Genomic DNA, 456,645 nt, shown 5'->3' with positions numbered 1-456,645 from the left:
CAGCGCCGCGGACCGAGTCCGGCAACTCACTCACGGCGACGAAACGGGCGTGCTCCACGCGCTGAATCACCATCTGTGCGATTCTATCGCCGCGGCGCAGATCGATCGCCTGCTCGCGGTCCGTGTTGATCAGGGTGACGGCGATCTCCCCGCGGTAGCCCGCGTCCACCGTCCCGGGAGCATTGACGATGCTCAGGCCCTGCTTGGTGGCCAGACCGGAACGGGGATGGATCAGGGCGACGTAGCCGAACGGCAGGGCGATGGAGACACCCGTCGGAACCAGGCGCCGCTCCCCCGGTTCCAGGTGCACGTCGACCCGGGCCCGCAGATCGGCGCCCGCATCGCCCGGCTGGGCGTACGACGGCGGCTCCAGCCCGTCGTCGAGCATGCGGAGTTCAACATCAAGGGTGTGCGGTTGCGGTTCAGTCACGCGCTCAAGCCTAGTACGGCCGCCCGGCCTCCCGCTGAACCCGCCGGCCCCGCCCCCGGACGCGGAGAGAGGCATGAAGCGGGCACGGCCGGCCCCTCGTGAGCGGTCGGACCGAGATGAAATGCCCAGGGAAAGGTGCCAAGCTAGTGTCATGCCCTCCACGAACACCGGTCCGGCCATGCCCTCGGACGCCTCCACCACCCCTGCGCTCTTCAGCGAGCGGCTCTGGCCCGGGCCTGGCGCCTGGATCATCGTGGCGGTCCTGTCCCTCGCCGGGATCCTGGTGCTCGCGCCGATCGGGATCGGGTACGGCATCGCGGCAGCCATCGTGATCTTCCTTCTCGTGGGCGGTGCGCTGTACGCGAACACCCCCCGCATCGAGGTCACCGCCACGGAGTTCCGCGCCGGCAAGGCCGTCATCGACCGCGCCTTCCTCGGCGAGGTGCAGGCGTTCAGTCACGACGAGGCCTTCCAGGAGCGCGGTCCGCGGCTCAACGGCCTGGCCTTCCTCTGCATCCGCGGCTGGGTGGACCCGGTGGTCCGAGTCGAGATCACCGATCCCGAGGACGAGACCCCGTACTGGCTCGTCTCCACGCGGCGCCCCCAGCAGCTCGTGGCCGCACTGTCTTCCTGAGTCCGGCAGGACTCCTGTGCGGTCCGCCGCACAGCCCCTTGACGGCGAAGGGCCGGGGCAGATGCACCGGCCCTTCGCCGTTGGTGAGCATTCCGGCGCCCGCTGGCCGGGCGCCGTCGTGCCGGACGCGCCGCGTCTCAGCCTTCGCAGTCGACGCAGTACGCCAGTCCGCCCTTTTCCCGGGCGATCTGGGAGCGATGCCGCACCAGGAAACAGGAGGCGCAGGTGAACTCGTCCGACTGCTCCGGAAGGACGGTCACCTGGAGCTCTTCGTGGGACAGATCCGCCCCGGGCAATTCGAAGGAATCGGCGAGGTCCGCCTCATCCTCGTCCACCACGGCAGAGGTGCCGTCCGCACGGTGCGTGGTCTTCAAGGCTTCCAGGGACTCGTTCGCCCGGTCTTCCTCGGTCTTGCGGGGCGCATCGTAATCGGTGGCCATGTGGTGTTGTTTCCCCCTTATGAGAAATCGGGAAGCCACCCTCGAGTGGCCAGGAACTACAGCGTCAACGTCGAGAGAGCCGATTTTGTGCCCGAGCCGGAGCACGCGCCCGATTCTGGCGGAGATCCGGCCTTAAAGCCAGTCAATACGGGGGAAATTTCGCGGCACGCCCTCGAAGCTGACCCCGATGCCGCCCCGGAGATGGCAGAGTTTCGATTGACGGCAACGCACACATGGAGGTATCAGCATGCAGGAGCTGCGGCTTCTCGGAGTTCACGACGACGGTGATCGCCTCTTGCTCAGCGACTCCAGCGGAGAACGCTACGAGCTTCCTCTCGATGAGGCGCTGCGCCGCGCCATCTCCCGCGCGGCCGCCCGGCCCAGCGCACGGAGCGGTTCCACCCCCAGCCTCAGTCCCCGCGACATCCAGGCCCGCATCCGGGCCGGCGCCACCGCGGCCGAGGTCGCCGAGGAATCCGGTCTGCCCCTGGCCAGCGTGGAACGCTACGAGGGCCCCGTGCTGGCCGAACGCGCGCACGTGGCAGATCAGGCTCGCGGCGTCGAGGTTCCGGGACACCTGGACGACGGCGAGGGCTACCGCAGCGCTTTCGGTCAGGACCGCGCGTTCCTGGGCGAGATGGTCGAACACCGCCTCAAGCAGCTCGGCGTCCCGGTCGACGGCCTGAGCTGGGATTCCAAGAAGGTGGCCCACGGCCTCTGGGAGGTCACGGCGGACTTCGACATCCCTGAGTCGCTCGGCAGTCAGCTCGGCGAGGAGCCTCCGGCCCGCTGGACCTACTCGCCGCTGACGAAGACGCTGCAGAACGCCAATCGCTGGGCGCAGCACCTCAGCGAACTCGAACCCCTTCCGCTCCACGTGGACAGCCCGTGGGGCAGCCGCCGTCTCTCCGCCGTCCGGGATCACCCGTTCGACGTGGAGGCCGACGCCGTCGAGCAGCCCGCGTCCGACGACCTCCTGAGCGACTCCGAAAGCCTGGTCGACCTCCTGAACTCCCGGCGCGGTCAGCGCCTCGGCGTCGACGAGGACAGCGACGACACCCTCGCGCTCCTGCTCTCCCAAGGAATTCCCGCCGCACATCCCCGCCCTTCCGAGGTGGATGAGGAGGAGGACGACACCCCGGCCGCGGAGGCCCCTCGTCTCCGCCTGGCCCTTCCCGAGGAGGAGGAGCACGAGGACGACGGCATCTCCCTGTCGGACGGCGTGAGCACGCACACCCGCGAGATCCGTGTCGTGCCCCCGGCGGAACGCGGCGGCCGTAAGGGCGGCCCGAGCCTCGCCGACGAGATCTTCGCCAACGCCACGGAGGAGGAGGCAGAGGCCGGCGAACGCGCCCCTCTGCGGCAGCGTTCCGTCCTGCGGGGCGCAAGCTTCCACAAGGATCCCGAGGACTTCGCACGTGCCGAGGCCGAACGGCGTCAGCGTGAGGAGGACGCCCGCCGGGACGACGAGTCCCCCAAGGGCGCGCGTTCCGCGAAGGACGATGCCGACTCGGACAGCAAGACCCCGGAGAAGCCTGCCAAGAGGCGCAGCGTGCCCAGCTGGGACGAGATCGTCTTCGGGACCAAGGGCGACAACTGACGACAGACCGTGACGCGGCCGGCCACCACCGGCCGCGACGGCTCGTCCGAACCGGGCCTGTCAGGACCGGCGGCGGCCCGTCCCGCTGCGGCTCCCGGCCTTGGGCCCGTTCGCCAGGAAACTGAGCAGGGGCACCTCCCGTTCGGCCCTGGTCAGCGAGCCGTGCTGACCGATCATCTCCATGGCCTCGGGCCTGACCCTGCGGAGATCGAAGAACGCGACTTCTTCTCGAGCCAGGATCAGCACATCACCGATCCTCGGCCGCACTTCCTCACGGACCGGCCCGAAATATCCGTCACGGACCGCCTGGTCCTTCTCCAGCACCCAGATCCGGTCACCGAAGCGTGATTCCCACGCCCGCCGCAGAGAGGCGGGATCCCCGCCCTCCTCCAGGTGCAGATGCAGCATCCGTGGTTCTCCGGCGGTGTGCCGGACCCCGTCGATGAGCTCCGGGACGGCCGAGAAGTCGATGCGGCCACTCTTCGGGACATCCACCATGCCATGGTCCGCAGACACCAGCACGCGGGTGTCCTGCGGAAGCCGCGTCGACAGCTGCCGGAGGGTGAAGTCCACCTCCTCGAGCGCGGCCAGGAACTCCGCGGAGTCCACGCCGTACTTGTGGCCGGCTTTGTCCACATCATTGAGATAGAAGTACACCAGGCCCGGCTTCTGCAGGATGTCCACGGCCGCGCCGATCCGGCCCGCCAGCGTCCCGGAACCGTGGAACTCGGTCCCGCGCAGCGCGGCATGGGTCATGGACGAGGACGCGAAGCGCGGAATGCTGACGGTGTGCACGGGGACGTGGGCGGAGGCCCGCTCGAACACGGTCGGCAACGGCTGCCAGCGGGCGGGATCCACCCCGGCGTCCCAGTTGCCGAGCTGGTTGACGACCTTGCCCTGGTCCGGGTCCAGCACGTCGTAGCCGACCATGCCGTGCTGCCCGGGAGGTGCTCCCGTGCCGAGGCTGGCGAGGGAGCTGGCCGTCGTGGTGGGGAAGGCCGCGTCGAGGCGCACGGGGAGACCGGAGTCGCCTCCGGCCTGGATCAGGGACCTCATGAAGGGCACATGGGCCGCGTACCGCTTGAGCACCTGGGCGCCCATCCCGTCGACCAGGACGAGGCAGACGCGGTTCGACGCCGGGATCTTCAGCGTGTTGGGCAGCGTGGTGGCGCCCGCCGCGGAAGCCGCGCTGCTGAGAAGGTCGGCGATGCTGCGGCGGCCGTACGCCGGGACCTGGGGCGGCGCCGTCGTCGTCGCGTCCGTCACTGGCGGTGGCTGCTGCGCGAGCCGAGGCGGCCGGAGAGCGCCGCGAGGCCGCGGGCCGGCTTCCGGACGGGCGCGTGCGGGGCCGCCTCGCCGCGCAGAGCGGGGGCGGTCGGGGTCTCCGGAAGGTCGCCCACCCGCTGGCCGGTGCTCGCGGAACGCAGCGAATGCGCGAACTGGCGGGCCTGCTTGAGGGACTTGGGTCCGTCCGCCTCGGCGCTCACGCGCAGCACGATGTCCTCAGCGCTGCTCGTGCCGTTGAGGCCATGGTCGGCCTCGCACTGCGGATCGCCGCACGTGGCGGGCATCAGATCGAGGCGCCGTCCACCGGACCAGGCGATGGACAGGGTCAGCTCGCGCGGCTGTTCCTTGCCGCTGTACTCCTGCGGCTGGGCGTACACGAAGCCGAGCACCACACTGCGGATCTGGTGGAGCGGCACGGTCTCGGTGGAGACCTGCGCCATGACCTGCTCCCCCTTGTCATCGAGCTGGTGATCGTCCACATGGACCACCACGAGGACGTCGTGGGTGAGGACGAGCGCGGTGACGTGACGGCGCACTTCGGCGCGGTCGAAATGGGTCTCGAGGTGGACGAGCTGCTGGAGCGGGACCTGGCCGTCCAATGCGTCCTGGATGACGTCCATGACCAGTCGCGGATAGAAACCCGCCCGGTCCACGGCGGCCCGGAGATCACTCATGGGATGTGCTTTCGAGGCGCTGCTGGGCTGGCTCATGGGATCCATTTTCCCATGAGCCGACGGGTCCACGCGAATGCATCTCCCGCACGACGGCGGCGGACCGCCACCCGGCGTCGCTCACTGATTGCGCAGAGCCCTCCGCGCGCTGTCGGTGCGCTGCGCCGCATTGGCGATGTGCACGGTGACCGAGAGCACCGTCAGACCGTGCTGGCCGACGAGCACCGGGGTGAACTCCAGCAGGGCGATCTCCGGATGGTTGTCCTTCAGCTCGGCGACCGTGAAGAGGAGGTCGGCCAGTGCCGACGTGTCCATCGGCGGCAGACCCTCGTAGCCGGTCAGTTTCACCGCCGCCTTGGGGGCGTGCACGAATTCGCGCGCCTCCTCCTCGCTGAGCGGCGGGACCCGGTAGGCCCAGTCGTCCAGCAGCTTGACCGCGTCGCCGGCCAGCCCGTACGCCACCACGGGTCCGAGCAACGGGTCCTCGATCGCGCGGAGCGTGCAGGCCTGGCCCACCCCGGCCATGGACTGGACTTCGAGATCCGTGGCTCCGTAGACGGCCAGCACGTCCTTCATCTGCTCGACATTGCGCGCGAGCGACTCACGGTCCTGGATGTTGAGGCGCACCCCTCCGAGGTCGAGGCGATGCCGCAAGGCAGGGCTGAGGGTCTTCAGCGCCACCGGCCACCCGAGCTCGTCCGCCGCCTCCTGCGCCTCCGCCACCGTGCTGAACGGCCGTGACGGGAGGACCTGGATCCCGTAGCAGCCCAGCAGCGACTCCAGACGGTCCTGGTCGAGGGCCACGAGCTGCGGGCCCCGCACCGGCCGCAGCCACTCCGCGAGCAGAGCGGCGGCCTGTTCCCGCGGTTCCCGGGACGCGAGGTCGCCCGTCATGTCCGGGGCGGACTCGGCGGAGAGCTCCCGGTCCCGCCAGCTCACATAGCCCGCGACGGCGGCCACGGCGGCCAGCGCAGCCCCGGGGCTTTCGAACGCGGGCAGGCCACGCTGCCCGTCGGGCGCGCCTCCAAGCACCCCGCTCTCCCGCTGGGCCGGATCGAAATTCCCGGGGAAGACCGCCACGAGCGGCTTGTCACTCTCGCGGGCCAGGGCCGCGAGCCCGTCCACGAGCGCGTCATGCTCCAGGCCGAGCGAAGGCAGAAGCGTCACCACGATGCTGTCCACCCCCACGTCCTCCTGGAGGGCGCCGATCTCGCGCCGCAGCCGGGCCAGCGCCACGGACTGCCCGCCGTCGAGCGAGAGGGCGCCCTGCACGGCCCCGACCACCAGACCATGGCCTTCCGCGGTGTCGGCCACGATCCTGGCCAGGTTCAGCGAGTTGGAGAGGATCCCCACGCGGCCGCCGCGGGGCAAGGGCTGAGCCTCGACCAGCTGCGCGACATCCAGCAGCTCCTCCATCGTGCCCACCCGGATGACCCCGGCCTGCCGCAGCATGGCGTCCAGCGCCCGGGCAGGCGCCTGCGTGGTGCGGACCGCATGGCCGGGCGGCAGCCGGAGGCCGATGGTCTCCGGTTTCGCCACGATCACCGGTTTGCTCCGGGCCAGGCGGCGCGCGATCCGCGAGAACTTGCGGGGATTGCCGAACGACTCCAGGAAAAGCCCCACGGCGCGGGTGCGAGGGTCGTCCTCCCAGTACTGCATGACGTCGTTCCCTGACACGTCGGCGCGGTTCCCCGCGGAGACGAAGCTGGAGATGCCGACCGCGCGCCGCTGAGCCGTGGCATAAAGCGAGATCCCGACGGCGGCGGACTGGCTGAACAGCCCGAGCCCACCCGGCGCCGGCATGCCCGGCGCCATCGAGACGTTCAGGGCCACGGCGGGATCGCTGTTGATGAGCCCCAGGGACGCCGGACCGATCACGCGCATGCCCGCGGCCCGGGCCTGGCGCACGATCTCGTTCTGGCGCGCGAGGCCCCGCTCGCCGTCGTCCGCGAAGCCGGCGGTGATGATCAGCACGCCCCGCACCCCGGCGGCGCCGCATTCGGCCACGACGCCGGGCAGCTCGTCGTAGGGCACCGCGATGACGGCCAGATCCACGGGACCCGGGACCTCGGTGATGGTGCCGTAGCTCAGCCCGCCGCCCACCTCCAGCGCGGAGGGATTGACCGCGTAGACCGTCCCGGTGAACCCGCCCTCGAGCAGATGGTGCATGATCTCGTGGCCGATCTTGCCCCAGTGGCGGCTCGCGCCGATGACCGCGACCGAAGCCGGCGCCAGGAGTTCCTGCACGCTGCGGGCCTCCGCACGGTGCTCGCGGGACTCCATGACGGCGCGGGATTTCACGGTGGGGTCGATGTCGAAACCGACCAGGATCACCCCGTCCTCGAGCTGCCGCTGCACCTCGTACCCGGCATCGGCGAACACGCTGAGCATCTTCCGGTTCTCCGGCAGGACCTCCGCCGTGAACCGCCGGATGCCGTTCTCCAGGGCGGCCGCAGCCAGGTGTTCCAGGAGGATCGAACCGAGCCCCCGGCCCTGGTGCCGGTCCGAGATGTTGAAGGCCACCTCTGCTTCGCGGGTCCCGTCCAGCCGGTCGTACCGGGCGATGCCGACGATCTCCCCGGCGATCGTGATCACGAGGGCGACGCGGTCCCGGTGGTCCACCTCGGTGAAGCGTTTGAGCTCCGTGCGGCTGAGTTTGGCCTTGTAGCTGAAGAAGCGCAGATAGATGGAGGACTGTGACTGGGCCTGGTGGAAGGCCTGCACCGCCTCGGCGTCGGACGGGGCGATGGGCCGGATGTGACCGGTGCCTCCGTCCCGCAGCACGACATCGGCCTCCCAGTAGTCCGGATATCCAGCAAGTTCAGCCGCGCGCGCCATAAGCTTTAGAGTAGTCGTCGCGCCACCGGGGCGCGCCGCAGCACACCACGAGGTCTTTCGTAAATCCATGGCGCGACGCACCACTAGCCGGGGAGCCCAGCCCCTAGAACCGTTCACTGAGAACATCGTCGAGATCGACGTCACCACGGAGATGGAGACGTCCTTCCTCGAGTACGCCTATTCGGTGATCTACTCCCGCGCCCTCCCGGACGCCCGGGACGGCATGAAGCCCGTGCAGCGGCGCATCCTCTACATGATGAGCGACATGGGCCTCCGGCCGGACAAGGGACATGTCAAGAGCGCCCGCGTGGTCGGCGAGGTCATGGGCAAGCTCCATCCGCACGGCGACACCGCCATCTACGACGCCATGGTCCGCATGGCCCAGGACTTCTCTCTGCGCCTTCCGCTCATCGACGGCCACGGCAACTTCGGCTCGCTCGACGACGGCCCCGCCGCCCCGCGCTACACGGAAGCACGTCTGGCGCCGTCCGCCATGGCCCTGACCGGGAATCTGGACGAGGACGTCGTCGATTTCGTCCCGAACTACGACAACCAGCTCACCCAGCCCGAAGTGCTGCCGGCGGCCTTCCCGAACCTGCTGGTCAACGGCGCCTCCGGCATCGCCGTGGGCATGGCCACCAACATGGCCCCTCACAATCTGGGTGAGGTCATCGCCGGCGCCCGGTACCTCCTCGAACACCCGGACGCCACCCTGGAGACCATCATGGGCTTCATCCCGGGTCCGGATCTGCCCGGCGGCGGGCGGATCGTGGGCCTGGACGGCATCCGGGACGCCTACGCCACCGGCCGCGGCAGTTTCAAGACCCGCGCCAAGGTCACCGTGGAACAGCTCTCCGCGCGGCGGACCGGCCTCGTGGTCACCGAACTCCCGTACATGGTGGGCCCGGAAAAGGTCATCGAGAAGATCAAGGACGCGGTCAACGCCAAGAAGCTGGCCGGCATCAGCGACCTGGTGGACCTCACGGACCGCCAGAACGGGCTGCGGCTCGTGATCGAACTCAAGAACGGCTTCAATCCTCAGGCCGTCCTGCAGCAGCTCTACCGTCTCACGCCGCTGGAGGACTCCTTCGGCATCAACAACGTCACGCTCGTGGACGGTCAGCCGCGCACGCTCGGCCTGATGGAGCTCCTGCACGTCTACCTGGGGCACCGCCTCGACGTGGTGCGCCGTCGCACCGCCTTCCGGCTCGGCAAGAAGAAGGACCGCCTCCACCTCGTCGAGGGCCTGCTGATCGCCATCGTCGACATCGACGAGGTCATCCAGATCATCCGCTCGAGCGACGAGGCCGCCGTGGCCCGTGAGCGTCTCATGTCGATCTACGACCTCTCCGAGGCCCAGGCCAACTACATCCTGGAACTGCGGCTGCGTCAGCTGACGAAGTACTCGCTCATCGAGCTCGAGAAGGAGCGGGACGAACTCCGCCGGCAGATCGCCGAACTCGAGGAGATCCTCGCCTCGGACACCCGTCTGCGCGAGGTGGTCTCCGCCGAGCTGGCCGAGGTCGCGGAGCAGTACGGCACTCCCCGGCGTACGGTCCTCCTGGACAAGGAGGACGTCCCGGTCAAGGCTCTCGCCGCGCCTGCGGGCAAGAAGGCCGCGGCCCAGCAGCTGCCGCTGGAGATCGCGGACGAGCCCTGCTGGGTGGTCCTCAGCGCCTCCGGCGTCGTGGCCCGCACCGATTCAGCCGAACCGCTCGCGGATCCGGGCAACCGCGCCAAGCACGATGTGCTCGTGTCCACCGTTCGCACCACCGCCCGCGGCGAGCTGGGGGCGGTCACGGACCTGGGGCGGATGCTGCGGATCCAGGCCATGGACCTGCCCGTCGTGCCCATGCCGGGCGGCGCGCCGAACCTCGCGACGAGCGTGCCGGTCAAGGAGTTCCTGCCCCTGCCCAAGGGCGAGAGCGTCATCGGCATCGTCCCGCTCAACGAGGTCGTCGCGCTCGGCACCGCGCAGGGCGTGGTCAAGCGCCTGCAGCCGGACTACCCGCTCAACCGTGAGGACTGGGAGGCGATCACCCTCAAGGACAAGGACCGGGTGCTCGCGATCGCCCCGGCCCCGGATGACTCCGAGCTGGTCTTCGTCTCCCGGTCCAGCCAGCTGCTCCGGATGAACGCCACCGCCGTCCGGCCCCAGGGCCGCCTCGCGGGCGGCATGGCCGGCATCAAACTGGCCGACGACGACGAGGCGATCTTCTTCGGCGTCGTCGCCGCGGGCGATCCCTCCGCCGTCGTGGTCACCATCGCTGGATCGTCCGACGCGCTGCCGGGCACCAACCCCGGCGCCGCGAAGGTGACCGAGTTCTCGGAATTCCCGGTCAAGGGCCGAGCCACCGGTGGTGTGCGGGCCCACCGGTTCCTGAAGGGCGAGGACCGGCTGCTCCTGGCATGGGCCGGGCACGGGCCCGCCCGTGCGTCCAGCGCCGCGGGCGTGGCGCGGTCGCTGCCGCAGGAGCACGGCCGTCGCGACGGTTCCGGGGTGCCCCTGAGCCAGTCCGTGGACCTGATCGGCCCGAGCCTGGGCTGAGACCGCGGGTCTCCGCCCCGGCCGGCGGGTCGGCCCTTTCACGACCCGCTGACTATGCTGGACCCATGGCGATTGAACCGGATGTGAAGGACTGGACCTGGGTGATCGAGAAGGTCTGCCCCGAATGCGGCTTCGACCCCGCGGACATCACGCCCGCGGACGTGGCACGGGAGATCCGGACCCATCCGGCCCGCTGGGAGGCCGTGCTGGCCCGGCCCGACGTCACGGTCCGTCCGGACGAGTCCACCTGGTCACCTCTCGAGTACGCCGCCCATGTGCGGGACGTGCTGGAGCTGTTCCGGGAGCGCCTGCACCTCATGCTCGGCCGTGACGGCGTGGAGTTCGCGAATTGGGATCAGGACGCCACTGCGGTGGCGAAGGAATACCGCCAGGAGAGCCCCCGGCGTGTCGCGCACCAGGTCGCCGAGGAGACCGAACTCACCGCCCGGGCGTTCGACGAGGTGCCCGGCGAGCTGCTCGGTCACCGCGGGCTGCGCAGCAACGGCTCAGAGTTCACGGTGGCTTCGCTTTCCAGCTACTTCCTCCACGACGTGGTGCACCACCTGCACGACGTCACGGCGTAGCGGGGATCGTCTTCTCCCAGACGGGGGCCCGATTCACCACGCGGTAGCCGAGGCCCTCATACAGTGCCAGGGCTCCGGTGCCGTTGCCGGAGTCCATGTCGAGCGCCGCGGTGGACATGCCGTCCGCCGCATAGCGCCGCAGTGCCTCCTCGAGCAGATGCCGGGCGAGCCCCCGGCCCCGATGGCCGGGGTGCACGCCGATCAGCTCGGTGTAACCCTCCGCCCGGCCGTGCAGCCGCTCGATCTCCGGGTCGTGGCTGCCCAGGTGGTACGCCACGGGCGACCCGGTGGACGTCTCGCGCACCACGAAGCTCCAGTCCCTCCGGACCTCGGGGTTGCCTACGCGGCGGGCCCAGGACTCCTCGGTCCGGGGTGCGCTCCCCCAGTGGCCGGCGAAGGCGAGGTTGTGCAGGAGGCGGGTCTGCTCGTCCAGGTCCGTCGTCCATTCCAGGAGCTCGTAGCCCGGCGTGATCGGGCGGGCCGGAGGCAGTCCGTCCAGGCCCCGGTGCATCTCGTTGAACCAGCGCACGATCTCGAAGCCTTCGGAGTCGAACAGCCTCGCGGGTCCCTGGACATGGTCCTCATGCTGCGCCCGGAGAGCCACGCCGGGCAGCCCGCGCTCCGCGGCGAGGCGCCCGGCCCGCTCCTGCTGCCAGCGGAGAACATGCCTCCCGATGCCACGTCGCAGCCAGGCGGGATCCACGCCGCCTTCGGTGCGCACGACGGCGCCGTCCCCTACAGCGGTGAGCCGGCCGTGGGCGCGGGGCACGCCGTCGTGGTCGAAGGCCAGGACGGCGTCCGAGGCCGCGTCGTGCAGCTCGTAGAACGTCTCCAGGTCCTCCACCTTCTCGAACCACGTGTGCCGCTCCGCCTCGGCGATCCGCGCCACGAGCTCCGCCCAGGCCGGTATGTCGTTCCGCAGCGGTGCCCGGACCAGGAGTCCCCCGAATTCCTCAGTCATCGTGCCAGCGTATCCCGGGAGCGCCTGGTGGCGCCCTCACCGTCAGGGGTGGCGCGTCGAGCCGCCCACGGGTTCCCTGGCCCCGAGGTCCAGCCGCCCCGGAAGGCGCGACAGGTCCTCGTCCCGGTGTGAGACGACCACCAAGGTCTCCCCCTCCAGCGACGTGACGAGGTCTCCCAGGAGCGCATCCGCCGCTTCCGCGTCCAGATGCGCCGTCGGTTCGTCGAGCAGCAGCACGTTTGCCCCGGCCAGGAGCGTCCTCGCGACGGCAAGACGCTGCCGCTGGCCGCCGGACAGGAAGCTGCCGCCCGGCCCGATGCGCGTGTCGAGACCGTCCGGCATGCTCCGGACCGCCTCGGCGAGACCCACCCGTTCGAGGCTCGCCCACAGCGCATCCTCACCGGCAGAGTCGGCCCGGGAACGCGCCAGAGCCAGATTGCCGCGGACGGTCGAGTCGAACACGTGCGATTCCTGGGGGCACCACGCGATGCGGCCGTGCACGGTGATCGTTCCCTCGAGCGGAGGCATGAAGCCCAGCAGCGCAGCAAGCAGCGTGGATTTGCCACTGCCGGAAGGTCCGGAGATCCCCAGGGACCGGCCCGGCGCGGCAGCACCGCTGAGCCCGGTGAAGACGGCGTCCGAATCCGGCCACGCGACGGACAGGTCCTCGAAGGACAGCCCGCTGGGCTTCGCGGCAGGTTCCACGACCCGGGTTCCCCGCGACTCCCTGACAGGTTCCGGCGCCGTGGCCGCGGTGAGGCGTTCCTCCAGGCGGCGGAGCGCCGGCTTGAGACGGCTCGCGGAGAGGTGCGCCTGGAACGGCTCCTGCAGCGCGAGCAGCATGAACGCGACGACCGCGGTGCGTTCCGCCAGCTCCTGCCCGGTCCCGAGCGCCACCGACTGCACGACGACGGCGGCCGCCCCCGCGGCGCACGCCGCCACGCTGAGCGCCAGCCCGGACCCTTCGGCCCACGCCGCGCGACGTGCGGCCCTGACCATGGCGCCGGAGAGACGTCCCGCCTGCTCGACCACCCGCGCGCCGAGGCCGTTCCCTCGCACGTCCTTCCAGGACTGCAGTGCGGACGCGACCCAGTGCAGCAGGGCGGACTTGCTCTCCAGCACGGCACGGCTGGACCGACGATCGGCCCGGACGGCCACGGCCGGAGCCACGAACAGCCCGATTACGCTGACGAGGAGCGTCACGGGAAGAGCGGCCGGCAGGACGACAGCAGTGGCGACCACCGCCAGCACGGCGGTGCCCACGGCGATCCAGCGGGGTGCCAGCACTCGAGGCAGGATGTCACGGTACTCGTCGACATCGGCCACGACGGTGTCCAGGACGTTGCCGCCCTGCATGACGCGACGGATGCCCAGGGCCCTCCCGGAGAGCCCTTCCCACACCCGGGACCGCAGGCTCGTGGTCACGCGGAACACGGCGTCGTGCATCACGAGCCGGTCGCAGTACCGCAGAACCGCACGCCCGATGCCGAAGAACCGCACGCCGACGATAGCGGCCATCAGGTAGAGGATGGGCGGCTGGGAACTCGCCCGGACGATCAGCCAGCCGGACAGCGCCGCGAGGGCCACCGAGAACAGCTGAGCCAGGACACCCAGCGCCGCAGCTCGCACCAGCCGCCAGCCGGAGCCGGAGAGGAGCGAGGCGGAGGCACGGGACGGCAACGGGACCACGGGAGACGGACGGCCGTCCGCATCGTCGGCGTGGGAACCAGCGGATGCCGGAGCTCCGCCGTCGATGTCCGCAATGGACGCTGCGGCGCGCATGACCACCTGCCCATCCGAGGGCTGGGCGAGTCCGCCACGGACGGGCACCGATTCGTCCGCCAGCGCGAGCGTCACGGGTTCGTGGCTGACCAGGAGCACGGGAAGCACCCCGGAGAGCTCGCGAAGTGAGTCACGGACCGTCGCGGCCCGGACAGGATCCAAGTGGGCCGTGGGCTCGTCCACGAGGAGCACCTCGGCGCCGAGTTCCGCGAGCAGGAAGGCCCGGGCGAGGGCCACCCGGCGCTGCTCCCCCGGGCTGAGGTCGGCTATCCGCAGGTCGAGCAGATCGTCGGCGGCCGCCAGCCGGGCGCTCCGTTCCAGCAGATCCGGCGTCGCCCGCTCACCGGCCCAGAAGTCCAGTTCCTCCCGCACCCGTTCCTCGAGGAATTCGGGGTGCTGAGGGGCGTAGGCCACGGCGAGGCCGTCGGCTTCCTCCGGGCGGGATGCCTCCGGAGACGCTTCCCTGAGGCGCAGCACCGTGCCGACGGACTCGGCGCCCGGTTCGAGCGTTCCGGCCAGGGCCGAGAGGAGCGTGCTCTTCCCGCAGCCGCTCGGGCCCGTGAGGGCGGTGATCGTCCCCGGCCGGAGTGTGACGGTCACGGGTCCCAGGGTGATGCCGCGGGTGGGGAACGTCACGGCCAGGCCCTCCAGCCCGAGTCCGGGACCCGTCAGGGAAGCGACGCTCTCCACCTGAAGACGGCGCGGTTCCGGAGCCTCCAGGACCTCATCCACCGCTTCCAGCGCCAGCTTGCCGTCCTCACTCGCGTGGTACGCGGCTCCCATCGACCGCAGTGCCTGATAGCACTCCGGGGCGAGGATCAGTGCGATCAGCCCCGCCTCGAGCGGCATCTGCCCGTGGACCAGCCGCACGCCGATCGTCACGGCCACGAGGGCGACGGAGATGGTCGCGATGAGTTCCAGTGCCAGCGCGGACAGGAAGGCGGTCCGCAACGTCGCCATCGACTCCCGGCGGTGCTGTTCGCCGACCGCCTCCAGCGCCGAACGCTGCTCCTTCGAACGGCCGAGGCCCAGGAGCACGGGAAGCCCGCGCGCGAGTTCCACCAGGTGGGAGGACAGGACATCGAGCGAGCGGTACGCCTTCAGGAGGCTCTCCTGGCTGTGCCGCCCGATCAGGATCATGAACAGCGGCACCAGCGGGATCGTCAGCACGATGATCAGAGCGCTGAGCCAGTCGGACAGCAGGATCCTCGTTCCCACGAGCAACGGCACGGTCGCGCAGTTGACCAGGCTGGGCAGGAACTCGGTGTAGTAGCGGTCCAGCTCATCGAGCCGCCGGGTCGCCAGGAGAGCGTCGGCGCCCCGTCCCGTGGAGCCGGCAGGACGTCGTCCCCCGAGGAGCGCGGCGAGCAGCCGGGTCCGCAGACCCTCCTTCACCTCGACGACGGCGGCCCGCGCGGCGACCGACTGCCCCCAGGCGGAGGCGGCCCGGAGCAGGGCCCCCAGCGCTCCTCCGCCGACCAGCGGGACGAGCGCCCCGGCGTCGGCGGCCCGGCCCGCGGCGAGGAGAGCGATCCCTCCGGCCAGGGCCTGAGCCAGCAGCACCAGCCCCAGGGCGTTGACGGCCCCGAGCAGCCCCATCACGTAGACGGGGCCCTTCGGCCCGGGCGGGAACGGTGACTTCCTGGTCCGCGCCATGCGTCAGGACTGCCTGGTAAGGGCGCGCTGCAGGACGGCCGGCAGCACGGTGTGGGACTGCGGGATCAGCTCGGCGCTGATCCGCCGGCGGAACACCCAGTACGTCCACGCCTGGTAGGCGATGACGAGCGGCAGGCCGATGCACGCGACCACCGTCATGAGACCCAGCGTGTAGTCGCTGGAGGAGGCGTTCGAGATGGTCAGGTTGAAGGCCGGATCCAGCGTGGACGGCAGGACCACGGGGTACACGGCGGAGAAGATCGCGGCCGTTCCGCTCGCCAGGAAGCCGCCGAGCAGGATGAACGCCTTGCCTTCCTGAGCCTTGCGGGCCAGGACCCAGGCGCAGACCGCGGCGATCACGGCCAGGCCGGTGAGCGCCCAGCTCCACCACTTGCCGTGCTGGAACTGCACCAGCAGGACCCAGCCGGCGATCGGGAGGAGGCCCAGGGGCAGCCAGCGGATCAGCCAGCGGCGCGCGCGGTGCCGGATCTCGCCGTCGGTCTTGAGCATGAGGAACGCGAGGGCGTGGACCAGCGCGAACAGCACGACGGCGAAGCCGCCGAGGATCGCGGGAGGAGTCAGCCAGGCGAACGGGCCGCCGACGCGGTCACCGTTGGCGTTCAGCGGCAGTCCCGTCGTGCTCAGGGCCAGTGCCGCACCGACGCCGAACGCCGCCACGAAGGAGCCCAGGGCGATGGCCCAGTCCCACGTGGTGCGCCAGCGGTCCGTGTTGATCTTGCCGCGGTATTCGAAGGCCACGGCGCGGAAGATCAGGCCGAGGAGCACCAGGAGCAGCGGAAGGTAGAGCGCGGAGAAGAGGGAGGCGTACCAGTTCGGGAAGGCAGCGAACGTGGCGCCGCCGGCCGTCAGGAGCCAGACCTCATTGCCGTCCCACACCGGGCCGACCGTGTTGAGGAGGACGCGGCGCTCCTTGTCGTTCCGGGCGAAGAGCTTCATGAGCATCCCGACGCCGAGGTCGAAGCCCTCCAGGAAGAGGTAGCCGGTCCAGAGGACGGCGATGGCGATGAACCAGATGGTGGGCAGGGTTTCCATGCTGTCTCCCCTCTCAGTAGGCGAAGGCCAGGACGTCGGTCTCCCGCTGGGAGCCTCCGCGTCCGTCCTCGTCCGGGGTGTCGTCGTCGTGGTGGGCGAGCTCCGGCATGGCCGAGGCCACCCCGCCGCGGATGTACGTGGTGAGCAGTTTGATCTCGACCACCATCAGCACCGCGTAGACCGTGGTCAGGGCGATGAGGGAGGTCAGGATCTCACCCGCCGAGACTCCCGGCGAGACCGCCGCGGCCGTGTACATGAACACGGGATCGATGCCGTTCATATCGGGGTTCGGCGCGACCACGAAGGGCTGCCGTCCCATCTCGGTGAAGATCCAGCCGGCGGCGTTGGCGCCGAACGGCGCAAGGATCCCGAACACGGCCAGGCGCATGAGCCAGCGGCTCGCGGGCACGGTTCCCCGCCGGGTCAGCCAGAGCGCGACGACGGCGGCCAGCGCGGCCAAGCCGCCGAACCCGATCATCATCCGGAAGCCCCAGTAGGTGACCTCCATGACCGGCACGTACTGGATCTCCTTGCCGGCACGGTCGCCGAGCTTCGGATCGTTCGGCAGGTGGGTGCCGTACTTCTCCTGGTACTCCGGCACCAGGGTGTTCACGCCCTTGACCTCGGTGGTGAAGTCGCCCTTGGCCAGGAAGGAGAGGAGCCCGGGGACCTCGATCACCGCGACGATGTTGGAGCAGTCCTTCGACCCGAGGTCACCGACGCTGAGCACCGAGAACTGGGTGCCGTCGTGGCAGGCGGCTTCCGCCGCGGCCATCTTCATGGGCTGCTGTTCGAACATGAGCTTGCCCTGCAGGTCGCCGGTGATCGACGTGCCGGCGAAGGAGATGGCGGCCACGATGGCGCCGATGCGGAGCGAGCGGAGCCATACGGTGTGGTCGGTCTTGTCGCGGCCGGGGACGGAGCGTGCCTCGCCCACCACCACGCGGCCCGAGGCGTCGACCGTGTCGATGCCGTCGGTCCGGCGCCGCCACAGGTGGTACCAGGCGATGCCCAGGAGGAATCCGCCGGCGACGGCGAGGGCGCCCATGATGGTGTGGCTGAACGCCACGACCGCGGTGTTGTTCGTGAACACGGCCCAGGCGTCGACCATGCGTCCGCGCCCGTCCTCCAGGGTCACGCCCACCGGGTGCTGCATCCAGCTGTTCGCCACGATGATGAAGTAGGCGGAGATGACGGAGCCGATCACCGCGATCCAGAGGCACGCGAGGTGGACGCCCTTCTTCAGCTGCTTCCAGCCGAAGATCCAGAGCCCCAGGAACGTCGACTCCACGAAGAACGCCAGCAGCGCTTCCATGGCGAGCGGGGCGCCGAACACGTCGCCGACGAAGCGGCTGTACTCACTCCAGGCCATGCCGAACTGGAACTCCTGCACGATGCCGGTGGCCACGCCCATGATGAAGTTGATGAGGAAGAGCTTCCCCCAGAACTTGGTCATGCGCAGGTACTCGGCCTTTCCCGTGCGATACCAGAGCGTCTGCATGAAGGCCACCACGAGGCCGAGGCCGATCGTGAGCGGCACCATCATGAAGTGATAGACGGTGGTGATGCCGAATTGCCACCGTGCGACTTCCAAGGCGTCCATGGATTCCCCATTCCCTCGTCGAGGCACAACTTCTACGTTTCGTAGAAAACCTTCTTCTACAGAGTGTAGAACAAAAAGGACCGTGACGCCGCCGCACGTGACACGCGAGACAGAGGCTTCTACTGAACGTAGAAAAACGGGCCGAAACACGATAGATTGAGAACTGCGCACCCACCGGGGACACCCGTCCCCCGAGGGTCATCATCAGCATTACAGAGGAGATGGACGCTTTCAATGGCAAGCCTCGGGGATCTTGAGCGATCCGTCATGGACCTGCTGTGGGCCGGGACGGAGGCCACCACGGCCAACGACCTGCGTGATCAGCTCGCCAGCACCGACGCGGCCAGCGGAGGCAAGGAGCTCGCCGTGACCACGGTGCTCACCGTGCTTTCCCGGCTGGAGAAGAAGGGCCTGGTGGCCCGCGAACGTGGCACCCGCCCGCATCGCTACCGCGCCGTCTCCACGCGCGCCGAACACACCGCCGAGCTGATGCGCGAAGTGCTGGGTTCAGCCCCGGACCGCGAAGCCGTCCTGGCGACGTTCGTCGGTTCCGTCAGCCCCGCCGAAGCCGATGCGCTCCGTCGTCTGCTGGGTGTGGACCCCTCTTCGGACCTCCCCTCCAGCAGCTGAGGCATGCGGTGCTGATCACCGCCTGGTTCCTGGCGGTCCTCGCGATCATCCTCGCCTGGCCGGCACCGGTCCTCCTGGCCCGGAGCTCCTGGCCGTCCCGCTCCCCCTTCGCCGCACTGGTGCTCTGGCAGGCCATCGGCCTCGCGGGCGGGCTCTCCATGATCGGCGCCATGCTCTGCTACGGGCTCTCACCGCTCGGGGACAATCTGGTCGCGGGGCTGCACGCCCTGATCCTGGTGATGCTGGGCAGCCAGTCCACCGAGGGGCTCGGCTTCTGGCACGCCTTCGCGCTGTCGACCGCCGGCGTGCTGACCGTGCACCTGCTTTTCACTTTACTGCTCACCTACGTGCGGATCAGCACCGAGCGACGTCGGCACCGCGAGCTCCTCGGCATCCTCAGCCAGCCGCACGGGGACTCCGGCACGGTGGTCATCGCCCATGCGGCGCCGGTGGCCTACTGCCTGCCCGGCGGCGCCCGGTCCATCACCGTGCTCTCCGACTCCCTCATGGAGGCCCTGGACGAGCGCGAACTCGCCGCGGTCCTCGCCCATGAGGACAGCCACCTGACGCAGCGGCACCACCTGCTGCTCTGGGCGTTCGCCGCCTGGAGGGCCGCCCTTCCCTGGCTTCCCACCACGCGCGTCGCACAGCGCGCGGTGAACGAGCTGCTGGAAATGCTCGCCGACGACGCCGCGCTGAAAGTCAGCGACGCCGGAACCCTGGTGCGCGCGGTCGCCGTCGTCGCGGATGGGCAGCAGCCGCGCCGCACCGCCCTGGACGCCGACACGGCCTTGGCCGGCGACGACGCTGCGGTGTCCGCCACGACGGTGGCGCGGGTGAAGCGGCTGCTCGCCGGCGTTCCCACGCTCCCGGCAGCGCAGCGCGCCGTGGTGCTGGCGTCTTCGGTCCTGCTGCTCCTGGCTCCGACCGCCCTGCTGATCGTGCCGGGCGTCGTCCACCTCTAGGACTCTTGGACCTCAAGAGAAACCTCAAGGGAAGCGGCGCCGGCAGCAACGCATCGGCTCAGGCGTCGATGCGCTCCCGGTCCAGGTGCTGCGCGCCGGCCACGATGAAGTCCTTGCGCGGCGCCACGTCCGAGCCCATGAGCAGCTCGAAGACGCGCTCGGCGCTCTCCGCGCTCTCGATGCTGACCCGGCGCAGCGTGCGATGCCGCGGATCCATGGTGGTCTCCGCCAGCTGATCGGCGTCCATCTCACCCAGACCCTTGTACCGCTGGATGGGTTCCTTGTACCGCTTGCCCTCGGCCTGGAGACGATCCAGGACGGTGTGCAGTTCCTGCTCGGAGTAGGTGTAGATGATCTCGTTGGCCTTGGACCCGGAGTTCACCACCTCCACCCGGTGCAGCGGTGGCACGGCGGCGTACACACGGCCCGCTTCCACGAGAGGCCTCATGTAGCGGTAGAAGAGCGTGAGCAGGAGGGTCCGGATGTGGGCGCCGTCGACGTCGGCGTCGGTCATGAGGACGACCTTGCCGTAGCGCGCGGCGTCCAGGTCGAAGCTCCGGCCCGAGCCGGCCCCCACCACCTGGATCAGGGCGGCGCACTCGGCGTTGGAGAGCATGTCGCCCACCGACGCCTTCTGGACGTTCAGGATCTTGCCGCGGATGGGCAGCAGTGCTTGGAAGTCCGAGGAGCGGGCCAGTTTCGCCGTGCCGAGTGCGGAGTCACCCTCCACGATGAACAGTTCGGAACGGTCCACATCGCTGCTGCGGCAGTCCGCGAGCTTGCTCGGCATCGTGGAGGACTCCAGCGCGTTCTTCCGGCGCTGGGTCTCCTTGTGCACCCGCGCCGAGACGCGGGACTTCATCTCGTTGACGACCTTCTCCAGCAGGAGGGCCGCCTGGGCCTTGTCATTGCGGTTGGTGGAGGTCAGCCGCGAGGTGATCTCCTTCTCCACCACGCGGGAGACGATGGCGCGCACCGCGGGCGTGCCGAGGATCTCCTTGGTCTGACCCTCGAATTGCGGTTCGGCAAGGCGGACGGTCAGCACGGCGGTGAGGCCGGCCATCACATCGTCCTTCTCGACCTTGTCGTTGCCGGCTTTCAGCTTGCGGGCGTTGGCTTCGACCTGCTTGCGGAAGGTCTTCAGCAGGGCCTGCTCGAAGCCGGCCAGGTGCGTGCCGCCCTTGGGGGTGGCGATGATGTTGACGAAGCTGCGCACCGTGGTGTCGTAGCCGATCCCCCAGCGCAGGGCGATGTCCACTTCGCAGTGGCGCTCCACCTCGGCCAGCTGGCTGTGGCCGTGATCGTCCAGGACCGGCACGGTCTCCTTGAAGGTGCCGGAGCCGTTCAGGCGCCAGATGTCGGTGACCGCGGAGTCGGCGGCGAGGAACTCGGCGAACTCCGAGATGCCGCCGTCGTGGTGGAAGACCTCTTCATAGGGGCCGTCCGCGCCGGGCGTCCCGGCGAGACGGCGCTCATCCCGGACCGTGATCTTGAGGCCAGGCACCAGGAAGGAGGTCTGCCGCGCACGTCCCGTGAGTTCGTCGTACAGGAACTTCGCGTCCGGGGTGAAGATCTGCCGGTCCGCCCAGTAGCGGATCCGGGTGCCGGTGACGCCGCGCTTCGCCTTGCCGACCACGTCGAGCGTGGAGTTCTCCAGGAACGGGACGAACTTCGCGTCCGGCTTGGGCTTGCCGCTGCCGTCCTCGAAGCGGCCGGGCTCGCCTCGCCGGAACGACATCTGGTAGGTCTTGCTGCCGCGGTCCACCTGGACGTCCAGCCGGGCCGACAGCGCGTTCACCACGGACGCGCCCACACCGTGCAGACCGCCCGAGGCGTTGTAGGAGCCGCCACCGAACTTGCCGCCGGCGTGGAGCTTCGTGAACACGACCTCGACGCCGGTGAGCCCGGTCTTCGGCTCGATGTCCACGGGGATGCCGCGGCCGTCGTCGTGCACCTCGACGGAGTTGTCCGCATGGAGGATGACCTTGATGTCGTGGCCGTACCCGGCCAGGGCCTCATCGACCGCGTTGTCGATGATCTCCCACAGACAGTGCATGAGGCCACGGGAATCGTTGGATCCGATGTACATGCCCGGGCGTTTGCGGACGGCTTCCAGCCCTTCCAGAACGGAGAGGTGCCGGGCGTTGTATTCCGAACTCGGTGACACGGGTGGTGGACTCCTTTGGGGCCTGAAGACGCTCTTTTCAGGGTAGCGTCAACGGCCCCCGTCCCCGCGCAGGCGCACCGTGAGAGACGCCACCACGGGCCGCCCGACTACGCGCAGAGCGAAAGAGACCGAATTGTGGCATGGTTCGGGCCTGTCCGCTGGTTATATAGACGTACAGAACTTTCGAAGGAGGCCCCGATGTCAACAGCAATTGCGGAACGTACGCTCAACGCGGCTGACCGTTGCGACCGTTGCGGCGCCCAGGCGTTTGTCCGGGTGGTGCTTGAGGCCTCTGGCGGAGAGCTTCTCTTCTGCGGGCACCACGCCCGTGCGGTCGAAGCGACTCTGAAGCCCCTGAGCCGTGAATGGCACGACGAGACCTCCCGTCTCCTGGAGAAGGAAGTGGTCGTCGACTAGGACTCATCGAGTCCGTCACAGCGGAAGTGCCCGGTCCCCCGAGGGGCCGGGCACTTCTGTCGTCCGGGCACGAGGCCCGGCAGACGCACGAAGCTGACACACGGAGGGCCGGCGGCTGGGCGATCTCCCGGCCGTCGGCCCACCGTCTCGTCAGCGGGTCAGGACTCCGAGCCGCTCAGCGGCGCCACGGTTCCGTGGAAGTGCCGCCGGGCGCTGCGCTGATTCCACGCCTGGAACTCCGTGCCGGCCCACTCTCCGTCGGCTTCCTCATCGCGGATGCCGACCGCGACCGTGGCCGGCAGGTACACCGGCGCCTCGAAGGTGACGTGCCAGCGGATCCCGGCGTCGCTGTCGTGGCCGGACTCGGCCAGCGCCCGGGCCACGGAGTACATCCCGTGCGCGATCGACGTCTTCATGCCGAGGGCTTTGGCGCTCAGCGAGCTGAGGTGGATGGGGTTGTAGTCACCGGACACTGCGGCATAGTCCCGGCCTGTGTCCACGCCCAGCCGCCAGAGTCCCGTGGGCACCGGCGGGCGGAAGTCCTCCCGCTCGGCGGTGGGCACGGCGGTGTCGACGCCGGGAAGGAAGACCCCCTTGGCCAGGTACCGCGAGGTGCCGCGCCAGAGAAGCCTCCCGCTTCCGGCGTCGAGCACCTCGGCGACCATGTCCACCAGGGTCCCGGCGCGATGAGCCCGCAAACCGTCCGCGTGGGCGCGCACCGTGAGGCGGGCGCCGAACGGGATGGCGTCGTAGTGCTCCACCGTGTTCTCCAGATGCACGAGCCCGAGCAGCGGCAGCGGGAAATCGTCACGGGTCATGACGCTCATCGCCACCGGGAACGCCAGCGTGTGGACGTACGCGGACGGCAGCTCGGTGCGCACCGTCCCGTGGACGAGGCGCTGGAACGCCGTGACGTGGTCGATGTCCACCGTCACCGACTGCACCTCGTGCACGGCACGCGGCACGGTGAGCGGCTGGTCCTTTTTCAGGAGCCTCTGCTTCGCCGCGGCCCCGGCCGCGTTGAGGTAGAGCTTGGCCAGCGACGGCATCTCCTGCAGGATGACCGTCTGCTCGGCGCTCATGCCCCCACCAGATTCTGTCCGCAGACCCGCAGCACCTCGCCGTTGACGCCACCGGCGGCGTCGCTCGCGAGGAAGGCGATCGCCTCCGCGACGTCGCCGGGCTGTCCGCCCTGCTGGAGCGAATTCAGGCGGCGCGCCACCTCCCGGGTGGCGAAGGGGATGCGCGCCGTCATCTCCGTCTCGATGAAACCGGGAGCCACGGCGTTGATGGTGCCACCGAGACGGGCCATGCTCGCGGCGGTCGCCTGCACCATGCCGATCACGGCCGCCTTGGACGCGCCGTAGTTGGTCTGGCCGCGGTTGCCGGCGATGCCGGAGGTGGAGGCCAGGCTCACGATGCGTGGGCGGTCGCTGAACAGCTCCGACGCGAGGAACTCCTCATTCATGCGCAGCTGCGAGGCGATGTTGACGGCGATGACGCTCTCCCAGCGCCCGGGGTCCATGTTGGCCAGGAGCTTGTCCCGGGTGATGCCCGCGTTGTGCACCACGACGTCCAGTCGGCCGAACCGTTCCTCCGCCAGCGCCAGGATCTTCGCCGCGGCGTCCGGGGCGGTGATGTCCGCCTGCAGGGCGATGCCGCCCACACGGTTCGCCACCTGCGCCAGCTGCTCCCCCGCCGCCGGAACGTCCACCAGGATGGTGCGCGCGCCGTCGCGGCTGAGAGTCGTGGCGATCGCGGCGCCGATGCCCCGCGCGGCGCCCGTGACGACGGCGACCCGCCCTTCCAGGGGCCGTTCTCCTCGGTCCGGAACGGCCGGCGAGTTGGTGATCTCGAGGAACTGCCCGTCCACGAAGGCCGAGCGTGCCGAGAGGAAGAAGCGGAGCGCTCCGAGCGCTGCCGGGCTGTCCGCGGGGACGTCCTCTTCGAGCACCAGCCCGTTGGCCGTCGCCCCGGCCCGGAGCTCCTTGGCCAGGGACCGGACGAAACCGTCCACGGCGCGGCGGGCCGCCGACGTCGCCGGGTCACTCGCCGTGCGAGGTGCACGCGAGAGGGTGACCACGCGCGCCGACGGGCGAAGCTGACGCAGCAGCTGTCCGGCTTCCAGCACCGGCGCCGAAAGATCCGACGGGTGGGTCAGACCGTCGAGCACCAGGACGAGCGCGGCGAGCTTCTCCGAGCCGCCCACGGACCGCCGGACGTCCAGGCCCCAGCCCAGCAGTGCGGAGGCGACCCCGTCGGCGCCGGATCCACGGCCGAGCACCACCACGGGGCCCTCCAGGAGAGGCTGTCCCGGGGTGTAGCGGCGCAGGACCGCCGGCTGGGGCAGCCCCAGCTTCTTGGCGAGGTCGCGGCCGAAGCCGCGGCTGACGAATTCGGTGTACTTGTCTGCCATGTTCCGTTCCTGCCGCTCAGTATGCTTCGAGGATCGCGACGACGCCCTGACCGCCGGCCGCGCAGACCGAGACCAGGCCGCGCGCCGGACGTCCGTCCACTTGGCCCTTCTCGTGCAGGGCCTTGGCGAGGGTGGCGACGATGCGGCCGCCCGTGGCCGCGAAGGGGTGGCCCGCCGCCAGCGAGGAGCCGTTGACGTTGAGCTTGGCACGGTCGATCGCGCCGAGCGGTGCGTCCACGCCGAGACGGTCACGGCAGAACTCCGGATCCTCCCAGGCCGCGAGGGTGCTCAGGACCGTTCCGGCGAAGGCCTCGTGGATCTCGAAGAAGTCGATGTCGTCGAAGGTCAGGCCCTGACGCGCGAGCATCCGCGGCACGGCGTACGCCGGGGCCATGAGGAGGCCCTCCTTGCCGTGCACGAAGTCGACCGCGGCGGCCTCCCCGTCCAGCACGGTGGCGAGCTTCGGCAGCTCGTGCTCATCGGCCCACTCCTCCGACGCCAGGAGCACGGCGGAGGCGCCGTCCGTGAGGGGCGTCGAGTTGCCGGCGGTCATCGTGGCCGGGGTCGGCAGGCTCTTGCCGAACACGGGAGACAGCCTGGCGAGCTTCTCCAGCGAGGTGTCCGCGCGAAGGTTCGAGTCACGGCTCAGACCGCGGTAGGCGGTGACGAGGTCCTCGAAGAAGCCGCGGTCGTAGGCGGCCGCCAGATTCTTGTGGCTGGCGAGGGCGAGCTCATCCTGCGCTTCACGCGTGATGCCCCACTCCGCCGTCGTGATGGCCTGGTGCTCGCCCATGGACAGTCCCGTGCGCGGCTCGCCGGTGCCAGGAGCGTTGGGCGCGAGGTCCTTGGGGCGCAGCTTGGAGAGCGCCTTGAGCTTCTGCTGAGCGGTCTTGGCGCGGTTCAGTTCCAGCAGGACCCGGCGGAGTCCCTCGCTCACGGCGATCGGGGCGTCCGACGCGGAGTCGACGCCACCGGCGATGGCCGAGTCGATCTGGCCGAGCTTGATCTTGTTGGCGAGTCCCAGCACGGTCTCCAGTCCGGTGGCGCAGGCCTGCTGAAGATCATAGGCGGGGGTGCCGGGAGCCAGGGCTGAGCCCAGCACCGCTTCGCGGGTCAGATTGAAATCACGCGAGTGCTTCAGCACGGCCCCGGCGGCCACCTCGCCGATGCGCTCACCCTGCAGTCCGAACCGCGCCACGAGCCCGTCCAGAGCAGCGGTGAGCATGTCCTGATTGGAGGCGGTGGCGTACGCGCCGTTGGCGCGGGCGAAGGGGATGCGATTGCCGCCGACGACGACGGCCTTCCGTACGGTGGTCATGTTCCGCTCCGTTCTGCACGGGCGGCTTTCCGGCGCCCGTGCGGCAGGGTTTTCAATCGAAGAGTTACTGATACCCAGCGTACCTGATACGCTGGGTATCGTGAACCCCGTCACACAGCAGCGCGCCGCGTCCCGGCAGCCTTTCCCGGCAGAACCCGAGGCGCCCGGCGACGACGAATCCCCCGCCAGCACGGACGGCCGAGCCGCCCGCTGGCAGCACCACCGCCTCCAGCGCCGTGCGGAACTGATCCGCGCCGCCCGGCGAGCGGTGCACCGCCTCGGGCCGGAAGCCTCCATGGAGGACATCGCCTCCTCCGCCGGCACCTCCAAATCAGTGTTCTACCGCTACTTCGGCGACAAGTCCGGTCTGCAGCAGGCCGTCGGAGAAGTGGTCCTGGACCGGATGCAGGCGAGGATCCGCGAAGCCGTCCAGGAGGCGACTTCCCCCGCGGAAGGCCTGTTCGCCATGGTCAACGCCTATCTGCAGATGGCCGAGACCTCTCCCAACGTCTACGCGTTCGTGACGCAACGGAGCAGCGGGGAGAACGACGGCCCCGGTCCCGCGCAGGACGCCACCTTCGGCCACTTCCTCAACGCGGTGACGGACATGATCGCTCAGCCCATGGAAGAGCTTCTGGCCGAACCCGGCGCCCTGCTGGACTACTGGCCCCGCGCGGCCATCGGGCTCGTGCGGGCCGCCGGTGAACAGTGGCTCCTGAGTCCGACCGGTCCCCAGCGGCCCAGCCAGGCGGAGATGGCGACCACGCTCACCTCCTGGCTCGTCGACGGCGTGCGGCCCATGGTCGCGGCGCCCGGCCCCACAGACCAACCCCTCGAATCCAGGCACGCGGGCTCCGCACCCGGGCCTGCCCCGACCACCGGAAAGGAAGAGCACCATGACTGAAGCACTCCAGAACGTGCGCCGCAGTGAGAAGCAGGACGCCGGTAAGGAACCCCGGGTGGACGTCGCGCTCCTGGGCGAGCGCCTCCTCGGCACCTGGGCGGAGGTCCGCCGCGAAGCGCGGGCCCTGGCCGGCAAGGAGGAGTTCCACAAGATCGAAGGCATCACCCACGTGGAGCACCGCGCCCGGGTGTTCGAGCAGCTGAAGGGACTCGTGGATCACGGCGCCGTGCACCGCGCCTTCCCGGCACGCTTCGGCGGCTCCGATGACCACGGCGGGAACATCGCCGGCTTCGAAGAACTGGTGACCGCCGATCCCTCCCTGCAGATCAAGGCCGGGGTCCAGTGGGGCCTGTTCGGGGCTGCGGTGCTGCACCTCGGCACCGAGAAGCACCACGAGAAGTGGCTGCCCTCCATCATGTCCCTCGAGACGCCCGGCGCGTTCGCCATGACGGAGATGGGCCACGGCTCGGACGTCGCGAGCATCGGCACCACGGCCACCTACGACCCGGCCACGGAAGAGTTCGTGATCAACACGCCGTTCAAGGCGGCCTGGAAGGACTACCTCGGCAACGCCGCCAAGGACGGCATCGCCGCCGTGGTCTTCGCCCAGTTGATCACCCAGGGCGTCAACCACGGGGTGCACGCCTTCTACGTCCCGATCCGTGACGCCGAGACCAAGGAGTTCCTGCCCGGCATCGGCGGCGAGGACGACGGCGTCAAGGGCGGCCTCAACGGCATCGACAACGGCCGGCTGCACTTCAGCCAGGTCCGGATCCCCCGTGAGAACCTGCTCAACCGCTACGGCGACGTCGCCGCCGACGGCACGTACACCTCCCCCATCGCGAGCCCGGGTCGCCGCTTCTTCACCATGCTCGGAACCCTGGTGCAGGGCCGCGTCTCCCTGGACGGCGCGAGCGTCGCCGCCAGCAAGATCGCGCTGGCGTCGGCCATCCGCTACGCGAGCCAGCGCCGCCAGTTCAACGCAGGCTCCCCCGTGGACGAAGAGGTGCTGCTGGACTACCAGCGCCACCAGCGCCGTCTCTTCACCCGCCTCGCCACCACGTATGCGGCGAGCTTCGCCCACGAGCAGCTGCTCGAGAAGTTCGACGCCGTGTTCTCCGGCAAGCAGGACACGGACGAGGACCGTCAGGACCTGGAGACGCTGGCCGCGGCCCTCAAGCCGCTCAGCACCTGGCATGCCCTGGACACCCTCCAGGAATGCCGGGAAGCCTGCGGCGGCGCCGGGTTCCTGATCGAGAACCGTTTCGCCTCGCTCCGCGCGGACCTCGACGTCTACGCGACGTTCGAGGGTGACAACACCGTGCTGCTCCAGCTCGTCGCCAAGCGCCTGCTGGCCGATTACGCCAAGGAGTTCCGGAACGTCGACTTCGGCGTCATGGCGCGCTTCGTCGCGGCGCAGGCGTCCGACGTCGCGCTCAACCGCACGGGCCTGCGCCAGGTGGCGCAGTTCGTGGCCGACACCGGCCTGCCGCAGAAGTCCGCCCTGGCGCTCAAGGACGAGGAGAGCCAGCGGAGTCTGCTGACCAGCCGCGTCCAGAGCATGGTCGCCGAGGTCGGCGCCGCGCTCAAGGGTGCGAACAAGCTGCCGCAGGCCAAGGCCGCCGCCCTGTTCAACGAGCACCAGGACCAACTGATCGAGGCGGCTCGCGCGCACGCCGAACTCCTGCAGTGGGAGGCCTTCACCGAGGGCCTGCGCACCATCGAGGACGCCGGCACCCGCGAGGTCCTGACCTGGGTCCGCGATCTGTTCGGCCTCTCGCTGATCGAGAAGCACCTCTCGTGGTACCTGATGAACGGCCGCCTGTCGATGCAGCGCGCCCGCACCGTCGGCGACTACATCAACCGTCTGCTGGTGCGCCTCCGGCCCCACGCCCTGGATCTGGTGGACGCGTTCGGCTACGGCCAAGAGCACATCCGCTCCACCGTGGGCAGCGGCGCCGAGCTGATCCGTCAGGACGAAGCACGGGCGTACTACCGCACCCTCCGGGCCTCCGGAGACGCCCCGGTGGACGAGAAGGTCCTCCTGGAGCGTGCCAAGAGGAAGTAGCCGGTCACATGAAAGCCCCCTGCACCGTGCGGTGCAGGGGGCTTTCTCGTCACTGTCAGCTCTGGTCGCCGTCCTGGGGCAACACCGAACGATAGACGTCGAGGGTCGTCTGGGCGATCGAATCCCAGGAGAAGTTCTCCTCGGCACGACGACGGCCCGCCTGACCCATCGCGTGGGCCCGCTGGGGATCCGAGACCACCTCATTGAGGGCGGCCGCGAAATCATCGACGAACTTCTGCGGATCCAGAGGCGTCCCCGTGCCGTCCGTGACCTGTTCCAGCGGCACCAGCAGACCGGTTTCGCCATGCGCCACCACCTCGGGGATGCCACCCGTCGCACTCGCGACGACGGCAGCGCCACACGCCATGGCCTCCAGGTTGACGATGCCCAGGGGCTCGTAGATGGACGGGCAGGCGAACGCCGTCGCGTGACTGAGCACCTGGATGAGCTCACGGCGCGGGAGCATGCGTTCGATGACCACGACGCCATCCCGCTCAGCCTGGAGACCGGCGATCAGCTCTGCGGTCTCGGCGGCGAGTTCCGGGGTGTCCGCCGCACCGAGGCACAGCACGAGCTGGACGTCCGCGGGAAGCTGCTGCGCCGCCCGCAGCAGATACGGGACGCCTTTCTGGCGGGTGTTGCGGCCGACGAAGACCACGCTGGGACGGGAAGGGTCGATGCCCAGGGCGCGCACGGCGTCGTCGTCCTCATCGCGTTCCCAGAGGGAGACGTCGATGCCGTTGTGCACGACGTGGACCTTGGCCGGGTCGACGTTCGGATAGCAGCGCAGGATGTCCTGGCGCATGCCTTCGGAGACGGCGATGATGGCGGCCGCGGCCTCGTAGGACGTCTGTTCGACCCAGGAGCTGAGACGGTAACCGCCGCCCAGCTGCTCGGCCTTCCAGGGCCGGAGCGGCTCCAGACTGTGGGCGCTCAGGACGTGCGGGATGCCGTGCAGCAGCGAGGCCAGGTGGCCGGCCATGTTGGCATACCAGGTGTGGGAGTGGACGAGGTCGGCTCCGGCGACGTCCGGCACGATGCTCAGATCGACGCCGAGCGTCTGGACCGCGGGATTGGCATCCTTCAGCTCCACGGGGGTCTCGTAGGTGCTGACCGTGGCACCGTGGAAGTCGGTGTCGCGGGGCGCGCCGAAGGCGTGAACCCGCAGATCGACGTGCGAAGCGAGGACACGACTCAGCTCGGCAACGTGCACTCCGGCACCGCCATAAATATCAGGCGGAAATTCTTTGGAAACAATATCGATTCGCACGTTTACAACGTAGTCCCAAGTGCCCAACTGATCTAGTGTGAAAGCTGTTCGGTGGTCTACATGACGGCCGTCACACTCGGAACGTACGCAGGAGTACCCATATGGCACTGAAAAAAGTCCTTGCAATAGTCCTGGCCGGCGGAGAGGGCAATCGGCTCATGCCGCTGACGGCTGACCGGGCTAAACCGGCGGTGCCGTTCGCGGGCAGCTACCGGCTGATTGACTTTGCTTTGTCAAACCTGGTGAACTCCGGTTATTTCAAGATCGTGGTGCTGACGCAGTACAAGTCGCACAGCCTTGACCGGCATATTTCCGAGACGTGGCGTCTGTCCACCCAGTTGCAGAATTATGTGGCCTCGGTTCCGGCGCAGCAGCGCATCGGCAAGAGCTGGTTCCTCGGCAGCGCCAACGCGATCTACCAGTCCCTGAACCTGATCCACGACGCGCAGCCGGACATCGTGGTCGTCGTCGGCGCGGACCACGTGTACCGCATGGACTTCCAGCAGATGGTGGCGCAGCACGTGGCCAGCGGCGCGAAGGCGACCGTCGCCGCCGTCCGCCAGCCGCTCGAGATGGCCAACCAGTTCGGCGTGATCGAGGTCGATCAGGAGGACGCCTCCAAGATCTCCGCCTTCGTGGAGAAGCCCGCGAGCACCCCCGGCCTGGCCGCCGCTCCGGATCAGTTCCTCGCGTCCATGGGGAACTACGTCTTCGACGCGGACGCCCTGGTGGAGGCCCTGACGCTCGACGCCGAGCGCACCGACACGAAGCACGACATGGGCGGGGACATCATCCCGTACTTCGTCTCCCGCGGTGAGGCCGGCGTCTACGACTTCACCACCAATTCGATCCCCGGCGCCACCGAACGCGACCGTACCTACTGGCGCGACGTGGGCACCATCGACTCGTTCTACGACGCCCACATGGACCTCATCTCCCCCGTGCCGGTGTTCAACCTCTACAACCGCGACTGGCCGATCTTCACCCGGCAGACCATCTCCCCGCCGGCCAAGTTCGTGAAGGGCCGCAACAACACGGTCGGCACCGCACTGGACTCCATCGTCGCGAACGGCGTGGTGGTCTCCGGCGGCATCGTCGAGGGATCCGTCCTGTCCAACGACGCCTACATCGAGGCCGGCGCCCGCGTCCTGGACTCCGTGCTGATGGACAACGTGTACGTGGGTGAAGGGGCGATCGTGCGCCGCGCCATCCTGGACAAGAACGTCCGGATCCCGAAGGGCGCCACGATCGGCGTCGACCGGGAACTGGACGAGGCCCGCGGCTTCAAGGTCACCGAGTCCGGGATCACGGTGCTGTCGAAGGGACAGCCGGTCCCGGAACCGGACGAGGACGAGCTCGCCCTGTCCCGCAGCCTGCGGGGCACGGTCCCGGAGAGCGTGAAGGCCGCCGTCGAGGAGTACGACGAGCTCAAAGCGGCCATCGACAAGGTCTCCCTGGTCCAGACTGAGACAACAGAGACGACGTCTGATGAGGACGCGGACTCCACCGAGGACGCCGCCGCAGAGGTGACATTGAACGCGAAGGGTTCGTAGCGCCCGGCGCACAGATTCACCGCGCGCGACGGCGGTCCGGCCCGGGCCGCCGTCGCTCGCGTTCCGAGCAGTGGGCCCGGCCCACTAAAATAGGGGAAATGACCACCCCCGAACTCACGCCGGATGAGATCGAAGCCTGCCTCAAAGTCCTCAACACGATCCACGTCTATGACGAAGAGGATCCGGACTACATCGCCGTCCGCCGGGCCACCGGCAAGATGTTCAAGGCCGTGAAGAGGCACCGGCGCAATGAGAAGCGCGACGCGATCGCCGAGGCGGACCGTTCCGTCATGGCGCTCACCGCCACCGCCGCCCCGGACCGGATCGACGACGAGACGCGCGGCAACAAGCTCAAGAGCTCGGCGACGGGTGAGATCGCGGGCCACCTCATCCGGTCCCGCCCCTGCTACATCTGCAAGCAGCATTACACCCAGGTGGATGCGTTCTACCACCAGCTGTGCCCGGACTGCGCCGCCATGAGCCACGCCAAGCGGGACGCACGCACCGATCTCACGGGACGCCGGGCACTGCTGACGGGCGGCCGCGCCAAGATCGGCATGTACATCGCACTGCGGCTGCTGCGCGACGGCGCCCACACGACGATCACCACCCGTTTCCCAAAGGACGCGGCGCGCCGCTTCGCCGCCATGGAGGACAGCGCCGAGTGGCTGCACCGCCTGCGGATCGTGGGCATCGACCTGCGTGATCCCTCCCAGGTCATGGCCCTCACCGACTCCGTAGCCGCCGCCGGACCGCTCGACATCATCATCAACAACGCGGCCCAGACCGTCCGCCGCTCCGGCAACGCCTATCAGCCGCTCGTCGAGGCCGAGGACGAGCCCCTGCCCGCCGCCCTGCAGGAGGGCAACGGCGGTCCGGAACTGGTGACCTTCGGGCACGCTCATGACAAGCACCCCCTGGCCCTGGCCTCGAGCGTCCTGGAGCACCCCGTGCTGGCGGGCGATGCGATCACGTCACTCGCGCTGTCGACGGGTTCGGCGTCGCTTGACCGCATCGCGGCCGGCACCGCCATCGACGCCGGCGGACTGGTCCCCGACCTCGCCACCATCAACTCGTGGACGCAGGTGGTGGACCAGGTGGACCCGCTGGAGATGCTGGAAGTCCAGCTCTGCAACGTGACCGCTCCGTTCCTGCTGGTCAGCCGCCTGCGGGACGCCATGCGCCGCTCCACCGCCCGGCGCAAGTACGTGGTGAACGTGAGCGCCATGGAGGGCCAGTTCTCCCGCGCGTACAAGGGCCCGGGCCATCCGCACACCAATATGGCGAAGGCGTCCCTGAACATGATGACCCGGACGAGCGCGGGCGAGATGTTCGAGAGCGATCAGATCCTCATGACCGCGGTGGACACCGGCTGGATCACGGACGAGCGCCCGCACTACACCAAGGTCCGACTCATGGACGAGGGGTTCCACGCACCTCTGGATCTGGTGGATGGCGCGGCCCGGGTCTACGATCCGATCGTGATGGGCGAGGCCGGCGAAGACCAGTACGGCGTCTTCCTGAAGGACTACAAGCCGTCCCCGTGGTGACCTGCTCACCGCGATGAAGCGACGGCGGCCGGCCGGTGAAGGCGCCACTTAACCGGCCGTGACCGCCGTGCATGGTTAAATGTTCGGGTGCAAAACCAGAATCTGAAACGCCTCGAGGCGCAGGACCGCTCCGCCGCGGTGAAGACCCTCAGCTATGACGTGACCCTGGACGTCCGCGACGCCGAGGACCCGGCTGTCGCCTGGTTCCCCAGCGAGAGCGTCATCACCTTCGAGGCGAGCCCCGGCGGCTCCACCTTCCTGGACTTCATCGGGGACAGCGTGCAGGCGGTGTTCCTGAACGGCAAGAAGCTGCCCGTGGACGAGGTGGTCGAAGGCAGCCGGATCCGTCTGGACGGCCTCCGGGAGCTCAATCAGGTGACCGTCCTGGCCCGAGCCCTGTACAGCCGCTCCGGCGAGGGCCTGCACCGTTACGTGGATCCCGCGGACGGCAAGACCTACCTCTACACGCAGTACGAGCCGGCGGATGCCCGGCGCGTGTTCGCGAACTTCGAACAGCCCGATCTGAAGGCCCGTTACACCTTCCACGTCACGGCACCGGCGCACTGGCACGTCGCATCGAACGGCGCCGAGACGGCCCGCACTCCTCTGGCCAGTGATGCACGGGCCGCACGCTGGGACTTCGCCGAGACGCTCCCCCTGAGCACCTACATCACCGCCGTGCTCGCGGGGCCGTACTTCAAGGCCGAGGACAGCTGGACCGGCACAGATGCCGATGGCGAACCGCTCGTGGTGCCGCTGGCGCTCTTCTGCCGCGCTTCGCTGGCGGAGTCCTTCGACACGGACACTCTCTTCGCCCAGACCAAGCGCGGTCTGGACTTCTTCTCTGAACTCTTCGACTATCCCTACCCGTGGGGCAAGTACGATCAGGCCTTCGTGCCCGAATACAACCTCGGCGCCATGGAGAACCCTGGTCTTGTTACCTTCACCGAGGAATACGTCTTCGCGTCGAAGGCCACGCAGGCCCAGTACGAGCAGCGCGCGAACACCCTCCTGCACGAGATGGCGCACATGTGGTTCGGCGACCTAGTCACCATGCAGTGGTGGGATGATCTGTGGCTCAAAGAGTCCTTCGCGGACTTCATGGGCACCCTCGGCGTCGACCGCGCCAGTGACTTCACGACCTCGTGGGTGAACTTCGCCAACCAGCGCAAGGCCTGGGCCTATGTCCAGGACCAGCTGCCCACGACCCACCCCGTGGTCGCGGACATCCCCGATCTGGAAGCCGCCAAGCAGAACTTCGACGGCATCACCTACGCCAAGGGCGCCGCGGTGCTCAAGCAACTGGTGGCGTATGTGGGCTTCGACGCCTTCGTCGAGGGCGCCCGCAGCTACTTCAAGCGTCACGAGTTCGGCAACACCACTCTGGCCGATCTGCTCCACGAACTGGACGCCGCCTCCGGCAAGGAACTCGCGTCCTGGTCTGAGGCCTGGCTGGAGACCTCCGGCATCTCGACACTGCGTCTGGAGATCCAGGACGACGACGGCGTCATCACCGCCGCGGGCATCGTCCAGGACGCGGTGGACCCGGTCACCGGAGCCACCGCCCTGCGCCCGCACCGTCTGCGTCTCGGCCTGTACGAGCCGGATGCACAGGGACGCCTGGTCCGCACCGAGGTGCTGGACCTGGACGTCGACGGCGCCGAAACCGAGGTCGAGGCCCTGACCGGCCGCCCCCGTCCCGCGCTGGCCCTGCTGAACGACGACGACCTGAGCTACGCCAAGATCCGCCTGGACGACGTCTCCTACGAGACCGTCACCGGGCAGCTGGACCTCCTGGACGATCCCATGGCGCGGGCCCTGGCCTGGAACGCCGTGTGGAGCGCCACCCGGGACGGCCAGCGCCCGGCCGAGGAGTACCTCCGCATGGCGATGCGCTTCGCTCACACGGAGGGCACCATCGGCGTCCTCCAGTCGGTGCTGAGCAACGCCGTCTTCGCGGTCAACCACTACGTGCCGGCCGACGGCCGCGACTCGCTGCGGGACGAACTGACGCGGACCGCCGTCGCGCGCCTCCAGGACGCCGAACCCGGCTCGGATGCCCAACTCGCGTGGGCGCGGTGCGTCATGGCTCTCAGCCTGCACAGCGGCGAGGCCCTTCACTTGATCACCGGCCTGCTGGGCGGTGGCCGCCAGGTGGACGGGTTGGTCCTGGACACCAAGCTCCGCTGGGCCGCGCTGCAGGCCCTGGCCGCTCATGGGCGACTGGACCGGCCCGCCCTCGACGCGGAACTGGCCCGCGAGGACAACGCGGACGCCCGCGCCGGCCACGCCCTGGCCGTCGCAGCCCGGCCCACCGCCGAGGCCAAGGCCGAAGCCTGGGCCGCGTGCGGCCCGGACACCGAGCTCTCCAACCGCAACTTCAGTGCGACGATCGCCGGTTTCATGACGGGTTCCAGCAGGCTGCTGGCGCCCTATGTGGAGCCGTATTTCGAACGTCTGACGAGCGTGTGGAGTTCGATGAGCATCGGGATGGCGAGCCGCCTGGTCCTCGGGTTCTTCCCGGATGCCCAGGATCTCGCCCCCGGTCAGGCACCGGCCGAGCACCCCGTGGTCGTGCAGTGCGACCAGTGGCTCGCCGCTCACGAGGACGCACCGCGCGCACTCCGCCGCCTCATCCTCGAGGAGCGGGACAAGCTGGTCCGCGCCCTGAAGGCGCAGGCGGCGGGATCGCAGGTCTGACCGGCTCCGGTTGAGAACGCAAGGAGGGGCCCGGCGGATCATCCGCCGGGCCCCTCCTTGCGCTTCACCGCTCAGCTGAGCAGCTGCAGCGGGATCTCGCGTTCGACGGCGGACCCGGCATCGAGCTCGACGCGGAAGGCCTGACTGCCCGGGCGCTCTGCGAAGCCACCACTCAGTTCCCCGTCCCGGAAGAGCAGCGCGGCGTAGTCGTCCACCGCGTAACCCGCCGGCAGGGATCCGTCGGCGACCCAGCCCAGGTACCGCTCACGACGTCCCGGCTCGCCACGATAGTGCGGGCAGGCGCTCCCCCGCAGCAGGCCGAGCCCATCGTTCAGGGGCGCCAGGGGGCCGAAGGAATCCGTCGAGGACGCCTCGTACCAGCAGTTCATCCCGGCACTGATGCCGGCCAGCACCGTGCCCTGCGCCGCGGCCTGTGCCATGAGCTCCGCGACACCGTGCCGTCTCCACAGTTCCAGCAGGTTCACGGTGGAACCACCGCCCACATAGACCACGTCCTGGTCGAGGATCATGGCCGGGTCGGTGTAACCCCACGGGTCCCGGCAGAAGAGCGACAGCACGGACGTCGTCGCGCGCCCGCAGAAGGCGTGCTCGAAGCGCCGGATGTAGCCGCCGTCGTCGCCGCTCGCGGTCGGCACGAAGCAGACTTTCGGCCGGGACGAGCCGCTCAGGGTGAGGATCTGATCATCGATCAGCGAGGCGCCGTCCTCGGACATGGAGAACCCGCCACCGCCGAGCGTCACGATGGTGCCTCTCATGGCACGCGGTGCAGCCACTCGGGCGTGGAGAACTTGCTCGCGGCGAGCTCGCGCGCGGCGGTCAGCTCGGCGTCGCTGAGCTCGGCCCGGACGGCGCCATACCGTTCGGCGAAGACCTCCATCATCACGTCGATGATGGCCAGCCGGTCCAGGCCGGCCTGGCGCTTGAGCGGATCCACACGCTTCTTCGCGCTCCGCGTGCCCTTGTCCGAGAGCTTCTCCTGCCCGATCCGCAGGACCTCCACCATCTTGTCCGCGTCGATGTCGTAGCTCATGGTCACGTGATGCAGCATGCCGCCGTTGGCGAGCCGCTTCTGGGCGGCGCCGCCGATCTTGCCCTGGTCCGTGGCGATGTCATTGAGGGGGACGTACCGGGCCTTCACGCCCACCCGCTCGAGGGCCTCGATGACCCATGCGTCCAGGAAGGCGTACGACGCTTCGAAGCTCTGGCCATCCACAAGGCTCTGCGGCAGGTACAGGGAGTACGTGATGCAGTTGCCACCCTCCATGAACATGGCCCCGCCGCCGCTGATGCGGCGCACCACGTTGACGTGGTGACGGGCGACGCCCTCGGGGTTCAGCTCATTGCGGTACGACTGGAAGCTGCCGATGACGACGGCGGTCTCCTCCCAGTCCCAGAAGCGCAGCGCGGGGCGGCGTTCTCCCGCCCCGACGGCCCGGGTGAGCACCTCATCGAGGGCGACGTTCACCTCGGTGGGCAGGACGCCGGGGCCGATCACCTCCCACTCGTGATCCCGCCACGTGCTGGCCAGACCCAAGGCCCGCCGGACGGCCGTGGCGACAGATTCCGGGCTGAACCCGAAGAGCTGCGCGTTGACCGGCAGCGCGTCTTTGATGCGGCTCGCCAGGACGCTGGAGGGAGAGTCGGCGGGCGAGCCCTCCAGGGCGGCGTTGATGGCGTCCAGGGCCTCATCCGGCTCCAGGAAGAAGTCACCGCTGATGGAGACGTCCGCCAGTTTTCCGTCGCTCACCTCCAGGTCCGCGACGACCAGTTTTCCTCCGGGAACCTTGAACTCACCATGACGCTTCGGCATGTTCTCCAGCCTATCGCCCAGGGCAGACGCTTGCCGGAGCGTGACCATCAGCGCCGCCTGCCCGTTAACGCCGGAAGGGGCCACAGCCGAGCTGTGACCCCTTCCGGGAAGGCAAGGAGATTACTTCTTGCCGAAGCCCTTGAAGCGAGCGTTGAAGCGCTCCACGCGGCCGGCGGAGTCCATGATGCGCTGCTTGCCCGTGTAGAACGGGTGCGACTCAGAGGAGACTTCCACGTCGATGACGGGGTAGGTGTTGCCGTCTTCCCACTCGATGGTCTTCGAGGAGGTCGCGGTGGAGCGGGTCAGGAACTTGACGCCGGAAGCCAGATCGTTGAAAACGATGGCCTGGTACTTCGGGTGGATATCAGACTTCATCTTGGGGCCTTTGTTCGCGCCACTGGATTTTGCCAGCAGCAGGGATGATTCGGTGGCCATGACGGCCAGCTGTCAACTCTACAGCATCGGCCACCACCCGGGCCAACCGGAGTGGTCAGTTGATGATCTCCGCACGCTCGTCCGCTCGGATGGCCGCGAGCCGGTCCCGCCAGCCCTGAAGCGCCTCCGGGGTCAGGCGTGTCCAGTCGGTCACTTCGCCGAGGATCCGAAGGGGTTCCGTGCTGCGGTAGGAGCGGGTGGGGTTGCCGGGGAACTTCTTGTCCGTGACGTTCGGATCGTTTTCGAACTCGCCGGTCGGCTCCACGAGATACACCCGCGGTTCGCCCTCCCCCGCGGCGAGCTCGGCGGCCAGCCCGGCCCCGTCCCGCAGCGCGGTGAAGTAGATGTGGTTCATCACGATCTCCGGCTTGTAATTGGACCGGAACCCCGCCGTGAGAAGATCGCCGGCCTTCAGATCGGCCTTGGTGCCGTGATAGAACGGCCCCTCATCCAGTGCTTCGCTCATGACACCACGGTAGCAACGCGGGCCAGGTCACGCACCGGCCCGCACCGGCTGTCAGCGCGCCCGCAGCTCCCAGAACGCGACGGCGGACGCCGCGGCCACATTGAGCGAGTCCACGCCGGGCCGCATCGGGATCTCCACCGCGACGTCGGCGGCCTCCAGCGCCTCGGGCGTGACGCCGGCGCCCTCGGTCCCGAGGATCAGGGCGAGCCGCTCCGGGCTGCGCGCCGCGAGGGCGTCGATGGTCAGGGATTCCGGGGTGAGCTCCATCGCGGCCACGGTGAAGCCCGCGGCCTGCAGCTCTTCGATCCCCTCGGGCCACGAGTCCAGGCGGGCCCACGGCACCTGGAAGACCGTGCCCATGCTCACGCGGATCGATCGGCGGTAGAGCGGGTCGGCGCAGCGCGGCGTCACCAGCACCGCGTCAATGCCCAGGCCGGCGGCGCTGCGGAACATGGCCCCGAGGTTCGTGTGGTCCGTGATGTCCTCCAGCACGGCGACCCGCCGCGCGCCGTCGAGCACTTCCTGCAGCGCACGGGGCGCGGGACGCTCCATGGCGGCCAGAGCTCCCCGGTGGAGGTGGAAGCCGGTGATCTCCTCCAAGACCGCGGATTCCCCCACGTACGCCGGGACGTCGGGGAACTGTTCCAGGACGTCGGCGAGATCCTTGATCCACTTCTCCGTGAGGAAGAAGGACCGGGGCCGGTGACCTGCGGCGATGGCCCGCCGCACCACGCGGGACGACTCCGCGATGTAGAGGCCGCGCTCGGGTTCGGTCTTCAGGCGCAGCTGGACGTCGGTGAGGTTGCGGTAGTCGGCGATCCGGGGATCGGAGGCATTCTCAAGGGCGATGAAGGGCACCCAAGGATTATGCCAGCAGCTTGCCCAGCATCACGGCCAGTGCCAGGAGGCCCAGCACCACGATCACGGTGCGGAGCACCACCGGCTTGAGCTTCTGCCCGATCTTCGCGCCCAGCAGACCACCGATCAGGGAGGAGACCGCGATGAGAGCCACCACGGGCCAGCTGATCCGGTCGAAGGCGAACAGCAGATAGGACACCGCCGCGACGACGTTCACCGCCAGGACCAGGAAGTTCTTCATCGCGTTGGCCTGCTGCATGGTGCCGGCCATGAAGACCCCGAGGATGCCCACCAGCAGCACGCCCTGCGCGGCTACGAAGTAGCCTCCGTAGACGCCGGCCAGGAACACCAGGACCAGGAGCAGGACTCCGTGGTTCTTGTCCTTGAGGGCGTTGCCGGGCACCTGCTCGCGGTTCCGGACCCAGCGCTGCAGCCGGGGCTGGAAGACCACCAGGAGGAGTGCGCACACGATCAGCACCGGGGCGACGTACTGGAACACCTCCTCCGGGAGGTGCAGCAGGAGGTAGGCGCCGGTGACCCCGCCGAGCAGCGAGGCCGGCATGAGGGTGGCCAGCGACCGCCAGCGGCCCTGGAGCTGCTTCCGGTACCCGAGGGCTCCGGAGACGTTGCCGGCGATCAGGCCCATGGCGTTGCTGATGGACGCCGTCACGGGGGCTGTTCCCAGCGCGACCAGCACGGGGAACGTCACGAGCGTGCCCGAGCCCACCACCGTGTTGATGGTCCCGGCCCAGATGCCCGCGAGGAAGATCAGCGCGCCGTGCAGCCACTCCATGACGGGCGGCTCCTAGGCGCGGGCGCGGGCGGTGTACCGTCCGGCGTCGTGCGTGACGGTCAGCGGCAGGCCGAAGGTGGCGCTGAGGTGGTCCTCGGTCAGCACGTCGGCGATCGGACCGGCGGTCACCACCTCGCCGTCGCGCAGCAGCAGAGCATGCGTGAACGACGGCGGGACCTCCTCCAGGTGATGCGTCACCAGGATGGTCACCGGGGACATCGGGTCGGCGGCGAGCTTGGACAGCTCGGCGACGAGCTCCTCGCGTCCGCCGAGATCCAGGCCGGCGCCGGGCTCGTCGAGGAGGAGCAGCTCGGGGTCGGTCATGAGGGCACGCGCGATCTGGGTGCGCTTGCGTTCGCCTTCACTCAGCGTGGCGAACTGCCGGTTGAGGAGGGGGCCCATCCCCCAGGCGTTCAGGAGGCGGAAGGCGCGGCGCTCATCGGCGCGTTCGTAGCCCTCACGCCAGCGGCCGGTCACGCCGTAGGCCGCGGTGACGACCACGTTGAGGACGGTCTCGTCCTCCGGGATGTGATTGGCCAGGGCGGCCGAGGACAGTCCGATCCGGGGACGCAGTTCGAAGACGTCCACGCGGCCGAGGCGCTCGTCGAGGATGTCCACGGTGCCGTCGCTCGGGTGCATCCGCGCACCCGCCAGCTGGAGCAGCGTGGTCTTGCCCGCGCCGTTCGGACCGAGCACCACCCACCGCTCGCCGTCGTTGACCTGCCAGGAAACATCGTTCAGAAGTGTTTTCCGGCCCCGGCGCACCGAGACATGGCTCAACTGGAGGACTTCACTCATGACATAAAACCTTAGGGTAAAAGTGGGTTCCATGGATAACCGCAACGCTGGCTACCATGGCTGAATGCAGTCACACTTCTCCGCCCTCGCCTATGCCCCGGAACTCTCCGCCACAGCCCTGGAGGAGGCGTCCGCCGTCCTCGCACGGCACGGAGCGGTGGACGGCGAGTGGCGGCCCGTCAGCGCGGAAGGATTTCAGGCGGCCGAGCTGACCGTGGTGGCCCCGGCCGACGCGGACGCCGCCTCGGTGGTCCCGGAACAGTGGCTCGTCTCGGCCCGTGAAGCGCTGGCCGAGGCCGGCCTGAGCATCGACGTGGCGGTCGTGCCGTACGCGCTCCGCCAGGCCGAGCGGAAATTTCTCATCATGGACGTCGACTCGACCCTCATCCAGCAGGAGGTCATCGAGCTGATCGCGGCCCATGCCGGCAAGGAGGCCGAAGTGGCCGCGGTGACCGAGGCCGCCATGCGGGGCGAGCTCGACTTCGCAGCGAGTCTCCACCAGCGTGTGGCCCAGCTGGCCGGCCTGCCCGAGACCGTCTTCGACGAAGTCCGTCAGGCCGTCCGCCTCAGCGTGGGGGCGCAGCGGCTCGTGGACGCCTTCCACGGCGCCGGGCACCGGGTGGCCGTGGTCTCGGGCGGCTTCAACCAGATCCTGGGGCCGCTCGCCGAAGAACTGGGTCTCGACTTCTGGCTGGCCAACGACCTGGAGGTCCAGGACGGCCTGCTGACCGGCCGTGTCGCCGGCGACGTGGTGGACCGCGCCACGAAGGCCAGCCGCCTCCGCGAGTGGGCCCAGGCCTCCGGCGTGCCGCTCGAAGCCGCGATCGCGGTCGGCGACGGCGCGAACGACCTGGACATGCTCGCGACGGCGGGCCTCGGCGTCGCGTTCAACGCGAAGCCCGCGGTGCAGGCCGCCGCGGACGCCGCCATCAACGTCCCGAACCTGGACGCCGTGGCGGTCCTGGCGGGTGTCCCCCTGGCCTGACACGGCACCCCCGTCAGACGCACGACGGCGGCCGTTCCCCCTGAGGGATGCGGCCGCCGTCGTCGTATCCGGGGTGGGTGCTACTTCTGGAAGTGCCCCGCGCCGCCGGCGTACTCGGTGTGGCCCGTGGGGACGTCGGCCGTCACCATGCGGGCGACCTCCACGCCGAACTCCTCCACCGTGAACAGCTTGCCGGCCTCGGCACGGCGCTCGGCGATCGCACCGGGACGGGCGCGGTCGAGCAGGGTGGCCGTGACGGTGCCCTCGATCATGTCGCCGGAAATGACCACGAAGCTGATGCCCTTGGCCTCGAGCGCCGGGATGAACTCGCGCAGTGCGGTCTCGCCCGCACGCTTGCTGCGCGCGACCGGCTCGTACTCCGGCATCGTGGGCACGGTGTCGATGAAGTGGGCCTGGTGGCTCGTGACGAACACCACGCGCGAACCGGCTGGCATGACGGCCGTGGCGGTCTCGAGCATCTTGACCTGCGCGTCACGGTTCAGGCGCAGCGCGTAGTCCTCGCCAAGGCCCGTCTCCATGCCGCCGGAGGCGTTCAGGACGAGGATGTCCAGGCCGCCGAAGTTCTCCTGGGCGGCGTCGACCAGGGCCTGGGCCCCGTCCTCGGTGGTCAGGTCGGCGGCGACGGCCACGGCCCGGCCTCCGGCCTCGGTGATCTGCTGCACCACCTTGTTGGCGCGGGGCGCCTTCTGACGGTAGTTGACCACCACGGCCGCGCCTTCACCGGCGAGGATCTTGGCGACCTCTGCCCCGATGCCACGGGAAGAGCCCGTGACGATGGCGGTCTTGTTGTCCAGAGTTCCCATAAGTGCTCCTTGGAATCAGGGAAGAAAATTCAGGGGGAACCGCGTCAAGCGGAAGAAATCAGGGGTCAGTGACCCATGCCCAGGCCGCCGTCCACCGGAATGACGGCGCCGGAGATGTAGGCGGCTTCATCGCTGGAGATCCAGCGGACCACGCGGGCCACTTCCTCCGCCTCGGCGAAGCGACCCGCCGGGATGGTGGAGAGGTAGTTCTTCTGGGTCTCCTCGGGCAGCTCCGCCGTCATGTCCGTGTTGATGAAGCCGGGGGCCACCACGTTCGCGGTGATGCCGCGGGAGCCGAGTTCACGCGTGAGCGAGCGGGCCATGCCGACCAGGCCGGACTTGGAGGCCGAGTAGTTGATCTGGCCCGGCGAGCCGTAGAGGCCGACCACGGAGGAGATGAACACCACACGGCCCTTGCGCAGGCGGATCATGCCCTTGATGGCGCGCTTGAGCACGCGGAAGGAGCCGGTGAGGTTGGTGTCGAGCACGGAGGTGAAGTCATCCTCGCTCATGCGGAGCAGCAGGGTGTCCTTGGTGATGCCGGCGTTGGCCACCAGCACCTCCACGGGACCGTGCGCATCCTCGACCTGCTTGAACGCGGCGTCGAGGGAGGCCTCGTCAGTGACGTCCGCCTGGACGCCGAGGATCCCCTCGGGCAGTTCCGTCGCGGTCCGGTACGTCACCGCGACCTTGTCACCATTGGCCAGGAACTCCTGGGCGATGGCCAGTCCGATGCCCCGGTTCCCGCCGGTGACCAGGACGCTGCGGCCCGTGGTGCTCTGCTCGCTCATGCACGCTCTCGCTTCCATACTCATCATTCGATGATTCGACACTCATCCATCGAAACGTCATTCGATACGGATTGCATCCTATCGGTCCGCTCGTTTTTGGGCTCATGGCACACGGTGAGAGAATGGATGTGAAGCATATTGGAGCGTGAGTGAGAACCGTGACGAACCAGCAAGGCGGAGGCCGGCACCCCCGGTCGGCCCAGAACGCCGAGGTCGTGAGCATCACCGACGCCGGTACTGCGCATTCCGATGAGATCCGCTCCCGGATGATCAAGTACGCCGTCGCGATGGGCATCCGCATGGCCTGCCTCGGCCTTCTGTTCGTGCTGGACGGCTGGTTCAAGCTCATTGCCGTGGCCGGCGCCGTCTTCCTGCCGTGGTTCGCGGTGATCATCGCCAATGGCGGGGACAAGGCCGAGACCCCCAGCGACCACCTGATCGGCACACCGCTCCAGGCCGCCCTCCCGGCTGAAGCCACGAAACCCGGCGACGGCACACCGGAAGACTCCACCTCGTCCTCGGACGGGAATGCAGGCCAGATCATCCAGGGCGAGATCGTCGAGTCGGCCCGACCCGCCGACCCCACCACGCGCCCGAACCCGCGGCAGGGGGACGCCGCATGAGCTTCTTCGACGCCTTGAGTCAGGCCGGCTCGGACCGGAGCGCTCAGGCCACCCCCGAGGCCATCTGCTCCCGCAAGGGCTGCCGCGCTCCCGCCGCCTGGCAGGTGCTCTGGAACAATCCGAAGATCCACACGCCGGAACGCCGGAAGATCTGGCTCGCCTGCCCGGAGCACCGCGACTGGCTGGAGGACTACCTCCGCCAGCGGTCCTTCTGGAAGGAGACCGTGCCGTTCGATCCGGCTCCCGAACCGACCGCGGACCCCGACACGCCAGGAGCGCCGGCCTAGATGTACCGTTTCCTCTTCTCCCGCCGCTGGATGGGGTACTTCGTCCTGGCCATCGTCTTCGCGATCGCGTGCGTGCTCCTGGGCCGCTGGCAGATGGACCGCCGGGCCGAAACCCAGGCGAACATCAACCGGATCGTCACCAATTACAACTCCGCACCAGTGGCGTTCGCCCAGGCGGAACCGCTGTTCGAGCACATGGACACCGCCCGCGAGTGGTCGCAGGTGAAGCTCCACGGAACGTACCTGCCGCAGGACCAGCTGATCGTGCGGAACCGGACCCTCAACGGACAGCCCGGATATCAAGTGCTGGTGCCGTTCCGGGTCGATTCCGGCGACACCGTGATCGTGGACCGCGGCTTCCTCCCCATCGGCAACAAGGAGAACGGACGGCCGGACTCGATCCCGGACGCGCCCCGCGGCGACGTGACCGTGGTCGTGCGGCTGCGGCCGTCGGAGCCCGCCCTGGACCGCGGCGCACCGTCCGGGCAGATCGCGTCGATCGACCTGAACCAGTTCGCGAGCCAGGTAAAGTACCCCCTGCTCACGGGCGCCTACGGCCGCATGGCGTCCGAGTCCCCCGCACCCGCCGTGGCCCCGATGCAGCTTCCGATGCCCGCCACGGACGAAGGCACGCACCTCTCGTACTCACTCCAGTGGTTCGCCTTCGGAGTGCTCATGATCCTCGGTTTCGGCTATGCCGCCCGCCAGCAGGCCAAGAATGACGCCCTGGATGCCGAGGACGCCGAGCTTGCGCGAGCCGCCGCAGCCGCCGGTGAGACGCTCGACGACGGCGGCCAGGGCACCGGCGAGCCCGGCGCGGAGTCCGCGGCAGGCGCCGGCGCCGTGCCGCCGTCGTCGCATACCGCGGCGAAGTACTGGCGCCAGAATCGCAAAAAGGCCGAGCGCAAGACCGCCGAGCGGCGTGCCGCGGGACGCCGCAGTGCCGAGGACGAGGAAGACGCGATCCTCGACGCGCAGGGCTTCAAGTAAGCGGCGCCTCAAGCGGCCGCGTCGCCTGACCCCGCGAACCGCAAGGGGCCCCACGGAATCATCCGTGGGGCCCCTTGCCGTCCACCTCGCGCTGTCCCTCGCGGCTCAGGCGAGCGTGATCAGGTCCAGGTAGTCGGCGTTCCAGAGGTCCTCGACGCCGTCCGGGAGCAGCACGACGCGCTCCGGGTTGAGGGCCTCGACCGCGCCCTCGTCGTGCGAGACCAGCACCACGGCGCCCTGGTAGTTCGCGAGGGCGCCCAGGATCTCGGCGCGGCTGGCCGGGTCCAGGTTGTTGGTGGGTTCGTCGAGCAGCAGCACATTGGCGCTGGAGGCCACGATGGTCGCCAGGGCCAGGCGAGTCTTCTCGCCACCGGAGAGCACACCTGCCGGCTTGTCGACGTCGTCGCCCACGAACAGGAACGAGCCGAGGATGCTCCGCACTTCGGTGTCCGTCATGTGCTGGGGAGCGGCGGAGCGCATGTTCTCCAGGACCGTCCGGTCGTGGTCGAGCGTCTCGTGCTCCTGAGCGTAGTAGCCGATCTTGAGCCCGTGGCCGGCGATGACCTCGCCCGTGTCCGGCGCGTCGACGCCCGCGAGCATGCGCAGGAGCGTGGTCTTGCCGGCGCCGTTGAGGCCGAGCACCACGACGCGGGAGCCGCGGTCGATCGCGAGATCCACGTCCGTGAAGATCTCGAGCGATCCGTAAGACTTGCTCAGGCCCTCCGCGGTCAGCGGGGTCTTGCCGCAGGGCGCGGGCTCCGGGAAGCGCAGCGCGGCCACGCGGTCCGCGGCGCGCACGTCCTCCAGGCCGCCCAGCATCCGCTCGGCACGCTTGATCATGTTCTGCGCGGCCGTGGCCTTGGAGGCCTTCGCGCGCATCTTGTTGGCCTGGTCGAGCAGGACGGACGCCTTCTTCTCGGCGTTCGCACGCTCACGACGGCGGGCGCGCTCGTCCGTCTCGCGCTGCTGGAGATAGCGCTTCCAGCCCATGTTGTAGTAGTCGATCGTCGAGCGGTTCGCATCGAGGTGGTAGACCTTGTTGACGGTGGCCTCGAGAAGATCCACATCGTGGCTGATCACGATCAGGCCGCCCTGGTGGCTCTTGAGGAAGTCCCGCAGCCAGGCGATCGAGTCGGCGTCGAGGTGGTTGGTGGGCTCATCCAGCAGCATGGTGTCCGCACCCGAGAACAGGATGCGGGCGAGCTCCACGCGACGGCGCTGACCACCGGAGAGAGTCTTGAGCGGCTGGTTGAGGATGCGCTCGGGCAGCGCCAGGTTCGCGGAGATCGTGGCGGCTTCGGACTCGGCGGCGTATCCGCCGCCGGCCAGGAACTCGGCTTCCAGACGGTCGTACCGGTTCATGGCCTTGCGGTGCACGGCCTCGTCCTCGCTGGCCATCTCCTCCTGGGCCTTCTTGAGCTTGCGCGTGATGACGTCCAGGCCACGGGCGGAGAGGATCCGGTCCCGGGCGAGCTGCTCCATGTCCGGCGTGCGGGGGTCCTGCGGCAGGTAGCCGATCTCGCCGGCCCTCGTCACGGTGCCGCCGGCCGGAACACCCTCGCCTGCGAGGACGCGGGTCAGGGTGGTCTTGCCGGCGCCATTGCGGCCGACCAGCCCGATCTTGTCACCCTTGTCGATGCGGAACGTCACCTGGTCCATGAGCAGGCGCGCGCCAGCGCGCAATTCGAGGTCTTGGACGCTGATCACGAGAGTGCCTTCCGAAGGGTGCGTGGGAGTGGCCGATTCGGTGTCCGCGGCGGACACGACACACCAGGAGTGCGAGAGGGGCCTCATCGATTCTACCGGCTCCCGTCTGACGCCCTTCACGCCACTGCCCCGCACCCGGTCAGCGGGCCTTGTGGAATTCCACCACGCACCCACACTTCCCTTGGAGGAAGCCCACAAAAACGGCCCGTTTCCGCGGTCCTAAGGTGGACCGCATGGCACAGCTGAAAGAGGAAACCGTGACCGAGCAGACGCCCCTCCCCGCAGGAGGCACCCGATCCACCGAGCGCTGGGGAGCGCGCGATCTGGCCCTCGTGGCCGTCTTCGCCGCCCTGGTCGCCGCGTCCGCGCTGGTTCCCGGCATCAGCATCGGCGGAGTCGGCGTGCCGATCACCATCCAGACCTTGGCGGTCGTGCTCACCGGGCTGGTGCTCGGCGGACCCCGGGCGATCGCCGCCGTGGGCCTCTATGTGGTGCTGGGCCTGGCCGGCCTCCCGATCTTCTCCCAGGGACGTGCGGGGCTCGGTGTCCTGGCCGGCCCTTCCGCCGGGTACATCATCGCGTTCCCGCTGGTCGCGGGACTGGCCGGTTTCCTGGCCACCCGCGTGCTGCGCAGGCGCCTCAAGCCCCGGACCCTGTGGTTCTTCCTGGCCGCCTTCGGCAGCAGCCTGCTCCTGACCCACACCCTCGGCCCCCTGGGCATCATGATCAACGGGCGCACATCCCTGTCCGCCGCGTTCCTGGCGGACCTGGCCTTCTACCCGGGCGACATCCTCAAGAACCTGGTGGCGGCTCCCCTGGCGGTCGCCCTGCACCGGGCGTTCCCCGACATCCTGCTGCGCCGCGCCGCCGCCCAGGGCGCCCCGGCCCCGGCGTCCGACGAGCAGCGCTGAGCGGAGACCGCGGTTCCATGAGCGCGATCGAACTGCGCGACGTCGTCGTCCGCGTCTCCGCCGACGACGAGCGCCCCGCCCGCACCATCCTGGACGTGCCACGCCTCGACCTCGAGGAACGCCGCGTCGGCGTGCTCGGAGCCAACGGCTCGGGCAAGTCCACGCTGCTCCGCCTCCTGAACGGCCTGCAGGAGCCGACGTCCGGGACGGTCTCGGTCCACGGCCGGGACACCCGCCGGGAGGGGCGCGGCGTTCGGACGGAGGTGGGCTTCGTGTTCACCGACCCCCTGAGCCAATTGGTGATGCCCACCGGCCGGGAGGACCTGGAACTCTCCCTGCGCCGCACCGTGCCCCGGAAGGACCGCCGGGCACGGGCCGAGGAGATCCTGACGCGTTTCGGTCTCCTGCATCTCGCGGACCAGAGCGTGTACGAACTGTCCGGCGGCGAACGTCAGCTCATGGCGCTGGCAAGCGTCCTGGCCGTGGAGCCCCGCGTGCTGGTGCTCGATGAGCCGTCCACTCTCCTGGACCTGCGGAACCGCGAACTCCTCCGCCGGACGCTGGCCGGCCTCCCCCAGCAGATCGTCCTGGCCACCCATGATCTGGAGCTGGTCCTGGACATGGAACGGGTGCTGGTGGTCGAGAACGCCCGCGTGGTGTTCGACGGCGGCGCCGCGGACGCCGTCGCGCATTACCGCCGCCTGTGCCTGGCCGAGCGCTCATGAGCGCCGGACGCTATCCCCTGGGGGATTACGTGCCCGGCGACTCGTGGCTGCACCGTTCGCCCCTCGGGCTGAAGTTCCTCGGTGTGGTGCTCCTGGGGCTGGGCACCTTCTGGCTCAAGTCCTGGATCGCGTCGCTCGCCGCCCTGGCGGTCATGGTCCTGCTGTTCGCGTCGGCCCGGCTCGGCGCCCGGCGGCTGGTCCGTCTGCTGGCCGGGCCGGCTCCGCTGCTGCTCGCCGTGCTGGCGTTCCAGTGGTGGCAGCTGGGGCCCGCCCAGGCCGTGAGCATCGTGGCGAATGTGTACGCCTGCATCGTAGCCGCCTCGCTACTCACGCTGACCACACCCGTTCCCGTGCTGCTGGACGGCGTGGTGTCCGCTGCCCGGCCCCTGAGGCGCTGGGGTGTGGATCCGGAACGGCTTGCGCTGGTCATCGCGATCACCCTGCGCAGCATCCCTTATCTCATCGGCACCTTCTCCACGGTGCGGGACGCGGCACGCGCCCGGGGTCTGGAACGGAATCCGCGGGCCCGCGCGATGCCCGTGCTCATCGCTTCCGTCGCCTACGCCCAGCGGACGGGCGACGCCCTGGCGGCCCGCGGCCTGGCCGACGCGGCCCCGAACTCCCCACTCCCTGAGCGTCAGCCATGAATTCCATCGTCTGATGAACATTTCTCAACTGATTCCGTTGCTTAATCGGGAGATTTGCCACAGAATCGGAGTATGAGCCGTGGAAAGAACGCCCTCCAGCTCGATGACACGTCGAAGCGACTGGTGGAACTCCTGCAGGAAGACGGACGCCGGTCCTATGCGGAACTCGGCAAGGCCGTCGGCCTGAGCGAGGCCGCCGCGCGGCAGCGGGTGCAGAAACTCATGGACGCCGGGGTCATGCAGATCGTGGCCGTCACCGACCCCATGAGTCTGGGATTCCACCGGGTGACCATGATCGGGGTGAAGACCACGGGCGACACCCGCCGCGTGGCCGACACCCTGGCGCAGCTCCCGGCGGTCTCCTATCTGGTGCTCAGCGCAGGGTCTTTCGACATCCTCGCCGAACTGGTGTGCGAGGACGACTCAGACCTGATCGACCTGCTCAACAGCGAGATCAGGACCATCGACGGCGTGGCATCCACGGAGACGTTCGTCTATCTCGAACTCCGGAAACAGAAATACGGTTGGGGAACACGATGAGAACACCTTTCAGCCCTGAGGGACCGCACGACACCGCAGCACTGCAGGAGAAGGCGGCCAAGCACCTCTGGCCCCACTTCACCTCCCGCAAGGTGCTCAATGACGGCATCCCGATCGTCACGCGCGGCGAAGGGCACCACATCTACGACGCCGACGGCCGGAAGTACATCGACGGCCTCTCGGGCCTGTTCGTGGTCAACGCCGGTCACGGCCGCCAGCGGATCGTCGACGCCGCCGCGCGGCAGATGAAGCAGCTGGACTTCATGCCGATCTGGTCCTACGGCCACCCGGCGGCCATCGAGCTGTCCGAACGGCTCTCCTCGTACGCACCCGGTGAGATGAACAAGGTCTTCTTCACCACCGGCGGCGGCGAAGCCGTGGAGTCCGCGTTCAAGCTCGCCAAGCACTACTGGAAGCTGCGCGGCAAGCCGATGAAGCACAAGGTGATCTCGCGTGCGGTCGCCTACCACGGCACGCCCCAGGGCGCCCTCGCGATCACCGGCATCCCGGACATGAAGAAGTTCTACGAACCGCTCACGCCCGGCGGCCACCGTGTGCCGAACACCAACTTCTACCGCGCCGGCGAGATGGGCGCCCCGACCGACGACCTCGAAGCGTTCGGACAGTGGGCCGCCAACCGGATCGAGGAGGCCATCCTCTTCGAGGGCCCGGACACCGTGGCCGCGGTCTTCCTGGAGCCGGTGCAGAACTCCGGTGGCTGCTTCCCGCCGCCGCCCGGCTACTTCCAGCGCGTCCGGGAGATCTGCGATCAGTATGACGTGCTCCTGGTCAGCGACGAAGTCATCTGCGCCTACGGCCGGGTGGGCGACTTCTTCGCCTCCAAGGCCCTCGGCTACGAGCCGGACATCATCACCTCGGCCAAGGGCATCACCTCGGGGTACGTCCCCCTGGGCGCGATGATCGTGGCGGACAAGGTGTCCGAGCCGTTCAACTCCGTGGAGAACACCTTCTATCACGGCTTCACCTTCGCCGGTCACCCGGCCGCCGCTGCGGCTGCGCTGGAGAACCTCGACATCTTCGAGGAGGAGGATCTCAACGGCCGGGTCCGGGAGAACTCCCCGCTGTTCCGTGCCGAACTCGAGAAGCTGCTGGACCTCGACATCGTGGGCGACGTCCGCGGCGAGGGCTACTTCTTCGGCATCGAGCTGGTCAAGGACAAGGCCACCCGGGAGACGTTCAACGCGGAGGAGTCGGACCGGCTGCTGCGGGACTACCTCTCCCCCGCCCTCTGGGACGCCGGACTGTACTGCCGCGCCGACGACCGCGGCGACCCCGTCATCCAGCTGGCGCCGCCACTGACGATCGGCCCCGCCGAGTTCCGTGAGATCGAGGGCATCCTGCGCTCCGTGCTCAAAGACGCCTCCGCCAAGATCTGACGCGTCACGGAACCGATTCCGGGAACACCATCGGGCCGTGGGCGCCGGCTGAAGAGCCGGCGCCCACGGCCCGTGGTGTGCCGGACACTGCGGATCAGACGGGAAGCGTGGGCACCCGGGGGTCGCCGTCGAGAATCCACTCGCGGAGCACGGCACGGCTGACCTTGCCCCTGGCGGTCAGCGGCACCTCGCGCAGCTCATGGAACGCCTCGGGCAGCATCCGGGGATCCAGGAGGTCGGCCAGGCCCATCCGGAGCTGACCCTCACCGATGCCACGGTGCTCGGTCCGCACGGCCGCCACCAGGCGCTCTCCGCGGAGCGGATCGTCGACGCCTGCGACCAGGGCGAACTCGACGCCGGGCAGCGTGCTGAGGGCCCGCTCGATCTCCTGCGGGTGAAGGACGAGTCCGCCGCTCTCGATCATGTCGGAGGCCCGGCCCAGGAAGTGCAGCTCGCCCTCGTGGAGGAACCCCTGATCGTGGACCGTCGCCCACTCTCCGAACCGCTCGAAATCCTTCGCGTCGCCCCAGAGGTAACCTTCACCGACCATCGCGCTGCGCACGGCGATCGACCCGGTATGGCCGTCGGGAAGCGGTACGCCTGACGGGTCGAGGATCGCGAGGGAGACCCCCGGGAACGGGCGGCCCACACTCGTCGAGGCCAGGAGACGGTCCGTCAGAGGATCGTCGGGCGCCAGACAGGAACCGCTCACGAAGCTCATTTCCTGGGCGCCGTAATACTCGTGGATCCGCGCCGCCGGCGCCCAGCGCCGGGCCGCTTCGAGAGTCCGGGGGTCCAGCTTCGCGCCGGCGACGACGATGCTGCGCAGCGAGGAGGCGTCGGAGCCCGCCAGCATGCCGCCCTCGGCCAGCACCCGCAGCATCGACGGCACGAGCACCAGGCGCGTCACGCCGTCGTGCTCCACGGCGTCATGCACCGCGTCCACCTCGAACGCTTCGAGTGTCCGGAACTCCCCGCCGGCATGGAGACATTCAGACAGCGCGTACAGCCCGAGTCCCGAGGAGAGCGGTCCCGGGGCCAACGTGACCTCGTCTCGCGTGAGTCCGAAGAACTCCGTGGACGACGCGAAGGACGCCTGCCAGGATTCCCGGGTCCGCACGATCGCCTTCGGCAGCGTCGCCGTCCCGGACGTCAGGGCGAGCAGGAAGGGAGTGCCGGACGGGCCGTCCACCAGATCGCCGCCCTGGGGAGCGGCATGATGCTCGACGACGGTTTCCCGGCTCGGTCCGTCCGGCGCCGCGGTGAGGCCCCTGACGGTGCGCGCGGAGAGGGCATCCGCCGCACCCCAGTGCGCGGCGACCTCGGCGCGGATCCGGGCTGCAAGGTCGTCCGGGAGGCCGGCATCGAGCACGACGCACCGCCGCGAACCGCTCACTCCGGCGACCCAGCGGAGGATGAAGTCGAGGGAGTTCGGCTCCTGGAGCAGGCTGTAGCCGCCATCGGGAACGCGGTCCAACAAGGCGGCCGCCCCCGCGCGCAGCTCTTCCCAGCTCAGGGATTCACGGCCGACACGCACGGCCTGCCGCTGCGGCGATTCCTCGGCCCAGGCGGCGAGGCGGTTGAGGAAGGGCACGGATGAATTTTACCGGGCTGCGGCTCCGCCCGCGCGCTACTCTGGGGGCATGAGTTTCAACGAAGGCAGTCAGCTCGATTCGTCCCAGGTGGAGGACCGCCGCGGCATGAGCACCGGGGTGAAGGTGGGCGGCGGCATCGGTGGCGGTCTGCTGATCCTGGTGCTGAGTCTGCTGGGGTTCAATCCCTCCCTCCTCGATGGACTGACCGGCGCCGGCGAGCAGCCTCCCGCGCAGACCCAGCCGGCCGGGCAGGGCGGCGCCTCACAGTGCCGTACCGGCGCCCAGGCGAACCAGCAGCTCGATTGCCGGATCACCGGCACGGTGAACAGCCTGAATTCCTTCTGGCCGGATTATCTCCGGCAGTACGGCAAGCAGTACCCGCGCCCTAAGACGGTGCTGTTCACCCAGCGCACCCAGAGCGGCTGCGGTCCCGCGACCACCGAGGTGGGGCCCTTTTACTGCCCCGCCGACCGGACCGCGTACTTCGACCCCGGGTTCTTCCAGGAACTCGTGACCCGGTTCGGCTCCTCCGGTGGCCCCCTGGCGCAGGAGTACGTGGTGGCCCATGAGTTCGGGCACCACGTCCAGAACATCCTCGGCACCATCGACTACGCCCAGCGCGATCCCCAGGGCCCGCAGTCCGGAGGGGTCCGAGTGGAACTCCAGGCCGATTGCTTCGCGGGCATCTGGGCCCACTATGCGAGCACCCAGCCCACCTCGTCCGGCGGGCAGCCTTTCCTCAAGCCGCTGAGCCAGAGCGACATCCGCGATGCCCTGTCCGCTGCGTCCTCCGTGGGTGACGACCGGATCCAGAAGGCCGCCACGGGTCGGGTGAGCCCCGAGTCCTGGACCCACGGCTCGAGCGCTCAGCGTCAGAAGTGGTTCCTCACCGGCTACCAGTCGGGCGATCTCAACAAGTGCGACACGTTCTCCGGGCGGGTCTGACGGACAAGACCGATGACGACGGGCAGTCCGCTGTCGATCTGCTGCACCGCGACGGCACCCACCTGATCGTCGGGTTCTCCTCGCGCCCCGACCGGCTGCGTGTCGACGCCTTCAGCACCTGCTTCGACTTCCCGGACTACAAATACGGCGAGGAACACTGAGCGTCGAATCACCGCGCAACGACGACGGCGGCCGTCCCGGAGGATTCCGGGACGGCCGCCGTCATCGTTGTGCCAGTGGACCGTGTCAGTGGGCTGTGTCAGCGATCCGCATCAGTGCCCGGCGTCGTGCCAGCTGTGGCCCTCGCCCACCTGGACGTCGAGCGGCACGGACAGTTCGGCTGCGTTGCCCATCTCCCGGATGACCAGCTGCTCGACCTGTTCGCGCTCCCCCTGCGCCACCTCGAGGACGAGTTCGTCATGGACCTGGAGCAGGAGGCGGGACTTGAGGCCTTCCTCCTGCAGCGCCCGGGCGACGCCCAGCATGGCCCGCTTGATGATGTCCGCGGCGGAGCCCTGGATCGGCGAGTTGAGGGCCACGCGCTCCGCGATCTCCCGCAGGTGCCGGTCCGTGCTCGTCAGGTCCGGCAGGTACCGGCGCCGGCCCTCGATGGTGGCCGTGTAGCCGTCCTGGCGGGCCTGCTCGACGACGCCCCGCAGGTAGTCGCGCACGGCGCCGAAGCGATCGAAGTAGTCCTTCATAAGGGTCCGCGCCTCGTCCACCGAGATCTCCAGCTGCTTGGAGAGCCCGAAGCTCGTGAGGCCGTACGCGAGGCCGTAGGACATGGCCTTCACCTTGGACCGCATGGCGCTCGTGACGTCCTCCGGAGCCACACCGAAGATGTGCGAGCCGACGTAGCGGTGCAGGTCTTCGCCGTCGCGGTACGCCTGGATCAGCCCGGCGTCCTCGGAGAGGTGCGCCATGATGCGCATCTCGATCTGCGAGTAGTCGGCGGCGAGGAGGCACTCGTAGCCCTCGGAGACCTCGAAGAGATCGCGGACCCGCCGGCCCTCTTCGCTGCGGACCGGGATGTTCTGCAGGTTCGGGTTGTTGCTGGAGATACGCCCCGTGGCCGCGACGTTCTGGGCGTACGTGGTGTGGATACGGCCGTCCTCCGCCACCGACTTGTACAGGGTCTCCACCATCTGGCGCAGCTTGGAGGCCTCTCGGTGGGCCATGAGCTGGACCAGGAACTCGTGTCCGGTCTTCTCCAGCAGATTCTTGAGGCTGGCGGCGTCGGTGGTGTAACCGGACTTGATCTTCTTGGTCTTCGGCAGGGCCAGTTCCTCGAAGAGCACGGTCTGAAGCTGCTTGGGCGATCCGAGGTTCACCTCGTGCCCGATCGCTGCATAGGCGCCCTGCTGTGCGATCTCCACCTGGCGGGCCAGATCGTCGAGCTGTTCCTGCATCTTCTCCCGCGACACGGAGATGCCGGTGATCTCCATGTCGGCCAGGACGCGGGCCACGGGAAGCTCGAGCGTGAGCAGCAGCTGATCCGCCTGGCGCTCCACGAGCAGCGGAGCGAGGTGGTCGCTCAGAGCACGCACGGCCGCCGCTTCCCGCACCAGGGCCTCGGCGCGTGCCTGCGCGGCAGTGCCATCGACGTCGAGACCGAGATCGAGCTGCCCGGCGGGGACGGCTGGCGCCGACTCCAGGGTGATCTTGAGGTGGTGCTGCACCAGCTCCGCCAGCTCGTAGTTCCGGCGATCGGGCTGGATCAGGTAGCCGGAGATCGACGTGTCATCGACCACTCCTTCCAGCGTCAGGCCACGGGCTTGCAGCGCCTTGAACGCCTCCTTGTACTCGTGGATCGCCTTCTCCTGGCCGCTGTCCGCGAGCCACGCGGCGAGCACGCCCTCCGTGGCGGCGTCGAGCTCCGTCAGGTCCAGGTACCGCGCCGATTCGCCGCGCAGGATCGCGACGGCGCTGGCCTCCTGACCGATACCGCCGGCCACCGAGGCGACGGCCAGGGCGGCCGGAACGCCACCCGTGTCACCGGCCAGGAAGGTGGTCAGAGACTCCGCATCCGCGCCGATCTCGAACGGGGGCAGCTCGACGCCCTCGTGCTGCACGCCCTCGGTGTCCTCGCCGTAGAGGGCGAACAGACGCGTGCGCAGTGTCCTGAACTCGAGCGCGTCGAAGAGCTCCTCCACCGCGTCCTGGTCGGGGCGCGGCGCGGCCAGCTCGTCCAGGGCGACGCCCAGATCCAGGTCCGTCAACAGACGGTTCAGGCGACGGTTGCGCTTGACGTCCTCGATGTGCGCGCGGAGCGCATCCCCCACCTTGCCGCCGATGCTGTCCAGGTTCTCCAGGATGCCCGGGAGGCCTCCGTAGAGGTTGATCCACTTGGCGGCCGTCTTGGGGCCGACACCGGGCACGCCGGGGAGGTTGTCCGCCGTCTCCCCCACGAGCGCGGCCAGATCCGAATACTGCTCCGGACCCACGAAGTACTTCTCCCGGACGGCGTCCGCATCCATGCGCGGGATGTCCGAGACGCCCTTCTTCGGGTAGAGGACAAAGACGTTGTCCGTGATCAGCTGGAAGGCGTCGCGGTCGCCGGAGACCAGGAGGACCTCCCAGCCCGCCTCCTCACCCTGCGCGGCGAGCGTGGCGAGGATGTCGTCCGCCTCGTACCCGGGCATGCGCAGGGTCTTGATGCCCCAGGCGCCCATGACCTGGTCGATGAGATCGATCTGCCCGCGGAACTCCTCGGGGGTGGCGTTGCGTCCGCCCTTGTACCCGTCGTATTCCTTCTTGCGGAACGTGGTGTCATCCGAGACGTCGAAGGCGACCGCCACGTGGGTGGGCTGCTGGTCCTTGATCAGGTTGATGAGCATGGACGTGAAGCCGTGCACGGCATTGGTGTGCTGTCCGGTGGACGTGGCGAAGTTGTCCGCGGGAAGGGCGAAGAACGCCCGGAAGGCCATGGAATGCCCGTCCAGCACGAGGAGCCGGTTCCGGGTCCCCGGGGAGGCCTGGTCCGACGGCGCCACTGCCGAGGGCTCGGGGGTCTCCGACGGACTGGTGGACGTGGTTGCAGCTACCGCGCTCTGGGATGTTTCACTCACCCTGCCAGCGTAGTGGCACGCCCGGACATTTTCACCCGGGCCGAGGAGAGGCCGGGGTTCAGGCCCGTGGTGAGACGGACGGAACGTGGCGGCTCAGGAGGACGGCTTGAGCACGTAGCGGAGCTCCAGCACGTTTCCCACGGCGGCGCTCTCCCGCAGCTCCAGCTGACGCGGCCCACCGGCGAGGGGCAGGATGCGCTTTCCGGAGCCCAGGATGACCGGCATGACCGTGAGGATGAGTTCGTCGAGATGCCCGGCCGCGGCGAACTGCGCCGCCAGCTCACCGCCGCCCATGACCCAGACGTCTTTGTCTCCGGCGTCGCGCAGGAAATCCGGGACGAACTCTTCCACGTCCCCGCGGATGAGCGTGACGTCGCCGCCCGGGTACACGGGCATCTCGTGATGGGTGAACACCCACACGGGCGTGCCGCTGTAGGGCCATTCGCCCTCGAAATGGTCAAGGATCCACTGGTACGTGGTGCCGCCCATGACGAGGCATCCGACGCCGGCGTAGAACTCCTCGATCCGCCCCTCGGTCCCCGTCTCCTCGGCGTTCAGAAGCCAGTCGAGCGAGTCGGTCTCCGTGGCGATGAAGCCGTCCAGGGACACTGCGGTGAAGTACTGGAATTTCCCCATACCTCACCCTAGCCCGACGACGCCGGGCCGGTCGCCCTCAGGGGGCGACCTATCGCTGGAATGTCCACCTGCTGAAGCGTCTACTTACTGAAGTACGGGACGATCAGGTAGATCCCGAACAGGACCGCGACGCCGCAGGCTCCGAAGCACAGGTAGGCGAGAGACCGCGCGAGGCGCGGCGACTTCTGCTCGGCGTCCGCCGCGATGGCGGTCAGGCGCACGCCCAGCGAGTACAGCACCACCAGGATGACGGCGGAGACGAGCGTGGCGCCCGCGACCTGCAGCAGTTCCAACCACTTCATTCCTGGACCTCGTTGTTCGTCGCCTTGGGGGCCTTGGAGGCCTTCTTCTTCTTCTGGAAGCGGACGGCCGTGCCGGCCTCTTCCACCTCGACCGCGTTCGCATGGCTCACATGCGACTTGCGGGAGTAGACGAACATGGCCACGATCGTGCCGATGCCGAAAGCGATCGCGATGGCCGTGCCGACCGGGCCGGTGCCCACCAGGAGCGCCGTGAGAGCGCCGACGACGGCGGCCGCCGGAAGCGTGAAGAGCCAGCCGGTCGCGATCTTGCCCACCATGCCCCAGCGCACCGTGGTGCCCTTTCGGCCCAGACCGGAGCCGATCACCGAGCCGGACGCCACCTGCGTGGTGGACAGCGCGAAGCCGAGGTGCGAGGACGCCAGGATGGCGGCGGCCGTGCTGGTCTCCGCGGAGAAGCCCTGGGCGGGCTTCACTTCGGTCAGGCCGGAACCCATGGTCCGGATGATGCGCCAGCCGCCGGAGTAGGTGCCGATGGCGATGGCGAGGGCACAGGCTGCGATGACCCAGAACTCCGGACCGGACCCGGCCGGCTGCGTGCCGCTGGCGATGAGGACGAGGGTGATGATGCCCATGGTCTTCTGCGCGTCGTTGGTGCCATGTGCGAGGGCGACCAGGCTGGACGTGAAGATCTGGCCCGTGCGGAAGCCGCCGCGCTTCTGGGTGAGCTTGTCTCCGGTCTCCGGATCATGCCGCGAGGTCAGCGCATAGGCCAGACGGGTGCAGATGTACGCGACGCCGCCGGCGATGACCGGGGCGAAGACCGCCGGAAGGATCACCTTGAGCATCACCGTGTCGAAATTGACCGAGTACACGCCGATGCCGACCACGGCCGCGCCGATGAGGCCGCCGAACAGGGCGTGTGAGGAACTGGACGGCAGGCCCTTGAGCCAGGTGAACATGTTCCAGAGGATCGCCCCCATCAGGCCGGCGAAGATGATCTCCGGGGTGATGTGCACCCCGTCCGAGCCTTCCCGGATGATCCCGCCCGACACGGTCTTGGCGACCTCGGTGGAGAGGAAGGCTCCCACCAGGTTCAGCGCCGCGGCGAGAGCGACGGCCGTCTTGGGTTTGATGGCGCCGGTGGCGATGGGTGTCGCCATGGCGTTCGCGGTGTCGTGGAAACCATTTGTGAAATCGAAGAACAGAGCCAGCACAATAACCAGCGCTGCCATGAAGGTGACGTCCACCCGGGCCCAATCTGTATGTCGTGAGTCAGCCGCAGCGCGCAGGGACGCCACATCGCTATGTTAAGGGCAGTTGACGGAAGCATGAAAATCCGGTGAACCGCCGGCGCGCTCAGCCCGGGTGTTCCTCCGGAGCCGGGCGGCGGGACGGGTCCAGCGCTGCCGCGATCTGACGCTCCAGCGCCGAGAACGCGGTCTGCGGGACGGCGAGAAGGCCGTCGAGTTCCTTGCGGACCCGGCGGTAGGCGGCCTGGCGCTCCGGCGCCGTCGACCCGGGGTCGACGGCGATGTTGAGCAACTGCCGGGCGCGGGACAGGCGTTCGCGCTCCTCCGCCGAGAACGCCGCGTCCTTCACCCTCTGCGCGTTGCGCTCGGCGACGTCGAACGCGTGGCCGTAGGCGAGCACGGCTTCGCGGTAGACGTCGAGGTCCTCGCGGCTCAGCTCCTCCTGCCCCACCGGCCGCAGGGAGTCCGCACGGCGCTTGGCCTTGAGGTACTCCACGGTCAGGGGCTCCCGGACGTCGCTCATGCCGGGGAAGTCGATCATCTTGGCGACGTCCAGCTCGTAGTCGAGCCAGCGGGCGTTGAGGGAGTCGTGATCAGCCAGGAGCCGCGCGAGGTCCTGCGCCGGCGAAGGAGCCGGCTTCTGCTGGCCGTCGCTCGCATCGCCGGAGGACTCCACGCCGGGCGGCGTGCCGGCATTGCCGGCACGGATCCGCTCGATCTCGAGCCGCCGCTGATGCCGCTTCTCTCCGATCTGTGACATCCGACGGGCCCAGCCCGCGCCGACGCCCCCGAAGACGAAAACCAGCCACCAGTAGTGACCGATGAAATCCAGGATGGGTTGCACCCCTCACACGCTACCGGAGCCGACGTATGCTCAGAAGCATGGCCCGCTATTTCGACATTCACCCTCTGGACCCACAGCCCCGCCTCGTGCAGCAGGTGGTGCAGATCATCCGCGACGGCGGTCTGGTGGCCTACCCGACCGACTCCTGTTACGCGCTCGGCGCCGCTCTCGGCAATCAGGACGCGCTCAACCGCATCCGCCAGATCCGGCACCTGGATGACAAGCACCACTTCACCCTGGTCTGCAGCAGCTTCGCCCAGATGGGCCAGCTCGTGAACATCGGCAACGACGCGTTCCGCGACATCAAGGCGGTCACCCCGGGCAGCTACACCTTCATCCTCCCGGCCACCAAGGAGGTGCCGCGACGCCTCCTCCAGCCGAAGAAGAAGACCGTGGGAGTGCGCATCCCGGACCATCGCGTGACCCAGGCGATTCTCGAGGAGCTCGGCGAACCGCTCCTGTCCTCCACGCTCCTGCTGCCCGGCCAGGAGACCCCCATGGTCGAGGGCTGGGAGATCAAGGAAGAGCTGGACCACCAGGTGGACGCCGTGATCGACGCCGGTGAATGCGGCGCCGAGCCCACCACGGTGATCGACTACTCGAGCGGCTACCCGGAGATCGCCCGCTACGGCATGGGCGATCCGTCCCGCTTCGAATAGTCTCGGCGCGCGCCGGCCACACCGGCGCCGCCTTCACGTACCCCGCCGCAGGGCCGCAGGGCTTCTCATCCCCGTCCGGGATCATATACAATCCTGGGCAACCGAACTGAGATCTCCATCACACGATGGATGCCTCTGATCAACGGATGGGAATCATGATGCACGCTCCCGTACACGGCGCCGCAGGGCAGCCCGTCAGCTTCCAGCGCAGCCACGACTTCGAAGCCTTCCGGGAGAGTGTCTCCTCCTCCTTCGTCCCCTTGAAGGTGTCAGGCCCGGAACACGGGGTGTTCTTCAGCAGCATCCGCTCCGCCTCGGCCCTGGACTTCCACCTGACCGAGCTCACGGCGGGCGGGCATCAGGTCGAGCGGACGCCCGAACTGATCCGGCAGGGCGGCGAGGACTACTACAAGGTCAGCCTCGTCCTGGCGGGGTCGAGCCTCCTGATTCAGGACTCACGCGAGGTGTTCCTCCAGCCCGGCGACCTGGCGGTCTACGACACCTCCCGGCCGTACTCCGTGATCTCCGAGGAGCAGACCCGCGTGCTCGTGGCCATGTTCCCGAAGTCCACCTTCGAGCTGCCCGAATCCCAGATCCACCAGATCTCCGCCGTCAACCTCGCCGCTCCGGGGCAGCTCGGCAGCCTCGCCGCCGCGCTGCTGGCCAAGGTGTCCACGAGTCTCGATCAGCTCTCGGGCCCCTTCGGCGTGCGGATCGCCAACTCCTGTCTGGACGTCCTGGCCACCGCCTTCGCCGGATCGCTCGGCGCCCAGCGTCCCGTCGTCGACCCGCGGGAGAAGCTCCTGGCCGACATCCACGCGTACATCGAGCGCAATCTCGCCTCGCCGGACCTGACCCCGGGCTCCATCGCGGCGGCCCACTACATCTCCACCCGGCATCTGCACGGGCTCTTCCACTCTCAGGGCGTGACGGTGTCCGCCTGGATACGCCAGCAGCGCCTCGCCCGGTGCCAGCGCGAACTCTCCGACCCGTTCCTCGTGAACCGCTCAGTGGCCTCCATCGCGGCCTCGTGGGGCTTCCCGGACCCGGCCCACTTCAGCCGCACCTTCAAGTCGACGTTCGGCGAGAGCCCCCGCGACTTCCGGATGCGCTTCGCCGCCTGACGCCGGACGACGGCGGGTGCGCCGCCGTCGTGCGCCACAGGTCGGGCACCACAGCGCGGGAGAGCACCGTGTTGGCCGGGAGAGCACAGCCCTTGACCATGCCTGAAGCCTTCTCTCCCCCGCCGGACCGGAACGCCTAGCGTGGGAGGGACAGTGGGCGCCGGCCGGACCGGCGCCCGGCATCGCGGAAGGACCAATTGATGGCGCACGGGCACACGGACACGACTCTTCACACCCACGGGGAACGGACCACAGAGCCACGCGAGGTGGCGCATCCCCTGGACCCGCTCACGGCGGAGGAGATCGCGCGGACCCGGGCCGTTCTGGAGGGCGCCGGACTGATGGGAGCCACGGTCCGCGTGCCCCAGCTACTGCCGCTGGCGCCCGAGGCCGCCTGGCTGGACCGCTGGCAGGAGGGCGCGCCCCTGGAACGCCGCGTCGAGATCGTGCTCCTGGACGTCGCCACGGGTGAGGCCACGCGGGCCGTCGTCCTGCTCGGCGAGCCGGGCTCGGACGACACCGGGACCGTGGAGTCGGTCCGCACGATCGACACGGACACCGAAGGCCAGCCGCAGTACCTCTTCGAGGAGTACGACCGCGTGGAACGGATCGTCAAGGACGACCCGTCCTGGCAGGCCGCCATGGAACGCCGCGGACTCGGAGACCGCCGTGAGCTCGCGTTCTGCGCGCCCCTGGCCCCGGGCCACTTCGGCCGCGAGGATGAGAGCGGCACGCGGGTCATCCGGTCCCTCACCTTCCTCCGCGACCACGAGGGCGACAGCCCCTGGGCCCATCCCGTCGAGGGGCTGGTGGTCCACATCGATCTCACCCGCGAGCGCGTCATCCGTGTGGACGACGAAGGGGATGTGCCCGTCCCTGAGGCCTCGGGCGACTACTCGCTCTCCGCCTGGGGTCCGGCCCGTGAGAGCCTCAAGCCCATCGAGATCACTCAGCCTGAGGGTCCGAGCTTCCAGGTGGACGGGTCGAAGGTCACGTGGGAGAACTGGTCCTTCCGGGTGGGGTTCAACGCCCGGGAGGGTCTGGTGCTCAACGCCCTGAACTTCCGGGACGGTCAGCGGGAGCGCAGTGTTCTGCGCCGGGCCAGTGTCCCCGAGATGGTGGTGCCGTACGGCGACACGGCGATCGGGCGTTACTGGATCAGCTACTTCGACGCCGGCGAGTACCTCCTGGGGAAGAACGCCAATGCCCTAACCCTCGGCTGCGACTGTCTCGGCGTGATCCACTACTTCGATCAGTTCGTGGCGGACGATCACGGGCACCCCGTGAAGATCCCGCACGCCGTCTGCATGCACGAGGAGGACTACGGGATCCTCTGGAAGCACACGGACACCGAGGGCAACACGGAGGTCCGCCGCTCCCGCCGCCTGGTCATCTCCTACTTCTCCACCATCGGCAACTACGACTACGGCTTCTTCTGGTACCTGTACCTGGACGGCACGATCCAGCTGGAGGCGAAGGCCACCGGGATCGTGTTCGCGGGGGCGGGCCATCCCGGCGCCGCGAACCCGCACGCCCCCGAAGTGGCCCCGGGCGTCTTCGCCCCGGTGCATCAGCACCTGTTCTGCGCCCGTCTGGAGACCGCGGTGGACACCCCGGAGAACTCGCTCTACGAGGTCGAGGTGCGGGGCGTCCCCACCGGTCCGTCCAACCCCTACGGCAACGCCTTCACCTGGGAGGAACGGCTTCTGCCCACGGAGTCGGCCGCCCGCAGGAAAGCGGATTCCTCGGTCGGACGTGTCTGGGAGGTCCGGAGCGGCTCCGCCACGAACGCCGTGGGGCGTCCCACCGCGTACCGGCTCCACCCGCACACGGGTCCGGTCCTCATGGCCCAGCCGGAGGCGACCGTGTTCCAGCGTGCGACCTTCGCCACCGAGCACCTGTGGGCGACACCGCTCCGCAGCGACGAGCGGTTCCCGGCGGGTGACTTCCCGAACGCGAACCCCGGCGGCGCGGGCCTCCCGGCCTGGACGGCGGCCGATCGGCCCCTGGAGGACGAACGCCTGGTCCTCTGGCACGTCTTCGGTCCGACCCACGTGCCGCGCACCGAGGACTGGCCGATCATGCCCGTGGACTACTCGGGCTTCAGTCTCAAGCCGCACGGTTTCCTGGACCGGAACCCCGCCCTCGATCTCGCGGACGGCGCCAAGAGCGCCGCTGCGGGATGCTGCGGCGGCGCGCAGGTCTGCACCTGCCACTGAGCGTGGCGCGCGACGACGACGGCGGCCCGGGCGCCGTCGTCATCCGTCCGGTGATCATGCGCTGCCGGACAAGGCGCGCACGCTGGGAGCCGATGACCGGCAGGCCGCCCGGTCCTAACGTGAGGGAAGCACCGTCCATCAGGAGGAGGAACCATGGAACAGTACGAGGAACTGCTGAACGCCGTCCAGGCCGGTGACGGCGGGCGGGAGATCCGCGACGTCGCCACCGGAGAGGTCATCGGCCGTGCGCCGGTGGAGGACGTGGAGGACCTCGAAGCGGCGATCTCCCGGGCGACGGCGGCGCAGCCGGCCTGGGACGCGCTCGGCCACGAGGAACGGAGCCGGTTGCTCCACGCGGCCGCCGACGCGGTCGAAGCCCACGCCGAGGCCCTCGCCCGTCTCCTGTCCCGGGAACAGGGCAAGCCGCTGGACGGCCCGAACGCCCGCTTCGAAGTGGGCGCCTGCTCCGCCTGGCTGCGGGCTGCCGCGGACACGGTGCTCGAACCGCAGGTGCTGGTGGACGACGAGAGCGGCCGGGCGGAACTGCACTATCGCGCGCTCGGGCTCGTCGCGGCGATCGGTCCATGGAACTGGCCACTCATGATCGCGGTCTGGCAGTTCGCCCCGGCGCTGCGCATGGGCAACGCGGTGATCGTCAAGCCGTCCGAGTACACGCCGCTGAGCGTCCTGGCGCTCGTGCACGTGGTGAACTCCGTGCTCCCCGCCGGTGTGCTGGAAGTGATCAGCGGCGACCGTGAGGTCAGTGCCGCCCTCGCGGAGCACCCCGCCATCAGCAAGGTCATGTTCACGGGTTCCACCAAGACGGGCAGCTCGATCATCCGCAGCTCCGCGGACACCATCAAACGCCTCACCTTGGAGCTCGGCGGGAACGACGCCGGGATCGTCCTCGACGACGTCGATCCGGCCGCCATCGCGGAGGACCTCTTCTGGGGCGCGTTCATCAACACCGGCCAGACCTGCGCGGCCCTCAAGCGGCTCTATGTCCATTCCTCCGTCCACGACGCGGTGGTCCGCGAACTGGCCGCCGTCGCCGCCCGCACGCCCATGGGCCCGGGGCTGGAAGAAGGCAATCTGCTCGGCCCGGTGCAGAACGAGGCGCAGTTCCGGATCGTCGAACGGCTGGTCGACTCCGCGAAGGCCTCCGGGGCGACGCTCGCCACCGGTGGGACTCCCCTGGGCGGGACGTTCTTCCCCATCACGATCGTCACCGACATCGCCGACGACGCCGACCTGGTCCAGGAGGAGCAGTTCGGTCCGGCACTGCCCGTGATCCGCTTCGACGATGTGGAGGACGCCATCGCCATGGCGAACGCCGCGTCCGTGGGTCTCGGCGCGTCCGTGTGGTCCTCCGACCGGGACCGCGCCCTCGCCCTGGCCTCACGGCTCCAGGCCGGGACGGTCTGGGTCAACAGCCATGGCGGCCTCCACCCGATGGTGCCGTTCGGCGGCGTGAAGCAGTCCGGCTACGGCCTGGAGTTCGGCGTCGAGGGTCTCAAGGCCGTCGCCGCGAGCCAGGTCATCAGGAGCTGACGCCTGACGCCGGACGTTCTTGGGCCCGCGAAAGCCCCCGGAAGGATTCCTTCCGGGGGCTTTCGCGTGCGGCTCGTGCCGCGGTGTCGCGCTGGGTCGGCTCAGACGAAGTTCAGGTTCTCCGGGTGGACCGTCATGGACACCAGGCGGCCGTGGGCGCCGAAGGTGAAGTGGGTGGGGACCTCACCGGTCTCGTCGAGGCCGAAGAGCACGCCGTGTGAGCGGATGGCCGAGGCGTCCCGGTGGTCGGCGATCGTCACCGAGGCACAGGGGATGACCTTCTCGCGCCACGCGAAGACGTAGATGCCGGGCCGCACCTGCCACACCGAGTTCTCGTCCGTGTCCGCCAGGCCCTTCTCCGGACCGGCGAGGCACTGCCAGGTGTACCACTGCTCCGACAGGTAGATGTGCTCGTACGCGTGTTCGGGGCTGTAGTCCCACACGACACGGCGGCCGATCAGGGACGATGTCGGGGCGGGCGCCGCTCCGCTCACCTCGGCGCCCGCGATCACCGCGGGGCCGAAGTCGTGCCGCACGCGCGTGGCGCCGGCCGGGCGGTCCTCGTCCAGGATGGTGCTGAGCACGCTCAGGGCGCGCCCGTCCCGCAGATCCAGCACCAGCGACACGGCCTGATCCGGACGGAAGCGGTGATGGAACTGGACGAAGTAGAGCCCGTCGTCCACCAGGAAGGCTTCGTAGGCGTCCGTGCCCTGATGAGCCTCCAGGGAGTCCCCCGGTCCCGGCTGGTAGTCCCAGGACACCTCACTGTCGGTGAACTCATGGGTGACGCTCGTGCCGCGCTCATCGGTCACCACGACCACCTGGCCGGCCAGGCCGGTGTCATGCGGGGCCTTGTTGGCGTCGAACCCCGGGGCGAGCCCGTCCAGGGGAAGCCACGTCGAGGTGTCGGAGAGCGAGGGGCCCGGAATCGTGCCGTGTTCCGTCATGATGCTCCTTGAAACTGCCGTGCTGAAAACAGCGTGTCCATGCCCGGCGGGCTGCCGGGCCTGACTTCAGTCTGCTCCCGCCGTCCGCGCATTCCCATGGGTGTCCGTGCCCTGCACTTGCCCAGGCGCGAAGAGCCGTGCGGCCACTTGCCCGGGCGGGCATGGCAATAGCCGTTCCGCGCAGGCCCTGGCGCTCTCGTCGCGCGGAGCATTCAGGATGAGATCCATGAAATCGATCACTTCACCCTCCGCGGCCCGCTCCCCCGAGGCGCACCCGTGAACGCCGGGCTGAGCGGCCGGTTCGCAGTCGTGACCGGCGCTGCGAGCGGCATCGGCCGCGCGGTGTGTGCCGCGCTCCTGGACGAGGGCTGCTCGGTAGCCGGTCTGGACCGCGACCAGGCCGCCCTGGACCGTGCCGCCCGGGAGTTCGCAGCGTCGCCGCTGCCGGTCGAAGACTCGCTTCTCCCAGCTTCCGACGACGGCGCTCCCGCACCTGCGGCCGCCGGCTTCGTTCCGCTGTGCCTGGATCTGTGCGATGAGGCCGCGGTCCAGGCGGCGTTCGCTTCCCTGGCCGAGCGCTTCGGCTCACTGGATCTCCTGGTCTCGTGCGCCGGGGTCTCCGGGCCGGTCGGCACACCCTTGGAGGACACGGACCTGCGGGAGTGGCGGATGGTGCTCGACGTCAACCTCCTGGCCCCGTTCCTGGTGCTCAAGCACGCCCTGCCGCTGCTGCTCGAAGGGCGGCAGCCTGCCGTCGTGCTCCTGGCGAGTGATTCGGCCGTCGTGGCGGCACCCGGCATGGCCCCCTACTGCGCGTCCAAGGCCGGACTCGTCCAGCTGGGGCGCGCGGTGGCGGTCGAGTGGGCCGGGCACGGCATCCGGGTCAACGCCCTCTGCCCCTCCGTGGTGGACACCCCCATGAGCCGGACCGATCTGGAGAAACCCGGCGGCTTCGCGGACGCCGCATTCCCCGTGCAGAGCCCCGAGCAGGTGGCACAGCAGGTGCTGTTCCTCCTGTCACCGCGGTCGGGTCCGGTCAACGGGACCACCCTGCTCAGCGATTTCGCCTACAGCGCCCGCAGCGCCTTCCCGGCCTGACGCGGCCTTCCCCATCCGATTCTGGAGGACACCATGCTTTGGAGGACATCATGACCACCGCTCCCGCGACGAACACCGCATCCGAGACCCCGTCACAGGTCGTCCTGATCACGGGCGGAGGCACCGGCATCGGCGCCGCGATCGCCCGCGCCTTCGCCGCGGCGGGCGCGACCGTGATCGTGGCGGGCCGCCGAGTGGAGCCCTTGCAAGCGATCGCCGCTGAGGTCGATGGCACGGCGCTCGTTCTCGACGCCTCCGACGCGGCCTCGGCCCAGGAGGGCGTCGCCGAGATCGTCCGCCGGCACGGACGGCTGGACGTCCTGGTCGCGAACGCGGGAGGCCACGGTTTCTCCTCCGCCCTCGACACCGACGACACCGCCTGGGATGCCGCCCTGCGCGCCAATCTGAACACCGCCTTCATCACGGCCCGCGCGTGCCTTCCGGAACTGATCCGGAACTCGGGCCGGATCGTCGTGATGTCCTCCCTCGCCGGGCTCTTCGCCGGCCCCTCGGTCGTCGGCTACACCACGGGAAAGCACGCCTTGATCGGCCTGACCCGCAGCCTCGCCCGCGATTACGGCCCCCACGGCGTCCGCGTCAACGCGATCTGCCCCGGCTGGGTGCGGACCCCCATGGCCGACGCCGAGATGGACGAATTCGCGGCCCAGGCGGGCATCGCCTCCCGGGAGGACGCCTACCGGACCGTGACCCGCAACGTCCCGCTCGGCCGTCCCGCGGAACCCGAGGAGATCGCCTCGATCGCGCTGTTCCTCGGGTCCTCCGCCTCCTCGTACATCACCGGCGCCGTGCTGGTGGCCGACGGCGGCTCGCATGTGGTGGACGTGCCCACGATCGCTTTCGCCGACGCCGGTCTCTGACCGGCCGCCCTCCCCCATCCCCTCGCACCCGCTTCATCGTCAAGGAGACACAGCGTGGAAAAACTCTCAGCCTCAACGAGCCCGGCCTCGCCCGGCTCGGCCTCCGGCCTCAAACGCGGCACGCTCGGCACGCCCGGTGTGGTGTTCCTGGTGCTCGCCGCCGTCGCCCCGCTCACCGGCACGGTGGTGGTGGCCTCGCTCGCGATCGCCCTCGGCAACGGCGGAGGCACGCCCTTCGCGTTCCTCGTCATCGCCGCCCTCTTCCTGATCTTCGCCGTCGGCTACGCCCAGATGTCCCGCGTGCTGGTCAACGCCGGAGGCTTCTACGCCTTCGTGCTCAAGGGCCTCGGCCGGACCGGCGGTCTCGTGGCGGGACTCATCGCGACCCTGGGCTACAACTTCTTCGTGGTCGGCACCATCGGGACCAGCGGCTTCTTCATGCAGACGATCATCGCCCAGCTGACCGGCCTCGACGTGCACTGGTACGTGTGGGGCCTGCTGTCCATCGTGGCCTCCTTCCTGCTGGCCCGGCGCGGCATCGACATCAGCTCCGCGGTGCTCGGCATAGCCCTGGTGCTGGAGACCCTGGTGCTCGTGGTGTTCGACATCTCCGTCCTGGTCCGCACCGGCTTCAGCGTGGAGGCCTTCTCGCCGGACGCGATCTTCTCCGGATCGCTGCCCATCGGGCTCCTGCTCGCGGCGACGGCGTTCCTCGGATTCGAGGCCACCAGTCTCTTCGGTGAGGAGGCCAAGAACCCCTCCCGCACGGTGCCCCGTGCCACGTACATCTCGGTGAGCATCATCGGCGTGGTCTTCGCCCTGACCAGCTGGGCCGTGGTGAGCGCCACGGGCGTCGCGCAGGCTCAGATCGCTTCGCAGGAACACCTCGAATCCGGCGATCTGCTCTTCAGCCTGGCCGGGCAGTACCTCGGGGATCCACTCGTGAAGGTCATGATGGTCCTGCTGCTCGTGAGCCTGTTCGCCGCGATGCTGGCCTTCCACAATTCGGCGGCCCGCTATCTCTACGCCCTGGGCCGCGCCCGGGTGTTCCCGTACGCCCTGGCCCGCACCAACGCGGGAGGGTCCCCGGTGGTGGCGTGCGTCGTGCAGGCGGTGTTCGCCGTCGTCGTGGCGGGGGCGTTCGCCCTGGCCGGCCTCGACCCGATCACCTCACTCGTGCCGAGCATGATCGGCTTCGGCACGCTGTGCATCATGGTGCTCCAGGTGCTCGCGGCCCTCGCGATCATCGTGCACTTCCGGCGGCAGCGGGACCCCAGGATCGGCCGCACCTTCGTGGCGCCGCTCATCGCCATGCTGGGTCTGGGGACGATCGTGGTGCTGGCGATCATCAACTTCGACATCGTGGCCGGCTCGGACGCCCTGGCCGTGCGGCTCTTGCCGCTCCTCCTGGTGGTGGCCGTCGTCGGCGGGCTGATCCTCGGGCCCTATCTGAAGCGCAAGCGGCCCCAGGTGTACGCGGCGCTGGCCGAGGACATGGACAAGGCAGGCCTCGACGACGCGGCGGAATCCGAGCCGCTCCCTTCCCCGGCCGCCTGACCCCACCACGTGACCACGCGAGGGAACAGCTGATGCCCGGATACACGCCGTATCCGGGCATCAGCTGTTCCCTCGCGGAGGACGGGAGGTACGCGCCGTCAGCTCTGGTTGCTGAAGGCGGCGTCGAAGGACTGGGAGCTGGGTTCGAAGTCGAAGCGCTTCAGGGCCGCCAGTGCCTCGGGCGCACCCTGCAGCCGGTCCATCCCGGCGTCCTCCCACTCGACCGAGATGGGGCCGTCGTAGCCGATGGCCGTGAGCGCGCGGAACGAGTCCTCCCACGGCACGTCCCCGCGTCCCGCCGAGACGAAGTCCCAGCCGCGGTGCGGGTCGCCCCAGGCCAGGTGCGAGGAGAGGATCCCCGCGCGGCCGTTGCCCATCCGCATCCGGGTGTCCTTGCAGTCCACGTGGTAGATCCGGTCCGCGAAGTCCGTGATGAAGGAGACCGGGTCGATGCCCTGCCACATCATGTGGGACGGGTCCCAGTTCAGCCCGAACGCCTCGCGGTGCCCGATCGCCTCCAGCGCCCGCTGCGTGGACCAGTAGTCGTAGGCGATCTCGCTCGGGTGGACCTCATGGGCGAAGCGGACCCCGCACTCGTCGAACACGTCGAGGATGGGGTTCCAGCGGTCCGCGAAGTCCTGGTAGCCGGCGTCGATGACCTCGGCCGGGACGGGCGGGAACATCGCCACGTACTGCCAGATCTTGGACCCCGTGAACCCGACCACGGTCTTCACGCCGAGCTTCTTCGCGAGCCGCGCGGTGTTCTTCAGCTCCTCCGCGGCGCGCTGCCGCACGCCCTCCGGGTCGCCGTCGCCCCACACCGCGGTGCCGACGATCGCCTGATGACGGAAATCGATCGGGTCATCGCACACGGCCTGGCCCTTGAGGTGGTTCGAGATGGCCCACAGCTTGAGGCCGTGCTTCTCGAGGATCCCGAGCCGCTCGGCGATGTACTCGTCATCGTCCCAGCGGGCCGCGTCGAGATGCTCACCGGAGACCGCGATCTCCAGTCCGTCGTAGCCCCAGCCGGCGGCCAGCCCGGCCACCTCGTCCAGGGTCAGGTCGGCCCACTGGCCGGTGAAGAGAGTGAAAGGTCGTGCCATGGCTCAGGCCTCCTGGGTGGCTCGGGATGCGGATGGAAGGTCGACGACGGCGCCACGCGCCTCCGCGGACCGGGCGGCGGCGTCCAGCACGGACTGCACCTGGAGCCCGTCCGCGAACGACGGCGACGGGGTGCCGCCGTCCCGGATCGCGACGAGGAAATCGCGCACCTGGTGCGTGAAGGTGTGCTCCCAGCCGATCACGTGCCCCTGGGGCCACCACGCCGAAACGTAGGGGTGCTCCGGCTCCGTGACGAGGATCGTCCGGAAGCCCTGTTCCTCGACGGGGTCGGCGCCGTCGAGGAACTGCAGCTCGTTCGGGCGTTCCAGATCGAACGCCAGGGCGCCCCCGCTGCCGTAGACCTCGATCCGCAGCGCGTTCTTCCGGCCGAATGCCATGCGGGAGGCCTCCACCGAAGCGACCGCGCCGCCGTCGAGCGCCAGGGTCAGCCAGGCGGCGTCGTCCACCGTGACGTCCTCCACGCCGTCCGGCCCGGGGCGCCGCGGCACGAACGTCTCCAGGCGGGCCGAGACGCCGGTGACGGCGTGGCCGGTGAGGAACTGGACCTGGTCGATCGCGTGGCTGGCGATGTCGCCGAGGGCTCCGCTGCCGGCCGTTTCGCGACGCAGCCGCCAGGACATGGGCGTCTGCTCGTCGGCGAGCCAGTCCTGAAGGTAGGAGGCCCGCACCTGGCGGATCTCCCCCAGCCGACCGTCGCCGATCAGGTTCCGGGCGTAGGCGAGTGCCGGCACGCGACGGTAGTTGAAGCCGATCATCGACTTCACCCCGCGCCCGGCGGCCCGCGCCGCCGCCTCGACCATGGCCTGCGACTCCTCGAGGGTGTTGGACAGCGGCTTCTCGACCAGGACGTGCTTGCCGGCCTCCAGCGCTGCGATGGCGATCTCCGCATGGGTCCATCCGGGTGTACAGATGTCCACGACGTCGATGTCCGGCCGCGCGATCACCTCGCGCCAGTCGGTGGCGGACTCCTGCCAGCCGAACCTCTCGGCGGCCGCCGCCACCTGGGCGCCGTCCCGGCCCACCAGAACCTTGCGCTCGAACGCGGGCACGTCGAAGAACGAGCCCACATTCCGCCACGCCTGCGAATGCGCCTTCCCCATGAAGGCGTAGCCGATGGCCGCGACGCCCAGGGGCCGGGTCTCCCCGCTCATGCCGTCCCCTCCAGGGTGGCCGCGAGCGGCTCCCAGTCCTCGGGCAGCGGCACGGACGGCTCCGCGGAGCTCTCCACCGTGAGGAATTCCCCGCGTTCCACGGAATCGGAGATGGCGATCATGGTGTCCAGCACGTGGAAGGCCAGCTCGCCCGTGGCCCGGTGCGGCACTCCGGCGCGGATCGAGCGGGCGAGGTCCAGCACGCCCATGCCGCGTCCCTGCGCCGCCCCGCTCGCCGGAATGACGGTCCAGTCGTCCTCGCCGGGACGGATCAGCTGAAGCTCCCCGTCGAAGTTGTTGGGGTCCGGGATCAGCAGCGTTGCCTCGGTTCCCGTGACTTCGACGTAGCCGGTCCGGACGTGAGGCGACTGGAAGCTGAAGACGCTGTGCGAGGACGCCCCGCCCTCGAACTGGATCTGGGCGCTGACGTGGGTGGGGACCTCGACGTCGAAGGTCTCGCCGGCCAGAGGCCCGGTCGCCACCGTGCGCCGCGTCAGCGCCGCCGAACCCATCGCGGCGACCCTGCGGGCGCTGCCGAAGGTCTGAACGAGGGCGGTCACGTAATAGGGACCCATGTCGAAAAGGGGCCCCGCGCCCCGCTGGAAGAGGAACGCCGGGTTCGGGTGCCAGCGATCCGGCCCGGGGTACTGCATGACGGTCTGTGCGGTGAGCGGCGTGCCGATGTCGCCGCGTTCGATCACACGGCGCGCCGTCTGGAGCCCGGCGCCGAGGAAGGTGTCCGGCGCGCAGCCGACCCGCACCCCCGCGGCGGCTGCCGCTTCCAGCACCTCCCGGCCGCTCTCCCGGTCCAGGGCGAGCGGCTTCTCGCTCCACACGTGCTTCCCTGCGCGGATCGCCTGCAGCGCGACGTCGGCGTGCACGGCCGGGATGGTGAGGTTGACGATGATCTCGACGTCCGGGTGCTCCAGCGCGAGTTCGGGCGTGCCGTGCTCCGTGATCCCGTACTCCTCGGCGCGGGCCTTGGCCGCCTCCGGATACAGGTCCGTGATGGCGACGACCCGGACATCCGGGAAGACGGTGAGATTGTCCAGGTACTGCTTGCTGATGTTCCCGGCGCCGATGAGCGCGACGCCGACCGGGCCGCGGCTCACGCGCCCGCCTCGGCGTGGGCGCCGCTGTCCGGGCGGCCGGCGTCGAGGTAGGCCAGGGAGGCGGCGAGGCCCTCGAAGATGTCTCCGCCGTAGTCGTCGAACTCCACGACGCCCACCTCCAGTGCCGGCGCGGCGTCGATGACGTCCCAGATGTTCACGTCGCCCTGACCGGCCGGGAGCTGCGAGGCGGTGATGGCGGCCATCTGCTCGGGATCGAACCCGTCGCCCGGCAGCACGGTGATGGGGCCGTCCTTGAGGTGCACGGCGACCACGCGGTCTCCGAGGCGTCGCAGGAACGCGGCGGGATCCTGGCCGCCCGCGGCCACCCAGTAAGCGTCCACCTCCAGCACGACCTCGGGGTCGAGGAGGCCCGCGAAGAACTCCAGGGCCGTGGCGCCCTCCAGGGTGGACCCGATCTCCCAGTAGTGGTTGTGATAGCCCACACGGATGCCGTAGTCGGCGCCCTTCTTCGCGGCGGCGTTCAGTCGCTCCGCAATGTCCCGCACGCTCCCGGCGTCCTGCCACTGCGCCGGTTCGACGAAGGGGTCGATGACGGTGCCGATGCCGAGGTCGCGGGCCGCCGTGAAGATCTCGTCCTGATCCGAGGACAGCAGCGAGGCATGCCCGGTGGGCGCCGTGAGTCCGTTCTCGCGCAGGGCCGGTCCGAGCTGATCGGCCAGCGCGGCGAAGCCGTACGGCTCCACCTGGGTGAACCCCAGCTCGGCCAGGCGCCGGAGCGTCCCCGGAAGATCCTGGCTGAGCGCGTCGCGGACGCTGTAGAGCTGCACGGAGTAGGACATGAGTGGGGCACCCCTTCTGACTGCTGATGGACAGGCTGTGACATGGGTCATCCTCGGCCCAGGCTACGCCCCACGCTATGGGCCACTTATGCCGGAAGTCAAGCAAAAGTATCCGGAATATTCTGAAAAGTCGCCCCCTGCATGCCCTCCTTGTGCTAAGTCTTATGCATGACCAGTAGCTCTCCTGCCGCGCCCGGCGTCATCGACCTCACCGCGCCGAGCGGCCCCGGCCAGCTCTTCCAGCTGCTCCGGGACGGCGAGGCCCGCACGCGCGCCGAGATCATGGCGCTCACGGGCCTGGCCCGGACCACCGTGGTCGCCCGCCTGGACGCGCTGCTCGGAGCGGGCCTGATCGAGGCCGCCGGTGAGGCGGCCTCCTCGGGTGGCAGGCCGCCGTCGCGCTTCGCGTTCCGCGCCTCCCGCCGGATCGTCCTGGCCGCTGACATCGGCGGCGCCCACGCGACGGTCGCCGTCGCCGACTTGGGAGGGACCATCCTGGCCCGCCATTCGGAGCCGCGGGACATCGCCGACGGCCCGGAATCCACCCTCGCCTGGATCGCCGGCACCGGGCGGGACCTCCTGGCAGAGCTCGGCCGGGACGAACGGGAACTCGCCGGGATCGGCGTCGGCCTGCCCGGACCTGTCGAGCACGAGACCGGGCGTCCCGTGAACCCGCCGATCATGCCCGGCTGGGACGGCTTCGACGTCCCCGCCCGACTGGCACAGGAGTGGCAGGTGCCGGTGCTCGTCGACAACGACGTCAACATCATGGCGCTCGGTGAACAGCACACGCACTGGAGCGAACACCGCGAATTCCTCTTCGTGAAGCTGGCCACGGGCGTCGGGTCGGGCATCATCGCCGGCGGGAGGCTCCAGCGCGGCGCGGACGGCACGAGCGGCGACATCGGCCATGTCCGGGTGCCCGACGGCGAGGACGTCCCGTGCCGCTGCGGCAACACGGGCTGCCTCGAAGCGGTGGCGTCCGGGCCCGCGCTGGCCGCGAAACTGCGCCTCCAGGGCCTGGACGCCGACCGCGGCTCCGAGGTGGTCGCCTTGGCCGCGCGTGGCGAGGTGGCCGCCATTCACGCGCTTCGCCAGGCCGGGCGGGATCTCGGCGAGGTTCTCGCGTTCTGCGTCAACGTGCTGAACCCGTCCGTGATCGTGGTCGGCGGCACGCTCGCTCAGGCCGGGGACCCCCTCATGGCCGGCGCGCGCGAGGCCGTCTACCGCCGCTCCCAGCCCCTCGCCACGCGTCATCTGAGGATCGAACCGTCCCGCGCGGGTGCCGACGCCGGCATCCTCGGCGCGAGCCGCCTCGTGATCGAGCACCTCCTCTCCCCCGAATCCATCGAGGCGGCGATCGCCCGCACGTGAGCGCCGCCCGGAGATGCAGGCGCCGACGTGTAGGCGCTGACGTGTAAGCGCTGACGCAAAACCCTTGACGCGCCGGGCGACCCGTGAAAATCTGCTCTTGGCTTCGTGCGCGCAACTTATGACTTCTACTGTACAAAAGTCCTCTCGCAAGCCTCGAGAACCACCCCTCTCCACCACCCCCGAAAGGAACCACCTGTGACTCAGGAACCCACCCGGCCGGACGCTGAGCAGCTGAGGGTCGGCGTCGTCGGCATCGGCTGGGCCGGCCAGCAGCACCTGGAGGCGTACTCCCGGATCCCCGGCGTCCGCGTGGTGGCCCTCGCCGCCATGGAGGCCGAACCCCTCGCCAGGCTCCAGGCGGAGTACGACGTCCCCGCGACCTACGCCCGCTGGGAGGACATGCTCGACGCCGGCGGTCTCGACGCCATCAGCGTCGCCGTGCCCACCTTCCTGCACGCCCCCATCACCGTGGCGGCCCTCGAACGCGGCCTCCACGTGCTGAGCGAGAAGCCCCTGGCCAAGGACGCCGTCGAGGGCCAGGCCATGGTCGACGCCGCACGGCGCGCCGGTCGCGTGCTGGACGTGGCGTTCAACCACCGCCGCCGCGGCGACATCGGCGCGCTGAAGACGGTCATCGACTCCGGCGAGATCGGCCGCCCCTACTACGCCAAGGCGGCGTGGCTCCGCCGCAAGGGCATCCCGACCCTCGGCAGCTGGTTCACCAACCCGGCGCTGGCCGGCGGAGGTCCCCTGGTGGACATCGGGGTGCACGTCCTCGACTACTCGCTGCACCTGCTCGGCGAGCCCACGGTCGTCTCGGTCAGCGCCACGACGCACTCCGAACTCGGCCCGCGCGGGCTGGGTGGCAACGGCAGCTATAAGGCGACCTCCACCGAGCACCGTTTCGAAGTCGAGGACTTCTCCTCCGCCTTCCTCCGGCTGGAGGGCGGCGGCGCGCTGCTGATCGAGGCGGGCTGGGCCAGCTATCGCAACCCCGACGACGAGATCAACTTCCTCGTCTACGGCACCGACGGCGGCGCCGAGCTGCGGGTGGCCGGCGAACCGATGCCGGAAGCCGGGCACCTGACCGTCTACAAGGACACCGGCGAAGCGAGCGCCGACTACGCCCCGGTGATCGGCCCCAACGGGATGCACCAGCAAGTGGTGGAGGACTTCGTCTCCGCGGTCCGCTCCGGCCCCGAGGAATGGGCACGGCACGACGGCTCGGTCGCCCTGGGGCGCGCCCGCATCATCGACGCCGCCTACCGTTCCGCCCGCGAGAACCGGGAGGTTCAGCTCTGATGTCCCGTCCCCTGCGCATCCTCGTGTGGAACGAAGGCGTCCACGAATCACTCAACGAACCCGCCCACATCGGCGAGATCTACCCCGACGGCATGCACGGCGCGATCGCCGACGGACTCCGGGAACTGCTGCCCGGCGCCGAGGTCTCCACGGCCACCCTGGCATCCGCGCCGGACCACGGTCTGACCGAGGAGGTCCTCGCGGCCACCGACGTCCTCCTGTGGTGGGGCCACATGGCGCACGCCGAGGTGGATGACGCCGTGGTGGAGCGCGTGCAGCGGCACGTCCTGGGCGGCATGGGTCTGCTCGTGCTGCATTCGGGGCACTTCTCCAAGATCTTCATCAAGCTCCTGGGCACCAGCTGCTCCCTCGCGTGGCGCAACGACGGCGAGCGGGAACTGGTGTGGAATGTGAAACCGTCCCACCCGATCTCCGAGGGCGTGGCGAATCCGATCATCATCCCGGAGCAGGAGATGTACGGCGAACTGTTCGACATCCCGGATCCGGACGATCTGATCTTCATCAGCTCCTTCGCCGGGGGCGAGGTGTTCCGCTCCGGCGTCACCTTCACCCGGGGCAAGGGCCGGATCTTCTACTTCAGCCCCGGCGATCAGGAGTACCCGGTCTACCACCACCCCGAGGTCCGCAAGGTGCTGGCCAACGGCGTGCGGTGGGCGGCGCAGCCCGGTCTGGACCGGCGCGAGCCCGGCGTCCAGAACCTCCAGAACGGCTGGTACGAGGCGATCCCCGCGGTCTGACCGCGTTTGGGCCGCACACGGCACGAAGGGCCGGTCACCGAGAGGTGACCGGCCCTTCGCCGTCGTCGTCGCCGGGAGTTCCGGGACGATTCCGCGGGGAGGCGCTGTGCCCTTGAACGCGCAGCGTCTTTGAAGACGCTGTGCCCTGAGGAGAGCTCCGTCAGGAGACGAACACCCACAGGAGGCTCGCCATGCCGAAGCCGACCACCGAGAGCACGGTCTCCAGCACGGTCCAGGTCTTCAGCGTGTCCTTGACGGACATGTTGAAGTACTTGGAGATGATCCAGAACCCGCCGTCGTTGACGTGGCTGGCGATGATGGAACCGGACGAGATGGCCATGACCAGCAGGGCCAGCTGCGGCTGCGAGTACTGGCCGGAGGTCAGCGCCGGGGCGAGGATGCCGCCCGTGGTCACGATCGCCACGGTCGCGGAGCCCTGGGCGATGCGCATGCCACAGGCGATCACGTAGGCGGACACGATGAGGGGCAGACCCGCCTCGGACAGCGAGGTGGCGACGGCCTTGCCCACGCCGGTCGCCGCGAGCACCGCGCCGAAGAACGCGCCCGAACCGACGACCAGCAGGATCATGCCCACCGGGCGCAGCGAGGAGGAGCTGAGCTCGGACAGGTCCTTGGACGTCATGCCGTTGCGGATGCCCAGGAGCCACATGGCCAGCAGCACGGCGACCGTGAGCGCGATGGCCGGGTTGCCGAAGAAGATCAGCACGTCCCGGAAGCCTCCCGCCGGGAGGAACACGTTGCCGAAGGTCGCGCCCAGGATCAGGATCATGGGCAGGCCGATGGTCAGGGCGACGACGCCGATGTGCGGCTCGCGTCCCTTGGCCTCCTCGGATTCGGGGACGATCCGGTCCTCAGGGACGTTCACCATGACCCGCTTGCCGATCCAGGTGCCCCAGAGCATGCCGGAGACGAACCAGGCGGGGATGCCGCAGGCGAGGCCCATGATGATGATCCAGCCGAGCTCCACGTGGAAGAGGCCGGCCGCGGCCACGGGTCCCGGGTGGGGCGGCAGGAACGCGTGCGTCACGGAGAGGCCGGCCAGGAGCGGCAGCGCGTAGAGCGCCAGCGACTTGCCGCCGCGGACCGCCGCCACGTAGACGAGCGGCGCCAGGACGAAGATGCCGATGTCGAAGAACACCGGGATGCCGAGCACGAAGCCCGTGATGCCCATGGCGAGCGGGGTGCCCTTCTCGCCGAACACCTTCACGAGCCGGCCGAGCAGCACTTCCGCACCGCCGGAGCGTTCCAGGATGGCGCCCAGGACCGTGCCCAGGCCGATGATCAGGGTGATGTGACCGAGGATCCCGGCGAAGCCCTTTTCAATGAGGGCGTCGCTGCTCTTGATGGGTGAGCCCACCAATTGCTCGACCGTCACTCCGCCCACGAGGGCCACGAGCACGCCGGTGCCGACGAGGGCGATGAAGGGTTCGACCTTCACCTTGATGATGAGGAAAAGCAGGAGGGCGATGCCCACGCCTGCCAGCAGGAGCAAGCCTGCTGTGTCGTGGCGCAGCCACGACAGGAATCCATCCATGTTCTCTCCTTTGAGCTGTTCGCCTCCGGGGGCCGGGGCGCGGATGATCTATTGGGGGGGCAGGGGTGATGTCGGGGTGGCGGAGTTTCAGAGCCCGGTGCTTCAAAGGGCCTGCACGAAGGCCTTGGCACGCGCGGTGATGTCGTCCCAGTCCCCGGCGTCGACGGCGGCGGGCGGCACCACGGAGGTGCCGCAGCAGACGGCCAGCGCGCCGGCGTCGAGGTACCCGCGGGCGTTCCCGGCGTCCACGCCGCCGGACGGCAGGAGCTTGATCCCCGGGAACGGTCCTTGCAGATCCTTCAGGTACTGCGGTCCGAGCTGGCGGGCCGGGAAGATCTTCACGATCTCCGAGCCGAGGTCCAGGGCCGCGGCCACTTCGGTGGGGGTCATGGCGCCCAGGCTGATGGGCACCCCGGCCTCCCGCGCGACGGCGGCCACGTCCGGACGCAGGCCCGGTGTGACGAGGAACTGAGCGCCGGCGTCGATGGCCTCGCGCGCCTGCGCTGCGGTCATCACGGTGCCCACACCCACGACGGCGCCGTGGTCACCCGCGGTCTCGGCGGCCCGGCGGAGGTGCCGGGTGACGTCCGGGGTGGTGAAGGTCAGTTCCAGGGTGCGGATCCCGCCCTTGGCCAGGGCCTCCGCGAGGCGCGCGGCGTCCGGGATGGCCTTGGCACGGACCACGGCCAGGGTGCGGTCCTCCGCGAGAATCCGTTCGAGCTCCGAGTTGTTCATCGCTGTGCTGCTGTTCCTTCCGGGGTTCGGCGGAGCGCGCGGCCCGCGCGGGCTCCGGTGGGCCGGCCGCCGGCGATGGCCGCCGTGCCGTTGACGAGGACGTAGTGGATGCCGTCGGCGGCCTGACGCGGCTGCTCGAAGGTGGCGGTGTCCCGGACGGTCTCCGGGTCGAAGAGCACCAGATCCGCGGCGTAGCCCTCGCGCACCAGGCCCCGGCGGTCCAGCCGGAGCCGCGCGGCGGGACGCCCGCTCAGATGGTGCACGGTCTCCTCAAGGCTGAGCAGCCCGAGCTCCCGGCAGTAGCGCCCGAGGTAGCGGGGGAACGTGCCCCACGCCCGAGGATGGGGCTTGCCGCCCACCAGGAGACCATCGCTGCCGCCCGTGTGAGTGCGGTGCACCATGATGGCGCGGACGTTCTCCTCGTGACCGACGTGCTGGAGGATGCCCGTGCCACAGCGGTCCTCGAGCAGGATCCCGGCGAAGACATCAAACGGCTCGCGCTCTTCCTCCTGCGCGATCTGTTCGATGGTGCGGCCCACGTACCCGGCCAGCGCCTGGTTCTGCACGCCGCTGATCTCCAGCGTGTCCCATTCGGCGACGACACCGTGGCAGCCGTCGGATCCGTAGATCTCCACGTTCTCGCGGATCCTCGCCCGGGTCTCCGGATCGCGCAGCCGGTCCAGCGTCGCGTCCGTGCCGCCCGCGGAGGCCCAGCTCGGCAGGATCGCGGACAGCGTCGTGGCGCCGGGGAGGTACGGGTACGTGTCGAGGGTGATATCGACGCCGTCGTCGAGCGCCTCATCGATCAGGGCGAGGAGTTCACCCGCCCTGCCCTTGTTCTCCGCGAAGTTCATGGTGGCGTGGGAGAGGTGCAGCGCACAGCCGGTATCCCGGCTGAGGCCGATCATCTCGGCGTACGCGGCGAGCGCGCCCTTGCCGTACGAGCGGTGGTGCGGGGCGTAGAAACCACCCAGCTCCCCCACCGTGCGGCACAGAGCGCCGAGTTCCTCGGTGGTCGCGTACATGCCGGGCGTGTACGTCAGACCGGAGGACATCCCGAGGGCGCCCTCCTCCATCGCGATCCTGACCACCTCGCGCATGCGCTCGACGTCGTCCGGGGTCGCCTCGCCCTCGTCGAAGCCCATGACGAGCGCCCGGACGGTGCCCTGGGGCACGAGGTATGCGGCGTTCGTGGCGATCCGGCCGCCGTCGGCGTCCGGACGGTCCAGCCGGTCCAGGTACTCGCGCACGGACCGCCAGTCCCAGTCGAAGTCCTCGGGATTGTCGTTCCATCCGGCGATCTTCTGGCGGACCCCGGCGAGGGTCGGGTCATCCACCGGGGCGTAGGACAGACCGTCCTGACCCAGCAGTTCCGTGGTGACACCCTGGCTGAGCTTGGCGTAATGGTCCGGCGTGACCAGCAGTTGCAGATCCGAATGGGCGTGCATGTCGATGAACCCGGGACTCAGGACCAGCCCGTCGCCCTCGATGATCTCGCAGCCGGGATCCGCGTGCTCCCGCAGCTCGCCGGGACCGGCGATGCGGGCGATCACCTCGCCTTCGATCAGGACGTCCGCGGCCCGCCGAGGATCGCCGGTGCCGTCCACGAGGGTGACGTTCGTGAAGAGGATCTGGGTGCCGGTGTTCCGGGGAGCGCTGTTCTGTGCAGGCATCGTCGCTCCTAGAAGAAGGTCCGCACGGCGCCGACCACGGTGGGCGCGTCGGTGTCCCGGGTGGAATCGAGCACGGGGATCACGGTCCACTTGTCCAGGGCCGTGCACGGGTGGGAGAGGCCCAGCCGGATCACGTCGCCGGGCTTGACGTCCACGGGTTCGGGGAACCGCAGGAAGGCGTGCTGGTCGTTGACGGCGGCGATCTCGGCGCCGACCAGGGGAATGCCGGGCTCGCCGAGGCCGGGGCTCAGGAACTGCGGGACGGGCAGGCCCTCGTCGAAGGGCAGATCGCGCTTGCCGCCTTCGAGGATCGCCAGGCCCGGCTCGGGCTGGGACACCACGCGCACCCAGGCGTGCATGGCCGAGCGGAACGATGCCGGGCCGTCCGGATCCTGGCGGGAGAACGGCGAGATGCCGCGGTAGAAGCCGTCGTCGTGGACAATGTAGGCGCCGCTGCGGATCACCACGTCGACGCGGGGCGTGCCCGCTCCGCGACTTGTCCGGACCGGGCCGAGGACATCCACGACATCGTCGAAGTAGGCGCTGCCTCCCGCGGTGACCAGCAGCTCGTCCGCGTCGTAGAGCCCTTCGGCGAGCAGCGCTCCGTGGAGCGCGACGACGTCGGCGAGGTAGCCGCGCACGGCGGCCAGGCCGGCGTCGTCCGCCGTATGGGCGAGGGCGCCTTCGTAGCCGCCCACGCCGACCAGCCGGAGCCGCGGGGACGCGTGCACCGCGCGGGCGATGGCCAGTGCCTCCTCATGGCTGCGGACCCCCGTCCGCCCGCCGTGGCCACCGCGCTCGACGATGACATCCAGGATTCCGTCCCGGGCCGGGCTGTCCCCGGTCAGTTCGCGGTCGAGCAGGGCGACGGTGTCCGGCGAATCCACCCAGGAGACGATCCGCGCGCCGTCGGAGGCCTGCTCCGCGGCCCACCGGATCGCCTGCGGGTCCGTGAGGCTGTTGGCGAGCATGAGACGGGTGAATCCGAAGTGGCGGGCCACCCGGAGCTGGGCGGCGTTGGCGAGGGTGATGCCCCAGGCGCCCAGGTCCATCTGCCGCGCCCACAGTTCGGGCGACATGGTGGTCTTCCCGTGCGGGGCAAGCAGGATGCCGCGTTCCTCGCACCAGTCCGCGAGCAGTCGGGCGTTGACGTCGAGGGCGTCGCGGTCAAGGGTGAGCAGCGGGGTCTGAAGGCGGCCGAGCCCAAGACCTCCGAAGTCCGCGAGCCGGAGACCCTGCAGGGCCGCCGGCACGGCCTTGTGCCGGAAGTCGAGGATCTCCTCCCCCACGCTCCGGACCCGGTCCGGGTCGTACATGGTCTGGCTCACTGGTGCACCTCGTCATCGTGGTCGCTCTCCCGGCCCTCACGGTGTGAGGAACCCGAAGGAACTTGCGTTGCGTAATTTGCAATCGATATTGCAAAATGTCTGCCTTCATGTTTAGCATTGAGCCGGGGCCGCGTCAACGGATGCGGCCGGAATCGTGTGAGCAGACCGTCGCAAAGGAGCCGAGATGCCACGAGCCATCTGCCTGGGAGAGACCATGGCGATGCTGACCCCGGGCGGCAACGGGAATCTGGAGACCGCGGACACGCTGCATCTCGGGGTGGGCGGTGCGGAGTCGAACGTGGCCCTGGGCCTCGCGGCGATGGGGCTGGACACGGCCTGGATCAGCCGAGTCGGCGACGACGGCTTCGGGCGGCGCATCCTGCGCGAACTCGAGCGGCATCGCGTGCGGACCGACGGTGTACAGCTCGACCCCGAACGTCGCACGGGCCTCTACGTCAAGGTTCCCGGCGACGCCGGCACCGGCTCCGCGATGCTCTACTACCGCAGCGGTTCCGCGGCCTCGGCGATGGATCCGGCCCTGCTGGAGGACCCCGCCGTCGCGGACCTGCTCGACGGCGCCGATCTCATTCACCTGAGCGGCATCACCGCCGCCCTCGGCGACTCGTGCCGCGACCTGCTCCTGGCCCTCCTCTCCCGGCCCCGCGACCGGCAGCTGATCAGCTTCGACGTCAACTGGCGGCCCGCACTCTGGGAGGGCAGGGATTCGTCGGTCGTCCGCCGGCTCGCCAATCTGGCCGACATCGTCCTCATGGGCAAGGACGAGGCGCTTCTCGCTTTCGGCACCCAGGACGAACGGGAACTCCGTGCCCTGCTGCCCGATCCGGGCGTGCTGGTCCTCAAGAACGAGGCGATCAGCGCCATCGCCCTGGGGCACGACGGCGAACGCTGGGAAGTCCCTGCGCTCCACGTCGAAGTGGTGGAGCCGGTGGGGGCCGGAGACTCCTTCGCCGCCGGCTACCTGAGCGGCGTGGTGTCCGGACTGGAGCAGCCGCTCAGCCTGCGCCGCGGCCACGTCGCCGCCGCGTGCACCCTCACGGTCCACGGCGACAGGGGGCCTCTCCCGGACGACGAGGATCTCGACCGCATCCTGCGCTGCCCCGAGCGCGAGTGGGAGGCCATCACCGTGGCTCACGGCCGGTTCCTGGTGGGACAGTCATGAGCCAGAGTCTGGTGCGCGCCCTGGATCTGCTGTCGGCGCTGGCCGCCGGCCCCGCCACCCTCGACGAGCTCGCGTCCACCGCCGACGTCCACAAGACCACCGTGATGCGACTGCTGCACAGTCTGGAGGACCGGAGGTTCGTGGTCCGGGACGCCCAGCAGCGCTACCGTCTCGGCTCGAAGCTGTTCGAACTCTCCAGCCTGGCGCTGGAGCAGCGGGACATCCGCAGCTCCGCCCACCCCTATCTGGCGCGGCTCAACGAGGCCACGGGGCACACGGTGCACCTCGCCGCCCCGGAGGGCCGGGACATCGTCTACATCGACAAGCTGGAGTCCCGGCATCCGGTGCGCATGTACTCGCGGATCGGCCTGACCGCCGCCCTGCACGCCGCCGCGGTGTCCAAGGTGATCTTCGCGGACCTGCCCCTCGAGCAGCGGAAGGCCCTGGCCGACAGCCTCGAGTACCGCCGGTACACGGACAACACCATCGCCGGCCCGGAGGCCTTCCTGCGCGAGCTGGAGCAGGTCGCCGACCAGGGCTGGGCGCTCGACGGCGAAGAGTTCGAGGAGTTCGTGCACTGCGTCGCCGCGCCCATCCGGGATGCCGGCGGCCGGGTGGTCGCGGCCGTCTCCTGCTCTGTTCCCACCGTCATGCTCGACCGCGAAGGCCTCCTGGGCCTGCTGCCTGCGCTCCGGGAATGCACCGACGCCGTGTCGGCCGAGCTCGGCTACACGAAGCGGTGACGCCTCCGCGGCCGGCCTGACCGGCCTTCACCAGCACGTTCTTCCATCAGCACCGAATTCAGATCAGCAACGAATTTAGATCAGCACCTTACATAGATCAGCACCGAAAGGAATCACCATGAGCTCCAAGGAAATCGTCTTCACCGAGAACGCTCCGGCACCGGCCCACACCTTCTCCCAGGGGGTGAAGAAGGGCGGCCTGTTCCAGGTGTCCGGCCAGGGTCCGATGGATCCCGAGACCAACCAGTACATCGGCGACGGCGACGTCCGCGTCCAGACCCGCCGCACCCTGGAGAACGTCAAGGCCATCCTCGAAGCCGGCGGCTCCTCCGTGGAAGACGTCGTGATGTTCCGCGTGTACCTGACCACCCGCGACGACTTCTCCGCCATGAACGAGGTCTACGGCGAGTTCATCCAGGAGAACGTCCCGAGCGGCCAGCTCCCCAGCCGCACCACGGTGTTCGTGGACCTGCCCCACGAGGTCATGCTCGTCGAGATCGACGCTCTCGCCGTCACCGCCTGAACACGGCGGACGCCGCCCGGAGCCTGATCACTCAGGCTAACCACCGGGCAGCACGAAGGCCCGGAGCGGACAGCCGCTCCGGGCCTTCAGTGTTTTTTGAGGCGCCCGCCTCAGCCCTGTGCCGCCCCGTCCTGGGCCGCCCGACGCTCCAGCAACGCGCGTGTGCGGAACGGCATCGTCTCCTCAAGAGACACCGCCGTGCTCGACCGGACCACTCCCGGCACCGCGACCATCGCCTGCGTGACCCGGTTCAGATCCGAGGTGTCCCGTGCCACCACCTTGACCAGGAAGTCCGCGTCGCCGGTCGTCTTGTGGATCTCCACCACCTCGGGGATCTCCTGGACGCTCCGCACCGCCGTCGCGCTGTCCGCCTGAGCGATCGCCAGAGAGACGAAGGCGACCAGACCGTAGCCGAGGGCGGACGGCGGCACCCGCTGGGTGAAGCCGAGCAGGAGCCCCTGACGGTTCATCCGCTGCAGCCTGGCGTGCACGGTGTTCCGCGAGACGCCCACGAGGTGGGCGAGGCGCAGCACGGAAGCACCCGGCTCCTCGTCCAGGGCGAGCAGGATACGGGCGTCGAGCGCGTCCAGGCCATGGGGGTCATTCATCGGTGATTCCCTCCTCGTCTAGGCAATAATGCAGGTGTTTTGGATCTTGGCTAGGCAATCATCCCAGTGAAAATGGCCGAGCTTGCGCGGATGTACCAGCGTTCCGAAAATTCTCTCATGAGCATCTTGCAGGTCCGTCGTCCGCAGGACGTCCCCCCGACTCGTCCGGACTCCCCCGTCGCTCCCACCGACGCGACCCCCTCCGCCACCCCGGAGAGCACCCGGCACGGGCTGGCGGAAGACCTGCTCGGGCTCATCACGGGAACCTTCATCGCCTCCCTCGGCCTGTACCTTCTGCACAGCAGCGGGACGGTGACCGGAGGGACGGCGGGGCTGTCGCTCCTGCTCAGCTACGCGGTCGGCGCCCCGTTCGGCGTGGTCTTCCTCATCGTGAACGCCCCCTTCTTCGCCCTGGCGGCCTGGAAGAAGGGCTGGAACTTCACCCTGCGCACCATCGTGTGCGCCCTCGCTGTCTCCGCGCTGACCTCTCTGCACCCCCTGGCCCTCGGCGAGATCCACCTGAATCCCGTCTACGGCGCACTGGCCGGCAATCTGCTCTCCGGCGTCGGGCTGCTGATCCTGTTCCGGCACAAGGCCAGCCTCGGCGGATTCAACATCCTGGCGCTGCTCATCCAGGAGCGCATCGGCTGGCGGGCCGGCTACGTGCTCATGGTGGCCGACATTCTCGTGATCCTCGGCGCCCTCACCGTGGTCCCCTGGAACCTGGTGCTGCTCTCGGCGGCCGGGGCGATCGTCCTGAACATCATCCTGGCGTTCAACCACCGCCCGGGACGTTACACCGGCATGTAGAGTCGTCGTCCGGGCTGCCGGCTCGAACCGGCTTCAGCCCACGGACGGGCGTCGCACCCGGCGTGCCAGGGCCGCGACGGCCCAGACCACGAGGAAGGACGCGACCAGGAGCAGGCCGGCGTCGCCCAGATCGATCGAGGCCAGGAACCCGGTGACCGGATCCTCCAGCCCGAGCAGCTCCCGGAACAGCGCCCCGAGCGTGATGGTGGCGACGAACAGGGCCGACACGGCGGACATCCCGGTCACCACCAGGTTGAAGCGGAGCCGCTGCAGGGGCTGGGCGAGCGCGTTCCGGTAGAGCGTCATCATCGCCGCGCCATTGGCCGTGTCGAAGAGGGTCATCGCAGCAGAGAACGCGAACGGCATGGCCAGCAGCGCGACGGCGGGCACCCCGGCCAGGACCGCCGACGCGGAGGTCACGAGCAGGCCGACCGTGGTCGCGGTGTCGAAGCCGAGACCGAACAGGAACCCGACCGCGTACAGATGGCGTGGGGCCTGCACGGCCTTCAGCGGCGCGGCCACCAGACGCGCCGCCAGGCCGCGCGGTTCAAGATCCTGCGTGCTGACCGGATGCCCCTCCCGCAGCAGCCGTGCCGTCCGGGCTGTGCCGAAGAACGCGCCCGAATTGAAGAGGCCGAGCGTGAGGAGGAAGAAGCCGGACACGGCCGCCCCCGTGCAGGACAGCACCACGTTCGCCGTGCTGCCTTCGGCGAAGAGCTGCTGCATGGACCCCACCCCCAGCACCACGAGCGCGCAGGCCAGGACCACCACGGTGCAATGCCCCAGGCTGAACGCCAGGCCGACACCGGTGTGATACCTGCCCTGCGCAGCGAACCGGCGGCTGGAATTGTCGATGGCCGCGATGTGGTCCCAATCGTAGGAGTGCTTCACACCGGCCAGGTACGCCACCGCGCACAGGCCCAGCGCGGTGCCGGACTGAGGCCCGGCGGCGGCGAGCAGGAACGCCCCGGCCAGGAGGTGCAGGACGAGGACCACGGCTGCGGCCCGGAGGGTCTTGTGTCGCATCTCGGTACTTCCTCAGGTCTGTGGTTGCAAAAGTCGGTGTCTTCCGCCGCCAGTCAGGTGCGCCGTCAGTATTTGCGCAGGTCGACGGGCGGCTGCCCGTGCCATTCGCGGCGCATCCAGTCCAGCGCCCGGTGAAGGACGGCCTCCGCGGACTGGGTGCTGCCGGTCAGGGCTCGCAGGACGAAACCCGGCACGGCCAAGCGGGTGATCCCCAGCAGCGCACCCGACGACGCCGGCTGGAGCAGGACGCCGAGCTCCTCACGGAGCCGCTGCACGGCGTCGTCCTCCGCACGGGGGTCGACCACGAGCAGCGTGGCGAGGTGCGAGTGCCCGCCGAGCATGAGACGGGCCGTGCCGCCCTGGTCCGGGCGCAGCAGGAGGTTGTCGGAGACCGCGAGCCGGCCGCCCACGTGCACGCGGGTGCGCAGGGACACCTCGTCGAAGCGGAACGAGGTGCCGTCGGGCGCCCAGCCGTGCGTGACGGTCTCCGCGAGGGCGAGCGACGCCGTCGGATGCATCCACACCTCGGTGTCCTGGTGGTAGCTGGCGGCCTGATAGGCGATCAGCGCGTCCGGGACGGATTCGAGGCGCGCACCGGCCTCCAGGCGGAACTGCTGGCTCGACCGGGCGGGACCCTGGGGCGTGCGGTAGACCTTGGTGGCCGACTGCGTGGTCAGAAGGAGCGACGTGTCCGCGCCCAGCTCCGCGCCGAGCACGTACCGGTCCCCGCCCAGATAGCCCCCGCCCGGATTGATGGCGGTGACCAGGACCTGCCCGTCCTCCTCAGTGGTCCTTTGAGCGGCGGGCCGGGCCCCAGCCCCCGGATAGAGCGGCCGGAGCATCCGGAGCGCGCCGGAGTGGAACTGCCCGGTCACCACGGAGCGGCCGTTTCGGGCCTCGAGCCGGAGACGCAGCTCGCCTGTGGGCTCCGCCGGGCCGGCACCGGAAGCCACGTGAGCCCCGGCCGCCCCCTGAGACACGGCGGTCACGGTCACGCGAGGTCCGTCATGAGCACGTCCCGGCGGATCCAGTTCAGCACGTAGTCCAGGCCGTCGTCGGTCTTGAGGTTGGTGAAACAGAACGGGCGGTCTCCGCGGAACGACCGCGAATCGCTCTCCATCACCGCCAGATCCGCGCCCACATGCGGCGCGAGGTCGGTCTTGTTGATGACCAGCAAATCCGACTTGATCATGCCCTGCCCGGCCTTGCGCGGGATCTTCTCCCCCTGCGCCACGTCGATGACGTACACGGAGAAGTCCACGAGTTCCGGGCTGAAGGTGGCCGAGAGGTTGTCGCCGCCCGATTCGACGAAGATCAGCTCCAGGCCGGGGTGGCGTTCCTTCAGGTCCTCGATCGCCGCCGTGTTCATGGAGGTGTCCTCACGGATGGCGGTGTGCGGGCAACCGCCGGTCTCCACGCCGACGATCCGGTCCTCCGGGAGCACGCCGTTGCGCGCCAGGATCTTGGCGTCCTCGATCGTGTAGATGTCGTTCGTGATGGCGGCCATGGAGAAGTCGTCGATGAGCGCACGGGTCACGCGCTCCACCAACTGGGTCTTCCCGGCGCCCACGGGGCCGCCGATGCCGATGATGACGGGATCGTTCATGGTCTGCTCCTCAACTGGCGAACATGCGCGCACGCTGGTGCTCGTGCCGCATCTGATGGATTTCAAGGGCGGGCGCCGCGGCGCCGAAGTGCCGCTCGTCGGCGGTCCTGGACCGTTCGACGGCGGCGGGCACCCGGGCGCGCACGCCCGCCAGGACGCGTTGCCCGGAGAGCTGGCCCAGCGGGATGGCCCGCACGGCGTTGTAGGCGAGGGAGGTCAGCGCCGCCGAAAGGTGCGCCTCCACGACGGTGCCCTCGTCGAACCCGAGCCCGTGAGCAGCGAGGGCGAACGCCAGGACGAAATGACCCTGACAGTCGCCCGCAGCCACCGCGTCGGCGTAGGCCTCCACGGCCGGCGAGGGGAACGACTCGCGGGCGATCTCCAGCAGGCGGCGGCCCATCCGCAGGCTCGCCTCCCGGAGCTGACGCGGGATGAGCAGCGCGCCGAGTTCTGCGTCGAGGTCCTGAAGACCGTCAAGAGCCGCTCCGCCGGGGTGATCACCCAGCCCTGCCGCCAACCGGCAGGCCCGGCGCACCGCGATGGCGTCCGTGAACGTCAGCTGGGTGCTGAGGTATCCCTCCAGCCAGGCCAGCAGGGTGTGCTCGTCCGTCACCTCGCCACTGTCCAAGTACGGTTCCAGGCCGAAGGAATGGCTGAACGCACCGGTCGGCAGGGCCGAGTCGGTGAGCTGAAGGAGCGCCGCGAGGCTGGGGGCCGGACGGCTCATCAGTGGGTGTGCTCCGCGTGCCGGAACGGCACGGCCATGACCAGTTCCTGACGGCTGTACGGCACGTGATGGTGGTTCAGGAAGTCCTCCACGGTGTGGTCGTACTGGCACACCATGACGTCGGCGGCATAGTCCGAGTCCGGCCCGAAGAACTGCGCCTGCAGGTGGCGGTTGCCGAGCGAGTGGGCCGTGAACAGCGCCTCCCCGATGCTCCGCGGCGCGATCACCAGCACGTCGCTGGCCTCCACGGCCACCACGACGGCGTTGCCCTCCTCCGCGAACAGCACGTCGCCGTCGCGCAGATCGGGTGAGCCGGCCGGCAGCCGGATGCCGAGCTCGCGGCCGTGGTCACTGGTCACGCGCTGAATCCGCTTGGCCAGGTCCGCCACGGGAAGGGTGACCTTCTCGCGGTGGCCGGCCGGGAAGGGGTGGTCCTCGTCATGGATGTTGCCGAGGATGCTGGTCACGATCATGGTCGTCTCTTTCTCCGGGGCCGGTCCGGAACAGGTGTCAGAACAGGAAGTACCGCTGGCCCAGAGGCACGGAGTCCACGGGATCGCAGGTCACGACCTCGCCGTCCACCCGCACCTCATAGGTCTGCGGATCCACGTCGAGACGCGGAGTCTCCCCGTTGAACGGCAGGTCCTGTTTCCGCAGGTTCCGGATGCCACGCACCGGCCGGATGACCTTCTTCAGCCCCAGCGAGGCGGCCACGCCGGCGTCCACGGCCGCCTGCGAGAGGAAGGTGATCGAGGAGGCCTGGACACTGCCGCCGTACGCGCCGAAGGCCATGCGGAGGGTCTGCGGCTGCGGCGTCGGGATCGAGGCGTTCGGGTCGCCCATCACGGAGTTGGCGATCGTGCCGCCCTTGAGGACCAGGTCCGGCTTCACGCCGAAGAACGCCGGATCCCAGAGGACGAGGTCCGCGAACTTGCCCACTTCGAGGCTGCCCACCGAATCCGCGATGCCCTGCGCGATGGCGGGATTGATCGTGTACTTGGCGACGTACCGCTTGATGCGGAAGTTGTCCGAGTCCGTGCCGGCGTCCGGCGCCGTCGTGCTGCCGTCGGGATTCAGGTGGCCGCGCTGGGCCTTCATCTTGTCCGCCAGCTGCCAGGTGCGGGTCACCACTTCCCCCACGCGGCCCATGGCCTGGGAATCGCTCGACATGATCGAGAACACGCCGAGATCATGCAGCACGTCCTCCGCCGCGATGGTCTCGGGCCGGATGCGGGAATCGGCGAACGCGACATCCTCGGGGATCGCCGGGCTCAGGTGGTGGCACACCATGAGCATGTCCAGGTGCTCCTCCGCCGTGTTGCGGGTGAAGGGGATCGTCGGGTTGGTCGAGGCGGGCAGGACATTGGGCTGGGCCGCGATCGCGATGATGTCCGGCGCGTGACCACCGCCCGCGCCCTCCGTGTGGAAGGTGTGGATCACCCGGTCTCCGATGGCCGCGACCGTGTCCTCCAGGAAGCCGCATTCGTTCAGGGTGTCCGTGTGGATGGCGACCTGCACGTCGTACTCGTCCGCGACCTGCAGCGCCCTGTCGATCGAGGCGTGGGTGGCGCCCCAGTCCTCGTGGATCTTCAGGCCGATGGCGCCGGCGCGGATCTGCTCCGCGAGAGGTTCGGTGCTGCTGGCATGCCCCTTGCCGAGCAGGCCGATGTTCATCGGGAACGCCTCCGCGGCCTGGAGCATCCGGGCGATGTGCCAGGCGCCGGGCGTGACCGTGGTGGCTTTGGTGCCCTCGGCCGGTCCCGTGCCACCGCCGATCATCGTGGTCACGCCGGAGGCCAGGGCGGTGGGGATCTGGTCCGGGGAGATGAAGTGGATGTGGGTGTCGATGCCGCCCGCGGTGAGGATCTTGCGCTCCCCCGCGATGATCTCGGTGGAGGACCCGACCACGATGTCCACACCGTCCTGGATGAGCGGGTTCCCGGCCTTGCCGATCGCCTGGATGTGGCCGTCGCGGAGTGCGACGTCTGCTTTGTAGATCCCGCTGTGGTCCACGATGAGCGCGTTGGTGATGACCGTGTCCGGCACGTCGCCGCCGTCGCGCGTCACCTGGCCGTTCTGGCCCATGCCGTCGCGCAGCACCTTGCCGCCCCCGAACACCACTTCCTCGCCGTAGACGGTCAGGTCCCGCTCCACCTCGGCGAACAGGCCGGTGTCACCGAGCCGGACGCGGTCACCGGTGGTGGGCCCGTAGAGCTGGGCGTACTGCGTGCGCGGGATCGCGAGATTCGGCAGGCCGCCGTCCTCACTCGCAGCCGACGACGACGGCGCCGCATCCGCGCCGTCGTTCGGTGCCGCCGCGTCATCCAGCGGGCCCTCGGTCAGTCCGCGCAGGCCGTACACCTCGCGCGCGCCGGCGAGCGGGACGAGCCGCACGGTCTTGGTGTCGCCCGGCTCGAAGCGCACGGCCGTGCCGGCCGGGATGTCGAGCCGGAGCCCGTGTGCTGCCTGCCGGTCGAAGTCGAGGCCGCGGTTGGTCTCGGCGAAGTGGAAATGCGATCCGACCTGGACCGGCCGGTCGCCCGTGTTGGTGACGGCGAGCTCGGTGACGGGACGGCCCGCGTTGAGCGTGATGTCGCCGTCCGCCACCAGGGTCTCGCCGGGCGTGAAGGACGGGGAGGACGGGGTGCTGTTCTCGATGCTCATGACTCGGCCTAACGGATCGGTTCGTGGACGGTGACGAGCTTGGTGCCGTCGGGGAAGGTGGCCTCGATCTGGACGTCGTGGATCATCTCCGGCACCCCTTCCATGACGTCCTCGCGCCGGAGGATCGTGGCGCCCCAGGACATGAGTTCTGCCACCGACCGGCCGTCCCGCGCCCCTTCGATCAGTTCGTAGCTGAGGATGGCGATCGCCTCGGGATAGTTGAGTTTCAGCCCGCGGGCCTGTCTGCGCCGCGCCAGATCGGCGGCGACCACGATCATCAGTTTTTCCTGCTCACGTGGGGAAAGGCGCATGGGGAGGCTCCTGCTGACAGGAGTGACGGCTCAGGGGTTCCGGCACTCACGAGGTGGGGGAATTTGATCGTACGACCACAAGCAGCGGATCTGTTTCATGGGGCAACAGAACCGTGGCGTGTCGCTGTTTGTTACCGACGGGCTCGCGGCCGTCGCCGCCTCACCGCGGGTCGGCAGGCAGGACGTGCGCGCCGCTGCGGTCCGTCGCGAGAGCGAGGGAGGACACGTAGCGGATCTCGCCCTCCGGCCCGTCCACGGCGGAGCGGATCATGTCAGGACGTTCGAATTCCAGCCCCGTCACGTGACACAGCAGCGTCTCCCCGGAGGGGTTGCCGTGCTCGTCGAACATCGGCAGGTCGACGCCGTCGTCGGCGCGGCGCAGGTAGAACTTGCCTCCGGTGAGGATGGCCATGAGCGGGGTGGCGATGAACGCGACCAGGACGGCGACCACGGGCGAGAACGGCTGGATCGCCGGACCGAAGGCCCCGAAGAACACCGCGATCGAGAGGCCCGCCGAGAGGATCATCGAGACGAAGCCCACCGGATTGATCGCGTAGAGCATGCCGCGGCGGAACTCCGGGATCTTCGGGGAGATCTTCAGGACGTACTTGTTGATGCCGATGTCCGTGGCGACCGTGACCACCCAGGCCATGGCGCAGTTCGCGTAGAAGCCGAGGATCGCGTTGAGGAAGGAGAACATGTCCGCCTCCATCAGGACGAGGGCGATGCCCACGTTGACCACCACGAACACGAGCCGCCCCGGGTAGCGACGGGTGAGCCGCGTGAAGGAGTTGGTCCAGGCCAGCGAACCGGAGTAGGCGTTGGTCACGTTGATCTTGATCTGCGAGATGACCACCAGGACCACCGCGAGCGTCATGGCGAGCCACGGCGGCATCATCTCCCGGTAGACGCCGAGGAACTGGTGCACCGGCTCATTCGCCGTCGCCGACGCCGCCGGGTCGAGCCGTGCGACGAGGTACACCGCGATGAAGAGACCGACCGCCTGCTTGATCGCGCCGAACACCACCCAGCCCGGGCCGGCCAGGATCACGGCGCGCCACCAGGAGCGGCTGTTCTCCGGCGTCTTGGGCGGCATGAAGCGCAGGTAGTCGATCTGCTCGGCGATCTGCGCCATGAGCGAGAGGCAGACACCGGCGGCGAGCATGGCCGAGGCAAGATCCACCCCGCCCTGTCCCGAGGTGCCCTGGTAACTGAGGAAGGCGCCGAGCGAATCCGGGTGCGCCGCCACGAGATACACGAGCGGCACCACCATGAGCAGGAGCCACAGCGGGGTGGTCCAGACCTGGAGCTTCGCCAGGGCGTTCATGCCGAAGATGACGAGCGGGATGATCAGCACGGAGGAGATCAGATAGCCCAGCCAGCGCGGGATGCCGAGGCCCAGTTCAAGGCCCTGCGCCATGATCGAGCCTTCGAGGGCGAAGAAGATGAAGGTGAAGACGGCGAAGATGACGTTGGTCAGGATGGAGCCGTAGTAGCCGAAGCCGGAGCCGCGGGTGATGAGATCCAGATCGATGTTGTAGCGCGCCGCGTAGTAGGCCAGCGGGAAGCCGGTCACGAAGATGATCACGGCCGCGATCGCGATGCCGAGCAGCGCGTTGACCGTGCCGTACGCCATGCCGATGTTGGCGCCGATCGCGAAGTCGGCGAGGTAGGCGATGCCGCCCAGCGCACTGGTTGCGACGACGCCGACGCCCCACTTCCGGTAGGAGCGCGGTGCGAAGCGGAGGGTGTAGTCCTCCAGGCTCTCCCGGGTCGCCGCCTGGGCGGCGGCGTCCTGAGGTGACGCCTGCTGAGACGGTGGGGTCTGGGGTGTGGTGAGGGTGTCCTGCGTCAAGAGCTGCCTCCTGGTGGTCGGATGAGGTTCCTGCTCAGCACGCTACGGAGCCGCGATGCCCCCGTGATGACGCTGGTGTTTCGGTGAGGTATCGACGTGTGTCGGCGGGGTAAATCCGCGTTTCGGCCACATTTCGCGGAAGCGGTGGCGAAGCCGGCCCGCGCCACTTGCCTGTGAATCAGATCACGTGTATCTTCAAGTTTTGTGGTCCTCTGAGGCCACGAAGGATTGTGACCCGGGATGGACCGGGGCAAGACCTAGGAAACACCCCTGTGGGTGGGTCCTAGGTCTTTTGTCGTTTCCGGGCCAATGTGGGCCCGGAACAGCGGAAGAAAGGACCCACCATGGCATCGGTCGATTACCGGTCGCTGGCCGCCGACATCCTGCGGGAGGTCGGCGGAGAGGACAACGTGTCCAGCGCCGTGCACTGCGCCACCCGCCTGCGCTTGCGCCTCAAGGACGAGGGGAAGGCCGACACGGGCGCCATCGAGAAGCTCCCCGGCGTCATCACCGTGATGAAGGCCGGAGGCCAGTACCAGGTGGTCATCGGCAACGACGTCCCCACCGTCTACGCGGAGCTGAGCCGGATCACGCGCTTCGGGTCCGAAGACGCGGGCGCCGGGGGCGACGCCCCCACCCAGGGCAATCTGTTCAACCGCTTCATCGACATGGTCTCCGGGATCTTCACCCCGATGCTGTGGCCGCTCGCCGGATCGGGTCTCTTCAAGGCCTTCCTCACCATGGCCACCACCTTCGGCTGGATCAAAGCCACCGATCAGAGCTACATCATCCTGGCCGCGGCCGCCGATGCGCTCTTCTATTTCCTGCCCATCTTCCTCGCCGTGACGGCGGCCCGCCGCTTCAAGGCGAACCAGTTCACGGCCATGGCGATCGCCGGCGCCCTCGTCTACCCGACCATCGTCGCCCTCGCGGCCGACGGCAAGCCCGTCGCGTTCGCCGGGATCCCGGTCGTGATGATGAACTACACCAGCTCGGTCATCCCGATCCTCGTGGCGGTCTGGCTGCTCGGTCACCTCGAGCGCTTCCTGCTGAAGATCCTTCCCTCGGCCGTCCGCAACTTCCTGGTGCCGCTCCTCTGCATCGCGATCATGGTCCCGCTCACCCTCATGACCGTCGGCCCGGTCACCACCTTCATCTCGGCCGGCATCTCGAACGGCGTCTCGGCGATCTTCGGTTTCGCCCCCTGGCTGGCGGGCGCCATCATGGGCGGCCTGTGGCAGGTCTTCGTCCTCTTCGGCCTGCACTGGGGCTTCGTCCCGCTCATGGCGACCGACCTCGCCACCCTGCACTACTCGATCATGTTCGGCCCGGTCGTCCCGGCCGTGCTCGCCCAGGCCGCTTCGATGCTCGCCGTCGCCCTCCGCAGCCGGAGCGCCAAGCGCCGGGCCGTGGCCGCGCCCGCCGCCCTGTCCGGTTTCCTCGCCGGCGTCACCGAGCCAGGCATCTACGGCGTCAACCTCCCCCTGAAGAAGCCCTTCTACTTCGGCATCGCGGGCGGCGCCGTCGGCGGTGCGATCGCGGGCATGGGCGGCAGCGCGGCCACGGCGTTCGTGTTCCCGTCCCTGCTCTCCCTTCCCGCCTTCTCCCAGGTCGGCAGCTTCGCCGTCCTCATGCTGGGCGTCCTGGCCGCGGTGCTCATCGCCTTCCTCCTCACCTTCTTCTTCGGACCCCGCGAGCAGGCGGACGACGACGCCGCAGCCGCCGCGCAGGAACCGGCCGGCCCCGCCGTGGCCGCCGCCGGGAACATCACCGTCCTGGCTCCCGTCACCGGGGCGGTCGTCGCCCTGGCCGACGTCCCGGACAAGGTCTTCGCCTCGGGCGCCATGGGTGCGGGCCTCGGGATCGTCCCCGAGGAGGACCGGGTCTACTCCCCCGTCTCCGGCACCGTCCAGGCCGTCATGAAGACCGGCCACGCCTACGGCATCAAGTCGGACGACGGCGTCGAGGTGCTGGTGCACATCGGCATCGACACCGTGCAGATGAAGGGCGAGGGATTCGTGTCCGCCGTGTCGCGCGGTGACCGCGTCGAGGCCGGCGCCCTGCTCGCCACCGTCGACCGCGCCAAGGTTCTGGAGGCCGGCTACGACACCACCACCCTCATGGTGGTCACCAACACCAAAGACCTCACGGCCGTCGTGCCGCTCGCCCAGGGCCGCCTGACGCACGGGGTGCCGGCGCTCGACGTCGAACTCTGATCCGGTCCCGAAAAGAAGACGGCATTGAGAAGAACACAAGGAGCACCAGCATGAGCAACACCGTGACCCGGCCCGCGACCGGCCCCTTCCCGGAAGGCTTCCTCTGGGGCGGCGCGACCGCCGCGAACCAGGTGGAGGGCGCCTATGCCGAAGGCGGCAAGGGCCTGTCCATCCAGGACGTCATGCCGCACGGCATCACCACGCCCCCGACCGAGGGTCCCACGCCGGACAACCTGAAGCAGATCGCCGTGGATTCCTATCACCGGTATGTGGAGGACATCGCACTCTTCGCCGAGATGGGGTTCAAGGTCTACCGCTTCTCCATCGCGTGGAGCCGCATCTTCCCGCGCGGCGACGAGACCGAGCCGAATGAGGAAGGTCTCGCCTACTACGACCGGGTTCTGGACGAGCTGGAGAAGCACGGCATCGAGCCCCTCGTGACCATCAGCCACTACGAGACGCCGCTGCATCTCGCACGGCAGTACGGCGGCTGGACCAACCGGGAGCTGATCGGGTTCTACGAGCGGTACGCCCGGGTGCTGTTCGAGCGCTTCGGCTCCCGCGTGAAGCACTGGCTCACCTTCAACGAGATCAACTCGGTCATCCACGAGCCGTTCATGTCCGGCGGCATCCCGACGCCCCGCGAGGACCTGACGGACTCCGACCTCTACCAGGCCATCCACCACGAGCTCGTGGCGTCCGCCCGGGTGACGCGCCTGGCCCGCGAGATCATGCCGGAAGCCAAGGTCGGCTGCATGATCCTCGCACTCCCGGTGTATCCGCTGACGCCTGCTCCGGCCGACGTCGTGAAGGCGATGGACACCGCTCACGCCAGCTACGCGTTCGGTGACATCCACTGCCGTGGTGAGTATCCGGGCTATCTCCTCCGCTTCTTCCGGGACAACGGCATCGAATTGGAGATCACCGACCAGGACCGGGAGGACCTGCGGAACACGGTCGACTTCGTCTCCTTCAGCTACTACATGAGCATCTGTGAGACCGCCGATCCGGACCACCAGGTCCAGGGGCCCGGCAACATCATGGGCGGGGTGCCCAACCCAACCCTCGAGGCCTCCGAATGGGGTTGGCAGATCGACCCTCAGGGCCTGCGCGTGGTGCTCAACGACTACTGGGAGCGCTGGCAGAAGCCGCTCTTCATCGTGGAGAACGGCCTGGGCGCCAAGGACCGGCTGGTCGAGGTGGACGGTGTGAAGACCGTGGAGGACGACTACCGGATCCGCTACCTGAACGATCACCTCGTCCAGGTGCGCGAGGCCATCGCCGACGGCGCGCAGGTCCTCGGCTACACGACGTGGGGCTGCATCGACATCGTCAGCGCCTCCACGGCGCAGCTGAGCAAGCGCTACGGGTTCATCTACGTGGACCGGAACGACGACGGCTCGGGCACCCTGGAGCGCTACCGGAAGAAGTCCTTCGGCTGGTACCGGGACGTGATCGCCGCCAACGGCGCCAACCTCGCCTGACCTCGTCCGCATCCCTGCCGTGTGGCGGGACCGCCCGGTCCCGCCACACGGCCGTATCCTCTCCCCAGGAGCTCTTCCGGGACGTTCCGACCGATTCCGACAGACAGGCAGCACCCATCGTGGAGATCCTCCGCGTTTTCAACAACAACGTCGTCCTGGCCCGCAACGACGCGGGGCAGGAGACCATCCTGACCGGCCGGGGCCTCGGCTTCCAGGCCAAGCCGGGCCAGCAGGTGGACCCGGCCAAGGTGATCCGGGTCTTCGTGCCGGAGAACGGCCGCGACCCGGACAACTTCGGGGCCGTGGTGGCCGCGATCCCGCCCGAGCATCTGCTGCTGGCCGACCAGGCGCTCAAGGCCGTGTCCGCCGAGTTCAGCGACGCCGTGGGATCGACGCTCCTGGTGGCCCTGGCCGATCACCTGAGCTTCGCCATCAAGCGCGTCCGGCAGGGCATCCGGCTCGAGTACCCGCTGCGCTCCGAAGTCCTGCACCTCTACCCTCACGAGTTCCGCATGGCCCGCCGGATCGTGGAGCACGTCAACGCAGCCCTCGAAGTGAGCCTCCCGGAGGAGGAGTCTGTGGCGGTCGCGCTGCACCTGGTCAACGCGGGATTCTCCACGGGCAACCTGGCGTACACCTACCGCATGACGGGCGTGCTGACCCAGCTGTTCGAGGTCATGGAGACCGCCTACGGGCGCCCGTTCGACCGCGACTCGGTGAACGCGGCCCGCTTCATCACCCACCTGCGGTACTTCTTCGTGCGGGCCCATGCCGGGCGACAGCTCAACGAAGGCAATGACAAGCTGTTCACGGCGATCCGGGAGGCTTACCCGTCGGACTACGCCACCGCGGTGAAACTCCAGTCCGTGCTGGAGCTCCGGCTGGATCAGGAGCTCACGGACGACGAGGTCGCCTATCTCACCCTGCACCTGGCCCGCATGGCGGACGACTCCCGGGGCTGAACTCCCGCTGCCGAACGGGAGCGGCTGAGCGGGCGGGCTGGGCTGACGCCCGGCCGGGCGTCAGCCCAGCAGGCCGAGTTCCGCCAGAGCCCTGGCCACCCCGTGCTCCGCAGGGCCGGCCGTCATGCGGTCCGACACCGCCACAAGGTCCGGCGCCGCACCCTCCACGGCGATCCCGATCCCCGCGTACTCGAGCATCTCCAGGTCGTTGGCGCTGTCACCGATCGCGATGATGTCCTCGCGGGCCAGTCCCAGGTGATCCTGGACCACCTGGATGCCCACCGCCTTGTGGGTTCCCGCGACGAAGATCTCCCCGGCCGTGTCACCGAGCGCGGACAGCGAGCTGGGCACGAGCCCCACCTCGGGGCCGAGTTCGGCGATCACCTCGGTCAGCGGAGTGTCCGAAGCGAAGCAGGAGACCTTCGCGAAGGACGTGCCGCGCAAGTCATCGGCATATTGCATGGGACCGAGGATGTCCGCCGCGGGATCCACCGTGGCACTGTGCCGCCCCGGGCTCGTCTCCCGCCCCGCGAAGATGGGGGCCAGCACCTCGCGGAGCCGCTGATCCACCCCATGGCGGCCGTGCAGAGCATGCGGAGCTTCCAGGATGTAGGCGGCGTGGTGGGCGTCGAGCGCCTCGATCACGCGATCCGCCAGGCCCTGCTCGAACCGCGTGTCCCGCAGGGTCTCGCCGCCTACGTCGACACGGGCGCCGGCACCGGAGACGACGCCGTCGAAACCAGGATCCAGGATGCGGTCCGCGATCATCGCGAGAGGCCGCCCGGTGCACAGGAACACCTTGTGCCCGACGCTCCGCGCCAGCTGAACCGCCTCGACATGTGCGTCCGGGACCAGGCCGTGGTCCGCGTAGGTGCCGTCGATGTCCAGGAAGACGGCGCGGGGACGGAAGGGCTGCTGGCTGGTCACGCGGGAACTCCTCGGGTTGATGTCGGCCCTTCCGATCCTATCGGCCGGGCACTCCCTCCGCGGGCCTGAGACCACCCTGTGGACACGACGACGGCGACCCCCGCCGTGCCCTGCGCCGGCACCCGGGCTCGCGGCGCCGTCGTCGTCCGTCACGGGGCGACGGCGCCTCCGCGGGGCTCAGCCGAGGGGGCTCCCCACGAGTCCCCAGGACGGTTCGGGTTCGATCCCGAGGAGGGACAGGATGTGCGGGTGGACGTCCGCATGGTCCACGTCGGCGCGCTGGCCGGGTCCGCCGAGACCGGGGCCCGCGGCGCACATCCAGGCCGTGCGTTCCTCGTCGCTGTCGCCGCCGTGGTGCCCGGCGTCGCGATGACCGTGGTCGGTCAGGACGATCACGGTCCAGTCCTCCTCGCTCCGGCTGGGACGCTGTTCGATCGCGGCGAGCATGACCCCGATCTGCTCGTCACAGCGTTCGATCGCCTCCTGGTAGCGGGGCGTGACCCCCTCGTGGTGCCCGACCATGTCGACCAGGAGCAGGTAGGCGAAAGTGACCGTCGGCGCGTCGTGGAGCAGCGTGCGCGCCACCCGGGATGTCACCGCCTCGTCCATGACCTCGATGACATCCAGTTCCCCTTCCTCGGAATCGACCGGCAGGCCGGGCCGGTAGCCGCCCGGCGCGAAGACCGGACCCCCGGCGGACTCCGTCACGAGGGGTCCCCAGGCCGCCGCGGCGAACGTCGTGGCCCCGGGCACCTGCTCCCGCACGCGGCTCAGGAAGTCCGGGTACTCCCCCAGCCGATGGCCCGCGAGCTGGTTGTCCCGGATGCCGTGCAGGTCCGAGTACACGCCGCTCGCGACCGTGGACCAGACCGGCCCGGAGATGGTGGGGTTACGATCGTCGACGCGCACGGGCGCCAGGAATCCCTGCCCTGCCAGCGCGTCGAGATGCGGCGTATTGGCTTTCAGGAGGCTGTCGTGACGGCAGCCGTCCACGCCGATCACCAGGATGTGCTGCTTCTTCGCTGCGGGCATGTCGTCTGCCGCCTTTCGGTGTGCTGGTGGTGCCGCCGGATCTGGACCCGGCGCGGGGCGTGACGGAGCCACGCCCACTCTCGCAGGCCGGGCGCCGGACCTCAAGGAGGCCCGGCGTCCGGCCGGCTCGGTGGTTGAGACCGGTGGCTCTGCTCGGTGATCGAGCCCGGGTCAGCGCGTCGAGATCTCGCTGACCGCCAGATTGCCCCAGGTCAGGTTGGCCGCCTTGACGACCAGCCGGATCTTGCCCGTGGTCACGGCGGACGGCAGCTGGACCGTCTTGCGTTCGACGGCCGCAGAGTTGCCGGTCCAGGTGATCTGAGCGTTGGAGAGCTGCGTGACCCAGGCGGAGCCATCCCAGCTCTGCACATCGACGGTCTTGATGCCCTGGCCTGCGCCGAAGATGCTCGCCAGCTCCACGGCCTTCACAGGTCGAGGGCTCGCGAACTCCAGGGTGATGTTCCCCGGGAACTGGACCCCGCTGGACGGGCTCGCCCAGGGGGTCAGGTCGCTGCCGTCGGCGATGGCGGCGGGCACGGTGGACTGACCGTTGCCGAAGCTCGTCGTCACCGTCGGCGCCGCCTCGTTCAGGCCCGCGCCCGCGGTCGACTGCACCGCGCCGAGGTCCGCCATGCCCGAGGGCAGCAGCGTGCCCCGGACGTCCCGGCCGCCGTCGAACGGGATGTCCAGTCCCTGCGCGGTGACGGGCGAACCCGCGGTCGGGGCGTACCCGGCCAGATCATTGATCGAGGTGGCCGCACCGGGCGCGCTCAAGCCCGCCGTTCCGCTGAGGGCCGCACGTTCACGGGACGGGACGGGTCCACTCTGGTAGAAATTGCGGTCGTAGGTGACGGCGGCGGAGTCGCGGTAGGCGAGGCCCGCGCCGTTGTAGATGATGTTGTTGCGGAAGCTGACGTTGGAGACCGAGGTGTTCCAGACCTTGACCATGCTGAATTCGGCGCGATCAGGGTTGTTGGCGATGAACGGCGTCAGCGGGGTCCAGATGGTGTTGTTGTAGATGTCGATGTTCTTCGCGTTGGTGGACAGCGCGAAGATCTGATTGCCGTCGCCCTGGCTCACGTTGTAGCGGATGGTCGCCTCCGCGGGACCTGTGCCGGTGGAGACGGCGATGAAGAAGCCGCCCTCGTTGTCGTGGCTGTAGTTGTACTGCACCAGGCTGCGGTGCACGGAGGCGTCGGCGTCGAAGCCGTTGCCATCGCTCGCCAGGCCCCAGTACTTGGTGCCGGAGACCTCGTTGTACTCGACCACCGTGTCATCGGCGCCAGCCCACCAGATGCCGACGTTGCCGTGGTTCTGGGCGGTCTTGTCCACCCGGTTGTGATCGATCCGGGCGCCCTGGGCCTGCATCACCGTGATGCCGCCGGCGGAGATGTCATGGACGGTGTTGCCCGTGACGACCGTGCCCGTGCTCGGCGTCCAGGCGCGGTAGCCGCCCGCGGGGACCGGCATGAAGTCCCAGAGGTCGTTCCAGCCTTCGCGCTGCATCCAGGAGGACCACGTCACGATGCCGTAGGACCGGGAGTCGGCCACCTCATTGCCTTCGATGCGCAGGTTCCGGTAGAAGGTGGGAGTCGTGGAGCCCAGAGCCGAGACGATGATCCCGCCCACCGAAGGATTCGAGGAGTCGTTGCCGCTCGTGGCGCCCTGAATGCCGTGGACGTAACTGTTCCGGACGGTCACCCCGTCCACCGCACCGTAGTCGCGCGCGGTGACCTGGATGCCGATCCGCGGAGTGGCGCCTCCATTGGTGTTGGTCACCTCGAGCCCGTCGATCGTGATGTCGTGTTCGTTCTCCACCTTCACGGCGGCGTCCACGGCGCCCGCACCGTCGATCCGCGGCTTGGCCCCGGTCCCATAGCCGCCGACGACGATCGGCTGGCCCGGCGCGCCGGAGCCGTGCGTGGCGAGCTGCCCGGTCCACTGCCCGCCGGCCTTGAACAGGACCCGGTCCCCCGGTCCGAACGTCTGGGCCGAGACCTTGGACAGGCTCTTCCAGGCGGTGCCCGGAGAAAGGCCGTCCGCCGTGTCGCTGCCCGCCGGGTCGACGTAGTAGCTGGTGGCGGTCTGCACTGCCGTCTGGATCCCGGCCGGCGCCGTGACCTCTCCCGGCAAGGCCACGGCGGGAGCCAGGCCTGTCGCCAGGAGGACACCGCTGCTGGCAAGGATGGCACCGATGGTGCTGGTCCGTCGCTTCATGGCACTCCTCATCGAGTTCAATAATGAAAGGAGTTTTAATTAAGTACAGGCGGTCCGGACCCGCGTCAAGGGTTTTCCCAGCCCCGCCGAACCGGCGGGCGGCGGTCAGGATGCCGCGGCGAGGGGCGCGGGCAGCACGCTCTCGACGTCGTACAGCTGATCGTCCACCAGGTTCAGCGCATGGCGCAGGGCCCCCGACACGACGGCGCGTTCCCCCAGCGAGGACAGGCTGAGCTGCGGCGCTTCGATGCAGAGCGGCGCCAGGTAGCGGGCGAGCGGCTCCAGGAGGATCTCCCCGGAGCGCGAGACGCCGCCGCCCAGGACCACGAGTTCCGGATCGAGCGTCAGGACCAGCGCGGCGATGCCTTCCGCCAGATCGCTGGCATAGCGCTCGACCGCCCAGCGGGCCTCGGCGTCGCCGGTCTTGGCGGCGTCGAACACCGTGGCCGCTACGGATTCACCGGGCGTCCCCTCACTCAGACCGGAGAAGGCCGAGAGTCGCGACGGCGCGCGATGCCAGCCGACCAGCGGGAGGGCCCCGATCTCGCCGGAGAGCCCGCGCGCGCCGCGGTACAGCTTCCCGTTGATGAAGAGTCCCGCACCCGTCCTCATGCCGCAGTGGATGTACGCGACCTCGCTGTAGCCCGCGGCCACGCCCTTCCAGGCCTCCGCCATCGCCGCGAGGTTGCAGTCGTTCTCGACCACCACGGGGCAGGAGTAGTCCTCGGCGAAAGCGCCGGCCAGATCGACGCCCTCCCACCCGGGCAGCGCGACGGAGTGGGTGACCACGCCCGCGGTGCTGACCGTGCCGGTGGTCCCGACGCAGACGGCGGACAGCGCGGACGGCGTCAGGCCGGCGTCGGCCACGGCCTGAGACGCGGCGGCACGTGCCGCCCGGAGGCGCGCCTCCCGTCCGTCCCCGGGCAGGACCGACGCTGAGGACGTGCCGACCGGCTCTCCCGCGAGATCCGCCACGACGGCACGCACGGTCACCGATCCGATGTCCACACCCATGACGTGGCCGGCGTCCGCCCGGAATTCCACCAGGCGTCGCGGACGGCCCACCTGGCCGGTCTCCGGCTCGTGGGAGAACAGCCACCCGGCGTCGAGGAGCGAATCCACGATGCCTTCCACAGTGGGGCGGGACAGCCCGCTCTGCGTGGCCAGCTCGGTCAGGCCCATCGCACCCTGCTCACGGAGCAGTCGCATGGTCAGGACGGCGTTCTGCCGTCGCAGGCGGGAGGTGTCCCCTCGGCGCAATTCCACATTCACTCCTTCTCGAGGTCTTGACAGTTCCGTTCCCGGGACCTCAGATTAAAGAAACCTCTTTTAATTTCTATGGTCAGGGGAACCACGTGCAGTCTGCAAGTCCCATCGCGTCCGCTCCTCCAGCGGACGCACCCACCCTCGCGGTGATCGGCGCCGGCCTCCGCAGCACGGTCTACGCCCAGCGGGCCCGGGCGACCGGCGCCGTGCGGATCGTCGCCGTCGCGGAGCCGGACCCGGTGCGCCGCGAGCGGTTCGCCCGAGAGCACGGCATTCCGGCGGAGAACGTCTTCAGCGGATGGGAGGATCTCCTGGCCGGCGAACGGCTGGCCGACGGCGTCATCATCGGCACGCAGGACCGGATGCACACCGGACCTGCCGTGGCGGCGGCCAGGAAGGGCTATCACATCCTCCTGGAGAAGCCGATCGCCCCCACCGAGGAGGAGGCCACCCGCATCCTCGCGGCGGCGGAGGAGAACGACGTCATCCTCGCCGTCTGCCACGTCATGCGGTACTCCCCCTACACGCGGGCGCTGCGGACGATCCTCGAAGACGGCACTATTGGTCAAGTGATCAATGTGCAGCATCTGGAGCAGGTGGGCTGGTGGCATCACGCTCACTCCTTCGTCCGCGGCAATTGGCGCAAGGAGGCGGAGTCCGCCTCGCTCCTTCTGGCCAAAGCTTGCCACGACGTCGATTGGCTTGCCTACATGATGGGAGCAATCCCACAGCGTGTCTCCTCCTTCGGCGCGCTCACCCACTTCACGGCGGCGGCCCGCCCCGCAGGCGCGGCAGACCGGTGCTGGGACTGCCCGCTGGAAGCCATCTGCCCGTACTCGGCCAAACGGCTCTACCTCGGGTGCCTCGGCGATCCGGAGAAGGAGTTCTGGCCGCTGTCCGCCGTCACGGAGGACGCCACCCCCGAAGGTGTGGAGCGGGCGCTGCGCACCGGCCCGTACGGACGCTGCGTCTACGCCTGCGACAACGACGTGGTGGACACCCAGACCGTCTCCCTCGAATTCGGCACCGGCGCGACGGCGACCATCACCGTCACGGCCTTCGCCGCCCTGGAGCACCGCAAGACCCGGATCTTCGGGACGCACGGCTCGATCGACGGCGACGGACGCCATCTCCGGATTCATGATTTCGTCTCGGACAGCTGGACCGAGATCGACACCGGCGGGGGCGATGACGCCTCCATGGCCGGCGGGCACGGGGGCGCCGACGAATCCCTGGCGGACGCCTTCTTCTCCGCCCTCCGCCACGACGATCCCTCCCGGATCCTCAGCAGCGGACGCGAGAGCCTCGACACCCATCGGGTGGTCTGGGCCGCGGAGACCGCCCGGAAGCAGGGCACCGTGGTCACGATCCCGCCCACAGCACTTTCAGCGACACACCTTTCAATGACGAAACAGGAAGAATCGGAGTACACAGCATGAAGAACCAGAAACTGCGGGTCCTCACCGCCGTCGTCCTGGCCGGCGCGGTGGCCACCGGCGCCTCTGCGTGCGGCCAGAAGAACAGCGCCTCGGCGGCCGCCGAGCGCACGCTCAGCTATCGCTCCATCTGGAGCGCCGACGAGCCGCAGGCCAAGATCCTCAAGAGCGCCCTGGACGACTTCGCCCAGCAGGAAGGCGTCAAGGTCGACGTCAAGTTCGTCGGGCGCACGGGCGGTGACGCACTGACCACCGAGATGGCCGCGGGGAAGGGGCCGGATCTGTTCGACGCCGGCTCGGACAACCTGCCCGCCTGGCGAGCCCAGAATCTGGCCGCCCCGGTGGATGACGTGCTGAAGATGCCCGTCCCGGGCGAGAACGGCAAGACGGTCGGCGATCTGGTGCCGGCGGCCCTGCAGAAGGCCGCCTCGGACGACAAGGGCCTCGGATTCCTCCCCCACACCGCCATCTCGACCGCCGTGTGGTTCGACGCCGCCAAGCACCCGGAACTCGCGTCCGCTCCCCCGAAGACCTGGGATGAGTTCGTCGCGTACCTCAACAAGGCCAAGGCCGCCGGCCGGACCCCTATCTGTCAGGACGGGACCGTCCCGTTCTACAACGTCTACTGGCTGTACTCCGCCCTGGTGAACGCCGGCGGCTCCGGCAGCCTGCTCGGTCTCCAGAAGACCTCGGACGCATGGGACAAGCCGGAGGTCCTCGCGGCCGCGGGCAAGGTGGAGCAGCTGGCCAAGGGCGGCTACTTCCAGCCGAACTTCATCGCCACCAAGTACCCGGCCGCCCAGAACGACTGGGTTCAGGGCAAGTGCGATCTGAACATCAACGGCACCTGGCTGGCCAGCGAAGTCGCCTCCGCCACCCCGTCCGGCGCCCAGATCCGTTCCTTCCAGCTTCCCGTGGGCGGCAAGGACTCCGTGGAGGCCGGCGCACTCGGCCTCGGGGTGAACGCCAAGGGCAAGAACGCCGAGGACGCCAAGAAGTTCCTGGCCTTCTTCGAACAGTCCAAGTACCAGAAGCGCATCGCGGACGAGGCCAAGAACATCCCGGCCCGCAGCGACGTCCCCGCCCCCAAGGCCCTCTCGGACGCTCAGAAGGCCCTGGCCGACGCCAAGGACGTGCACCTGACCTACGACACGGCCGCCGGCAACAAGGCCTGGTGGAACGACATGTTCCTGCCCCTGGACGACCAGCTCCTGCAGGGCAAGATCAGCGCGGCCCAGTTCGTCCAGCAGGGCAAGCAGAAGTCCGCTCAGATCATGGCCGGGCAGAAATGACCAGTCGCCTCGCGGATGCCGGGGCGGTCCCACAGAACCGGACCGCCCCGGCGGAGGTGATCCGCAAGCCGCTGCTGCCGTCGCGGGAGAAGGTCTTCTGGGCCTTCCTCGGCCCGGCGCTGGCGCTCTACACGCTCCTGTTCGTGGCGCCGTCCTTCTTCGGGGTCTGGGTCAGCCTGACCAAGTGGGCCGGTCCGGGCTCGGAGATGTCGTGGCGCGGCCTGCAGAACTACGTGTCACTCCTCGGCAATGAGGCCTTCCTCCGGTCCTTCGGCAACACGCTGGTGCTCGCGGTGGTCAGCGGGACTCTCGTCTTCGGCGTCACCTTTCTGAGCATGGTGGTGCTGCGCCAGCTGAAGGGCCGGGCGTTCATCCGCTCCGTGGTCTTCCTGCCGGTGATCATCTCCCCCATCGCGGTCGGCGCGGCGATCGGCTTCCTGCTGAACCCCGACGGCGTGGCGAACCGGATCCTCGGCTTCTTCGGCATCGCGCCCATCGGCTTCCTCGGGCCCGACACCGTCTTCGCCTGCATCATCGGCGGAGTGGTCTGGTCTTCGACCGGCCTGTACATCGCGCTCATGCTCTCGGCCATGGACGCGATCCCGGAGGACCTGTACGAGGCGGCTCTCCTGACCGGCGCGTCGAAGTGGCAGCAATTCCGCTTCATCACATTGCCACTCTCCTGGGACGTGTTCGCCGTGGCCTCGGTGCTGTGGGTGGTGAACAGTCTCAAGACCTTCGAGATCGTCATCGCCTTCACCACAGGCGGCGCGGTCGGCGTGCCGCCGATCCAGGCCCGCACCGTGGCGGTCCAGCAGTACAACTCGGTGGTGGTGAGCGGCGGCGTGCCGGACCTCGGGGCCGGCGCCGCCATGGGCGTCATCGTGACCGTCCTGACCATCATCCTCATCGTCCTGGTCCGCCGGATCACGGCCCGCGAACAGGTGGAGCTCTCATGAGGAAACTCGGCCGCTTCTGCGGCAACGTCTTCGTCCCGTCCGTGACCGTCGCGGCCCTCTGGCTGTGGGTGGCCTTCAACCTGGTGCTGGTCGCCTGGATCGGCATCCAGTCGCTCAAGACCTCGGGCGACATCATCCAGAACCCGTTCGCCCTGCCTACCGACCCGCAGTGGAAGAACTTCGGGACGGTCTGGGAGCTCGGGCAGTTCGCCCAGGCGGCGCTCAACAGCGTGGTCGTCACGGGGCTCGGGGCGCTGCTCATCGTGGCGATCGCCGCGCCGGCCGCTTATGTGCTGGCCCGGTCGAGCAAGAAGGTGGCCGGCCCGCTCACGGCGTATTTCGCCGTCGGGCTCTCGATTCCGCTGCAGACGCTCGCGGTGCCGATCGTGGTCGCGAAGCTGGGCCTGAGCAGCTTCATGGTGGACTGGGTCACCGGCTGGTGGGACGACCGGATCACGCTGCTGATCTTCGAAGTCGTGTTCTCGCTGCCGTTCGCGGTCTTCGTCCTCACCGGGTTCTTCCGGTCCCTTCCGCACGAAGTGGAGGAGGCGGCGGAGGTCGACGGCGCGGGTCCGCTCACTCTGTTCCGGCAGATCGTGCTCCCCCTGGCAAAGCCCGGGCTGACAACGGTGCTGGTGCTCAACATCATCGGCCTGTGGAATTCGGCGCTGCTCGTGATGCTGATCGTGTCCGATCCGGAGCAGCGCACCCTTCCGGTCGCTCTCCTGAACCTGTATTCCGCCATGCAGTACAGCTCCGATTGGGGCGGCCTGTTCGCCGGGATCGTGATCCTCGTGTTTCCCATGGTCGTGCTGTATCTGTGGGTCGGGCGGCGGATCATCGACGGCATGACCGCCGGCATGGGCAAGTAACGCCACCAGCGAGGCCCGGGACCGCCACACCTCCGCGGTCCCGGGCCTCCCGCGTGTCCGCACACCGTTCGCCTGGCGGACACGATGCATCCATGGTCCGGACGATCGTGATGATTTAGCATGAACCATCACACTCGCCCTCGGCGGACGGACCTGGGACCCGTCCGCCGGCACCTCTGACCGGAGGCCTCCATGCCCTCATCCTTGTCCGCGTACCTCGACGCCCTGCCCGGCGACCGCCGCAGCATCCACTCGACCCTGTCCGCAGCGCTCCGGCAGCGTCTCGCTCCCGGGCCGGCACTCGACGGGCTCGTCTTCATCCCGGGCGAGCCGCGCCCCGTGCACAGTGACCATGAGGAGGTGTTCTGGCAGGCCACGGAGCAGCTGATGCTCTCGACCCCCTCGGGAGAGGACGAACTGCCGCTCGCCTGGCTCGGCTATCACGTGAAGAGCCGCTTCTCCGGCCGTCGCGAGGCGCAGGGCTTCCTGATCACCGACCGGCGACTGGTGGTCAAGGACGATGTGGACGGGATCTTCGGCAAGGCGCTCCCCCGCCAGTATCCGCTGTTCACGGGTCCCGGCGGGGCTGCGGCGTCCGCGGCAGAGACCACAGCGGCCGCGACGGAGTCGTACAACTGGGAGTACTCGTCCGGCCTGCTGGACGACGATCGCACCGCCGGCCTGAGCCGTCTGCTCGCCGACGCCCTCCACACCGTGCTGGAACTGTCACCGTCCCTCGGCGCCACGGTTCCGCAGGCGCCCGTCACCGCCACGGACCTCCGGGGCCGCGTGCAGGAACTGGGTCTCGGCGACGTCGTGAAGTACGACGACGACCCCCAGCAAGCGAAACACTTCGCCAAGGCGGCGAAGAAGCTGCCTCTCGAGCCGGGCGAGCGCCTGCTGGCGGCTTTCACCTCGGCCACCTTGATGGGCGTCTACGGTCTCCTCATCACGGACCGGCGACTGCTCTCCCGTGATCTCGGAGAGGAACCGGTGAGCACGGACCGGGCCGCCATCGACCCCGAAAGCCTGCGGCTGAGCCCCGACAACGACCGTCAGATCATCGCCGCTCCGGGCGCCGTCCATCAGCTGCCGGAAGGCCTCAGCCCCGAGCAGCGCCAGGCGCTCGTCACCCTGCTCCGGGAGTACGCCGAGGGGCGCGTGGCCTGAATCAGGCCACGCGCCGCCGTCGCCGGATCACTCCGGCGACGGCGGCGCCCACGGCGCCGATCACCAGCGCCACCAGCACGTATCGCCACGACATGCCCGCCGGTCCGAGCGCTGCGCCGAAGATCTCTCCGGCCGCGTCCACCGCATCCCGGGGATTGCGGAGGAGCACCCGGGAGCCCGCCGCGGTCATGATGCCGGTGAAGAGCGCCGGCACGATCCACAACAGGAACAGCGACACGATCCAGGCCAGCACCCGGCCCACACTGCGCACGCCGCACCAGGCCAGTACCGCGCCCACCAAGACGGCGGGGAGCCACTCCAGCAACGGCACCGGGGAGGCAATCCGGAACGGGCCGTCCTGCGCGTACAGCAGCGTGCTGAGCCACGAGTTGACGACGAGGGCGCCCGTCGTCAGGCCCAGCGCGGCGCCCGGCGCCGGAGCGCGTGACACGAGCACCGCGACCAGCAGGCCCACCACGATGGACGCGATGATCACCCCCAGGATCGCCCCGAAGTAGAGATCGCTCCGCGAGTCCGCCGACAGTCCTGGGCGCACCTCGCTCGCGGTCTGAGCGGTGGCCGCACCCTGCACGAGCAGGAGCCCCGCCCAGGCCAGGACGAATCCCCGGGCCCGCCGGGGACGGCCCACGCTCCGCAGCAACAGGCCGGCCAGGGCCGAGCCCGTCACCATGAGGGACACGAGCAGGATCAACGAGTACTGACTGAATGGCAGGGCCACCAGCGGCATCGCGTCCGGCCACACCGGATCCGACCAGAGGTTCTGGAGCGGCAGCCGCATGCCCTGCGCGAGCCAGGGCAGCAGGCCCACCAGGGCGCAGACGACGCCGAGGAGGAAGCAGGCCCAGTCGGGCAGTCCGGCGCGGGAGCGGGAGCGGAGGGCGGGGGCCGTGTCCGTGGAGTCCATGTCCCGATCATGGCATGTCCGACTGCTCGGACGGGCCGTGGTCAGACCGTGGCGAGCTGTGGGGATCGCCGGGACAGTTCGCCGAAGACGTCACGGTTCAGTCGGAAACCGAGCGCCGCTTCATGTACCACCGCGTCACCGTCATGCTGCGCGGCGAAGGCATCCAGGAGGCCCCGATACCGCTCCTTGTACGGCTTGGGCTTGGGGATGGACGGGAATTCCCACATGCGCAGCAGGTCAGCAGGAACACCGTAATGGCGCGCCACCAGGGCGCCGATGGCCTGCCCACCCGAGAGATCGCCCAGGTATCGCAGGTAGTGGTGCGCCACCAGGCGACCCGGGTCGTTCATCGCGCCTGTCGCCGTGATGCGCCGGGCATAAGCCTCGGCGGCCGGGACGACAGCGGGCACTTCCCGAAGGCTGGCCCACTCGGCCAGACGCGGAAGGTCTGCATCGAGCGCCGCCAGGCGGTCGAGCGCGGGGTCGAAGAGATCCGCCACGGCCGGCTCGTGCCGCCACCGCGCCGTCGCGCTCTCCAGCGCCGCATAGAGCGGCCGGTACTGGGCCAGGAGCAGCACGTAGTCCGCGCCGCTGCGCGCCCCCTCCATGAGGGACGTGATGAATTCCGAGCTCTCGGCTTCAGTATGGTCCACGCGGGTCGCCTGGCGCAGGCGGGAGGAGAAAGCGGGGCTTTCAGCAGACATGGGACGGCCTTTCGACAGTGGATCGCCAGAGCCGCACCCTGTCGGGTTTATTAGCTCACGTTCGTCTTGGTTAATTCTCTGAGGTAAGCATAAGCTAACTTCGGCGAGGCCGCTCGTGCCAGCCGATCTCTCAACGCTTGGAGTTTTCCTATGTCCATCACTCACTTGCCTCGATGGCGACGCGCCCTGGGGGCGGCGGCCGCAACGGCCGTGGTCGCGGCGGGCACCTTCGCCGCGGTCCCGGCCGCTCAGGCCGCGGACCCCGTCACCGGCACCGTCTCCGACGCCAGACTCACCTGGGGCGTCAAAGAATCGTTCCGCAAGTACCTCCTCAGCCCGATCGCCCAGGGCGCCATCACCCCCAGCGGAGGTGTGACCCAGCAGGCCGGCAATGGACTCTTCGACTGGGCCGGCGGCACCGGCCAGCTGGAGAACGGAACGGGCAGCCTGTCCTTCCCGGGCACCGTGCACTTCACGGGTCACAGCGGCCAGCTGGATGTCACCTTCGCCCATCCGACACTGCACATCACCTCGTCCACCACCGGCCTGCTCCGCCTGGACGCCAAGACCAAGGCTTTCGGCGGCAGCCCCGCCCTGGACGTCGCACAGACGGACTTCGCCAACGTCACCTTCTCCCCGCTCACCGTGAGCAGCGGCAAGCTTGAGCTGCAGGGCGTCTCGGCCCTCCTGACCGCCAACGGCGCCAAGGCCTTCGCAGGCTTCTACTCTGAAGGCACCGCCCTCGACCCCGCGTCCGCCACGGGAACCTTCACCGCGCCGTCGCGCTTCAACCCGCAGACGACCGTGAACGTGACCTCCGCCGACGCCACCGACGGACTGAAGCTCGCCGTGGGCGGCACCGGGTACCTCGACCTCCCGAAGGCCTCCACCGGTAAGGACGCCGTGGGCGTCTACGCTGCAGTGATCGACCGCTCGGCCGCGTCCACCGACGTCAACGCCGGGAACACGCTCGGCAATAACTTCGCCTACATGCCGGCCGGCGCCCAGGGTGTCTTCAACACCACGGTCTCCGTCCCCACCGCGAAGCTCAGCAAGGACGCCCCGCTGGACGTCATCATCTGGTCGGCCCACGGCAACCCCACGGCGGACAACGTCATCTACCGCCAGCCGCTCACCCTGAGCAAGGCCCAGCGTGACGCCCTGTTCCCCGCTCCGGCGGCCACCCCCAGCACCGAACACGCCGTCAAGTCCGCCACCGCCCAGGACGGCCTCGTGGTGAACGTGAATGGCAAGGACTACAGCAGCGACCTCGTCAACGGCGTGTACGTCGGCATCGTGGACCGCAGCAAGGCCACCGGCTCCTTCGGCGCGGCCGATGTGCTCGGCGCCAACTGGGCCCGCAGCCTGGTGGACAACGGTTTCAGCCAGGACACCAAGGCCATCGCCGCGGACACGCTGAACCAGGACGCCTCCTACGACGTCGTGGTCTGGAAGGGCCACACCAACCCCGACGCCTCCACCGTCCTCTACCGTGAGGCCCTCACCCTGACCCCGGCCCAGCGCCAGGCACTCTTCCCCACGGTCGTCGAACCGGAGAAGCCCGTCACCGGCGCGGTGACTGTGACCGGCAAGGGCTTCACCAAGCTGCCGCTCACCTCCACCGGCAAGGAAGCCAACGGCGTCTACGTCGCCGCCGTGAAGAAGGGCACCGACCTCTCCACCATCACGATGGAGAACATGCACGACGCCACCGTGGGCGAGGCGCAGTGGGTCCCCGGCGCCCTGATCAGCCAGGGCGCCTTCAGCACCACGCTGAACATCCCCGCAGGCACCACCGATCCGCTCGAGGTCATCACCTGGGTGGCCCACGGCCTCATCACCCCGGACACACTGCTGGGACGTCAGGACCTCACCGGGACCAGCGTCGCCTTCACCTACAAGCCCGGCACCGGCGGTAACGGTGGCGGCAAGACCCCGGGCAAGCCGCAGGTCACTCCCCTGGTCACGAACGGCAACATCGTGGCCCCGAGGCCCAAGCCCACGGTCAAGCCCGCCCCGCAGGTCAAGTGCACCGTGGAAGACGTGTCCGCCGTGTCCGGCACCCCGTCCCTGAGCTGGGGCGTGAAGTCGTCCTTCCGCAGCTACGTGGTGGGCGGCATCGCCAAGGGCAGCATCTCCACGGCCAACGGCGCCACCTCCACCGGTGACGGATTCCTCTGGGGCTCCGGCACCGGCAGCCTGGACGCGAACGGCCTCGGCACCCTGTCCTTCCCCGGCCAGGTGAACTTCTCCGGGCATGACGGTCTCCTGAACACCACCATCAGCGGTGTGCGCGTCCAGATCACCGGCGCCGGCACGGGCGTGCTCGTGGCCAACGTCAGCAGCCAGGACATGGAGCGCAAGGATCTCTCGGCCTCCAACATCACCTTCGCGACGCTGAGCTTCGGCTCGCTCTCCCAGACCGGCGGCTCCGCCAGCGCCACCCTGACCGCCGAAGGCGCGCGGGCGTTCGCCGGCTTCTACTCCGCGGGCCAGGCCCTGGACGGCCTCACGGTCTCCATGTCCGGCGCCACCGGAGCCACCACCAAGCAGGTCTGCCGCGATGCCGCCGGCAACCTGGTCAACTCCGACGGCACGGCCCTGGCCTCCACGGGCGCCGCCTCCGCCGGCGTCATCGGCGTGGCAGGGATGCTGCTCCTGCTCGGCACAGCAGCCGTGACCCTGGCGGCCCGCCGCCAGGAGACCACCGCCCGCCACTGAGCGGACGCCCGCCGGGAGGGGTGTTCCCTCCCGGCGGACCCCCGCATCTGAGCGCCTGACGGCGCCGCTCCACCGGGCGGCGCCGTCGTCCCCGCTTTCCACCAGACACGCGATGGAGATTCCGTGAAGACCCGCAAGACCTTCCCCGCCGTGGCGCTGGCCGCCGTCGTCGCGCTCCTGCTGAGCGCCTGCTCTCCCGGTGTCGCGGCGCCCGCAGACCAGAGCGCGGCCCCCACCCCGGCCAAGCCCTCCAGCGCAAGCGCCGCCCCCGGCGCCGTCAACGCCCTGACGCTCAAGGGCCCGGCGGAAGCCGCCACCGTCCCGGACGTGACGCCGGCTGTGCAGAACCCGCGTCCCGCCCTGCCGGTCACCGTCCAGGACGCTTCGGGACGCTCCGTCACCGTCACGTCCACGGACCGGCTGCTCGCCCTGGACCTGTACGGCACCCTCACGGACACCGTGGTCGGGCTCGGACTGGAGAAGCATCTGGTGGGGCGGTCGAACGCGGACACCCAGAAGGTCCTGAAGAACCTCCCCGTCGTCACCCAGGGAGGGCACGACCTCAACACGGAAGCCGTGCTGCAGCTGCGTCCGAGCCTCGTGCTCACCAACACCACCATCGGCAGCGAGGACAAATACCGGCAGCTGGAGTCCGCCGGTGTCACCGTGGTCCGGTTCAAGCAGCCTCAGGGCCTGGACGGGATCGGGAAGACCATCGACGCCGTGGGACGCGCCCTCGGCCTGAGCCAGGCGGCCCACACCCTCGCGCAGCGCACGGACGCGGACCTGGCCAAGGCCCGCACCCGGATCTCCGAGCTCAAGGCGGCCACTCCCACCGCCCCGCGCGGGGCGGTGCTCTACATCCGCGGCACGGCGGGCGTGTTCTTCATCCTGGGCCGTGACTACGGCGCGGCCGACGTCATCGACGCCCTGGGGCTGAAGGACGTGGCCGCGGAGAACGGCATCACCCAGCTCAAACCGGCCAATGCGGAAGCACTGGTCAGCCTGGACCCGGAGATCGTCCTGGCCATGAAGGACGGTGTCCAGTCGACGGGCGGCGTGGACGGGCTGGTCAAGCGGCCCGGAATGGCCGCCACCACCGCCGGTGCCAACAAGCGCATCATCACCGCCGCGGACGGCCAGCTGCTCTCCTACGGTCCCCGGACCCCGGCCAACCTGATCGCCCTGGCCGAAGCGATCTACACCGACGGGTCGGGCGCCAAGTGAGTTCCCCGGCGGTACCCGGCCTGAGGTCCTTCCCCGAGGACCACGGCGGTCGCACGCACTACGACTCCCCCACCCTCACCGCACCCGCGGACGGCGGCACCACGGGCACGTCCCCGCAGCGGGCCGCGCCGGGAGGGGACCAGGGACCCGGAACCGCCCCGGCATCCACCGGGCGAACCGGTGGCCGGCGCGCCCGGGCCCTGCTCACGGCGGCGGTCCTCTGTGCCGCCCTGGTTCTCGTCATCCTGATCTCCTCCTCGCTCGGCCAGTTCTCCACCTCGCCGGGCCAGGTCCTGGATTCACTGCGCCGGGTGGCCCTGGGCGGCGCCGATCCGCTCGCGGACCGCCTGGACGCCACCCTCTGGACCATCCGCTTCCCGCGCACGGTGCTCGCCCTGCTGGTGGGCGCCTGCCTGGCCGTGGCCGGGACCGTCATGCAGGGCCTCTTCGCCAACCCCCTCGCCGAGCCCAGCATCATCGGAGTGTCCGCAGGGGCGTCGGTGGGCGCGAGCCTGGTGATCGTGGCCGGTGCCGCCGTCACACTGCCCTGGACCCTGCCCGCGGCGGCCTTCGCCGGCGCCCTGCTGGTCACGGCCCTGGTGTGGTCCCTGTCCCGCACCGGTGGCCGGGCCGTGGTCCTCGCGCTGGTTCTGACGGGGATCGCCATCAACGCGGTGGCCGGGGCGGCCACCAGCTTCCTCGTCTTCCTCGGCGACACCAGTTCCCGGGAACAGATCATCTTCTGGCAGATGGGGACCCTCTCCAACGCCACCTGGCAGTCCGCCGGGATCACCGCGGCCGTCTTCCTGGCAGGGCTTCTCGGCTGTCTGGCGATCCGCGGAAAGATCGACGTCCTCGCCCTGGGCGACCGCTCGGCGTCCGCCATGGGCATCCCGGTGGAACGGCTGAGACTGCTCGCCATCCTCCTGGTGTGCGTGCTGACCGGTGTGGCCGTGGCCTTCGCGGGGGTGATCTCCTTCGTGGGCCTGATCGTGCCGCACACCCTCCGGCTGGTGGTGGGCCCCTCCCAGCGCTATCTGGTGCCGCTCTCCGCACTGGGCGGGGCCGTTCTGCTCGGCCTGGCGGACATCGCCGCCCGCACGGTCATCCCGTTCGCCGACCTGCCCGTGGGCGTCTTCACCGCCCTAGTCGGCGGTCCCCTGTTCCTGGTTCTGCTCCGCAGGACCCTGCGCGGTTCGGGGGTGCAGGCATGAGCAGCGCACTGAGCCTGCGGGCGGTGAGCGTCCGGATGGGCGTCCGGCACCTGGTGGATGCCGTGGATCTCACGCTCGAGCCCGGTCAGGTCACGGCGATCATCGGTCCGAACGGCGCCGGGAAGTCAACCCTCCTTTCGGTGGCCGCGGGGCAGCTGCGGCCCAGCTCGGGAACCGTGCATCTGGGAGAGCGCGAGTCCCACCGGGTTCCCTCCGCCGAGGCCGCGCGCAAGCGCGCCGTCATGCCGCAGGACTCCGCCGTCGCGTTCGCGTTCACCGTCCGGGAGGTGGTGGCCATGGGCCGCACCCCCTGGCGGAAGGCACGGGCCGACGACGGCGCCGCCGTCACTGCGGCGCTCGAGCTGACCGGGCTGAGCGGGCTGGCCGACCGCGAGATCACCACTCTGTCGGGCGGCGAGCGGCAGCGCGCGGCGCTGGCCCGGGTCATCGCCCAGGCCACCCCCGTGGCGGACGGCTCGGTGATCCTGCTGGACGAGCCGACCAGCGCCATGGACGTCGCCCATGCGGAGGCCACCCTGGCACTCACCCGGGAACTCGCGTCCCAGGGAGCCGCGGTGGGTGTGGTGCTGCACGATCTGGACGCCGCCGCGTCCTACGCGGACCGGATGCTGCTCCTGAAGAAGGGGCGCGTGCGCGCGCTGGGGCCGGTGCATGAAGTCTGCCGGGCCGAGGTGCTCTCCGAGGTGTACGGGACTCCCGTGGAAGTGCTCGACGCCGGCGGCAGGCTTCGCGTCGGGCCGGTGCGTCCGGCGCGGATCGCCTGAGGCATCGGCCCGCGGTCCACGCGCCGTGCGGGACGGGCGTCTAGGCGGGGCCGGTGAGGCTGTTCAGCAGCGGCCCACGCGCCGTGCGGGACGGGCGTCTAGGCGGGGCCGGTGAGGCTGTTCAGCAGCGGTCCGGCGGGGCCGCCGGTCTCCCGGCTGAGGGCTTTGAGGAGACCGGACCGGGTTCCGAAGCCGGCAGCCGTGGCGGCCCGGGTCACCGACTCCCCGGCGCGGAGCCTGGCGAGCGCCGCGTTGAGCCTGGCCCGGACCCTCCACCGGTGGAAGGGAAACCCGGTTTCGTCGGCGAAGATCCGCTGGACCTGACGGGCGCTGATCCCGTGCCGCGCGGCGATCGCCCCAAGCGTCTCGTGTGAGATGGCCGCCTCCCGGGCGATCGCCGCTCCCACCGGATGCCGCGGTCGGTTCAGGGCGAAGTGCTCGGTGACCAGATCCGTCAGGATCTCATCCAGAGCGGACCTCAGATGCGCCACCTGCTCGCTGGTCTGCGGGGCCACCCCCAGGATGGTGGTCATCACCGTGGTAAGGGCCGGGAGATGTCCCAGGCGGTAGACCGGGGTGGGCGGCACCGTTCCGGGTGACAGGAACGGACCCAGGACGAGGCTGCCCGGTTCATACCGGGCCGCGTGCGGAACCCGTGGCGCGAGCCAGAGTGATTCCCGGGCGTGCAAGGTGACGGCCTCACCAGCCACATCGAGGTGCGCGGCGCCCACGGCCACGTGAATGAGATGCGGCTCCTCGTGGCTGTGCGTGGCGTGGCCGATGAAACGGACGGAATTCTCCGGGACCAGGTGTTTCAGGTTCGTCATCGCTCGGGTCATGTGCCGCCTCCTCCGGGTGTGTCGTGTTCGTCCCGGGACCGTGTCGCATCCGGAACGAAAAGCCCACATGACCAAATTACCTTAGTCTTACCTAAGTTCATCGGCGGTCTCCCGCCGCACTCCCAAGAGGTTCCCATGCGTTCGCGTTCCACATTCCTCCCCGCCGTCGCCGCTTCGGCCCTGACCCTCGGCCTTGTCTTGTCGGGATGCGCGGCCCCCTCGGGGTCCGCCGGCGGCTCCAGCAGCAGTTCCACGGCGGACGCCACCCGTGTGGTCACCACGGACCAGGGCGAGGTCCGGATCCCCGCGAACCCTCGCAAGGTCGTGGTCCTGAACTACGCGCTGGCCGGCTATCTCTACGACCTGGACGTCCCGGTCGCCGCGATGATCCCGGAGGACGCGGACCAGAAGGGGAAGCTCTCGGATTTCTGGGCCGAGGATGCCAAGGCCGACGGCACCACGTTCCTTCCCTGGAGCACCGACGGCTTCGACATGGAGGCGATTCTGGCGCTGAAGCCGGACCTCATCGTGGCCGGCGGCATCGGTTTCCCGCTGATGCAGGCCACCAAGGCCTATGACCAGCTCTCCAAGATCGCGCCGACCGTGATCGTGTCCGGCAAGAAGACCGAATGGAAGGACCAGTACTCCTTCCTCGCCAAAGACGTGTTCGGCAAGGACAAGGTCTACGAGGACGCCCTCGCCGCCTACGAGAAGAAGGCGGCCGAGGTGAAGAAGTCCATCACCGTCCCCCAGGGTGAGTCGGTCTTCGTGAGCTTCACCGCGGACCAGACCCCGTACGTCGGCATCGAGACCCGCGGACTTCCCCGGGTCTTCACGGACCTGGGATTCACCCCGGCGCCCCTCTTCGCAACCGGCCGTTACCAGCCGTACACCGCGGGCGGCGACTCGTTCAAGCTCTCCACCGAGCAGGTGGGACAGGTCCTCACCCAGCCCACCCTGTTCGCCACGGGCTTCAACGGCGCCCCCGTCGACGTCGCCACACTGTCCAAGAACGCGGTCTACGCCAAGCTGCCGGCCTTCAAGAACGGACAGGCCTTCGACCTGCCGTACTGGACCAACCGCGCGGACTACGACGAGACCATGGCCCTCCTGGACCTCGTCAAGGACAAGTTCACCAAGTAGCGTGTCCCCTGCCGCGGCGCCGCCGTGGCAGGGGCCCCGCCATCCGCCTCCGACCCGATGAAACGCGAGCCCTTCGCCCTATGAGCCCTTCCCGGATCACCGTCCACCCTCTCGTTCTCCGTCGCGTGGAGGTCCTGCGCGTCCTCGACGTGACCCCGCGGATGCGGAGGATCACCTTGGGCGGCGAGGAACTCGGGGCGTTCAGCCGGGACGGTCTCAGCTTCCCCGGCTTCGCCAGCCCCGGATTCGATGATCATGTGAAGATCCTGCTGGCCTCGGAGGGCTCGGTGGAAGACATCCTCCCCCGGCAGCTCGAGCACGGCATCGAGTGGGGGGCCGCCCCGCACCGCCAGGCCCGCGATTACACGCCGCGCCGGGTGGGCCACCACGATCTCGATCTCGACTTCGTCCTGCACTCAGCCGGGCCCGCCGACGGTCCTGCGGAGGCCTGGGCTCGCGCGGCGAAGCCCGGCGACCCCCTGTGGTTCGTCGGACCGAAGTCCAGCACCCGGGTCCCGGAGGATGCAGACCGCGCCCTCCTGATCGCCGATGAAACGGGTCTGCCCGCGATCAGCCGCTTCCTGGAGGAGCGCCCTCTGACCGTCCCGGTCCGCGCACTGATCACGATCGGGCACGACTCCGCCCGGCAGGAACTCGCGACACGCCCCGGCGACCGCATCGACTGGATCGTGGCCGAGCCCGGGGACCCGGCCGCCTTGGAAGAGGCCGTCGCGGCACTTGAACCCGAGGTCTGGGAGGGCACCCCCTACGTCTGGGCCGCCGCGGAGGCCCGGTCCCTCCTGCCGGTCCGCAAGCTCACTCTCCGCAGGCACGGCGTGCCCCGGTCGCGCACCGACATCACCGGTTACTGGCATGTGCGCCGGGAGGAACCGGCAGCCGCCACGGGCACGGAGCAGCGGGGCCCCGCTGCCGCCCCGTCCGGCGCGGAGCCCATCCCCTCGCCCCTCGCCTGGCTGGCCGTGCGCGCCGCCCTGGAGGCCGGCATCCTGGACGCGGTCGACGACGGCGCGCACACCGCCGGGGAGCTCGAGGCCCGCCTCGGCCTGGCCTCAGGCAGCACGTCCGCCTTGCTCTCCTTCCTGACCTTCCGCGGTGTGCTGGCCACCGGGCCCCAGGGCCTGACGCTCGGCCCGCTCGGCACGGAAGTCCTCGGCGATGAGCACGCCCGGGAGGAGTTCCAGGGAAGCGAAGCCGATGCCGTCCTGGCTCTGACCGCACTTCCCGGCGCGCTGCGCACCGGCCGGAGCGCGTGGCAGGTGATGAACGGAGTGACGCTCGCGGAATCCGTGGCCGGCGATCCGGAGCTCGCCGAAGAACTCGCCGAAGAAGCCGGCGGCCTGGCCTACCTCATGCCGGGCCTGGTGGCGCTCCCGCTCTGGAAGTCCGTTTCCGCCGTCGTCTGCGACGGGCCCGGTGCGGCACCGGTCGGGGAGGCCCTGAAGGCCGCTCATGATCTCAAACCCGGGGTCCAGTACGGCCACGGCCCGCGCCCGGAAGTCACCATCCAGGCCATGGCGCTGGGGCACCGGACCGACGAGGAGGCCGCGGAGCACCTCCGCCGGCTGAACGGCACGGCCCCGCACCTGGTGCTCGTGGAGCGCACCCGGCAGGACGCGCTGAGCCCACGTGCGCAGGAGGAGCAGCTGCTGCAGTTCGCCCTCACCGGGGCACCGGCGCGCAGCACGGCGCGCCTCGCGGAGCTCGCCGGCCAGGCCGGCTGGAGACTCGACGCGTCTCACGAGCTGGGCTGGGGTGTCGAGGCTCTCGTCTTCGCCTCGTCCGGGACCGCGGAGCGGTGAGCGCCCTCGTCGTCCCGGCTCCGTCATCCAGGCCGGCCCCCACCGTCCGCGCCCTCGGCCTGGGGGCCGCCGTCGTCGTCCTGCTGCTGATGTGCGCACTGAGCATCATGGTCGGCTCCGCGCTCCTTCCCCCTGACACCGCGCTGAAGGCCTTCACCCAGCCCGACGGTTCGCTCTCCCAGGTCACCGTGACCGAGGTCCGCGTCCCCCGGACACTCCTGGGCGTTCTCGTGGGTTCCGCACTGGGGGTGGCCGGGGCGCTCATGCAAGGACTGAGCCGCAACCCCCTGGCCGATCCTGGAATCCTCGGTGTGAACGCCGGAGCCGGCTTCGCGGTCTGCCTGGGTGTGGCTCTGTTCGGGCTGGTGGACATCGGTGACTATCTCTGGTGGGGCTTCGCCGGGGCCGTGCTCGCCTCAGTGCTCGTCTATGCTCTGGCCTCCCGGGGTCCCGGGGGTGCCACCCCCGTGCGACTGACCCTGGTCGGCGCCGCCCTGACCGCCGTGTTCGGCGGCCTGTCGATGACGCTCTCGCTCATCGACCCGCAGACTTTCGACCGCATGAGGTTCTGGGGCGTCGGCTCCATCACCGACCGGCCGGCAGGGACAGTGAGCGCCGTGCTGCCCTTCATCGTGACGGGCCTGCTGCTGGCCCTGCTCTCAACCCGGGCCCTGAACGCCCTCGCGCTGGGCGATGACCTGGCCAGGTCTGTCGGCGTCCATGTCCCCACCACCCGCGCGGTGGCCATGCTCTCCATCGTCCTGCTGTGCGGTTCCGCCACGGCTGCGGCCGGGCCCATCGCCTTCGTAGGGCTCATGGTGCCGCACGCCGTGCGATGGCTCACGGGCCCGGATCAGCGCTGGATCCTGCCCTATGCCCTGGTCCTGGCGCCGGCTCTGCTGCTGGCCGCGGATGTGCTGGGCCGTTTCATGGTCTGGCCGGCCGAAGTGCAGGCCGGCGTGGTCACTGCCCTGATCGGCGCACCGATCCTGATCGCCCTGGTGCGTGGTTCCCGGAAGGTGAGCTGGTGACGGCGGCCGGCCACGGTTCGCGGGTCATGGTGCTACGGGCCGGGCCGTACAGCCGTCGGATCACACTGCGGACGGTCCTGGTGATGGGCGTCCTGGCCGCACTCATTCCGGTCAGCTTGGTGCTCGCCCTGACACTCGGGCCGGGCGGAGTGCCCCTCGGCTCCGTCTTCTACGCCCTGACCCCGGATGCGGCCACCGCGGACCGTCTGGTGTTCGAGTGGCGGGCCGCCCGGGCCCTGGGGGCGGTGCTCTTCGGGGTGAGCCTCGGGATCAGCGGCGCGATCTTCCAGACCCTGACCCGCAATCCTCTGGGCAGCCCGGACATCATCGGCCTCAACGCCGGCGCCTATACCGGAGTGGTCGGCGTGATCCTTCTCGGGGGAAGCGGGTTCGCCGCCACCGCGGCGGGTGCCCTCGGGGGCGGGCTGCTGGCCGCGGCCTGTGTCTACCTGCTGGCCTTCCGCCAGGGAATCCACGGTTTCCGGCTCATCATCGTGGGCATCGCGGTGGGGGCGATCCTCTCCGCGCTCACCTCGTGGTTCAGCGTGAAGGCCGATCTGGATGTGGCGCTGCGCGCGGCGATCTGGGGAGCAGGGTCCCTGTTCGGCCTTACGTGGGAGCCGCTGGGCGCCGCGGCGGCCGCCGCACTGCTGCTTTTGGCCGCGCTGGTTCCGGCGGCGCGGATGCTGCCCCAGTTCGCACTCGGTGACGAGGCCGCGGCCTCGCTGGGACTGCGGGTCGAGCGGGCCAAGGCGCTCCTGGTCCTGCTGGGCGTGGGATTCACCGCCCTGGTCACCGCGGTCGCCGGTCCCATCTCCTTCATCGCGCTGGCCGCTCCGCAGATCGCCCGCCGTTTGGTGGGCGGTGGGGACGGAGCCGGGCTCGCGGCATCGGGCCTGGTGGGCGGCGTCCTCCTGGCCGGTGCGGACTTGGCCGCGCAGTACCTGCTGCCTGGCATCAAACTCCCCGTCGGGGCCATCACCGTGGTGATCGGCGGAGGATATCTGCTGTGGCTGCTCTTCAGAGAAAGTGGACGTTCATGAGTGTGCAAGCGGACACCGTCCTGGCGGCGGAATCGCTGAGTTGCGGCTACTCCCGCAAGCCGGTCCTGAACGGCCTGGACGTCGGCATTCCGAAGGCGGCCTTCACGGCCATCATCGGCCCGAACGCCTGCGGCAAGTCCACGCTCCTCCGGACCCTGGCGAGGTTGCTGACGCCCCAGGCCGGCAGGGTCCTGCTGGAACAGGCCGATCTCAGAGAGTTCAGCGCCCGGGAGCTCGCCCGCCGGACCGCGCTCCTCCCCCAGTCGCCCGTCACGCCGGACGCCATCACGGTGCTGGACCTCGTGGCCCGGGGACGGTTCGCCCATCAGAGCATCCTGAGCCAGTGGTCACGAGAGGACCAGCGGGCGGTGGACGACGCGCTCAGGGCGGCCGGCGTCTCCGAGCTGCGCGCCCGGCGCCTCGATGAGCTCTCCGGCGGACAGCGGCAGCGCGTGTGGATCGCTCTGACCCTGGCGCAGGAGACGAACGTCCTCCTGCTGGATGAACCCACCACCTACCTGGACATCGCCCACCAGGTGGAGGTGCTGGATCTGACCTCCCGGCTGAGGGACGGCGGCCGGACCGTGGTGGCGGTGCTGCACGAGCTCGGCATGGCCGCACGCTACGCGGACCACCTCATCGCCATGCGGGACGGGCGGATCGTCGCGGAAGGGCCGCCCCGGGACGTGGTGACGGAGGAGCTGCTGCGCGACGTGTTCGACCTTGACGCGAGGGTCATCCCGGATCCCGACACGGGTGTCCCGGTGGTCCTGCCCCGCGAAGTGGTCCGTCACCGGAACCACGGCTGAGTTCACACCGTCTCTGACTCGGCGTGAGCCGTAAGTGCTGCCGTCACCGATCCCGATCTCTCGAAGAGAGCCGAGCACCTCGTTGCGCGCCTTGGCATCCGGGCAGCCGTGACGGACCACGACCGTGTGCTCTGGGCCCTCGAAGTGGTCCGCCAGCCGGATCTCCGCGGTCATCACCACAGCCGCTCAGGGCCGATCCCCGCTTACCAAGACCCTTCCCGGGGCGCACGGATGATCCTGCTCGAGGTAAGTTCCAGTTCAGCATTCAGCAGGGCAGCGTGATCGAGGCCGCCCCTGGTCAATCGGGGTCCGGTCCGCATACTCTTCCAGAGTCGCCGGGACGAACCGGCGACTGGACGACAGGGGGAACACATGGGATCCACCGCGCGGCGGGCGGGCATACCGCCGATGACGCCTCTTCGCCGGGAGGGGCGCGCATGAGCGAGCTGGAGGCCAGGTTCGACGCTCTCGTGGCCGGCGTCGTCGTGCCCGCCCTCAAGCCCCTCGGCTACCGGAAGCGCAAGCTCAGCTGGTCGCGGGAGACGCCCGAGGCGGTGCACGGGATCACTCTTCAGCGCAGCCAGGGCAATGCACCGGACCACCTGCGCTTCTACGTCGAGGTCAGCGCGTATGTGCCGGATTTCGCGCGGACCGTGGGCGCCACCGTCCCGGATCGGCTGGAGAAGGCGACGCCGCAGTACAGCCGACGCTTCGAATCCGTGATCGACTGGCCCGGGCAGTGGATCGACCTGGAATCCTGGACGGACGAGGACCTCCACCCGGCGTTCGGTGAGGCCCTGCTCCAGCTCGACGGGCACCTCGCGGCGATCGACACCGCACCGGCCCTCGCCGAGGCGCTCCGGAGCGGCGGTCCCCTCAACCTCGACCTGTTCGCCTGGTGGTGTGCCACCGGGAACACCGAGGAGCAGGCCGCGCAGCTCGCCGCGGCTCAGGTGGAATTCGGCCAGGAGGACCGCTGGCCGCGCCTCCTGGCCCAGTTCGAGCGCACCGCCGGCCGCTTCGGCGTCGTGCTGCCCTCGGGCTGATCGGGCCGGGTCAGCGCACCGAAGACGCCGGCGGCGGAGCGCCTCCGGCACCGGCCCCGCCCAGCGGCAGCGTGACCTCCAGCTGGAAGCCGTCGGGGACCTGGCCTGCCCGGACCTTGCCGCCATGCGCCTCGACGATGCCCCGCACGATCGCCAGCCCGAGGCCCGCCCCCGAGGAGAGCTCCGACGGCTCCTCGGCGGTCCGGGCCGCATCCGCGCGCCACCCGACGTCGAAGATCCGGCCGAGATCCTCCGCCGCGACGCCGGGGCCCTGGTCGAGCACGGTCAGCACCAGGCGATCCTCCCCCACGGTGTCCGCCGCGATCAGGATCTCCGACTGCTCCGGGGCGTGCCGGATCCCATTGCTGAGGAGATTCCCCAGGACCCGGCTCAGCTCGCGCGGATCCGCCCAGAGCAACCGCCCCTCGACGCCGCGCTGGGAGATGCGGATCCCCTTCCGCTCCGCCAGCGGCTGGACGTCGGTCACGGCGTCCGAGACCAGATCCAGGAGCTCCACCAGTTCCGGCTGAAGCCGCAGCGTACCCTCCTGGAGCTTGGACAGCTCGAACAGGTCGTCCACCATCCGTGTCATCGCCTCGGCCCGGGACCCGATCCGGCGCGCGGTGGCCCCGGCGTCCTCCACCACGCCGTCCTCCAGCGCTTCCGCGAGCGCCCGGATCCCCGTGAGAGGGGTCCGCAGATCGTGAGAGATGCCGGCGTAGAACTGCCGCCGCGCGGCGTCGAGCTTCTCCAGCTCCGCGCGCGCCGCCGCGAGCCGCCGTGACGTCTCGGCGAGTTCCGCGGACAGTTCGTTGAACTCCTGCCAGCCGGGCGTCCCCGCCGCGACGACGGCGCCGTCCCCCACCCGCTGCGCCGACGCCACGAGCGCGTCCAGGGACCGCCGCGCGGTCCTGCCGGTGATGAGGACGGCTGCCGTGACACTCAGGACGGCCGACACCCCGAGGACCCATACGAGGACCGTGAGGTCGTGGGGTGAGAAGAACATCTCCACGAGCACGGCGAGCGTGGAACAGGCGATCGAGAGGACGACCGCGACGATCACGATCGCGAACTGGGAGGCGATCGAGCCGCGGCGGTTCCAGCGCAGGGCCAGCCAGGCGAGCAGACTGACAGCCCCCGTGCAGACGGCCGTCGTCACGACGATCAGCAGCAGATCCGCAGGACTCAGCATGACGGCTCGATCGTGAAGCGGTACCCGGCGCCCCACTCGGTGCGGAGATAGCAGGGGTACCGGGGGTCGGTCTCGATCTTCTCCCGCAGCCGCCGGACGTGCACGGTCACGGTGGACGGGTCGCCGAAGCCCCACCCCCACACCTCCCGCAGGATCTCGTCGCGGCTCACCACCTGGTCGGGATGCTGGACGAGGTAGAGGAACAGCTCATACTCCCGCGTGGTGAGCGCCACCTCCCGCTGGTCGGCCCACACCCGGCGATGAGCGGGGTCGATCCGGAAGCGCCCTGCCGTGAAGGCGGCCGGAGCGCTCGAGGAGACCCGGCGGCGGACCAGGGCCGCCACCCGCAACTGCAGCTCGCGCAGGGCGAAGGGTTTGCTGAGGTAGTCATCGGCTCCGTGTTCCAGACCCTCGATCCGGTCCTCCACGGCGCCCATGGCGGTGAGCATCATGATCGGCACGTCGGAGAACGTCCGCACCTCGCGGCAGAGCTCGTCCCCGCTGAGTCCCGGCATCATGCGGTCCACGATCAGCACATCGGGCACCTGGTCCCGCAGGGCTTCGAGGGCGCTCGCGCCGTCGGCGTGCTGGGCCACCACGTATCCGGCGGCGCGCAGGTGATCGCTGACGATCATGCGGACGGTGGGGTCGTCCTCCACGACCATCACGCGGGCTGTTCCAGGGTCCATAGTCGAAGCTTAGCCGCGCCGCTCCGGCTCCGGACCGCGGCGGATCTTACCGTTCTGAAAGGTCTCTTACGGCCGTGAAAGGACCGGCCCGCGAGCGCTTCCCGGCTGCTTGACTCGAGCACAGCGAGCGGCCCTCCTCCGGGTGGCGTCCCGCTCCTGACCGGAACACCTCACCCCATAGAAGGAAGAACATCATGCGTACCAAGGCCCTCGTCGGTGCAGGACTTCTCGCTCTCGCCCTCTCCCTGTCCGCGTGCGGCGGCGCCGGGTCCACGGGCTCGTCCGGCACCGGCTCCACCTCCATGCCCGAGTCGAGCATGTCCGCGGCGGGCGGCTCGCCGTCGTCGATGGCGTCGGAGTCCTCCATGGCCATGGCCAAGCACCAAGGCGATTTCGCCGGGCTCAACGGGAAGTCCGTCAAGGGCACCGTGACCGTCGCCGACGGCAAGGTGACCCTGTCCGGTTTCTCCTCGGATGAAGGCCCGGACCTGCACCTGTACCTGGCGTCCGGGACGGACGAGGCGGCCATCGGCACGGGCACCCAGCTCGGCAAGGTCTCCTTCAACACCGCGTCCCAGGCGTTCACCCTCCCGGCCGGCGCCGCCTCCTCCGGCTACGTGGTGGTGCACTGCGACAAGGCGAAGGCCGTGTTCGGCGCCGCCAAGCTGTCCTGATGGACCGCACCGGACCACGGATCCCCGCCCTCACCGCCCCGCTCATCGTCGGCGCGGTGAGGGTGATCCTCGGGATCCTGTGGCTGAATGAGGGCATCACCAAGTATCGTGCGGGCTTCGGCCGGGCGGACATCCTCCTGGTGGCGGGCAGCGCCTCGGGCAACAGCCGGGTGCCGGAGTTCTTCCAGTGGTTCGCCACCGGTGTCCTGGGCCAGGCGCCCGAGCTGTTCGGCGTGGTCATGCCGCTGCTGGAGACCGGGCTGGGCGTGGCTCTCCTCCTCGGGGTCCTGACACTGCCCGCCGCCGTGGGGTCCATCTTCACCCTCATGACGTACTGGATGGCCGACCAGCTGATCGCCCAGTACCCGGTGATGGTGCTGCTGTCCTTGTGTGTGGTGCTGTGGCCGCACAGCGCGACGCGTTTCTCGCTCGACGCGTTCCTGCTCCGGATCGTCCGACGGCGGACGGGCACAGCAGGCGCATAGGGTCGGCACAGTCAGCGCATGCCCTGCCGGGGTGTGCTGGTGTGCATGACCTCCAGCCCAGCCTCCCTGTCCCCCGTTCTCTCACCCTCGCTCCAGCGCCCGGCGCCCCGCACCGGGCGCTGGGGCCCCTGGCCGCTCGGCCTCCTCGTCCTGGGCGTCGGCGCCGCAGCGCTCACGGTCTGGGGCCTGTGGTCCGGGGAACGCTCCGAGTACTACGCCTCGATCGCGCTCTCGATGAGCCAGAACTGGCACAACTTCTTCTTCGGAGCGTTCGACCCGTCCGGGACCGTGACCCTCGACAAGATCCCGGGTTCGTTCTGGATCCCGGCACTCTTCGTCCGGTTCTTCGGGTTCTCCACGCTCTCGGTCGTCCTGCCGAACGCCCTGGCCGCCGTGGCCGCGACGCTCCTCGTGGCGGTCACGGCGAAACGGGTGGCCGGCACGACGGCGGGGCTCGTGGGCGGCGCGGTCGTCGCCACCACACCCATCCTCGTGGCCGTGTCCCGCTCGAATCAGCCGGAGACGTTCTTCGTCCTGGGGCTGGCTCTCACCGCCTGGGCCGCGGTCCGCGCGCTGGAACAGCGGAGCCTCGGCTGGCTGCTGCTGGCCGGAGCATTCGTCGCGGTCTCGTTCCAGACATACATGCTCGAGGCCTGGGCGGTGTGGCCGGCCCTCGCCGCCGCCTACCTGTGCACGGCACAGCCCTGGTGGCGGAAACTCTGGCACACCGCGCTCGCAGGGGTGACCAGCCTGGCTCTCTCGCTCGTCTGGATCGTGGCGGTCGCCCTCATCCCCGCCACGGACCGCCCGTATGTGGGCAGCACGCTCCACAACGATCCGTGGGAGATGGTGTTCGGCTACAACGGCCTGGGACGCTTCGGGGACAGCACCGCGGACTCCTCCGCCTACAACTCGTTCACTCCGCCGTTCTCCGGCTCGGCCGGCGTCTTCCGCCTCTTCAACGAGCAGCTCGCGGGGCAGATCGGGTGGCTGGTCCCGGTGGCGGTGCTCGCCGTCGTCGTGCTGACGGTTCTGAAGTTCCGTCCCGCCGTGACGGTGTTCCTCGGTGTGTGGATCCTGACCTTCGCGGCCATGTTCTCCGCGGTGGCCGGGATGCACCAGTTCTACACGGCGGCGCTCGCCGTGCCGATGGGGCTGGCGGTGGGCCTGGCGATCGGGGTGGGCCGACGGCGCCGGGTCGTCTGGGCGCAGCTCGCCCTGCTGGGCGCGGCGATGGTGACCGCGGTGGCGATCGCGCTCGTCTACGGCGGGTACTCCGTGGCGGTCGCCGCCGTCCAGGTCGTGCTCGGACTCGGCGCGATGGTCCTCATCCTCCGGGAGGCCCGGCGGGGCGCCGCCTTCACGGTCTGGACGACGGTGCTGCTGCTCGGCGGGCTGATCCTCACCCCGGCGGCGTGGTCCGTGGTGACGATCGCCCACCCCAACTCGACCAATCCCGTCGCCGGCGGCGTCAGCGGCATGAGCATGGGCGGCATGGGCGGTCCCGGTGGGACGGGGGCACGCTTCGGCGGCAATCGTCAGGGCTTCGGTCAGGGACAGCCGGGCGCCATGCCGGGCACCCCGCCGAACGGGTTCCAGGGCCGCGGCCTGAACGGCGCCCCGGGCGGGACCGGCTTCCCGCAGGGTGTGGCGGGAGGCCGCGAAGGCACGGCGTCGACGGCACTGCTCAGCTACCTGCGGGCCAACCGCGGAGACGCGGACTACCTGGTGGCGACCTTCGGAGCCCAGGAGGCGGCAAGCCTCATCACAGGCTCCGGCGGTGAACCCGTGCTGCCCATCGGCGGCTTCAGCGGCAACGACCCCGCACCCACCCTGCAGAAGTTCACGGCCCTCGTCAGCTCGGGCGCGCTGAAGTATGTGCTCGTGGACGAGGGTGGCAGAGGCGGTGGCTTCGGAGGCGGGTTCGGCGGCGCGCCGGGCGGCTCCACGGCGACGACCACGGCCTCCGAGATCAGGACCTGGGTGGAGGCGAACTGCACGGCGGTCACCGCCGACGGCGTCACGGGCCTCTACCAGTGCACCGCGACGGCGGCGCAAGGGGCGTGAGGCTCCAGCGGGGCCTGAGGGGTTTCCCCGGGTGACATGATGGGACCACCGACGAAGGAGATGACGTGTCCGGATTGATCGATGCCGCCCTGGACGAGGACGGTTCTCTGACGGCTTCCACCACCCTGCCCGGCGAACGGGACGTGGAGGTGCTGGCCGAACCCGGAGAGCAGAAGCTCAGCCTGGAGCAGCTCACGGAGATCGTCGAGGACGCGCTGCGGCCCCTGGACCGCGGGACGTTCTCCGAGGCGGAGCGCGAAATCCTTGCCGCGCTCGACGGCGGCGCCACGACGGAGGCGCCCACGCTCCGCCTGGACGGCGTGATCGTCGAGCCGGGCGGCGTCGTCGTGCTGCTGTACACCGCGCAGTCCCCCGACGGCGAGTCCACCGTCTACTGCACGCTCGGGCCGGACCAGAGCGTGGAGAGCATCGAGGTGGCCGACGAGGACGTTCCGACGGTCGAGTTCGACTCGCTGGATCACCTCCTGGACCACCTCAGCGCGGCACCCGTCACCGAGCCGGACGCGCCCGCCGAAGGAGGCACGCCCGCCAAGGGCTGAACAGCGCTGACTCGGGGCTGAATCAGCCTCGGCGCTGAATCAGTTCCGCACGCGCTCCACCGGCTGGCGGAGGATGGTGCGCTGCTTCTCCGGGGCGGTCCGGCGGAAGTCGCTCAGGTAGATCTCGTGGTGCTTCCCGCGCAGGGCCAGTCCCTCCGCCGGGACGAACTCGTGGTGGAGGCGGTCCAGGACGGGGGCCTCGTCATCGAACGAGCCGAGGTGGAGAGTCTGCACGCACAGCCCTTCCGCGAGCGCCTCGAACCGGACGTCATCCAGGCGGGCCGGGCGGTTCTTCGCCGCAGCCTGCTCCTTGGCCGCCAGCACCTGGTCCTCGTCGATCCACTCGGGCACCAGCAGCATCATGGTCCAGTCCCACTGAGACTTGTCCCGTGCCGTGGTGAAGGCGTCCAGATCCTCGGCCCACCACAGTCCCTCGAGCGGAGGGACCACGTAGTCACGGCCTGTCGTGGCGCGGCTGCCGAACTTCAGTTTGTAGGCCACCGGGTACAGCGATTCGACGGCCTGCGTGAAATCGGGCGAGGAGTTGGGGTCCCCGTGCCCGTCGATCATGAGGTACCGCCGCTCCGGGACCGTGAGGATCCGGAACGCGCCCTTCGGTGCCTGGTACGAGTCCAGGGTCTTCTTGAGATCGATCTTGTCCATGGTGTCCCCTCACTCCACGCGTCGGTCTGTCAGTCGTCCAGCAGGGCCGCCGCGAACATCGGACGCGCGGCGTCGGCCGACGGCGGGTGGAAGAGCCCCGCCGTCGCGTCCCGCCAGAGACGGCTCAGCTCGGAGCCGTTGTCGAAACCACTGCCCCCAGCGCACATCAGCGCGGTCTCGGCCGCCCGGCGTGCTGCGGTGGCCGCGTTGAGCCGGGCGCTCACGAGGCGCAACGGCCAGCCGGCTCCGTGGTCGACCAGCTCGTCGACGTCGCGGGAGTACGTGTCCAGCTGGGCGGGGACCGCCAGGTACTCGAGGTGGGTGTCGGCCAGTCGCGCGCGGTACTCCGGCACTTCGGAGAAGGCGGTGCCGCTCTTGGCCGAGCTGCGGCGCTTCAGGCCCACGGCGCCCAGCTCCAGGGCGCGCCACGCCACCCCGGCATAGACGGAGCCGATCATGAGCTGGAAGTGGCTCGTGATCGCGAACGTCAGCAGGTCCGGCGTGCGGCCGGGCGGGATCCTCCGCACCACGTTCCCGGCCTTCAGCGGCACGCCCTTCAGAATCGTGGCGCGGCTCTGGGAGGCCCGCATCCCAAGCACGTCCCATTGGTCCGAGACCGTGATGCCGGGGGCTTCGCGTTCGAGGAAACCGTAGACGAGCCGGGGGTTCTCCGGATCGGACGCGTCCAGGCCGTGCGCCAGCAGTCGGGTCCAGACCGGGGAGAGTGACGTGAAGATCTTGATGCCGGTGAGCAGGTATCCGCCGTCCTCCTGGACCTCGGCCACCGTGGTGGACCCCTGCAGCACCCAGTCGTTGGAGGGTTCGCTGATCCCGAAGGCGAAGACCTCCCCGGCCATCGCCTCCTCGAACACGCGGGTCAGGGAATCGTCGCCGCGCGCCCACAGAGCCCGTGCGACGCCGGTGCACATGAGATGCATATTGATCGCCAGGGCCGTGGCCGGGGCCGCCGTCGCCAGGCGATGCTGCAGCCGCGTGACCTCGAGCAGATTCAGGCCGGGGCCGCCGAACTCCTCCGGGACGAAAAGCTGCAAATAGCCCAGCTCCCGCAGCTCGGCGAAGTCCTCGTCGAAGAAACGGTTCTCCCGGTCATAGACGGCCGCCCGCTCGCGGAACCGTTCGAGCAGTTCCTGCGGCAGGTACCGCTCCGCCAGCTCCACCTGCCGCGTCTCCCGATCGGTCACGGTGTTCCTCCTTCATCCGCGCGGGCCAGCAGCACCGCGGCATTGTGCCCGCCGAATCCGAACGACGTGGACAGCACGCTGTTCACGCGGAGCGGCCGGGCGGTTCCGGTGACGATGTCCCAGTCGGGGAACTCGGGATCGTCGAGGTTCAGGGTGGGCGGCAGGAGCCCGTCGCGCAGGGCGAGGATGGAGAGCACGGCCTCCACTGCTCCCGACGCCCCCAGCAGGTGTCCCGTGAGGGATTTGGTGGCGCTGATCGGGATGCTGCGGGCCGCAGCGCCCAGGGCCGCCTCGAAGGCGAGCAGCTCCGCCGCGTCCCCCGCCGGGGTGCCGGTGCCGTGAGCGTTGATGTGCCCGACGTCGGCCGGACCGGCCCCCGCGTCGGCGAGGCAGTCGCGGATCGCCTGAGCCGCCCCGCGTCCCTGTGGATGCGGCGCGGTCGGATGGTGCGCATCGCTGGACGCACCGAAGCCGGTGACCCGTGCCAACGGTGCCGCACCCCGGGCCGTCGCGTGCTCCGCCGATTCCAGGACGAGCGCGGCCGCCCCGGCGGACATGACGAATCCGGAGCGTGCGCGGTCGAAGGGCCGGCTCGCCGCGGCGGGGTCGTCGTCGTGGCCGGTGGCCAGGGCCCGCAGGTTCGCGTTGGACGAGAGGTTCACGCCATTGAGGCAGTCCTCCATGCCCACGACCAGGACCGCGTCGGCGTAGCCGTGCCGGATGCGTCGCAGCCCCTCGCCGAGGGCGATGGTCCCGCTCGCGCACGTCGCGGACACGCCCTGAGCCGGGCCGCGCAGGCCGTGACGCTGGCTGAGGAGTGCTGCGGCGGCGTCGGGCGCGCCATGCATCGAGAGTGTCAGCGGCACCGCCCGCGGGCCGCGGGTGTCGAGGAGACGTGTGGCCTGCTGCATCGCGTCGACGGGGCCGGACCCCGTGCCCGCGATGACGGAGACCCGGGAGGGATCCCAGGGCAGTTCCGTGCCGAGGGCTCCGGCCTGACCGAGCGCTTCCTCGGCGGCGGCGAGCGCCCAGTGCTGCACCGGGCTGAGGCGCCGCACGAGGGTCCGTTCCAGGACCGCTTCGGGATCGAAGCCCCTCACCTGGCCGCCGATCCGCATCGGCAGGCCGTCGAATTCGTCCCCCTCCAGGCGGCCGAGCGCGCTTCGCCCCTCGGACACGGACTGCCAGAGGAGCTCCGCGCTGAGGCCGCTGGGCGTGATGGCCCCGAGTCCTGTGACGACGACGTCGCGCGGCGCGCTCACAGCCGGACCGCCGTGTCGCCGTCGAGCAGCTCAGCCGTGGCCGGGCGTCGGATCTTGCCGCCCACCGTGCGTGGCAGCCGGGGAGCCAGATACCAGCGGCGCGGCACGAACTGGGGCGCCAGCCGTTCCCGGGCCCAGGCCTGGAGCGCTTCCTTGCCGGGGGCGTGCTCGCCCTCGAGCACGAGGGCCACCACGCTGCCGAGGCGCGCGTCCGGCACGGCCACGGCGCACACCGCGCCCAGGCCCGGCATGTCCTCGAAGGCCCGCTCCACTGCGGGCAGCGAGATCTTGTGCCCGCCGCTGACCACGATGTCGCCGGACCGTCCCAGGAGTTCGATCCGGTCCCCCACGTGCCGGGCCTGATCGTGCACGGTGGCCCAGCCGTCGGGCTGCCGGAGCACAGCGTCCGTGGTGCCTGCCAGATACCCGTCCGAACAGGCCGCCGCGCGGACCCAGAGGGTGCCGGGCTCGCCGTCCGGCAGTTCCTCGCCCGAACCATCGCGGACGCTGACCTCGATATCCGGGTAGACGGAGATGGCCGTGCCGTCCCCGTCCCGGCTGTCCCCGATGAAGCCGATCTCGGCGGCGCCGTAGTAGCTGATCAAGCGCACCTGAGGCAGCGCGTGGGCGAGTCCCGCGCGAATGGTCGAGGACAGATTGGCTCCGCCCGTGACGATGAGCTCCAGCGACGCGAACCGCTCCGGGTCCCGGCGTGCGGCATCCGTGATCGCCTGGACCACCGCCGGGACGGCCACGACCCGGCTGACACCGTCGGTCGCGATGCGCCGCCCCAGCCCGACCGGATCGAACGCGTCGGCCACGTGGACGCTGCCACCCGTCGCGAGACACTCGATGACGGCGTAGAGGGTGAGACTGTACGAGACCGGCCCCGGCGCCAGCGTGCTCACGCCTGGCAAGGGCTCCAGATGAGCGCTCGAGACCGAGACGTTTTCGCGGTACTGCTGCCGGGTCTTCAGGAACGCCTTGGGATTGCTCGTGGTGCCGGAGGAGAAGAGCAGGAGGAACGCCTCGTCGCCGTCGCGGACGGTCGGCCGCGGAGCGAGCGGCAGACTCCGCTCGAGTTCCTGGAAGCCCGTCAGGCCGAGAAGGGTCCCCGTCCAGCCGCGTGCCGTGAGGGCCTCCGCGAGGTCCTCCGAGTCACTGATGACGACGCCGATTCCGGTCGTGAGGATCACGCCCACCCGGTGGTCCAGGGGCCAGCGGGGGTCGATCGTGGCGGACACCGCACGGTATCCGGCCAGCCCGGCCATGATCCTCGCGGTGTGGAAGGCGGAGTCGATGCTCACGGCGGTGATCGGAATGGCCAAGGTCTCCGGGGCGGGAACCGGTGGAGTGGTCTGGCCCCGGTGCAGGGCATCGACGGCGGCGAACACCCGGCGCGAATCCTCCACCAGGTCCCGGTAGCTCAGCCGGCCATCGGCCCCGGCGATCGCCGTTCGCTCGGGATGGTGTTGCGCGACGTCCAGCACGGTCCGGGTGATCGGCACCTGCGTCCTTCCCTGGTGGTCATCCCGGCACGGCCCGGCTCAGTGAGGCCTCGGGTTCGGCCCCAGTTTAGCAAGGGGCTCCGTGCCGGCTTGGGGCCCTCGTCCGACCGACCACGGCGTCATCGTGACGGCGTCCGCCCTTCGCGCATTGGCACCTTTAGGCATAGCTAACCTAAGCTTGCTCAGGACCCTCCCCAGGACTCCGAACCCTTTTGCACGTAGAAAGCAGTTCCCATGACGTTGCGTAAGAACGCTCTGGCGGGCATCGCCCTCGCCGCGACCGCCGCTCTCGGCCTGGCCGCCTGCGGTTCCGGCAGCTCCGCGCCCGCCGCGGGCGGATCCGGAGACTCCAAGATCTCCGGCGAGATCACGGTCTACAACGCCCAGCATGAGTCCCTGACGAAGGAATGGGTGGACGCGTTCACCCAGGAGACCGGCGTCAAGGTCACCGTCCGCCAGGGCGACGACTCGGAGATGTCCAACCAGATCGTCCAGGAAGGCGCCGCCTCCCCCGCCGATGTCTTCCTGACCGAGAACTCCCCCGCGATGGCCCAGGTGGAGAACGCCGGCCTGTTCGCGGACGTTGACAAGGCCACCGTGGATCAGGTCCCCGCCGCCTACCGGCCGTCCACGAACAAGTGGACGGGCATCGCCGCTCGCTCCACCGTGCTCGTGTACGACAAGAAGAAGATCTCCGAGGACAAGCTGCCGAAGTCCATGCTGGATCTCGCCAAGCCGGAGTGGAAGGGCAAGTGGGCCGCGTCGCCGTCGGGCGCCGACTTCCAGGCGATCGTCGCCGCGCTGCTGGAGCTCAAGGGCGAGGCCGCGACCACCGAGTGGCTCAAGGGCATGAAGGAGAACTTCAAGGCCTACAAGGGCAACAGCACCGCGATGAAGGCTGTCAACGCCGGTGAAGTGGATGCCGCGCTGATCTACCACTATTACTACTACGGTGACCAGGCCAAGACCGGCGAGAACTCCAAGAACGTCACCCCGTACTTCTTCAAGCACCAGGATCCGGGCGCGTTCCTGTCCGTCTCGGGCGGCGGCGTCCTGAAGTCCGCCAAGAACCCGGCCGCCGCACAGGCGTTCCTGAAGTTCATCACCGGCAAGAAGGGCCAGGAGGTCCTCAAGAACGGCACCTCCTTCGAGTACGCGATCGCGTCCAACGTCGAGGCGAACCCCAAGCTCGTGCCGATCAAGGATCTGCAGGCCCCCACGGTGGACCCGGCCAAGCTGAACTCCGCCAAGGTCACCGAGCTGATGACGCAGGCCGGACTGCTCTGATTCCGTGACCGCTGATTCAACGGCCTCCGTCCCGGCGGAGGCCACCGTCAGGCCGCCGCAGGCGGGCAAGGGCGCACGCCCTCGCCCGCCTTTCGGCGTCTCCGTGATCTCTTTGATCGCGATGCTCATCGCGCTGCTGTCGCTCATCCCGCTCGGGTACGTCGTCTACATGACGGTCACCACGGGCTGGGACACGGCGGTCTCGCTCATCGTCCGGCCGCGCGTCGGCGAGCTCTTGCTCAACACCGTGCTTCTGGTGGTCCTCACCGTGCCGCTGTGCCTGGTGCTCGGCGTCGGCGGGGCCTGGCTGGTCGAGCGGACCACGCTCGCCGGGCGCCGGTTCTGGGCCGTCGCCCTCGCCGCGCCGCTCGCGATCCCCGCCTTCGTCAACAGCTACGCCTGGGTCTCCGCCGTCCCATCCCTCGAGGGGATCGGATCCGGGGTGCTGATCTCCACGCTCTCCTACTTCCCGCTGGTCTACATTCCCGCGGCCGCGGCCCTCAGCCGGCTGGATCCGGCGCTCGAGCACTCCGCCGCCTCGCTGGGCCTGGGTCCGTGGGCATCCTTCTTCCGGGTGGTGCTCCCCCAGCTCCGCGTGGCGCTGACCGGTGGAGCGCTCCTGGTCTCGCTGCACCTGCTCGCAGAATACGGCGCCTTCGCCATGATCCGCTTCGACACGTTCACGACGGCGATCATGATCCAGTTCCAGTCCACCTTCAACGGCACCGCAGGCAACATGCTCGCCAGCGTCCTGGTGTTCCTGTGCCTGCTGCTCCTGCTCGCCGAGGTCCGGGGGCGCGGCTCCGCCCGGTACTCCCGCGTCGGCTCGGGGAGCCAGGGCATTGCGTTGCGCCTGCCGCTGGGCCGCTACCAGGTGCCGGCACAGCTGTCCCTGCTGGCCCTCGTCCTGCTCGCCTTCGGCCTGCCTCTGGCCCTGGTCCTCCGCTGGGCCGTGCAGGGCGGCGCCGCCGTCTGGACTGCGGACGAGTTCGTCCCCGCCCTCCTGCAGACCCTCTTCTACGGGGTGATCGGGGCCGCCGTGACCACCGTGGTGGCGTTCCCGCTGGCGTACCTCGCCGTGCGGAACCCGACGTGGTTCAGCAAGGCCCTGGAACTGTGCAACTACGTCACGAGTTCCCTGCCCGGGATCGTGGTGGGCCTGGCGTTCGTCACGGTCACCATCCGGCTGGCACCGGCCGTCTATCAGACCACCGGCGTGCTGATCGCCGCATACGTGCTGCTGTTCCTTCCCCGGGCCCTGGTCAGCCTGCGCTCCGGCCTGGTGCAGGCGCCGAAGGAACTGGAGGAGGCGGCCCAGGCCCTGGGCACGTCCCCGTTCCTGGCCTTCCTCCGGGTCACGCTGCGCCTCACCGCCCCCGCGGCGGCCGGCGGCGCCGCCCTGGTGTTCCTGGCCATCGTCAACGAGCTCACGGCGACCCTCCTGCTCTCCCCCAACGGCACGCACACCCTGGCCACCGAGTTCTGGAGCAAGAGCAGCGAGATCGACTACGCCGGAGCCGCCCCCTACGCCCTCCTGATGATCGTGCTCTCCGCCCCCATGACCTATCTCCTGTTCCACCAGTCCAAGAAAGCAGCCGGACAGTGACCTCCCCCTCCTCCGCCCACTCCGTCGCCCCCGGCGTCGCGCCCTCCGTGGCCGGCACCACCGACACCCATCTCGCGATCGACGGTGTGGTCAAGAACTTCGGCAGCCAGGAGGTGCTGCGCGGGATCGACCTCGCGGTCGCCCGCGGCGGGACCACCGCGATCGTGGGGCCGTCCGGTTCCGGCAAGACCACGCTGCTGCGGCTCATCGCCGGATTCGAACGGCCCGACGCCGGCTCCATCCGCCTGAGCGGCACGGCTGTGGCGCAGGGTTCCGCGTGGGTTCCGGCGCACCGGAGGAACGTCGGCTATGTGGCGCAGGACGGCGCGCTGTTCCCGCATCTGTCGGTCGCCCAGAACGTCGCGTTCGGTTTCGCGGGCGATCTGGGCAGCCACCGGTCCTCCGCTGCGAAGGCCCGGATCCGGGAACTGCTCGAGATGGTGTCCCTGGACCCGGCTCTCGCCACACGCCGTCCCCACGAGCTCTCCGGCGGCCAGCAGCAGCGCGTAGCCCTCGCCCGCGCTCTCGCCCGTGAACCCGAAGTGATGCTCCTGGACGAGCCCTTCTCCGCGCTCGACGCCGGCCTGCGCGTCGCCACGCGCCGCGCCGTGGGCGAGGTGCTCCGGACCGCCGGCGTCACCACCGTGCTCGTGACCCACGATCAGGCCGAGGCCCTGTCGTTCGCGGATCAGGTCGCCGTCATGCGGGACGGCGCCCTGGCCCAGGTGGGCAACCCCTTCGTGGTCTACACCCGGCCCTCCGACCGGGCCACCGCGGAATTCCTGGGCGAGGCCGTCGTGCTGGACGCCTGGCTCGAGGGCTCCCTGGCCATGTGCTCCCTAGGCGGGATCCCGGTCCGTCGCCCTCCGGCACAGGGCAAGGTGCACCTGATGCTGCGGCCCGAGCAGATCCGGATCGCCCCGGACGGCCCGATCCGCGGCACGGTCGTGGACACCGACTACTTCGGCCCCGAGACCACCGTGCGGATCCGCCTCAACCCGCGGCCCAGCGTGGCGGGCGGCCCCGAGATCCCGGGCGGCGGAGAGACGATCACGATCCGGCACTGGAACGCGTCCATCACGCGGCCCGGCACGGAATTGTGCCTGCGCGTCATCGGCGAGGGCGTGGCCTTCCCGTGGGAGTCCGTTCAGGGCTGAGCGCGCCCGTGCTTCGCCGCGGGCAAGACGAGGCGCATGACCGTGCCGTCGGAGCCCGTTCGGACGAGTTCGGCCCGGCCTCCGGCCTGGGTGGCGATCTCCTGGACCAGGGCCAGACCGATGCCGTAGCCGCGTCGCCCGGTCCCGACGGAGTCGCTGGAGCTGCGCACGAAGCGCTCGAAGATCCGCTGCCGGTCGACGTCGGAGATCCCGCTGCCCGTGTCCGCGACACTGACCGTGACCATGTCCCGTTCCCGTCCCACGGTCACGGTGACGCGGCCGCCGTCGGGGGTGTGGGCCAGAGCGTTGTCCAGCAGCGCGAGAAGCGCGCGCCGGAGACTCTGCTCCCTGATCACCACCGTCGCACCGGGCAGTCCCCCATGTTCCACGGTGACCTGACGGTCCGCGGCGAGCCCTGCCGCGCTCTCGACGACCTCCGCCGCCAGCGCGTCCACGTCGACCGGCCCGGCGTCCTGCGCGGCCTCACGTCCGGTGGCGGCCTCGAGGAGCCCGTCGACCAGTTCGGTCAGCGCCGCGGTGTCCTGCCGGATCTGCGCGAGGGCCTGGCCTGCCGGCGAATCCGCGGGGCTGGTCCGCTGCGCCAGCTGCACGCGCGCGTCCAGAATGGCCAGGGGCGTTCTCATCTCATGGCTCGCGTCCTGCACGAACCGCCGCTGGCGGGCGAGGGCATCGCTGAGGGGCCGGATCGAGCTGCGGGCGCTGAACCAGCCGATCACCCCGGCCAGCACCACACCCACGAGCCCCACCAGGATCATGTCGCGGATCAGGTCCCGCGTGTCCAGGGAGACGAAGACGGCGCCCGGTTCCGCGGCATCGGGCCCCGGGCCGCCGGCCTTGCTGACGAGGTACACGGTCGCCACGGCGAGCAGACAGAGCACCAGAGCGCCGCAGGCGGCACTGATCCGGAGGGCGATCCTCAGCGCGGCGCTGCGGAGCTCCACCTGATCGGGGCCGGGACGACGGGGTTCAGTCATGGGGATCACCGATCTGGTAGCCGACGCCGTGGACCGTGCGGACCACGGCGCGGGCGATCTTGCGGCGGAGGTGGTGCACGTGGGTGTCCACGAGACCTGGGGTGTCCGTCGGCTGGAAGACACGGGACAGGATCTCTTCGCGGCTGAAAACCCGCTCAGGATCGGCCGCCAGGAGCGCGAGCAGCTCCCCCTCCTTGGCCGTGAGCGAAGCACTGAGCCCGTGGACGGAACGCGCCTGCCGCCCCGCGGCGTCGAGTTCCCAGTCACCGAAACTGAGCGACGACGGCGGCGCGTCGTACGTGCGGGTCAGCGCGCGGAGGCGGGCGGCCAGCTCCGCCGCGTCGAAGGGTTTGGTCATGTAGTCGTTGGCGCCGGCGTCGAGTCCTCTGATCTTCTCCTCGGTCGCGCCGAGCGCCGTGAGGAGGAGGATCGGCGTCGCCACGCCGCGCTCGCGCAGGGCCGTGACGACGGCGATGCCGTCCAGCCCAGGCAGTCCACGGTCGACCACGAGCACGTCCCAGGTCTGGGTGAGCGCAAGGTGCAGGCCCTCACGTCCGTGGACGGCGAGCTGCACCCGGTACTCGGGAGCGAGGAGCTCGGCCGTCAGAGGCCCCAGGACAGGATCGTCCTCCACCAGGAGCACGGAGGGCCGGGGTGCGGGATTCACAGGACCATTCTCGCTCCCGCGCGCCCAGGACCGTGGTCCTCAGCCGTGTCCTTCCACCTTGCGGACCACGCGGGACACCAGCGGAAGGGCCAGGACCCGCGGGACCAGAGCGTTCCACAGCCAGGTGAAGGCGAGCATCGCCGCCCCGGTCACGAGGAAGGAGGCGAGCACGTCGGTCGGGTAATGGACCCCGATGTACAGGCGGGACCAGGCCACCACGAGTGCCATCGCCGCCCCGGCCCAGACCGCGATCCGGGCCCAGCGGGTCCCCCGGAGGAGGAAGTACGCGGCGAAGACCAGCGCCACCGCCAGGCACGTGTGGCCGCTGGGGAAGCTGTTGGACCCGGTCTCCGGCGCCAGAGGGTCCAGGAGCAGTGCGGGGTTCGGCCGCGGGCGCGCCACGATCAGCTTGAACACCTGTGACATCCCCCAGCCCCAGCTCACCGCCGCAGCGAACAGCACCGCCCGCAGGACCTGCCGCCGAACCAGGAGGATGACGGCCCCCACCGCGATGATCAACACCCCGGCCACCGGGCTGAAGAGCGTGTTCAGACCCATCGCGACGGCGGTCAGGACGGCCTCGTGGTGCCTGCTGAGCTCCTGGTCGACCCCGAGCTCCGCCCCGCTCAGACCGGGCATCAGGCGGATGCAGAGCCCCAGCGTCAGGGCGGCCAGGGCGAGCACCGACGACGCCGGCAGCCAGTGCCGCGGCACGCTCAGACGGGGGAATCCCCGGGGAGGCCGCGGCCGGGCGGGACGGGCGGGACGGGCGGGCGTGGACTGCGAAGCCATCGATGTTCCTTTCGAACCGTGCGTGGCTCCGATCGTGTCAGGACGGTCCTCAGAAACTCTTAAGAAGTGCTCCGCGCCCCGCCGTGGCAGGGAAACACACCCCTTGCGCCCACCCGCTGGCGGGTCCAGGATCGGCCTATGACCAAATACCTGATTTCCTTCCCCAGCGACGCGATGGTGGTCTCGGAGGAGGACTTCCCCACCGTCGTCGCGGAGTCCCACGCCGTCATCGCGGAGGCCCAGGCCGCGGGCGTCTACGTCTTCGGCGGTGGCATCAACGAGGAGGTGGAGCCGGTGCGCGTCGGGGCCGACGGGTCCATCAGCCCAGGACCGTATCCGGGCCTCGACATCCGTGGCGGCTTCACGATCCTCGAGCTGCCGGACCGCGCATCGGCGGAGACGTGGGCGGCGAAGATCGCCGCGTCCTGCCGCTGCCCGCAGGAATTGCGGGAGTTCATGTACGACCCGATGAGCTGAGCGGGCTGCCGCTCAGCTCGGGGTGCCGGCCCGTCCTGACTCGGTCCGGACTGTCTGTCCTCAGGCGATCCAGGGGCGGGTGAAGCCGAGGACGCGTTCGCCGTCGAAGTCTGCCAGCGAGACACCCACGAAGTTCCGCGCGGCATCCGACGTCTGGTTCCGGAGGGCGAAGCCTGCCGCGGTCGCGATCTCCGCGATCGCCGCTCCGGCGCTCTCGGCGGACTGGGCCTGGGAGAACGCCCCGGCGGTCCGTCCGATATAGGCGTCGAGTAGGGGCCCGTAGGCGCCCGTCTCCGTGGGCCGCGCGACGTTCGCCACGAATTCACTGGCCACCGCGGCGGGTTCGATCACGCCCACCTGCACGCCGAACCGTTCGGCGACCACCGCGAGCGACTGCATGAAGCCCTCCACCGCGAACTTCGCCCCGCAATAGGCGTCGGCGAACGGCTGGCCCACGGCTCCGCCCACGCTCGTGACGGTGAGGATCCGGCCCCTGCCCTGCTCCCGCATGCCGGGCAGAACCAGCTTGGTGAGGTTCACAGGGGCCAGGTAGTTGACGTCCAGCTGGGCCTGAATCTGCTCCATCGACAGCTGTTCAGCCGTCGCCACGCTCCCGCGGCCCGCGTTGTTGATCAGCACGTCGATGCGGCCATGGTCGGCGAGCACGCCGCGCACCACGCGTTCGGCGGCGCCGTGATCCACGACGTCGAGCTCCCGCACGTCCAGCTCCACCCCGGCGTCGCGGGCGGCGGCGTGGAGGGCGGCGGCTCGGGAGGTGTCGCGCAGCGTGGCGACCACGGTGAGACCCCGGCGCGCCAGGTCGACGGCGGCATGCAGGCCCATGCCGGAGGAGGTTCCAGTGATCAGTGCGACATCAGACATGCGGTCATCGTACGCCCCCGCACCGCCCGGACGGATCAGCGCGTGCGCCACCTGAGACGCGCCAGATGCACGCCGAGCGCGACCCCCGTCCCGATACCCAGGCTGATCGCTGCGGCCGTGCCGAAATGCTCCGCCGCATCGCCCCCGCCCATCGCCTGAAGGATGCCGAAGAACACCGGGATCCCGGGCAGGAGGGCGCCCGTGATGCCCATGAGTGCGAGCACTTGGTACGGGTAGCCGGTGCGCTTCACCAGGGCTGCACTCAGGAGGCCGAGGACCACGGCCGAGAGCGAATTCGCCCAGACCGCGGACAGGCCGGTCGCGTGAAGGAAGAACTGGTTGACGGCGCCCGTGACCACGCCCAGGAAGGCGGCCGGCGCCACCAGCGCCAGCCTCCCGCCGTTGGCGAACGCATTCGCCACGGCGCCCAGGGCGGAGAACACCAGCACCAGATACCAGGGCAGGGTGGGCAGGGCGTCGAGCCGTGGATGGGCCATGCCGAGGACCTCCCCCAGCGCGAAGGTGAATCCTCCGCCGATCGCGATCCCTCCGGCGGCGATGGCGACGCTCGCCACGCGCGTCATGGCGGACAGATGGTCGGCTTCGATGGCGTCCGTCACCGCTCCGATGACCTGGGGTAAGGGGATCAACAGGAGCCAGTTCACCGCGATCGCCGCTGCCGCGCCCACCGGGTCCACGAAGCCGAGCTGGACGAGCGCGGTGGCGAAGGCGCCCGCCGCGCAGCTCTGCACGGCGATGGCGAACAGCCGGGGCAGTCGCAGCCCGCCGATCATCACTCCGACCAGGGAGGTCACGGCCTGCACCAGCGCCGCGGCGACCCAGGCCTGCCAGCTGACGCCCAACTGCATGCTGATGAAGAACGCCAGGAGCGTCAGCCCGAGCGTGACCACCCACCATGGAGTGGCCGTGTCCCGGAGCCGTTCGACCTCCTGCCGCGCCGCGGTGAGACCGCCGTGGGCCGCGGCGGAATCGGCCCAGGTCCGGGCGTCCTCGACGGTGCGCTCAGCGAGTCTCTCGAGTGCGCGGGCCCTGGTGCAGTCGATGGCGTCGAGCGACCGGGCCGCGCCGGAGAGGGAGACTGTTGCGCCGTCGCGCGTGACGGCTTCCAGCAACAGCATCCGGCCGAAAGAGTTGAGCACGAGGCCGTCCAGGCCGAGTTCGCGCCCATACCTCCCGAGGGCCTCCTCGGTCTGGCGCGTGGTCTGGCCGGATTCCAGGAAGCCGTGGCCCAGTGCGGACAGGAAGGCGAGGCGGAGGCGCACCTTCTTGGCGGACAGGCCCGCGGCCGCGGGTTCGGGCGCGCTCAGACCGGAGGGCGAGGCTGCTGCTTCCATGCCTCGATCCTAGGGCGCGCCGGCTCGTCACGCGTGGTCAGCCGCCGAGTTCGGGGGGAACCCGCCGAGATCGCGGGCTGCAGCCCGCGCATCCAAACCGGACCCCCGACGTCGGCGCCGTCACCCGGCCGGGCACCTCGCTCAGCATCTCGTCAGGCCTGCGAGCGCAGACCCGTGAAGAACGCCCGGATGTCCTCGGCTAGGATCTCCGGCCGCTCCAGTGCGGCGAAATGCCCGCCTTCCTCGAACCGGCTCCAATGCACGATGTTCGCGTTGTCCCGATCGGCGAACACGCGGATCGTCTGGAAATCGTCCTTGAAGACGGCCACGCCCGTGGGAGCGTGATTGACCTGCGGCTCGGCCTGTTCCTGGGCGTTGTCGAAGTAGCTGCGGCTCATCCCGGCGGCCGCGTTGGCGAACCAATTCACGCTGACCTCCAGCAGGACCTTCTCGAGAGGGACCAGCGAGGTGCCGTTGCCGAAGGACTCGAACAGTTCGCTGTACGCGAGCAGGCCGACGGGTGAGTCGCTGAGACCGACCGCCACCGTCTGAGGCCGAGAGGCGTTCATGGTGTTGTAGCCGCCCACGGACTGGAACCACTGCATGTGTTCCAGACCCGCGTAGTCCGCGGGTTCCAGCTTCTCGAACTCCGCCGGATCGCCGGAGGGGAAGGAGAACAGCTGCAGGACGTGCAGGCCGAGGAACCCGTCGGGATTGAGCAGACCGAGTTCCCTTGCGACCATCGCCCCGTTGTCCGAGCCGTGAACGCCGTAGCCGTCGTAGCCGAGGCCCCGCATGAGCGCGTCGTAGGCCCGTGCCACGCGGCCGACGGTCCATCCGGACTCGGTCACGGGCTGCGAGAAACCGTACCCGGGAGCGTCGGGAATGACGACATCGAACGCGTCCTCGGGCCGCCCGCCGTGCGCCACGGGGTCCACCAGGCGGTCGATGAGATCGAGGTAGTCCACCGATGACCCGGGGTAGGTGTGGGCGAGCAGCAGCGGGGTGGCTCCGGGATGGGCGGAGCGCACGTGGATGAAGTGCACGAGCTGCCCATCGATCCGAGTGGTGAAGTGTGGGACAGCGTTGAGACGGGCCTCGGCGGCACGCCAGTCGAGGGACTGCCAGGCCGCGACGGCCTCCCGCAGATAGCTGTTGGGGGTTCCGGTGCGCCAGTCGTCGGAGGGAGCCGGCTGGGGCAGGCGTGTCCGGGCGAGGCGGTCCTGGAGATCGGCGAGGTCGGCGTCGCTGACGGACACGGTGAAGGGCTGGATTTCGAGGGGTGCTGTGGTGTTCATGGTTCCCACGCTACGGACCTATTAGGCTGAAAACGTTCCTCTTAACCTCACGAATTTCGGAGGATCCCATGACCGGTCCCGCGGGCAGGCTTCTCGCTCTCCTCCCCCTCTTGCAGGTTCCCGCAGGGCGCACCGGACGCGAACTGGCGGAGCGCCTCGGGGTGAGCCCGCGAACCGTGCGCGCCGACGTCGAGCGGCTGAGGGAACTCGGCTACCCCGTGACGGCGGTCCGAGGACCCGTGGGCGGTTACCGTCTGGGAGCGGGCGGACGCCTGCCACCGCTCCTGCTCGACGATGAGGAGGCTGTCGCCGTCACGGTCGGCCTTCAGGCGGCCGCCGGGATCAGCGGCATTGAAGAGGTACGCACGCGCGCGCTGGCGAAGATCGAACAGGTGCTGCCGGCACGGCTGCGGCCCATTGTCGACGCCCTGGGCACGGCCATCGACCGTGGTCAGGAGAACATCGACACGGACGCCCCGGATCCGGAGGTCGACCCCCGGGTGCTCCGCTCCGTGGCAGCGGCGATCCGGGATACTGAACGTCTGCGGTTCGACTATGACGGCGCCGAGAGACTGGTCGAGCCCTATCGCTTGCTGAGCTGGCAGCGACGCTGGCACCTCGTGGCGCGCGATCCCCGGGAGGGCACCTGGGGAACTTACCGCGTCGACTGGATGGCACTGGGCAACCCGACCCATCGGCTGTTCACGCCCCGTCCCCTGCCGGGCGGCGATTACGCGGCGTTCGCTCTGCGCACCATCGCGGCGAGCGGATGGAAGGTCCACGCCAGGCTGCGGATCGATGCCTCGGCTCAGAGTGTGCTGGACCGCATCAACCCCACGGTTGGGGTCGTCGAACCGATCGATGCGGAGCACTGCGTGCTGGTGACGGGGGCGGACAGCCTGGACACCGTGGCAGCCTATATCGGCATGCTGATGATGGATTTCACCGTGGAAAGCCCGCCCGAGCTCATCCCCCGCCTCCGACTGCTCTCCGAGCGCTACCGGAGAGCAGTCGAGGGTTCCTGACGGTTCAGTCGGTGGTGTCCGCGATGTAGACGTTGCACTTGGCTTCGTGGGCCACGGAGTTGGCGACGCTGCCCAGGACGCGGGCCAGGCCCTTCATGCGGCGATTGCCCACCACGATCACGCTGGCGTCGTGCTCCTCGGCGTGGGCGATGAGCGCCTCGGCGGGGGTGCCCACCACGGAGAAGGCTTCGACCTGGACGCCGTCCGCGGACAGGCTCCCGGCGACCGTTCTGGCGGTCTCCGCGGCCTTCTCCTGGCGGTCTCCGAAGATCACGGCACGCTCGTAATTGGCGCCGTGCAGGGACGCCTTGTTGCCCTCGTAGGCGGTGACCACATGCAGCGTGGCGCCGAACCCTTGGGCGAGGCGCAGGGCCTGCTCCGCGGCTCGCGCTGCGGTCTCGGTTCCGTCCACTCCGACGACGATGATCTCCGGCATGCTGGTGCTCCTTCTCCACGATGATGGCCTGGTCAAAACGGTACCGTGCGGACCATCGTCCGAGGCGGGATCATCCGTAACAAACCCCGGAACTCGGGCCGAAAGTGATGGAGAAAACACCGTCCAGGGCGGCGCCGACCATCACGCCGGCCGCTCACTCAGGCGCGGGTCAGCACCGTCTGCAGCCCGGCCGTGGCAGGCGACTGCGGGAAGACGCTCGGCGCCGGGGACGGCACCGCCGCGAGGGCCACCCGCACCGGATCAGACCCGACGTGGACGAGCCGGTCCCGGACCTGGACGTCCAAGGGGCCGCCGGATTCGACGCTGAGCGTGATCTCACCCGGCGCCAGGCGCACGGCGAGCACCGAACCCCGCATCCGCAGACGGAAGGCGAGGCCCTCCCAGCCCTCCGGCAGCCGGGGGTCGAAAAGCGGGTGCTCCCCCTGGTCGCGGAAGCCGGCGAAACCGTTGACGAGCGCGGCCCAGACACCGCCCGCCGAGGCCGTATGGACGCCGTCCACCGTGTTGTGATGCAAATCGTCCAGGTCGATGAACGCCGCCGTCGTGAAGTGCCGCAGCGCCACATCCCCGTAGCCGACCTCGGCCGCCATGATGCCCTGCACGCACGCCGAGAGCGTCGAGTCGCCGGTGGTCAGCGGATCGTAGAAGTCGAAGGCACGCTGCTTCTCCACGGCGCTGAAGTCCTGCCACTGCAGGAACATCGCCAGCACCGTGTCCGCCTGCTTGAGCACCTGGTGCCGATAGATCACCAGCGGGTGGAAGTGCAGCAGCAGCGGGTATTTGTCCCGCGGCACGTCCCAGTCCCACGGTTCCAGGGTCATGAAGTCGGCGTCCTGAGCGTGGACGCGCAGATCGGTGTCGTAGGGCAGGGTCATGCGCTCCGCGGCTTCGGACCAGAGCTGCCGTTCGGTCACTCCGGCGAAGCGCCCCTCGACGGCGGCCGCGGCCCGGAGATTGAACCGCGCCATGACGTTCGTGTACAGGTTGTTGTTGACCACGGCCGTGTACTCGTCCGGACCCGTGACCCCGTGCAGGTGGAAGCGCCCGTCCTTGCCGAAGAAGCCGAGGGAGACCCACATGCGGGCGGTCTCGGACAGGATCTCCGCGCCCTCCCCCGTGCGGAACTCGTCGTCGCCCGTCGCCCAGACGTAGCGGGCCGCGGCGAAGGCGACGGCGGCGTTGATGTGGAACTGTGCGGTGCCGGCGGCGTAGTACGCGCTGGCCTCCTGGCCGTTGATGGTGCGCCACGGGAAGAGAGCGCCGTCCACGCTGAGCTCGGCCGCACGGGCCCGCGCGGCGGGCAGCATCGAGTGGCGGAACGCGAGCACCTTCCGGGCGGCGTCCGGGGAGGTGTAGCTGAGGTAGGGCATCAGGTACACCTCCTGATCCCAGAAGTAGTGGCCCTCGTAACCCGATCCGCTGACGCCCTTGGCGGGGATCCCGGACACGCCGGCCTGCGCGGTCGCCTGGCCCAGCTGGAAGAGGTTCCAGCGGACCGCCTGCTGCAGCTCCGGCTGGCCCGGCAGCTCGATGTCCGCGGTGGACCAGTACTGCGCCCAGTGCTCGGCCGATTCCGCGGCGAGCTCCTCGATACTGAGAACCGCCTCCTCGGCACGGGCCAGGAGCGTCTCCGGAGTCTCCGGACCCACGGCGTAGGAGACGCGCTTCTCAAGGACGAACTCTTCCCCCGGGTCGACCGGCAAGACGTAGCGGACCGCGCTCCGGTCGGCGTCCGTCTCCGTCGAGAAGGGCGGGAGGGCGCCCGGCGCCACGTGATCGACCGCGACGGCGACGCTCTGGCGGGAGGCCGCCGTCGTCCAGGCGAGGCGCAGGGAGCCCTTGGCGCCGTCGCTGAACGCCGGCATGAGCACTCGGCCGGCGTGGCGTCCGGAGCGACGGGGGTCGTGGTCCGAATGGTCCTCGGCCGGCTGATCCTGACGGTTCACCACCTGGGAGACGGCATCCAGCACGATCCGTCGGTCCGCGCTCAGGCGCAGTTCGACGGCGAGGGAGCCACGGTGGCTCTGCCCGAGCACCCGCCGTTCGACCGTGGTGACGACCGCACCGGAGGCACACTGCCAGACGACGGTGCACTCGTAGATCCCGCTCGCGAAGTCCAGGGTGCGGCGGTAGTCGAGGACGGGCACCGTGCCGAGCGACAGTTCTTCGCCGTCCACGCGCAGCAGCGTCTCCTGCACATCGGGGACGTACAGCATCCGCTGGCCCTGCTTGGCGAAGCCGTAGGCGTTTTCGGCGTGACGGATGTCGAAGGTCTCGTGGAAACCGTTGATGAAACTGCCCGGCAGGAAGGCGTCGGCAGCGGACGCATGAGCACCACGCACTCCGAGGTGACCGTTGCCGAGGGCGAAGACGGTCTCCAGGGCGCCTTCCGAACCGGGGGCGTACGACGTTTCGAGCAGGGCCCAGGGGTGGGCGGGGAATCGGGTGCGGTCAGCGGAGATCAGAGACATGGGAAGGCTTTCAGACGCTGGATCGATCGGGGGGCGCCGGGACGTGGGGGAAGCGTCCCGGCGGAGTGTGGGGTGGGGTGCCTGAGGATCAGGCCGGGAGCAGTTCGTCGAGGTCGGACACCACGAGCGTGGCCCCGGCGGAGCGCAGGACGTCTTCTCCCGCTCCACGGTCCACGCCGATGACGGCGCGGAACCCGCCGGCCGCGCCGGCCTCGACTCCGGAGACGGCGTCCTCCACCACCGTGGCGGCGGCGGGGTCCACTCCGAGCAGCTCGGCGGCCCGCAGGAACGTGGCCGGATGCGGTTTGCCGGGCAGCCCTTCGCGGGCCGCGACGTTGCCGTCGACCACGATGGGGAACAGATCCGCCATCCCTGCCGCCTCCAGCACGGCCGGGGCATTGCGGGATGACGACACGACGGCGAGCTTCACACCGCGCTCGCGGGCAGCCGCGACGAAGCGTGACGAACCGGGGTACGGCTCGATGCCGTCCTCGATGATCTGGGCGAACAGGCGGTTCTTCAGGTTTCCAAGGCCGCGGACGGTGCGTTCGGTCGGCGCGTCGTCGTCCTGGCCCTCAGGCAGGGTGAGGCCCCGGGAGGCCAGGAATTCGCGGACACCGTCGTAGCGCGGCCGTCCGTCGATGTGGGCGTAGTAGTCGGCATCCGTGTACTCCGGTCCGACCCCTTCGACGGCGAGGACGTCCTCGAACAGGGTGCGCCACGCCTGCTCATGAGCGAGAGCGGTGGGGGTCAGCACGCCGTCGAGGTCGAAAAGGAGCGCCTCGGTGCCGTCCCAGATCGACGTGTTCAGTGATGTGGTCATGGGGGGTCCTCAGGGTTGACGCCGGGGGCGGCGGGTGGTCTTGCGTTCGATGAGGGCGACGGGCAGGCGATGGTCCTGCGGGGCCCCGGACCGTCCTTGAAGACGCTCGGTGAGCAGATCGGCGGCGAACGCCGCCTGGTCCGCCACGGGCTGCGCGACGGTCGTGAGCCCCAGGACGGTGCTCATCGGGTGGTCGTCGATGGCGATGAGCGAGACGTCCTTCGGCGCGGACAGCCCGTGCTCGCGGAGTGCCTTGAGCGCTCCGAACGCGGCCTCGTCACAGGCCGCGAACACGGCCTCCGGGAGGCCCCGGTTGTCGATCAGTTCGGTCATGGCCCGGTACCCGCCTTCGATACTGGACGGTTCCTTGATGATGCGGTCAGGGTGCACCTCGAGATGGTGCTCCGCCAGGGCCTGCGTGAACCCTGCGAGCCGATCGCCCGAGGTGCCGACGGTCCCGCGATCGTCCTCGTCGGCCGCCAGGATGGCGAATTCCCCGTGGCCGAGGCCGAGGAGATGACTGGTCGCCGCGTGGGCCGCCTGAACGTCATCGATCCCTACGGTGTCCCACGGTACGCCGCTCAGTCCCATGCTCGCCACCTCCAGAGGCGAGGCGGCCAGCGCCTGCACCTCATCGTCGCCGAGGTCGACGCCGAGCAGCAGCACACCGTCCACACGCTGAGCCAGGGCGTCGAGATCACCGAAGATCCTCTCGCGGACGTCAGCGCGACCGCGGAGGCTGATGAGCACGGAGTCGAGGCCGCTGTCGGCGAACACCTCTTCGGCCGCTTCCACCGCCTGGGCGAAGAACCAAGTGGTGGCCCGGGGGACGATGATGGCCACGGATCCGGTCCTGCCACCGGCCAGTCGCGCTGCGGCAGACGAGGCGCGGTATCCGAGTTTGGAGGCCGCGTCCTCGACACGGCGCTGGGCGTCCTCGGACACGTTGGGAAGTCCCCTCAGGGCCCGCGACACGGTGCAGATGGACAGGCTGGACAGCAGGGCGACGTCCCGGATGGTCGCGCGGCTACGGTCAGTCAAGGAACACGGCCTCAACCCTTTCATGGTGCACATTCCGGCGCGATGGAGTCAGCGCCGAAAGAGATTGTAAGCGTTTACACTCTCCGCTGACAACGCCGCGTTCGGGGATGTCGTTCAAGGGTTTCCTGCGCGCAGGAACGCGCCTGGTCAGCCGGCGCCGGGTGTCACGACGTCAGCCGTCCGTCCTCTCCGAGGCGCTGCGCTCGACGCAGAACTCGTTGCCCTCGGGATCATGCAGTGTTACCCACCCGGTCCCGTCGGGTCGCCGGTGGTCGCCTTGCACCGTGGCCCCGAGCGAGAGGAGGCGTTCGACCTCTTCGTCGCGGGTGCGGTCCTGGGGCTGGATGTCGAGATGCATGCGGTTCTTCACGGTCTTGCGGTCATCGACCCTGACGAACAGCATCGAGCCGCCGGCAGTCGTGACGAGGGCCTCGGGATCGCCCGGCGCGTCGTCGTCGCCCAGTGAACCGTCGAGGGCTTCGGCCCAGAAACGTGCCAGCTGGAAGGGGTCTGCCGCATCGAGGGTGATATGCCGGATCAGTGAGCTCATGGTTCCAGCCGACCATGAAGTGGGCGATCCGTCCAGAGTCATCCCCTGTTGAGCCTGTGGTCAAACCCGCGCCGATGCGGCGAGGGCTCCCCGGATGCGGTCTTCTTCTCCGCTCTCAGTGGTGCGGAGCCGAAGGAGAGGCAGCCCTACGCGTTGCAGGACCGAGTCCTTCACTCTGTCCCGCCTCAACTGGGCTGGATTGTTCTCGTGCCAGGCGAACCCGTCCACCTCAATGGCGAGTTGCGGTAGCTGAGTCACGGCGTTGTAAACCACGAAGTCGACCGAGGACGTCCGCCGGACAAACGCACGCTGCTCATCGTTCAATGAAGTTCCTCGAGCTACGAGATTCTTGAGGAAGACTTGCTCCTGCAATCGAAGATGGCCATGGGCCGGCTCGGCAAGGATGTCTCCGATCAACACTCTGATGATCTCCTCCGAGCGGTACTTCGCCGTGCTGCTGAGCCGACCCGCCAGGGGAGCCAATTGCGCGTCAAAGTCTCGGTACAGCAGGTCGAAAACCGACACCACCGCGCTCGGCTCGACGGCCTGATCGGGATAGTGGTACTCGATGTAACCGATCAGATCCCGTATGTGCCGGCTCTTCGGAAGCTGGTCGAAGTTTGTAACGAGCACAAAGGTGTCGATGGCTCGGGACACAGCGACATTGATGAGCCTGGGGTCGTCGACGAACTGCAGGCCGCGGAGGCCCTGCCAGGTCTCGGACAGCACCGTTGTCAGCACCACCATGCGTTTCTGTCGGCCCTGCAATCGGTGCACGGTGTCGACTGTGTCCATCTGATCGCTCAGTTGCGCTGCGGCCTTGTCAGCCTGCTGACGATACGGCGCCGCGAACGCAATGTCCTCCAGCCGGGTGCCCGGCGGAGCTGCGGGGAGAACTTCCTGAAGCACGACGTCGATTTCCCGCTGATTCGATTTCCCGCCTCCTCGGTGCTGGCGCATGTGATTGCCGCGAGCTGTGGGATGGACCCTCATGGCCGGCGCGGCCCGGCCGTCGCTGCTCGTATAGGAAATCAGTTGGCCATCGTAGAACGCACGATTGCAGAAGCCGATAATCGCAGGATGACAGCGATAGTGCTCACGGAGCAGAGTCACCGGCACCGTTTCACCGTAGAGCAACTGCAACGAGGAGAGGATACTCTGCTCGACATAGTCATAAGGTGGAGATGGTGCCGGCAGTGCGCCCTCCGGCATCGAGCTGATCTGCGGAAGTTGCTTGCGGTCACCGACAATGACGAGGTTTCGGCACACCGACATCGCCAGGCTCGCACTCAGGAGGTCGACCTGCGACGCCTCGTCAATGATGAGGTAGTCGAACAGATTGCCTGCCGGAATATTTCTTCGCAAAGAGTGACAGGTACTGAGAACCAATGGGTACTCGTGAACTAGCGAGCGAAACGATGTGGCGTGCCGTAGCGAGTCCGGGGTGAAGTCGGCCCGGCCGCCTTGACCGACTCTTGATGCAAGCGATGCAGCAAATGTCTCAAGCGACCGCAGCTGCCGCTGGCGGGCTACTTCTTCGAAGTCGGAACCATCGAGCTCGCCGTCGAGCCTGGCGATGTCTGAGACGAGTTCGGCAATGCGCTTTTGGTAGTACGCGGACTGAAGCGCGAGAACAGTTTCAACGTCGGCCGAATCGATGTCTCGTATACGCCCATACTTGAAGAATTTCCTCACCCGACCGATGAGACCCGGGCGGTAACCAAACTCCATTTCGAGGGAGGACTCAGCAAGGAACTCCAGGATGCGCGAGGTGGGGCGGCGCAAAAGCGGAAGCGAGTCGACACTCACCGACTTTTCGTCGTCGCAGCGTCGTCGGAAGTGATCGTACTCCAGCCGGTACTCGGCGAGGAGCGCCCGAGCCTGTGCCCGTTCGCGCTCCATGGCTTGTAGCGCTCTCAGCCGCTCGTCGAGCTCGGCAAGCTGCGTGGGATCCGGTGCGGGCGGCGAGCAATGGGCAAAGGCGACAGCAGCTTCATTGCGCTGCCTTTGGGCCGCGAAAAAGGCTTCCTGTTTCGTTCGGTTTCCGAGCTCAGCCACTATGTGACCGAACCCGTACTCTTGGAGCTTCTCACCCACATTCTCGACAGCGGAGTTGCTCAACGACACCACGGCAACGCTCCCCAGTTCGTTGACGACGATGTTTGCGATCAGGTTCAAGATGGTCTCAGTTTTTCCGGTCCCGGGCGGTCCCTCAATCACCGAGATCTGATGCGTCAGCGCTTTCTCGGTAGCCTCCTGCTGGCTGAGGTTGCTACGAAATGGATACACCCGCTTAGCTGGCGCAGACCGTGGTGACGGCAGCCCTCCCGAAAGATACCTTGCGAGCACGCTCTCCGGATGGACGAAATCGAACGATCGATAGGCCCGGACTATCGGGTCGGATTCAGGATCCTTCGCCTCGATGATCTCTCGGAAATAGCCCAAGACTGCACTGGACTGGGCAGAGCGGTACGTCGCGTCAGCCATGATGACCACGTCTTCCGCCTCGTACCAACACGTTTTCTCGATGCCATCCCGGCTGGTCCAGAACAACTTCCTCAGTGGCCCATCCGGGCCATCGAACTCGAAGATCTCGAGAGCTGATGACCACAGAACTCCGCGCACCAAGACCACATGCTGGTCCGGCACAAGAATCGGGGTCCCTGGGGCACAGACGGCCGCCCGCACCCGGCTGTATGAGTACGCGATGCGTGGGCTTCCTGCGTGCTTCGGCACAAAGGTCAAGGTGATCTTGGACGCGCCGATGGCGAAGGAGTCCACCTCGTGCGTGCTGTCCGACCATCTAGACTTCGGGTCTTTTCGCGTGAGTACGAGTGCGCTCCGTGGATCAACCAAAATAGCCTCCTCAAAACCGTTAAACGACCAGGCATCCTGCCGTCGACCGAATACACGGGCCTGCATGGGCTGACGCCCGCCTGAGAGTGGAATCGGGCGTCAGCTCATGGCGGCCACCTCACACGTCACCGTGTACACGCCTCAGCCGAATTTCCCAAAGGCCTGCACCGGTTTGAATGCGGCGGCCCTTGAGAAATGAACCTAGCGAGCAGCTGCGGCAAGCGCTCCGTCGACCGCTGTCCTGGTCAGCAAGTCCGCAATGTCCTCCCCAGTGGCCTTTCTGTGGTAATTGATCCCGCCGGGATTCACGAGGTTGAGCTCGACGAGGTATGGATACGCCATATCAATCCCCACGAAACGAATTCCGAAGTCCTTCAGCCGCTCACCGATCTTCTCGCTCAGGGCAAGCTCATCCGCATTCAGCTCGAGCGCACCGACATCGCCGCCTGTCGAAGCGTTGCCGCGGAACTCGGCACCTTTGCCCGTCTTCTTGAACCCCCCGACAACCTTTCCGTCGGCGATCATCACCCGCTTCTCGGTTCCCTTGAGCTCCGGCAGGAACTCCTGAAGCACTGCATACTTCTCCGCCTGGCCGAAGGCCTCCCGCGTGAACATCTCGTACTTCTGGTAAGCGTTGCCCGTCGCTGACTGAAGAAGGGCGGAGAAATTGGCGTCGCCTGCAGTCAGCTTGAACACGTCGGCACCGCAGCCGGCATTCGGCGGCTTGATCACCCAGGAGATGTCACCATTGGACTCGCAGACCTGACGGAGGGTCTCCTCGTCGCAGGAAACAAACGACTCGGGAAGATTGCCCTGCAGATCAAGAGCCGCGATTCCGATCTTGTTGTTCATGAAGAAGAGACCGCTGGGGTCGTTGACGAAGGGGACTCTGCGCTCCAGGAGCCACAGGAGCTGGAAGAACTCCTTTTCACGGTCGGGGTGACTGTAGTCCAGCACCCAGACGAGATCGAAGTCTTCACACGAGCGCATCTCATCCATGATCACGTGCGGTTCGCCGACAGCCCCGCCTTCGAAGGTGGCCTGCTTGCACTGAATGACCCCTTGGAGGTAGCTGAGCGTATCGACATCACCGAGGGCGACCTCGTGGCCCTGGCGGTGCAGGGACTCCGGGATGAGGAAGTTATTGACGAACTTGTAATCGTTGGTCTGGATCGTCAGAACAAGAATCTTCATGTTTCCCTACTTAAGTTCAAGGTTTGCAGCATTGATTGCTCGCCGAATACGGGCGCGTTCGTCTGTCGAACCACAAAAAACGACCAGGCTGTGCCGGGTACTCGACGAAACGATTTCGCCGCGCTCCGCTTCCGGCAGCAAGATGGAAGCCTCTACGACCCCGGGGAGACTGAGCATGCGGTCCGTCCATTGCTCATCGGTGGACTTCATTCCCGTGAGATCCAGAAACTCGACACCCGCCGTTACCCCTGATTCTTGGACCACCGGGAGCCTACCGGTGAGCATCGCATCGAACCAGAGTTCGAACGACGACCGGCCACGAACCAGGCCGACCATGTCCGAGATGCGATCGCCCCCTGGTCTGCCGTGCGACTCCACCAGCTTGGGTCCTGCGTCATCCAGGATCAGCTCAGTGTGAGACAAGCCGCTGAGGTGGCCTGCGGCGCTGAGAATCTCTTTGGTGGCGTGCTCGAGAGCGTCTCGGACCTCGAGCGAAACGTCCGCCGGAAACTCGTGCCCGGTCTCGATGAAGCCCGGAGGACCGGAAGTGAACTTCCGGGTGACACCGAGAATCGAATGCTCCCCGTTCCAGCTGAGCGCCTCGACCGAAAATTCCGGACCGACAACCCGCTGTTCCACAACCGCGCCCTGCGACATCCACGACGTGTCGATCGCCGACAGGGTCGCGCTTACCGTTCCGGGGTCCAAAGTAACGATGTTGCGGCTTCCGCTTCCGTCTGCGGGCTTCAGGATCGCCTGCGTGCCGATCTTCTCGACAAACCGAACGACCTCGTCGCACCGTGACACCGCGGCGAAAGGAACGTTGAGCGGGTTGCCCACTCCGAGGACACGGCGAAGCTTGGATTTGCTGCGGAATGTCTCGAGGGTGACAAAGTCCAGGTATCCCGGAAGGTCCCACCCAAGCGCAGCATTCACAAGACTTGCCACCTCGGTCGACTTATCCCCGAACGCAAGGCAGATCGATCGAGAGTCACCATCCGCGTCTCGTGCGAGAACAGCCCGGGCAACCTCAACCGGGTCGAGTGGATCTTGAACGAACAGGGGCTCGAGCCCCCCGTATTCGCTCAAGTCCTGACCGGGCTGAATCACTGGAACAACTGACAGGCGGCCGAACCGTCTCGCTGCCTCCAGGACTATCCCCCGGGGAGTCGGAATGTAGATGGTGAACCTCAACTCAGCTCCTTCTTTCGTAAACCCCAGAGTGCGAGGACCATACCGAGAAGGCCCGCGAAGAGACCGGCTGCGCTGGCGGCCGGACCAGTGCCAACGGCACTCAGAATCCCGCCGGTCATGGCGCCACCGGCGAATGAGGCTGCTCCGGACACTGATCCGATGAGGCCGAACAGCCGACCCAGTCCCCCGTGTCCGAGGGAGAGCCCGGATGCGGTCTCATCAAGAGTCGGACTGATGAGAGCCTCGCCAAGAGTGAAAAGCACAACGAATGCCACAACTGCGGGGGCGGCCCATCCGAACATGAGCACGACGAATCCGGCGACCAGACTGCCGTATCCCAGGAGCAGAATGCGACGTGAACTCAGACGACCGAGCAGGTGCACGAGGAGGAGATATTGAAGCCCAAGGATCAGAGCAGCATTAGCAATGTAAAACCAAGACGAGGCTTGATCCGTGTGGAATGCCTGCTTGGCGGCAAGCGGCATCAGCAGGTTCCACTGCGAATATGCGAACCAGTACGACGCGACCAGCAACAGCAGCACTGCGATCTGCCGACGCTTTCCAGATGCAAACAGGCGGTCTTCAAGCACCGGTGGATCAGCACTGGGCCGAACTCCGGCGCCACGGGATTCAAAGCGCACAAAGACGATGACAGCACCCATGACCAGGTAGCTGATCAATGAGGCGGCGATGATCATGTTGAATCCTGTGACCTGGAAGAGGATCGCCCCGATGGCAGGACCGATCAGGGCACCCGCATTGACCGCCGCCGACCGGAGTGAAATCAGCTTTCGCGAACCGGCCGCAGCAAGAAGCTCAGTCTTGATCCCTAGAGACACACTGGTGGACCCGATGCCCGCAACAATGCTTCCCACAAGGTAGCTGGCAAAATCATCACGGAACAGGAAGGTGGAGAGTCCGGCAGCCCTCACCACGAGCCCGCAGAGCGCCACGCTTTTCGAGCCGAACCTCGCCACCAAGGATCCGAGAAATACCGACGCAATCTGTCCGGACCCGGTCATCGCCCCTACGACGATTCCAATGCTGGCGACGCCCAGTCCTCTGCGCACGAGCTCAAGCGTGAGCAGCGGCAGGAACATGAAGGTCGTGATGCCGGACGCGACGATCAGAACCAGCAGCGTCCAGGAAGATGTTGGGATCTTCGCTGGCGCAGGCGTCAACGTCTCAGTCACCGGAAACCGTCACCCTCAAGTGCCGGCTGGCTGCAACCGCGTAGTCCTGGGCCAGCCCTGGCTCCGCCGCCGTCGCATAGATGTTTCCGATCCGAGATTTGTAGTCCCCCACGTGTGAGATCTCAGCTCCGACCGCCTTGGCCGGGATCCAGCCGATGTTCCCAGGAAGGCCATCGAGCAGATCGAGTCCGTCGATCGACGTCAAGGTTCCAGCTGTCTCCGCATAGACACTGACGTGAGAGTGCCCACCTCGGATGTTCCTCACGAGAGAACGCGGTTCTTCTCCAAGGGCATCTCCGATCAGGATGTCGTAGATATCGATCCCTGTCGTCTGATGAATCGCAGGGCCGATGAGCGCACCGGCCATTCGGGCGTTGATCTCAATCAGCTCAAAACCGTTCGCCGTCTCACAGAACTCGATGTGGGCGAACCCGGCTTCGAATTCGACACTCTCCAGGATCGTCTTGGCCCACGCCTCCACACTGCCCTCCCATGAAGTGCCGTGAAGATGGGGAAACGTCTTCACCAGCTCCACAAAGAGAGGTTCGGGTGACATGATCCGGTTGGTCACGCCCAGCAATGCCGTCGACCCGCCCCGGGTATAGGTCTCGGCGCTGTAGACCGGACCTCTGAAGTAGGGTTCCACTACCCATTCATCCGACACCAGATTCCGCTTTTCTGCAGACTCTTCTAGCTCCAGACGCGTCGGGAACAGTTCAATGTTCTGTGACCCGGTGCCCTTCCGCGGCTTCAGAATATGTGGCGACTGATCGATGCCCGTGCGCACCTTTCCGAATGCGGCATCGGTGGTGTGTCGAACCCATGCCTTGTCCCGGAGCTTCTCCAGCTTCTCCGACGACGTGAGATGCGGGAGCCCCAGTTCCTCGCAAAGCGCCACCGCTTGAATCCCCCACGTATCGGTGGGGCTGACCAGGCCAACAAGAGAGTCGCCATGCTCCTCAAGGCGGGCCCGAACCGCATCGAGATCGAAGGTGTCGCATTGCTGGATGTCCACGTCCCGGCCACCTGGTAAATACATGCCCGGGACCCCCGCCAGGACGATGAGATGGAGGTCTCGGCGCCGCGCAGCGGCGTCGAGAAGCTCGAGATTGACGGTCATCGCCTCGAGAGCGACGATGGTTTTAGAACTCATTCCAATCCTTCAGGGGAAGTTCGGCTCGATCAAGACGGCTCCACGGGAGTGCCAGGTCGTCTCGACTCCGCACGAATATGGGTGCCAATTCGTCGTAGTGCATGACAGGTTGAGAGATGTAAGGCAGCAAAGCCTGTGCGTAACGATGACCGGTGTCGGGAGCGATCATGACCACTGATTCGCCTTCGGCGAGATTTCTATGGATCATCTTGTCGGCGACCAGATAGGCACATCCGGACGACAGGCCTGCGAACAAGCCGATCTCCTGATACATCGTTGCCGTTGCCGTGGCCGCTACACCGAAGCTCAGCCAGTCGATCGATCGGTAGAGATCTCTCTCGACGTTGTCGAAATGAATGGCGCTACCGATTCCAGCGATGATCATGTCGGGGTCTTCGACGTGCTCCGAAGAAAACGTCACGGACCCGAACGGCTGGATTCCGTGGACTACGACGTCGTGATTCGACTTCAAACCATTGGATATCCCTTTCGTCGAGGCGCCGGAACCGACACTCCCCACGAGATGAACAATCTCTGGACGCTCAGGGAAGGTTAGCTCGGAGGCGATTTCCGCATACCCGTCATAGTGCAGCGGATCGTGATATTGACGCATCCAGTACGCATCAGGCGTGGCCTCAATATATGCCTGAACCCTCCGAACCCGCTCACCCTGATCGAGCTTCAGCGAAGCGGATGGTGGGACGCTCTCCACCTCAGCGCCGAGAGATTTCAGTTGCGCCTGGGTGACGGCGTCAACGGTCGTCGAAGCGAAGATCTTGCAGCGCAAGCCGAATTTATGGGCCGCCATCGCCAGCGCAACCGCGTAAATACCACTCGAACTGTCGACAAGGATTGATCCTCGATCAATGCGCCCCTCGTTAAGAAGCGTTCGCACCGTCGTTACAGCGGAGGCGACTTTCATAGACTCAAAGCGCAAGACATGGAACCCCGGTCTCACTGTGAGAAGGACCGGCTTGGAGAGAAAGTCCGCTGGATGAGTCAGCATAATCCCACACTTCCTTCATAGCATTCCATCAAACTACGGGAGAACATCCGCTTGACCTCGTCAGCCTCCGCGGCCGCTGGGCGCTCCTCGAAGAGCAGGCCGGCTACGCTTCCGGTGTGGCCGCGCACGACGCCGGCAGCACCCAGCTCTCGGTAGCTGCCGAGGAGACTTTCAACGGACGGTGACCATAGGTAGTCCTGCGCCAGCCGGGCACTCTCCGTCGCCTCCGCAGCCACTGCCGCAGCAGATCCGGCGTCCATACCGGCCACGAGTCGAGACAAGGACGCCGCGTATGCGTCGCGATGTCGGCTGTACGAGTCGAGCAGCAAGCCACGGTCGAAGTGCTTTGTCGCAGTCGTCTCGCCTCCGAAGGCCCAATAGGCATAAAAGCCGACCCGCGATTCGAATCGTCGGTAGACCCTCTGCAGTCCACTGAAATAGATCGACTGATAATCATGAAAGATCGGATCAGACCGCTCGATATGACGAAGGATCTCCCGCATCGCTTCATCGGTCACGGGCGAACCATGAAGCTTGAAGAGGCACCTGATGACGGAAACGATGTCAGCGGTCGAGCTTGCCATGCCCTTGCCACGTGGAATGTCACTCAGATACCGGAGCACCACATCTTGGCGAGGGAACCCTGTCATTCCGTAAAAGACATCTTCGGCCTTCCTCCTCAACCTGTCGTAACTGTCGCGATGTTCAAGACCGCCAGGCTTCGCGGGGCTGGCATAGGTGATGCTCTGATTCGGGCCGTGCAGGGTCAGAAGCGCAACCTCGTCCGCGCTACCCGACCATGCTGGGCCCTGCCAGAGCTCACCTACGGACCCGGAGCAGGTGCCAATCGCGAGAACATCCAACTCCTGTCGCGCCGGATGCGCAGATTCACGCATCAGGGCGTGACCGTCGTCGTGCGTCACGGATATCTCCTTTTATCGGCGAACCACAGTCGCCATGTCGTGAAACTCTTGTTGTTGAATAGCATTTGGACGACCCGGAACCTCCTGTCACGCAAACGGTGACTCCGGCCGGATTCTGATCGGTGAATCTGAACAAGCAGCCCCGCGGGGCTGCTACCAAGCACATTTTCGAGCAGGCTGACGCCGAAGATCCGGATCACCTCCGATGTGGGCTACGCAGGCAACAGAATGGCGGGCTGGCTGGCCGCAGGAGGCTCGCGCTCGATGCTCTTCGCTGGCTCAGGCCTCACCTCAATGAACCCGGTAGCACGTCGAGTCAGCCGCGGCTTCATCACACAGAAGACAAAGAGTGATTCTCAAAGGGACCCTTTCCTGACGTCGCTGAACCAGCTCCAGGCTGGATCGCTCTTGACCAAGTCACTGCCACTCGCCGTTCCGGCTCTGAATGGAGGCGAACGACCGAAACTGCGAGATATACGTTACATACCCTATCTTAATGAGGATCGTCCTCGTACTACGACCTGTCGTCCATATCAGGTCCGCTGACGAGCGCGATTTTCTTCCGTCGCTCCATGGACAATGTGGGTAACGCCCGGCTTGAGGCTTGTCGCCATCAAGGTTGACATCGCAGGACACGTCATCAGCTTTCGGCCGATAGCGGCACCGCAGGGAACCCGAAGAGGAGTGTGGGCCCGACGCGGCGAGGCACCGTAAACCTGGGCCGCAATCGAGATGCCATCGCCGCCATCGCAAGGAGCGGCGCGGTAGACTGCTCGCGCCCATCCCCAGGTGGGGCCTCCCGGCAGTTCGCGGCCTGATATGGATATGGGCTGCTGACCGCCTCAGCATGATGCCCCAGCCTGGTCAGCAGCCCTCCGAGCATCAATAGCCCGATTCCCAGCGGTGGAACGACGGCGAAATGCTCGTCACGAAGCCAGGCGGCTTCCTGCACCCTTTCCGCGCGATGGCCCGTTGGCCTCGCCCCCCAGAACAGGAGGCCACCAGAATCACCTTCAAGCCCCCAATGACCATGAAGGTGAACCCATCACGCGTCCGCGTTCCCCGACGAGTCTCCCCATCAGATGCCCACAAGACGTCAACGTCTCGACGCCTTTACGTTACACCACCTGTCATAATATTGATCTGATGCGCTCAATATGACCGCGGACGGCAGCGTGTTCCAGCGGTGCTCACGCGTGGTCAGGCCGGGTCCTCGGCACGATCCCTGCCGGTCTCAAGCAGCAAGACGATCTGCCCAACCGTCTTGCCCATGATCTCGGGCAACTCACTCCACCGCCCACTGAACGCGACCAGCTCTTTCGCCCCTAGACCCGACGACACGATCAACCACGCCGCAGACTCGCAGTCGACGCCTGAGCGAAGACGCCCTTCAGACTTGGCCAGTTCCAGCTGCCCGACGACGAACGCCTTCCACGTGCGGAATGGGTCGATCCGCCGCTCGGGGTAGAACCGTCGGGACTCCTGTGCGATCCGGATGCCAGCCCTGACGATCGGCTGAGAACTGATGTTCACGGCCACCGCATGAAACGTGGACTGGAGCACCGCGAGCGGGTCACTCCCGGCTGACGCACCGGCGCGCTGCGCTTCCCGCATGCTGTCTCCCTCGGCATTCAGAAGGGCGGCGCCGATGTCGACGACGGAACCGAAATAGCGATTCACCTCCTGAAGCGGCGCAGGGAGGACGCGAGCGACGTCCGACAGGGCCACGTCCGCAAGTGGCATGTCGACAAGCAACGATGCTGCGGCCGAGAGAATCTCCTGCCTGCGCTCTGAGTCAGGAATCATGCCCGCACCTCACCTCTCACTGAAGTACGCCAGATCCGCCACACCTTCGACGCCCACCGATGCCAAGGATCGGACACGCACGGTCCGTAGCCGCCGGCCGTGGATCGCCACGGCGCCCTCCCGGTCCAACGTCGTCACCGCTTCAAAAGGTCCGGGGACGATCGGCCGTCCACCATGAACCGCAATGGTCATCGTCCGCATCCACAGATTGTCCACGCCAGTCCGGTCTGTCGCGTGAGCCCGGTACACCAAAGCCTGAGCCAGCTGGCCCATGGTGACAAGGAAGTCGATGGCTGACGCATACGCCGGGGCCTGGTCGGCAGTCGTCCCGATCGCGAGGACATGCCTCGATCTGAGTTCATGGACCATGCCATCAGGCTCGTCCACCGCAGACGTGATCGAGTGGTCCCGATAGTCGAGATCACTGATCGTCTCAGCCATCGTCGAAGGCTTGATCGCCGCCACGGCAAGCCCCAATTCGACCTTCATGTTCCCCACCCGGGCCGAGCACCATTCGAGCGACCGCCCGCCATGTGCGCGCCTGCTCATCTCAAGCGCGACCGGGACGTCGGTCAACCGATCCCACGGTTCGCTCCCCGCCCGGATCTTCACGTACCTGACCCAGTATTGCGTATCGCTTTGAGACGTGAAGGCCTCCCGCGAGTGGGTCTTGGCGAGTGCTGTCATCGGGAGTGCCAGCGCGTCCACCGAGCTCAGATGCGGGCGGCGGGAACGCCCGTCTGACCCGAGCGACCACAGCACCGGATAGGTGACTCGCCCCTGCCATAGCTTGCCGTCGCCGTCGCCGTCTTCCAGCAACTCGTGCTTGACCTGACGGTATCCGCCGCCGAAGTACCGATGTTCCGCGGGACCGAGCTCATCTTCAAGACTCATCCCGCCGGGCCTCTTCCCCACGATTTCTCCTTCGTCACGCAGAGATCCATTACAGCGCCTTCACTATATTAATTCACCGACGGCGAGACAAGGACCGCGAAGGAGGCGGCTTGATAGACTGGCCGCATGGCAACCAAACGAGGCCGGCCGCTCTCTTCTGATGTCAGCGAAGCCCTGCGACAGGCCGCCGAACGCATCATGCGGAGCTCGGGTTACTCAAGCCTCACCGTCGACGGCCTCGTAGCAGAGGTCGGCACCACGAGGCCGACGTTTTATCGCAGGTACCGTAACGTCGGACACCTGGCGTTCGACGTCATCCAGCATCGATTCGGCGTGAACGAGATCGAGGACACGGGAGCCCTTAGCTCCGACCTCCTCCGGCTTCAGCGCCAGGAGGTCGCGATGTTCGCCGATCCGTTGCTGCGGAACAACCTCCCAGGGCTGCTGGAGACGATCCGTATCGACGAGTCGATCCGGCACCTTTACCTCACTCAGTTCATCGGGCCCCGCCGGGCCAATGTGCAGGCCGTCTTGGATCGGGCCGTCACCCGCGGAGAGATGGAAGCCTCGCAGATGGACCTCGACTGGATCTGCGATCTACTCCTGAGCCCACTGCTCACCAAGGCACTCCTGCCAGTGGGCGCGGGTCTCACGGACGAACTCGCCCGCCGAACCGCCGAACTGGCCTTCGATCAGGCGACACGGAGCAGTGCGGTCGTAGCCCGAGGCTGAACCGCCTCGCCCTGCGTGGAACCCTCAGCCCCCAGCGGCCCTCGTCCGCCAACCTCGTCTTGTTGGTGCCACCGGGTTCACGTTCCCGAGCGGAGCTCCCTAGGCAGGCACAGCGACCGTGGCCCCCGAAAACGCCGAAGGGCCGGTCTCTCGACCGGCCCTCCATCTGTGGAGGTAAGGGGATTCGAACCCCTGACCTTCTGCATGCCATGCAGACGCGCTACCAACTGCGCCATACCCCCATATTCACTTGTCCGCCCCGCCAGGAAATCATTCCCCGCCGCTGCGACTCATATAGCTTAGACCACCGGTGGCGGATCGCCCAAATCGGGCCCTGACCTGCGCTTCCACGTCCCAGAAGCCAGGCCGGCCAACCCCTCAGCGGAGCCCGTCGAGTGAGCTCATCACGGTCATCAGGAGGCTCTTCAGCTTCTCGGCGTCCTCGCGGCCGAGCCCCACGATCTCGCCCAGCCGACCGGGCACTTCCGCCACCACCTCGCGGAGCGCCAGGCCCTCAGGGGTCAGGGAAACCAGCACGCGCCGCTCATCCTCGGGCGAGCGGTGACGGGTCAGCCGGCCCGCGGCCTCGAGGCGCTTGAGCAGAGGAGTCAGAGTGCCGCTGTCGAGCCGCAGCCGCTCCCCCAGCTCACCGACACTCAGTGAACCCTCCGCCTTCCACAGCGCGAGCATCACCAGATACTGCGGGTAGGTGAGGCCCGACTCGGCCAGCAGCTCCCCATAGGCGCGCGTCACGGCGCGCGATGCCGCGTGCAGAGGGAAGCACAGCTGCGCGTCGAGATCGAGTTGTTCGTAGGACATGCCTCCATTCTAGATTGCGCATTTGTATTTTGCACAATATAGTTGCGTACATGACTACAAAAGCTCTCTACACCGCCACCGCCGTCGCCCATGGAGATGGCCGCAACGGCCACATCCAGTCCTCCGACGGCCTCCTCGACGCCCCGGTCCGCACCCCGAAGGAACTCGGCGGAGCCGGCGGAGCCACCAACCCAGAGCAGCTCTTCGCCGCCGGGTACGCCGCCTGCTTCCACTCGGCACTCAAGCTCGTCGCCGCACAGGCCAAGCTCGACGCCGGTGAATCCGAGGTCGTTGCCGACGTCTCCCTGCACTCCCTCGACAACGGCGGCTACGGCCTTTCCGTCCGCCTCGAGGTCGATCTGCCCGCCCTCCCCCGCGAACAGGCTCAGGAACTGATCGAGAAGGCCCACCAGGTCTGCCCGTACTCCAACGCGACGCGCGGCAACATCGACGTCGAACTCGCGGTGGCCTGACATGACCGTCCTCGCCGTCGTCGGCCTCATCCTCAGCGGCATCGCCGCGCTCGTGCACGTCTTCATCTTCTGGATGGAATCCCTCGCCTGGACCTCGCCGCGGGCGCGTGCCGTGTTCGGCACCAGTGAGACCGAGGCGGCCGCCACCCGCGAGCTGGCCTTCAACCAGGGCTTCTACAACCTCTTCCTGGCGATCGCCGTCCTGCTCGGCATCATCCTCGTGGCAGCCGGCCAGCCCGCGATCGGCAACACCCTCGTCTTCACCGGCGCCGGTTCGATGGTGGCAGCCAGCCTGGTCCTGCTGCTCTCCAGCCCGGAGAAGGCTTCCGCGGCGCTCAAGCAGGGCGTGATCCCCGCGCTTGGCGTCATCTCCCTCATTCTCGGCATCACCCTCTGACCCGGAAGGAACCCCATGACTGACTTCACCACCACCGAGATCCAGCTCGCACGTCGCCCCGAAGGCTGGCCCGTGCCGGAGGACTTCAACACCGCGACCGTCACCCACCCCGCGCTCGAGCCCGGTCAGGTCCGCGTCCGCAATGAGTTCATCTCCGTGGATCCGTACATGCGCGGCCGGATGAACGACACCCGCAGCTACGTCGCCCCCTATCCCCTGGGCGAGGCGATCGCGGGTGGCGCCATCGGTCGCGTGGTGGAGTCCGCCTCCGAGGATCTGCCCGTCGGCACGGTGGTGCTGCACCAGCATGGCTGGATGGACGGCGTCCAGGATGCCGCCGAGACCTTCCGCGCCGTTCCCGAGATCCCGGGCGTGCCCCTCTCCCTGCGTCTGCACATCCTCGGCATGACCGGTCTCACCGCCTACGTGGGCCTCACCGAGATCGCGAGCCTCAAGGAAGGCGAGACCGTCTTCATCTCCGGCGCTGCCGGCGCCGTCGGCACCGCGGCAGGCCAGATCGCCAAGCTCCTGGGCGCCAAGCGCGTCATCGGCTCCGCCGGATCGCCCGAGAAGGTCGCCCTGCTGACCGAGAAGTACGGCTACGACGCCGCGTTCAACTACAAGGACGGCGACGTGCGCGAACTCCTCGCGGCCGCCGCACCGGAGGGCATCGACGTCTACTTCGACAACGTCGGCGGGGACCACCTCGAAGCCGCGCTGGACGCGTTCAACGACGGCGGCCGGGCAGCCCTCTGCGGCGCGATCTCCGCGTACAACACCACGGAGCGCACACCGGGTCCGGACAACATGGCCAATCTGATCACCCGCGGCCTGCGGCTCCAGGGCTTCACCCTCGGCTCCTACCTGCACCTCGGCCAGGAGTTCTCCGAGCGGATGAACGGCTGGTTCAGCGAGGGCCTCATCAGTTATGACGAGACGATCGTGGACGGCGTCGAGAACACCGTCGAGGCGTTCCTCTCCATGATGCGCGGTGCCAACACCGGCAAGATGCTCGTCCGCATCTGACACTCCAGCGGTTCGACCCCCGGCTTGATGGGTGACCCACGGAAATTTCCGTGGGTGGTCCACGAAGCCGGGGGTTTTCCGTTGCGGGACAGCGTGACAACGCCGAAGGGCCCCGGAACCTCCATGGTTCCGGGGCCCTTTCAGCGCGGCGCGCCCTCCCCAGTGCGGCCGGGCCTGAGGGGTGGGACTACTTGGTCCCGCCCAGATGTGCCGCCCACGGGTAGTAGACGTAGTCGAACGACGCCGGAGCGCCGGTGATGCGGTTGTTCATCCACACATCGTTGCGGAGCTCCACGCCGGGGAACATCGGGGTCATCTCGTCGAGCAGCTTCTTCTCCGCCTGTGCCACGACGGCGGCACGCTGCGCCGGATCCTTCGTGGCGCGGGCTTGGGCGAAGAGGGTGTCGATGCCGTCGTAGCCGGACTGGTTGAACGTTCCCCCGGTCACCGCGGTGGTGGCGAGCCAGTCGAGCGGGTTGGGGATGCCCGGCCAGAACTGCGTGTAGAGCAGGTCGGTGGAGCCGCGGGTGGCCGGGTCGTACAGGTAGTTCGAGTACCCGGTGGCCGGGACCACGTTGAGCTTGAACTTCAGGCCGATCTTGTCCGCGGAGTCTTTGATCGACACCCCGAGCTGTTGGGTCTCGGCCTGCGCCGGGACCACGAGCGTGATCTCCTTCGCCTTCACCTCCGCCGGGACGTCGGCGAGCAGTGCCTTGGCCTTCTCGATCTGAGCCGTGCCGTCCGAAGTGACCGTGCCGGCGAGCTTGTTCAGCTCATCCTTCGCGAAGCCGTACACCGACGGCGGCGTCTGCAGCTTGCTCGGGGTGCCCAGGCCGCCGTAGACGGTCTGCCCGATGCCCTTCCAGTCGATCGCCAGCTGCAGCGCCTTGCGGACGTTGGTGTTCGCCAAGGCGCCCTTCGGGTTGGCGACCACGAGCGTCGTCTCCAGGGGCGCTGCGCCCACGTAGTACTTGCCGGCCGAGGAGGCCTTCAGCTGGGCGGCGCCGGAGGTGGGCACGTTATAGGTGCCGTCGATCTGCCCGGCGAGCAGCCCCGAGGTGATCGCGTTGTCATCGGTCAGGAACGTGAAGTCGATCTGCTGGACCTTGGGCTTGAGGTCCTTGTTCCAGTACTCGTCGTAGCGGGTCGCGGAGATCGACTGGCCCTGCTTCCACTGGGTGAAGCGGTACGGCCCCGTGCACATGAGCCCCGTGTCCGGCGAGCCGAACTTCTTCCCGGCCTTCTGATGGAACGCCTTCTCCACCACGACACCTGCGGAGCTGGCCATCTCCTCGTTGAACAGATAGTCGGGCTTGCTGAGCTTGACGGTCACCTGGTGCTCGCCGCTCTTCGCCACGGAGGCGACGTTCGCGTAAAGGTAGTTGTAGAAGGAGGTCTTGTCCTTCAGATTCACGTCGAGGCTGTAGGCCACGTCGTCCGCGGTCATCGGGGTGCCGTCCCAGAAGGTGACGTCGTCCCGCAGCTCATAGACCCAGGTGAGCGGGTCCGGGTTTGTGAAGGTCTTCGCCAGGCCCGGCTTGATCTGGAAGTCGGGGGTCTGCTGGAGCAGGCTCTCGCACATGTTCGAGTTGATCATGTTCGGGGTGTAGTCGGCGGCGTGGAAGGGATCGACGGTCTGCGGTTCGCCCTGGAAGACGTTCCAGGTGACCTTGTCGACGTCGGCCGCGCCCGCGGGGGTGAGCGTGGTCAGGCCGCCGTCCGTGCCCGACGTCGTCGTCTGCACGGCTTTGCTGCTGCAACCGGCGAGAGCCGCGACGGCGATCAGGCCGATGGCTACCGCCGATGCGCCGCGGCGGCGCGGGCTGAGGGTGGAGGGATGGTGCATGGTGGCTCCTTGAGAAGGGTGGTGCAGAAATCAGGACCGCGCTGAGACGGTGACGGGATCCCAGCCCTCGCGCGGAACACTGTCACGCAGGAGGCGGGTGTAGGGATGCTGTGGACGGTCGAGCACGTCGGCGGTGGGGCCGTGCTCGACCACCGCGCCATGCCGCATGACGATCGTGTCGTCGCACACTTGGCGGATGACCGCGAGGTCGTGGCTGATGAACAGGTAGCTCACGCCCCGTTCCTCGCGGATGTCGGAGAGCAGATTGAGGATCTGCGCCTGGATGGAGACGTCGAGGGCGGAGACGGCCTCATCGAGGATGAGGATCTCCGGTTCGGCGGCGAGTGCCCGGGCGATGGCCACGCGCTGCCGCTGCCCGCCGGACAGAGCCTTCGGCAGGGCGTTCAGCTGGCGTTCGTCCAGGCCCACGAGCTCGCCGAGCTCCCGCACCCGTTTCGTGGTCTCCGCCCGGTCGAGCCGGAAGTGGATGCCGAGCACCTCGGCGAGGCAGTCCCCGATCCTCTGGCGGCGGTCGAGCGACGTGTACGGGTCTTGGAAGACGATCTGGATGTTCCGTCCGCGGGCGCGCAGCTCACGGACCGTCCGGGCCGGCCGGGTGCGATCCTCTCCGCGGAACAGGATCCGCCCTTCCGTGGGCTCCTCCAGGCCGATGATCATCCGAGCCGTGGTGGTCTTGCCGGACCCCGACTCCCCCACGATGCCCAGCGAACCGCCCTCCCGCAGTTCGAAACCGACTCCCGCGACCGCGGTGGCCTCGTGGCGTCCTTTGCCGAACTTCTTGGTCAGCTGCTCGACGACGAGCAGTGGTGTGGTGCTCACAGGGTCTCCTCCCCCGGTTCGACGGTCGACGGCGCGTCGCCGCCGGGCACGGCTCCGGCTACGACCGGGACAGCGTCCGCAGCTCCCGACGGACGGGCCAGCAGCTTCCCGTGCAGCTCGGGCATCCTCAGGCAGCGGCTGTCCCCGAGCCCGCCGATCTGCAGGAGCGGCGGCACCCCGGCCCGGCACGCTTCCTCGGCGAATGGGCAGCGCGGGGCGAAGGCGCAGCCGTCCGGCGCCTCGTAGGCCGTGGTGGGGTGACCCGGCAGCGCCGGGAGGCGATCCGCCCGATGGGTGATCTCCGGCCGGGCGCGGACGAGCGCTGCGGTGTAGGGATGCAACGGGTCGTGGTGCAGCCGCGACGCGGCCTGACGTTCCACGACCTGTCCCGCGTAGAACACCACAGTGTCGTCGCAGACGGCGCTGGCCAGTTCCAGGTCGTGCGTGATGAAGAGCATCGACATCCCGTACTCCACCTGCATCCGCTGGAGGATCACCATGACCTCCGCCTGCGTGGTGACGTCGAGCGCCGTCGTCGGTTCATCGGCCAGGATCAGGCGGGGCCGGACGGCCACCGCGGCGGCGATCATGACCCTCTGCAGCAGCCCGCCACTCAGTTCGTGCGGGAACTGCCGTAGGCGCCGTTCGGGATCGTGGATGCCCACTTCGTCCAGAAGCGCGACGGCGCGTGCCTCCGCGGCTTTCCGCGGCATCCTCTGATTCGTGCGCAGAGCCTCGGTGAGGAAGTCGCCGATCCTGCGGACGGGATTGGTGTGGGCACGGGCGTCCTGGAAGATCATGGACACGTCCCCGGCCCGGTATCTGCGCAGCGCTTCGCCGCGCAGGTCGAAGACCTCCTGGCCGTCGAAGCGCACCTGTCCCGTGACCTCCGCCCCGGGAGGCAGGAGCCGGGCGATCGTGCGGACGGTCATGGACTTCCCGGACCCGGATTCACCCACGAGTCCGAGCGCTTTGCCCTCCTCCAGTTCGAACGAGACGTCGCGGAGCACGGTCCGCAGTTCGTGGGCGACGGGCAGCTTCACGGTGAGTCCGTCGACGGTCAGGAGCGGTCCCGCGGAAGCCCGCCGGGAAGCCTCTCGCGGAGTGGCGGCCGTGGTGAAGGACATCATGAGCGGGCCTCCGAGCGTTCGGTGAGGCGGTCGCCGAGCACGTTGACGGCGGCGACCGTGATGACGATGAGAGCACTCGCGAAGAGCGCCTCATCCGGGTGGCCCTGGAGGATGCCCGACATCCCGGTGCCGACGGTGGCGCCCCAGTCCGCGGTGGGCGGCTGCACCCCGAGGCCGATGAAGGAGAGACCGGCGAGGTCCATGAGGGCGAATCCGAACGCCAGGGTGGCGTTGGCGACGATGAGGCCTGCGATGTTCGGCAGGATATGCCGCAGGGAGATCAGGAGCCCCCGGACGCCTTGCACCCGCAGGGCCGCGACATAGGGCAGATTCCGTTCCCGAAGCGCCGCGCTGCGGACGATCCGCCCGATGTACGGGATGTAGGCGATGGCGAGTGCCGCGATGGCCGCCGTCAGACCCGCCCCGAAGAGCGCCGTCGCCAGGATGGCCAGCAACAGTCCCGGGAAGGCGAACACGGCATCCATCACCCGCACCGACACCTGGTCGAACCAGCCGCCGAACCATACGGCCGCCAGAGCGAGCGCGGTGCCGAGCACGGTGGAGACGAGCACCACCAGGAACGGGCCGAGCAGCGCGGTCTGGGCGCCGACCAGGAGGCGCGCCAGCAGGTCACGTCCGTTGCCATCGGTTCCGAGCAAGTGCTCCGCGCTGGGATCCTGATAGGCCTCGGAAAGGCTGACGGCGTTGGGATCGACCGGCGCCAGCAGGGGCCCGAGCACGGCCAGCAGGACGATGGCGGCCAGGACCCCGGCCGCGATCCGGCCGGACGGCCCGAGGGATCCGGACCGGCGGAGACGGCGAGCACTCCGGGCGATCATGCGACGGTCGGCGGTGGCGGTGGTCATGAGGAGCTCCTTCCGAGCGAGACGCGGGGGTCGAGCAGCGAGTAAAGGATGTCGATGACCGTGTTCAGCAGGATGAAGGACCCCACATAGAACAGGCAGATCGCCTGGACCACGGGGAAGTCCTTCTGCTGCACGCTCGACACCAGGAACTGTCCGAAGCCGCCGAGCTGGAACACCTGTTCCACCACGACGCTGCCCGCGATGAGGCCGGCGATGGTCAGGCCGGCCACCGTCAGCACGGGCATGGCCGCGTTGCGGATGACGTGCCGCTGAATGATGAACCGGCGCGGCAGACCCCGGCTGATGGCGGTCTGCACATGGTCGGCCTGCAGCTCCTGCCGGATGGCGGCCTGAGCGAGCCGTGCCACGAAGGCCACCGACGCCAGGGCCAGGGCCAGTGCCGGAAGGACCATGTGGTAGACCGCGTCCGGGCCCGGAGCCCCCGCCCCGAAGACCGGGAACCAGCCCAGATTCACGGCGAAGACCAGGATGAGCAGCACTGCCGCCACGAACGTCGGGACGGCCATGATGGCCGTCGCGAGGCCCATGGTGGACCGGGAGACGAGGCCGGGCTTGAGGCCCGCGAACACCCCGATCACCAGTCCGAAGACGAGCACGATCACGGCGGCCATCGCCACCAGGAGCACCGTGTTCGAGGCCCGGGCCGCCAGCAGATCGGAGACCGGCTGGTTGTAGATGATCGAGGTGCCGAAGTCGCCGTGCAGCACGCCGCCCAGCCACCGGAGGTACTGGAGCCACAGCGGATCGTCGAGGTGGTACTGGGCTTTCAGCTGGGCGATCCCTTCGGGCGGGAGCGACCTGCCGTGGGTGAGGAACGTGAGCGGGTTGCCCGGCGCGGCGTACAGCGCCCCGAAGACCACCAGACTCGCGACGAACAGGGTGGCGAGCAGGCCACCGATCCGCTGCGCGATGAAGCGAACCAGCCCCCAGTCGGCACCGCGGCGCCGGACCTGGGACGGCGCCGGTGACGTGACCGGGGTGGCCTGTCCGGTGTCGATCCGTCCGCTCATGCCGGGATCCTGTCCTCTGCGGCACGCTGCCGGTCGCCCTGCGCGTCCTGCGCCAGGTGCACGGTCCTGCCCCCGACGACGGTCCGCACCACGCGCGCTTCCAGGAGCTTCTCGAGCGGCGCGCTGAAGATGTCGCGGTCCAGCACGATGAAATCGGCATGGAGCCCTGCGGCGAGCCGCCCGTAACGGTCCTCGGAGCCGCAGGCCCAGGCGGCGTCCCGCGTCGCGTGTTCCACGGAATCGGTCAGCGGCACGGCATACCGCGGGAGATTGGCCTCGCGGCTCGGGTCGAGCGCGGAGCGCCGGGTGGCGGCGACGTACATGTTCGGCAGCGGGGCCTCGGGCGAGGTGGGCGAGTCGGTGCCGAAGACCAGAGGTGCGCCGGCGTCGCTCATCTCCGGCCACGGGTAGCCCCGCTCGACGCGGGCGTCCCCGAGCTGAGCCCGCCAATTCTCCTGGATGGCCGGGTCGGCGTGGACGGGCTGCATGCTGGCGGTGATGCCGAGTGCCGCGAGACGATCGATGTCGGCAGGATCCGCCACTTCCAGGTGCTCGATCCGGTGGCGTCGCTGCGCCGGCCCGTTCTCCGTCACCGCGCGCTCGACGGCGGCGATCGCGATCCGGATCGCCTCGTCGCCGATCGCGTGCATCGCCACCTGGAGTCCGGCGGCATCCGCGGCGACCACGACGGGGGCGAGCTCCTCGAGGCTCCAGACCGGGTCGGCGCTGCTCCCGTCGGCGTAGGGTGCGCCCAGCGCGGCGGTGCAGCCGTCGACGGTGCCGTCCACCATGACCTTGATCCCGGCGATCCGGAGCCATTCGGAACGGTGTTCGGCGGCCAGGTCAGCGACCTTGTCGACCTGGGCGAGGTTCTGGGTGAGGTCACCCGTCGGCTGGACCCGCCAGTGCGCCACGATGCGGGCGGTGAGCGTGCCGTCGCGTTCGGCGCGCCGCATGGCGGCGAGGTCGCCGTCGTCGAGCGCCATGTCCGTGGTGGCGGTGACGCCCGTCCGCCGGTAGCTCTCCAGTGCGGCGGCGAGAGCCGCGTCCCGGTCCGCGTCCGTCACGTGCTCGTCCAGCACCGGCCAGACCAGGCGATGCATGGCGGTCTCGTCGACGTACCCGGTCGCGCGGCCCTCGGCGTCGCGGTGCACTGTGCCGCCGGGCGGGTTCCGGGTTTCAGCGTCGATGCCCACCAGGTCCAGGGCTGCGGTGTTGAGCCAGATCGAGTGGAAGTCGTACGCCTGGGCGAACACCGGACGGTCGGCGACCACCGCGTCCAGCTGGCGCCGGTCCGGCACGCCGGTCGGGAGGGCGCCATGGTTCCAGCCGTGGGCCCGGATGACCGGGGACTCCGGATGGGCGGCAGCCCACTCCCCGATCCGCCGCTGGATCTCTTCCAGGTCCGAGGCGCCCCAGAGATCGACCTGGGCCGCGGCTTCCCCGGTGCCGACCACGTGGGCGTGCCCGTCCACGAAGCCGGGCAGCACGGTGGCGCCGTCCAGATCGATCTCCCGGACGTCATCGTCGGCGAGACGCCGTGCGGTCTCCGGATCTCCGACGTAGGCGATCCGCCCGTCGACCACAAGGAGGGCCTCCGCCCACCGTCGTTTGTCCGCGGTGAAGAACCTGGCGTTCCCATACAGTTCGGATGCCAACGCTGCCTGCTTTCTCTGAATCCGGTCATGTGAGGCGTGCTGTCCGCCCCGGCCGTCGGAGCCGTTGCGGAGCCTGCGCCCAACGTAGGGAAGTAAAATGTTTTACTCAAGGAGTTTCCGGGCTTTCCGGACGTGCGGATCCGACCGTGGACGCTCAAAACCCTGTAAATGACTGTGATTCAACTCACTGAAAAAATTCTCCGCCGGGCCGTTTTCCACCCGTCTCACGTCCACTCAGGGCGTCACAATCGGCTTCGCAGAGCCTCCGCCGACCGTCCGTGGCAGACTTCCGAGTCAACGGCCGGGGAACCGTGGACTCCTCCGGCACACCGACCGAACCGCCGACGAGGAACATGGGGACACCAATGGCCGCGCTGCACACCGCTCTGCAGGAGATCTATGACGAAGTGCTCCAGAGAAACCCCGGCGAGGCCGAATTCCACCAGGCAGTGCGTGAGGTCCTCGACAGCCTCGGCCCCGTCGTCACCAAGCATCCGGAGTACACGAACGCCGCCGTCATCCGCCGGATGTGCGAACCCGAACGGCAGATCATCTTCCGCGTGCCGTGGGTGGACGACCGCGGCGTCACTCAGATCAACCGTGGGTTCCGGGTCGAGTTCAACTCGGCGCTCGGGCCGTACAAGGGCGGTCTCCGTTTCCATCCCTCGGTCTACCTGGGCATCGTGAAGTTCCTGGGCTTCGAACAGATCTTCAAGAACTCCCTCACCGGTCTGCCGATCGGCGGCGGCAAGGGCGGCAGCGACTTCGACCCCAAGGGGCGGTCCGACGGCGAGATCATGCGTTTCTGCCAGTCGTTCATGACCGAGCTGTACCGGCACATCGGGGAGCACACGGATGTGCCCGCCGGCGACATCGGCGTCGGGGGCCGCGAGATCGGCTACCTCTTCGGCCAGTACAAGCGCATCACCAACCGCTACGAGTCCGGCGTCCTCACGGGCAAGGGGCTCAGCTGGGGCGGTTCACTGGTGCGGACCGAAGCCACCGGGTACGGCGCCGTGTTCTTCACCGACGAGATCCTCCGGGTCCGGGGCGATTCCTTCGACGGCAAGAAGGTGGTGGTGTCCGGTTCGGGCAATGTGGCCACCTACGCCGTCCAGAAGGTCCATCAGCTCGGCGGGACGGTGGTGGCCGCCTCGGACTCCAGCGGCTTCATCGTGGACGAGACCGGGATCGATCTGGACGCCCTCAAGGAGATCAAGGAGGTGCGCCGGGGCCGGATCGCCGACTACCTCGAGTTCCGTCCAGCGGCGCGCTTCGTCACCGGCGCGTCGATCTGGGAAGTTCCCTGCGACATCGCGCTCCCCTGCGCCACGCAGAATGAGCTCGACGGCGGCGACGCACTCGAGCTGGCCCGCAACGGCTGCACGATCGTCGCGGAGGGCGCCAACATGCCGTGCAGTCCCGACGCGGTGAAGGTCTTCGCGGAGGCCGGAGTGACTTTCGCACCGGGCAAGGCCGCCAACGCCGGCGGGGTCGCCACGAGCGGACTGGAGATGCAGCAGAACGCCTCCCGCGACTCGTGGACGTTCGAGCATACGGAGCAGCGACTCGAGGAGATCATGCGGGGCATCCACGACCGCTGCCTCGAAACAGCCGAAGAGTACGGCGTTCCGGGGAGCTACTCGGCGGGGGCGAACATCGCAGGCTTCACTAAGGTGGCCGACGCGATGCTCGCTCTCGGGGTGATCTGAGCCGGCCCACGACGTCGGCCGGTTCAGCCTTCCTTGCGGCGCACCATCTCGGTGATCCACACCGGAGCGAAGGGCGAGGTGCAGCCCGGCGGCGTGGGGTAGTCCTTGAGGACTTCGAGCCGCTCCCCGATCTCCAGGGCACGGGCCCGCAGGGCCGGATGTTCGATGCCGATCTGCGCGAGGCAGTGATTCATCGCCCACTGCAGGCGCTCCGGCGCGTCCTTCATCGTCCCCTCGATCGTGTCCAGGAGGCCGTCGAGGTCCAGGCCCTCGGGCTTCTTGGCGACCCGGTCCACCGTGAGCATCCATCCCGCACTCGCCACCACGGGGTCCTCGTCCGCGAACCACGTGAGCCGCAGGTCCTCGGTGTGCGGGGACTTCTTGACGACGTAGTTCACCAGCCAGTCCTGCACCTTCGGGGAGCGGGCCTCGCGCAGCATGGTGTCGAGTTCGTCGCGGCTGAAGTCCTTGGGACGGCAGATCAGCAAGGACAGCAGCCTGGCCGCGGTGTCGCCGGTGGCCCAGAGCCCGCGGGCGAGGTCCTGCTGGGTCTTCAGGCGCTTCGCGATGGCCCGCAGCTTGCTGAGATTGACGCCGTGATCGTCGCCGTGCCGGAGGTTGACCTCACGGGCCCGCGGATCATCCAGTGCAGCAAGCTCTTCCATCAGCCCGGCCACGGTGGTCGCCTCGGTGGTTGCGGACATCGCGTCTCCTGTCGCTCGTGGTCCTCCAGTGCCCTGAGTCACGGTGCTCTGTGTCAGCCTACGCCGCGGGAGCGCAAGCCGAACCGGTCAGACCTTCTTGACCACGCTGGACTTGAGCTGCATGGGCCCGAAGCCATCCACCTTGCAGTCGATGTCGTGGTCCCCCACGCCCTCGATCAGCCGGATGTTCCGGACTTTGGTGCCCACCTTGATGGCGGTGGGACTGCCCTTGACCTTCAGGTCCTTGACGATCGTGACGGTGTCGCCGTCGGCGAGCACATTGCCGACGGCGTCTTTGATGACCTTCTCCGCGCTCTCCTCGTCGGACGCGGGCTCCCATTCGTGGGCGCATTCCGGGCACACGAGGAGCGCGCCCATCTCGTAGGTGTACTCGCTGGAGCACTCGGGGCAGGGAGGCAGGGTTTCACTCACCGTCAGATTTTATCCGGGCCGGACCGCCCGCCGCACCGCGCTCCGGTTCGCGGCGCTGTGCGAGGGCCGGCCGCAGCCAAGACGCGGCCGGCCCTTATCCCCGCGCCTCGCATCACCTGCGCGCGCCCCCTCTGCTCCCGCTCACCGACCGGCGATGGCGCCGCCCAGGCGCTTCACGCCTTCCCGCAGAGTGTCCTCGTCCTCCAGCGAGAACGCGAGCCGCAGCTGCGAGAGGCCCGGCGCGCCGACGCCGAAGTCCGGACCGTCGTAGAACGCGGTCCCCGGAACGAAGACCACCTTGGCGTCGATCGCCGCATCCAGCACCGTGTGGCAGGAGACGCCCTCGGGCAGGTCGAGCCAGGTGAAGAACCCGCCGCGCGGCGTGCTCCAGCGCGTCCCCGCCGGCATGTGCTCCTCCAGCGCCTCCCGCACGGCCGTGGCCCGGCCGCGGTACAGGCCGCGCGCCGTCGTGAGCGCCGCCTGCCAGTCATGACCCAGCACGTACTCTTCGATGAGCGCCTGGCTCAGCACCGAAGCGCAGATGGTCGTGGCTTCGGAGGCGAGCTGCAGCGGACGGCGCAGCGGTTCGGGCGCCACGGCCCAGCCCACCCGGAGACCGGGCGCCACGATCTTGGAGAACGATCCGAGGTAGATGACGTTCTCCGGGTCGAGCTGCTGCATACTCTGCTGGACCTCGCCGTCGAAGGACAGCAGGCCGTAGGGGTTGTCCTCGATGATGGGCACTCCTGCGCGGCGGCACACGTCGACCACCTGCGGGCGCCGCTCCGCCGAGAGGGTGATCCCTGTGGGGTTGTGGAAGTTCGGGATCGTGTAGAGCGCCTTGACCGTCCGTCCCTGCGAGCGCAGCCGGGCGATCGCCTCCTCGAGCGCATCGGGCCGCAGGCCGTCCTGATCCATGGCGACATGCTCCACGTCCACCTGCAGGCCCGCGAACACGCCGAGTGCGCCCACATACGTGGGCCCCTCGGCCAGGATCACATCTCCCGGATCGCACAGCAGCTTGATGACCAGTTCCAGGGCCATCTGCGAGCCCGCGGTGATCTGGACGCTGTCCGCGTCCACCGGGATGCCTTCCGCCGCCATGACCCGCACGACGGCGTCGCGCGCGCCCTGCGTCCCGGTTCCGGAGCCGTACTGAAGCGCTTCCATGCCGCGTTCCGTGACGATCCGCGAGGCGGCGGATCCCAGCTCCGCGAGGGGAAGGACGGTGAGATCCGGGTTGCCGCCGGCGAGCGAGATCACGCCGGGCTGCATCGAGACCTCCCAGAAGTCGCGCACCGGGGACGGACGGTAGCCGGCCGCGCGGGCGGCGGGCTGGAGGAAGGTGGGGGTTGTGCTCATGGTCGCCTCATTCAGGGTCGGTGCGGCACCGGCGTCGTCGCCGGTCTGGCGTGATTTCAGTGATAGTCGACGGCGGTGACGCCCGCCGTCGCGCGAGGGAGTTGCAGTTCGGATTCGACGAAACTGTGGAGGATCGTGTGCATGCGCGGCGCGGTCATGCCGAAGGTGCCGTTGATCGCCTGGAAGGCGAGTCCATCGGTGAGCCCCAGGACCGAGTTCACCACGTCCTCCACGGTGCGGTCGGTGACGGCCTGGCCGGAGTCCAGCGCGTCCTGGATCGCCTCGGTGAAGAGCCGCTGCCAGTAGCGGAGCCGGTCATTGACCTTCTCCGCCAGGGAGGGGTCCAGGCGTGCGGCGGCGTAGAGCTCGAACCAGAAGCCCCAGGCGTCGGTGAAGTCCTTCTCCCCCATGACCGCATAATCGATCAGACCGCGGAGCTTGCGGGCGGCGTCCGCTTCACCGTCCCGGGAGGCGATCTGCCGCCACTCGGCCTCGGATTCCTCCATGCGGTGCTCCACGCAGGCCTCGATCAGCTTGTCCCGCGTGCGGAAATAGTGCTGGATCATGCCCACGCTGAACCCCGTGGCGTCCGACACCGCCCCGAAGGAACAGCCGGACAGGCCGGAATGCACGATCACCGACGCGGTGGAGCGAAGGATCTCGACCCGCCGTTCGGCGATGGCTTCCTCGGTGACGGCATTGCTCCTGCGACGCACCACGGTGCCCATGGACTTCCTCCTGACGGATTGCAGTGACATTCAGAACGCTAGCGGATCGCCCTTGACAGTGACTCGCATCACTCAAATAATAAGTTGAACTTATTGAAGTTTTCAACAGCACCCCAGCTGCCTCCCCGCCCAGCCGCCAAGGAAGACCCCCATGAAAAAGCTCGCCCCGAAGAAGACCGCCGAGAAGATCACCGCCGGCAGCCTGGTCCGCCGCACCGCTCTCACCCTGACCGCCCTCGCGCTCGTCGCCGGCACCGCAGCCTGCACCAACACCGAGACCCCGACGGCGGCGGGCAACCCGGGGGCCTCCGGCACCGCCGCGCCCGGCGGTGTGGGCGCGGGAGGCCGTGCCGCCGCGGAGGCCGTGCAGGCCGACCCTGCCGTCGAAGCCCTCGTGCCGGCGGCCCTCAAGCAGAAGGGCGCCCTCAGCCTCGTCACCGACCCCACCTACGCCCCCATCACCTTCACCGACAGCAGCGGCGCCTTCGTGGGCCTCGAGCCGGACCTCGCCGTCGCCGTCGGCAAGAAGATGGGCCTGAAAGCAGACTTCAGCAAGGGCGACTTCAACGGCATCATCGCCGGCATCCAGGCCAAGCGCTATGACGCTTCCTGGGCCGCCTTCTCCATCACGGCCGACCGCGCCGCGCAGGTGGACATGGTCAGCTACATGAAGGGCGGCACGTCCGTCATGGTGAAGAAGGGCAACCCGTCCGGCGTGCAGAAGGTGGAGGACCTCTGTGGCAAGACCGTGGCGGCTCAGACCGGCACCACGCAGGCGCTCTCCGTCCTCCCCGCCTTCCAAAAGCAGTGCGCGGACGCCGGCAAGGGCCAGATCACAGCGCTGATCCTCCCGCAGCAGGACAACGTGAACCAGGCCGTCTCCACGGGCCGCGCTCAGGCCATGGCCGCTGACAACGCCCTGGTGGCGTACTACTCGCAGTTGCAGCCGGACGTGTTCTCCGCCGTGGACAGCATCCTCGTGGAACCGGCGCTCACGGGTGTGATCACGAACAAGGCGGACGCCTCGCTCGCCAGGGCGTTCCAGAAGGCGCTCGGCTCGCTCATGGCGGACGGCACCTACCAGAAGATCCTCTCCGCCTGGGGCATGTCGGCCTCCGCGATCCCGGCCTCCGAGATCAACCCCGTCAAGTAGCCCGCGCGCCGAAACCAGGAGCACCCCGTGACCCCTTCCAGCCCCGGAACCGTGACCGAAGACCACGGCGGGATCGACTACCTGGCCATGTCCGGCCTTCCCGTCCTGAAACGACGGCGCCCCGGGCAGGTGGTCTCCGTCATCGTCATCGCCCTCCTCCTCGTCCTGATCGTGGGCACCCTGCTGACCAACCCCGGCTTCGGCTGGCCCACCGTCGGCAAGTATCTCTTCGACACGCGCATCCTCGCCGGGCTGCTCCTCACCCTGGAGCTGACGGTCATCGCCGAGGTCATCGGCTTCGCGGTCGGGATGATCCTGGCCGTCATGCGGATGAGCCCCAACCGGCTCATCTCCGGCGTCGCAGGGGCCTACATCTGGTTCTTCCGCGGCACACCGCTGCTCGTCCAGCTCCTCTTCTGGGGTTTCGCCGCGGCCCTGTTCCCCACCATCGGCATCGGCATCCCGTTCATCGGACCGAACTTCATCGAGTGGAACACCAATGACGTCATCTCCCTGATGGGAGCGGCCATCCTGGGTCTCGGACTGAACGAGGCGGCGTACACGGCGGAGATCATCCGGGCCGGTCTGCTCAGCGTTCCCGCCGGGCAGACCGAGGCCAGCCGGTCCATGGGCTTCAGCCACCTGAAGACCCTCTGGTACGTGGTGATCCCCCAGTCCATGAAGGTGATCATCCCGCCCATCGGCAACAACGTGATCTCGATGCTCAAGACCACGTCCCTGGTGATCGTGATCGGAGTCGGCGACCTGCTCTACAACGCCCAGCAGATCTACGCCCAGAACCTCAAGCAGATCCCCCTGCTGATCGTGGCCAGCATCTGGTACATCGCCCTGACGAGCATCCTCAGCTGGTTCCAGTCGCGGCTCGAGAAGAAGTACTCCAGGGGCACCGCCCGCCCGGCCAAGCCCGCCAAGAAGGAGGCCCGCTGATGGCTACCGTCGAGTTCCTCAACGTCCACAAGAGCTTCGGCCCGGTCGAGGTCCTCAAGGGGATCGATTTCCGGGTGGAACCGCAGCAGGTGGTGTGCCTGATCGGCCCGTCCGGCTCCGGCAAGTCCACGTTGCTGCGCTGCGTGAACCACCTCGAGGTCACCACCGCCGGCGCCATCCTGGTCAATGACCAGATGATCGGCTACAACGTGCACGGTGACCGCCTGGTCGAGGCGTCCGACGCCGAGATCGACCGACGACGCTCCCGCATCGGCATGGTGTTCCAGAGCTTCAATCTCTTCGGGCACATGACCGCCCTGGAGAACGTGATGTTCGGCCCCACCAAGCTGCTCAAGACCCCCAAGGCGCAGGCCGAGAACGAAGCCAGGGAACTCCTGGCCAAGGTCGGCCTGGCCGAGCGTGCCAACAACTACCCGTCCCAGCTCTCCGGCGGTCAGCAGCAGCGGGTGGCGATCGCCCGGGCCCTCGCCATGAAGCCGGACCTCATGCTGTTCGACGAACCCACCTCGGCCCTGGACCCGGAGCTGGTGGGCGAAGTGCTCGACGTGATGAAGCAGCTGGCCGCGAGCGGCATGACGATGATCGTCGTGACCCATGAGATGGGGTTCGCCCGTGAAGTGGCCGACGTCGTCGTCTTCATGGACGGCGGTGTGATCGTGGAGCAGGGCCTCCCGGACGACGTCCTCCTGAACCCGCAGCACGAACGCACCCGGTCCTTCCTCTCGAAGGTCCTCTGACGGAAGTCCGCTGACGCGGATTCTCTGGCGCGGGACTCCCGCGCCCGGCGCCAGCCGCCACGGATCGTCCGCCCACCCCTCGCCTCATCGACCGAGAAAGCCTCCCATGCGCACCCTCACCACCTTCCACCGGTCCGCCGCCCAGGCCCACCCGGTGGTGCTCCACCACGCCACCTTCCACACCCTGGAGGACGGGTCCTCGCCGGAGGCCCTCCTCGTCTTCGGCCAGGACATCGCCGCGACCGGGACGCTCGAGCACTGCCTCGCGGCAGCGGCGGCGATCAGCCCGGCGGCGCCGGAGGTCGTCGACCTGGGCGGCGCCGTCGTCGTGCCCGGCTTCATCGACGCGCACGCTCACCCGCTCATGTACGGCCAGCTCATGACCTGGGTGGATTGCGGCCCGGAGAAAGCCGGCTCCATTCCCGAGATGGTGACGCTCCTCCAGGAGGCCGCGCGCGATCTGCCGGACGGCCGGCCCGTGCGCGGCTACGGTTACGAGCACCGGAACCTCGTGGAGGGCCGGCATCCCACGCGCCACGAGCTGGACCAGGTCGCCACCGACCGCGAGGTGTATCTGATGAACGCCTCGGGGCACGGCGGCGTCGTGAACAGCTACACCCTGGAGCTCCACGGCGTCACACGGGACACCCCGAATCCCGCGGGCGGCGAGTTCTTCCGCGACGCCGACGGCGAGCTCACGGGCGAGCTGTCCGACGCCGCCTGCAACGTCCTGACCGGGGTGCACGGCGTGAAGGTGGGCCATCACGGTCCGAACTTCCACCTCGCCGACGCCCCGGAGGAGCACCTCCGCCAGCTGGCGGCCGCCCAGGAGAAGTTCCTGGCCGGCGGTGTGACCGCCATCGGCGACGCACAGGTGTCCCGCCGCGAGTTCGACATGTACCTGCGTCTCGCCGAAGCCGACGGCCTGAAGACCCGCGTCAGCATGTACCTGCTGTCCCATCTGCTCGACGACGCACTCGAGATGGGCCTGCACGGCGCCTTCGGCAACGACATGCTGAGCTTCGCCGGGATCAAGCTCTATGCGGACGGGACGCTGGGCGGCTGGACCGCGTACTTCCCCGACGGCTACGTCGGCGACCCCTGCCGGACCGGCCAGCTCTATCACGAGCCCGCCGAGTACCGGGAGCTGATTCGCAAGGCTCACGCCGCGGGCATCCAGACGGCCACGCATGCGCAGTCCCCCACCGCACTCGAGATGGTCATCGGGGCGATCGAGGCCGCCCTGGAGGACCGTCCGGACGAGGACGCCCGGCACCGGATCGAGCACTGCGGCCTGCCGACGCCCGAGCAGATCGAGCGGATGGCCGCCGCCGGCATCCACCCGGTCAATCAGCCGCAGCACTACTACAACTGGGGCGAAGGAGTCACGGCCGCCATCGGCACACCGGGCGAGCGCTTCAATCCGCTCGGCGAATTCGTCCGGGCGGGCGTGCCGGTCACCATCAGCTCCGACGCCCCGGTGGCGGATCCGCTGCCCCTCGAAGCCATCCAGGCCGCGGTCACCCGGGTCACGCGGCGCGGCCACCGGCTGGGTTCCCTCGACCTGCGCATCAGCCGTGAAGAGGCCCTGAAGGCGCACACCCTGACGGCCGCCCGGGCGATCGGACGGGAGACCGATCTCGGGTCCCTCGCGGTCGGCAAGCGGGCCGACTTCGCGGTGCTGTCCGCCGACCCGCTCACGGTCCCCGAGGAGGACATCGCCCGGATCCAGGTCCTGCAGACCTGGGTGGACGGGCGGCGCCGCTTCCTCGCCGGAACCTCCATCGCCTTCCCCGCACAGCACGCGACCCAGGACTGAGACATGAACACCATCACCTCCCCCGAACAGCAGCCGATCGAGTCCGGCCCCTACGCCAACGCCGGCCTCGCGATCATGACGACACTCAGCAACTACGGCATCGACACCGTCTTCGGCATCCCCGGCACCCACAATCTCGAGTTCTACCGGCACCTGGCGCCCCTGGGCATCCACCCCGTGACGAGCCGCCACGAGCAGGGCGCCGGGTATGCCGCCGACGGCTGGGCCCAGCAGACCGGGCTGCCCGGCGTCGTCATCACGACCTCAGGCCCGGGTCTGCTCAACGCCCTCTCAGCGGCCGGCACCGCCTATTGCGAGTCCCGCCCCCTCCTCCTGCTCTCCCCCGGTCCGGCGCTGGGCGACGAGTTCGCGGACCGTGGAGCGCTGCACGAGACGAAGGATTCGACGGCGGCCGCCGGGGCGATCGTCGAGTGGAGCCTGCGCGCCACGTCCGCCAAGGAGGCCGTGGAGGCGATCCACCGGGCCTTCGCGCTGTTCCGCGGCACCCGTCCGCGCCCGGTCCACCTCGAGGTGCCGCTCGACGTGCTGGAAAGTCCCGCCGCGCTGAGCAGCCGGCTGCTCGCCGCACGCCCTGCACCGGCCCCCTCCCCCGCGGACGACGACGCCGTCGCCACCGCCGCGCGGCTGCTCGCCGGCGCGGCCCGCCCGGTCGTTCTGGCCGGCGGCGGCTCGCTGCCCGGCCGCGGCGCTCTGCGCGCCGTGGCGGAAGCCCTGCCGGCTCCCGTGGTCACGACGCTGAACGGGAAGGGCGCTCTCCCCGAATCCCATCCGCTCTCCCTCGGCTCCGACATCCGTCTTCCCGCGGCACAGGCCCTCTGCAACGACGCGGACGTCCTGCTGGTCGTGGGCTCCAAAGTCGGCGAGGCCGAACTCTGGGGTGGCGACGTGGCGCCCCGCGGCACCGTGATCCGAGTGGACATCCTGGAACGCCAGATGGACACGAACCTGAGCGCGGACGTCCGGCTGGTGGGGCACAGCGCGGCGGTGCTCCCGCAGCTGTTCGAGGCGGTGCGGAGCGCGCTCTCGGAAGCGGCGACCGCCGCCCTCACGGACCCGGACCCGCGAGGCTCCGGCCTGACGACACGTCTGAGCGCACTGCGAGCAGAGCTGAAGGACACCGGCCGCGCGATGGCCCCGGACCTCGCCGCCCTGGCGTGCGAGATCCAGGCCGCGGTCCCGGCGGACACGATCATCGCCGGCGACTCCTCGCAGATCACCTACTTCGGCACGTCCACCTTCATCCCCCAGGACGAACCGCACTCGTTCCTGTACACCCCGGCGTACGCCACGCTCGGCTACGGGCTGCCGGCGGCCATCGGCGCCAAGGTCGCGGCCCCGGAGCGCCCCGTGGTGGCCGTGGTGGGCGACGGCGCCCTCATGTTCGCGGTGCAGGAGTTCGCCACGGCGGTCGAGCAGGGCCTGGACCTCGTGGTGGTGTGCGTCGACAACGGCGGCTACGCCGAGATCAAACAGAACGAGGCGGACCGTGGGATCGCTCCGGTGGGTGTCGACCTGCGCCAGCCGGACTGGGCGGCGCTCGCCACGGCCTTCGGGGGCCACGGAGTCTCGGTGAGCGACCCCGCGGAGGTACGGCCCGCTGTCGAGCAAGCTCTCGCCGCGGGAGGCGTCCAGCTCGTCCACGTGCCGCTCGGCATTTTCAGCGACGCCCTCCAGGACGGGGAATCTCCGGCGAACGCTGAGGGCTGAGCCACGGTTCCCGGGGCGGCGCCGCCCCGGAACCCGCGCCGACTACTGCGGAGCCATCCTGAGGGCGCCATCCATCCGGAGGGTCTCGCCGTTGAGGTAGTCGTGCTCGACGATCATGGTCACCAGGCGGGCGTACTCCTCGGGGCGGCAGAGCCGCTGCGGGAAGGGCACGCTCGCGGCGAGGCCCGCCCGGTACTCCTCGCTCACCGTGGCGAGCATGGGGGTGTCCACGATCCCGGGGGCGATGGTGCAGACCCGGATCCCGTGCCGTGCCAGGTCGCGGGCCGCGGGCAGGGTCATGCCCACGACGCCGGCCTTGGACGCGGAATACGCCACCTGGCCGATCTGGCCTTCGTACGCGGCGACGGAGGCTGTGTTGATGATGACGCCGCGCTGGCCGTCGTCGTCCGGGGCCGTGGCGGCGATCGCTTCAGCCGCATAGGCGAGGACGGTGAAGGTCCCGAGGAGGTTGACGTTGAGCACCGTGGCGAACAGCTGGGGGTCGTGAACGCCGTTCCGGCCGAGGATCCGGCGGCTCGGGGCGATCCCCGCACAGTTCACCACGGTGCGGAGCGGCAGCTCAGCGCTGGCCTGCTCGACGGCGGCCTGGACCTGAGCCGCGTCAGTCACGTCGGCGGGGATGAAGGTCACGCCGTCGGGCGCCGGAACGCGCTCCAGTTGCTGCGGGAGGTCCAGGGCGAAGACTCGGGCCCCACGCTCCACGAGAGCGGCCGCCGTGGCCGCTCCGAGGCCGGAGGCCCCTCCGGTGACGAGGGCTGCTGTGGCGGTGAGTTCCATGGACCCGGCTCCTTGAGGGGAAGGCGGGGCCCCGGACGGTTCGTGCCGATCCGCAGGCCCCGAGCTGACGTGGGACGGCTTCGTGAGCGTCCTCACAGGACACTTGGCAGGCTAGCAACAGTCCCGCCCCGGGACCAGAGCAGCCCGCGCACCGACTTCCGGGCACAGGCCTTGGGAATAAATCATCTGGAACTATAGTATTTACTCATCAGACCTTGTGGCCGGAGTCACAGACCCTTCGCGGGCGATGTCTTCCGGCCCCACGCAATCCTTCGCATTCAGGGGGCGCGCGGGGATAGGCTCGTGAGGCACGGCGTCCGCAAGACCGGCAGGGGCTGGCCGAACCGCGCCTGCCAGTGGAAAATGAATGCGTGTAGAAAATTAGGTCCGGTTCCCACCGGACCTCGTAGCTGAAGCGAAAAGGACACGTTCAATGGCGACGACCACAAAACAGGGCTACCGGGTCACCAACCCTGCCACCGGCGAGGTCGTGGAGGAGTTCCCCTTCTCCACCGATGCCGAGGTGCAGGATGCGCTGACCAAGGCCCAGACCGCCTACGAGGACTGGGGATCGCGGACGATCGAGGAGCGCGCCGCCGTCGTGCAGCGCGCCGCCGAACTGTTCGAGGAGCGCAAGGAGGAGCTCGCCCGCATCGCCGCCACGGAGATGGGCAAGCCGTTCCACGAGGGTGTGGAGGAGGCCGAGTTCTCCAGCGCGATCGTCGGCTACTACGCCGAGCACGGCCCGGCCTTCGTCGCGGACCAGGAGGTCCCGACCCTCGCCGATGGCAAGGCCGTCATCCAGCGCCTGCCGATCGGTCCGCTGCTGGGCATCATGCCGTGGAACTTCCCGTACTACCAGGTGGCACGTTTCGCCGGCCCGAACCTCGTGCTCGGCAACACGGTGCTCCTGAAGCACGCCGAGTCCTGCCCACGGTCCGCACTGGCCATCGAGCAGATCTTCCGTGACGCCGGTGTCCCCGAGGGCGCCTACGTCAACGTGTTCGCCACGCACGATCAGATCTCCACGATCATCGAGGACCCGCGCATCCAGGGCGTCTCGCTGACCGGTTCCGAGCGGGCCGGCGCCATCATCGGCGCCCAGGCCGGCAAGGCCCTCAAGAAGGCCGTGCTGGAACTCGGCGGCTCCGATCCGTACGTGATCCTGGATTCCGATGACATCAAGGAAGCCGCCGCCACCGCGTGGGGCACCCGCATCTACAACACGGGTCAGGCCTGCAACTCCAACAAGCGCATGATCGTCATGGAGGACATCTTCGACGACTTCGTCTCCGAGCTGACCGAGCTGGCCAAGGCCGTCAAGCCGGCCGACCCGCTGGAGCCGGGCGAGAACTCCTACGGCCCCATGTCCTCGCGCCGGGCGGCAGAGGACCTCGACGCCCAGGTGCAGGACGCCGTCGCCAAGGGTGCGACCCTGCACGCCGGCGGCGTCCTGGCCGAGGGCGACAGCGCGTACTACTCCCCCGCCGTCCTCACGGGCGTCACCCCGGACATGCGCGCCTTCCAGGAGGAGCTGTTCGGCCCCGTGGCCGTGGTCTACAAGGTCACGAGCGATGACGAAGCCCTCGAACTGGCCAACAACACCCCGTTCGGCCTCGGCGGCGCCGTGTTCGCGAAGGACGAGGACCGCGCCCGCCAGATCGCGGACAAGCTCCAGGTCGGCATGGCCAACGTCAACACCCCCGCGGGTGAGGGCGCAGAGCTGCCGTTCGGCGGCGTCAAGCGCTCCGGTTTCGGCCGCGAGCTGGGCCCGCTGGGCATGGACGAGTTCGTGAACAAGCGCCTGTACTTCGTGGCCAACTGATCACGTCGATCCCGGTTCAGGGGCGGTGCACCGGTTCGCCGGTGCACCGCCCCTGTCATTTCACGGCGGCCCCTCCCCGGGAGCGCCGCGGAGTTGTACCATCAAGCCACGAGGGGGCGCATCATGGCGGCTTATTCCACGGCTGGGAGACCGATGGGAACGGCCGGCCTCCAGCAGGACGCCGGGGGCCGACATCTTGACTTCTCTGCCACCGTGCCGCGGGAGCTCGTCCACAAGACCTCATTGTCGGAGGTCCTGCTGACGGAGATCCAGCGGCTGGACGAGAATCACTTCGTCGTGGGCGCTCAATGGCCCCGCTGGCATGTCTTCTACCGTGGACCCGGCGGCCCCACCGATTCCATGCTCCTCGCCGAGACCCTTCGGCAGTCCGTGATCCTGCTCGCTCACAGCAGCGGTGTCCCCCTGGACCGCAAGTTTCTCATGCCGCACCTCGCTCTGGAGGTCTCGCCCTTCGACCGTGACCCCCGACGACCTACCGAGGTGATCGTCGGCCTGGAGGTGATCCGGTCCCAGGAACGAGCCGGCGTCTTCACCTCGCTGGAGGTCTCGGCGCGCTTCATGTCCGGAAACCTCAGGATCGGAACCGGCTCGGCCGCCGCACGGATCCTGGATGCGCGGACCTACCAGCGCTTCCGGTCCCAAGTCTCGCCCGAGCCGCCGGGACCACGCCCGGCGCGCGCCCTCAAGGGCGCACACGTGGGCCACCGGGATGGGCGGCACGTGGTGCTGGGAGCCTCCCGGGAGCCGTCCACCTGGCCTTTGGTGGTGGACATCGCCCACCCCGTGTTCTTCGACCATCCTCTCGACCACGTCCCAGGCATGCTCCTGGTGGAGGCCGCACGCCAGGCGATCCGCGTGGCAGCGGGCAGGCCCGACGTCGATCTGCACGGTTTCACCGCAGAGTTCCACCACATCGTGGAGCTCTGGTATCAAGCGGCCGTCACCGTGGTGAGCCTCGGCGACGGAACCGCCCACGTCGACATCACGGCGGGCGACACCACCTTGATGTCGTTCCGAGGCCTCTACAGCTGAGGGGCGAACAGCTCGTGAGTGTCCCAGCGCCGGGGATCCGTGGCGATGGCAGGCAGCATGAAGGCCCACATCTGACGGATCCTCTCCATGACATCCGCGCGTCCCGTCAAGACATTGGAGACCATCTGTACTCCGGTGAAGCACGCCACCAGGTACCGTGCGAAATCGGCCGCGTCGACGTCGTCACGGATATCGCCCTCGGACTGAGCCTGGGCCGCCAGAAAGGCCATGGTGTCGATCCAGTCCTGGTACGGCCCGGTGACGTCGGCGTCGAAGGCGGAGGCTTCGAAGGTGAGGCGGATCCCCGCCCTGACCACGACGTCGTCGAGCAGCTGCTGACCGAACACCCGGCAGAGTTCGATGATGGTGGGCAGCGCCTTCCGCCCGAGGGCTGTGACCTTGTCCCCGGCGTCGCGCGACCGGGTGTGCTGGGCTTCGATCACCGCGAGGGCGATCTCCTCCTTCGACTTGAAATGGAAATACAACGCGCCTTTGGTGACCTCCGACTGCGTGGAGATCTCACTGAGGCTGGCGTTGCCGTATCCAGCGCTTTCAAAAACCTTCGAAGCACCTTCGATGACGGAACTCCGGGTTTCGATGGCCCGCTGCTGCATTGCGGAGGAGAACCTTTCGTCGTGGGGTCAGGAGGAATACTTGTCTCTATGAAAGACCCAACCGCCGGGACGGGCAAGACGGCGCACCGGGATGTGGATCGTCCGACGGCGATCCTCCTGGTGGGTTCCACGGGCTTCGTCGGAAGCCGGATCGCGGCTTCACTCTTCGGCTCCGAGGGCGTCGGGCTCACCGTGCTGTCACGGAAACCGGCGGAGCATCCCCTCGCCCCACACGGTATCACCGTCCCCGGCGACCTCGGGGACCCTCACAGCCTCGCAGAGGCGCTGCGCGGCGTCGACGTGGTGATCCACGCCGCCTCCTACGTCGGCAAGGATCCACGGCTGGCGGACGAGGTCAATCGTCAGGGCACGGCGAACCTCCTGGCGGAATGCCGCCGACTCGGTGTCGACCGCTTCGTGTACCTCAGCACCACGAGCGTGTACGGAAGCGGTCCGCACCGGGGGATCACGGAAGTGGACGGCACCTATTCTCCGCGGTCTCCCGTCAGTGCCGCACGAGCTGAAGCCGACCGCATGGTCCTCGACAGCGGAGGCACCGTCATCAGGCCGAATCTGGTTTTCGGCGCCGGCGACCAATGGTTCATTCCAGGCCTGGTGAAAATGCTGCGAACCGGGATCTGGCCAGGCGATGGGTCGGCATTGTTATCCGTCATCGGCGTGAAAGAACTGGGGCAAATGGCTGCCCGCCTGGCCCTTTCACCAGAAAACCACGGGCGGGCCTTTCATGCCGTCGGATCCCGACCGGTCACTGCAGCGGAGCTGATCACCGAAGTCTCCGCGGCATTGCGCCTCCCCGCACCCGCGTTCGGGCCCGAGGCCGTGGGGCGCGACGCCCTGACGGAGGCCGGATTCACCGCTCATCAAGTGGACCTGGTCACGCGGGACCACTGGTATGCGGGAGCAGCGCTTCGCGACGCCACGGGGTGGAATTCTACCGCCGTCCCCTCACCGGATGCCGACGAATGGGACTGGTATCGGACGAAGATCACCGAGGGATAACAATACGATCATGGGGCGAAAAACCGGCTGAACGGTTTGTTTACTTCTTGGTCCAGGAATAGACTGGACGTGTTGATACCACCAACCGAGCTCGGTTGATCTGTCAGCGAAGCTGGATTGGGGGGAGGTGCGGTCACTGGCCGCACCTCTTGCTTTAAGGGCCGTCTCCGGGGTTTGCTGTACCCGCCGACCGCTCCCCCGGCCCGCACCACGAGGAGGACCCGATGACCGTCGTCTTCAGCAGGGACCCGTGGATGCCGACGGCCATCCGCGAAGGCGGCGATCTCAGGCTCCGGATCGTGGGTGGAGCCGATGCCAACCATGACCCACGGGAGTTCACCATTCCCCTCACCGAGGCTCAGCTCGAGGTCATCGAGCACGATCTGGAGCGTCACCTCCTGCTCTGGAGCGCTTTCCTGCCGCTCTGCTACGACGCCGGGATCAAGGGCGCGCTCAACACCCGGGCAGCAACGGCGCTGCTGGATCCCATCCTCTTCGGAAAACCCCACGAGATCGACGCGCTGTTCCGCCGCATCCCATGGGACAAACGACAGCTGGTCGCGCAAGGCGCCGACGTCCCCCTGCTCGAACACGGCAGGGTCACCGACGCCGTCCAGACGGCCACGCAGTACTCCGATTGGAACCGCATGTGGGAGTACGACGCCGATCAGCGCCGCGCGGAGCGGGGCGTCACGCTCGGTCCCCTCGACGCAGCGCTGCTCAGGTACACGGGACGCTACGCGCAGGGAGGGAAGACGCCCGCGCGCCACTCCTCCGCCGTCGCACCCGAGCTCCTGCCGCAAGTCCTCGAAGTCATCGCCGTCGCCGAACGCGCGACCGCGGGCCTGCCGATGTCACCGGGCTGGGAGGCCGGTGAACAGGGTGAACGGAGACGGCGCGAGTGGAACCGCATCAAAGAGTCGGCCCGGGCGGCGGTCAGGGCCGCCTACCCGGAACTGGTCGACGATGCCGTGGAGACGGTCAGTTTCCTGGTCTGCAGCGAGGCTCATGACTTCACCAATGCTCTGGCCCAGGCTGACGGAGACGTCTGACCGCAGTTCCTCAGCCGTCGCTTCGCGGCCGGACCAGGCAGAAGGGATGTCCCACGGGATCGGCGTAGACGCGGAACCCCGGGTGGTCCTCCGACCCCTCCAGCAGGGTGGCCCCGGCCGCCAGAACGGCCGCTTCGCCCTCCTCGAAATCCGCCACCCGGACATCCAGGTGCAGCTGCTGAGCAGGATCCCCCGAGGTCCAGTCCGGAGCGTGGAACTTGTCGGTCCGCTGCAGGTCCAGGGACGGCAGACCCGGTCCCAGATCCAGCGAGATCCACTCCTCGTCCTCATAGGTCCTCGAGGCACCCAGCAGCGCCTCGTAGAAGGGTGCGAGGGCGCGGGGGTCAGGGCAGTCGATGACGATTCCACTCAGGCTTCCGATCATGTCTTCAGTCTTCGCGGCCGGGGCGCACTGCGCAAGACCCCTGTATTCCGGGACCCGACCCCGGGAACGCCGAAGGGCCGGTCTCTCGACCGGCCCTTCATCTGTGGAGGTAAGGGGATTCGAACCCCTGACCTTCTGCATGCCATGCAGACGCGCTACCAACTGCGCCATACCCCCATATTCACTTGTCCACCCCGCCGTTTCAGCGTGCTTTCCCGGCCGGGGCAACTCATTCAGTGTAGACCATCAGCCGGATGAGCAGCAAATCAGCAGGCCGTTCAGGCGCTGGCTTCGTCCTCATCGCTCGCGGCGGCGGAATGCTCCGGAAGACCCAGGTCGACCACGGGGCAGTCCTGCCAGAGGCGTTCCAGCGCGTAGAAGACACGCTCTTCGCCGTGCTGGACGTGCACGATCACATCGGAGAAGTCCAGGAGGATCCACCGGCCGGCAGCGCGGCCTTCCTGACGGAGGATCTTGCGGCCGCTGGCGATCAGCTGCTCCTCGATCTCGTCGGCGATGGACTTGACCTGCCGTTCGGACGCGGCGGAGGCGATGACGAAGATGTCCGAGAACGGCATGCGCTCACTGACGTCCAGAGCCAGGATCTCCTCGGCCTGCTTGTCATCAGCTGCCTTGCCGATCAGTCGGGCCGTTTCAATCGCGGAAGAGCTAGCGCTCACAGGTCTCCTTTGTCACACACAGTTGCCGCTGGACGGATGCCAGCATCATTCAATTCTAGTCCCTGCGCTCAGCGGCCACCGGCGGAGATGGCCAGGATCACACCGACCACCAGCGCCACGCCGCCCAGCGCCAGCACACCCCAGTACAACAGCCGCAGCCGTGCGGCGACATGCACGCCCGCCGTGCCCACGTCCAGCGGGTCCAGACCATGCGCGTCCCGTGCGGCCACAGGACGCGATTCCACGGCCACGGCGCTCTGAGGAGCCTGCGGAGCGGCCGCGGGCTTGACGGGCTTCTGCCGGTCCGCATCGCGCGGCGCGGGCGCCGGCTCCGCCACCGTCACGGGCGCGGCCACCGGAACCGTCGGGGTGAAGACCTTGCCGAGATTCTGCGTCTCCGGGGCCGGAGCATCAGCCGCCGGGACGACGACGCCGGCCGCCTCCCCCTCTGCCTCGCCGGCGCTGGCGAGGGCCTCCGCCTGGGCCAGCAGCTGAGCGCGCCGTCCAGGCTTGCGCCCCTTGCCGCCCTTCTTCCCGTGGTTCGCCGAAACCGGCGCGGACGCCTCCGGCTGAGCTGCCGACGTCGTCGTCCCGGCCTCCGGGTCGACGGGCTCCGCCGCCGGCGCGGGCACCCTCTGCACGTGGACCGTCTCGGGAGCCGGTTCCTCGCCCGGACCAGGAACCGCCGGCGCGACGGCCGGCTTCTGCGGCTTGCGGGACGGCACCGGGATCTGGACCTGAGTGGTCGGAGCCTTGATGACGGGGTGGGCCACGCCGGGCACCTCGACCGTCTCCTCCCGGGACACGGTCCCGAGATTGTGGGCGGTGGCCGGGGCGAAGGAAGGCTTGTGGCCGGCCTTGGCGTTCTCCGCCTCCCGAGCGAGCTCTTCCCTGCGCTGCGCGCGCTGGTTGAGGATCGCGGCGCGTTCCGCCATGGCGATCTGCTCGGCCAGGACGTCCTGATCCACTTCCCCGGGAGCCGCGCCGGGGTTCTCGGCGAGTTTCGCGAAGTATTCCTGCGCCTGGGCGGTGAACCGCTCACGCTCCGCCAGAGCCTCCTCGAGGCTCATGTCCTCGGGAAGGGGCTCCCCCGCGCTCTTCGGGACGACCCGCACCGCTCCGGTGCCAGGGACCGGGCCGAGGCTGACGCCCATGGCGGGACGCCCTGTACCCTCGGACCCCTCGCGTCCCTGGCCGGCCTGGCCTGAAACCTGACCGCCCGTGCCGCCTTGTCCGGGCCCGGCGCCGTCGGACGGTGGCATCGGCACCACGGACCGCTGCCTCGTCTCGAGAGCCAGTTCCTGGAGCCGGCGCTGCCGGCGGGTGGGCGTGCCACCGCTGAGCTGTTCTTCCTTCTCCGCGAGGTCCTTGATGGCCCGGAGGGCGGCGCGGTCCCGCGCCCGCAGCTGCGAGCTGCGTTCGGTGCGCACGGGTTCGGCGTCGATCGGCCCTTCGGCCACGCGGCGCGTGCGACCTGTGGGAGGGGCGGTGTGCCCGCTCACCTCCGGAGTCCGGACAGACTTGTCAGCCGCGGGCGCGCCTGCGCCGCTTCCCGTGGTCCTGTCCTGCTGAGCGTCAGGAGTCGGCGAAACCGCAGCGGTGGTCTGCACCGTTGCCCGCTCGCGCGCCTCACGCAGTTCTCGTCGTGTGCGGAAAGGCTGCTCTTCCTGACTCATCAGTTAATCATCCAGTTCCGTTCAATGGTGCGGGGTGCCCGCGAAAGGCCCGCCCCGCCGTTCAAGTGTTCAGCGTCCCCGTGAAGGAACGGACGGCAGCACGCCAGGGTTCCCCGGGACGGAAGATGCCGCATCGCGTTCGTACAGGCCGTACTTGGCAATGTACTGCACAACACCGTCCGGCACGAGGTACCACACCGGATTTCCCTCGGCCACGCGGGCTCGGCAATCCGTGGAGGAGATCGCCATGGCAGGCACCTCCAGGAGGCTGACATCCTCACGGCCCAGGGCGTCGAGTTCGTGCCCGGGCCGGGTGACGCCCACGAAGTGAGCCAGCTTCCAGAGTTCGTCGGAGTCCTTCCAGGAGACGATCTGGGCCATGGCGTCGGCACCCGTGATGAAGAACAGGTCGGAGCCCGGACGCAGACGGTGGAGATCCCGGAGCGTGTCGATCGTGTAGGTGGGACCTGCACGGTCGATGTCGACTCGGCTGACGGTGAAGCGCGGATTCGAGGCCGTGGCGATCACCGTCATGAGATAACGGTGCTCCGCCGGGCTGACCTTCTTTTTGGCTTTCTGCCAGGGCTCGCCGGTGGGGACGAAGACCACTTCGTCCAAATGGAACTTGGCGGCCACCTCACTGGCGGCCACCAAGTGCCCATGGTGGATCGGATCAAAGGTGCCGCCCATCACCCCGAGACGGTGACGGCGCGGCTCCTGGGTGCCGCTGGGAATGTCAGTGTCCCTGGTGGCTGTGATCGTGCTTGTTGGTGTGCTGACGGTGCGGATCAGCGTGCTCCTCGACAGCATCGTGGCGGTTGCCCAGATTGCTGTAGGACACCGTGACGAAGAGAAGCACCAGCAGGATCGCCATCATCACGCCGCCCACCACGAACGGCGGGGCGATCAGCGGAGCGAGCTCCTCGTGGCCGCCCTCGGCGGCTGCTTGGATTGCAGTGGTGGCCAGCTGAGCCAACATGGTGTTCCCTTCACAGTGCTTCTTCCCGGATCAATCCGGGGGCGACCAGCGACGCTGCCGCCGTGACGTTGTTCAATCCTACCCGCACTCAGGCGCGGGTCTGCCCTTCACCCTGGACGATCCACTTGGTGGTGGTCAGCTCCCCCAGACCCATCGGCCCACGGGCGTGGAGCTTCTGCGTGGAGATGCCCACCTCGGCGCCCAGCCCGAACTCGCCGCCGTCCGTGAAACGGGTGGAGGCGTTCACGATCACCGCGGCGGAATCGATCTCCGCGATGAACCTCTCCGCGTTGCGCAGATCGTTCGTCAGGATCGCTTCAGTGTGGCCCGTGCTCCAGGTGCGGATGTGCTCCAGCGCCTCGTCGAGGGTGTCCACCATCGCCACGGCGAGGTCCAGGTCCATGTACTCCGTGCCCCAGTCCTCGTCCGTGGCGGCCGAGACGTCCTCGCCCGGGGGCAGCAGCGCTGCGACCCGGCCGTCGACGTGGAGCCGCACGCCGGCGTCGCGCAGGGCACGTGCCACCGCGGGCAGCACGGTCGAGTGCGAGTGCGCCAGAAGGGTCTCCACGGTGTTGCAGACACTCGGACGCTGGGTCTTGGCGTTGAGCAGGATCTCGACGGCCATGTCCTCGGAGGCCGACTCGTCGATGTAGATGTGCACATTGCCCTCGCCCGTCTCGATGACGGGGACGGCGGAGTTCTGCACCACGGTCTGGATGAGCTCCCGGCCGCCGCGCGGGATGAGGACGTCCACACGCCCACGCGCCCGCATGAGCACATTGGCGCCCTCGCGGCCGTAGGCGTCGATGGTCTGGATGGCGTCCGCGGGCAGGCCGACGGAGTCCAGGGCATCCCGCAGGACCTCCACGAGCGCCTCGTTGGTACTGGCGGCAGCGGAACCGCCTCGGAGGATCACGGCGTTCCCGGCCTTGAGCGCGAGTCCGGCGATGTCCACGGTCACGTTGGGGCGGGCCTCATAGATGGCGGCCACCACGCCCATGGGCACGTTGACCTGGCGCAGGCGCAGGCCGTTCGGGAGGGTCTGGCCACGGACCACGGTCCCCACGGGATCGGGCTGGGAGGCGAGGTTCTCCAGGGCGTCGGCGAGGCCCTGGATGCGCGCGGGAGTCAGGCTCAGGCGGTCCAGCATCGCCTTGGACGTGCCGTTGCCCCGGCCGCGCTCGACATCCTGGGCGTTCGCGGCCAGGATGCGTGGCTCGTGCTCCAGAAGGGCCGCGGCGATCGCTCGCAGCGCTTCGTCCTTCCGTGCCCGGGTGGCACGGGCGATCCGGCGGGACGCGGTGCGTGCCCGGTCGGCGATCGCGTGGACCGCGGCCTCGACGTCGTGCAGCTGCGCGTCGTCGAGGCCGGTGGTAAGAGCGGTGTCAGTCATGCGACAAGTTTAGGCCAGTGTCCGCCTCAGAGGACGACCAGGTCGTCAACATGAACCACTTCGCGTTCATATTCGTGGCCCAGCTCGCGCGCCAGCTCCTTGGTGGACCGCCCGAGCATCCGGGGCAGCTCCTCCACGGAGTAGTTCACGAGCCCACGGGCCACCACGGTACCGGCGGGATCGAGCAGATCCACCGGGTCGCCGGCCTCGAACTCGCCACGCACGGCGGTGATCCCCGCGGGCAGGAGCGAGCGGTGGTTCCGCGTCACGGCCCGCACCGCGCCGTCGTCGAGCACGATCTCACCACGCGCCGTCGCCAGATGCGCCAGCCACAGCAGACGAATGGGCTTGCGGTCGCCTTGGACGGAGAACCACGTCCCCACGTCCTCACCCCGCAGGGCGGCCTGGGCGTTGGCCGTGGACGTCACGAGCGCGGGGATGCCGGACCCGGCCGCGATGCTCGCAGCCTGCACCTTCGTGGCCATGCCCCCGGTGCCGACACCCGCTTTGCCGGCGCTCCCGACCACGACGCCGGCCAGGTCCTCCGGGACGCGGACCTCGGCGATGCGGCGCGCGCCGTCCTTCGGCGGACCGTCGTACACGGAGTCGACGTCGGAGAGCAACAGCAGCGCATCGGCCCGCACGAGGTGCGCCACGAGCGCGGCGAGCCGGTCGTTGTCACCGAAGCGGATCTCATGGGTCGCCACGGTGTCGTTCTCGTTGACGATCGGCACCACGCCGAGATTCAGCAGCCGGTCCAGTGCCCGGAAGGCGTTGGCGTGCTGCGTGCGGCGCACCAGGTCTTCCGCGGTGAGCAGCACCTGGCTGACGGTGATCCCGTGCACCGAGAACGCCTGGGTGTAGCGCGACATGAGCCGCCCCTGCCCCACGCTTGCCGCGGCCTGCTGAGTGGCCAGATCCCGGGGGCGGCGCGCCAGTCCCAGCGGGGCCAGACCCGCGGCGATCGCGCCTGAGGACACGAGGATCACCTCGGTGCCGCCGTTGCGGCGCTCCGCCAGAGCCTCCACGAGGGCGAGCACCGATTCCTCGGAGATCCCGCCCTGGATGCTGGTCAGCGAGGAGGAACCCACCTTGACCACCACGCGCTTGGCGTCACGCAGGACGGCGCGGCCCTCCTGTGTGAGCGGTGCGAGGCTCATGCCTCGTCCTCGTCACCCAGGCCTTCGGCGGAGAGGATGTCACGTTCGACGGCGGCTGCCTTGTCCTGCCGGCGGCGCTGCGAGGACTCGGTCCAGATACCGGCCTTGCGTTCCGCTTCCAGCTCGGCGCGGGCGGCGGCCTTGGCATCGCGGCGCTCCTGCTGCTCCTCGCGCTTCTGGGCACGGGTCGGACGCGAGCTGGTCTCGGCATCGGCGATGCGGATGTCCGTGCCACGCGGGGACGCGAGCAGTTCGGCGCCGGCGGCCATGGTCGGCTCCCAGTCGAACACCACTCCGTTGTCGTCACCGATCACCACGGTGTCGCCGGGCTTGGCGCCCATCTTGAAGAGTTCCGTCTCCACGCCGAGCTTCGCCAGGCGGTCCGCGAGGTAGCCGATGGCCTCCTCGTTCTCGAAGTCGGTCTGCTTGACCCAGCGCTCGGGCTTCTCACCGCGGACACGAAACAGCGGTTCCAGATTGCGTTCCTCGCGGCGGATGACGAACCCGGTCTCGTTGACGGCGCGCGGACGCAGGACGGTCGGGGCCACCACGGGCGGGGCGACGGCGATCCGGTCACGGGCCTCCTGGACCAGCTCGGCCATCGCGAAGCCGAGGGCGCGGAGACCCTCGTGGCTGGTGGCGGACACCTCGAAGACGCGGTAGCCGCGGGCCTCCAGATCGGGGCGCACGAACTCGGCCATGTCCTTGCCGTCGGGCAGGTCGACCTTGTTCAGTGCGACGATGCGGGGACGCTCGTTGAGGGGGATGACCTCGCCGTCACCGTACGCCATGTCCACCGCGTAGCGCTCGAGTTCCCGTTCGATGATGTCCAGATCGCTCAGGGGATCACGATCGGACTCCAGGGATCCGCAGTCCAGCACGTGCACGATCGCCGCGCAGCGCTCGACGTGACGGAGGAAGTTGTGGCCCAGGCCCTTGCCTTCGCTCGCGCCTTCGATCAGTCCGGGCACATCGGCGATGGTGAATCGGACGTCGCCGGCCTGCACGACGCCGAGGTTCGGGACCAGGGTGGTGAAGGGGTAGTCCGCGATCTTCGGGCGCGCGGCGGACATGGCCGCGATGAGGCTCGACTTGCCGGCGGACGGGAACCCGACCAGCGCGACGTCGGCGATCGATTTCAGCTCCAGGACGATGTCCCGCTGCTCCCCCTCGATGCCGAGAAGGGCGAAGCCGGGTGCCTTGCGGCGCTGTGAAGCGAGCGAGGAGTTGCCCAGGCCGCCGATGCCGCCGGCCGCGGCGATGAACTCGGTGCCGGGCTCCACCAGGTCGGCCAGCACGGCGCCGTCGCGGTCCTTGACGACCGTGCCCTCGGGGACGGAGAGCACGAGGGTTTCGCCGGCCTTGCCGCCGCGCCAGTCACCCATGCCGGGACCGCCGTTGCCGGCGTGGCGGTGCGGCGAGTGGTGGTACTCGAGGAGAGTGGTGACCTGTGGATCGACCCGGAGCACCACGTCTCCGCCGTTGCCGCCGTTGCCGCCGTCGGGACCACCCAGTGGCTTGAACTTCTCCCGATGGACGGAGACACAACCGTGTCCCCCATTGCCGCCGGAGACGTGCAGGACCACACGGTCCACAAAGCTCGCCACTGGTTCTCCTTTGTTCTGCTGTCGAAGATCCGCGTCGACGCGCGGCTTCCAGAATGATTCTATGATCCCGGCCAGGGCCTGGCCCGGATGTTAAACGCCGATGGGGCGGGCCTCAGGCCCGCCCCATCCAAAGTGTGCGACTGATCACTCAGCGGCTGCGGCCACCACGTTGACCACGCGGCGTCCACGGCGGGTGCCGAACTCGACAGCACCGGGCGTGAGGGCGAACAGGGTGTCGTCCTTGCCACGGCCCACGCCGTTGCCGGGGTGGAAGTGGGTGCCACGCTGACGGACCAGGATCTCACCAGCGGAGACGACCTGACCACCGAAGCGCTTCACACCGAGGTACTGAGCGTTCGAATCGCGACCGTTGCGAGTGGAACTCGCGCCCTTCTTATGTGCCATGCCTTATGCCTGCCTTCTAGGTAGAAGTAATCCCGTGAAGGGTCTTACTTGATGCCGGTGATCTTGACGCGGGTCAGTTCCTGACGGTGACCCTGACGCTTCTTGTAACCGGTCTTGTTCTTGTACTTCTGGATGACGATCTTCTTGCCGCGCAGGTCTTCCAGGATCTCGGCAGTGACCTTGACCTTGGCCAGATCGGCAGCCTTCGTGGTGAGCTTGTCACCATCCACCAGCAGGAGGGCAGGCAGCTCGATGGTGCCACCCACTTCACCGGCGACGCGGTTCAGGGTTACGAAGTCTCCAACCGAGACCTTTTCTTGACGGCCGCCGGCGCGGACAATCGCGTACACCACTTGGGAACTCACTTCTCTCGACGATTCTTACTAAGTTTGCGTGCCGGACCAGAGGGAAATCCCCCATCAGGTCCTGGCTGTGCCTCTGCGCCGTCGGACCCCACGATAAGGGCCCGATAAAGGAGTCCGGGCGATTCCTCTTCAGGATCTTCCCGCAATACCCATGGGTTGGCGTTAGCACCGAAGGTCTAGCTTACGCTAGTCCTCACCCTCGCTGCAAATGAGGCTGGTCCACAGGGCACCGGACGTGGTATGACCCACGTGGCGCCTTTCCCGACATTCAAGTCTAGCGGATGCCGGACGCACTCCGCGGACCACGTCGGCGCGGCGCGTCAAAGAAGTCCACCTCGAAGCCGGAGGACACCGCGAAGGCCTCCTGCATCCGTGCCCAGCGGGCCGGGTCGGCCTGCCGGGCCGCCTGAGCGGTCCAGGCGATGGCCTGGCGGGTGGACTCGGCGAAGGCAGGGTCCGAGTAGCTGCGGAGCCAGACCGCGTAGGGGTGGCTGTCCGGCGCCCCCGCCTCCTCGAAGGCGCGGAACAAGGTGGCCCCCACCTCGGCGTAGAGCCAGTAGCAGGGCAGGACGGCGGCGACCAGGACGGCGTAGTCGCCCTCGGCGGCGCGCGCGAGCAGGTGGTCCACGTACTGGCGCGTCTCTGGCCCCTGCGTCAGGCTGACCTCCCGGCCGACGAGCCAGGTGCGGTGCAGTTCGGCCTCCACCTCGAGGCATTCCCGGGCGCCCTTGGCCCAGAATGCCTGCTCCGCCTCCGTGGGGGCCAGCATGCTCGCAGCGGCCAGCACGCGCGAGTAGGCATTGAGGTACAGGGCGTCCTGTGCCAGATAGTAGGCGAAGTCCGCCTCCGCCAGGCTTCCCGCCCCCAGCTGCTCGATGAAAGGCAGGGCATGGATGCGTTCCAGATCCGCAGCGGCCGTGGACCAGAGTTCGCCGGCGTACGCCGCCTGGCTCCGGGCGCCCGCGAGAACGCCGTGGTGGAAGTGGTTCACCGGTCCGTGGCCGTGGCCCACCTGGAGCTCCGACGAGGTCCGGATGGCTTCGAGGAGCCACGACTTCGCCTGCCGCACGGCGTGCTCCGGGTCGAGCCCGGCTCCGAGGAGTGTGGCCACCGCCGAGGACAGCGAGCAGCCTGTGCCGTGCGTGTTCTCCGTCGCCACGCGGGGTCCCTCGAACACCGTCACATCGGACACCGAGCGGCCGCTCAGATCCACGAGGGCATCCCAGGCCGTCTCGCCCTCCAGGTGACCGCCCTTGACCAGCACGGCCACCCCGTGGGCGGCGGCGAGGCGCTTCCCCTGTTCCAGGGCCGACTCCCAATCGGAGGCCGGGCTCTCCCCCAGCAGCACGGCCAGTTCAGGGATGTTGGGGGTCACGACGTCGGCCAGGCCGAGGAGGCGCTCCAAGGCGGCCTCCGCTGCGGCGTCCAAGAGCCGGTCCCCACTGCTCGCCACCATGACCGGATCCAGGACCACGACCGGCGGCCGATGCCGTTCCAGCCACGAGCTGACGGTGTCGATGACCGCGGTATTGCCGAGCATGCCGATCTTCACCGCGTCGACGGTGATGTCATCGCTGACCGCCTCGAGCTGCTGCGTCAGAAACTCCACGGGCGGGACGTGCACCCCACGGACGCCGCGGGTGTTCTGGGCCGTCAGCGCCGTGATCGCCGCCATGCCGTAGCCGCCGTTGGCCGCGATGCTCTTGAGATCCGCCTGGATGCCCGCTCCCCCGCTCGGATCGGATCCGGCGATGCTGAGCACCCGGGGCCGGGGCGGGGCCTCCGCCGGCAGGAGCGACGATGCGACGGGGACACGGGTCATGGCGGAACTCCAATCGGGGATGTGCCACCAATGTAATACAGGAGGGGGCGCGGCTTTCGCCACGCCCCCTCCTGTCAGGTGCTTCACCAGTCACATGCCGTCCGAGGACGGCTGGACTCACAGCTCAGATGCGGGCACTCCCACGCCGAGCACCAACGGCTCCTCGCCGCTGGGACCCTTGTCCCGGGACTGCTCGGCCTGCACCGACGCCCTGCGGACGGACCCGCTCTCCTGAGCCGCGGTCACCTCCACCTGCTGGACGTCTGAGGCGCCGACGGCGCTCTGTGCCCGGCGGGAGGCACGAGGACGACGCGCGGGACGCTTGGCCTCGGGGGCCTTCTCCTCCGGGGCCTTCTCTTCGCGGGCCCCGGCAGGAGCGACCTGCTCGGCGACCGGTTCCTGAACCGGTGCGGCTTCTTGCACCGGCGTGGTCTCCTGGACCGGCGCGGCGGCAGCGGGAGCCGACGGGCCACCGATGCTGTCGAAGGCCGCGGCCAGGGCGTCCAGGCTCAGCACGGGCGCCGGCTCCTGAACGGGCTCCTCGGCCTGGCCAAGGGGCAGCTCGACCACTTCACCACCGATGGTCAGGACGGCCGCGGGGCGATCCGTCTGATCGTCCTCGGCTCCTTCATGACCGTGTTCGCCGTCGTGGGAATGCGCGGCGTGAGCCGCGGCAGCGATGTTCGCCAGGACCGCACGGGTGGCGGCGGCCTTCGCGGCCTTGTCCTCGTCGTCGTGCTCCGGAGCCGGCTGCTGCGCGGAAGTCTCCTCGGTGGCCGCGGCGTTGGAGCGTCCGCGGCGGCGCTTGCGCTCCGAACGGCCGCTCGGCTGCTGCGGGGTCTCCGGCCGCACCCCGTGCTGGTGTTCGAAGTGGCCGGTCGGACGGCGGGTGTCCAGCGGCTCATCGTGCGTGATGACGCCGCGTCCGGCGCAGTGCTCGCACTGCTCACCGAAGACCTCGAGGAGGCCGGTGCCCATCCGCTTGCGGGTCATCTGGACGAGGCCCAGCGAGGTCACCTCGGCCACCTGGTGCTTGGTCCGGTCCCGGCCCAGGCACTCGACCAGGCGACGGAGCACGAGGTCACGGTTGGATTCGAGCACCATGTCGATGAAGTCGATCACGATGATGCCGCCGATGTCCCGCAGACGGAGCTGGCGCACGACCTCCTCGGCCGCCTCCAGGTTGTTCTTGGTGACGGTCTCCTCGAGGTTGCCACCGCTGCCCGTGAACTTGCCGGTGTTGACGTCGACCACGGTCATGGCTTCGGTCCGGTCGATCACGAGCGAGCCACCGGACGGCAGGAAGACCTTGCGGTCCAGCGCCTTGTGGATCTGCTCGTCGATACGCCACGCGGAGAAGATGTCCTTCGCGTCGGTCCACTTCTCCAGGCGGCCCACGAGATCCGGGGCCACGTAGGTCACGTAGGCCTCGATGGTGTCCCACGCCTCTTCACCGGAGACGATCAGCTTCGAGAAGTCCTCGTTGAAGACGTCGCGGACCACCTTGATGGTCAGGTCCGGCTCGCCGTAGAGCAGCTCGGGCGCCAGCACCTTGGTGGAGCCGGTCTGGGATTCGATGGACTCCCAGAGAGCGCGGAGGCGGTTGATGTCGTTGGTCAGCTCCTCCTCCGAGGCGCCTTCCGCCGCGGTGCGGACGATCACGCCGGCGTTCTCCGGCAGACGGTCCTTGAGGATCCGCTTGAGGCGGTTGCGCTCGACGTCGGGCAGCTTGCGCGAGATGCCCGTCATGGAGCCGCCCGGCACGTAGACCAGGTAGCGGCCCGGCAGCGAGATCTGGCTGGTCAGGCGGGCGCCCTTGTGGCCGATCGGGTCCTTGCTGACCTGGACCAGCACGGAGTCACCCGACTTCAGCGCGTTCTCGATGCGGCGCGGCTTGCCCTCCAGGGAGACGCTGTCCCAGTTGACCTCACCGGCGTACAGCACGGCGTTGCGGCCGCGCCCGATGTCGACGAAGGCGGCTTCCATGCTCGGCAGCACGTTCTGGACCTTGCCCAGGTACACGTTGCCGATCAGGGAGTCCTGCTGGGTCTTGGAGACGAAGTGCTCGGCGAGCACGCCGTCCTCCAGGACGGCGATCTGGATACGGTCGTCCTTCTGACGGACCACCATCTGGCGGTCCACGGACTCGCGGCGTGCGAGGAACTCGGCCTCGGTGATGACCTGACGACGACGGCCCGACTCACGGGACTCGCGGCGACGCTGCTTCTTGGCCTCCAGACGGGTGGAGCCCTTCACGCTGGCGACCTTGTTGTTGACGGTCTCCGACGGCGTGCGCGGCGCACGGACCCGGGTGACGGTGTTGGGCGGATCGTCGTCCAGCCCGCCGGTCAGTTCAAGGTCCTGATCGCCGCGGCGGCGACGACGACGGCGGCGCGACGTCACGCCGTCGTTCTCCTCCGTGGCTTCCTCGGTCTGCGACCCCTCCTCAGCGACTTCGCCGCTGCGGCCACGCGAACGGCCGCGACGGCGGCGGCGCGAGCGGCTGCCCGTGCCCTCGGTGGAATCGTCCTCGTCCTCGGCGTCCCCGGTCTCCTCGCCTTCCGGGAAGGCCAGCGACAGATCAGGAGCGTGGAAGAGCACGGACGTCACATCGGCGGGGGCCAGGAAGAGGCTCGAGACCGAGGAGGTCTCTTCAGTGGTCTCCTCCGCCGCGGACTCCTCGGCCGCGGGCTCCACGGCCTTCTCGGCAGCAGCCTCCTCCTCGGCGGGTGCAGGCTCGGTGGCGACGATCAGCACGGCCTCGGCCGGCTCGGCGGCGTGGACGGGCGCATCGGATTCCTGAGCGGCCACGGCCGGCTCGGTGACCTCGGCCTCGACCGCCTGCGGCGCGGCCTTGTACTTGCTCACCCGGCGGCGGCGCACCGGCGCGGAGGTCTCTTCGGGAGCAGGCGCGGCAGTCTGCCGCTCGGCGGCGCGGTCCGTGGCGGCCGCGGAGGCGTTCTGCGATCGGGAGTTACGGCTCCGGGAATTCTGAGACCGGCCACCCTCGGCGCGCGCGCCCTTGGACCGGTCGGCCTGATTGCGGCCACGCGAGGAACGCGTGCCCTGGGTTTTGGAATCCTGGCTCTTGGAATCCTGGTCCTTGGTCTCCTGCGCCGGAACGTCGGCGGCCGCGGTCTCCGCGACTTCAGCCGGAGCGGCGTCCTCGGTCGGCGCCGTCTGCTGAGCCGCGGCATCGGTCGCCTTGCGGCGCCGGGCCGGCGCCTTCCGGGTGGAGGTCTTGGCGGCGGGGGCTTCGGCCGCGGGCGCCTCGGTGGCCGGGACCTCCACGGCCGCCGGAGCCGGCTCAGTCTCGGCACGGGGCTCGGGCGATGCCGTCGGAGCGGTGGCCTTGCGGGGCGCGCGCTTGCGGGCCGGCGCCTTCGCAGGTGCAGCCGTCGTGGGCGCCTCCGATACGGGGGCTTCAGTGTTCGCGGCGGCGGTCTCGGCGACCGGTGCGGCCGTGGCGGGCTCTTCCGCAACGGCGGCCTTCGCCCGGGACGGACGACGTCGCGTGGTGGTCTTCGCGGGGGCTTCCCCGGCCTCGGCCGCGGGAGCCTCAGGTGCGGCCGGAGCCTCGGCCACGGGAGCCGGCGCGCCGGCCGGGGCGGACGCGATACGGCGTCGCGACCTGGCGGGCTTCTTCGCCGCCTCCGTGGAATTCGTTTCTGCGTTCGTTGCTTCCCCTGCGGGGAGATTTTCGGAATCCATGGTCAACATTCCCGCCCGACGGGAGCCCCCACACCCGGTCCCGCGCGAGGCGTTTCACGAAGTCAGCACCCTCAGGCACCGACGAAAGTCAGTAGGTACCCGGCGGCTGCGTGCCTCTGCTCTACGCGAGGACCACGGCCGGCTCGGGCCAGTGGAGCCTGGAACCCGCCGTAAGGACTACGGCCAGGTGCCACAGTGGCTTCAGGGTGCCTGGTTCCGGGCCGGGAAGCGACGAAGCATCCCTCCGGTGATCGGGCACCCGACGCATCACGTGGATCTTGCGGGCATCACACTGGGCCAGGGCTCCGGGTGTGGACCGGGCCCAGCCGTACCCATCATCCCACAAAAGCCCGAGAACCGGCTTTCCCGCACCGTGGCGCTGTGCTCGGAGTTTTTCCGGAGGTCCCATGGTTACAATCGGCGGCATACCGGTCTTATCGAAAGGACACGCCAGCGCATGAGTACCGCCGCGGGAGGCACTCCCACCCAGCACCAGGAGGAGAAGGCGCTTCCCCTCATGACCCGGCACCGCCCTTTCGCCTGGCTCCTGCTCGTGACCGGCGTCGTCGGCTTCATCGCGTCGTGGTGGCTCGTCATCGAGAAACTGGAAGTGCTGCAGGACAAGAACCACGCCACCATCTGCGACATCAACCCGTGGATCTCCTGTGGCCAGGTCATGCAGACCGCGCAGAGTTCGGTGTTCGGGTTCCCGAACATGTTCATCGGCATCGTGGCGTTCCCGGTCATCATCACGACCGCCATGGCTCTGCTGTCCGGCGCCCGCTTCGCGCGCTGGTACTGGCTCGGCCTCCAGACGGGTGTGACCCTCGGCTTCGCGTTCGTCTGCTGGCTGTGGTCCCAGGCCCTCTACGCCATCGGCATCCTGTGCCCGTTCTGCATGATCGTCTGGGCCATGATGATCCCCATGTTCGTCTGGGTGACGGTGCGGAACATCGTCCACGGGGTCATCCCCGTCCCGGAGAAGTTCCGGAAGTCCGTCGGCGATTTCGCCTGGCCGCTCGTGGCGCTGCTCTACATCGGCGTCATCGCCTCGATCCTGATCCGCTTCAGCGGGGTGTTCTTCGGCTCCACCATGTGAGTCCACAGGAAACGGCGAAGCCGGTCCAGGAGAATTCCTGGACCGGCTTCGTGGTTTAAGCCGCCGTTCTCAGAACCAGATGGCGATCTCACGCTCGGCAGACTCGACCGAGTCGGAGCCGTGCACGAGGTTCTGCTGAACCGCCACGCCCCAATCGCGACCGAAGTCACCGCGGATGGTGCCCGGAGCGGCCGTGGTGGGATCGGTGGTCCCGGCCAGTGAACGGAAGCCCTCGATCACGCGATCGCCCTCGACGACGGCCGCAACGACCGGGCCGGACTGCATGAATTCGAGCAGCGGCTCGTAGAAGGGCTTGCCTTCGTGCTCGGCGTAGTGCTGCTCGAGCAGCTCGCGGCCGGCGTCGAGCTTCTTCAAGGCGGCCAGGGTGTAACCCTTGGCTTCGATGCGGGCCAGGATGGCGCCAGTCAGCTGCCGCTGAACGCCGTCAGGCTTGACGAGGACGAGGGTGCGCTCAATGCTCACTACTGCTCCCAAAAAGAGATGGTTGGTTCGGTAACGATTCTAGGTTGTCGCCAGGCCGGCCGACGACGGCGGGTCAGGCCTCGTCCGGGTGCTCGGCTTCCCAGCGGGCCTGCTCAGCGGCACGCTCACGCTGCTCCCGGTCGATCCGCCCGCCGGCCCGGAGACCGTACCACCAGGTGATGGCGAACAGGACGCCGATCACGAACATGGTGGACTCGAGGAAGCCGGTGAGGATCAGCAGGAGCTGGATGCCCCAGCCCAGGCCATAGCCCCACTTCTTCTGCAGGAAGGCGCAGGAGAGCACCATCAGCACGGCCAGGCCGATGCCGACACCCAGCAGCACCGGGGCGATCGGCTCGCTCTTGCGGAGGCCGAAGACCACCAGCGCCGCGAAGAACATCACGAACGCTTCGAGCACCAGCACCGTCGAGGCGAAGGTGACCTTGGTCGAGCGGGCCTTCTTCGGGGTGCCGGGCCGCCATTCCCGCTGCGCGCGGGTCAGTTTCGCCATGTTCACGCCCCCTTCGCCTGGAGCAGGATGCGGGCCTCCGCGACGACGGTGATCGAACCCGTGATGAGGACGCCTCCGCTCAGATCATCGTTAGCCTCGGAACGGGCCACGGCCCATTCGATGGCGTCGTCGAGCTTCTCGGAGATGTGGACGTTCTCCTCACCCCAGCCCAGATCGACGGCCAGCTCGGCCAGCTCCCCTGCGGGGATCGCGCGCGGCGAGGTGGACTGGGTCAGACAGATCTCCTCGGCCAGGTCGCCCAGGGATTCCTTGAGCTGGTTGAGGATCTCGGCGGCGTCCTTCTCCTGAAGGACGCCCAGGACAACGACGAGCTTGCTGAAGTTGAAGGCCTCCTGGATGGACTCGGCCGAGGCGCGGATGCCGTCCGGGTTGTGCGCCGCGTCGACGATGATGGTCGGAGCGGTGCGGACCACCTCGAGACGGCCGGGCGAAGTGACGTTCAGGAACGCCTCGCGCAGCACCTCGGGATCGAGCTCGCGCTCTCCCCCACCGAAGAACGCCTCGAGCGAGGCGACGGCCACGGCGGCGTTCTCCGCCTGGTGGGCGCCGTGCAGCGGGAGAAAGACCTCGTCGTAGCGGCCGGCCAGGCCCTGGATGTCGAGCATCTGCCCACCGACGGCCACGGCACGGGATTCCACACCGAACTCCACGCCCTCGAAGCGGAACGGGACGCCCACTTCCTGGGCCTTCTCCAGGAGGACCTGGGCCGCATCGCGCGGCTGGACGGCGCTGACGAGGAAGCCGCCGGGCTTGATGATCCCGGCCTTCTCGACCGCGATCTCGCCCGTGGTGTCGCCCAGCAGATCCGTGTGGTCCAGCGAGATCGGGGTGACCACGGAGACGGCGCCGTCGCCCACATTCGTGGCGTCGGTGATGCCGCCCAGGCCCACCTCGATGACCGCGACGTCCACGGGCTGATCCGCGAAGACGGCGTAGCCGAGGATGGTCAGGCACTCGAAGTACGTCAGGCGCGGTTGATCGTCAGCCTCCAGCTCGGCGTCGACGATCGCGAGGTACGGGCGGATCTCGTCCCAGATCCGCACGAAGGTCTCGTCGCTGACCGGCTCGCCGTTGATGCTGATGCGCTCGGTCACCTTGGACAGGTGCGGGCTGGTGTACCGCCCGGTGCTGAGCCCGTGGGCGATCAGCCCCTGCTCGATCATGCGGGCCGTGCTGGTCTTCCCATTGGTGCCGGTGATGTGGATGATGGGGCACGCCTTGTTCGGCTCACCCAGCACCTCCATCGCCCGGAACAGGGGGGCCAGGCGCGGCTCCATCTTGTTCTCCGGCGCGCGGCCCAGCAGTTCGGCGTAGACGCTCTCCACCGAGAATTCGTCGCTCATGCTTCCACCTTCTCCACGGTCACGGTCAGCTCATCGGCGGTCGCCAGATCCAGCTCCAGGCTCAGGGTCTCACCCTTGACCAGTTCGCGGTGCGCCTCAAGGGCGTCCACCGTCGCCTGATCGGCGCCGACGCGGGTGCGGATCCGGTCGGAGACCTCCAGGCCGGCGTCCTTACGGGCCTGCTGGATGGCGCGGACGATGTCACGGGCCACACCTTCGGCCTCCAGTTCCGGGGTCACCTCGGTGTTGAGCACCACGAACCCACCGCCGGGCAGGACCGCGGCGGCGCGGGAGCCGGCATCCTCCGACTCGGCCACGACCGTCTCCAGGGCGTACTCGTGCGGCTCGAGGGCGAGCCCGCCCGCAGTCACCACGCCGTCGTCGCCCACGGACCAATCGCCCGACTTGCTGGCCTTGATGGCCAGCTGGACGTTCTTGCCGAGGCGCGGGCCGGCGGCACGGGCGTTGACCACGAGCTTCTGCTCGATGCCGAACTCCTCCGGGGAGGCCGACTCGGCATCCAGGACACGGACCTTGCGCACGTTCAGCTCATCGGCGACGACGCCGGCGAATGCCTCCAGCGACGCTCCGCCGGGCGCCACCACGGTCAGCTCCTGCAGCGGCAGGCGCACGCGCAGCTTGGCGGCCTTCCGCAGCGAGGATCCCGTGGAGCAGATCTGCTGCACGCGGTCCATAGCCGCCACCAGCTCGTCGTCCTGCGGGAACAGCCCGGCGTCCGGGTAATCCGTGAGGTGCACGGACCGGCCGCCGGTGAGGCCCCGCCAGATCTCCTCCGCCACGAGAGGCAGGAGCGGCGCGGCGGCGCGCGTCACGGTCTCCAGGGCCGTGTAGAGGGCGTCGAAGGCGTCCGTGTTCTCGTCGAAGAAGCGCTGGCGGCTGCGGCGCACGTACCAGTTGGTGAGCATGTCCAGGTACTCGCGCAGGGCGTCACACGCATCGGAGATGTCGTACGAGTCCAGCGACTCCCGGACCGTCGTCACCAGGGCGCCGGTGTTGGCGAGCAGGTAACGGTCCAGCTCGTCGCTGTAGCCGTCGTAACGGAGCTTCGCCTCGTAGCCCTGACCGCCGTTCGCGGTGTTCGTGTAGAGCGAGAAGAAGCTGTACACGTTCCACAGCGGGAGCAGCACCTGGCGCACACCGTCACGGATGCCCTGCTCGGTGACCACCAGGTTGCCGCCGCGGAGGATCGGGCTGGACATGAGGAACCAGCGCATCGCGTCGGATCCGTCGCGATCGAGCACCTCGGACACGTCCGGGTAGTTGCGCAGGCTCTTGGACATCTTCTGCCCGTCGGAGCCCAGCACGATGCCATGGCTGATGACGTTGCGGAAGGCCGGGCGGTCGAAGAGCGCGGTGGACAGGATGTGCAGCATGTAGAACCAGCCGCGGGTCTGTCCGATGTACTCGACGATGAAGTCCGCCGGGTTGTGGGTGTTGAACCACTCCTCGTTCTCGAACGGGTAGTGGACCTGGCCGTACGGCATGGAGCCGGAGTCGAACCAGACGTCCAGCACATCCTCCACACGGCGCAGCGTGCCGCCGCAGCCTTCGTGCACCCGGGTCAGCTCGTCGATGAAGGGACGGTGCAGATCGGTCTCGCCCTGGTGGTTGACGGGCAGGCGGCCGAAAGCGGCCTGCATCTCCGCCAGCGAGCCGTAGACCTCGCGGTGCTCGCACTCCTCGCCGTCACATTCCCAGACCGGGATGGGGCTGCCCCAGAAGCGGTTGCGGGAGATCGACCAGTCGCGGGCGTTCTCGAGCCACTTGCCGAACTGGCCGTCCTTGACGTTGCCGGGGATCCAGTTGATCTCCTGGTTGAGCTCGACCATGCGCTCCTTGAAGGTCGTCACGGAGACGTACCAGGAGGACACGGCGCGGTAGATCAGGGGGTTGCGGCAGCGCCAGCAGTGCGGGTAGCTGTGCTCGTAGCTCGCCTGGCGGACCAGGCGGCCCTGGGCCTTGAGGTGCTGCGTGATCGGCTTGTTGGCCTCGAAGACCTGCAGGCCCGCGATGTCGGCCAGCTCGCCGTGCTTGAAGAGCGGCAGGAACTTGGCGCCCTCGTCCACGGAGAGCACCACGGGGATCCCGGCGGCCTCGCACACCTTCTGGTCGTCCTCACCGTAGGCGGGAGCCTGGTGGACCAGACCGGTGCCGTCGGTGGTGGTGACGTAGTCGGCCACGAGGATGCGCCATGCGTTCTCGGTGCCGTACTTCTCGGCGTCCGCGAAGTCGTCCCAGAGGCGCTGGTAGCCGATGCCCTCGAGCTGGGCGCCCGCGTAGGTGGCGGTGACCGCTGCGACGGCGGCAGCGGCGTCGTCGTATCCCAGATCCTTGGCGTAGCCGCCCAGGAGGTCCTGGGCGATCAGGAAGCGGGAACCGTCGGGGACGTCGGAGGCCTTGACGCCGTTCGGACCCATCGGCACAACGGCGTACTGGATCTCCGGCCCGACGGCGAGCGCGGCGTTCGTGGGCAGCGTCCAGGGGGTGGTCGTCCAGGCGAGAGCGAGGACACCGTCGAGGTCACGGGACAGCGGGTTCTCCCCCGCGACCAGCGGGAACGTGACGGTGACGGTCTGGTCCTGGCGGTTCTTGTAGACGTCGTCATCCATGCGGAGTTCATGGTTGGACAGCGGCGTCTCGTCCTTCCAGCAGTACGGGAGGACGCGGTAGCCGTTGTACGTCAGGCCCTTCTCGTGGAGCTGCTTGAAGGCCCAGATCACGGACTCCATGTACTCGACGTTGAGCGTCTTGTAGTCGTGCTCGAAGTCGACCCAGCGAGCCTGGGCCCGGACGTAGTCCTTCCACTCGTCCGCGTACTTCATCACGGAGGCGCGGCAGGCATCATTGAACTTGTCGATGCCCATGGCGGCGATCTGGGTCTTGTCGGTCATGCCCAGCTGCTTCATAGCCTCCAGCTCGGCGGGCAGGCCATGCGTGTCCCAGCCGAAGCGGCGCTCCACGCGCTTGCCGCGCTGCGTCTGGTAGCGACCGACGAGGTCCTTGGCGTAACCGGTGAGGAGGTGGCCGTAGTGCGGCAGGCCGTTGGCGAAGGGAGGTCCGTCGTAGAAGACGAACTCGTTGCTGCCATCGACGCCGGCGTCCCGCTGGTCGATGCTGGCCTGGAAGGTGCCGTCCTCATCCCAGTACTTGAGGATCCGCTTCTCGATCTCGGGGAAGCGGACGGAGGCGGAGACGGTGCGGTCCTCGCTGGAGGAGACCTTGGGGTAGATGGTCACTGTGGCATCCTGGCGTTTCGCTGCGTGTCGGCGCACTGTGCCCACAGGGGCGCGGTGCGACTCCGCGAGGACGCTTCCCTGCCGCTGGGGACAGGTGGCGCGGTACCACCCCGCTTGCCGTCCTCCCGCTGCTGCGGACGGACGACCGCTCATTGGTGCGCTGTGACGGGCACGACCGTCCGGTTCTACTCTCCCGCTGCTCCTGGCGCACGACGGCGCCGGGACGGGATTTCTTCCGGAAGCTCACCGGTGATGGCCGGGTCGAAGCTTTGTGTCCAGTTTAGCGGATTCGGCAAGGGGGTGCGGGCCCGGCGAACCGGACCCGCATCCAGTCCTTAGTTGGCGCCGAGCGGGCCGCGCAGAAGCTTGTGGGCCGCAGGCTGAGCCACGGGGCGGATGGTCACATGAGCGAGATTCACATGGTGCGGCGCCTGGACGGCGTAGGTGATGACGTCCGCGACGTCCTCGGCCACCAGGGGTTCTTCGACGCCCGCGTAGACCTTCGCAGCGGCTTCGGCGTCACCGAGGCGGCGGAGGGCGAACTCCTCGGTCTGCACCAGACCGGGGGCGATCTCGATGACACGGATGTTGTGCTCGGCCTCTTCCAGGCGGAGCGCGTCGTTGAGCGCCGCCTGGCCGAATTTTGCGGCGTTGTACCCGGCGCCGCCCTCGTAGGCGACGTGACCGGCGGTGGACGTGACGTTGAGGACCGTGCCGCGGCCGTGAGCGCGCAGCAGCGGCAGGAACGCCTTCGTGAGCTTGAGGGTGCCCAGGACGTTGACCCGGTACATCCACTCCCAGTCGTCGATGTCCGCGTCCGCCACCCGGTCCGCGCCGCGAGCGCCTCCGGCGACGTTGATCAGCGTGTCGATGCCACCGTCGGCGGTCACCGTCTCCACGAGACGCGCGACGTCGGCGTCCTCGCTGATGTCGGCCGTGAGCGGAACGACGCCGGTCTCCTGAGCGAGCGCCTCGAGGCGGTCCGCACGGCGTGCGACGGCGTAGACCTTCCAGCCCTCCGCACTCAGCCGGCGGGCGGTCGCCTCGCCGATGCCGGTGCTGGCTCCCGTGACGAGGGCTGTTCGAGGGGTCTGGGAGTTCTGGAGCGTCATGGCACCACTTTAACCGGCGTCGGGAAGAGCCGTGTCACAGCGGCCTTCGCTCCGGAAGGCCTGCGACGGAAGCAGGCCCGGAGGGGCCGGAGACGACGGAGGTGGAAGGGCGTTCTCCCTTCCACCTCCCACCGTTCCTCAAACCGTCGCAAGACTCCTGACAGTCACCCGGACAGTCGCTGTCACGCGTCATGTCGAGTACTCCCCTGATCAGGCTGCTGCACGGGTGTCTCATGTCCTCCGGGGGCGACGGGCGCTCCGGTCGACGCGGGGACACCGTGCTGCCCGCCGTCCACCGGGGCGATCACGGAGTACACCGAGGAGTCGCCCTGGAGCGACTGGCTCACCGTGCCGTCCACGCCGACGGGGATGTCGCCGGCGATCGTGACGCGGTTGAGCCTACGCGGCTGGGAATCGTAGTTGTCCGGCGCGTAGTGCTGAGTGATGCGGTTGTCGAAAAGGACCACCTGATTCGGTTCCCAGGTCACCCGGACGACGTTCTCCGGACGGGTCACGTACGCCTGCAGCAGGCGCAGGATGTCACGGGACTCGGTGTTGGACAGTCCGACGATCCGGAGCCGCTGGGCGAAGCCGCCGATGAAGAGGCCGTGCTCGCCGGTCAGCGGGTGGACGCGGACCACGGGATGCGCGGTCTCGAAGTGGACCCGGGTGAACTCCTTGCGGCGTTCCTCCGCGGTCGCGTGCTCCAGGTTCTTCGGGACCGAGTAGTCGTAGTCGTTGGTGTGGATGGCCCAGAGGGTGTTCGCGAAGCGCCGCAGTTCCTCGGGGAGGTCACGGTAGGCGCCTTCAGTGGTCGCGATCAGGGTCTCTCCGCCGTAGGCCGGCACCTCGATGCTGCGGAGGGTGGAGGCCTGAGGCGGGTTCAGCACGAAGGTGACGTCGGTGTGCCAGGTGTTGGCGGAGCCGTTCTCGCTGTCCACGGGAAGGACGTTCTCCTCGCCTTCCACGGACGCGACGGTCGGGTGCGCCTTGGTCAGCGGGCCGAAGTGACTGGCGAAACGGACCTGGTCCTCATCGGTGAGGATGTTCGCTTCGCGGAACACCAGGGCCTTGTGGCGATTGAGGGCTTCGCGGATCTGGGTCACGGTGTCCGGGTCGAGATCGCCGCTGAGGTCGAGCCCGCGGATCTCGGCCCCGATGCGAGCGCTCAAGGGAGTGAAATCAAGTTTGGTGGCGGCGATGGTGCTCATCACGTGCCGTCCTTTCGGTCGTCTGAAGGTCAACGGACCCGCGATGGAACGGGCCGTACCCCGTGTCTACCGGGGTTTTTGGCCCGGTGAAAGGCCCGCCGACTTTCAGCTCAACCGTGCGACGTGCCGGTTAAGCGGAGGACATCAGAGGTCACTCCCGGAGCGGTCGTGTGACCCGGCATGAGCTTCCGTGACGCCCGATTCCGGGCCGGGAACGAGCGTCAGTTTTCCGCCAGGATGGCCCGTGGACAGGAAGCGGTGAGCCTCCGGAGCCTCGGACAACGGGTAGCTGCGGCTCAACGGGACGCGCAGCAGACCCCGGCCTGCGAGCGTCACCAGGTCCTCGCGGGCCGCATCCCGGAACGCCGCACTCTCGGGCTTGGTGCCGGCGAGCGCCGGGAATCCGTGGTCCTCCGCCTGCCGTGGTGCGGCGACGGTGACGATCCGCTGCCGGTCGGACACGAGGGACAACGACACCTCGACGGCTTCGTCGGTCCCTGCGGCGTCCAGAGCGGCATCGATTCCGGAGCGGCGGAGGGAACGGATCGCCTCCTCGACCCGGTCGCGCAACCCCGTGCCGTACGCGACCGGGATCCCGCCGAGTGCCCGGACGTCCTCCGCCCGGGCCTCACTCGCCGTGCCGATCACGGTGATGCCCCGCAGCGCCGCGAGCTGAAGGACGATGGAACCGACGGCGCCGGACGCCCCATGCAGCAGGATCGTCTCGCCGGCGGTGGCGCCGACCGTGTGAAGCATCTCCGCCGCGGTCGTTCCGGCCAGGAGGAGGTTCGCGGCCTCCTCGACGTCAAGCGACGCCGGACGGTGCAGGACTTTCTCGGCCGGCACGGTGAGCTCCGTGGCATAGCCGCCACGGACCCGGAAGGCGAGCACTTCATCGCCGACGGACACGGGGCCGGTCACCGCCGTCGCACCTGGACCCACCGCCACGACAGTGCCGGCGACCTCGTAGCCGATGGCGACCGGCAGCTGCTGGCCCGGGCGCGGCGCGGCGACGTGCTTGGCATCGGCTGGGTTCACCCCGGCTGCCCGCACGGCGATCGTCACTTCGCCGGGCCCTGGCTTCGTGGGAGCGTATTCCCTGAATTCCCATCCTTCGGGGCTTCCCCATGCCGATGCGATCCAGTGCCATGCCATGAGATCTCCTTCTGTCGAATGCCGACCGGTACCGGCCCTGTCCTCTCACCGACGGGCCGCGCTGCTCCAGAAGACGTGCCCGGCACGGCTTTCGTTCGACGCTACTCCAGCCCGCACGAGGGGACACCCCTCTCTCACGAGGCGAACATCCTTACCCGGGATACCCGACGCCTCACGGAGCCCCCCGGTCTAGAGTGGACGAATGCTGCCCTCCCCCACGTCGCGCCTCCGTTTCCGGGAAATGACCCCCTCGGATCTCGACGTGATGGCTCGCCTCCTCGGCGATCCAGCGGTGATGGAGTTCTACCCCCGCCCGAAGACCAGGCCCGAGGCGCTCGCGTGGATCGAATGGAACCAGCGCAACTACCGCGAGCTCGGTCACGGACTCTGGATCGTGGAGAACCACGACGGCGTCTTCGTCGGCGATTGCGGTCTCACGTGGCAGCGGGTCAACGGGCAGCCCCGGCTCGAGGTGGGTTACCACGTCGTGCCTGAGTTCCAGGGCCGCGGTCTGGCCACCGAGGCTGCTCAGGCGTGCCGGAACTTCGCCCAGGACGTGCTCGGAGCTCAGGAACTCGTCGCGATCATCCACCCGGAAAATCTGGCATCCCGGCGGGTGGCGGAGAAACTCGGCATGGCGCAGGGCCCGGATGATCACGGGGATTCAGGTCCTCTGGAGGATGCCGGGCCGGGCCGGACCGTCATGGCCATGGAGTTTCCTCGGCCTCGTCCGTGACATAAGGCGGCGGGTCCCGTCCGTCTCTGGCCCTCCCACTCGAACCGTCGCACCGGACGCGTCTCACTCCAGATGTTCCAGCAGATACGAGCGCAGCACCTGGGCGTGATTGATCTCGCGGTCCTTCGCCGCGTAGAGCAACTCGACATCCCGGCCCTCGCGCAGGAGTCCGACCACGTGGTCCACCGGAACCGGGTGCTCATCAAGTTCCTCCCGGTACAGCGCCGTGAACTCCTCGAAGCGGGAGGCCATGTGAGCGAACTCCGTTCGGAGCGGACCGGAGGGAGCGATGTCCTTGAGCCATTCGTCCAGTGCGGCCTTCTCCTTGCTCACCCCGCGCGGCCAGAGCCGGTCCACGAGGATGCGATACCGGCCTTCGACGGGCTCGTCGTAGATCCGGGCGGTGGTCAATTGTCCAAGCTGCTGATTCGTCATGGTTCATGCTAGGCACCGCGGATCCATGGCGACCCGAGTGAAGGTCTCTATGTGGACAACCAGCCGGTCTACGACCTGCGAGGTTCCGTCAACTGCCCAGGCGGACCCGGCGCTCTGGTCAGGACACCGTCACGGTGAACGTCATCCGCTGCCCACTGAGTTCGTGACCAGCACCGCGCGCCGGCTCACTGATCCTCCTGGCGCCATTCCCCTGCTCCCCCGATGAACGGCCATGGTCGGAGTGTACCCGCGCGGCGTGCGCCGGGCCGGTTACAGTGGCTCCGTGAACTCTTCCGATGCCGGCCGTTACGCCCCGTCCCCCAGCGGGGACCTGCATCTGGGCAACCTTCGCACCGCCTTGCTGGCCTGGCTTTTCGCCCGCACCACGAACCGCCGCTTCCTCCTGCGGGTGGAGGACTTGGACAGGGTCCGCGCCCGGGCCGAAGAGTCACAGCTCCGTGACCTCGAGGCCGTGGGCGTGACCTGGGACGGGCCCGCGGTCCGACAGTCAGAACGCGGAGGGCTTCACGAAGCCGCCCTGGAAACGCTCATCCGCGACGGGCGCACTTTCGAGTGCTTCTGCACCCGCCGTGACATCGCCGAGGCGACCTCCGCGGCGCACGGCGCGATCTCCCTCTATCCCGGCACCTGCCGGAACCTGAGTGCTGCTGAACGCGAGGAGCGGCGCCGTGAACGCCCGGCCGCGCTGCGCTTCCGTTCCGGGGGCGGCACGGAGCGCTTCACCGATGCCGTGGCGGGCGACTACGTGGGCCCGGTGGACGACGTGGTCCTGCGCCGGAACGACGGCGCCATCGCCTACAACCTGGCGGTCGTGGTCGACGACGCCGACCAGGGTGTCGACCAGGTGGTGCGCGGCGACGATCTGCTCGCCTCCACGCCCACCCAGATCCGCCTGGCGCGCACGCTGGGCCACGCTCCGCCGTCGTACGCCCATGTGCCGCTCGTCCTGGGGCCGGAGGGCAAAAGACTCGCCAAGCGCGACGGCGCGGTGACGCTCAGCGATCTGGCAGCGGCAGGCTGGGGCGCGGAGGAGGTCCGCGACACGCTGCTGCAATCGCTGGGCCTGCCGGGTGGCGGCCTGGAGAACGCCCTGGCGGCCTTCGACCCCGAACGGCTCTCCCGCGAACCCTGGGTGTTCCGCGGCACACTGGGCCGCGGCACATCCGGCTGAGGACCTCGGTGCGCACCAGGCATGAAAGAATTGCTCCCATGACTGACGCGACGCAGGGTACAGACACGCCCGAAGCCACCACCGTTCCCGACAAGCCGGCCCTCGAAGGCCTGGAAGCCAAGCTCACCGAGCGCTGGCTGGCCGAGGGGACCTACAAGTTCCAGCAGGACACCACCCGGGGTGAGGTCTACTCGATCGACACTCCCCCTCCCACCGCTTCCGGCTCGCTGCACGTGGGCCACATGTTCTCCTTCACCCAGACCGACGTCCTCGCGCGCTACCAGCGCATGCAGGGGAAGAACGTCTTCTACCCGATGGGCTGGGACGACAACGGTCTGCCCACCGAGCGCCGCGTCCAGAACTACTACGGCGTCCGCTGCGATCCGGCCATCCCGTACCAGGAGGGCTACCAGCCCCCGGCCGAGCCCGCGAAGAACCAGCGTGACTGGGACGTCGTGTCCCGTCGCAACTTCATCGAGCTGTGTGAGCGTCTGGCCGTCGAGGATGAGAAGATCTTCGAGCACCTGTTCAAGACCCTCGGACTCTCCGTGGACTGGGACATGACCTACCGCACCATCGATGACGCCTCGCGCGCCGTCTCCCAGCGCGCCTTCCTGGAGAACCACGCCGCAGGTGACGCCTACCTGGCCGAGGCCCCGACCCTCTGGGACGTGACGTTCCGGACCGCCGTGGCCCAGGCGGAGCTCGAGGACCGCGAAGTCGCCGGCGCGTACCACCGGTACCCGTTCTTCACCGAGGACGGCGAGAAGATCTTCATCGAGACCACCCGTCCCGAGCTGCTCGCCGCCTGCGCCGCCCTCGTGGCGAACCCGGACGACGAGCGCTACCAGCCGCTGTTCGGCAAGAAGGTCACGTCGCCGCTCTTCGGCGTCGAGGTCGAGGTCAAAGCCCACCCGCTGGCCAAGGCCGACAAGGGCTCCGGCATCGCCATGGTCTGCACCTTCGGCGACCTGACCGACGTCACCTGGTGGCGCGAACTTCAGCTGCCGACCCGCGCGATCATCGGCCGCGACGGTCGTGTCCTCGCGGAGACCCCCGAATGGATCACCACCGACGCCGGCCGTGAAGCCTACGAGCGGATCGCCGGCAAGACCGCGTTCTCCGCGAAGGAGGCCGTGGTCGAGATGCTCCGCGAGCAGGACCTTCTGGACGGAGAGCCGAAGAAGATCATGCACGCCGTGAACTTCTTCGAAAAGGGCGACAAGCCGCTCGAAGTGGTGACGAGCCGTCAGTGGTACATCCGCAACGGCGGCCGCGATGAGGACCGCCGCGAGCGCCTCATCCAGCGTGGCCGGGAGATCGACTTCCACCCGGCCTTCATGCGGTCCCGCTACGAGAACTGGATCGAGGGCCTCAACGGCGACTGGCTGGTCTCCCGCCAGCGCTTCTTCGGCGTTCCCGTGCCGGTCTGGTATGCACTGGACTCCGAGGGCAACCCGGACTACGAGTCCCCGATCGTTCCGACGGACGACATGCTCCCGGTGGACCCTGCCGCCGACGCGGCCCCCGGCTACAGCGAGGATCAGCGCGGCGTGCCCGGCGGTTTCATCGGCGACGCCGACGTCCTGGACACGTGGGCCACCTCCGCGCTGACCCCGCAGATCGTGGGCGGCTGGAGCCGCGACGAGGAGCTCTTCGCCAAGGTGTTCCCGTTCGACCTCCGCCCGCAGGGCCACGACATCATCCGCACCTGGCTGTTCTCCTCGGTGGTCCGCGCCGACGCCCTGCAGGACGTGGCGCCGTGGAAGCATGCCGCCATCTCCGGCTGGATCCTGGACCCGGACCGCAAGAAGATGTCCAAGTCCAAGGGCAATGTGGTGGTCCCCACCGCCGTCCTCGAGGAGTTCGGGTCGGACGCCGTCCGCTACTGGGCCTCCTCCGCCAAGCTCGGCGCGGACACCGCGTACGAGATCGCCCAGATGAAGATCGGCCGCCGCCTGGCCATCAAGCTGCTCAACGCGTCCAAGTTCGTCCTGAACCTCGGCGCCACGGAAGCCTCGGTGCTGACGGCCGACAGCGCGGTGCTGACCAACGCCCTGGACCGCGGGCTGCTGACCCAGCTCGCCGAGGTGGTCCGCCAGGCCACCGACGCCTTCGAGAAGTACGACTACGCCCGCGCCCTGCAGGTGACGGAGTCCTTCTTCTGGCAATTCACGGATGACTACCTCGAGCTCATCAAGGACCGTGCCTACGGTGCTCAGGGCGAGGAAGGACAGGCTTCGGTTTTGGCCGCGCTGGCGACCACGCTGGACGCCCTCCTCCGCCTCTTCGCACCGTTCCTGCCGTTCGCGACCGAAGAGGTGTGGAGCTGGTGGCGCACCGGGTCCGTGCACCGCGCCGCGTGGCCGGCACCGCTGGAGGGCATCGACGGCGACGTCACGCTGCTCGCCACGGTCGGCGAGGCCCTCTCCGGTCTCCGCAAGGCGAAGTCCGAGGCGAAGGTCAAGCAGCGCACCGAGGTCCTCCAGGCGACAGTCTCCGGCCCCGCCGCGCGGATCGCGCAGCTCGAGGCCGGCCTCGCCGATCTGAAGGCCGCAGCGAACGCCCGCGAGGTCTCCCTGGTGGCAGCCGACGGCGAGCTCACGGTCAGCGACGTCGAGCTGGCTCCGGCCGAGGCGCCGGCGCAGGCTTGAGTCGATCGCATGGCTGAGTCGCGGCACAAGGTGCCGTGACATCGAAAGGGGTGGTCCCGGATCTTCCGGGACCACCCCTTCGGCGTTATGCTAGGGTTGCTTCACATTCAGGCGCTCCGACCGCCTGCCCGAGACGCCGAAGGAGGTGTGACCATGACTGTCACGTTCACTGTCGCCATGCCCGGCGACGCTTCGACATTCCACACCTCCCCCGTCTCCGCCTGAGCCGCATTCCTCTGCGCGCCGTCCGCACTCCGTCCGTCCGGGACGCACCGCGCCGCGCCACAAGCTGCGGCAGGAGACCCCCACGAAAGAGTCTCCACTGTGACTTCTTCACTGCACGAAACCTCAGAATCCCCACTGCTCCGCGCCCACGGCTGGGACCCGGAGTGGCATGAAACCTTCACCCAGCTCGCCGATCCAGGGACTTCTCCCGCCCGGGTCCTGCGGGCCGAACGCGGCCTCTGCGAGGTCATCACCGCTCACGGACCGGGCCGGGTCCACCTCCTCGGCTCCCCGGGCGTCGGCCACGGACTCTGGCCGACCACGGGAGACTGGATCTCCATGGTCCCTGCCACGAGCTCGACGGCGGCCCACCTGGGTTCCGTGCTGCCGCGCCGGACGCTGCTGGCCCGGGCGACGGCGGGCGGCGACTCCCAGGAACAGGCACTCGCCGCGAACGTCGACACCGTCGTGGTGGCGGTGTCGCTCGCGAGCCCGCTCCGGCATTCCCGAACGGAGCGGCTCCTGGCCCTTGCCTGGGCTTCGGGCGCCACACCCGTCGTCGCGCTGACGAAAGCCGACACGCATCCGGATCCGGAAACGGCACTCGAGGAACTGGGACCGGTGGCCCTCGGTGTCCGGGTCGTCGCCACGAGCGCCGAGACCGAGGCGGGCGTGGACGAACTCCGCGCCGCGATCAGCGGCACCGTGGCGTTGATCGGACCGTCCGGCGCCGGAAAGTCCACTCTGGGCAACCGTCTGCTGGGCGCCGACCTTCTGGCCACGGGAGAGGTGCGCGCCGTCGACGGCAAGGGCCGGCACACCACCGCGTGGAGGGAGCTGCTGCCCATGCCCGACGGCGGCGTGCTCCTGGACACTCCCGGGCTGCGGTCCGCAGGGGTCACCGGCTCCGAGGAGGGGGTGAGCGATGCCTTCTCGGACCTGGAGGATCTGGCCGCGCAGTGCAGGTTCTCGGATTGCGCCCACACGACCGAACCAGGGTGCGCCGTGCAGGCGGCGATCTCTGAGGGCACTCTCACCGAGCGCCGGCTGCAGAGCTACCGGAAACTCCAGCGGGAGGCGGAACGCATGGCGGCCCGCACAGACGCGAGGCTGCGCTCCGAACGGCTGGCCCAGATGAAGTCGATGGCTCATCAGCACCGGGCCTTCGCCAAGGAACGGGGGCTCGCGAAGAATCGCGACCGTCGTCGCTGAACCGGCGGGATCAGGAGCTGACCTGTTCCGGGCAAAGGGGAAGCCCCATCGGCGTGTTGCCGTCGGTGGGGCTTCGACTTTCGGCTGCCTGGTGACGGACCGGCAGTCTGGCGGAATCCTCGGATCTTCAGGTCTTCCCGCCTCGTCACTGGCGGCGAGTTCCCGACTTCGCCGATGGCTGCGTCAGGGTCCCTCATCTCTGAATCTCTGGCTTCCGCGTCCTCTCCTTGCGGAGTGGTACTCACCATTGTGATCCTGTCCACTGGGCGGGACAAGACCTCCGGAAGAACTACTCCGATGTGATTCCAGCCCTCGGTTTCCAGCCCCTGGGGCCGCGCCCACGGAGCGACCGCACCACGCGCCGGGCGCGGTGCGGCGCCGTGTGGCACAGTAGTGGCATGCCGGAACTGCCAGAGATCACGGGGCTGCGGGCCTTCCTGGACGACAAGCTACGAGGATCCGTCGTGGACTCCGTCAGGATCACCTCGTTCGCGGTGCTGAAGACGGCGGATCCCCCGTACTCAGCGCTGGAGGGCAAGACCGTCACGGGCGTCGCACGGCACGGGAAGTTCCTGGATCTCGACGTCGAGGGGCTCCACTTCGTCTTCCACCTGGCCAAGGCGGGCTGGCTCCGCTATACCGAGAGCCCCTCGTCGAAACCGCTTCGGCCCGGATCCGGTCCGATCGCCGCGCGGCTCTCGTTCTCAGTGCCCGCCCGGGACGGGCAACCGGCAACGCACGTCGGTTTCGACCTCACGGAGGCCGGCACCCGGAAGAGCCTGGCGGTGTACGTGGTCCGCGATCCTTCAGAGGTTCCGGGCATCGCCGGTCTGGGGCCGGATCCACTCGACCCCGGCTTCACACAGGACGTGCTGGACGGCATCATCGAGGGCAGCTCGCAACAGATCAAGGGGCTGCTGCGGAACCAGTCCGTGATCGCGGGCATCGGCAACGCCTACAGTGACGAGATCCTGCACGCCGCGAGGATCTCGCCTTTCGCCATCGCCAAGTCACTGGACGAGGACGAACGCTCCCGCATCTTCACCGCCGTCGAGCAGGTTCTCGGTGAGGCCGTGGCGGCCGCCTCCGGTAAGCCGCCGGAGCTGCTCAAGGACGCCAAGAGGGGTGGCATGCGCGTCCACGGCCGGGCAGGCCAGGCGTGCCCGGTGTGCGGTGACACGGTCCGCGAAGTCTCCTTCGCCGACCGGGCACTGCAGTACTGCCCCACCTGTCAGACGAACGGGAAGATCCTCGCGGACCGCCGGACCTCACGCTTCCTGAAGTAGCGTCAGGGCACGGGATCAGTCGAATTCGGGACTTTCGGTCCGGCTGCGCTTGAGCTCGAAGAAGTGCGGGTACCCACCGAGCGTGACGGCGGCGTCCCAGATGCGCCCGGCTTCCTCGCCACGCGGGATACGGGTCATGACCGGCCCGAAGAAGGCCGTGCCGTTGAAGGCCACCACAGGGGTCCCGACGTCCTGGCCCACGCGGGAGATCCCGTCCTCGTGGGAGGCACGGAGCGCCTCGTCATAGGCATCGCTCTCACCGGCCGCGGCCAGCTCGGCGGGGAGCCCCACCTCGGCCAGAGCCTTGGCGACGACGGCGGGGTAATCCTTGTTGCCGTTGTTGTGGATCTCGGTGCCCATGGCGTCGTAGAGCGGCTTGATGTACTGCTCGCCGTGCTGCTGGCTCGCCGCGATGATCACTCGGACCGGGCCCCAGGCCTGGTCCATGAGTGCCCGGTAGTTCTCGGGGAGGTCGCGGCCTTCGTTCAGCACCGAAAGGCTCATGACGTGCCACTGGACCGTGATGGGACGGACCTCTTCCACCTCGCCGATCCAGCGACTGGTCACCCACGCGAAGGGGCATACGGGATCGAACCAGAAATCGGCGCGCTGCTGTTCCACTGAAAGTGCTCCTTGCTGTACGGGGGGTGTTCGAGTCAGGACGACGGGGATCAGGCGGACTTGTTCCGGCGCTTGGCCCGGACTTCGTGACTGATGATGGTGGGTTCGGCCTTGTCCGTGACCACGTCCTTGGTGATGACCACGGTGGCCACATCCTCGCGGCTGGGCAGATCGAACATGATCGGCAGCAGGACTTCCTCGAGGATGGCCCGCAGACCCCGGGCTCCGGTGCCGCGCTCCAGGGCCTGGTCCGCGATCGCGTCCAGCGCTTCCTGCTCGAACTCGAGTTCCACGCCGTCGAGGTGGAACATCTTCTGGTACTGCTTCGTCAGCGCGTTACGCGGCTCGGTGAGGATCTGGATGAGCGCGGGGCGGTCCAGATGGGAGACGCTCGTAATGACCGGCAGGCGCCCGATGAACTCGGGGATCAGACCGAACTTCAGCAGGTCCTCCGGAAGGACGTCCGCGTAGTTGTCCGTGTGGTCCTCGGCGGAATGCAGCGGAGCACCGAAGCCGATGCCCTTCTTCCCCGCCCGCGAGCCGATGATCTCCTCCAGGCCGGCGAAGGCGCCGGCCACGATGAAGAGCACATTGGTCGTGTCGATCTGGATGAACTCCTGGTGCGGGTGCTTGCGGCCGCCCTGCGGCGGCACGCTGGCCACGGTCCCCTCCAGGATCTTGAGAAGAGCCTGCTGAACGCCCTCACCGGAGACGTCCCGCGTGATGGAAGGGTTCTCGCTCTTCCGGGAGATCTTGTCGATCTCGTCGATGTAGATGATGCCGTGTTCGGCCTTCTTGACGTCATAGTCGGCGGCCTGAATGAGCTTGAGGAGGATGTTCTCGACATCCTCGCCCACGTACCCGGCCTCCGTCAGGGCTGTCGCGTCGGCCACCGCGAACGGGACGTTGAGACGCTTGGCGAGTGTCTGTGCCAGATAGGTCTTGCCACAGCCGGTGGGGCCGACGAGCAGGACATTGGACTTGGCCACCTCGACCTCGTCGAGGCCCTCCCCCAGCGCCGTGCCGGAAGCCCCGGACCGGATGCGCTTGTAGTGGTTGTAGACGGCGACGGAGAGCGCACGCTTGGCCGGCTCCTGGCCGATGACGTACTGCTGGAGGAAGTCGAAGATCTCGCGGGGCTTGGGCAGCTCCATGGGGCCGAGGTCCTTGACCTCCGCCAGCTCCTCTTCGATGATCTCGTTGCAGAGCTCGATGCACTCGTCACAGATGTACACCCCGGGACCTGCGATGAGCTTGCGCACCTGCTTCTGGCTCTTTCCGCAGAAGGAGCATTTGAGCAGGTCCGTGCTCTCACCAATCCGAGCCATGAGGGACTTCCCTTCGTCGCCCACCCGGGAACGGTGTGTCTCCGGGCTCCAGTCGTATTTCCACTCTAAGTCAGGGCTCCGACACTTTGGCCGAAGACAGACGTCGCCGGGGCAAATAATTGCCCCGGCGACTTCCGGCTGCGCTGAGGATCAGCGCGTGATCGCGACCTTCTTCACCTTGCGGGAATCAAGCACCTGGTCCACCAGGCCGTATTCCACAGCCTCGGCGGCGGTCAGGATCTTGTCGCGCTCGATGTCGTTGTTCAGCTGCTCGGGCGTGCGGCCCGAGTGCTGAGCCAGCGTCTCCTCCAGCCAGGACCGCATCCGCATGACCTCGTTGGCCTGGATCTCCAGGTCGGAGGCCTGTCCGCCCTGGCCGCCGGAGAGGGCGGGCTGGTGGATCAGGACACGGGCGTTCGGCAGGGCCAGGCGCTTTCCGGGGGTTCCGGCCGCCAGCAGGACCGCGGCGGCGCTGGCCGCCTGGCCGAGGCAGACCGTCTGGATCTCCGGGCGGATGTACTGCATGGTGTCGTAGATCGCGGTCATCGCCGTGAACGACCCACCCGGGGAGTTGATGTAGAGCGTGATGTCCCGTTCCGGGTCGGTCGACTCGAGCACGAGCAGCTGCGCCATGATGTCATCGGCCGAGGCGTCATCGACCTGGACGCCCAGGAAGATGATGCGATCCTCGAACAGCTTGGTGTACGGGTCCTGGCGCTTGAAGCCGTACGGCGTGCGCTCCTCGAACTGGGGCAGGACGTAGCGGTTGTTGGGCAGGTTTCCCGCGGACCAACCGAAGTTGTAGTTCATGTCTGTGACTCCTTGCGAATCGGTCCGATGTTACTTGTTGGTTCCGCCGCCGCCCGGCACGGAGGCCGCGTGCTCGGCGATCTTGTCGAAGAAGCCGTATTCCAGGCCTTCCTTCGCCGTGAACCACTTGTCCCGGTCGTTGTCCTTGAGGATGGTCTCCACGCTCTGACCGGTCTGCTCGGCGGTGAGTTCCGCCATGACCTTCTTCATGTGGAGGATGAGCTCGGCCTGGATCTTGATGTCCGAGGCCGTGCCGCCGATGCCGCCCGAAGGCTGGTGCATCAGGATGCGGGCGTTCGGGGTGGCGTAGCGCTTGCCCTTCGTGCCCGAGGAGAGGAGGAACTGACCCATGGAGGCGGCCAGACCGGTCGCCACCGTCACCACATCGTTCGGGATGAACTGCATGGTGTCGTAGATCGCCATGCCCGCCGTGACGGAACCGCCAGGTGAGTTGATGTAGAGGTAGATGTCCTTCTCGGGGTCCTCTGCCGACAGGAGCAGCAGCTGGGAGCAGATGGCGTTGGCGTTCTCGTCACGCACCTCCGAGCCGAGCCAGATGATGCGCTCCTTGAGCAGGCGATTGTAGATGTAGTTGTCCTGCGCCGCAGGGTCAACGCTCGCCATGCGCGGTGCCGGTGTTTGCTGTGACATGGTTGCCTACCTCTTTCGTGGATGGCCGCAAACGGATTTCGGTTACTTGGACACTAACCGTTTTCGGCGGGCCGTTGTTCGCCAAAACGGCCCTGTTCGCTTTAGGCGCACCGGGCCGGTGGCTGCACAACGCGAAGGACCGCCGGAGGAATGTTCCTCCGGCGGTCCTTCGTGTCATGCAGCGTGCGACGGCGGCAGCCCGCCGTCGTCGGAATGCTTACGCCTTGGCGTCAGCGGCTTCCTCGGCGCCCTCTTCGGCGGCTTCGGCTTCGAGCTCGTCGCGACCCTTGACGAAGTCGCTCAGGTCCACGGCCTTGCCCTCGGAGTCGACGACCTCGGCCTGGCCCAGCACGACGGCCAGAGCCTTGCGGCGGCGGACCTCGGCGACCATGAGCGGCACCTGGCCGGCCTGGTCGAGGATCTGGGCGAACTGGTTCGGCTCCATGCCGTACTGCGAAGCGGTGGTCACCAGGTAGTCGATGAGCTCGTTCTGGGAGACGCCGACCTCTTCCTTGTCCGCGATGGCGTCAAGGATGATCTCGTTCTGGAACGCACGCTCGGAGTTGGCCTTGACCTCGGCGCGGTGCTCCTCGGTGTCGTGGTCCTCACCGGCGTGGTTGTTCTCCGGGGAGAAGTGCTGCTCGATCTGCTCTTCAATGACGGACTCGGGGACCGGCACGGAGATCAGCTCGACGAGCTTGTCCAGGACCTTGTCGCGGGCCTCGACGCCCTGCTCCATGAGCTTGCCCTCGGCGGCCTGCTTGGCCAGGTCCTCACGGAGTTCGGCGATGGTGTCGAACTCGGAGGCCAGCTGAGCGAAGTCGTCATCGGCCTTCGGCAGTTCGCGGACCTTGACGCTCTTGAGAACGACCTTGACCTGGGCCTTGGCGCCGGCGTGCTCGCCGCCCACCAGGGTGGTGTCGAAGACGGCGTCCTCGTCGACGGACAGGCCGGTGACGGCCTCGTCGAGGCCTTCCAGCATGGTGCCGGAGCCGACCTGGTAGGACAGACCGCTCGCGCTGTCGACCTCTTCGCCGTCGATGCTGGCGGCGATGTCGATCGTGATGAAGTCATCGTCGGCGGCCGGACGGTCGGCGGCCACGAGGGTGCCGAAACGGCTGCGCAGATCCTCAAGAGCCTTGTCGACGTCGGCTTCGCTCGCCTCTGCGGCGGCGACCTCGACCTTGATGCCGGCGTAGTCGGGCAGCTCGACCTCGGGACGGACGTCCACCTCGACCTGGAACTTCAGCTCACCATCGGTGGCGGAGGGGTCCGGGACCTCGGTGATCTCGACCTCGGGACGGCTCAGTGGGCGGATCTCCGTCTCGGCCACGGCCTGCTGGTACCAGCCGTTGAGGCCATCGTTGATGGCGGTCTCGAGGACGTAGCCACGACCGACACGCTGGTCGACCAGCTTGGACGGAACCTTGCCCTTGCGGAAGCCCGGGACCTGGATCTGGGAGGCGATGGTCTTGTACGCCTCGTCAATGCTGGGCTTCAGCTCCTCGAAGGGGACCTCGACATTGAGCTTGACCCGGGTGGGCGAAAGGTTCTCGACAGCGCTCTTCACGGCGTTCGTTCTCCTGATTGGTGTCTGGATTCAGTTCTGCGCCGCCGGATTGCTGTGAACGCACCGATGGCAGATGTGTGCGCAGAGTCGGGGTGACAGGATTTGAACCTGCGACTTCCTGCTCCCAAAGCAGGCGCTCTAGCCAAGCTGAGCTACACCCCGTAAGTGCAGATGACAGTCTATAGGCCACCGTGACGCATTCCCTAAATCGGGTTCGGCGCACCTGGGCAAGCCCCGTTTTGCGATCGTCCCGGCTCGCCTGTAAGCTCAAACGCGCAACGGGGACGTAGCTCAATGGTAGAGCCTCAGTCTTCCAAACTGATTACGCGGGTTCGATTCCCGTCGTCCCCTCTCCCGATGCCCCGGTTCACGCGAACCGGGGCATTTTTAATGCCCGGATGGTCGGCTTATGTGCTGGTCTCCCCGCTGTGTGCTCAGTTGTTGCGGGTGTAGCGGCTGAACACCCGCAACAACTGAGCACACAACGATGGAGCCGGCGATTCAGTGCTGGCAGCCCGGGCACCAGTACAGTTTGCGCCCGGCCAGTTCGCGGAGAGCGATGGCCGTGCCGCAGCGCGGGCACGGACTGCCCTGGTGCTGGTAGACGGAGAACGCCTCATGCTCCTCGGGCAGTGAACCCGACCAGGTGCCCGGCTCCGTCGTGATGATCCGGCCGTCCCGCACACCGTCGGCCAGGAGGCGCTCCGCATCGGCCCAGAGCCCGGCGGCCTCGTCGGCACTGAGGGACGTGCCGGGGCGCGCCGGATCGATCCCGGCGCGGAACAGCAGCTCGGCGCGATAGATGTTGCCGATGCCGGCCACCACGCCCTGGTCCATCAGGAGCTGTCCCACCGACGTGCGACGGGACCTCAGGCGGCGGGCGAACTCCTCGCCGTCGCGCTCATGGCCGGGAAGTCCGCGGTGCAGCGGGTCCGGGCCGAGCTTGGCACGCGCGGCCGCAACGTCCGGGCCGGTGGCGGCGTCGCAGCGGCTCGCGCCCCGCAGGTCCGCCCAGCCGTGCTCGCTCACGAGGCGGACGCGGACGGCGCCGACGGGCGCCGGAGGGCCGGTGTAGACGTCCTCGCCACTATCGGCGACTTCGCGTTCACCGATCCGTCGCGGGGCGCCGATGCTCGAAGCGCCCGTGAAGGTCTCGTCGCCGCCGAACTCCCAAGCGCCATACAGGCCGAGGTGCACGTGCAGCCAGAGGTCTCCCTCGAAGCCGAGGAACAGCTGCTTCCCATGTGCCTCGGAGGACAGCAGGCGACGCCCGTCAAGCAGGGCAGCGCCCGCGGCGAACCGCCCCTGAGGGCTGCTCACCGCGAGGCGCTGACCGGCGAAGACGTCGTGGAACTGGATGGCCAGTCGCCTGACCGAATGCCCTTCAGGCACTAGGCCAGGACCTCGCCCGTCTCTTCATAGTGGGCGATCTTGCCGATGCGGCGGACGTGGCGCTCGTCGTTGCTGAACGGCTCGGTGAGGAAGGCGTCGATCAGCGCGGCGGCCTCTTCGACACTGTGCTGGCGGCCGCCGACGGCGACCACATTGGCGTCGTTGTGCTCACGGGCCAGACGGGCCGTGGAGTCGTTCCAGGCGAGCGCCGCACGGACGCCCTTCACCTTGTTCGCGGCGATCTGCTCGCCGTTGCCGGAGCCGCCCAGGACGATGCCGAGAGCGTGGACACCCGCGGCCTGGTCGGCGACGACGGCCTGCGCCGCGTTGATGCAGAAGCCCGGGTAGTCATCGAGCGCGTCATACTCGGTGGGGCCGTGGTCGATGACCTCGTAACCCTGCTCGGTCAGGTGCTTCACCAGGTAGGCGCTCAGCTCCATTCCGGCGTGGTCGGTGGCGATGTGGACGCGGGGCTTGACGGCAGTGTCGGTCACGTGGGTCTCCGGGGAATTCTGAGGAGGGATCGGTCCTCTCCACCCTACCGTCCCGCGCGCACGTTACGCGGGCCGGGCGAGGCTGCGCAGCGCGGCTGCGAGCCGCTCCGCCGTCTCCTGATCCGGGGCGGAGAACGTCACCGCCGGATGGCCGCTGCCCGTCGCCGGCAGCACGACGACGGCGGGCCCGCTCGCCACGAGGAAGCTGCGGCCGCGCTCCCCCGTCCTCGGCCCCCAGCCGCCGTAGTCGGCGGCAGTCGCCTCGAGTGCCTCGGCGCCTCGGATGTCCCCCGCGGAGATCCGGCACACGGGCAGGAACCCACCCAGACGCAGCGAGAGCCCGTCCCGGCTCAGGCGGATCCGCAGGATGAGGAGTGCCGCGGCGGCCACGGCCAGCACCAGGAGCACCAGGGCAAGCCACGGATTCACGATGCTCACGAGGGCCGCGGGGAAGACGCCGAGGAGGCCGGTCATGACGAGCACCGAGGTGCGGGGACGGGCCCAGACCGCCGCGTCCACGGCGGCCAGTTCCGGATGCTCCAGCGCCTGCAGCTCCCGCTGCAAGGCACGGTCGTCGCGGGGGTCCCATTGGGCGAGCGGGGTGTACACGTAATGGACCAGCAGACCGAGACCGAGGGCGCCGCCGGTGCCCAGCAGGAGGACCAGGTTGTCCACATGGGAGTTCCGGGCGTCCGCGACGTCGAACTGGCCGGCGAGTCCGGCTGCGGCCACCGTGCAGAGGAACAGGCTCAGGGTGATGCCGGCGGAGAGCATGATCCGCCGCATCAGCACGGGGAGGTTCGTCAGGCCGGAGGCCACGAGGAACGGCAATGTGGGGACGATGATCAGGAGGACCGCCATCGTCAGGTAGCCGGCGAGGTCCGTGAACGCCACGCCGCCCTGACTCTCCCAGCGGAACGCCACGGGCGTGGGCAGGCGGCGCGCGACCGCCTGCACGGCCAGCCAGAACGCGCCGGCCAGGACCACCGGGAAGCCGACCGCGAAGCGCAGGGTCCGCCAGTCGACCACCCCGTCACGCCGACGTCGTGTTTCGTCTCCTTCAGCACCGCGCATGTTCTTCACGCTACCCTCTGGCGGAGAGGAGCGGTCAGCGGGCATAGTTGTGAAACACTAGCTTCAAAGTGGCGCCAAAGGTGGCGCTCCTCACCATCAGCCCCAGGGAAAGGCGCAGAACTTGCCAGGAATGAATCTCACCCGAGCGGAAGCCGAGGAGCGCTCAGCGCTCCTTTCTGTTGACTCCTACACGGTGGACCTGGACCTCACCAGGGGCGATCGGGTCTTCGGCAGCACCACCACGGTGCGCTTCACGGCCAAGGACGGCGCCTCCACCTTCATCGACGCGGTGACCGACTCGGTCTCCCAGGTGATCCTCAACGGCGCGGATCTCGATCCTGCCCAGGTCTCCGACGGCGTGCGGATCCAGCTCGACGGCCTGGCCGCCGAGAACGTCCTCACCGTGGTCGCCGAGAACCCTTACATGAACACCGGCGAGGGTCTGCACCGCTTCGTGGATCCCGTCGACGGCGAGGTGTACCTCTACACGCAGTTCGAGGTTCCGGATTCGCGCCGCATGTTCGCCGTCTTCGAGCAGCCTGACCTCAAGGCGACCTTCACGTTCAACGTGACGGCTCCCGCCCACTGGGACCTGGTCTCGAACTCCCCCACCCCGGTCCCCGTGCCACAGCCCGCAGGCGAGGACGGTGGCGCCCGCTCGCTGTGGAGCTTCACCCCCACACCGCGGCTCTCCTCCTACGTCACCGCCCTGATCGCCGGCCCGTACCAGTCGGTGCGCAGCGAACTTGTCAACTCCGAGGGCCGGACCATCCCGCTCGGCGTCTTCGCCCGCAAGTCCCTCATGCAGTACCTCGACGCGGACAACATCTTCGAGCTGACCCGCCAGGGCTTCGAGTTCTTCGAACAGCAGTTCGGCATCCCGTACCCGTTCGAGAAGTACGACCAGCTCTTCGTCCCCGAGTTCAACGCGGGCGCCATGGAGAACGCCGGAGCCGTGACCATCCTGGAGGGCTACGTCTTCCGCGGACAGGTCCCCCAGGCCCAGGTGGAGCGCCGCGCGATCACCGTGCTGCACGAACTCGCCCACATGTGGTTCGGTGACCTGGTCACCATGCGCTGGTGGAACGACCTCTGGCTCAACGAGTCCTTCGCCGAGTACATGTCCCACCTGGCGGCCGTGGAGAACACCGCCTTCACCAACGCCTGGACCACGTTCGCCTCGGTGGAGAAGTCCTGGGCCTACCGCCAGGATCAGTTGCCCAGCACGCACCCGATCTTCGCCGCGATCAACGACCTCGCGGACGTCGAGGTCAACTTCGACGGCATCACCTACGCCAAGGGCGCCTCGGTGCTCCGTCAGCTCGTGGCCTGGGTGGGCCAGGAGGAGTTCATGGCGGGCGTGCGCGCCTACTTCGCCAAGCACGCCTGGAAGAACACGGTCCTGAACGACCTGCTGGTCGAGCTGGAAGCCGCCAGCGGGCGCGATCTGGGCGACTGGGGCAAGCTCTGGCTGGAGACCGCCGGCGTGAACACCATCAAGCCCGAGCTGGAGCTCGACGCGGCCGGCGTCATCACGTCCTTCACGCTGGTGCAGACCGCGCCCGAGGATCACCCGACCCTCCGTCCGCACCGCCTGGCCATCGGCCTGTACTCGCTGGACGCCGAAGGCCGGCTGGTGCGCACGCGCCGTCTGGAACTGGACGTCGACGGCGAGCGCACCGAGGTCCCGGAGCTGGTGGGCACGCCGCACGACGGACTCATCCTGATCAACGACGACGACCTCGCGTACACCAAGGTCCGGCTCGACCCGGCGTCCTGGAGCTATGCGCAGGAACACCTCTCCGCGTTCGCCGAGTCCCTCCCCCGCACCCTCGTGTGGGCCTCCGCCTGGGACGCCGCCCGGGACGCCGAGGTGCCGGCCCGTCAGTACCTGCAGCTGCTCCTGAACAACATCGGAGCCGAGACGGACTCGTCCGTGGTGCTGATCCAGCTGCGCCAGCTGGCCACCACGCTGAACTTCTACGTGGCCCCGGAGCACCGCGAGCAGGCCATCATCGAGGCGGCGGACGCCCTCCTGGAGCTCGCCGAGAACGCGGCGCCGGGCAGCGACAGCCAGCTCCAGTTCATCAAGGCCTTCGCGCTGCACGCCCGCAGCCAGGCTCAGCTGGACTGCGTGGCCGAGATCCTCGACGGCACCCGGGAGATCCCCGGCCTCGCCGTGGAGCAGGATCTCCGCTGGGAGCTGCTGACCTCGCTCGTGGTCGGCGGACGCGCCGCGCAGGCCGAGATCGACGCCGAGCTGGAGCGCGACAACACCGCGAACGGCCAGAACTCCGCGGCGCTGGCCAAGGCCGCCATCGCCACTCCCGAGGCCAAGGCCGCGGCGTGGCAGGAGATCGTAGTGGACGGCAAGCTGTCCAACGCGATCCAGGGTTCCGCGGTGTCGGGCTTCACCCGCGTGCATGACGCGGCTCTCCTGGCTCCGTACGCGGAGAAGTTCTTCGAGGCCGTCCCCGGGATCGTGAAGAGCCGCACGCTGGCCCTCGCGCAGCAGATCCTCGTCGGCCTGTACCCGTCCTACCAGACGACCCAGCAGACGGTGGACCGCACCAACGCGTTCCTGGAGACCCTCGATGAGGACAGCGCCGCGCTGCGACGCACTCTTCTGGAGAACCGGGACGCCGTGGAGCGCGCACTCCGGGCACAGGCCGCGGACGTCTGATCCCGGCGGTGACCTGAGCGGCGGAGCCGCCACAGCAGCCCCGACGACGGCGGGTGGGCCACTCACGCGAGTGGGCCGCCCGCCGTCGTCGTCCCCGCCGTCCTCATCCGGACAGTCCGAACGGCCTGGGCAAGCACGGCTCGCCCAGCGCGGCATTAGGCTGAGCACATGGCCATCGACCTGCATCATTACGACGTGACCGTGGACTGGACCGGGAACCTCGGGACGGGCACGAGTTCCTACCGTGCCTACTCGCGGGATCACACCGTCCAGCTGCCCGGGCTGCCGCCGCTGCCCGGCTCGGCGGACCCGACCTTCCACGGCGACGCCGAGCGGTACAACCCCGAGCAGCTCCTGCTCACCGCACTGGCGCAGTGCCACATGCTGTCGTACCTCCACGTGGCGGTCCAGCATGGCGTGACCGTCACGGCGTACCGCGATCACGCCACGGGGACGATGCGGCTGAACCGCGACGGCAGCGGCCAGTTCGAGGAGGTCACCCTGCACCCCGAGGTCACGGTGGCGGATCCCGCGCACCGCGAGCTCGCCGACGAACTGCACCGCGAGGCCAACCGCCTGTGCTTCATCGCGAACAGCGTGAACTTCCCGGTGCATCACGAACCGAGTGCCCAGGCCTGACGGCCCGCCTGCTCATCCCCTCCCTGGCGGGACGCACACCCGGTAAAGACCGGCCGCGTCTACCGCAGCAGTCCCAGCAGCTCAGCCTCCCGGGCCCCGCTGAGCCCTGCCTTCCGCTCCCGGTCGAGACCCTGCCGCCGCTCCCACTCGAGGGTGTCGGCCCAGGTCTCTTCGAGCGGACGCTGCCGCAGACCGGAGGCGACGGCTCCCGAGGCGGTGCGCGTCATGAACCCCTCGTAGCCGGCGGGAAGCCAGACGGGCAACGACCCGGGACCGGCCCACGGAGCGACTCCCTGCTCATCCAGCCAGGCGTCCTCGGCGACGGCCGGTTCACCGTCGAACCCTGAGACACGGAGCCACTCGGCGACCTCGTCCACCCAGGGCCGGGACGCGCCGACCGCATTGAACGTGCCCGCCAGTCGCCGTTCTGCGGCGGTCAGCAGGAAGGCGGCGTAATCCCGGACGTCCAGGTACTGCACGTTTGAGCGCTCTCCTCGGGGCAGCAGCACGCGGCCTCCCCGGGACAAGCGCGCGGGCCAGTAGCCGAACCGATCGCTCGGGTCACCTGGGCCCACCAGGAGGCCGGGCCGGCTGATGTGGGCGCGCTCCGAGAGGGCGTCCAGGACCTCCAGCTCGCAGCGGACCTTCGCCGGACCGTACTCCTCCATGGAGGCCATCGGCGCGCCGGCCGGGAGCGGATCGAGCACGTCCGCCGTCTCGTCGGCCTCCGGCACGTCATGCGCGGCGTAGACGGAGCAGCTCGACACCAGGGTCCAGTGCGCCGCTCGGTCCGCCAGGGCTTCCAGCGCCCAAGCCGCATGGTGCGGCTGGCGTGTCACGTCCACGACGGCGTCGAAGTCCCCCGTGAGCCCGTCCAGGGCGGCGGCTCCCGCCTCCCGGTCGGCCCGGTGCCAGTGGGCGCCGTCCGGGGCCGCTCCGCTCTCCCCTCGGGCGACGAGGTGGACCTCGTGGCCCGCGGCGACGGCCTGGCGGGCCTGTTCGGACGAGAGGAATGCGGTGCCACCGAGGATCGCTATGCGCATGCGTTCAGGCTACGGCGCTAGGGTGGTGAGGGCCATGGCTTCCGCCCACGGCAGAGATCGACACGTACGGCGAGGAAAGGACCCGAGTGGCATTCAAGACAGGCAGCAGTGAGCAGGCGGCGATCGTGATGACGGGAGCGTCCGTCGATTTTCTCGAAGTGGCGATCGTGATCGCGGTCGGAGTGCTGATCTGGGCGCTGGCGACCTTCTTGATCCGCAAGGTCACCAAGCGGATCGCCCAGGGCATCACGTTCCTGAAGAAGGAGCGCTTCCGCTGGGTGGCTCCGGCGCTGCAGGCCCTGGAGAGCCAGCGCCGCGAGCAGCGGGCCAAGACGATCGGCTCCCTGCTGACGAGTGTGACCACGGTGGTGATCTCCGTGATCGTCGTGTTCTACGTCCTCAAGGCGTTCGGCGTGGACATCGCGCCGCTCCTGGCGAGCGTCGGCGTGGTGGGCATCGCGATCGGCTTCGGCTCCCAGCAGCTCATCCGGGACTACCTCGCCGGCATCTTCATCAGCCTCGAGGACCAGTACGGCATCGGGGACCGGATCGTGACCAGTGAGGTCGAAGGCGTCGTGAAGGCCGTAGGACTGCGGATCACCAAGGTCGAGGGCGACGACGGCACCATCTGGTACCTGCGCAATGGTGAGATCATGAGGGTGGGGAACCGCTCGCAGGGCAACTACGTCCCCGCAGAGACCCCCTCCGGCACGGAAGAAGGACAGTAAGCGCATGGTCAACCCCGAGGAGCGTCCACAGCTCATGCGCAACGACCCGTTCTCGCAGCCCACCTACACGGACAGCTTCTACGAGCTGATCGGCGGTCACGAGACGTTCGTGAAGCTGGTCGACGTGTTCTACGAGGGCGTGGCCCAGGACGAGCTGCTCCGGCCGATGTACCCCGAGGAGGACCTCGGCCCCGCGAAGCACCGGCTCACGATGTTCTTCGAGCAGTACTGGGGCGGGCCGAACACCTACAGCCAGGAGCGCGGTCACCCCCGCCTGCGGATGCGGCACTTCCCCTTCACCGTGACGGCGGAGGCCCGTGACCGCTGGCTCCTGCACATGCGCACGGCCGTGGACGCCCTCGAGCTGCCGCCCCTGCACGAGGCGACGCTCTGGGACTACATGGAACGCGCCGCCCACTCGCTGGTCAACACGCCGGGTTAGGCCGCAGAGTTCCAGGGCCGGGCCGCAGCATCGGATTCCGTACTTGCGGAACCCGTTTGGCCTCCTACCCTGCGCCGGGCCGGGAGGGTTGCCCTCACTACGGCACGGCGCAGGAAACGGAGGGTCACCTCATCCCTGCGCGGGGTCGGTAATCCTCAGATCGACCAGGGTGGGATGGCTGGAACCGTCGTAGGACACCCGGCCAAGATAGGAGCCCGGGGCCAGACCCGACCATTTCACGTCGAAGCTGGATTTCTGGCCCGTCCGTACCGCGAGCGGAGAAGGCTCGATGGTCGCCACATGCTCGTCAACGCCGAGCACCGTCGCTTCCAGCGAAGCCTTGGTCTTCGCTCCATCGGGGCTGGCGTACAGGTTCGTCATGACGGTGTACTCCCCCGGCGCGGGATCCGGCCAGACAATGCTCTCGCTGGCAGACGACGTCGACGCCACGCGCTCCTTTCCATCCGGGCCACGGACCGTCAGGTCGAAGTCCGCTGAACTACTGGAGGACACCACGGCGAACTTCGCGAGCGGAGCTCCCGGGGCTACGGTCACCGTCGTGACGGCATTGGAGGCGTCCTGTTGCTCGGCGACAGGGCCTGGCACCAACTCGACTGGTCTGGCGTCGGCCTTGGCGAGACCTTCCATCCTCGCCTTGACAGCTCCTGAAACTCCGCCGGTGAAGGGCACAGAGGCCCGTCCGTCGCCGTCGGCGCTACTGAAATTCAGCTCTGACGCCACCTGAAGGGACTCGGCGCGGACGGCGACCGGTGAGGTCACTTTGTGGCCCGCCCCTTCCCACACGATGTGGCCCATCGTGAACTTCCCCAGGTTTGTGCCCGTGCTCTCGAAGCGAACCTTGAAACTCTTCTTCTGCCCGGCAGCGTCGAAGTTCAGCACACTCGGAGAGATGGTCACCCTGATGCCGGGAACGTCTGCACGTGCCCGGAAGATGCCGGGTGTCAGCGCAGTCACCGTGCGGGTGACCTCCACGGAACCCGCGAACGAACCGACGGCAAACGATGGAACGTTCATGTCGCGCGCCGCGATGCTCTTCAAGCCCTCTATACCCAAGTTCAGGCCTTGCCCCTGCAGGTACCCCAAGTAGTCGTCCTGACCCGCGTCATAGACGAGACCCGGCGCCAGATAACCCGCAGGATTGACTTCGCCCGAACCAGTGGCGAACAAGTCGCCATTCCGGCTGCCATCGGCATTTCTGATGTCGGTGGCAGTAGTCATGAGAGCCGACTTGATCGTGGCAGGAGACCAGTCAGGGTGTTTCGACAGGGCCAGTGCTGCAAATCCGGCCACGTGCGGGGCTGCCATGGAAGTTCCCGACATCATGCCGAACTGGGCCCCACCTGAGGCGATGGGCGAGATCGCTGCCAGAACGTTCACTCCCGGGGCCGCGAGGTCGGGCTTAAGGAGGTCAGACCCTGCCGTCAGAAGAGGCCCGCGGGAGGAGAATCCCGCAATCTGTGGCTGCGGAGCTACTGGCAGTCCCGTGGTGTCGTGGTCGACCAGTCGAGCCTCGATTCCGGGATTCTTCTCGACCTTTTGTTTGAGCGCCAAACTATCGGGGATGTTGATGTGGACCGACGGAACCGCGTGCTGATCCGTATCCTCGGTACCCTCGCTGAGATTGACCAGGACCATTCCCGCGCCGCCAGCCCTTTTGACCTCGGCGCTCTTGACCACCCGGTCCACGTCGCCTCCCCGATCACACACCACGATCGTTCCCTTCACAACATCTGGGGCTAAGCTCCCAGGGGCACAATACGTCGCGTTTCCGGAACCCGAGGGGGCATCGGCCCCCAAGAGAATCTTGGTGTCTGGAACGCTATGCGCCATGATGCTGGCACCACGAAACTTCGTGCCGTCCGCAAACTCCACGGTGCCTTGCAGCTGTCCCGTGAACGTGCTGGCGGCCACGGTGGTCAGCCAGGGTGCGCCGTGAGCGATCGTCCCCGCTCCGGGGCCATTGTTGCTGCCAGCGGCCGAGACGAAGATCCCTGCTGAGACGGCCGATAGAAATGCCAGGGAGACAGGATCACTCGTGGTGTCAGTGAATCCACTGATCGAATAGTTGAGGACGTCCACCCCGTCGAGGATCGCCTGATCGATCGCGGCCACCGCGGAAGAGTAATAACACCCGCCGGTGTCCGGGTCGTCGTCCTGCCAACACGTCTTGTAAATCGCGAGTTTGGCTCCAGGCGCGACTCCACCGGTCACGCCCATGTCCCGACCGCCCAGAGTGGTTCGAACAGCGGCATTCCCCGCCGCCGTGCTAGCCGTGTGAGATCCGTGCCCGCCAACGTCAACAGGCGACAACAGCTCCTCAGGGGCACGGTGTTCCGGCGGCACATCGTTCAGGTATTCATCAGGAAAGTAACGGGCGGAAATCACCTTCGAGTTGCATTCGGTCCCGGCGAATCCTTGACCGGCTTGGCAGTCACCACTAAACGTTCCACCGTCCGACTTGAGCATCTGAATCTCACCCTCGTCGGTCCGATAGGGCTCACCCACTACCGGCGTCTTGCCGCCCAGGCTTTTGACTTCTTCGCCCCTGAAGAAGGGGTTCGACGGGGTGTACCCCGAATCGATGACGCCCACCACCACGCCCTTGCCTGCGGCGGCTGCGCCTTGGAACTGCTTCTGCCAGAGACCGTCCGGCCCGTCGACCTTCAAATAGTCCAGGGTCGAATAGGCAGGCGCGGCTTGCCCGTCGGCAGCAACGGACAGGACCTGGGGGTCTTTGGCGAGCCGACTCGCCTGTTCGACGCTCAAGTGCGCCGTAAAGGCATTGATAGCGGTGGAGAAGCTCTTCTTAATGGCGATACCCTCGCGGTGGGCCACCTGGTTCTGCGCCGACTGCAGATGATGTCGGTACCGCTGAACATCGGCGCTTCGGGCGTCCATTTTCTGCCCTTTGGCGGGACGGGTCGCAGGAAGTCCAGGCAATCCCCCGTCATAGCTCGCCGCCGGTTTCTCGGCGAGCACCACGATGTATCGCCCCTCCGTGAAGCCATTCTCGCCTTGGCTGGTGACCATTTGCTCAGGCTTCGTTCGAAGCGATGCCTCTGCTCCGGGTGCCAGCAAGATGCTGACGCCCAGCGCCGCCACTGTGCAGACGCCGATATGGCGCCAACGATCGTTCCTTGTCCTACTCATTGTTTGACGTACCTTTCGCCCAATAGCACCGGACCTCTTGCCCGGACGCGGCGCCCACCTCCACACGCTTGGCTGAGCGCGTGGAGCTGAGACCGGTAGTCAAGCTAGTGTGGGCGCCGTCACATCCACAGTCACAGCGGGGCTAGGCGTGAGGGACAAGTGCAGGTAGCCGCAAGGATCACCGCTGCGGCGCTCCCCTGCATTCGTAAGAGGCATCCGTGAACCGGGTGAACCCTGTCGGGAAGGATCAACCGAGCAGGCTGGCGGGGCGCCGCACCAGCACGTGGCCGGCGGGCGTGCTCAGCCGCCACCAGGTGCCGTGACGGAAGAGGGTGGCGTCGGCGTCGTCGGTCAGGAAACCGAGCGCATGCGCCGCGAAGGCCGCGCCACGCGGCAGTCCGGCGGCGGACTCCCCCGCCTCGCCCTGCTGCACGGTCCACGGCGCCGTGAACGGCTCACCCCAGACGCTCGCGCGGGCGTTGTTGACGATCAGCGCACCCGGACTGTCCGGCAGGATGCCCGCCACGCGGCGGATGCCTTCCTCTGCCACGTCCCTCAGGGCGGCGCCGGGCACCGTCGCCACCGGCTCCCACGGCCCCCGAGGCACCCCGACACCGGCCCACGACTCACGGACCGTGGTCGGCGGGATCTCCAGGTGGGACGCCTCCGGCTGCCGCGCGACCCGGTCGAGGATCGCCGCGAGCGGGACGGTGACATCGAGCTCCGCGGGAGCGGCCAGGGCGACCGTGCGGAGACCCAGGACGGTCGGCGTCGACTCGCCCAGCAGCGCGGGACGCAGCACGCAGACCGACGCCAGGAGGACCGGACCCGCGGCTTGCAGCCGGATCCCCGAATCCTGGATCGACTTGGCGCGCGTCACGAAGTTCTTCAGGTCGGCGAGGTCCCGGGCGTCGCTGAAATCGAGCTGTTCCGGACGGAAAAGGGTGGGTGCTTGCACCTCATCGACTTTACTCGCGCCCGCGCCGCCGAGGGGCGCGCTGTGTCATATGCCTCAATCGCCGGGTCCTGCCGTCACCGCTGCGAATCCCTCCGGACTGCCGGTCAGCGACGACGGCGGAACGGCACCGCCTCGCCTTTCCACTGTTCGAGCGCGTGCCGCTGAGCCGGGCTCAGCCGGACGGGCACGCCGCTGTCGCGGTTGACCAGGACCATGGACGACGCGGCGAGCGCGTACACGGCTGAGCCGTCCGGTTCCGCGACCTCGTACCCGAAGTCGAAACTGGACCCGCCGATACCCGTGACCCAGATGTTGACGTGCACCGGATCGGTGCGGAAGAGCAGCGGCTTGACGTATTCGATCTCATGCCGCGCCACCAGGGTGAAGTTCTCCACGCCCACCAGATCGTGGAACGAGTCCTCCTCCGCGGCGCCCGCCCCCGCATCCTCTCCCAGCGCCCGGTGGATCAGCTGGACACGGGCATCCTCGAGGTAGCTGAGGTAGATCACGTTGTTCACGTGGCCGTAGCTGTCGATGTCGCCGAAGCGGATCTGGACGGGGAAACTCAGGCCGGGACGTTCTGTCATGAGGGAGATTCTTCCAGATCGGCCGGCAGGTCAGGTCCTCGTGCGGCACCGGCGGCGACCGCGGACGAAGCCCGGGCGATGACCGCCCGAATGTCACCAGACTCTCGGTTGAGCCGGCTGGAAGACACTGAGTAAAGTCAGCTCCATGACTGCCGCGCATGATCGTCCGACCCCTGCCGTTCCGGACCCTCAGGAGACCGGCCGGAAGGCCACTCAGGAACTGCTGAAACTGCTGGAACTGGATGACTTCAACGGCATCAGGACGGACGAGGACATCTTCGTCGGGCCGGTGCACGAGCAGCCTCGCAGCCGCGTGTTCGGCGGGCAGGTCCTGGCGCAGTCCCTCATGGCCGCCGGCCGCACGGTCGATCCGGAACGAGCCGTCCACTCGATGCACGGGTACTTCCTCCGGGCCGGTGATTCGCAGGAGCCCATCACGTTCGGAGTTCAGCGCCTGCGGGACGGCCGCTCCTTCTCCGCGCGCCGCGTGCATGCTTACCAAGGCGGCGTGCCGATCCTGTCGATGATCGCGTCCTTCCAGACGGAGGACGAGGGCGTGGACCACTTCCAGCCGATGCCCGAGGGCATGCCGGACCCGGAGTCCCTCCCATCCACCGCCGAGCTGCTCGCCGGGATCGACCATCCGGTGGCCCGGTATTGGGCCTTCGAGCGGGCGTTCGACATCCGGCACATCGATGCTCCGCTCTACCTGAGCGCCGATCCGCAGGCCGGCGCTCGGAACGCCGTATGGATGAAGACCTTCGACACCCTGCCTGACGACCCCGCGCTGCACCGCGCCGCCCTCGCCTATGCGAGTGACTACACGCTGCTGGAGTCGATCCTGCGCAGGCATTCCCTGGCCTGGAGCAATCCCGGGATGAGCGTCGCCAGCCTGGACCACGCCATGTGGTGGCACCGACCGGTCCGCGCCGACGAATGGCTTCTCTACGTGCAGGACTCCCCCAGCGCACAAAACTCCCGCGGGCTCGCGCAGGGCCGGATCTACGACCGGAACGGTGTCCTCGTGGCCTCCGTCGCCCAGGAGGGCATGGTCCGCGTCCCCGAGCTGTAGGGCGCAGTACTCGTCCTCCCCGGTCTTGACCCGGAAACGGCGAGGGCCGACGACGGCGGTCTCCCGCGGTCGTCGGCCCTCGCCGTTGCGCTGTCTCTTGGTCAGCCGCGCTGTGCTCTGGTCAGGTCAACCGGCCAGCCGACCCGCCAGGTCTGTCCCGATCAGTCGCGGGTCAGGCGGCGGTGCGTCACGCGATGCGGACGCGCCGCTTCGGCGCCCAGACGGTCGACCTTGTTGGCCTCGTAGGACTCGAAGTTGCCTTCGAACCAGTACCAGTTGGCCGGGTCTTCCTCGGTGCCCTCGTAGGCCAGGATGTGCGTGGCCACTCGGTCCAGGAACCAGCGGTCGTGGCTGACGACGACGGCGCAGCCGGGGAACTCCAGCAGCGCGTTCTCGAGGCTGCTGAGGGTCTCGACATCGAGGTCGTTGGTGGGCTCATCGAGGAGCAGGACGTTGCCACCCTGCTTGAGGGTGAGCGCCAGGTTCAGGCGGTTGCGCTCACCGCCGGACAGCACGCCGGCCTTCTTCTGCTGGTCCGGGCCCTTGAAGCCGAAGGCAGCCACGTAGGCGCGGGACGGCATCTCGACCTGGCCTACCTGGATGAAGTCCAGACCGTCGGAGACGACCTCGAAGAGGGTCTTCTCCGGGTCGATGCCGCCACGGCTCTGGTCGACGTAGGAGATCTTGACCGTGTCACCGATCTTGAGCTCGCCGCCGTCCAGGGGCTCCAGGCCGACGATGGTCTTGAAGAGCGTGGACTTGCCGACACCGTTGGGGCCGATGACACCGACGATGCCGTTGCGGGGCAGGGAGAACGTCAGGCCGTCGATCAGGACGCGGTCGTCGAAGCCCTTGCGCAGGTTCTCGGCCTCGATGACCAGGTTGCCCAGGCGCGGTCCCGGCGGGATCTGGATCTCTTCGAAGTCGAGCTTGCGGGTGCGCTCGGCCTCGGCTGCCATCTCCTCGTAGCGGGCGAGACGGGCCTTGGACTTGGTCTGGCGGCCCTTGGCGTTGGAGCGGACCCAGTCCAGTTCCTCGGCCAGGCGCTTGGCCATCTTGGCGTCCTTCTTGCCCTGGACTTCCAGACGGGCGCGCTTCTTCTCCAGGTACGTGGAGTAGTTGCCCTCGTACGGGTAGAGACGTCCGCGGTCGACTTCACAGATCCACTGGGCGACGTGGTCCAGGAAGTAGCGATCGTGGGTGACCGCGAGGACGGCGCCTTCGTAGTTGCTGAGGTGCTGTTCCAGCCACAGCACGCTCTCGGCGTCCAGGTGGTTGGTGGGCTCATCGAGCAGGAGGAGGTCGGGCTTCTGCAGCAGGAGCTTGCAGAGCGCGACACGGCGGCGCTCACCACCGGAGAGGACGGTCACGTCGGCGTCACCCGGCGGGCAGCGCAGCGCGTCCATGGCCTGCTCCAGCTGGGAGTCCAGGTCCCAGGCGTTGGCGGCGTCGATGGCCTCCTGCAGCTTGCCCATCTCTTCGAGGAGGGCGTCGTAATCCGCATCGGGATTGGCCATCTCTTCGGAGATCTCGTTGAAGCGCTGGACCTTGGAGTAGATCTCAGCGGCACCTTCCTGGACGTTGCCCAGAACGGTCTTCTCCTCGTTCAGAGGAGGCTCCTGGAGAAGGATGCCCACGGTATAACCGGGGCTGAGCCGGGCCTCACCGTTGGAGGGGGTGTCCAGTCCGGCCATGATCTTGAGGATGGTCGACTTACCAGCACCGTTCGGGCCCACGACACCGATTTTGGCACCGGGGAAGAACGACATGCTGACGTCATCGAGAATGACCTTGTCACCAACGGCCTTGCGAGCCTTGGTCATCGTGTAAATGAATTCCGCCATGACCTTAAATCTAGTGCGTGGGCGCACCGAAGTCCTATTCGTTCTCCGGACCGCCCCGCACCGGCTCCGCGGTCCGGGCGGCTCTCACCCGGTGGACCACCGCGTCTGCCGCGTCGCCTGCGGTGCTCAGGACCCGGCCCGGGGAGCGCCCTGATCTCCGATGAAGCACTTGCCGTTGCTCAGCGTCGGCAGCGTTTTGCTGCTGACGGTCCCCTCACGGAGATAGACGAACACGCAGTTCTTGGGAACCACCACGGCAGCGGCGACCACGGCATCGGCCTCCAGCCCGGTCGGAGTGACCGAGTTGCTGACCTCCACCGTCACTCCCGGGCCCACCGCCGCCTGCATCGCCTTGCGGACCGCGTCCGTGGACGGCTTGGAGACCCCCTTGAGGCTCTTCTCCACCGAAGCCTCCACCTTCTGCCGCGCTTGTTCAGCAGGGTTCGGCGTGGCGCCGGAGCCCGCACCCGCCGTCGTCGCCGGGGACCCCGGCTCCACCGGCGCCGGGGCCGGGGAACTGCAGGCGCTCAGGAGGAGACCCAGGCTCACGGCTCCGGCCGCCAGGAGGCGGCGGGAATGACCGCCGCGCTGCACGTCGGACTCGGACCACGCACGGTGGAGTACGGGCTCGCGGAAGGAGGAATGCGGGGCGGCGGCGGAGGGCTTCATCAGGCGTTATTGTGCCATGCCACCCCGTCAAGATGCCGGGATCGCGCCTCCGCCGCCCCGGATACCTCATTGCCAGGGCGCTCAGGCCGCCTCGGGGTAGCGGTCGGTCTCCTCGACATCACGCACCACGCCGAGCTGACCTCCCGCCCGCCCCTCGTCGTCCCCGCCGCTTGGCGTGTCAGCCTGCCGGTCGTCGAGGAACTCGCCGGTTTCCGGGTCCACGCGCTGCCCTTCGACCAGGACCACCTCCTCACGTGCCGCCTGAGTCCCGGCCCCGGGAGTTCCGGCCTCGGGTTCACGGTTCGCAGGCTGCTGCGCGACGCTCCTCTGATAGTTCGCCGTCCCCCAACTGAGGTCGTGGCCGATGCTCTCCGCGTCGATCTGGGCGACGTTGTAGACCCTCCCATCCCGTTCCCACTGACGGAGCTTGAGGCGGCCCATGACCACCACGCGCTGGCCCTTCTTGACGCTGCCCGCGATGTTCCCCGCCAACTGGCGATAGGCCTGAACTGTGAACCAGTTGGTGTCCCCGTCCACCCACTGCTGCGTGGCCCTGTCGTAATGCCGGTCCGTGGAGCCCAGACGGAAGTTCGCCGTGTTGACGCCGCCGTTGGTGGTCCCGGGCCGGACGTCCCCGGCCACTAAGCCCCGCACCGTGATGATGTCTGCCATGGTCGTTCCTTTCTCGTGCTGAATCGATGACTCCAGCCTGGGCCAGTGCGGCCCGCTCCGGACCGGCGCTTCCCCGTATGTGGACACCTCACGCAACAGGCCCTCCACAACTTCGGGGTAGACTCGATGGGCCGCCGGGGTTACCCGGACCGGCCCCTGTAGCTCAGTGGATAGAGCAGCGGCCTTCTAATCCGACGGTCGGGGGTTCGACTCCCTCCAGGGGCACCCAGCCCGGATGCCCGGGCCTCCTTTCACCGGAGGCCCGGGCATCTCGCGTTCCGCACACTCCCGCCAGAACTTCTCGGCCCTGGCCCCTCACACGAGCGATTGGTGCCACCAATGGTCGTTTCCTGCCCGAATTCGGGCAGATTTTTGCCACTCGACCCCGAAGAGGGCAATACTCCCTGTATGCCTGACCACGACCTCATCCGCCGGATCGCCGGTTCCACGGGCCTGCCCGAATCCGTTGCGGCTCGGGTGATCGAGGACGTCCTCGCGGTGCACTCCGAGACCGTCGACAGTTACGTCCGCCGCCGTCACGCGGAACTGCAGGTCCACGGCACCCGCAACACCCAAGCGTTCGAACTCATCGCGGCCGAACTCAAGGACCGTCCCTTCGCGGCGCCCGACCTCTCGGTCCGGCAGCTGCGCCGCATGATCTACGGCTGAGCCGGCACCACCAGGCTCGCCACCCACCACCTCGACTACACCCCCTCGACCCCCAGGAGACTCCCCCATGTGCGGAATCGTCGGATACATCGGCCACCAGCCCGCCGCGCCCATCCTCATCGAAGGCCTGACCCGCCTCGAGTACCGCGGCTACGACTCGGCGGGCATCGCCGTCGTCGGCAGCAAGGGCACGACGACGGTCCGCCAGGTCGGCCGCGTGCGCCAGCTCGAGGCGGCGCTCCCCAAGCGGCTGGCCGGTAAGGCGGGCATTGGCCACACCCGCTGGGCCACCCACGGACCCGCCGTCGAAGAGAACGCGCACCCGCACCGGAGCCAGGACGGCCGGATCAGCGTGGTCCACAACGGCATCATCGACAATGCCGCGGGTCTGCGAGCGCAGCTCACGGACGCCGGCGTGACGTTCACGAGCGAGACCGACACGGAGGTGATCGCGCATCTGGTGGCCCGTTCCACCGCGGCGACCCTCGAAGAGGCGGTCCTCGAAGCCCTCGGCAAAATCACCGGCACCTACGCGCTGGCCGTGCTCGACGAACAGCACCCGGACCGCATCGTCCTGGCCCGGAGCGGCTCCCCGCTCATCATCGGGATCGGGGACAAGGAGATGCTCGTGGCCAGCGACGTGGCCGCTCTCGTCCGCCACACCAACCAGGTGGTGCACCTGGAGGACGGCGAGCTCGCCACCGTCACGGCCACCGGCTTCAGGACCTTCGACCGTGGCAACAGCCCCACGAGCAGGGAGCCCGTGGAGATCAGCGTCGCCGCCGAGGACCTGGAACTGAGCGGTTACCAGCACTACATGCTCAAGGAGATCCACGAGCAGCCCGACGCGGCGGCCATGGTCCTGCGCGGACGTCTGGATGAGCGCTTCGCGACCGCCCGCCTGGACGGACTCGGCCTGGATCCTCGGGAACTGCGGGGTTTCCGCCGGGTGAAGATCCTGGGCTGCGGCTCCGCCTACTACGTCGGCCAGCTGGGCGCCCAGCTGATCGAGGATCTGGCCCGCATCCCCGCGGACGCCGAGGCGGCGTCGGAGTTCCGTTACCGTCAGCCGATCATCGAACCGGACACGCTGTACGTTGTCGTGAGCCAGAGCGGCGAGACGGCGGACACCGCGTTCGCCGTCGAGGAGATCAAGCGCAAGGGCGGGCGCGTGATCGGCGTCGTCAACGTGGTCGGCTCGACGATCGCCCGGACCGTGCACGGCGGCATCTATCTGCACGCCGGTCCGGAGATCTCGGTGGCGTCCACCAAGGCGCTCACCAACATGGCCCTCGCGTTCGCCCTCCTCGCCCTGCACCTGGGCCGCCTCCACGACCTCTCGCATGCCGAGGGCGAGCGCATCCTGCGCGGCCTGCAGCGCATTCCGGAGCAGGTGAAGGCGATCCTCGACGACGCCGGCCAGGTGACCGCGCTCGCCGAGGAGATCGCGAAGGCGCGCAGTGTGTTCTACATCGGCCGGGTGCGCGGCTTCCCGGTCGCGCGGGAGGGCGCACAGAAGCTCAAGGAGATCAGCTACATCCACGCGGAGGCGTACCAGACGAGCGAGCTCAAGCACGGCCCGCTGGCCCTGATCGACGAGCAGGTGCCCACCATCGCGGTGGTCCCGGATGACATGCTGACCGACCGCAACGTCGCCGCGGCCGAGCAGGTGCTCGCCCGCAAGGGACCGCTCGTGGCCATCACCCACGACTCCGTCGAGCTCGGGCACCTGAAGGCGCAGACGATCGTGGTCCCGAAGAACGAGCCGGAGCTGGACCCGATCCTCCTCACCATCCCGACGCAGCTGCTCGCTTACCAGGTGGCGGTCCTTCTGGGTCATGATGTGGACAAGCCGAGGAACCTCGCGAAGTCCGTCACCGTCGAGTGAGTCGAGTGACCCGGACCGGCCGAGCCGAAGGAACGAGCTGAAGGAACAGGAGCCCTCATGAGCACTCTCTGGCGCGACGCGTGGCACACGGTCCGGCCCCGGCCGGACGACCCCCACGGCCCGCTCGCCCCGATGCTGGTGCTCCTGACGATCGTCACGGGCCTGGTCGACGCGTTCAGCTACCTCGAACTGGGCCGGGTCTTCGTGGCGAACATGACCGGCAACGTCGTGTTCCTGTCGTTCGCCCTGGGCGGCGCTCCGGGCTTCCTCTGGTGGGCATCGCTCCTCGCGGTGGTCACCTTCCTGCTCGGAGCACTGCTCGGAGGGAGGATCGGTGCGGCGTCCGGCGGACATCGCGGCCGCCATCTGTTCGCGGGGGCCGCCACCCAGACCGCGCTGCTCGCCGTCGCCGTGATCCTGACCTGGGTGGCGCCGGTGGCGTCCCCTCGGGATTCCTATGACGGTGCGCTCCTGGCGGTGCTGATCATCATCCTCGGGGTCGCCATGGGCCTCCAGAACGCGACGGCGCGCGGTCTCGGCGTCCCGGACCTCACCACGACGGTGCTGACCATGACGCTCACCGGCATGGGTGCGGACAGCAGGATCGCGGGCGGCAGGGACAGCCGGATCGGCAGGAGGCTCCTCTCGGTGCTCGCGATGTTCGCAGGCGGCCTGGCCGGTGTGCTGCTCATCGAATCCGGGCAGGGCCGCTGGGTCCTGGTCTTCGCCACGCTCCTGCTGGGAGGGATCACGCTGTGGGTTGCCCGCTCCCGCCGCGCAACCACCGGCTGGGTGCAGAAGCCGGCCTGAACGCCCTCGGGCAGGGCCGCGCTGAACTCCTCGTGACGGACTGCCCGGCTAAGATCGACTGGTGCTGAACACCCCCGAACCGCGGAAGACCCGGCTGCCCTTCGAAGTCTGGGCCCTCGTGGCCGGCGGATTCACGGTGGCCCTCGGCTACGGGGTGGTGGCGCCGGTCATCCCCCAGTTCGCGCTGGAGTTCGGGGTCTCGAATTTCGCAGCGTCCGCCATCGTCAGCGCCTTCGCTCTCATGCGGGTGGTCTCCGCCCCCGTGGCCGGCCGGGTGATCGACCGCTTCGGCGAACGCCGCACCTACATCACGGGCATCCTGATCGTCGCACTGTCCACGGGTGCTTCGGCCCTCGCCGTGGACTACGCCCAGTTCCTCGTGCTCCGCGGGGCGGGCGGCATCGGCTCGGCCCTGTTCACGATCGCCGCGACCGCCCTGCTCATCAAGGTGAGCCCGCCCGACGCGCGGGCCCGGGTCGCGAGCCTGAACGCCGCCGGATTCCTGCTGGGCGGCCTGCTGGGGCCCGTGTTCGGCGGCATCGTCACGGCCTTCGGGCTGCGCGCGCCGTTCGTGTTCTACTTCTTCACCCTGCTGGCGGCGGCCACGGTGGTGGCGATCGCCCTCCGCGGTTCGAGCCACGCGGCACGGAACGTGCCCCGGCCCGGGACCGAGGCGCCGGTGGCGTTCCGCACCGCGCTGGTCATCCCCCAGTACCGCGCCCTGCTCCTCTCCGTGTTCGCCTTCGGCTGGACGTCCTTCGGGGTGCGCGTGTCCGTGATCCCGATCTTCGTCGTCGTCGGTCTGCACGGCGACCCGGCGACGGCGGCCTGGGTCCTGGCCGCTTATGCGGCAGGCAATGCGGCGCTCATCTTCCCGGCCGGGCGCTGGGGCGACACCATGGGCCGCAAGCCGTTGCTCGTCTCCGGGCTCCTGCTCATGACCGCGGTCTATCTGCTGGTGCCGGCGGCGCCGATCCTCTGGGCCACCCTGGCCCTCATGGTGATCGCGGGGATGGGGTCCGCCCTGGTCAATCCGGCGCAGCAGGCCGTGCTCGCGGATGTCCTGGCGCAGCGCCGCGGCGGCAACGTGGTGGCGGCCTATTCGATGGCGAGTGACCTGGGCGGTGTGCTCGGTCCGCTCATCGCGGGAGCGCTGCTCGACGCCGCGGGCTTCGGCTGGGCGTTCTCCGTCACCGCCGCGCTACTCGCCGCGGCCACGCTCACCTGGGCACTCGTCCCGGACTCACGCAAGCTCCAGTCCACGGATCCCGTGGACACCGCGCCCGGTCGCTGAATCCGGTCGCCAGTAGGTCAGCTTGCTTTGCGCTTCCGCAGACGCGGGGCGTTGAACAGGTGATGGGTCTTCCGGTCGGCGTAGATCAAGTGCAGCACCAGCGCCACGCCGACCACGATCGCGACCCCCCGGGCCACCGGCATGCCGAACGGGATCCAGCCGAACACGCTCAGCTGGTCGGTCAGGGCGATCAGCACGAAGAACACCGTCAGGTAGTAGACCAGGCGCAGCTGCCAGCCCTCCGCGATCCCGGTCATGCCGAAGAAGACCAGCAGCCACACCATGTACCAGGGCTGGATCACCGGGGCGAGGACCACCACCGCGGCGAAGGCCCAGGCGTTGTTCCGCAGGATCTCCCGGGTGAAGTCCTGGTCCTTCCGGGGCCAGCGGAACACGAGCCAGAGGACCACCAGGACGGACAGCACCTTGCCGATGGTGAGGATGACGTCGGTGACGGGGTCGCCCGATCCCCCGAGCAGCTGCACCGCGAAGCCGACGGCGTGGCCGACCAGTCCCACCGGCGCGAACCAGATCCAGACCGCGCCCGGCGTCTGGAGGGCGCCCAGCCAGCCGAAGCCCAGCCCGTTCAGATACCCGACCACCGCCAGCAGGCCCAGGGAGATGCCCGCCGTCGCGGCCCAACAGAGCAGGCGGCGCGGCCAGCGCGCATCACGCCCGGCCCACAGGAGACCCGCGAAGGGCAGGGCCAGGATGGTGATGGGTTTGATGGCGATCGACGCGGTGATCAGGATGACTCCGCGCACGGCCCGCCGGGTCGCGGCGTAGTAGAGACCGGCCACGACCAGCCCCATCATGAGGGAGTCGTTGTGACCGCTCGCGACGAAGTTGATCAGGAGCACCGGGTTCAGCACCACGAGCCAGAGCGTGCGCTCCGGGTTGAGACCGACCAGCGAGGCGATGCGTGGCAGGTAGATGTACAGCAGGACCACGCCGAGCACCCCGGCGAGCCGGAAGAGGAACAGCGCCGGTTCGGGGATCCCGCCGGACACGAGCACGGTGCCGAATTCGATCCACAGCCACAACGGACCGTACGGCGTCGGCGCTTCGGTCCAGAGCGTGTCGGGGCCCAGGCTGAAGTAGTTGCTCAGCGAGGAGATCCCGTTGGTGTACGGATCGAGGCCCTCCAGCATGAGGCGGCCCTGCCCGATGTACGCGTACATGTCCCGGCTGAACAGCGGCACCGCGAAGACCATCGGGGTCACCCAGTACCAGAGCGCTTTCTTCAGCAGCGGCCGCGTCTCGGGCGTCCACTCCCCGACCTTCTGGCCGAGCCGCAGCCAGGCGCGCAGGAGCAGAACGGCGCCGGCACAGAGCAGGATCGTGCACACGACGACGGCGGGCAGCGTGGTGCGCGCGACGATGAACGGCCAGGTGCGGATCAGGACGCTGCTGGTGCCGGCCAGCCATCCGACGCCCACGGAACCCAGGGTCATCAGGACCGAACCCAGCAGTCCCTGGCGCAACGCCACCTCGACCCCACCCCCAGCGGGCTTCGGCGCACTCATCTGCAGTCCTGGTTCCTTCCGACACTCTGAATCTGTGGCACGTGATGGAAGGCACGTGCCCGGCCCGGCGACCGCGTGGCACCCGGGCGGAAGCGGGACCCTGAGGCCACCGCACCCCCACCGAGGCTATCCGAGTGTTCTCAGGATCGGCTGGGAAGAGGGTACTGGGATAAAATGTACCGTCTGGGCCTCTGTCTCCGTACCACCACGCCCAGGCCGAGGCCGCGCGTGTTGGCCGTGGACCCATTCGCTGGCAGACAAGGACAAGCCCATTTTCTCCGACGCCTTCTTCTCGAAACTGACGGATCTCAGGACAAGGCTCATCCCCCGCCGAGCCCAGGACTGGCTGACGACCCCTCGCGGTCTCTGGACCGGTTTCGGAGTGCTCCACGCGGTCTTCCTGATCTTCGCCCTGGTGCTCGCCACGCGCAATGAGGCCTTCAGCGACACCTTCATCTACCGCGACTGGGTGGCTGCCGGGTTCAACGACCAGCTCATCTCCGGCCCGAGCCCCTGGGTGTACCCGATCCTGGCCCTGCCGCCGATGGCGATCGCCTACGCGTTCGGACCCGCGCTCTTCTTCTTCCTCTGGGTGCTCATGATCACGGTGCTCAACGGCGTCGCGCTGGGGATGCTCACCGACTGGGGCCGGAACCCGAAGACCATGACGGCCGCCTGGTGGTGGCTCAGCTTCGTGTTCCTCATGGGCTGGCTCGGCTTCGCCCGGGTGGACGGCTTCACCGCTCCGATCGTCCTGATCGCCCTCATCCACGGCGTCCGCCGGCCGTTCGTCGCCTCGGTGATCCTCGCCGTCGGCACCTGGATGAAGGTGTGGCCGGCCGCGGTCATGCTGGCCCTGTTCGCCGTGGTCAAGAACCGCGTCCGCGTCATCCTCGGCGGCGTGGTGGTCACCGCGGGTGTCGCCGGCGCCGCCGCCGCACTCGGTGTGCTCCCCCGCCTCCTCAACTTCCTGACCCAGCAGGGTGACCGCGGCATGCAGCTCGAAGCCACGTTCACCACGCCGTGGCTGTGGCTCTCCGTGCTCGGAGTCGGGGATTCCCACATGTACATGAACACGGACATCAACTCGATGCAGGTGGACGGCCCCGGCACCACCGTGATGTCGGCCCTCATGCAGCCGCTCCTGGTCCTCGCCGCCCTCGTGGTGACCGGCCTGGTGTTCTGGGCCTTGCATCAGGGCAAGCAGCGCGGCGGCATCGACCGCACGGAGCTGCTGCTCGCGGGTGCGCTGGCCCTGACCACCGCGTTCATCGTGTTCAACAAAGTGGGTTCCCCGCAGTTCATGGTGTGGCTCGCTCCGGCCGTCGCGCTCGGTCTGATCCACGACTTCAAGGCCTGGCGCACGCCGGCCGTCATGCTGATCCTGATCGCGATCACCACCTTCCTGATCTACCCGCTCTTCTACGACGCGCTGAGCCACAACAATCCGCTCATGGCGCTGGTCCTCACGGTCCGGAACCTCCTGCTCGTCGGCCTCCTGGTCATCTCCGTCCATCGCCTGTACGTACTGGGCCGCGACGCCAAGACCGCCGCTCCGGCCGTCGCCACGGCCTAGGAGCTGACCATGCTGGAACGACTGACCTCCCTGCGGGACCGCGTCCTGCCCGCCTCCGTCGTGGCGTGGTTCGGCACCCGTGCCAGCGTCTGGTGGGGCTTCGCCGTGGTGCACGGCTACTTCCTGGCGTGGATGGCGTCCTTCTTCCTCCGAGGGGACACCTTCAGCGACACCGAGCAGTACCGCCAATGGGCCACCGGCGTGGTCCCGGACCGCCCCGGCATGGCGCCCATCACCCCGTGGGTGTACCCGGCGCTGGCGCAGATCCCGATCCACCTGGCGAACGTCTTCGGCCCCTCGCTCTACCTGCTCGGCTGGTTCCTCCTCATCACGGCCCTGAACGCCTGGGCGCTCGTGGTCCTGCTGTCCGGTCCGCGCCGGACGACGGGTGTCGCACCGGCCTGGTGGTGGATGTTCTTCCTGGTGTTCATGGGCTACCTGAGTTTTGCCCGCGTGGAGGGGGTCGTGGCGCCGATCGTGCTGGTGGGCCTGCTCGCCGCGGTGCGCCGCCCCGTGCTCGCGGCCGCCCTGCTGAGCGTGGCCACGTGGATCAAGGTCTGGCCGGCCGCGGTGATCGCACCGATCATCATCGCCAGCCGGGACCGGCTCAAGGTCCTGGCCACGGGCGTGGCGGTCACGGCTCTGGTCGCCGTGGGTCTGTGGAGCACGGGGAATCTCTCCCACATCGCCGACTTCATGCTGCAGCAGGGTGAACGTGGCATGCAGCTGGAAGCGACGTTCTCCACCCCCTGGGTGTGGCTGAGCGTCTTCGGGATCGCCGGCTCCCACATCGCCGACAACGTCGCGATCAACTCCTCCGAGGTCTACGGGCCGGGCGCTTCCGTGGCCGCCTGGCTCATGCAGCCCCTGTTCCTGCTGGTGATCGTCGGCGGTGCTGCGATCCTGATCTGGGCCCTCCGCCGGGGCGCCGAGCGGGAGGAGCTGTTCCTCGAGGGCGCGCTGCTCATGACCGCCGCGTTCATCGTGTTCAACAAGGTGGGCTCGCCCCAGTTCATGATCTGGCTCGCGCCCGTGGTCATCGCCGGCCTGACGCACGACTGGGACCGCTGGAAGGTCCCCGGAGCACTGCTCATGGTGATCGCCATGACCACGTTCGTCATCTATCCGCTGTTCTACACGCCGCTGATCCACGCGCACCCGGTGATGGCCGCCGTGCTGACGCTGCGCAACGTGTTGCTGGTGGTCCTGCTGGTGTGGTCGATCCGGAGGACGCTGGACCTCGGGCGCAGCGCCACCCGCCGCGTGGAGGACGCACCGGCCCCGGTGGTCTGAACCAGGGCTTCGGGCACCACCCTCTGACAGGACGACGACGGCGCGCCGTCGTCGTCCTGTTGCGTCTCCCGGCGCCGAGCCCGGGCCGGGATAGGCGGCTCCCGTTCAGTCGCGCGCTGCGCGGCTCAGATGACGCCCCAGTTCCCGTCGTTCCGGCGGCCGCCGAACAGGGCCTTGCGGGTGTGGACGTCGAGGAAGGCGAGGTACACCGTCATGCCGAGCGCCACGAAGAAGGCGATCGAGGTGACCGGCACGCCCAGCTGGACGAAGGAGTAGACCGAGAGCTGGTCCTGGGCGCCGAACACCACGAAGAAGGTCACCACGATGTAGAGGGACTTGACCTGCCAGTCGTTGCGGATGCCGGTGGCCGCGAGAAGCGGCACGAACCACAGGATGTACCAGGGCTGGATGATGGGCGAGAGCAGGACGATCGAGGCCATGGCGAGCCCGGCCCTCCGCACGAGATGCTCATGCTTGCCACGCAGGATGAGCAGCGCCGCGATGACCATGGAGCCCACCTTCAGCAGGGTCCGGAAGCCCGTGGCGATGTCCCCGCCGGGCAGTCCCAGCGCATTGAAGATCATTTCGAGCTGCTGCCCCAGGAAACCCGAGGGAGCGTAACCGGTGTAGCCGGGGGTGGGGTCGGTCAGAGCGAACAGCCACCCCAGGCCGAGGTTGTACGGGATACCGCTGACCAGGAGGATCGCGAGCGACCCGAGCCCGCTGATGGCCCAGAACACCACTTTGCGGAGCCACCCGGCGCCCTTCCCCGCCCACATGAGGCCCAGGAAGGGCAGGAAGACCACGGTGATGATCTTCACTCCGATCGACCCTGTGATGAGCAGCAGGGCCGTCACGTGCTTGCCCACGGAGGCGAAGTAGAAGGCCGCCACGGCCAGGCCGACCATGAGCACGTCATTGTGCGCGCTGGCGACGAAGCTGATGAGGAAGAGCGGATTCGCGACGGCGAGCCACAAGGCCCTTCCCGGGTTGATGCCGTGCTGAGCCGCGAGCTTCGGGACGTACACGATGCACAGCACCACGCCGATGAGCGCCACCACGCGGAAGAGCAGCACGGAATAGTCCGGCTGGGCTCCCGTGATGCCGACCACGGCGCGGGCCAGCCAGAGGAAATAGGGCCCGTACGGGGTGCGGTTCTCCGCCCAGGCTTTATCCGCGCCCAGCTGGAACCAGTTGCTGAGTGACGAGATGCCCTGCGAGTACGGATCGAGTCCTTCGGCCACCAGCCGCCCTTGACCCGTGTACGCGTAGATGTCCCGCGAGAAGATGGGGACGGCGAAGAACAGGGGCAGCGCCCACAGCGAGATCGCCCAGACCACGGCCTTGAGGGAACCCGGCCCCCAGCCGCCCAGGCGCTGACCCAGCCGGATCCAGGAGCGGATGAGGATCATGGCGCCGAGGCTGAGCGCCAGCGTCGATGCGGCGATGCCCTGTCCGTCGGTGCGGAGGAAGATGACCAGAGGGTGCCGGAGCATGGGCGAGGCGGGAGCGATCCACCCCATGCCCACCGAACCGGCGAACATGAGGAACGACCCGAAGGTCCCCTCCACGATGGCCGGCCAGGCACTGCCCGCCCACGGCTCACGCCAGGAGAGGCGACGCCTGCGAGCCGGCCTGTCCACGGTGGTTCCGTCCTGCGTCTCCGCCATACCCGTCACCACCGCCACCCGTCCGTTCGTACCACTTCCATCCCAGCGTGTCGTCAGGGGTGATGGATCGGCCGTCCGGCCAGGCCCCCTGCTTTTGCAGACGCCATTTTATCAGCGCACGCACCGGAAGCAGGGGAAGCCCGCCACCCCGTGCCGCTCGCCCGCCACCCCGCCGCACTACCGACCGGTAGTCTGTCCTCGTGGCTAAAACACAAGAGCGAATTGTCTGGATCGACTGCGAGATGACCGGGCTGGACCTGGAACACGACGCCCTGATCGAGGTGGCGGCACTGGTCACCGACTCGGAGCTGAACATCCTGGGTGACGGCGTGGACGTGGTCATCAAGCCGTCCGATGAGGCACTGGCCCAGATGAACGACTTCGTCCGCCAGATGCACACGGACTCCAAGCTGCTGGACGAGCTCCCCCACGGCATGACCATGGAGGAAGCGCAGGAGAAGGTCCTGGCGTACATCAAGGAATGGGTTCCCGGGGTGGGTGTCGCTCCCCTGGGCGGCAACTCGATCGGCACGGACAAGATGTTCCTGCTGCGTGACATGCCGGAGCTGGTGAATCACCTGCACTACCGCGTGATCGACGTGAGCACCATCAAGGAACTCTCCCGCCGCTGGTTCACCCGGGCCTACTTCCAGGCGCCCGCCAAGCACGGCGGACACCGCGCCCTCGGCGACATCCGGGACTCCATCGACGAACTGCGCTACTACCGCCAGGCCGTGTTCGTCCCAGCTCCCGGGCCCGACACCGCGACGGCCCGTGAGATCTCCGCGCAGATCTCGGCGGCTCCCGAGAGTGCCGCCACCGCGGCACAGCTCGGCCAGCAGCTGTAATCTGCACCACTCGCCGAAACTTTTTTCGGGAAAAGTGCCAAAAGTGGCACGAAGTGGGTTCCGGAGCAGGTAAGCTTATGGACGTTGCTTTTCGGGGGAACACCGGGAAACCGGTCCGTCGAGAGCCGCATGGTGGGCGTAGCTCAGTTGGCAGAGCGCCTGGTTGTGGTCCAGGAGGTCGCGGGTTCAACCCCCGTCGCTCACCCCATGTGTGGCGAGGTTCAATTCTGAACCTCGCCACTTTTGTTTTCCCCCTCACGAAGGCTCCGCCTCCCCTTTTCTCCTGTCAGTCCTCCTCTTTAGACTGGCGACGAATCCGGACGACGGCACGGCGCGGCCCCGCGGCCGCGGAATGCACTGGACGAATGGGCTGGACCACCGCGCAGGAAAGAGGGCCACCATGGAGCTTCGTCTCCGCGAGCTGACGGATGCGGACCTGGACGCGGTCTTCGCGTGGGAAAGCGATCCGGCCGGCGTCGGGCTGGCGGCCTTCACCCGCAGCGATCCGAGCGACCGTGACACTTTCGACGAGCACTATCGGAAGATCAGGGCTGAGCCGTCCAATCTGATCCGCGTGATCGAGACCGAAGGCGCGCCGGTCGGGACGATCTCGAGCTTCTGGATCGACGATGACCGGGAGATCTCGTACTGGATCGCCCGGGAGTGGTGGGGCCAGGGCATCGCGTCCAGGGCACTCGGCCTCTTCCTCGCGGAGGAGACCACCCGTCCGCTGCGAGGCCGGGTCGCCGAGACCAATCCCGCGTCCCGTGCCGTGCTCCGGAAGAACGGCTTCGAGGAGGTTGGGCAGGACACCGGTTATGCGGCCGGCGTCGGCCGCGTCGTGACTGAGTACCTCTACCGCCTCGACGCGCACTGAGACTTCCTGAGCGGAGATGCCGCGCGGCGCTTGCCGGGGAAACGAAACCTGAGCAGGCAGAATGATCCGTGAACCCGGCCCTTCAGCAGCGAGGATCCCATGCGCCACCGTCCATTCCGCCAAGTCGACGTGTTCTCCGGAGCCTCATACCGGGGCAACCCGCTCGCGGTCGTCCTCGACGGCGGCGGGCTCGACGCCGAGCAGATGCAGGAGTTCGCCCGCTGGACGAACCTCTCCGAGACCACGTTCCTGCTCCCGCCGGACTCCCCCGAGGCCGACTACCGCGTCAGGATCTTCACCCCACTCACGGAACTGGCGTTCGCCGGGCATCCCACACTGGGCAGCTGCCACGCCTGGCTCGCCGCCTGCGGCACGCCGCAGGACCCGGACCACGTGGTGCAGGAATCCGCCCAGGGCCTGGTCCGGGTGCGGCGCGATGCCGGCCTGCTGCATTTCGCGGCCCCGGATCCCGTGCTGGAACCGGTTCCGGCGGATCTCCAGGCCGAGGTCGCGCAGGCTCTGGAACTGCCGGAGGGCGCGCTGCTCGGCGCCTGCTGGATCGACAACGGCGCACGCTGGATGGGTCTGCTCCTGCGCGACGTCGAGACCCTGCGTGAGGCGCGCCCGCAATCGGCCGTGCTGCGCTCCCTCGGGGTCAAGGCGGGGATGTGTGCACTGCACCCGGGCCGCGACGGTGAGGAGCCCGTTCTGGAGGTCCGCGGCATCACCCTGACGCAGCAGGGCACCGCGGAAGACCCCGCGACCGGCAGCCTGAACGCCGGGCTGGCGGGCTGGCTGTCCTGTGAAGGAGTCCTGGACGCGCCCTACGTCGCCCATCAGGGCACCGGCATCGGCCGGGCCGGGCGACTGTTCCTGTCCCGGGACGCCGAGGGCCGCTTGTGGGTGGGCGGTGCGGTCCGCGACGGCGTCGCGGGGACCGTGCTGCTGTAGCCGGCCCCCGCGCCGCGCCTACTCCTTGCGCTTACGCCGGCCCAGGAGGTTCTCCCGGTGCTCTGCAGGCAGCGTCTGGGCGGCTTTCGCCACCCCCATGACGATGGCCTGCTGACGGCGGCTGCTCAGACCGTCCCACCAGACGTCCGCGCTGCGCGGACCGGACTCGATGGCGTCGTCGTCGGACTCCAGACCGAACTTCTCGGAGAGGTCCGCCACGAGCGCTTCCCGGCGCAGGCGGTCCGCCCGCCGGACGTTCCGCTGCAGGGCTTTGAAGGTGGCCACACACATGAGAATCATCACGACGCTGAACGGCAGCGCGATGGAGACGGCGAGCGTCTGAATGGCGGCGAGACCGCCCGCGAGGAGCAGCGCCGCGGCCAGGGCCGCCGTCGCGAGCGTGAAGAAGACCCGGATCCAGTTCCGCGGCTCAGTGTCGCCACCGGTGGCCAGCATGGCCATCACCAGGGAACCGGAGTCCGAGGAGGTGATGAAGAAGATGGCGGAGAGGACGATCGCGCCCACCACCAGCAGTCCGCCGGCGGGGAGCTGCTCCAGCACCTGGAACAGAGCGGCATTGGCGTCCACGCTGCCGTCGGCGGCGATCACCGAGGTGTAGCCCGCGGTCTTGTTCATCTCGTGGAAGATCGCCGTGCCGCCCAGGACGCCGAACCAGACGAAGGTGATGAGGGCCGGCACGAGCACCACGCCGAGGATGAACTCACGCACCGTGCGGCCACGGGAGATCCGTGCGATGAAGACGCCCACGAACGGCGCCCAGCTCATCCACCAGCCCCAGTAGAAGGTGGACCAGGACGCCTGCCAGGCTTCACCCGCCGATCCCGTGAACGCGGAGGTGTCCGTGGACATGCCGAGCCAGTTCTGCAGGTAATGACCCACGGACTGCACGATCTCCTTGGCCAGGAACTGCGTCGGGCCGACGATCAGGATGAAGAGCAGGAGCCCGCCCGCGAGGATCAGATTGATGTTGGAGAGCCACTTCATGCCGCGGGAGACGCCCGACAGCACCGACCACAGCACGAAGCACGTGACCACCACGATGATCACGTATTCGATCCAGTGGTTGTCCTCCGCGATCACGCCGAGCGACTTCAGACCTGCGCTGATCTGGGTCACGCCGAGTCCCAGCGAGGTGGCGACGCCGAACACGGTGCCCACCAGGGCCACGACGTCGATCGTGTTGCCCCAGCCGCCGCGCATCGCCTTCTCGCCGAACAGCGGTTCGAGGGCCCAGCGGACGGCGAGCGGCCGCCCACGGCGGTGAATGGCGTGTGCCAGCGCGAGGCCGACGACGACGTAGATCGCCCACGGCTGGAAGCCCCAGTGCAGGAAGGTGGTCGCGATGGCCTCCTGCGCCTGGGCACTCGGCTGCAGGTGCTGCTCCGCGAGCGACGGCTTGGGGGTGGCGAAATGGGTCAGCGGCTCGGTCACTCCGTAGAACACGAGGCCGATGCCCATGCCCGCCGCGAAAAGCAGGGCGAACCAGCTCACCAGGGAGAACTCAGGGGCGTGGTCCGGCCGGCCCAGTTTGACGTCACCCTTCCGGGAGAAGCCCAGGTAGATGCAGAACAGCACGAAGCCGAAGGCCAGGAGCACGTACCACCAACTGAAGTTCGCGATGATCGCGCCCTGCACGGCCGCGATGCCGACGCTCATGCCCTCGGGGCTGATGATGGTGGCCGTGACGAACGCGAGGACGATGACCGCGGTGGGCCAGAAGACCCACCGGGCGATCCCGGTCCGGGAGACTGTTGAAGGGACGGGCGGGCTCTGGCTCTCCGTACTCATGCTTCGACCGTATCCAAGCGCTGAATCGGCGGGCAAGCCGGCGGTCCGGCCCCGGTGTCCCGGCATGGCCGCGCGGTTTGTCCGGAAATGCAGGTTCCGGTAGTGTTTCCGGACGTGCCCCACGGCACGGTTCCAGGGCTCCGGCCCGCTCGGCCGTATCGGATTCCGATGCGGCCTTAGTCGTTCATCCGCACATCGGCAAGAGGGGAAGTGACGGCCATGGCAGTCCGTCCTGTGACTATCTGGGGCGAACCGGTGCTCCACCGCCGGGCCGACGAGGTCACCGTGTTCGACGACGAGCTGCGTGCTCTCATCGCCGACATGTTCGAGACCAACGATGCGGCGAACGGCGTGGGCCTCGCGGCGCCGCAGATCGGCGTCGGACTGCGGATCTTCGTCTACAAGTACGCCAACGAGGATGGAGTGCCGCCTCAGGGCGTCCTGGTGAACCCCCGCCTCACGCTCTCCAAGGTCTCCGGCGCCGCACCGGATCCGGAGGACCACGTGGAAGGCTGCCTTTCCTTCCCGGGCGAGCATTACCCGCTCCAGCGGGCCGATTGGGTCCGCGTCGAGGGATTCGACGGCTTCGGCGAGCCGGTCTCCTTCGAGGCCACCGGCTGGTTCGCGCGCGTCATGCAGCACGAGTACGACCACCTGGACGGGCTGCTCTACGTCGACCGCCTGATCGACCGCTACGCCCGCCGTGCCAAGCGCCAGGTGAAGCGCAACGGCTGGGGCGTTCCGGGCCTGACGTGGATGCCCGGCGTCGACCCCGATCCCTTCGGCCACGACTCGGAGGACTGAGCCGTGGAGACGACCGCGCTGGAACCGGCCGGACTCCTGACACTCCTCGGCGTGCAGGATGCCGACCGGGACGCCGTGCTGGCGCTGCTCGACGGCCCGCCGAGCGAGGGAGCGCAGACCGCTCTCGGTGTGCTGCGGGAACGCCTCGGGACGTTCCCCGGTGGATACGCCCCCCAGAGCGACGTCGACGAGTTCGGCTGGCTGGAGGCATACGCCCGGTTCACCCCGGAGCTCCTCAGCTACTGGGAAGGCCTCGGCATCCCCCAGGACATCGTGGCCGCGACGCTCGCGGACCTCGGCCGCCATGTGGACATCAACCGACGGGTCTTCGGGACCTTCGGTTTCGAGACCTTCGGCTGGCTCTCCCTGCATTTCGCCGGCAATCTGTTCCAGCTGGGGCGTCTGCAGTTCCATCTGCTCCAGCACCACGAGGACGCCGACTGGGCACAGCCCGGCGAGTGGATCCTCTCGGTGCACATCCCGGAAGGCGGCGGCCTCTCCCCCGCCGCCGTGGATGCGAGCTTCGCGCAGGCCGTCGAGTTCTTCGCCCGGCATTTCCCGGACCAGCCGGTCCGCAGCGCCGAGTGCATCTCCTGGCTCCTGGACCCCGAACTGGCGCGCCGCGTCCCGGGCAGCAACATGGCCGCCTTCGCCCAGCGCTTCACGCTCGACCGCACGAGCGCCTCCCCCACGGACGCCGTGTACTTCACGTTCCGCCAGCGCGGCCTCGACGGCCTGGACCGGCTGCCCCGCGACAGCTCACTCCAGCGCGCGGTGCTCGAGCACATCGACGACGGCGGCGAGTGGGGCCTCGGCCACGGTCACCTGACGCTGCCGCGCGGCTGAGCCGGACCTCCGACCCGTTCTCGTCGCCACCGGAGCGGCGCCCGGCTCAGCGGACGCCGGCTCAGCAACTATCGGCTCAGTTGACGCCGGCCGCCCGCCGGAAGGCCTCGACGACGGCCCGGTGGTCGCCGTCGCGCGTCGCGAGCTGCACCTCCGTGGTGTAGCGCTCCGGTCCGGCGAGGCTCACCCGGACCGCGCCCACCGGCAGCTCCCCCGTCACGCTCTCGGGGGCGATCGTGACACCCAGCCCACGGGACACTAGCTGGATGATCGTGTGCCAGCCCGTGCATTCCTGGTCGGCCCGGCGCTCCACTCCGAGGTCCCGGAACGGCTTCACATTGAGGTCATAGGCCCGGGGCCCGCTTGCGCGCGGGAACAGGATCAAGGGCGAATCGAGCAGTTCGGCGGCGCCTACCTCGGCGGCTCCGGCGGCCGGATGATCCGCCGGGAGCACCGCCACGAAGTCCTCACGACTCAGGGTGCTGAGCAGCATCCCGTCCTCAGGCTCCGCATCGCGGACGATCCCGATGTCGCAGCTGCCCCGCCGAAGCTGGTCCAGCACCTGGGTGGTGTCGCCGTTGGACAGCCGCACCTGGACGTCCGGCCGCACTGCGGCGAACCCTTGCAGGTGACCGCTGACGATGACCCCGGCCGAGGTGATGAAGGCCAGGTCGAGCCTCCCCGCTTCACCGCGCGCCACACGCTTGGCCTCCTCCACGTCGCGGTCCAGACGGTCCAGGAGGTCCCGAACGCGTGGCAGGAAGGCCGCACCCGCCTCGCTGAGTGCCACATGCCGCGACGTCCTCTCGAAGAGCCGGAGCTCCAGCAGCTCCTCCATCTGCCGGATCCGCTGCGACAGTGCCGGCTGGGCGATGCCCAGCTCGAAGGCGGCCTGACCGAAGTGGAGTTCCTCGGCCAGCACGGCGAAGGCCCGGAGGTGTTTCAGCTCGAGGGATGAATCCATACGCCGAGCTTATCAATCGGAGTTGTCTGATCTATTGGACTTCTGAATGGCGCCTGGCGAGACTGATTCCACGCCTGAAAGGAGGCCCCTCATGTCCCAGCAACCCACCCTCGGCATCACCATCGGCTCACTCCGGGGGCCTGAGGATGCCCTCGCCTTCCGTCAGATCAGCGAGGAATGGCTCACCGAGCACTTCCAGGTCGAGCCGGAGGACCTCCATGCCCTCGGCGACCCGCAGCGCACCATCACCGACGCCGGTGGCGATGTCCTCCTGGCGCGCGACGACGCGTCGGGCGAGATCCTCGGCGCGGTCGCTCTGGTGGCCTATCCCGAGGACGTGTTCGAACTCGCCAAGATGGGCGTGCGCCGCACCGCCCGTGGCCGGGGCATCGGCGCCCTCCTGGTGCGCGCCGCGATCGAGCGGGCCTCTGCTCTCGGCGGCCGCAGACTTTTCCTGAGCACGAACCATGCCCTGACCAGCGCCCTGCGCCTCTACCGGGCCGCGGGATTCGTGAGCATCCGTCCGGACGAAGTGCCCGTCAAGAACTACTACGCTCTCGCCTTGGACCGCGCCGACGTCTACCTGGAACTGAAGTAGCCCTGTGCTGACCGGCCGGCCGGACCGCGCCGGATCTGGAGGCCGGATCAGCGTGCCGGAACCGCGGGTCGGGCGATGGCGGTCTGATCCGGGCAACCGTCCAGCACGCGCCGCATGGCGTCCCGTTCCTGGGGGCTCACGCTGAGACCGTAGCTGTATTTCACGGAGACCTGACGAGCCACGTAGTGGCAGCGGAAGCCCCTGTTGGCGGGGAGCCAGGTGGACGCGTCCTGGGCGCTCTTCTGCTGATTGGACGGGCCGTCCACCGCGAGAAGGTTCAGCGGGTCGTTGGCGAGGGTCTGACGTTCGACGGCCGTCAGGTGGTCGGCGCCGCTCTTCCAGGCCTCGGCCAGGGCCACCACGTGGTCGATCTGAATGACCTGGCTGCTCCCCTGGCCCCGTTCGAACGGGATGTGGTGGCCGGTGTACGGGTCCCACAGCGAGCCGGTCGCCACCCGGCACTGCGTTCGTGCGGAACTCGCCGTGAAGGTCACGGCGTCCAGATCACGGCGCAGGATGTCGTTGCGGGTGTCGCAGCCGTTGCGGTCCTCGTCGGCCCAGGCCTGGCCGAACACGGCGCGGTCGTAGCCGCGGGAGGAGTCTTTGGGGGCCACCGGAAGGGCGTCTAGCACGGAACGGGCCGGGGCGTCGGGGACGGCGTGCACGCCCGGGAGGGGCTTCATCCACGTCATGTCGTACAGCCGGGCGGTGGTCGGCCCGGAGCCGTTCTCCCCCAGTTCGTACTGACCTCGCAGGAAGAACCAGCCGAGCAGCCCCACGACGGCGGCCGTGACCGCGGCGAGGAGCGCCGCGGCGGACCGGGAGCGCCGACGTCGTGTCCGGTAACCGGCCCAGTTCACACTCACAGACAACCCCTTCCAGACCGGACCGATGTCCGCACCGATCCAGCCTAGGAGGAGTCACTGACAGGATGAGCGGCCTGCGGTGAGGATGTGGAAAAACTCACACACAGGCCGGAGTCTTACTGCTCTTTTCGCACCCTGACCAGGTCTGCGTCGGCGGCGTCGGCCAGTTCCTGGAGCTGGTCCACCCGCTCCTGGGTGACATCGCCGGTCGCCAGCATGCCTTTGGCCTGGTCCAGCAGACGGTGCGCCTCCTTGCTGTTGGCGGTGGCGATGTCGAGTGCGTGTTCCAAAGTGGTGTCGTGTTCCATGAAGCCCATCTTGATCCCGCGCCGCGTTAAAAGCGAGAGGCCACGCCAGGGTGGCGTGACCTCTCAGCTTCCAGCGGAAATGCTCAGGCGGCGGGGAAGGCCGGCGGGTTCACGCCCGCCATCTCCTCCATCACGCGGACGACCTGGCAGCTGTAGCCGAACTCGTTGTCGTACCAGACGTAGAGGACCAGGTTCTTGTCGTTGGCGATGGTGGCGAGCCCGTCCACGATGCCGGTGCGGCGCGATCCGACGAAGTCGGTGGAGACCACTTCGGGCGAGTCGATGAAGTCGATCTGCTTGCGCAGGCCCGAGTGCAGGGACAGCTCGCGCAGGTACTCGTTGACCTCGTCCTTGGTGGTGCCGTTCTCCAGGTTGAGGTTCAGGATCGCCATGGACACATCCGGCGTGGGGACGCGGATGGCGTTGCCCGTCAGCTTGCCCGCCAGCTCCGGCAGGGCCTTGGCGACGGCCTTGGCGGCGCCGGTCTCCGTGATGACCATGTTCAGCGCGGCGGAACGGCCACGGCGGTCACCCTTGTGGAAGTTGTCGATCAGGTTCTGATCGTTGGTGAAGGAGTGGACGGTCTCGACGTGGCCGTGCAGGACGCCGAACTTGTCGTTGATGGCCTTCAGGACCGGGGTGATCGCATTGGTGGTGCAGCTCGCGGCGGAGACGATCATGTCCTCGTCCGAGATCACGCCGTGGTTGATGCCGTGGACGATGTTCTTCAGATCACCCTTGCCCGGAGCCGTGAGGAGCACACGGGCCGCGCCCTTGCTCTGCAGGTGCTGGCTGAGGCCTTCGGCGTCACGCCAGCGGCCGGTGTTGTCCACCACGAGGGCGTTCTCGATGCCGTATGCCGTGTAGTCCACCGTGGACGGGCTGTCCGAGTAGATGACCTGGATGCGGATGCCGTTGACCGTGATGGTCTGGGATTCCTCGTCCACCTGGATGGTGCCCTCGAAAGGCCCGTGGACGGAGTCGCGGCGGAGCAGGCTCGCGCGCTTGGCGAGGTCGTTGTCGCTGCCCTTGCGGACCACGATGGCCCGCAGACGCAGGCCCTGGCCGCCACCGTGCTTCTCCACGAGGATGCGGGCCAGCAGACGGCCGATACGGCCGAAACCGTACAGCACCACGTCCTGGCTGGTGCGGTCGTCGGCGCCCTGGCGTCCGACGACGGGGGCAAGCTCCTCACGGAGGAACTCCTCAAGCGGACGGCCGGCGGCGGTGTCGTGGTACTTCTCGTTGAGCAGGGCCAGGTCGACGGCCGCGGCGCCGAGCTCGAGGCGGTCGATCGCCTCCACGAGCGGCAGGGTGTCCTCCAGGGTCAGCTCGCGCTGGCTGATCCGGCGGGCGAAACGGTGCGCCTTGAGGATCTGCATGGTGGACTTGTTGATCAGGCTGCGCCCGTGGATGCTGGTCACCACATTGTTGTCGCGGTACAGGCGGCCGACGATCGGGATCATCGCCTCGGCCTTGGCCTCACGGCTCATCCACTGCTCGAAGGACTCGGAGTTCTGACTCACTCAAGGAACCTTTCTCTTCTGCGCGCGACGTCGGGCGCAGTTCGCCACCGGGGTTCAGGGCATGAAAAAACCGCCTAGGCGAACGCAGGCCCGGCGGGGTGAACAACAGCGTTCGAGTTCAGTTTATCGTCCCGGGGACCGCCTCCGGGACGAGACCCCGGTGACATCAGTCACAAACGCGGTGATGAGTGGACGGGTTGGCCTGTGAGCCGGGTTCTGTCAGTCGCGCCCGTTGCCAGGTGCGGCGTAGCGATCATCCATCTAGGACCACTGTTGCCAGTGGCCTCAAGCGGCCTACCCGGATGCTCGGGCGAGCAGCCCTCGAACACATCCTGTCTGGCCTTGCTCCAGGTGGGGTTTACCTAGCCTCCCCGGTCACCCGGGGAGCTGGTGGTCTCTTACACCACCGTTTCACCCTTACCCCGCGCCGAGGCGCGTGGCGGTCTGTTTTCTGTGGCACTGGCCTGCGGGTCACCCCGAGTGGGCGTTACCCACCACCCTGCTCTGCGGAGCCCGGACTTTCCTCGGCGACGCCGGAGCGTCGACGCGATCGCCCAGCCAACCCGTCCAGCGACCATTCTATCCGCCGCGGTGACGCCCGGCCGCCAACCTGATCGCCGACCAGGACCAGCCTGGACCGCCTGGCGTCGAGCCGGATCAGGAGCGGTCCCGGGATTCGCTACCATCGAACGGTGCTGATCCTCCTCCCACCGTCCGAAGGCAAGACCGCCGCCTCCCAAGGCCCCGGCGTCGACTTCTCCGCCCTGAGCTTCCCGGAACTGAACACGGCCCGTGCCGAGGTGCTGGAAGCGCTCGGCACCGTGAGCGCCCACGAGGACGCGCTGGAACTGCTGGGCGTCGGAGCCTCCCTGCACGAGGAGGTCGCCCGCAACACGCGGCTCCGGCACGAATCCGCCGCCCCGGCGCACAGCGTGTACTCCGGCGTCCTCTATGACGCCCTCGGCTACGCCTCGATGACCGCGACTCAGCGGCGCAAGGCGGATGACGCCGTCGTGATCATCTCCGCGCTCTGGGGCGCCCTGAAGTTCGACGACGCCGTCCCGGCCTACCGCCTGTCCATGGGCACCGCTCTGGCCGGGCTCGGCCGGCTCGCCTCCTACTGGAAGCCCCGGCTGTCCGAAGCGCTGGCTCCGTTGATCGACGGGGAACTCCTGGTCGACTGCCGCTCCAGCACCTACGCCACCGCCTGGGTCCCGCCGGCGGAACAGACCGTGGCCGTGAATGTGTTCCGCGAGCGCGACGGCAAGCGGAGCGTCGTGAGCCACTTCGCCAAGCACACGCGCGGCGAGATGGCGCGTCACCTGCTCACGCGCCGAGGCAAGTCTCCGCAGTCTCCTGAGCAGCTGCTCAAGGCCGCCTCGGAGCTCTACCGCGCCGAACTCGTTCCGGGCACGGCACGCAAGGCGCACGCCCTGAACATCATCCTCACGGACTGACGGTCCCGGTTCAGCTCCACTCGGGACTGCGCACCAGGATGACGCCGGAGTCCGGGCAGTACACCACGTCGTCTTCGGCGGCGGCTTTGACCTCGGCCAGGTCGCCCGGGCTCAGGTCCATGCCGGAGCCCTCACTGTGTCCGTGGAACAGGCGGGCGGCGCCGACCCCGCGCCGGTCCAGAGTCTTCTCGTAGAGGGCCAGGAGTCCGGGGTCCAGGGTGACGGCGAAGGCGTCCCGTTCGACGCGCACACCGTCACGCTCCGCTTCGGCTTCCGCCGTCTTCGCTGCCAGTTCCTCCTGCACCTCACGGAGCTGCCGCTTGGCCTCAGCGAGTGCCTCCTGGCGGGCGGTCACCTCTGATTCCGCGCCCTCCAGCTCCTCCATGAGCTCCAGCTCGGTGTCCTCCTTGCCCGATTTGAACGAGCTCAGCGTTTCGATGTCCTTCTGCAGCGCCATGAGGTCCTTGGAGAGGCCGCCCGCGTTGAGCCGCACCGTGTCCCGCTCGATCTTCACGTCCAGCGCGGAGACCTCGTCCTCCAGCGCCGTCAGCGCTTTCCGTACGGCGTCCCGCGCCTGCTCGGCCTCCTCGGCGCACGCCTGGGCATCCTCCACGGCGGCCAGAAGCGCCGGGAGGCGGGGATCCTGTTCGAGCGCTTTCAGTCGCGTGGCGTTCGCCTTCAGGGCGCTGTCGAACGCCTGGAGTTCGAGGAGTCTGAGCTGCTCGGCAGCCGGTGCCTTGGCCATGCGGACCTCCTATGACGGCGCTGATATTCACGCCGTCTCTGTGGTGACAGGTGCTTTGAGACTAGGCCATATCCGGGCCGAACGAAACGCGCCCGGTCCCTCCTCAGAATTTCCGCCCGGAAACTCTTGACTTATTCGTCGAGGCGAATAGATTGGAGTCATGAGTGAACTGATCGAACGTTTCGTCCCTGCCCCTGCCGAGCGCGTCTGGTCCCTCTGGACCACCGCTGACGGCATCTCCCGCTGGTGGTCCCCCGACGGCTTCCGCACCGATGTCGACCGGCTCGATCTGGAGGTCGGCGGCGAGCTGCTCTACACCATGACCGCGGTCGCCCCCGAGATGGTCGCCTTCATGGAGCAGAACGGCATGCCCCTCTCCACGTCCTCACGGAAGCACTTCACCGAGCTCGAGGAACCCCGCCGCCTCGCCTACCGCTCGGTCATCGATTTCGTGCCCGACCATGAGCCCTACGAACAGCTCACCGAAGTCGACCTCGTGCCGGCCGAGGGTGGCACGCTGGTCCGCATGACCGTCGAGCCGCTGCACGATGAGGTCTGGACCCAGCGGCTTCTCGCGGGCCGGGCCAATGAGCTCGAGAACCTCGCCGCACTGGTGTCGGCCGGGGAGGCATGAGCGCCGGGACGGAGCCGGCCCGGTCCTCCGGGGCGCAAACCGCCGCGGTGCAAACCCCCACGTCACCGACCCCCACGGCCCTGGTCCAGCAGGCGCTGGCGGCCCTGGGTGAGCCGAACCGCTTCAGGATCGTGGAACTCCTGGCGGAGCGTCCGTACAGCGTCGGAGAGCTGGCGGACGCTCTCGGCTCGCTCCAGCCCCAGACCACCAAGCATCTGCAGGCGCTGGAAGCCGCGAACCTGGTCGACGTGCGCCGGCTCGGACGCCGCCGGGTGGCAGGCCTCCGGCGGGACACCGTCGGCATCCTCGCCCGCCACTTCCACCGGCTGGCCGTGCCTGCGGCCGACGACGCGGCGCTGGCGGAGTACGGGCGCGCCGTCGAGCGCGAGGAAGGCGGACCCTCCGACGACCGGACGCTGCACTTCACCCGCACGCTCGACGCCTCCGCCCAGGACGTCCTGGAGGCCTGGACCGATGCGGACGTGGCGTCGCAGTGGTGGGCGCCCCGGCACTTCACCGTGCTGCGCCACGAGTGGCCCCGCCGCGTCGGCGGGCCCATCGCGATCGCGCTGGGTGAAGGCGGCGGGACGGAGTACCGCTCTCAGGGTGAATTGCTGTCGAGAACCGCGGAGGGGATGACCTTCGAACTCGCGCCGCTCGGGCCCGACGGCGAACCCCTGTTCTCCGCGCGGCACCTCGTGACCGTCTCGGGCGACGGTCCGACGACGCTCGGCCTCACGATCGAGGTCACCGGGATCCGGCCCGGGGCAGCCCCCGCGGTCGCCGGACTGGGACCCGGCTGGTCACAGCTCCTGGATCAGTTGCAGGATCTCCTGCGTCGCCGCGCGGTCGGCTGACCTCAGCCTTCGCCGTCGCCGTGCGGGGTGAGGATGAAGTCCCACGGATCCGTGTTGATCCCGCTGACGCCGATCTCGACGGGGAACCCCTGGTCCTCCAGCACGTTGTCGAGGGCCTGGGCGGCCGCCGGAAGCCAGAGCCATTCACTCGCGAAATGGGAGACGTCGATGAGGTACGGACGGCCGCCACGCGCGGTCTCCCGGGCCTCCGACGCCGGGTGGTGCCGCAGGTCCGCCGTGATGTAGACGTCGGCCTGGCACGCGCGGACATCGTCGAAGAGGGAGTCCCCCGCGCCGCCGCAGATCGCCACGCGCTGCACGAGCGCGTCCCGGTCCCCCGCCACCCGGACCCCACCCGCCACGGAGGGCAGGAACCCACAGAGCCGGGCGGCCAGATCGGCGAGGGTGACGGCGGTCCCGAGCGCGCCGACACGTCCCACCCCTTCCTCGGGAAGCCCGTTGCGGGCCGCCGTCAGCGGTTCACGGTCGTGCAGATCCAGGGCGTCGGCGATGACATCGGAGACGCCGCCCACGGCCGAGTCGCCGTTCGTGTGGACCGTCAGAAGGGCCATGCCGTTCTCGATGAGCCGATGGATCACCCGGCCCTTGGCCGTGGTGGCCGCCACCGAACTGACGCCGCGCAGCAGCAAGGGGTGGTGGGTGATCAGCAGGTCGACGCCGAGGTCCACCGCCTCCTGGACCACCTCCTCGGTGGGATCCACCGCGAACTGGATGCGGCGCACCGGCTGCTCCGGCCGGCCCGTCACGAGGCCGACCTTGTCCCAGTCCTCGGCGAGCGACTCGGGCCAGAGCTCCTCGACGGCGAGCAGCACCTCGGCGAGCGTCGGCGCCTGCTGCTCCAGGGCCGTGGCCTCGGTCGCGTCACCCGGGACGGACGGGGCGTCCTCGCCCGCCGTCGTCGTCGCGTCCTCGTGTTCACCGCCGACCGGCGGCTCTCCGTGTCGCTCTTCCGCCTGGTCCTGTCCGGGGAGATGCTCCGCGCCGGTTTCTGGGGCCGCGGTGGGCGGTACCTGGCCCTCCAGAGCCGGGCCGGGGCTGCCGTGCGTCTCGTTCTGCATACTCAAGTTCTACCGCACTGCGTCCGCGAGGGGGCCGATTCCCCTCCCTCGACGGGTGCTTCTCCCAGAGCTGAACCCGCTCGGGACCATCGGGGGAACATTTCGACACCGCCGGCCATTGAGCATCTTGTGAGAACTTTCATCCTGGCCGGCGGCTGCTTCTGGTGCCTTGACGCGGTGTACCAGCAGACGCGCGGCGTCTCTTCTGTTGTTTCCGGCTACATCGGCGGGCATCTGCCCGATCCGGGCTACTACGAGGTCTGTTCCGGCACCACCGGGCACGCCGAAGCGGTGGCCGTCACCTTCGACGAGGACATCATCCCGGCCGACGTCATCCTGGACATGTTCTTCGCCCTGCATGACCCCACCACACTGAACCGTCAGGGCTACGACGTCGGGACCCAGTACCGGTCCGCGATGTTCTACCAGGACGAGGAGGAGGCTGAGCTGTTCCGCGCCGCCATCGAGCGCAACCAGGCGCTGTGGAGCGCCCCGATCGTCACCGAGGTGACCCGCGCCAGCCGCTTCTACGAGGCCGAGGCGATCCACCAGGATTACTACGCCAACAACTCCGGGCAGGGATACTGTCAGGTGATCATCAATCCGAAGCTGGCCAAGGCCCGGAAATATTACTCCGCATGGCTGAAGTCATGACGCTGGGTGAACCGGCTCACTAGGCTTTCCTTAACCATCCACCTGGAGATAGGCAGCAGTACACCATGGCACGTATCTACGATGACGTCACTCAGCTCATCGGCCGGACCCCCCTGGTCCGGCTGAACCGTCTGACCGAAGGCCTGGATGCCACGGTCGCCGTGAAGCTCGAGTTCTACAACCCGGCCAACAGCGTCAAGGACCGCATCGGCGTGGCCATCATCGACGCGGCCGAGAAGGCCGGCGCGCTGAAGCCGGGTGGCACCATCGTGGAAGGCACGTCGGGCAACACGGGCATCGCCCTGGCCCTCGTCGGAGCGGCTCGTGGTTACAAAGTCATCCTGACCATGCCGGAGACCATGTCCACCGAGCGTCGTGTCATGCTGCGCGCCTACGGCGCCGAGATCGTCCTGACCCCGGGTTCCGAGGGCATGCGCGGCGCCGTGGAGAAGGCCCAGGAGATCGTCGCCAACACCGAGAACGCCATCTGGGCGCAGCAGTTCGCCAACCCGGCCAACCCGGCCATCCACCGCACCACCACGGCCGAGGAGATCTGGGCCGACACCGACGGTGAAGTCGACATCTTCGTCGGTGGCGTGGGCACCGGCGGCACCGTGACGGGCGTCGGCCAGGTCCTCAAAGAGCGCAAGCCCTCCGTCCAGGTGGTGGCCGTGGAGCCCAAGGACTCCCCCATCCTCAACGGCGGCGCCCCGGGCCCTCACAAGATCCAGGGCCTCGGCGCGAACTTCGTCCCGGAGGTGCTGGACACCGGCATCTACGACGAGGTGCTGGACGCCAGCCTCGAGGACGCTGTCGCCACCGCGCGTGCGCTCGGCGTCAAGGAGGGCATCCTCGGCGGCATCTCGTCGGGTGCGGCCGTCTGGGGCGCCCTCCAGCTGGCCAAGCGTCCCGAGAACAAGGGCAAGCTGATCGTGGCGGTCGTGCCCGATTTCGGTGAGCGCTACATCTCCACCGTCCTGTACGACGACATCCGCGGCTGATCCTCCCGGCTTCGCCTGCCCGGCGTCGCCCCTCCCGTCCCGGCGGTCCCTGCGTGCTCCAGAGCACGGACCACGGACGGACGGCGACGTCGGGCAGTCGGCTGCCCGGGGAATTCTTTCCCGGGCCCGCTGGTTATCCGTTCAGCATCCACCACGTACGCGCCCGTGTACGGCGACCAGAAGGACAGCGTGAGCTTCTTCACCCGCCTGAAAGAGGACCTCGAGAGCGCCCGCTCCCATGACCCCGCCGCCCGCGGGTCCGCGGAGAACTTCTTCGTCTATTCGGGCCTGCATGCCATCTGGGTCCACCGCGTGACACACCGCATGTGGCAGAAGCCGGCTCTTCGCTTCCCCGCGCGCGTCCTGTCCCAGCTGACCCGCTTCCTCACGGGCATCGAGATCCATCCCGGCGCGACCGTGGGGCGGCGTTTCTTCATCGACCACGGCATGGGTGTGGTCATCGGCGAGACGGCCGAGATCGGCGATGACGTCATGATCTACCACGGGGTGACCCTCGGCGGTCGGTCCCTGGCCAAGGTCAAGCGGCACCCGACCATCGGCAACAGGGTCACCATCGGCGCAGGCGCCAAGGTCCTGGGCCCCATCGTCATCGGTGACGATTCCGCGATCGGCGCGAACGCCGTCGTCGTGAAGGACGCGCCGGCCAACTCGATCGTCACCGGAATCCCCGCCACCTGGCGTCCCCGCGTGGCCGAGGTCGAAACGAAGCCGGCCGTGGACCCCGCGGAGTACTACTACATCTGACAGGCTCTCTCCGCCCTCGGGCCGAGAACCCTGGCGCGCAAGTCCGTCCCGGGTCCGAGGCGGCGGCCGGGTACCCGCTCATAGCGTGGACGGTATGAGAACTCTGAAGAACCCCACCGTGTCCGGCCGCGCTCGGAAACTGACGGTCCTCGGCCTGGCCGGCGCCGCCCTGCTGCCGCTGAGCGCCTGCGGCATCACGCCCCTGGCCGACAACTACGACAAGCGGGAGAGCCACGACTGGCCCCGCGGCTCCGAGGCCACGAAGGACGGCGTGGCCCCCGCCTGGATCCCGGCCGGAGCCACGGACGTCCGTGAGGTCATCCGGACCACCGGCGCCGAGCGCATCCTGAAGTACTCCGGAGACGCCTCGGGTCTCCCCGCCCAGTGCAAGGCCGTTCCCTCCGGCGCCGCACCGAGCCCCCAGCCGGGGAAAGACGACCGGCGCAAGGCCGACGACTTCATCTCGGAGGCCACCCTCTCCGCCGATTGGTGGCCGGCCGGTCAGGAGCGCAAGGCGAGCCACTACTGCGGGAAGTGGTGGGTGTCCGCGGCGAACGGGACCGTCTACGCCTTCACGCCGGAGATGAAGACGATCGCCCGGCACCTCGGCAAAGACTGACCTCGCCTCGCGTTGCGTGCTCAATTGTTGCGGGTGTTCACGCCGAACACCCGCAACAACTGAGCACGCAAGGCGTTGAAGCACGACGGCGGCCCCCACCGGAAGGTGAGGGCCGCCGTCGTCGTGTGGGGTGCGTCAGTGGGTGTCGACCGCGCTGACCTCGGTGCGGTCACCGCTCCACTGGGTATGGAACGTGCCCTCTTCATCCACGCGCCCGTAGGTGTGGGCGCCGAAGAGGTCACGCTGGCCCTGGATCAGGGCGGCCGGCAGGCGCTTGCGGCGCAGGCCGTCGTAGTAGGCCAGCGAGGAGGAGAACACCGGGACCGGGATGCCCAGCTGCACCGCGGTGGCCACCACACGGCGCCACGCCGGGACGGCCTCGCCGACGGACTTCGCGAACGCCGGGGCGAACAGGAGGTTCTCCGGCTTGGCGTCGCCTTCGTAGGCGGCCATGATGTCCTTGAGCAGCTCGGCGCGGATGATGCAGCCGGCACGCCACAGGGAGGCGATCTCGTCCAGCTTCAGGTCCCAGCCGTACTCCTTGGCGGCGCTGGTCAGCATGTCCAGGCCCTGCGCGTAGCTGACGAGCTTGGAGGCGTAGAGGGCCTGGCGGACGTCCTCCACGAAGTTCTCCGGAAGGGCCACCTCGATCTCGTGGCCTTCCAGCGTCTCCTGGGCGATTGCGCGCTGGGCGCGCTGCGAGGAGATGCCGCGGGCGAACACGGACTCGGCGATGCCGGAGACCGGCGAACCCAGGTCCAGGGCGGACTGGACCGTCCAGCGGCCCGTGCCCTTCTGACCGGCGGAATCGACCACGACGTCCACGAACGGCTTGCCGGTCTTGGCGTCCACATGGCCGAGAACCTCGGCGGAGATCTCGATCAGGAAGGAGGACAGCTCGCCCTTGTTCCACTCTTCGAAGATCTTGGCCTGTTCGGCAGGCTCGATGCCGGCGGCGCTGCGCAGCAGGTCGTAGGCCTCACCGATGACCTGCATGTCGGCGTACTCGATGCCGTTGTGGACCATCTTGACGAAGTGGCCGGCGCCGTCGGTGCCGATCCAGGCGCAGCAGGGCTCGCCGTCCACGTGAGCGGAGATCTTCTCGAGCAACGGGCCGAGAGCCTCGTAGGACTCCTTGGAGCCGCCGGGCATGATGGACGGGCCGTTGAGTGCACCTTCCTCACCACCGGAGACGCCGACGCCCACGAAGTGCAGGCCCTTCTCCGCCAGCGCGGCTTCGCGACGGCGGGTGTCCGTGTAGTGGGAGTTGCCGGCGTCGATCACGATGTCGCCTTCATCCAGCAGCGGGACGAGCTGGTCCACGACAGCGTCGACGGGAGCACCCGCCTTCACCATGATGAGGACGCGGCGCGGCTTCTCGAGCGAGTCGACGAGTTCCTGGAGGCTCTCGGTGCGGACGAAGTCGCCTTCGTCGCCGTGAGCGGCGAGCAGGGCGTCCGTCTTCTCCACGGAGCGGTTGTGCAGAGCGACCGTGAAGCCGTTGCGGGCGAGGTTCCGGGCCAGGTTGGCCCCCATGACGGCGAGACCGGTGACACCGATTTGTGCAGGCATCTACACTCCAAGTCAATGCTAGTAATCTGATTTTAACAAGACGTTTCCAACCCTACGTCCTGGACACCGGCGACGGAAGAGCCAGCTGTAAGGTGAAGCACATTTCACGCGGTCGGGGCGGAAACCGCCGGAAGAACCTACGCTGGTGTTACTTCACATTTGACCACTTCACCCTGAGGATTTCGACATCGATGACGAGCCGTCAGCCCAGCCTTCACCACCAGGCACTGGAGATCCTCGGACGCAGGATCGTCACCGGGGACCTTCCCGCGGGTCACGTCATGCTGGCGGAGAACCTTGAGGCCGAGCTGAAAGTGTCCCGGTCCGTGGTCCGCGAGGCCGTCCGGGTCCTTCAGTCCCTCGGCATGGTGGAGAGCATCAAGCGGGTGGGCATCCGCGTGCTCCCGGCCCACGCCTGGAATCCCTTCGACGCCAGCGTGATCCGCTGGAAGATGGACAGCGACGCGCGGGGCGCCCAGTTGCGGTCCCTCGCGGAACTGCGCTCCGCGGTGGAACCCGTGGCCAGTGAGCTGGCGGCGCAGAACGCGCCCTTCGCGCTGCGGCGCGAACTGCTGCAGGTGGCCGAGGAGATGGCGAGGGTGGGGCGCCAAGGGAAGCTTGAACGCTTCCTCGACCTCGACACACGGTTCCACGCCCTGGTGCTCAGCGGTTCGGGGAACGAGATGTTCGCGACCCTGATCGGACAGGTCGCCGAGACCCTGGCCGGACGCACCACGCACGGACTGATGCCGAGCCAGCCGAAGGAGGAGGCCCTCCAATGGCACCTCGACGTGGCCCGGGCCATTCTGGACGGCAAGGCAGCGGCGGCCCGCCGCGCCTCGGCCAAGCTGATCAATGAGACCATCGAGGACCTCTCGCCCCAATGGGCGGGTCAGCCGCGCGTATTCGTCCCCCTCAAGCCGCTCAGCACGCAAGGCTAGCGGCGCAGCGAGGCGCTCGACGACGGACCCCGGATGAACGACGGCGGGGCCGGCCCCGAAGGACCGGCCCCGCCGTCGTCGTCAACACGCCGTCAGGCGCGTTTCTTCGTGATGAGGCCCCAGATGAAGAGGACCACGAGCGATCCGACGATCGCCAGCAGCCACGTCGACAGGGACCAGAATTCATTCACGCCGACATTGAAGATGGCTGATCCGATCCAGCCGCCTACCAGTGCGCCCACCACTCCGAGGAGCAGGGTCGCCAGCCAGCCGCCGCCCTGCTCGCCCGGCATGAGGGCCTTCGCAATCGCGCCGGCGATGAGTCCAAGGACGATCCAACCAAGAAATCCCATGATGAACCTTTCTGTAGAAAGCCTTCTCAGAGCCCGGTTGAGGCTTCTTTCAGCCTACCGTCAGACACCCGCACCCGGCGGAACCGACTTTTCGAGGGCGTGCCGGGGATGGCCTCACCCCTCCTGGCGGGGGTGGACCCGGCGCATCTCCTCGGCCAGCGCGGGGTTCTTCTTCCCCACCTCCCCCACGATGTTCTCCACCGTCTCCGGGCCCTTGTTCTGACTGAGCTTCGCCCGCGCCTCGAAGCGGTCGACCTTCATCCGCAGCCCGACCGTGCCCTTCGCGATGCGGCGCGTCCCCTCCTCGTCCTCGCTCAGGCTCCGGCCGTGCGGCTGGTGGCGTTCGAAGTGATCCGTGAGACGGCCCAGCATGGCGTAGTTCTCCTCGTCGCTCAGGAACTCCGGCGTCCCGTACAGATGAGCGGTCACGTGATTCCAGGTGGGCACCAGGTCGCCCGGCGCGTACCAGCTCGGTGAGACGTAGTCGTGCGGACCCTGGATGATGACCAGGATCTCGTGCTCGCCGAGTTCGTGGAGTTTCTCGTCCGGACGGCCGAAGTGGCTGACGATGACGATCCCGTCCTCCTCCTCGTCCAGGATGGCCGGGTAGTGGGACGCCGTGAGCCCCTGAGACGACGGCGAGACGAAGGTCGCCCACGGGTTGTTGCGGATGAGCCGCTTGACCTCGTCGGGATCGGTCATGAGATAGCGGGGTGTGTGACGCATCAGTGTCCTTTCGCGGGGGTCACGGGGGTAGCGGGGGCGAGTCGGGTGCGGACCGCGAGCGTGGCGCACAGGATGACGGCGACGCCGCCCAGCAGCGTCGGAATGCCGGGCCGCTCGCCCAGCAGCAGAGCCGCCCAGAGGATGCTCATGACCGGCTGGGTGAGCTGGATCTGGCTCACCTGAGCCATCGGGCCGATGGCGAGTCCGCGGTACCACGCGAAGAATCCCAGGAACATGCTCACGACGGCCAGGTAGGCGAACGCCCACCACTGTTCCGGGCCCGCCTGGAGGACCCGTCCGTCAAGGGAGACGATCGTCAGCACCGTCATGAGGGGCGCGGCGAGAACGAGGGCCCAGGAGACGGTCTGCCAAGAGCCGAGTTCGCGGGCGAGCAGCCCACCTTCCGCGTAGCCGGCGGCGGCCGCGAGCACCGCGGCGAACAGCAGGGCGTCGGCCCAGTGCAGGGTCGCGATCCCGTCACCCTGCACCGAGGCGAAGGCCACAGCGCAGACGGCGCCGAGCGCGGAGAACACCCAGAACGAGCGCGCCGGCCGTTCCTTGCCGCGAAAGACGGCGAGCACCGCCGTCGCCGCGGGCAGCAGGCCGATCACGACGGCGGCATGGCTCGCGGGCACGGTGGTCAGCGCGTAGGACGTGAGCACCGGGAAGCCGACGACGACGCCGGCGGCCACGACCGCGAGCCGCAGCCACTGCGCCCCACGAGGCAGCCGTTGCCGGGTGAGCGCGAGGGCGCAGGCGGCGAGCACCGCCGCGACGACCGCGCGGGCCGAGCCGATGAACAAGGCCGGGAGGCCCGCCGCCGCGATCCGCGTGAAGGGGAGAGTGAAAGAGAAAGCCGTCACGCCCAGCAGACCCCACCAGAGCCCGGGATGCCGGAGAAGGCCCCGGTCACCGGATCGTCCCGGATGCCGGGACGGCCCTTGTCCGGACGATCCTCGTCCGGAGGGCACGTGCCGGGATAGCACTGTCGTTCTCTGCGGAGTAACGCTACTATGTACCTTCATGAATCATGATAGCACCGAGCGCATCGTCCGGGGCCTGCGCGCGTGGATCGCCACCGCCGCACCGGGGGCCAAGGTGCCCTCCAGCCGGGCCCTGACGGCCGAATACGGCGCCAGCCCGGTCACCGTGCAGAAGGCGATGCGGACCCTCGCGTCCCTGGGCCTCATCGAGAGCCGCCCGGGCGTCGGCACCTTCGTCCGGGGCGTCCGGCCCACGCGTCCCATCGATTTCGGGTGGCAGACAGCGGCACTCGGGGCTCCGCCGTCGCGGGGCGGCTCGCTCTCCGCGACCCAGCGCACCGTGGCGCCGGATGCCATCAGTCTGCATTCCGGGTACCCCGCCCGTGAGCTGCTCCCCGAACGGCTCGTCCGCTCGGCCATCACCCGGGCGGCCCGCACCGACGCGGCCATGGGGCGCTCCCCCGCAGCGGGACTCCCCGAGCTGCAGGCCTGGTTCGCAGGGGAACTCGCGGCGTCCGCTCCCGTGGACGTCACGCCGCCGAGCGCCCGGGACGTCCTGGTGCTCTCGGGTAGCCAGAGCGGCCTGAGCTCGATCTTCCGGGCCCTCGTGGGACCGGGGCAGCCCCTCGTCATCGAATCGCCCAGCTACTGGGGGTCGATCCTCGCCGCCGCCCAGGCCGGGGTGACGCTGGTGCCCGTGCCGAGCGGTCAGCACGGCCCCGATCCCGCCGACGTCGAACGGGCTTTCGAAGAGACCGGGGCCCGCGCGTTCTACGCTCAGCCGAGCTACGCCAATCCGAGCGGAGCACAGTGGCGCCACGAGCGGGGGCTCGCGATCCTCGACGTGGTGCGCCGCCACCGCGCCTTCCTGATCGAGGACGACTGGGCCCATGACCTGGGCATCGACACCGAGCCCCGCCCCATCGCCGCCCAGGACGATCAAGGGCACGTGATCTACCTCCGCTCCCTCACCAAGAGCGTCTCCCCGTCCCTGCGCGTGGCGGCGCTGATCGCCCGCGGCCCCGCACGGGACCGCATTCTGGCCGACCGGGCCGCCGAGTCGATGTACGTGAGCGGGCTGCTTCAGGCGGCCGCGCTCGACGTCGTCACGCAGCCGTCCTGGCGGACCCATCTGAAGGGTCTCCGGCGTCAATTGAAGGACCGTCGTGATCTGCTCCTCGACTCCCTGCGCGAACACGTTCCCCAGGCCCAGGTGGAATTCACTCCCCCGGGCGGGCTGAATCTCTGGGCACGGCTGCCCGACGGCACGGACCCCGAACTGCTGGCGCGCCACTGCGAAAGCCGCGGCGTCATCATCGCACCAGGAACGGAGTGGTTCCCGGCCGAGCCGTCAGGGTCCTACGTCAGGCTCAACTACTCCGGTTCCAACCCCGAACGCTTCCCCGACGCGGCCCGGATCCTGGGCGAGGTGCTGGGCGAGAACTGAACGGTTCCCCCCGCTTTGCCCTTTCGGCAAATGGGCTTGCCACTCGCCGTCTCGGTGGCGATGCTGAGAGGAGACTCCGGATGAAAGGCCGCCACGTGACGCACACCTTCGACAAGCAGTACTGGGATGGCCACTGGCGCGACGCAGCGGACCGACCGACGCCGGCGAATCCGTACCTCCAGGAACATCTGTCGATGCTGACCCCGGGCACGGCCCTGGATGCCGGCTGCGGGACAGGAGCCGAGGCGGTCTGGCTCGCCGACCACGGCTGGCAAGTCACCGGGGCGGACCTCTCGCCGCACGCGCTCCGGGAAGCAGCAGCACGAGCCACCCAAGGCGGAGTGGCGGATCGGACGCGCTGGGTGGAAGCGGACCTGACCACGTGGGAACCGGGCGAGCACTTCGATCTGGTCATCACCAACTACGCGCATCCGGAGACTCCGCAGCTCGACTTCTACCGCAGGATCGCGGACTGGGTGACGGTCGGCGGGACGCTGCTCATCGTGGGGCACCTGCACGGCCACCTGTCCGAGGTCCGGCACCCCGCACCGGAGGAGGCACTGGGACACGATCACGACCACGACGGCGGCCACGCCCCGGAGAAGAGCACGGTCACGCTGGCGGACACGGTGGCCGTCCTGGATCCGGAGCGCTGGCGAATCGATGCGGCCGAAGAACGGCATCGCACCGTGCTGATGCCCGAGCGGGAGCTGTCCCTGCACGATCTGGTGGTGCGGGCGACCCGGCTCGCCTGACGCGGATCGGCTCGGCCCGGCGGGGCCCGGCGGTGAACTCCGCCGGCCTCAGCGTGCCAGCACGGTCTCCAGAACCTGCGCCACGCCGTCGTCCGCACAGGCAGGCGCCCGGAACCGCGCGGCGGCGAGCGCTTCCGGATGACCGTCCGCCATGGCGTAGCCCTCGCCGGCCCAGGACAGCATCTCGAGGTCGTTGGGCATGTCGCCGAAGGCGATGACCTCGGACGCGCCGATGCCCAGGGAGGCAGCGTGCTTCTCGAGCGTCCGCGCCTTGGTGACGCCGGGGACGGCCAGCTCCAGAAGTGGCAGGCGTGTGACGTCCGAATAGGTCACGTGCGCCAGGCCTTGCACGGCCGGCTCGACGAGCGCGTGGAACTCCTCGGCGCTGAGCGCGGGCGAGATGGCGAGCAGCTTCACGACGGCGGCATTCGGCGCCAGCGTCTCGGAGAGCGGCCCGACGACCTGGTCCTCCACGGGCAGGCCGGGATGGAGGCGGAGGAATGCGGGCTCACGGTGCGGACCGGTCACCAGTTCACTGGAGAACCCCGCCTCCGGGTGCAACGCCCTGATGATCTCCTGCAGCCGTAGGGCCTGCTCCAGCCGGAACGCCTCGGCGGCCACCACCTCCCGCCGGGCCATGTCCCAGACGACCGCGCCGTTCGAGCAGATGACCGTCCCGGCATGATCGAGCTGCTCCTCGAGAGGGCCGAGCCAGCGGATCGGACGGCCGGTCACGAAGACGACCTCCGTTCCGGCCTCACGCGCGCGGCGGAAGGCGGCCCTGGTCCGGGCGGAGACGACTCCGCCCGGACTCAGGATCGTGCCGTCCACATCGCTCGCGATCAAGCGTGGCCGCGAGGGCCGGGCCGTGGACCCCGCGCGGCTCGCCGGTGTTCCCATGACCCCAGTCTCCGGCACGGCCGTCCCGAGGAGGAGGGTCACCGCAGGACCACGGTCCGGTTCCCGTTGAGCACGACCCTTCCTTCGCAGTGCCAGCGCACCGCGTTGGAGAGGGCCTTGCACTCGGCGTCGCGGCCCACCGCCACCAGATCCTCCGGCGAGTGGGTGTGGTCCACATCGATGACCTGCTGGGCGATGATCGGCCCCTCATCCAGTTCCGCGTTGACGTAGTGCGCCGTCGCGCCCACCGTCTTCACGCCGCGCTCCCACGCCTGGTGATAGGGCTTCGCTCCCTTGAAGGACGGCAGGAAGGAGTGGTGGATGTTGATCACGCGGCCGGCCATCCGGGTGGCCAGCGCGTCCGAGAGGACCTGCATGTAGCGGGCCAGGACCACCAGCTCGGCGCCGTACCGATCCACGACGGAGAGCAGCTCCGCCTCGGCTTCCGGCTTGTTCTCCTTGGTCACCGGGATGTGGTGGTACGGGATGCCGTGCCACTCCACGAGTCCGCGATGGTCCTCGTGGTTGGACACCACGGCCACGATCTCCACCGGCAGCTCCCCGATCCGGGCGCGGAACAGCAGGTCGTTGAGGCAGTGCCCGAACTTGGAGACCATCAGCAGCACCTTGGTCTTCTCTCCGGCGGGCCGCAGGGTCCAGGTCATGCCGAACGGTTCGGCGACGGCGGCGAAGTCCTCCGCCAGCGCCTCCGCCGTCTCCCCGGGCTTCGCCTCGAAGTGCAGCCGCATGTAGAAGTGCCCACCGCGGCGGTCGCCGTACTCCTTGATGTCCTCGATGTCGCAGCCCCGCTCCGCGAGGAAGCCGGACACCGCGGCCACGATCCCCGTGGACCAGCCGCAGTCGAGCGTCAGGACGAATTCCGGTCCGGTCATCTCAGTGCACCTCCGGCGCGGAGAACTCGCGCATAGCATCCACGAGCCAGCGGCCCACATGATCGGCGAACGACGCCCGGGGCAGCACCCTGAACGTCTCCTCGCCCGTCTTCCACACCAGGACCGGAACATGGTCCAGCACGGTCACGATCGCCTGGCCTGCGCGGAAGGACCGCGGGTGCAGATCGAAGGAGACGCCCTTCTCCAGGACCAGGCGGGCGCTCGGACCGCTCAGTTCGAAGGTGGTGCGGTTCGCCGAGAGGTCGACGACGGCGCCCGGCACCCGGGAGCCGGGCTCGCCGAGGGTCGCGGCGAGCCGTCCCGCCTCCGCCGGACCGCGGTCCAGGCCGGCCGTGCTCTCGTCACCGACCGCGAGGAACTCGTCGGGGCCGATCCAGAGGACGGTGTAGCCGCCGCCCGCCGTCGTGCTCCCATGACCGGACGGGAGCGGGAAGCCCAGCGCCGCCTCCACGGACGCCGCGGCAGCCGATCCCGGCACGGCACGGAGGCCCAGCTGGGTCAGGAACGGGATCTCCCGGAGGGCCACGCCGCGCTCGCCGGCCACTCCGGCGGCCGCGAAGGCCTCCGCGAGCTGCGCGGCCGGGCTGCGCCGCAGGCTCGCGGCGTCGGCCAGGGTTGCCTCGGAAATCATCTCAGCCATCACGGCGCTTCCCTTCAGGGTCGTAAAGGACGGTGTCACCGACCAGGACTTCCACGATCCGGTCCCCGGCGACGGCGGTGAGCTTCTCGCCGATGCGGTTCCGGCCATTCTTGATCAGAGCCAGCGCGAAGGAGCGTCCCAGCGCGGCCGAGTGGTAACTGGAGGTCACGTGTCCCAGCATGGGCACCGGGCCGTACGCCGGGTTGAGCGAGATGCCCTGCTCCACCACCTGCGTGCCCTCCGGCAGCCGGAACGAGTGGTCCACCGGAAGCAGCGAGACCATGTGCTTGCGGTCCGTCCGCGCGGTGTCGAGCCGGGCGTAGGAGCGCTTGCCCACGAAGTCCTTCGCCTTGGAGACGATCCACTCCATGCCGGCGTCCTGCGGGGTCACCGTGCCGTCCGTGTCCTGGCCGACGATCGGGTAACCCTTCTCGGCGCGGAGCACGTGCATCGTCTCGGTGCCGTACGGGGTGATCCCGAACTCGGCCCCGGCCTCCGCCACGTACTCCCAGACCTGCAGACCGTACCAGGTGGCCACGTTGATCTCGAAGGCCAGCTCTCCGGAGAAGGAGATCCGGCAGACGCGGGCGGGGATCCCGGAGGCCAGCGTGGTCTCGCGCCAGGCCATGAAGGGGAAGGCGTCGTTGTCCACGTCGAGCCCGGGCGCGACCTTGGCGATGACCTCGCGGGACTTGGGCCCCACGACGGCCACCGTGGTGACCTGCTCGGTGACGGAGGTGAAGTTGACGTCCAGGCCCGGCCACTCCGTCTGGTGCCACTCCTCCAGCCAGTCGAGGACCTTCGCGGCCCCGCCGGTGGTGGTGGTCATGAAGAAGCGGTCCTCGTCGAGGCGGAGGGTCACGCCGTCGTCGAACATCATGCCGTCCGGGCCGCACATGACGCCGTAGCGGCCCATGCCCGGCGCGAGCTTCTTGAACGCGTTGGTATAGATGCGGTTCAGGAACTCGCCGGCGTCGGCGCCCCAGATCTCGATCTTGCCGAGCGTGGTGGCGTCCATGAAGCCGACCGATTCACGGACGGCCCGGCACTCGCGGAGCACGGCCTCGTCCATCGACTCCCCGGGCTGCGGGAAGTACCAGGGGCGCAGCCACTGGCCGACGAACTCGAACTCGGCCCCGTGGGCCACGTGCCAGGGGTGGATCGAGGTGATACGTTCCGGATCGAACAGATCGCCGCGCTTCCGCCCCGCCATGGCCGCGAAGGCCACGGGCGCGTACGGAGCCCGGAAGGTGGTGGTGCCGATGGATCCGAGGTTCTCCGGCACTCCGCCCTGAGCGTCCTTCAGAGCGGCGGCGATGACGCCGATGGCGTTGACGCCGGAGGTCTTGCCCTGGTCATTGGCGGTGGAGATCGAGGTGTAGCGCTTGATGTGCTCCACGGACCGCATGCCGGCCCCGGTCGCCCGGAGGACGTCGGCCACGCTCTGGTCCCGCTGCTGGTCCACGAAGTGAGTCTTCCACTCCCCCGGGCCGCCCTCCGCGCCCGGCACCAGCCAGAGCTGACGGGTCGACGCGGCGGCGGACGGCGCGTGGCTGGACAGGGCGGACGCGTGGGCTCCGGCCTCGGTCACGAACCCGGCGTTGAAGGCGGCCACGGCGCCGGCGTGGGCGCCCTCGGAGGCGCAGTCGGCCAGAGCGTAGGAGCCGCGGGCCGCGCCCACGATCTGCTGCGCCTTGACCGTGCTCGCCGGGACGAACCCGGCCAGTTCCTCATCCCAGCGCAGCTTGCCCTGCCGCTGGCTGAAGAGGTGGACCACCGGGCTCCAGCCGCCGGAGACGGCCAGGAGATCGGCCTCGATCCGCTCGGCCTCGCCGCTGAGCGAGCCGTCGGCATCGAGCGGGCGGACGACGACGGCGCTCACGCGGCCGGTCTCCCCGTCCGCCTCGGTGCCGCAGACGGCGGCCCCGCTGATCACCCGCACGCCCGCCGCCTCGGCGGTCAGGGCGGCGTCGGACTTCTCCGCGCGGGCGTCGACGACCGCCGCCACGGGGACCCCGGCGGACGCCAGGTCACGGACCGTCTCGTAGGCGGAGTCGTTCGTGGTGAAGACCACGGCCCGGCTGCCAGGTGCCACACCGTACCGGTTGAGGTACGTGCGCACAGCGGAGGCGAGCATGATGCCCGGGCGGTCGTTGTCCGCGAAGACGAGAGGCCGCTCATGGGCGCCGGTCGCGAGCACGACCTGGCCGGCGCGGATGTGCCACAGCCGCTGCCTGGACACGCCCTGGGCATTCAGTTCCCGGGCGCGCTCCGAGCCGAGGTGGTCGGTCCGGGACTCCAGAGCGATGACGTAGTTGGAGTCGTAGGAGCCGAAGGCGTTGGTGCGGGTCAGCACCGTGACCTCCTCGGCGGCGGCGAGTTCCGCGGCGGCCGCGGCGATCCACTCGGGTGCGGGCACGCCGTCGACGGTCTCCTCGGGAGCCGAGAGCAGCGACCCGCCCAGCTCGGGCTGGTCGTCGATCAGGATGACGCGGGCGCCGGTGGCGGCGGCCTGGCGGGCGGCGGACAGGCCCGCCGGGCCGGCGCCGATCACCAGGACATCCGTGTGGACGTGCTTCTTGTCGTAGTAGGCCTCATCCTTGCGGGGGTCCAGCTTGCCGAGGCCGGAGAGGTACTCGGCGTCCAGGCCGTCCGTCAGCTCGACGATCGTGGCCGGGAGCATGGACTCGTCCACACCGCCGGCGCCCCGGTCCTTGACCTTCAGCAGGGCGTTCGGCTCCTCGACCCCGGCGGCCAGGATGCCGCGGGGACGGCCCAGGTACAGGGACGGCGCCGCCTCGACCACCCCATGGGCGATCAGCGCGGAGGCGACCGTGTCACCGGCGTGACCGGTGTACTCCGTGCCGTCGACCGTGAAGCGGAGCGTGTCCTCACGGGCGATACGGGCGTGCGGTGCCCGGTCCGCGGGAAGGCGGAACGGCTGGGCGGACTCTGCGGGGCTCACTGGGAGTCTCCTTTCGCGCCGGCGGTGAGGGGTTTCTCCCCCGTGTAGATGGTCTTGAACTCGTACGTCACGGTGTCGCGGAGGGCGTTGAACCACTTGCGGCAGCCGGCGCTGTGAACCCAGCGCTCGGCGAACAGGCCCTTGGGGTTCTCGCGGTAGAACAGGTACCGCGACCATTCGGCGTCGCTCAGGGCGCTGGGGTCCTCGGGATACGGGACGTGTGCCTGTCCCCCGTAATGGAACTCGGTCTCGTCGCGCGGCCCGCAGTTCGGGCAGGTGATGAGCAGCATGGCTCGGCTCCTTTCGTGGGGTCAGTGGGCGACGGCGGCCGCGCCGTGCTCGTCGATGAGGGCGCCGGTCTCGAAGCGCTCCAGGGCGAACGGGGCGTTCAGCGCATGGGGCTCGTCCGTGGCGATCGTGTGGGCCATGGTCCAGCCGGCTCCCGGGGTGCCCTTGAAGCCGCCGGTCCCCCAGCCGCAGTTCACGTACAGGTTCTCCACGGGCGACTTGCCGACGATCGGCGAGGCGTCCAGGGTGACATCCACGATGCCGCCCCAGGTGCGGAGCAGATGAGCCCGGGCGAACACCGGGAACAGTTCCACGGCGGCGGCCATCTGCTCCTCGATGACGTGGAAGCCGCCGCGCTGGCCGTAGCCGTTGTAGGAGTCGATGCCGGCGCCCATCACGAGCTCGCCCTTGTGGGCCTGGGAGACGTACACGTGGACGTGGTTCGACATCACGACGGTCGGGTGGACGATCTCGTGCAGCTCGGAGACGAGGGCCTGCAGCGGGTGGGACTGGATCGGCAGGTCGAAGCCGGCCATCTTCGCCAGCACCGAGGAGTGCCCGGCGGCGCACAGGGCCACCTTGCCGGCGTGGATGGTGCCCCGGCTGGTCTGGACGCCCACCACGCGGTTGCCGTCCTTCAGGAACCCGGTGACCTCGCAGTTCTGGATGATGTCCACGCCCAGCTCGTCGGCCTTGCGGGCGAAGGCCCAGGCCACGTGGTCGTGCTTGGCGATGCCGGCGCGCGGCTGGTACGTGGCGCCCAGGACGGGGTAGCGGATGTCCTGGCCGATGTTGAGGATGGGGCAGAGTTCCTTGACCTGCTCCGGTTCCAGCCATTCGGCGTCGACCCCGTTGAGCTTGTTGGCGCCCACGCGCCGCACGGACTCCCGCACGTCCTGGAGGGTGTGGGCCAGGTTCATGACGCCGCGCTGGCTGAACAGGAAGTCGTACTCCAGTTCCTCCGGCAGGGCCTCCCAGAGGCGCAGGGAGTGCTCGTAGATGGCCGCCGACTCATCCCAGAGGTAATTGGAGCGGATGATCGTGGTGTTGCGGGCCATGTTGCCGCCGGCGAGCCAGCCGCGTTCCAGGATGGCGATGTTCGTCATGCCGTGGTGCTTGGCGAGGTAGTAGGCGGTGGCCAGACCGTGCCCACCGCCGCCGACGATGATCGCGTCATAGGAGGGCTTGGGGTCCGGGTTCCGCCAGAGGAAATCCGGGTGTTCGGGCAGCAGATCCGCCATCAGAGCGCTCCGTTCTCGGCGTTCAGGTTCGGGTAGAGGGGGTGCTTGTCGGCCAGGACGCGGACGCGGGCGCTGAGTTCCTCGGCGAGCTCGTCGCTGAAGTCCGGCTTCAGGGCGGCGGCGATGATGTCCGCCACCTCGGTGAACTCGGCGGCGCCGAAGCCGCGGGCGGAGAGCGCCGGCGTGCCGATGCGCAGACCGGAGGAGACCATCGGCGGTCGCGGGTCGAACGGCACGGCATTGCGGTTGACGGTGATGCCGATCCGGTGCAGGCGGTCCTCGCCCTGCTGGCCGTCCAGCTCGGAATTCCGGAGGTCCACCAGGACGAGGTGGACGTCGGTGCCCCCGTTGACCACGGAGACACCGGCCTGCGCGACGTCCTCGGCCAGCAGGCGGCGGGCGATGATCTGCGCCCCTTCCAGAGTGCGCTGCTGGCGGTCGCGGAAGGCGGGCTCCGCGGCAAGCTTGAAGGCCACGGCCTTCGCCGCCACCACATGCTCGAGCGGGCCGCCCTGCTGTCCGGGGAAGACGGCGGAGTTGATCTTCTTCGCCAGAGCCTCCTTGCTGAGGATGACGCCGCCGCGCGGGCCGCCGAGGGTCTTGTGCGTCGTGGTGGTCACGACGTCGGCGTACGGCACCGGATTCGGGTGCAGGCCCGCGGCCACCAGCCCGGCGAAATGGGCCATGTCCACCATGAGGTACGCACCCACGAGATCCGCGATGCGGCGGAACTCGGCGAAGTCCAGCCGGCGGGAGTAGGCGGACCACCCGGCGACGATGAGCTTGGGGCGGTGCTCCAGCGCAAGGCGCTCGACCTCGGCCATGTCGATGAGCAGGGTGTCCCGGTTCACCTCGTACGGCACCACCTGGTACAGCTTGCCGGAGAAATTGATCTTCATGCCGTGCGTGAGGTGGCCGCCGTGGGCCAGGGAGAGGCCGAGGATGGTGTCACCCGGTTCCAGGAGCGCGAACATCGCGGCGGCGTTGGCCTGGGCGCCGGAGTGGGGCTGGACGTTGGCGGCCTCCGCGCCGAAGAGGGCCTTGACACGGTCGATCGCCAGCTGTTCGATGACGTCGACGTGCTCGCAGCCACCGTAATAACGCTTCCCGGGGTACCCCTCGGCGTATTTGTTCGTGAGGACCGATCCCTGAGCCTCCATGACCGCGAGCGGCGCGAAGTTCTCGGAGGCGATCATCTCCAGGGTCCCCTGCTGGCGCAGGAGTTCCCGGTCGATGGCCGCCTTGACGTCGGGATCGGTGTCGGCGAGCGAACGCGTCAGAACCTCGGTCATCTGGTCTCCTCACAGGGCTGGTATCCGGCTGGCTAGTATCTAATTGATATATCAGAATGCTAAGACGAGTATCGCGTTGGTCTGAGAAGATGTCAACGACGATCCATCAGGAAAGGAAGGGCTGACGTGACAGCGGATCCGGGAGTCGCAGGACGGTCCCTCGCAGACCAGGCGTACGAGACGATCAAGGACCGCCTGGTCATGCTCGACATCCGTCCCGGCGAGCCCCTGAACGACGGCCTCCTGGCGGCCGAGCTCGGCATGGGCCGCACGCCCGTGCGCGAGGCGATCAAACGCTTGGAAACCGACCACCTCCTGGTCTCCTATCCCCGGCGCGGCACGTTCGCCACGAGCGTGGACATCACGGAGCTCGCCGCCATCTGGGACATCCGCTCGGTCCTGGAGCCCGTCGCCGCGCGGCGCGCCGCCGAGAACGCCACCCCCGCCGTGCGGCAGGAGATGAAGCACGTCATCGAACGGCTCCTCGCCGTCGACGAATCCGCGGACGCGCAAAGCGAGCTCATGCGCCTGGACATGTCGGTGCACCGCCTCATCTACCGGGCCGCGGGCAACCCCCACCTGGAGGATGTCCTGATCCGCTACGACAACCTCTCCACCCGCATCTGGTGCCTGGTGATCGAGCGCCTCCCCGGGCTGTCGGGGCACATCGTCGAACATGCGGCCCTATTGCAGGCGATCGTCGACGGCGACGCCGACCGTGCGGCCGAGCTCGCCCTGGCGCACGTCACCGACTTCGAGACGGAGATCCGCAAGGTCCTCTGAGCGGCTCCGCGACGCGCTCCACGCCCCTCTCCCACGTCTCTGCCCCCGGGATTCCGCGCCATTCCGACCGGCGCGGACAGTCATCTCACCGGACTTCTTGACGCAACACAGTGTTTACACCGCGAACCCTTGACGCTGATATATGAGTTGCGTCACAGTTGTGCATGTTGCTTCCAGTTGCCTCCGATGACCTGAATCCGAGGCCGCAACCGCTAAGGAGAACGACGTGAACACTGTGGCCACCGCGGAACCATCCTCTGCCGGAAGATCCGCCCCAGCCCCTGAAGACACCGCTCTCCGTGTGGAAGGACTGTGGAAGATCTTCGGCCCCAAGGCGGACAAGATCATGGGCACTGCGCAGGCCGATCTCAGCCGGCAAGAACTCCTCAGCCAGACCGGATGTCTCGCCGCCGTGAAGGACATCTCCTTCGAGGTCGCCCGCGGCGAGGTGTTCGTCATCATGGGACTCTCGGGTTCCGGCAAATCGACCCTCGTCCGCCTCCTGACCCGGCTCATCGAACCGACGGCCGGCCGTGTCACGATCAACGGCGAGGACGTCACCCAGGCGAGCACGACGAAGCTCCGGACGCTGCGCCGCAAACACATGTCGATGGTGTTCCAGCAGTTCGGCCTCCTGCCCCACCGGAAGGTCATCGACAACGTCGCCTACGGGCTGGAGGTCCGCGGTGAGTCCAAGGCGGTCCGCCAGGCACGGGCCCAGGAGATGGTCGAGCTCGTCGGATTGTCCGGCTATGAGCAGTCCTTCCCCGATCAGCTCTCCGGCGGCATGCAGCAGCGCGTCGGTCTCGCCCGCGCCCTCGCGGTCGACCCGGAGGTCCTCTTCTTCGACGAACCGTTCTCCGCGCTGGACCCCCTGATCCGCCGCGACATGCAGAACGAGGTCGTCCGCCTCCACGAGGAGGTGGGCAAGACCATGGTCTTCATCACCCACGACCTCCAGGAGGCGCTGAAGATCGGGGACCGGATCCTCATCATGCGCGACGGCGAGATCGTCCAGGTGGGCACCCCCGCCGAGGTGGTGGCCAACCCGGCCGACGACTACGTGCGCGACTTCGTCTCCGAAGTGCCCCGTTCGCACGTCCTGACCCTGCGCTACGTGGTCCGGCAGCCGCGCCCCGGCGAAGCGCTGGACGGGCCCATCATGCAGGCCGACCAGGTGGTCCGCTCGGCCGCCGGTCAGGTCCTGCATTCCTCGCTGCCCGTCCGCGTCTTCGACGGCGAGGACTTCCTCGGCGTCGTGGATGACGACGACATCCTGCGCGTGGTCGTGGCCGAGGAAGCCCCGTGAGCACGTCCACGACCGCCCCTGAACGCCCGGCCACGGCGGCCGGAGAGCCCACTGCCGGCGTCGACCAGGCTCCGCCGCTCAGCATCTTCCGGCGGCACTGGCGGAGGACGGTGCTGGTCGCCGTCGTCGTCCTGTGGCTCATCCTCTGGGCCGTGCTGAAGGGCACTCAGACCCTGGAGATCGGCGGCGCGGACAAGACCGACATCCACCTGTGGCTCAACAGCGTCCGGGACGCCTTCGACTCGGCCCGGGACACCTCGGCGTTCTTCCAGTACGTGGTGCAGCCCATCACGAACGGCGTCAACGGCCTCGTCACGGGCCTGCAGAGCCTGTTCAGTCAGGGAAGCGCCACGCGGCCGGTCCCCGAGGTGGGCTGGCTGGGCGTCGTGGCGCTCCTCGCCTGGCTCACCTTCACGTTCGCGGGACTCCGCTCCACGATCCTGGTCACGGTCTGCGTCCTGCTCTTCGGCTTCTTCGGCTACTGGCAGCAGAGCATCGACACCCTGATCGTCACCTTCGTGGCGGTGATCCTCTGCGCGATCGTGGGCCTGCCCCTCGGGATCTGGATGGCCAGGAGCCCGCGGGTGTCCGCCATCTTCACCCCCGTGCTGGACCTGATGCAGACGCTGCCGTCCTTCGCCTACCTCGCGCCGCTGGCCCTGGTGTTCGGCATCGGCCCGGCCGCGGCGATCGTCACGACCATCATCTACTCCCTGCCGCCCCTGGTGCGCATCACCGAACACGGCATCCGGAACGTCTCCCCGACCACCCTCGAGGCCGTGACCTCGATGGGCGGCACCGCCTGGCAGACCCTCGTCAAGGTGCAGCTGCCCATGGCCCGGCGGACGATCGTGGTCGGCATCAACCAGTGCACCATGGCCGCCCTCTCGATGGCGACCATCGCCGCCCTGATCAACGGCCCCGGCCTCGGCCAGCCGGTCCTGCAGTCGCTGCAGTCCCTCGATGTCGGCGGCGCTTTCGTCTCCGGCCTCGCGATCGTCCTCATGGCCGTCATGCTCGACCGCACGACGACGGCGGCCTCCGAACGCTCCGCCGTGGCCGCCCGCTTCCAGAAGCGCTCCCGCTCGGGTCTGATGCCGGGACCGCGCAAGCGCCGCACCCTCGTGACCGCGGGGGCCGTCGTGGCGGCGATCGCCGTCTACCTCTCGCACAACTACCTGGCCCTCGCCAAGTTCCCGTCCTCCCCGGACCTCGGGACCCCGCTCGCCAACGCCATCTCCGCCGCCACGCAGTGGATCGTGTCCACGTTCGCCGGCTTCACCGGCTGGCTCAAGGACACCGTGACGGCGCTCCTTGTGGACCCGTTGCAGTCCCTCCTGGCCCAGTCCCCGTGGTGGGTCATGGTCATCGTCCTGCTGGGAGTCGCCCTGGCCCTCGGCGGTCTGCGGGCCGCCGCGGTGACGCTGGTCTGCGAGGCGGTCATCCTCGGCACCGGGCTCTGGAACGAGAGCATGAAGACCCTGGCCACCACCCTCGTGGCGACCCTGCTGGTCATCATCGCGGCGATGGCACTGGGCGTCTGGATGGGGCGGAGCAAAGTGGTGGACTCGGTCATCCGGCCGGTGCTGGACGCCCTCCAGACCATCCCGTCCTTCGTTTACCTGGTCCCGGCGCTGGCCCTGTTCGGACCCACCCGCTTCACCGCCATCATCGCGGCGTTCTGCTACGGGGTCCCCATCGCCACCAAGCTCGTGGCCGACGGGATCCGGGGAGTCTCCCCCGTCACGGTGGAGGCGTCCGAGTCCATGGGCACCACGTCCTGGCAGATGATCTCCAAGGTCCAGCTGCCCATGTCCCGCTCCGCCGTCGTGCTCGCCGCTAATCAGGGCCTCCTCTACGTGCTGTCCATGGTCGTGGTCGGCGGCCTCGTGGGCGGCGGTGGGCTCGGGTACCTCGTGGTGGCCGGCTTCTCGCAGTCCCAGCTCTTCGGCAAGGGTCTGGCCGCCGGCATCTCGATCACCGCACTGGGCGTCATGCTCGACCGCATCACCAAATACACCGCGGCCCGTCTGGGCCGGGTCTGACAAAGGAAAATGCCATGAAGAAAACGAATCACCAGCGTGGGGGCGCAGCACGCTTGAGGAACACGGCCCTCGCCGCGGTCTTCATGACGGGCCTGCTCGGACTCACGGCCTGCGGCGGGGACATCTCCTCGGCGGGTTCCTCGTCCGGAGCGGCCGCGGCGTGCGGCGCCTTCAACGTCGCCGTGAACCCCTGGGTGGGCTATGAGGCCGACGCTTATGTGGTCGGCACCGTCGCCAAGGAGAAGCTCGGCTGCACCGTCAACTACAAGACCCTGAAAGAGGAAGTCGCGTGGCAGGGCTTCGGCAGCGGTGAGGTCGACGTCGTCCTGGAGAACTGGGGCCACCCCGAGCTGACGGACAAGTACATCAAGCAGCAGAAGACCGCGGTGGACGCCGGACCCACCGGCAACACCGGCGTGATCGGCTGGTACGTGCCGCCATGGATGGCCAAGCAGTACCCGGACATCACGGACTACAAGAACCTCAACAAGTACGCCGATCTCTTCAAGACCTCGGAGTCCGGCGGCAAGGGACAGCTGCTCGACGGCGACCCCTCCTATGTCACGAATGACGAGGCCCTGGTCAAGAATCTGAACCTGAACTTCAAGGTGGTCTACGCGGGCAGCGAGCCCGCCCTGATCCAGGCCTTCCGTCAGGCGGAGCAGAAGCACACCCCGCTCCTCGGCTACTTCTACGAGCCCCAGTGGTTCCTCAACGAGGTGCCGCTGGTGAAGGTCAACCTGCCCGCCTACACGGCAGGCTGCGACGCCGACGCCGCGAAGGTGGCCTGTGACTACCCGAAGTACGAGCTGAACAAGATCGCTTCGAGCAAGTTCGCCTCCTCCGGGAGCCCGGCCTACAAGCTGGTGAAGAACTTCACGTGGACCAACGCGGACCAGAACGCCGTCGCCGGCTACATCGCGAAGGACGGCATGAGCCCGGAGGCCGCGGCCAAGAAGTGGATCGACGCCAACCCGGACAAGGTGGCGGCCTGGCTCAAGTAAACGTCCCCGGGGTGGAGCCGTCCGCGGCTCCGCCCCGGGTTCGCCACATCAACAGAATGGAGAGCAGCGCATGTCAGGAAACAGAGCAGTAGCCTACAAAGCGCCCGGAGTCGTGGAGGTCATCGACACCGAGTACCCGACGTTCGAATTGAAGGACGGGCCGGGGGTCAACCCGCTCAACGTGGGCCGCAAGGTCCCGCACGGTGCGATCCTGCGGACCGTCACCACGAACATCTGCGGCTCGGACCAGCACATGGTCCGCGGACGCACCACGGCTCCCCAGGACCTCGTCCTGGGTCATGAGATCACGGGCGAGGTGATCGAGGTGGGGCCCGACGTCGAGTTCCTCAAGGTCGGCGACATCGTCTCGGTCCCGTTCAACATCTCCTGCGGCCGCTGCCGCAACTGCAAGGAGCGCAAGACGGGCATCTGTCTGAACGTGAACCCCGACCGCCCCGGCAGCGCCTACGGCTACGTGGACATGGGCGGCTGGGTCGGGGGCCAGGCCGAGTACGTCCTGGTCCCCTACGCCGACTGGAACCTGCTGAAGTTCCCGGACCGGGACCAGGCCCTGGAGAAGATCATGGATTTGACCATGCTCTCCGACATCTTCCCCACCGGATTCCACGGCGCCGTGACGGCAGGCGTGGGCGTGGGGTCCACCGTCTACATCGCCGGCGCCGGACCGGTGGGTCTCGCGGCAGCCGCCGGGGCGCAGCTGCTGGGCGCCGCCGTCGTGATCGTCGGCGACATGAATGAGGACCGCCTGGCGCAGGCCCGCTCTTTCGGGTGCGAGACCGTGAACGTCGGGGCGGGTGATCCCCGCGACCAGATCGAACAGCTGCTCGGGGTCCCGGAAGTGGACTGCGGCATCGACGCCGTGGGCTTCGAGGCCCGGGGGCACGGCAAGGACGCCTCCCACGAAGCGCCGGCGACCGTGCTCAACTCGCTCATGGACCTGACGGCCGCCGGCGGCGCGCTGGGCATCCCCGGACTCTACGTCACGGGCGACCCGGGCGGCATCGACGAGGCCGCCCAGCGGGGGTCCCTCTCGCTGTCGCTCGGCACCGGCTGGGCGAAGTCGCTCTCCTTCACCACGGGTCAGTGCCCGGTCATGAAGTACAACCGCCAGCTCATGATGGCGATCCTTCACGACAAGGTGCAGATCGCCAAGGCGGTCAACGCCCAGGCGATCCCCCTGGAGGACGCCCCGCGCGGTTATGCCGAGTTCGACGCCGGGGCCGCCACCAAGTACGTGCTGGATCCGAACGGCTACGTGCGGAACTGACACGAGGCGCCTGCGCGCACGGGCCCACTCCCCCGCGGGTGTGCCCGTGCGCGCCTGTCCCGAGCCCTCCCGGCGAGATCCGGGAGGGCTCTCTCCGCGTGCCCGGCGTCGCGCCCGGCGTCGTGCGGAGACCCGCGGAAAGCCGGTGGATGCGCCTCCGGGGAGTTTCGCCATAGTCTGTCCGAGTGGAACCCAGCACAGTGAATTCCCGGCAGCAGGTGGACCGCCAGTCCCGCATTCTGGATGCGGTGCTGGAGCTGCTCTCGCGCCATGGCATCTCGGGGGTCAATATGCGAGCGGTGGCGCGGGAGGCCGGCGTCGCGCTCGGACTCGTGAACTACTACTACGCGGACAAGCCCAGTCTCATCCGCGCGGTGCTCGGCCGGATCAGTGAAAGCGATCTGCGGCTGGTCGCCCCGGATCCCGAGGCGTCCCCCGACGAACAGCTCCGCACGGCGCTGCGGCGCGTCGCGGCGCCGGAGATCCTGACCACCCAGTACCTCTCCCTGCGTCTCCACCTCTGGGCCCTCGCCCAGGCCGACGAGGAGTTCGCCGCCATCAACGCCGAAGCGTTCGACCGGTATCTCGACGGGCTGGCCGAGCTGATCTCCAAGGCGAAGCCCACGCTCACGCCGGCGCAGTGCAAAGACCGGGCGGCCGACGTCGTCGTGGTGCAGAACGGCATGTGGCTCACGTCGCTGCTGGGCATCGATCCGTCCTCCATCGAGCGGAGCATCCTCCGCACGGAAGAGATCGCTTTCGCCGACTGAGCGGCGTTCCTCCCCCTCTCCACGCCAATGTGACGAGGCTTTTTCTCCCTGCCCGCAGCGCCCTCATCCGCGCCTGAACAGGCCCGACAGGCACCGGCCCGCACCCCTTTGAACAAATGTCCAAACTGGGTCTTGAACGTTTGTTCAAGCTCCGCTAACCTCGAAAATATGACCCGCGTCACACCGGCGTGGGTCGCGCGGAGCAGACGCCGTGCTTCCGCTCGAGGTGCAAGGAGACTTCATGAGCAACAGCAGCTACGACTACGTGATCGTGGGCGGAGGAAGCGCCGGCTCCGTGCTGGCCAACCGCCTGAGCGAGGGCGGCACCCGCAGCGTGCTGGTCCTGGAAGCGGGCCGCAGTGATTACCCCTGGGACCTGTTCATCCAGATGCCCGCGGCCCTGACCTTCCCCAGCGGCAACCCGTTCTACGACTGGCGCTACGAATCGGACCCCGAACCCCACATGGGCGGCCGTCGCGTGGCCCATGCCCGCGGCAAGGTCCTCGGCGGTTCCAGCTCCATCAACGGCATGATCTTCCAGCGCGGCAACCCCCTGGACTATGAGCGCTGGGGCGCCGACGCCGGGATGGAGACCTGGGACTACGCCCACTGTCTGCCTTACTTCCGCCGCATGGAGACCACCCTCGCAGCGGACCCGGACGACGAGTTCCGCGGCCACGACGGACCCCTCGTCCTGGAACGCGGCCCGGCCACCAACCCCCTCTTCGGCGCGTTCTTCCAGGCCGCCCAGCAGGCCGGATTCCCTCTCACCGACGACGTCAACGGCTACCGCCAGGAGGGTTTCGCCCCCTTCGACCGCAACGTCCACAAGGGCCAGCGCCTCTCCGCCTCCCGCGCCTACCTCCGTCCGAACCGCGGCCGCCCGAACCTGACCGTGCAGACCCGTGCGTTCGTCACCAAGGTCAACTTCACGGGCGACACCGCCACGGGCGTCACCTACCGCCACAACGGCAAGACGCACACCGTCAACGCCGGCGAGGTGATCCTGTCCGGTGGCGCCATCAACACCCCGCAGCTGCTGCAGCTCTCCGGCGTGGGCGACGCGCAGCACCTCCGGAACTTCGGCATCAAGTCCGTGATCAACCTCCCCGGCGTCGGCGAGAACCTGCAGGATCACCTCGAGGTCTACATCCAGCACGCCTGCACCCAGCCCGTCTCCATGCAGCCCGCGCTCGACGTCTGGCGCATGCCGTTCATCGGTCTGCAGTGGCTCCTCGGCCGGAAGGGTCCCGCGGCCACCAACCACTTCGAGGGCGGCGGTTTCGTCCGGTCCAACGAGGACGTGGCCTACCCCAACCTCATGTTCCACTTCCTGCCGGTGGCGGTGCGCTACGACGGCCAGAAGGCCGAGGCCAAGCACGGCTACCAGGTCCACATCGGCCCCATGTACTCCGACGCCCGGGGCAGTCTGAAGATCCGCTCCTCGGACCCGACCGTGCACCCGTCCATGATCTTCAACTACCTGTCGACCGATCAGGACCGCCGCGAATGGGTGGAAGCCGTCCGCATCTCCCGCGACATCCTCGGCCAGTCCGCCATGTCCCCCTACAACGGCGGCGAGATCTCCCCCGGCCCCTCGGTCCAGACCGATCAGGAGATCCTCGACTGGGTGGCCAAGGACGCCGAGACGGCCCTCCACCCGTCGTGCACCGCCAAGATGGGTCCGGCCTCGGATCCGATGGCCGTCGTGGATCCGCTCACCATGCGCGTGCACGGCACCAAGGGCCTGCGCGTCGTGGACGCCTCCGCCATGCCGTACGTGACCAACGGGAACATCTACGCCCCGGTGATGATGCTGGCCGAGCGAGCCGCGGACCTCATCCTGGGCAAGGAGCCGCTCGCCGCGCAGCACACCGAGTTCTATCGCCACGGCGTCTCCCCACTCGAACGGGACCAGTCCGCCAACGGCCAGCCAGTGAAGGGTTGAGAAGATGACCGTGACACCCACCGAGACGAAGACCATCCGGGGCCTGTACATCGACGGGTCCTGGCAGCAGGCCGCCGACGGCGGGACCACCACCGTGCGCTGTCCGGCGGACGGGCAGGAGGTCGCCGTCGTCGTGTCAGCCACCGTCGAGGACGCCGAGCGGGCGATCGCCAGCGCGCGCAACGCCTTCGACGAGGGCCCGTGGCGCCACAAGACCGACATCGAACGCGGCGAGGTCCTCCTGAAGATCGCGAGCCTGCTCGAACGCGACAAGGCCGCGTATGCGCGGGCCGAAGCCCTGGACACGGGCAAGCGCCTGGTCGAGGCCGAGTACGACATCGACGACATCGCCTCCTGTTTCCGGTACTACGGCAAGATCGCGGGCCTCGACGCCGGCCGCGTGATCGACACCGGACTGCCGAACGCCATCAGCCGCGTGGTCTACGAACCGCTCGGCGTCTGCGCCCTCATCGCGCCGTGGAACTACCCGCTGCTGCAGGCCGCCTGGAAGGTCGCCCCGGCGCTCGTGGCAGGCAACTCGTTCGTGCTCAAGCCCAGCGAGCTGACCCCCTCGACGTCCATCCTGCTCATGGAGACGCTGGCTGAAGCCGGCGTCCCGGCCGGCGTCGCGAACCTGGTCACGGGAAGCGGCTCCAAGGTCGGACCGGTGCTGAGCTCCGATCCGCGGGTGGACCTCGTCTCCATGACGGGAAGCCTGGCCACCGGCCAGACCATCATGGCGTCCGCGGCCGAGACCGTGAAGCGCATCGCCTTCGAACTCGGCGGGAAGAACCCGAACGTCGTGTTCGCCGACGCCGACTGGGACGCGGCACTGGACAACGCCCTGACCGCGGTGTTCCTGCACTCCGGTCAGGTCTGCTCGGCCGGCGCCCGGCTCGTGGTCGAGGAGAGCATCGCGGACCGCTTCGTCGCCGGGATCGTGGAGCGCGCTCAGAAGATCCGGATGGGCGGCCCGTTCGACGCCGATGCCGAGACCGGTCCGCTCATCTCCGCGAAGCACCGCGACCAGGTCCACGCCTACGTCCAGGCGGGCATCGCCGAAGGGGCCGAGCTGCTCTGCGGCGGCTTCATCCCCGACGACGGTCCGCTCGCCGACGGCTACTTCTACCCGCCCACCGTGCTCGGCAACTGCCGCTCGGGTATGAGCGTGCTGCAGGAGGAGTCCTTCGGCCCCGTGCTGACCGTTGAGACCTTCCGCACCGAGGCCGAGGCGGTGGCGATCGCCAACGACACCGAGTACGGCCTGGCGGGCGCGGTGTGGACCTCGGACGCGTCGAAGGCGCAGCGGGTCGCCGGCGCTCTGCGGCACGGGACCATCTGGATCAACGACTACCACCCCTACGTCCCCCAGGCCGAGTGGGGCGGGTTCGGCAAGTCGGGCATCGGCCGGGAACTCGGACGCGCCGGGCTCAACGAGTACCGCGAGGCCAAGCACATCTGGCAGAACATCCAGCCCGCACCCAGCGGTTGGTTCGGCTCCTCCGACTGAGCAGCGCCCACCGGCAGAACAGCAGCATCCGGTATTCCACGATCCGGCCGGGCGTGCAACGACGCGCGCCTGATCGGTTCCGCCGCCCCGTCTCCGGGGCGGCGGAACCGACGGGTCACCTGAACGAGGAGCACAGATGTCAGAAACACGCACCGCCACCGGTCCCGGCAAGACCGCCGACAGCAGCGGGATGGATGAGTTCGGCTACGCCCAGACTCTCGACCGCAGCATCGGGAAATTCGCCAGTTTCGCCGCAGGAGTCAGTTACATCTCCATCCTGACCGGCGTCTTCCAGCTTTTCTATTTCGGTTTCTCCACCGCCGGACCGGCGTACGCCTGGTCCTGGCCCATCGTCTTCGTCGGCCAGCTCATGGTCGCACTCTGCTTCGCGGAACTCGCCGGCCGGTATCCGGTGGCCGGTTCGGTGTACAACTGGGCCAAGAGGCTCAGCAGCGGCACCCCCTCCTGGCTGGCCGGCTGGCTGCTCCTGATCTCCTCGATCATGGCGCTCGGGTCCGTCGCCCTGGCCCTGCAGATCACCCTGCCGCAGCTGTGGAGCGGCTTCCAGTTCATCGGCGACGGTTCCGGCCCCTACGACTTCGCGATCAACGGCGTGGTCCTGGCCACCGGCATGATCGTCGTCTCCACGCTGATCAACGCGTTCGGCGTGAAACTCATGACCAAGATCAACAGCATCGGCGTCTTCGTCGAGCTCATCGCCGCCGTGCTCCTGGTCGCCGCCCTCTTCTGGCACGTGAACAACGGCCCCGAGGTCCTGCTGGACACCCGCGGTTTCGGCGAAGGCAAGCCGATGGGCTTCTTCGGGGTGTTCCTCATCGCGGCGATGGCCTCGGGCTATGTCATGTACGGCTTCGACACCGCCTCGTCCCTGGGCGAGGAGACGAAGGATCCCAAGAAGACCGCGCCCAAGGCGATCATCCGCGCCGTCACGGCGTCCTTCCTGCTCGGCGGCCTGCTGCTGTTCGGCGGCATCCTCGCGGCGCCGGATCTGAACGACCCGAAGCTGGGCTCCCCCGACGGCGGGCTGCAGCACATCGTGCTGTCCGTGCTGGGCGGCCCCTTCGGGAAGGCGTTCCTGGTCTGCATCGTGGTCGCCGTCGTCGTGTGCACGCTCGCGGTGCACGCCGCCGCCATCCGCATGATGTTCGCCATGGCCCGCGACAACAACCTCCCGTTCAGCCGCCAGCTGAGCAAGGTGGATCCGGTCCGCAAGACGCCCACGGTGGCCGCCATCGTGATCGGCGTGCTGGCGATCATCCCGCTGCTGGTGAACATCACCCAGCCGGCCATCTTCACCATCCTGTCCAGCATCAGCATCGTGCTGATCTACCTGTCGTATCTGCTGGTCACCGCGCCGATGCTCCGTCGTCGCTTCCAGAAGCGATGGCCGCTGAAGGACGACGGCACCGAGGTCGGTTTCAGCCTCGGAAAATGGGGCCTTCCCGTGAACATCCTGGCGGTGCTGTGGGGCGGGGCGATGACGCTCAACCTCGTGTGGCCACGCCAGGAGATCTACAACTCCGTCCCGCCGTTCGAGTGGTACTTCCAGTGGGGCGGGGTGATGTTCGTGGTCGGGGTGATCGTCATCGGCACGCTGCTCTACCGGCTGAAGCTCCGGCATCAGACGGGTGTCCTCGCCGAGCACGCCGCGGCGGCAGAGGCTCCGGAGGTCCCGGCGGATGCCGCCGACGGGACCGGCGCCGCGGAAGCCGGCGACCTGGCCCTTCAGCCGTGCCCCGTGCATCACCGCCACCATCGGCGAGCGCCGGCCCTCAGCGGCGCCGGAACCGCCCGCTGTCCTTACGAGCCGCAGGGAAACTAGCGCCGTCACCTCGGCGCAGGTTCCAGGACGAGCCCGGCTGGTCATCGACCGGCCGGGCTCTTCCGTGCCCTCTCCCGGCTGAGGATCAGTGTTTCCCACGGACGGTGCACACCCGGGGCCAGTATCCGTCGGAAGAGGCACCCCGCCGGGGGGGGCACCCGTGGACGGCGCCGTCCACCGTCTTCCCCGGGCTGAGGTTCTTTCCCCCGCAGCTGGAGCACCGGCGAAAGACCACAGGCCAGGGGGTTCCCGCGGGGACGGCCCGGCCACTCGGCGACCAGCTCCTCCCGCACGGTCCACCCTTCTCCCCCGGCGGTCCATCTCCCGCGGAAGCACAGTCCAGACACGACACAGCTCCGCCCCGGCCACGGAGTGCGTGACCGGGGCGGAGCTGTAGGGGGTGACTCGGATCAGCCGCGGATGCGCTCCATCGAAGGGTCGTAGAGCGGCTCCGCCGTCACGGTGGCGGGGATCCGCTCACCGAAGTACTCGATCTCCACCCGGTCGCCGATGCCGACGGCGGTGGGCAGCCAGGCGTAGGCGATCGGGCGGTGGATCGAGAAGCCGTACGCGGCACTCGTGACGTACCCGGAGGCTTCGCCGTCGACGTACACGGGCTCCTTGCCCAGCACCACCGAGCGACCGTCGTCGATCGTGAGGCAGCGCAGCGTCTTCTCCGCCGGCTGCTCCTTGCGCTCGGCGAGCGCCTCGGCGCCGGTGAAGCCCACCTTGTCCTTGGCCACGGAGAAGCCGAGACCCGCCTGGTACGGGTGGTGCTCGGTGTTCATGTCCGTGCCCCAGAGACGGTATCCCTTCTCCAGACGGAGGCTGTTGAAGGCGCCACGTCCGGCGGCGATGATGCCGAACTCCTGGCCCGCTTCGAACAGCAGGTCCCAGAGCTTCAGCCCGTACTCGGCGCTCGTGTAGAGCTCCCAGCCGAGTTCGCCGACGTAGGACAGGCGCATCGCGGTGACCGGGATGCCGCCCACGGAGATCTCCTTGGCGCGGAAGTACTTCAGGCCGTCGTTGCTCAGATCGTCATCGCTGACCTTGCCGATCACCTCGCGGGCCAGAGGACCCCACAAGCCGATGCAGCAGGTGCTCCCGGTGATGTCGCTGACGTGGGCCCACTGCGACGGGTCCGCGGCGGACTGCCGGCGGGCCTCCGCCCGCAGGTAGTCGAAGTCCACGTTGCTGTTGACGCCGAGCTGAAAGCGCTCGTCCTCGAGCCGGGCCACGGTCACATCGCTGCGGATGCCGCCGTCGTGCTCCAGGAGCAGACAGTACGTGACCGCGCCCGGCTTCTTGGTGATGTTGCCGGTGCTCAGGCGGTGCAGCAGCGCCTCGGCGCCCGGGCCGACCACCTCGAGGCGCTTGAGCGGCGTCATGTCATACAGCGCGACGGCGGTGCGCGTCTTCCACGCTTCGGCGGCGGAGATGGGCGAATGGAACATGCCGGACCAGGACTCGCGCTCCGGTGCCTGCCACTCGTCGGGGAGCTCTTCGAGGAGCCCGCGGTTCGCCTCGAACCAGTGCGGGCGTTCCCAGGCGGAGGCCTCCAGGAAGAAGGCACCCAGTTCCTTCTGGCGGACGTGGAACGGGCTCACGCGCAGGTCCCGCGGGGATTCCTTGGGCTGGAGCGGGTGCAGGATGTCGTAGATCTCGACGAAGTTCTGCTGCGAGGTCTCCGAGACGTAGTCGTCGGAGGTCTGCACCTTTTCGAAGCGGGTGAGCTCCGTGCCGTGCAGATCCGTGCGGGAACGGCCCTCGATGAGGAGTTCAGCCACGGCCTTCGCGACGCCGGCGGAGTGGGTCACCCAGACCGCCTCGGCGACGAAGAAGCCGCTCAGGTCCGGGTGCTCGCCGATGAGCGGGCCTCCGTCGGGGGTGAAGGAGAAGATCCCGTTGAAACCGTCCTCGATCTCCGCGTTCCGCAGTGCCGGGAGCAGGTCCTGGCTGTCCTCCCAGGCCGGGAGGAAGTCCTCCAGCGTGAAGTCCAGGCGCGACGGCATCTTGTGATCGGACATCTCCTCGGCGGAGACCTGCGGCAGCCGGGTCATGTCGACGGGCATCGGGCGGTGGGCGTAGCTGCCGATGCCGATGCGGTCGCCCCATTCGCGGTAGTAGAGGTCTTTGTCCTGGTAGCGCAGGATCGGCTTGCTCGCGCCCTTGGGCAGCTCGTTGACCCCTTCCAGTTCGGGCAGCGGCGTCGTGACGGCGTACTGGTGCCCGAGCGGCAGCAGCGGCACTTCAAGCCCGACCATCTTGCCCAGCTCGCGGCCCCAGAACCCGGCGCAGGACACCACGATGTCGGCGGGGATCAGGCCTGCGTCCGTCTCGACGCCGGTGACCTTGCCGCCGTCGCGGGCGATGCCGGTCACGGTGGTGGAGCCGCGGAACTCGACGCCGCGCTCGCTCGCGCGTTCGATGAGCAGCTGCACGGCACGGGCCGCGAGCGCGAGACCGTCACTCGGGATGAGCAGGCCGCCGAGGATCTCGTGGCCGTCGCTCAGAGCGCCCGTGGTCAGCAGGGGGTAGTGCTTCTCGCACTCGTCGGCGTCGATGATGCGGCTCTCGACGCCCCAGGAGGTCATGAGCCCCATCTTGCGGTGGAGGTCCTTCAGCCGCTCCGGCGTCGTGGCCAGCTCGAGGCCGCCCACCTGGTTGAAGCAGGACTGGCCGTCCTTGCTCAGACCCAGGAGCTTCTCCACCGTGTAGGTGGCGAACTGGGTCATGGTCCGGGAACCGTTGTTCTGGAACACCAGGCCCGGCGCATGGGAGGTCGATCCGCCCGCCAGCTCGAGGGGCCCCTGCTCGACGACCGTGACGTTCGTCCAGCCGCGACTGGAGAGTTCGTCCGCGAGGTTGGTGCCGACGATGCCGGCGCCGATGATGACGACTCGTGGTGATGTGCTCATCTTCTTGTGTTTCTCCTGGTTCGCGTCAGCGGAAAACGACGGTTCGGGTGTTGTTCAGCAGGACCCGGTGCTGGCAGTGCCACTGCACGGCCCGGGACAGGGCCTGGGACTCGGCGTCCCGGCCGACGGTGGCGAGGGCGTTCGCATCCAGGCTGTGGTCCACCCGGAACACCTCCTGCTCGATGATCGGGCCTTCGTCCAGATCCGCCGTGACGTAGTGCGCGGTGGCCCCGATGAGCTTCACCCCGCGGTCGTAGGCCTGGTGGTACGGCTTGGCGCCCTTGAAGCCCGGGAGGAACGAGTGGTGGATGTTGATCGCCCGGCCGCGCAGGGTCTGGGTGAGACCGTCGGAGAGGACCTGCATGTAGCGGGCCAGCACCACCAGATCGGCCTGATACTCCTCCACGAGTTCCAGCAGCCGCGCCTCGGCCTGGGGCTTGGTGTCGGCGGTGATCGGCACGTGGATGAACGGCAGACCCGCGGCCTCCGCCATGGCCCGCAGGTCCTCATGGTTGGACACCACGACGGCGATCTCCGCCCCCAGGCTCCCGGCTCGCCACCGGAAGATGAGGTCGTTGAGGCAGTGGCCGAACTTGGACACCATCACCAGCAGGCGCTGCGGCTTGCCGTCGTGGATGGTGAAATCCATGCCGAATTCCTTGGCCACGGCGGCGAACTCCGCGCTGAGGCCTTCGACGGTGACATCCTCGTCGCCGGAGGTGAAGGCCGTGCGCAGGAACAGCTTGCCGCTGACCTGGTCGTCGAATTGCTGGTGCTCGATGATGTCGAAGCCACGGTCCGCCAGGAAGGCGGTGATGGCCCGGACGATCCCGGGCCGTTCCGGACAGGCGAGGGTGAGGACATACTGGGCCGTGCTGGTCTTGGCGGGGTTGGTGAGGTTTTCGGCGGTCGCCTCGCCGGCGGTGCGGCTTTCAAGAACAACGGTCACGATCTACTCCTGGATCTTGAGACGTGCTGAGGGTGACAGGGGGTGACGGAGAGGTCAGGCGTCGATGACCAGGTCGGTCTTCGCCGTCGAGCAGCAGGGCAGGAACTTCCCGGCGGCGATCTCCCGCGCCCGGATCCCGCCCTGGTGGTTCATGTCGACGTCGCCGGAGAGCTTGACGACCTTGCAGGAGCCGCACATGCCTTCCTTGCAGTTGGCGCCGATCCTCACCCCGGCGCGCTGCGCCACCTCGAGGATGTGCTCGCTGGGGTCGATCCGGACATTGACCCCGGTGCGGAGGAAGGACAGGGTGAGGCTTCCGGCGCCCACCGTGGTGAAGCCGGACGGGTCAGGGGCGCCCGGTGCGGGCGCCGCCTCGGCGTCGGGTGCCGCCGTGCCCGCGGCTTCCAGCGGCAGCCCCGTGGCGTCGAGCGTGCCGTCCTCGTCGTAGCCGGGTTCGTAGATCCCGAACGCGGCCGGCTGGCTCTCGAAGTACTCCTCGGGGGATTCCGCGATCTCCTCGGCGATCTCCTCCGCGATGTCCGAGGCCAGCGCGATCTCCTGCTGGTACTCCAGCAGCGTCTGGCGGTTCCCGGTGAAGAACTCCATGTAGATCGAGGTGTCGTCCACCCCGACCTTCCTCAGGAGCTCCGTCGCGGTGTTCAGATATCCCTCCGGTCCGCAGGCGTACACCTGCCGGCCGTTGGCGTCGGGGGCGACCTCGTCGATCATCGCCGCGCTGAGCCGCCCGCGCAGGCCCTGCCATCCCTCCGGGACGCCCCGGTCGCCGAGCGAGTAATGGACACGGATCCGCGAATCCACGGAGGCGATGTGGTCCAGTTCCCGCTGGAAGGCGAAGCCGTCGGCTTCCGCGCCGTGATAGAGCACGACGACGTCGGCCTGGCCGGGCAACGAGTGAATGGTGCGGACCATGGACATGATGGGAGTGATGCCCGCTCCCGCGGCCAGCAGGAGATAGCGGGCACGGCGGTCCGCATCCGGCAGATGGAACGCGCCGACCGGCCCGAGCATGTCCAGCACGGTGCCGGGCCTGACGTTCTCGTGGATCCACGGCGAGACCGCGCCGGCGGCATCCCTCTTCACGGAAAAGCTGAAGGTCCACGGCTGGGTGGGTGAGCTGGACAACGAGTAGCTGCGGTCCACTGGATCCTCGTCGTCCCCGTTCACCGGGAAGGCGATGTTGACGTACTGGCCCGCACGGAACGCGAGCGGCGCCCCGTCGCCACGGCGGAAGACGAAGGTCATCAGACCGCCCGCCTCGGGGATGATCTCGACGCACTCGGCCATGAACTCCTGCGGGTGCCACGGTCCCAGCGCCCGGGCGGCCCGGGCGGGGGTCTCGGCGCCGCCCATCACCCGGTTCCAGGGCATCTCCAGGCCGCGGATGCGCTGGGGTTCCCGGACCACCTGCTGCGTGAGGACTTCGGTCATGCCAGGTGCTCCTGCACGCGGTGCACGTACCAGTTGATGAACGCCTCCACCTGGTACTCGCTCTTCATGTACGGGCCGGGTTCGTAGGCGGGGCTCGCGGCGCCCTGCTGGCAGAGTTCCACGAACGCCTTGTCCTGGATGTTGGTCTGCTTCCAGGTGTAGGTGAGCTTGTCCAGGTCGTAGTCGACGCCTTCCACGGCGTCATCGGCCACCAGCCAGGTGGTGCGGACGAGCGTCTGGTGCTCGTTGATCGGGAACACGCCGAACGTGATGACGTGGTCGCTCATGAAGTGGAACCAGCAGTTGGGCTGGAGGTGCATCGAGCAACGGCCCAGGCGGAAATCGCGCAGGTCGCCGAGGAGCTTCTTGGACAGCCGGCGGCCGTCGGCGGAGAACGACTCGCCGTCGCCGTCGAGGGCCTCACGGGAGATGCGGATGCCGGCGATGCGGGTGTCGAGCTCCTCCACCACCTGGTGCGGGAGTCCGTATCGGTCGCAGCGCGCTTCGAGGTCCGACTGGGCCACCTTGTTGCGCTCCCAGACCTCCTCGAGGTGGGTGGGGATGAGCCCCTCCGTCAGACCCCAGGTGGGGAACAGGGAGCAGGCGAGCTCGGGGTGCCCGTCGCAGTGGTAGCACTCACGGTTGTTCTCCATGACGAGCTTCCAGTTGCCCTCTTCGATGATGTTCTGCTGGTAGGCAATCTTCGTCTTGGCCAGCTCGTGAGGCGCCAGGTACGGCTCGAAGATTTTGGCGGTCTCGTAGAAGTCGGTGGGCGGTTCGGCCGCGAGACACACGAAGATGAGCCCGGCGACCTCGAGGCCGTGGGCCTTCTTGAGCGCGAAGCAGTTCTTGTCGAACTTGGCCTCGCCGGGCGCGGAGGCATGGATCAGGTTGCCCTCGGGCGAGTACGTCCACGAGTGGTACCCGCAGACCAGGTTGCCGGTCTGCCCCGCGGCCTTGGTGAGCACGCGGGCGCCGCGATGGCGGCAGACGTTGTGCAGGACGTTCACGCCGCCGTCGTCGTTGCGCAGGACGATCAGGGAGTAGGGGCCGTAATCAACCGTCACATAGTCCCCCGGCTCCGGCAGTTCCGCCGTGCTCGCGGCGAAGATCCAGTGCTGCCCGAAGATGGCTTCCATGTCCAGCTTGAAGATCGTGGGGTCCGTGTAGAACGGGGCATCGAGTGAATATCCGGTGCGCCGGAACTCGAACAAGGCGGAGATCTCGGCCAGCTGCTCCACGGGCAGTGTGGCGGCGAGTCGTCCGCGCGAGCTGAGGGGAGCGTTCGCTGGAGCGGTCATGGGTTTCCTCCCGGGGAGACACGAGGGGCGAGGTGCGCGACAGGCTTGTCATGATGAGATTAGGGTCACATTCCACGCAGAAAAAGCGCGAGATTTTGCGAATATCCATGCAGAATTAGCGCATGATCGATGTCAGGCTCATCACACTCCGCGTCTTCGGCCAATGCGGCACCATCGGCGCCACCGCGGAGCTCACGGGCTACTCCCCCTCGGCGGTCTCCGCACAGCTTCGCGAGCTGCAGCGCGTCCTCGGAATGCAGCTGCTCACCAAGGATGGACGCGGCCTCCGCCTGACGACCACGGGCCGCATCCTCGTCGCCGGCTCGGACGCCCTGATCGCGGAGTGGGAACGCCTGCGCGCGGCCGCCATGGAGGCCGGGGACCAGGTTCAGTCCCACTTCGGCCTGGGAGGATTCTCGACGGCGGCGGCCCACCTGCTCGCCCCGCTCGCCGCGACGCTGCGGTCCACGCGGCCCCTCGTGGACGTCCAGGTGCTCGAAGCCGACCCGGCCCGATGCTTCGACCTCCTGGTCGCGGAGCGGATCGATCTGGCGGTCATCATCGCGATGCAGTCGGAGGCTCAGGAGGAGGACCAGCGCTTCGAGAAGACCGTTCTGCTGGATGATCCGCTGGACGTGATCGTCCCCGCCGATCATCCTCTGGCGTCGCGGGACGTCGTGACGCTCGAGGAGCTGGCCTCGGAACCGTGGATCACGGAGGCCGTCGGCTCCACCTACCACTCGCTCTTCACGGCGGCATTCACGGCGGTCGGCGTGACACCCCGGATCGCTCACGAGGCCTCCGAGTGGGAGACGATGATCGCCTTCGTCGGCGCGGGCCTCGGCGTCGGCCTGCTGCCACGGCTGGCGCCGTTGCGCGGCGCCGAGAACGTCGTGCGGCTGCGGATCACGGGCAAGGGGCGGCCCTCGCGCCGGATCATCGCCGTCGCCCGCCGGGGCAGCCTCGGTTCGCCGTTGATCCAGGAATCGCTCGGCATCCTGCAGGCCAGCGCCCATCAGATCCTCACCGCCCGCCTGGACGAGGAGGACTGAGCGCCGCGCCGTCGAGGGGCCTTTACCCTGTCAGTCGGCACGGAGATACTGGCAACGGGGATCCGTGGTGAACCGACGATGTCTGGAGGACCGATGGCCGGAGTGAACGAACCCTACAACGCACGGGAAGACGGCATTCCCCTGAAGAGCTCCGCCCGGGCGGTCGTGCCCGGCGTGAAGCTGCACGGCCCGACGGACGGCGCCAGCCGTCTGGAGATCACGGTGGTCCTGCGGCGCAGGACGGAACTGCCGTCCGCTGCGGCGGACGGCCATCTGACGGCCGCCGAACTGGCATCGGAGTACGGGGCGTCCGACGACGACGTGCGGCTCGCCACCGAGGTCTTCACCCGGCTGGGTGCGGACGTGGTGGAGTCGGACCCTGCGTCTCGGCGTCTGCGGCTGTCCGGCACGGTGGAGCAGCTGAGCAGCATCTTCGGCACCACGCTGGAGGATGCGACCAGCACCGCGCCGGACGGCGCCACGGTGCACTACCGTCACCGGCTGGGTGAACTGAGGATCCCCGCCGAGCTGAACGGCATCGTGATCGCCGTGCTCGGCCTGGATGACCGCCCGCAGGCCCGCGCCCACTTCCGCATGCTCCCCCGCACGACGGCGGGAACCAGCTACAGTCCCGTGGAGCTCGGCCGCGTGTACGGCTTCCCCGACGGCACCGACGGCTCAGGTCAGACGGTGGCCATCATCGAGCTCGGCGGCGGCTACGCTCAGGCCGATCTCGACGCCTACTTCGCGGGGCTGGGACTCGCCACACCTCAGATCACGTCCATCGGCGTCGACGGCGGCGCGAACCAGGGCGGGAACGACCCACAAGGTGCGGATGGCGAGGTCCTGCTGGACATCGAGGTGGTCGGGGCTCTGGCGCCGAAGGCTGCGATCCAGGTGTACTTCGCCCCCAACACGGACGCCGGCTTCCTGGACGCCGTGGTCGCCGCGACGAAGGCCGCTCCGTGTGCCATCAGCATCAGCTGGGGCCAGAGCGAGGACCAGTGGACGGCCCAGGCCCGCGACGCCTTCGATCAGGCCCTCGCCGATGCCGCTGCGCTCGGCATCACCACGACCGTGGCCGCCGGGGACCGTGGCAGCAGCGACGGCGCGGCCGACGGAAAGGCTCACGTGGACTTCCCGGCTTCGAGCCCGCACGCCCTGGCCTGCGGCGGGACGAGGCTCGAGGCGGATCCAGCAACCGGCGCGATCCGCTCGGAGACGGTGTGGAACGAGGGCCCCGACTCGGCGACCGGCGGCGGGTACAGCAAGGTCTTCCCCCGGCCGTCCTGGCAGTCGCCGTCGGCCGGGAAGTCCGGGCGCGGCGTGCCGGACGTCAGCGCCGTCGCAGATCCTCAGACGGGCTACCGGATCCGCGTGGACGGCAAGGACATGGTGATCGGCGGCACGAGCGCCGTCGCTCCGCTCTGGGCAGCGCTCATCGCCCGCTTCGCGCAAGCCGGGAACCGGCGTTTCGGGCTCATCCAGCCCTCGCTCTACGCCGTGTCCTCAGGGTTCCGGGACGTGACCGTCGGCGACAACGGCAGCTACCACGCGGGGCCCGGGTGGGACGCCTGCACGGGCTTGGGCACGCCCGACGGCGCCGCGCTTCTGGCGGCGCTGAAAGGGTGACGGCAGCGCCGGGACCACCGCGCCCGGAGACGACACCGCGAAGGTCCGAGAAAGGAATGACATGACCCACCCCCGCCTCGCAGCACTGTGTTTCGATGCCCGGGATCCTGCCGCGCTCGGCGTCTTCTGGTCCGCGGTCCTGCGCCGGGACGTCGCCGCGGACGGCGACGGGGCCGTGCTCGAAGCGACACACGGCCCCGACTTCCCGGTGCGATTCCGGCCCAGCCCCGAGCCGAAGACCACCCCGAACCGGTACCACTTCGATCTCACGAGCTCCTCGCCCGAGGACCAGGCAGCCATCGTAGACAGGGCACTGGCCCACGGGGCGCAGCATCTCGACGTCGGCCAGCGTCCCGAGGAAGGCCACGTGGTCCTCGCCGATCCCGAAGGCAACGAGTTCTGCGTGATCGCTTCGGACAACCGGTTCCTGGCCGGAACGGCGGCCATCGGGGCGCTGTCCGGCGACGGCACCGAGCGCGTGGGCCACTTCTGGGCCGAGGCTCTCGGCTGGCCCCTGGTCTGGGATGAGAACGAAGAGACCGCGATCCAGTCCCCCGACGGCGGAACCAAGATCACCTGGGGCGGCCCGCCCGTGCGCCCGAAACTCGGCGTGTCCCGCCTGCGCTTCGAACTCGCCACGCCCCGGGAGACGCTGACCGAGACGGTGGAACGCCTGGTGGCACTCGGCGCCTCCACCGCGGACATCCCGCCGTCCGCCGATGACGACGGCGGCGTGGTACTGGCCGACCCGGACGGCAACGAGTTCACCCTGCTGGCGTTGTAGCCGGCGTTGTCGTCCGTCGGCAGGCGGCGGCCCTGCGCCGGCACCGCGGCATTACGCCGAGCTGCTCGCCCGGTGCCGTGCCCTCGCTCCGCGCCGTGCCTTCATCCAGTTCTTGCGAGCCCGCGTCGCGCTGCCCGGAAGCACCCGGAAGAGCGCCTTCGGCACGGCGCCGGAGAAGACGTACGTCTTCCCGTCGCGCTCCAGGGCGAACTCCGGTTTGCCCTCCGGGGCCGTCGAACCGGCGCCGAGGGACAGGGCGAAAGCGCACTTCCCACCGAAAGCCAGGTAGCTCTCACTCACGTTGACATCCTCAATCCTCGGGGCGGGCCACCGATGGCAGACCTCCGGCACCGCCGCATCACTCTGATGAGTGGCACGGGACCCCGGATCGTGACGTGATCCGGAGCCCTGGATCCGTCCGGGGCCGATCCGAGACGAGTGGGGTGGACCGAGGGCCTCCACTTGCATAGGCTGACGTCAGACGCCGTGTATGCGCATACAGTCCCCTCGCGGAAGGTGGTCCTCGTGACCCACGAAGTGTTGCCCCGTCAGACGCCCGAACAGCTCGGTGTGAATCCCGCCGGAATCAGGTCTTTTCTCGATGCCGTCGGACAGGCCGGCATCGAAGTGCACAGCCTCGTGGTCGCGGTGGACGGCGCCGTGATCGCCGAGTCCTGGTGGCATCCCTATGACGCCTCCACACCTCATCTGCTGTATTCGCTGAGCAAGAGCTTCACCTCGGTGGCAGCCGGCATCGCCGAGGCGGAGGGGCTGCTGCACCGGGACGACCGACTGGCCGATCGCCTCCCGGAGGCCGCGGGGTACGGCGAAGCGACGATCGCCGACGCCCTCCGCATGTCGGTGGGACACCTCCTCGACCCGGTCCTCGATCCGAGCGTCGAACTTCCGGTCACCGACGACGGCCTCCTCCAGCTGCTGTCCGCATACCACCCGGAGCGGCCTCCGGGAGAGATCTTCACCTACGACCAGCTCGCCACCTTCGCGGTCGCGAAGATCATCGAACGGGCCGCCGGGACCTCCCTCCTCGAGTACCTGCGCCCCCGCCTCCTCGATCCCCTCGGCATGACGGAGGCGAAGTGGGCCGGCGGCGAGTCCAACCCTGGGTTCACGGGCCTCCACCTCCGCACGGAATCGATCGCCGCGTTCGGGCAGCTGCTCCTGCAGCGCGGTGTCTGGCAGGGCCGTCGGCTCGTGCCGGCGGAGTGGATCGACCAGGCCACGTCGGCGCGGATCAGCAACGACGCGGACCACCGGTTCCCGCCGGGCCAGCCGGTGGACCGGGACAGCTCGCTCGGCTACGGGTATCAGTTCTGGATCGGCGACCACGGTTATCACGCGGGCGGCGCCTACAGCCAGCTGTGCATCGTGCTGCCCGGGGTCAACGCGGTGATCGCCCTGACCGCGTCGACCGTGCTCGGCCAGACGCTCCTCGACGCCGTCTGGGAGCACCTGCTCCCCGTGCTGTCGGCCCGGGGAGCAGGTGCTCCGACGGTCGATGCCGACCCCGTGGACAGCGCGGCCCTCTCCCGTCGCCTTCTGGAAGCGGCGATTCCCGCGCCCACGGCCGGCGCCCAACGCCGAGCCGACGCCCAGGCGAAAGCCAACCTGGGGATGCTGGCGGGACTCGTGCTGGCGCTGCGGGGCGACGCTGCGCCCGCGGGCTGGGCGGAGGCCGCCGAGCGTGCGCCGGAGTGGACGGCCCTGGCCGCCCAGGCGATCGGAACCGAGGGCGCACGGCTGGCGCCGCCGTCGTCGTACAGCGTCGCCGGTACCGTCTTCAGCCGCGCTCCCGTCGAGCCGGGGCTCCCCGAAGCGCGCTTCGGCGGGCTGGGCGGCACGGACCTGCCGGAGCTCGAGTCAGTACGGCTCGACGGTGACACCCTGACCCTGACGCTCGACGGCGCGAGCTATCGCCTCCGCGTCGGCGGCGATGACTGGGCGCGGGGTGAGCTGCTGAGCGATCCGCCGGTCCGTTTCGCCGTGCGCGGCGGCTGGGACGGGACGGACGCGTTCGAGGCCGAGCTCCGAATGATCGAGGGCCCGCATGTGGGGTTGCTCAGCCTCTCCCCCGCGACGGGGCATTTCTCCTTCACCTGGCGGGAACCGACGCTCGTGGGACGGGGCCTCGCGGGCTACCAGGTGTGAAACCTGCGCTCAGGCACAGCCGCAGCTGCGGCCCAGGAGCATCGCCACCGGCAGCACCATGTGCCGTGCAGTCCCCGGCGCCTCCAGAGCCTCGGTGAGCAGTTCGACGGCGACGCGCCCGAGCTCGTCCATGGGCTGGCGGACCGTCGTGAGCGGCGGATCCGCCAGCCGGGCGGCGTCTATGCCGTCGAAGCCCGTGACGGCGACGTCCCCGGGGACGGCGATTCCGTGCTCCACGAGCGCGGCCTGCACCCCCAGCGCCGTCTGATCGCTCGAGCAGACGATCGCATCGGGAAGCCGGTCCGCGAACGCCGGTTCTGCGGTCAGCAGTGCTGTCACGGCGGCGTACGTGGCGGAGCGGGACCCGGCGTCCACGAGCGGCTCCCCCGGAACCTCCAGACCGCGCTCCTCCAGCGCCGCGGTGAAACCTGCGTGCCGGGCGGCGTGCTCGGCGCCCGTGGCCGAACCGGCGAACGCGAAACGGCGGGCGGCGTGGTCGTCGGCCAGATGGGCCGTCAGCGCCCGCATGCCGCTGAAGTCGTCGACCCTGACCGAGGAGGCGGCCATGCCCTCCGGAACGAGCTGTGAGACGAGCACCATCGGGAGCCGCTGCGCCAGGAGCCGCAACTGCGCCTCCTCGATCGTGGCGGGCAGGACCACGAGACCGTCACTGCGGCGTGCGATGTCATCGAGCGCCACACCGCGGCCGTCGGCATCCTGCCAGCCGACCAGGAGTGGAAGCCGACGCAGGGTGCACTCGAGCTCGATGCCCCGCAGCACTTCGTCGGCATAGAGCGGGAACAGCCGGGGCCAGCCGCCGCGGAACTCGACGCGGGGCACCTCGCCCTCGGCGCTCGGCGCCGGGCTGCGGTCCCATTCATCGGGTTCGTGCCCACTGAACGAGTAGAAGCCGAGAGTGCCGGTGCTCCGCTCGGCGAGTCCGCGGGCCAGACCGCTGGGGAGGTAGCCGAGTTCCTGGACGGCGCTCTGGATGCGGTCCCGGAGCGTCTCGCTGAGCTTTTCCGGAGTGCGGAAGTACCTCGAGATCGACGCCGTCGACACACCGGCCGCCGCAGCGACGTCGTACACCGATGGACGCGCCTTCGTCACGGTCATCCCTCACTCCCTGTCCTCCGACGCCGGTCCCGGCATCGGCCACCCCGGAATGGGCCAGGGCCGCCGCCCCCAACGGTATCGGAAGAAGCGCCGCGCCAGCCCTTGTTTCCACGAATGTACGCGCATACACTCGTATCCACCAACCTCGGGTACGACATCCGTGCACCAACTCGATGAGGAGTTACATGTCGGTCCAGAAGAGAATCCCCGCTGCGCTCGACCCGTCGCCGGCCGTTCCAGCAGCCCTCGTGCACCTGGCCGACGCCGAAACGGTGCCTGGGGAACGGCAGACTCCGTGGTTCTGGGTGAGCTTCGCCCTCGCCTGGGGCGCGACCGGCGTCGCGCAGGGAATGGTCGGCGTCGCCGTGCCCCAGCTCCTGAAACAGTGGGATGCCGCGAGCGCCTCGGCGAACCTGAGTGTCCTGCTGACGGTGGGCGGCTTCGCCACGCTCGTGGTGACCCCGGTGTTCGGGCGGCTGAGCGACCGCTCGCGGTCCCGCCTGGGGCTGCGACGGCCGTGGATCCTGTCCGGGTCCCTGATCGCCCTGGCCGGCTACCTCGCCCTCGCCTGGGCGCCATCGCCCGCGTGGCTCTGGATCGGCATCGTGCTGAACTACGTGGGCTGGGGCGCGGTCGCCATGGCGCAGCACAGCCTCTTCGCGGATCAGATCCGACGCCGGATCCGTGCCATCATGTCGGCGGTCACCGGGGCGGCCGGAACCGTCGGCATCCTGGTGGGCACGATGATGACCGGGCAGCTCGCGTCGCTCGGACAGGCCTCGATGTTCCTCATTCCGGGGATCGTGGCGGTGGCGCTGTCACTCACGCTGTTCGTCACCCTGCGGGATCTCCGCCGGACCGACGCGCCTCCGCCGTTCAATCTGGAAGCGTTCATCAGCACCTTCTGGCTCAGTCCGCGCCGCCACCCGGATTTCGCCTGGGCCTGGATCTGCCGCTTCCTCATGACCGCGTCCATCGTCACGGTGACGAGCTACCTCTACCTGACGATCTCCGGGCGCTTCGACCTCGACGATCCTTCGGTGATCGCCGGAGTGCAGACCCAGGCCACGCTGGTCTTCACCGTGTGCAATCTGCTGTTCGCCTTCATCTTCGGCGTCATCTCGGACCGGACCAGGCGGCGCAAGCCGAGTGTGCTGTTCGGCGCGATGCTCAGCGCCGTCGGGCTCATCGTGGCGGTCGCGACGCCGGGTCTGCCCATCTTCCTCGTCGGGATCGCCCTGATCGGCGCGGGACAGGGCGCCTACATCTCGGCCGACGTGGCCCTGATGACCGAATGCCTCCCCTCGGTGGAGGAGGCCGGCAAGGATCTCGGGATCGTGGCGCTGGCGTATCTGCTGCCGAACATCTTCGTGCCGGTGCTCGGTTTCCTCCTGACGCGGATCGGCTCGCCCACCGGGGAGAATTTCGGGGCGCTCTACGTGGCGGCCTTCGTCATGGCGGTATTCGCCGGATTGTCCGTTCTCAGGATCAGGAGTGTGCGCTGATGAACTGCCTCAACGGGAAAGCTGACCTCGGATGAGGTGGAGACGAGGACGCTGGCGCCGGCCCGCCGTCGACCCGGCCGTCACCGCTTTCGAGAAGGCGGCGGCCCCGCTCAAGAAGCCTGAGCCCTCTGATGCCGCAGGGCGTCGCCGTGTGGCCCGGGAGAATGACGACCGGATCCAGGTGGAGTTCGCCGAAACACCGCTGGAGACCGCGACGGCAGATCACTTGGTCCCGGCGCATGACGCGCCTGACGTGCGAGTGCGGGTGTACTGGCCGGGCTGGGAGCCGACGTCCCCCGGGGCGGGGCTCCCTGTGCTTGTGTACTGCTATGGCGGCGGCTTCACGCTGGGCGGGATCGACTGGAGGGCCTGGGACGCCCGACTGCGACGGCGGGCGCAGGACGCCGGGGTCATCATCGTGGCGCCGGACTATGCGCACGCCCCGGAGCACCGGTTCCCGGTCCAGCCGGAGCAGTGCTGGTCGGCGCTGGAGTGGGCTTTTGAGCATGCCGAGGAACTGGGTGGGTCGCGGGACCGGATCGCGGTGGGTGGCGCCTCGTCGGGCGGCAACCTCGCCGCGGCGGTGACGCTCATGAATCGCGACCGGAACCGGATCCCGGTGCGGCTTCAGATCCTGGAGAACCCGGCTCTCGATCTCACGATCGGACATGCGGACATGAGCGGCATCGGCCCCAGCATGCCGCACGTCATCCTGGAGAAGGCGGGCCGGGCGCTCGTGGCCCAGTATCTCGGACCGGACCGGGCGCTGGCCCGCGAGCCGTATGCGTCACCTCTTCTCGCAGAGTCTCATGAGGGACTCCCACCCGCGGTGATCTTCACGGCGGAGCTGGACCCGCTGCGCGGCGACGGCGAGGCGTACGCCAGGGCGCTCTCGGCGTCCGGCGTCCCGGTGACGGCACTGCGGTTCGTGTCGCAGACCCACGAGTCGTTGGGGATCCCGGTCCCGTTCGCGGCGGGCGACTTCGCGCACCGCGCATGGGTGAGCGAGGTGGCGCGGCTGCGGGAGTGATTCGCGAGGAATCCCTCAGCTACGCTCGCTGGCCGGTCGCATCGGTGGCAGGCGCCTCCCCTCAAGGACGCGAAGCACTCACCACCGGTCCCCTTCGTCACTTTCAGAGCGGCCCGAAAACCTCCTGAGGATTCACCCGAAGGTCCAGAACGTCGAGGATCACGAGGAGTTGACGTTCTTCGTACTGGAAGTGGGACTCCATGATCGCTTCGATGCCTTCGAGGTGCGATTCGATCCGGTCCGGAGGGTCGGTTCGATCCACGGCGGCTCCAAGGCTTTCCAGCAGCACTCCGATCTGCACGTGGTCGTCTTCGAGTTTGCGGAGCACGGGTCGCAGTTCAGGGTGGGCTTCGGCGATCGCAGGGAACAAGAGATGGTCTTCGCCTTGATGGTGACCCGTGAGGGCGATGCAGAAGCCGTGACAGAACAGGAGCAGATCGCGGGACGTCGCAGGGTCCACGCCGTCCGGGCGCACCGCTGCCCGGGTGGCGCGGAGTGCTTCGCGCAATCGCTGATGGACGGCTCGCATCTCATTGCTCCAGGCGATCAGCCTGGTCGTCTCGGTTTCCTTGGTCATTCGGCAGCGCTTTCGAGGATCGGGTGGATCTCGATGGTCTCGGGGGTTCCGAGCCTGCTCGCCAGATCGACGGCTTCGGCCTGATCGGCGACCTCGATGACGAACCACCCGCCAAGCGTCTCGTCTCCGGCGACGACCGGCCCGGCGGACCGGCTGGTGGTTCCGTCTCCGGCGGAGCGGAGCGTGACAGGCCGGATGCCGGTGGGGCTGGTGTCGAGGGCTTCTCCCCCAAGGAGCTTCCCCGCCGCGGCGAGCTCACTGATCCAGTTTTCGTAATGGCTGCGGAATGCGGCTCGGTCCTGGGTGATGAGGCGACGGGAGGCGGGTGTCTCGAAAATGACGAGTGCGAATTTCATGAGGTACTCCGTTCGAGGATGGTCTTGTGCGGGGACGTCATCAGGAAGGCGGCGAAAGGCGGGCCAGGGCTCCGTGCTGGAGGGCGACCCAGCATGCGCCGTCCGGCCCGATGGTGAGCCCGTGCGGCTCCGCGCCCGGTGTTGGCAGGTCGAAGGAGGCGACGACGTGACCGCTCGGGCTGATGGCGCCGATGCGGTTTCCTGCCCACTCACTGAACCAGAGGACGCTCCCGCCGTCAGGCGAGCCGCCGTCGACGATCGCGTGCGGGCGTCCGTCCCTGTCCGGGAGCGCGTACTCGGTGATGTGGCCCTCGGCGGTGATCCTGCCGATCTGTCCCGCGGCGATCTCGGCGAACCACAGGACTCCATCGTCTCCCGCAGTGATCCCGACAGGGGCGGCGCCCGGAGTGGGCAACGGGTAGTGGGTGACCACACCGTCAGCGGTGATCCTTCCGATCGAGTTGGCCTGGTTCATCGTGAACCACAAGGCGCCGTCGGGGCCGCTGGTGATCGCTGAAGGGAAGCTCGCTGGATCAGGCAATGGATACCCGGTGAGCTGACCGTCAGTGGTGATCCGGCCGATGCGCCCCGTTTTGGTCTCGGTGAACCACAGTGCCCCGTCAGGACCAGCAGCGATGCCATAGGGGCCGCAATCGTTCAGCGGGTACTCGGTCACGGCACCGTCGAGGGTGATGCGGCCGATGGCATTCGCCCGGTACTCGGTGAACCACATCGCCCCGTCGGGACCCGTGGTGATGATCGTGGGCCCACTGCCTGCGGCGAGCTGGAACGTGGCGGGAAACCCGCCTGGTACCAAGCGGCCGATCTCCCCGCTCCCTTCCAGCGTGTACCAGAGGGCACCGTCGGGGCCGGTGGTGATCGCATAGGGGCCTGAACCGGGAACCGAGTGTTCGACCACCTGCCGGTCGATCGTCGGGTGCCCGGTAGCGTGACGCTCGACCCCTTGGTCATGTGGAGTGGTGGCCATGGCATTCTCTCCTTCGAGTCGCGGTGCGCAAGCCCCGAGTCACGGGGTTCATTTTTCCACTGTCGCGTGAGCCGGCAGGGGGAACAATCGCGAACACGGCAACGATCATTCACTGAATATGAATGATCAGCTCTAGGATCGAGACGATGAAGGCGGCGCGAGGCGGCCCGGAGCAGAGTGCGGAGGGTGTGCTCGTGGACATTCAGGACATCGAAGTGCTCCTCGTGCTCAGCGAGGAGCTGCATTTCGGCCGCACCGCGCAGAGGCTGCACCTGAGCCCGGCGCGGGTGACGCAGGTGGTCCAGCGCGCAGAACGGGAGATCGGCGGTGCCCTGTTCGAGCGCACCAGCCGTCGCGTCACTCAGACCAGCCTGGGCGTTCAGCTGCAGTCCGACTTGGATCGGGTGCGCACCGATCTGAGGGCCAGCATCGAACGTGCCAAGCGCCTGGCCTCCGGTGAGGTCGCGACGTTGCGTCTGGGGAAGGTCGGCTGGGATGTCATCGAGTTGAAACCCGCGATCGACCGGTTCGTCTCTGCCCGACCAGGTCTCGAGATCAAGATCCGCCAGATCCGATTCAGCGACCCCTTCGGAGCGCTCCGGGCCGGCGCCATCGACGCGGTCCTCGCGTGGCTGCCCGTCCTCGAACCTGATCTGAGCGTCGGCCCCCTCGCTTACACGGAGCCGATCCTCATGGCGATGGCCACCGACCACCCCCTCGCCGGCCGCGAGTCCGTCACACTCGAGGACTTCGGCGACTTCACCGTGATGGCAGGGGCTCGGCCTGACTATTGGCAAGACGCCATCGTTCCCAGAAGGACTCCCTCGGGTCGGCCGGTCACGATCGGAATCAATGTCGCCTCCTTCGAGGAGATGCTGCCCATCCTCTCCAGCGGCGAAGCCATCTCGCCCGTCCACGCCCACGCCGTCCGCTACGCCAGCCGTCCCGACATCACCTACCGCCCCATCACCGACGCGCCTCCGGCCAGGTGGGCACTGGTGTGGCGCACCAACGCCGAAACACCAACCATCCGCGACCTCGCGGAAGCCCTCACCCCTGACACGAAACCGCAGGGGCACCGAGGAGGACATTGGTGAGCCCAACCGTCGAGCGGGTGAAGGCGGGGAAAGTAGAAAACCCCGCCGTCAAGGAACGTGCTTCCTTGAAATGGCGGGGTTTTCGGTGGTGGGCCCTACCGGGATCGAACCGATGACATCCACGGTGTAAACGTGGCGCTCTACCAGCTGAGCTAAAGGCCCTTCTCTGCTGTCCGCGCTGCGGTCAACAGGTATCAACCTTAGCGGATCCCCAGTTCAGCGGGCAAACGGCGACGCCGCCGGAAACCCTGCCGCGGCACCCCTGAGGAGGCCGGCCGCCGTCGTCGTGCGCGGGTCAGTGCGCCCGGGGCACCGGCGGCGGGAGCAGCGCGCGGGCGAACGCCCGCAAGGTCTCCGAGGTGCCGCTGTGCAGCCGGACGGTGGCCAGCTCATCGCCCCTGGTCGGGCCCTGGTTGACGAGCACCACCGGGGTTCCGGTCTTGTCGGCCTGTCGCACGAAACGCAGCCCGCTCATGACCGTGAGCGACGTCCCGGCGACGAGCAGCACGTCGGCTTCCTCCACAAGCTTCAGGGCACGCGCCAGGCGAGGCTTCGGCACGTTCTCACCGAAGAACACGAAGTCGGGCTTGAGCACTCCCCCGCAGCGCGGACACGGAGCGACCACAAACTCGCGGGCCAGGGCGTCATCGATCTGAGCGTCGGCATCCGGTGCCTCGACGACACCCAGCTCCTCGGCTCGCTCGATGAACCCGGGATTGAGCGCGGTCAGCATCTCCTCGAGCGTCCGGCGCCGCAGCAGGTCACCGCACTCGGTGCAGATGATCTGGTCGACCCGGCCGTGCAGGTCCACCACGTTCTCGCTGCCGGCGTCCTCGTGGAGCCGGTCCACGTTCTGCGTGATGACGGCCTGGATGGCTCCAGCGCGTTCGAGCTCGGCCAGCGCGAGGTGTCCGTCGTTGGGCTCGGCCCATTTCACCCGCCGCCAGCCCAGATGATTCCGGGCCCAGTACCGTTGCCGAACCGCGGCGGACCCCATGTACTCCTGGAGCGTGATCGGATTCGAGGGGCGCGAATTCGGTCCCCGATATGCGGGGATGCCGGAATCGGTACTGATCCCGGCGCCCGTCAGCACCACCACGGCACGGGAGCGGAGAAGACTCAGAGCCTCCTCGAGCGCCTCGTCCGTGGTGATGTCGGTCATTCGGCGAGTTCCGCCAGGGCCTGCCGGTACGCCTCGAAGTCGCGTGCCTGGCCGCGCGGGTTGACCACGCCATAGCGGACCACCCCGTCGGCGTCCAGGATGAACGTGCCCCGCACGGCCATGCCGGATTCCTCGTCGAACACCCCGTACGCCCGGGCGGCTGCGCCATGCGGCCAGAAGTCTGCCAGGAGATCGAAGTCATAGCCCTGCTGATCAGCCCAGGCCCGCAGCGCGAACTTGCTGTCCACGGACACGGCCAGCACGCGGGCGTCGAGCCCGGAGAACAGGGAGATGTTGTCCCGGATCTCACACAGCTCACCCGTGCAGATGCCGGAGAACGCGAACGGGAAGAACACGACGACGGCGGGTCGGCCGCGCAGCGCGCTGAGGGTCACCTCTTCACCGAACTGGTTCACCAGGGTGAAGTCGGGCGCCTCCTCCCCCACGGCCGGGGAAACCAGCCCCAGGGGGTTCGCCACTTGTTGAGACATCACTTCTTCTTCCGGAACACCAGTCGGGTCCCGGACCAGTCCTTCGCAGCGGACAGAGTCGATGTGCTGTGCAGACCTGCGGTGGGGGCGGCCTGCTGGATCTCGGCGGGAGGAACGTATCCCTCACGACCGGATTTCGGGGTCAGGATCCAGACCACACCGTCGCCTTCCAAGGCGGGAAGGACGTCCACGAGGGCGTCCACCAGGTCGCCATCATCGTTGCGCCACCACAGGATGACGGCGTCGACTACTTCCTGTTCATCCTCGTCCAGCAGCTCCGAACCGGTGATGTCCTCGATGTCCGCGCGGAAGTCGAAGTCGACATCCTCGTCGTATCCGAACTCCTGGATCAGGTCGCCGTCCTTGAAACCCAGACGGCTGGCAGTGGTGACGTCCGCGACGGCGTCGGCCTCGCTCACTCGTTCCTCCTCGTAGTAGGCCGGTAACTCCATTCCGGCCCGCGTCACTTCCCATTGTGATGCATGAGCGGCGCTTTCGCAGCGGTTGACACCGAATTGTCCTCAGGCGTCGCTCCGAGACCGGCGGACCGCGCGCAATGCGCAGGTCCCCAAATGCGAAGGCCACGATGTGAGGGCTAGAGTGATCCATGAACACGAGTGAGTCACGTCCGGAACCCCGGCCGTGCAGGACGAGTGACCAGTTGAGAGTGCCGGAATCACCTGACCGGCGCCCGGAAGCGATTTGCCGCGCGCGGTAGCCCCTGGATCAGCGAGGCGCCGCAGTTGCATCAAAGAGAGGTTTGACGTGGCTGCTGAAGAAATCACCCCTTCGATCCTGAGCGGTCTGACCGCCGGTGTCCCCGACGTGGATCCCGAGGAGACCAGCGAATGGGTTGAATCATTCGACGCGTTGGTCAAGGAGCAAGGCACGGAGCGCGCACGCTTCATCATGCGTTCCCTGCTCCAGCGTGCCGGCGCACAGTCCGTGGGCGTCCCCATGGTCACCACCACCGACTACGTGAACACCATCCCGGTGGACCAGGAGCCGGCTTTCCCGGGCAACGAGGAGCTCGAGCGCCGCTACCGCGCCTACATGCGCTGGAACGCCGCGATCATGGTGCACCGCGCGCAGGACCCGCGGATCGGCGTCGGCGGCCATATCTCCACCTACGCGGGTGCCGCGACCCTCTACGAGGTCGGCTTCAACCACTTCTTCCGCGGCAAGGACCACCCCGGTGGCGGCGACCAGGTCTTCTTCCAGGGCCACGCCTCCCCCGGCATGTACGCCCGCGCCTTCATGGAAGGCCGCCTGAGCGAGGAAGACCTCAACGCCTTCCGCCAGGAGAAGTCCAAGGCCCCGCACGGCCTGTCCTCCTACCCGCACCCGCGCCTCATGCCGGAGTTCTGGGAGTTCCCGACCGTGTCCATGGGCATCGGCCCCATGAACGCCATCTACCAGGCGCAGTCCAACCGCTACCTGCACAACCGCGGGCTCAAGGACACGAGCGATCAGCACGTCTGGGCGTTCCTGGGCGACGGTGAGATGGACGAGCCGGAGAGCCGCGGCCTGCTGCAGCTCGCCGCCAACGAGGGCCTGGACAACCTGACCTTCGTGATCAACTGCAACCTCCAGCGCCTCGACGGTCCCGTCCGCGGCAACGGCAAGATCATGCAGGAACTCGAGGCGTTCTTCCGTGGCGCCGGCTGGAACGTCATCAAGGTCGTCTGGGGCCGCGAGTGGGACGACCTGCTCGCGAAGGACCAGGACGGCTCGCTCGTCGACATCATGAACACCACGGTCGACGGCGACTACCAGACCTACAAGGCTGAGAACGGCGCCTTCGTGCGTGAGCACTTCTTCGGCCGCACCCCGCAGACCAAGGAACTCGTCGCGGACCTCACCGACGACCAGATCTGGAACCTCAAGCGCGGCGGTCACGACTACCGCAAGGTCTACGCGGCCTACAAGGCAGCCATGGAGTTCAAGGGCAAGCCCACGGTCATCCTGGCCCACACGGTCAAGGGCTACGGCCTCGGCACCCACTTCGAGGGCCGCAACGCGACCCACCAGATGAAGAAGCTGACCATGGAGGACCTCAAGGCCTTCCGCGATCACCTCCGCATCCCGATCACGGATGAAGAGCTCGAGAAGGACCTCTACAACCCGCCGTACTACCACCCGGGCACCGACGCACCGGAGATCAAGTACATGATGGAGCGCCGCGCGGCCCTCGGCGGTTCGGTGCCCGAGCGCCGTGCCAAGCACGACGAACTCGTGCTGCCGTCCGACAAGGCCTACGAGGTCGCGTACAAGGGTTCGGGCAAGCAGAAGGCCGCCACCACGATGGCCTTCGTCCGCCTCCTGAAAGACCTCCTCCGCGACAAGGACTTCGGCAAGCACGTCGCACTGATCGTCCCGGATGAGTCCCGCACCTTCGGCATGGACGCGTTCTTCCCGACGGCCAAGATCTACAACCCGAACGGCCAGAACTACCTGTCCGTGGACCGCGAGCTCGTCCTGGCGTACAAGGAGGCCGCGACCGGTCAGCTGATCCACCCGGGCATCAACGAGGCCGGCGCCGTCGCCGCATTCACCGCCGCCGGCACGTCCTACGCGACTCACGGCGTCCCGCTCATCCCGATCTACGTGTTCTACTCGATGTTCGGCTTCCAGCGCACCGGCGACTCCTTCTGGGCCGCCGCGGACCAGATGACCCGTGGCTTCATCATCGGCGCCACCGCCGGCCGCACCACCCTGACGGGTGAAGGTCTCCAGCATGCAGATGGTCACTCGCCGATCCTGGCCGGCACCAACCCGGCCATCCGCAGCTACGACCCGGCCTTCGGCTACGAGATCGCCCACATCATGCGGGACGGCCTCGAGCGCATGTACGGCCCGGACTCCGACGACCGGAACATCATGTACTACCTCACGGTGTACAACGAGCCGATCCACCAGCCGGCGCAGCCGGAGAACGTGGACGTCGAGGGCATCACCCGCGGCATCCACCACATCAGCTCCCCGAGTGTCGACGGCCCCCGTGCCAACGTGTTCGCAGCCGGTGTCTCCGTGCCGTGGGCCCTGGAGGCCCAGCAGGTCCTGGCCGACGACTGGGGCGTCGCCGCCGACGTCTGGAGCGTCACCTCCTTCAACGAGCTGCGCCGCGACGGCGTGGCCGTGGACGAGCACAACCTGCTCAACCCGGAGGACCTGCAGACCCCGTACATCACGCAGAAGATGGCCGACAACCCCCACCCGGTGGTCGCCGTCTCGGATTACATGCGTGCCGTGCCGGACCAGATCCGCCAGTACCTCCCCAACCGCTTCACCGCGCTGGGTGCGGACGGCTTCGGCTTCTCCGACACCCGCCAGGCAGCCCGCCGCTTCTTCAAGAACGACACTCACTCGATCGTGGTCGCCGTTCTCCAGCAGCTGGCCGCCGAGGGCAAGGTCGACGCGACCGCGCCGCGCCAGGCGATCGAGAAGTACGATCTGAACAATGTGAACGCCGGAACCACGGGCGGAGCGGGCGGCGACGCCTGATCCCCGTCCCCCGACGTGACTGAAAGCCGAGGCCCGCATCCCACCGGATGCGGGCCTCAGCCGTCGCTGCGCACAGCGTCAGCCGCGCACGACGACGGCGGGCGGGGCTCGCCGTCGTCGGCACCGCGGTCGTCACCCCAGGTGGGCTGCGGCTCAGTTGTAGCCTTCACACAAAGCACCTGGCACTAAGCTTCTTAGCATGACGCAGTCCGAAGGAAAGCCCTCGCCCACCCCGGCCGCCTCCGCGGACAAGGCGGAGACCCTGAAGAAGCTGCGCGCCAACGTCGGGCAGCTCTCGACGCGGACCACGCGGCAGCTCGAAGCCTCGCTCCCCTGGTACGCCCGCCTCAGCGCCGATGAGCGGTCCACGCTCGGCCTGGTGGCGCAGAACGGCATCGCGGCGTTCGTCACCTGGTACGAACGGCCCAGCTCCCCCGCGTGGATCCTGTCCGATGTCTTCGGCACGGCGCCGAGCGAGATGACCCGGGCCATCAGCCTGCAGAAAGCGCTCCAGCTCATCCGCATCGTGGTCGAGGTGGTCGAGGAACAGGTCCCCGTGCTCGCCCCGGAGAAGGCTCAGCCCGAACTCCGCGAGGCCGTGCTCCGGTACTCCCGGGAGGTGGCGTTCGCCGCGGCCGATGTGTACGCCCGCGCCGCGGAGTCCCGCGGTTCCTGGGACACCCGCCTCGAAGCGCTCATCGTGGACGCGATCCTGCGCGGCGAGAACACGGACGCCCTCCGGTCCCGGATCGCGGCTCTCGGCTGGAAGGCCCAGGAACGCTTCACGGTGGTGGTCGGCAAGACGCCCCTGGAGCCGAGCGCCAGCTACGTCAGCGAACTGCGGCGCACGGCCGGCCGCTATGCCGACGACGCCCTCGTGGGCATCCAGGGCGACCGGCTCATCCTCGTCCTCGGCGGCCTGCACGACCGCGAGACCTCCCTCGCCAGACTGAGCGAGCTGTTCGCTCCCGGTCCCGTGGTGCACGGCCCCGAAGCCGCGTCCCTCACCGACGCCAGCCTGTCCGCACAGGCGGCGTTCGCCGGGCTGACCGCTGCCCGCGCCTGGCCTGCGGCTCCCCGCCCGGTGGCCGCCGGCGACCTCCTGCCGGAACGGGTCATCTCGGGCGACGAGACCGCGCGGCGGCAGCTCGTCGCGGGCATCTACCGGCCTCTCCTGGCGGCCTCGAACGGCCTGGTCGACACGCTGAGCAGTTACCTGGAGCTCGGGCACTCGCTGGAGGCGACCGCCCGTGAGCTCTTCGTCCACGCCAACACCGTGCGGTACCGCCTCAAGAGGGTCTGCGACGTCACGGGCTGGGACCCGCTCATCCCGCGGGAGGCGTACGTGCTGCAGACCGCGCTGGCGGTCGGCCGCCTCGCTCCACCGCAGCGACCCGCGCACGACCGCCATGCAACGCGCCCACATTGACCCATTCTTGTAGACTTCCTACAAACAGGCCCCCTGAGCTTCGTTCAAGCAAACAGGCGGCAATGCCCCCTCGATTTGGAAAGCTGATTAAGTGCTAGCAATCGTCTGCCCCGGACAGGGCTCCCAGACCCCCGGTTTCCTCGCCCCTTGGCTGGAGGTCCCCGGCGTCGCCGAGCACCTGGCCGCCCTGAGCGAAGTGGCTCAGCTGGACCTGGCCGCCCATGGAACCACCTCCGATGAGGAGACCATCAAGGACACCGCCGTCGCGCAGCCGCTCATCGTGGCCGCCGGTCTGGTCTCCGCGAAGGCCCTCTTCGACGTCGAGCTCTCGACCCTTCCCGTCACGCTCGCCGGTCACTCGGTGGGCGAGATCACAGCGACCGCCCTCGCAGGCGTCCTCAGCGAAGCCGACGCCATGCGCTTCGTGCGGGAACGCGCGAACGGCATGGCAGAGGCCGCAGCCGTCACGCCGACCGGCATGAGCGCCGTCGTCGGCGGTGATCCCGCCGAGGTCCTCGCCGCGATCGAAGCATCCGGCGCCGCCCCCGCGAACGTCAACGGCGCCGGCCAGGTGGTGGCCGCGGGCACCTTCGAGCAGCTCGAAGCCCTCGCCGCCAACCCGCCGGCCAAGGCCCGTGTGATCCCGCTGAAGGTCGCGGGCGCGTTCCACACCACGCACATGGCCCCCGCCGTCGCCGCACTGGACGTGCTGCAGCACGAGCTGGACATCCACGAGCCGCAGGTTCCGCTGCTCTCCAACTACGACGGCCAGCTCGTCGCCAACGGCAAGGCCGGCGTCGCCAGCCTGGTCGCCCAGGTCTCCCGCCCGGTCCGCTGGGATCTCTGCATGGAGACTCTGCTGGCACAGGGCGTGAAGGGCGTCATCGAGCTCTCCCCCGCTGGCACCCTCGCGGGCCTGGCGAAGCGCGGCATGCCGGGCATCAAGACCGTCGCGGTCAAGACCCCGGCCGACCTCGACGCCGCCCTGGCACTCTTCGCCGAAGTCGAGCAGGATGCCGCTCCCGGCGGCAACGGCCACCATGCGGCAGGGAACGGCGAGGGCGCGCAGGCATGACCCCCGTCCTCCGGCAGAACGACGTCCGGGCAGGAACCCGCATCCACGGTGTGGGGGCCTTCCGCCCTGACGTCGTGGTGACCAATGACGACGTCTGCCAGTGGATCGATTCCTCCGACGAGTGGATCCGGCAGCGCACGGGCATCGTGACCCGGCGCCGCGCCTCCCAGGACGTGAGCGTCATCGACATGGCCGAAGGCGCCGCGCGCGACGCGCTGGCCAAGGCCGGTATCGAGGCCTCCCGCCTCGGGGCCGTCATCGTCTCCACGGTCTCGCACCCGTTCGCCACCCCGTCCGCCGCGACGGCTCTGACCGAGCGCCTCGGCGCGACACCGGCGCCCGCTTACGACGTATCCGCCGCCTGCGCGGGGTACTGCTACGGCGTGGCACAGGCGGACGCCTTGGTCCGGTCCGGCGCGGCCGAATACGTCCTGGTGGTGGGCGCGGAGAAGCTCTCCGACTTCATCGACAACCACGAGCGCACCATCTCCTTCCTCCTCGGGGACGGGGCCGGAGCCGTCGTGATCGGCCCCTCGGATGAGCCGGGCATCAGCCCGTCCATCTGGGGTTCCGACGGCAGCAAGTGGGGTGCCATCGGCATGACGCACTCGCTCAACGACATCCGCAGTCTGGAAAGCCTCGCCGCCGCAGGTGACGAGGACGCCGTCGTCGAGGCCGCCCGGAACATCTGGCCGACCATGCGCCAGGACGGCCCCACGGTCTTCCGCTGGGCCGTCTGGGAGATGGCCAAGGTGGCGCAGTCCGCGCTCGACGCCGCCGGCGTCACCGCCGAGGATCTGAGCGCCTTCGTGCCGCACCAGGCGAACATGCGCATCATCGATGAGATGGTGAAGCAGCTCAAGCTTCCCGAGCACGTCAAAGTCGGGCGGGACATCGCCGATTCGGGCAACACGTCCGCGGCGTCGATCCCCCTGGCCATGCACCGCCTGCTCGAGGAGAATCCGGACATCAGCGGCGGCCTCGCCCTGCAGATCGGCTTCGGGGCCGGTCTGGTGTTCGGAGCGCAGGTGGTCCGGCTCCCCTGAGCCTCACGACTTCCCGACCACAACTTCACAAGCACCGGTCAGCACAAGCTGGCCGTCAAGCCCCGGCAGCTGCCGGAACAACACAGAAAAGGAGCCGACATGGCTAGCAACGAAGAGATCCTGGCCGGCCTGGCTGAAATCGTCAACGAGGAGACCGGCCTGGCTCCCGAGGCTGTCGAGCTGGACAAGTCCTTCACCGAGGACCTGGACATCGACTCCATCTCCATGATGACCATCGTGGTGAACGCTGAGGAGAAGTTCGGCGTGCGCATCCCCGACGAAGAGGTCAAGAACCTCAAGACCGTCGCCGACGCCGTGAACTTCATCGCGAACGCCCAGGCCTGATCGCCTGCTGCCGGAGCTGACCATCCCGGGATGACCACATCCCGGGATGGCGCTCCCTGGCACGGCCGGCGTCGCGCCCTTCCCCGGAGAGGACGCGACCGCCCGCCCTGCCCGTGCCGGACGCCGTCCCAGGAGGCGCCCACCACGGCACTCCCCTGAACCTGACGCCCTACAGGGCAGACCCTTAGATCACTTGGAGAGTGACGATGCCTCGCAAAGTTGTCATCACCGGCCTCGGTGCCACCACGCCCATCGGTGGCGACGTCCCCACTCTGTGGAAGAACGCCCTCAAGGGTGTCTCCGGCGCGCGCACCCTCGAGGACGAGTGGGTCAGCACCTACGAGCTCCCCGTCACTTTCGCAGCCCGCTGCTCCGAACCGGCGTCCGAAAAGCTCAGCCGTGTCGAGATGAAGCGGATGGATCCGTCCACCCAGTTCGGTGTGGTCGCGGCCCGCGAGGCCTGGGCCGACGCCGGCATCGAGGACATGGACAAGGACCGCCTCGGCGTGGCTTTCGCCACCGGCATCGGCGGCGTCTGGACCCTGCTGGACGCCTGGGACACGCTCAAGGAGCGCGGACCCCGCCGCGTGCTGCCCATGACCGTCCCGATGCTCATGCCCAACGGCGTGGCCGCGGCCGTGAGCCTGGACCTCGGCGCCCGCGCCGGCGCCCACACCCCCGTGTCCGCCTGCGCCTCCGGCACCGAGGCCCTGCACCTGGGCCTGGATCTGATCCGCTCCGGCAAGGCCGATGTGGTCATGTGCGGTGGCGCGGAAGCCGCCATCCACCCGATGCCGATCGCGGCGTTCGCCTCCATGCAGGCCCTGTCCCGCCGGAACGACGACCCGCAGCACGCTTCGCGTCCGTACGACGTGAACCGCGACGGTTTCGTCATGGGTGAAGGCGCCGGTGCTCTGGTGCTCGAGGCCGAGGAGCACGCCCTGGCCCGTGGCGCCCGCATCTACGGCGAGCTGGCCGGCACGTCCGTCACCGCTGACGCCTACCACATCACGGCTCCGGACCCCGAGGGTCTGGGCGCCACCCGCGCTCTCAAGGCCGCCATGTTCGACGGCCGCATCCAGCCAGAGGACGTGGTGCACGTGAACGCCCACGCCACTTCCACCCCGGTCGGTGACAAGCCCGAGTACACGGCTCTCCGTGCCGCTCTGGGCACCCACGTGGACGACGTGGCAGTCTCCGCCACCAAGTCCCAGATGGGTCACCTCCTGGGCGCCTCCGGCGCCGTGGAAGCCGTGCTGACGGCGCTGGCGGTCTACGATCGCAAGGCGCCGGTCACGATCAACCTGGAGAACCAGGACCCGGAGATCCCGCTGGACGTGGTTACCAAGACCGCCCGCGAGCTCCCCGCCGGTGACATCGTGGCACTGAGCAACTCGTTCGGCTTCGGCGGCCACAACGCCGTGATCGCGGTCCGTAACTACTGATCCGCACGCAGCCGCCTCAACGACGACGGCGCCGCTCACCAGATGGTGAGCGGCGCCGTTCTGGTTGGTGCGGGATTCCCTTGCCACGGCTGCGTTGCGTACAGCTTCGTGGCGCTTGCAGTCCCGACGGCTTTCACCTTCGGGGCGGGCCCATGGCTTGGAGGGCGGGCCGTCCCGAGGAGGTGCGCGTGGTGCTGGGCGTTAGAGGGAGTCAGCCCACCTGGTGGAGCCAGCGGACGTTGGAGCCTTCCGAGGCGTGACGGAACGGCTCCAGTTCCTCATCCCAGGCTTCGCCGAGAGCGAGCGACAGCTCGTGGTAGACGGCGGCGGGGTCACCGGCGCCGGCCTCGTAGGCGAAGCGGATGCGGTCTTCGGAGACCATGATGTTGCCGTGGGCGTCGGTGACGGCGTGGAAGATCCCGAGTTCCGGGGTGTGGGACCAGCGGCCTCCATCAGTGCCGGGAGAGGCCTCTTCGGTCACCTCGTAGCGGAGGTGGGTCCAGCCGCGGAGGGTGGAGGCGAGCTGGATCGCCGTGCCGGGAGCACCGGTCCACGCCAGCTCGGCCCGGAACATTCCAGGCGCGGCAGGCTGAGCCACCCACTCCAGGGTGGCCGAGTCGTCCAGCAGCGATGCGACGGCCCACTCGACGTGGGGGCACAGCGCAGCTGGGGCGGAGTGCACGAACAGCACTCCCCGAGTCATTGCAACAGACATCCCATCCTCCTTAGCCGTAGGTACGTCTTCCCCAACGCCCTCGACTCCGCGAAGTCCGGTGATTCCTGTTTCGCCTTCTTACAGGCTCTTGAGTTGTCTGTGGCCTTGCGGCACCGTCCGATGGTTCAAGCACTACTTGAACCCCGGCGCTGGTTCTTATTGTGCCGCAGGCCGGTGAATTGTGCCAGTGGCGGGGTCGCCTTCGCCGCGCGCACGGCGAGGCATGCGGTTTTCAGGCTCGCGGATGAGCCTGGCGGTAGCTGTCCCTGAGGCGTTCGACGGAGACATGGGTGTACAGCTGGGTCGTCGCCGGGGTGCTGTGGCCCAGGAGCTCCTGGACGGCACGGAGTTCCGCTCCGCCGTCCAGGAGGTGGGTGGCGGCCGTGTGGCGGAGAGCGTGGGGTCCGGTGGCCGCGGTGTCCCCCAGTGTGGCGAAGCGGTCCGCCACCAGACTGCGGATCTGCCGCGGATCCACTCGCCCGCCTCGCGCACCGAGGAAGAGCGCAGGGCCGCTCGACGCCGTGACGAGCGCGGGCCGTCCCCGCCGCAGCCAGTCGACGATCGCGCGGGAGGCCGGAACGCCGAAGGGAACGGTACGCTCCTTGTCACCCTTACCGAGGACCCGAAGTGTGCGGCGTTCCAGATCCACATCGTCCACGTCGAGGCCTACCAGTTCCCCCACCCGGATGCCCGAGGCATACAGGGTCTCGACCACGGCGAGGTTACGGAGTGCGACAGGATCGGCCTCCTGGGCCGCGGCCTGCAGATCCTGGAGCACCTTGTCCATCTGTGCCGGGCGGAGCACAGTGGGCAGGCCGGAGGTCTTCTTCGGTGACCGCAGACGGAGCGTGGGGTCCTGCGTGATCCCACCTTCTCGGAGGAGCCACGCGAAGAAGGTCCTGGCACTGGCTCCATGCCGCGCCAGGGTGGCCCGCGCCATCCCCCGGGCCGAATGGTCGGCCAGCCACTCGCGGAGGAGGTGGAGATCCACGTCATCCCAAGACGTCGCCCCGGCCTTCGCCGCGAATTCCTGCAGCTGCCGGACGTCCGTGAGGTAAGCCCGCAGCGTGTTCCCGGACCGGCCCCGCTCGCCCGTGAGGTACCGGGCGTACTCGTCCAGGATGCTGTCCTGGAAGGGGGCTGGTTTCTGTGGCACCTCTCCACTGTGCCGTCCCCGTGGGCCAGGATCAAGCCGGACAGGGGCGAGCAGGACAGAGACTCCCCCGGCCTGGTCCGAGCCGGACCAGCCCGGCTGAGATCGCGTCTCGCTGGACCAGGGGGCGCAGGTCAGGCCGCGGTGAATCAGGCGGCGCCAGATCCGGTGGTGCCGGATGTGCGCCTGGTGGGTCTGCCCTGGCCGGATCGGGTGACCCACTCCCCTCCAATCTCTTATGCGGGATTTCTCGTCGGCCCTCGGCGCCAGAGCAGCCCGACCGACTCCGCCAGTCCGAGCACCTGGAGCCGCCCGAGCCCCGCACGGACCGCCAGGAGACTGAGTCCGGCGACCACGCAGAGCTTCTCCGGCGGGACCGGCGTTCTCAGCGGCAGGGCGTCCAGGAGGATCAGATCCTCAAGGGTCAATCCGTCCTGTATCGCCGCCTCCGCCCGATGCCGAACGTCGCCGCTCGGATCCGGTTCACCTCCCAGCAGTTCAAGAACCTCCTGAACGTCGGTGACGAGGACTGCCCCGCCGTCGCGCAGAAGACGGTGACAACCGGCGCTGTTCGCCGACAGCACGGAACCGGGAACAGCAGCGACGGGTCGTCCCAGGGCCTCGGCGTGGTGAGCCGTGTTCAGGGCTCCGGACCTCCACCGGGCCTCGACCACCACCGTCGCCCCGGCGAAAGCGGCGATCATCCTGTTCCGTTGAAGGAAGCGGTAGCGCGTGGGAGCCGCGCCGGGAGGGACCTCCGCCAGCACCAGGCCACGGCGGGCGACAGTCCTCAAGAGCTCGTCGTTACCGCTCGGGTAGAAGCGGTCCAGCCCACCCGCCATGAAGGCGACGGTCGGGGCCCGGCTTCCGCCCGGATCGGCGCCGGTCAAGGCCGCACGGTGCGCGTGCGCGTCGATCCCGTAAGCCCCGCCCGACACCACGGTGAAGCCCTTGCGGGCCAGCCCATGCGCGAGGTCGGCGCTGATCGTGGCTCCGTAGGCCGTCGAGTCACGCGACCCCACCACGGCCACTGCATGCGCGGCGCCCGGGAGCAGTGATGGGTTTCCTCGGTACCAGAGCCCGAGCGGAGCCTGAAGGCCCAGGTCTGAGAGCTGCTGGGGCCAGTGCTCGTCCGACGGGATCAGAAAGCCGCCCCCGAGCCGTTGCAGGACCATCAGGTCACGCTCGGGCGCCAGGGAAGGCACCCGGGGCCGCCACCGGCAGAAGGCCGCTCCGAGTCCCTTCCACGACGTGTTGCCTCCCTCCTCAGCCAGCAGTTCGTGGAGGGATTGCTCCAGGCCCGGATCCGGTTCTCCTCCGGACGTGATGACGGCGAGTGCCTCCTCCGGTCCCAGGACGGCAACCAGGGCGAGCCCGACCGCGTCCTGCGGCTCGAACAGCCGGGTGAGCGACGCGCGGGCGAGAAGTTCGCTCATGCCGCTGCCTCCGGCGACCTCAGGGCGAGGGCGAGCCCCACGTGGTCGCTGTTCGGCGTCGTCTCGCCTGCCAGATCGGCCAGCGTCCAGGCCAGACGCAGGACGCGGTCGTAGCCGCGGGCGCTGAGGGAACCTCGATCCATCGCCGCGTCGAGAATGCGCGTGGTGACACGATCCGGCCGCAGGCCGCCTCGCAGGATCTTTCCCGGAACCATCGAGTTGGTTTCCAAGCCGAAGCGTCCGAGGCGCTCCCTCTGCGCTTGCCGTGCCCGGCGGACCCGCTCCCTGACCACGGCGGTGTCTTCGTTCTCCCCTTGCGAGTCGAGGTCCAAGCGGCTGATCTTCTGCACGCCGAGCTGAATGTCGACGCGGTCCAGCAGAGGTCCAGAGAGTCGCCCGAAGTAGCGTCGACGCGCCAGTGGGGTGCACGTGCATTCCAGGCCCTTGCCGCTCGCCTTCCCGCAAGGGCAGGGGTTCGCCGCCAGAAGCAGCTGGAAACGGGAGGGGTAGGACGCGGAACCTCCGGCCCGATGGATCACGAGTTTTCCGTGTTCCAAAGGCTGCCGCAGCGCATCAAGGACCCGTCGTTCGTACTCCGGCGCCTCGTCCAGGAACAGCACCCCGCGGTGTGCTCGCGAGGCGGCGCCCGGCCGTGGCAGTCCCGCCCCGCCTCCGACGATCGCGGCGGACGTGGCCGTGTGATGGGGATTCTCAAATGGCGGCTGCCGGATGAGTTCGGTGCGCACCTCGCCCTGGGTGGCCAGCGAGTGGATGCTGGTCACTTCGAGGGCGGCCTCGTCGTCCAGAGGCGGCAGAAGTCCGGGCAGGCGTTCGGCCAACATGGTCTTTCCCGCACCCGGTGGGCCGACCATGAGCATGTGATGTGCCCCGGCCGCGGCGACCTCCAGCGCGAAGCGGGCCTCATGCTGCCCGGCGACGTCCGCCAGATCCGGCACGGGAACCGGGAGCTCCGCAGTCTCCCCCTTGCCCTCGGATTCGGCGGGATCGAAATCCAGGTTCAGCTCCTTCGGATCGGCGCCGAAGTCGAACACCAGCCGGGCGAAGGTCCGATACGAGGACACCTCCGCACCAGGCACCAAGCACGCTTCAGCAGCGTTCCCCTGAGCCACGACCACCCGCGGATGACCGGCCTTCACCGCAGCCGCGACCGCCGGCAACACGCCACGCACCGGACGAAGCCGACCATCCAGCCCCAGCTCCGCCAGAAACACGACGCCCTCCGTGCCTCGGATCTCACCATTGGCAGCGATCGACGCGACGGCGATGGCCAGATCGAATCCCGAACCGCGCTTCGGCAAGGATGCCGGGAACAGATTCACCGTGATCTTCCGACGGCTCAGCGGAATCCCGGAATTCGCAGCGCATGCCCGGATCCGGTCCCGGGACTCCGACAGCGCAGCATCCGGCAAGCCGAGAATGACGAACCCCGGAAGCGTGTTCCCGATATCGGCCTCGACCTCCACCACCCGGCCCTCCAAACCGTTGAGCGCCACGGACAGGCACCTCCCGACCCCGTTCCGGCCCGCCATCAGCCGATCCCTTTCAGGTGCTCGATGACAGGTTCCTCGCCCCGCACGGCGATGACGGCGATCGCATCCAGCCTGCGGCGCGGAAGGCGCAGCCCTCGCTCCCTGATCCAGCGGCACGCCAGAAGATGCAACCGCGCCAGTTTCGGCGGGGTCACCGCCTCAAAGGGATGCCCATAGTCCAGGCTGCTTCTGGTCTTGACCTCGGCCACCACCAGGGTGTCGCCGTCGACGGCCACGATGTCCAGCTCACCCGCAGCGCACCGCCAGTTCTGCTCCACCACCCGGATCCCCTGGTCCTCCAAGAAATCCGCGGCAAGCTCCTCGCCCCGCTGCCCGAGCACGTCCTTCGCTCTCATGTCCCTCACCTCCACACCCAGTCTCGAGGCACGGAATAAAAGGGCAGACGAGTGGATCAGCGTATGTGGACAAACGCGAAAGCACCCCATCCCCAAGGCACCGCGGGCGGCTCACGACGCCACCGAACCCCTCGAATGGGGCCGCTCAGTTCTCCCGCAGGGAGGCGACAGCCCCAGGCGCGGGCTCCCCCATGTCCCGGCCACGGAACAGCAGCAGCGCCCCACCGAGCACGGTGACGGCACCACCGAGGCACACGGCCCACGGAACCAGTGAGTCACCGGCACCCGGAAGGGCGAACAGCAGGGACACGACGGCCGCGGCCACGAGAGAACTGAGCGCTGCGACGGACGCGGTCGTCGAGACGACCCGCCCGGTGAGCTCCGGCGGTGCGGCTTCCAGGAGGATGGGTGACTGCACCACGGCGTAGAGGCTGAACACGAACCCGCTCGCGAACATGAGCCCGAAGGACACGACATGATCCGGCGTCCACGCCAGCAGTGCGTAACTGATCCCCAGCGCGCCGAGGCTCGCCGCGAAGAGCCGATGGAGATCACCGCGGTTCACCAGCCGGTGAGCGGCCACCGCCCCCACGAAACCGCCCACCCCGAACAGGGACGAGCCGATCCCGTAGTCGATGAGAGTGCCGCCCTTCGTGTCCACCCAGAGCAGGACCAGGGCCACATTGTTGACTCCCAGCGGCACGCCGTACAGCACCGATCCGAGCAGCACGACCCGGAGCCGGCGCACCGTCCACGTGGCCTTCCAGCCCTCCACCAGGGCCGTGAGGAATCCCAGCCGGGTGCTCGGCGGCAGATCGTCCCCACGGCCGTTCCTGGAAAATCCGGCGAAGGCCAGCGCCGCGCCCACGGCGAACAGGCCGGTGATGAGGAGCAGACAGACTTCGAGCCCTGCAAGGCTGAAGGCGAACGGCCCCAGCGACGCGGCCACGATGCTCAGCCCGGTGAGCACGGTCATCGAAAGGCTCGACGCGTGACCCCGCTGCTCCTGTGGCACGAACCGCTGCACGGCCTTGGCACGCGCCGCCGTGAACAGCTGATTCGCGGTGGAACAGGCGACGACCAGGGCGAAGAGGATCACCGCCACGACCGGCACCTCAGCCCGGCCCAGGGAAGCCCCGGCCACCGCCACCGCGGCGAGCCCTGCGCGGGCCGCCGTCGAGATCCTCAGCGAGAGCGCGGCGCCCAGGGAATCGGAGAAGACACCCATCGCGGCCGCGCCGAAGATCCTCGGGATCGTGGACAGCACCACATAGGACCCGAGGAGCAGGGAGCGCACGCCCGGATCGGCAGCCGTTGCGGCGACGATCCAGCAATACACCACGGATTCCAGCAGGAACTCCGCGAAGACGGTCGCCGACATCACCTGCAGGAGGCGGCGGAACCGGGGAATTCGCAGGACGGAACCGCGCGCGTCACTCACGTCGGCCCGCCCACGGGGAGATCAGTTGCCCAGGTCTTCGGGCTGCGGCAGCCCCAGATCATCGTTGCGGGGCAGTTCCTCGACGTTGACGTCCTTGAACGTGATGACGCGGACGTTCTTCACGAAGCGGGCCGTGCGGTAGACGTCCCACACCCAGGCGTCGGTGAGCTTCAGGTCGAAATAGACCTCACCGTCGGCACTGCGCGCCTGCAGATCCACGTGGTTCGCCAGATAGAAGCGCCGTTCGGTTTCCACGACGTAGCTGAAAAGCCCCACCACATCCCGGTACTCCCGGTACAGCTGGAGTTCCATCTCCGTCTCGTAGTTCTCAAGATCCTCGGCACTCATGCCTCCATCTTCCCCCAGGTGGGACGCGAGTGCACACCGGCTCGTGGGCGGGCCGTCAGCCTCAGAGGAGTTTCCAGCTCCTGCGGTGATGATCGCACGGCCCGAGCTGCCGGATCGCGTCCTTGTGCGCGGCGGTGCCATACCCCTTGTTGACGTCCCAGCCGAACGCCGGGTGCTCCTCGGCCAGCGCTGCCATGATGGCGTCGCGCTCGACCTTCGCCAGGATGCTCGCCGCCGCCACGCCCTGGCAATCCATGTCCGCCTTGATGCGCATGGTCACCGGGATGTCGCGGATGTCCACGGCGGGCGCGACGACGGCGGTCCCGCCGCCGCGGGAGCCTGCTGGGCCGCCGTCGTCGGCCGGGAGAGCCGTGCTCGCCAACGCGTCGGCGGCAGGCGCGAACTGGTCGAAAAGGGACTCCTCCGGCCTCTGGAGCCAGTTGTGCTTGCCGTCCAGCAGGACGGCGTCCGCCCGCCCGCCCGCGGCCACGACACCATGCCAGGCACGCTGCGCGGCGAGAGCCAGAGCCTCGACGATCCCGAAAGAGTCGATCTCGGCCGCTTCGGCGTGTCCGACGGCGCAGAACGCGGCCCACTCGCGGACGACGGGCGCGAGTTCCTCGCGGCGCGCCGCCTTGAGCAGCTTCGAATCCCGCACGTCCGGCAGCTCGACGAGGGCTGTGAGGTCAAGGACGGTCAGCCCGACGCTCACCGGTCCGGCCAGGGCTCCACGGCCCACCTCGTCAAGGCAGGCGAGGTACCGGACGGACGGCCCGGCCAGTGACCGTTCCAGGTCGAGGGTGGGAGCGGGCATCGGCTACTCCCCCGAGTGCGTGGTGCCCGCGGACGCGCCCTGGTCCGGGTGGCTGTCCTCGGCCGCCTTGGACGGGGCGGGGACGTCCTTGAACACGTCGGGGTAGTTGTCCAGCACGGACATCCGGTTCAGCGGCAGCACGATCACCGCGGCACGGCCCTGGACGTCCTTGATGTCGACGAATCCGCTGCCCGGACCTTCGACATGAGCACGGGAGTCGGCGGAGTCGTTCCGGTTGTCTCCCATGACCCAGATCTTGCCCTCGGGCACGACCACGTCGAAGGGCTTCACCACGGGGGTGCTGTCCGGGTTGATGTACTTCTCGTTCAGGCTCGTGCCGTTGATCTGGATCCGCCCCTGGGCGTCGCAACAGACCACGTGATCGCCGGGCAAGCCGATGAGCCGCTTGACCAGGTACTGCTTGGTGTCGTCCGGCTGGAGACCGAGGAAGACCAGGACGTCGCCCACCCAGGCGAGCGGTCCGCGGTTCTCCACCGGGGCGGGCGGCAGCCAGCCCTTGGTGTCGCGGAAGACGACCACGTCGCCGCGTTCCAGGGCGATCGGATTGGGCACCAGGCGGTTGACGAAGATCCGGTCATCGACTTCGAGGGTGTGGACCATCGAGGGGCTCGGCACGAAGAAGGCCTGGAACAGGAACGTCTTGATGAGGAAGGACAGCAGCACCGCGGCGGCGACGATGCCACCGATCTCTTTGACGAAGGACAGCAGCGGGTGGTCCTTCTTCCGTTGCTGTGCGCGGCTCTTGCGATCCTGCGGAGCCTCTTCAGGCTGGGGTTCCGGTTCGGGAAGGTGTGCTCCCAATGCCGTCCTTCCGTTCAGGTCACGGGCCAGTTGCCGGTGACGGAATCTGTCCAAATCTATCAAGAGGCCACACGATGCTCTCCGCCCGTCCGATGACACGGCCGAGCGCGATCATGCCGCCGCCCGGAGCCCCGAGCAGCGACCGCGAGTCGCGGGACACGGAGCGGTGGTCGCCCATGACCCACAGACGATCCTCCGGCACTTTCACGTCGAACGTGAAGTCACTCGCCGTGTCACCAGGAAACAGATAGCTTTCCTTCAGGGGCTTCCCGTTCACCTCGAGCTTGCCGTCCACGGTGCAGCAGCGCACCCGGTCCCCGCCCACGCCGATGACGCGCTTCACATACACGGTGTCGTGCCCGATCACGCCGAGCCACTGCCCGATAGACGTGAACGCATCCATGACGGGACCCCGCCCGCTCTCCGCAGGGTCCAGCGAGCCGCGTCCATCGAAGACGACGAGGTCACCACGTTGAGGCGAACCGCTCTGGAAGGCCGTGCGGGACACGGCGATCCGGTCGCCCTCCTGCAGCAGCGGCTCCATGGAGGCGGAGGGGATGTAATACACATCCACCCACAGGGCCCGGACGCAGGAGACCAGAAGGATCGCGAGAACGACCCCGGAAGCGACAAAACGCCAGCCCCGCGGAGGGTTCTGGCGTTTTGTCGTCTTCATGCGAAGGAAGATCCCAGGAGCGTCCTGCCGGAGCGGAGACGCGGTCCTGACGACTTACTTGGCGTTGCTGAAGTCGCGCTTTTCCTTGATCTTCGCAGCCTTGCCGCGGAGCTTGCGCATGTAGTACAGCTTGGCGCGACGCACGTCACCACGGGTGACGAGCTCGATCTTCTCGATGATCGGGGAGTGCACCGGGAAGGTACGCTCCACGCCGACACCGAAGGAGACCTTGCGGACCGTGAAGGTCTCGCGCACGCCGGCGCCCTGACGACCCATGACGAAGCCCTGGAAGACCTGAACACGGCTGTTCTTGCCTTCGATGATGTTAACGTGCACCTTCAGGGTGTCGCCGGGGCGGAAGTCGGGGACATCGTTGCGCAGCGACGCTGCATCGATGGAATCGAGGATGTTCATATCCATACTCCTGGCGGGCGCCACAGGTCATCCGCTTGGGTAGCCAGCGCCGCGACGGCCGAGGCCGGGCACGGTGCTGAAGTTGCAAGCCGCGGTCCCCTTGTGGGTTCCGCGGTGGTCCTCTTGTTGACGGCACACCCCCTGTGGCAGGCGGCAGCCCAATGGACACCAAGAATCAATTTTGCCACAGCCGCGGGGGCGAGGCCAATCCGGCGATCGGCAAGGGGATCACTCCCCCGGCCGGCGTCAGCGCGCGGTGCGTCAGGCTCCGGCGTCGCCACTCTCGGGACGGAGCACCAGCCGGCCGTCGACGACGTCGTATCCCAGCGCCGAGAACGCCTCTCGGTCCGCGCGGGGCAGCTTCGCCGCGTCGAAGTCCGCGAGCAGGTCCGGCCTGCGTGCGGCCGTGCGAGCGTACTGCTGGTGACGGCGCCACTGGGCGATCTTGCCGTGGTTCCCGGACAGCAGGACCTCGGGGACCTCGTGGTCCCGCCAGGACGAGGGCTTGGTGTAGACGGGGTACTCCAGGAGGCCGTCGGAGTGCGATTCCTCCACGAGGGACTCGGCGTTCCCCACCACACCCGGCACCAGGCGGCCGATCGCTTCGACCATGGCCATGACGGCCACCTCGCCGCCGTTCAGCACATAGTCGCCGAGACTGACAGGCCGGACGTCGAAGCGCTCCTGCGCCCAGTCGATCACGCGCTCGTCGATGCCTTCGTACCGGCCGCAGGCGAAGACCAACTGCGGCTCCTCGGCCAGCTCGTACGCCATCGCCTGGGTGAAGCGCGCGCCCGCGGGCGACGGGACGATCAGGACCGGCTTGCCCTCCCGCGTCCCTTCGACCGGAAGAACCGATTCGAGCGCCTGGGCCCACGGCTCGGGCTTCATGACCATCCCCGCGCCGCCACCGTACGGGGTGTCGTCCACGGTGCGGTGCCGGTCGGTGGTGAAGTCACGGAGGTCGTGGACCTCGAGCGACAGGAGGCCGTCCTGGCGGGCCTTGCCGAGCAGCGAAAGCCCGAGCGGCTGCAGGTACTCCGGGAAGATGCTGATGACGTCGATGCGCATGGTTCAGGCCTCGTCGCCGGACGGGGCGGAGCCCTCCTGCTCGGCGTTCAGTTCCAGCAGTCCCGGCGGCGGGGTCAGCAGGACATAGCCCTCTTCGGGGTCGATCTCGGGAACGATCTCGTCCACGAACGGGATCAGCACGTCCCGGCCGTCGACGGTGCGGACGACCAGCAGGTCCTGGACCGGCATGGTGCGGAGTTCGGCGACGGTGCCGACCTTCTCGACTCCCACCCGGACCTCCAGGCCGAGCAGTTCGTGCTCGTACCAGCCCTCGTCCTCGCCGTCGTCCTCCAGTTCGTCACTGTCCACGAACAGATAGGTGCCGCGGAGCTCCTCGGCGCGGTTGCGGTCCCGGACGGCGTCGAAGCCGAGCAGGAGCGTGCCCTTGTTCCAGCGGGCACTGGTCACCGTGAGCGGGCCGTTGGCCGCGGGCTCGGTGACGAACTCGGCGCCGGGGACGAAGCGGCCTTCGGGGTCGTCCGTGAACAGTTCGACGGTGACTTCCCCACGGATGCCGTGCGGCCTGCCCAAGCGTGCAACCTGGAGCTGCATGTTCCACCTACCAATTCATGTCTGTCGATGGCGCCGGGAGCGCCGGGTTTACACCGTGAAGGTCTTCTGAGGATGTCATCTGACGGGAACGGCCCCTCCACCACGAGGGCGGAGGGGCCGTTCCGGCTTTAGCCTTGTCTTCGCAGGCCGGTTCTAACGACGGCGTTCGCCGTCGACGACGTCCACGCGGACGGGGCCACCCTCGGAGAGGGCGCCCACCACCGTGCGGAGCGCGCGTGCCGTACGGCCCTGACGGCCGATGACTCGGCCCAGGTCGTCGTCGTTCACACGAACCTCGAGGCTCTCTCCGCGGCGGCCGTTCTTGGCGGCGACGGAGACATCCTCGGGGCTGTCCACGATGCCGCGGACCAGGTGCTCAAGAACCTCGGGAAGCAACTACTCAGCCTCGGTGGTCTCGGCGGCTTCCTCGGAAGCCTCCTCAGCCTTCTTGGCCTTCGGGGTGATGGCTTCCGGCATGACGACGGAGTCGGTGGACGGAGCCACGAACGCCGGCTTGGCTTCCTTGGTCTTCAGGGTGCCCTCGGCGCCCGGGAGACCCTTGAACTTCTGCCAGTCACCGGTGATCTTGAGAAGGTTCAGAACCTGCTCGGTCGGCTGAGCGCCAACGGACAGCCAGTACTGAGCACGCTCAGAGTCGACCTCGATGTAGGAAGGCTGCTCGGTGGGGTGGTACTTGCCGATCTCCTCGATGGCACGGCCATCGCGGCGGGTGCGGGAATCCGCAACGACGATACGGTAGTACGGTGCGCGCATCTTGCCGAAGCGCTTGAGGCGAATCTTAACGGCCACTGTTGTGGTCACTCCTGTTTCTGAAACGGGGTTGAACCCAGCGTTCTGCTCCCGTGGGGCGGGCCATACTGGAGGGTTCGAAAGGAACATGATCATGCACGGGAAGAGGGGCCACGCAGATCAGGTACCCGTCCATTATGCCAGAGACGGCCAAGGGTGCCTAATGCGCCGCGCAGCGCACTGAACCGGCGTCCCGACAGCAGAATGGCGCGTGGGCGCCGGCCCCTCAGGGCCGGCGCCCACGCGCCATTCACGAACCTCAGGCCGAGTACAGGTACAGGCGGTTCCGGGACGAGGAATCGGTCCTGCCCGCGAGCGCAGACAGGGCGAGCAGGTACTGCTGCGCATCGCCGGCTGCGAACGGCACGTCCTCGTCGGCCGCCCACTGGACCGCCACGGACTGGAGCGCCGGGTCTTCACCGTCACTCTGGTAGCCGGGCAGTTCCTCCAGGACGCGGACGGCGGAGGCCGGGAAGGCGTACAGCTCGTCGACGGCGATGTCCGCCATCTCGAGTTCCTGTTCGCCCTGGGTGTGCACGGCCTGCGCGGCCAAGGAGCAGAGCTGCTCCACTTCGAAATCACTGATGCCGGGGATCCGGAGAGCAGACCCGTCAGGAGCCGCACCCCCGGACAAAGCCTTGGCCCGCTGCAGGGCCTCCTGGTGAGTGGCGATGAAGACCTCTACGAAAGCGTTCGACTGGCTCATGTCATCCTCGGGTTCGTCGGTGGCGCTGGGGATCCCGGTTCTCCAGGACGACTGGAGCCGGATGGCTTCAGGCTATCCCACCGCGACGCGCACCTGGTTGCGCCACGGGTCTTCGAAGCGCAATTCCGCACCGGTGTGGTGATGGCCCACCCCGGCGACGCGGAGACGGTCCGCGAGCGCCGCGACGTCGTCGTCCGCCGGGACCTGGAGGAGCACCTCGCCGAGGCCCAGCGTGTCCTTGCGAGGGCCGGCGCCGCGGCTGTTCCAGACGTTCATGGCCATGTGGTGGTGATAGCCGCCGGCCGAGACGAAGAGCGCGCTGTTCCCGATCTCGGCGGTGCGCTCGAAGCCCAGCGTGTCCACGTAGAAGCGCGCGGCAGTGGCGACATCGCCCACCTGCAGATGCACGTGCCCGACGTCGGCACGCGCCTGCCGCTGCTGCTGCAACGCCGCTTCGCTCAGGTGCTCGCCGAGGTAGCCGTTGGGATCCAGCGGCAGGGAGTCCATGACGACGGTGCTCCCGTCCCAGGACCATTCGCTGCGCGGGCGGTCGTAGTACAGCTCGATGCCGTTGCCCTCGGGATCGCCGAAGTAGAACGCCTGGCTGACGAGGTGGTCGGCGCTGCCCTGGAAGAGCCGGGCGTCATAGGACGCGGCAGTGGCCAGCGTGGCGGCGAGGGAGGCCTGGTCCTCGAAGAGGAGCGCAGTGTGGAAGAGCCCGGCCTCACCCCGGCCCGGGAGCTGCAGTCCGGCCGCCGGCTCCAGGTGGACGAGGGCGGAGTCGCCACGTCCGAGGTAGAGGCCGCCGTCCTGCTCCGCGACGACCTCGAGGCCGAGCGCGCGCTGGTAATAGTCGCTCATGAGGTTCATGTCGGCGACCTTGAGCATGACGGTCCCCATGCTCAGATCGGCGGGGAGAAGGTCCTGGGACTGCGGGAGCGAAGTGTTCATACCTCCTAAATTACTTGAAGCTTCAATTTATTCCATACCGCTGGGGCGCTTCTCCCCGGGCAGGTCACCGTTCAGCACCACACGGCGGGGCGCCGCCAGCGTGCCAAGATTCCTCCGCGGGTCCTGCGCGTACAGCACCACATCGGCCGGAGCGCCTTCCTCGAGGTTCTCCGCTCCGAGCCACTCGCGGGCGGACCAGCACGCGGCGTCGAGAGCCACCACCGACGGCAGCCCCGCCCGATGGAGCTCCGCGACCTCGTCCGCGATGCGGCCGTGCGCGATCACGCTGCCGGCATCCGTGCCTGCGAAGACCTGCACCCCGGCGGCGTAGGCGCGGGCCACATTCTCGTACCGCCCCTCCCAGAGAGCGTGCATATGAGCCGCATAGACCGGGAACTTCGGCTCGGCCTGGGCGACGATGTCCGGGAAGGTGGCGATGTTGATGAGGGTGGGAACGATCGGGATGTTCGCCTCCGCGAGCCGGGGCAGGTGTTCGGGCTGAAGGCCCGTCGCGTGTTCGATGCAGTCGATCCCGGCGGCGATGACATCGTCCAGGACCTCCTCGCCGAAGCAGTGGGCCGTGACCCGGGCGCCTTCCTCGTGGGCCGCGGCGATCGCCTCCGCGACCAGCTCGGCGGGGAAGGACGGGCGGAGGTCGCCGGCGTCGCGGTCGATCCAGTCCCCCACCAGCTTCACCCAGCCCCGCGGGTCAGCGGCCACGGAAAGGCGAGCCTGTTCGCGGACGGTTTCCACGAGGTCCCGGTCCTCGACCTCGAGGGCCAGACCGCGGAGGTAGCGGCGGGACGCGGCGACGTGGCGGGCCGCCCGGATGATGCGCGGTGCGTCCGCACGGCCGGTGAGCCAGCGTGTGTCCGCAGGGGACCCGGCGTCGCGCACCAGAAGAGTGCCGGCGGCCAGATCGGCGCGTGCCTGCGCCAGCGAGGTGGCTTCATCCGCGGCGCCGCCCTCGACCAGCCCGATATGGCAATGCGCGTCCACCAGACCCGGAACCACCCAGCCGTCCAGCGTGAGGTCCGGCTCCACGGTGGGCATCCTGAACGTCAGGCGCCCGTCGACGGACCAGAGCCCGAGCGCTTCGTCGTCCGGCCCCAGCAGAACGGGGCCCGTGAACTCGATGACTGGGTGACGTCGCATGTCCGGCATGGTTTCAAGCGTAGGTCAGTGAGCCTGCGAGCGGGAGATGACGGTCGCAGTCCGGGCGTTGCGGACCGCCCCGTCCGGACCGTGCTACGGTGTTCGCGACCACACGGGTGTCCCAGGAGGGGCTGAGATCGGACTGACACTGTCCGGACCGTAGAACCTGACCGGGTAATGCCGGCGAAGGAAGTGAGTACCGATGAAATCCTTGCAGCAATCCCCTGCCCACAGCCTGGAATTCCTCACGGGAGATGACGGCATCGCCGTGCCCGTGACGAGCATCCAGCTGGACGACTCCCCCGACGGGACGGCCAACGCCCCGTTCCAGGCGTACCGGACGGTGGGGCCGGGCAGCGAACCCGAGCATGGCCTTCCGGACCTCCGTGCCGGCTGGATACGATCCCGCGGCGACGTCGAAGAGTATGAGGGGCGTCAGCGTGATCTGCTCGACGACGGCCGCTCGGCCGCACGCCGTGGCGCCGCCTCCGAGGAATGGAAAGGCGCGCAGCGCCCGCCGCTGAAAGCACGGCCCGGCCGGCGGGTTACTCAGATGCACTACGCCCGCGCCGGGATCGTGACCCCGGAGATGCGGTTCGTGGCACTCCGCGAGAACTGCCCGGTGGAACTCGTCCGTTCCGAACTCGCCGCGGGCCGCGCGATCATCCCGGCCAACATCAACCACCCGGAGTCCGAGCCGATGATCATCGGCAAGGCCTTCCTGGTCAAGATCAACGCCAACATCGGAAACTCGGCCGTGACAAGCTCCATCGCCGAAGAGGTGGACAAACTCCACTGGGCCACCCTGTGGGGTGCGGACACGGTCATGGACCTCTCCACCGGGGACGACATCCACACCACGCGCGAGTGGATCCTGCGGAACTCCCCCGTGCCGATCGGGACCGTGCCCATCTACCAGGCACTCGAGAAGGTCAACGGCGACGCCTCGGCCCTCACCTGGGAGGTCTTCCGGGACACCGTGATCGAACAGTGCGAGCAGGGCGTGGACTACATGACCATCCACGCCGGCGTGCTCCTGCGGTACGTGCCGCTCACGGCGGACCGCGTCACGGGCATCGTCTCCCGCGGCGGCTCCATCATGGCCGGCTGGTGCCTGGCGCACCATCGGGAGAACTTCCTCTACACGCACTTCGACGAACTCTGCGAGATCTTCGCGCAGTACGACGTCGCCTTCTCCCTGGGCGACGGCCTGCGGCCCGGCTCGACGGCGGACGCCAACGACGCCGCACAGTTCGCCGAGCTGGACACGCTGGCCGAGCTCACCACGCGGGCGTGGGAGCACGACGTCCAAGTCATGGTCGAGGGCCCCGGGCACATCCCGTTCCACCTGGTCCGCGAGAACGTGGAACGCCAGCAGGACCTCTGCGACGGCGCCCCGTTCTACACGCTCGGCCCGCTCGTGACGGACGTCGCCCCAGGCTACGACCACATCACCTCGGCCATCGGCGCCACGGAGATCGCCCGCTACGGCACCGCCATGCTGTGTTACGTCACCCCCAAGGAGCATCTGGGGCTGCCGAACAAAGACGATGTGAAGACCGGCGTGATCACCTACAAGATCGCGGCCCACGCGGCGGACCTGGCCAAGGGCCACCCGGGAGCGCACGAACGGGACGACGCCCTGTCCAAGGCCCGGTTCGAGTTCCGCTGGAAGGACCAGTTCTCGCTGTCCCTCGACCCCGCCACGGCCGAGGCGTTCCATGACGAGACGCTGCCCGCCGAACCGGCCAAGACCGCGCACTTCTGTTCGATGTGCGGGCCGAAGTTCTGCTCCATGAAGATCTCCCAGGACATCCGGCGGGACTTCGGTTCGCGGGAAGCCCAGGAGGCCACGGTGGAGGAGGCCCTGGCTCAGGAGGCACTGGCCGGGATGGCGGCGAAGAGCCGGGAGTTCCGGTCCCAGGGCGGCAAGGTCTACGTGGAATCGATCCCGGTGGGCGCGCCCCAGGACTGAGCCGCACGAATGCGGGGTCACGTGGTGCCGGATGATCCGTCCGGAGCCGGCAGGATGTGACCCCGCAGTGCGTTTAGGCAGTGCGTCTCTCAGGCGGTGCGGCGGAGGAAGTCCTTGATCGCGGCCGCGCCCTCGGAGGAGTCCTGCGGCCGGTGCGCGCCCGGCGCCACGACGTGTTCCGCGCCGGACTCGGCCAGCAGGCGGGCCGTGCGTTCGTAGGCCGGTTCCCAGCCGCCCGACAGCACGAGCATCGGGACACCCGGGATGATCGCGCCCTCGGTCCCCTGGGGACGCGGGGCCGTGAGGTCCGGCAGCCACGGTTCGCACAGCACCAGGGCCCGCACCAGAGCGGGATGCTCGACGGCGGCCTGCACGGCCGCCGTCGCGCCCTCACCATGCGCCACGAGAACGGACGGCACGTCGGCGATCGTGCCGAGGACGGCCGCGGCGTCGAGCGCCCGACCGTCCGGCTGCTTCAGGAACAAGGCGTCGAACTCGAGCGCCAGACCGTGCTGCCGCGGCCAGGCGGCGGCCCCGGACGCGTCACGCCCGGGGACGAAAACCACCCGGGGCAGCGCGCCGGTGCTGTTCAGGACCAAACCCTATTTGCCCAGGAACTTCTCGAAGCCCTTGGGGAGCTCCATGGTGGACGGGTCGAAGTCCTGCGCCTGCTGCCCGAACGCCGCGCCGGACGGGGCGCGGTTCGCCTTCCGGGCCTCGGCCTCGCGCAGCTCCTGGGCGGCCTTCGCCGGGTTGCCCGAGCGGGCCTTCTTCTTGCCGGCGTTCTTCTTGGCCGCCTTGCGGGCCGTTCCGCCACCGGCGCCCATCGACATGCCGGGCATCCCCGGCATACCACCCTGCGCCATCTTCTTCATCATCTTCTGGGCCTGGCCGAAGCGCTCCAGGAGGCCGTTGACCTCGGACACGTGCACGCCGGAACCACGGGCGATGCGGGCGCGGCGCGAACCGTTGATGATCTTGGGGGCAACCCGCTCGTGCGGGGTCATGGAACGGACCATCGCTTCGACGCGGTCGATCTCGCGCTCGTCGAACTGCTCCAGCTGCTGACGCATGTTCTGCGCGCCCGGCATCATCATGAGCATCTTCTTCATCGAGCCCATCTTGCGGATCTGCTGCATCTGGGCGAGGAAGTCGTCGAAGGTGAAGTCCTCCTGATCGGCGAACTTCTTCGCCATCCGGGCGGCTTCGTCCTTGTCCCAGTTCTGCTCGGCCTGCTCGATGAGGGACAGGATGTCGCCCATGTCGAGGATGCGGGAGGCCATGCGGTCCGGGTGGAAGAGCTCGAAGTCGTCCACGCCTTCGCCCGTGGAGGCGAACATGACCGGCTTGCCGGTCACCGAGGCGACTGAGAGCGCGGCGCCACCTCGGGCGTCGCCGTCGAGCTTGGACAGCACGACGCCGGTGAAGTCGACGCCCTCGTGGAAGGCGTTGGCCGTGTTGACGGCATCCTGGCCGATCATCGCGTCGATGACGAACAGGACCTCGTCCGGGTTGATGGCCTGGCGGATGCGGCGCGCCTGGTCCATCATCTCGGCGTCCACGCCGAGGCGGCCGGCGGTGTCCACGATGACCACGTCGTGCAGCTTCTGGCGGGCCTCGGCCACGCCGGCCTCGGCGACGGCGACCGGATCGCCGGTGGGGACGTCGAACTCGCTGGTGGTGCCCGGGTGCGGCGCGAAGACCGGCACGCCGGCACGCTGACCGACGACCTGCAGCTGCGTCACGGCGTTGGGGCGCTGAAGGTCACACGCCACCAGCAGGGGGCTGTGGCCCTGGCCCTTGAGCCACTTGGAGAGCTTGCCGGCCAGAGTGGTCTTACCGGCGCCCTGGAGACCCGCGAGCATGATCACGGTGGGCGGGTTCTTGGCCAGGCGCAGGCGGCGCGTCTCGCCGCCCAGGATCGTGACGAGCTCCTCGTTGACGATCTTGACGATCTGCTGGCTCGGGTTCAGCGCAGCGGAGACCTCGGCGCCGAGGGCGCGCTCCTTCACGCGGGAGGCGAACTCACGCACCACGGGAACGGCGACGTCGGCATCCAGCAGGGCGCGACGGATCTCGCGGACGGTGGCATCGACGTCGGCCTCGCTCAGACGGCCTTTGCCGCGGAGGTTCTTGAACGTCGCTGTGAGCCGGTCAGAGAGTGAATTGAACACGCGCCGCGCACTTCTTTCGGATGGAGGTTCCAGGACTTCGCCCCGGTGAGGGATGGAGCCCCTCACAGGGCCCCGCGCCAGGGTGGCACGGGCTTTCAGCTTTCTAGGGTACCAAGTCGGACTGACGAGATGGCATGCTGGCATGGTGACCAGTACGCGACGCGCCCGGCGATCCCGGGCCCAGGACATCAAGACACTGCTCATCCTCGGCGCCTCCGGCGACCTCACGGGACGGCTCCTGCTGCCAGGGCTCGCCTCCCTGGTCTCCGCCGGACGGGCTCCCGGGCTCACCCTCGTGGGCGCGGGCACCGAGCCCTGGACGCCCAGCAAGTGGCAGCGGCGGCTCGCGAAGGCCCTCCCCCTGGACGCCGGAGAGGAGGCGAGCGCCCATTGGAAGGAGCTCATGGCCACCTCGCAGTACCGCCAGGTGGACGTCACCGCGCCCGGCGCCCTGGCCGGTCTGCTCGCCTCGCTCGACGGTCCGGTGGCCGTCTTCTTCGCCCTGCCCCCGCGCATCAGCCAGCTCGCCTGCGAGTCGCTCACCCCCGAGGAAGTGCCGTTCGGAACGCGTCTGGTCCTGGAGAAGCCGTTCGGCTCCGACGCCGCCTCCGCGCGCGAACTGAACGGCACCCTGCGACGTCTGGTCCCCGAGGAGCACATCCACCGGGTGGATCACTTCCTCGGCAAGTCCACGGTGCTCAACATCATCGGCATGCGCTTCGCGAACCGCTTCTTCGAGCCGCTCTGGAACCGGGACAACGTCGCCGAAGTGGAGATCGCCTTCGAGGAGGACCTGGCCCTGGAAGGCCGCGCGGGCTACTACGACTCCGCGGGCGCGCTGCGGGACATGATCCAGAGCCACCTGCTCCAGGTGATGGCGCTCATGGCGATGGAACCCCCGGCGACCCTCGGGGAACGGGATCTGCGCGACGGCATCGCCACCGTGCTGCGGGCCAGCCGTGTCGCCACTCCGTTCCGCCGCAACACGCGGCGCGCCCGGTACACCGCCGGCAGGATCGGCGGCCGAAAGGTCCCCGACTACGTCGCCGAGGAAGGCGTGCACCCGGAGCGCGAGACCGAGACGTTCGCCGAGGTCCGCGTCGAGATCAACAACACCCGCTGGGCCGGGGTGCCGTTCATCCTGCGCAGCGGCAAGGCCATGGGCACGCGCCGCAAAGAGGCCGTGGTCCGCTTCCGTCCGCTGGCGCATCTGCCGGCCGGATTCAGCGGCACCGACCAGCCGGACGAACTGCGGATCGGCTTCGGGCCGGACACCCTGAGCATCGGTCTGGACGTCACGAGCGCGGGTAACGGCTTCGAGCTCTCCCGGGCGGAGCTGACCACGGAACTCCACTCCTCGGCGCTCCTTCCCTACGGCGAAGTGCTGGACGGCGTGCTGCACGGCGACCCGCTGCTGTCCGTCCGCGCCGATGTGGCGGAGGACTGCTGGCGGATCGTGGATCCCGTCCTGTCCGCGTGGTCCCACGGGCGCGTCCCGCTCGAGGACTACCCGGCGGGGTCCCAGGGCCCGGTCACCGAGAACTGAGTCCCACCCCCTGAGCGCACGACGACGGCGACGCACCCTGGCCGGGTGCGTCGCCGTCGTCGTGGGGGGAGGTGATCGTGCTGGGGAGGAAGGGCGCCTCCCGTCGTGCGGGAGGCCGGAACGGTTCCGCTAAATGGCGGCCGCTCCGCGTTCGCCGGTCCGGACCCGGACCGCTTCGTACACGTCCACGGACCAGACCTTGCCGTCACCGGCGCGGCCGGTGTTGGAGCTGGCGATGATGACGTCCACGACGTCATCCGCCGTCTCATCCGTGGCCAGGACCTCCACCCGCAGCTTCGGCAGGAGGTTCACGTTGTACTCGGCCCCGCGATACACCTCGGTATAGCCGCGCTGGCGGCCGTAACCGCTGGCCGCGCTCACCGTGAGTCCCTGGACTCCGTACGCTTCAAGACCTTCGCGGATGCTCTCGAGCTTCTCCGGGCGGACGATTGCCGTGACGAGTTTCATGCGTCAACACTCTCCTTGCGATCCTTGCCTGCGCTCTTCTTGGATCCGGCGGAATCCCGCTGGAACTCTGCTGCCCGGCGATCCAGCGCCTCGGAGATGGCCTCCAGCGAACCGTGCGGCTGGAAGGTGCCGCCCTGGCCGGCGATGCCGAATTCGTAAGCCGACTCCGCGTGGAGGGACAGGTCCACGCCGATCTCCTCCTGCTCCTCCGAGACCCGGAAGCCGAGCGTCTTGTGGATGGCGAAGCCGATGATGGCCGTCAGGACCGCGGTGTAGACCATGGAGAAGCCTGCCGCTGCCAGCTGCGACCACAGCTGGTCCCAGCCGCCGCCGTAGAAGAGGCCGGCGCGGGATCCTTCGAGCGGGATGGCGATGAAGCCCAGGGCGACGGTGCCGATGAGGCCGGAGACCAGGTGGACACCCACCACGTCCAGGGAGTCGTCGTAGCCGAAGCGGAACTTGAGGCCGACCGCCAGGGCGGAGGCCACACCGGCCACGATGCCCAGACCGATGGCGCCCACCGGGCTGACGTTGGCACAAGCGGGGGTGATGGCGACCAGACCCGCGACCACACCGGACGCGGCGCCCAGCGAGGTGGGGTGGCCGTCACGGATGCGTTCGGTCACGAGCCAGCCGAGCATACCGGCGGCCGGAGCGGCGAGGGTGTTGATCCAGATGAGGCCGCCCTGCTGCGCGGTGGTGGCGGCGCCGGCGTTGAAGCCGAACCAGCCGAACCACAGGATCGCCGCACCGAGCATGACGAACGGGATGTTGTGCGGGCGGTGGTTCGGGTCCTTGCCGAAGCCGCGGCGGTTGCCGATGATCAGGACGAGGATGAGGCCTGCGACACCGGCGTTGATGTGCACCACGGTGCCGCCTGCGAAGTCGATGGCCGGGCCGAGCGCCTTGCCGATGGCGCCGTCGGGGCCGAAGAGACCGCCGCCCCACACCATGAACGCGATCGGGCAGTAGACCAGGGTCACCCAGACCGGCACGAAGAGCGCCCAGGCGCCGAACTTCGCACGGTCCGCGATGGCGCCGGAGATCAGGGCCACCGTGATGATGGCGAAGGTGGCGGCGTAACCGGCCTTGATCAGGCCGTCAGGGGTGCTGACGTTCTCCAGACCGAAGGTGGCGAAGGGGTTGCCGAACAGTTCGAACACGCCTTCGCCGCCGCTCATGGAGGATCCCCAGAGGACCCACACCACGCCGACGATGCCGATGGAGATGAAGCTCATCATCATCATGTTCAGGGCGGCTTTGGCACGGGTCATGCCGCCGTAGAAGAATGCCAGGCCGGGCGTCATGAACAACACCAGGGCCGCAGCCACCATGACCCACACATTGCTGGCGGTAAGTTCCATGGCTTTCGGTCCTTTCTCGAAGGGGCTCTCTCGCGAGGTGCCCGTGGTTCTCTCTGACGCCGGGGCGTCCTGCATTCAACTTTCGGCCTCCCGTGTTTCACCTGGTCTGGTGGTTCATTGCATGGTTGTTACGCTTCCGGCCTGGGCGTAAAGGGTCGGTGTCCAGAACGTTTCCGGCATGTTTCATGGCCGGATGCGCAGCCCAGGGACGCACGAAGGCCCCGCAGGCGTTCGCCTGCGGGGCCTTCGGAGACGTTCCGGAGAGGTGCGGTCCGGAGAAGTGCTCAGTCGAGCAGCGCGTCGACGAACGCCTCGGGGTCGAACGGCGCCAGATCGTCGGGGCCTTCGCCGAGACCGACGAGCTTCACCGGGACGCCCAGGGTGCGCTGGATCGCGACGACGATGCCACCCTTGGCGGTGCCGTCGAGCTTCGTGAGCACGATGCCACTGATGTCCACGACCTCGGAGAACACCTTGGCCTGGGTGAGGCCGTTCTGGCCCGTGGTCGCATCCAGCACCAGGAGGACCTCGTCCACCTCGGCCAGCTTCTCGATGACACGCTTGACCTTGCCGAGCTCGTCCATCAGACCGGTCTTGTTCTGCAGGCGGCCGGCGGTGTCCACCATGACGACGTCGACTTCCTGCTCGATGCCGGCCTTCACGGCCTCGTAGGCCACCGACGCCGGGTCGGCGCCTTCCACGTCGGACTTGACGGTGGGCACGCCCACCCGCTCGCCCCAGGTGGTGAGCTGTTCGGCGGCCGCCGCACGGAAGGTGTCCGCGGCGCCCAGGAGCACGTCCTTGTCCTCGGCCACCAGCACGCGGGCCAGCTTGCCGACCGTGGTGGTCTTGCCGACGCCGTTGACACCCACCACCAGCACGACGGCGGGGCGCTCGGCGTGGCGGGTCACGTTCAGGGCGCGGTCCATGGACGGGTCGACGAGCTTGAGGAGCTCCTCGCGCAGCATGGCGCGGACCTCGGCGGTGTCACGGGTGCCCATGACCTTCACTCGGGCGCGGAGCGCATCCATCAGCTCCGTGGTCGGCTCGGTGCCGAGGTCGGCCAGGAGGAGGGTCTCCTCGATCTCGTCCCAGGTGTCCTCGTCGATGCGGTCGCTGGAGAGCAGGGCGAGCAGGCCCTTGCCCAGGATGTTGCCCGAGCCGACCAGGCGGGCCCGGAGGCGGTTCAGGCGGCCGGCCACCGGAGCGGGGCGCTCCACGAGCGGTGCGGCCGGCACCACTTCCTCGACGGGCTCTTCGACGAGCGTGCCCGCGGAGGGTGAGGTGGCGGCGTCGTGCGCGGCGGCCGCTTCGTCGTCGCGGTCCAGGACGGCGGTGCCGCCCGAGGAGGGACGCACGGGATCGTTCGCGTCACGCGTGCTGGTGTACTTCCGGGAGTTGCGGCCCTTGAGAAGCAGCGGGACCGCCAGGCCGATGACCACCAGGGCGCCGACGATGGACAGGATCACGGGAAGGAGGACGTCATTCACCCCCCTAGCTTCTCACGCGGGCTACTCCCCCATGCGCTGTGAGATCACGGTGGTGACGCCGTCGCCGCGCATCGTGACGCCGTAGAGGGCGTCCGCCACCTCCATGGTGCGCTTCTGGTGCGTGATCACGATCAGCTGGCTGGACTCGCGCAGCTCCTCGAAGATCGTGATGAGGCGGCCGAGGTTGACGTCGTCCAGGGCGGCCTCCACCTCGTCCATGACGTAGAACGGCGAGGGGCGCGCCTTGAAGATCGCCACGAGGAGCGCCACTGCGGTCAGCGACCGTTCGCCTCCGGAAAGCAGCGACAGCCGCTTGATCTTCTTTCCGGCGGGCCGCGCCTCGACCTCGATGCCGGTGGTGAGCATGTCGTCCGGATCGGTCAGGACCAAGCGGCCCTCACCGCCCGGGAAGAGCCGCCCGAAGACGTGGACGAACTGCTCCGACGTGTCGGCGAAGGCTTGGGAGAAGACCTCCTGCACGCGGGCGTCCACCTCTTTGATGATGTCCAGAAGGTCCTTGCGGCTCGCCTTCAGGTCCTCGAGCTGCGTGTTGAGAAACTGATGGCGCTCCTCCAGAGCCGCGAACTCCTCCAGGGCCAGCGGGTTGATCTTGCCCAGCGAGGACAGGTCCTTCTCGGCACGCTTGAGGCGCTTCTCCTGCTCGGCGCGGACGAAGGGCACACCCGTGGGGACCGGGTTGCCGTCGTCATCCACCTCCTGCCGCAGCTCGGCCCATTTGTCCTGGCCGCCGTCTGCTGACGGCACGGGAAGATGGGGCCCGAATTCGGCCACGAGTTCCTCCGGGCCGAGTCCGAGTTCGTCGATGGCCCGCTGCTCCACGGCCTCGATCCGCGCGCGCTGCTGAGTGAGCGCCAACTGATCCCTGTGTGCGGACCCGGTCAGCTCCGCGAGTTCCCGGGCGAGGGCGTCGTTCCCGGCGCGCAGGCCTCCGAGGAGGGTGTCGTACTTGCTGCCGTCCTCTTCCACACGGGCGAGTTCTGCGGCTGCGCGCTCCACGGAGCGGTCCGCCACCAGCACGGCCTGCCGTGCGGCCTCCGCGACGGCGGCCGCACGGGCGGCCTGACGACGGCGGCGCTCGGCGCGGACCACGGCCTCCTGCTGGGCCCGGCGTTCGCTCGCGGCCGCGCGCTCCAGTCCGGCCGCCCGGCGTTCGGCGTTGGAGAGCTGTTCCTCGGCCGTGCGCAGGGCGAGCCGGGCGTCCACTTCCATGGCCCGGACCTCACGGGCGCGGGCTTCCAGCGTCTCGCGCTGGTCCTGGATCGCTTCGCCCTCCTGCGACTGGGAGGCGTCCTCATGGGCCCGGGTCAGCTGGGCTGCGAGGGTTTCCAGGCTCTCGTTCTCCTGGGCGAGGGTCTTTTGAGCCCGGTCACGGCTCTCCCGCAGGCGATCGGCTTCGGCGGTGATGGAGCGCAGCTGACCTTTGAGGCTGCCGAGCTTCTCCGCGGACGCGGCGAGGGTGGCATCGGACTCGTGCAGGCGGTCCAGAGCGGCGTCGGCACGTTCCCGGGCCTGCTCCAGCTGGTCCGCGAGTCCCTTGCGGGCGAACCGCAGCCGTTCCAGTTCCGAGGTCTTTTTGCTGAGCCGCTGCTCGGTCTCCTCGAGGGCCGTCTGGGTTTCCAGGAGCGAGCCGCTCGCCGGGGAACCGCCGCTCGCGGTGTGGGCGGAGAGGACGTCGCCCTCGCGCGTCACCACGGTGGAGTCCGGTGCCGCGGCGAGGATCCTGCCGGCCGCCTGGAGGGTCTCGGCGATGAGGACGGACTCCAGCAACCGGAGCACCGCTTCCCCGCCGGGGCCGTGGGCGGTCACGACGGCGTGTGCCGGCACGGCGTCGGTGGGAACAGTGCCTTCGGGACTTTCCCCCGGCTCGGTACGCGCCGGGCCGTCCAGCTCGCCCGGGCGCCCGATCAGCACGTTCGCCCGGCCGGCGTCCTCGTCCTTGAGCTGTTCGAGCGCGCGGGCGGCGCCTTCCACCCCGTCCGCGACGAGCGCCTCGGCGAACGGCCCGAGGGCCGCGGCGATGGCGGCCTCGTGGCCCGGCGTGACCTTGACGGCGTTCGCGATGCTTCCCAGAATCCCGGGGTGGCCCTCCAGACGGGCACTGCCGTCCCGGGGCGCCGTGGCCTGGCGCAGCGCCTCGATCCGGGCGCCGAGCGCGGCGAGCTGGTGCTCGGCGTCGCGCTGTTCCGCGGCGAGCCGATCGTCCTGCGCTTCGAGCGTCTCCAGGGCGTCCGCGGCCTCCTCGTACTCGCTGTCCAGGTCCTGTTCACCGGACTCGCTGTCCGCGAGCTCAGCCTCCTGCGACGCGAACTCGGCCTCCGCCGTCGCGCGGCGGCGTTCGCATTCGAGCAGCGAGTCGTGGATGCGGCCGAGCTCCGCCTCGACGGACTGCACGCGCGACCGCGCGGCGCCCACCTTGCCGCTCAGGGTCGCGAGCGACTCCCGGCGGTCCGCCGCGGCCCGCAGCGCGGCGGTCACCCGGGCGTCCTCGGCCCGCGCGAGCGCTTCGGCTTCCGCACGCTGGTTCACGACGACGTCGAGCATCTCCTTCAGCTGCTCCACCTCGGTGGCGATCCGGGCGGCTTCCTCCCGGGCCCGGACGGCCTGCTGCTCCATCTGCTCAGCGTCGTTCTGGCGTGTCACGGGCTCCGAGCTGCCCAACAGGCGGTGGCGCTCGGTGGCGAGCTGCCCGAGACCGCGCAGGCGTTCCCGGGCGGTTGTCAGCTGGTGCCAGGTGGCGCGGGCCTGGGTGATCCGCGGGGACATCGCGGCGGCCGACTGCTCGGCGAGGGACTGCTGCTCGCGGCCCTGCGCGAGATCCGCCTCGACCACGGCGATCCGCTCCCGGAGCGCCTGCTCGCGGGCAGCGTCGGACTCGAGTTCCCCGGTGAGGCGCACCAGATCGTCTGCGAGGAGGCGCGCCTTGGCGTCCCGGAGTTCGCTCTGCACGGTCTGGGCCCGGCGCGCGACGGCGGCCTGCCGCCCGAGCGGGCCCAGCTGGCGGCGCAGCTCGGCCGAGAGGTCGCTGAGGCGCTGGAGATTGCCCTGCATGGCGTCGAGCTTGCGGAGCGTGCGCTCCTTCCGGCGGCGGTGCTTCAGGATGCCGGCAGCCTCCTCGATGAAGCCGCGGCGATCCTCCGGGGTCGCGTGGAGGATGCGGTCCAGCTGGCCCTGCCCTACGATCACGTGCATCTCACGGCCGAGACCCGAGTCGGACAGAAGCTCCTGGATGTCGAGAAGCCGGCAGCTGGTCCCGTTGATGGCATACTCGCTGCCGCCCGTGCGGAACAGGGTGCGGGAGATGGTGACTTCGCTGTAGTCGATGGGCAGGGCGCCGTCGGCGTTGTCGATGGTAAGCGAGACGTGCGCACGACCGAGTGGCGGGCGGCCGGAAGTCCCGGCGAAGATGACGTCCTCCATCTTGCCGCCGCGCAGGGTCTTGGCGCCCTGCTCCCCCATGACCCAGGCGAGGGCGTCCACCACATTGGACTTGCCGCTGCCGTTGGGCCCCACGATGGCCGTCACGCCGGGCTCGAACGTGAAGCTCGTAGCCGAGGCGAAGGACTTGAAGCCACGGATGGTGAGGTTCTTCAGGTGCACGGTGGTGGGGACTCTCTGGCCGACTCAGGACGGGTTGGAGGAATACGCGTCCCCCAAGACTATCCCGGGGTGGCGGGGATTCTGAGGGTGGCGCGGCGGCGCAGGGGCTTGGTCAGGCTGGCGGAAGCCGGTCCGACGGCGACTACTCTGCTCGCCGCCCCCGCGGCACCGGCTGGCACTTGGGGCAGAAGTACGAGGAGCGGTTCATGAACGACGCCCGCCGGATGAAGGTCTCCCGCCCCTCGGCGGCACAGCGCAGGCACGGCTGCCCTTCCCGTCCGTAGGCATTCAGAGACCGGGAGAAGTAACCCGACGCCCCGTTCACGTTCACGTACAGGGAGTCGAAGCTGGTGCCGCCCGCGGCCAGGGCCCGTTCCATGACCTCGCGGCACGCGTCGAGGAGCCGGAAGGTCTCGGGACGCCGCAGGGTCGCCGTCGAGCGTTCGCCGTGCAGACGGGCCGCCCACAGGGCCTCGTCGGCGTAGATGTTGCCCACGCCGGACAGGAGGTTCTGGTCCAGCAGAGCTCGCTTGACCGTACTGCGACGGCGGATGAGCACCCGGTGCACGGCCTCGGGATCGAAGTGGGGATCGAGCAGATCCCGGGCGATGTTCCGGACCTCGCCGGGCAGAAGCGGCGCCTCGGAACCACGCCCGCCGGGCAGGCCGTCGAGCGTGGGCACGAGGGAGGTGACGGACAGCCCGCCGAAGATGCGCTGGTCCACGAACCGCAGCTCGTCCGGCATCCCGGGACTCGGGCTGAGTCCCAGACGGACCTTCAGATGCTTCTCATCCGGGGCGTCCGGCTCTTCGAGGAGCAGCTGGCCGCTCATGCCGAGATGGGCCAGGAGCGCGGTGGCCGGGAACGGGCCGGGAGGATCGGTCTCTCCCCCGGCCGGCTCGAGCAGAAGCCAGAGGTACTTGCCACGGCGGACGGCCGCGTTGATGCGGGCGCCGCCGAGGGAGGAGGTGAAGTGGGAAGGCGCGCCGTCGTGGCGGCGGATGCTCCGCGCGTCGAGCACTTCCGCGTGTTCGATGCGGCGGCCGACCGCCCACCGCTCCAGGCCGGAGCGCACCACCTCGACTTCGGGCAGCTCAGGCATGGATCAGGATTCGACCGGAGCGGGGTTCAGGTGACGCCAGGCGTCACCCGCGGCTTCCTGTTCGGCTTCCTTCTTGGAATTGCCGTGGCCGGTGCCGTAGGCGGTGCCGCCCATCATGAGCACGGCCTGGAAGACCCGGGCATGGTCCGGGCCGGAACCGGTGACCTCGTAAAGGACGGGGCCGAGCTGACGGCTGGCCGCGTACTCCTGGATGTAGGTCTTCCAGTCGGTGGCCGCGCCCAGCGCGGCGGCATCCGTCAGAAGGGGACCCATGAGGCGCATGACCATGTCCCGCGCGACGTCGATCCCGTGGTTCAGGTAGCAGGCGCCGATCAGGGCCTCCATCGTGTCCGCGAGGATGGAAGCCTTGTCCATCCCGTTGGTGCGCTTCTCGCCCTGGCCCAGGTAGATGTGCTCCCCGACGCCGAGCTGGCGCGCGACGCCGGCCAGCGCCCGGGTGCTGACGACGGCGGAGCGGCGCTTGGCCAGCTCGCCCTCCGGCAGATCCGGGTAATCACGGTACAGCGCGTCGGTCACGGAGAATCCCAGGATCGAGTCGCCCAGGAACTCCAGGCGCTCGTTGGTGGGGATCCCGCCGTTCTCGTAGGCATAGGACCGGTGTGTGAGTGCAAGACGAAGCGTCTCGGCGTCAAGAGTGACGCCGAGACGCTTCATCAGGTCTTCGGGTGAAGACGTCATATCAGCCGGGGGCGGATTAGACGTCAGCGACCTTGCGGCCCTTGTACTCCAGGAAGAGCTCGGTACCGGCGGAGTCGGTCACAACCTTGGCCTGGTGCGGCAGGCTGTAGGTGACGCGGCCGTTCTCAACGGTCTTCACCAGGTTGGGGGCGGCAGCCTTCCACTGGGAGCGGCGGGCACGGGTATTCGAGCGAGACATCTTCCGCTTGGGAACAGCCACGGCTAACTCTTTTCTCTCTCAGTCCATCTCTGAACTTGGGTCCAACACTGAATCAATCGGTTTTGCCGGTTTGGCCTTGCAAATTCGCGAGGGCAGCCCAGCGAGGATCCAATACCTCGTGGTGGTGCCCCGGCTCATCGTCAAGGCGAATTCCGCATTCGGAACACAGCCCCTGACAATCTTCCCGGCACACCGGCTGGAAGGGCAGCGCAGTCACTACCGCATCCCGCAACACCGGCTCAAGATCGATCTCATCGTGCTCGACTCGACGTTGCTCTTCATCGTCTCCCTCTGCCTCGGACACGTGGTCCGGGTAGAAGAAAAGCTCTTGCACAGTGACGCGCTGGTCATACGCAAGGGGATCCAGGCAGCGGCCGCATTCGCCCTCGATGAGGACATCCGCGGTTCCCGATACCAGAATTCCTTCGTGTACGGACTCCAGCCTCAAGTCCAGCTCCACGGGGGAACCTTCCTTCACGCCAATGAGCGGCACACCAAGATCACTTGGTGCTGGCACTTGCTCTTCCAGGGTCCGCATGCTGCCTGGGCTGCGCCCAAGATCCTTGACGTCGATAGTCAAAGGTGTGCGGTGATCGCGTTTGATGAGAACTCCTGAAAGAACATAGGACCGACGAACCATCTTAGCGTGAGGCAGGCACTTGACTCAAACCGCAGGCCTCAGCCTGGTCCGTTCACCCAGAAATCCTACCCTTAACCGCCGGGTCTCAGGCCTTCGGCGCGCCGCCGCCGAGCCGCTTGAGCACGGCACGGGGCACGAAGTCGGAGATGTCCCCGCCCAGCGAGTCCACTTCCTTGATGAGGGAGGAGGAGATGTGGGTGAAACGGCCCTCCGCGGCGAGGAAGACCGTCTCCACACCGGAGAGCTGCCGGTTCATGGTGGCCATCGGGAGTTCGTAGTCGAAATCACTCGACGAACGGAGGCCCTTGACGATGGCACTCGCTCCGCGGCGGTGGCAGTACTCGGCGAGCAGGCCCTCTCCCATCGGCTCCACGATGATCCCGCTCAGATAACCGAGCGTCTCCCGTGCCATGTCGAGCCGCTCCTCCAGCGTGAAGCGGTACTTCTTGGCAGGGTTGGTCGACACGGCCACCACCACTTCATCGAAGATGTTCGCGGCACGCGCGATCACCTCGAGATGCCCATGATGGATGGGATCGAAGGAACCGGGGCACACAGCACGACGCATGTCTCGACGCTACAGCAGAGGTGCCCGGGATAGCATGACCGACAGGGGCGCGCCGCGCCTCCTCCCAGGGCCCACGACGTGATGCACGGGCGTGGACGCCAGGAGCGGCACCATGCGAAGCAGGCACCTCACGTGACCCCAGCAGAAGACATCCCCTGGCTGACGGACTCCCCGTGGATGGACGCGGCTCGGGGAGCGAACCTCGTCGGCGCCGACGGCTCCCTGGGGACGACCATCTTCGAGGAGATGACGGGCCTGGCGGTCCGCCACCAGGCGATCAACCTGGGCCAGGGGTTCCCCGACGAGGACGGCCCAGGACCCATCCGCGAGCTCGCCCAGGAGGCGATCGCCCGCGGCGAGAACCAGTACGCGCCGGGCAAGGGGATCCTGCCGCTGCGGGAGGCCATCGCCGGACACCAGCGCCGCTTCTACGGGATCGGGCTCGATCCGGAGACCCAGGTCGTGGTCACCACCGGCGCCACCGAGGCGATCGCGGCGGCGATCCTCGCCGTCGTGCGCCCGGGGGATGAAGTGGTGACGTTCGAGCCGTTCTATGACTCGTACGGGGCGATGATCGCCCTGGCGGGCGGCGTGCACCGCACCGTCCCGCTCCGCGCCCCGGACTTCCAGCCGGACCCGGAGGAACTCGCCGCCGCGTTCGGTCCGCGGACGCGCCTGGTGATCCTCAACAACCCTCACAACCCGTGCGGCGTGGTGTTCGGGACGGAGGTGCTCGACCTGATCGTCGAGCAGGCCACGCGGCATGACGCGGTGATCCTGAGCGACGAGGTCTACGAGCACCTGACCTTCGACGTCCCCCACGTGCCCATCGCGACGCGTCCCGGCGCCTTCGACCGCACCCTCACGGTCTCGTCGGCCGGCAAGACGTTCTCCTTCACCGGCTGGAAGATCGGCTGGCTGAGCGGTCCCGCTCCCCTGGTCGCGGCCGCCCGCACCGTCAAGCAGTTCCTGAGCTACAGTTCGGGGACGCCGTTCCAGGGCGCCGTGGCGTCGGCTCTCAACCTGGACGACTCCCTCTACCGCGGCTTCGCCGAAACGCTGCGCGGGAAACGGGACCTCCTCTCGGACGGCCTGCGGGCCGCCGGGTTCACCGTGTACGAGCCGCAGGGCACCTACTTGGTGACGGTGGACACCGCTCCCCTGGGTTTCCACGACGCCGCCGCCCTCGCGCGGCTGATGCCGGAACGCATCGGGGTGGCCGCCATCCCGCTCTCGGTCTTCTGCCACGACGACGGCGCGCGCCGCACCGCGAGTCTGCTCCGCTTCGCCTTCTGCAAGCGCGAGCCGGTGCTCCGTGAGGCGGTCGCCCGCCTCGGCGGGCTGAGCGAGGCGCTGGGCCAGTCCTCAGCGGTGAGCCGATGAGCTCGCGGTACCTCCGGGCCAGTGGTGTCCACGCGAGCATCGAGCCGGACACCCTGGTGCCCGGGTCGGCGATCCTCGCACTGGGCGGCGCCGAGCAGTCCCACGTGAACCTGGCCGACCCGGGCCAGATCTTCTACGAGTACCTCGCCCGCATGGCCCACGCGACGGACCTCGTGGCGCCGCCCGGACAGCCCGTGACGGCCGCGCACCTCGGCGCCGGCGCCCTCACCCTGCCCCGGTATCTGCAGCACACGCGCCCCGGTTCGCGCCAGTGGGCCGTGGAGCTGGAGCGCGAGCTGCCGGACTTCGTCCTGACGGAACTGCCCCTGCCCGAGGGCACCCGGCTGGAGATGGCGCTGGGCGATGCGCGGGCGGAGTTCGCGGCACTGGAACCGGAGGCCGACGGCGGGACGCGGCGCTTCGACGTCGTGGTGCTGGATGTCTTCTCCGGTCCGGAGGCTCCGGCGCATCTCGCGTCGGCGGACTTCTACGGCGAAGTGGCGGAGCGGCTCGAACCGGGCGGGCTCTTCCTGGTCAACGTCGGCGACGACCCGCCCTTCACCCTCATCCGCAGCCAGGGCAGGGCACTCCTGGAGGTCTTCCCCGGTGGGGTCGCGGCCCTCTGCGAGACGGGCATGCTCGCCGCACGCTACCCGGGCAACATCGTGTTCGCGGCCCGCACCGAACCGTGGCCCGCCGCCTGGACGGAAGCCCTCCTGGCCGCAGGCCCCCACCCCGCCGCGGTCCTGAGCGGCATGGAGCTCGAAGACTGGCTGGGGTGAGCGATGAACACGCATGTTCGCCATGCCAGGGACGCTGATGTCGACGGCATCGTCGCGGTTGGGCACGTGACGTGGCCTTCCACGTATCTGGAGTTGGCCGGAGCCGAGTACGTCACGGCTGGATTGGCACGCTGGTGGGCTCGCGACGGAATCGCTCACGCCATCGAGGCCGGGCAGGTCCTGGTCGCCGAATTGGACGGTCGCGTGGTGGGCGTTGCGATGTTCTCCGTCGACGGCTCCGTGGTGGACCTGTGGAAGCTCTATGTGATGCCGGACTGCCAGGGATCTGGCGTCGGCGCGCAACTGCTCCAGGCGGTCATCGACGGTCCGGCACGCGAGGCGGCAACCGTTCGCCTGGCGCACAAGAAGGGCAATACCCGGGCCCGTACGTTCTACGAGCAATGGGGCTTCCTGGAAACCCACAGAACTCCGGACGATCTGGGAGGTCCAGACAATGTCTGGATGGAACTCATCCTTCACCACCGTCACAGCGCCCCTGCCACCTGAGCGGCATGGAGCTCGAAGACTGGCTGGGGTGATCGTCCCCGGGCTTATGGTCTTTCCCCGCCGCTGAAGCGCAGGGGAAAGACCGCAAGCCCAGGGAAACATGATGGCCGCCCGGCGGGCGTTTTCCCGGAAGCGGCGCATCGCGACTCGGAGCGAGGAACGAGCGCAGAGGCGTGTCTAAGCCGCGGGGGAAAACACCCGACGGGCGCACGTCAGACGAATACTCCCGGTCTGGGAACGAACGCTCAGACCGGCTCCGCGAACCACAGGGTCGTCTCGCCGTACTTCTTCTCCGCGAACCGCTCGAGTCCCTCGGGCCACTCCGGCTCGGGAGACCGCGAACTCCGCTCGACCACGACGACGGCGCCGTCCGACAGCCGCGGCACCAGCAGTTCCAGCACCTTCACCAGGTCCTCCTCGCTGAGCGGGTACGGCGGGTCGAGGAACACGAGGTCCCACGATCCCACGGCGGACCGCTCCAGGAACGTGGCCACCTTGGCCCGCTGCACCGACGTCCGCAGCCCCTTGGCCGAGGCTGTCACGAGCTCGGCGTTCTTCTGGCAGACCCGGGACGCCTTCTCGTCGAAGTCCACGAGCGTGACCGAGGCGGCGCCCCGGCTCCCGGCTTCCAGCCCGAGCGCTCCGGAGCCGGCGAAAAGGTCGAGCACCTCGGCGCCCTGCAGGATCCCGTACGACTCCAGGCGCGAGAACAGCGCCTCCTTGACCCGGTCGGTGGTGGGGCGCGTGGCGGTGCCCGGCACCGAGACCAGGCTCAGACCTCCGGCGGCGCCTGCGATGATCCGGCTCATGGGTTCCTTCCTTCGAGTGCGTGAGGGGCCTCGGGTCCCGCCGCGCACCGGTGTCCGTGCTCAGCCCCGTTCAAGGAAGGCTTCCTTCTCCGGGTTCAGATAATTCTCCATCGCCACCCGGAGCGCCTGATGCTGCTGCAGGGTGGGGTCCTCGGCCACGAGATCCTGGGCGTCGTCCCGGGCCTCCGCGATGATCTTCTCGTCCTGGATGACCCGCAGCAGCTTGAGGGTCGACCGCCCGCCCGACTGCCGGGAGCCCAGGATATCGCCTTCCCGCCGCAGTTTGAGGTCCTCCTGGGAGAGCGCGAAACCGTCGGTCGTGGCGGCGACGGCGGTCAGCCGCTCCCTGCTGGGGTGATCCGGTTCCAGGCGCGTGACCAGGAGGCACGTGCCCGGCAGGCCGCCACGGCCCACCCGGCCGCGCAGCTGGTGCAGCTGGGAGATGCCGAAGCGGTCGGCGTCGAGGATCACCATGAGCGTCGCGTTCGGGACGTCCACGCCCACCTCGATCACCGTCGTGGACACCAGCACGCCCACCTCTCCGGCGGCGAAGGCGGCCATGGTGGCGGACTTCTCCTCGGGGGCCATCCGCCCGTGCAGGGCCTCCACCCGCACGCCCTGGAGGGCCGGGGCCGCGCGGAGCGTCTCCAGCATGCCGACGACGCCGGCCAGCTGCTGCGTGCCCTGCTCGCCGCCGGACGGGTCGGCGAGGCCCTCGCCGCCGTCATCGTTGGAGACGTCGCCATCGCCGATCTTGGGGCACACGACGTACACCTGGCGGCCGGCGTCGACCTCTTCCCGGGCCCGCTGCCAGAGCCGAGCCTCCCAGGAGGGGTGTTCCTGCAGCCCCACCACGTGGGTGACGATCGGCGCGCGCCCGGCGGGCAGTTCGTCCAGCACCGACGTCTCCAGATCGCCGAAGACCGTCATGGCCACGGTCCGCGGAATGGGCGTGGCCGTCATGACGAGCAGGTGCGGGGGCGCGTCCGCCTTGGCCCGGAGGGCGTCGCGCTGCTCCACGCCGAAACGGTGCTGTTCGTCCACCACCACGAGCCCGAGGTCGAAGAACGTGACGTTCTCCCCCAGGAGGGCGTGGGTTCCCACCACGATGTCGGCGTCGCCCGAGGCCGCGTCCAGGAGCGCCTGGCGGCGTGCCGCCGTCGAGAGTGAACCCGTGAGGAGGGCGACGCTCACGGAGGGGCCGTCACCGGGGCCGAGGAGACCGTCGCGCGCGAGGGTTCCGAGGGTCCTGCGAATGGACTCGGCGTGCTGGGCGGCGAGGACCTCCGTGGGGGCCAGAAGCGCGGCCTGACCGCCCGAATCCACTACCTGGAGCATCGCCCGGAGCGCTACGAGGGTCTTGCCCGAGCCCACGTCGCCCTGCAGGAGCCGGTTCATGGGATGGGAGGTCGCCAGGTCACGGGAGAGCTCCTCGCCCACACGCCGCTGACCCGCGGTGAGCGTGAAGGGGAGCTGGGCGTCGAAGGCCTGGAGCGCGCCGTCGAGCCGTCCGGGACGGGAGGTGGCCACCTCCTGCGCCATCTCGGCACGGCGACGGGCCAGCGCCGTCTGGAGGACCAGCGCTTCCTGGTACCGGAAGCGGTGACGCGCGCGCCAGTAGTCCTCGGCGGTGGCGGGCTGGTGGATCATCCGGTACGCCTCGGACAGACCGGGAAGGTGCTTCCGGCGGCGGATCTCCGCGGGGATCGGGTCGCCCCAGCTGCCCGTGTCGACCTGGTCCAGCACGATCCCGACGGCCCGCTGGACAGTCCAGGAACTCACCTTCGCGGTGGCCGCGTACACCGGGATGGGCATCCGCGCGAGAGCCTCGGCGTCCGCGGTGCTCGTGACCGCCTCGTCCAGCAGGATGAAGTCCGGATTGGTGAGCGTGAGCTTGCCGGCATAGGAGCCGACCCGGCCGGAGAACAGCGCCAGCACACCCGGCTGGAGCTGCTGCTTCGCCTTGAAGCCGTTGAAGAAGCTCAGTTTCACGGAGGAGAGCGACGGCCCGAACTCGTCCTCGGCGTCGCTGATCACCACTTCGGTGATGGAGCCGCGACGGGCACGCATGGTGCGGGTGCTGCTCGAGATGACGCGGGCGAGAATCGTGACGTCCTCGTCGAACGGCAGGGTCTCGATGCTGCTCAGCTCTCCGCGGTCCAGGTACCGGCGCGGGAAGTCGTCCAGGAGGTCCGCCACGGTATGGAGGCCCAGATTCTTCTCCAGGCTCCCGGCCACGCGCTTGCCGAGCAGGAGCTCAAGGGAGGTGTGCTGTTCCACGGGTCACCGCCTCCGGCCGGAAGGGTCCAGGACCGCGGGCACGCGTGCGTTCCGCCGTCCCATTCAGGACTCGCGGGGGGCGGCGAGCTCCGACAAGGTGACGTTGGCGGGCTCACCCAGGGCGTTGATCAGTTCGAGCACCGGAGCCGGGTCCGCCGCATGCACGTGGACGCGCCAGCGGTAACTGAGTTCGCCTTCCTGCACGTCCACGCCGTCGCGGTGTCCGGACACGGCCTTCACCGGTGAGATGATGACAGACTCGCCGATCTCGTCGAGGCGCTGCCGGAGGGTGGCGGCGTCCAGAGGCGACAGCTCGATGGTGCACATGACCTCGTAACCGTCGTCGGCAGGCATGTCGCCGTGGATGTGCGGGAATTCGGTCTGATATCCGTGCAGTTCGTCCCAGGCGGTCTCGCTCGTCTGCGTGCCCAGGATGGTGCCGCGCAGGCAGTCGAGGACCAGCAGGAACCCGACCGCGCCGGCGTCCACCACCTGGGCCTGGCGCAGGGCGCCGAGCTGCTCCTCCGTGCGGACCACGGCCTGCTGGACCGTCTCCACCACGTGGTTCAGGGACTGCGCGAGGGCCAGATTGCTGTCGTCGCCGTTGAGGGCGGAGTCCATCTCCTCGGCGGCGTCCGCCGCGGCCGCCAGAGCGGAGAGCATGGTCCCCTCGACGGGCTCGCTCAGCGCGGACCAGCAGCGCATCCGGGCCCGGCGCAGACCGGAGGCCAGCAAGGGGGCGCTGAGGCGCGGGTGTCCCTGCACGGATTCCGCGAGCGCGGCGAGGAAGACGGCCAGGAGCGTGCCGGAGTTCCCGCGGGCGTTCTCCATGGCGGCGCCTGCGGCATCGGAGAGCACGACGCCGACGTCGACGCCCACCGCGTACTCCTCGGTGCCGATGGCTCGTGCCGCAGCCCGGAGGGTCAGGTAGAGGTTGGTTCCGGTGTCGCCGTCGGCCACGGGGAAGATATTGATGGCATTCAGACGGTCGCTGTGATTGCCCACCACCTGCTCGGCGGCGCAGAGCCAGCGCCTCATCGCCTGAGCGTTGGCGGCAATCTTATGGTGCCCCAAAGTGATCCCATCCTTGCGTCGCATGCCCTGCTGAATGTCCCTCGCCGTCGCGGATCCGGGAACGGTGTTCCTGTCCCGGCGGGGTGGGCACCACTGAGCCTACAACAGTGAAGCTGTCCGGTACGGGACCGTTTCCTGGGAAAGTGCTGAGCAGGCAGAAGTCCTCTCCCCCGCCTTGGACCCAGCCGCGGACCAGGTCCTCCGCGGACTCGCCGGACCCCGGCACGGCGGCCAGCAGCTCTGCCGCGGGACGCAGTTCCGGGCCGAAGACGGCCAGCAGAAGCGGGTCGAGTTCGAGCGTCACGCCGCTCGCCCGGGCAAGCCGCCCGGAGTCCTTCAGCAGACCGTCGGAGAGGTCCATCATGGCGGTGGCGCCGGCCGCGAGGGCTTCCGCACCGCTGCCGAGGGGCGGGCACGGCCGGCACTGGGCATCCATCAGCGCACGCTGGGCCGGAGTGAGATCCCCCACTGGAACGGTGCTCTCCAGGAGGGACCACCCGGCGGCGGCACGGCCCAGCCGCCCGGCCACGGCCACGACATCCCCGACCATGGCTCCCGAACGAAGTCCGACCTTCCCGGCCACCTCCCGGCCCATCGCCGTGGCGGTCACCGAGATCTCCCGGCCACGGCCGAGGTCACCCCCGACGACGGCGACCTCCGCCCCCAGCGCGCGCACGGCGTCGTGCACTCCGCGGGCGAAGTCCTCCACCCAGGCGACAGGCGTCTCCGGGGGCAGGGTGAGACTGATGAGCAGCGAGTGAGGCTCCGCGCCCATGGCGTTGATGTCGCTCAGATTCTGGGCCGCGGACTTCCACCCGACGTCGTAGCCGGTGCTCGCATAGCCGTTGTTCCAGCGCAGGCGGAAGTCCTGGTCCTGCGTCTGGGTGTCGATCGAGACCACCACGCTGCCTCCAGGAGCGGCGACCACGGCGGCGTCGTCCCCGGGGCCCAGGAGGGTGGCGGGGCCCTGTGGCAGGAGGGGGAAGATTCTCGCGAGGAGGCCCGACTCCCCCACGGTGGCGACGGTCGGCTGGTTCTCTGGCACACGGCAACGCTATCCAACTTCCGGCCCGGAGCGTCAACCGTTCGCGGCGAGGACCTGTCATCCGGCGTGGGCAGGCCGGTGCAACACGGTCCGGCGGACGTGCCGGTCGAGCAGCCCTGTCATGGCCTCCTGGGAGGACCTCCCAGCGAAGCTCGGTAGGCTGGTGCCATGCGTGTCACCCGTCCTGCCCCGCGGTCCGCGGCGCGGAAGCTCCCGAAACCGGCCGCCGTGCTGGCCCTCTCGCTGGCGTCCGTGTTCGCCCTCAGCGCCTGTTCACCCGCCGTCGACGTCACCCCGGCCAAGGATGCGGCCAACCCGGATTGCGCCCCCATGATGGTGGCGCTTCCGGACAAGATCGGTGATGCGGCGCTGCGGAAGACCAATGCCCAGGCCACGGCCGCGTGGGGCGACCCGTCCCTGGTGATCCTGCGCTGCGGCGTCACCCCGCCCGGCCCCACGAAGGACCGCTGCGCCACCGTCAACGGCGTGGACTGGGTCATCAAGGAGGGCGAGAAGGGCAACCCGATCTACACCCTGACGACGTTCGGCCGGACACCCGCCGTGGAGGTGCTTCTGGACCCGGGGAAGATCTCCTCCGCCACGGTGCTGGCCGATCTCTCGGCGCCCGCCAGCAAGATCAAGGCGACTAAGAAGTGCGTGGGCCAGGAGGATCTGCAGAACCTCCCTGGTAGCGGCAAGTAGGCGGTCGCCCACTACGGGAAGACCGCACCGACGGCGAAGGCCCCCACCGCGAACGGTGGGGGCCTTCCGTGTGCCTGGCTCAGATGAGCCCGCTCAGCTGAACCCGCTCAGCGCACGTCGCGCAGCTCAGTCGGCTCAGCGCAATCGGCTCAGCGCAGCCCGGTCTTGCGGTGCAGCGCCAGGTGGATGAGCTCGTCGATCAGCTCGGTGTAGCTCAGGCCCGTGGCGGCCCACATCTGCGGGTACATGCTCTTGGGGGTGAAGCCGGGCAGCGTGTTGATCTCGTTGATGATGAACTCGCCGTCCGGGGTGTAGAAGAAGTCCACACGGCTCAGTCCCTCGGCCCCGATCGCGTCGAAGGCGACGCCCGCGAGCTTCCGGACCTCGGCGATGGCCTCCTCCGGCAGGTCCGCAGGGCAGCTGAGCGACGCGGCGTTGTCCACGTACTTGGCCTGGAAGTCGTAGAAGGAGTGTTCCCCCACGGCCACGGCGATCTCGGCGGGCAGCGAGGCGCGAGGCTCGTCGGTGCCCCGGCCTTCCAGCACGGCGCACTCGATCTCCCGGCCCACGATCCCGGCCTCGATCACGAGCTTCGGATCATGCCTGCGGGCCTCCTCGATGGCTGCGTCCAGATCCTCCACGCGGTCCACCTTGGAGATGCCCATGCTGGAGCCGGCACGTGCGGGCTTGACGAAGACGGGGAACCCCAGCTCCTCCACCTGACGGCGCACCCCGGCGGGATCACGGAGCCACTGGCGGTCGGTCACGGCGATGTAGGGGCCGACCTTCAGCCCGGCGGCCTCGAAGACCACCTTCATGAAGTGCTTGTCCATGCCGATGGCCGAGGCCAGCACGCCGGCGCCCACGTAGCGGGTGTCGCTGAGCTCCAGCAGGCCCTGGACCGTTCCGTCCTCGCCGAAGGGTCCGTGCAGGAGCGGGAAGACCACGTCCACCTGACCCAGCTCGGTCGGCACCTGGTCCGGCGCCGCCACGATCAGCTGGTGCTCGCCCCCGATCTCGGCCAGCGCCACGGTGGCCTCCCCCGGAGTGACTTCGGGCAGGGCGTCCGCCGTGAGCGACCACTGATCCAGATCGCCCTCGGGCAGCACCCACTGGCCCGTCTTGGCGATGCCGATCGGGATCACGTCGTACTTGTCCCGGTCGATGGCTCCCAGGACGCCCGCTGCGGTGACACAGCTGACGGCGTGCTCACTGGAGCGTCCTCCGAAGAGGACGGCGATGCGGGGCTTCCGGGCGTCAGTCACAGTGAGTGGTTCCGTTCAGGTCGTCGGTGATGCAGGTCGTCGGTGGTGCGGTTGATTCGTGATGCGGATCAGTGGTGCGGGCGGCCGGCTCAGTAGCCGTCCTCGGACTTCAAGGAGCGGTTCAGGAGCAGCGGGCCGAGATCCTCGACAGCCAGCTTACCGGCGAGCACCGCCACCACCGCTGCGGTGATCGGCATCTCGACGCCATGCCGCGCCGCCAGTTCCTGCACGGCGTCGGCGGACTTCACGCCCTCCGCCGTCTGCGTCATGCGTTCCACCACCTCGTCCAGGGTCAGGCCCTGGCCGAGCAGTTTGCCCGCGGTGTGGTTGCGGGAGAGGGGCGACGCGCAGGTCGCCACGAGGTCGCCCAGACCCGCCAGACCGGCCAGGGTGTGGGCTTCGCCGCCCAGCGCCAGCGCCAGTCGGGTGGTCTCGGCGAGGCCACGGGTGATGACGGAGGCCTTGGTGTTGTCCCCCATGTCGCGGCCCTCGCAGATGCCGACGGCCAGCGCGATGACGTTCTTGACGATCCCGCCGATCTCCACCCCGACCACGTCCGAACTCATGTACGGGCGGAAGTACGGCGCGGTGCAGAGTTCCGCGACGCGCTGCGCCATGGCCTCGTCCGCGCATGCCACCACGGAGGCCGTTGGTTCCTCCCGGGCGATCTCCATGGCCAGATTCGGGCCGGAGAGCACCAGGATCTGGGACGCGGGCGTCCCCCACTCCTGGGCGATCACCTCGCTCATGCGCTCATCCGTGCCGCGTTCCAGCCCCTTCATGAGCGAAACCACGAGCGCCCCCGGCGCGACGGCGTCCTTCCAGGCGCGCAGCTGCTCGCGCAGGGACTGGGCAGGGACGGCCAGCACGACGACGGCGGCGTCCCGCAGGGCCTCGACGGCACTGTCCGTGGCACGCACCGCGTCCGGCAGCGGGATCTGCTGCAGGTAGCGGCTGTTGCGGTGCTCACGGTTGATCTCCTCCGCGGCCTCGGCACGCCGGGCCCAGAGCACGATGTCCCGGGGCTCGCCCGCTGCGAGGGCGGCGTCGCCCAGGACCTTCGCGAAAGTGGTCCCCCAGGAACCGGCGCCCATGACGGCGATCTTCTCCACAGCTGCCTCTCCCGGTGCGGTGACGGTGTCGCGAGCGCTCACGCGGCGCCGCCGTCGTCGTTCTTCGGCTCCTTAACGGTGCCCGTCGGATCCAGCCGGCCCGTGGCGCCCTGCCCGTGGGCGGCCGGATCCCAGCGCTCGGCCGGCGCCGGCTCCTGGCGGAGCTCCGCGACCAGCGCGGTCACGGCATCCATGATGCGGGTCGTGGCCTCGGTGAGCACGGTCTTGGTCATCGGCTTGCCCCGCAGGTCCTCCAGGTCCACCGGGCGTCCGACGACCACGCGCACCCGCTTCCGCGGGAAGAGGTGAAGCTTCTTGGCGTAGCGCGGGAACAGTTCCTGGGCGCCCCAGTGACCGATCGGGACGACGGGCGCCCCGGTCTGCAGGGCCAGCCGGGCCGCGCCCGTGTGCCCCTTCATGGGCCACAGATCGGGATCCCTCGTGAGGGTGCCCTCCGGGTAGATGATGATCGAGCCGCCGGCGTCCACGACTTCCTGGGCCACCTTGAGCGAATTGTTCGCTCCCGCGGTGGTCCGCTCCACCGGGATCTGCCGCGAACTGTGCAACAGGCGTCCGAACACCGGGATCTTGAACAGGCTCGCCTTGGCCAGGAAGTGCGGCGGGCGCTTGGCGTTGTAGAGCATGTGGCCCACGACGACCGGGTCGATCTCCGTGACGTGGTTGGGCGCGGCGATGAAGCCACCCTCGGGCAGGTTCTCCAGGCCTTCCCAGCGCTTGGAGAGCACCAGGTTCATGAGAGGCCGGAGCACACCGGCCAGGAAGGCGAAGGTGGCCCGGGTCCCCAGGCTCTCCTTCATGCCGTGCTGAGTCGTCTCGGTCTTGCCCATGCGGTTCTACGCTCCGGTGAGTTCGAAATCGGCGCCGAGCCCGGCGATCTTCTCGGTAAAACGCTCGTAACCGCGCTGGATCACCTCGGTGCCGGTGACGCGGGAGACGCCCGTGGCGGCGAAGGCCGCGATCAGGTGGCTGAAGCCGCCCCGCAGATCCGGGACGTCGATGTCCCGTCCCACGAGCGGCGTGGAGCCGGAGATGACGGCCGAGTGCAGGAAGTTCCGCTGCCCGAAGCGGCACGGCACACTGCCGAGGCATTCACGGTGCAGCTGGATGCTCGCGCCCATGCGGGTGAGGGCCTGGGTGAAGCCGAAGCGGTTCTCATAGACGGTCTCGTGCACGATCGAGACACCGTCCGCCTGGGTCAGGGCCACGACGAGAGGCTGCTGCCAGTCGGTCATGAATCCGGGGTGCACATCGGTCTCGAGCACGAGCGGGTTCAGCTTGCCGCCGGGGTGGTAGAAGCGGATGCCCTCGTCCATGATGTCCATGCCGCCGCCCACCTTCCGGTAGGTGTTCAGGAAGGTCATCATGTCGTGCTGAGCGGCGCCCTCGACGAAGATGTCGCCCTGGGTCACGAGCGCGGCGGAGGCCCAGGAGGCCGTCTCGTTGCGGTCCGGGAGTGCTCGGTGATCGTAGCCGCGCAGCTCGGAGACGCCTTCGATCCGGATCGTCCGGTCCGTCTGGATGCTGATGATGGCGCCCATCTTCTGGAGCACCGCGATGAGGTCCACCACCTCGGGCTCCATGGCGGCGCCCCGCAGCTCGGTGATGCCCTCGGCGCGGGTGGCGGAGAGCAGGACCTGCTCGGTGGCGCCGACGCTCGGGTAGTCGAGGGTGATCTTGGCGCCCTTGAGGCCTTCCGGCGCGGAGAGGTGGATGCCGTTGCCGGTCTTCTCCACCACGGCGCCGAACTTGCGGAGCACGGCCAGGTGGAAGTCGATGGGCCGGTCGCCGATGCGGCAGCCGCCCAGGTCCGGGATGAAGGCCGCGCCGATCGCGTGGATGAGCGGTCCGCAGAGCAGGATCGGGATGCGGGAGTCACCGGCGTGCGCGTCGATCTCGGTGTGCGAGGCGTTCCGGGCGTTTGCCGGGTCCAGGCTCAGGTCCCCGGTCACCGGGTCCTTCACCACCGTCACGCCGTGCAGCTGGAGCAGGCTGGTGACGACCTCGACGTCCTTGATCTCCGGGACGTTGCGGAGCACGGAGGGCTCGCTGCCGAGCAGTGCCGCGACCATCGCCTTGGGCACCAGGTTCTTGGCGCCCCGCACGGAAACCTTGCCACTGAGCGGAACCCCGCCCCGGATGGTCAGCACACTACTCATCGACATCTGCCCTCGCACTTCTACGTTCGGAGCTGGGTCCCAGCTCCTCATCAAGCATAGAGCCCCGACGGCGCACGGGCGGGACCCCGCGCGCCTGCCCCGGCGTGGGTCAGGCGCGCTCCGACGAGCCCGCGCGCAGCGACGCAGGGTACACGTCCAGCGCGTTCTCCTCGACGTAATCGAGGGCGTGGCGGACGGCTCCGAGGGACACGACGCCCTCCCCCAGCGAGGAGGCGAGCACCCGGGGCGGGGTGTGGGTGTAGCGCGGCAGCTCCCGCTCGATGCCCGGCAGCAGGACCCCCGCCGACTCGGCCACGGCGCCCGCGATGACCACGGCCTCCGGGTTCACCATGGTGCTCAGCGCACCGATGACGCGGGCCATCCGCCGGGCCACCCTGTCGAGGATCCCGACGGCGGTCGCGTCGCCGTCCGCCGCGGCCGAGAACACCATTTCCGCGCTCAGGGCGGAGGGATCCCCGCCGCAGAGGGCACGCAGGGCGGTGTCCTCGCCGTCGTCGAGCGCCTCCCGCGCCCACTCCGCCACGTGATGCGCGATGCCGTGCGTGTCGCCGACCCCGTCGAGGTGTTCCAGGTAGCCGAGTTCGCCGAAGCCGCCGAGCTGCCCGTGCAGGAGGCGGCCGGATTCGAGCACACCGGACCCGAGACGGTCCCCGGCGAGCATGACGGCGAGGTTGTCGATGCCCCGCGCGACGCCGATCCAGCGTTCCGCGAGCGCGGCGAGATTGGCGTCGTTCTCGAGAAGCACGTGCCAGCCGTGGCGTTCGGAGACGATCGCCCGGACGTCGAAGGACCGCCAGAACTCCTGCACAGTGAGGACGTTCCCGTCCCGGCCGACGGGAGCGGCCACGCCGACCGCGACCGCGAGCACGGAGTCCGCGGTGATGCCCGCGTCGGCGAGCGCCTGCGCGGCGAGGCGGTCCAGGACGTCGGCCCGTTCGTCGGCGGCGATGTTGTCGGCGCGGAACGGGAGGGTCACCTGGGACAGGGGCGTGCCGGCCATGTCGGCGACGATGGCGGTGATCTTGTGGGCGCCGATGTCGATGCCGAGCACGCTCGCGGCGCGGTCGTCGAACACGAAACGACGTGCAGGCCGCCCCTTGACGTAGTCGCCCGCGTCCCGCTGGTTCTCCAGCTCCCGGAGCCAGCCGAGCCGCACGAGTTCATCGCAGATCGAGATGACGGTGGCACGGGACAGACCGGTTCCCGCCATGAGCTCGGTCCCGGTGAGGACCCCGGCTCCGCGCATGGCCTGGAGCATGGCCCGCGCGTTGATCCTGCGCACCACCTGGGTCGAAGGCGCGGTCTCGCTCATCATCGACGCCCCACACTCCTTCTGCCTGCGAGGCCCGTCGGCGGGCCTGCACTGAAATCTAGCTCATGAAACGAGGCGGCGAAACATGGCCCGGCAGCGCTTGACGGCGTGAGACGGATCACGCTTATACTGCTGATGGGTTATAAATTTACCTCCTATCTAAACTCGCCCGGCAACTTTCAGAAGGACTTCCCGCCCGGCGCCTGCGGTCCGAGCACCGCACGACGAAAGGACAACGGTGTCTGTGAAACCGACACGGGCCAAGCGCGCGGCGGGGCTGGCGTTGAGCCTCGCCCTGCTGGGCGGCCTGCTCTCAGGGTGTGCGAGCGACGGCGGGACGGAGACCATCCGTTTCACGTTCAGCAAGCGCGAAGCGATTCCCTTCATGACCAAGATGGTGAACGAGTACAACGCCTCGCAGGACAAGACGCGCGTCGTGCTGGACACCTCCGGCGTCGACGTGGTCTCGGCGAGTTTCGTCCGCGGGAACCCGCCGGATCTGATGCTGGCGAACTACAACACCGAGGTCTCACGGTTCATCGACCGCTGCGCGCTCAGCGATCTGAGCGGCACGGCCGCCGCGGGGCAGATCCGCGAGGACTACCAGCCCCTGCTTGATCAGTACGGCCACTGCGAGGGACGGCAGAGCGCACTCCCCTACTCCGTCATGGCGTCCTCGGTCATCTACGACAAGAAGATCTTCGCCGCCCATGGCATCGCCGTGCCGAAGACCTGGGACCAGCTCCTCGCCGCCTGCGAGGCCCTCAAGACCGCCGGCGTCACGCCGTTCCAGGCCACCATCATGGACAACTGGACGGTCGGCCAAGGCTGGTTCGACTACGCCGTGGGCGGCTCGCTCGATGTCGTGGACTTCTACCAGCGCCTCGCCGCCGAAGGCGACACGGTGGGCACGACGTCGAAGACGTCCTTCTCCCAGGCCTTCGCCGCGCCGATGGCCCGGATGCAGCAGCTCCTGAAATACACCAACAAGAACGCCTCCAGCCAGACCTACGGCGACGGCAACCTCGCCTTCGCGCAGGGCAAGGCGGCCATGTACCTGCAAGGGCCGTGGGCGTTCAGCGAGATCGCCAAGACGGCGCCCGATCTGGAGCTCGGCACCTTCCCGCTGCCGATGACGAACGACGAGAAGGACCTGGCCGTGCGGGTCAATCTGGACCTCGCCGCCATGGTGCCCCAGGCCTCGAAGCACCAGGAGGCCGCCCGGGCGTTCCTGGACTACCTCTACAAGCCCGAGCACATCCAGGCGTACAACGACTCCCAGCTGGGTTTCACCCCGCTCAAGGGCGCCGCGCCGCCGAAGGATCCCCGGGTCGCCGGGATGATCCCCTACGTCGACCAGGGCAAGGTCTACCAGGGCCCCTCGGTCCTCATCCCGAAGACCATCCCGGTCTTCAACTACGCCCAGGCGATCGCCCTCGGCGCCCAGCCCGAAGCCACCCTGCGCACCCTCGACGCCGACTGGGCGCGCCTCGCGTTCCGGGCGCCGGCCCCGAAGGAGAAGACGAAATGAGCACCTCCACCAGCGCCGCGGGGCGCACGGTCCGGCGCGGCCGCCGTCGCGTCGAACCCGTCTACTGGCTCTTCCTGCTGCCGAGCCTCGTCCTGTTCACCCTGGCCATCACAGTGCCCGGCATCATCGGCATCACGTTCAGCTTCACCGACTCCATCGGCGTCGGCGACTGGAGCTTCAACGGCCTGACCAACTACATCGCCTTGTTCAGCGACCCGGCCATCCTCCAGAGTTACCTGTTCACGTTCGGCTTCTCGATCGTGACCGTCCTCGTGGTCAACGTGATCGCCTTCCTCCTGGCGATCGGGCTCACGGCCCGCATCCGGTTCAAGACCGGGCTCCGCACCGTCTTCGTGATCCCGATGGTCATCTCCGGCATCATCATCGCGTACGTCTTCAACTTCCTGTTCTCGAACTCGCTGCCCGCCGTCGGCTCGGCCACGGGCGTGACCTGGCTGCAGACGAGCCTGCTCGCCAATCCGGACCTCGCCTGGGTGGCGATCGTGGCCGTCACCGCCTGGCAGGCCATCCCCGGCACGCTGCTCATCTACATCGCCGGACTCCTCTCGGTCCCGGGCGACGTCTACGAAGCGGCCGATCTGGACGGGGCGAGCAAGACGCAGCAGCTCCTGCGGGTGACCATGCCGCTCGTGGCCGGCTACGTGGTCATCAACGTCATCCTCGGCTTCAAGGGATTCCTGAACGCCTACGACATCATCAAGGGCCTCACCGACGGCGGGCCAGGCACCTCGACCCGCAGCATCGCCATGAGCATCATCGCCGGTTTCAACGGCGGCGACTACGGCTACCAGATGGCCAACGCGACGATCTTCTTCGTCGTCGCGGTCCTCATCTCCCTGCTCCAGCTCTCGCTGACCCGCGGAAGGAACGCACTCTGATGTCGACGCAGACGCTTCTCACCCCCGAGACCCACGCCACCGACGGCGAGCGCGGCAAGGACCGTGTCCGCACGCCCCGCGTCCGCATGGAGCGGGTCAACTGGCCCGCCACCGTCCTGCTCCTGCTCTGCGCGGTCACCGTGCTCCTGCCGCTCTACGTCACCCTCTCGATGGCGTTCAAGACCGGGGCGCAGGCCGTGGACGGCAACGCCTTCTCCCTGCCCGCGCCCTTCTCGGTCGACGGCTTCGTGCAGGCCTGGAACCTGACGAGCTTCCCCGTCGGGGCAGGCGTCAGCCTCCTGGTGACGGCCGGCACCGTGCTGCTCACCATCGTGCTCTCGGCGTTCACGTCGTACGCGATCGTGCGCAACTGGGACCGCAAGGTGTTCCGTTACTCGTTCTACTACCTGCTGGCCGCGATGTTCATCCCGTTCCCGGTGGTGGCGCTGCCGCAGATCCAGCTCACCGGGCTCCTGCACCTGGACAACCCGCTCGGTGTCATCCTGCTGGCCAGCATGTTCCAGCTGAGCTTCAGCGTGCTGCTGTTCACCGCCTTCCTCCGATCGATCCCGCTCGAGCTCGAGGAGAGCGCCCGGATCGACGGGGCGAGCACCTGGGTGACGTTCTGGCGCATCATCTTCCCGCTGCTCGCCCCCATGAGCGCCACGGTGGGCATCTTCGCGTTCCTGTACGCCTGGAACGACTTCATGATGCCGTCCCTCATCATCTCGGATCCGGCGCTGCAGACCCTTCCGGTTCGGCAGAACCTGTTCCAGACTCAATTCAGCAATAACTACAACGTGTCCTTCGCGTCCTACCTCATGGCGATGGCCCCCGCGATCGTCGCCTACCTGTTCACGCAGCGCTGGGTCATGGCGGGCGTCACCCAGGGCGCCGTCAAGGGCTGACGCCCGCTCCGCCGCATCCGTCACACCGACTTCTCCGAGGAATCCCCATGGCAGCAGAACCCGTCCTTCTTCCCGAGGCCACCTGGTGGCGTCAGGCCGCCGTCTACCAGATCTACCCCCGCTCCTTCGCGGACGCCAACGGCGACGGCATCGGCGATCTGCGAGGCATCATCTCCCGTGTCCCGTACCTGGCTGAGCTGGGGATCGACGCCGTGTGGCTCAGTCCCTTCTACCCCTCGGCTCTCGCGGACGGCGGCTACGACGTGGCGGACTACCGCGACGTCGACCCGCGGATCGGCACACTCGCCGAGTTCGACGAGATGGTGACCGCCCTGCACGCGGCGGGCATCCGCGTCATCGTGGACATCGTGCCGAACCACTCCTCGGACGAGCACGCATGGTTCCGGGAGGCCCTGGTCTCGCCCTGCGGCTCCGCGGCCCGGGAGCGGTACATCTTCCGCGACGGGCTGGGTGAGCACGGGGAGATCCCGCCGTCGGACTGGGACTCCGTGTTCGGCGGACCCGCCTGGGAGCGCATCACCGAACCGGACGGCACTCCCGGCCAGTGGTACCTGCACACCTTCGCGAAGGAACAGCCGGACTTCAACTGGGACAATCCCGAAGTCCGGGAGGACTTCCTGAAGACCCTGCGCTTCTGGTCCGACCGCGGGGTCGACGGGTTCCGCGTGGACGTGGCGAACCTCCTGGTGAAGGACCTTCCGGAGACGCTCCCCAGCCGGGCGGAACTGGACGCCCTGGACCGCGACTCGGGCACGCACCCGCTCATGGACCGGGACGAGGTGCACGAGATCTACGCGGACTGGCGCGCCGTGTTCAACGAGTACGACCCGCCCCGCACGGCGGTCGCCGAGGCGTGGGTGGACTCGCCGGTGCGCCGTGCGAAGTACGCCTCGCCGGACGGTCTGGGCCAGGCCTTCAACTTCGATCTCCTGACCGCGGACTTCGACCCGGAGGCGTTCCGGCGGATCGTCACGGAGAACCTCGCCCAGTCGGCGACCACCGGCTCGTCCTCCACCTGGGTGCTCTCCAACCACGACGTCACCCGGCACGCCACCCGCTACGGTCTGCCGCCGCTGGGCGATCGCAAGGGCGTGAAGCAGGGCATCGAGTGGATGATCGCCGGGGCGCCGGCCGATGGCGTCGATCCCGCGCTCGGCCTCGCCCGGGCCCGCGCCGCGACGCTCTTCCTCCTGGCCCTGCCCGGGAGCACCTACCTCTACCAGGGAGAGGAGCTCGGCCTGCAGGAGGTCGGCGACCTGCCCGCCGAGGCGCGGCAGGACCCGGCCTACCACCGCTCGGTGCATCAGCCTGCCTGGTCCTACGACGGTCTGGGGCGCGACGGCTGCCGCGTGCCACTCCCCTGGACATCGTCCGAACCGTCCTTCGGCTTCGGTCCGGGCGGCGCCCATCTGCCCCAGCCGGAGTGGTTCGGCGCATACTCGGTGGAGGCCGAAGAGTCGGACCCGGCGTCGACCCTCCATCTGTACCGCACGGCTCTGCGCCTGCGCAGCACGCTGCAGGGCGCAGAGACACTGGACTGGGTGGAGACGCCCGGCACGGCACTCGGCTTCACCCGTCCCGGCGGCTGGCTGACGATCACCAACTTCGGCCAGGAACCCGTGGAGCTGCCCGTCGGGGAACTGCTGCTCGCCAGCGCGCCCGTGGAGAACGGCCTGCTGCCCGGCTCCGCGACCGCGTGGCTGCGCGTCCCGGACGCAGCGGCCTCGGCCTGACCGCCTTCGATCCCGTTCCCGGCTCAGGCGATCCCCTGGGCCGGGAACACCCCCGACCTTCCCACAAGGAGCATTGTGAGCACCACCGCACCCGAGGCACAGCACCGCGACGCCGATCACCTGAGCGACCCCGAGTGGTGGCGCCAGGCGGCCGTCTATCAGATCTACCCGCGCAGCTTCGCCGACGCCGATGGTGACGGCATCGGCGATCTGCCCGGCATCACCTCCAAGGTCGGCTACCTCCGCGAGCTGGGGATCGACGCCGTCTGGCTGAGCCCCTTCTACCCCTCAGCCCTGGCCGACGGCGGCTACGACGTGGACGACTACCGCGACGTCGATCCCCGGCTCGGGACCCTCGCCGACTTCGACGACATGGTCACCGCCCTCCACGCGGCCGGCATCCGCCTCATCGTCGACATCGTGCCGAACCACTCCTCGGACCGTCACGAGTGGTTCCGGGAAGCGCTGACCTCGGAGCCCGGCTCCCCCGCCCGCAACCGGTACATCTTCCGCGACGGCAAAGGCGAGCACGGCGAGCTGCCGCCGTCCGACTGGGATTCGGTCTTCGGCGGACCCGCGTGGGAGCGCATCACCGAACCGGACGGCACCCCGGGCCAGTGGTACTTCCACCTGTTCGCCAAGGAACAGCCGGACTTCAACTGGGACAACCCGGAGGTGCGCGAGGACTTCCTCAAGACCCTGCGCTTCTGGTCCGACCGCGGCGTCGACGGTTTCCGCGTGGACGTGGCGCATGGGATGGTCAAGGACTTCTCCGAGCCGATGCCGTCCAAGGCGGACCTCCAGGCGCTGAACACCGGGACGGACGGGTTCGTGGACGGCTCCCACCCGTTCTGGGACCGCGACGCGGTGCACGAGATCTACGCCGAGTGGCGCGCGGTCTTCAACGAGTATTCCCCCGCCCGCACCGCCGTGGCCGAGGCCTGGGTGCACCCGGACCGCCGCGCCCGGTACGCGAGCCCGGAGGGCCTCGGCCAGGCGTTCAATTTCGACCTGCTCCAGGCCGACTTCCGGGCCGAGGACTTCCGCGAGATCATCACGAAGAACCTCGCCGAGGCTGCGGCGAGCGGCGCCTCCTCCACGTGGGTCTTCTCCAACCACGACGTGGTCCGGCACGCCACGCGCTACGGGCTGCCCGAGTCCGGCCCGGCGGATTCGGGCGCCATCATGGCGAACGCCGGCAAGTCCTGGCTGCTCGACGGCGGTGACCCGGCCGTCGTGGACGCCGCCCTCGGCCTGCGCCGCGCCCGCGCCGCGACCCAGCTCATGCTCGCCCTGCCGGGCTCGTCCTATCTGTACCAGGGCGAGGAACTCGGCCTCCAGGAGGTCGGCCAGATCCCGGACGCCGAGCGGCAGGACCCGTCGTTCTTCCGGAACCCCGGTGTGGAGATCGGCCGCGACGGCTGCCGTGTGCCCCTGCCCTGGACGTCGTCCGGATCGTCCTTCGGCTTCGGGGCGGGCGGTTCGCACCTGCCCCAGCCCCAGTGGTTCGCGGAGCACTCGGTGCAAGCGGAGGAAGCGGACGAGGACTCCACGCTGAACTTCTACCGCAAGGCCCTGGCTCTTCGCGCCGAGCTCCAGGGCGCCGAGGATCTCGAATGGCTGCCCACGGAGGAGCCCTCGGTGCTCGCCTTCCGGCGTCCCGGCGGCTGGATCAGCGTGACGAACTTCGGCGACGCCCCGGCCACACTCCCGGAGGGCGAGGTCCTGCTGAGCAGCGGCCCTCTCGAGGGACACTCCCTCCCGGGCGCGACCACCGCCTGGCTGCGGGCCTGACCAGCCGCGCACCGGCTGACGCTCCCTCCGCACGACGACGGCGGCCCCTCCCGCGGGAGGGGCCGCCGTCGTCGTGTGGCACGTCAGGCCTGGCCGGCCGTGCGGCCGACCAGCACGCGGCCGCTCAGCGCTCTGCCGCTCAGCTTTTGGCGGGGAGCGTCTTCGGCTTGAAGGACGGGCGCGTCGCCTCATAGGCGGTGATGTCCTCTTCGTGCTGCAGGGTCAGCCCGATGTCGTCCAAGCCTTCCAGCAGACGCCAGCGGGTGTAGTCGTCGATCTGGAACGGCGCCACGACGTTGCCGCACTCGACGACCTTGGACTCCAGGTCCACGCGCACCTCGGTGCCCGGAGCGTTCTCCAGGACCTTCCAGATCAGTTCGATGTCGTCCTGCTCCAGCACGGCGGCCAGGAGGCCCTGCTTACCGGAGTTGCCGCGGAAGATGTCGGCGAAACGGGAGGACAGCACGGCCTTGAAACCGTAGTCCTTGAGCGCCCAGACCGCGTGTTCGCGCGAGGAGCCGGTGCCGAAGTCGGGGCCGGCCACCAGCACGGACCCGCGGTTGAAGGGCTCCCGGTTCAGGATGAAGTTCTCATCCTTGCGCCAGCCGGCGAACAGGGCGTCTTCGAAGCCCGTCCGGGTGATGCGCTTGAGGTAGACGGCGGGGATGATCTGGTCCGTGTCGACGTTGCTCTGACGCAGCGGGACGCCGATCCCGGTGTGGGTGGTGAATTTTTCCATCGTTTGCTCCTGGGAATTCGTGTCGCGGCGGGCTCAGGCGGCGGCAGCGCCGGCGGCGTCCTGGGCCAGGGGTTCCAGATCCGACGGGGAGCTCAGCGTCCCGCGGACCGCGGTGGCGGCGGCCACCACGGGCGAGACCAGGTGCGTGCGCCCGCCCTTGCCCTGGCGGCCTTCGAAGTTGCGGTTGGAGGTGGAGGCGCAGCGCTCACCCGGGGCCAGTTGGTCCGGGTTCATGCCGAGGCACATCGAGCAGCCCGCGAAGCGCCACTCGGCGCCGAACTCCTTGAAGACCTTGTCCAGGCCGATCGCCTCCGCCTCCAGACGGACGCGGGCGGAACCGGGGACCACCATCATGCGGACGTTGGGATCCTTGCGACGGCCACGGATGACGTCCGCGGCGGCCTGCAGGTCCTCCAGGCGTGAGTTGGTGCAGGAGCCGAGGAAGACCGTGTCCACCCGGATGTCCTTCATCGGGGTGCCGGCTTCCAGGTCCATGTACTCCAGGGCGCGGCGTGCGGCGGCCTTCTGGTTCTCGTCGCCGAAGGACTCGGGGTCCGGGACGGTCTGCGAGAGGGACACGCCCTGGCCCGGGTTGGTGCCCCAGGTGACGAACGGCTCGAGGGTGTCGGCGTCCAGGAACACCTCCTCGTCGAAGACGGCGCCCTCATCGGTGTGCAGGGTGTTCCAGTACTCGACGGCGGCGTCCCAGTCGGCGCCTTCGGGGGCGTGCGGGCGGCCCTTCATGAATTCGTAGGTGGTCTGGTCCGGCGCCACCATGCCGGCGCGGGCGCCGGCCTCGATGGACATGTTGCAGATGGTCATGCGGGCTTCCATGGACAGCGCCCGGATGGCGGAGCCGCGGTATTCCAGGACGTAGCCCTGTCCGCCGCCCGTGCCGATCTTGGCGATGACCGCCAGGATGATGTCCTTTGAGGAGACGCCCGGCTTCAGGGTGCCCTCCACGTTGATGGCCATGGTCTTGAACGGCTTCAGAGACAGCGTCTGGGTGGCCATGACGTGCTCGACCTCGGAGGTGCCGATGCCCATGGCCAGCGCGCCGAACGCGCCGTGCGTGGAGGTGTGGGAGTCGCCGCACACCACGGTCATGCCGGGCTGCGTCAGACCGAGCTGCGGGCCGACGACGTGGACGATGCCCTGTTCCTTGTCGCCCAGGGAGTGCAGACGGACACCGAACTCCTTGCAGTTGGCGCGCAGCGTCTCGATCTGGGTGCGGCTGGTGGGATCCGGGATCGGCTTGTCGATGTCGATCGTCGGGGTGTTGTGATCTTCGGTGGCGATCGTCAGGTCCGGGCGGCGCAGCGGACGGCCCGCCAGGCGCAGGCCTTCGAAGGCCTGCGGAGAGGTCACCTCGTGCACCAGGTGAAGGTCGATGAAGAGGAGATCGGGCTGGGCGTTGACTCCTTCGCCCTCGCCTTTACGCACGATGTGCGCGTCCCAGACCTTCTCGGCCAGTGTCTTCGGCATGGCCTTCTCCCTTCATTGCGCGGGCCGGTGGCCCCGCGGTGTGCTGATGCTGTATTTCAACTGTTCCAGCCTGCACCGGAGAGTGCCAGCGAAATGATTTGCATCTCAGATATTGAGACGGCAATATCATTGTATGGACACTTCAAGTGGCGTCGGCGTCATCGACAAAGCGGCTCAGGTTCTCGACGCTCTCGAGGCCGGACCGACCACCCTGGCACAGCTGGTCGCTGCCACCGGACTCGCACGTCCCACGGTGCACCGGCTCGCCCTCGCCCTCGTGCATCACCGCCTGGTGAGCCGCGACATGCAGGGCCGCTTCGTGCTCGGCAGCCGCCTCGTCGAGCTGGCCTCCGCCGCCGGCGAGGACCGCCTGATCGCCTCCGCCGGCCCGGTGCTCCTCCAGTTGCGGGACGCCACCGGCGAATCCGCCCAGATCTTCCGCCGCCAGGGCGAATGGCGCGTGTGCGTCGCCTCCGCCGAGCGCCCGGTCGGCCTGCGGGACACCATCCCCGTGGGCACCCAGCTGTCCATGAAGGCCGGCTCCGCCGCCCAGGTGCTGCTCGCCTGGGAGGACCACGACCGTCTGCTGGAGGGCCTGCAGAACGCCCGCTTCACCCCGACCGTCCTTGCCGGCGTACGACGCCGCGGCTGGGCTCAGAGCCTCGGCGAGCGCGAGCCGGGGGTCGCCTCCGTCTCGGCCCCCGTCCGCGGCCCGTCCGGTCGTGTGATCGCCGCCGTCTCGATTTCCGGACCGATCGAACGCCTCACGCGCCAGCCGGGCCGGATGCACGCCGAGGTCGTCTGCAACGCCGGGCGCCTGCTCACCGAAGCATTGCGCAAAGGCAACGACTGAGGCACGGTTGAGGTCATGACCGAGCCGCACCGCTACGCCGTCTTCCTCCGCGGGATCAACGTGGGAGGGATCAACATCCGGATGGCGGACCTCAAAGCCTGCCTGAGCGAGGGGCCGTTCCGGAACGTGAAGACGCTGCTGGCCACAGGCAACGTGATCCTGGACTCGGATTCCGGGCCTGAAGCCGTAAAGAAGGCCTGCGAGGACGCCCTGCGGGCCCGGTTCGGCTATGACGCCTGGGTGATCGTCACAGACCGCGACGAGATCGACCGGATCGTCGAGGCCACCCCGTATCCGGCCGACGATCCCGAGCAGCACTCCTACGTCACCCTGGCCAGCGACCCTCAAGTTCTGGACTCCCTGATCGAGGCCGCCTCGGCCCTGGGCCCCACGGGCATCGTCCGCCTGACGCCAGGCGCCATCGCGACCCAGGTGGCCGTGGGGTCCAGCACGGACGCACCCGTCTCCAAGCTCATGGCACGGGCCGCCTACAAGCCCTACACCACCACCCGGAACCTCCGGACGCTCCTCAAGGTCCAGGCCGCCCTCGCCTGAGAGCCGCGCCCCGGTCGCGCCGCCCACGCCCAGGCTCCCATCTGTCGAGTTCGGGGGTTCGTTCCGAGCGCGGTGCCTGCAGCCCCTGTTCTCGGAACGAACCCCCGAACTCACGAAACGGGCGAGTGGAACAGGCAACCGAACCCCCGAACTCGGCGAACGGCCAGGCTTAAACGCAAGAATCCCCGGCCCATGTGGACCGGGGATTCTTCGTGGTGACCCCAGCGGGATTCGAACCCGCGTTACCGCCGTGAGAGGGCGGCGTACTAGGCCGCTATACGATGGGGCCGAGCACTTACGGCTCTTGTTCCGGAGAACAACGCCGCACCGATTGTCGCCTGCGAACAGACGTGAAGACCATCCACCCGGCATGCCGCGTGAATGGATTTCGTGACCCCAGCGGGATTCGAACCCGCGTTACCGCCGTGAGAGGGCGGCGTACTAGGCCGCTATACGATGGGGCCAGTACTTTTCGGAGGATCAGAGAAAACTCGACCTTCCGGCTGTTTTCCCGAAGGAAAACCTGCGCTGGGATACCAGGACTCGAACCTAGAATGACGGTACCAGAAACCGTAGTGTTGCCAATTACACCATATCCCATCGGCATCTCAGGGCATTCGCCGGTTCCCCCTGCGGTTCACCGTGCCCCTCAGCACGAGTAATTACTTTACCTGCTCGCCTGGCCGCTGACAAATCGGCGGCCGGAGCGGTGGATCACACCGCGTCACCGACGCTCAGGGACTCCTGCGCCGGGTCGTTCAGCTCGATCAGGGCCGGCACCTCGGACAAGGACCGGATGGTCAGGCGCTCCCCGGCAGGCCGTACGAATCCGGGCACGGGAGAGTTCCCGGAGCTGCCGCTCCCAGGGATGCCGCGATCCAGGTACACGCCCTTCAGCCCGGCGGCCACGGCGCCGTCGTGATCCACCACCGGGTTGTCCCCGACGTACCAGCAGTCCCCTGGCGCCACGCCCAGCCGGCGGGCACCCTCGTGGAAGATGGCAGGGTCGGGCTTGGTCACGCCGAGGGTGTCGGTCCCCACCACCACGGTGATGCGGGACAGCCCGGCGTAGCCCAGCTTGGCCCGCTGAAACGCCTCCACGTTGTTGCTGACAGCCCCATACGGGATACCGTGCGCGTCGAGGAGATCGAGCACGGGGAGCACGTCCGGGAACGGGGTCACCCCGGACTCGGCGAGCTCGGCGAACCGGGCGACCCAGCGCAGGGCCAGCTCGTCGTCGACCGTCAGGGCAAGCGGTTCCGCCGCCCGGTGCAGCCGCAGGATCCGCATGGACCGGAAGTCCAGGCGGCCGGTGAGGTAGTCGTCGTAGGCGCCCGTGACGTCCTGCACGAAGTGCTCACTGAACGCCAGCCAGCGACGGCGGGCCTCGACGTCGTGCGCGGAAAGTCCCGCGCCGTCCGCGGCGGGCACGCCGGAACCCAGCCCCAGAGACGCCAGTGCCCCGGGCGGCAGAACCTCGAGGAGGCTGCCGCCCAGGGCGCGGGTCATGGCGGAGGCCAGGTCCACGAGGGTGTCATCGATGTCGAACAGGACTCCCGTGGGGACCATGGCCGGCCTCAGCGGGTGGCGCGGAAGGCGCGGAGACGGGCCAGGGAGGAGTCCTTCCCCAGGATCACCATCGACTCGAACAGCGGCGGCGAGATCCGGCGGCCGGAGAGGGCCGTGCGGACCGGACCGAAGGCCAGGCGGGGCTTGAGTCCCAGGCCGTCCACCAGAGCGCCTCGCAGGGCCTCCTGGATGGTCTGGGCGTTCCAGTCCTCCAAGGCGTCCAGGGCGTCGACCGCGGCGTCCAGGGCCTCTCCGGCGTTCTCCGGCATACCCTTCAGCGCGTCATCCGCGACGTCGATCGCGTCGTCGGCCTTGAAGAGGAAGGCGAGCATCTCCGGGGCCTCGCCCAGCAGGGTGATGCGCTCCTGGACCAGCGGCGCGGCCTCGGTGAGGATCTCCTCCTCGCGGCCGGTAAGGGTCTCCCCCACCAGGCCCGCGGCGCGCAGGTACGGCACCAGGCGGTTGCGGAAGTCCTCGGCGCCGAGCAGACGGATGTGGGTGCCGTTGATGGCGTCCGCCTTCTTCTGATCGAAGCGCGCCGGGTTGGCCAGGACGTCGTGGATGTCGAAGTTCGCCACGAGCTGGTCCACCGTGAAGATGTCCTCGTCGGCGGACAGCGACCAGCCGAGCAGGGCCAGGTAGTTCAGCAGGCCCTCCGGGATGAAGCCGCGGTCGCGCTGCAGGAAGAGGCTGGACTGCGGGTCGCGCTTGGAGAGCTTCTTGTTGCCCTCGCCCATGACGTACGGCAGGTGGCCGAAGAGCGGCATGTACTCGGCGACACCGATGGCGAACAGCGCGCGGTAGAGCGCGATCTGACGCGGCGTGGAGGACAGCAGGTCCTCGCCGCGGAGCACGTGCGTCACGCCCATGAGCGCGTCATCCACCGGGTTCACCAGGGTGTAGAGGGGCTGGCCGTTGGCGCGGACCACCACGAAGTCCGGCACGGATCCGGCCTTGAAGGTGATCTCGCCGCGCACCAGGTCGGTGAAGGTGAGGTCCTCGTCCGGCATGCGCAGGCGCAGCACGGGCTCACGGCCCTCCGCCTTGAACGCCGCCACCTGCTCCTCGCTCAGCTCGCGGTCGAAGCCGTCGTAGCCGAGCTTCGGGTCGCGGCCTGCGGCACGGTGCCGGGCCTCGATCTCCTCCGGGGTGGAGTAGGACTCGTAAACGTGCCCGCCGGCGACCAGCTTGGCGATGACGTCCTGGTAGATCTCGCCGCGCTGCGACTGGCGGTACGGTTCGTGCGGGCCACCGGTCACGACGCCTTCATCCCAGGTGATGCCGAGCCAGGCCAGGGCCTCGAGGAGCTGCTGGTAGCTCTCCTCCGAGTCGCGCTGCTGATCCGTGTCCTCGATGCGGAAGATCATCTTGCCGCCGGTGTGGCGGGCATAGGCCCAGTTGAACAGGGCGGTGCGGATCAGGCCGACGTGCGGGGTGCCCGTGGGAGACGGGCAGAAGCGCACGCGGACAGGCGTGGTGTCATCGACGCTGGGGATATCGGAGCCAAGGCGTTCAGCGGTAGTCATAGTGGTTCTAACTTTACGACTTCCCGAGAGCATCCACGGACGCCCCGGCTCAGTCCGGACAGCGCGACGGCGCGGAGCGGCTTCCGCCGCCACGCGCCGTCGCGCCCGGACAGGCCGTCCGGGAGGCTCGGGTGGGCCGCCTAGCGCCGCACCACCGGGTTGGTCAGCGTCCCGATGCCCTCGATCTCCACGGAGACCCGGTCCCCCTCGTTCAGCAGCCCGACGCCGGCCGGGGTGCCCGTGAGGATGACATCGCCGGGCAGGAGGGTGAACGCGCGGGACACCTCGGCGACGAGTTCCTTGACACCCCAGACCATGTCCGCGGTGTTCCCGTCCTGCTTGACCTCGCCGTTGACGAGCGTGCGCAGGCCGAGCGACTCGGTGTCCAGCTCGGTCTCGATCCACGGTCCCAGGGGCGCGGAGCCGTCGAAGCCCTTGGCGCGCGCCCACTGCTTCTCACGGCGCTGCACGTCGCGGGCGGTGAGGTCGTTGGAGCAGGTGTACCCGAAGATGACCTCGTCGGCGCGCTCCACCGGGACGTCCTTGCAGATACGGCCGATCACGACGGCGAGTTCGCCTTCGAAGGAGATCTCGTCGCTGAATTCGGGCAGGAAGACCGGCTCACCCGGGCCGATCACGGACGTGTTGGGCTTGAAGAAGAGCAGCGGCTCCTCGGGGACCTCATTGCCCAGCTCAGCGGCGTGTTCGGCGTAGTTGCGGCCGACACCCACCACCTTGCTGCGCGGGATGATCGGGGCCACGAGGCGGACGTCGACGAGCGGGTGGGTGGTTCCGGTCCGCTCGACACCGTTGAAGAACGGGTCGCCGTGGATGACGGTCACGGTCTCGGACCCGGCGGGGCCGTCGACGATGCCGTACTGGGGTTCGGAGTCAAGGACGAAACGGGCGATACGCATGGTGCTAAGTCTAGGGCGCGAGGGGCCCGACGCGAGCTTGCGAGCGTTGGGAGCGCCCTGGACGCTAGGGCGCGAGGGCCCCGGACGAGCGCAGCGAGTTCGGGGAGCGCACTAGACGCTAGGGCGCGAGGGGCCCCCGACGAGCGCCTCCCCCATGGTTCTGCGCCCTGATTCGCAGAGCGCGCCTCAATTGGGGCGCGGAAACCGATTCCGGGCGCAGAACGCGGTCTCAGTCCGGCGCCTCAGCCGAGCGGGTCAGCCTCGTCCCGGACGGTGAGCACTCCGGCCAGGTCCAGATCATCGGCCGTGCCGTCGGCGCCGGCACGGGAGAGGAGCGCCGCCCCCAGCGCCGTGCTCCAGAAGGTGCGGGCCTCGGCCTCGAGGGGCCGCGCCGTCGCCCACCCCCGGCCGTCGATCTGCTGCCGCAGGAACCGCTCCGACTGACGGAACAGCAGGTGCAGATGATGATCGACCACGGGAGCGAGTTCCGGCTTGGCGACCCCGGTCGCGAGGGCTTTCGCCACGAGGGGAAGCGCGGGAAGAGCGAGCACGGCACGAGAGATGTTGCGCCGGAACGCTTCGGCGTCGTGCGCCTGCCGTCCGATGCGTTCGACCCGCCGCGTCTCGTGCAGCAGCACCAGGAAGGCTGCGTGGAGCAGCAGGGAGTCCTTGGAACCGAAGTGATACGTGACCTGGTTCGGGAAGACCCCCGCCTCCCGGGCGATCTCCGCCACGCTCACGTCGAGGCTCCGCCGCTCGGAGCAGAGCCGGGCGGCGGCGGCCGTGAGCCGATTCCGGGTGGCGCGGCCGCGCTCCCCTCCCGTCGAGGGTACGGCGGTGGCCGTGCTTCGTTCCGCGATCATCCTTGAATTGTATGTGATACAACTTTAAACATTGTTGTATCACATACAAGAAAGGCGATCCCATGGAATCCTCCGCAGTGGTCATCACCGGCCTCGGCGCCATCACTCCCCTGGGCCCGGACGTTCCCACGACCTGGGCCGCCCTGCTCGCCGGTGGCTCGGGGCTGGGCGTCGTCTCGCTCCCCGGCACCGGTGTCGCGGAGCTCGCCCGGCAGGTCGCGGGCCGGATGGCGGTCGATCCTGCCACCCTGCTGGACCCTGTCCAGGCCAAGCGGCTCGACCGCTCCCAGCAAGCGGCCCTCGTGGCCACGGCGGAGGCGTGGGTGGACGCCGGGATGCCCGACGTCGACCCGGACCGTTTCGCCGTCGCCATCGGCACGGGCATCGGCGGGGTGACCACGCTGCTCGAGCAGGACGACGTGCTGGAGACCTCGGGGCAGCGCCGCGTCTCCCCACGGACGATCCCCATGCTCATGCCCAATGCCGCGGCCGCGACCATCAGCATCGAGTACGGCGCCCGCGGCGGCGCATACACCCCGGTGTCGGCCTGCTCGTCGGGAGCCGAGGCCATCGCGCTCGGGGCCCGGCTCATCAGGTCCGGGGAGGCGGACGTGGTGATCGCGGGAGGAACCGAGGCCGCGATCGCGCCGATCACCGTCGCCGGGTTCGCGCAGACCCGCGCCCTCGCGCAGCCCGGCGAGGACGCCGCCTCAGCCTCCCGGCCGTTCGCCGCCGACCGGCGGGGCTTCGTGCTCTCGGAAGGCGCCGCCGTCGTCGTCCTGGAGAGCGCCGAGCATGCGCGACGCCGTGGGGCGGCCGTTCACGCGGTCCTGGCCGGGGCGGGCATCACCTCCGACGCACACCACATCACGGCCCCGGCTCCGGACGGTTCGGGGCAGACCGCCGCCATGCGCAAGGCCCTCGCCCAGGCGGGACTGCGCCCCGAGGACATCTCCCACGTCAACGCTCATGCGACCGGGACACCGGTGGGCGATTCCGGCGAGGCCGAGGCCATCCGCGAGGTCTTCGGCCGGGCCACGGTCACGGCACCGAAAGCCGCGCTGGGCCATCTGTTCGGCGCCGCGGGCGCGATCGAGGCACTCCTGGCGGTCCTGAGCGTGGAACACGGGGTCGTCCCGCCCACCCGGAACCTCTCTCCGGACACGGTGGACCCCGGCATCGACCTGGACGTCGCCCTCGAACGGCGCGACACTCCGCAGGCCGCGGTGCTGAGCAACTCCTTCGGCTTCGGCGGGCAGAACGTGTCGCTCGTCGTCACCCGCGCCTAGTCGTCGCGGGAGTCCCGCAGGTACCTCAGCTGCGCCTCGACGCTCAGGCGCGCGGCACGCCTCACGCCGTCCGGCACGTCCGGATAGACGGCGGCGGTGACCGCGTCGACGTCGTCGCCCACGGCGGCGACAGCGCGGCGCACCTCGCCGAGCCGGGAGAGGCGGTGCTCGCGGTACTCCCGCACGACGACGCCGAGGTCCCCGCCCAGCCCGCCGTGGGCCGGGAACAGGGTCACCGGAGCCCCGGCGTCCTCCGCGAGGGCGGCCAGCTTCCCGAGGCTGGCGAGGTAGTCGGCGACCGTGCCGTCCGGGTGGTCCAGCATCGTGGTGCCGGCGCCGAGGATCGTGTCGCCACTCAGGAGGCCGCCGCCCTCCTGTCCCCCGTCCTCGCCGGGCGCCCGGACACCCAGCACATGGAAGCAGAGCGAATCGGAGGTGTGGCCCGGCGTCGCGATCACGCGGATCTCCAGGTCACCCACTCGCAACGTCTCCCCGTCCAGCAACGGTCCTGCGGCTCGGCAGAAGTCCGGGGACGCGGCCCGCACGGGAGCGCCGGTCATTTCCCGCAGCCGGTCGATGCCCGCCGTGTGGTCCGCGTGGCGGTGCGTGACCAGGATCAGCACCGGCCGGAGGGCGGCCAGCGCTGCCAGATGAGTCTCGTCCTCAGGCCCGGGATCAACGACCACGCACGCGCCGTCCGGCCCGATCACGTAACTCTGCGTGCCGCGCAGGCTCATGGGCCCGGGGTTCGGGGCGAGCAGCACCCGGAAGCCGGGACCGGCGTCGGTCAGGACACCGGACAGCAGCTCGGCGGGCAGAGGCACCTCGGCGGGCGAGGGCCGGCCGGGGGCGGGAGACCCCGTCTGCGGTTCAGACACGGGCGATACGGCGTCAGGAGTGGTGTCGGGCATGAGGACAGCTTGCCAGAAACGGCTGTGGCCGCCCAGCGACGCGATGCGTCACCGGGGGCGGCCACGGGAGGCCCTCAGAGGGAGGGCCGGGAAGAACGGGCTCAGGCCAGGCGGGTCAGCCAGCCGTGCGTGTCCTCGACCTTGCCGGTCTGGATCCCGAGCAGGCGTTCGCGGATGGCCATGGTGACCTCGCCGGCCTTGGCGTCCTCGCTGCCGATGCTCTCGGTCTCGTCCTTGAGCAGGCCGATCGGGGTGATGACCGCGGCCGTGCCGCAGGCGAACACTTCGGCGATCTCGCCGGAGGCCACGCCGTCGCGCCACTCATCCAGGGTGATCTTGCGCTCGACCACTTCGCGGCCCATTTCGCGGGCCACGGTGATGATCGAGGATCGGGTGACGCCTTCGAGGATGGTGCCGCTGAGGGCGGGGGTCACCAGGGAGCCGTCCTTGAGGACGAAGAAGACGTTCATGCCGCCGAGCTCTTCGACCGCGTTGTCATTGAACGGGTCCAGGAAGAGCACCTGCTTGCAGCCGTGCGACTCGGCTTCCATCTGGGCGATCAGCGACGCGGCGTAGTTGCCGCCGCACTTGGCCGCACCGGTGCCGCCGCGTCCCGCACGGGCGTACTGGCGGGAGATCCAGATGGAGACGGGCTTCAGCTCGCCGCCGAAGTAGTTGCCGGCCGGGGACGCGATGACGCGGAAGGACACCTCACGCGCCGGGCGGACACCCAGGAAGGCCTCGGTGGCGATCATGAACGGACGGAGGTACAGGGCCTCGCCGTCGCCGGACGGGACCCAGTCCTGGTCCTCGGCCACGAGCCGCTTGATCGCCTCGACGAAGACCTCTTCGGGAAGCTGTGGCAGCGCGAGGCGCTCGGCGGACTTGTTCAGACGGCGGGCGTTGGCGTCGGGACGGAAGGTCCAGATGGAACCGTCGGCGTGACGGTACGCCTTGAGGCCTTCGAAGATCTCCTGGCCGTAGTGCAGCACGCCGGCCGCGGGGTCCAGGCTGATCGGGCCGTAGGGCTCGACGCGGGCGTCATGCCAGGAACCGTTGCCGTCCGCGTCGACCGTGTAGTCGACGACGGCGGTGTGGTCGGTGAAGTGGTTGCCGAATCCCGGGTTCGCCAGGATCTCGGCGCGTTCCTCAGCGGACTTCGGGGTCTCCGAGCGCTGGATGGTGAAGGTGACGTCTTGAGCCGTCGCAGTCATGATTCCTCCAAAAAGTGCCGCTGAAGCGGCGCCTGCTCATCGCTGAGGGGACGCCGCCTGCGGCTGGTGAGTTGTCCTTGCCAAGCTTACGCTTTGCGGACGGCTTCGGTGATGGCTGCGCCGATCTCGCTCGTGGTGCGCGGGGCACCCGTGCGGGACTCGACGTCGGCCGCCACGGCCGTCTCAATGCGCCGGGCCGCCTCGTGGTGGCCCAGATGATCGAGCAGGAGCGCGGCGGAGAGGATGGCCGCCGTGGGGTCCGCCTTCTGCTGGCCGGCGATGTCGGGCGCCGAGCCGTGCACGGGTTCGAACATGGACGGTGCGGTGCGGTCCATGTTGATGTTCCCGGACGCCGCCAGGCCGATGCCACCCGTGACGGCAGCGGCGAGGTCGGTGAGGATGTCACCGAAGAGGTTGTCCGTGACGATCACATCGAAGCGGCTGGGATCGGTCACCAGGAAGATGGTGGCCGCGTCGATGTGCAGGTAATCGTGGCTGACCTCAGGGAATTCCTGGGCGACAGCCTCCACGGTGCGCTTCCACAAGTGCCCGGCGAACACCAGGACGTTGTGCTTGTGCACCAGGGTGACCTTCTTGCGAGGGCGCTGGCTGGCACGCCGGAAGGCGTCCCGGACCACGCGCTCGACGCCGTAGGCCGTGTTGAGCGAGACCTCGGTGGCCACCTCCTGCGGGGTTCCCGTGCGGAGGGAGCCGCCGTTGCCCACGTACGGGCCCTCGGTGCCTTCACGGACCACGACGAAGTCGATCTCCCCCGGGTTCGCCAGGGGGCTGCCCACCGTGCCGTACAGGCGGGAGGGCCGCAGGTTCACGTAGTGGTCCAGGGAGAAGCGCAGCTTGAGCAGGAGCTCGCGCTCGATCAGTCCGGACGGGATGCGGGTGTCGCCCGGCGCGGCGCCGATGGCTCCGAACAGGATCGCGTCCCGGGTCCTGAGGTCCTCCAGCACGGATTCCGGCAGGGTCTCGCCGGTCTCGAGCCAGTGCTGGGCGCCCAGCGCATAGTGCGTGGGCGAGACCTGAACGCCGTCACGTTCGACGGCGGCGGTGAGCACGGCGAGCGCCTCAGCGGTGACTTCGGGTCCGATGCCGTCGCCGGGGATGACTGCCAGATCAATGGTGCTCGTGCTCATGCTTCCACAGTGCCAGAGCATCCAGAATATGGTCAACGCATCTCACATCGTGGACCGCGCTCCTGAAGGAGCCGCCGTGCCCTCATTTCCGACCCAGGGTTGAGGACCCGCGCCGGGATGGTGGCATAAGGTCGGGAACGATGGAATTCTGGCAGCGCATCACCCATTGGACCCACCGGCACCACTTCGTCGTGGACGTGATCGTGGCGGTCCTCGTCATCCTCGGGGTCGAGTCCATCTACCTGCTGTCGATGGTCACCTCCCCGGACCCCGGCGATCCGATGTACACGAGCAGGATCTGGGGCGCCATTCTGAGCCTCCCCATGCTCGCGACCCTGGCCTGGCGCCGGACGCGCCCACGGATCGCCATGTGGTCCCTCGCGGTGCTCTGCCTCGCGAGCCTCGGGATCGAGTACGACCTGGCCGGCGGCATCCTCGCCGTTCCCTTCATCATCTACGCCGCTGCGGCGTACGGCCGGCGCTGGGACGGCCGCTTCGCCCTGATCCTCGGTCTCCTCGGCGGTGTCCTGCTCCCCGCCAAGATCCTCGCGCAGAACGTGAACGACTTCTCCCGGGGCGAGATCTTCGGCGTCGCGATGGCGGCCGTCACCCTGTGGCTCGTCGTCCTCTTCTGCTGGACCCTCGGCGCCCTCACCCGGGCACGACGCATCAGGATCCAGGCTCTGGAGGACCGGGCGCGGCGGCTGGAGATCGAAAACCAGCAGGAACGTGCCCTGGCCGCCGCAGACGAACGGGCGCACATCGCCCGGGAGATGCACGACATCGTGGCTCACTCACTGTCCGTGATCATCACCCAGGCCGACGGCGGCCGGTACGCGGCGGTCGCGGATCCGGAGATGGGACGCAAGGTCCTGGAGACGATCGCTCAGACCGGCCGCGCCTCGCTGGCTGAGATGCGACGGCTCCTCGGAGTGCTCCGACAGGAAGAGGACACGGAATACCGTCCCCAGCCCGGGCTCGAGGACATCCCCCATCTCGTGACGGACATGCGGGCCAGCGGGCTCGCCGTCGCGCTCCAGGAGGAGGGCGCGCCGCGCTCGACGCTGCCCGCCGGGGCCGGGCTGACCGCCTACCGGCTCGTGCAGGAGGCGCTGACCAACTGCCTCAAGCACGCCGGACCGGCCGCCTCGGTGAACGCCACGCTGCGGTGGAGCGCCAAGGGGCTGCATCTCACGATCAAGGACGACGGACGCGGCGCCGCCGCCGATCCGCCGTCGGCCGGGGGCGGCAACGGGCTGCGCGGGATGGCCGAGCGCGTGGCGCTCTACGATGGAAAGGTCACGGCAGGACCCGCCCCCGGCGGAGGATTCACCGTGGAAGCACTGATCCCCTACTCGGAGGCCTGAGCATGCAGGAACCCACCCCCATCCGCGTCGCCCTGGTGGACGATCAGCAACTGGTCCGCTCGGGCTTCAGCATGCTCATCAACTCCCAGCCGGATCTGACGGTGGTGGCCGAGGCGTCCAACGGCCTCGAAGCCCTCCAGAACCTCGCCGCCACGACCGCCGATGTGGTGCTCATGGACGTGCGCATGCCCGGGATGGACGGAATCGAAGCCACCCGACGCCTCTTGGACGACTCGTCGCGCCAGAACCCCGGCTCGCAGCGCGCCGGCCTCAAGGTCGTGGTGCTGACCACCTTCGACCTCGACGAGTACGCGCTCGAAGCCATCCAGGCCGGCGCCAGCGGCTTCCTCCTCAAGGACGCGCCCCCGGAAGAACTTCTGGAGGCCATCCGCACCGTGCACCGCGGCGACGCCGTGATCGCCCCCTCCACCACCCGCAGGCTTCTGGACCATGTGGCGCCCATGCTCCGCAACAGCCCCCAGGCCCGTGGCAACCATCAGGAGGAGCTCGACTCCCTCACGCCGCGCGAGCGGGAGGTCTTCGAGATGATCGCAGCCGGTGACTCCAACCCGGAGATCGCCGCCCGGCTGTTCGTCTCCGAAGCCACGGTCAAGACTCACGTGGGTCACGTGCTGGCCAAGATGCAGGCCCGCGACCGGGTGCAGCTCGTCGTCATGGCGTACGAGGCCGGAGTGGTCACCCCGGGCGTCGGCTGACCCTGGGCGGAGGCTTCCAGCCCCGGCCTCATCCCCCGGTATGAGCCCACCGTCTCCGAAAGGCAGACCACGGCCCGATCCGCCGGGCCCGTGCCGCGCCATAGCGTGGAAGCATGACCACGACAACGCACCAATTCCCTTCGCCCGGTTCGCCCTCCGGGACCTCGCAACTGGCCGTCAGCGCCCAGCATCTCGTGAAGAACTACGGCAAGGGTGAAACCGCCGTGGCCGCCCTGCGGGACGTCAGCATCGACTTCGCCAAGGGCCGCTTCACCGCCATCATGGGGCCGTCCGGCTCCGGCAAGTCCACCCTGATGCACCTTCTCGCCGGCCTGGACACCGCCGACTCCGGCCACATCCACCTCGGCGACACCGAGATCACCGGTCTGAACGACACCCAGCTCACGACCCTGCGGCGTGAGAACGTCGGCTTCGTCTTCCAGGCCTTCAACCTCGTGCCCACTCTCACGGCGGAGCAGAACATCCTGCTCCCCATCGAACTCGCGGGCGGCAAGGCCGACCTCGAGTGGTTCGACTTCATCGTGGACGTCCTCGGCCTGAAGGACCGGCTCAAGCACCGCCCGCACGAGCTCAGTGGCGGGCAGCAGCAGCGCGTCGCCGTCGCACGCGCCCTGCTCACCCGGCCGCACGTGCTGTTCGGCGATGAGCCCACCGGCAACCTGGACTCCCGCTCCGGCGCGGAGGTCCTCTCCCTGCTCCGCCGCAGCAGCAAGGAACTGGGGCAGACCATCATCATGGTCACCCACGACCCGGTCGCCGCGAGCTACGCCGACCGCGTGATCCTCATGAGCGACGGCCAGGTGGTCGGCCAGATCGAGCAGCCCACGGCCGAGTCGGTTCTCGCCGCCATGAGCGAGCTGGGGGCCTGATGCTGCGCGTCGCACTCTCTCAATTGCGCACCCACGGGAGGCGCTTCATCGCCGTGGGCCTGGCCATCATGCTCGCGGTGGCCTTCCTGGTCAGCACCCTCCTGGTCTCCTCCAGCACCAAGGCCTCCCTGGCCGCAAGCCTCGGCGAAAGCTATCACCGGGCCGGCCTCGTAGTGGCCCCGTTGAAGAGCACCGAGAACTTCACGCCGGGCGACGTCACGACCCTCTCCAAGGTGCCGGGCGTGGAATCCGTCTACGGCCAGGCCGACGCCATCGCGCTGGTGGACGGCCACAACGCCTCCTTCCTGGGCATGGTCCGGAATTCCGCCCCCGCCGAGCTGGAATCCGCCAAGACACGCTCGGGTCATCTGCCGGGCTCCACCGGCGAAGTGGCCATCGACGCCAGCACGGCCGAACAGTTCCGGCTCAGCGTCGGGTCCGTGCTGAAACTCCAGCCGGGCGGTGGCGCCGAGGAGAGCGCGGGCTCCCCCAAACCGGGGCAGATCGCGCTCAAGATCTCCGGCATCCTGGAGCCGAGCTCGGATCCGCTGCGAGGCAGCTTCGCGCAGCTTCTGGCACCTGCCTCCGTGGTCTCCCAGCTCTCGGGCGGTGAGGACAAGGTCTCCCTGATCCAGCTCCGCCTCGCCGCCGGCGCCGACGTCGGTCACGTGAAGCAGGAGGCCGCGAAGGCCCTCGCCTCCGGCCCCGTGGCGTCCGCCATCCGCACCCCGGAGGAGGCCGCCGTCGCGCAGGTCCAGCAGTTCACGGACGGCCAGGATCAGCTGACCGTCGTGCTGCTCGCCTTCGCCGTGATCGCCCTGTTCGTCTCCGCCCTCGTGGTGTCCAACACCTTCTCGGTGATCATCGCCCAGCGCACCCGCGAACTGGCACTGCTCCGCTGCATCGGCGCCACCCGCTCCCAGATCCGTTCCTCCGTGCTGGTGGAAGCGGCGATCGTGGGCTTCGTCTCCTCGGTGATCGGCGCACTCGTGGGTGTCGGCGTGATGGCCGGGCTGATCGCCCTGGCCAAGACGGACCCGACGCGGGCCTTCGCCACCCTCGCCGTCGATCCGCTGGCCCTCGTGGCGGGCGTTCTCATCGGCGTGATCATGACGTTCATCGCGGCGCTCGTGCCCGCCCGGGCCGCGACGCGAGTCGCCCCGCTGGCGGCCCTCCGCCCGCTCGACGACGCCTCGCTGAGCAACCGCCGCGGCCGGGTCCGTCTGGTGATCGGCTTCATCCTGCTGGTCATCGGTCTGCCGATGCTGCTGGGCGGAGCCTGGCTGAACAGCCTGTTCGTGGCCCTTCCGGGCGGTCTGCTGACCTTCCTGGGCGTGCTGTTCTGCGCCGGACTGTTCATCCCGGGGGCCGTCCGCGCCGTGGGTCGTCTGGCCCATCCGAGCGGTGTCCCCGGCCGTCTGGCCGCGCTGAACGCGGTCCGCAACCCGGCCCGCACCTCGGCCACGGCGTCCGCCCTCCTCATCGGCGTGACGCTCGTGACCATGATGATGGTGGGCGCCGGCTCGGCGAAGGCGGCCCTGGGTCAGGGGCTGGCCGAGCGCTATCCCGTCGACATCAGTGTCAGCTCGCCGTCGGGCCCGTCCGAGCGTCAGCCGGGCTCCGCCTCCAAGGCGTTCACCCCGGCCTCCGCGCAGAGCGTCTCCGGGCTGAAGGGCGTGGCGTCCAGCGCGCTGCTCGTCACCGCAGGCAACTTCGTCGACACCTCCGACGGCGCCAACGGCTCCCAGATGACGGTCTACGCGGTCGATCCGGCCGCCGCCCGCACGGTCCTCAACGACCAGAACCGCCAGCCGCAGAACGGAACGCTCCTGGTCTCCCGCACCGGGCCCAAGGGTCCGGTGACCGTGAACGGTCCGCGCGGCAAGATCGTCCTCGAAGCCGTCCGCACCAAGACCGACGAGATGCTCCCGGTCATGACCCTGGAGGACGCCAAGACCATCAACAACGCCCTCCCCACCACGGGCGAGCGGCTGTGGGTGAAGCTCAACGCCGATGTGCAGGCGAGCGACATCCGCGGCGTGGTCAACACGATCGCCACGACGCTGGACGTCCCGGCGGCCTATGTGAGCGGGGCGGTCATGGAACGGGCCGCGTTCGAAGAGGTCATCAACGTCATGCTGCTCGTGGTCACGGCCCTGCTGGCGGTGGCGGTGTTCATCGCCCTGATCGGCGTGGCGAACACGCTGAGCCTGTCCGTGCTGGAACGCACCCGTGAGAACTCGCTCCTCCGGGCGCTCGGTCTGACACGGCGCCAGCTCCGGCTCATGCTGGCCCTCGAAGCGGTGCTGATCGCAGGCGTCTCGGCGCTCCTGGGCGTGCTGCTCGGCGGCGCGTTCGGCTGGCTCGGAGCGAAGTCGGCCCTCGGCGTGATGGGTCCCGTGCCGTTCGACGCCCCGTGGCTCGGCATCGCCGGAGTGCTCCTGGTGGCGATCGTGGCGGCGCTGCTCGCTTCCATCGTCCCGGCACGGCGTGCGGCACGGCTCTCCCCCGTGGAGGGACTGGCCGTGAGCTGATCCGCTCCGTGAGTCGGGGCGGCCCCTGACGCGAGAGAACAGCTGAGGCCCGGAAAACATGGTTTTCCGGGCCTCAGCTGTTCCTTCGCGAAACGCGTGGACGAAGACGGAGGATCAGGCCTCCTCGGGCTCCTCGTACTTGGGGAAGACGGGGGCCGGGGCGGGCAGCGCCGTGCCGGCCACCAGACGCGTGCCCAGTGCCGAGAACAGGCGGCTCTCCTCGGACTCCTGGCCGAGCAGGTCCAGGACCTTGGCGGCGGAACCCGGCATGACCGGCTGGCTCAGGATCGCGACCTGACGCAGGACCTCCAGGGTCACGTAGAGCACGGTGTTCATGCGGGCCGGGTCGGTCTTGCGCAGAATCCACGGCTGCTGCTCGGCGAAGTACGCGTTGCACTCCCCCAGCACATGCCACATGGCCTCCAGGGCCCGGGAGAACTGCTGTTCCTCGAACTCGGCGCGCACGGTGCCGAGCAGCGCGTCCGCCTGCGCGAGCATGGCCTCGTCCGCGGCGGTGAAGTCACCGGGGACCGGCACGGCGCCGTCGCAGTTCTTCGCCACCATGGACAGCGACCGCTGCGCGAGGTTGCCGAAGTTGTTGGCCAGATCGGCGTTCATGCGGCCCACGATCGCGTCGTGGTTGTAGCTGCCGTCGGCGCCGAACGGGACCTCCCGCAGGAAGAAGTAGCGCACCTGGTCCAGGCCGTACTGCGCGACGAAGTCCGCCGGCGCCACGACATTGCCCAGCGACTTGGACATCTTCACGCCGTTGTTGTGCAGGAAGCCGTGGATCATCACGCGCTTCGGCAGCGGCAGTCCGGCGCTCATGAGGAACGCCGGCCAGAAGATCGCGTGGAAGCGGGAGATGTCCTTGCCGATCACGTGGACGTCCGCAGGCCAGAACTTCTGGAACTTCTCGCCGGACTCATCCGGGAACCCGACGCCGGTCAGGTAGTTGGTCAGCGCGTCCACCCAGACGTACATGACGTGCTTGTCATCGCCCGGTACCGGGACGCCCCAGTCGAACGTCGTGCGGCTGATGGAAAGATCCTCCAGGCCGCCCTTGACGAAGCTGATGACCTCGTTGAACCGGCCGCGCGGGTAGCCGAACTCCGGCTGCTCCTCATAGAGCGCCAGGAGCTTCTCCTGGTACTGCGACAGCCGGAAGAAGTAGCTCTCCTCCTCGGTCCAGGTCAGCTCGGTGTCCGTGGCCTTGGAGTAGCGCTTGCCGTCCTCGCGGAGCTCGGTCTCGTCCTCACCGTAGAACGCCTCGTCCCGCACCGAGTACCAGCCCTCGTACTTGCCGAGGTAGATGTCGCCGTTGGCCTCCATGCGGCGCCAGATCTCCTGGCTGGCCGCGTAGTGGTCCTCGTCGGTGGTCCGGATGAAGCGGTCGTAGCTGATGCCCAGCTCCGCGTGCGTGGCCTTGTAGATCTCGGCGTTGCGGTCGACGAGCTCCTTGGGCGTGATGCCCTCCTTCTCGGCGGCCTGCGCGATCTTCATGCCGTGCTCGTCCGTCCCGGTGAGGAACATGACGTCATAGCCGTCCAGCCGCTTGAAGCGGGCCATCGCGTCCGTGGCGATGTACTCGTAGGCATGCCCGATGTGCGGGACGCCATTCGGGTACGTGATGGCCGTGGTCAGGTAGTAGGACGGCTTCTGCTGCGTCACGGTGTGTTCTCTCCTGCGGTGCGTGCGGGGCGCTGGGCGGTGATCAGTTCAGTTCGGTCATCGAGTCGGACACGCGGATGAGCTCGTGGTCGTGCGAGGCGACCAGGACCGAGATGCCGTCCTTGGTGGTGTCCTTGAGGATGCCGATGATCTTGTTGGCCGCGGCACGGTCCAGGCTGGCGGTCGGTTCGTCGACCACCAGGACGCGGGTGCCGAGGATCAGCGCGCGGGCGATCGCCACACGCTGACGCTCACCGCCGGACAGCTGGGCCGGGCGGTGCTTGATGCGCTTGCCGAGGCCCACCAGCTCCAGCAGGTCCTTGGCCATCTCGGTGCGCTGTTCCACCTCGCCGTCCGGGACGGCGGGCAGCAGCACGTTCTCCAGGGCGCTCATGCCCTCGATGAGGGCGCCGCCCTGGTCCACGTAGCCGATGAGCGCGCGACGGCGGTCGGCCACCTCGTCGTCGTTCATGGCGTCGAGCGGGGCGTCCTCCCAGAAGACACGGCCGCTCGTGGGCAGCGTCAGGCCGGCGCTCACGGTCAGGATGGACGTCTTGCCGGAACCGGAGCGGCCCGCGACGCAGTGCATCTCACCGGCGTCGAGGTCCATGTTGAACCCTTCGACCACGGTGACGCGCTCGGCGCCGTTGCGTTCCCCGCCGTAGCGGATGGTGACATCCTCGAGGCGCAACGGGGTCTCGTGGTCGGCCACCTTGATGATGGTGTTCGCACGGGTCTGGAGTTCGGCGCCGTCCACGGCGGACTGCTCCACGCTCACGGTGTTCTCCTCGTCCTGGGTCGGGGCGGGGCGCTCTTCGGCGCGGCGGTTCTTCCGGGATTCCGGTTCAATGGTCATCGAATGATCCTTGTCGCTACGGGAACCCACACCACGACGGCGAGCAGACCGGCAATGCCGGCCCAGACAGCCGCGTAGGGGGCGAGGAAAATACCCAGGAGCGCGGCACCCAGCACGCCGATGGGGAGGGCGTACAGGCCCACGAGGGCGTGTTCGAAGAAACGGACCTGACGGAGCATGTCAGGGTTCCAGCCCATCGCATTGAGCACACCGATCTGTTCGCGCTTGGCGCCCAGTTCAAAGCGGCCCGTCACGATGGTCAGGAAGAGGCCGACGACGGCGCCCGCCACGGCCAGGATGATGGCCGGAAGGACGATGCTCCCCGCCGCCAGACCGCCCAGGGCGGAAGCGCCGGCTGCTCGCGGGATGTCCACCAGGACGGACACGAGCGCGCCGACCGCGGCGCCGAAGACGCCGACCGCCACAGCCAGGGCCAGGGTGTTGAAGCGGTGCGTCTTCAGCTGGCGGTTCGCGAAGGTCAGCGGCGAATCGATCGTGATGAGGCTCGAGTCGTCCACCACCTCCTGGTCCACCACGTGGTGGTGGCGCAACTGGCGCACGGCCAGCCAGGCCGCCACGGCGTAGATGACGAGGACGAGCAGCGACACGATCGCGGTGGCCAGGTTCCAGCTCAGGAGGCTGAGGATCAGGCCGGCGGCGGCCAGTGCCGCGGCGCCCACTCCGAACTCCTGAAGGACCCACTTCCTGATCTGCTTCTGGTTCCAGCCCATGGCCCGCAGGATCCCGGCGTCGGCGCGGCGCTTGCGCACATAGCTGACGGTCGAGGCCGCGGTCAGCAGCGTGGCGCCCAGCAGGGCGAGGAAGAGGAGCATGATGTTGGTCCCGGAGAGCGAGCTGCTCACCGCGGCCGCGGCGTCCTGGCGGACCCACGACTGCTGGACGGTGCCGAGCGCCTGCTCGGCGCCCGAGGCGTCCTTGCTGTAGCCCGGGACGAAGATGTTCGCGTCCTCGCGGGCGGACCCGGAGACGATGGTGGCCTTCAGGCCCAGGGCACGGATCTGGTCGGCGAGCTTGGCGATGTCGCCGCCGGCCTGACGCCAGCCGCCTTCAGCCTTGGCGCGCACACGGATCGCGTCCACGACGTCGGCGTCCTTGGTGTAGCCGCGGGCGGCGGCCAGGCCGTAGTAGTCCGTGATCGCGCCGGCGGACTGGCTGACCAGGCCCGTGGCGCTCAGGCTCGGCTTGAGGGCCTTCGAGCCGGCGTCGTTGCCCGAGGCGTCCTTCGCGAGGCTGAACGGCACGGGATCGTAGCCGCCGAGCGGCAGGCGGTTGATGTCACCCGCGGCCTTCTGGACTGCGGAAGGGTCGAAGGTGCCGTAGACGATGGGCAGCGGGGTCGCCTTGGCGTCGCCGCGGGCGACGTCCTTGCGGTAGGAACGGTCCTGGACCGGCTTGCGCTGGCCCTGGTCGACCGCGGTGCCGTCGAGGGCACGCTCCGGCAGGCTGTTCACCGTGACCCAGTCACCGGGGACGGCCTGCTTCTCCTCGGAGCCATTGGCCTCGGTGCTCTTGGCGGAGTAGTCCGGCGCGGCCGCGAACTGGGTGCTCCAGGTGGCGGGGTCGTAGAGGCCGGACGCGAAGCTGGACGTGGAGCCCAGAAGGTCGGAGTGGTCCGTGCCGCCCGGCCACTGCAGCACGAACGGGGACTTCGAGACGAACGGGAGGTAGCCGTCACCGAGGTTCTTGGAGACGGTGCCGATCTCCTTGGTGACGTTGCCGGCGTCGTCGAGCTCTTCGATCTTGACGTTGTACTTGACGTCCAGATCGGTGCCCTGACGGACCACCAGCGGGATGGCCTGGGAGTCGTCCGTGATCTGCTTGCTGCGCACGCTGGCCTCGTACTGCATGAGCGTGGGGGCCCAGTACTTCAGGCGCACGCCGAGGAAGTCGGGACCGTCCTGGATGTCCTGCTGGGACATGCCGGAGGAGAGCTTCTCCTGGAAGAAGCGGCCGATGGCGCCGGCGTTGCGGCCGTCCGCGGGCGGGGCCTTCTCGAGCGGCGCGAGGAACGCGCCGGCCTCACCGAGCAGGGCGCGCTCCGCGGTCGGGTCCACGGCTACCACGGACTCGCTGATCTCGGGAGCCAGGGGCAGCGCGATGTTGGCATTGAAGAGGGTGTGGGTGGAGTTGCCGGCGGGAGCGGGGAACTTGATGCCCGTCTCACCTTCCGGTGCCTGGATCTGCACGGACTTGCCGCCGGCCACGGTGGTCTGCACGACCTTGGCCTTGCCGAGCGTCCCCTCGCCCACGGTGCTGAACAGCTGCCGCTCGGTCACCCCGTCCGAGCTGGTGGCGCTGGCCGTGATCCGGTACTTCGTGGCCTTGTCCGGGAGCACGGATTCGGCCTGCGGCCACTTCGAACCGTCGGTGGAGCCGGGGGTGCTGGTCTGCTGCAGGCCCACGAGGCCCGAGTTGTACCCGAGGTAGTCCATGGCCCGCAGCTGCGGGGCTTCAAGGTTCTGCGTCACGCGGGACACGAGCGAGATGGGCGCGGCCACCGCGGTGCCGTCCATCTGGCGGATCTTGTCCAGCTGATCGAAGCTGATCCCGCCCTGGCCGGTCACGATGTCCGGCTGCATGAGCTTGCCCTCGCCCTGTCCCGGCGCCTGCACCAGGATGTCGTAAAGGCCACGGGAGTTCTGGTCCACGGTCTTGACCAGAGCCGCCTGTGAGCTGCTCTGGACCAGGACGGACAGCGCCATGGTCGCGATCAGGATGGTCGCGGTCAGCAGCAGCACGCGGCTCCTGATGAACCGTTCAACGGCGTTCATTGCACTCCTGGGGTGAGGGAACGGGAGAGGGCTGCACTGCAGACATGGCTTCGCCCACGCTCCGACGGGGTGGTTCAAGACTTCGGGCCGGCCTGCCGACCGCTACGACGCTCACAGCGCCATAGCTATTGTAGGCAGACCGGCCCGGGTTCCCGGGACCCTCGGTCCCGTCAGTGTGGCCCTACGACTCGAGGTCGACCTCACGCACGGCGTTCGCGCCCACGCCCGCCTTGATGGCGTCGAGAACCTGCTGCGGCACCGAGGAATCGACCGTCAGCAGGGCCAGGACGTCGCCGCCTTCGGCGCTGCGGGCCACCTGCATGCCGCCGATGTTGATGTTGTTCATGCCCAGGATGTGGCCGATGGTGCCGACCACGCCGGGACGGTCCTGGTAGCTGACCACGATCAGGTGATCGGTGATCGGGATCTCGATGTCGAAGCCGTTGACTCCCACCAGCTTCTCGACCTGCTTGGGGCCGGTCAGCGTGCCGGACACCGTGATCTGGGATCCATCGCTCAGCGCGCCGCGGAGGGTCAGCACATTGCGGTAGTCCTCGGCGTTCTCGGTGGTGATCAGCCGGACGTTGATGCCACGCTGCTCGGCGATCACCGGGGCGTTGACGTAGGAGACCTGCTCCGAGACGACGTCGGCGAACACGCCCTTGAGCGCGGACAGCTCGAGGACCTTGACGTCCAGCGCGGCGATCTCACCGGCCACCTCGACGTCGATCTGGGTCACCGAGTCGTGCGTGAGCGCGGTGAAGATCCGGCCGAGCTTCTCGATGAGCGGGATGCCCGGACGGACGTCGGAGTGGATGACGCCGCCGGCCACGTTGACCGCGTCGGGGACGAGTTCGCCGGCCAGGGCCAGGCGCACGGATTTGGCGACGGAGATGCCGGCCTTCTCCTGGGCCTCCGCGGTGGACGCGCCGAGGTGCGGGGTGACGACCACGTTGTCCAGGCCGAAGAACGGCAGGTCGGTGGACGGCTCCTTGGAGAACACGTCGATGCCGGCGCCGGCGATCTTGCCGGCCACGAGCGCCTCGTGCAGCGCGGTCTCGTCGACCAGGCCGCCACGGGCGACGTTGACCACGTAGGCGGTCTCCTTCATCTTCTCGAAGGCGTCCGCGCCGAGCATGCCCACGGTCTCGGGGGTCTTCGGCATGTGGATGGTGATGAAGTCGGACTGCGCCAGAAGCTCATCCAGGGTCACGAGCTTCACGCCGAGCTGCGCGGCACGGGCCGAGGTGACGTAGGGGTCGTAGGCGAGGATCTCGGTGCCGAAGGCCTGGAGACGGGCGGCGACGAGGGCGCCGATGCGGCCGAAGCCGATGATGCCGATCTTCTTCTCGAACAGCTCGGTGCCCGAGTACTTGGAGCGCTTCCACTCCCCCGCCTTGAGGGCGCCGCAGGCCTGCGGGATGTGGCGGGCCAGGCTGAGGATGTGGCCGACGGTGAGTTCGGCGGCGGAGATGATGTTCGAGGTGGGCGCGTTGACCACCATGACACCGGCCTGGGTGGCGGCCTTGATGTCGACGTTGTCCAGGCCGACGCCGGCGCGGGCGATCACCTTGAGGTTCGGCGCGGCGGCGATGGCCTCGGCGTCCACCTGCGTGGCGGAGCGGACCAGGATGGCGTGGGCGTCGGCCAGAGCCGGCAGGAGCTGGGAACGGTCAGCGCCGTCGGTCTGCCGGATGTCGAAATCCGGTCCCAGTGCCGCCACGGTGGCAGGCGATAGTTCTTCGGCAATGAGTACTACGGGCTTGGTGTCTGTCACCGGTGACCTCTTTGTGGCGATCGATACTGCAGTGGCTTGTCTCAGGTGTCCTGAGCGTGGAATCGCCGGGCCCGCACAGTGTGCGAGCCCGGCGTCCTTGCTTCACACGCCTGCCACCGAGATTACTGGCTCGGTGCGGCGTGCCGGGAATCGGCTTCCCTTTTGTGAAGGATCGCGATCCCCCGGGCGGGGATCAGCGAGCGGCGGAACCGTCGACGTAGTCGGAGTCCTGCTGCTTCCAGGAGAACAGGGCACGGAGGTCCTTGCCCACGGCCTCGATCGGGTGCTGCTCCGCCTTGGCGCGCAGCTCCTTGAACTCGACGGCGCCGTTGTCCTGGTCGTCGATGAAGCGCTTGGCGAAGGCGCCGTTCTGGATGTCGGCCAGGACGGCCGCCATGTTCTCCTTGACGCGCGGGTCGATGACGCGCGGGCCGGAGACGTAGTCACCGAACTCGGCGGTGTCGGAGACGCTCCAGCGCTGCTTGGCGATGCCGCCCTCCCACATGAGGTCGACGATCAGCTTGAGCTCGTGCAGCACCTCGAAGTAGGCGATCTGCGGCTGGTAGCCGGCCTCGGTCAGGGTCTCGAAGCCGTACTGGACCAGCTGGGACACGCCACCGCAGAGGACTGCCTGCTCGCCGAAGAGATCGGTCTCGGTCTCCTCGGTGAAGGTGGTCTTGATGACGCCGGCGCGGGTGCCGCCGATGGCCTTGGCGTAGGACTTGGCGGTCTCCCAGGCGGTGCCGGTGGCATCCTGCTCGACGGCGATGATGTCCGGGATGCCACGGCCGGCGACGTATTCGCGGCGCACCGTGTGACCGGGAGCCTTCGGGGCGACGAGGATGACGTCCACGCCTTCGGGAACCTGGATGTAGCCGAAGCGGATGTTGAAGCCGTGGGCGAAGGCCAGGGTCTTGCCCGCGGTCAGCTTGTCCTTGATGGAGTCGTTGTAGATCGCGCGCTGGTGCTGGTCCGGCGCCAGGATCATGATGAGGTCGGCCCAGTCGGCGGCATCTGCCACGCTCTTGACCTCGAAGCCCTCGTCCTCCGCCTTGGCGATGGACTTGGAGCCCTCCTTCAGGCCGATGACGACCTGGACGCCGGAGTCGCGCAGGTTCTGGGCGTGGGCGTGGCCCTGAGAGCCGTAGCCGACGATGGCGACCTTCTTGCCCTGGACGATCGTCAGGTCTGCATCGTCATCGTAGATCAGCTCGGTCATGGAAATTCTCCTTGGAATGGTGGGGGTGGAACGGTGTCTCGTGTGGGATTCAGGCGGACCGCAGAGCGCGGTCACTCATGGAGCGGGGTCCCCGTCCAACGGCCAAGGTGCCGGACTGCACAATCTCGCGGATGCCGAAGGGCTCCAGGACTGACAGCAGTGCTGTGATCTTCTCCGGATGACCGGTGGCCTCGATGATCAATGAGTCGGTGGACACATCGACCACGGAAGCGCGGAACAGGTCTGCGGCTTGGGTGACCTGCAGACGCGTTGCGGCATCGGCCCGTACTTTGACCAGGATATGGTCGCGCTGCACGGAAGCGTCGCTCGTGAGCTCTACGATCTTGATCACATTGATCAATTTGTTGAGCTGCTTGGTGACCTGCTCGATGAGGTCGCCTTCCGCCTCGACCACCGCGGTGATGCGGGACGTGCCCGGCACCTCCGTGGGGCCGACGGCGAGGGAATTGATGTTGAAGGCCCGGCGGGCGAAGAGGCCGGAGACGCGCGTGAGCACGCCGGGCTTGTCCTCCACCAGCACGGAGAGAGTGTGACGGCTCATGATCAGTCCTCTTCTTCCCACTCGGGGGTCATGTTCCGGGCGACCTGGATCTGGTCATTGCTCACGCCGGAGGGCACCATCGGCCACACCATGGCGTTGGGGCTGACCACGAAGTCGATCACGACGGGGCGGTCGTTGATCTCCAGGGCCTTCTGGATGGTGGCGTCGATGTCCTCTTCCCGCTCACAGCGCAGCGCGGCGCAGCCGTAGGCGTCGGCGAGCTTGACGAAGTCCGGGATCCGGACGGTGTCGTGGCCGGTGTTGAGGTCGGTGTTCGAGTACCGGCCTTCATAGAACAGGGTCTGCCACTGGCGGACCATGCCCAGCGAGGAGTTGTTGATGATCGCGACCTTGATCGGGATGTTGTTGATGGCGCAGGTGGCGAGTTCCTGATTGGTCATCTGGAAGCAGCCGTCGCCGTCGATGGCCCAGACCACGCGGTCCGGATTGCCGACCTTGGCGCCCATGGCGGCCGGGACGGAGTAACCCATGGTGCCGGCGCCGCCCGAGTTCAGCCAGGCGTGCGGGCGCTCGTACTTGATGAACTGCGCGGCCCACATCTGGTGCTGACCGACGCCGGCCACGAAGACGCCCTCGGGGCCGGTCAGCTCGCCGATCCGCTGCAGCACGCGCTGCGGGGCGATCAGGCCGTCCTCCGGTTCGGTCCAGCCGAGCGGGTAGGTCTCCTTGAGGTTGTTCAGGAACGCCCACCAGGCGCCGAGGTCCGGCTTGCCGTTGGCCTCGAAGTAGGCCCGGAGGACCTCGGTCAGCTCGGGGATGATCTCCTTGACGCTGCCCACGATCGGCACATCCGCGGTGCGGTTCTTGGAGATCTCCGCAGGGTCGATGTCCGCGTGGATGACCTTGGCGTTCGGAGCGAAGGTCTTCAGCACGCCGGTCACACGGTCGTCGAAGCGGGCGCCCAGCGTGATGAGCAGGTCCGCCTGCTGCAGCGCGGTGACGGCCGACACCGAGCCGTGCATGCCGGGCATGCCGACGTGCTGAGGGTGGGAGTCCGGGAAGGCGCCCTTGGCCATGAGGGTGGTGACCACGGGGGCGCCGCTCAGCTCGGCGAGTTCCTTCAGCTCTTCACAGGCATGGCCTTTGATCACGCCGCCGCCCACGTAGAACACGGGCTTCTTGGCGGCGCCGATCAGCTTGGCGGCCTCGCGGAGCTGCTTGCTGTGACCGCGCAGCACGGGACGGTATCCGGGCAGGTCGATCTTCGGCGGCCAGGAGAACATCGTCTTGGCGACCTGGGCGTCCTTGGCGAAGTCCACCAGGACGGGGCCGGGACGGCCCGTGGAGGCGAGGTGGAAGGCCTCGGCCATGACCCGGGGGATCTCGTCCGGGTCCGTGACCAGGAACGAATGCTTGGTGATCGGCATGGTGATGCCGACGATGTCCGCCTCCTGGAAGGCGTCCGTTCCGATCACGCCACTGCTGACCTGACCGGTGATGGCGACCATCGGCACGGAGTCCATGTGGGCGTCCATGATGGCGGTGACCAGGTTGGTGGCGCCAGGGCCGGAGGTGGCGATGCACACGCCCACCTCTCCGGTGACCATGGCATAGCCCTGCGCGGCGTGGCCGGCTCCCTGCTCGTGACGGACCAGGATGTGATTCAAACTGGAAGCCATCAACGGGTCGTAGGTGGGCAGGATGGCACCACCGGGCAAACCGAAAATGTCCTTGACGCCGAGTTCTTCGAGCGAGCGGACGAGTGCTTGTGAGCCGGTCATCTCCGTTGGGGGTACAACGTTGTTCGGCCCGAGGACAGGAGAGAGGGCCGCTGCGTCATCGGCAGCGGTGACGGCGCGCTCGGACTTTTCCGCGTTCTTCGCGGACTTTGCAGCCAACAGCGTGGGGCTGATGGGCGATCCTTTGCTCATCGGACTCTTCCTCGTTGGTGCCCCGTTCGGGGCGATTTCGGATGGATGACTGGCCGTGACGTCTTTAGCAACAAAAAAACCCCTCAGCCGTGAGGCTCTTCGAGGGGTTGCGCGTGACTGACCGTTACCAGCTTGGCTTATGCCACGCGCTTGGTAAGGACTACGACGATCACGGTTTCAGTCATGGCTACAGTGTTCCCCGTGGCGCGATTTAGTGTCAACTGCTGGACGCCTCGTCTCACAATGTGGACGGCCGCGTCCGGCATGCGGGCATGGCGACGACGGCGGCGGCTCACCGCCGTCGTCGCTGCGAGCGCGTGGGCTAGCCGCAGTACGCCCCCGTGGACGCCGAATTGACCAGCTTCGCGTACTTCGAGAGGACGCCCGTGGTGAAGCGCGCCGGGAGCGGCGCCCAGCCGACCTTGCGGGCCGCGAGCTCCTCCTCGTCCACCAGGAGATCGAAGGACCGGGCGGCGATGTCCACACGGATCCGGTCGCCGTCCTTGACGAAGGCGATCGGTCCGCCGTCGACGGCTTCCGGCGCGACGTGTCCGATGCAGAGGCCCGTGGTGCCCCCGGAGAAGCGTCCGTCCGTCAGCAGCAGCACGTCCTTGCCGAGGCCCGCGCCCTTGATCGCTCCGGTGATGGCGAGCATCTCGCGCATGCCGGGGCCTCCCTTGGGTCCCTCGTAGCGGATGACGACGACGTCGCCCTTCCGGATCTCGCCGCGGTCCAGCGCGTCGAGGGCGCCCTGCTCCCGCTCGAAGACGCGGGCCGTGCCTTCGAAGATGTCGGCGTCGAAGCCCGCGGTCTTCACCACGGCGCCCTCCGGGGCGAGCGAGCCGTGCAGGATGGTGATGCCACCTGTCCTGTGGATCGGGTTGTCGAGGGCCCGCAGGATCTTCCCGTCCACGTCCGGCGGGTTGATCGCTTCCAGGTTCTCGGCCACGGTGCGGCCGGTGACGGTGAGGCAGTCGCCGTGGAGGAGGCCGGCGTCGAGCAGCGCCCGCATGATGACTGGCACGCCGCCGATCCGGTCGACGTCGGTCATCACATAGCGGCCGAACGGTTTGAGGTCGCCCAGGTGGGGCACCTTGTCGCCGATGCGGTTGAAGTCGTCCAGCACCAGATCGACTCCGGCCTCCCGCGCGATCGCGAGAAGGTGCAGCACCGCGTTGGTCGAGCCGCCGAAGGCCATGGTGACGGCGATGGCGTTCTCGAACGCCGGCTTGGTCATGATGTCCCGTGCGGTGATGCCCAGCCGCAGGAGATTGACCACGGCTTCACCGGAGCGCCGCGCGAAGTCGTCTCGACGGCGGTCGGCCGACGGCGGCGCTGCGGAACCGGGCAGGGACATCCCGAGTGCTTCGCCGATGCACGCCATGGTGTTCGCCGTGTACATGCCGCCGCAGGCGCCCTCCCCCGGACAGATCGCGCGTTCGATCCGGTCCAGGTCGCCTTTGCTCATCCGGCCCGCGGCACAGGCGCCCACAGCCTCGAAGGCGTCGATGAGGGTGACCTCCTTCTCAGAGCCGTCCTCCAGACGCACCCAGCCGGGCATGATGGAGCCCGCGTAGAGGAAGACGCTCGCCAGATCCAGGCGCGCAGCGGCCATCAGCATGCCCGGGAGGGACTTGTCGCAGCCGGCGAGGAGCACCGAGCCGTCGATCCGCTCGGCCTGCATCACCGTCTCCACCGAATCCGCGATCACCTCGCGGGAGACGAGCGAGAAGTGCATCCCGTCGTGACCCATGGAGATACCGTCCGAGACCGAGATCGTGCCGAACTGCATCGGGAACCCGCCTCCGGCGTGCACGCCTTCCTTCACCGCCAGGGCGAGACGGTTAAGCGACAGATTGCACGGGGTGATCTCATTCCACGAACTCGCGACGCCGATCTGCGGCTTCGCGAAGTCCTCGTCGCCCATGCCGACGGCGCGGAACATGCCGCGCGCCGGAGCCGCGTGGATGCCGTCCGTCACCACCCGGGAACGCGGCTTGATGTCTGGAGTGGGTTCTGCGGTCATGGCATCCTCCGTCGCTCGGGAGCCAGGGCCCAGCGGGCAGGCCCGGCACGTTGCGGCCAGTCTATGACGTGCCTCACAGAATGACACCGGACGAGTTCCTGGCGGTCTGATTGCGACAGCGCATGCCATCCACTCCCCCGGAAAACCGGGCCGGAATGGCCTGCGGGACCGCTCCGAGGCGCCCCGGAGGCCCCGATTTCACTTTTGCGGAAAACTCCAGTAGAGTTCTTACTCGTTGCGGGGAACGCAGACGGGAAGAAAAGCCCGGCTGAGAAGCCACAACGATGCACCTCTAGCTCAACTGGCAGAGCAATTGACTCTTAATCAATGGGTTCCGGGTTCGAGTCCCGGGGGGTGCACCAACGAGTCCCGCTCGATCTGCTGAAAGGCAAGATCGGGCGGGACTTTTTCGTGCCCGGTCCTGGTCAGCTCCCACGGAAATGCCACGTAAATCCGAAGGGGTTCGAGGAAGGTCCCAACACCCCAGGCTGCCTGGAGGAGGCGGGCCCGCAGTCACCTTTGACTGAGTCCCCAACGAACACTTGAGCCACTGCCAGCGGCTCCACGTCACACCGGCGCCCTCGGCTGAGCGTCGATCACGGGGCGTCAGGCCGCTCCGGGTTGGTCCTGGATGGAGAACGCCGGCTTGTCAGGCACCGCAGGGGTTTCCAGGCCAGCGCCGAACCCGTTCACCGCACCGATGATGACGCCGGCGATGATCACCACCGAGGAGACGATGATCGCCGTGGTCTTGTGACGCCCGTAGCCGCGGAGCTTGAGCCCTTGCTTGTCGGTCTGCTCATCCCCCAGGACAAGAAACAGGTCGATCAGGATCCAGGTTCCGAAGCCGCCGAGCGTGATGAGTTTGAGGATGCCCGTACCGGCCTTGCCGAGATAGAAGCGATCCGCTCCAACACCACCCAGGACGAGGGCAAGGAGCCACGTGATGACGAAAGACTTCGGGCCCACGGGGTGATCGTGTTCCGCCGGCCCACCGTGGGCATGCGGCGGCTGGGGCTGTGGATACTGCATCGTGGTCCTTCAGGGGTCGAGCGAGGTGGCTGGTGTTCCCGTACCGGCCGTCCTGAAATCATAAGGGTGCGTTCGCGGGGTGCAGGGCTGCACCCGCTCGATGGACTTCGTCCCGGCCTTGAGCCGCAGGGGCAGCAAGCAGAAGCACCCCCGGTCCAGCGATAGACCGGGGGTGCTATGGCAGTATCCGGCTCAGCTGGGTCGCCGCCTGGAGAACAGTCGAGTCGAGATCGCCCATCCAGCAAGGAGGTCGGACCGAAACCCGAGCACCAGCCCCTGAGCAGGACAGAATGAAACCAGCATTCCGCAGTTACTTGACAGCGTTGCGAATGCGGGATTGCATGACACTCGTTTGAGCAACATCTGCTGTGACTCCACACGAGGGCAGGACAGCGGCTTCACCCGTTGCTGCTCCTCGTCATCCGCCAGGGAGCCGCGGCCCCTGTCGCCGGCGAGCGGCTGCCCCCATCACACAGCGCGATGAAACGTACGCATCTCACGATCAAAGGCCGGGCACACGTGTTTCTCGCTCCGGCCGCCACACCAGCGAGACAGGATTGAAGACATGGGTGGAGTGCAGGGAAATGAGGTCATGGCATGGAGCATTTTCGGGACCATCGTCCCAGCTCTACTGCCGACCATCACCATCATCATCGTCGGGGTCCTCATCCTGCGGCGCTTGCCCAGGAAATAGCGCAGCGACGACGGCGCATTCACGTCGCCTCCCGGGATCTCTCACCCTGCCGGCCGAGGGCTTCCTCAAGTCGGAGTCCCTGCCGGGTCAGGACCACCGCGATCGACAGCCTCACCCCGCGTGCGCCCGCACCAGGTCCGCTTCCTTGACCAGCACTCCGTTCTCCGCGCTCGTCAGGCCGTACAGCATCGTCCCCGGCGCGGCGTCGACGGCGAGCGCCTCCACCTCGTCCCACAACGGCCGGCACATCCGGCACTCCCCGTGCGCAAGATAGTCCGCCGGGACCCAGAAGGACACGAACGGATCGTCCGCGAAGCGGACCTTCAGCAGGATGCCCGCCGTGTAGGGCGACGACGCGGAGAACTGACCGAGGAACTCCACTTGCGGGCTCATCCCCCGGTCCGCTGCGGTCCGGTGCCCGAGCCGAGCGAACGGCAGGTACACCGCTCCCCCGGACAGGATGTGGTCGACGGCGGCCAGCACTTGGGGGCTGAGTCCGTCGCGATGGTCGCCGGTGAGGCGATGCGTCGACGGAAGACGGTGGATGAAAGAGAGGGTGCTCACGATGTGCCGCCTTCTGGTGTGGTCCGGGTCGATATGCAACGATTCGGAGCCCCGCCTGAAGGCGGATTGGAAACACCTGGGATCGGAGCTATTCCCGGGCCGACCCCCGCGGTGGCGGTTCGCGACGGTCGCGCCACAACCAGCCCACGATGACCACGACGGCCAGCACCGAACTCGCCGTCACCAGCCCGATCTTCCACCCCGGGCTGTGGTCCGACAGCGCGTTGGACACCGCCAGGAAGATGAACAGTGAACCTTGCCAGAATGCGACCTTCTTGCAGTAGCTCATCGTGGTCCTCCCCCTGACTCTCCGGCCGCGCCCACTCCGGGGCGTGGCGCTTTCCGCGCGTCGCGTGCAAGTCGGCCCGACGGCGTCGTGCGCACGGTGCAATGTCCTGACGTGATGCGATGTCCTGACGTGAACCGTCCTCCAATCCAAGCACGCCACCGTGACGGGCGGTAGTCACAGACCACGGCGCGCATTCGCCCCGGGATGCGCCCCGCAGCGAGAGCGTGCAACGATCTGTGGGGAAGGCACGGAGCCGACCTCCGCCTCCTGAGCGACGACATCTGAGAAGGAACCCCGCATGAGTGAGACCCCTGCGCTGGCACGCCGTCTCGGCACCGTCGACGCCGTGCTGATCGGGCTCGGGTCCATGATCGGCGCGGGCGTGTTCGCCGCCTTCACCCCGGCGGCCGCCGCCGCGGGTTCGGGTCTGCTGATCGGGCTGTTCGTGGCCGCATTCGTGGCCTTCTGCAATGCGAGTTCGTCGGCGCAGCTCGCCGCGGCGTATCCGGCCTCGGGCGGCAGCTACCTCTACGGCAGGGAGAGGATCGGACCGTGGGCCGGCTTCCTGGCCGGCTGGGGATTCGTGATCGGCAAGACCGCGAGCGCCGCCGCCATGGCCATGACCTTCGCCGCGTATGTCGCCCCGCCGGGCTGGGAGCGCCCTGTGGCCATCCTGGCGGTGATCGCACTGGCCGCGGTGAACTACCACGGCATCACCCGGACCGCTCGGCTGACCCTCATTCTCATGGTCCTCGTCCTGGCCGCGCTGACCATCATCGTCGCCGCCTGCTGGACGGGTTCCTCCCCCGATCCGGGCAAGATCGCCGGAGAGGGACTCCTGGCCCACGGGTGGTATGGCATCCTGCAATCAGCGGGGCTACTGTTCTTCGCGTTCGCCGGATACGCCCGGATCGCGACCCTGAGCGAGGAGGTCCGCGAACCCCGGCGGACCATCCCCCGTGCCATCCTCATCGCCCTGGCCGTGACCGCCGTCGTGTACGCGGGGGTGGCCGTCACGCTGCTCACGACGCTCGGGCCGTCCGGCGTCGCCGCGGAGCCCGCGCCGCTCGCCGCGGCCGTCGCGTCCGGAGACGCCGGATGGGCGACGCCGGTCGTGCGCGCGGGCGCGGCGGTCGCCGCGCTCGGAGCACTCCTCGCCCTCATCGCCGGTCTCGGACGGACGAGTCTGGCGATGGCCCGGGAACACGACCTGCCGCACTGGCTCGCTGCCGTGCACCCCCTGTACCGGGTGCCGCATCGCGCCGAAGTGACGGTCGCCGTCGCGATCTGCGGGATCATCGCGGTGGCCGACCTCCGCGGGGCGATCGGCTTCTCGTCCTTCGGAGTGCTCATCTACTACCTCGTGGCCAACGTGGCGGCGTTCACCCAGAACGGCGCCGACCGACGGTACCCCCGCGTGTTCCAGGTGCTCGGAGCACTGGCCTGCGTGGCACTGGCCGCGACTCTTCCGTTGCCGTCCGTCGTGGCAGGGGCGGCGGTCTTCGCCGTCGGCATCGTCCTGCGAGGAATCCGGCTCGCCCGGGCCTCCTGAAACCGCGCCCACGGCGCCCCGGCTGATTAGGGCGGCCCCGGCCCGGACTTATAGGCTGAAAGACACCGACGGCCCCGCTCAGCCGGCTGCCCGTCCCCGGATCACCGTCCCAAGGAGGAGACCCTTGCCCACGTCCAACACCACCCGTCTCACGCCGGGAACCCCGGCGCCGGACTTCACGCTGAAGAACGCTCAGGGCGAGGACGTCACCCTCTCCTCGCTCCGGGGCCGGCGGGTCATCCTCTTCTTCTACCCCCAGGCGGACACCCCGGCGTGTGCGCAGCAGGCCTGCGACTTCCGCGACAATCTGGCGCGCTTCGGCGCGGAGGGCTACACGGTCCTGGGCATCTCCCCGGACCCGGTGGACAAGCTCGCCGCCTGGGACCAGCGGGAGCACTTCGGTTACACGATGCTCGCCGACGAGGGCCACCTCGTGGCGGACCGCTACGCCGTGTGGGGCGAAAAGCTCAACTACGGCAAGCCGTACCAGGGGATCATCCGCAGCACCTTCGTGATCGACGAGGACGGCAACGTCGCGGTGGCCCAGTACAACGTGCGCGCCAAGGGCCACGTGGCCAAGCTGCGCCGGGACCTCAAGCTCCCCGCCTGAGCCGGCGCGGGTCCTGATGCGGTGGCCAGGGCCGCCGCATCAGGACCCACATCACGCAATTCGCTGAGCCGACTCCCCGGCGATTGCGTCTAGACTTGAGCGTGGCGTTCAGCGCCGCACAGCACCAGCGCGAGTGGTGAAATTGGCAGACACGCAGGATTTAGGTTCCTGTGCCTTCGGGCGTGTGGGTTCAAGTCCCACCTTGCGCACCAGTGACACAGCATGACCCCAGAACACCAAGCAGTCCACGGGCCGCCGGACAGCCGGCGGCCTTTCCACACGTGAGGTGATGAAGCCAGTGGCCCCAGCCCGCTCCGTCCGTGTTCCGCGCACGCGGCGCCTGCTGGCGGCCGCAAGCGCCGCCGTCGTCCTTCTCAGTGGCTGCACGTCTCCCGTGACGCCCGAGCCGAGCACGAGCTCCTCCTCGGCTCCCACCAAGGCCTTCCGTTTCGGAACGCCGGCTCCGCCCGTGGGACTGGACCCCGCCCTCACCTCCGATCTGGAGTCCTACCGGGTGACCCGGCAGGTGCTGGAGGGCCTCCTCACCGTCGACGCCATCACGGGCAAGCCCGCGCCGTCGCTCGCCACCGAATGGAAGGCGTCCGACGACGGCCTCCGCTACGACTTCACCCTGCGCCAGGGCGTGACCTTCCAGGACGGGACACCGTTCAACGCTCAGGCGGTCTGCACGAATTTCCAGCGCTGGTACAAGCTCAGCCCGGCTCTCCGCAAGGAGAGCAGCGCCACCTTCGGCACGATCTTCCGCGGCTACTCGGACGAGCCGGCCAAGTCCATCTACCGCGGCTGCACGGCCGGGGACGCCCACCACGTCTCGATCGACCTGTCGGAACCCTTCACCGGCTTCCTCCAGGCCCTGACGATGCCGTCGCTCGCGATCTCCTCACCCAAGGCCCTCGCGCAAGGGAAAGCCGACTCGCTCACGCAGACCAAGGCCGGCACCAAGGTGTCCACGTATGGCACCCACCCGGTGGGCACCGGCCCGTTCCAGTTCACCTCCTGGAACGAATCCGAGGTCACGCTGAGCTCCAACCCGCACTACTGGGGCGACCGTGGCGAGATCGGCACCGTGACGTTCCGCGTCATCTCGCACCCCGAGGTGCGCCGCGAGGCTCTCGACAAGGGCGAGATCGACGCCTACGACAACATCACGGTCGACACCATGGAGGCGCTGGTCAAGAAGGGCCAGCAGGTGGTCCAGCGCGACCCGTTCTCCGTGATGTACCTGGGCATGAACCAGTCCGTGGCCCCGCTGAACAATCTCAAGGTCCGGCAGGCCATCGAGTACGCCGTGGACAAGAACACGATCGTGCGCCGCTTCTACCTGGACGGCACCGCCCAGGCGACGCAGTTCGTCCCGCCGCGGCTGTCCGGTTTCAACAACGGCGCCCCGGCACTCGGCTACGACCCGAACAAGGCCAAGGCCCTCCTCAAGGAGGCCAATTACGACGGCAAGCCCATCCCGTTCTACTACCCGGTCAACGTGACCCGGGCGTACCTGCCGTCCCCGGAGAAGGTGTACGCCGAGATCGCACGCCAGCTCACCGCCGTCGGGCTGGTGATCAAGCCGGTGCCCGTCCCGTGGACGGAAGGCTACGCGCAGAAGGTGACTTCGGCCGGAAACCACGGACTTCATCTCTTCGGCTGGAACGGTTCCTACGCCGATCCGGACAACTTCCTCTCACCGCTTTTCGGGTCCACGCGCAGTGAGTTCGGTTACACCGACGCAGACGTATTCAAGGACATCGCCCGGGCCCGCACCCTCCCCGACGGCGACGAGCGCTCGACGCTCTACCGCTCCATCAACGAGCGGATCGCCAAGGCACTGCCCGCCCTGCCCATCGCCTATCCGATCTCGGCTCTGGCGATGTCGGACCGCGTCGTGAGCTACCCTTCGTCCCCCGTTCTGAACGAAGTCTTTTCGAAGGTAAAACTCAAAGGATAACTCCCAGGGGCAATTTTTGATAGAGACCGCCAGGGGATATTCTGCTACTGCCCAATGTTGCTGCAATCGGAGTTCACTGTGACCTTCATTTCCAAGACTTCCTCCGCCGACGTCGTCCTCATCGGTGGAGGCATCATGAGCGCCACCCTCGGTGCGTTCCTCAAGCAGCTCCAGCCGGACTGGTCGATCGTGCTCTACGAGCGCCTCGACCAGGCGGGCCTGGAAAGCTCCGACCCCTGGAACAACGCGGGCACCGGCCACTCCGCCTTCTGCGAGCTGAACTACATGCCGCAGGCCAAGGACGGTTCCGTGAACCCGGCCAAGGCGCTCGGCATCGCCGAGGGCTTCCAGCTCTCCCGCCAGTTCTGGTCCCACCTGGTGTCCGAGCAGCTCATCGGCTCCCCCAAGGGCTTCATCAACACCGTGCCGCACATGAGCTTCGTCCTCGGTGACGAGCACTCCGATTACCTCAAGAAGCGCTACGAGGCCCTCAAGCCGCACCCGCTCTTCTCCACCATGGAGCACAGTGAGGACGCCGCGGTCATCGGGGGCTGGGCACCCCTGGTGATGGAAGGCCGTCAGCCGGGCCGCTTCGCCGCCACTCGCGTGGCCGAGGGCACCGACGTCGACTTCGGCGCCCTGAGCCGCGAACTCACCGCGTACCTGGAACGCTCCGGCGTGGAAGTCAACTACTTCCACGACGTCACTGACCTGGAGCGTCTCTCCTTCGGCCGGGGCTGGAAGGTCTCCACCCGCCACCTGGGCTCGAACGAACGCGGCAGCATCGACGCGAAGTTCGTGTTCGTGGGCGCCGGCGGCGGCGCCCTGCACCTGCTCCAGGCCTCCGGCATCCCCGAGTCCAAGGGCTACGGCGGATTCCCGGTGTCCGGCAAGTTCTTCCGCTGCACCGACGAGACCGTCACCGCGCAGCACAACGCCAAGGTCTACGGCCAGGCCTCCGTGGGCGCCCCGCCCATGTCCGTGCCGCACCTCGACACCCGCTACGTGGGCGGCCAGCGCTCCCTGCTGTTCGGCCCGTACGGCGGCTTCTCCACCAACTTCCTCAAGAACGGCTCCTACTGGGACCTCCCCGGCAGCGTGCGCCCCAACAACATCGTGCCGATGCTGGGCGTCGCCAAGGACAACCTGGACCTGGTCGCGTACCTCGTCAAGGAGGTCACCAAGAGCCACGGCGCCAAGGTCGAGGCCCTGCGCGAGTACTACCCCGAAGCCGACGGCGACAAGTGGGAGCTCATCACGGCCGGCCAGCGCGTGCAGATCATCAAGAAGGACCCGAAGCGCGGCGGCGCCCTGCAGTTCGGCACCGAGGTCATCACGAGCCGGGACGGCTCGATCGGCGCCCTGCTCGGCGCCTCCCCCGGAGCCTCCACCGCGGTCCCGATCATGCTCGAGCTCCTCAAGCGCTCCTTCCCCGCACAGTTCAAGGGCTGGGAAGGCAAGATCAAGGAGATGCTGCCCGGCTACGGCGTGCGCCTGAATGACAACCCGGAACTGGCCCGCGAGCTGGCCACCCACACCGCCACCGTGCTCCAGCTGGACGAGGCGAACACCGTCAGGACCGCACAGTAAGATTGCCCTCAGCAACAGTGTTTGGCAGCGCGGGTCCTTGAACCCGTGATGAACCCCCGCCCTGTGGCGGGGGTTCTCTGCATTCACGGCCGAGTCCCGCACTGACCGTTCCTGCTCAAGGAGTACCGTGTTCCGCCTCTCCCAGCTCTCCCTCGCCAACAGGGCCCTGATCGCGCTGATCACGGTGTTCGCCGCGGTGTTCGGCGTCATCACGATGGGCTCCCTCAAACAGGAGCTCATCCCGTCGATCGAGTTCCCCCAGATCTCCGTCCTCAGCACCATGCCGGGCGCCTCCGCTGAAGTGGTGGACAAGCAGGTGGGCGAGCCCCTGGAGCAGGCTCTGGGCGGCGTGGAGTCGGTCGAGTCGACCACCTCCACTTCTCGCAGCGGCGTCTCCACGGTCAGCCTCAAGTTCGCCTACAGCACCAATCTGGACCGGGCCCGCAATCAGGTGGACCGCGCGATCTCCAGCGCCAAGCGGAACCTGCCCGCCGACGTCGACCCCCAGTCCTATGCGGGCAACATCAACGACTTCCCGGTCGTCTATCTGGCCGTGTCCTCGGACCAGCCGCTGAGCGTGCTCAGCGAGCAGCTGAACCGCCTGAGCGTGCCGCGCCTGCTCAAGCTCGACGGCGTGCGCGGCGCCGAAGTCAGCGGCGCCACCGGCCAGTACGTCTCGATCCTGCCCCGGGCCGGAGCGCTCGCCCAGCGCGGTCTGAGCGCCCAGTCGATCCGCCAGGCGCTCAAGGACAACGGCTCGGTCATCCCGGTCGGGACCATCACCGAGCAGGGCAAGGAGCTGTCACTCCAGGTCGGGACGCGCGTCGACACCCTGGACGCCGTGAAGGCGCTGCCGCTCACGGGCGCCAACACCCCCACCACGATCGGCGACATCGCCCAGGTCCAGCTCAAGGACAACCCCGCCACCTCCATCACGCGCACCAACGGCGTGCAGACGCTGGCGCTGTCCGTCACGAAGAAGCCCGAAGCGGACACCGTGGCGCTCTCCCACGCCGTGCGGGACGAGATCCCGGCCCTGCAGGACGAACTCGGCCACGGCGCCAAGTTCACCTCCGTCTTCGACCAGGCGCCCTTCATCGAGAAGTCCATCAAGGACCTCACCACGGAAGGCCTCCTGGGTCTCGGATTCGCCGTGGTCATCATCCTGCTGTTCCTGCTCTCCGTGCGGTCCACGCTGGTCACGGCCATCTCGATCCCGCTCTCCCTGCTCATCACCTTCATCGGTCTCGGGGCCGCGAAGTACTCGCTCAACATCCTGACCCTCGGCGCCCTGACCATCGCGATCGGGCGCGTGGTGGACGACTCGATCGTGGTGATCGAGAACATCAAACGGCACCTCAGTTACGGCGAGGACAAGAAGACGGCCATCCTGACCGCCATCCGCGAAGTCGCCGGCGCCGTGACGGCCTCCACCCTCACCACGGTGGCCGTGTTCCTGCCGATCGCGTTCGTGGGCGACATCGCGGGCGAGCTGTTCCGGCCGTTCGCCCTCACGGTCACCATCGCCCTGCTCGCCTCGCTCTTCGTCTCCCTCACCATCGTCCCTGTCCTCGCGTACTGGTTCCTGAAGTCGGGGAACGTCCAGGGCCGCGAGCAGGCGGAGATCGAGCGGGAGGCCCACGCGAAGGAGGAGCGCTCCTGGCTCGCCCGTGGCTACGTCCCTGTCCTGCACGCCACGCAGCGCCATCCCGTCGTCACCCTGGTCTCGGCGGTCGTGATCCTGGTGGCGACGTTCGCCATGACACCCCTGCTGCCCACCAATCTGCTGGGCGACTCGGGCCAGAACAGCTTCACCATCCGGCAGTCCCTTCCCGCGGGCACCACGCTGGACGATTCCAGCAAGGCCGCTGCGAAGGTGGAGAACGCGCTCAAGGACGTCGACGGCGTCAAGGACGTCCAGGTCATCCTCGGCAACGCCGGGACCGGGTACGGCGCCATGGTCTCCAGCGGCTCCTCCGACGCCAACTTCACGGTGACCACGGATGAGAAGAAGAACCAGCTGAAGCTCCAGGACGCCGCACGGGCCAAGCTCACCGACCTGAAGGACGCGGGCAAGCTCACGATCGGCTCACAGCAGGGCGGCTTCGGCAGCTCCAACACGGTGGACGTGACCATCCGCTCGGGCGACTCCGACGCCCTCGCCAAGGCCTCCCAGCAGCTCGTCACGGCCTTCGGCGACGTGCCGAACACGACCTCCGTGACCAGCAACCTGGCGTCCTCCTACCCTGTGGTCCAGGTGGAGGTGAACCGGGCCAAGGCCGCGGCGCTGGGTCTGTCCGAGCAGCAGATCGGCGGCCTGCTGGCCAGCGCGTCCAACCCGCCGCTCGATGTGAAGCTGCGCCTCGGCGTCACGGACTACTCCGTCCGCGTGGGCGAGGCCCAGCCGTTCCGCAGCATCCAGGAGCTCAAGGACAGCAAGATCCCGGGCACTCCCCTGACGCTCTCCGCGGTGGCCGACGTCAAGCAGGTCAACGTGCCGTCCAGCATCACCAGCAGCAACGGCCAGCGCACCGCCGTCGTCTCGGTCACCCCGGACGGCAGCAACCTGGGCGCGGTCAGCACGGAGGTGCAGAAGCGTCTGGCGTCCATCAACCTCCCGGCCGGCACGACAGCGGCGGTCGGCGGCGCGACGACGCAGCAGGCCGACTCCTTCCGCCAGTTGGGGCTGGCGCTGCTGGCCGCCGTCGCGATCGTGTACGTGATCATGGTGGCGACGTTCAAGTCCTTGGTCCAGCCGCTCATCCTGCTCGTCTCGATCCCGTTCGCCGCGACGGGCGCCATCGGCCTGCTCCTCGTGTCCCGCGTGCCGCTCGGCCTGCCGTCCCTGATCGGCATGCTCATGCTCGTGGGCATCGTGGTCACGAACGCGATCGTGCTGATCGACCTCATCAACCAGTACCGCAGGCCTGAGCCGGGCCGTGAGGCGATGTCCGTGGCGGACGCGATCGAACACGGCGCCCGCCGCCGTCTGCGGCCGATCCTCATGACGGCGGCCGCCACGGTGTTCGCCCTGACCCCGATGGCGCTCGGCCTGACGGGTGGCGGTGGCTTCATCTCGCAGCCGCTGGCGATCGTGGTGATCGGCGGTCTCGTGTCCTCCACGCTCCTCACCCTGGTCCTGGTGCCGGTCCTCTACCGCCTCGTCGAGGGGCGGAGGGAACGGCGTCAGGAACGGAAGCAGGAGCACCACCGGCACGTCGCCGTCCAGGACTGGCTCGTTCACCCTGGACTGACCTGGGGAATCTCCGCACGATCCGGCCCGTCCGGGGCCTCGGCAGCACGCCGGCGCCCCGGACGGGCCGCTCCGTTCCGGCTCCGGATCCCCCGGGAATAGATCCTGACCCTCCAGCGCTGACACGAGTGAAATTAGATGCAAATGCATATAATTTGGTAGAGTTGGACGTGGCCAAGGAGGCAGCAATGCAATTCGGAATCTTCACCGTGAGTGACATCACCACGGACCCCACCACGGGCACCACCCCCACGGAGCACGAGCGCATCAAGGCGACGGTCGAGATCGCCAAGAAGGCCGAGGACGTGGGCCTGGACGTGTTCGCACTCGGCGAGCACCACAACCGCCCGTTCTTCTCCAGCTCCCCCACCACCACGCTGGCGTACATCGCGGCGCAGACGGAGAAGCTCATCCTCTCCACGTCCACCACGCTCATCACCACGAACGACCCGGTGAAGATCGCCGAGGACTTCGCGATGCTGCAGCACGTGGCCGACGGCCGCGTGGACCTCATGCTCGGCCGCGGCAACACCCCGCCGGTCTACCCCTGGTTCGGCAAGAACATCCAGGACGGCGTGAACCTGGCGATCGAGAACTACAGCCTGCTCCGCGAGCTGTGGGACAAGGACATCGTCAACTGGCAGGGCAAGTTCCGCACCCCGCTGCAGAACTTCACCTCCACCCCGCGCCCCCTGGACGACGTGGCGCCGTTCGTCTGGCACGGTTCCATCCGCACCCCGCAGATCGCCGAGCTGGCGGCCTACTTCGGTGACGGCTTCTTCGCCAACAACATCTTCTGGCCGAAGGAGCACTTCCAGCGGCTGATCGCCCTGTACCGCGAGCGCTACGAGCACTACGGGCACGGCACGGCGGAGCAGGCCATCGTGGGTCTCGGCGGACAGTTCTTCATGCGCCGGAACTCGCAGGACGCCGTCCGCGAGTTCCGCCCGTACTTCGACAACGCCCCCGTCTACGGCCACGGCCCGTCCCTGGAGGACTTCACCTCGCAGACGCCGCTCACCGTGGGCAGTCCGCAGGAGGTCATCGAGAAGACCCTGAGCTTCCGTGAGACCTTCGGCGACTACCAGCGTCAGCTCTTCCTGGTGGACCACGCCGGTCTCCCGCTGAAGACGGTCCTGGAGCAGCTGGACCTGCTCGGTGAGATCCTGCCGGAGCTCCGCAAGGGCTTCGCCGAAGGCCGTCCCGCCACCGTGCCGGACGCCCCGACGCACGCCTCGCTCGTGGCCGCCAAGGAGGCCAAGCAGGCCGAGGGTGAGGGCGCGGGCCAGGACGAACCGGCCGGGCAGGTCGCGACGTCATGACCAAGGCACCGCACGTCCGCACGGCCGCCGCCACCTGGGAGTCCCTCTTCCGGGCCCAGGTGGCGGTCATGCGGCGCCTCAATGAGGCTCCCGCCTTCCGTCAGGTCGGCGTGTCCCACAAGGTCAGCGTGAAGGAGTACGACGTCCTGTTCACGCTCAGCCGCTGCCCGGAGGGCTGGCTGCGCCTGCACGAGATCAACGATCGCGTGCTTCTCAGCCAGTCGAGCCTGAGCCGACTGGTGGAGCGCCTGCAGAACCGGGGGCTGATCGAGCGTCAGACCGCGCCGGACGACGGCCGGGGCATCCTGATCCGCCTCACGCCGGAAGGCCGCGCGGTGCAGAAGGAGATCGGCCGGGCGCACGTCCGGGACATCGCCGCCGTCGTGGGCCCGGCGCTCAGTGAGGACGAGATGACCGAGCTCATGCGCCTGACCGAGAAACTGCGGCAAGGGCTCGGGCACCCGGAGTAGTGCGGTGGGGGCTGAAAAGATGGGTGGTGGCCGGAGAGATACTCTCCGACCACCACCCTTTTCATACGGCCCACTCAGCGGTCAGCACTGACACCCATTGTCAGGACCGGACCGACCGGCGACGCATCATCACCAGCCCGACCCCCGCACCTGCCAGCGCCGCTGCTGTTCCCCCCGCGGCAAGAGCTGCTTGATCTCCCGAGGTCGCGGCCGCTCCTCCCTCCGGCGCTGCGGATCCGAGAGACGAAACCCCCACGCTGCCTTTGGCATCGAAACCACCTGCCGCTCCGCCGCGATCGTAAGTACTCCCCGGCAGCTTGTCGCCGTAGCTTGAGGCGACTTTGTGCTGATATGCGGTCAGACTCATCGGCGCCGTCCCGATGGACTCCACCGCCGAATGACTCAGCGCACGAACCTGGTGACCGGATACCGCGTACCAGGCGCCGATCTGCGGCTCGAACAGGAGCTCCCCGCCCTTAGCCAGCGCCGCCATCCGCTGCTCAGTGTCGCCGCTCGCCACATTGACCGGCTTCCACGCGCCTGAAGCGTCCGGTGCGGTGAACAATGTCTGATGTGCGGCTCCCTGGTCGGCGGTGAACGCGACGTACCAGAGCTTCCCCGCATCCTGGGACGCACCTCTGACGAAGTCCGGGTTGAGGGCGAAGACCGGGATCGCAGTAGGATCTACAACCACCGACCGATGGGCTGCCGACGATGCCACATCCGCGCCTACCACACCTTGGGCCCCAGAAGCCGTCGTGCCACCCTGCGCGGCCAGCGAATGCTGGAGGAGAGCCGTGGCCTCGGGCGACACGGCAGCGGCTCTCGCTTTGTCCTGGTCCCCCGACCCGAGTGGCGATGCTTGTGCGGCGTTGCCGCCTGCGAGGGCCGCGGCGGCAAGCGCAGGGACAGCCATCATGCGAAGAGCGACACGGCCTGTGCGATCAATGTTCTTCATGGTCAGGCCCCGATTCCGTAGAGAGAGTGCGTCCAAGTGAATTCGCTATTGCTCGTGTACCAGGAGTACGTCGAGGTGTTGATGCGCTGATCGTCAGGCCAGGGATCGTGGTACTGAACGGTACTCGCCGACGCGTCATAACCGATCAGCGTCATCATGTGCCCCCCGCCGGAAGCCCAGACAATACGGGTCATGACCGGACGGTTGGATCCGATTTCGCTCTGCACCTTGCTGAAGGCGACGGTGCCTGTGATGTAGGTGCCAGCCGAGATGCCGATGGTCTTGAAGGCGGTCTGATCGTTAGCCAGCGTGGCTTGGTTGTTGGGACAGTCGACGCTCAGCGCATTTCCGAACGCCATGTCGCAGAACTGGTTCTGCGAATACTGCTTGTACCCGAAGTAGTTGGCAACACTGTTGCCCGTGGCAGCCCAGCACCAGTTGGTCTGCTCCTGAGTCTGACCAGTGTAATTGAGGTACCAGGAAGTGGGCGCCGCTTGGGCCGCCGGCGCCCCCAACAATCCAAGAGATGAAGTGAGGACAGCCGTCAGCAGCGACGCCGACAGTGTCAGGGTCTTGCGAATTCCAGGGAATAACGATTTCACGCAAACTCCTCTCGGCGCCGCCAGCGGCGCTGATGTTCTGGATCATGACCCGTTAAGAATTACTGACAAATCTTGTCAACACAAGAGAAAAGTCGGTAAATGTCCAACAATTTCTCGGCCCGGGTTCGGTGACGGCATCGGCGGGTCAGGAAATACCCAGCCACCGCACAGCAATCCACCGGCACGCCACAGGGTGCCGTGAAAGACTGAGGCCATGAGCAGCAGGACCACCGGGACCGTCGGACGAACGGCCGCCGCTGAACCCGTCCCCGGGTCGGCGGCCGTCGCCGTCGCCACGGAGACCGGAGCCGCGTCCACTGAGCGGCGTACGACGGCGGCCTCCCGCCTCTGGGGCCAGATCGGCCGGTTCACGGTGGTCGGCGTCCTGTGCACGGCGGCGTCGATCGGACTGTACGCGTTGCTGCGCCCCTCCGTCGGACCCCAGTGGGCCAACGCGCTCGCCCTGGTCTCGACGTCGATCCTCAACACGGCCCTGAACCGCGCCGCCACGTTCCGCATCCAGGGTGGACAGGGCGCCGCCCGGGATCACGCGCGCGGGCTCCTCGTGATGGGCATCGCCTGGGTCATCACGGCCTCCAGCCTGGCGCTGCTGCACTGGGTCCAGCCGCAGGCGACCGTCACCGAGGAACTCTGGACCACCACCCTGGCCGGGTTCCTCGCCACAGTGGTCCGCTTCACCCTGTTCCGGCAGTGGATCTTCCGCCGCGCACGGAACGCGTGAACGCGGAGCCAAAAGCTCCCTGAGCCGGCCTCAGACGGTTCCGGCGCCGAGACGGCCGAGGATCTCCCCTACAGCTCGCGCCGTGATCTCGAGGTCCTCGTCGCTCGTGTCCCGCGGCAGGCTGAAGCGCACCGCCGTGAGCGCGACGTCCGCGGGAAGGCCCATGGCTGTCAGGACGGCGGACGGCTCACTGGAGCCGGCTGCGCACGCCGAGCCGCTCGAACACACGATGCCCCGTCGCTCCAGTTCCAGCAGGATCGTCTCCCCCGCCACGCCGGGGAAGCAGAATGAGGCCGAACCGGGAAGCCGGTTCACGGGATCACCCGTGAGGACCGCGCCCGGGACGGCGTCCTGGACGGCACGGATGAAGCGGTCGCGTCGACCTTCCGCGGCGGCGCCGTCGGCGGAGCGGCGTTCCGTCTCCGCCAGTTCCAGCGCGGTCGCGAACGCCACTGCCCCCGCCACGTCCTCGGTGCCGGAACGGCGGTCCCTCTGCTGGCCGCCGCCATGCAGGAGCGGCTCGAAGGGGGTCCGGGCCTTCAGGACCAGCACGCCGTTGCCCTTGGGCGCGCCCAGCTTATGACCTGCGAGCGACAGCGCGGCGACACCCAGCTCCCGCACATCCAGCGGCAGTGCTCCGGCCGCCTGCACGGCGTCACTGTGCAGCGGGACGTCTGCCTGATGCGCGAGGTCCGCCAGGGCCGGGATGTCCTGGACGGTGCCCACCTCGTTGTTCGCGTACATGACGCTCGCCACCGCCGTGCGTTCCCCCAGGAGCGCGGCGAACTCCTCGACGAGGACCACGCCCTGGTGGTCCACCGGGGCGACATCCACCGTGAAGCCGTGCACCCTGGCGAGATACGCCGCCGATTCCGTCACCGCGGGATGTTCGATCGCGCTGATCAGGACACGGTCGAACCGGGGATCGCGGGCCCGGCGGGCGAGGGCGATGCCCTTCAGCGCCGCGTTGTCGGCTTCCGTTCCGCCGGAGGTGAAGAGCACCTCTGCGGGGCGGCAGCCGAGCACGGCGGCCACCCGGCGTCGAGCGTCCTCCAGGACCGCCCGGGCGCTTTCGCCCACTTCGTGGTGGCTCGCCGGATTGCCGAACGTCCCGGACAGGACCGGCCAGATCGCCTGCAGCACCTCGGGGCGGACCCGGGTGGTGGCTGCCGCGTCCAGGTAGATCACGGCGTGCCCTGAGGGTGGATGTCGATGTCGAGGCCCAGGTCCAGATTGGCGACGCTGTGCGTGATCGCGCCGGAGGAGATGATGTCCACTCCGGTGGCCGCGATCGCCGCGATGGTGTCGAGCCGGACGTTGCCGCTCGCCTCCACGAGCGCCCGACCCGCCACCCGGCGCACGCCCTCGGCGAGGTCCTCGAGGGAGAAATTGTCCAGCATGATGGTGTCCACGCCTGCGGCCAGCACGGGTTCGATCATCTCCAGCCCGTCGACCTCCACCTCCAGATGCACCGTGTGGCCCAGGCGGGACTTGCCGTCCAGGAGCGCCTGGGTGATCTTCCCGGAGTCTCCGCCGGTGAGGACCGCCAGGTGGTTGTCCTTCACCATGACCGCGTCGGACAGACTGTAGCGGTGATTGTGCCCGCCGCCGCAGCGCACGGCGTACCGTTCGAGGTTCCGCAGGCCCGGCGTCGTCTTGCGGGTATCCACCACCCGCGCACGCGTCCCGGCCACCGCCGCCACGAGCTCCTGAGTGGCGGTGGCGATCGCGCTCATCCGCTGCATCAGATTCAGCGCGATGCGCTCGCCCAACAGCACCGACCGTGCCGGGCCCTCGATCACGGCCAGCCGGTCCCCCGGCTCGAACGGCTCGCCGTCCTCCACGAGCGCCGTCACCCGGACCCGGGGATCGACCAACGCGAAGACCCGCTGCACCACGGGTCCTCCGCTCAGCACGCCAGGAACCCGGGCCCGCACGACCGCCTGTGCGGTGGCGGCGAGCGGGATGAAGGCCTCACTGGTGAGGTCTCCGTGGGCGGCGTCCTCCTCGAGCGCGGTCAGGATGACCCGGTCCAGGGCCCGTTCATCCGGGCCTGCCAAGAACCCGGTGGTCAGCGTCTGGTTCATGCGGTGGGGATCCTTCCGGAAGGCGAGGAGACGACGACGGCGCGCGGCTCGGCGCGCCAGTTGAGGTGCCGGGGGTCGGCGGGCCGCCCGTCCGGGGCGTCCGCGCGGAAATGAGCGCCGACGCTGACCTCACGGGAGAGGGCTCCCGCCACGAGGACCCGGGCGGCGAGAAGACTGTGCCGGAATGCCGGGGTGTCGGTGCGGGCAAGCCAGTCGTCCAGCACGGACGCGGCGCGGGACAGCCCTTCCGCAGTGCGGGACATGCCGGCCTCCGCGGTCATGAGCTGCTGCAGCGCCTCCAGCCCGGGGGCCACAAGGCGCGGCACGGTGCTGGCGGGCACTGCCACGCCGCCCGCTGTGTCCTCGCTGACGGTCGTCACGGGCAGCTCCACGGCACGCACCGGGAGACTGCGAGCGGACCACGGGATCACCGCGGCGCCGCCGTCCCCGGCCCGCTCCTCGACGAGAGCCTCGATGGCACGGCGGGCGAAGACCAGACCTTCCAGCAGCGAGTTGGAGGCGAGCCGGTTCGCACCGTGCACCCCGGTGCAGGCCACCTCGCCGGCGGCCCAGAGTCCGGCAAGGGAGGTCCTGCCCCAGAGGTCCGTGGCGACTCCGCCCATCCAGTAGTGAGCGGCGGGAGCCACCGGGACGGGTTCGCGCTCCCAGTCGATCCCCGCGAGCGCCAGGGCCGCGCTGATGCTCGGGAAACGGCGCGCCAGGAATCCCCGGCCCTCGCGTTCCACGATCGGCCGGGCATCCAGGAAGACCGCGCCGTCCGGGATGCCGCGCCCGGCGAGGTGCGCGGCGACCGCCCGGGAGACCACATCGCGAGGGGCGAGCTCGGCCAGAGGGTGAAGATCCGGCATGAAACGGCGGCCCTCGTCATCGAGGAGCACGGCGCCCTCACCGCGGACGGCTTCGGACACCAGCCAGCCGTCCTGGGCCTGGCCCGGGAGCCGCAGCGCCGTCGGATGGAACTGCAGGAATTCGGCGTCGGTGACCACGGCCCCGGCCTCCAGCGCCAGACCCACGCCCTCCCCCAACGCCCCGGACGGATTGGTGGTCCGGGCGAAGAGGCGCCCGGCTCCCCCGGTGGCCAGCAGCACGCCCTCGGCCGTCAGCTCGTGGCGCATGCCGTCCCGTTCGAAGACGACGCCACGGACCCTGCCGGCGTCGCGGGCGTCAGTCAGCAGTGCCGTGGCCCACGCGTTCTCCACCAGGCTGACTCGTCCGGCCAGCACCTGCGCGATGACGGCCGACACCAGGGCGCGTACGATCCCTGCTCCGGTGGCGTCCCCGCCCACATGGAGGATCCGGGGGTGGGAGTGCGCGGCTTCCAGGCCGAGCGCCGGATCACCGGACGGCCCGGCGTCGAAGCGCACGCCGAACCGTTCCAGATTCAGCACGTCCTCCTGGGCGCCCGAGCAGAGGATGCGGACGGCCTCCGGATCGCACAGCCCGGCGCCGGCGGCCAGCGTGTCGCGGACGTGGGCCTCGACCGAGTCCCCGGGGGCCCGGCGGGCCTCGTCCAGCACGGCGCAGATCCCGCCCTGGGCCGCGAAGCTGTTGCTGGCCTCCAGCTCGCTCCGGGTCAGGAGCACCACGGGGATCCCGGCTTCGGCGGCGAGCAGGGTGGCGTAGAGGCCGGCGATCCCGGCCCCCACCACGGCGAGGCCCGCGGACGGCGCGCGACCGGCGGACTGCGGCGTGGCGGCGTCGTCGGCACTGGGAAGGTCCGGGCGGGCTGTCATGGCCGTGCCGCCAGCATCCGTTCCAGGGCGACGCGGGCGCCCTGCTGCACGGCGTCGTCCACGACGATCTGGTTCACGACCCGGCCCTGCACCAGTTCCTCCAGCACCCAGGCCAGGTAGGCGGGGTGGATGCGGTACATGGTGGAGCAAGGGCAGATCACCGGGTCGAGGCAGAAGATCGTGTGCTGCGGGTACTCCGCGGCGAGCCGGTTGACCATGTTGATCTCGGTGCCGATGGCGAAAGTCGTGGGTTCGGTGGCGGCCGCGACGGCCTTCCTGATGTGGTCGGTGGATCCGGCCGAATCCGCCGCGTCCACCACCTCCATGGGGCATTCGGGGTGGACGATCACGGTCACGCCCGGGTGGTCCTGACGGGCCTTTTCGATCTGCGCGACGGTGAAGCGCTTGTGCACCGAGCAGAAGCCCTGCCAGAGGATGACTTCGGCCTCCTCCAGGGTGGCCTCGCTGTTGCCGCCGAGATCCTTCCGCGGATTCCACAGGGGCATGTGCTCGAGCGGCACGCCCATGGCCTTCGCCGTGTTGCGGCCCAGGTGCTGGTCCGGGAAGAACAGGACCCGCTGCCCGCGCTCGAAGGCCCATTCCAGGACCGTCGCGGCGTTGGAGGAGGTGCAGACGATCCCGCCGTGCTCGCCGCAGAACGCCTTGAGCGCGGCCGAGGAGTTCATGTAGGTGACGGGGATGACCGGGAGCCTGCCGTCGGCATCCGGCGCGGTGCCGTAGATCTCCTCGAGCTGCTCCCAGCAGTCCTGCACGGAGTCGATGTCCGCCATGTCCGCCATGGAGCAGCCGGCCGCCAGGTTGGGGAGGATCACGGCCTGGCGGTCCGTGGAGAGGATGTCTGCGGTCTCGGCCATGAAGTGGACCCCGCAGAAGATGATCGCCTCCGCCTCGGGCCGGGTCAGGGCCGCGTTCGCGAGCTGGAAGGAATCCCCTACGAAGTCGGCGTATTTGACCACTTCATCGCGCTGGTAGAAGTGCCCCAGGATGACCGCCCGGTCCCCCAGCGCCTCCTTGGCGGCCAGGATGCGGCGGTCGAGCTCGGCGTCGCTCGCCTGCTTGTACTCCGCCGGGATCTCGCCCTGCCGGGGCGTGCTCGCGGGCGCGATGTCGGCGCTTGAGGCGCCCGGCCCGTACGCGGGAACGCCACGTGCGGCCTCGGCGGCGTCATACTCCCAGGGCCCGCTGGCCAGTTCGGTGCTGCACGTGCTCTGCCCGGCGGCCCGGGACAGCGCCGCGCTCTCGGCCTGCTCGCGGGTCAGGAGCTGAATGGTGGCGTTGACACTGCTCATGAGGGGTTCCTTGCTGTGTTCGGTGCTGTCCGGGGAGTGCTCGACGGCGCGGGGCCGGTGTAGCGGTAGAGGCGCGGCGGGCGGTGCTTGCCGCCCTGGAGGTAGCGGTCGCTGGGTTCGATGCCGACGGCGTTCGTGACGTGGCGGCGGAAGTTCGCAGGATCGAGAGGCTTGTCGAGGACGGCCTCGTAGACCTCCCGCAGCTGGGCCAGCGTGAAGTACTCGCCGAGGAAGTGGAACGCGATCGAGGCGTACTCCATCTTGTTGCGGAGCCGCCAGAGGGCGTAATCCACGATTTCCTGGTGGTCGAAGGCGAGGTCCGTGACCTTGTCCGCCCGGAACCAGCGGACGTTCTCCTCTTCGCCGGGCAGCTCGGCCTCTTCCGGCTGGACCAGCGCCCAATAGACGATGCTCACCACACGCTGGGCGGGTGACCGGTGCAGACCGCCGAAGGCGTAGAGCTGCTCCAGGTACCGCGGGGCGAGACCGGTGGTGTCGAGAAGGTTGCGCGAGGCGGCCTCGGGCAGCGATTCATCGTGCCGGAGAGGACCGCCAGGGAGTGCCCACTGTCCCTTGAACGGCTCCCGGATCCGGCGGACCAAGGGAAGCCAGAGCGTCGGACGACCGGAGGTCTCGCTGGGTTTCAGCGCGAAGATGACCGTGGAGATCGCCAGCCCGGGCGCTGCGAGGCGGCGCTCCTCCACGTTGCCGACCGGATTGGCCTGCACGGGAACCGTTAGGGGCTGCCACTGATCCATCGCCGCTCCTTCCCGCGATCCCGGTTCCTCGGCGTCTCCGCCGAGTTAAAGTCACTATGACTATAACTGAGGATAGACCTCCACCAGCCCGACGGACAAGCGGATGAAGCCCGTCCCTGCGGGCTCCTGCTCGGAGCCGCGTGAGCGGTAGAGTGACTGCACGGGCCGGAGGAGGCCCCCGGACCCCGACGACGGCGCCTCGGAGGCGTCCGGCGCGACGGCCGCGACATCACCCAGGAGGGACACGGACATGACCCGGCACGCAGGCCAGAACCAGCCGCACACGGTGGAGGGACGCGACCCCGGCCTCAACGTCGAGGTGTTCCGCGGCGACACCGACGCCGGGCTGCCGCCGATCCTGCTCGTGCACGGCTTCTCCTCGAGCATCGACCTCAACTGGGTTCAGAGCGGCTGGATCCGCGACCTCCTCAAGGCCGGCCGCTGGGCCATCGCGGTGGATCTGCCCGGTCACGGACGCAGCGAGGCCCCCGCCGACATGGACTCCTACTCCCCCGGCAAGATCCGCGCCGATCTGCTGCAGGCCGTGACCGACGTTGGAGCCAGGCCACTGCGCGACGGCGACCCGGGCAGCGGCCTCGACGTGATCGGCTACTCGCTCGGCGGGCGCATCGGCTGGGAGATCGCCGGCACGCAGCGCGGGCTCGTCCGGCGTGCGGTGCTCGGCGGCCCGAGCCACAACGACCCGCTCGCGGAGTTCGACGTCGTGGCCGCACAGCGTCACCTCGCCGACGGCACTCCGATCGCCGACGCGTCGACCGCGGCACTGCTCACCATGGCGCAGCTCGTGCCGAGCAACAACATCTTCGCGTTCCTCCAGCTCATCGAAGCCGCCAAGGTGGAGCCGTTCGACCCCGAGGACGCCGTGCCCCACCAGGACGTGCTGCTCGCGGCGGGTTCGGAGGATCCCCGGGCGGCATCGCTGCCCACCCTCGCGGCCCTGGTCGAGGAAGCGGGCGGTCACGCCGAGACGCTCCTGATCCCCGGACGCAACCACACGAACACCGTCACAAGCCGCGTGTTCAAGGAAGCCGCTCTGGAGTTCCTGGCGCGCTGATCCCGGGGCGCCCCGCCCAGTGCGTTGCGTGCGCTCCGCCCATTGAAAGCGTTCCGCCCGTTGCGTGCTCAGTTGTTGCGGGTTCCGACGCCCCGGACCCGCAACTACTGAGCACTCAAGGAGAAACTGGGCACTCAAGGAGAAACGGCGTTCGAGGGGAAAGCGCCCCTCAGCGGGACAGGGCCTTGAGGATCCGGCCGGCCACGAGGCCGAGCAGCATGAGCAGCAGCGCGGCCGAGCCGGACACCAGGAACGCCGGATGCGAACCGCCGGCCTGCGCCGCGGCGCCCGCCACGGCGTAGCCCAGAGCCGTCCCGGCGACGATCCCGCTCGAGAGAGCGGTCATGACGGTCGACATGCGCGCCGCGGGAGCCACCTGGGCTCCGATCGCGAACACGGTCACCATGAGCGGCCCGACCGCGACGCCCAGCAGGAGCAGCACGGGGATGATGCTGCCGAGCGTGAGCGGCAGGAGCAGCAGCGCACTGCCCGCCGTGAGGAGCAGGGCACAGAACACCCATCGCGCGCCGTGGCGGAACTTCTCGGGCCAGGCGGCGATGGACAGCGCCATGACCGCGGAGCTGAGCCCCATCGCCGAGTAGAGCAGTCCCGCGAGTTCCGGGTTGGCGAATTCACCGGCGAAAGCGCTCAGTGCGGCTTGGGTGCCGCCGAAGAAGGTGCCCATGCAGACCATGGCCAGCACGGCGACGACGACCATCGCCAGACGCAGGCGGGCCGCGCCGTCGGGGGCTTCCGCCGTCGTCGCTCCCGCCGGCGCGTTCCGCGTGCCCTGCACCGCGGTGACACTCGGATGAAGGGCGAAGAGCGGGACCAGCACCAAGGTGAGGAGCGCGGCGAGCGCGAGCGGCAGCCAAGGGGCGAGGAACGCCGCCAGCACGCCCACCAGGGCGGGGCCGAGGACGAAGGTGAGCTCGTCCGTGGTGCCCTCGAAGGACATGGCGACGTCGTTCATGCCGGCGCGTGAGCCGCGCTTCCGGCCGATCAGGGCGAGCCAGCGCACCCTGGAGAGCGGGCCGACCTGCGGCGAGGTGAAGCCGCTCGCGAAGGCCGCCACGACGATCCACGGCACGGAGGGCTCCTGCGAGGTGAGGCAGGCCCCGAGAAGCAGGGCGAGAGAGACGACGTTGGCGGCCGCGTAGCCGAGGAGCACGGGACGCTGCCCCAGGCGATCGGCGAGCATTCCGACCAGGGGCGCGCCGACGGCGGAACCGATGCCCACGGCGCCGGCGGCCAGGCCGGCCGAGGCGTAGGAATGCGTGACGGCGGTGACCAGGCTCATGGTGCCGATGGTGAGCATGGCCAGCGGGAGGCGGGCCAGCATGGTGAGGAAGATGTACCAGCCGCCGCTCAGGCGGGGAAGCTGCGCGTACTGCCGGAACATGCCGACGATGCGCTCCCAGGCGGAGACCGGGGATGCCGCCACGGAGGGGCGGTCTTCAGAGGTACGGGAGGGTGCTGTCATGGGCAGAACTCCTGAAAGGTGATACTGCGGAACGCAGTGCGCACCGTCCCTGCCACCCGATGCGCCCGACCCTTTGTACTCCCTCCAGTATACCGGGGTTCCCGTCCGTGCACCGCGTCGGGGAGTCACCCGTCCGCTATAGGCTGGGGGCTGCGGAATGGATCCTGGCGACGCGGAAGGAACACGGACATGCACGAGGTGGTTTGCCCCCATTGCGGGAAGGCCTTCACGATCGACGAGGCGGGCTACGCCGAGATCGTCCGGCAGGTCCGGGACCGCGAATTCGAGGAGCAGCTCCACCAGCGGCTTGAGCTGGCCGAGAAGGAGAAGGCCGCGGCCGTCGAGCTCGCCGAGTCCCGGATGGCCCAGGAACTCCAGAAGGCCGCCACCGCGAAGGACTCCCAGATCCAGGACCTGATGGCGCGCCTCGAGGCCGAGGAGACCGCGCGGCGCCTCGCCGTCGCGGAGGCCCTGGGCGATGTGGAGAAGCAGCGCGACGCGCTCCGGAATGAACTCCAGCAGGCCCGGCGCGAACAGCAGACCGCCACCGAGCTGCTCGAGACGAAGCTCCGCAGCGAACTGCAGGCCGCTGCCGCCGCCAAGGACGCGGAAATCCAGAACCTCAAGGCGAAGCTCGACGCCGGCGAGACCGCCCGGCGGCTGGCGATCACCGAAGCGGTGGGCGATGTCGAGAAGGACCGGGATGCGCTGCGCAACGAGCTGGAGCGCGCGGCCCTGGAGAAGAAGCTCGCGGAGCAGGCGCTCAAGGACAAGTACGAGACCCAGCTCAGGGACCGGGACGACGCGATCGAGCGCCTGCGGGACATGAAGGCCCGCCTCTCCACCAAGATGGTGGGCGAGACCCTGGAGCAGCACTGCGAGACCGAATTCAACCGCCTGCGGGCCACGGCGTTCCCACGGGCGTACTTCGAGAAGGACAACGACGCACGGAGCGGCAGCAAGGGCGACTACATCTTCCGCGACAGCGATGAGAACGGCACCGAGATCGTGTCCATCATGTTCGAGATGAAGAACGAGAACGACGGCACGGCCACCAAGCACAAGAACGAGGACTTCCTCAAGGAACTCGACCGGGACCGGGCCGAGAAGGGCTGCGAGTACGGGGTGCTGGTCAGCCTCCTCGAAGCCGACAGCGAGCTGTACAACGGCGGGATCGTGGACGTGTCCCACCGCTACCCGAAGATGTATGTCGTGCGGCCGCAGTTCTTCATCCCGATCATCACGCTCCTGCGCAATGCCGCGCTGAACTCGTTGAAGTACAAGACCGAGCTGGAGCTCGTCCGGGCGCAGAACATCGACATCACGGACTTCGAGGACCAGCTGGAGGACTTCAAGACCCGCTTCGGCAAGAACTACGAGCTGGCGTCGCGCCGCTTCCACGAGGCCATCGACCAGATCGACAAGTCGATCGCGCAATTGCAGAAGGTCAAGGAGTCGCTGCTCGGGTCGGAGCGGAACCTGCGGCTGGCCAACGACAAGGCGCAGGACGTGACCATCAAGAAACTCACCCGCGGCAACCCGACCATGGCGGCCAAGTTCGCCGAGCTCTCGCGGCCGGACGGCCCGGAACAGCCCACGCTGGAGTAGCAAGGGCCGCCCCCGGCGGGCGGGGCGCCCCCGGGCGGGCAGGGCGACCCGGGGGCCGCCCCGGGCTCCCGCCCTGCGTCGGCGGCCCTTTAATCCACCGGTGAGACCCGGATGAGATTCCCGTCCGGGTCGGCGATGACGAAGGTGCGGCCGAAGACGTCGTCGTGCGGCTCCTCCAGGACCGTCACACCCTTCGCGGCCCACCGTGCGAAGACCGCGTCCACAGCCGCCGCCGAGCCGGGCACCATGAGACCGATCTCGCTCGTGCGGGGCGTGTCCGGCGTGGCGTGTCCGCTCCGGCCGGTCCACAGCGCGAACAGCACGCCCGGCGCCGCCTCGAAGGCGACATACCTCGGGCTGGTGAAGGTGGGCGACATCTCGAACAGATCGCTGTAGAAGGCGGTCGCCGCCTCGGCGTCGCGGACGTAGAACAGGAACAGGTTCGGTGCGGACATGAGAACTCCTCGGGTCGCTGATCATCAGTACCGGACCAGCTGACCAGGAAATCACGACACCACTTGTCACCTTTTCTGGGAGTATTGCTGACCATGAAGGCATCCCGGCTGCTGCACCTCCTGCTCCTGCTGCAGGTCCGCCAGCGCGTCACCACCACGGAGCTCGCGGAGCGTCTGGAGGTGTCCCGCCGCACCGTCCTGCGGGATGTCGAGTCGCTCTCCGCGGCGGGGGTCCCGGTCTACGCGGAACGGGGCCGCCGCGGCGGCATCGTGCTGCTCTCAGGCGCCCGGCTGAACGCCTCCCACCTCGACCCCGCGGAACTGGAGGCGCTCTCGCTCACCGGCCTGGACGCCGGGCAGCTCGAGATGCTGGGACTGTCCGCCGCGCACCAGGCGGCCGCACGCAAGATCGACGCACGGGCCGCCGCGGGCGCGGAAGACCCGGCCCTGGCGCGCCTCGCCGATCTGGTCCATGTCGAGAGCGCGGCCTGGTTCGCCGGCCCGGGCGCCGGCGTCGACGTCGCGGACCTCGCGTGGACGCTCCGGGCCGCCCAACGGCTGACGATCGAGTACCGACGCAGCGCCGAGACGCGGGCCTCCACCCTCGAGGTGGATCCCTACGGCCTGGTCGCGAAATCGGGCCGCTGGTACCTGGTCGGTGACGTGGACGGCGAGGGCCGGCTGTTCGCCCTGGAGCGGCTGTCCGGCTACCGGTCCGTGGACACTCCGGCGGTGCTGCGCGACGGCGAGACGCTGCGGTCCGTCTGGGCGGCGCTGAAGGAACGCACCGAGTCGGCGGGAGGGGTGAGCGTGACGGTCCGGCTCCGTGCGAGCCGGGTCGACCTGGCCCACCGGATCCTCGGCACGCGCCTCGGATCCGTCGCCGTCGCGCAGGACGGCTGGTGCACCGCCGTCGTCCGCTATCCGGACCTGGCCTCGGTGCGTCAGCTGCTCCAGTTCGGCGACCACCTCGAGGTCCTCTCCCCCGATCCCGCGCGCGAGGTGATCCACCGGCTCGCCCAGGACCTGGCCCGGCGCCATGCGCCGCACTCCCCCGGCGACGACTGAGCCGGGCGCACCGCAGGGACGGCAGAGGCCGCCGACCTCGGGGTCGGCGGCCTCTGCTCGGGGCGGGTCGGACTACTTCTTGTCGAAGAAGTCCCGGGCCTCCTCGTGCTCGGCGGCGGCGCGGTCGCTCTCCGCCGGCTCCTGCGGAGCCTCCACCACGACGGTCTCCTCGACCTTCTCGACCACGACGGCGACCGGCTCAGCGTCGGCGGAGAGAGCGGCCTCCGGCGTCGTGGGAGCGGCGCTGGAGAGGCTGATGAGGCGGGCCACCATGCCGGTCAGCAGGGCGCCGGCGAGAGGCGCGACCCAGAAGAGCCACTGCTGCTGCAGGGCCCACGGCTCGGCGAACGCCGCCGTCGCCAGGGCGCGCACGGGGTTGAACTGGCTGTTGGACAGGCTCTGAGCGAACTGGCCCAGGACGGCCACGGTCAGACCCACGGAGACCGCGGCGGCGGCGAGGCTGTTGCCCTTCCCGTCCTTGCTGGCGGCCAGGTAGACCGCGGCGAGCACGGCGGCGCCGATGATCTCCACGATCAGCACGCCCGGCAGCTGCACCTGGAACGGCGAGTGCTCGGCATACCCGGCGGCCACCACGCGGAACACCGAATCGACCTTGGTGCCGTCCACGTTGCGGAGCACGGCGACCAGTGCCAGCGCGGCTCCGAAGGCGCCCACGAGCTGCGCCAGGAGGTACACCGCGGCGTCGCGCCAGCCCGAACGGCCCGCGACGGCGGAGGCCAGGGTCAGGACCGGATTGAAGTGCCCGCCGCTGATCCGGCCCAGCGCGTACATGGCCGCGATGGTCGCCAGACCGGTCGCGATGGGTCCCGGGAACGGCGCGAGAGAGGTGTTGGTGAAGATCACCACGCCCGCCCCGGCCAGGACCACCAGGAAGGTGCCCAGGAGTTCGGCTCCGGCGCGCAGCAGCAGGCCGGTGGCCGGCTGCTGTCCGTTGCCGGGAATCGTGCGGGGGGCCGTTTCGGCGCGCTCAGCGTCGACGGAAGTCATGAATGTCCTGTCCTTCGAAAGTCGGCTTGGTGGGGGTGCGCGGCGAGGTTCCGGCCACGCGGACCACCTCACCATGGCATCACAGCCTGTGAGCCCCCTGTGGTCTCCAAGTCTAGTGCCAGGGGTCCCCGGGCTGAGCTCTGCGAAGTTGGGGGCGGGCACTGGACGCTAGTGCCAGGGGTCCCCGGGCTGAGCTCTGCGAAGTTGGGGGCGGGCACTGGACGCTGGTGCCAGGGGTCCCCGGCCTGAGCTCTGCCGCTCAGCGCACCAGCATGACCGCCACGGCGCAGCATGCCAGCAGGCACACCGCGGCGGAGGTCCCGGCGATCGCCAGCGCGCGAGGCGCGCCCTCGCCGTCGCGCAAGTGACGTACCCGGAGGACTGCGAACGCGCACACCACCACTGTGGCGACGGCCGCCGCGGCGACGGCGACGCCGTTGACCACGGTCACGGGACCGCTGCCGTCGGCCCGGGGGAAGAGCCAGGAGCGCAGGATGAAGAAGTCCACCACGAGCAGGGAGAGGAGCGTGCGGCGCCAGGCGAGCGCCGTGCGCTGCGGCTGGAGTCCGGGGTCGCGCTCGGTTTCCTCCATGCTCAGTGCCGCACCACGATCAGGACGGCGAGCACCATCGCGGCCAGCACCACCACCACGCTCATGACGAGCAGGATCCAGGAGAACGGCAGTTCCCGGCCTTGGCGCATGGCGTCCTCGGCCTGTGCCCAGCGGCGGTAGGCCATCCCGGCCAGCCCGGCGCCGATGAGCGCCAGGACCACGCACAGCGTGATGCGGAGGAACACCGGGGCGATCCCGGGCGCCAGCTGGTCGACGGCGACGGCCCCGGCGAGCAGTGCCAGCGACGTCCTGAGCCATGCCAGGAAGGTCCGCTCGTTGGCCAGGGAGAAGCGGTAGTCAGGGGCAGTGCCGCGCTGCCGCCACCGGGGTTGTCGCATGTCTCCAGGGTACCGTCGCCGCCCCGGCCGCCGTGCGTCCGGCATCGCTCGGGGACGATAGATTGGCACCATGGCAATCGCATCGAAGATTCGCGGCTCGCTCCTGGGCGGAGCCCTGGGAGACGCCCTCGGTTACGTCGTCGAGTTCGACAGGATCCCCGTCATCCGCGAGCGCTTCGGCGCCCAGGGACTCCAGGGTTTTGAGCAGCTGAGCGGCCCCGTCGACTTCTCCGATGACACGCAGATGACCCTCTACAGCGCGGACGGCCTCTCCGAGGTGCTCGCGTGGGCCCGGGACGGCGTGGCCGCCGATGAACTGGCGTGCGTCTGGCTCGCCTACCTCCGGTGGCTGCAGACCCAGGGCCTTGAGCTGCCCGATTCCGCCCCGCACCCGCAGCCCCGCTGGATCGACGCCCAGGAGATCCTCCGCCACCAGCGCCATCCGGGGAGAGCGTGCCTCACCGGCCTGTCGACCGGTCAGATGGGCACCCCGGCGCGCCCCGTCAATCCCGACAGCAAAGGCTGCGGCACCGTGATGCGGTCCGCCCCGTTCGGCCTGGTCCCCCAGCTGACCCCCGAGGCGGTCCTGCGCCTGAGCGCCGATGCCGCGTCCCTCACCCACGGGCACCCCTCCGCCCGGCAGTCGGCGGCGCACTTCTCGCTGCTCATCCACGAGCTGCTCCTCGGAGCTTCCCTCGACGACGCCATCGGGGCGCTGGCCGCGAGGCTCCAGGAGGATCCCGCCACCGACCCGGCGCTCCGGCTCCGCGTCGCCCGCGCCCTGGAGCTCGCCGCCGAGCGCCGTCTCCTGTCCCCGGAGGAACTGTGCGCGGAGCTCGGCGAAGGATGGGTGGCCGAAGAAGCGCTGGCCATCGCCCTGTACGCCGTGCTGGCCACTCGCCCCTCGGGTGATGACTCCACCACGACGACGCCGGGCGACGCACCGGGGGAGGCGCAGCAGGCTGCCGGGCCGTCCGCCGTGGCGCCGTCCCAGCGGCACTTCCGCGCCGCCGTCGCGCTGGCCGTGAATCACGACGGTGACTCCGATTCCACGGCGTCCCTGACCGGCAACATCCTCGGCGTGCTGTACGGCGAGGAGGCGCTTCCGGAGGCGTGGCTGAGTGGCGTCACGGGTCTGGACGTGGTGGAGCACATCGCGGACGAGCTCGCCCGCCTCGTGGCGGAATAGGAGCGCCGCCCGTCCTGGGCTTCGCCGCCGGCCCTGGGCTTCGGTGCCGGTCCGAGATCACAGCACCGCTCAGCGGGTCGGCACGCCCGCGGTCTGGGGCAACGCCATGCCGAGACCCTGATACAGCTCTGCGACCGAGCCGGCTCCCTGCCGGGTGGCGATGTCGACCAGGATTCCGGCGCACGCCCGCGCGTCTTCGGCCGGGTCGTGGTGGTTGATGAGCGGGACGCCTGCCTGGTGTGCCGCGAAGGGCAGCGAATTGGACGGCAGGCTGTAGCACCGGCGGGACAGCACCACGGTGCAGGCGTAGCGGTAGCGGGGTGCGCGCTCGCCTGAGACCCGGAGCGCGGCCTCGATGACCCCCAGATCGAAGGCGGCGTTGTGGGCGACCACCACGTCATCCCCGATGAAGTCCTGGATCCGGGGGAAGAGCTCGAGGAAGCGCGGTTCCCCGGCCACTTCATGCGGGTGGATCCCGTGGATCGCGATGTTGCGGGGGTCGAAATGATCGTGCCCGGCGGGCGGCCGGATGAGGAAGCAGTCCTCCTCCACCACCAGGCCGTCACGGACCCGGGTCATGCCCAGGGCACAAGGAGAGCCCCAGAATCCGTTCGCGGTCTCGAAGTCGATCGCGGTGAAATTCAGGGGCACTCCTCAAGCCTACGCCTTCGCGGGGACGGTCCGAGGCAGGCCGGACCGTCACCTCAGGACCGTCAGGGCACCGCCCGCCGGATGGTGAGGAAGGCGCCCAGTCCCATCGCGACCGCCAGCAGCGCGAGGATTCCGGCGAGCCCCAGGATCGAGATCTGGACGAGGAAGTCCCCCACCGCTCCCCAGAGACCGCCGAGGGTGATGACGAAGATCGCGGCCACCACCAGCAGTGCCAGCCCGATGCTCACCAGGAGGACCCCGGTGACGCCCCAGCGCTTGTAGAGCGTGGCGCCCCAGAACCCGAGCGTGAAGAAGAACAGCGTGATCACGAAGGACACGATCAGGCTCTGCCACCACGGCCCGTCGAACAGGAACTGGACCCGGAAGAAGTACCCGTCCATCCCCCAGCCGTGCGTGGCGAGTTCCACCTGGGTGCCGATCGCATAGACCACGGCCATGCCCAGCGCCACGGCGGTGAATGTCACATACGTGCCGAGGAAATAGGCACGGCGGGTCACGCTCATGCCCAGCGAGAACGGGAAGGTCATCGTCAGACTCTGGATGCCCAGGGCGAAGAAGTACCAGAGAGGCGCGAAGGGCGCACCGCCGCTGATCTTCGTGCCGGTGGGGATGATGGCGAAGAGGGCCAGACAGAGGGCGAACGCCCCGCCGAGGATGACGGCCGGGATGCCCAGGAACGTCCACTTGTTGATGAGCTGCATGCGGCTGACCGCGAGGACCCTGTTCATCGGGCCACCTCCTTGCTGTCCGCGCCGCGGCCGGAGCCGGCGGCGTCGTTCAATGAGCTCTCCGCGCCCTGAGCGGACAAGGAGGCGTGGACCACCAGTTGCTGGAGCGAGACCTGGCCGAGTGTCAGGCCGAGTTCGGCGGCCTCGCGGCGCTGCGCCGCACTGAGGCGTCCGGCGATCGACACCGACACCGTGTTGAGCAGGCGCTCTTCGAACAGGACCGGATACCCCTCGATGAAGGAGGCGACCACATCGGCCGGACCCGCCACGCTGACCGCCGAACCACGGATCTCCTCGGCCTCGTCGTCCATGATGATCCGTCCCCGGTCGATGACCACGATGTGCTCGAGCAGGTTCGCCACCTCGTCGATCAGGTGGGAGGAGAGCACCACGGTGCGGGGGTGCTCCGCGAAGTCCTTGACCAGATGGTCGTAGAACAGGTGGCGGGCCACGGCGTCCAGCCCGAGGTACGGCTCGTCGAAGAACGTCAGCTCCGCCCTGCTGGCCAGGCCGATCACGATGCCGACGGCGGACAGCTGGCCTCGGGAGAGCTTCTTGATCCGCCGCTTGAGAGGCAGCTGGAAATCCTCGGCGAGGCGTTCGGCGAAGGCCTGGTCCCAGTCCGCGAAGAACAGGGCGGCGGCCTGGAATGCCTGGGCCGGGGTGAAATCGTCCGGGTACTTCTGGGACTCGCGGATGAAGCAGATCCGCCGCAGGACCCGTTCGTTCTCGTACGGATCCTCGCCGAACACGCGGACCGTGCCACTGGTCGGGAACCCCTGGGCCGTCAGGATCGACATCAGGGTGGTCTTCCCCGCCCCGTTACGGCCCAGCAGGCCGTAGATCCGGTTCTGCCGGAATTCCAGATCCACCTCGTCCAGCGCGGTGACGTCCTTGTACTTGCGTCCGAGGCCGCGTACCTGGACCACTGTCTGTTCGTTCATGGTCATGCCTTCCCCTGAGTGCTCGTGTCGTGTCCGGCCGGCGCCTCGCCGTCCAGCGCCGCGGTCAGCATCGCCAGCAGCTCCGCGCGAGCGATGCCCAATTTCCCGGCTTCGAGGCAGAGCGGCTCGACGAACTGTGACTTGAAATGCTCGCGACGCCGGCCGAGCAGCTTGTCCCTCGCTCCGGCCGCGACGAACATGCCGATGCCGCGGCGCTTGTACAGGATTCCTTCTTCCACCAAGGTGTTCACTCCTTTGGCTGCCGTGGCCGGATTGATGCGGTAGTACTGGGCGAACTCGTTGGTCGAAGGCACCTGGGATTCCTCCGGGAGGGCCCCGGAGACGATGTCGTTCTCAATCAGAGCCGCGATCTGAAGAAAGATCGGGCCGGAGTCGTCGATCACTGCGCACCTCCCAACCACACTGGTTCATTACTCATGTAACTAACCATAGAACCATGGAACCCCGCCCGCAAGCCCATGGAGGGAACGTCCAGCGAAACCCCAGTGGAGACCCGTAGGCTGGGACGGTGATTGATGCCTCTTCTGCCGCCGATACCCTGCACGCCATGGCGCGTGTACCCGTACCGACCGCTTCCTTCCTGCCGGACTGGCTGAACCCACAGATCTTCCTGGCCGATCCGGCCCTGGCTCCCTGGGTGGTCCTGCTGGTCTGTGGCATCGTCTTCGCGGAGACCGGTCTGCTGGTGGGGTTCTTCCTGCCGGGTGATTCCCTGCTGTTCACGGCCGGCCTGCTCGTGGCCACCGGAACGATCAAGTTCAACATCGTCGCGCTGATCACCCTCGTGGTGATCTCGGCCATCATCGGCAACCAGTGCGGCTACCTGATCGGCCGCAAGGCCGGACCCGCGCTCTTCAACCGCCCTGAATCGCGCCTGTTCAAGCACGAAAATGTCGAAAAAGCCCACATCTTCTTCGAGAAGCACGGCGGCAAGGCCCTGATCCTGGCACGCTTCGTGCCCATCATCCGCACCTTCGTCCCCGTCATCGTGGGCGTCGCGGAGTACGACAGGAAAAAGTTCTTCCTGTTCAACGTGATCGGTGGCGTGCTCTGGGGCGGCGGCGTCACACTGCTCGGCTACATCCTCGGCGACCGCGTGCCGTGGGTTTCCAAGAACCTCGACCTCATCTTCATCGTGATCGTCCTCGTCTCGGTCCTGCCGATCCTCATCGAGGGCATCAAGGGTTACCTCGACCGGAAGAAGTCCGGCCAGGCCTGATCCTCGCGGCCGGTCCGGCCGCCGGCCCCGGCACACCCTGGGCGCACGTGAGCCCCCACCGGAATTGAACTGGTCCCCGGAAGTTGGACTGGTTTTAGAGTAAGCCTCGGAGTGATCATGGGGCCCTTCCGACTCCCTACGTGCTTCTCCGAAGGTGTTGGCGGTGGGTTTCGACGGCCTTCGTTGGAGCGATTTCCGACGTTCATCGAATTCTGAATTCAGCGTCTGGTGTATAGTCGGGGTGTGGAGACTCTGACGCACGCCCCGGTCCTGGCGCGATTTGGATACGCCGTTTCGGATGCTACGAGAGCACGGATTCTGCTGGCCCTGGCGGAGGCGCCGGCTTACCCTTCGGATCTGGCCGAGATGCTCGGTGTGACGCGGCAGAGCATGTCGAATCACTTGGCGTGCCTGCGGGGCTGCGGTCTGGTCGTCTCCGTCCCGGACGGTCGCCGGAGTCGGTACGAGCTCGCGGATCAACGTTTGGGGCATGCGCTGCGGGATTTGCTCGGCGTGGTCCTGGCCGTGGATCCGGAGTGCTGCGCGCCCGACGGGACGTGTGTCGCATGAGCGCCCTGGTCTCGCCCGCCCCGGATCGCCGGTTGGTGTTGATGCGCAGGATCCGCTGGTTCGCTGCGGCCACCATCACCTACAACGTCATTGAAGCGGTCGTGGCGCTTTGGGCCGGGGGTGTGGCTGATTCGTCGGCGCTGATCGGCTTTGGCCTGGACTCGGTGATCGAGGTCAGCTCCGCCGTAGCGCTCTCCTGGCAGTTCTCAGCCAAGGACCCCGAACGGCGAGAGCACCTGACGCTACGCCTGATCGCCCTGTCATTCTTCGCCCTGGCATTGTTCGTGACGGTTGATTCGATCCGTTCGCTCCTTGGGGGTGGGGAAGCTCAGCATTCTTCCGTCGGGATCGTGATCGCGGCGTTGAGTCTGGCCATCATGCCAGTCCTGTCCTGGCTGCAGCGCCGTGCTGGCCGGGAACTCGGGTCCCGGACCGCGGTCGCTGATTCTCACCAAACCCTGCTGTGCACCTACCTTTCCGCGGTCCTGCTGGTGGGGCTGTTGCTGAACAGCTTGTTCGGCTGGTGGTGGGCCGACGCCGGGGCGGCGCTGATCATCGCCGCTATCGCAGTCAAGGAAGGCCTGAACGCCTGGAAAGGGGATGTCTGCTGCACCGTTCCCGGCGCGCAGGCCGGCGGCGAGGTCGATGACTGCTGTGCCCCTGTCAAGGAACCTGATGTTTCCGCCAATGTGCAGACGATGCCGGATCACGGGTGTTCCTGCTGCACTCCGGAATCGACGGGTGAGCCGTCCCGCACCACGCTCTCACTCACCCAGAAGCCCCGTAGCTAGACAACGCGCCACCAAGACCCAGGCAATTTGCCGGCAGTGATGACGAACGAGGCGAACCCGTCACAGAGGAAACCCTCACAACTTCCTTGAAGGGCCTGGGCCCGGTATTGCGCCGGACTCAGGCCCTTCAGTGTTGTCGAGATGCGTTCGTGGTTGTACCAGTTGATATACTCGCGGATCTCGCCGGCGAGCTCGTCTCGGATGGTGAACTTCTCGCCGTGGAACATCTCGGACTTGAGGGGACCGAAGAAGTTCTCTGCCACCGCATTGTCGAGGCAGTTGCCCTTCCTGGACATCGATTGGGTTGCGCCGGCCTTGACCAGGAGTTTGCCCCATGACCGGTGCTGGTAGTTCGTGCCCTGGTCGGAATGGACGATTGGGCTCTGGTCGCGCGGGAGAGTCTTGAGTGCCGCGCGGAGAGAGCCGTTGGCTAGGTCCAGGGTTGGTGATGGGCCCATGGTGAATGCGACCACGGGGCGGTCGAACAGGTCGATGACCGGGGAGAGGTAGAGCCTGCCGTCAGGGAGGTGGAACTCGGTCACGTCGGTCACGAGCTTCTGGCCCGGGGCACTGGCGTTGAAGTCCCGCTTGAGCACGTTGGGAGCGACCTTGCCCATCCTGCCCTTGTACGAGTTGTAGAGCCGCCGACGCCGCACCTTGCAGACCAGCCGAAGCTTCCTCATCAACGCTAGCACGGTCTTCTTCGCCACCACCCAGCCCTGCCGGGCCAGCATCGTGTGGATGCGGCGATGACCGTAGCGGCCCCTTGCTTGAGCGAAGGCCTCCCTGGCGGCGTCCTTGAGCTGCGCCTGAGGGTCGGGACGGCTCATGCGGGCCTGGTGGTAGAAGTAGGTGGATCGGGCCAGCCCAGCGGCTTCCAGCAGCGCCGGGAGTGGATGTTCGGCCTTGAGGGAGGACACTGCGAGAGCCTTCACTGCAGTCCTTGGGCCCTCAAGGCCCGCACTTTTTTCCGGTACGCAACCTCGGCGCGGAGCCGCTCGTTCTCCTTCTCGAGCTTCTGAACCTCAGTCAGCTGCTTACCCACGGCACCTGGCGGACGGCCCTTCCGTTTGGAGCGCAGCCCCTCTTCACCCTCGCGCCGGTGGATCCTCACCCAGGTCTTCAAGAGCACCGACGACGACATCCCGTACTCATCCGCCAGCTCAGACAGTGTGGCTTCCTGGCGCTCGAAACGCTGGACCGCCTCAAGCTTGACCTCGAACGTGTACCGCTGCTGGAACTCACGTCTCACCAGAGCACTTCTACCATGCAAGCGCCACCGATGATGGAGCCGCTTCGCCGAATGCACCCCCACCCCTGAGATGGCGGCCGCTGCCTTGTAACCGTTGCCCTGCTCGTACAGAGCTACCAAGGCCTCGCGCTGCGCCTCGGTCAACAAACTACGTGGGTCCATACGAAAAACTCCCCGGAAGTCGAACTGAATTTACAGTCCACCTTCCGGGGAGCAGTTCAAATCCGGTGGGGGCTCACGTGGTCCGCGGGCGGATCAGCGGCTAGGACAGCGCCTTCACGATCGCCGGCAGCAGAGCACGGAACGCCTTGCCGCGATGGCTGATCGCGTTCTTCTCCTCGCGGCTCAGCTCGGCGCAGCTCCGGGTCTCCCCCTCCGGCTGCAGGACGGGGTCGTAACCGAAACCTCCCTCACCCCGCGGCTCGCGGAGCAGGGTGCCGTTGAGCGTGCCGTACTCGACGACGTCGTACGCCTCCTCGTCCGTCCCCGGCACCGTGAGGGCGGCGGCGCAGACGAACGCGGCGCCGCGGTGCGGCTCGGCGATGTCCCCGAGCTGGGCCAGCAGAAGATCGAGGTTCGCCTGGTCATCGCCATGACGGCCGGCCCAGCGCGCCGAGAAGATCCCCGGGGCGCCGCCCATGATGTCCACGCTCAGACCGGAGTCGTCCGCGATGGACGGCAGCCCGGTGGCCGCCGCCACGGCGCGCGACTTGAGCAGGGAGTTCTCCGCGAAGCTCGTGCCGTCCTCCACCACATCGGGCACGCCCGCCGTCGCGGCGTCGATCACCTGGGTGTCCACGTCCAGGCCTGGTACCTGCCCGCGCAGGAGGTCACGGAGTTCGTTCAGCTTGCCGGCGTTCCGGGTCGCGAGCACCAGGCGGGCGCCCTCGGGAACGGTGTATTCGGGGGCCGTCACAGGATGCCGTCCAGGGTTTCGCCGAGCGTCTCCCGCTGGATCGCGGCCAGCTGGCTCGTGCCGAGCAGAGCCAGATCCAGGAGACGGTTCAGCTCGTCACGGTCGAACGGCGCGCCCTCGGCCGTGCCCTGGACCTCCACGAACTTGCCGCCGCCGGTGACGACCACGTTCATGTCGGTCTCGGCGCGGACATCCTCCACATACGGCAGGTCCAGCATCGGCACGCCGTCGATGATGCCCACGGAGACCGCGGCGATCGTGTCGGTCAGCGGCTTGGCCTTCGGGGCGATGAGCTTGTTCTCCCGCGCGAAGCGGATGGACTCGGCGAGCGCCACGAAGGCACCCGTGATCGCGGCGGTGCGGGTGCCGCCGTCGGCCTGGAGCACGTCGCAGTCCAGGACGATGGTGTTCTCGCCCAGCGCCTTGGTGTCGATGATGGAGCGCAGCGAACGGCCGATGAGCCGGGAGATCTCGTGCGTGCGGCCGCCGATCTTGCCCTTCACGGACTCGCGGTCGGAGCGGGTGTTCGTGGCACGGGGCAGCATGGCGTATTCGGCGGTGACCCAGCCGCGGCCCTCCCCCTTGAGCCAGCGCGGCACCCCTTCGGTGAGGGATGCGGTGCACAGCACCCGGGTGTTGCCGAACTCGATCAGCGCGGACCCTTCGGCCTGGTTGGACCAGCCGCGGGTGATGCTGATGGGCCGCAGCTGCTCGGGGCTGCGCCCGTCGGCGCGCACCACGGTGCCGGGCAGGGATGACTCGTTCGAAAGGTTGGGGGTCATGACCCCAAGCCTATCGCGGGCGGTCAGAGCTCGTAATGCACGCCCGCCACGGCC

Annotated in this window: 406 protein-coding genes, 12 tRNA genes, 1 other RNA gene, 1 pseudogene and 1 riboswitch (2 of these 421 running past the window's edge); of the genes and pseudogenes, 171 read left to right on the top strand and 249 right to left on the bottom strand. The window is 68.7% G+C overall.

Features of this window, described 5'->3' with window-relative positions:
• Nucleotides 1–430, bottom strand: partial view of a dUTP diphosphatase gene (gene dut, locus BLV63_RS09980; RefSeq protein ID WP_066212271.1) — the 5' portion only. It extends 44 nt beyond the left edge of the window; only the first 430 of its 474 coding nucleotides appear in the window; the start codon lies at nt 428–430; the stop codon falls past the left edge of the window.
• Between the two features lie 151 nt (nt 431–581).
• On the opposite strand from dut, the gene BLV63_RS09975 reads away from it, so the two are divergent.
• A complete protein-coding gene (locus BLV63_RS09975) occupies nt 582–1,064 on the top strand; it encodes a DUF3093 domain-containing protein (RefSeq protein ID WP_066212268.1) in 483 nt (160 codons plus the stop codon).
• A gap of 137 nt (nt 1,065–1,201) precedes the next feature.
• On the opposite strand, the gene BLV63_RS09970 is transcribed toward BLV63_RS09975, so the two are convergent.
• Entirely contained in the window at nt 1,202–1,504 is a 303-nt protein-coding gene (locus BLV63_RS09970; protein ID WP_066212266.1) for a DUF4193 domain-containing protein, read from the bottom strand.
• Between the two features lie 247 nt (nt 1,505–1,751).
• On the opposite strand from BLV63_RS09970, the gene sepH reads away from it, so the two are divergent.
• Nucleotides 1,752–3,104, top strand: coding sequence for a septation protein SepH (gene sepH / locus BLV63_RS09965; RefSeq protein WP_066212262.1), 1,353 nt, complete (start codon nt 1,752–1,754; stop codon nt 3,102–3,104).
• A 60-nt stretch (nt 3,105–3,164) separates the two neighbouring features.
• Here the strand turns inward: sepH and BLV63_RS09960 are convergent, their stop codons facing one another.
• The 3 genes from BLV63_RS09960 to BLV63_RS09950 form a co-directional block, all read right to left on the bottom strand.
• On the bottom strand, nt 3,165–4,370 hold the full coding sequence (locus BLV63_RS09960) for an alkaline phosphatase family protein (protein WP_066212260.1): 1,206 nt from the start codon (nt 4,368–4,370) through the stop codon (nt 3,165–3,167).
• Nucleotides 4,367–5,101 carry a DUF5998 family protein gene (locus BLV63_RS09955; RefSeq protein WP_074784227.1) on the bottom strand — a complete coding sequence of 245 codons (735 nt, stop codon included), beginning with the start codon at nt 5,099–5,101 and terminating at the stop codon, nt 4,367–4,369. Before BLV63_RS09955 ends, BLV63_RS09960 begins: the two co-directional genes overlap by 4 nt.
• Before the next feature lie 81 nt (nt 5,102–5,182).
• Nucleotides 5,183–7,900, bottom strand: coding sequence for a bifunctional acetate--CoA ligase family protein/GNAT family N-acetyltransferase (locus BLV63_RS09950; RefSeq protein WP_066212256.1), 2,718 nt, complete (start codon nt 7,898–7,900; stop codon nt 5,183–5,185).
• Nucleotides 7,901–7,967: 67 nt separating this feature from the next.
• Between BLV63_RS09950 and BLV63_RS09945 the strand changes: the two genes are divergently transcribed.
• Both BLV63_RS09945 and BLV63_RS09940 read left to right on the top strand, forming a co-directional pair.
• Nucleotides 7,968–10,448: a DNA gyrase/topoisomerase IV subunit A gene (locus BLV63_RS09945; RefSeq protein ID WP_066212253.1), complete on the top strand. Its 2,481-nt coding sequence runs from the start codon at nt 7,968–7,970 to the stop codon at nt 10,446–10,448.
• 65 nt (nt 10,449–10,513) lie between these two features.
• Nucleotides 10,514–11,032 (top strand): methyltransferase type 12, encoded by a 519-nt coding sequence (locus tag BLV63_RS09940; protein ID WP_066212250.1) that lies wholly within the window; start codon nt 10,514–10,516, stop codon nt 11,030–11,032.
• On the opposite strand, the gene BLV63_RS09935 is transcribed toward BLV63_RS09940, so the two are convergent.
• Genes BLV63_RS09935 through BLV63_RS09920 form a run of 4 tightly spaced genes read right to left on the bottom strand, consistent with a single transcriptional unit; the run spans nt 11,022 to nt 18,087 of the window.
• Nucleotides 11,022–11,993: a GNAT family N-acetyltransferase gene (locus tag BLV63_RS09935; RefSeq protein ID WP_066212249.1), complete on the bottom strand. Its 972-nt coding sequence runs from the start codon at nt 11,991–11,993 to the stop codon at nt 11,022–11,024. The two genes, BLV63_RS09940 and BLV63_RS09935, sit on opposite strands and share 11 nt — an antisense overlap.
• Before the next feature lie 42 nt (nt 11,994–12,035).
• Nucleotides 12,036–15,431: a thiol reductant ABC exporter subunit CydD gene (gene cydD, locus BLV63_RS09930; protein WP_066212248.1), complete on the bottom strand. Its 3,396-nt coding sequence runs from the start codon at nt 15,429–15,431 to the stop codon at nt 12,036–12,038.
• 3 nt (nt 15,432–15,434) lie between these two features.
• Nucleotides 15,435–16,484, bottom strand: coding sequence for a cytochrome d ubiquinol oxidase subunit II (gene cydB, locus BLV63_RS09925; RefSeq protein ID WP_066212246.1), 1,050 nt, complete (start codon nt 16,482–16,484; stop codon nt 15,435–15,437).
• A gap of 13 nt (nt 16,485–16,497) precedes the next feature.
• Nucleotides 16,498–18,087, bottom strand: a complete 1,590-nt coding sequence (locus BLV63_RS09920) for a cytochrome ubiquinol oxidase subunit I (RefSeq protein WP_066212244.1) — start codon at nt 18,085–18,087, stop codon at nt 16,498–16,500.
• A gap of 234 nt (nt 18,088–18,321) precedes the next feature.
• Between BLV63_RS09920 and BLV63_RS09915 the strand changes: the two genes are divergently transcribed.
• Both BLV63_RS09915 and BLV63_RS09910 read left to right on the top strand, forming a co-directional pair.
• A complete protein-coding gene (locus tag BLV63_RS09915) occupies nt 18,322–18,717 on the top strand; it encodes a BlaI/MecI/CopY family transcriptional regulator (protein ID WP_066212239.1) in 396 nt (131 codons plus the stop codon).
• A gap of 8 nt (nt 18,718–18,725) precedes the next feature.
• Nucleotides 18,726–19,682: a M56 family metallopeptidase gene (locus BLV63_RS09910; protein ID WP_066212237.1), complete on the top strand. Its 957-nt coding sequence runs from the start codon at nt 18,726–18,728 to the stop codon at nt 19,680–19,682.
• Between the two features lie 58 nt (nt 19,683–19,740).
• On the opposite strand, the gene BLV63_RS09905 is transcribed toward BLV63_RS09910, so the two are convergent.
• The gene (locus BLV63_RS09905) at nt 19,741–21,849 is read right to left on the bottom strand and encodes a DNA gyrase/topoisomerase IV subunit B (RefSeq protein ID WP_066212232.1); all 2,109 of its coding nucleotides are present in this window, start codon (nt 21,847–21,849) and stop codon (nt 19,741–19,743) included.
• Between the two features lie 198 nt (nt 21,850–22,047).
• Here BLV63_RS09905 and BLV63_RS09900 point away from each other — a divergent pair, with 198 nt between their 5' ends.
• Nucleotides 22,048–22,266, top strand: coding sequence for a DUF7455 domain-containing protein (locus BLV63_RS09900; RefSeq protein ID WP_066212230.1), 219 nt, complete (start codon nt 22,048–22,050; stop codon nt 22,264–22,266).
• Nucleotides 22,267–22,424: 158 nt separating this feature from the next.
• Here BLV63_RS09900 and BLV63_RS09895 read toward each other — a convergent pair whose 3' ends face one another.
• From BLV63_RS09895 to BLV63_RS09885, 3 genes are read right to left on the bottom strand one after another with little or no spacing between them, the layout of a single operon-like run.
• Complete coding sequence (locus BLV63_RS09895) at nt 22,425–23,348, bottom strand: MaoC family dehydratase (RefSeq protein WP_066212228.1); 924 nt, start codon at nt 23,346–23,348, stop codon at nt 22,425–22,427.
• On the bottom strand, nt 23,345–24,682 hold the full coding sequence (locus BLV63_RS09890) for a 3-oxoacyl-ACP reductase (protein WP_066212227.1): 1,338 nt from the start codon (nt 24,680–24,682) through the stop codon (nt 23,345–23,347). The genes BLV63_RS09895 and BLV63_RS09890 overlap by 4 nt, the downstream gene beginning before the upstream one ends.
• A gap of 16 nt (nt 24,683–24,698) precedes the next feature.
• Nucleotides 24,699–26,000 carry an acetyl-CoA C-acetyltransferase gene (locus BLV63_RS09885; RefSeq protein ID WP_066212224.1) on the bottom strand — a complete coding sequence of 434 codons (1,302 nt, stop codon included), beginning with the start codon at nt 25,998–26,000 and terminating at the stop codon, nt 24,699–24,701.
• Between the two features lie 100 nt (nt 26,001–26,100).
• Between BLV63_RS09885 and BLV63_RS09880 the strand changes: the two genes are divergently transcribed.
• Complete coding sequence (locus tag BLV63_RS09880) at nt 26,101–26,904, top strand: TetR/AcrR family transcriptional regulator (protein WP_074784224.1); 804 nt, start codon at nt 26,101–26,103, stop codon at nt 26,902–26,904.
• A complete protein-coding gene (locus BLV63_RS09875; protein WP_066212221.1) occupies nt 26,897–28,972 on the top strand; it encodes an acyl-CoA dehydrogenase family protein in 2,076 nt (691 codons plus the stop codon). The genes BLV63_RS09880 and BLV63_RS09875 overlap by 8 nt, the downstream gene beginning before the upstream one ends.
• 55 nt (nt 28,973–29,027) lie before the next feature.
• On the opposite strand, the gene glgA is transcribed toward BLV63_RS09875, so the two are convergent.
• Nucleotides 29,028–30,242, bottom strand: a complete 1,215-nt coding sequence (gene glgA, locus BLV63_RS09870) for a glycogen synthase (protein ID WP_066212219.1) — start codon at nt 30,240–30,242, stop codon at nt 29,028–29,030.
• 101 nt (nt 30,243–30,343) lie between these two features.
• Between glgA and glgC the strand changes: the two genes are divergently transcribed.
• From glgC to pepN (BLV63_RS09855), 3 genes are all read left to right on the top strand, one after another.
• Nucleotides 30,344–31,795, top strand: a complete 1,452-nt coding sequence (gene glgC, locus BLV63_RS09865) for a glucose-1-phosphate adenylyltransferase (RefSeq protein WP_082724064.1) — start codon at nt 30,344–30,346, stop codon at nt 31,793–31,795.
• Between the two features lie 98 nt (nt 31,796–31,893).
• Complete coding sequence (locus BLV63_RS09860) at nt 31,894–33,345, top strand: SDR family NAD(P)-dependent oxidoreductase (protein WP_066212217.1); 1,452 nt, start codon at nt 31,894–31,896, stop codon at nt 33,343–33,345.
• A gap of 87 nt (nt 33,346–33,432) precedes the next feature.
• Nucleotides 33,433–36,045: an aminopeptidase N gene (pepN, locus tag BLV63_RS09855; protein WP_066212216.1), complete on the top strand. Its 2,613-nt coding sequence runs from the start codon at nt 33,433–33,435 to the stop codon at nt 36,043–36,045.
• A gap of 71 nt (nt 36,046–36,116) precedes the next feature.
• Here the strand turns inward: pepN (BLV63_RS09855) and BLV63_RS09850 are convergent, their stop codons facing one another.
• From BLV63_RS09850 to BLV63_RS09820, 7 genes are all read right to left on the bottom strand, one after another.
• Nucleotides 36,117–36,821 carry a Type 1 glutamine amidotransferase-like domain-containing protein gene (locus tag BLV63_RS09850; protein ID WP_066212214.1) on the bottom strand — a complete coding sequence of 235 codons (705 nt, stop codon included), beginning with the start codon at nt 36,819–36,821 and terminating at the stop codon, nt 36,117–36,119.
• Nucleotides 36,818–37,876 carry a lipoate-protein ligase LplAB gene (gene lplAB / locus BLV63_RS09845; RefSeq protein ID WP_254780541.1) on the bottom strand — a complete coding sequence of 353 codons (1,059 nt, stop codon included), beginning with the start codon at nt 37,874–37,876 and terminating at the stop codon, nt 36,818–36,820. Before lplAB ends, BLV63_RS09850 begins: the two co-directional genes overlap by 4 nt.
• 120 nt (nt 37,877–37,996) lie before the next feature.
• Nucleotides 37,997–38,251 (bottom strand): type B 50S ribosomal protein L31, encoded by a 255-nt coding sequence (locus tag BLV63_RS09840; RefSeq protein ID WP_066213029.1) that lies wholly within the window; start codon nt 38,249–38,251, stop codon nt 37,997–37,999.
• Nucleotides 38,252–38,366: 115 nt separating this feature from the next.
• On the bottom strand, nt 38,367–38,777 hold the full coding sequence (gene arr, locus BLV63_RS09835) for an NAD(+)--rifampin ADP-ribosyltransferase (RefSeq protein ID WP_066212211.1): 411 nt from the start codon (nt 38,775–38,777) through the stop codon (nt 38,367–38,369).
• Between the two features lie 51 nt (nt 38,778–38,828).
• Nucleotides 38,829–39,635: a TrmH family RNA methyltransferase gene (locus BLV63_RS09830; protein WP_066212209.1), complete on the bottom strand. Its 807-nt coding sequence runs from the start codon at nt 39,633–39,635 to the stop codon at nt 38,829–38,831.
• Between the two features lie 7 nt (nt 39,636–39,642).
• Nucleotides 39,643–40,428, bottom strand: coding sequence for a sulfite exporter TauE/SafE family protein (locus BLV63_RS09825; RefSeq protein ID WP_066212207.1), 786 nt, complete (start codon nt 40,426–40,428; stop codon nt 39,643–39,645).
• A gap of 12 nt (nt 40,429–40,440) precedes the next feature.
• The gene (locus tag BLV63_RS09820) at nt 40,441–41,226 is read right to left on the bottom strand and encodes an ABC transporter ATP-binding protein (RefSeq protein ID WP_066212205.1); all 786 of its coding nucleotides are present in this window, start codon (nt 41,224–41,226) and stop codon (nt 40,441–40,443) included.
• Between the two features lie 64 nt (nt 41,227–41,290).
• On the opposite strand from BLV63_RS09820, the gene serB reads away from it, so the two are divergent.
• The gene (gene serB, locus BLV63_RS09815) at nt 41,291–42,211 is read left to right on the top strand and encodes a phosphoserine phosphatase SerB (protein WP_066212203.1); all 921 of its coding nucleotides are present in this window, start codon (nt 41,291–41,293) and stop codon (nt 42,209–42,211) included.
• A gap of 80 nt (nt 42,212–42,291) precedes the next feature.
• Here the strand turns inward: serB and BLV63_RS09810 are convergent, their stop codons facing one another.
• Together BLV63_RS09810 and BLV63_RS09805 are read right to left on the bottom strand one after the other, a co-directional pair.
• A complete protein-coding gene (locus BLV63_RS09810) occupies nt 42,292–43,035 on the bottom strand; it encodes an SDR family oxidoreductase (protein WP_066212201.1) in 744 nt (247 codons plus the stop codon).
• A gap of 65 nt (nt 43,036–43,100) precedes the next feature.
• Nucleotides 43,101–43,826, bottom strand: coding sequence for a beta-ketoacyl-ACP reductase (locus BLV63_RS09805; RefSeq protein WP_066212200.1), 726 nt, complete (start codon nt 43,824–43,826; stop codon nt 43,101–43,103).
• A 149-nt stretch (nt 43,827–43,975) separates the two neighbouring features.
• On the opposite strand from BLV63_RS09805, the gene BLV63_RS09800 reads away from it, so the two are divergent.
• The 3 genes from BLV63_RS09800 to BLV63_RS09790 are packed head-to-tail and all read left to right on the top strand — an operon-like array spanning nt 43,976 to nt 45,726.
• Nucleotides 43,976–44,449, top strand: a complete 474-nt coding sequence (locus BLV63_RS09800; protein WP_066212197.1) for a DUF3099 domain-containing protein — start codon at nt 43,976–43,978, stop codon at nt 44,447–44,449.
• Nucleotides 44,446–44,736 carry a hypothetical protein gene (locus tag BLV63_RS09795; protein ID WP_066212194.1) on the top strand — a complete coding sequence of 97 codons (291 nt, stop codon included), beginning with the start codon at nt 44,446–44,448 and terminating at the stop codon, nt 44,734–44,736. Before BLV63_RS09800 ends, BLV63_RS09795 begins: the two co-directional genes overlap by 4 nt.
• Nucleotides 44,737–45,726 (top strand): SURF1 family cytochrome oxidase biogenesis protein, encoded by a 990-nt coding sequence (locus BLV63_RS09790; protein ID WP_066212192.1) that lies wholly within the window; start codon nt 44,737–44,739, stop codon nt 45,724–45,726.
• Nucleotides 45,727–45,831: 105 nt separating this feature from the next.
• Here BLV63_RS09790 and BLV63_RS09785 read toward each other — a convergent pair whose 3' ends face one another.
• Entirely contained in the window at nt 45,832–47,433 is a 1,602-nt protein-coding gene (locus tag BLV63_RS09785; RefSeq protein WP_066213026.1) for an ABC-F family ATP-binding cassette domain-containing protein, read from the bottom strand.
• Between the two features lie 233 nt (nt 47,434–47,666).
• Between BLV63_RS09785 and BLV63_RS09780 the strand changes: the two genes are divergently transcribed.
• The 5 genes from BLV63_RS09780 to BLV63_RS09760 all read left to right on the top strand — a co-directional run bounded on the left by BLV63_RS09780 (nt 47,667) and on the right by BLV63_RS09760 (nt 51,653).
• Nucleotides 47,667–48,344 carry a biotin transporter BioY gene (locus BLV63_RS09780; protein WP_066213023.1) on the top strand — a complete coding sequence of 226 codons (678 nt, stop codon included), beginning with the start codon at nt 47,667–47,669 and terminating at the stop codon, nt 48,342–48,344.
• A gap of 17 nt (nt 48,345–48,361) precedes the next feature.
• Entirely contained in the window at nt 48,362–49,069 is a 708-nt protein-coding gene (locus BLV63_RS09775; protein ID WP_066212190.1) for an energy-coupling factor ABC transporter ATP-binding protein, read from the top strand.
• Nucleotides 49,066–49,716: an energy-coupling factor transporter transmembrane component T family protein gene (locus BLV63_RS09770; RefSeq protein WP_066212188.1), complete on the top strand. Its 651-nt coding sequence runs from the start codon at nt 49,066–49,068 to the stop codon at nt 49,714–49,716. The genes BLV63_RS09775 and BLV63_RS09770 overlap by 4 nt, the downstream gene beginning before the upstream one ends.
• Before the next feature lie 72 nt (nt 49,717–49,788).
• Nucleotides 49,789–50,256 (top strand): Lrp/AsnC family transcriptional regulator, encoded by a 468-nt coding sequence (locus BLV63_RS09765; RefSeq protein WP_066212186.1) that lies wholly within the window; start codon nt 49,789–49,791, stop codon nt 50,254–50,256.
• Nucleotides 50,253–51,653: an aspartate aminotransferase family protein gene (locus BLV63_RS09760; RefSeq protein ID WP_066212184.1), complete on the top strand. Its 1,401-nt coding sequence runs from the start codon at nt 50,253–50,255 to the stop codon at nt 51,651–51,653. The genes BLV63_RS09765 and BLV63_RS09760 overlap by 4 nt, the downstream gene beginning before the upstream one ends.
• A gap of 94 nt (nt 51,654–51,747) precedes the next feature.
• Here BLV63_RS09760 and BLV63_RS09755 read toward each other — a convergent pair whose 3' ends face one another.
• Entirely contained in the window at nt 51,748–53,247 is a 1,500-nt protein-coding gene (locus BLV63_RS09755; protein ID WP_066212182.1) for a class I adenylate-forming enzyme family protein, read from the bottom strand.
• A gap of 49 nt (nt 53,248–53,296) precedes the next feature.
• Between BLV63_RS09755 and ypfJ the strand changes: the two genes are divergently transcribed.
• Both ypfJ and BLV63_RS09745 read left to right on the top strand, forming a co-directional pair.
• A complete protein-coding gene (gene ypfJ, locus BLV63_RS09750) occupies nt 53,297–54,193 on the top strand; it encodes a KPN_02809 family neutral zinc metallopeptidase (RefSeq protein ID WP_066212180.1) in 897 nt (298 codons plus the stop codon).
• A complete protein-coding gene (locus BLV63_RS09745; protein ID WP_066212178.1) occupies nt 54,166–54,354 on the top strand; it encodes a hypothetical protein in 189 nt (62 codons plus the stop codon). Before ypfJ ends, BLV63_RS09745 begins: the two co-directional genes overlap by 28 nt.
• Before the next feature lie 111 nt (nt 54,355–54,465).
• Here BLV63_RS09745 and polA read toward each other — a convergent pair whose 3' ends face one another.
• From polA to BLV63_RS09720, 5 genes are all read right to left on the bottom strand, one after another.
• Nucleotides 54,466–57,120 carry a DNA polymerase I gene (polA, locus tag BLV63_RS09740; RefSeq protein ID WP_066213020.1) on the bottom strand — a complete coding sequence of 885 codons (2,655 nt, stop codon included), beginning with the start codon at nt 57,118–57,120 and terminating at the stop codon, nt 54,466–54,468.
• Nucleotides 57,121–57,354: 234 nt separating this feature from the next.
• Nucleotides 57,355–57,897, bottom strand: a complete 543-nt coding sequence (locus BLV63_RS09735) for a dihydrofolate reductase family protein (RefSeq protein WP_066212174.1) — start codon at nt 57,895–57,897, stop codon at nt 57,355–57,357.
• 80 nt (nt 57,898–57,977) lie between these two features.
• Nucleotides 57,978–58,199, bottom strand: a complete 222-nt coding sequence (locus BLV63_RS09730) for a hypothetical protein (protein ID WP_066212172.1) — start codon at nt 58,197–58,199, stop codon at nt 57,978–57,980.
• Nucleotides 58,196–59,407, bottom strand: coding sequence for an inorganic phosphate transporter (locus BLV63_RS09725; protein ID WP_066212171.1), 1,212 nt, complete (start codon nt 59,405–59,407; stop codon nt 58,196–58,198). The genes BLV63_RS09730 and BLV63_RS09725 overlap by 4 nt, the downstream gene beginning before the upstream one ends.
• Nucleotides 59,408–59,516: 109 nt before the next feature.
• The gene (locus BLV63_RS09720) at nt 59,517–60,254 is read right to left on the bottom strand and encodes a hypothetical protein (protein ID WP_066212169.1); all 738 of its coding nucleotides are present in this window, start codon (nt 60,252–60,254) and stop codon (nt 59,517–59,519) included.
• A gap of 38 nt (nt 60,255–60,292) precedes the next feature.
• On the opposite strand from BLV63_RS09720, the gene BLV63_RS09715 reads away from it, so the two are divergent.
• The 4 genes from BLV63_RS09715 to BLV63_RS09700 all read left to right on the top strand — a co-directional run bounded on the left by BLV63_RS09715 (nt 60,293) and on the right by BLV63_RS09700 (nt 65,807).
• The gene (locus tag BLV63_RS09715; protein WP_066213018.1) at nt 60,293–60,913 is read left to right on the top strand and encodes an L-threonylcarbamoyladenylate synthase; all 621 of its coding nucleotides are present in this window, start codon (nt 60,293–60,295) and stop codon (nt 60,911–60,913) included.
• A gap of 155 nt (nt 60,914–61,068) precedes the next feature.
• On the top strand, nt 61,069–62,037 hold the full coding sequence (locus BLV63_RS09710; protein WP_066213016.1) for an AraC-like ligand-binding domain-containing protein: 969 nt from the start codon (nt 61,069–61,071) through the stop codon (nt 62,035–62,037).
• 200 nt (nt 62,038–62,237) lie between these two features.
• On the top strand, nt 62,238–64,256 hold the full coding sequence (locus BLV63_RS09705; protein ID WP_074784214.1) for a primary-amine oxidase: 2,019 nt from the start codon (nt 62,238–62,240) through the stop codon (nt 64,254–64,256).
• A gap of 153 nt (nt 64,257–64,409) precedes the next feature.
• Nucleotides 64,410–65,807 (top strand): aldehyde dehydrogenase family protein, encoded by a 1,398-nt coding sequence (locus BLV63_RS09700; protein WP_066212168.1) that lies wholly within the window; start codon nt 64,410–64,412, stop codon nt 65,805–65,807.
• Nucleotides 65,808–65,908: 101 nt separating this feature from the next.
• On the opposite strand, the gene BLV63_RS09695 is transcribed toward BLV63_RS09700, so the two are convergent.
• Nucleotides 65,909–66,754 carry a molybdenum cofactor biosynthesis F family protein gene (locus BLV63_RS09695; protein WP_217640449.1) on the bottom strand — a complete coding sequence of 282 codons (846 nt, stop codon included), beginning with the start codon at nt 66,752–66,754 and terminating at the stop codon, nt 65,909–65,911.
• 276 nt (nt 66,755–67,030) lie between these two features.
• Here BLV63_RS09695 and BLV63_RS09690 point away from each other — a divergent pair, with 276 nt between their 5' ends.
• From BLV63_RS09690 to BLV63_RS09680, 3 genes are read left to right on the top strand one after another with little or no spacing between them, the layout of a single operon-like run.
• Nucleotides 67,031–67,852 carry an SDR family NAD(P)-dependent oxidoreductase gene (locus BLV63_RS09690; RefSeq protein ID WP_066212167.1) on the top strand — a complete coding sequence of 274 codons (822 nt, stop codon included), beginning with the start codon at nt 67,031–67,033 and terminating at the stop codon, nt 67,850–67,852.
• A 50-nt stretch (nt 67,853–67,902) separates the two neighbouring features.
• The gene (locus tag BLV63_RS09685) at nt 67,903–68,730 is read left to right on the top strand and encodes an SDR family NAD(P)-dependent oxidoreductase (protein WP_066213007.1); all 828 of its coding nucleotides are present in this window, start codon (nt 67,903–67,905) and stop codon (nt 68,728–68,730) included.
• 54 nt (nt 68,731–68,784) lie between these two features.
• Nucleotides 68,785–70,287: an APC family permease gene (locus BLV63_RS09680; RefSeq protein ID WP_066212166.1), complete on the top strand. Its 1,503-nt coding sequence runs from the start codon at nt 68,785–68,787 to the stop codon at nt 70,285–70,287.
• A 98-nt stretch (nt 70,288–70,385) separates the two neighbouring features.
• Here BLV63_RS09680 and BLV63_RS09675 read toward each other — a convergent pair whose 3' ends face one another.
• The 4 genes from BLV63_RS09675 to BLV63_RS09660 are packed head-to-tail and all read right to left on the bottom strand — an operon-like array spanning nt 70,386 to nt 74,472.
• The gene (locus BLV63_RS09675) at nt 70,386–71,390 is read right to left on the bottom strand and encodes a sugar phosphate isomerase/epimerase family protein (RefSeq protein WP_066212164.1); all 1,005 of its coding nucleotides are present in this window, start codon (nt 71,388–71,390) and stop codon (nt 70,386–70,388) included.
• 3 nt (nt 71,391–71,393) lie between these two features.
• Nucleotides 71,394–72,560: a Gfo/Idh/MocA family protein gene (locus BLV63_RS09670; protein ID WP_066212163.1), complete on the bottom strand. Its 1,167-nt coding sequence runs from the start codon at nt 72,558–72,560 to the stop codon at nt 71,394–71,396.
• Nucleotides 72,557–73,672, bottom strand: a complete 1,116-nt coding sequence (locus tag BLV63_RS09665) for a Gfo/Idh/MocA family protein (protein WP_066212162.1) — start codon at nt 73,670–73,672, stop codon at nt 72,557–72,559. The genes BLV63_RS09670 and BLV63_RS09665 overlap by 4 nt, the downstream gene beginning before the upstream one ends.
• Nucleotides 73,669–74,472, bottom strand: a complete 804-nt coding sequence (locus tag BLV63_RS09660) for a sugar phosphate isomerase/epimerase family protein (protein WP_066212160.1) — start codon at nt 74,470–74,472, stop codon at nt 73,669–73,671. The genes BLV63_RS09665 and BLV63_RS09660 overlap by 4 nt, the downstream gene beginning before the upstream one ends.
• Before the next feature lie 168 nt (nt 74,473–74,640).
• Between BLV63_RS09660 and BLV63_RS09655 the strand changes: the two genes are divergently transcribed.
• From BLV63_RS09655 to BLV63_RS09645, 3 genes are all read left to right on the top strand, one after another.
• On the top strand, nt 74,641–75,846 hold the full coding sequence (locus BLV63_RS09655; protein WP_066212159.1) for an ROK family transcriptional regulator: 1,206 nt from the start codon (nt 74,641–74,643) through the stop codon (nt 75,844–75,846).
• 195 nt (nt 75,847–76,041) lie between these two features.
• Nucleotides 76,042–77,148 (top strand): Gfo/Idh/MocA family protein, encoded by a 1,107-nt coding sequence (locus BLV63_RS09650; RefSeq protein WP_066212158.1) that lies wholly within the window; start codon nt 76,042–76,044, stop codon nt 77,146–77,148.
• Nucleotides 77,148–77,906 carry a ThuA domain-containing protein gene (locus tag BLV63_RS09645; RefSeq protein WP_066212156.1) on the top strand — a complete coding sequence of 253 codons (759 nt, stop codon included), beginning with the start codon at nt 77,148–77,150 and terminating at the stop codon, nt 77,904–77,906. The genes BLV63_RS09650 and BLV63_RS09645 overlap by 1 nt, the downstream gene beginning before the upstream one ends.
• Before the next feature lie 160 nt (nt 77,907–78,066).
• On the opposite strand, the gene BLV63_RS09640 is transcribed toward BLV63_RS09645, so the two are convergent.
• From BLV63_RS09640 to BLV63_RS09625, 4 genes are all read right to left on the bottom strand, one after another.
• Nucleotides 78,067–79,461: a GntP family permease gene (locus tag BLV63_RS09640; RefSeq protein ID WP_066212154.1), complete on the bottom strand. Its 1,395-nt coding sequence runs from the start codon at nt 79,459–79,461 to the stop codon at nt 78,067–78,069.
• A 102-nt stretch (nt 79,462–79,563) separates the two neighbouring features.
• Nucleotides 79,564–80,196, bottom strand: coding sequence for a bifunctional 4-hydroxy-2-oxoglutarate aldolase/2-dehydro-3-deoxy-phosphogluconate aldolase (locus tag BLV63_RS09635; RefSeq protein ID WP_066212153.1), 633 nt, complete (start codon nt 80,194–80,196; stop codon nt 79,564–79,566).
• A complete protein-coding gene (locus tag BLV63_RS09630) occupies nt 80,193–81,869 on the bottom strand; it encodes an N-acyl-D-amino-acid deacylase family protein (RefSeq protein ID WP_066212152.1) in 1,677 nt (558 codons plus the stop codon). The genes BLV63_RS09635 and BLV63_RS09630 overlap by 4 nt, the downstream gene beginning before the upstream one ends.
• Before the next feature lie 8 nt (nt 81,870–81,877).
• Nucleotides 81,878–83,197, bottom strand: coding sequence for a type III PLP-dependent enzyme domain-containing protein (locus BLV63_RS09625; protein ID WP_254780540.1), 1,320 nt, complete (start codon nt 83,195–83,197; stop codon nt 81,878–81,880).
• Nucleotides 83,198–83,381: 184 nt separating this feature from the next.
• Between BLV63_RS09625 and BLV63_RS09620 the strand changes: the two genes are divergently transcribed.
• The 3 genes from BLV63_RS09620 to BLV63_RS09610 all read left to right on the top strand — a co-directional run bounded on the left by BLV63_RS09620 (nt 83,382) and on the right by BLV63_RS09610 (nt 85,643).
• Nucleotides 83,382–84,377 carry a sugar kinase gene (locus BLV63_RS09620; protein ID WP_066212151.1) on the top strand — a complete coding sequence of 332 codons (996 nt, stop codon included), beginning with the start codon at nt 83,382–83,384 and terminating at the stop codon, nt 84,375–84,377.
• On the top strand, nt 84,374–85,120 hold the full coding sequence (locus BLV63_RS09615; RefSeq protein ID WP_066212150.1) for an IclR family transcriptional regulator: 747 nt from the start codon (nt 84,374–84,376) through the stop codon (nt 85,118–85,120). The genes BLV63_RS09620 and BLV63_RS09615 overlap by 4 nt, the downstream gene beginning before the upstream one ends.
• A gap of 118 nt (nt 85,121–85,238) precedes the next feature.
• Complete coding sequence (locus tag BLV63_RS09610) at nt 85,239–85,643, top strand: RidA family protein (RefSeq protein WP_066212148.1); 405 nt, start codon at nt 85,239–85,241, stop codon at nt 85,641–85,643.
• Nucleotides 85,644–85,753: 110 nt separating this feature from the next.
• On the opposite strand, the gene BLV63_RS09605 is transcribed toward BLV63_RS09610, so the two are convergent.
• Complete coding sequence (locus BLV63_RS09605; RefSeq protein ID WP_066212146.1) at nt 85,754–86,251, bottom strand: Lrp/AsnC family transcriptional regulator; 498 nt, start codon at nt 86,249–86,251, stop codon at nt 85,754–85,756.
• Between the two features lie 117 nt (nt 86,252–86,368).
• On the opposite strand from BLV63_RS09605, the gene BLV63_RS09600 reads away from it, so the two are divergent.
• The gene (locus BLV63_RS09600) at nt 86,369–87,061 is read left to right on the top strand and encodes a YitT family protein (RefSeq protein WP_082724089.1); all 693 of its coding nucleotides are present in this window, start codon (nt 86,369–86,371) and stop codon (nt 87,059–87,061) included.
• A gap of 33 nt (nt 87,062–87,094) precedes the next feature.
• Here the strand turns inward: BLV63_RS09600 and BLV63_RS09595 are convergent, their stop codons facing one another.
• The 8 genes from BLV63_RS09595 to BLV63_RS09560 all read right to left on the bottom strand — a co-directional run bounded on the left by BLV63_RS09595 (nt 87,095) and on the right by BLV63_RS09560 (nt 95,250).
• Nucleotides 87,095–88,087, bottom strand: a complete 993-nt coding sequence (locus BLV63_RS09595; protein ID WP_066212145.1) for a HoxN/HupN/NixA family nickel/cobalt transporter — start codon at nt 88,085–88,087, stop codon at nt 87,095–87,097.
• 65 nt (nt 88,088–88,152) lie between these two features.
• The gene (locus BLV63_RS09590; protein ID WP_066212143.1) at nt 88,153–89,082 is read right to left on the bottom strand and encodes an urease accessory protein UreD; all 930 of its coding nucleotides are present in this window, start codon (nt 89,080–89,082) and stop codon (nt 88,153–88,155) included.
• On the bottom strand, nt 89,079–89,693 hold the full coding sequence (gene ureG, locus BLV63_RS09585) for an urease accessory protein UreG (protein ID WP_066212142.1): 615 nt from the start codon (nt 89,691–89,693) through the stop codon (nt 89,079–89,081). Before ureG ends, BLV63_RS09590 begins: the two co-directional genes overlap by 4 nt.
• Before the next feature lie 10 nt (nt 89,694–89,703).
• Nucleotides 89,704–90,420, bottom strand: a complete 717-nt coding sequence (locus BLV63_RS09580; protein WP_066212140.1) for an urease accessory protein UreF — start codon at nt 90,418–90,420, stop codon at nt 89,704–89,706.
• A complete protein-coding gene (ureE, locus tag BLV63_RS09575; RefSeq protein ID WP_066212138.1) occupies nt 90,420–90,893 on the bottom strand; it encodes an urease accessory protein UreE in 474 nt (157 codons plus the stop codon). Before ureE ends, BLV63_RS09580 begins: the two co-directional genes overlap by 1 nt.
• Before the next feature lie 37 nt (nt 90,894–90,930).
• Entirely contained in the window at nt 90,931–93,084 is a 2,154-nt protein-coding gene (gene ureC / locus BLV63_RS09570; RefSeq protein ID WP_074784211.1) for an urease subunit alpha, read from the bottom strand.
• Nucleotides 93,085–93,092: 8 nt separating this feature from the next.
• Nucleotides 93,093–93,395, bottom strand: a complete 303-nt coding sequence (locus BLV63_RS09565; protein WP_066212136.1) for an urease subunit gamma — start codon at nt 93,393–93,395, stop codon at nt 93,093–93,095.
• Between the two features lie 160 nt (nt 93,396–93,555).
• Nucleotides 93,556–95,250, bottom strand: a complete 1,695-nt coding sequence (locus tag BLV63_RS09560; protein ID WP_066212134.1) for a purine-cytosine permease family protein — start codon at nt 95,248–95,250, stop codon at nt 93,556–93,558.
• A 344-nt stretch (nt 95,251–95,594) separates the two neighbouring features.
• Between BLV63_RS09560 and BLV63_RS09555 the strand changes: the two genes are divergently transcribed.
• The 3 genes from BLV63_RS09555 (at nt 95,595) to BLV63_RS09545 (ending at nt 99,912) form a co-directional block, all read left to right on the top strand.
• Entirely contained in the window at nt 95,595–97,466 is a 1,872-nt protein-coding gene (locus tag BLV63_RS09555; protein WP_066212132.1) for a beta-glucoside-specific PTS transporter subunit IIABC, read from the top strand.
• A gap of 50 nt (nt 97,467–97,516) precedes the next feature.
• Complete coding sequence (locus tag BLV63_RS09550; protein WP_066212130.1) at nt 97,517–98,950, top strand: glycoside hydrolase family 1 protein; 1,434 nt, start codon at nt 97,517–97,519, stop codon at nt 98,948–98,950.
• A gap of 119 nt (nt 98,951–99,069) precedes the next feature.
• Entirely contained in the window at nt 99,070–99,912 is an 843-nt protein-coding gene (locus tag BLV63_RS09545; RefSeq protein ID WP_066212128.1) for a PRD domain-containing protein, read from the top strand.
• 60 nt (nt 99,913–99,972) lie between these two features.
• Here the strand turns inward: BLV63_RS09545 and BLV63_RS09540 are convergent, their stop codons facing one another.
• From BLV63_RS09540 to BLV63_RS09525, 4 genes are all read right to left on the bottom strand, one after another.
• Nucleotides 99,973–100,839 (bottom strand): HAD hydrolase family protein, encoded by an 867-nt coding sequence (locus tag BLV63_RS09540; protein WP_066212126.1) that lies wholly within the window; start codon nt 100,837–100,839, stop codon nt 99,973–99,975.
• A gap of 177 nt (nt 100,840–101,016) precedes the next feature.
• Complete coding sequence (locus BLV63_RS09535) at nt 101,017–101,871, bottom strand: alkaline phosphatase family protein (RefSeq protein WP_066212124.1); 855 nt, start codon at nt 101,869–101,871, stop codon at nt 101,017–101,019.
• A 171-nt stretch (nt 101,872–102,042) separates the two neighbouring features.
• On the bottom strand, nt 102,043–104,088 hold the full coding sequence (locus BLV63_RS09530; RefSeq protein ID WP_066212122.1) for a right-handed parallel beta-helix repeat-containing protein: 2,046 nt from the start codon (nt 104,086–104,088) through the stop codon (nt 102,043–102,045).
• A 105-nt stretch (nt 104,089–104,193) separates the two neighbouring features.
• Nucleotides 104,194–105,354: an ROK family transcriptional regulator gene (locus BLV63_RS09525; RefSeq protein WP_066212118.1), complete on the bottom strand. Its 1,161-nt coding sequence runs from the start codon at nt 105,352–105,354 to the stop codon at nt 104,194–104,196.
• Nucleotides 105,355–105,443: 89 nt separating this feature from the next.
• Between BLV63_RS09525 and BLV63_RS09520 the strand changes: the two genes are divergently transcribed.
• From BLV63_RS09520 to BLV63_RS09500, 5 genes are all read left to right on the top strand, one after another.
• A complete protein-coding gene (locus BLV63_RS09520) occupies nt 105,444–106,793 on the top strand; it encodes a Gfo/Idh/MocA family protein (RefSeq protein ID WP_217640448.1) in 1,350 nt (449 codons plus the stop codon).
• On the top strand, nt 106,790–108,082 hold the full coding sequence (locus BLV63_RS09515; RefSeq protein ID WP_066212116.1) for an ABC transporter substrate-binding protein: 1,293 nt from the start codon (nt 106,790–106,792) through the stop codon (nt 108,080–108,082). Before BLV63_RS09520 ends, BLV63_RS09515 begins: the two co-directional genes overlap by 4 nt.
• On the top strand, nt 108,079–109,041 hold the full coding sequence (locus BLV63_RS09510) for a carbohydrate ABC transporter permease (RefSeq protein WP_066212113.1): 963 nt from the start codon (nt 108,079–108,081) through the stop codon (nt 109,039–109,041). The genes BLV63_RS09515 and BLV63_RS09510 overlap by 4 nt, the downstream gene beginning before the upstream one ends.
• Nucleotides 109,038–109,913 carry a carbohydrate ABC transporter permease gene (locus BLV63_RS09505; RefSeq protein ID WP_066212110.1) on the top strand — a complete coding sequence of 292 codons (876 nt, stop codon included), beginning with the start codon at nt 109,038–109,040 and terminating at the stop codon, nt 109,911–109,913. The genes BLV63_RS09510 and BLV63_RS09505 overlap by 4 nt, the downstream gene beginning before the upstream one ends.
• Before the next feature lie 192 nt (nt 109,914–110,105).
• Entirely contained in the window at nt 110,106–111,083 is a 978-nt protein-coding gene (locus BLV63_RS09500) for a hypothetical protein (protein WP_066212108.1), read from the top strand.
• 1 nt (nt 111,084) lies between these two features.
• On the opposite strand, the gene BLV63_RS09495 is transcribed toward BLV63_RS09500, so the two are convergent.
• Together BLV63_RS09495 and BLV63_RS09490 are read right to left on the bottom strand one after the other, a co-directional pair.
• On the bottom strand, nt 111,085–112,008 hold the full coding sequence (locus BLV63_RS09495) for a hypothetical protein (RefSeq protein ID WP_066212106.1): 924 nt from the start codon (nt 112,006–112,008) through the stop codon (nt 111,085–111,087).
• Between the two features lie 41 nt (nt 112,009–112,049).
• The gene (locus BLV63_RS09490) at nt 112,050–112,712 is read right to left on the bottom strand and encodes a biliverdin-producing heme oxygenase (RefSeq protein ID WP_066212105.1); all 663 of its coding nucleotides are present in this window, start codon (nt 112,710–112,712) and stop codon (nt 112,050–112,052) included.
• A gap of 150 nt (nt 112,713–112,862) precedes the next feature.
• Here BLV63_RS09490 and BLV63_RS09485 point away from each other — a divergent pair, with 150 nt between their 5' ends.
• The 4 genes from BLV63_RS09485 (at nt 112,863) to BLV63_RS09470 (ending at nt 118,659) form a co-directional block, all read left to right on the top strand.
• A complete protein-coding gene (locus tag BLV63_RS09485) occupies nt 112,863–115,433 on the top strand; it encodes an HtaA domain-containing protein (protein ID WP_066212104.1) in 2,571 nt (856 codons plus the stop codon).
• 123 nt (nt 115,434–115,556) lie between these two features.
• Entirely contained in the window at nt 115,557–116,660 is a 1,104-nt protein-coding gene (locus tag BLV63_RS09480; protein ID WP_066212102.1) for an ABC transporter substrate-binding protein, read from the top strand.
• Nucleotides 116,657–117,874 carry a FecCD family ABC transporter permease gene (locus tag BLV63_RS09475; protein ID WP_254780539.1) on the top strand — a complete coding sequence of 406 codons (1,218 nt, stop codon included), beginning with the start codon at nt 116,657–116,659 and terminating at the stop codon, nt 117,872–117,874. Before BLV63_RS09480 ends, BLV63_RS09475 begins: the two co-directional genes overlap by 4 nt.
• On the top strand, nt 117,871–118,659 hold the full coding sequence (locus BLV63_RS09470; RefSeq protein WP_066212101.1) for a heme ABC transporter ATP-binding protein: 789 nt from the start codon (nt 117,871–117,873) through the stop codon (nt 118,657–118,659). Before BLV63_RS09475 ends, BLV63_RS09470 begins: the two co-directional genes overlap by 4 nt.
• 98 nt (nt 118,660–118,757) lie before the next feature.
• Here BLV63_RS09470 and BLV63_RS09465 read toward each other — a convergent pair whose 3' ends face one another.
• Nucleotides 118,758–119,498, bottom strand: coding sequence for a helix-turn-helix domain-containing protein (locus BLV63_RS09465; RefSeq protein ID WP_217640447.1), 741 nt, complete (start codon nt 119,496–119,498; stop codon nt 118,758–118,760).
• 135 nt (nt 119,499–119,633) lie between these two features.
• On the opposite strand from BLV63_RS09465, the gene BLV63_RS09460 reads away from it, so the two are divergent.
• The 6 genes from BLV63_RS09460 to BLV63_RS09435 all read left to right on the top strand — a co-directional run bounded on the left by BLV63_RS09460 (nt 119,634) and on the right by BLV63_RS09435 (nt 126,390).
• On the top strand, nt 119,634–120,641 hold the full coding sequence (locus BLV63_RS09460; protein WP_066212097.1) for an ABC transporter substrate-binding protein: 1,008 nt from the start codon (nt 119,634–119,636) through the stop codon (nt 120,639–120,641).
• 80 nt (nt 120,642–120,721) lie between these two features.
• On the top strand, nt 120,722–122,461 hold the full coding sequence (locus tag BLV63_RS09455; protein ID WP_066212095.1) for a siderophore-interacting protein: 1,740 nt from the start codon (nt 120,722–120,724) through the stop codon (nt 122,459–122,461).
• Nucleotides 122,458–123,492, top strand: a complete 1,035-nt coding sequence (locus BLV63_RS09450) for an iron chelate uptake ABC transporter family permease subunit (protein ID WP_066212093.1) — start codon at nt 122,458–122,460, stop codon at nt 123,490–123,492. The genes BLV63_RS09455 and BLV63_RS09450 overlap by 4 nt, the downstream gene beginning before the upstream one ends.
• Nucleotides 123,489–124,535 (top strand): FecCD family ABC transporter permease, encoded by a 1,047-nt coding sequence (locus BLV63_RS09445; RefSeq protein WP_254780538.1) that lies wholly within the window; start codon nt 123,489–123,491, stop codon nt 124,533–124,535. Before BLV63_RS09450 ends, BLV63_RS09445 begins: the two co-directional genes overlap by 4 nt.
• Complete coding sequence (locus BLV63_RS09440; RefSeq protein ID WP_066212091.1) at nt 124,532–125,344, top strand: ABC transporter ATP-binding protein; 813 nt, start codon at nt 124,532–124,534, stop codon at nt 125,342–125,344. The genes BLV63_RS09445 and BLV63_RS09440 overlap by 4 nt, the downstream gene beginning before the upstream one ends.
• 437 nt (nt 125,345–125,781) lie before the next feature.
• Complete coding sequence (locus tag BLV63_RS09435) at nt 125,782–126,390, top strand: DUF4304 domain-containing protein (RefSeq protein WP_066212089.1); 609 nt, start codon at nt 125,782–125,784, stop codon at nt 126,388–126,390.
• Between the two features lie 10 nt (nt 126,391–126,400).
• Here the strand turns inward: BLV63_RS09435 and BLV63_RS09430 are convergent, their stop codons facing one another.
• Nucleotides 126,401–127,582: a sensor histidine kinase gene (locus BLV63_RS09430; protein WP_066212087.1), complete on the bottom strand. Its 1,182-nt coding sequence runs from the start codon at nt 127,580–127,582 to the stop codon at nt 126,401–126,403.
• Nucleotides 127,576–128,271: a response regulator transcription factor gene (locus BLV63_RS09425; protein WP_066212086.1), complete on the bottom strand. Its 696-nt coding sequence runs from the start codon at nt 128,269–128,271 to the stop codon at nt 127,576–127,578. Before BLV63_RS09425 ends, BLV63_RS09430 begins: the two co-directional genes overlap by 7 nt.
• A 194-nt stretch (nt 128,272–128,465) precedes the next feature.
• Between BLV63_RS09425 and BLV63_RS09420 the strand changes: the two genes are divergently transcribed.
• The 4 genes from BLV63_RS09420 (at nt 128,466) to BLV63_RS09405 (ending at nt 132,057) form a co-directional block, all read left to right on the top strand.
• Nucleotides 128,466–128,945, top strand: coding sequence for a DM13 domain-containing protein (locus tag BLV63_RS09420; RefSeq protein WP_066212085.1), 480 nt, complete (start codon nt 128,466–128,468; stop codon nt 128,943–128,945).
• Nucleotides 128,945–129,430, top strand: a complete 486-nt coding sequence (locus BLV63_RS09415; RefSeq protein WP_066212084.1) for a DoxX family membrane protein — start codon at nt 128,945–128,947, stop codon at nt 129,428–129,430. The genes BLV63_RS09420 and BLV63_RS09415 overlap by 1 nt, the downstream gene beginning before the upstream one ends.
• Nucleotides 129,431–129,475: 45 nt before the next feature.
• Nucleotides 129,476–131,497, top strand: a complete 2,022-nt coding sequence (locus BLV63_RS09410; RefSeq protein ID WP_066212083.1) for an ArnT family glycosyltransferase — start codon at nt 129,476–129,478, stop codon at nt 131,495–131,497.
• A 65-nt stretch (nt 131,498–131,562) separates the two neighbouring features.
• Entirely contained in the window at nt 131,563–132,057 is a 495-nt protein-coding gene (locus BLV63_RS09405) for a hypothetical protein (RefSeq protein WP_066212082.1), read from the top strand.
• Nucleotides 132,058–132,096: 39 nt separating this feature from the next.
• Here BLV63_RS09405 and BLV63_RS09400 read toward each other — a convergent pair whose 3' ends face one another.
• The 4 genes from BLV63_RS09400 to BLV63_RS09385 are packed head-to-tail and all read right to left on the bottom strand — an operon-like array spanning nt 132,097 to nt 136,692.
• On the bottom strand, nt 132,097–132,720 hold the full coding sequence (locus tag BLV63_RS09400) for a GyrI-like domain-containing protein (protein WP_066212080.1): 624 nt from the start codon (nt 132,718–132,720) through the stop codon (nt 132,097–132,099).
• A gap of 29 nt (nt 132,721–132,749) precedes the next feature.
• Nucleotides 132,750–133,922: an acyl-CoA dehydrogenase family protein gene (locus BLV63_RS09395; RefSeq protein ID WP_066212078.1), complete on the bottom strand. Its 1,173-nt coding sequence runs from the start codon at nt 133,920–133,922 to the stop codon at nt 132,750–132,752.
• Nucleotides 133,919–135,184 carry a beta-ketoacyl-[acyl-carrier-protein] synthase family protein gene (locus BLV63_RS09390; RefSeq protein WP_066212075.1) on the bottom strand — a complete coding sequence of 422 codons (1,266 nt, stop codon included), beginning with the start codon at nt 135,182–135,184 and terminating at the stop codon, nt 133,919–133,921. Before BLV63_RS09390 ends, BLV63_RS09395 begins: the two co-directional genes overlap by 4 nt.
• On the bottom strand, nt 135,181–136,692 hold the full coding sequence (locus BLV63_RS09385; RefSeq protein ID WP_066212073.1) for a class I adenylate-forming enzyme family protein: 1,512 nt from the start codon (nt 136,690–136,692) through the stop codon (nt 135,181–135,183). Before BLV63_RS09385 ends, BLV63_RS09390 begins: the two co-directional genes overlap by 4 nt.
• 234 nt (nt 136,693–136,926) lie before the next feature.
• On the opposite strand from BLV63_RS09385, the gene BLV63_RS09380 reads away from it, so the two are divergent.
• From BLV63_RS09380 to BLV63_RS09370, 3 genes are all read left to right on the top strand, one after another.
• A complete protein-coding gene (locus BLV63_RS09380; protein ID WP_066212071.1) occupies nt 136,927–137,979 on the top strand; it encodes an iron ABC transporter substrate-binding protein in 1,053 nt (350 codons plus the stop codon).
• A 121-nt stretch (nt 137,980–138,100) separates the two neighbouring features.
• Complete coding sequence (locus tag BLV63_RS09375; protein WP_174521261.1) at nt 138,101–139,585, top strand: ABC transporter permease; 1,485 nt, start codon at nt 138,101–138,103, stop codon at nt 139,583–139,585.
• A complete protein-coding gene (locus BLV63_RS09370) occupies nt 139,582–140,742 on the top strand; it encodes an ABC transporter ATP-binding protein (protein WP_174521252.1) in 1,161 nt (386 codons plus the stop codon). Before BLV63_RS09375 ends, BLV63_RS09370 begins: the two co-directional genes overlap by 4 nt.
• Here the strand turns inward: BLV63_RS09370 and BLV63_RS09365 are convergent.
• The 3 genes from BLV63_RS09365 to BLV63_RS09355 are packed head-to-tail and all read right to left on the bottom strand — an operon-like array spanning nt 140,733 to nt 143,196.
• Nucleotides 140,733–141,737, bottom strand: a complete 1,005-nt coding sequence (locus tag BLV63_RS09365; RefSeq protein ID WP_066212069.1) for a sensor histidine kinase — start codon at nt 141,735–141,737, stop codon at nt 140,733–140,735. The two genes, BLV63_RS09370 and BLV63_RS09365, sit on opposite strands and share 10 nt — an antisense overlap.
• Entirely contained in the window at nt 141,730–142,404 is a 675-nt protein-coding gene (locus BLV63_RS09360; protein WP_066212067.1) for a response regulator transcription factor, read from the bottom strand. The genes BLV63_RS09365 and BLV63_RS09360 overlap by 8 nt, the downstream gene beginning before the upstream one ends.
• 39 nt (nt 142,405–142,443) lie before the next feature.
• Nucleotides 142,444–143,196, bottom strand: a complete 753-nt coding sequence (locus BLV63_RS09355; RefSeq protein WP_066212065.1) for a phosphatase PAP2 family protein — start codon at nt 143,194–143,196, stop codon at nt 142,444–142,446.
• A gap of 138 nt (nt 143,197–143,334) precedes the next feature.
• Here BLV63_RS09355 and BLV63_RS09350 point away from each other — a divergent pair, with 138 nt between their 5' ends.
• A complete protein-coding gene (locus tag BLV63_RS09350) occupies nt 143,335–143,673 on the top strand; it encodes a YciI family protein (protein ID WP_066212061.1) in 339 nt (112 codons plus the stop codon).
• A gap of 60 nt (nt 143,674–143,733) precedes the next feature.
• On the opposite strand, the gene BLV63_RS09345 is transcribed toward BLV63_RS09350, so the two are convergent.
• The 3 genes from BLV63_RS09345 to BLV63_RS09335 form a co-directional block, all read right to left on the bottom strand.
• A complete protein-coding gene (locus tag BLV63_RS09345; RefSeq protein WP_082724085.1) occupies nt 143,734–144,555 on the bottom strand; it encodes an SDR family NAD(P)-dependent oxidoreductase in 822 nt (273 codons plus the stop codon).
• A 35-nt stretch (nt 144,556–144,590) separates the two neighbouring features.
• Entirely contained in the window at nt 144,591–145,910 is a 1,320-nt protein-coding gene (locus BLV63_RS09340) for a threonine/serine exporter family protein (protein WP_066212057.1), read from the bottom strand.
• Between the two features lie 152 nt (nt 145,911–146,062).
• Complete coding sequence (locus BLV63_RS09335; RefSeq protein WP_066212984.1) at nt 146,063–147,208, bottom strand: epoxide hydrolase family protein; 1,146 nt, start codon at nt 147,206–147,208, stop codon at nt 146,063–146,065.
• Between the two features lie 68 nt (nt 147,209–147,276).
• On the opposite strand from BLV63_RS09335, the gene BLV63_RS09330 reads away from it, so the two are divergent.
• Entirely contained in the window at nt 147,277–148,233 is a 957-nt protein-coding gene (locus BLV63_RS09330) for a helix-turn-helix transcriptional regulator (protein WP_066212055.1), read from the top strand.
• Nucleotides 148,234–148,237: 4 nt separating this feature from the next.
• On the opposite strand, the gene BLV63_RS09325 is transcribed toward BLV63_RS09330, so the two are convergent.
• The 14 genes from BLV63_RS09325 to BLV63_RS09260 form a co-directional block, all read right to left on the bottom strand.
• A complete protein-coding gene (locus BLV63_RS09325; RefSeq protein WP_066212053.1) occupies nt 148,238–148,669 on the bottom strand; it encodes a universal stress protein in 432 nt (143 codons plus the stop codon).
• Nucleotides 148,670–148,827: 158 nt separating this feature from the next.
• Nucleotides 148,828–151,161 (bottom strand): glycoside hydrolase family 65 protein, encoded by a 2,334-nt coding sequence (locus tag BLV63_RS09320; protein WP_074784205.1) that lies wholly within the window; start codon nt 151,159–151,161, stop codon nt 148,828–148,830.
• Nucleotides 151,162–151,249: 88 nt separating this feature from the next.
• On the bottom strand, nt 151,250–151,984 hold the full coding sequence (locus BLV63_RS09315) for an HAD family hydrolase (protein WP_066210405.1): 735 nt from the start codon (nt 151,982–151,984) through the stop codon (nt 151,250–151,252).
• A 9-nt stretch (nt 151,985–151,993) separates the two neighbouring features.
• Entirely contained in the window at nt 151,994–153,025 is a 1,032-nt protein-coding gene (locus BLV63_RS09310; RefSeq protein ID WP_254780537.1) for a LacI family DNA-binding transcriptional regulator, read from the bottom strand.
• 172 nt (nt 153,026–153,197) lie between these two features.
• Nucleotides 153,198–153,575 carry a VOC family protein gene (locus tag BLV63_RS09305; RefSeq protein WP_066210412.1) on the bottom strand — a complete coding sequence of 126 codons (378 nt, stop codon included), beginning with the start codon at nt 153,573–153,575 and terminating at the stop codon, nt 153,198–153,200.
• A 60-nt stretch (nt 153,576–153,635) separates the two neighbouring features.
• Nucleotides 153,636–156,497, bottom strand: a complete 2,862-nt coding sequence (locus BLV63_RS09300) for an AAA domain-containing protein (protein WP_082723970.1) — start codon at nt 156,495–156,497, stop codon at nt 153,636–153,638.
• A gap of 135 nt (nt 156,498–156,632) precedes the next feature.
• Nucleotides 156,633–157,625 carry an ATP-grasp domain-containing protein gene (locus BLV63_RS09295; protein ID WP_066210418.1) on the bottom strand — a complete coding sequence of 331 codons (993 nt, stop codon included), beginning with the start codon at nt 157,623–157,625 and terminating at the stop codon, nt 156,633–156,635.
• A gap of 6 nt (nt 157,626–157,631) precedes the next feature.
• Nucleotides 157,632–158,819, bottom strand: a complete 1,188-nt coding sequence (locus BLV63_RS09290) for an ATP-grasp domain-containing protein (protein ID WP_066210421.1) — start codon at nt 158,817–158,819, stop codon at nt 157,632–157,634.
• A complete protein-coding gene (locus BLV63_RS09285) occupies nt 158,816–160,012 on the bottom strand; it encodes an MFS transporter (protein WP_066210423.1) in 1,197 nt (398 codons plus the stop codon). Before BLV63_RS09285 ends, BLV63_RS09290 begins: the two co-directional genes overlap by 4 nt.
• Nucleotides 160,005–161,165: an ATP-grasp domain-containing protein gene (locus BLV63_RS09280; RefSeq protein WP_066210425.1), complete on the bottom strand. Its 1,161-nt coding sequence runs from the start codon at nt 161,163–161,165 to the stop codon at nt 160,005–160,007. Before BLV63_RS09280 ends, BLV63_RS09285 begins: the two co-directional genes overlap by 8 nt.
• Nucleotides 161,155–162,087, bottom strand: a complete 933-nt coding sequence (locus BLV63_RS09275; RefSeq protein WP_169795489.1) for a pyridoxal-phosphate dependent enzyme — start codon at nt 162,085–162,087, stop codon at nt 161,155–161,157. Before BLV63_RS09275 ends, BLV63_RS09280 begins: the two co-directional genes overlap by 11 nt.
• 77 nt (nt 162,088–162,164) lie before the next feature.
• Nucleotides 162,165–163,094 carry a GHMP family kinase ATP-binding protein gene (locus tag BLV63_RS09270; RefSeq protein WP_066210429.1) on the bottom strand — a complete coding sequence of 310 codons (930 nt, stop codon included), beginning with the start codon at nt 163,092–163,094 and terminating at the stop codon, nt 162,165–162,167.
• A gap of 1,200 nt (nt 163,095–164,294) precedes the next feature.
• Nucleotides 164,295–164,900 carry a TetR/AcrR family transcriptional regulator gene (locus tag BLV63_RS09265; RefSeq protein WP_066210431.1) on the bottom strand — a complete coding sequence of 202 codons (606 nt, stop codon included), beginning with the start codon at nt 164,898–164,900 and terminating at the stop codon, nt 164,295–164,297.
• 9 nt (nt 164,901–164,909) lie between these two features.
• The gene (locus tag BLV63_RS09260) at nt 164,910–165,794 is read right to left on the bottom strand and encodes an AvrD family protein (RefSeq protein WP_139244671.1); all 885 of its coding nucleotides are present in this window, start codon (nt 165,792–165,794) and stop codon (nt 164,910–164,912) included.
• A 126-nt stretch (nt 165,795–165,920) separates the two neighbouring features.
• On the opposite strand from BLV63_RS09260, the gene BLV63_RS09255 reads away from it, so the two are divergent.
• On the top strand, nt 165,921–166,526 hold the full coding sequence (locus BLV63_RS09255; protein ID WP_066210435.1) for a TetR/AcrR family transcriptional regulator: 606 nt from the start codon (nt 165,921–165,923) through the stop codon (nt 166,524–166,526).
• A 169-nt stretch (nt 166,527–166,695) separates the two neighbouring features.
• On the opposite strand, the gene BLV63_RS09250 is transcribed toward BLV63_RS09255, so the two are convergent.
• Nucleotides 166,696–166,768: transfer RNA gene (locus BLV63_RS09250), tRNA-Ala, on the bottom strand.
• Nucleotides 166,769–166,904: 136 nt separating this feature from the next.
• On the bottom strand, nt 166,905–167,345 hold the full coding sequence (locus BLV63_RS09245; RefSeq protein WP_066210437.1) for a MarR family winged helix-turn-helix transcriptional regulator: 441 nt from the start codon (nt 167,343–167,345) through the stop codon (nt 166,905–166,907).
• Between the two features lie 50 nt (nt 167,346–167,395).
• Here BLV63_RS09245 and BLV63_RS09240 point away from each other — a divergent pair, with 50 nt between their 5' ends.
• Genes BLV63_RS09240 through BLV63_RS09230 form a run of 3 tightly spaced genes read left to right on the top strand, consistent with a single transcriptional unit; the run spans nt 167,396 to nt 169,241 of the window.
• Nucleotides 167,396–167,818, top strand: coding sequence for an organic hydroperoxide resistance protein (locus tag BLV63_RS09240; protein WP_066210439.1), 423 nt, complete (start codon nt 167,396–167,398; stop codon nt 167,816–167,818).
• A gap of 1 nt (nt 167,819) precedes the next feature.
• Nucleotides 167,820–168,215 carry a DUF1304 domain-containing protein gene (locus BLV63_RS09235; RefSeq protein WP_066210441.1) on the top strand — a complete coding sequence of 132 codons (396 nt, stop codon included), beginning with the start codon at nt 167,820–167,822 and terminating at the stop codon, nt 168,213–168,215.
• A 15-nt stretch (nt 168,216–168,230) separates the two neighbouring features.
• On the top strand, nt 168,231–169,241 hold the full coding sequence (locus BLV63_RS09230; RefSeq protein WP_066210442.1) for an NADP-dependent oxidoreductase: 1,011 nt from the start codon (nt 168,231–168,233) through the stop codon (nt 169,239–169,241).
• Nucleotides 169,242–169,428: 187 nt separating this feature from the next.
• Here BLV63_RS09230 and BLV63_RS09225 read toward each other — a convergent pair whose 3' ends face one another.
• The 6 genes from BLV63_RS09225 to BLV63_RS09200 are packed head-to-tail and all read right to left on the bottom strand — an operon-like array spanning nt 169,429 to nt 176,612.
• Nucleotides 169,429–171,087, bottom strand: a complete 1,659-nt coding sequence (locus BLV63_RS09225) for an ABC transporter substrate-binding protein (protein ID WP_066210444.1) — start codon at nt 171,085–171,087, stop codon at nt 169,429–169,431.
• A gap of 30 nt (nt 171,088–171,117) precedes the next feature.
• Nucleotides 171,118–171,927, bottom strand: coding sequence for an ATP-binding cassette domain-containing protein (locus tag BLV63_RS09220; protein WP_066210446.1), 810 nt, complete (start codon nt 171,925–171,927; stop codon nt 171,118–171,120).
• A complete protein-coding gene (locus BLV63_RS09215) occupies nt 171,924–173,057 on the bottom strand; it encodes an ABC transporter ATP-binding protein (protein WP_254780536.1) in 1,134 nt (377 codons plus the stop codon). Before BLV63_RS09215 ends, BLV63_RS09220 begins: the two co-directional genes overlap by 4 nt.
• Nucleotides 173,054–173,923: an ABC transporter permease gene (locus BLV63_RS09210; protein ID WP_082723972.1), complete on the bottom strand. Its 870-nt coding sequence runs from the start codon at nt 173,921–173,923 to the stop codon at nt 173,054–173,056. The genes BLV63_RS09215 and BLV63_RS09210 overlap by 4 nt, the downstream gene beginning before the upstream one ends.
• Nucleotides 173,920–174,954, bottom strand: a complete 1,035-nt coding sequence (locus BLV63_RS09205; protein ID WP_174521236.1) for an ABC transporter permease — start codon at nt 174,952–174,954, stop codon at nt 173,920–173,922. The genes BLV63_RS09210 and BLV63_RS09205 overlap by 4 nt, the downstream gene beginning before the upstream one ends.
• Nucleotides 174,951–176,612, bottom strand: a complete 1,662-nt coding sequence (locus tag BLV63_RS09200; protein WP_066210448.1) for an amidohydrolase — start codon at nt 176,610–176,612, stop codon at nt 174,951–174,953. The genes BLV63_RS09205 and BLV63_RS09200 overlap by 4 nt, the downstream gene beginning before the upstream one ends.
• Nucleotides 176,613–176,965: 353 nt before the next feature.
• Between BLV63_RS09200 and gdhA the strand changes: the two genes are divergently transcribed.
• Complete coding sequence (gdhA, locus tag BLV63_RS09195; RefSeq protein ID WP_254780535.1) at nt 176,966–178,324, top strand: NADP-specific glutamate dehydrogenase; 1,359 nt, start codon at nt 176,966–176,968, stop codon at nt 178,322–178,324.
• A 23-nt stretch (nt 178,325–178,347) separates the two neighbouring features.
• On the opposite strand, the gene BLV63_RS09190 is transcribed toward gdhA, so the two are convergent.
• The 4 genes from BLV63_RS09190 to BLV63_RS09175 form a co-directional block, all read right to left on the bottom strand.
• Nucleotides 178,348–179,028, bottom strand: coding sequence for a DNA alkylation repair protein (locus BLV63_RS09190; RefSeq protein ID WP_066210452.1), 681 nt, complete (start codon nt 179,026–179,028; stop codon nt 178,348–178,350).
• Between the two features lie 87 nt (nt 179,029–179,115).
• Entirely contained in the window at nt 179,116–179,460 is a 345-nt protein-coding gene (locus BLV63_RS09185; RefSeq protein WP_066210455.1) for a zinc ribbon domain-containing protein YjdM, read from the bottom strand.
• 141 nt (nt 179,461–179,601) lie between these two features.
• Nucleotides 179,602–180,822 carry an aminotransferase-like domain-containing protein gene (locus BLV63_RS09180; protein ID WP_066210457.1) on the bottom strand — a complete coding sequence of 407 codons (1,221 nt, stop codon included), beginning with the start codon at nt 180,820–180,822 and terminating at the stop codon, nt 179,602–179,604.
• A gap of 56 nt (nt 180,823–180,878) precedes the next feature.
• Nucleotides 180,879–181,550, bottom strand: coding sequence for a TetR/AcrR family transcriptional regulator (locus BLV63_RS09175; RefSeq protein ID WP_066210461.1), 672 nt, complete (start codon nt 181,548–181,550; stop codon nt 180,879–180,881).
• 151 nt (nt 181,551–181,701) lie between these two features.
• On the opposite strand from BLV63_RS09175, the gene BLV63_RS09170 reads away from it, so the two are divergent.
• The 5 genes from BLV63_RS09170 to BLV63_RS09150 all read left to right on the top strand — a co-directional run bounded on the left by BLV63_RS09170 (nt 181,702) and on the right by BLV63_RS09150 (nt 187,956).
• Complete coding sequence (locus tag BLV63_RS09170; protein WP_066210462.1) at nt 181,702–182,703, top strand: ABC transporter substrate-binding protein; 1,002 nt, start codon at nt 181,702–181,704, stop codon at nt 182,701–182,703.
• Between the two features lie 27 nt (nt 182,704–182,730).
• Nucleotides 182,731–183,651 carry an amino acid ABC transporter permease gene (locus tag BLV63_RS09165; RefSeq protein ID WP_217640446.1) on the top strand — a complete coding sequence of 307 codons (921 nt, stop codon included), beginning with the start codon at nt 182,731–182,733 and terminating at the stop codon, nt 183,649–183,651.
• Complete coding sequence (locus BLV63_RS09160; protein ID WP_066210464.1) at nt 183,651–184,409, top strand: amino acid ABC transporter ATP-binding protein; 759 nt, start codon at nt 183,651–183,653, stop codon at nt 184,407–184,409. The genes BLV63_RS09165 and BLV63_RS09160 overlap by 1 nt, the downstream gene beginning before the upstream one ends.
• A 106-nt stretch (nt 184,410–184,515) precedes the next feature.
• Nucleotides 184,516–186,228 (top strand): amidohydrolase, encoded by a 1,713-nt coding sequence (locus BLV63_RS09155; protein ID WP_066210466.1) that lies wholly within the window; start codon nt 184,516–184,518, stop codon nt 186,226–186,228.
• 3 nt (nt 186,229–186,231) lie between these two features.
• Nucleotides 186,232–187,956, top strand: a complete 1,725-nt coding sequence (locus BLV63_RS09150; protein ID WP_254780534.1) for a thiamine pyrophosphate-binding protein — start codon at nt 186,232–186,234, stop codon at nt 187,954–187,956.
• Between the two features lie 42 nt (nt 187,957–187,998).
• Here the strand turns inward: BLV63_RS09150 and BLV63_RS09145 are convergent, their stop codons facing one another.
• Nucleotides 187,999–188,754: an SDR family NAD(P)-dependent oxidoreductase gene (locus tag BLV63_RS09145; protein WP_066210468.1), complete on the bottom strand. Its 756-nt coding sequence runs from the start codon at nt 188,752–188,754 to the stop codon at nt 187,999–188,001.
• A 433-nt stretch (nt 188,755–189,187) separates the two neighbouring features.
• Between BLV63_RS09145 and BLV63_RS09140 the strand changes: the two genes are divergently transcribed.
• Together BLV63_RS09140 and BLV63_RS09135 are read left to right on the top strand one after the other, a co-directional pair.
• On the top strand, nt 189,188–190,579 hold the full coding sequence (locus BLV63_RS09140; protein WP_066210469.1) for an NAD-dependent succinate-semialdehyde dehydrogenase: 1,392 nt from the start codon (nt 189,188–189,190) through the stop codon (nt 190,577–190,579).
• Nucleotides 190,580–190,732: 153 nt separating this feature from the next.
• Nucleotides 190,733–191,632 carry a ScbA/BarX family gamma-butyrolactone biosynthesis protein gene (locus BLV63_RS09135; protein WP_066210471.1) on the top strand — a complete coding sequence of 300 codons (900 nt, stop codon included), beginning with the start codon at nt 190,733–190,735 and terminating at the stop codon, nt 191,630–191,632.
• Here the strand turns inward: BLV63_RS09135 and BLV63_RS09130 are convergent.
• Nucleotides 191,623–192,246, bottom strand: a complete 624-nt coding sequence (locus BLV63_RS09130; protein ID WP_066210473.1) for a ScbR family autoregulator-binding transcription factor — start codon at nt 192,244–192,246, stop codon at nt 191,623–191,625. The genes BLV63_RS09135 and BLV63_RS09130 overlap by 10 nt on opposite strands.
• 48 nt (nt 192,247–192,294) lie before the next feature.
• Here BLV63_RS09130 and BLV63_RS09125 point away from each other — a divergent pair, with 48 nt between their 5' ends.
• Entirely contained in the window at nt 192,295–193,266 is a 972-nt protein-coding gene (locus BLV63_RS09125) for an NAD-dependent epimerase/dehydratase family protein (RefSeq protein WP_066210475.1), read from the top strand.
• Nucleotides 193,267–193,490: 224 nt separating this feature from the next.
• Entirely contained in the window at nt 193,491–194,318 is an 828-nt protein-coding gene (locus BLV63_RS09120; protein WP_066210477.1) for a DUF6357 family protein, read from the top strand.
• 10 nt (nt 194,319–194,328) lie between these two features.
• On the opposite strand, the gene BLV63_RS09115 is transcribed toward BLV63_RS09120, so the two are convergent.
• The 13 genes from BLV63_RS09115 to BLV63_RS09055 all read right to left on the bottom strand — a co-directional run bounded on the left by BLV63_RS09115 (nt 194,329) and on the right by BLV63_RS09055 (nt 208,501).
• On the bottom strand, nt 194,329–194,703 hold the full coding sequence (locus tag BLV63_RS09115; RefSeq protein ID WP_066210478.1) for a VOC family protein: 375 nt from the start codon (nt 194,701–194,703) through the stop codon (nt 194,329–194,331).
• A 104-nt stretch (nt 194,704–194,807) separates the two neighbouring features.
• A tRNA-Ala gene (locus BLV63_RS09110) sits at nt 194,808–194,880 on the bottom strand.
• Nucleotides 194,881–194,981: 101 nt separating this feature from the next.
• A complete protein-coding gene (gene rsfS / locus BLV63_RS09105; protein ID WP_066210481.1) occupies nt 194,982–195,383 on the bottom strand; it encodes a ribosome silencing factor in 402 nt (133 codons plus the stop codon).
• A 68-nt stretch (nt 195,384–195,451) separates the two neighbouring features.
• Nucleotides 195,452–196,885 carry a hypothetical protein gene (locus BLV63_RS09100; protein ID WP_066210483.1) on the bottom strand — a complete coding sequence of 478 codons (1,434 nt, stop codon included), beginning with the start codon at nt 196,883–196,885 and terminating at the stop codon, nt 195,452–195,454.
• A 243-nt stretch (nt 196,886–197,128) separates the two neighbouring features.
• Nucleotides 197,129–197,869 (bottom strand): nicotinate-nucleotide adenylyltransferase, encoded by a 741-nt coding sequence (gene nadD / locus BLV63_RS09095; RefSeq protein ID WP_082723975.1) that lies wholly within the window; start codon nt 197,867–197,869, stop codon nt 197,129–197,131.
• A complete protein-coding gene (locus BLV63_RS09090; protein WP_066210488.1) occupies nt 197,796–198,038 on the bottom strand; it encodes a hypothetical protein in 243 nt (80 codons plus the stop codon). The genes nadD and BLV63_RS09090 overlap by 74 nt, the downstream gene beginning before the upstream one ends.
• 88 nt (nt 198,039–198,126) lie before the next feature.
• Nucleotides 198,127–199,431 carry a glutamate-5-semialdehyde dehydrogenase gene (locus BLV63_RS09085; RefSeq protein ID WP_066210490.1) on the bottom strand — a complete coding sequence of 435 codons (1,305 nt, stop codon included), beginning with the start codon at nt 199,429–199,431 and terminating at the stop codon, nt 198,127–198,129.
• Nucleotides 199,432–199,457: 26 nt separating this feature from the next.
• Nucleotides 199,458–200,591 carry a glutamate 5-kinase gene (proB, locus tag BLV63_RS09080; protein ID WP_066210492.1) on the bottom strand — a complete coding sequence of 378 codons (1,134 nt, stop codon included), beginning with the start codon at nt 200,589–200,591 and terminating at the stop codon, nt 199,458–199,460.
• On the bottom strand, nt 200,588–202,198 hold the full coding sequence (obgE, locus tag BLV63_RS09075; RefSeq protein WP_066210494.1) for a GTPase ObgE: 1,611 nt from the start codon (nt 202,196–202,198) through the stop codon (nt 200,588–200,590). Before obgE ends, proB begins: the two co-directional genes overlap by 4 nt.
• Before the next feature lie 144 nt (nt 202,199–202,342).
• Nucleotides 202,343–202,603 (bottom strand): 50S ribosomal protein L27, encoded by a 261-nt coding sequence (rpmA, locus tag BLV63_RS09070; protein ID WP_066210496.1) that lies wholly within the window; start codon nt 202,601–202,603, stop codon nt 202,343–202,345.
• 44 nt (nt 202,604–202,647) lie between these two features.
• Nucleotides 202,648–202,956: a 50S ribosomal protein L21 gene (gene rplU / locus BLV63_RS09065; protein ID WP_066210498.1), complete on the bottom strand. Its 309-nt coding sequence runs from the start codon at nt 202,954–202,956 to the stop codon at nt 202,648–202,650.
• Nucleotides 202,957–203,242: 286 nt separating this feature from the next.
• Complete coding sequence (gene thiD / locus BLV63_RS09060) at nt 203,243–204,790, bottom strand: bifunctional hydroxymethylpyrimidine kinase/phosphomethylpyrimidine kinase (protein ID WP_066210500.1); 1,548 nt, start codon at nt 204,788–204,790, stop codon at nt 203,243–203,245.
• Nucleotides 204,791–204,907: 117 nt separating this feature from the next.
• On the bottom strand, nt 204,908–208,501 hold the full coding sequence (locus BLV63_RS09055) for an Rne/Rng family ribonuclease (protein WP_082723976.1): 3,594 nt from the start codon (nt 208,499–208,501) through the stop codon (nt 204,908–204,910).
• 457 nt (nt 208,502–208,958) lie between these two features.
• Here BLV63_RS09055 and BLV63_RS09050 point away from each other — a divergent pair, with 457 nt between their 5' ends.
• Complete coding sequence (locus tag BLV63_RS09050) at nt 208,959–209,600, top strand: vitamin K epoxide reductase family protein (RefSeq protein WP_066210503.1); 642 nt, start codon at nt 208,959–208,961, stop codon at nt 209,598–209,600.
• 69 nt (nt 209,601–209,669) lie between these two features.
• On the opposite strand, the gene ndk is transcribed toward BLV63_RS09050, so the two are convergent.
• The 7 genes from ndk to BLV63_RS09015 all read right to left on the bottom strand — a co-directional run bounded on the left by ndk (nt 209,670) and on the right by BLV63_RS09015 (nt 218,693).
• Nucleotides 209,670–210,083 (bottom strand): nucleoside-diphosphate kinase, encoded by a 414-nt coding sequence (ndk, locus tag BLV63_RS09045; RefSeq protein WP_066210505.1) that lies wholly within the window; start codon nt 210,081–210,083, stop codon nt 209,670–209,672.
• Nucleotides 210,084–210,156: 73 nt separating this feature from the next.
• Entirely contained in the window at nt 210,157–210,594 is a 438-nt protein-coding gene (locus BLV63_RS09040; RefSeq protein ID WP_066210507.1) for a DUF4233 domain-containing protein, read from the bottom strand.
• Between the two features lie 2 nt (nt 210,595–210,596).
• Nucleotides 210,597–211,958, bottom strand: coding sequence for a bifunctional folylpolyglutamate synthase/dihydrofolate synthase (locus tag BLV63_RS09035; protein WP_066210509.1), 1,362 nt, complete (start codon nt 211,956–211,958; stop codon nt 210,597–210,599).
• Nucleotides 211,955–215,215, bottom strand: coding sequence for an isoleucine--tRNA ligase (gene ileS, locus BLV63_RS09030; RefSeq protein WP_066210511.1), 3,261 nt, complete (start codon nt 215,213–215,215; stop codon nt 211,955–211,957). Before ileS ends, BLV63_RS09035 begins: the two co-directional genes overlap by 4 nt.
• Before the next feature lie 335 nt (nt 215,216–215,550).
• Complete coding sequence (locus BLV63_RS09025; protein WP_066210513.1) at nt 215,551–216,327, bottom strand: SDR family oxidoreductase; 777 nt, start codon at nt 216,325–216,327, stop codon at nt 215,551–215,553.
• 182 nt (nt 216,328–216,509) lie between these two features.
• Entirely contained in the window at nt 216,510–217,538 is a 1,029-nt protein-coding gene (locus BLV63_RS09020) for a TauD/TfdA dioxygenase family protein (protein WP_082723977.1), read from the bottom strand.
• Between the two features lie 144 nt (nt 217,539–217,682).
• Nucleotides 217,683–218,693, bottom strand: a complete 1,011-nt coding sequence (locus tag BLV63_RS09015; protein WP_082723978.1) for an NADP-dependent oxidoreductase — start codon at nt 218,691–218,693, stop codon at nt 217,683–217,685.
• Nucleotides 218,694–218,895: 202 nt separating this feature from the next.
• Between BLV63_RS09015 and BLV63_RS09010 the strand changes: the two genes are divergently transcribed.
• Entirely contained in the window at nt 218,896–219,429 is a 534-nt protein-coding gene (locus tag BLV63_RS09010; protein WP_066210515.1) for a GNAT family N-acetyltransferase, read from the top strand.
• A 63-nt stretch (nt 219,430–219,492) separates the two neighbouring features.
• Here the strand turns inward: BLV63_RS09010 and BLV63_RS09005 are convergent, their stop codons facing one another.
• Nucleotides 219,493–219,864, bottom strand: coding sequence for a DUF488 domain-containing protein (locus BLV63_RS09005; RefSeq protein ID WP_066210516.1), 372 nt, complete (start codon nt 219,862–219,864; stop codon nt 219,493–219,495).
• A 283-nt stretch (nt 219,865–220,147) separates the two neighbouring features.
• Between BLV63_RS09005 and gluQRS the strand changes: the two genes are divergently transcribed.
• The 4 genes from gluQRS (at nt 220,148) to BLV63_RS08985 (ending at nt 226,433) form a co-directional block, all read left to right on the top strand.
• Nucleotides 220,148–221,056 carry a tRNA glutamyl-Q(34) synthetase GluQRS gene (gene gluQRS / locus BLV63_RS09000; RefSeq protein ID WP_254780532.1) on the top strand — a complete coding sequence of 303 codons (909 nt, stop codon included), beginning with the start codon at nt 220,148–220,150 and terminating at the stop codon, nt 221,054–221,056.
• Between the two features lie 38 nt (nt 221,057–221,094).
• Nucleotides 221,095–223,710, top strand: coding sequence for a valine--tRNA ligase (gene valS, locus BLV63_RS08995; RefSeq protein WP_066210520.1), 2,616 nt, complete (start codon nt 221,095–221,097; stop codon nt 223,708–223,710).
• A 324-nt stretch (nt 223,711–224,034) separates the two neighbouring features.
• Nucleotides 224,035–225,147 carry a ribosome small subunit-dependent GTPase A gene (gene rsgA / locus BLV63_RS08990; protein WP_066210523.1) on the top strand — a complete coding sequence of 371 codons (1,113 nt, stop codon included), beginning with the start codon at nt 224,035–224,037 and terminating at the stop codon, nt 225,145–225,147.
• Between the two features lie 398 nt (nt 225,148–225,545).
• On the top strand, nt 225,546–226,433 hold the full coding sequence (locus BLV63_RS08985; RefSeq protein ID WP_066210525.1) for an Fpg/Nei family DNA glycosylase: 888 nt from the start codon (nt 225,546–225,548) through the stop codon (nt 226,431–226,433).
• A gap of 15 nt (nt 226,434–226,448) precedes the next feature.
• Here the strand turns inward: BLV63_RS08985 and BLV63_RS08980 are convergent, their stop codons facing one another.
• From BLV63_RS08980 to BLV63_RS08955, 6 genes are all read right to left on the bottom strand, one after another.
• Complete coding sequence (locus BLV63_RS08980; protein WP_174521237.1) at nt 226,449–227,054, bottom strand: mycothiol-dependent nitroreductase Rv2466c family protein; 606 nt, start codon at nt 227,052–227,054, stop codon at nt 226,449–226,451.
• Between the two features lie 50 nt (nt 227,055–227,104).
• Nucleotides 227,105–228,382, bottom strand: a complete 1,278-nt coding sequence (clpX, locus tag BLV63_RS08975; RefSeq protein WP_066211861.1) for an ATP-dependent Clp protease ATP-binding subunit ClpX — start codon at nt 228,380–228,382, stop codon at nt 227,105–227,107.
• A gap of 150 nt (nt 228,383–228,532) precedes the next feature.
• A complete protein-coding gene (locus BLV63_RS08970) occupies nt 228,533–229,192 on the bottom strand; it encodes an ATP-dependent Clp protease proteolytic subunit (protein ID WP_066210528.1) in 660 nt (219 codons plus the stop codon).
• 30 nt (nt 229,193–229,222) lie between these two features.
• Complete coding sequence (locus BLV63_RS08965; RefSeq protein WP_066210531.1) at nt 229,223–229,816, bottom strand: ATP-dependent Clp protease proteolytic subunit; 594 nt, start codon at nt 229,814–229,816, stop codon at nt 229,223–229,225.
• Between the two features lie 244 nt (nt 229,817–230,060).
• On the bottom strand, nt 230,061–231,413 hold the full coding sequence (gene tig, locus BLV63_RS08960) for a trigger factor (protein WP_066210535.1): 1,353 nt from the start codon (nt 231,411–231,413) through the stop codon (nt 230,061–230,063).
• 87 nt (nt 231,414–231,500) lie between these two features.
• Nucleotides 231,501–231,575, bottom strand: a tRNA-Pro gene (locus BLV63_RS08955).
• Nucleotides 231,576–231,693: 118 nt separating this feature from the next.
• On the opposite strand from BLV63_RS08955, the gene BLV63_RS08950 reads away from it, so the two are divergent.
• Nucleotides 231,694–231,764 (top strand) — tRNA-Gly (locus BLV63_RS08950).
• A gap of 150 nt (nt 231,765–231,914) precedes the next feature.
• On the opposite strand, the gene BLV63_RS08945 is transcribed toward BLV63_RS08950, so the two are convergent.
• The 3 genes from BLV63_RS08945 to BLV63_RS08935 form a co-directional block, all read right to left on the bottom strand.
• Nucleotides 231,915–232,805, bottom strand: coding sequence for an Fpg/Nei family DNA glycosylase (locus BLV63_RS08945; protein WP_066210537.1), 891 nt, complete (start codon nt 232,803–232,805; stop codon nt 231,915–231,917).
• Nucleotides 232,805–233,299: a ribose-5-phosphate isomerase gene (locus BLV63_RS08940; RefSeq protein WP_066210539.1), complete on the bottom strand. Its 495-nt coding sequence runs from the start codon at nt 233,297–233,299 to the stop codon at nt 232,805–232,807. Before BLV63_RS08940 ends, BLV63_RS08945 begins: the two co-directional genes overlap by 1 nt.
• A gap of 63 nt (nt 233,300–233,362) precedes the next feature.
• Nucleotides 233,363–234,373, bottom strand: coding sequence for a hypothetical protein (locus BLV63_RS08935; protein WP_066210541.1), 1,011 nt, complete (start codon nt 234,371–234,373; stop codon nt 233,363–233,365).
• Between the two features lie 130 nt (nt 234,374–234,503).
• On the opposite strand from BLV63_RS08935, the gene pepN (BLV63_RS08930) reads away from it, so the two are divergent.
• Both pepN (BLV63_RS08930) and BLV63_RS08925 read left to right on the top strand, forming a co-directional pair.
• The gene (gene pepN / locus BLV63_RS08930; protein WP_066210542.1) at nt 234,504–237,056 is read left to right on the top strand and encodes an aminopeptidase N; all 2,553 of its coding nucleotides are present in this window, start codon (nt 234,504–234,506) and stop codon (nt 237,054–237,056) included.
• Between the two features lie 168 nt (nt 237,057–237,224).
• Complete coding sequence (locus BLV63_RS08925; protein WP_066210544.1) at nt 237,225–237,695, top strand: OsmC family protein; 471 nt, start codon at nt 237,225–237,227, stop codon at nt 237,693–237,695.
• A 59-nt stretch (nt 237,696–237,754) separates the two neighbouring features.
• On the opposite strand, the gene BLV63_RS08920 is transcribed toward BLV63_RS08925, so the two are convergent.
• On the bottom strand, nt 237,755–238,738 hold the full coding sequence (locus tag BLV63_RS08920; RefSeq protein ID WP_066210546.1) for an NAD-dependent epimerase/dehydratase family protein: 984 nt from the start codon (nt 238,736–238,738) through the stop codon (nt 237,755–237,757).
• 128 nt (nt 238,739–238,866) lie between these two features.
• Between BLV63_RS08920 and BLV63_RS08915 the strand changes: the two genes are divergently transcribed.
• Nucleotides 238,867–239,466, top strand: a complete 600-nt coding sequence (locus BLV63_RS08915; RefSeq protein ID WP_066211865.1) for a mechanosensitive ion channel family protein — start codon at nt 238,867–238,869, stop codon at nt 239,464–239,466.
• A gap of 4 nt (nt 239,467–239,470) precedes the next feature.
• Entirely contained in the window at nt 239,471–239,908 is a 438-nt protein-coding gene (locus BLV63_RS08910) for a globin (protein ID WP_066210547.1), read from the top strand.
• A gap of 129 nt (nt 239,909–240,037) precedes the next feature.
• Here BLV63_RS08910 and BLV63_RS08905 read toward each other — a convergent pair whose 3' ends face one another.
• From BLV63_RS08905 to BLV63_RS08895, 3 genes are all read right to left on the bottom strand, one after another.
• Nucleotides 240,038–242,959 (bottom strand): S8 family peptidase, encoded by a 2,922-nt coding sequence (locus tag BLV63_RS08905; protein WP_254780531.1) that lies wholly within the window; start codon nt 242,957–242,959, stop codon nt 240,038–240,040.
• A 367-nt stretch (nt 242,960–243,326) separates the two neighbouring features.
• The gene (locus BLV63_RS08900; RefSeq protein ID WP_066210550.1) at nt 243,327–244,037 is read right to left on the bottom strand and encodes a DUF8185 domain-containing protein; all 711 of its coding nucleotides are present in this window, start codon (nt 244,035–244,037) and stop codon (nt 243,327–243,329) included.
• A gap of 104 nt (nt 244,038–244,141) precedes the next feature.
• Complete coding sequence (locus tag BLV63_RS08895) at nt 244,142–244,624, bottom strand: acyl-CoA thioesterase (RefSeq protein ID WP_066210553.1); 483 nt, start codon at nt 244,622–244,624, stop codon at nt 244,142–244,144.
• A 145-nt stretch (nt 244,625–244,769) separates the two neighbouring features.
• Here BLV63_RS08895 and BLV63_RS08890 point away from each other — a divergent pair, with 145 nt between their 5' ends.
• Entirely contained in the window at nt 244,770–245,696 is a 927-nt protein-coding gene (locus BLV63_RS08890) for an acyl-CoA thioesterase (RefSeq protein ID WP_082723980.1), read from the top strand.
• Nucleotides 245,697–245,857: 161 nt separating this feature from the next.
• Here BLV63_RS08890 and ettA read toward each other — a convergent pair whose 3' ends face one another.
• The 3 genes from ettA to BLV63_RS08875 all read right to left on the bottom strand — a co-directional run bounded on the left by ettA (nt 245,858) and on the right by BLV63_RS08875 (nt 248,881).
• Complete coding sequence (gene ettA / locus BLV63_RS08885; RefSeq protein ID WP_066210554.1) at nt 245,858–247,540, bottom strand: energy-dependent translational throttle protein EttA; 1,683 nt, start codon at nt 247,538–247,540, stop codon at nt 245,858–245,860.
• A 126-nt stretch (nt 247,541–247,666) separates the two neighbouring features.
• On the bottom strand, nt 247,667–248,209 hold the full coding sequence (locus tag BLV63_RS18115; RefSeq protein WP_066210556.1) for a DUF6993 domain-containing protein: 543 nt from the start codon (nt 248,207–248,209) through the stop codon (nt 247,667–247,669).
• Nucleotides 248,210–248,290: 81 nt separating this feature from the next.
• Nucleotides 248,291–248,881, bottom strand: a complete 591-nt coding sequence (locus tag BLV63_RS08875) for a single-stranded DNA-binding protein (protein ID WP_066210558.1) — start codon at nt 248,879–248,881, stop codon at nt 248,291–248,293.
• 152 nt (nt 248,882–249,033) lie between these two features.
• Between BLV63_RS08875 and BLV63_RS08870 the strand changes: the two genes are divergently transcribed.
• From BLV63_RS08870 to BLV63_RS08850, 5 genes are all read left to right on the top strand, one after another.
• Nucleotides 249,034–249,106: transfer RNA gene (locus BLV63_RS08870), tRNA-Arg, on the top strand.
• Between the two features lie 183 nt (nt 249,107–249,289).
• Nucleotides 249,290–249,550, top strand: a complete 261-nt coding sequence (locus BLV63_RS08865; RefSeq protein ID WP_066210560.1) for a hypothetical protein — start codon at nt 249,290–249,292, stop codon at nt 249,548–249,550.
• A gap of 67 nt (nt 249,551–249,617) precedes the next feature.
• Nucleotides 249,618–251,438 carry a glutamine--fructose-6-phosphate transaminase (isomerizing) gene (gene glmS, locus BLV63_RS08860; protein ID WP_066210562.1) on the top strand — a complete coding sequence of 607 codons (1,821 nt, stop codon included), beginning with the start codon at nt 249,618–249,620 and terminating at the stop codon, nt 251,436–251,438.
• 57 nt (nt 251,439–251,495) lie between these two features.
• Nucleotides 251,496–252,248: a YoaK family protein gene (locus BLV63_RS08855; protein ID WP_082723981.1), complete on the top strand. Its 753-nt coding sequence runs from the start codon at nt 251,496–251,498 to the stop codon at nt 252,246–252,248.
• A gap of 61 nt (nt 252,249–252,309) precedes the next feature.
• Entirely contained in the window at nt 252,310–253,542 is a 1,233-nt protein-coding gene (locus tag BLV63_RS08850) for an MFS transporter (RefSeq protein ID WP_254780529.1), read from the top strand.
• Nucleotides 253,543–253,559: 17 nt separating this feature from the next.
• Here BLV63_RS08850 and mptB (BLV63_RS08845) read toward each other — a convergent pair whose 3' ends face one another.
• Nucleotides 253,560–255,068: a polyprenol phosphomannose-dependent alpha 1,6 mannosyltransferase MptB gene (gene mptB / locus BLV63_RS08845; RefSeq protein WP_066210564.1), complete on the bottom strand. Its 1,509-nt coding sequence runs from the start codon at nt 255,066–255,068 to the stop codon at nt 253,560–253,562.
• A gap of 298 nt (nt 255,069–255,366) precedes the next feature.
• On the opposite strand from mptB (BLV63_RS08845), the gene BLV63_RS08840 reads away from it, so the two are divergent.
• Both BLV63_RS08840 and BLV63_RS08835 read left to right on the top strand, forming a co-directional pair.
• Entirely contained in the window at nt 255,367–256,644 is a 1,278-nt protein-coding gene (locus BLV63_RS08840) for a glycosyltransferase 87 family protein (protein ID WP_373277817.1), read from the top strand.
• 9 nt (nt 256,645–256,653) lie between these two features.
• Entirely contained in the window at nt 256,654–257,937 is a 1,284-nt protein-coding gene (locus BLV63_RS08835) for a glycosyltransferase 87 family protein (protein WP_066210565.1), read from the top strand.
• A gap of 125 nt (nt 257,938–258,062) precedes the next feature.
• On the opposite strand, the gene mptB (BLV63_RS08830) is transcribed toward BLV63_RS08835, so the two are convergent.
• A complete protein-coding gene (gene mptB, locus BLV63_RS08830; protein WP_139244670.1) occupies nt 258,063–259,607 on the bottom strand; it encodes a polyprenol phosphomannose-dependent alpha 1,6 mannosyltransferase MptB in 1,545 nt (514 codons plus the stop codon).
• A gap of 200 nt (nt 259,608–259,807) precedes the next feature.
• Between mptB (BLV63_RS08830) and orn the strand changes: the two genes are divergently transcribed.
• The 4 genes from orn to BLV63_RS08810 all read left to right on the top strand — a co-directional run bounded on the left by orn (nt 259,808) and on the right by BLV63_RS08810 (nt 262,283).
• The gene (orn, locus tag BLV63_RS08825) at nt 259,808–260,455 is read left to right on the top strand and encodes an oligoribonuclease (protein ID WP_074784179.1); all 648 of its coding nucleotides are present in this window, start codon (nt 259,808–259,810) and stop codon (nt 260,453–260,455) included.
• A gap of 132 nt (nt 260,456–260,587) precedes the next feature.
• A tRNA-His gene (locus BLV63_RS08820) sits at nt 260,588–260,663 on the top strand.
• A gap of 192 nt (nt 260,664–260,855) precedes the next feature.
• Nucleotides 260,856–261,332 (top strand): GNAT family N-acetyltransferase, encoded by a 477-nt coding sequence (locus tag BLV63_RS08815; RefSeq protein ID WP_066210571.1) that lies wholly within the window; start codon nt 260,856–260,858, stop codon nt 261,330–261,332.
• Between the two features lie 99 nt (nt 261,333–261,431).
• On the top strand, nt 261,432–262,283 hold the full coding sequence (locus BLV63_RS08810) for a PhzF family phenazine biosynthesis protein (protein WP_066210573.1): 852 nt from the start codon (nt 261,432–261,434) through the stop codon (nt 262,281–262,283).
• An 18-nt stretch (nt 262,284–262,301) separates the two neighbouring features.
• Here the strand turns inward: BLV63_RS08810 and BLV63_RS08805 are convergent, their stop codons facing one another.
• Nucleotides 262,302–264,092: a BCCT family transporter gene (locus BLV63_RS08805; protein WP_066210575.1), complete on the bottom strand. Its 1,791-nt coding sequence runs from the start codon at nt 264,090–264,092 to the stop codon at nt 262,302–262,304.
• 219 nt (nt 264,093–264,311) lie between these two features.
• Here BLV63_RS08805 and def point away from each other — a divergent pair, with 219 nt between their 5' ends.
• A complete protein-coding gene (def, locus tag BLV63_RS08800) occupies nt 264,312–264,896 on the top strand; it encodes a peptide deformylase (RefSeq protein WP_066211874.1) in 585 nt (194 codons plus the stop codon).
• A gap of 3 nt (nt 264,897–264,899) precedes the next feature.
• On the top strand, nt 264,900–265,742 hold the full coding sequence (locus BLV63_RS08795) for an acyltransferase domain-containing protein (protein ID WP_066210577.1): 843 nt from the start codon (nt 264,900–264,902) through the stop codon (nt 265,740–265,742).
• Nucleotides 265,743–265,818: 76 nt separating this feature from the next.
• On the opposite strand, the gene BLV63_RS08790 is transcribed toward BLV63_RS08795, so the two are convergent.
• The gene (locus tag BLV63_RS08790; protein ID WP_066210581.1) at nt 265,819–266,706 is read right to left on the bottom strand and encodes a LysR family transcriptional regulator; all 888 of its coding nucleotides are present in this window, start codon (nt 266,704–266,706) and stop codon (nt 265,819–265,821) included.
• 91 nt (nt 266,707–266,797) lie between these two features.
• On the opposite strand from BLV63_RS08790, the gene BLV63_RS08785 reads away from it, so the two are divergent.
• Nucleotides 266,798–267,304 (top strand): GNAT family N-acetyltransferase, encoded by a 507-nt coding sequence (locus BLV63_RS08785; RefSeq protein ID WP_066210583.1) that lies wholly within the window; start codon nt 266,798–266,800, stop codon nt 267,302–267,304.
• 47 nt (nt 267,305–267,351) lie between these two features.
• Here BLV63_RS08785 and BLV63_RS08780 read toward each other — a convergent pair whose 3' ends face one another.
• The 4 genes from BLV63_RS08780 to rnpB form a co-directional block, all read right to left on the bottom strand.
• Nucleotides 267,352–268,170: an HNH endonuclease family protein gene (locus BLV63_RS08780; protein WP_066210585.1), complete on the bottom strand. Its 819-nt coding sequence runs from the start codon at nt 268,168–268,170 to the stop codon at nt 267,352–267,354.
• 116 nt (nt 268,171–268,286) lie between these two features.
• Nucleotides 268,287–268,478, bottom strand: coding sequence for a hypothetical protein (locus BLV63_RS08775; RefSeq protein WP_243874832.1), 192 nt, complete (start codon nt 268,476–268,478; stop codon nt 268,287–268,289).
• A gap of 83 nt (nt 268,479–268,561) precedes the next feature.
• Entirely contained in the window at nt 268,562–270,004 is a 1,443-nt protein-coding gene (locus tag BLV63_RS08770; protein ID WP_074784176.1) for a glyceraldehyde-3-phosphate dehydrogenase, read from the bottom strand.
• 189 nt (nt 270,005–270,193) lie between these two features.
• Nucleotides 270,194–270,570, bottom strand: an RNA gene (gene rnpB / locus BLV63_RS08765) — RNase P RNA component class A.
• Nucleotides 270,571–270,696: 126 nt separating this feature from the next.
• Here rnpB and BLV63_RS08760 point away from each other — a divergent pair.
• Nucleotides 270,697–271,461: a YaaA family protein gene (locus tag BLV63_RS08760; protein WP_066210589.1), complete on the top strand. Its 765-nt coding sequence runs from the start codon at nt 270,697–270,699 to the stop codon at nt 271,459–271,461.
• Between the two features lie 10 nt (nt 271,462–271,471).
• Here the strand turns inward: BLV63_RS08760 and BLV63_RS08755 are convergent, their stop codons facing one another.
• Entirely contained in the window at nt 271,472–272,206 is a 735-nt protein-coding gene (locus BLV63_RS08755) for a zinc ribbon domain-containing protein (protein ID WP_066210591.1), read from the bottom strand.
• Between the two features lie 160 nt (nt 272,207–272,366).
• Here BLV63_RS08755 and BLV63_RS08750 point away from each other — a divergent pair, with 160 nt between their 5' ends.
• Complete coding sequence (locus BLV63_RS08750) at nt 272,367–272,840, top strand: SRPBCC family protein (protein WP_066210592.1); 474 nt, start codon at nt 272,367–272,369, stop codon at nt 272,838–272,840.
• A gap of 47 nt (nt 272,841–272,887) precedes the next feature.
• Nucleotides 272,888–273,697 carry a metalloregulator ArsR/SmtB family transcription factor gene (locus BLV63_RS08745; RefSeq protein WP_254780527.1) on the top strand — a complete coding sequence of 270 codons (810 nt, stop codon included), beginning with the start codon at nt 272,888–272,890 and terminating at the stop codon, nt 273,695–273,697.
• Between the two features lie 2 nt (nt 273,698–273,699).
• Here the strand turns inward: BLV63_RS08745 and BLV63_RS08740 are convergent, their stop codons facing one another.
• Nucleotides 273,700–274,776 carry a Nif3-like dinuclear metal center hexameric protein gene (locus BLV63_RS08740; RefSeq protein WP_082723984.1) on the bottom strand — a complete coding sequence of 359 codons (1,077 nt, stop codon included), beginning with the start codon at nt 274,774–274,776 and terminating at the stop codon, nt 273,700–273,702.
• Between the two features lie 129 nt (nt 274,777–274,905).
• Between BLV63_RS08740 and msrA the strand changes: the two genes are divergently transcribed.
• The 4 genes from msrA (at nt 274,906) to BLV63_RS08720 (ending at nt 277,815) form a co-directional block, all read left to right on the top strand.
• On the top strand, nt 274,906–275,430 hold the full coding sequence (gene msrA / locus BLV63_RS08735; protein WP_066210594.1) for a peptide-methionine (S)-S-oxide reductase MsrA: 525 nt from the start codon (nt 274,906–274,908) through the stop codon (nt 275,428–275,430).
• A 65-nt stretch (nt 275,431–275,495) separates the two neighbouring features.
• Nucleotides 275,496–276,431, top strand: coding sequence for a cysteine synthase A (gene cysK / locus BLV63_RS08730; protein WP_066210597.1), 936 nt, complete (start codon nt 275,496–275,498; stop codon nt 276,429–276,431).
• 189 nt (nt 276,432–276,620) lie between these two features.
• Nucleotides 276,621–277,196, top strand: a complete 576-nt coding sequence (epsC, locus tag BLV63_RS08725) for a serine O-acetyltransferase EpsC (RefSeq protein WP_066211882.1) — start codon at nt 276,621–276,623, stop codon at nt 277,194–277,196.
• Between the two features lie 94 nt (nt 277,197–277,290).
• Nucleotides 277,291–277,815 (top strand): hypothetical protein, encoded by a 525-nt coding sequence (locus tag BLV63_RS08720; protein WP_066210599.1) that lies wholly within the window; start codon nt 277,291–277,293, stop codon nt 277,813–277,815.
• A 135-nt stretch (nt 277,816–277,950) separates the two neighbouring features.
• Here the strand turns inward: BLV63_RS08720 and gnd are convergent, their stop codons facing one another.
• Complete coding sequence (gene gnd, locus BLV63_RS08715; protein ID WP_066210601.1) at nt 277,951–279,387, bottom strand: NADP-dependent phosphogluconate dehydrogenase; 1,437 nt, start codon at nt 279,385–279,387, stop codon at nt 277,951–277,953.
• Nucleotides 279,388–279,578: 191 nt separating this feature from the next.
• Between gnd and BLV63_RS08710 the strand changes: the two genes are divergently transcribed.
• Nucleotides 279,579–280,328: a FadR/GntR family transcriptional regulator gene (locus tag BLV63_RS08710; RefSeq protein WP_066210603.1), complete on the top strand. Its 750-nt coding sequence runs from the start codon at nt 279,579–279,581 to the stop codon at nt 280,326–280,328.
• Between the two features lie 92 nt (nt 280,329–280,420).
• Here BLV63_RS08710 and BLV63_RS08705 read toward each other — a convergent pair whose 3' ends face one another.
• The 3 genes and pseudogenes from BLV63_RS08705 to BLV63_RS08695 form a co-directional block, all read right to left on the bottom strand.
• On the bottom strand, nt 280,421–280,681 hold the full coding sequence (locus BLV63_RS08705) for a GlsB/YeaQ/YmgE family stress response membrane protein (RefSeq protein ID WP_066210606.1): 261 nt from the start codon (nt 280,679–280,681) through the stop codon (nt 280,421–280,423).
• Nucleotides 280,682–280,795: 114 nt separating this feature from the next.
• The gene (locus BLV63_RS08700) at nt 280,796–281,407 is read right to left on the bottom strand and encodes an FMN-binding negative transcriptional regulator (RefSeq protein ID WP_066210607.1); all 612 of its coding nucleotides are present in this window, start codon (nt 281,405–281,407) and stop codon (nt 280,796–280,798) included.
• Nucleotides 281,407–282,294 (bottom strand): annotated as a pseudogene (locus BLV63_RS08695) (DMT family transporter); the annotation flags it as partial. The pseudogene BLV63_RS08695 and the gene BLV63_RS08700, both read right to left, overlap by 1 nt.
• A gap of 136 nt (nt 282,295–282,430) precedes the next feature.
• Here BLV63_RS08695 and BLV63_RS08690 point away from each other — a divergent pair.
• The gene (locus tag BLV63_RS08690) at nt 282,431–283,837 is read left to right on the top strand and encodes an aminotransferase-like domain-containing protein (protein ID WP_066210611.1); all 1,407 of its coding nucleotides are present in this window, start codon (nt 282,431–282,433) and stop codon (nt 283,835–283,837) included.
• 80 nt (nt 283,838–283,917) lie between these two features.
• The gene (locus tag BLV63_RS08685; RefSeq protein WP_217640445.1) at nt 283,918–284,592 is read left to right on the top strand and encodes a class I SAM-dependent methyltransferase; all 675 of its coding nucleotides are present in this window, start codon (nt 283,918–283,920) and stop codon (nt 284,590–284,592) included.
• A 48-nt stretch (nt 284,593–284,640) separates the two neighbouring features.
• Here the strand turns inward: BLV63_RS08685 and BLV63_RS08680 are convergent, their stop codons facing one another.
• From BLV63_RS08680 to glyA, 7 genes are read right to left on the bottom strand one after another with little or no spacing between them, the layout of a single operon-like run.
• Complete coding sequence (locus BLV63_RS08680; protein WP_066211887.1) at nt 284,641–285,492, bottom strand: HAD family hydrolase; 852 nt, start codon at nt 285,490–285,492, stop codon at nt 284,641–284,643.
• A 38-nt stretch (nt 285,493–285,530) separates the two neighbouring features.
• Nucleotides 285,531–286,385: a formyltetrahydrofolate deformylase gene (purU, locus tag BLV63_RS08675; protein WP_066210612.1), complete on the bottom strand. Its 855-nt coding sequence runs from the start codon at nt 286,383–286,385 to the stop codon at nt 285,531–285,533.
• A 1-nt stretch (nt 286,386) separates the two neighbouring features.
• Complete coding sequence (locus BLV63_RS08670; protein WP_066210614.1) at nt 286,387–287,046, bottom strand: sarcosine oxidase subunit gamma; 660 nt, start codon at nt 287,044–287,046, stop codon at nt 286,387–286,389.
• On the bottom strand, nt 287,039–290,011 hold the full coding sequence (locus tag BLV63_RS08665) for a sarcosine oxidase subunit alpha family protein (RefSeq protein WP_066210616.1): 2,973 nt from the start codon (nt 290,009–290,011) through the stop codon (nt 287,039–287,041). The genes BLV63_RS08670 and BLV63_RS08665 overlap by 8 nt, the downstream gene beginning before the upstream one ends.
• Complete coding sequence (locus BLV63_RS18925; protein WP_066210618.1) at nt 290,008–290,301, bottom strand: sarcosine oxidase subunit delta; 294 nt, start codon at nt 290,299–290,301, stop codon at nt 290,008–290,010. The genes BLV63_RS08665 and BLV63_RS18925 overlap by 4 nt, the downstream gene beginning before the upstream one ends.
• A gap of 21 nt (nt 290,302–290,322) precedes the next feature.
• Nucleotides 290,323–291,540, bottom strand: coding sequence for a sarcosine oxidase subunit beta family protein (locus BLV63_RS08655; RefSeq protein ID WP_066210620.1), 1,218 nt, complete (start codon nt 291,538–291,540; stop codon nt 290,323–290,325).
• The gene (gene glyA / locus BLV63_RS08650; protein ID WP_066210622.1) at nt 291,540–292,832 is read right to left on the bottom strand and encodes a serine hydroxymethyltransferase; all 1,293 of its coding nucleotides are present in this window, start codon (nt 292,830–292,832) and stop codon (nt 291,540–291,542) included. Before glyA ends, BLV63_RS08655 begins: the two co-directional genes overlap by 1 nt.
• A 126-nt stretch (nt 292,833–292,958) precedes the next feature.
• Here glyA and BLV63_RS08645 point away from each other — a divergent pair, with 126 nt between their 5' ends.
• The 9 genes from BLV63_RS08645 (at nt 292,959) to BLV63_RS08605 (ending at nt 305,332) form a co-directional block, all read left to right on the top strand.
• Nucleotides 292,959–293,615 (top strand): GntR family transcriptional regulator, encoded by a 657-nt coding sequence (locus BLV63_RS08645; RefSeq protein WP_066210626.1) that lies wholly within the window; start codon nt 292,959–292,961, stop codon nt 293,613–293,615.
• Nucleotides 293,616–293,841: 226 nt separating this feature from the next.
• Complete coding sequence (locus tag BLV63_RS19040) at nt 293,842–294,924, top strand: quaternary amine ABC transporter ATP-binding protein (protein WP_279590586.1); 1,083 nt, start codon at nt 293,842–293,844, stop codon at nt 294,922–294,924.
• Entirely contained in the window at nt 294,921–296,969 is a 2,049-nt protein-coding gene (locus tag BLV63_RS08635; RefSeq protein WP_066210628.1) for an ABC transporter permease, read from the top strand. The genes BLV63_RS19040 and BLV63_RS08635 overlap by 4 nt, the downstream gene beginning before the upstream one ends.
• 14 nt (nt 296,970–296,983) lie before the next feature.
• Nucleotides 296,984–297,973, top strand: coding sequence for an ABC transporter substrate-binding protein (locus BLV63_RS08630; protein ID WP_066210630.1), 990 nt, complete (start codon nt 296,984–296,986; stop codon nt 297,971–297,973).
• Between the two features lie 70 nt (nt 297,974–298,043).
• The gene (gene fdhA, locus BLV63_RS08625) at nt 298,044–299,261 is read left to right on the top strand and encodes a formaldehyde dehydrogenase, glutathione-independent (protein ID WP_066210632.1); all 1,218 of its coding nucleotides are present in this window, start codon (nt 298,044–298,046) and stop codon (nt 299,259–299,261) included.
• Nucleotides 299,262–299,446: 185 nt separating this feature from the next.
• Nucleotides 299,447–300,031, top strand: a complete 585-nt coding sequence (locus BLV63_RS08620) for a TetR/AcrR family transcriptional regulator (protein WP_066210634.1) — start codon at nt 299,447–299,449, stop codon at nt 300,029–300,031.
• A 241-nt stretch (nt 300,032–300,272) separates the two neighbouring features.
• Entirely contained in the window at nt 300,273–301,979 is a 1,707-nt protein-coding gene (gene betA / locus BLV63_RS08615; protein WP_066210636.1) for a choline dehydrogenase, read from the top strand.
• A gap of 4 nt (nt 301,980–301,983) precedes the next feature.
• The gene (locus BLV63_RS08610) at nt 301,984–303,489 is read left to right on the top strand and encodes an aldehyde dehydrogenase family protein (RefSeq protein ID WP_066210639.1); all 1,506 of its coding nucleotides are present in this window, start codon (nt 301,984–301,986) and stop codon (nt 303,487–303,489) included.
• Between the two features lie 136 nt (nt 303,490–303,625).
• The gene (locus tag BLV63_RS08605; protein WP_082723987.1) at nt 303,626–305,332 is read left to right on the top strand and encodes an APC family permease; all 1,707 of its coding nucleotides are present in this window, start codon (nt 303,626–303,628) and stop codon (nt 305,330–305,332) included.
• A gap of 410 nt (nt 305,333–305,742) precedes the next feature.
• Here BLV63_RS08605 and BLV63_RS08600 read toward each other — a convergent pair whose 3' ends face one another.
• From BLV63_RS08600 to BLV63_RS08585, 4 genes are read right to left on the bottom strand one after another with little or no spacing between them, the layout of a single operon-like run.
• Nucleotides 305,743–308,250: a GcvT family protein gene (locus tag BLV63_RS08600; protein WP_066210641.1), complete on the bottom strand. Its 2,508-nt coding sequence runs from the start codon at nt 308,248–308,250 to the stop codon at nt 305,743–305,745.
• Nucleotides 308,251–308,275: 25 nt separating this feature from the next.
• On the bottom strand, nt 308,276–309,199 hold the full coding sequence (gene purU / locus BLV63_RS08595) for a formyltetrahydrofolate deformylase (protein WP_074784167.1): 924 nt from the start codon (nt 309,197–309,199) through the stop codon (nt 308,276–308,278).
• 54 nt (nt 309,200–309,253) lie between these two features.
• Complete coding sequence (locus tag BLV63_RS08590; RefSeq protein WP_066210644.1) at nt 309,254–310,648, bottom strand: ferredoxin reductase; 1,395 nt, start codon at nt 310,646–310,648, stop codon at nt 309,254–309,256.
• Nucleotides 310,645–311,949, bottom strand: a complete 1,305-nt coding sequence (locus BLV63_RS08585) for an aromatic ring-hydroxylating oxygenase subunit alpha (RefSeq protein ID WP_066210645.1) — start codon at nt 311,947–311,949, stop codon at nt 310,645–310,647. The genes BLV63_RS08590 and BLV63_RS08585 overlap by 4 nt, the downstream gene beginning before the upstream one ends.
• Nucleotides 311,950–312,071: 122 nt before the next feature.
• Here BLV63_RS08585 and BLV63_RS08580 point away from each other — a divergent pair, with 122 nt between their 5' ends.
• The 3 genes from BLV63_RS08580 to BLV63_RS08570 all read left to right on the top strand — a co-directional run bounded on the left by BLV63_RS08580 (nt 312,072) and on the right by BLV63_RS08570 (nt 315,417).
• Nucleotides 312,072–313,001 (top strand): LysR family transcriptional regulator, encoded by a 930-nt coding sequence (locus BLV63_RS08580; protein WP_066210647.1) that lies wholly within the window; start codon nt 312,072–312,074, stop codon nt 312,999–313,001.
• Between the two features lie 93 nt (nt 313,002–313,094).
• Entirely contained in the window at nt 313,095–314,633 is a 1,539-nt protein-coding gene (locus tag BLV63_RS08575; RefSeq protein ID WP_066210649.1) for a S53 family peptidase, read from the top strand.
• A 61-nt stretch (nt 314,634–314,694) separates the two neighbouring features.
• Nucleotides 314,695–315,417 (top strand): VOC family protein, encoded by a 723-nt coding sequence (locus BLV63_RS08570; protein ID WP_066210651.1) that lies wholly within the window; start codon nt 314,695–314,697, stop codon nt 315,415–315,417.
• Between the two features lie 51 nt (nt 315,418–315,468).
• On the opposite strand, the gene BLV63_RS08565 is transcribed toward BLV63_RS08570, so the two are convergent.
• Nucleotides 315,469–315,717, bottom strand: a complete 249-nt coding sequence (locus BLV63_RS08565; protein WP_066210653.1) for a hypothetical protein — start codon at nt 315,715–315,717, stop codon at nt 315,469–315,471.
• Nucleotides 315,718–315,942: 225 nt separating this feature from the next.
• On the opposite strand from BLV63_RS08565, the gene BLV63_RS08560 reads away from it, so the two are divergent.
• Nucleotides 315,943–317,583 (top strand): serine hydrolase domain-containing protein, encoded by a 1,641-nt coding sequence (locus tag BLV63_RS08560; RefSeq protein WP_169795490.1) that lies wholly within the window; start codon nt 315,943–315,945, stop codon nt 317,581–317,583.
• 9 nt (nt 317,584–317,592) lie between these two features.
• Here the strand turns inward: BLV63_RS08560 and BLV63_RS08555 are convergent, their stop codons facing one another.
• Nucleotides 317,593–318,699: a LacI family DNA-binding transcriptional regulator gene (locus tag BLV63_RS08555; RefSeq protein ID WP_066210658.1), complete on the bottom strand. Its 1,107-nt coding sequence runs from the start codon at nt 318,697–318,699 to the stop codon at nt 317,593–317,595.
• Nucleotides 318,700–318,884: 185 nt separating this feature from the next.
• Here BLV63_RS08555 and BLV63_RS08550 point away from each other — a divergent pair, with 185 nt between their 5' ends.
• Both BLV63_RS08550 and BLV63_RS08545 read left to right on the top strand, forming a co-directional pair.
• Nucleotides 318,885–320,204 (top strand): MFS transporter, encoded by a 1,320-nt coding sequence (locus BLV63_RS08550; RefSeq protein WP_066210661.1) that lies wholly within the window; start codon nt 318,885–318,887, stop codon nt 320,202–320,204.
• 31 nt (nt 320,205–320,235) lie between these two features.
• A complete protein-coding gene (locus BLV63_RS08545; RefSeq protein ID WP_066210666.1) occupies nt 320,236–321,234 on the top strand; it encodes an alpha/beta hydrolase in 999 nt (332 codons plus the stop codon).
• A 103-nt stretch (nt 321,235–321,337) separates the two neighbouring features.
• Here BLV63_RS08545 and BLV63_RS08540 read toward each other — a convergent pair whose 3' ends face one another.
• The 3 genes from BLV63_RS08540 to BLV63_RS08530 are packed head-to-tail and all read right to left on the bottom strand — an operon-like array spanning nt 321,338 to nt 323,155.
• Nucleotides 321,338–321,811 carry a hemerythrin domain-containing protein gene (locus BLV63_RS08540; RefSeq protein WP_066210668.1) on the bottom strand — a complete coding sequence of 158 codons (474 nt, stop codon included), beginning with the start codon at nt 321,809–321,811 and terminating at the stop codon, nt 321,338–321,340.
• Nucleotides 321,808–322,167 carry a YciI family protein gene (locus BLV63_RS08535; RefSeq protein WP_066210670.1) on the bottom strand — a complete coding sequence of 120 codons (360 nt, stop codon included), beginning with the start codon at nt 322,165–322,167 and terminating at the stop codon, nt 321,808–321,810. The genes BLV63_RS08540 and BLV63_RS08535 overlap by 4 nt, the downstream gene beginning before the upstream one ends.
• 40 nt (nt 322,168–322,207) lie before the next feature.
• Nucleotides 322,208–323,155, bottom strand: a complete 948-nt coding sequence (locus BLV63_RS08530) for a Vgb family protein (protein ID WP_254780525.1) — start codon at nt 323,153–323,155, stop codon at nt 322,208–322,210.
• Nucleotides 323,156–323,301: 146 nt separating this feature from the next.
• On the opposite strand from BLV63_RS08530, the gene BLV63_RS08525 reads away from it, so the two are divergent.
• Nucleotides 323,302–324,252, top strand: coding sequence for a LysR family transcriptional regulator (locus BLV63_RS08525; RefSeq protein WP_066210673.1), 951 nt, complete (start codon nt 323,302–323,304; stop codon nt 324,250–324,252).
• Nucleotides 324,253–324,338: 86 nt separating this feature from the next.
• Here the strand turns inward: BLV63_RS08525 and BLV63_RS08520 are convergent.
• From BLV63_RS08520 to BLV63_RS08505, 4 genes are all read right to left on the bottom strand, one after another.
• Nucleotides 324,339–324,414, bottom strand: a tRNA-Val gene (locus tag BLV63_RS08520).
• A 133-nt stretch (nt 324,415–324,547) separates the two neighbouring features.
• On the bottom strand, nt 324,548–325,414 hold the full coding sequence (locus tag BLV63_RS08515; protein ID WP_066210675.1) for an NAD-dependent protein deacetylase: 867 nt from the start codon (nt 325,412–325,414) through the stop codon (nt 324,548–324,550).
• Nucleotides 325,411–325,905 (bottom strand): peroxiredoxin, encoded by a 495-nt coding sequence (locus BLV63_RS08510; protein ID WP_066210677.1) that lies wholly within the window; start codon nt 325,903–325,905, stop codon nt 325,411–325,413. Before BLV63_RS08510 ends, BLV63_RS08515 begins: the two co-directional genes overlap by 4 nt.
• Nucleotides 325,905–326,324: a DUF3052 domain-containing protein gene (locus BLV63_RS08505; RefSeq protein ID WP_066210681.1), complete on the bottom strand. Its 420-nt coding sequence runs from the start codon at nt 326,322–326,324 to the stop codon at nt 325,905–325,907. The genes BLV63_RS08510 and BLV63_RS08505 overlap by 1 nt, the downstream gene beginning before the upstream one ends.
• Before the next feature lie 346 nt (nt 326,325–326,670).
• On the opposite strand from BLV63_RS08505, the gene aceE reads away from it, so the two are divergent.
• The 6 genes from aceE to fabF all read left to right on the top strand — a co-directional run bounded on the left by aceE (nt 326,671) and on the right by fabF (nt 334,749).
• On the top strand, nt 326,671–329,409 hold the full coding sequence (aceE, locus tag BLV63_RS08500; RefSeq protein WP_066210682.1) for a pyruvate dehydrogenase (acetyl-transferring), homodimeric type: 2,739 nt from the start codon (nt 326,671–326,673) through the stop codon (nt 329,407–329,409).
• Between the two features lie 199 nt (nt 329,410–329,608).
• Nucleotides 329,609–330,838 carry a PucR family transcriptional regulator gene (locus tag BLV63_RS08495; protein WP_066210684.1) on the top strand — a complete coding sequence of 410 codons (1,230 nt, stop codon included), beginning with the start codon at nt 329,609–329,611 and terminating at the stop codon, nt 330,836–330,838.
• A gap of 91 nt (nt 330,839–330,929) precedes the next feature.
• Nucleotides 330,930–331,913: an ACP S-malonyltransferase gene (locus BLV63_RS08490; RefSeq protein WP_066210688.1), complete on the top strand. Its 984-nt coding sequence runs from the start codon at nt 330,930–330,932 to the stop codon at nt 331,911–331,913.
• Nucleotides 331,910–332,959: a beta-ketoacyl-ACP synthase III gene (locus BLV63_RS08485; RefSeq protein ID WP_066210690.1), complete on the top strand. Its 1,050-nt coding sequence runs from the start codon at nt 331,910–331,912 to the stop codon at nt 332,957–332,959. Before BLV63_RS08490 ends, BLV63_RS08485 begins: the two co-directional genes overlap by 4 nt.
• A 99-nt stretch (nt 332,960–333,058) precedes the next feature.
• Nucleotides 333,059–333,304 (top strand): acyl carrier protein, encoded by a 246-nt coding sequence (locus BLV63_RS08480; RefSeq protein ID WP_066210694.1) that lies wholly within the window; start codon nt 333,059–333,061, stop codon nt 333,302–333,304.
• 206 nt (nt 333,305–333,510) lie between these two features.
• Nucleotides 333,511–334,749, top strand: a complete 1,239-nt coding sequence (gene fabF / locus BLV63_RS08475; RefSeq protein ID WP_066210697.1) for a beta-ketoacyl-ACP synthase II — start codon at nt 333,511–333,513, stop codon at nt 334,747–334,749.
• Between the two features lie 211 nt (nt 334,750–334,960).
• Here the strand turns inward: fabF and BLV63_RS08470 are convergent, their stop codons facing one another.
• The 18 genes from BLV63_RS08470 to BLV63_RS08385 all read right to left on the bottom strand — a co-directional run bounded on the left by BLV63_RS08470 (nt 334,961) and on the right by BLV63_RS08385 (nt 349,719).
• The gene (locus tag BLV63_RS08470; protein ID WP_066210699.1) at nt 334,961–335,464 is read right to left on the bottom strand and encodes a DUF3145 domain-containing protein; all 504 of its coding nucleotides are present in this window, start codon (nt 335,462–335,464) and stop codon (nt 334,961–334,963) included.
• A gap of 232 nt (nt 335,465–335,696) precedes the next feature.
• Nucleotides 335,697–336,620: a tyrosine recombinase XerC gene (locus BLV63_RS08465; RefSeq protein WP_066210701.1), complete on the bottom strand. Its 924-nt coding sequence runs from the start codon at nt 336,618–336,620 to the stop codon at nt 335,697–335,699.
• Between the two features lie 233 nt (nt 336,621–336,853).
• Nucleotides 336,854–338,053 (bottom strand): DNA-processing protein DprA, encoded by a 1,200-nt coding sequence (gene dprA / locus BLV63_RS08460; protein WP_066210702.1) that lies wholly within the window; start codon nt 338,051–338,053, stop codon nt 336,854–336,856.
• Complete coding sequence (locus BLV63_RS08455) at nt 338,050–339,603, bottom strand: YifB family Mg chelatase-like AAA ATPase (RefSeq protein ID WP_066210704.1); 1,554 nt, start codon at nt 339,601–339,603, stop codon at nt 338,050–338,052. Before BLV63_RS08455 ends, dprA begins: the two co-directional genes overlap by 4 nt.
• On the bottom strand, nt 339,603–339,959 hold the full coding sequence (locus tag BLV63_RS08450) for a YraN family protein (RefSeq protein WP_066211895.1): 357 nt from the start codon (nt 339,957–339,959) through the stop codon (nt 339,603–339,605). The genes BLV63_RS08455 and BLV63_RS08450 overlap by 1 nt, the downstream gene beginning before the upstream one ends.
• A gap of 145 nt (nt 339,960–340,104) precedes the next feature.
• On the bottom strand, nt 340,105–341,400 hold the full coding sequence (locus BLV63_RS08445) for an MFS transporter (RefSeq protein ID WP_066210707.1): 1,296 nt from the start codon (nt 341,398–341,400) through the stop codon (nt 340,105–340,107).
• Nucleotides 341,401–341,421: 21 nt separating this feature from the next.
• Nucleotides 341,422–341,748 (bottom strand): DUF2469 domain-containing protein, encoded by a 327-nt coding sequence (locus BLV63_RS08440; RefSeq protein WP_066210710.1) that lies wholly within the window; start codon nt 341,746–341,748, stop codon nt 341,422–341,424.
• A 61-nt stretch (nt 341,749–341,809) separates the two neighbouring features.
• A complete protein-coding gene (rnhB, locus tag BLV63_RS08435) occupies nt 341,810–342,562 on the bottom strand; it encodes a ribonuclease HII (protein ID WP_066210712.1) in 753 nt (250 codons plus the stop codon).
• 3 nt (nt 342,563–342,565) lie between these two features.
• The gene (gene lepB / locus BLV63_RS08430) at nt 342,566–343,384 is read right to left on the bottom strand and encodes a signal peptidase I (protein WP_074784164.1); all 819 of its coding nucleotides are present in this window, start codon (nt 343,382–343,384) and stop codon (nt 342,566–342,568) included.
• A gap of 19 nt (nt 343,385–343,403) precedes the next feature.
• Nucleotides 343,404–344,060, bottom strand: coding sequence for a signal peptidase I (gene lepB / locus BLV63_RS08425; RefSeq protein ID WP_066210714.1), 657 nt, complete (start codon nt 344,058–344,060; stop codon nt 343,404–343,406).
• Nucleotides 344,061–344,114: 54 nt separating this feature from the next.
• Entirely contained in the window at nt 344,115–344,474 is a 360-nt protein-coding gene (gene rplS / locus BLV63_RS08420) for a 50S ribosomal protein L19 (protein ID WP_066210717.1), read from the bottom strand.
• Between the two features lie 261 nt (nt 344,475–344,735).
• A complete protein-coding gene (gene trmD / locus BLV63_RS08415) occupies nt 344,736–345,545 on the bottom strand; it encodes a tRNA (guanosine(37)-N1)-methyltransferase TrmD (RefSeq protein WP_066210719.1) in 810 nt (269 codons plus the stop codon).
• 3 nt (nt 345,546–345,548) lie between these two features.
• On the bottom strand, nt 345,549–346,097 hold the full coding sequence (gene rimM, locus BLV63_RS08410) for a ribosome maturation factor RimM (RefSeq protein WP_066210721.1): 549 nt from the start codon (nt 346,095–346,097) through the stop codon (nt 345,549–345,551).
• Nucleotides 346,098–346,250: 153 nt separating this feature from the next.
• Nucleotides 346,251–346,493 (bottom strand): RNA-binding protein, encoded by a 243-nt coding sequence (locus BLV63_RS08405; protein WP_066210723.1) that lies wholly within the window; start codon nt 346,491–346,493, stop codon nt 346,251–346,253.
• Entirely contained in the window at nt 346,494–346,907 is a 414-nt protein-coding gene (rpsP, locus tag BLV63_RS08400; protein WP_066210725.1) for a 30S ribosomal protein S16, read from the bottom strand.
• Between the two features lie 259 nt (nt 346,908–347,166).
• Nucleotides 347,167–347,613 (bottom strand): hypothetical protein, encoded by a 447-nt coding sequence (locus BLV63_RS08395; protein WP_066210728.1) that lies wholly within the window; start codon nt 347,611–347,613, stop codon nt 347,167–347,169.
• Nucleotides 347,614–347,685: 72 nt separating this feature from the next.
• Entirely contained in the window at nt 347,686–348,564 is an 879-nt protein-coding gene (locus tag BLV63_RS08390; protein ID WP_066210730.1) for a VOC family protein, read from the bottom strand.
• Between the two features lie 27 nt (nt 348,565–348,591).
• Complete coding sequence (locus tag BLV63_RS08385; RefSeq protein ID WP_066211897.1) at nt 348,592–349,719, bottom strand: amidohydrolase family protein; 1,128 nt, start codon at nt 349,717–349,719, stop codon at nt 348,592–348,594.
• A gap of 102 nt (nt 349,720–349,821) precedes the next feature.
• Nucleotides 349,822–349,928, top strand: a riboswitch (TPP riboswitch).
• On the opposite strand from BLV63_RS08385, the gene thiC reads away from it, so the two are divergent.
• Nucleotides 349,922–351,694 (top strand): phosphomethylpyrimidine synthase ThiC, encoded by a 1,773-nt coding sequence (thiC, locus tag BLV63_RS08380; protein WP_066210732.1) that lies wholly within the window; start codon nt 349,922–349,924, stop codon nt 351,692–351,694. It overlaps the preceding riboswitch by 7 nt.
• 89 nt (nt 351,695–351,783) lie before the next feature.
• Here the strand turns inward: thiC and BLV63_RS08375 are convergent, their stop codons facing one another.
• Together BLV63_RS08375 and ffh are read right to left on the bottom strand one after the other, a co-directional pair.
• Nucleotides 351,784–352,293 (bottom strand): alpha/beta fold hydrolase, encoded by a 510-nt coding sequence (locus BLV63_RS08375; protein ID WP_066210734.1) that lies wholly within the window; start codon nt 352,291–352,293, stop codon nt 351,784–351,786.
• 3 nt (nt 352,294–352,296) lie between these two features.
• A complete protein-coding gene (gene ffh, locus BLV63_RS08370) occupies nt 352,297–353,868 on the bottom strand; it encodes a signal recognition particle protein (RefSeq protein ID WP_066210736.1) in 1,572 nt (523 codons plus the stop codon).
• Between the two features lie 142 nt (nt 353,869–354,010).
• Between ffh and BLV63_RS08365 the strand changes: the two genes are divergently transcribed.
• On the top strand, nt 354,011–355,414 hold the full coding sequence (locus tag BLV63_RS08365; RefSeq protein WP_066210738.1) for a glucose-6-phosphate dehydrogenase: 1,404 nt from the start codon (nt 354,011–354,013) through the stop codon (nt 355,412–355,414).
• 129 nt (nt 355,415–355,543) lie between these two features.
• On the opposite strand, the gene BLV63_RS08360 is transcribed toward BLV63_RS08365, so the two are convergent.
• From BLV63_RS08360 to coaD, 9 genes are all read right to left on the bottom strand, one after another.
• The gene (locus BLV63_RS08360; RefSeq protein ID WP_066210740.1) at nt 355,544–355,882 is read right to left on the bottom strand and encodes a P-II family nitrogen regulator; all 339 of its coding nucleotides are present in this window, start codon (nt 355,880–355,882) and stop codon (nt 355,544–355,546) included.
• Nucleotides 355,879–357,246: an ammonium transporter gene (locus BLV63_RS08355; protein WP_066210742.1), complete on the bottom strand. Its 1,368-nt coding sequence runs from the start codon at nt 357,244–357,246 to the stop codon at nt 355,879–355,881. Before BLV63_RS08355 ends, BLV63_RS08360 begins: the two co-directional genes overlap by 4 nt.
• 284 nt (nt 357,247–357,530) lie before the next feature.
• Nucleotides 357,531–358,736: a signal recognition particle-docking protein FtsY gene (gene ftsY / locus BLV63_RS08350; RefSeq protein ID WP_066210744.1), complete on the bottom strand. Its 1,206-nt coding sequence runs from the start codon at nt 358,734–358,736 to the stop codon at nt 357,531–357,533.
• Nucleotides 358,737–358,757: 21 nt separating this feature from the next.
• Entirely contained in the window at nt 358,758–362,354 is a 3,597-nt protein-coding gene (gene smc / locus BLV63_RS08345; protein ID WP_066210745.1) for a chromosome segregation protein SMC, read from the bottom strand.
• A 142-nt stretch (nt 362,355–362,496) separates the two neighbouring features.
• Nucleotides 362,497–363,456, bottom strand: coding sequence for a bifunctional DNA-formamidopyrimidine glycosylase/DNA-(apurinic or apyrimidinic site) lyase (gene mutM / locus BLV63_RS08340; protein WP_066210747.1), 960 nt, complete (start codon nt 363,454–363,456; stop codon nt 362,497–362,499).
• 3 nt (nt 363,457–363,459) lie between these two features.
• The gene (gene rnc, locus BLV63_RS08335) at nt 363,460–364,155 is read right to left on the bottom strand and encodes a ribonuclease III (protein WP_066210749.1); all 696 of its coding nucleotides are present in this window, start codon (nt 364,153–364,155) and stop codon (nt 363,460–363,462) included.
• A 16-nt stretch (nt 364,156–364,171) separates the two neighbouring features.
• Nucleotides 364,172–364,375: a 50S ribosomal protein L32 gene (gene rpmF / locus BLV63_RS08330; RefSeq protein WP_066210751.1), complete on the bottom strand. Its 204-nt coding sequence runs from the start codon at nt 364,373–364,375 to the stop codon at nt 364,172–364,174.
• A 52-nt stretch (nt 364,376–364,427) separates the two neighbouring features.
• Complete coding sequence (locus BLV63_RS08325; RefSeq protein WP_107002825.1) at nt 364,428–364,955, bottom strand: YceD family protein; 528 nt, start codon at nt 364,953–364,955, stop codon at nt 364,428–364,430.
• A gap of 145 nt (nt 364,956–365,100) precedes the next feature.
• Nucleotides 365,101–365,583, bottom strand: a complete 483-nt coding sequence (gene coaD / locus BLV63_RS08320; protein WP_066210752.1) for a pantetheine-phosphate adenylyltransferase — start codon at nt 365,581–365,583, stop codon at nt 365,101–365,103.
• 177 nt (nt 365,584–365,760) lie between these two features.
• Here coaD and BLV63_RS08315 point away from each other — a divergent pair, with 177 nt between their 5' ends.
• The 3 genes from BLV63_RS08315 to BLV63_RS08305 are packed head-to-tail and all read left to right on the top strand — an operon-like array spanning nt 365,761 to nt 368,255.
• Complete coding sequence (locus BLV63_RS08315) at nt 365,761–366,966, top strand: aminotransferase class I/II-fold pyridoxal phosphate-dependent enzyme (protein ID WP_066211902.1); 1,206 nt, start codon at nt 365,761–365,763, stop codon at nt 366,964–366,966.
• Nucleotides 366,963–367,748 carry a spermidine synthase gene (locus BLV63_RS08310; RefSeq protein ID WP_066210753.1) on the top strand — a complete coding sequence of 262 codons (786 nt, stop codon included), beginning with the start codon at nt 366,963–366,965 and terminating at the stop codon, nt 367,746–367,748. The genes BLV63_RS08315 and BLV63_RS08310 overlap by 4 nt, the downstream gene beginning before the upstream one ends.
• Before the next feature lie 3 nt (nt 367,749–367,751).
• Nucleotides 367,752–368,255, top strand: coding sequence for a GNAT family N-acetyltransferase (locus BLV63_RS08305; RefSeq protein ID WP_066210755.1), 504 nt, complete (start codon nt 367,752–367,754; stop codon nt 368,253–368,255).
• A 245-nt stretch (nt 368,256–368,500) separates the two neighbouring features.
• On the opposite strand, the gene rsmD is transcribed toward BLV63_RS08305, so the two are convergent.
• From rsmD to thiL, 4 genes are all read right to left on the bottom strand, one after another.
• Nucleotides 368,501–369,064, bottom strand: a complete 564-nt coding sequence (gene rsmD, locus BLV63_RS08300; protein ID WP_066210757.1) for a 16S rRNA (guanine(966)-N(2))-methyltransferase RsmD — start codon at nt 369,062–369,064, stop codon at nt 368,501–368,503.
• Nucleotides 369,065–369,124: 60 nt separating this feature from the next.
• Entirely contained in the window at nt 369,125–371,344 is a 2,220-nt protein-coding gene (locus BLV63_RS08295) for an ATP-dependent DNA helicase RecG (RefSeq protein ID WP_066210759.1), read from the bottom strand.
• Nucleotides 371,345–371,407: 63 nt separating this feature from the next.
• Complete coding sequence (locus tag BLV63_RS08290) at nt 371,408–372,382, bottom strand: DAK2 domain-containing protein (RefSeq protein WP_066211904.1); 975 nt, start codon at nt 372,380–372,382, stop codon at nt 371,408–371,410.
• 22 nt (nt 372,383–372,404) lie between these two features.
• The gene (thiL, locus tag BLV63_RS08285) at nt 372,405–373,463 is read right to left on the bottom strand and encodes a thiamine-phosphate kinase (protein ID WP_066210761.1); all 1,059 of its coding nucleotides are present in this window, start codon (nt 373,461–373,463) and stop codon (nt 372,405–372,407) included.
• A 168-nt stretch (nt 373,464–373,631) separates the two neighbouring features.
• Between thiL and BLV63_RS08280 the strand changes: the two genes are divergently transcribed.
• Nucleotides 373,632–374,165 carry a DUF3515 domain-containing protein gene (locus BLV63_RS08280; protein WP_066210763.1) on the top strand — a complete coding sequence of 178 codons (534 nt, stop codon included), beginning with the start codon at nt 373,632–373,634 and terminating at the stop codon, nt 374,163–374,165.
• A gap of 149 nt (nt 374,166–374,314) precedes the next feature.
• Here the strand turns inward: BLV63_RS08280 and BLV63_RS08275 are convergent, their stop codons facing one another.
• The 5 genes from BLV63_RS08275 to BLV63_RS08255 all read right to left on the bottom strand — a co-directional run bounded on the left by BLV63_RS08275 (nt 374,315) and on the right by BLV63_RS08255 (nt 380,055).
• Nucleotides 374,315–375,430 carry a D-alanine--D-alanine ligase family protein gene (locus BLV63_RS08275; protein WP_066210765.1) on the bottom strand — a complete coding sequence of 372 codons (1,116 nt, stop codon included), beginning with the start codon at nt 375,428–375,430 and terminating at the stop codon, nt 374,315–374,317.
• A gap of 89 nt (nt 375,431–375,519) precedes the next feature.
• Nucleotides 375,520–376,584 carry an NAD(P)H-dependent glycerol-3-phosphate dehydrogenase gene (locus BLV63_RS08270; RefSeq protein ID WP_066210767.1) on the bottom strand — a complete coding sequence of 355 codons (1,065 nt, stop codon included), beginning with the start codon at nt 376,582–376,584 and terminating at the stop codon, nt 375,520–375,522.
• On the bottom strand, nt 376,581–377,360 hold the full coding sequence (locus tag BLV63_RS08265) for a lysophospholipid acyltransferase family protein (RefSeq protein WP_066211907.1): 780 nt from the start codon (nt 377,358–377,360) through the stop codon (nt 376,581–376,583). The genes BLV63_RS08270 and BLV63_RS08265 overlap by 4 nt, the downstream gene beginning before the upstream one ends.
• 36 nt (nt 377,361–377,396) lie before the next feature.
• Nucleotides 377,397–378,719: a UDP-N-acetylglucosamine 1-carboxyvinyltransferase gene (murA, locus tag BLV63_RS08260; RefSeq protein WP_066211909.1), complete on the bottom strand. Its 1,323-nt coding sequence runs from the start codon at nt 378,717–378,719 to the stop codon at nt 377,397–377,399.
• A gap of 109 nt (nt 378,720–378,828) precedes the next feature.
• Entirely contained in the window at nt 378,829–380,055 is a 1,227-nt protein-coding gene (locus BLV63_RS08255; protein ID WP_066210769.1) for an ROK family protein, read from the bottom strand.
• Nucleotides 380,056–380,290: 235 nt separating this feature from the next.
• On the opposite strand from BLV63_RS08255, the gene BLV63_RS08250 reads away from it, so the two are divergent.
• The 5 genes from BLV63_RS08250 to BLV63_RS08230 all read left to right on the top strand — a co-directional run bounded on the left by BLV63_RS08250 (nt 380,291) and on the right by BLV63_RS08230 (nt 386,938).
• Nucleotides 380,291–381,583 (top strand): ABC transporter substrate-binding protein, encoded by a 1,293-nt coding sequence (locus BLV63_RS08250; protein WP_066210771.1) that lies wholly within the window; start codon nt 380,291–380,293, stop codon nt 381,581–381,583.
• Nucleotides 381,580–382,482 carry a carbohydrate ABC transporter permease gene (locus tag BLV63_RS08245; protein WP_066210773.1) on the top strand — a complete coding sequence of 301 codons (903 nt, stop codon included), beginning with the start codon at nt 381,580–381,582 and terminating at the stop codon, nt 382,480–382,482. The genes BLV63_RS08250 and BLV63_RS08245 overlap by 4 nt, the downstream gene beginning before the upstream one ends.
• Entirely contained in the window at nt 382,482–383,390 is a 909-nt protein-coding gene (locus BLV63_RS08240; RefSeq protein ID WP_066210775.1) for a carbohydrate ABC transporter permease, read from the top strand. Before BLV63_RS08245 ends, BLV63_RS08240 begins: the two co-directional genes overlap by 1 nt.
• Nucleotides 383,391–383,437: 47 nt before the next feature.
• Entirely contained in the window at nt 383,438–385,144 is a 1,707-nt protein-coding gene (locus tag BLV63_RS08235) for a glycoside hydrolase family 13 protein (protein WP_066210777.1), read from the top strand.
• Nucleotides 385,145–385,219: 75 nt separating this feature from the next.
• A complete protein-coding gene (locus BLV63_RS08230; RefSeq protein WP_066210780.1) occupies nt 385,220–386,938 on the top strand; it encodes a glycoside hydrolase family 13 protein in 1,719 nt (572 codons plus the stop codon).
• 139 nt (nt 386,939–387,077) lie between these two features.
• On the opposite strand, the gene leuD is transcribed toward BLV63_RS08230, so the two are convergent.
• Complete coding sequence (gene leuD, locus BLV63_RS08225; RefSeq protein ID WP_066210783.1) at nt 387,078–387,677, bottom strand: 3-isopropylmalate dehydratase small subunit; 600 nt, start codon at nt 387,675–387,677, stop codon at nt 387,078–387,080.
• A gap of 33 nt (nt 387,678–387,710) precedes the next feature.
• Complete coding sequence (leuC, locus tag BLV63_RS08220) at nt 387,711–389,162, bottom strand: 3-isopropylmalate dehydratase large subunit (protein WP_066210784.1); 1,452 nt, start codon at nt 389,160–389,162, stop codon at nt 387,711–387,713.
• Nucleotides 389,163–389,295: 133 nt separating this feature from the next.
• On the opposite strand from leuC, the gene BLV63_RS08215 reads away from it, so the two are divergent.
• Nucleotides 389,296–390,015 (top strand): IclR family transcriptional regulator, encoded by a 720-nt coding sequence (locus tag BLV63_RS08215; RefSeq protein ID WP_066210786.1) that lies wholly within the window; start codon nt 389,296–389,298, stop codon nt 390,013–390,015.
• Between the two features lie 15 nt (nt 390,016–390,030).
• Nucleotides 390,031–390,570 carry a DUF1697 domain-containing protein gene (locus tag BLV63_RS08210; protein ID WP_066210789.1) on the top strand — a complete coding sequence of 180 codons (540 nt, stop codon included), beginning with the start codon at nt 390,031–390,033 and terminating at the stop codon, nt 390,568–390,570.
• A 213-nt stretch (nt 390,571–390,783) separates the two neighbouring features.
• Here BLV63_RS08210 and BLV63_RS08205 read toward each other — a convergent pair.
• The 7 genes from BLV63_RS08205 to BLV63_RS08175 all read right to left on the bottom strand — a co-directional run bounded on the left by BLV63_RS08205 (nt 390,784) and on the right by BLV63_RS08175 (nt 395,445).
• Nucleotides 390,784–390,859, bottom strand: a tRNA-Glu gene (locus tag BLV63_RS08205).
• Between the two features lie 102 nt (nt 390,860–390,961).
• Nucleotides 390,962–391,034: transfer RNA gene (locus BLV63_RS08200), tRNA-Glu, on the bottom strand.
• A 64-nt stretch (nt 391,035–391,098) separates the two neighbouring features.
• Nucleotides 391,099–391,170 (bottom strand) — tRNA-Gln (locus BLV63_RS08195).
• A 114-nt stretch (nt 391,171–391,284) separates the two neighbouring features.
• Nucleotides 391,285–392,139 carry an HAD family hydrolase gene (locus tag BLV63_RS08190; protein WP_066210791.1) on the bottom strand — a complete coding sequence of 285 codons (855 nt, stop codon included), beginning with the start codon at nt 392,137–392,139 and terminating at the stop codon, nt 391,285–391,287.
• Between the two features lie 8 nt (nt 392,140–392,147).
• Nucleotides 392,148–393,665 carry a glutamate--tRNA ligase gene (gene gltX / locus BLV63_RS08185; protein ID WP_066210795.1) on the bottom strand — a complete coding sequence of 506 codons (1,518 nt, stop codon included), beginning with the start codon at nt 393,663–393,665 and terminating at the stop codon, nt 392,148–392,150.
• A gap of 140 nt (nt 393,666–393,805) precedes the next feature.
• Nucleotides 393,806–394,582: a fumarylacetoacetate hydrolase family protein gene (locus BLV63_RS08180; RefSeq protein ID WP_066210797.1), complete on the bottom strand. Its 777-nt coding sequence runs from the start codon at nt 394,580–394,582 to the stop codon at nt 393,806–393,808.
• Nucleotides 394,583–394,824: 242 nt separating this feature from the next.
• Entirely contained in the window at nt 394,825–395,445 is a 621-nt protein-coding gene (locus tag BLV63_RS08175) for a TetR/AcrR family transcriptional regulator (protein ID WP_066210799.1), read from the bottom strand.
• A 62-nt stretch (nt 395,446–395,507) separates the two neighbouring features.
• Here BLV63_RS08175 and BLV63_RS08170 point away from each other — a divergent pair, with 62 nt between their 5' ends.
• Complete coding sequence (locus BLV63_RS08170) at nt 395,508–396,734, top strand: beta-ketoacyl-[acyl-carrier-protein] synthase family protein (protein ID WP_066210801.1); 1,227 nt, start codon at nt 395,508–395,510, stop codon at nt 396,732–396,734.
• Here BLV63_RS08170 and BLV63_RS08165 read toward each other — a convergent pair.
• The 3 genes from BLV63_RS08165 to BLV63_RS08155 form a co-directional block, all read right to left on the bottom strand.
• Nucleotides 396,731–397,612: an MBL fold metallo-hydrolase gene (locus BLV63_RS08165; RefSeq protein WP_306306583.1), complete on the bottom strand. Its 882-nt coding sequence runs from the start codon at nt 397,610–397,612 to the stop codon at nt 396,731–396,733. The genes BLV63_RS08170 and BLV63_RS08165 overlap by 4 nt on opposite strands.
• A 134-nt stretch (nt 397,613–397,746) precedes the next feature.
• Nucleotides 397,747–398,859 carry a branched-chain amino acid aminotransferase gene (locus BLV63_RS08160; protein ID WP_066210804.1) on the bottom strand — a complete coding sequence of 371 codons (1,113 nt, stop codon included), beginning with the start codon at nt 398,857–398,859 and terminating at the stop codon, nt 397,747–397,749.
• Between the two features lie 86 nt (nt 398,860–398,945).
• Nucleotides 398,946–400,007, bottom strand: a complete 1,062-nt coding sequence (locus BLV63_RS08155) for a 3-isopropylmalate dehydrogenase (protein WP_066210805.1) — start codon at nt 400,005–400,007, stop codon at nt 398,946–398,948.
• Nucleotides 400,008–400,147: 140 nt separating this feature from the next.
• On the opposite strand from BLV63_RS08155, the gene BLV63_RS08150 reads away from it, so the two are divergent.
• The 4 genes from BLV63_RS08150 (at nt 400,148) to BLV63_RS08135 (ending at nt 405,514) form a co-directional block, all read left to right on the top strand.
• Entirely contained in the window at nt 400,148–401,374 is a 1,227-nt protein-coding gene (locus BLV63_RS08150) for a sensor histidine kinase (protein ID WP_066210807.1), read from the top strand.
• Between the two features lie 2 nt (nt 401,375–401,376).
• Nucleotides 401,377–402,090, top strand: coding sequence for a response regulator (locus tag BLV63_RS08145; RefSeq protein ID WP_066210809.1), 714 nt, complete (start codon nt 401,377–401,379; stop codon nt 402,088–402,090).
• A gap of 113 nt (nt 402,091–402,203) precedes the next feature.
• Complete coding sequence (locus tag BLV63_RS08140) at nt 402,204–402,980, top strand: ABC transporter ATP-binding protein (RefSeq protein ID WP_066210811.1); 777 nt, start codon at nt 402,204–402,206, stop codon at nt 402,978–402,980.
• Complete coding sequence (locus tag BLV63_RS08135) at nt 402,980–405,514, top strand: ABC transporter permease (protein ID WP_066210813.1); 2,535 nt, start codon at nt 402,980–402,982, stop codon at nt 405,512–405,514. The genes BLV63_RS08140 and BLV63_RS08135 overlap by 1 nt, the downstream gene beginning before the upstream one ends.
• 114 nt (nt 405,515–405,628) lie before the next feature.
• On the opposite strand, the gene metG is transcribed toward BLV63_RS08135, so the two are convergent.
• The 8 genes from metG to ilvD form a co-directional block, all read right to left on the bottom strand.
• Nucleotides 405,629–407,185 carry a methionine--tRNA ligase gene (gene metG / locus BLV63_RS08130; RefSeq protein ID WP_066210815.1) on the bottom strand — a complete coding sequence of 519 codons (1,557 nt, stop codon included), beginning with the start codon at nt 407,183–407,185 and terminating at the stop codon, nt 405,629–405,631.
• 43 nt (nt 407,186–407,228) lie between these two features.
• On the bottom strand, nt 407,229–408,041 hold the full coding sequence (locus tag BLV63_RS08125; protein WP_082723993.1) for an ABC transporter ATP-binding protein: 813 nt from the start codon (nt 408,039–408,041) through the stop codon (nt 407,229–407,231).
• Complete coding sequence (locus BLV63_RS08120; protein WP_066210817.1) at nt 408,038–410,833, bottom strand: FtsX-like permease family protein; 2,796 nt, start codon at nt 410,831–410,833, stop codon at nt 408,038–408,040. The genes BLV63_RS08125 and BLV63_RS08120 overlap by 4 nt, the downstream gene beginning before the upstream one ends.
• A gap of 181 nt (nt 410,834–411,014) precedes the next feature.
• Nucleotides 411,015–412,610, bottom strand: a complete 1,596-nt coding sequence (gene serA, locus BLV63_RS08115) for a phosphoglycerate dehydrogenase (protein ID WP_066210819.1) — start codon at nt 412,608–412,610, stop codon at nt 411,015–411,017.
• A gap of 193 nt (nt 412,611–412,803) precedes the next feature.
• The gene (gene ilvC / locus BLV63_RS08110; protein ID WP_066210821.1) at nt 412,804–413,829 is read right to left on the bottom strand and encodes a ketol-acid reductoisomerase; all 1,026 of its coding nucleotides are present in this window, start codon (nt 413,827–413,829) and stop codon (nt 412,804–412,806) included.
• 49 nt (nt 413,830–413,878) lie between these two features.
• Nucleotides 413,879–414,391: an acetolactate synthase small subunit gene (gene ilvN, locus BLV63_RS08105; protein ID WP_066210822.1), complete on the bottom strand. Its 513-nt coding sequence runs from the start codon at nt 414,389–414,391 to the stop codon at nt 413,879–413,881.
• Between the two features lie 2 nt (nt 414,392–414,393).
• On the bottom strand, nt 414,394–416,283 hold the full coding sequence (locus BLV63_RS08100; protein ID WP_066210823.1) for an acetolactate synthase large subunit: 1,890 nt from the start codon (nt 416,281–416,283) through the stop codon (nt 414,394–414,396).
• Between the two features lie 322 nt (nt 416,284–416,605).
• Entirely contained in the window at nt 416,606–418,309 is a 1,704-nt protein-coding gene (gene ilvD / locus BLV63_RS08095; protein ID WP_066210827.1) for a dihydroxy-acid dehydratase, read from the bottom strand.
• A gap of 286 nt (nt 418,310–418,595) precedes the next feature.
• Between ilvD and BLV63_RS08090 the strand changes: the two genes are divergently transcribed.
• Nucleotides 418,596–418,671, top strand: a tRNA-Lys gene (locus tag BLV63_RS08090).
• A gap of 244 nt (nt 418,672–418,915) precedes the next feature.
• Here the strand turns inward: BLV63_RS08090 and BLV63_RS08085 are convergent.
• The 3 genes from BLV63_RS08085 to BLV63_RS08075 all read right to left on the bottom strand — a co-directional run bounded on the left by BLV63_RS08085 (nt 418,916) and on the right by BLV63_RS08075 (nt 420,888).
• A complete protein-coding gene (locus BLV63_RS08085; RefSeq protein WP_066211916.1) occupies nt 418,916–419,278 on the bottom strand; it encodes a TM2 domain-containing protein in 363 nt (120 codons plus the stop codon).
• A gap of 868 nt (nt 419,279–420,146) precedes the next feature.
• Nucleotides 420,147–420,599, bottom strand: a complete 453-nt coding sequence (locus BLV63_RS08080) for a hypothetical protein (RefSeq protein ID WP_139244668.1) — start codon at nt 420,597–420,599, stop codon at nt 420,147–420,149.
• 88 nt (nt 420,600–420,687) lie between these two features.
• Complete coding sequence (locus BLV63_RS08075; protein WP_066210831.1) at nt 420,688–420,888, bottom strand: hypothetical protein; 201 nt, start codon at nt 420,886–420,888, stop codon at nt 420,688–420,690.
• 298 nt (nt 420,889–421,186) lie between these two features.
• On the opposite strand from BLV63_RS08075, the gene BLV63_RS08070 reads away from it, so the two are divergent.
• The 8 genes from BLV63_RS08070 (at nt 421,187) to BLV63_RS08035 (ending at nt 431,648) form a co-directional block, all read left to right on the top strand.
• Nucleotides 421,187–422,440, top strand: coding sequence for an APC family permease (locus BLV63_RS08070; RefSeq protein WP_066210833.1), 1,254 nt, complete (start codon nt 421,187–421,189; stop codon nt 422,438–422,440).
• Nucleotides 422,441–422,564: 124 nt separating this feature from the next.
• Nucleotides 422,565–423,050, top strand: coding sequence for a thioredoxin-dependent thiol peroxidase (gene bcp, locus BLV63_RS08065; protein WP_066210836.1), 486 nt, complete (start codon nt 422,565–422,567; stop codon nt 423,048–423,050).
• 127 nt (nt 423,051–423,177) lie between these two features.
• Nucleotides 423,178–423,262 (top strand) — tRNA-Leu (locus tag BLV63_RS08060).
• 77 nt (nt 423,263–423,339) lie between these two features.
• On the top strand, nt 423,340–425,013 hold the full coding sequence (locus tag BLV63_RS08055) for an ABC transporter substrate-binding protein (RefSeq protein WP_082723995.1): 1,674 nt from the start codon (nt 423,340–423,342) through the stop codon (nt 425,011–425,013).
• A gap of 78 nt (nt 425,014–425,091) precedes the next feature.
• Nucleotides 425,092–426,603, top strand: coding sequence for a malate:quinone oxidoreductase (locus tag BLV63_RS08050; RefSeq protein WP_066211920.1), 1,512 nt, complete (start codon nt 425,092–425,094; stop codon nt 426,601–426,603).
• Nucleotides 426,604–426,730: 127 nt separating this feature from the next.
• Nucleotides 426,731–429,958 carry an efflux RND transporter permease subunit gene (locus BLV63_RS08045; RefSeq protein ID WP_066210837.1) on the top strand — a complete coding sequence of 1,076 codons (3,228 nt, stop codon included), beginning with the start codon at nt 426,731–426,733 and terminating at the stop codon, nt 429,956–429,958.
• Nucleotides 429,959–430,044: 86 nt separating this feature from the next.
• On the top strand, nt 430,045–431,178 hold the full coding sequence (locus BLV63_RS08040; RefSeq protein WP_066210839.1) for an LLM class flavin-dependent oxidoreductase: 1,134 nt from the start codon (nt 430,045–430,047) through the stop codon (nt 431,176–431,178).
• The gene (locus tag BLV63_RS08035) at nt 431,175–431,648 is read left to right on the top strand and encodes a MarR family winged helix-turn-helix transcriptional regulator (RefSeq protein ID WP_066210843.1); all 474 of its coding nucleotides are present in this window, start codon (nt 431,175–431,177) and stop codon (nt 431,646–431,648) included. Before BLV63_RS08040 ends, BLV63_RS08035 begins: the two co-directional genes overlap by 4 nt.
• A gap of 100 nt (nt 431,649–431,748) precedes the next feature.
• Here the strand turns inward: BLV63_RS08035 and BLV63_RS08030 are convergent, their stop codons facing one another.
• Nucleotides 431,749–432,606: a hypothetical protein gene (locus tag BLV63_RS08030; RefSeq protein ID WP_066210845.1), complete on the bottom strand. Its 858-nt coding sequence runs from the start codon at nt 432,604–432,606 to the stop codon at nt 431,749–431,751.
• Nucleotides 432,607–432,608: 2 nt separating this feature from the next.
• A complete protein-coding gene (locus BLV63_RS08025) occupies nt 432,609–433,208 on the bottom strand; it encodes a papain-like cysteine protease family protein (protein WP_066210847.1) in 600 nt (199 codons plus the stop codon).
• A gap of 214 nt (nt 433,209–433,422) precedes the next feature.
• On the opposite strand from BLV63_RS08025, the gene BLV63_RS08020 reads away from it, so the two are divergent.
• Nucleotides 433,423–433,950 (top strand): GtrA family protein, encoded by a 528-nt coding sequence (locus BLV63_RS08020; RefSeq protein ID WP_082723996.1) that lies wholly within the window; start codon nt 433,423–433,425, stop codon nt 433,948–433,950.
• A gap of 30 nt (nt 433,951–433,980) precedes the next feature.
• Here BLV63_RS08020 and BLV63_RS08015 read toward each other — a convergent pair whose 3' ends face one another.
• From BLV63_RS08015 to BLV63_RS18665, 6 genes are read right to left on the bottom strand one after another with little or no spacing between them, the layout of a single operon-like run.
• Nucleotides 433,981–435,138 carry a cysteine desulfurase family protein gene (locus BLV63_RS08015; protein ID WP_066210850.1) on the bottom strand — a complete coding sequence of 386 codons (1,158 nt, stop codon included), beginning with the start codon at nt 435,136–435,138 and terminating at the stop codon, nt 433,981–433,983.
• Nucleotides 435,135–436,037, bottom strand: coding sequence for a carboxylating nicotinate-nucleotide diphosphorylase (nadC, locus tag BLV63_RS08010; protein WP_066210853.1), 903 nt, complete (start codon nt 436,035–436,037; stop codon nt 435,135–435,137). Before nadC ends, BLV63_RS08015 begins: the two co-directional genes overlap by 4 nt.
• On the bottom strand, nt 436,034–437,791 hold the full coding sequence (locus tag BLV63_RS08005; protein WP_082723997.1) for an L-aspartate oxidase: 1,758 nt from the start codon (nt 437,789–437,791) through the stop codon (nt 436,034–436,036). The genes nadC and BLV63_RS08005 overlap by 4 nt, the downstream gene beginning before the upstream one ends.
• Nucleotides 437,788–439,101 carry a quinolinate synthase NadA gene (gene nadA / locus BLV63_RS08000; RefSeq protein WP_066210858.1) on the bottom strand — a complete coding sequence of 438 codons (1,314 nt, stop codon included), beginning with the start codon at nt 439,099–439,101 and terminating at the stop codon, nt 437,788–437,790. Before nadA ends, BLV63_RS08005 begins: the two co-directional genes overlap by 4 nt.
• Nucleotides 439,098–439,859 (bottom strand): NUDIX hydrolase, encoded by a 762-nt coding sequence (locus BLV63_RS07995; RefSeq protein WP_066210860.1) that lies wholly within the window; start codon nt 439,857–439,859, stop codon nt 439,098–439,100. The genes nadA and BLV63_RS07995 overlap by 4 nt, the downstream gene beginning before the upstream one ends.
• Before the next feature lie 60 nt (nt 439,860–439,919).
• Nucleotides 439,920–440,111 (bottom strand): hypothetical protein, encoded by a 192-nt coding sequence (locus tag BLV63_RS18665; protein ID WP_074784161.1) that lies wholly within the window; start codon nt 440,109–440,111, stop codon nt 439,920–439,922.
• On the opposite strand from BLV63_RS18665, the gene BLV63_RS07985 reads away from it, so the two are divergent.
• The gene (locus BLV63_RS07985; RefSeq protein WP_066210864.1) at nt 440,110–440,934 is read left to right on the top strand and encodes an alpha/beta fold hydrolase; all 825 of its coding nucleotides are present in this window, start codon (nt 440,110–440,112) and stop codon (nt 440,932–440,934) included. The two genes, BLV63_RS18665 and BLV63_RS07985, sit on opposite strands and share 2 nt — an antisense overlap.
• A gap of 169 nt (nt 440,935–441,103) precedes the next feature.
• Here BLV63_RS07985 and BLV63_RS07980 read toward each other — a convergent pair whose 3' ends face one another.
• On the bottom strand, nt 441,104–442,417 hold the full coding sequence (locus tag BLV63_RS07980) for an MFS transporter (RefSeq protein WP_066210869.1): 1,314 nt from the start codon (nt 442,415–442,417) through the stop codon (nt 441,104–441,106).
• Nucleotides 442,418–442,606: 189 nt separating this feature from the next.
• Here BLV63_RS07980 and BLV63_RS07975 point away from each other — a divergent pair, with 189 nt between their 5' ends.
• On the top strand, nt 442,607–444,025 hold the full coding sequence (locus BLV63_RS07975) for a DUF2130 domain-containing protein (RefSeq protein ID WP_066210873.1): 1,419 nt from the start codon (nt 442,607–442,609) through the stop codon (nt 444,023–444,025).
• A gap of 89 nt (nt 444,026–444,114) precedes the next feature.
• Here BLV63_RS07975 and BLV63_RS07970 read toward each other — a convergent pair whose 3' ends face one another.
• Entirely contained in the window at nt 444,115–444,480 is a 366-nt protein-coding gene (locus BLV63_RS07970; RefSeq protein WP_066210875.1) for a VOC family protein, read from the bottom strand.
• A 93-nt stretch (nt 444,481–444,573) separates the two neighbouring features.
• On the opposite strand from BLV63_RS07970, the gene BLV63_RS07965 reads away from it, so the two are divergent.
• Complete coding sequence (locus BLV63_RS07965) at nt 444,574–445,548, top strand: helix-turn-helix transcriptional regulator (RefSeq protein ID WP_066211926.1); 975 nt, start codon at nt 444,574–444,576, stop codon at nt 445,546–445,548.
• Between the two features lie 72 nt (nt 445,549–445,620).
• Here BLV63_RS07965 and BLV63_RS07960 read toward each other — a convergent pair whose 3' ends face one another.
• From BLV63_RS07960 to BLV63_RS07950, 3 genes are all read right to left on the bottom strand, one after another.
• Complete coding sequence (locus BLV63_RS07960; protein ID WP_066210877.1) at nt 445,621–446,556, bottom strand: MIP/aquaporin family protein; 936 nt, start codon at nt 446,554–446,556, stop codon at nt 445,621–445,623.
• 259 nt (nt 446,557–446,815) lie between these two features.
• Nucleotides 446,816–447,148: a DUF202 domain-containing protein gene (locus tag BLV63_RS07955; RefSeq protein ID WP_066210879.1), complete on the bottom strand. Its 333-nt coding sequence runs from the start codon at nt 447,146–447,148 to the stop codon at nt 446,816–446,818.
• A 2-nt stretch (nt 447,149–447,150) separates the two neighbouring features.
• Nucleotides 447,151–447,507: a YidH family protein gene (locus tag BLV63_RS07950; RefSeq protein WP_082723999.1), complete on the bottom strand. Its 357-nt coding sequence runs from the start codon at nt 447,505–447,507 to the stop codon at nt 447,151–447,153.
• 70 nt (nt 447,508–447,577) lie between these two features.
• Here BLV63_RS07950 and BLV63_RS07945 point away from each other — a divergent pair, with 70 nt between their 5' ends.
• Nucleotides 447,578–448,696 (top strand): ADP-ribosylglycohydrolase family protein, encoded by a 1,119-nt coding sequence (locus BLV63_RS07945; protein ID WP_066210883.1) that lies wholly within the window; start codon nt 447,578–447,580, stop codon nt 448,694–448,696.
• Nucleotides 448,697–448,765: 69 nt separating this feature from the next.
• Here BLV63_RS07945 and BLV63_RS07940 read toward each other — a convergent pair whose 3' ends face one another.
• From BLV63_RS07940 to BLV63_RS07925, 4 genes are all read right to left on the bottom strand, one after another.
• Entirely contained in the window at nt 448,766–449,347 is a 582-nt protein-coding gene (locus tag BLV63_RS07940; RefSeq protein ID WP_066210884.1) for a 3'-5' exonuclease, read from the bottom strand.
• Between the two features lie 62 nt (nt 449,348–449,409).
• Nucleotides 449,410–450,096: a hypothetical protein gene (locus BLV63_RS07935; RefSeq protein ID WP_066210886.1), complete on the bottom strand. Its 687-nt coding sequence runs from the start codon at nt 450,094–450,096 to the stop codon at nt 449,410–449,412.
• Nucleotides 450,093–451,040 carry an ABC transporter ATP-binding protein gene (locus BLV63_RS07930; protein ID WP_066211928.1) on the bottom strand — a complete coding sequence of 316 codons (948 nt, stop codon included), beginning with the start codon at nt 451,038–451,040 and terminating at the stop codon, nt 450,093–450,095. Before BLV63_RS07930 ends, BLV63_RS07935 begins: the two co-directional genes overlap by 4 nt.
• Nucleotides 451,041–451,042: 2 nt before the next feature.
• Complete coding sequence (locus tag BLV63_RS07925; protein WP_066210888.1) at nt 451,043–451,444, bottom strand: GntR family transcriptional regulator; 402 nt, start codon at nt 451,442–451,444, stop codon at nt 451,043–451,045.
• A gap of 164 nt (nt 451,445–451,608) precedes the next feature.
• On the opposite strand from BLV63_RS07925, the gene BLV63_RS07920 reads away from it, so the two are divergent.
• From BLV63_RS07920 to BLV63_RS07910, 3 genes are all read left to right on the top strand, one after another.
• Nucleotides 451,609–452,280: a DedA family protein gene (locus BLV63_RS07920; protein ID WP_082724000.1), complete on the top strand. Its 672-nt coding sequence runs from the start codon at nt 451,609–451,611 to the stop codon at nt 452,278–452,280.
• Between the two features lie 243 nt (nt 452,281–452,523).
• A complete protein-coding gene (locus tag BLV63_RS07915; RefSeq protein WP_066210890.1) occupies nt 452,524–452,850 on the top strand; it encodes an ArsR/SmtB family transcription factor in 327 nt (108 codons plus the stop codon).
• Nucleotides 452,847–453,641, top strand: a complete 795-nt coding sequence (locus BLV63_RS07910; RefSeq protein ID WP_066210891.1) for a cation efflux transmembrane domain-containing protein — start codon at nt 452,847–452,849, stop codon at nt 453,639–453,641. Before BLV63_RS07915 ends, BLV63_RS07910 begins: the two co-directional genes overlap by 4 nt.
• Here BLV63_RS07910 and BLV63_RS07905 read toward each other — a convergent pair.
• The 5 genes from BLV63_RS07905 to BLV63_RS07885 form a co-directional block, all read right to left on the bottom strand.
• Nucleotides 453,638–454,576: an IS3 family transposase gene (locus tag BLV63_RS07905; RefSeq protein ID WP_074784158.1), complete on the bottom strand. Its 939-nt coding sequence runs from the start codon at nt 454,574–454,576 to the stop codon at nt 453,638–453,640. The two genes, BLV63_RS07910 and BLV63_RS07905, sit on opposite strands and share 4 nt — an antisense overlap.
• Complete coding sequence (locus tag BLV63_RS07900; protein WP_169795493.1) at nt 454,573–454,893, bottom strand: transposase; 321 nt, start codon at nt 454,891–454,893, stop codon at nt 454,573–454,575. The genes BLV63_RS07905 and BLV63_RS07900 overlap by 4 nt, the downstream gene beginning before the upstream one ends.
• A 262-nt stretch (nt 454,894–455,155) precedes the next feature.
• Complete coding sequence (rdgB, locus tag BLV63_RS07895) at nt 455,156–455,809, bottom strand: RdgB/HAM1 family non-canonical purine NTP pyrophosphatase (protein WP_066210895.1); 654 nt, start codon at nt 455,807–455,809, stop codon at nt 455,156–455,158.
• Nucleotides 455,806–456,591 (bottom strand): ribonuclease PH, encoded by a 786-nt coding sequence (gene rph / locus BLV63_RS07890; protein ID WP_066210898.1) that lies wholly within the window; start codon nt 456,589–456,591, stop codon nt 455,806–455,808. Before rph ends, rdgB begins: the two co-directional genes overlap by 4 nt.
• Nucleotides 456,592–456,614: 23 nt before the next feature.
• Nucleotides 456,615–456,645, bottom strand: partial view of an MBL fold metallo-hydrolase gene (locus BLV63_RS07885; RefSeq protein WP_066210899.1) — the 3' end only. Its footprint extends 767 nt past the window's final position; only the last 31 of its 798 coding nucleotides appear in the window; the start codon falls outside the window, past its right edge — the gene reads right to left on this strand; it ends in the stop codon at nt 456,615–456,617.

The sequence above is a fragment of the Arthrobacter woluwensis genome, from assembly GCF_900105345.1.
Lineage (GTDB): Bacteria > Actinomycetota > Actinomycetes > Actinomycetales > Micrococcaceae > Arthrobacter_E > Arthrobacter_E woluwensis.
Note: the sequence above shows the minus strand (reverse complement) of the source record. Positions and strands in the feature narration are given on the sequence as shown.

What these genes read in the sequence shown, in the direction of transcription:
- BLV63_RS09715 (WP_066213018.1), top strand. Translation starts at nt 60,293, where the DNA reads ATGGCCCGCTATTTCGACATTCACCCTCTGGACCCACAGCCCCGCCTC.
- BLV63_RS09130 (WP_066210473.1), bottom strand. Translation starts at nt 192,246, where the DNA reads ATGCAGCAGCGGGCCATCGAAACCCGGAGTTCCGTCATCGAAGGTGCT.
- BLV63_RS09765 (WP_066212186.1), top strand. Translation starts at nt 49,789, where the DNA reads ATGAGCCGTGGAAAGAACGCCCTCCAGCTCGATGACACGTCGAAGCGA.
- BLV63_RS08020 (WP_082723996.1), top strand. Translation starts at nt 433,423, where the DNA reads ATGAGCAGCAGGACCACCGGGACCGTCGGACGAACGGCCGCCGCTGAA.
- BLV63_RS07985 (WP_066210864.1), top strand. Translation starts at nt 440,110, where the DNA reads ATGACCCGGCACGCAGGCCAGAACCAGCCGCACACGGTGGAGGGACGC.
- BLV63_RS08175 (WP_066210799.1), bottom strand. Translation starts at nt 395,445, where the DNA reads ATGATCGCGGAACGAAGCACGGCCACCGCCGTACCCTCGACGGGAGGG.
- gdhA (WP_254780535.1), top strand. Translation starts at nt 176,966, where the DNA reads ATGGGGACACCAATGGCCGCGCTGCACACCGCTCTGCAGGAGATCTAT.
- BLV63_RS09380 (WP_066212071.1), top strand. Translation starts at nt 136,927, where the DNA reads ATGACGTTGCGTAAGAACGCTCTGGCGGGCATCGCCCTCGCCGCGACC.
- BLV63_RS09350 (WP_066212061.1), top strand. Translation starts at nt 143,335, where the DNA reads ATGACCAAATACCTGATTTCCTTCCCCAGCGACGCGATGGTGGTCTCG.
- BLV63_RS09810 (WP_066212201.1), bottom strand. Translation starts at nt 43,035, where the DNA reads ATGGGAACTCTGGACAACAAGACCGCCATCGTCACGGGCTCTTCCCGT.
- lepB (WP_066210714.1), bottom strand. Translation starts at nt 344,060, where the DNA reads ATGAAGACGACAAAACGCCAGAACCCTCCGCGGGGCTGGCGTTTTGTC.
- BLV63_RS09620 (WP_066212151.1), top strand. Translation starts at nt 83,382, where the DNA reads ATGCCACGAGCCATCTGCCTGGGAGAGACCATGGCGATGCTGACCCCG.
- BLV63_RS07960 (WP_066210877.1), bottom strand. Translation starts at nt 446,556, where the DNA reads ATGACTTCCGTCGACGCTGAGCGCGCCGAAACGGCCCCCCGCACGATT.
- BLV63_RS08035 (WP_066210843.1), top strand. Translation starts at nt 431,175, where the DNA reads ATGACCAAGGCACCGCACGTCCGCACGGCCGCCGCCACCTGGGAGTCC.
- BLV63_RS09500 (WP_066212108.1), top strand. Translation starts at nt 110,106, where the DNA reads ATGCCCTCATCCTTGTCCGCGTACCTCGACGCCCTGCCCGGCGACCGC.
- BLV63_RS08855 (WP_082723981.1), top strand. Translation starts at nt 251,496, where the DNA reads ATGAGCACTCTCTGGCGCGACGCGTGGCACACGGTCCGGCCCCGGCCG.
- BLV63_RS09055 (WP_082723976.1), bottom strand. Translation starts at nt 208,501, where the DNA reads ATGGATTCCGAAAATCTCCCCGCAGGGGAAGCAACGAACGCAGAAACG.
- betA (WP_066210636.1), top strand. Translation starts at nt 300,273, where the DNA reads ATGAGCAACAGCAGCTACGACTACGTGATCGTGGGCGGAGGAAGCGCC.
- BLV63_RS09730 (WP_066212172.1), bottom strand. Translation starts at nt 58,199, where the DNA reads ATGAAGTGGTTGGAACTGCTGCAGGTCGCGGGCGCCACGCTCGTCTCC.
- BLV63_RS09670 (WP_066212163.1), bottom strand. Translation starts at nt 72,560, where the DNA reads ATGAGCGGGGAGACCCGGCCCCTGGGCGTCGCGGCCATCGGCTACGCC.
- BLV63_RS08835 (WP_066210565.1), top strand. Translation starts at nt 256,654, where the DNA reads ATGCTGGAACGACTGACCTCCCTGCGGGACCGCGTCCTGCCCGCCTCC.
- BLV63_RS08290 (WP_066211904.1), bottom strand. Translation starts at nt 372,382, where the DNA reads ATGAGGCGCTGGCTCTGCGCCGCCGAGCAGGTGGTGGGCAATCACAGC.
- BLV63_RS09950 (WP_066212256.1), bottom strand. Translation starts at nt 7,900, where the DNA reads ATGGCGCGCGCGGCTGAACTTGCTGGATATCCGGACTACTGGGAGGCC.
- BLV63_RS08875 (WP_066210558.1), bottom strand. Translation starts at nt 248,881, where the DNA reads ATGGCAGACATCATCACGGTGCGGGGCTTAGTGGCCGGGGACGTCCGG.
- BLV63_RS08655 (WP_066210620.1), bottom strand. Translation starts at nt 291,540, where the DNA reads ATGGCGGATCTGCTGCCCGAACACCCGGATTTCCTCTGGCGGAACCCG.
- BLV63_RS09020 (WP_082723977.1), bottom strand. Translation starts at nt 217,538, where the DNA reads ATGAGCACCATCGCCGCCACCAAACTTGATTTCACTCCCTTGAGCGCT.
- BLV63_RS09460 (WP_066212097.1), top strand. Translation starts at nt 119,634, where the DNA reads ATGCGTTCGCGTTCCACATTCCTCCCCGCCGTCGCCGCTTCGGCCCTG.
- ilvD (WP_066210827.1), bottom strand. Translation starts at nt 418,309, where the DNA reads ATGACCGCAGAACCCACTCCAGACATCAAGCCGCGTTCCCGGGTGGTG.
- BLV63_RS07950 (WP_082723999.1), bottom strand. Translation starts at nt 447,507, where the DNA reads ATGCGACAACCCCGGTGGCGGCAGCGCGGCACTGCCCCTGACTACCGC.
- BLV63_RS09610 (WP_066212148.1), top strand. Translation starts at nt 85,239, where the DNA reads ATGAGCTCCAAGGAAATCGTCTTCACCGAGAACGCTCCGGCACCGGCC.
- BLV63_RS18665 (WP_074784161.1), bottom strand. Translation starts at nt 440,111, where the DNA reads ATGTCCGTGTCCCTCCTGGGTGATGTCGCGGCCGTCGCGCCGGACGCC.
- BLV63_RS08540 (WP_066210668.1), bottom strand. Translation starts at nt 321,811, where the DNA reads ATGACCAAGGAAACCGAGACGACCAGGCTGATCGCCTGGAGCAATGAG.
- BLV63_RS09005 (WP_066210516.1), bottom strand. Translation starts at nt 219,864, where the DNA reads ATGACGAATCAGCAGCTTGGACAATTGACCACCGCCCGGATCTACGAC.
- BLV63_RS09775 (WP_066212190.1), top strand. Translation starts at nt 48,362, where the DNA reads ATGAGCGCGATCGAACTGCGCGACGTCGTCGTCCGCGTCTCCGCCGAC.
- BLV63_RS08510 (WP_066210677.1), bottom strand. Translation starts at nt 325,905, where the DNA reads ATGTCTCAACAAGTGGCGAACCCCCTGGGGCTGGTTTCCCCGGCCGTG.
- BLV63_RS08525 (WP_066210673.1), top strand. Translation starts at nt 323,302, where the DNA reads ATGAAGGCGGCGCGAGGCGGCCCGGAGCAGAGTGCGGAGGGTGTGCTC.
- rsmD (WP_066210757.1), bottom strand. Translation starts at nt 369,064, where the DNA reads ATGAGCCGGATCATCGCAGGCGCCGCCGGAGGTCTGAGCCTGGTCTCG.
- BLV63_RS09260 (WP_139244671.1), bottom strand. Translation starts at nt 165,794, where the DNA reads ATGAGTCTTGAAGATGAGCTCGGTCCCGCGGAACATCGGTACTTCGGC.
- dprA (WP_066210702.1), bottom strand. Translation starts at nt 338,053, where the DNA reads ATGAGCGAACTTCTCGCCCGCGCGTCGCTCACCCGGCTGTTCGAGCCG.
- fdhA (WP_066210632.1), top strand. Translation starts at nt 298,044, where the DNA reads ATGTCAGGAAACAGAGCAGTAGCCTACAAAGCGCCCGGAGTCGTGGAG.
- BLV63_RS08590 (WP_066210644.1), bottom strand. Translation starts at nt 310,648, where the DNA reads ATGACCGAAGTCCTCACGCAGCAGGTGGTCCGGGAACCCCAGCGCATC.
- BLV63_RS09530 (WP_066212122.1), bottom strand. Translation starts at nt 104,088, where the DNA reads ATGAAGCGACGGACCAGCACCATCGGTGCCATCCTTGCCAGCAGCGGT.
- murA (WP_066211909.1), bottom strand. Translation starts at nt 378,719, where the DNA reads ATGAGTAGTGTGCTGACCATCCGGGGCGGGGTTCCGCTCAGTGGCAAG.
- BLV63_RS09550 (WP_066212130.1), top strand. Translation starts at nt 97,517, where the DNA reads ATGAGCAACACCGTGACCCGGCCCGCGACCGGCCCCTTCCCGGAAGGC.
- mutM (WP_066210747.1), bottom strand. Translation starts at nt 363,456, where the DNA reads ATGCCTGAGCTGCCCGAAGTCGAGGTGGTGCGCTCCGGCCTGGAGCGG.
- BLV63_RS08910 (WP_066210547.1), top strand. Translation starts at nt 239,471, where the DNA reads ATGGTCAACCCCGAGGAGCGTCCACAGCTCATGCGCAACGACCCGTTC.
- BLV63_RS08190 (WP_066210791.1), bottom strand. Translation starts at nt 392,139, where the DNA reads ATGGTCCCCACGGGAGTCCTGTTCGACATCGATGACACCCTCGTGGAC.
- BLV63_RS07970 (WP_066210875.1), bottom strand. Translation starts at nt 444,480, where the DNA reads ATGTCCGCACCGAACCTGTTCCTGTTCTACGTCCGCGACGCCGAGGCG.
- BLV63_RS08485 (WP_066210690.1), top strand. Translation starts at nt 331,910, where the DNA reads ATGACCCCCGTCCTCCGGCAGAACGACGTCCGGGCAGGAACCCGCATC.
- BLV63_RS08265 (WP_066211907.1), bottom strand. Translation starts at nt 377,360, where the DNA reads ATGAAGGAGAGCCTGGGGACCCGGGCCACCTTCGCCTTCCTGGCCGGT.
- BLV63_RS08720 (WP_066210599.1), top strand. Translation starts at nt 277,291, where the DNA reads ATGAGAACTCTGAAGAACCCCACCGTGTCCGGCCGCGCTCGGAAACTG.
- BLV63_RS18115 (WP_066210556.1), bottom strand. Translation starts at nt 248,209, where the DNA reads ATGAAGCCCTCCGCCGCCGCCCCGCATTCCTCCTTCCGCGAGCCCGTA.
- BLV63_RS07920 (WP_082724000.1), top strand. Translation starts at nt 451,609, where the DNA reads ATGGCGCGTGTACCCGTACCGACCGCTTCCTTCCTGCCGGACTGGCTG.
- BLV63_RS08585 (WP_066210645.1), bottom strand. Translation starts at nt 311,949, where the DNA reads ATGACCGCTCCAGCGAACGCTCCCCTCAGCTCGCGCGGACGACTCGCC.
- BLV63_RS09485 (WP_066212104.1), top strand. Translation starts at nt 112,863, where the DNA reads ATGTCCATCACTCACTTGCCTCGATGGCGACGCGCCCTGGGGGCGGCG.
- BLV63_RS09640 (WP_066212154.1), bottom strand. Translation starts at nt 79,461, where the DNA reads ATGGATGGATTCCTGTCGTGGCTGCGCCACGACACAGCAGGCTTGCTC.
- BLV63_RS09010 (WP_066210515.1), top strand. Translation starts at nt 218,896, where the DNA reads ATGCTGCCCTCCCCCACGTCGCGCCTCCGTTTCCGGGAAATGACCCCC.
- thiD (WP_066210500.1), bottom strand. Translation starts at nt 204,790, where the DNA reads ATGACCCGTGTCCCCGTCGCATCGTCGCTCCTGCCGGCGGAGGCCCCG.
- BLV63_RS08495 (WP_066210684.1), top strand. Translation starts at nt 329,609, where the DNA reads ATGACGCAGTCCGAAGGAAAGCCCTCGCCCACCCCGGCCGCCTCCGCG.
- fabF (WP_066210697.1), top strand. Translation starts at nt 333,511, where the DNA reads ATGCCTCGCAAAGTTGTCATCACCGGCCTCGGTGCCACCACGCCCATC.
- BLV63_RS08455 (WP_066210704.1), bottom strand. Translation starts at nt 339,603, where the DNA reads ATGGCGGGCCGGAACGGGGTCGGGAGGTGCCTGTCCGTGGCGCTCAAC.
- BLV63_RS08810 (WP_066210573.1), top strand. Translation starts at nt 261,432, where the DNA reads ATGCGCCACCGTCCATTCCGCCAAGTCGACGTGTTCTCCGGAGCCTCA.
- BLV63_RS09940 (WP_066212250.1), top strand. Translation starts at nt 10,514, where the DNA reads ATGGCGATTGAACCGGATGTGAAGGACTGGACCTGGGTGATCGAGAAG.
- BLV63_RS08535 (WP_066210670.1), bottom strand. Translation starts at nt 322,167, where the DNA reads ATGAAATTCGCACTCGTCATTTTCGAGACACCCGCCTCCCGTCGCCTC.
- BLV63_RS08280 (WP_066210763.1), top strand. Translation starts at nt 373,632, where the DNA reads ATGCGTGTCACCCGTCCTGCCCCGCGGTCCGCGGCGCGGAAGCTCCCG.
- BLV63_RS09365 (WP_066212069.1), bottom strand. Translation starts at nt 141,737, where the DNA reads ATGACTGAACCCCGTCGTCCCGGCCCCGATCAGGTGGAGCTCCGCAGC.
- BLV63_RS09860 (WP_066212217.1), top strand. Translation starts at nt 31,894, where the DNA reads ATGACCACCCCCGAACTCACGCCGGATGAGATCGAAGCCTGCCTCAAA.
- BLV63_RS09920 (WP_066212244.1), bottom strand. Translation starts at nt 18,087, where the DNA reads ATGGACGCCTTGGAAGTCGCACGGTGGCAATTCGGCATCACCACCGTC.
- BLV63_RS09565 (WP_066212136.1), bottom strand. Translation starts at nt 93,395, where the DNA reads ATGCGCCTTTCCCCACGTGAGCAGGAAAAACTGATGATCGTGGTCGCC.
- BLV63_RS09465 (WP_217640447.1), bottom strand. Translation starts at nt 119,498, where the DNA reads ATGACCCGAGCGATGACGAACCTGAAACACCTGGTCCCGGAGAATTCC.
- BLV63_RS09255 (WP_066210435.1), top strand. Translation starts at nt 165,921, where the DNA reads ATGGCAACCAAACGAGGCCGGCCGCTCTCTTCTGATGTCAGCGAAGCC.
- BLV63_RS09805 (WP_066212200.1), bottom strand. Translation starts at nt 43,826, where the DNA reads ATGAGCGAGCAGAGCACCACGGGCCGCAGCGTCCTGGTCACCGGCGGG.
- BLV63_RS09015 (WP_082723978.1), bottom strand. Translation starts at nt 218,693, where the DNA reads ATGGCATGGCACTGGATCGCATCGGCATGGGGAAGCCCCGAAGGATGG.
- BLV63_RS08890 (WP_082723980.1), top strand. Translation starts at nt 244,770, where the DNA reads ATGACTGCCGCGCATGATCGTCCGACCCCTGCCGTTCCGGACCCTCAG.
- BLV63_RS09825 (WP_066212207.1), bottom strand. Translation starts at nt 40,428, where the DNA reads ATGGAGTGGCTGCACGGCGCGCTGATCTTCCTCGCGGGCATCTGGGCC.
- BLV63_RS08790 (WP_066210581.1), bottom strand. Translation starts at nt 266,706, where the DNA reads ATGGATTCATCCCTCGAGCTGAAACACCTCCGGGCCTTCGCCGTGCTG.
- BLV63_RS08240 (WP_066210775.1), top strand. Translation starts at nt 382,482, where the DNA reads ATGTCGACGCAGACGCTTCTCACCCCCGAGACCCACGCCACCGACGGC.
- BLV63_RS09660 (WP_066212160.1), bottom strand. Translation starts at nt 74,472, where the DNA reads ATGTCCTACTCCGTGCAGCTCTACAGCGTCCGCGACGCGCTCAGCCAG.
- BLV63_RS08360 (WP_066210740.1), bottom strand. Translation starts at nt 355,882, where the DNA reads ATGAAACTCGTCACGGCAATCGTCCGCCCGGAGAAGCTCGAGAGCATC.
- gnd (WP_066210601.1), bottom strand. Translation starts at nt 279,387, where the DNA reads ATGCCTGCACAAATCGGTGTCACCGGTCTCGCCGTCATGGGGGCCAAC.
- BLV63_RS09330 (WP_066212055.1), top strand. Translation starts at nt 147,277, where the DNA reads ATGACCGGTCCCGCGGGCAGGCTTCTCGCTCTCCTCCCCCTCTTGCAG.
- lplAB (WP_254780541.1), bottom strand. Translation starts at nt 37,876, where the DNA reads ATGCCGAAGCGTCATGGTGAGTTCAAGGTTCCCGGAGGAAAACTGGTC.
- BLV63_RS08170 (WP_066210801.1), top strand. Translation starts at nt 395,508, where the DNA reads ATGGAATCCTCCGCAGTGGTCATCACCGGCCTCGGCGCCATCACTCCC.
- BLV63_RS09555 (WP_066212132.1), top strand. Translation starts at nt 95,595, where the DNA reads ATGGCATCGGTCGATTACCGGTCGCTGGCCGCCGACATCCTGCGGGAG.
- BLV63_RS08145 (WP_066210809.1), top strand. Translation starts at nt 401,377, where the DNA reads ATGCAGGAACCCACCCCCATCCGCGTCGCCCTGGTGGACGATCAGCAA.
- BLV63_RS09425 (WP_066212086.1), bottom strand. Translation starts at nt 128,271, where the DNA reads ATGGACCCTGGAACAGCCCGCGTGATGGTCGTGGAGGACGACCCCACC.
- BLV63_RS08740 (WP_082723984.1), bottom strand. Translation starts at nt 274,776, where the DNA reads ATGCAGAACGAGACGCACGGCAGCCCCGGCCCGGCTCTGGAGGGCCAG.
- BLV63_RS09600 (WP_082724089.1), top strand. Translation starts at nt 86,369, where the DNA reads ATGAGCATCTTGCAGGTCCGTCGTCCGCAGGACGTCCCCCCGACTCGT.
- BLV63_RS08355 (WP_066210742.1), bottom strand. Translation starts at nt 357,246, where the DNA reads ATGGAACTTACCGCCAGCAATGTGTGGGTCATGGTGGCTGCGGCCCTG.
- ureE (WP_066212138.1), bottom strand. Translation starts at nt 90,893, where the DNA reads ATGATCGTGACCAGCATCCTCGGCAACATCCATGACGAGGACCACCCC.
- BLV63_RS09040 (WP_066210507.1), bottom strand. Translation starts at nt 210,594, where the DNA reads ATGGCGAAACTGACCCGCGCGCAGCGGGAATGGCGGCCCGGCACCCCG.
- BLV63_RS09760 (WP_066212184.1), top strand. Translation starts at nt 50,253, where the DNA reads ATGAGAACACCTTTCAGCCCTGAGGGACCGCACGACACCGCAGCACTG.
- BLV63_RS07945 (WP_066210883.1), top strand. Translation starts at nt 447,578, where the DNA reads ATGGCAATCGCATCGAAGATTCGCGGCTCGCTCCTGGGCGGAGCCCTG.
- BLV63_RS09595 (WP_066212145.1), bottom strand. Translation starts at nt 88,087, where the DNA reads ATGCGACACAAGACCCTCCGGGCCGCAGCCGTGGTCCTCGTCCTGCAC.
- BLV63_RS08055 (WP_082723995.1), top strand. Translation starts at nt 423,340, where the DNA reads ATGAAGCCAGTGGCCCCAGCCCGCTCCGTCCGTGTTCCGCGCACGCGG.
- BLV63_RS09970 (WP_066212266.1), bottom strand. Translation starts at nt 1,504, where the DNA reads ATGGCCACCGATTACGATGCGCCCCGCAAGACCGAGGAAGACCGGGCG.
- BLV63_RS09820 (WP_066212205.1), bottom strand. Translation starts at nt 41,226, where the DNA reads ATGAGTGAAGTCCTCCAGTTGAGCCATGTCTCGGTGCGCCGGGGCCGG.
- BLV63_RS08915 (WP_066211865.1), top strand. Translation starts at nt 238,867, where the DNA reads ATGACGGGAGCGTCCGTCGATTTTCTCGAAGTGGCGATCGTGATCGCG.
- BLV63_RS08310 (WP_066210753.1), top strand. Translation starts at nt 366,963, where the DNA reads ATGAGCTCGCGGTACCTCCGGGCCAGTGGTGTCCACGCGAGCATCGAG.
- coaD (WP_066210752.1), bottom strand. Translation starts at nt 365,583, where the DNA reads ATGCGTCGTGCTGTGTGCCCCGGTTCCTTCGATCCCATCCATCATGGG.
- BLV63_RS08385 (WP_066211897.1), bottom strand. Translation starts at nt 349,719, where the DNA reads ATGCGACGTCACCCAGTCATCGAGTTCACGGGCCCCGTTCTGCTGGGG.
- BLV63_RS09580 (WP_066212140.1), bottom strand. Translation starts at nt 90,420, where the DNA reads ATGAGCCGTCCGGCCCCCAGCCTCGCGGCGCTCCTTCAGCTCACCGAC.
- BLV63_RS09685 (WP_066213007.1), top strand. Translation starts at nt 67,903, where the DNA reads ATGACCACCGCTCCCGCGACGAACACCGCATCCGAGACCCCGTCACAG.
- BLV63_RS09535 (WP_066212124.1), bottom strand. Translation starts at nt 101,871, where the DNA reads ATGCCCGCAGCGAAGAAGCAGCACATCCTGGTGATCGGCGTGGACGGC.
- BLV63_RS09175 (WP_066210461.1), bottom strand. Translation starts at nt 181,550, where the DNA reads ATGGGCACCGTGGTGCGTCGCAGGAGCAATGCCGTCACCGAGGAAGCC.
- BLV63_RS08670 (WP_066210614.1), bottom strand. Translation starts at nt 287,046, where the DNA reads ATGGCTGAGATGATTTCCGAGGCAACCCTGGCCGACGCCGCGAGCCTG.
- BLV63_RS09895 (WP_066212228.1), bottom strand. Translation starts at nt 23,348, where the DNA reads ATGAGCGCCGAGCAGACGGTCATCCTGCAGGAGATGCCGTCGCTGGCC.
- ilvC (WP_066210821.1), bottom strand. Translation starts at nt 413,829, where the DNA reads ATGACCGAGCTGATCTACGATGACGATGCAGACCTGACGATCGTCCAG.
- BLV63_RS08630 (WP_066210630.1), top strand. Translation starts at nt 296,984, where the DNA reads ATGAAGAAAACGAATCACCAGCGTGGGGGCGCAGCACGCTTGAGGAAC.
- BLV63_RS09410 (WP_066212083.1), top strand. Translation starts at nt 129,476, where the DNA reads ATGACCTCCAGCCCAGCCTCCCTGTCCCCCGTTCTCTCACCCTCGCTC.
- BLV63_RS09875 (WP_066212221.1), top strand. Translation starts at nt 26,897, where the DNA reads ATGACTGAAGCACTCCAGAACGTGCGCCGCAGTGAGAAGCAGGACGCC.
- BLV63_RS08075 (WP_066210831.1), bottom strand. Translation starts at nt 420,888, where the DNA reads ATGAGCTACTGCAAGAAGGTCGCATTCTGGCAAGGTTCACTGTTCATC.
- glgC (WP_082724064.1), top strand. Translation starts at nt 30,344, where the DNA reads ATGGCACTGAAAAAAGTCCTTGCAATAGTCCTGGCCGGCGGAGAGGGC.
- BLV63_RS09655 (WP_066212159.1), top strand. Translation starts at nt 74,641, where the DNA reads ATGACCAGTAGCTCTCCTGCCGCGCCCGGCGTCATCGACCTCACCGCG.
- BLV63_RS08555 (WP_066210658.1), bottom strand. Translation starts at nt 318,699, where the DNA reads ATGACCGTGACGAAGGCGCGTCCATCGGTGTACGACGTCGCTGCGGCG.
- BLV63_RS09345 (WP_082724085.1), bottom strand. Translation starts at nt 144,555, where the DNA reads ATGTCTGATGTCGCACTGATCACTGGAACCTCCTCCGGCATGGGCCTG.
- BLV63_RS08580 (WP_066210647.1), top strand. Translation starts at nt 312,072, where the DNA reads ATGATCGATGTCAGGCTCATCACACTCCGCGTCTTCGGCCAATGCGGC.
- clpX (WP_066211861.1), bottom strand. Translation starts at nt 228,382, where the DNA reads ATGGCTCGGATTGGTGAGAGCACGGACCTGCTCAAATGCTCCTTCTGC.
- BLV63_RS08150 (WP_066210807.1), top strand. Translation starts at nt 400,148, where the DNA reads ATGGAATTCTGGCAGCGCATCACCCATTGGACCCACCGGCACCACTTC.
- BLV63_RS09900 (WP_066212230.1), top strand. Translation starts at nt 22,048, where the DNA reads ATGTCAACAGCAATTGCGGAACGTACGCTCAACGCGGCTGACCGTTGC.
- BLV63_RS09840 (WP_066213029.1), bottom strand. Translation starts at nt 38,251, where the DNA reads ATGAAGTCTGATATCCACCCGAAGTACCAGGCCATCGTTTTCAACGAT.
- BLV63_RS09605 (WP_066212146.1), bottom strand. Translation starts at nt 86,251, where the DNA reads ATGAATGACCCCCATGGCCTGGACGCGCTCGACGCCCGTATCCTGCTC.
- BLV63_RS08255 (WP_066210769.1), bottom strand. Translation starts at nt 380,055, where the DNA reads ATGATGAGCGAGACCGCGCCTTCGACCCAGGTGGTGCGCAGGATCAAC.
- BLV63_RS09915 (WP_066212239.1), top strand. Translation starts at nt 18,322, where the DNA reads ATGGCAAGCCTCGGGGATCTTGAGCGATCCGTCATGGACCTGCTGTGG.
- BLV63_RS08600 (WP_066210641.1), bottom strand. Translation starts at nt 308,250, where the DNA reads ATGAGCACATCACCACGAGTCGTCATCATCGGCGCCGGCATCGTCGGC.
- BLV63_RS08895 (WP_066210553.1), bottom strand. Translation starts at nt 244,624, where the DNA reads ATGACAGAACGTCCCGGCCTGAGTTTCCCCGTCCAGATCCGCTTCGGC.
- BLV63_RS09440 (WP_066212091.1), top strand. Translation starts at nt 124,532, where the DNA reads ATGAGTGTGCAAGCGGACACCGTCCTGGCGGCGGAATCGCTGAGTTGC.
- BLV63_RS09850 (WP_066212214.1), bottom strand. Translation starts at nt 36,821, where the DNA reads ATGAGAGGCACCATCGTGACGCTCGGCGGTGGCGGGTTCTCCATGTCC.
- BLV63_RS09515 (WP_066212116.1), top strand. Translation starts at nt 106,790, where the DNA reads ATGAAGAACCAGAAACTGCGGGTCCTCACCGCCGTCGTCCTGGCCGGC.
- BLV63_RS08605 (WP_082723987.1), top strand. Translation starts at nt 303,626, where the DNA reads ATGTCAGAAACACGCACCGCCACCGGTCCCGGCAAGACCGCCGACAGC.
- BLV63_RS08530 (WP_254780525.1), bottom strand. Translation starts at nt 323,155, where the DNA reads ATGGCCACCACTCCACATGACCAAGGGGTCGAGCGTCACGCTACCGGG.
- nadA (WP_066210858.1), bottom strand. Translation starts at nt 439,101, where the DNA reads ATGAGCAGTGTCAACGCCACCATTCAGCTCCTGACCCGCGAGCAGGCC.
- BLV63_RS08030 (WP_066210845.1), bottom strand. Translation starts at nt 432,606, where the DNA reads ATGAAGAACATTGATCGCACAGGCCGTGTCGCTCTTCGCATGATGGCT.
- BLV63_RS07980 (WP_066210869.1), bottom strand. Translation starts at nt 442,417, where the DNA reads ATGACAGCACCCTCCCGTACCTCTGAAGACCGCCCCTCCGTGGCGGCA.
- nadD (WP_082723975.1), bottom strand. Translation starts at nt 197,869, where the DNA reads ATGCTGTCGAGGAGCACGCTGATCCGCACCGTCAGCACACCAACAAGC.
- BLV63_RS08710 (WP_066210603.1), top strand. Translation starts at nt 279,579, where the DNA reads ATGACGAGCCGTCAGCCCAGCCTTCACCACCAGGCACTGGAGATCCTC.
- BLV63_RS09125 (WP_066210475.1), top strand. Translation starts at nt 192,295, where the DNA reads ATGAAAGACCCAACCGCCGGGACGGGCAAGACGGCGCACCGGGATGTG.
- BLV63_RS08935 (WP_066210541.1), bottom strand. Translation starts at nt 234,373, where the DNA reads ATGCGCGGTGCTGAAGGAGACGAAACACGACGTCGGCGTGACGGGGTG.
- BLV63_RS09955 (WP_074784227.1), bottom strand. Translation starts at nt 5,101, where the DNA reads ATGAGCCAGCCCAGCAGCGCCTCGAAAGCACATCCCATGAGTGATCTC.
- mptB (WP_139244670.1), bottom strand. Translation starts at nt 259,607, where the DNA reads ATGGCGGAGACGCAGGACGGAACCACCGTGGACAGGCCGGCTCGCAGG.
- BLV63_RS08480 (WP_066210694.1), top strand. Translation starts at nt 333,059, where the DNA reads ATGGCTAGCAACGAAGAGATCCTGGCCGGCCTGGCTGAAATCGTCAAC.
- BLV63_RS09135 (WP_066210471.1), top strand. Translation starts at nt 190,733, where the DNA reads ATGGGAACGGCCGGCCTCCAGCAGGACGCCGGGGGCCGACATCTTGAC.
- BLV63_RS09780 (WP_066213023.1), top strand. Translation starts at nt 47,667, where the DNA reads ATGGCACAGCTGAAAGAGGAAACCGTGACCGAGCAGACGCCCCTCCCC.
- BLV63_RS08755 (WP_066210591.1), bottom strand. Translation starts at nt 272,206, where the DNA reads ATGGCCAAGGCACCGGCTGCCGAGCAGCTCAGACTCCTCGAACTCCAG.
- BLV63_RS08815 (WP_066210571.1), top strand. Translation starts at nt 260,856, where the DNA reads ATGGAGCTTCGTCTCCGCGAGCTGACGGATGCGGACCTGGACGCGGTC.
- rpmA (WP_066210496.1), bottom strand. Translation starts at nt 202,603, where the DNA reads ATGGCACATAAGAAGGGCGCGAGTTCCACTCGCAACGGTCGCGATTCG.
- BLV63_RS09140 (WP_066210469.1), top strand. Translation starts at nt 189,188, where the DNA reads ATGGCGACGACCACAAAACAGGGCTACCGGGTCACCAACCCTGCCACC.
- BLV63_RS09115 (WP_066210478.1), bottom strand. Translation starts at nt 194,703, where the DNA reads ATGATCGGAAGCCTGAGTGGAATCGTCATCGACTGCCCTGACCCCCGC.
- BLV63_RS09975 (WP_066212268.1), top strand. Translation starts at nt 582, where the DNA reads ATGCCCTCCACGAACACCGGTCCGGCCATGCCCTCGGACGCCTCCACC.
- BLV63_RS07975 (WP_066210873.1), top strand. Translation starts at nt 442,607, where the DNA reads ATGCACGAGGTGGTTTGCCCCCATTGCGGGAAGGCCTTCACGATCGAC.
- BLV63_RS09770 (WP_066212188.1), top strand. Translation starts at nt 49,066, where the DNA reads ATGAGCGCCGGACGCTATCCCCTGGGGGATTACGTGCCCGGCGACTCG.
- BLV63_RS09320 (WP_074784205.1), bottom strand. Translation starts at nt 151,161, where the DNA reads ATGTCTCTGATCTCCGCTGACCGCACCCGATTCCCCGCCCACCCCTGG.
- leuC (WP_066210784.1), bottom strand. Translation starts at nt 389,162, where the DNA reads ATGCCGAAGACACTGGCCGAGAAGGTCTGGGACGCGCACATCGTGCGT.
- BLV63_RS09455 (WP_066212095.1), top strand. Translation starts at nt 120,722, where the DNA reads ATGAGCCCTTCCCGGATCACCGTCCACCCTCTCGTTCTCCGTCGCGTG.
- ureC (WP_074784211.1), bottom strand. Translation starts at nt 93,084, where the DNA reads ATGAGCATCGAGAACAGCACCCCGTCCTCCCCGTCCTTCACGCCCGGC.
- BLV63_RS09210 (WP_082723972.1), bottom strand. Translation starts at nt 173,923, where the DNA reads ATGACCACCGCCACCGCCGACCGTCGCATGATCGCCCGGAGTGCTCGC.
- BLV63_RS08970 (WP_066210528.1), bottom strand. Translation starts at nt 229,192, where the DNA reads ATGAACTACAACTTCGGTTGGTCCGCGGGAAACCTGCCCAACAACCGC.
- ilvN (WP_066210822.1), bottom strand. Translation starts at nt 414,391, where the DNA reads ATGAGCCGTCACACTCTCTCCGTGCTGGTGGAGGACAAGCCCGGCGTG.
- BLV63_RS09215 (WP_254780536.1), bottom strand. Translation starts at nt 173,057, where the DNA reads ATGATGTCCTTCACCACGGCCGCCACTCCGCGAGAGGCTTCCCGGCGG.
- BLV63_RS08775 (WP_243874832.1), bottom strand. Translation starts at nt 268,478, where the DNA reads ATGGAACACGACACCACTTTGGAACACGCACTCGACATCGCCACCGCC.
- BLV63_RS07930 (WP_066211928.1), bottom strand. Translation starts at nt 451,040, where the DNA reads ATGAACGAACAGACAGTGGTCCAGGTACGCGGCCTCGGACGCAAGTAC.
- BLV63_RS09305 (WP_066210412.1), bottom strand. Translation starts at nt 153,575, where the DNA reads ATGAGCTCACTGATCCGGCATATCACCCTCGATGCGGCAGACCCCTTC.
- BLV63_RS08515 (WP_066210675.1), bottom strand. Translation starts at nt 325,414, where the DNA reads ATGACCGACATCACCACGGACGAGGCGCTCGAGGAGGCTCTGAGTCTT.
- purU (WP_066210612.1), bottom strand. Translation starts at nt 286,385, where the DNA reads ATGACCGGACCGGAATTCGTCCTGACGCTCGACTGCGGCTGGTCCACG.
- BLV63_RS09315 (WP_066210405.1), bottom strand. Translation starts at nt 151,984, where the DNA reads ATGACCACATCACTGAACACGTCGATCTGGGACGGCACCGAGGCGCTC.
- BLV63_RS08040 (WP_066210839.1), top strand. Translation starts at nt 430,045, where the DNA reads ATGCAATTCGGAATCTTCACCGTGAGTGACATCACCACGGACCCCACC.
- BLV63_RS09420 (WP_066212085.1), top strand. Translation starts at nt 128,466, where the DNA reads ATGCGTACCAAGGCCCTCGTCGGTGCAGGACTTCTCGCTCTCGCCCTC.
- cydD (WP_066212248.1), bottom strand. Translation starts at nt 15,431, where the DNA reads ATGGCGCGGACCAGGAAGTCACCGTTCCCGCCCGGGCCGAAGGGCCCC.
- pepN (WP_066210542.1), top strand. Translation starts at nt 234,504, where the DNA reads ATGAATCTCACCCGAGCGGAAGCCGAGGAGCGCTCAGCGCTCCTTTCT.
- BLV63_RS08440 (WP_066210710.1), bottom strand. Translation starts at nt 341,748, where the DNA reads ATGAGTGCCGAGGATCTTGAGAACTACGAGACGGAGATGGAACTCCAG.
- BLV63_RS09190 (WP_066210452.1), bottom strand. Translation starts at nt 179,028, where the DNA reads ATGTCCGCAACCACCGAGGCGACCACCGTGGCCGGGCTGATGGAAGAG.
- BLV63_RS09150 (WP_254780534.1), top strand. Translation starts at nt 186,232, where the DNA reads ATGAACACCATCACCTCCCCCGAACAGCAGCCGATCGAGTCCGGCCCC.
- nadC (WP_066210853.1), bottom strand. Translation starts at nt 436,037, where the DNA reads ATGAACCAGACGCTGACCACCGGGTTCTTGGCAGGCCCGGATGAACGG.
- BLV63_RS07935 (WP_066210886.1), bottom strand. Translation starts at nt 450,096, where the DNA reads ATGAACAGGGTCCTCGCGGTCAGCCGCATGCAGCTCATCAACAAGTGG.
- BLV63_RS09790 (WP_066212192.1), top strand. Translation starts at nt 44,737, where the DNA reads ATGTACCGTTTCCTCTTCTCCCGCCGCTGGATGGGGTACTTCGTCCTG.
- BLV63_RS08985 (WP_066210525.1), top strand. Translation starts at nt 225,546, where the DNA reads ATGCCGGAACTGCCAGAGATCACGGGGCTGCGGGCCTTCCTGGACGAC.
- BLV63_RS07995 (WP_066210860.1), bottom strand. Translation starts at nt 439,859, where the DNA reads ATGGATCAGTGGCAGCCCCTAACGGTTCCCGTGCAGGCCAATCCGGTC.
- rnc (WP_066210749.1), bottom strand. Translation starts at nt 364,155, where the DNA reads ATGACGTCTTCACCCGAAGACCTGATGAAGCGTCTCGGCGTCACTCTT.
- BLV63_RS09710 (WP_066213016.1), top strand. Translation starts at nt 61,069, where the DNA reads ATGATGCACGCTCCCGTACACGGCGCCGCAGGGCAGCCCGTCAGCTTC.
- BLV63_RS08140 (WP_066210811.1), top strand. Translation starts at nt 402,204, where the DNA reads ATGACCACGACAACGCACCAATTCCCTTCGCCCGGTTCGCCCTCCGGG.
- BLV63_RS08470 (WP_066210699.1), bottom strand. Translation starts at nt 335,464, where the DNA reads ATGTCTGTTGCAATGACTCGGGGAGTGCTGTTCGTGCACTCCGCCCCA.
- BLV63_RS08610 (WP_066210639.1), top strand. Translation starts at nt 301,984, where the DNA reads ATGACCGTGACACCCACCGAGACGAAGACCATCCGGGGCCTGTACATC.
- BLV63_RS09635 (WP_066212153.1), bottom strand. Translation starts at nt 80,196, where the DNA reads ATGAACAACTCGGAGCTCGAACGGATTCTCGCGGAGGACCGCACCCTG.
- sepH (WP_066212262.1), top strand. Translation starts at nt 1,752, where the DNA reads ATGCAGGAGCTGCGGCTTCTCGGAGTTCACGACGACGGTGATCGCCTC.
- BLV63_RS08805 (WP_066210575.1), bottom strand. Translation starts at nt 264,092, where the DNA reads ATGAGTACGGAGAGCCAGAGCCCGCCCGTCCCTTCAACAGTCTCCCGG.
- BLV63_RS09235 (WP_066210441.1), top strand. Translation starts at nt 167,820, where the DNA reads ATGACCGTCCTCGCCGTCGTCGGCCTCATCCTCAGCGGCATCGCCGCG.
- BLV63_RS08215 (WP_066210786.1), top strand. Translation starts at nt 389,296, where the DNA reads ATGGACACTTCAAGTGGCGTCGGCGTCATCGACAAAGCGGCTCAGGTT.
- BLV63_RS09170 (WP_066210462.1), top strand. Translation starts at nt 181,702, where the DNA reads ATGAAAAAGCTCGCCCCGAAGAAGACCGCCGAGAAGATCACCGCCGGC.
- BLV63_RS09025 (WP_066210513.1), bottom strand. Translation starts at nt 216,327, where the DNA reads ATGACGCTCCAGAACTCCCAGACCCCTCGAACAGCCCTCGTCACGGGA.
- BLV63_RS09280 (WP_066210425.1), bottom strand. Translation starts at nt 161,165, where the DNA reads ATGAGTTCTAAAACCATCGTCGCTCTCGAGGCGATGACCGTCAATCTC.
- rph (WP_066210898.1), bottom strand. Translation starts at nt 456,591, where the DNA reads ATGACCCCCAACCTTTCGAACGAGTCATCCCTGCCCGGCACCGTGGTG.
- gltX (WP_066210795.1), bottom strand. Translation starts at nt 393,665, where the DNA reads ATGACTACCGCTGAACGCCTTGGCTCCGATATCCCCAGCGTCGATGAC.
- BLV63_RS08575 (WP_066210649.1), top strand. Translation starts at nt 313,095, where the DNA reads ATGGCCGGAGTGAACGAACCCTACAACGCACGGGAAGACGGCATTCCC.
- BLV63_RS08070 (WP_066210833.1), top strand. Translation starts at nt 421,187, where the DNA reads ATGAGTGAGACCCCTGCGCTGGCACGCCGTCTCGGCACCGTCGACGCC.
- BLV63_RS09180 (WP_066210457.1), bottom strand. Translation starts at nt 180,822, where the DNA reads ATGAGCACAACCCCCACCTTCCTCCAGCCCGCCGCCCGCGCGGCCGGC.
- BLV63_RS08305 (WP_066210755.1), top strand. Translation starts at nt 367,752, where the DNA reads ATGAACACGCATGTTCGCCATGCCAGGGACGCTGATGTCGACGGCATC.
- BLV63_RS09355 (WP_066212065.1), bottom strand. Translation starts at nt 143,196, where the DNA reads ATGGCTTCGCAGTCCACGCCCGCCCGTCCCGCCCGTCCCGCCCGGCCG.
- BLV63_RS08865 (WP_066210560.1), top strand. Translation starts at nt 249,290, where the DNA reads ATGCCTGACCACGACCTCATCCGCCGGATCGCCGGTTCCACGGGCCTG.
- thiC (WP_066210732.1), top strand. Translation starts at nt 349,922, where the DNA reads ATGAAATCCTTGCAGCAATCCCCTGCCCACAGCCTGGAATTCCTCACG.
- BLV63_RS07965 (WP_066211926.1), top strand. Translation starts at nt 444,574, where the DNA reads ATGAAGGCATCCCGGCTGCTGCACCTCCTGCTCCTGCTGCAGGTCCGC.
- BLV63_RS09265 (WP_066210431.1), bottom strand. Translation starts at nt 164,900, where the DNA reads ATGATTCCTGACTCAGAGCGCAGGCAGGAGATTCTCTCGGCCGCAGCA.
- BLV63_RS09230 (WP_066210442.1), top strand. Translation starts at nt 168,231, where the DNA reads ATGACTGACTTCACCACCACCGAGATCCAGCTCGCACGTCGCCCCGAA.
- BLV63_RS08315 (WP_066211902.1), top strand. Translation starts at nt 365,761, where the DNA reads ATGGACGCGGCTCGGGGAGCGAACCTCGTCGGCGCCGACGGCTCCCTG.
- BLV63_RS08160 (WP_066210804.1), bottom strand. Translation starts at nt 398,859, where the DNA reads ATGACTGCGACGGCTCAAGACGTCACCTTCACCATCCAGCGCTCGGAG.
- BLV63_RS08965 (WP_066210531.1), bottom strand. Translation starts at nt 229,816, where the DNA reads ATGGCGAGCGTTGACCCTGCGGCGCAGGACAACTACATCTACAATCGC.
- BLV63_RS08705 (WP_066210606.1), bottom strand. Translation starts at nt 280,681, where the DNA reads ATGGGATTTCTTGGTTGGATCGTCCTTGGACTCATCGCCGGCGCGATT.
- BLV63_RS09275 (WP_169795489.1), bottom strand. Translation starts at nt 162,087, where the DNA reads ATGAAAGTCGCCTCCGCTGTAACGACGGTGCGAACGCTTCTTAACGAG.
- BLV63_RS08750 (WP_066210592.1), top strand. Translation starts at nt 272,367, where the DNA reads ATGAGTGAACTGATCGAACGTTTCGTCCCTGCCCCTGCCGAGCGCGTC.
- BLV63_RS09705 (WP_074784214.1), top strand. Translation starts at nt 62,238, where the DNA reads ATGGCGCACGGGCACACGGACACGACTCTTCACACCCACGGGGAACGG.
- BLV63_RS07955 (WP_066210879.1), bottom strand. Translation starts at nt 447,148, where the DNA reads ATGGAGGAAACCGAGCGCGACCCCGGACTCCAGCCGCAGCGCACGGCG.
- BLV63_RS09120 (WP_066210477.1), top strand. Translation starts at nt 193,491, where the DNA reads ATGACCGTCGTCTTCAGCAGGGACCCGTGGATGCCGACGGCCATCCGC.
- BLV63_RS09400 (WP_066212080.1), bottom strand. Translation starts at nt 132,720, where the DNA reads ATGGACAAGATCGATCTCAAGAAGACCCTGGACTCGTACCAGGCACCG.
- BLV63_RS09735 (WP_066212174.1), bottom strand. Translation starts at nt 57,897, where the DNA reads ATGGGGAAATTCCAGTACTTCACCGCAGTGTCCCTGGACGGCTTCATC.
- BLV63_RS09240 (WP_066210439.1), top strand. Translation starts at nt 167,396, where the DNA reads ATGACTACAAAAGCTCTCTACACCGCCACCGCCGTCGCCCATGGAGAT.
- mptB (WP_066210564.1), bottom strand. Translation starts at nt 255,068, where the DNA reads ATGAGTGCGCCGAAGCCCGCTGGGGGTGGGGTCGAGGTGGCGTTGCGC.
- BLV63_RS09155 (WP_066210466.1), top strand. Translation starts at nt 184,516, where the DNA reads ATGCGCACCCTCACCACCTTCCACCGGTCCGCCGCCCAGGCCCACCCG.
- BLV63_RS09695 (WP_217640449.1), bottom strand. Translation starts at nt 66,754, where the DNA reads ATGACGGAACACGGCACGATTCCGGGCCCCTCGCTCTCCGACACCTCG.
- rimM (WP_066210721.1), bottom strand. Translation starts at nt 346,097, where the DNA reads ATGCAGCTCCAGGTTGCACGCTTGGGCAGGCCGCACGGCATCCGTGGG.
- BLV63_RS08545 (WP_066210666.1), top strand. Translation starts at nt 320,236, where the DNA reads ATGAGGTGGAGACGAGGACGCTGGCGCCGGCCCGCCGTCGACCCGGCC.
- glyA (WP_066210622.1), bottom strand. Translation starts at nt 292,832, where the DNA reads ATGACCGAGGTTCTGACGCGTTCGCTCGCCGACACCGATCCCGACGTC.
- cysK (WP_066210597.1), top strand. Translation starts at nt 275,496, where the DNA reads ATGGCACGTATCTACGATGACGTCACTCAGCTCATCGGCCGGACCCCC.
- BLV63_RS08125 (WP_082723993.1), bottom strand. Translation starts at nt 408,041, where the DNA reads ATGACCATTGAACCGGAATCCCGGAAGAACCGCCGCGCCGAAGAGCGC.
- polA (WP_066213020.1), bottom strand. Translation starts at nt 57,120, where the DNA reads ATGGCCTTCCGGGCGTTCTTCGCCCTTCCCGCGGACAACTTCGCCACG.
- BLV63_RS09035 (WP_066210509.1), bottom strand. Translation starts at nt 211,958, where the DNA reads ATGAGCGACGAATTCTCGGTGGAGAGCGTCTACGCCGAACTGCTGGGC.
- BLV63_RS09430 (WP_066212087.1), bottom strand. Translation starts at nt 127,582, where the DNA reads ATGCTGAGTCCTGCGGATCTGCTGCTGATCGTCGTGACGACGGCCGTC.
- BLV63_RS09085 (WP_066210490.1), bottom strand. Translation starts at nt 199,431, where the DNA reads ATGACTGACACCGCTCTTACCACCGGCCTCGACGACGCGCAGCTGCAC.
- BLV63_RS09490 (WP_066212105.1), bottom strand. Translation starts at nt 112,712, where the DNA reads ATGTCTGCTGAAAGCCCCGCTTTCTCCTCCCGCCTGCGCCAGGCGACC.
- BLV63_RS09205 (WP_174521236.1), bottom strand. Translation starts at nt 174,954, where the DNA reads ATGAGCGGACGGATCGACACCGGACAGGCCACCCCGGTCACGTCACCG.
- BLV63_RS09300 (WP_082723970.1), bottom strand. Translation starts at nt 156,497, where the DNA reads ATGCAGGCCCGTGTATTCGGTCGACGGCAGGATGCCTGGTCGTTTAAC.
- arr (WP_066212211.1), bottom strand. Translation starts at nt 38,777, where the DNA reads ATGAGCGAAGCACTGGATGAGGGGCCGTTCTATCACGGCACCAAGGCC.
- rplS (WP_066210717.1), bottom strand. Translation starts at nt 344,474, where the DNA reads ATGAACATCCTCGATTCCATCGATGCAGCGTCGCTGCGCAACGATGTC.
- BLV63_RS09645 (WP_066212156.1), top strand. Translation starts at nt 77,148, where the DNA reads ATGTCCCGTCCCCTGCGCATCCTCGTGTGGAACGAAGGCGTCCACGAA.
- BLV63_RS09675 (WP_066212164.1), bottom strand. Translation starts at nt 71,390, where the DNA reads ATGGCACGACCTTTCACTCTCTTCACCGGCCAGTGGGCCGACCTGACC.
- BLV63_RS08235 (WP_066210777.1), top strand. Translation starts at nt 383,438, where the DNA reads ATGGCAGCAGAACCCGTCCTTCTTCCCGAGGCCACCTGGTGGCGTCAG.
- BLV63_RS09090 (WP_066210488.1), bottom strand. Translation starts at nt 198,038, where the DNA reads ATGTTGGCTCAGCTGGCCACCACTGCAATCCAAGCAGCCGCCGAGGGC.
- BLV63_RS09470 (WP_066212101.1), top strand. Translation starts at nt 117,871, where the DNA reads ATGAGCAGCGCACTGAGCCTGCGGGCGGTGAGCGTCCGGATGGGCGTC.
- BLV63_RS08100 (WP_066210823.1), bottom strand. Translation starts at nt 416,283, where the DNA reads ATGAGCAAAGGATCGCCCATCAGCCCCACGCTGTTGGCTGCAAAGTCC.
- BLV63_RS08180 (WP_066210797.1), bottom strand. Translation starts at nt 394,582, where the DNA reads ATGCGTATCGCCCGTTTCGTCCTTGACTCCGAACCCCAGTACGGCATC.
- BLV63_RS08450 (WP_066211895.1), bottom strand. Translation starts at nt 339,959, where the DNA reads ATGAGAGCGAAGGACGTGCTCGGGCAGCGGGGCGAGGAGCTTGCCGCG.
- BLV63_RS08005 (WP_082723997.1), bottom strand. Translation starts at nt 437,791, where the DNA reads ATGACAGCCCGCCCGGACCTTCCCAGTGCCGACGACGCCGCCACGCCG.
- BLV63_RS09375 (WP_174521261.1), top strand. Translation starts at nt 138,101, where the DNA reads ATGCTCATCGCGCTGCTGTCGCTCATCCCGCTCGGGTACGTCGTCTAC.
- trmD (WP_066210719.1), bottom strand. Translation starts at nt 345,545, where the DNA reads ATGCGCATCGACGTCATCAGCATCTTCCCGGAGTACCTGCAGCCGCTC.
- serB (WP_066212203.1), top strand. Translation starts at nt 41,291, where the DNA reads ATGCAGTCACACTTCTCCGCCCTCGCCTATGCCCCGGAACTCTCCGCC.
- BLV63_RS09795 (WP_066212194.1), top strand. Translation starts at nt 44,446, where the DNA reads ATGAGCTTCTTCGACGCCTTGAGTCAGGCCGGCTCGGACCGGAGCGCT.
- BLV63_RS09050 (WP_066210503.1), top strand. Translation starts at nt 208,959, where the DNA reads ATGAGTACCGCCGCGGGAGGCACTCCCACCCAGCACCAGGAGGAGAAG.
- BLV63_RS07910 (WP_066210891.1), top strand. Translation starts at nt 452,847, where the DNA reads ATGAGCGCCCTGGTCTCGCCCGCCCCGGATCGCCGGTTGGTGTTGATG.
- BLV63_RS09495 (WP_066212106.1), bottom strand. Translation starts at nt 112,008, where the DNA reads ATGGACTCCACGGACACGGCCCCCGCCCTCCGCTCCCGCTCCCGCGCC.
- leuD (WP_066210783.1), bottom strand. Translation starts at nt 387,677, where the DNA reads ATGGAAAAATTCACCACCCACACCGGGATCGGCGTCCCGCTGCGTCAG.
- cydB (WP_066212246.1), bottom strand. Translation starts at nt 16,484, where the DNA reads ATGGAAACCCTGCCCACCATCTGGTTCATCGCCATCGCCGTCCTCTGG.
- BLV63_RS08570 (WP_066210651.1), top strand. Translation starts at nt 314,695, where the DNA reads ATGACCCACCCCCGCCTCGCAGCACTGTGTTTCGATGCCCGGGATCCT.
- ypfJ (WP_066212180.1), top strand. Translation starts at nt 53,297, where the DNA reads ATGAGTTTCAACGAAGGCAGTCAGCTCGATTCGTCCCAGGTGGAGGAC.
- BLV63_RS08680 (WP_066211887.1), bottom strand. Translation starts at nt 285,492, where the DNA reads ATGGGAACACCGGCGAGCCGCGCGGGGTCCACGGCCCGGCCCTCGCGG.
- BLV63_RS09415 (WP_066212084.1), top strand. Translation starts at nt 128,945, where the DNA reads ATGGACCGCACCGGACCACGGATCCCCGCCCTCACCGCCCCGCTCATC.
- BLV63_RS08390 (WP_066210730.1), bottom strand. Translation starts at nt 348,564, where the DNA reads ATGAACACTTCGCTCCCGCAGTCCCAGGACCTTCTCCCCGCCGATCTG.
- BLV63_RS08395 (WP_066210728.1), bottom strand. Translation starts at nt 347,613, where the DNA reads ATGAGCCAGTCGAACGCTTTCGTAGAGGTCTTCATCGCCACTCACCAG.
- BLV63_RS08155 (WP_066210805.1), bottom strand. Translation starts at nt 400,007, where the DNA reads ATGAGCACGAGCACCATTGATCTGGCAGTCATCCCCGGCGACGGCATC.
- BLV63_RS08905 (WP_254780531.1), bottom strand. Translation starts at nt 242,959, where the DNA reads ATGGTCACCAGCCAAGGCGAGAATGGCTTCACGGAGGGGCGATACATC.
- rnhB (WP_066210712.1), bottom strand. Translation starts at nt 342,562, where the DNA reads ATGCCCGCTCCCACCCTCGACCTGGAACGGTCACTGGCCGGGCCGTCC.
- BLV63_RS09225 (WP_066210444.1), bottom strand. Translation starts at nt 171,087, where the DNA reads ATGCACCATCCCTCCACCCTCAGCCCGCGCCGCCGCGGCGCATCGGCG.
- BLV63_RS09160 (WP_066210464.1), top strand. Translation starts at nt 183,651, where the DNA reads ATGGCTACCGTCGAGTTCCTCAACGTCCACAAGAGCTTCGGCCCGGTC.
- BLV63_RS09505 (WP_066212110.1), top strand. Translation starts at nt 109,038, where the DNA reads ATGAGGAAACTCGGCCGCTTCTGCGGCAACGTCTTCGTCCCGTCCGTG.
- proB (WP_066210492.1), bottom strand. Translation starts at nt 200,591, where the DNA reads ATGAGCCTCGCACCGCTCACACAGGAGGGCCGCGCCGTCCTGCGTGAC.
- BLV63_RS08120 (WP_066210817.1), bottom strand. Translation starts at nt 410,833, where the DNA reads ATGAACGCCGTTGAACGGTTCATCAGGAGCCGCGTGCTGCTGCTGACC.
- BLV63_RS09630 (WP_066212152.1), bottom strand. Translation starts at nt 81,869, where the DNA reads ATGCCTGCACAGAACAGCGCTCCCCGGAACACCGGCACCCAGATCCTC.
- BLV63_RS09295 (WP_066210418.1), bottom strand. Translation starts at nt 157,625, where the DNA reads ATGAAGATTCTTGTTCTGACGATCCAGACCAACGATTACAAGTTCGTC.
- BLV63_RS08245 (WP_066210773.1), top strand. Translation starts at nt 381,580, where the DNA reads ATGAGCACCTCCACCAGCGCCGCGGGGCGCACGGTCCGGCGCGGCCGC.
- ettA (WP_066210554.1), bottom strand. Translation starts at nt 247,540, where the DNA reads ATGGCGGAATTCATTTACACGATGACCAAGGCTCGCAAGGCCGTTGGT.
- BLV63_RS08925 (WP_066210544.1), top strand. Translation starts at nt 237,225, where the DNA reads ATGGCCATCGACCTGCATCATTACGACGTGACCGTGGACTGGACCGGG.
- BLV63_RS09335 (WP_066212984.1), bottom strand. Translation starts at nt 147,208, where the DNA reads ATGAACACCACAGCACCCCTCGAAATCCAGCCCTTCACCGTGTCCGTC.
- BLV63_RS09325 (WP_066212053.1), bottom strand. Translation starts at nt 148,669, where the DNA reads ATGCCGGAGATCATCGTCGTCGGAGTGGACGGAACCGAGACCGCAGCG.
- BLV63_RS09615 (WP_066212150.1), top strand. Translation starts at nt 84,374, where the DNA reads ATGAGCCAGAGTCTGGTGCGCGCCCTGGATCTGCTGTCGGCGCTGGCC.
- BLV63_RS09510 (WP_066212113.1), top strand. Translation starts at nt 108,079, where the DNA reads ATGACCAGTCGCCTCGCGGATGCCGGGGCGGTCCCACAGAACCGGACC.
- BLV63_RS09700 (WP_066212168.1), top strand. Translation starts at nt 64,410, where the DNA reads ATGGAACAGTACGAGGAACTGCTGAACGCCGTCCAGGCCGGTGACGGC.
- BLV63_RS08785 (WP_066210583.1), top strand. Translation starts at nt 266,798, where the DNA reads ATGTCCCAGCAACCCACCCTCGGCATCACCATCGGCTCACTCCGGGGG.
- BLV63_RS09935 (WP_066212249.1), bottom strand. Translation starts at nt 11,993, where the DNA reads ATGACTGAGGAATTCGGGGGACTCCTGGTCCGGGCACCGCTGCGGAAC.
- BLV63_RS08700 (WP_066210607.1), bottom strand. Translation starts at nt 281,407, where the DNA reads ATGCGTCACACACCCCGCTATCTCATGACCGATCCCGACGAGGTCAAG.
- BLV63_RS08365 (WP_066210738.1), top strand. Translation starts at nt 354,011, where the DNA reads ATGGTGACCAGTACGCGACGCGCCCGGCGATCCCGGGCCCAGGACATC.
- BLV63_RS08550 (WP_066210661.1), top strand. Translation starts at nt 318,885, where the DNA reads ATGTCGGTCCAGAAGAGAATCCCCGCTGCGCTCGACCCGTCGCCGGCC.
- BLV63_RS09245 (WP_066210437.1), bottom strand. Translation starts at nt 167,345, where the DNA reads ATGTCCTACGAACAACTCGATCTCGACGCGCAGCTGTGCTTCCCTCTG.
- BLV63_RS09885 (WP_066212224.1), bottom strand. Translation starts at nt 26,000, where the DNA reads ATGACCACCGTACGGAAGGCCGTCGTCGTCGGCGGCAATCGCATCCCC.
- BLV63_RS08920 (WP_066210546.1), bottom strand. Translation starts at nt 238,738, where the DNA reads ATGCGCATAGCGATCCTCGGTGGCACCGCATTCCTCTCGTCCGAACAG.
- BLV63_RS09435 (WP_066212089.1), top strand. Translation starts at nt 125,782, where the DNA reads ATGAGCGAGCTGGAGGCCAGGTTCGACGCTCTCGTGGCCGGCGTCGTC.
- def (WP_066211874.1), top strand. Translation starts at nt 264,312, where the DNA reads ATGGCAGTCCGTCCTGTGACTATCTGGGGCGAACCGGTGCTCCACCGC.
- BLV63_RS18925 (WP_066210618.1), bottom strand. Translation starts at nt 290,301, where the DNA reads ATGCTGCTCATCACCTGCCCGAACTGCGGGCCGCGCGACGAGACCGAG.
- glmS (WP_066210562.1), top strand. Translation starts at nt 249,618, where the DNA reads ATGTGCGGAATCGTCGGATACATCGGCCACCAGCCCGCCGCGCCCATC.
- BLV63_RS08690 (WP_066210611.1), top strand. Translation starts at nt 282,431, where the DNA reads ATGAATCATGATAGCACCGAGCGCATCGTCCGGGGCCTGCGCGCGTGG.
- BLV63_RS09340 (WP_066212057.1), bottom strand. Translation starts at nt 145,910, where the DNA reads ATGGAAGCAGCAGCCTCGCCCTCCGGTCTGAGCGCGCCCGAACCCGCG.
- BLV63_RS09890 (WP_066212227.1), bottom strand. Translation starts at nt 24,682, where the DNA reads ATGGCAGACAAGTACACCGAATTCGTCAGCCGCGGCTTCGGCCGCGAC.
- BLV63_RS09145 (WP_066210468.1), bottom strand. Translation starts at nt 188,754, where the DNA reads ATGGAACTCACCGCCACAGCAGCCCTCGTCACCGGAGGGGCCTCCGGC.
- BLV63_RS08210 (WP_066210789.1), top strand. Translation starts at nt 390,031, where the DNA reads ATGACCGAGCCGCACCGCTACGCCGTCTTCCTCCGCGGGATCAACGTG.
- ureG (WP_066212142.1), bottom strand. Translation starts at nt 89,693, where the DNA reads ATGAACGATCCCGTCATCATCGGCATCGGCGGCCCCGTGGGCGCCGGG.
- BLV63_RS08135 (WP_066210813.1), top strand. Translation starts at nt 402,980, where the DNA reads ATGCTGCGCGTCGCACTCTCTCAATTGCGCACCCACGGGAGGCGCTTC.
- valS (WP_066210520.1), top strand. Translation starts at nt 221,095, where the DNA reads ATGACTGACGCGACGCAGGGTACAGACACGCCCGAAGCCACCACCGTT.
- BLV63_RS09945 (WP_066212253.1), top strand. Translation starts at nt 7,968, where the DNA reads ATGGCGCGACGCACCACTAGCCGGGGAGCCCAGCCCCTAGAACCGTTC.
- BLV63_RS08685 (WP_217640445.1), top strand. Translation starts at nt 283,918, where the DNA reads ATGAAAGGCCGCCACGTGACGCACACCTTCGACAAGCAGTACTGGGAT.